At 59.8% G+C, this 461373-nt stretch carries 380 protein-coding genes, 4 pseudogenes and 2 riboswitches (2 of these 386 only partly in view); of the genes and pseudogenes, 182 read left to right on the top strand and 202 right to left on the bottom strand.

Features of this window, described 5'->3' with window-relative positions:
• On the bottom strand, positions 1-485 hold the 5' portion of the coding sequence (locus J0G10_RS19305) for a heavy metal response regulator transcription factor (RefSeq protein ID WP_095048087.1). It extends 190 nt beyond the left edge of the window; 485 of the gene's 675 nt are visible here — the first part of the coding sequence; the start codon lies at positions 483-485; the stop codon falls past the left edge of the window.
• A gap of 534 nt (positions 486-1019) precedes the next feature.
• Between J0G10_RS19305 and J0G10_RS19300 the strand changes: the two genes are divergently transcribed.
• The 7 genes from J0G10_RS19300 to J0G10_RS19270 all read left to right on the top strand — a co-directional run bounded on the left by J0G10_RS19300 (position 1020) and on the right by J0G10_RS19270 (position 9674).
• Positions 1020-2267 carry a TolC family protein gene (locus J0G10_RS19300; protein WP_220556488.1) on the top strand — a complete coding sequence of 416 codons (1248 nt, stop codon included), beginning with the start codon at positions 1020-1022 and terminating at the stop codon, positions 2265-2267.
• A gap of 49 nt (positions 2268-2316) precedes the next feature.
• Positions 2317-3504 carry an efflux RND transporter periplasmic adaptor subunit gene (locus J0G10_RS19295; RefSeq protein WP_220556487.1) on the top strand — a complete coding sequence of 396 codons (1188 nt, stop codon included), beginning with the start codon at positions 2317-2319 and terminating at the stop codon, positions 3502-3504.
• Between the two features lie 14 nt (positions 3505-3518).
• Positions 3519-6668: a CusA/CzcA family heavy metal efflux RND transporter gene (locus tag J0G10_RS19290; RefSeq protein WP_220556486.1), complete on the top strand. Its 3150-nt coding sequence runs from the start codon at positions 3519-3521 to the stop codon at positions 6666-6668.
• 223 nt (positions 6669-6891) lie between these two features.
• Positions 6892-7095: a co-regulatory protein PtrA N-terminal domain-containing protein gene (locus J0G10_RS19285; protein ID WP_220556485.1), complete on the top strand. Its 204-nt coding sequence runs from the start codon at positions 6892-6894 to the stop codon at positions 7093-7095.
• Between the two features lie 80 nt (positions 7096-7175).
• Positions 7176-7508, top strand: coding sequence for a DUF2790 domain-containing protein (locus J0G10_RS19280; protein WP_220556484.1), 333 nt, complete (start codon positions 7176-7178; stop codon positions 7506-7508).
• 481 nt (positions 7509-7989) lie between these two features.
• Positions 7990-8370 (top strand): DUF6124 family protein, encoded by a 381-nt coding sequence (locus J0G10_RS19275; protein ID WP_220556483.1) that lies wholly within the window; start codon positions 7990-7992, stop codon positions 8368-8370.
• A 150-nt stretch (positions 8371-8520) separates the two neighbouring features.
• Positions 8521-9674, top strand: a protein-coding gene (locus J0G10_RS19270; protein WP_320413737.1) for an IS3 family transposase whose coding sequence is annotated in 2 segments (ribosomal slippage) — positions 8521-8794 and positions 8794-9674 — 1155 coding nt in all. Because the reading frame shifts where the segments join, the coding sequence is not laid out codon by codon here.
• 520 nt (positions 9675-10194) lie between these two features.
• Here J0G10_RS19270 and J0G10_RS19265 read toward each other — a convergent pair.
• The 24 genes and pseudogenes from J0G10_RS19265 to J0G10_RS19150 form a co-directional block, all read right to left on the bottom strand.
• Positions 10195-11520, bottom strand: coding sequence for an OprD family porin (locus J0G10_RS19265; protein ID WP_220556482.1), 1326 nt, complete (start codon positions 11518-11520; stop codon positions 10195-10197).
• A 575-nt stretch (positions 11521-12095) separates the two neighbouring features.
• Positions 12096-12188 (bottom strand): annotated as a pseudogene (locus J0G10_RS30040) (transcriptional regulator); the annotation flags it as partial.
• A gap of 620 nt (positions 12189-12808) precedes the next feature.
• Positions 12809-14272, bottom strand: coding sequence for an NADH-quinone oxidoreductase subunit NuoN (nuoN, locus tag J0G10_RS19255; RefSeq protein ID WP_007920173.1), 1464 nt, complete (start codon positions 14270-14272; stop codon positions 12809-12811).
• Positions 14273-14279: 7 nt separating this feature from the next.
• Positions 14280-15812, bottom strand: coding sequence for an NADH-quinone oxidoreductase subunit M (gene nuoM / locus J0G10_RS19250; protein ID WP_150731179.1), 1533 nt, complete (start codon positions 15810-15812; stop codon positions 14280-14282).
• A gap of 39 nt (positions 15813-15851) precedes the next feature.
• The gene (nuoL, locus tag J0G10_RS19245; RefSeq protein WP_007920175.1) at positions 15852-17705 is read right to left on the bottom strand and encodes an NADH-quinone oxidoreductase subunit L; all 1854 of its coding nucleotides are present in this window, start codon (positions 17703-17705) and stop codon (positions 15852-15854) included.
• Positions 17702-18010, bottom strand: a complete 309-nt coding sequence (nuoK, locus tag J0G10_RS19240; RefSeq protein WP_003223790.1) for an NADH-quinone oxidoreductase subunit NuoK — start codon at positions 18008-18010, stop codon at positions 17702-17704. The genes nuoL and nuoK overlap by 4 nt, the downstream gene beginning before the upstream one ends.
• 3 nt (positions 18011-18013) lie before the next feature.
• Positions 18014-18514 (bottom strand): NADH-quinone oxidoreductase subunit J, encoded by a 501-nt coding sequence (gene nuoJ / locus J0G10_RS19235; protein ID WP_007920176.1) that lies wholly within the window; start codon positions 18512-18514, stop codon positions 18014-18016.
• 9 nt (positions 18515-18523) lie between these two features.
• Positions 18524-19072 carry an NADH-quinone oxidoreductase subunit NuoI gene (gene nuoI, locus J0G10_RS19230; protein ID WP_007920177.1) on the bottom strand — a complete coding sequence of 183 codons (549 nt, stop codon included), beginning with the start codon at positions 19070-19072 and terminating at the stop codon, positions 18524-18526.
• An 11-nt stretch (positions 19073-19083) separates the two neighbouring features.
• Positions 19084-20091: an NADH-quinone oxidoreductase subunit NuoH gene (nuoH, locus tag J0G10_RS19225; RefSeq protein ID WP_007920179.1), complete on the bottom strand. Its 1008-nt coding sequence runs from the start codon at positions 20089-20091 to the stop codon at positions 19084-19086.
• Entirely contained in the window at positions 20088-22802 is a 2715-nt protein-coding gene (nuoG, locus tag J0G10_RS19220; protein WP_095124495.1) for an NADH-quinone oxidoreductase subunit NuoG, read from the bottom strand. Before nuoG ends, nuoH begins: the two co-directional genes overlap by 4 nt.
• A gap of 136 nt (positions 22803-22938) precedes the next feature.
• Positions 22939-24294, bottom strand: a complete 1356-nt coding sequence (gene nuoF / locus J0G10_RS19215) for an NADH-quinone oxidoreductase subunit NuoF (RefSeq protein WP_007920184.1) — start codon at positions 24292-24294, stop codon at positions 22939-22941.
• On the bottom strand, positions 24291-24788 hold the full coding sequence (nuoE, locus tag J0G10_RS19210; RefSeq protein WP_007920186.1) for an NADH-quinone oxidoreductase subunit NuoE: 498 nt from the start codon (positions 24786-24788) through the stop codon (positions 24291-24293). Before nuoE ends, nuoF begins: the two co-directional genes overlap by 4 nt.
• Before the next feature lie 2 nt (positions 24789-24790).
• On the bottom strand, positions 24791-26575 hold the full coding sequence (gene nuoC, locus J0G10_RS19205) for an NADH-quinone oxidoreductase subunit C/D (RefSeq protein WP_093434270.1): 1785 nt from the start codon (positions 26573-26575) through the stop codon (positions 24791-24793).
• A gap of 73 nt (positions 26576-26648) precedes the next feature.
• Entirely contained in the window at positions 26649-27323 is a 675-nt protein-coding gene (locus J0G10_RS19200; RefSeq protein ID WP_220556481.1) for a NuoB/complex I 20 kDa subunit family protein, read from the bottom strand.
• Between the two features lie 10 nt (positions 27324-27333).
• Positions 27334-27747, bottom strand: coding sequence for an NADH-quinone oxidoreductase subunit A (locus tag J0G10_RS19195; RefSeq protein WP_003223812.1), 414 nt, complete (start codon positions 27745-27747; stop codon positions 27334-27336).
• A 638-nt stretch (positions 27748-28385) separates the two neighbouring features.
• The gene (aceA, locus tag J0G10_RS19190; RefSeq protein WP_007920195.1) at positions 28386-29711 is read right to left on the bottom strand and encodes an isocitrate lyase; all 1326 of its coding nucleotides are present in this window, start codon (positions 29709-29711) and stop codon (positions 28386-28388) included.
• Positions 29712-30184: 473 nt separating this feature from the next.
• Entirely contained in the window at positions 30185-30946 is a 762-nt protein-coding gene (locus tag J0G10_RS19185) for a secretin N-terminal domain-containing protein (RefSeq protein ID WP_095048076.1), read from the bottom strand.
• A gap of 233 nt (positions 30947-31179) precedes the next feature.
• The gene (locus tag J0G10_RS19180) at positions 31180-31605 is read right to left on the bottom strand and encodes a GNAT family N-acetyltransferase (protein ID WP_034155132.1); all 426 of its coding nucleotides are present in this window, start codon (positions 31603-31605) and stop codon (positions 31180-31182) included.
• Positions 31598-32767 (bottom strand): ribosomal protein uL16 3-hydroxylase, encoded by a 1170-nt coding sequence (locus J0G10_RS19175; protein ID WP_095124496.1) that lies wholly within the window; start codon positions 32765-32767, stop codon positions 31598-31600. Before J0G10_RS19175 ends, J0G10_RS19180 begins: the two co-directional genes overlap by 8 nt.
• Before the next feature lie 86 nt (positions 32768-32853).
• Positions 32854-34224 carry an adenylosuccinate lyase gene (purB, locus tag J0G10_RS19170; protein WP_016987412.1) on the bottom strand — a complete coding sequence of 457 codons (1371 nt, stop codon included), beginning with the start codon at positions 34222-34224 and terminating at the stop codon, positions 32854-32856.
• Positions 34225-34351: 127 nt separating this feature from the next.
• Positions 34352-34975, bottom strand: coding sequence for a high frequency lysogenization protein HflD (gene hflD / locus J0G10_RS19165; protein WP_095048074.1), 624 nt, complete (start codon positions 34973-34975; stop codon positions 34352-34354).
• Positions 34972-36096, bottom strand: coding sequence for a tRNA 2-thiouridine(34) synthase MnmA (mnmA, locus tag J0G10_RS19160; protein WP_095048073.1), 1125 nt, complete (start codon positions 36094-36096; stop codon positions 34972-34974). The genes hflD and mnmA overlap by 4 nt, the downstream gene beginning before the upstream one ends.
• Before the next feature lie 59 nt (positions 36097-36155).
• Entirely contained in the window at positions 36156-36602 is a 447-nt protein-coding gene (locus J0G10_RS19155) for an NUDIX hydrolase (protein WP_095048072.1), read from the bottom strand.
• 203 nt (positions 36603-36805) lie between these two features.
• Positions 36806-39031 carry an NADP-dependent isocitrate dehydrogenase gene (locus J0G10_RS19150; protein WP_220556480.1) on the bottom strand — a complete coding sequence of 742 codons (2226 nt, stop codon included), beginning with the start codon at positions 39029-39031 and terminating at the stop codon, positions 36806-36808.
• Positions 39032-39512: 481 nt separating this feature from the next.
• On the opposite strand from J0G10_RS19150, the gene icd reads away from it, so the two are divergent.
• The gene (gene icd / locus J0G10_RS19145; protein WP_220556479.1) at positions 39513-40769 is read left to right on the top strand and encodes an NADP-dependent isocitrate dehydrogenase; all 1257 of its coding nucleotides are present in this window, start codon (positions 39513-39515) and stop codon (positions 40767-40769) included.
• A gap of 86 nt (positions 40770-40855) precedes the next feature.
• Here the strand turns inward: icd and J0G10_RS30150 are convergent, their stop codons facing one another.
• Positions 40856-41161, bottom strand: coding sequence for a cold shock domain-containing protein (locus J0G10_RS30150; RefSeq protein WP_095124702.1), 306 nt, complete (start codon positions 41159-41161; stop codon positions 40856-40858).
• A gap of 224 nt (positions 41162-41385) precedes the next feature.
• Between J0G10_RS30150 and clpS the strand changes: the two genes are divergently transcribed.
• Both clpS and clpA read left to right on the top strand, forming a co-directional pair.
• On the top strand, positions 41386-41769 hold the full coding sequence (gene clpS / locus J0G10_RS19135) for an ATP-dependent Clp protease adapter ClpS (protein ID WP_011334948.1): 384 nt from the start codon (positions 41386-41388) through the stop codon (positions 41767-41769).
• 30 nt (positions 41770-41799) lie between these two features.
• Positions 41800-44070: an ATP-dependent Clp protease ATP-binding subunit ClpA gene (clpA, locus tag J0G10_RS19130; RefSeq protein WP_016987404.1), complete on the top strand. Its 2271-nt coding sequence runs from the start codon at positions 41800-41802 to the stop codon at positions 44068-44070.
• 968 nt (positions 44071-45038) lie between these two features.
• On the opposite strand, the gene infA is transcribed toward clpA, so the two are convergent.
• The 4 genes from infA to trxB all read right to left on the bottom strand — a co-directional run bounded on the left by infA (position 45039) and on the right by trxB (position 47836).
• Entirely contained in the window at positions 45039-45257 is a 219-nt protein-coding gene (gene infA / locus J0G10_RS19125; protein ID WP_002553999.1) for a translation initiation factor IF-1, read from the bottom strand.
• Between the two features lie 112 nt (positions 45258-45369).
• Positions 45370-46077 carry an arginyltransferase gene (locus J0G10_RS19120; RefSeq protein ID WP_093434294.1) on the bottom strand — a complete coding sequence of 236 codons (708 nt, stop codon included), beginning with the start codon at positions 46075-46077 and terminating at the stop codon, positions 45370-45372.
• Positions 46078-46134: 57 nt separating this feature from the next.
• Positions 46135-46815 (bottom strand): leucyl/phenylalanyl-tRNA--protein transferase, encoded by a 681-nt coding sequence (aat, locus tag J0G10_RS19115; RefSeq protein ID WP_093434297.1) that lies wholly within the window; start codon positions 46813-46815, stop codon positions 46135-46137.
• A gap of 61 nt (positions 46816-46876) precedes the next feature.
• On the bottom strand, positions 46877-47836 hold the full coding sequence (trxB, locus tag J0G10_RS19110) for a thioredoxin-disulfide reductase (RefSeq protein WP_095048069.1): 960 nt from the start codon (positions 47834-47836) through the stop codon (positions 46877-46879).
• 297 nt (positions 47837-48133) lie between these two features.
• Between trxB and J0G10_RS19105 the strand changes: the two genes are divergently transcribed.
• The 6 genes from J0G10_RS19105 (at position 48134) to cysG (ending at position 55765) form a co-directional block, all read left to right on the top strand.
• Positions 48134-50542 carry a DNA translocase FtsK gene (locus J0G10_RS19105; protein WP_034155142.1) on the top strand — a complete coding sequence of 803 codons (2409 nt, stop codon included), beginning with the start codon at positions 48134-48136 and terminating at the stop codon, positions 50540-50542.
• A gap of 67 nt (positions 50543-50609) precedes the next feature.
• Complete coding sequence (gene lolA, locus J0G10_RS19100) at positions 50610-51230, top strand: outer membrane lipoprotein chaperone LolA (RefSeq protein WP_220556478.1); 621 nt, start codon at positions 50610-50612, stop codon at positions 51228-51230.
• A 147-nt stretch (positions 51231-51377) separates the two neighbouring features.
• Positions 51378-52700: a replication-associated recombination protein A gene (locus J0G10_RS19095; protein WP_034155144.1), complete on the top strand. Its 1323-nt coding sequence runs from the start codon at positions 51378-51380 to the stop codon at positions 52698-52700.
• The gene (crcB, locus tag J0G10_RS19090; RefSeq protein ID WP_095048067.1) at positions 52700-53074 is read left to right on the top strand and encodes a fluoride efflux transporter CrcB; all 375 of its coding nucleotides are present in this window, start codon (positions 52700-52702) and stop codon (positions 53072-53074) included. Before J0G10_RS19095 ends, crcB begins: the two co-directional genes overlap by 1 nt.
• A 15-nt stretch (positions 53075-53089) precedes the next feature.
• Positions 53090-54370, top strand: coding sequence for a serine--tRNA ligase (gene serS / locus J0G10_RS19085; RefSeq protein WP_007908080.1), 1281 nt, complete (start codon positions 53090-53092; stop codon positions 54368-54370).
• Positions 54371-55765: a siroheme synthase CysG gene (gene cysG, locus J0G10_RS19080; protein WP_095124500.1), complete on the top strand. Its 1395-nt coding sequence runs from the start codon at positions 54371-54373 to the stop codon at positions 55763-55765.
• A 132-nt stretch (positions 55766-55897) separates the two neighbouring features.
• Here cysG and J0G10_RS19075 read toward each other — a convergent pair whose 3' ends face one another.
• From J0G10_RS19075 to J0G10_RS19040, 8 genes are all read right to left on the bottom strand, one after another.
• Positions 55898-56899, bottom strand: coding sequence for a glutathione S-transferase family protein (locus J0G10_RS19075; RefSeq protein WP_220556477.1), 1002 nt, complete (start codon positions 56897-56899; stop codon positions 55898-55900).
• Between the two features lie 91 nt (positions 56900-56990).
• Entirely contained in the window at positions 56991-57992 is a 1002-nt protein-coding gene (locus J0G10_RS19070) for a glycosyl transferase family protein (RefSeq protein ID WP_220556476.1), read from the bottom strand.
• A complete protein-coding gene (locus J0G10_RS19065) occupies positions 57989-58324 on the bottom strand; it encodes a TusE/DsrC/DsvC family sulfur relay protein (RefSeq protein ID WP_095124503.1) in 336 nt (111 codons plus the stop codon). The genes J0G10_RS19070 and J0G10_RS19065 overlap by 4 nt, the downstream gene beginning before the upstream one ends.
• A complete protein-coding gene (gene tusB, locus J0G10_RS19060; RefSeq protein ID WP_099756634.1) occupies positions 58321-58614 on the bottom strand; it encodes a sulfurtransferase complex subunit TusB in 294 nt (97 codons plus the stop codon). Before tusB ends, J0G10_RS19065 begins: the two co-directional genes overlap by 4 nt.
• On the bottom strand, positions 58614-58970 hold the full coding sequence (tusC, locus tag J0G10_RS19055) for a sulfurtransferase complex subunit TusC (protein WP_095048061.1): 357 nt from the start codon (positions 58968-58970) through the stop codon (positions 58614-58616). The genes tusB and tusC overlap by 1 nt, the downstream gene beginning before the upstream one ends.
• 1 nt (position 58971) lies before the next feature.
• Positions 58972-59364, bottom strand: a complete 393-nt coding sequence (tusD, locus tag J0G10_RS19050) for a sulfurtransferase complex subunit TusD (protein WP_220556475.1) — start codon at positions 59362-59364, stop codon at positions 58972-58974.
• A gap of 200 nt (positions 59365-59564) precedes the next feature.
• Positions 59565-60269: a YoaK family protein gene (locus tag J0G10_RS19045; RefSeq protein WP_095048060.1), complete on the bottom strand. Its 705-nt coding sequence runs from the start codon at positions 60267-60269 to the stop codon at positions 59565-59567.
• Between the two features lie 25 nt (positions 60270-60294).
• Positions 60295-60624 (bottom strand): DUF6388 family protein, encoded by a 330-nt coding sequence (locus tag J0G10_RS19040; protein ID WP_095124704.1) that lies wholly within the window; start codon positions 60622-60624, stop codon positions 60295-60297.
• Between the two features lie 134 nt (positions 60625-60758).
• Between J0G10_RS19040 and J0G10_RS19035 the strand changes: the two genes are divergently transcribed.
• A complete protein-coding gene (locus J0G10_RS19035) occupies positions 60759-61109 on the top strand; it encodes a hypothetical protein (RefSeq protein WP_093434342.1) in 351 nt (116 codons plus the stop codon).
• Between the two features lie 116 nt (positions 61110-61225).
• Here J0G10_RS19035 and J0G10_RS19030 read toward each other — a convergent pair whose 3' ends face one another.
• On the bottom strand, positions 61226-61651 hold the full coding sequence (locus J0G10_RS19030) for a GNAT family N-acetyltransferase (protein WP_095048058.1): 426 nt from the start codon (positions 61649-61651) through the stop codon (positions 61226-61228).
• Between the two features lie 147 nt (positions 61652-61798).
• On the opposite strand from J0G10_RS19030, the gene J0G10_RS19025 reads away from it, so the two are divergent.
• From J0G10_RS19025 to J0G10_RS19010, 4 genes and pseudogenes are all read left to right on the top strand, one after another.
• Entirely contained in the window at positions 61799-62236 is a 438-nt protein-coding gene (locus tag J0G10_RS19025; RefSeq protein WP_093434348.1) for a hemerythrin domain-containing protein, read from the top strand.
• A 221-nt stretch (positions 62237-62457) separates the two neighbouring features.
• On the top strand, positions 62458-63093 hold the full coding sequence (locus J0G10_RS19020; protein WP_099756632.1) for a lytic polysaccharide monooxygenase auxiliary activity family 9 protein: 636 nt from the start codon (positions 62458-62460) through the stop codon (positions 63091-63093).
• 43 nt (positions 63094-63136) lie between these two features.
• Positions 63137-64138 (top strand): annotated as a pseudogene (locus tag J0G10_RS19015) (chitinase); the annotation flags it as partial.
• 152 nt (positions 64139-64290) lie between these two features.
• Positions 64291-64878, top strand: coding sequence for an NUDIX domain-containing protein (locus tag J0G10_RS19010; RefSeq protein WP_095124508.1), 588 nt, complete (start codon positions 64291-64293; stop codon positions 64876-64878).
• Between the two features lie 98 nt (positions 64879-64976).
• On the opposite strand, the gene J0G10_RS19005 is transcribed toward J0G10_RS19010, so the two are convergent.
• Positions 64977-65492 (bottom strand): methylated-DNA--[protein]-cysteine S-methyltransferase, encoded by a 516-nt coding sequence (locus J0G10_RS19005; protein ID WP_095048054.1) that lies wholly within the window; start codon positions 65490-65492, stop codon positions 64977-64979.
• Between the two features lie 154 nt (positions 65493-65646).
• On the opposite strand from J0G10_RS19005, the gene ggt reads away from it, so the two are divergent.
• From ggt to J0G10_RS18990, 3 genes are all read left to right on the top strand, one after another.
• Positions 65647-67374 carry a gamma-glutamyltransferase gene (ggt, locus tag J0G10_RS19000; protein ID WP_093441230.1) on the top strand — a complete coding sequence of 576 codons (1728 nt, stop codon included), beginning with the start codon at positions 65647-65649 and terminating at the stop codon, positions 67372-67374.
• A gap of 66 nt (positions 67375-67440) precedes the next feature.
• Entirely contained in the window at positions 67441-67974 is a 534-nt protein-coding gene (locus J0G10_RS18995) for a cysteine hydrolase family protein (protein ID WP_095048053.1), read from the top strand.
• Between the two features lie 196 nt (positions 67975-68170).
• The gene (locus J0G10_RS18990; protein WP_220556473.1) at positions 68171-69184 is read left to right on the top strand and encodes a lysozyme inhibitor LprI family protein; all 1014 of its coding nucleotides are present in this window, start codon (positions 68171-68173) and stop codon (positions 69182-69184) included.
• Between the two features lie 19 nt (positions 69185-69203).
• Here J0G10_RS18990 and J0G10_RS18985 read toward each other — a convergent pair whose 3' ends face one another.
• Entirely contained in the window at positions 69204-69848 is a 645-nt protein-coding gene (locus tag J0G10_RS18985; protein WP_093441219.1) for a TetR/AcrR family transcriptional regulator, read from the bottom strand.
• Between the two features lie 143 nt (positions 69849-69991).
• Here J0G10_RS18985 and J0G10_RS18980 point away from each other — a divergent pair, with 143 nt between their 5' ends.
• Positions 69992-70450 (top strand): GNAT family N-acetyltransferase, encoded by a 459-nt coding sequence (locus J0G10_RS18980; protein ID WP_095048050.1) that lies wholly within the window; start codon positions 69992-69994, stop codon positions 70448-70450.
• 128 nt (positions 70451-70578) lie between these two features.
• The gene (locus J0G10_RS18975) at positions 70579-71214 is read left to right on the top strand and encodes a hypothetical protein (RefSeq protein ID WP_220556472.1); all 636 of its coding nucleotides are present in this window, start codon (positions 70579-70581) and stop codon (positions 71212-71214) included.
• 41 nt (positions 71215-71255) lie between these two features.
• Here J0G10_RS18975 and J0G10_RS18970 read toward each other — a convergent pair whose 3' ends face one another.
• Both J0G10_RS18970 and J0G10_RS18965 read right to left on the bottom strand, forming a co-directional pair.
• On the bottom strand, positions 71256-71801 hold the full coding sequence (locus J0G10_RS18970; RefSeq protein WP_095048048.1) for a hypothetical protein: 546 nt from the start codon (positions 71799-71801) through the stop codon (positions 71256-71258).
• A 53-nt stretch (positions 71802-71854) separates the two neighbouring features.
• On the bottom strand, positions 71855-72172 hold the full coding sequence (locus J0G10_RS18965) for a DUF7693 family protein (RefSeq protein ID WP_220556471.1): 318 nt from the start codon (positions 72170-72172) through the stop codon (positions 71855-71857).
• A gap of 156 nt (positions 72173-72328) precedes the next feature.
• Here J0G10_RS18965 and J0G10_RS18960 point away from each other — a divergent pair, with 156 nt between their 5' ends.
• Positions 72329-73774, top strand: coding sequence for a SulP family inorganic anion transporter (locus J0G10_RS18960; protein WP_095048046.1), 1446 nt, complete (start codon positions 72329-72331; stop codon positions 73772-73774).
• A 588-nt stretch (positions 73775-74362) separates the two neighbouring features.
• On the opposite strand, the gene J0G10_RS18955 is transcribed toward J0G10_RS18960, so the two are convergent.
• The gene (locus J0G10_RS18955) at positions 74363-74875 is read right to left on the bottom strand and encodes a carboxymuconolactone decarboxylase family protein (RefSeq protein ID WP_093441201.1); all 513 of its coding nucleotides are present in this window, start codon (positions 74873-74875) and stop codon (positions 74363-74365) included.
• Positions 74876-75006: 131 nt separating this feature from the next.
• Between J0G10_RS18955 and J0G10_RS18950 the strand changes: the two genes are divergently transcribed.
• The gene (locus J0G10_RS18950) at positions 75007-75822 is read left to right on the top strand and encodes an AraC family transcriptional regulator (RefSeq protein WP_095048045.1); all 816 of its coding nucleotides are present in this window, start codon (positions 75007-75009) and stop codon (positions 75820-75822) included.
• A 3-nt stretch (positions 75823-75825) separates the two neighbouring features.
• Here the strand turns inward: J0G10_RS18950 and J0G10_RS18945 are convergent, their stop codons facing one another.
• Positions 75826-76719, bottom strand: a complete 894-nt coding sequence (locus J0G10_RS18945) for a DMT family transporter (protein WP_095048044.1) — start codon at positions 76717-76719, stop codon at positions 75826-75828.
• A gap of 89 nt (positions 76720-76808) precedes the next feature.
• Between J0G10_RS18945 and J0G10_RS18940 the strand changes: the two genes are divergently transcribed.
• The 4 genes from J0G10_RS18940 to J0G10_RS18925 all read left to right on the top strand — a co-directional run bounded on the left by J0G10_RS18940 (position 76809) and on the right by J0G10_RS18925 (position 79877).
• Positions 76809-78140: an aminotransferase-like domain-containing protein gene (locus tag J0G10_RS18940; RefSeq protein ID WP_220558877.1), complete on the top strand. Its 1332-nt coding sequence runs from the start codon at positions 76809-76811 to the stop codon at positions 78138-78140.
• Positions 78141-78192: 52 nt separating this feature from the next.
• On the top strand, positions 78193-78579 hold the full coding sequence (locus tag J0G10_RS18935; RefSeq protein WP_095048105.1) for a c-type cytochrome: 387 nt from the start codon (positions 78193-78195) through the stop codon (positions 78577-78579).
• 196 nt (positions 78580-78775) lie between these two features.
• On the top strand, positions 78776-79471 hold the full coding sequence (locus J0G10_RS18930) for a hypothetical protein (RefSeq protein WP_093441166.1): 696 nt from the start codon (positions 78776-78778) through the stop codon (positions 79469-79471).
• A gap of 112 nt (positions 79472-79583) precedes the next feature.
• Positions 79584-79877, top strand: a complete 294-nt coding sequence (locus J0G10_RS18925) for a hypothetical protein (RefSeq protein WP_095048041.1) — start codon at positions 79584-79586, stop codon at positions 79875-79877.
• On the opposite strand, the gene J0G10_RS18920 is transcribed toward J0G10_RS18925, so the two are convergent.
• The 3 genes from J0G10_RS18920 to J0G10_RS18910 all read right to left on the bottom strand — a co-directional run bounded on the left by J0G10_RS18920 (position 79878) and on the right by J0G10_RS18910 (position 82836).
• The gene (locus tag J0G10_RS18920; RefSeq protein WP_095048040.1) at positions 79878-81518 is read right to left on the bottom strand and encodes a sensor domain-containing diguanylate cyclase; all 1641 of its coding nucleotides are present in this window, start codon (positions 81516-81518) and stop codon (positions 79878-79880) included.
• Positions 81519-81665: 147 nt separating this feature from the next.
• On the bottom strand, positions 81666-82106 hold the full coding sequence (locus tag J0G10_RS18915; protein ID WP_095124516.1) for a phage infection protein: 441 nt from the start codon (positions 82104-82106) through the stop codon (positions 81666-81668).
• Positions 82107-82272: 166 nt separating this feature from the next.
• A complete protein-coding gene (locus J0G10_RS18910) occupies positions 82273-82836 on the bottom strand; it encodes a chorismate mutase (RefSeq protein ID WP_220556470.1) in 564 nt (187 codons plus the stop codon).
• 199 nt (positions 82837-83035) lie between these two features.
• Here J0G10_RS18910 and J0G10_RS18905 point away from each other — a divergent pair, with 199 nt between their 5' ends.
• Together J0G10_RS18905 and J0G10_RS18900 are read left to right on the top strand one after the other, a co-directional pair.
• Complete coding sequence (locus J0G10_RS18905) at positions 83036-84391, top strand: MATE family efflux transporter (protein ID WP_220556469.1); 1356 nt, start codon at positions 83036-83038, stop codon at positions 84389-84391.
• A gap of 74 nt (positions 84392-84465) precedes the next feature.
• A complete protein-coding gene (locus J0G10_RS18900; RefSeq protein WP_095048036.1) occupies positions 84466-85029 on the top strand; it encodes a YceI family protein in 564 nt (187 codons plus the stop codon).
• Between the two features lie 15 nt (positions 85030-85044).
• Here J0G10_RS18900 and J0G10_RS18895 read toward each other — a convergent pair whose 3' ends face one another.
• The 3 genes from J0G10_RS18895 to J0G10_RS18885 all read right to left on the bottom strand — a co-directional run bounded on the left by J0G10_RS18895 (position 85045) and on the right by J0G10_RS18885 (position 86290).
• Positions 85045-85257 carry a YXWGXW repeat-containing protein gene (locus J0G10_RS18895; RefSeq protein WP_007908149.1) on the bottom strand — a complete coding sequence of 71 codons (213 nt, stop codon included), beginning with the start codon at positions 85255-85257 and terminating at the stop codon, positions 85045-85047.
• 42 nt (positions 85258-85299) lie between these two features.
• Positions 85300-85623 carry a YXWGXW repeat-containing protein gene (locus tag J0G10_RS18890; RefSeq protein ID WP_095048035.1) on the bottom strand — a complete coding sequence of 108 codons (324 nt, stop codon included), beginning with the start codon at positions 85621-85623 and terminating at the stop codon, positions 85300-85302.
• 181 nt (positions 85624-85804) lie between these two features.
• The gene (locus J0G10_RS18885; protein ID WP_093441138.1) at positions 85805-86290 is read right to left on the bottom strand and encodes a DUF3592 domain-containing protein; all 486 of its coding nucleotides are present in this window, start codon (positions 86288-86290) and stop codon (positions 85805-85807) included.
• Between the two features lie 151 nt (positions 86291-86441).
• Here J0G10_RS18885 and J0G10_RS18880 point away from each other — a divergent pair, with 151 nt between their 5' ends.
• A complete protein-coding gene (locus tag J0G10_RS18880; protein WP_220556468.1) occupies positions 86442-87128 on the top strand; it encodes a GNAT family N-acetyltransferase in 687 nt (228 codons plus the stop codon).
• A 385-nt stretch (positions 87129-87513) separates the two neighbouring features.
• Here the strand turns inward: J0G10_RS18880 and J0G10_RS18875 are convergent, their stop codons facing one another.
• Positions 87514-88149 (bottom strand): TetR/AcrR family transcriptional regulator, encoded by a 636-nt coding sequence (locus J0G10_RS18875; RefSeq protein WP_095048033.1) that lies wholly within the window; start codon positions 88147-88149, stop codon positions 87514-87516.
• An 86-nt stretch (positions 88150-88235) separates the two neighbouring features.
• On the opposite strand from J0G10_RS18875, the gene J0G10_RS18870 reads away from it, so the two are divergent.
• Positions 88236-88823: an NAD(P)H-dependent oxidoreductase gene (locus J0G10_RS18870; RefSeq protein ID WP_220556467.1), complete on the top strand. Its 588-nt coding sequence runs from the start codon at positions 88236-88238 to the stop codon at positions 88821-88823.
• Positions 88824-88919: 96 nt separating this feature from the next.
• Here the strand turns inward: J0G10_RS18870 and J0G10_RS18865 are convergent, their stop codons facing one another.
• Positions 88920-90038 (bottom strand): DmpA family aminopeptidase, encoded by a 1119-nt coding sequence (locus tag J0G10_RS18865; RefSeq protein ID WP_095124519.1) that lies wholly within the window; start codon positions 90036-90038, stop codon positions 88920-88922.
• A gap of 158 nt (positions 90039-90196) precedes the next feature.
• Positions 90197-91312, bottom strand: a complete 1116-nt coding sequence (locus J0G10_RS18860; RefSeq protein WP_220556466.1) for a polyamine ABC transporter substrate-binding protein — start codon at positions 91310-91312, stop codon at positions 90197-90199.
• Positions 91313-91422: 110 nt separating this feature from the next.
• Between J0G10_RS18860 and J0G10_RS18855 the strand changes: the two genes are divergently transcribed.
• Entirely contained in the window at positions 91423-92202 is a 780-nt protein-coding gene (locus tag J0G10_RS18855; RefSeq protein WP_220556465.1) for a helix-turn-helix transcriptional regulator, read from the top strand.
• A 121-nt stretch (positions 92203-92323) separates the two neighbouring features.
• Here J0G10_RS18855 and J0G10_RS18850 read toward each other — a convergent pair whose 3' ends face one another.
• The gene (locus J0G10_RS18850; RefSeq protein WP_220556464.1) at positions 92324-93265 is read right to left on the bottom strand and encodes a class I SAM-dependent methyltransferase; all 942 of its coding nucleotides are present in this window, start codon (positions 93263-93265) and stop codon (positions 92324-92326) included.
• A gap of 199 nt (positions 93266-93464) precedes the next feature.
• Here J0G10_RS18850 and J0G10_RS18845 point away from each other — a divergent pair, with 199 nt between their 5' ends.
• Together J0G10_RS18845 and J0G10_RS18840 are read left to right on the top strand one after the other, a co-directional pair.
• On the top strand, positions 93465-93878 hold the full coding sequence (locus tag J0G10_RS18845) for a response regulator (RefSeq protein ID WP_095048027.1): 414 nt from the start codon (positions 93465-93467) through the stop codon (positions 93876-93878).
• A gap of 78 nt (positions 93879-93956) precedes the next feature.
• Positions 93957-94625: an HAD family hydrolase gene (locus J0G10_RS18840; RefSeq protein WP_220556463.1), complete on the top strand. Its 669-nt coding sequence runs from the start codon at positions 93957-93959 to the stop codon at positions 94623-94625.
• 124 nt (positions 94626-94749) lie between these two features.
• On the opposite strand, the gene J0G10_RS18835 is transcribed toward J0G10_RS18840, so the two are convergent.
• Complete coding sequence (locus tag J0G10_RS18835; RefSeq protein ID WP_095124524.1) at positions 94750-95409, bottom strand: methyltransferase family protein; 660 nt, start codon at positions 95407-95409, stop codon at positions 94750-94752.
• Positions 95410-95627: 218 nt separating this feature from the next.
• Positions 95628-96524 carry a LysR substrate-binding domain-containing protein gene (locus J0G10_RS18830; protein ID WP_220556462.1) on the bottom strand — a complete coding sequence of 299 codons (897 nt, stop codon included), beginning with the start codon at positions 96522-96524 and terminating at the stop codon, positions 95628-95630.
• 112 nt (positions 96525-96636) lie between these two features.
• Between J0G10_RS18830 and J0G10_RS18825 the strand changes: the two genes are divergently transcribed.
• From J0G10_RS18825 to J0G10_RS18815, 3 genes are read left to right on the top strand one after another with little or no spacing between them, the layout of a single operon-like run.
• Positions 96637-97659, top strand: coding sequence for an aldo/keto reductase (locus J0G10_RS18825; protein WP_095124525.1), 1023 nt, complete (start codon positions 96637-96639; stop codon positions 97657-97659).
• Positions 97656-98453, top strand: coding sequence for an SDR family NAD(P)-dependent oxidoreductase (locus J0G10_RS18820; RefSeq protein ID WP_095048022.1), 798 nt, complete (start codon positions 97656-97658; stop codon positions 98451-98453). Before J0G10_RS18825 ends, J0G10_RS18820 begins: the two co-directional genes overlap by 4 nt.
• A 21-nt stretch (positions 98454-98474) precedes the next feature.
• On the top strand, positions 98475-98885 hold the full coding sequence (locus J0G10_RS18815) for an SRPBCC family protein (protein WP_095048021.1): 411 nt from the start codon (positions 98475-98477) through the stop codon (positions 98883-98885).
• A gap of 129 nt (positions 98886-99014) precedes the next feature.
• Here J0G10_RS18815 and J0G10_RS18810 read toward each other — a convergent pair whose 3' ends face one another.
• Together J0G10_RS18810 and J0G10_RS18805 are read right to left on the bottom strand one after the other, a co-directional pair.
• Positions 99015-100409, bottom strand: coding sequence for a sensor histidine kinase (locus J0G10_RS18810; protein WP_220556461.1), 1395 nt, complete (start codon positions 100407-100409; stop codon positions 99015-99017).
• Complete coding sequence (locus J0G10_RS18805) at positions 100387-101070, bottom strand: response regulator transcription factor (RefSeq protein ID WP_007914996.1); 684 nt, start codon at positions 101068-101070, stop codon at positions 100387-100389. Before J0G10_RS18805 ends, J0G10_RS18810 begins: the two co-directional genes overlap by 23 nt.
• A 307-nt stretch (positions 101071-101377) precedes the next feature.
• Between J0G10_RS18805 and J0G10_RS18800 the strand changes: the two genes are divergently transcribed.
• Positions 101378-102307, top strand: coding sequence for a hypothetical protein (locus tag J0G10_RS18800; protein ID WP_095048019.1), 930 nt, complete (start codon positions 101378-101380; stop codon positions 102305-102307).
• 24 nt (positions 102308-102331) lie between these two features.
• Here the strand turns inward: J0G10_RS18800 and J0G10_RS18795 are convergent, their stop codons facing one another.
• A complete protein-coding gene (locus tag J0G10_RS18795; protein ID WP_141231768.1) occupies positions 102332-102541 on the bottom strand; it encodes a hypothetical protein in 210 nt (69 codons plus the stop codon).
• On the opposite strand from J0G10_RS18795, the gene J0G10_RS18790 reads away from it, so the two are divergent.
• From J0G10_RS18790 to hcnC, 4 genes are all read left to right on the top strand, one after another.
• On the top strand, positions 102534-103073 hold the full coding sequence (locus J0G10_RS18790) for a hypothetical protein (protein WP_007915001.1): 540 nt from the start codon (positions 102534-102536) through the stop codon (positions 103071-103073). The genes J0G10_RS18795 and J0G10_RS18790 overlap by 8 nt on opposite strands.
• A 240-nt stretch (positions 103074-103313) precedes the next feature.
• Positions 103314-103631: a cyanide-forming glycine dehydrogenase subunit HcnA gene (hcnA, locus tag J0G10_RS18785; RefSeq protein ID WP_220556460.1), complete on the top strand. Its 318-nt coding sequence runs from the start codon at positions 103314-103316 to the stop codon at positions 103629-103631.
• Complete coding sequence (gene hcnB / locus J0G10_RS18780; RefSeq protein WP_220556459.1) at positions 103628-105037, top strand: cyanide-forming glycine dehydrogenase subunit HcnB; 1410 nt, start codon at positions 103628-103630, stop codon at positions 105035-105037. Before hcnA ends, hcnB begins: the two co-directional genes overlap by 4 nt.
• On the top strand, positions 105030-106289 hold the full coding sequence (gene hcnC / locus J0G10_RS18775) for a cyanide-forming glycine dehydrogenase subunit HcnC (RefSeq protein WP_095048017.1): 1260 nt from the start codon (positions 105030-105032) through the stop codon (positions 106287-106289). The genes hcnB and hcnC overlap by 8 nt, the downstream gene beginning before the upstream one ends.
• 52 nt (positions 106290-106341) lie before the next feature.
• Here hcnC and J0G10_RS18770 read toward each other — a convergent pair whose 3' ends face one another.
• The gene (locus tag J0G10_RS18770) at positions 106342-108150 is read right to left on the bottom strand and encodes a monovalent cation:proton antiporter-2 (CPA2) family protein (protein ID WP_220556458.1); all 1809 of its coding nucleotides are present in this window, start codon (positions 108148-108150) and stop codon (positions 106342-106344) included.
• 262 nt (positions 108151-108412) lie between these two features.
• Here J0G10_RS18770 and J0G10_RS18765 point away from each other — a divergent pair, with 262 nt between their 5' ends.
• Positions 108413-109327 (top strand): LysR family transcriptional regulator, encoded by a 915-nt coding sequence (locus J0G10_RS18765; RefSeq protein WP_220556457.1) that lies wholly within the window; start codon positions 108413-108415, stop codon positions 109325-109327.
• Here J0G10_RS18765 and J0G10_RS18760 read toward each other — a convergent pair.
• Both J0G10_RS18760 and tcuC read right to left on the bottom strand, forming a co-directional pair.
• Entirely contained in the window at positions 109317-110087 is a 771-nt protein-coding gene (locus J0G10_RS18760) for a substrate-binding domain-containing protein (protein ID WP_095048014.1), read from the bottom strand. The genes J0G10_RS18765 and J0G10_RS18760 overlap by 11 nt on opposite strands.
• 12 nt (positions 110088-110099) lie before the next feature.
• Entirely contained in the window at positions 110100-111392 is a 1293-nt protein-coding gene (tcuC, locus tag J0G10_RS18755; RefSeq protein WP_095048013.1) for an MFS transporter, read from the bottom strand.
• 433 nt (positions 111393-111825) lie between these two features.
• Between tcuC and J0G10_RS18750 the strand changes: the two genes are divergently transcribed.
• Both J0G10_RS18750 and J0G10_RS18745 read left to right on the top strand, forming a co-directional pair.
• A complete protein-coding gene (locus J0G10_RS18750; protein ID WP_220556456.1) occupies positions 111826-112134 on the top strand; it encodes an RcnB family protein in 309 nt (102 codons plus the stop codon).
• Between the two features lie 233 nt (positions 112135-112367).
• The gene (locus J0G10_RS18745; protein ID WP_220556455.1) at positions 112368-114065 is read left to right on the top strand and encodes an ATP-dependent nuclease; all 1698 of its coding nucleotides are present in this window, start codon (positions 112368-112370) and stop codon (positions 114063-114065) included.
• A gap of 117 nt (positions 114066-114182) precedes the next feature.
• On the opposite strand, the gene J0G10_RS18740 is transcribed toward J0G10_RS18745, so the two are convergent.
• A complete protein-coding gene (locus J0G10_RS18740; RefSeq protein WP_220556454.1) occupies positions 114183-115250 on the bottom strand; it encodes a sensor domain-containing diguanylate cyclase in 1068 nt (355 codons plus the stop codon).
• A 163-nt stretch (positions 115251-115413) separates the two neighbouring features.
• Here J0G10_RS18740 and J0G10_RS18735 point away from each other — a divergent pair, with 163 nt between their 5' ends.
• A complete protein-coding gene (locus tag J0G10_RS18735) occupies positions 115414-115752 on the top strand; it encodes an FKBP-type peptidyl-prolyl cis-trans isomerase (RefSeq protein WP_095048010.1) in 339 nt (112 codons plus the stop codon).
• Positions 115753-115811: 59 nt separating this feature from the next.
• On the opposite strand, the gene J0G10_RS18730 is transcribed toward J0G10_RS18735, so the two are convergent.
• From J0G10_RS18730 to ftrA, 5 genes are all read right to left on the bottom strand, one after another.
• Positions 115812-116147 (bottom strand): hypothetical protein, encoded by a 336-nt coding sequence (locus tag J0G10_RS18730; RefSeq protein ID WP_220556453.1) that lies wholly within the window; start codon positions 116145-116147, stop codon positions 115812-115814.
• Positions 116144-117382 carry an S-type pyocin domain-containing protein gene (locus J0G10_RS18725; RefSeq protein ID WP_220556452.1) on the bottom strand — a complete coding sequence of 413 codons (1239 nt, stop codon included), beginning with the start codon at positions 117380-117382 and terminating at the stop codon, positions 116144-116146. Before J0G10_RS18725 ends, J0G10_RS18730 begins: the two co-directional genes overlap by 4 nt.
• A gap of 306 nt (positions 117383-117688) precedes the next feature.
• On the bottom strand, positions 117689-117958 hold the full coding sequence (locus tag J0G10_RS18720; RefSeq protein ID WP_095048008.1) for a hypothetical protein: 270 nt from the start codon (positions 117956-117958) through the stop codon (positions 117689-117691).
• A gap of 2 nt (positions 117959-117960) precedes the next feature.
• Entirely contained in the window at positions 117961-118341 is a 381-nt protein-coding gene (locus tag J0G10_RS18715; protein ID WP_095124534.1) for a DUF6124 family protein, read from the bottom strand.
• A 435-nt stretch (positions 118342-118776) separates the two neighbouring features.
• The gene (gene ftrA, locus J0G10_RS18710; RefSeq protein WP_220556451.1) at positions 118777-119751 is read right to left on the bottom strand and encodes a transcriptional regulator FtrA; all 975 of its coding nucleotides are present in this window, start codon (positions 119749-119751) and stop codon (positions 118777-118779) included.
• Positions 119752-119852: 101 nt separating this feature from the next.
• Here ftrA and J0G10_RS18705 point away from each other — a divergent pair, with 101 nt between their 5' ends.
• The 4 genes from J0G10_RS18705 (at position 119853) to J0G10_RS18690 (ending at position 123917) form a co-directional block, all read left to right on the top strand.
• A complete protein-coding gene (locus J0G10_RS18705; RefSeq protein ID WP_220556450.1) occupies positions 119853-120281 on the top strand; it encodes a rhodanese-like domain-containing protein in 429 nt (142 codons plus the stop codon).
• 365 nt (positions 120282-120646) lie between these two features.
• Entirely contained in the window at positions 120647-121426 is a 780-nt protein-coding gene (locus J0G10_RS18700) for an ABC transporter substrate-binding protein (RefSeq protein WP_220556449.1), read from the top strand.
• A 198-nt stretch (positions 121427-121624) separates the two neighbouring features.
• Positions 121625-122737: a M14 family metallopeptidase gene (locus tag J0G10_RS18695; protein WP_220556448.1), complete on the top strand. Its 1113-nt coding sequence runs from the start codon at positions 121625-121627 to the stop codon at positions 122735-122737.
• Positions 122738-123200: 463 nt separating this feature from the next.
• On the top strand, positions 123201-123917 hold the full coding sequence (locus J0G10_RS18690) for an alpha/beta hydrolase (protein WP_095048003.1): 717 nt from the start codon (positions 123201-123203) through the stop codon (positions 123915-123917).
• Here the strand turns inward: J0G10_RS18690 and J0G10_RS18685 are convergent.
• Positions 123907-124464 (bottom strand): DcrB/PsbP domain-containing protein, encoded by a 558-nt coding sequence (locus tag J0G10_RS18685; RefSeq protein WP_220556447.1) that lies wholly within the window; start codon positions 124462-124464, stop codon positions 123907-123909. The two genes, J0G10_RS18690 and J0G10_RS18685, sit on opposite strands and share 11 nt — an antisense overlap.
• Before the next feature lie 84 nt (positions 124465-124548).
• Entirely contained in the window at positions 124549-125322 is a 774-nt protein-coding gene (locus J0G10_RS18680) for a hypothetical protein (protein WP_220556446.1), read from the bottom strand.
• Between the two features lie 147 nt (positions 125323-125469).
• Between J0G10_RS18680 and J0G10_RS18675 the strand changes: the two genes are divergently transcribed.
• Both J0G10_RS18675 and J0G10_RS18670 read left to right on the top strand, forming a co-directional pair.
• Positions 125470-126006, top strand: a complete 537-nt coding sequence (locus J0G10_RS18675; protein WP_095048000.1) for a chalcone isomerase family protein — start codon at positions 125470-125472, stop codon at positions 126004-126006.
• A gap of 71 nt (positions 126007-126077) precedes the next feature.
• Positions 126078-127397, top strand: coding sequence for an Nramp family divalent metal transporter (locus J0G10_RS18670; RefSeq protein ID WP_220556445.1), 1320 nt, complete (start codon positions 126078-126080; stop codon positions 127395-127397).
• Between the two features lie 128 nt (positions 127398-127525).
• Here the strand turns inward: J0G10_RS18670 and J0G10_RS18665 are convergent, their stop codons facing one another.
• A complete protein-coding gene (locus J0G10_RS18665; protein ID WP_220556444.1) occupies positions 127526-128629 on the bottom strand; it encodes a cytochrome P450 in 1104 nt (367 codons plus the stop codon).
• Positions 128630-128708: 79 nt separating this feature from the next.
• Here J0G10_RS18665 and J0G10_RS18660 point away from each other — a divergent pair, with 79 nt between their 5' ends.
• The 3 genes from J0G10_RS18660 (at position 128709) to J0G10_RS18650 (ending at position 131645) form a co-directional block, all read left to right on the top strand.
• Positions 128709-129482, top strand: coding sequence for an ArsR/SmtB family transcription factor (locus J0G10_RS18660; protein ID WP_220556443.1), 774 nt, complete (start codon positions 128709-128711; stop codon positions 129480-129482).
• Positions 129483-129603: 121 nt separating this feature from the next.
• Positions 129604-130824: a putative DNA modification/repair radical SAM protein gene (locus J0G10_RS18655; RefSeq protein ID WP_160040869.1), complete on the top strand. Its 1221-nt coding sequence runs from the start codon at positions 129604-129606 to the stop codon at positions 130822-130824.
• Positions 130821-131645, top strand: coding sequence for a TIGR03915 family putative DNA repair protein (locus J0G10_RS18650; protein ID WP_220556442.1), 825 nt, complete (start codon positions 130821-130823; stop codon positions 131643-131645). Before J0G10_RS18655 ends, J0G10_RS18650 begins: the two co-directional genes overlap by 4 nt.
• 284 nt (positions 131646-131929) lie before the next feature.
• On the opposite strand, the gene J0G10_RS18645 is transcribed toward J0G10_RS18650, so the two are convergent.
• From J0G10_RS18645 to J0G10_RS18625, 5 genes are all read right to left on the bottom strand, one after another.
• Positions 131930-132949, bottom strand: coding sequence for a branched-chain amino acid aminotransferase (locus J0G10_RS18645; protein WP_007915073.1), 1020 nt, complete (start codon positions 132947-132949; stop codon positions 131930-131932).
• A 245-nt stretch (positions 132950-133194) separates the two neighbouring features.
• Complete coding sequence (gene lpdA, locus J0G10_RS18640) at positions 133195-134568, bottom strand: dihydrolipoyl dehydrogenase (protein ID WP_095047995.1); 1374 nt, start codon at positions 134566-134568, stop codon at positions 133195-133197.
• Between the two features lie 7 nt (positions 134569-134575).
• Complete coding sequence (locus J0G10_RS18635; RefSeq protein ID WP_095047994.1) at positions 134576-135844, bottom strand: dihydrolipoamide acetyltransferase family protein; 1269 nt, start codon at positions 135842-135844, stop codon at positions 134576-134578.
• Positions 135845-136903, bottom strand: a complete 1059-nt coding sequence (locus tag J0G10_RS18630) for an alpha-ketoacid dehydrogenase subunit beta (protein WP_003224000.1) — start codon at positions 136901-136903, stop codon at positions 135845-135847. It lies immediately after the preceding gene.
• 1 nt (position 136904) lies between these two features.
• Positions 136905-138140, bottom strand: coding sequence for a 3-methyl-2-oxobutanoate dehydrogenase (2-methylpropanoyl-transferring) subunit alpha (locus J0G10_RS18625; protein WP_016985244.1), 1236 nt, complete (start codon positions 138138-138140; stop codon positions 136905-136907).
• Between the two features lie 185 nt (positions 138141-138325).
• Here J0G10_RS18625 and bkdR point away from each other — a divergent pair, with 185 nt between their 5' ends.
• From bkdR to J0G10_RS18610, 3 genes are all read left to right on the top strand, one after another.
• On the top strand, positions 138326-138814 hold the full coding sequence (gene bkdR / locus J0G10_RS18620) for a Bkd operon transcriptional regulator BkdR (protein ID WP_016985245.1): 489 nt from the start codon (positions 138326-138328) through the stop codon (positions 138812-138814).
• Between the two features lie 120 nt (positions 138815-138934).
• On the top strand, positions 138935-141760 hold the full coding sequence (dctP, locus tag J0G10_RS18615) for a TRAP transporter substrate-binding protein DctP (protein ID WP_220556441.1): 2826 nt from the start codon (positions 138935-138937) through the stop codon (positions 141758-141760).
• Positions 141757-143283, top strand: coding sequence for a metallophosphoesterase family protein (locus J0G10_RS18610; protein ID WP_220556440.1), 1527 nt, complete (start codon positions 141757-141759; stop codon positions 143281-143283). The genes dctP and J0G10_RS18610 overlap by 4 nt, the downstream gene beginning before the upstream one ends.
• Before the next feature lie 10 nt (positions 143284-143293).
• Here the strand turns inward: J0G10_RS18610 and J0G10_RS18605 are convergent, their stop codons facing one another.
• Positions 143294-144157, bottom strand: a complete 864-nt coding sequence (locus J0G10_RS18605) for an MBL fold metallo-hydrolase (protein ID WP_095047993.1) — start codon at positions 144155-144157, stop codon at positions 143294-143296.
• Positions 144158-144248: 91 nt separating this feature from the next.
• Here J0G10_RS18605 and J0G10_RS18600 point away from each other — a divergent pair, with 91 nt between their 5' ends.
• The 3 genes from J0G10_RS18600 (at position 144249) to J0G10_RS18590 (ending at position 146812) form a co-directional block, all read left to right on the top strand.
• Positions 144249-144590 carry an ArsR/SmtB family transcription factor gene (locus tag J0G10_RS18600; protein ID WP_007915092.1) on the top strand — a complete coding sequence of 114 codons (342 nt, stop codon included), beginning with the start codon at positions 144249-144251 and terminating at the stop codon, positions 144588-144590.
• A gap of 167 nt (positions 144591-144757) precedes the next feature.
• A complete protein-coding gene (locus J0G10_RS18595; protein WP_220556439.1) occupies positions 144758-146002 on the top strand; it encodes an NAD(P)/FAD-dependent oxidoreductase in 1245 nt (414 codons plus the stop codon).
• Between the two features lie 9 nt (positions 146003-146011).
• Positions 146012-146812, top strand: coding sequence for a sulfite exporter TauE/SafE family protein (locus tag J0G10_RS18590; protein ID WP_095047991.1), 801 nt, complete (start codon positions 146012-146014; stop codon positions 146810-146812).
• Positions 146813-146854: 42 nt separating this feature from the next.
• On the opposite strand, the gene J0G10_RS18585 is transcribed toward J0G10_RS18590, so the two are convergent.
• The 6 genes from J0G10_RS18585 to J0G10_RS18560 form a co-directional block, all read right to left on the bottom strand.
• Entirely contained in the window at positions 146855-148135 is a 1281-nt protein-coding gene (locus tag J0G10_RS18585) for a TRAP transporter large permease (RefSeq protein ID WP_099756578.1), read from the bottom strand.
• A complete protein-coding gene (locus J0G10_RS18580) occupies positions 148135-148662 on the bottom strand; it encodes a TRAP transporter small permease (RefSeq protein WP_038365548.1) in 528 nt (175 codons plus the stop codon). Before J0G10_RS18580 ends, J0G10_RS18585 begins: the two co-directional genes overlap by 1 nt.
• Before the next feature lie 76 nt (positions 148663-148738).
• The gene (locus J0G10_RS18575) at positions 148739-149710 is read right to left on the bottom strand and encodes a TRAP transporter substrate-binding protein (protein WP_220556438.1); all 972 of its coding nucleotides are present in this window, start codon (positions 149708-149710) and stop codon (positions 148739-148741) included.
• Between the two features lie 64 nt (positions 149711-149774).
• The gene (locus J0G10_RS18570) at positions 149775-150668 is read right to left on the bottom strand and encodes an SMP-30/gluconolactonase/LRE family protein (protein WP_220556437.1); all 894 of its coding nucleotides are present in this window, start codon (positions 150666-150668) and stop codon (positions 149775-149777) included.
• Positions 150669-150698: 30 nt separating this feature from the next.
• Entirely contained in the window at positions 150699-151523 is an 825-nt protein-coding gene (locus J0G10_RS18565) for an NAD-dependent epimerase/dehydratase family protein (RefSeq protein WP_220556436.1), read from the bottom strand.
• A gap of 414 nt (positions 151524-151937) precedes the next feature.
• The gene (locus tag J0G10_RS18560) at positions 151938-153233 is read right to left on the bottom strand and encodes an OprD family porin (protein ID WP_220556435.1); all 1296 of its coding nucleotides are present in this window, start codon (positions 153231-153233) and stop codon (positions 151938-151940) included.
• Positions 153234-153547: 314 nt separating this feature from the next.
• Here J0G10_RS18560 and J0G10_RS18555 point away from each other — a divergent pair, with 314 nt between their 5' ends.
• Both J0G10_RS18555 and J0G10_RS18550 read left to right on the top strand, forming a co-directional pair.
• A complete protein-coding gene (locus tag J0G10_RS18555; RefSeq protein WP_095047985.1) occupies positions 153548-155203 on the top strand; it encodes an MFS transporter in 1656 nt (551 codons plus the stop codon).
• Positions 155200-156342 carry an HlyD family secretion protein gene (locus tag J0G10_RS18550; RefSeq protein WP_095124546.1) on the top strand — a complete coding sequence of 381 codons (1143 nt, stop codon included), beginning with the start codon at positions 155200-155202 and terminating at the stop codon, positions 156340-156342. The genes J0G10_RS18555 and J0G10_RS18550 overlap by 4 nt, the downstream gene beginning before the upstream one ends.
• A 116-nt stretch (positions 156343-156458) precedes the next feature.
• Here the strand turns inward: J0G10_RS18550 and copD are convergent, their stop codons facing one another.
• Together copD and copC are read right to left on the bottom strand one after the other, a co-directional pair.
• Positions 156459-157316 carry a copper homeostasis membrane protein CopD gene (gene copD, locus J0G10_RS18545; RefSeq protein ID WP_220556434.1) on the bottom strand — a complete coding sequence of 286 codons (858 nt, stop codon included), beginning with the start codon at positions 157314-157316 and terminating at the stop codon, positions 156459-156461.
• A gap of 3 nt (positions 157317-157319) precedes the next feature.
• On the bottom strand, positions 157320-157682 hold the full coding sequence (gene copC, locus J0G10_RS18540) for a copper homeostasis periplasmic binding protein CopC (RefSeq protein ID WP_220556433.1): 363 nt from the start codon (positions 157680-157682) through the stop codon (positions 157320-157322).
• A gap of 139 nt (positions 157683-157821) precedes the next feature.
• Between copC and J0G10_RS18535 the strand changes: the two genes are divergently transcribed.
• The gene (locus tag J0G10_RS18535) at positions 157822-158442 is read left to right on the top strand and encodes a TetR/AcrR family transcriptional regulator (RefSeq protein WP_007919317.1); all 621 of its coding nucleotides are present in this window, start codon (positions 157822-157824) and stop codon (positions 158440-158442) included.
• 258 nt (positions 158443-158700) lie between these two features.
• Here J0G10_RS18535 and J0G10_RS18530 read toward each other — a convergent pair whose 3' ends face one another.
• From J0G10_RS18530 to hydA, 4 genes are all read right to left on the bottom strand, one after another.
• Positions 158701-159843, bottom strand: a complete 1143-nt coding sequence (locus J0G10_RS18530; protein ID WP_220556126.1) for an IS481 family transposase — start codon at positions 159841-159843, stop codon at positions 158701-158703.
• Between the two features lie 112 nt (positions 159844-159955).
• A complete protein-coding gene (gene preA / locus J0G10_RS18525; protein ID WP_220556432.1) occupies positions 159956-161230 on the bottom strand; it encodes an NAD-dependent dihydropyrimidine dehydrogenase subunit PreA in 1275 nt (424 codons plus the stop codon).
• Positions 161231-162598, bottom strand: a complete 1368-nt coding sequence (locus J0G10_RS18520) for an NAD(P)-dependent oxidoreductase (RefSeq protein WP_095124548.1) — start codon at positions 162596-162598, stop codon at positions 161231-161233.
• A gap of 165 nt (positions 162599-162763) precedes the next feature.
• Complete coding sequence (hydA, locus tag J0G10_RS18515; RefSeq protein WP_095047980.1) at positions 162764-164203, bottom strand: dihydropyrimidinase; 1440 nt, start codon at positions 164201-164203, stop codon at positions 162764-162766.
• Positions 164204-164829: 626 nt separating this feature from the next.
• On the opposite strand from hydA, the gene J0G10_RS18510 reads away from it, so the two are divergent.
• From J0G10_RS18510 to J0G10_RS18500, 3 genes are all read left to right on the top strand, one after another.
• Positions 164830-166314, top strand: coding sequence for an NCS1 family nucleobase:cation symporter-1 (locus tag J0G10_RS18510; protein ID WP_095047979.1), 1485 nt, complete (start codon positions 164830-164832; stop codon positions 166312-166314).
• Positions 166315-166472: 158 nt separating this feature from the next.
• Entirely contained in the window at positions 166473-167756 is a 1284-nt protein-coding gene (locus tag J0G10_RS18505) for a Zn-dependent hydrolase (RefSeq protein WP_220556431.1), read from the top strand.
• Positions 167757-167883: 127 nt separating this feature from the next.
• Entirely contained in the window at positions 167884-168825 is a 942-nt protein-coding gene (locus tag J0G10_RS18500; RefSeq protein WP_095124551.1) for a DHH family phosphoesterase, read from the top strand.
• Here J0G10_RS18500 and J0G10_RS18495 read toward each other — a convergent pair.
• Entirely contained in the window at positions 168795-169661 is an 867-nt protein-coding gene (locus J0G10_RS18495) for a CAP domain-containing protein (protein WP_220556430.1), read from the bottom strand. The genes J0G10_RS18500 and J0G10_RS18495 overlap by 31 nt on opposite strands.
• A gap of 302 nt (positions 169662-169963) precedes the next feature.
• Complete coding sequence (locus J0G10_RS18490; RefSeq protein WP_220556429.1) at positions 169964-170734, bottom strand: alpha/beta hydrolase; 771 nt, start codon at positions 170732-170734, stop codon at positions 169964-169966.
• Positions 170735-170846: 112 nt separating this feature from the next.
• Between J0G10_RS18490 and J0G10_RS18485 the strand changes: the two genes are divergently transcribed.
• Positions 170847-171791: an aldo/keto reductase gene (locus tag J0G10_RS18485; RefSeq protein WP_176471237.1), complete on the top strand. Its 945-nt coding sequence runs from the start codon at positions 170847-170849 to the stop codon at positions 171789-171791.
• Between the two features lie 19 nt (positions 171792-171810).
• Here J0G10_RS18485 and J0G10_RS18480 read toward each other — a convergent pair whose 3' ends face one another.
• Positions 171811-172704, bottom strand: coding sequence for a LysR family transcriptional regulator (locus tag J0G10_RS18480; protein WP_095047974.1), 894 nt, complete (start codon positions 172702-172704; stop codon positions 171811-171813).
• Positions 172705-172801: 97 nt separating this feature from the next.
• On the opposite strand from J0G10_RS18480, the gene J0G10_RS18475 reads away from it, so the two are divergent.
• Positions 172802-173278 carry a (R)-mandelonitrile lyase gene (locus J0G10_RS18475; RefSeq protein ID WP_095124554.1) on the top strand — a complete coding sequence of 159 codons (477 nt, stop codon included), beginning with the start codon at positions 172802-172804 and terminating at the stop codon, positions 173276-173278.
• Between the two features lie 445 nt (positions 173279-173723).
• Here the strand turns inward: J0G10_RS18475 and paoC are convergent, their stop codons facing one another.
• The 4 genes from paoC to J0G10_RS18455 all read right to left on the bottom strand — a co-directional run bounded on the left by paoC (position 173724) and on the right by J0G10_RS18455 (position 179540).
• A complete protein-coding gene (gene paoC, locus J0G10_RS18470; protein WP_220556428.1) occupies positions 173724-175922 on the bottom strand; it encodes an aldehyde oxidoreductase molybdenum-binding subunit PaoC in 2199 nt (732 codons plus the stop codon).
• The gene (locus J0G10_RS18465; RefSeq protein ID WP_095047971.1) at positions 175919-176875 is read right to left on the bottom strand and encodes an FAD binding domain-containing protein; all 957 of its coding nucleotides are present in this window, start codon (positions 176873-176875) and stop codon (positions 175919-175921) included. Before J0G10_RS18465 ends, paoC begins: the two co-directional genes overlap by 4 nt.
• On the bottom strand, positions 176872-177495 hold the full coding sequence (gene paoA, locus J0G10_RS18460; RefSeq protein ID WP_093440843.1) for an aldehyde dehydrogenase iron-sulfur subunit PaoA: 624 nt from the start codon (positions 177493-177495) through the stop codon (positions 176872-176874). The genes J0G10_RS18465 and paoA overlap by 4 nt, the downstream gene beginning before the upstream one ends.
• A 290-nt stretch (positions 177496-177785) precedes the next feature.
• Entirely contained in the window at positions 177786-179540 is a 1755-nt protein-coding gene (locus tag J0G10_RS18455; protein WP_220556427.1) for an L-lactate permease, read from the bottom strand.
• Positions 179541-179783: 243 nt separating this feature from the next.
• Between J0G10_RS18455 and J0G10_RS18450 the strand changes: the two genes are divergently transcribed.
• Entirely contained in the window at positions 179784-179987 is a 204-nt protein-coding gene (locus tag J0G10_RS18450) for a hypothetical protein (RefSeq protein ID WP_007918829.1), read from the top strand.
• Between the two features lie 115 nt (positions 179988-180102).
• Positions 180103-181167: a hypothetical protein gene (locus tag J0G10_RS18445; RefSeq protein ID WP_220556426.1), complete on the top strand. Its 1065-nt coding sequence runs from the start codon at positions 180103-180105 to the stop codon at positions 181165-181167.
• A 71-nt stretch (positions 181168-181238) separates the two neighbouring features.
• Here J0G10_RS18445 and J0G10_RS18440 read toward each other — a convergent pair whose 3' ends face one another.
• On the bottom strand, positions 181239-181514 hold the full coding sequence (locus tag J0G10_RS18440; RefSeq protein ID WP_095047967.1) for a hypothetical protein: 276 nt from the start codon (positions 181512-181514) through the stop codon (positions 181239-181241).
• Positions 181515-181820: 306 nt separating this feature from the next.
• Between J0G10_RS18440 and J0G10_RS18435 the strand changes: the two genes are divergently transcribed.
• Both J0G10_RS18435 and J0G10_RS18430 read left to right on the top strand, forming a co-directional pair.
• Positions 181821-182903, top strand: a complete 1083-nt coding sequence (locus J0G10_RS18435) for a hypothetical protein (RefSeq protein ID WP_220556425.1) — start codon at positions 181821-181823, stop codon at positions 182901-182903.
• 2 nt (positions 182904-182905) lie between these two features.
• Positions 182906-183259 (top strand): DUF1428 domain-containing protein, encoded by a 354-nt coding sequence (locus J0G10_RS18430; protein WP_220556424.1) that lies wholly within the window; start codon positions 182906-182908, stop codon positions 183257-183259.
• Between the two features lie 116 nt (positions 183260-183375).
• Here J0G10_RS18430 and J0G10_RS18425 read toward each other — a convergent pair whose 3' ends face one another.
• On the bottom strand, positions 183376-183567 hold the full coding sequence (locus J0G10_RS18425) for a hypothetical protein (RefSeq protein ID WP_095047965.1): 192 nt from the start codon (positions 183565-183567) through the stop codon (positions 183376-183378).
• 107 nt (positions 183568-183674) lie between these two features.
• Here J0G10_RS18425 and thpR point away from each other — a divergent pair, with 107 nt between their 5' ends.
• Entirely contained in the window at positions 183675-184196 is a 522-nt protein-coding gene (thpR, locus tag J0G10_RS18420; RefSeq protein WP_220556423.1) for an RNA 2',3'-cyclic phosphodiesterase, read from the top strand.
• A gap of 235 nt (positions 184197-184431) precedes the next feature.
• On the opposite strand, the gene J0G10_RS18415 is transcribed toward thpR, so the two are convergent.
• From J0G10_RS18415 to J0G10_RS18395, 5 genes are all read right to left on the bottom strand, one after another.
• Entirely contained in the window at positions 184432-185529 is a 1098-nt protein-coding gene (locus tag J0G10_RS18415; protein ID WP_220556422.1) for a polyamine ABC transporter substrate-binding protein, read from the bottom strand.
• A 189-nt stretch (positions 185530-185718) separates the two neighbouring features.
• Entirely contained in the window at positions 185719-186594 is an 876-nt protein-coding gene (locus tag J0G10_RS18410) for an ABC transporter permease subunit (protein ID WP_220556421.1), read from the bottom strand.
• Positions 186591-187472 carry an ABC transporter permease subunit gene (locus tag J0G10_RS18405; RefSeq protein WP_371857722.1) on the bottom strand — a complete coding sequence of 294 codons (882 nt, stop codon included), beginning with the start codon at positions 187470-187472 and terminating at the stop codon, positions 186591-186593. The genes J0G10_RS18410 and J0G10_RS18405 overlap by 4 nt, the downstream gene beginning before the upstream one ends.
• A 29-nt stretch (positions 187473-187501) precedes the next feature.
• Positions 187502-188644: an ABC transporter ATP-binding protein gene (locus J0G10_RS18400; protein WP_007919249.1), complete on the bottom strand. Its 1143-nt coding sequence runs from the start codon at positions 188642-188644 to the stop codon at positions 187502-187504.
• A gap of 345 nt (positions 188645-188989) precedes the next feature.
• Complete coding sequence (locus J0G10_RS18395; RefSeq protein WP_095047961.1) at positions 188990-189751, bottom strand: gamma-glutamyl-gamma-aminobutyrate hydrolase family protein; 762 nt, start codon at positions 189749-189751, stop codon at positions 188990-188992.
• A 282-nt stretch (positions 189752-190033) separates the two neighbouring features.
• Between J0G10_RS18395 and J0G10_RS18390 the strand changes: the two genes are divergently transcribed.
• The 4 genes from J0G10_RS18390 (at position 190034) to J0G10_RS18375 (ending at position 195720) form a co-directional block, all read left to right on the top strand.
• Positions 190034-191410 carry a glutamine synthetase family protein gene (locus J0G10_RS18390; RefSeq protein WP_007918694.1) on the top strand — a complete coding sequence of 459 codons (1377 nt, stop codon included), beginning with the start codon at positions 190034-190036 and terminating at the stop codon, positions 191408-191410.
• A 284-nt stretch (positions 191411-191694) separates the two neighbouring features.
• Positions 191695-193185, top strand: a complete 1491-nt coding sequence (locus tag J0G10_RS18385) for an aldehyde dehydrogenase (protein WP_220556420.1) — start codon at positions 191695-191697, stop codon at positions 193183-193185.
• 49 nt (positions 193186-193234) lie between these two features.
• Entirely contained in the window at positions 193235-194518 is a 1284-nt protein-coding gene (locus J0G10_RS18380) for an NAD(P)/FAD-dependent oxidoreductase (RefSeq protein WP_095124565.1), read from the top strand.
• 653 nt (positions 194519-195171) lie between these two features.
• On the top strand, positions 195172-195720 hold the full coding sequence (locus tag J0G10_RS18375) for a cupin domain-containing protein (RefSeq protein ID WP_007950154.1): 549 nt from the start codon (positions 195172-195174) through the stop codon (positions 195718-195720).
• 101 nt (positions 195721-195821) lie between these two features.
• Here J0G10_RS18375 and J0G10_RS18370 read toward each other — a convergent pair whose 3' ends face one another.
• From J0G10_RS18370 to J0G10_RS18360, 3 genes and pseudogenes are all read right to left on the bottom strand, one after another.
• Positions 195822-196385: a hypothetical protein gene (locus J0G10_RS18370; protein WP_220556419.1), complete on the bottom strand. Its 564-nt coding sequence runs from the start codon at positions 196383-196385 to the stop codon at positions 195822-195824.
• A gap of 57 nt (positions 196386-196442) precedes the next feature.
• A complete protein-coding gene (locus tag J0G10_RS18365) occupies positions 196443-197168 on the bottom strand; it encodes a hypothetical protein (protein ID WP_220556418.1) in 726 nt (241 codons plus the stop codon).
• A gap of 121 nt (positions 197169-197289) precedes the next feature.
• Positions 197290-197551, bottom strand: a pseudogene (locus J0G10_RS18360) (fructose-bisphosphate aldolase).
• Positions 197552-198580: 1029 nt separating this feature from the next.
• Here J0G10_RS18360 and J0G10_RS18355 point away from each other — a divergent pair.
• Positions 198581-198865 carry a hypothetical protein gene (locus J0G10_RS18355; RefSeq protein WP_095124568.1) on the top strand — a complete coding sequence of 95 codons (285 nt, stop codon included), beginning with the start codon at positions 198581-198583 and terminating at the stop codon, positions 198863-198865.
• A 77-nt stretch (positions 198866-198942) separates the two neighbouring features.
• Here the strand turns inward: J0G10_RS18355 and J0G10_RS18350 are convergent, their stop codons facing one another.
• On the bottom strand, positions 198943-199374 hold the full coding sequence (locus tag J0G10_RS18350) for a hypothetical protein (protein WP_095047954.1): 432 nt from the start codon (positions 199372-199374) through the stop codon (positions 198943-198945).
• A gap of 164 nt (positions 199375-199538) precedes the next feature.
• Here J0G10_RS18350 and J0G10_RS18345 point away from each other — a divergent pair, with 164 nt between their 5' ends.
• The 3 genes from J0G10_RS18345 (at position 199539) to J0G10_RS18335 (ending at position 201530) form a co-directional block, all read left to right on the top strand.
• Entirely contained in the window at positions 199539-199928 is a 390-nt protein-coding gene (locus tag J0G10_RS18345; protein ID WP_095047953.1) for a hypothetical protein, read from the top strand.
• A 15-nt stretch (positions 199929-199943) separates the two neighbouring features.
• A complete protein-coding gene (locus J0G10_RS18340; RefSeq protein WP_095124569.1) occupies positions 199944-200366 on the top strand; it encodes an HD domain-containing protein in 423 nt (140 codons plus the stop codon).
• A 141-nt stretch (positions 200367-200507) separates the two neighbouring features.
• Positions 200508-201530, top strand: coding sequence for an AbrB family transcriptional regulator (locus J0G10_RS18335; protein ID WP_220556416.1), 1023 nt, complete (start codon positions 200508-200510; stop codon positions 201528-201530).
• Between the two features lie 234 nt (positions 201531-201764).
• Here the strand turns inward: J0G10_RS18335 and J0G10_RS18330 are convergent, their stop codons facing one another.
• Entirely contained in the window at positions 201765-202541 is a 777-nt protein-coding gene (locus J0G10_RS18330) for an NAD(P)H-dependent oxidoreductase (protein ID WP_220556415.1), read from the bottom strand.
• A gap of 85 nt (positions 202542-202626) precedes the next feature.
• Between J0G10_RS18330 and J0G10_RS18325 the strand changes: the two genes are divergently transcribed.
• Complete coding sequence (locus tag J0G10_RS18325) at positions 202627-203520, top strand: LysR family transcriptional regulator (protein ID WP_220556414.1); 894 nt, start codon at positions 202627-202629, stop codon at positions 203518-203520.
• Between the two features lie 254 nt (positions 203521-203774).
• The gene (locus J0G10_RS18320) at positions 203775-204560 is read left to right on the top strand and encodes a DeoR/GlpR family DNA-binding transcription regulator (RefSeq protein ID WP_095047948.1); all 786 of its coding nucleotides are present in this window, start codon (positions 203775-203777) and stop codon (positions 204558-204560) included.
• Between the two features lie 140 nt (positions 204561-204700).
• On the opposite strand, the gene J0G10_RS18315 is transcribed toward J0G10_RS18320, so the two are convergent.
• From J0G10_RS18315 to J0G10_RS18300, 4 genes are all read right to left on the bottom strand, one after another.
• Complete coding sequence (locus J0G10_RS18315; protein ID WP_220556413.1) at positions 204701-205984, bottom strand: NAD(P)/FAD-dependent oxidoreductase; 1284 nt, start codon at positions 205982-205984, stop codon at positions 204701-204703.
• Positions 205985-206131: 147 nt separating this feature from the next.
• Positions 206132-207496, bottom strand: coding sequence for a glutamine synthetase family protein (locus J0G10_RS18310; protein WP_095047946.1), 1365 nt, complete (start codon positions 207494-207496; stop codon positions 206132-206134).
• 408 nt (positions 207497-207904) lie between these two features.
• On the bottom strand, positions 207905-209248 hold the full coding sequence (gene chrA / locus J0G10_RS18305; RefSeq protein ID WP_220556412.1) for a chromate efflux transporter: 1344 nt from the start codon (positions 209246-209248) through the stop codon (positions 207905-207907).
• A gap of 493 nt (positions 209249-209741) precedes the next feature.
• On the bottom strand, positions 209742-210641 hold the full coding sequence (locus tag J0G10_RS18300) for a LysR family transcriptional regulator (protein ID WP_220556411.1): 900 nt from the start codon (positions 210639-210641) through the stop codon (positions 209742-209744).
• Between the two features lie 289 nt (positions 210642-210930).
• On the opposite strand from J0G10_RS18300, the gene moaB reads away from it, so the two are divergent.
• A complete protein-coding gene (moaB, locus tag J0G10_RS18295; RefSeq protein ID WP_095047943.1) occupies positions 210931-211470 on the top strand; it encodes a molybdenum cofactor biosynthesis protein B in 540 nt (179 codons plus the stop codon).
• On the top strand, positions 211467-212672 hold the full coding sequence (locus J0G10_RS18290; RefSeq protein ID WP_220556410.1) for a molybdopterin molybdotransferase MoeA: 1206 nt from the start codon (positions 211467-211469) through the stop codon (positions 212670-212672). Before moaB ends, J0G10_RS18290 begins: the two co-directional genes overlap by 4 nt.
• Before the next feature lie 271 nt (positions 212673-212943).
• Here the strand turns inward: J0G10_RS18290 and J0G10_RS18285 are convergent, their stop codons facing one another.
• The 3 genes from J0G10_RS18285 to J0G10_RS18275 all read right to left on the bottom strand — a co-directional run bounded on the left by J0G10_RS18285 (position 212944) and on the right by J0G10_RS18275 (position 216050).
• A complete protein-coding gene (locus J0G10_RS18285; RefSeq protein ID WP_095047941.1) occupies positions 212944-213840 on the bottom strand; it encodes a bestrophin family protein in 897 nt (298 codons plus the stop codon).
• Positions 213841-213876: 36 nt separating this feature from the next.
• On the bottom strand, positions 213877-214875 hold the full coding sequence (gene moaA, locus J0G10_RS18280; protein WP_220556409.1) for a GTP 3',8-cyclase MoaA: 999 nt from the start codon (positions 214873-214875) through the stop codon (positions 213877-213879).
• A gap of 323 nt (positions 214876-215198) precedes the next feature.
• The gene (locus J0G10_RS18275) at positions 215199-216050 is read right to left on the bottom strand and encodes a CAP domain-containing protein (RefSeq protein WP_220556408.1); all 852 of its coding nucleotides are present in this window, start codon (positions 216048-216050) and stop codon (positions 215199-215201) included.
• 199 nt (positions 216051-216249) lie between these two features.
• Between J0G10_RS18275 and J0G10_RS18270 the strand changes: the two genes are divergently transcribed.
• The gene (locus J0G10_RS18270; RefSeq protein WP_220556407.1) at positions 216250-216870 is read left to right on the top strand and encodes a cell wall hydrolase; all 621 of its coding nucleotides are present in this window, start codon (positions 216250-216252) and stop codon (positions 216868-216870) included.
• Here J0G10_RS18270 and J0G10_RS18265 read toward each other — a convergent pair.
• Positions 216867-217754, bottom strand: a complete 888-nt coding sequence (locus J0G10_RS18265) for a LysR family transcriptional regulator (protein WP_095124588.1) — start codon at positions 217752-217754, stop codon at positions 216867-216869. The genes J0G10_RS18270 and J0G10_RS18265 overlap by 4 nt on opposite strands.
• Positions 217755-217857: 103 nt before the next feature.
• Here J0G10_RS18265 and J0G10_RS18260 point away from each other — a divergent pair, with 103 nt between their 5' ends.
• Entirely contained in the window at positions 217858-219270 is a 1413-nt protein-coding gene (locus tag J0G10_RS18260) for an MFS transporter (RefSeq protein WP_220556406.1), read from the top strand.
• A 28-nt stretch (positions 219271-219298) separates the two neighbouring features.
• Here the strand turns inward: J0G10_RS18260 and J0G10_RS18255 are convergent, their stop codons facing one another.
• From J0G10_RS18255 to J0G10_RS18240, 4 genes are all read right to left on the bottom strand, one after another.
• Positions 219299-220714 (bottom strand): heavy metal sensor histidine kinase, encoded by a 1416-nt coding sequence (locus tag J0G10_RS18255; protein ID WP_220556405.1) that lies wholly within the window; start codon positions 220712-220714, stop codon positions 219299-219301.
• Positions 220711-221382, bottom strand: coding sequence for a heavy metal response regulator transcription factor (locus tag J0G10_RS18250; RefSeq protein ID WP_220556404.1), 672 nt, complete (start codon positions 221380-221382; stop codon positions 220711-220713). The genes J0G10_RS18255 and J0G10_RS18250 overlap by 4 nt, the downstream gene beginning before the upstream one ends.
• A gap of 9 nt (positions 221383-221391) precedes the next feature.
• Complete coding sequence (locus J0G10_RS18245; protein WP_064389346.1) at positions 221392-221649, bottom strand: DUF2790 domain-containing protein; 258 nt, start codon at positions 221647-221649, stop codon at positions 221392-221394.
• 254 nt (positions 221650-221903) lie between these two features.
• Positions 221904-222614, bottom strand: a complete 711-nt coding sequence (locus J0G10_RS18240) for a murein L,D-transpeptidase catalytic domain family protein (RefSeq protein ID WP_095047934.1) — start codon at positions 222612-222614, stop codon at positions 221904-221906.
• Positions 222615-222765: 151 nt separating this feature from the next.
• Between J0G10_RS18240 and J0G10_RS18235 the strand changes: the two genes are divergently transcribed.
• On the top strand, positions 222766-224382 hold the full coding sequence (locus tag J0G10_RS18235) for a L,D-transpeptidase family protein (protein WP_220556403.1): 1617 nt from the start codon (positions 222766-222768) through the stop codon (positions 224380-224382).
• Positions 224383-224385: 3 nt separating this feature from the next.
• On the opposite strand, the gene J0G10_RS18230 is transcribed toward J0G10_RS18235, so the two are convergent.
• From J0G10_RS18230 to J0G10_RS18215, 4 genes are all read right to left on the bottom strand, one after another.
• Positions 224386-224901: an HvfX family Cu-binding RiPP maturation protein gene (locus J0G10_RS18230; RefSeq protein WP_095047932.1), complete on the bottom strand. Its 516-nt coding sequence runs from the start codon at positions 224899-224901 to the stop codon at positions 224386-224388.
• A 449-nt stretch (positions 224902-225350) separates the two neighbouring features.
• The gene (locus J0G10_RS18225) at positions 225351-225980 is read right to left on the bottom strand and encodes a DNA-3-methyladenine glycosylase family protein (protein WP_220556402.1); all 630 of its coding nucleotides are present in this window, start codon (positions 225978-225980) and stop codon (positions 225351-225353) included.
• Positions 225981-226778, bottom strand: a complete 798-nt coding sequence (locus J0G10_RS18220; RefSeq protein ID WP_220556401.1) for an isocitrate lyase/PEP mutase family protein — start codon at positions 226776-226778, stop codon at positions 225981-225983.
• A 32-nt stretch (positions 226779-226810) separates the two neighbouring features.
• Positions 226811-227893 carry a bifunctional transcriptional activator/DNA repair enzyme AdaA gene (locus tag J0G10_RS18215; RefSeq protein WP_220556400.1) on the bottom strand — a complete coding sequence of 361 codons (1083 nt, stop codon included), beginning with the start codon at positions 227891-227893 and terminating at the stop codon, positions 226811-226813.
• Positions 227894-228103: 210 nt separating this feature from the next.
• Between J0G10_RS18215 and J0G10_RS18210 the strand changes: the two genes are divergently transcribed.
• A complete protein-coding gene (locus J0G10_RS18210; RefSeq protein WP_095047928.1) occupies positions 228104-228517 on the top strand; it encodes a VOC family protein in 414 nt (137 codons plus the stop codon).
• On the opposite strand, the gene J0G10_RS18205 is transcribed toward J0G10_RS18210, so the two are convergent.
• Positions 228514-229134, bottom strand: a complete 621-nt coding sequence (locus J0G10_RS18205) for a LysE family translocator (RefSeq protein ID WP_095124596.1) — start codon at positions 229132-229134, stop codon at positions 228514-228516. The genes J0G10_RS18210 and J0G10_RS18205 overlap by 4 nt on opposite strands.
• A gap of 275 nt (positions 229135-229409) precedes the next feature.
• Here J0G10_RS18205 and J0G10_RS18200 point away from each other — a divergent pair, with 275 nt between their 5' ends.
• The 3 genes from J0G10_RS18200 (at position 229410) to J0G10_RS18190 (ending at position 233176) form a co-directional block, all read left to right on the top strand.
• Positions 229410-230024: a biliverdin-producing heme oxygenase gene (locus tag J0G10_RS18200; RefSeq protein ID WP_220556399.1), complete on the top strand. Its 615-nt coding sequence runs from the start codon at positions 229410-229412 to the stop codon at positions 230022-230024.
• On the top strand, positions 230021-232258 hold the full coding sequence (locus J0G10_RS18195; protein ID WP_220556398.1) for an ATP-binding protein: 2238 nt from the start codon (positions 230021-230023) through the stop codon (positions 232256-232258). Before J0G10_RS18200 ends, J0G10_RS18195 begins: the two co-directional genes overlap by 4 nt.
• 330 nt (positions 232259-232588) lie before the next feature.
• Positions 232589-233176: a LysE family translocator gene (locus J0G10_RS18190; protein WP_095047924.1), complete on the top strand. Its 588-nt coding sequence runs from the start codon at positions 232589-232591 to the stop codon at positions 233174-233176.
• A gap of 121 nt (positions 233177-233297) precedes the next feature.
• Here the strand turns inward: J0G10_RS18190 and J0G10_RS18185 are convergent, their stop codons facing one another.
• From J0G10_RS18185 to J0G10_RS18165, 5 genes are all read right to left on the bottom strand, one after another.
• The gene (locus J0G10_RS18185; protein ID WP_095047923.1) at positions 233298-233606 is read right to left on the bottom strand and encodes an antibiotic biosynthesis monooxygenase family protein; all 309 of its coding nucleotides are present in this window, start codon (positions 233604-233606) and stop codon (positions 233298-233300) included.
• Between the two features lie 21 nt (positions 233607-233627).
• Positions 233628-234611 carry a zinc-dependent alcohol dehydrogenase family protein gene (locus J0G10_RS18180; RefSeq protein ID WP_220556397.1) on the bottom strand — a complete coding sequence of 328 codons (984 nt, stop codon included), beginning with the start codon at positions 234609-234611 and terminating at the stop codon, positions 233628-233630.
• A 61-nt stretch (positions 234612-234672) separates the two neighbouring features.
• Positions 234673-234975: an ArsR/SmtB family transcription factor gene (locus J0G10_RS18175; protein WP_077572353.1), complete on the bottom strand. Its 303-nt coding sequence runs from the start codon at positions 234973-234975 to the stop codon at positions 234673-234675.
• A 218-nt stretch (positions 234976-235193) separates the two neighbouring features.
• Positions 235194-236027, bottom strand: coding sequence for an AraC family transcriptional regulator (locus J0G10_RS18170; protein WP_220556396.1), 834 nt, complete (start codon positions 236025-236027; stop codon positions 235194-235196).
• Between the two features lie 35 nt (positions 236028-236062).
• Positions 236063-236566, bottom strand: a complete 504-nt coding sequence (locus J0G10_RS18165) for a VOC family protein (RefSeq protein WP_095124601.1) — start codon at positions 236564-236566, stop codon at positions 236063-236065.
• A 312-nt stretch (positions 236567-236878) separates the two neighbouring features.
• Between J0G10_RS18165 and J0G10_RS18160 the strand changes: the two genes are divergently transcribed.
• Positions 236879-237148 carry a transmembrane sensor/regulator PpyR gene (locus J0G10_RS18160; protein ID WP_220556395.1) on the top strand — a complete coding sequence of 90 codons (270 nt, stop codon included), beginning with the start codon at positions 236879-236881 and terminating at the stop codon, positions 237146-237148.
• Positions 237149-237360: 212 nt separating this feature from the next.
• Here the strand turns inward: J0G10_RS18160 and J0G10_RS18155 are convergent, their stop codons facing one another.
• The 3 genes from J0G10_RS18155 to J0G10_RS18140 all read right to left on the bottom strand — a co-directional run bounded on the left by J0G10_RS18155 (position 237361) and on the right by J0G10_RS18140 (position 239580).
• Positions 237361-238029, bottom strand: a complete 669-nt coding sequence (locus tag J0G10_RS18155) for a class I SAM-dependent methyltransferase (RefSeq protein WP_095124603.1) — start codon at positions 238027-238029, stop codon at positions 237361-237363.
• Between the two features lie 129 nt (positions 238030-238158).
• A complete protein-coding gene (locus J0G10_RS18150) occupies positions 238159-238932 on the bottom strand; it encodes a carboxymuconolactone decarboxylase family protein (protein ID WP_095124707.1) in 774 nt (257 codons plus the stop codon).
• A gap of 282 nt (positions 238933-239214) precedes the next feature.
• Positions 239215-239580 carry a DUF6124 family protein gene (locus tag J0G10_RS18140; protein WP_220556394.1) on the bottom strand — a complete coding sequence of 122 codons (366 nt, stop codon included), beginning with the start codon at positions 239578-239580 and terminating at the stop codon, positions 239215-239217.
• A 624-nt stretch (positions 239581-240204) separates the two neighbouring features.
• Between J0G10_RS18140 and J0G10_RS18135 the strand changes: the two genes are divergently transcribed.
• The gene (locus J0G10_RS18135; protein WP_220556393.1) at positions 240205-240597 is read left to right on the top strand and encodes a GFA family protein; all 393 of its coding nucleotides are present in this window, start codon (positions 240205-240207) and stop codon (positions 240595-240597) included.
• A 144-nt stretch (positions 240598-240741) separates the two neighbouring features.
• Here J0G10_RS18135 and J0G10_RS18130 read toward each other — a convergent pair whose 3' ends face one another.
• The gene (locus tag J0G10_RS18130; RefSeq protein ID WP_095118413.1) at positions 240742-241572 is read right to left on the bottom strand and encodes an alpha/beta fold hydrolase; all 831 of its coding nucleotides are present in this window, start codon (positions 241570-241572) and stop codon (positions 240742-240744) included.
• Positions 241573-241838: 266 nt separating this feature from the next.
• Here J0G10_RS18130 and J0G10_RS18125 point away from each other — a divergent pair, with 266 nt between their 5' ends.
• From J0G10_RS18125 to J0G10_RS18110, 4 genes are read left to right on the top strand one after another with little or no spacing between them, the layout of a single operon-like run.
• Complete coding sequence (locus tag J0G10_RS18125; RefSeq protein ID WP_003224136.1) at positions 241839-242294, top strand: (2Fe-2S)-binding protein; 456 nt, start codon at positions 241839-241841, stop codon at positions 242292-242294.
• Between the two features lie 22 nt (positions 242295-242316).
• Positions 242317-244479 (top strand): xanthine dehydrogenase family protein molybdopterin-binding subunit, encoded by a 2163-nt coding sequence (locus J0G10_RS18120; protein WP_220556392.1) that lies wholly within the window; start codon positions 242317-242319, stop codon positions 244477-244479.
• Between the two features lies 1 nt (position 244480).
• Positions 244481-245059, top strand: coding sequence for a hypothetical protein (locus tag J0G10_RS18115; protein WP_095047912.1), 579 nt, complete (start codon positions 244481-244483; stop codon positions 245057-245059).
• A gap of 55 nt (positions 245060-245114) precedes the next feature.
• Positions 245115-246080 carry a GGDEF domain-containing protein gene (locus J0G10_RS18110; protein ID WP_099756513.1) on the top strand — a complete coding sequence of 322 codons (966 nt, stop codon included), beginning with the start codon at positions 245115-245117 and terminating at the stop codon, positions 246078-246080.
• Between the two features lie 176 nt (positions 246081-246256).
• Here the strand turns inward: J0G10_RS18110 and fabI are convergent, their stop codons facing one another.
• The 8 genes from fabI to gloB all read right to left on the bottom strand — a co-directional run bounded on the left by fabI (position 246257) and on the right by gloB (position 257083).
• Positions 246257-247051 carry an enoyl-ACP reductase FabI gene (gene fabI, locus J0G10_RS18105; RefSeq protein WP_007910591.1) on the bottom strand — a complete coding sequence of 265 codons (795 nt, stop codon included), beginning with the start codon at positions 247049-247051 and terminating at the stop codon, positions 246257-246259.
• A 19-nt stretch (positions 247052-247070) separates the two neighbouring features.
• Positions 247071-248681, bottom strand: a complete 1611-nt coding sequence (locus J0G10_RS18100; RefSeq protein ID WP_095047910.1) for an ABC transporter ATP-binding protein — start codon at positions 248679-248681, stop codon at positions 247071-247073.
• A 1-nt stretch (position 248682) separates the two neighbouring features.
• Entirely contained in the window at positions 248683-249702 is a 1020-nt protein-coding gene (locus J0G10_RS18095) for an ABC transporter permease (RefSeq protein ID WP_095047909.1), read from the bottom strand.
• A 1-nt stretch (position 249703) separates the two neighbouring features.
• Entirely contained in the window at positions 249704-250777 is a 1074-nt protein-coding gene (locus tag J0G10_RS18090) for a microcin C ABC transporter permease YejB (RefSeq protein ID WP_007910584.1), read from the bottom strand.
• A gap of 4 nt (positions 250778-250781) precedes the next feature.
• Positions 250782-252623 (bottom strand): extracellular solute-binding protein, encoded by a 1842-nt coding sequence (locus tag J0G10_RS18085; RefSeq protein ID WP_220556391.1) that lies wholly within the window; start codon positions 252621-252623, stop codon positions 250782-250784.
• Positions 252620-254452, bottom strand: coding sequence for an extracellular solute-binding protein (locus J0G10_RS18080; protein WP_220556390.1), 1833 nt, complete (start codon positions 254450-254452; stop codon positions 252620-252622). The genes J0G10_RS18085 and J0G10_RS18080 overlap by 4 nt, the downstream gene beginning before the upstream one ends.
• A 300-nt stretch (positions 254453-254752) precedes the next feature.
• The gene (locus J0G10_RS18075; protein ID WP_093430717.1) at positions 254753-256216 is read right to left on the bottom strand and encodes a transglycosylase SLT domain-containing protein; all 1464 of its coding nucleotides are present in this window, start codon (positions 256214-256216) and stop codon (positions 254753-254755) included.
• Positions 256217-256315: 99 nt separating this feature from the next.
• Positions 256316-257083, bottom strand: a complete 768-nt coding sequence (gene gloB / locus J0G10_RS18070) for a hydroxyacylglutathione hydrolase (RefSeq protein WP_093431663.1) — start codon at positions 257081-257083, stop codon at positions 256316-256318.
• A 66-nt stretch (positions 257084-257149) separates the two neighbouring features.
• Between gloB and J0G10_RS18065 the strand changes: the two genes are divergently transcribed.
• From J0G10_RS18065 to J0G10_RS18045, 5 genes are all read left to right on the top strand, one after another.
• Positions 257150-257908: a class I SAM-dependent methyltransferase gene (locus J0G10_RS18065; protein ID WP_093430718.1), complete on the top strand. Its 759-nt coding sequence runs from the start codon at positions 257150-257152 to the stop codon at positions 257906-257908.
• A gap of 90 nt (positions 257909-257998) precedes the next feature.
• Entirely contained in the window at positions 257999-258469 is a 471-nt protein-coding gene (rnhA, locus tag J0G10_RS18060) for a ribonuclease HI (RefSeq protein WP_093430719.1), read from the top strand.
• Between the two features lie 190 nt (positions 258470-258659).
• Positions 258660-259418, top strand: a complete 759-nt coding sequence (dnaQ, locus tag J0G10_RS18055; RefSeq protein ID WP_093430720.1) for a DNA polymerase III subunit epsilon — start codon at positions 258660-258662, stop codon at positions 259416-259418.
• A gap of 133 nt (positions 259419-259551) precedes the next feature.
• Positions 259552-261807: an Orn/Lys/Arg family decarboxylase gene (locus J0G10_RS18050; protein WP_220556389.1), complete on the top strand. Its 2256-nt coding sequence runs from the start codon at positions 259552-259554 to the stop codon at positions 261805-261807.
• Positions 261808-261821: 14 nt separating this feature from the next.
• A complete protein-coding gene (locus J0G10_RS18045) occupies positions 261822-262436 on the top strand; it encodes a GNAT family N-acetyltransferase (RefSeq protein WP_220556388.1) in 615 nt (204 codons plus the stop codon).
• Here the strand turns inward: J0G10_RS18045 and J0G10_RS18040 are convergent.
• Positions 262402-263295 carry a LysR family transcriptional regulator gene (locus tag J0G10_RS18040; protein WP_220556387.1) on the bottom strand — a complete coding sequence of 298 codons (894 nt, stop codon included), beginning with the start codon at positions 263293-263295 and terminating at the stop codon, positions 262402-262404. The two genes, J0G10_RS18045 and J0G10_RS18040, sit on opposite strands and share 35 nt — an antisense overlap.
• Before the next feature lie 85 nt (positions 263296-263380).
• Positions 263381-263611 (bottom strand): hypothetical protein, encoded by a 231-nt coding sequence (locus tag J0G10_RS18035; RefSeq protein ID WP_093430724.1) that lies wholly within the window; start codon positions 263609-263611, stop codon positions 263381-263383.
• Between the two features lie 185 nt (positions 263612-263796).
• On the opposite strand from J0G10_RS18035, the gene J0G10_RS18030 reads away from it, so the two are divergent.
• Together J0G10_RS18030 and J0G10_RS18025 are read left to right on the top strand one after the other, a co-directional pair.
• Positions 263797-264354, top strand: a complete 558-nt coding sequence (locus J0G10_RS18030; RefSeq protein WP_038366013.1) for an NADPH-dependent FMN reductase — start codon at positions 263797-263799, stop codon at positions 264352-264354.
• Between the two features lie 153 nt (positions 264355-264507).
• Positions 264508-265791 (top strand): arsenic transporter, encoded by a 1284-nt coding sequence (locus J0G10_RS18025; protein WP_220556386.1) that lies wholly within the window; start codon positions 264508-264510, stop codon positions 265789-265791.
• A 185-nt stretch (positions 265792-265976) separates the two neighbouring features.
• On the opposite strand, the gene J0G10_RS18020 is transcribed toward J0G10_RS18025, so the two are convergent.
• Positions 265977-266927 carry a DUF1853 family protein gene (locus tag J0G10_RS18020; protein ID WP_220556385.1) on the bottom strand — a complete coding sequence of 317 codons (951 nt, stop codon included), beginning with the start codon at positions 266925-266927 and terminating at the stop codon, positions 265977-265979.
• A 115-nt stretch (positions 266928-267042) separates the two neighbouring features.
• On the opposite strand from J0G10_RS18020, the gene J0G10_RS18015 reads away from it, so the two are divergent.
• Genes J0G10_RS18015 through pepN form a run of 6 tightly spaced genes read left to right on the top strand, consistent with a single transcriptional unit; the run spans position 267043 to position 273558 of the window.
• Positions 267043-267933, top strand: coding sequence for an NAD(+) kinase (locus tag J0G10_RS18015; RefSeq protein ID WP_003224174.1), 891 nt, complete (start codon positions 267043-267045; stop codon positions 267931-267933).
• Positions 267933-268904 (top strand): metallophosphoesterase, encoded by a 972-nt coding sequence (locus J0G10_RS18010; protein ID WP_093430727.1) that lies wholly within the window; start codon positions 267933-267935, stop codon positions 268902-268904. Before J0G10_RS18015 ends, J0G10_RS18010 begins: the two co-directional genes overlap by 1 nt.
• Complete coding sequence (locus J0G10_RS18005; protein ID WP_095047900.1) at positions 268901-269770, top strand: rhomboid family intramembrane serine protease; 870 nt, start codon at positions 268901-268903, stop codon at positions 269768-269770. Before J0G10_RS18010 ends, J0G10_RS18005 begins: the two co-directional genes overlap by 4 nt.
• 32 nt (positions 269771-269802) lie before the next feature.
• Positions 269803-270063, top strand: a complete 261-nt coding sequence (locus J0G10_RS18000) for a YeaC family protein (RefSeq protein WP_007919229.1) — start codon at positions 269803-269805, stop codon at positions 270061-270063.
• Positions 270060-270890: a DUF2797 domain-containing protein gene (locus J0G10_RS17995; protein ID WP_093430729.1), complete on the top strand. Its 831-nt coding sequence runs from the start codon at positions 270060-270062 to the stop codon at positions 270888-270890. The genes J0G10_RS18000 and J0G10_RS17995 overlap by 4 nt, the downstream gene beginning before the upstream one ends.
• A 10-nt stretch (positions 270891-270900) precedes the next feature.
• Positions 270901-273558: an aminopeptidase N gene (gene pepN, locus J0G10_RS17990; RefSeq protein ID WP_220556384.1), complete on the top strand. Its 2658-nt coding sequence runs from the start codon at positions 270901-270903 to the stop codon at positions 273556-273558.
• 396 nt (positions 273559-273954) lie between these two features.
• On the opposite strand, the gene katG is transcribed toward pepN, so the two are convergent.
• Positions 273955-276225: a catalase/peroxidase HPI gene (gene katG, locus J0G10_RS17985; protein WP_095124685.1), complete on the bottom strand. Its 2271-nt coding sequence runs from the start codon at positions 276223-276225 to the stop codon at positions 273955-273957.
• 335 nt (positions 276226-276560) lie between these two features.
• Here katG and J0G10_RS17980 point away from each other — a divergent pair, with 335 nt between their 5' ends.
• Positions 276561-278597: a TonB-dependent receptor gene (locus J0G10_RS17980; protein WP_220556383.1), complete on the top strand. Its 2037-nt coding sequence runs from the start codon at positions 276561-276563 to the stop codon at positions 278595-278597.
• Between the two features lie 115 nt (positions 278598-278712).
• Here the strand turns inward: J0G10_RS17980 and J0G10_RS17975 are convergent, their stop codons facing one another.
• Positions 278713-280923, bottom strand: a complete 2211-nt coding sequence (locus J0G10_RS17975) for an LTA synthase family protein (RefSeq protein WP_220556382.1) — start codon at positions 280921-280923, stop codon at positions 278713-278715.
• A gap of 419 nt (positions 280924-281342) precedes the next feature.
• Between J0G10_RS17975 and J0G10_RS17970 the strand changes: the two genes are divergently transcribed.
• On the top strand, positions 281343-282359 hold the full coding sequence (locus J0G10_RS17970; RefSeq protein ID WP_220556381.1) for an ABC transporter substrate-binding protein: 1017 nt from the start codon (positions 281343-281345) through the stop codon (positions 282357-282359).
• Between the two features lie 104 nt (positions 282360-282463).
• Here the strand turns inward: J0G10_RS17970 and J0G10_RS17965 are convergent, their stop codons facing one another.
• The 3 genes from J0G10_RS17965 to J0G10_RS17955 form a co-directional block, all read right to left on the bottom strand.
• Positions 282464-282784 carry a hypothetical protein gene (locus J0G10_RS17965; protein ID WP_099756498.1) on the bottom strand — a complete coding sequence of 107 codons (321 nt, stop codon included), beginning with the start codon at positions 282782-282784 and terminating at the stop codon, positions 282464-282466.
• 181 nt (positions 282785-282965) lie between these two features.
• Positions 282966-283163 (bottom strand): helix-turn-helix transcriptional regulator, encoded by a 198-nt coding sequence (locus tag J0G10_RS17960; RefSeq protein WP_099756497.1) that lies wholly within the window; start codon positions 283161-283163, stop codon positions 282966-282968.
• A complete protein-coding gene (locus J0G10_RS17955; RefSeq protein WP_095047892.1) occupies positions 283160-283534 on the bottom strand; it encodes a hypothetical protein in 375 nt (124 codons plus the stop codon). The genes J0G10_RS17960 and J0G10_RS17955 overlap by 4 nt, the downstream gene beginning before the upstream one ends.
• A 232-nt stretch (positions 283535-283766) precedes the next feature.
• Here J0G10_RS17955 and J0G10_RS17950 point away from each other — a divergent pair, with 232 nt between their 5' ends.
• Positions 283767-284264: a hypothetical protein gene (locus J0G10_RS17950; protein WP_095047891.1), complete on the top strand. Its 498-nt coding sequence runs from the start codon at positions 283767-283769 to the stop codon at positions 284262-284264.
• A gap of 79 nt (positions 284265-284343) precedes the next feature.
• On the opposite strand, the gene J0G10_RS17945 is transcribed toward J0G10_RS17950, so the two are convergent.
• The 4 genes from J0G10_RS17945 to J0G10_RS17930 all read right to left on the bottom strand — a co-directional run bounded on the left by J0G10_RS17945 (position 284344) and on the right by J0G10_RS17930 (position 287807).
• On the bottom strand, positions 284344-284823 hold the full coding sequence (locus tag J0G10_RS17945) for a copper chaperone PCu(A)C (RefSeq protein WP_220556380.1): 480 nt from the start codon (positions 284821-284823) through the stop codon (positions 284344-284346).
• Positions 284823-285428 (bottom strand): SCO family protein, encoded by a 606-nt coding sequence (locus tag J0G10_RS17940; RefSeq protein ID WP_007915980.1) that lies wholly within the window; start codon positions 285426-285428, stop codon positions 284823-284825. Before J0G10_RS17940 ends, J0G10_RS17945 begins: the two co-directional genes overlap by 1 nt.
• Before the next feature lie 156 nt (positions 285429-285584).
• Positions 285585-286979, bottom strand: a complete 1395-nt coding sequence (locus tag J0G10_RS17935) for an efflux transporter outer membrane subunit (protein WP_220556379.1) — start codon at positions 286977-286979, stop codon at positions 285585-285587.
• Positions 286980-287012: 33 nt separating this feature from the next.
• Complete coding sequence (locus J0G10_RS17930) at positions 287013-287807, bottom strand: helix-turn-helix transcriptional regulator (RefSeq protein WP_095047888.1); 795 nt, start codon at positions 287805-287807, stop codon at positions 287013-287015.
• Positions 287808-288293: 486 nt separating this feature from the next.
• Here J0G10_RS17930 and J0G10_RS17925 point away from each other — a divergent pair, with 486 nt between their 5' ends.
• The 6 genes and pseudogenes from J0G10_RS17925 to J0G10_RS30320 all read left to right on the top strand — a co-directional run.
• Positions 288294-294704: a non-ribosomal peptide synthetase gene (locus tag J0G10_RS17925; protein WP_220556378.1), complete on the top strand. Its 6411-nt coding sequence runs from the start codon at positions 288294-288296 to the stop codon at positions 294702-294704.
• A 257-nt stretch (positions 294705-294961) separates the two neighbouring features.
• Positions 294962-307978 (top strand): non-ribosomal peptide synthetase, encoded by a 13017-nt coding sequence (locus tag J0G10_RS17920; protein WP_220556377.1) that lies wholly within the window; start codon positions 294962-294964, stop codon positions 307976-307978.
• Positions 307975-325818 carry a non-ribosomal peptide synthase/polyketide synthase gene (locus tag J0G10_RS17915; RefSeq protein WP_220556376.1) on the top strand — a complete coding sequence of 5948 codons (17844 nt, stop codon included), beginning with the start codon at positions 307975-307977 and terminating at the stop codon, positions 325816-325818. The genes J0G10_RS17920 and J0G10_RS17915 overlap by 4 nt, the downstream gene beginning before the upstream one ends.
• A gap of 65 nt (positions 325819-325883) precedes the next feature.
• Entirely contained in the window at positions 325884-327032 is a 1149-nt protein-coding gene (gene macA, locus J0G10_RS17910) for a macrolide transporter subunit MacA (RefSeq protein WP_220556375.1), read from the top strand.
• Between the two features lie 2 nt (positions 327033-327034).
• On the top strand, positions 327035-328993 hold the full coding sequence (locus J0G10_RS17905) for a MacB family efflux pump subunit (protein WP_095047883.1): 1959 nt from the start codon (positions 327035-327037) through the stop codon (positions 328991-328993).
• Positions 328994-329012: 19 nt separating this feature from the next.
• Positions 329013-329099: pseudogene (locus J0G10_RS30320) on the top strand (DUF6124 family protein); the annotation flags it as partial.
• A 184-nt stretch (positions 329100-329283) separates the two neighbouring features.
• On the opposite strand, the gene J0G10_RS17900 reads toward J0G10_RS30320, so the two are convergent.
• On the bottom strand, positions 329284-330426 hold the full coding sequence (locus tag J0G10_RS17900) for an IS481 family transposase (protein WP_220556126.1): 1143 nt from the start codon (positions 330424-330426) through the stop codon (positions 329284-329286).
• A 533-nt stretch (positions 330427-330959) separates the two neighbouring features.
• On the opposite strand from J0G10_RS17900, the gene J0G10_RS17895 reads away from it, so the two are divergent.
• On the top strand, positions 330960-331325 hold the full coding sequence (locus tag J0G10_RS17895) for a DUF6124 family protein (protein WP_095047882.1): 366 nt from the start codon (positions 330960-330962) through the stop codon (positions 331323-331325).
• 59 nt (positions 331326-331384) lie between these two features.
• Entirely contained in the window at positions 331385-331666 is a 282-nt protein-coding gene (locus J0G10_RS17890; protein ID WP_320413091.1) for a DUF6124 family protein, read from the top strand.
• 185 nt (positions 331667-331851) lie between these two features.
• Here the strand turns inward: J0G10_RS17890 and J0G10_RS17885 are convergent.
• Positions 331852-333005, bottom strand: a protein-coding gene (locus tag J0G10_RS17885; RefSeq protein WP_407082800.1) for an IS3 family transposase whose coding sequence is annotated in 2 segments (ribosomal slippage) — positions 331852-332732 and positions 332732-333005 — 1155 coding nt in all. Because the reading frame shifts where the segments join, the coding sequence is not laid out codon by codon here.
• A gap of 152 nt (positions 333006-333157) precedes the next feature.
• Complete coding sequence (locus J0G10_RS17880) at positions 333158-333904, bottom strand: response regulator transcription factor (protein ID WP_220556373.1); 747 nt, start codon at positions 333902-333904, stop codon at positions 333158-333160.
• 320 nt (positions 333905-334224) lie between these two features.
• Between J0G10_RS17880 and ycaC (J0G10_RS17875) the strand changes: the two genes are divergently transcribed.
• Complete coding sequence (gene ycaC / locus J0G10_RS17875) at positions 334225-334857, top strand: isochorismate family cysteine hydrolase YcaC (protein WP_007915995.1); 633 nt, start codon at positions 334225-334227, stop codon at positions 334855-334857.
• 87 nt (positions 334858-334944) lie between these two features.
• Here ycaC (J0G10_RS17875) and J0G10_RS17870 read toward each other — a convergent pair whose 3' ends face one another.
• Together J0G10_RS17870 and J0G10_RS17865 are read right to left on the bottom strand one after the other, a co-directional pair.
• Positions 334945-335916 (bottom strand): alpha/beta hydrolase, encoded by a 972-nt coding sequence (locus J0G10_RS17870; RefSeq protein WP_220558876.1) that lies wholly within the window; start codon positions 335914-335916, stop codon positions 334945-334947.
• Positions 335917-336148: 232 nt separating this feature from the next.
• Positions 336149-337405: an MFS transporter gene (locus J0G10_RS17865; protein ID WP_095047879.1), complete on the bottom strand. Its 1257-nt coding sequence runs from the start codon at positions 337403-337405 to the stop codon at positions 336149-336151.
• 265 nt (positions 337406-337670) lie between these two features.
• Here J0G10_RS17865 and J0G10_RS17860 point away from each other — a divergent pair, with 265 nt between their 5' ends.
• The gene (locus tag J0G10_RS17860) at positions 337671-339218 is read left to right on the top strand and encodes a sensor domain-containing diguanylate cyclase (protein WP_095047878.1); all 1548 of its coding nucleotides are present in this window, start codon (positions 337671-337673) and stop codon (positions 339216-339218) included.
• On the opposite strand, the gene J0G10_RS17855 is transcribed toward J0G10_RS17860, so the two are convergent.
• The 4 genes from J0G10_RS17855 to J0G10_RS17840 form a co-directional block, all read right to left on the bottom strand.
• Positions 339180-341642, bottom strand: coding sequence for a hybrid sensor histidine kinase/response regulator (locus tag J0G10_RS17855; RefSeq protein WP_220556372.1), 2463 nt, complete (start codon positions 341640-341642; stop codon positions 339180-339182). The genes J0G10_RS17860 and J0G10_RS17855 overlap by 39 nt on opposite strands.
• A 136-nt stretch (positions 341643-341778) precedes the next feature.
• Positions 341779-343317, bottom strand: coding sequence for a cryptochrome/photolyase family protein (locus J0G10_RS17850; protein ID WP_220556371.1), 1539 nt, complete (start codon positions 343315-343317; stop codon positions 341779-341781).
• Positions 343318-343597: 280 nt separating this feature from the next.
• Positions 343598-344722: an alkene reductase gene (locus J0G10_RS17845; RefSeq protein ID WP_220556370.1), complete on the bottom strand. Its 1125-nt coding sequence runs from the start codon at positions 344720-344722 to the stop codon at positions 343598-343600.
• A 103-nt stretch (positions 344723-344825) separates the two neighbouring features.
• Entirely contained in the window at positions 344826-345503 is a 678-nt protein-coding gene (locus J0G10_RS17840; RefSeq protein ID WP_220556369.1) for a type 1 glutamine amidotransferase domain-containing protein, read from the bottom strand.
• A gap of 212 nt (positions 345504-345715) precedes the next feature.
• Between J0G10_RS17840 and J0G10_RS17835 the strand changes: the two genes are divergently transcribed.
• The 3 genes from J0G10_RS17835 to ycaC (J0G10_RS17825) all read left to right on the top strand — a co-directional run bounded on the left by J0G10_RS17835 (position 345716) and on the right by ycaC (J0G10_RS17825) (position 350014).
• Positions 345716-346300, top strand: coding sequence for a TetR/AcrR family transcriptional regulator (locus J0G10_RS17835; RefSeq protein WP_220556368.1), 585 nt, complete (start codon positions 345716-345718; stop codon positions 346298-346300).
• 164 nt (positions 346301-346464) lie between these two features.
• Positions 346465-348591, top strand: coding sequence for a TonB-dependent siderophore receptor (locus J0G10_RS17830; RefSeq protein ID WP_220556367.1), 2127 nt, complete (start codon positions 346465-346467; stop codon positions 348589-348591).
• Between the two features lie 790 nt (positions 348592-349381).
• Positions 349382-350014: an isochorismate family cysteine hydrolase YcaC gene (gene ycaC, locus J0G10_RS17825; protein WP_007916011.1), complete on the top strand. Its 633-nt coding sequence runs from the start codon at positions 349382-349384 to the stop codon at positions 350012-350014.
• A gap of 99 nt (positions 350015-350113) precedes the next feature.
• Here the strand turns inward: ycaC (J0G10_RS17825) and J0G10_RS17820 are convergent, their stop codons facing one another.
• The 6 genes from J0G10_RS17820 to J0G10_RS17795 form a co-directional block, all read right to left on the bottom strand.
• Positions 350114-350851 carry a Fic family protein gene (locus J0G10_RS17820; protein ID WP_095126628.1) on the bottom strand — a complete coding sequence of 246 codons (738 nt, stop codon included), beginning with the start codon at positions 350849-350851 and terminating at the stop codon, positions 350114-350116.
• On the bottom strand, positions 350848-351111 hold the full coding sequence (locus tag J0G10_RS17815) for a hypothetical protein (protein WP_095126629.1): 264 nt from the start codon (positions 351109-351111) through the stop codon (positions 350848-350850). The genes J0G10_RS17820 and J0G10_RS17815 overlap by 4 nt, the downstream gene beginning before the upstream one ends.
• 141 nt (positions 351112-351252) lie before the next feature.
• Positions 351253-352176, bottom strand: a complete 924-nt coding sequence (locus J0G10_RS17810; protein WP_220556366.1) for a LysR family transcriptional regulator — start codon at positions 352174-352176, stop codon at positions 351253-351255.
• Between the two features lie 93 nt (positions 352177-352269).
• The gene (locus J0G10_RS17805) at positions 352270-352980 is read right to left on the bottom strand and encodes an SDR family NAD(P)-dependent oxidoreductase (RefSeq protein WP_095047870.1); all 711 of its coding nucleotides are present in this window, start codon (positions 352978-352980) and stop codon (positions 352270-352272) included.
• A gap of 49 nt (positions 352981-353029) precedes the next feature.
• Positions 353030-353686 carry a DsbA family oxidoreductase gene (locus J0G10_RS17800; protein ID WP_095047869.1) on the bottom strand — a complete coding sequence of 219 codons (657 nt, stop codon included), beginning with the start codon at positions 353684-353686 and terminating at the stop codon, positions 353030-353032.
• The gene (locus J0G10_RS17795; protein WP_095126632.1) at positions 353683-353898 is read right to left on the bottom strand and encodes a tautomerase family protein; all 216 of its coding nucleotides are present in this window, start codon (positions 353896-353898) and stop codon (positions 353683-353685) included. The genes J0G10_RS17800 and J0G10_RS17795 overlap by 4 nt, the downstream gene beginning before the upstream one ends.
• A 434-nt stretch (positions 353899-354332) precedes the next feature.
• Here J0G10_RS17795 and J0G10_RS17790 point away from each other — a divergent pair, with 434 nt between their 5' ends.
• The 4 genes from J0G10_RS17790 (at position 354333) to J0G10_RS17775 (ending at position 356690) form a co-directional block, all read left to right on the top strand.
• Complete coding sequence (locus J0G10_RS17790) at positions 354333-354848, top strand: Hcp family type VI secretion system effector (protein WP_008084998.1); 516 nt, start codon at positions 354333-354335, stop codon at positions 354846-354848.
• A 126-nt stretch (positions 354849-354974) separates the two neighbouring features.
• Complete coding sequence (gene tssI, locus J0G10_RS17785; RefSeq protein WP_281062436.1) at positions 354975-355811, top strand: type VI secretion system tip protein TssI/VgrG; 837 nt, start codon at positions 354975-354977, stop codon at positions 355809-355811.
• A 181-nt stretch (positions 355812-355992) separates the two neighbouring features.
• Complete coding sequence (locus J0G10_RS17780) at positions 355993-356334, top strand: immunity protein Imm33 domain-containing protein (protein ID WP_095047867.1); 342 nt, start codon at positions 355993-355995, stop codon at positions 356332-356334.
• A 92-nt stretch (positions 356335-356426) separates the two neighbouring features.
• On the top strand, positions 356427-356690 hold the full coding sequence (locus tag J0G10_RS17775) for a PAAR domain-containing protein (RefSeq protein ID WP_011333757.1): 264 nt from the start codon (positions 356427-356429) through the stop codon (positions 356688-356690).
• Positions 356691-357041: 351 nt separating this feature from the next.
• Here the strand turns inward: J0G10_RS17775 and J0G10_RS17770 are convergent, their stop codons facing one another.
• Positions 357042-357737 carry a tRNA (adenine(22)-N(1))-methyltransferase gene (locus J0G10_RS17770; protein WP_281062960.1) on the bottom strand — a complete coding sequence of 232 codons (696 nt, stop codon included), beginning with the start codon at positions 357735-357737 and terminating at the stop codon, positions 357042-357044.
• Between the two features lie 123 nt (positions 357738-357860).
• Positions 357861-358910: an NAD(P)-dependent alcohol dehydrogenase gene (locus J0G10_RS17765; protein ID WP_093431666.1), complete on the bottom strand. Its 1050-nt coding sequence runs from the start codon at positions 358908-358910 to the stop codon at positions 357861-357863.
• Positions 358911-359098: 188 nt separating this feature from the next.
• Here J0G10_RS17765 and J0G10_RS17760 point away from each other — a divergent pair, with 188 nt between their 5' ends.
• Positions 359099-360025: a Gfo/Idh/MocA family protein gene (locus tag J0G10_RS17760; protein ID WP_095047864.1), complete on the top strand. Its 927-nt coding sequence runs from the start codon at positions 359099-359101 to the stop codon at positions 360023-360025.
• 79 nt (positions 360026-360104) lie between these two features.
• On the opposite strand, the gene J0G10_RS17755 is transcribed toward J0G10_RS17760, so the two are convergent.
• The 7 genes from J0G10_RS17755 to J0G10_RS17725 form a co-directional block, all read right to left on the bottom strand.
• Positions 360105-361043: an AraC family transcriptional regulator gene (locus J0G10_RS17755; RefSeq protein WP_095126633.1), complete on the bottom strand. Its 939-nt coding sequence runs from the start codon at positions 361041-361043 to the stop codon at positions 360105-360107.
• Between the two features lie 11 nt (positions 361044-361054).
• Positions 361055-361888 carry an oxidoreductase gene (locus J0G10_RS17750; RefSeq protein ID WP_095126639.1) on the bottom strand — a complete coding sequence of 278 codons (834 nt, stop codon included), beginning with the start codon at positions 361886-361888 and terminating at the stop codon, positions 361055-361057.
• A 173-nt stretch (positions 361889-362061) separates the two neighbouring features.
• Complete coding sequence (locus tag J0G10_RS17745; RefSeq protein ID WP_095047861.1) at positions 362062-363324, bottom strand: NAD(P)/FAD-dependent oxidoreductase; 1263 nt, start codon at positions 363322-363324, stop codon at positions 362062-362064.
• Positions 363314-364906: an aldehyde dehydrogenase (NADP(+)) gene (locus J0G10_RS17740; protein WP_220556365.1), complete on the bottom strand. Its 1593-nt coding sequence runs from the start codon at positions 364904-364906 to the stop codon at positions 363314-363316. Before J0G10_RS17740 ends, J0G10_RS17745 begins: the two co-directional genes overlap by 11 nt.
• A gap of 72 nt (positions 364907-364978) precedes the next feature.
• Positions 364979-365926 carry a dihydrodipicolinate synthase family protein gene (locus tag J0G10_RS17735; RefSeq protein WP_007916052.1) on the bottom strand — a complete coding sequence of 316 codons (948 nt, stop codon included), beginning with the start codon at positions 365924-365926 and terminating at the stop codon, positions 364979-364981.
• 55 nt (positions 365927-365981) lie between these two features.
• Positions 365982-366908: a 4-hydroxyproline epimerase gene (locus J0G10_RS17730; protein ID WP_095048099.1), complete on the bottom strand. Its 927-nt coding sequence runs from the start codon at positions 366906-366908 to the stop codon at positions 365982-365984.
• A 22-nt stretch (positions 366909-366930) separates the two neighbouring features.
• Entirely contained in the window at positions 366931-368556 is a 1626-nt protein-coding gene (locus tag J0G10_RS17725) for an APC family permease (protein WP_116254868.1), read from the bottom strand.
• A 231-nt stretch (positions 368557-368787) separates the two neighbouring features.
• On the opposite strand from J0G10_RS17725, the gene J0G10_RS17720 reads away from it, so the two are divergent.
• The 12 genes from J0G10_RS17720 (at position 368788) to J0G10_RS17665 (ending at position 383621) form a co-directional block, all read left to right on the top strand.
• A complete protein-coding gene (locus J0G10_RS17720; RefSeq protein WP_220556364.1) occupies positions 368788-369558 on the top strand; it encodes an AraC family transcriptional regulator in 771 nt (256 codons plus the stop codon).
• 108 nt (positions 369559-369666) lie between these two features.
• Positions 369667-370284, top strand: coding sequence for a transcriptional repressor LexA (lexA, locus tag J0G10_RS17715; RefSeq protein ID WP_093430810.1), 618 nt, complete (start codon positions 369667-369669; stop codon positions 370282-370284).
• Complete coding sequence (imuA, locus tag J0G10_RS17710; RefSeq protein WP_093430813.1) at positions 370284-370901, top strand: translesion DNA synthesis-associated protein ImuA; 618 nt, start codon at positions 370284-370286, stop codon at positions 370899-370901. The genes lexA and imuA overlap by 1 nt, the downstream gene beginning before the upstream one ends.
• A 7-nt stretch (positions 370902-370908) precedes the next feature.
• The gene (locus J0G10_RS17705; protein WP_220556363.1) at positions 370909-372324 is read left to right on the top strand and encodes a Y-family DNA polymerase; all 1416 of its coding nucleotides are present in this window, start codon (positions 370909-370911) and stop codon (positions 372322-372324) included.
• Positions 372300-375398, top strand: a complete 3099-nt coding sequence (locus J0G10_RS17700; RefSeq protein ID WP_220556362.1) for an error-prone DNA polymerase — start codon at positions 372300-372302, stop codon at positions 375396-375398. The genes J0G10_RS17705 and J0G10_RS17700 overlap by 25 nt, the downstream gene beginning before the upstream one ends.
• 259 nt (positions 375399-375657) lie before the next feature.
• On the top strand, positions 375658-376344 hold the full coding sequence (locus J0G10_RS17695; protein ID WP_162483052.1) for a CsgG/HfaB family protein: 687 nt from the start codon (positions 375658-375660) through the stop codon (positions 376342-376344).
• A gap of 29 nt (positions 376345-376373) precedes the next feature.
• Positions 376374-376745: a DUF4810 domain-containing protein gene (locus tag J0G10_RS17690; RefSeq protein WP_220556361.1), complete on the top strand. Its 372-nt coding sequence runs from the start codon at positions 376374-376376 to the stop codon at positions 376743-376745.
• Complete coding sequence (locus J0G10_RS17685; protein ID WP_095047855.1) at positions 376742-377401, top strand: DUF799 domain-containing protein; 660 nt, start codon at positions 376742-376744, stop codon at positions 377399-377401. Before J0G10_RS17690 ends, J0G10_RS17685 begins: the two co-directional genes overlap by 4 nt.
• Positions 377402-377630: 229 nt before the next feature.
• A complete protein-coding gene (locus tag J0G10_RS17680; RefSeq protein WP_095047854.1) occupies positions 377631-378320 on the top strand; it encodes a GntR family transcriptional regulator in 690 nt (229 codons plus the stop codon).
• 134 nt (positions 378321-378454) lie between these two features.
• Complete coding sequence (locus tag J0G10_RS17675) at positions 378455-380566, top strand: hybrid sensor histidine kinase/response regulator (RefSeq protein WP_220556360.1); 2112 nt, start codon at positions 378455-378457, stop codon at positions 380564-380566.
• 31 nt (positions 380567-380597) lie between these two features.
• Positions 380598-383231, top strand: a complete 2634-nt coding sequence (locus tag J0G10_RS17670; RefSeq protein WP_095126638.1) for an excinuclease ABC subunit UvrA — start codon at positions 380598-380600, stop codon at positions 383229-383231.
• A 123-nt stretch (positions 383232-383354) separates the two neighbouring features.
• A complete protein-coding gene (locus J0G10_RS17665) occupies positions 383355-383621 on the top strand; it encodes a hypothetical protein (RefSeq protein ID WP_095047851.1) in 267 nt (88 codons plus the stop codon).
• A 383-nt stretch (positions 383622-384004) separates the two neighbouring features.
• On the opposite strand, the gene J0G10_RS17660 is transcribed toward J0G10_RS17665, so the two are convergent.
• Positions 384005-384526, bottom strand: coding sequence for a DUF4142 domain-containing protein (locus J0G10_RS17660; RefSeq protein WP_095047850.1), 522 nt, complete (start codon positions 384524-384526; stop codon positions 384005-384007).
• Between the two features lie 205 nt (positions 384527-384731).
• On the opposite strand from J0G10_RS17660, the gene J0G10_RS17655 reads away from it, so the two are divergent.
• The 3 genes from J0G10_RS17655 (at position 384732) to J0G10_RS17645 (ending at position 386437) form a co-directional block, all read left to right on the top strand.
• Positions 384732-384974, top strand: a complete 243-nt coding sequence (locus tag J0G10_RS17655) for a YdcH family protein (RefSeq protein ID WP_095047849.1) — start codon at positions 384732-384734, stop codon at positions 384972-384974.
• Positions 384975-385081: 107 nt separating this feature from the next.
• Positions 385082-385246, top strand: a complete 165-nt coding sequence (locus tag J0G10_RS17650; protein WP_007912545.1) for a hypothetical protein — start codon at positions 385082-385084, stop codon at positions 385244-385246.
• 249 nt (positions 385247-385495) lie between these two features.
• Positions 385496-386437 carry an IS110 family transposase gene (locus J0G10_RS17645; RefSeq protein WP_220558825.1) on the top strand — a complete coding sequence of 314 codons (942 nt, stop codon included), beginning with the start codon at positions 385496-385498 and terminating at the stop codon, positions 386435-386437.
• A gap of 145 nt (positions 386438-386582) precedes the next feature.
• Here J0G10_RS17645 and J0G10_RS17640 read toward each other — a convergent pair whose 3' ends face one another.
• The 4 genes from J0G10_RS17640 to J0G10_RS17625 form a co-directional block, all read right to left on the bottom strand.
• Entirely contained in the window at positions 386583-387659 is a 1077-nt protein-coding gene (locus J0G10_RS17640; protein WP_095047848.1) for an SMP-30/gluconolactonase/LRE family protein, read from the bottom strand.
• Positions 387656-388801, bottom strand: coding sequence for a sterol desaturase/SRPBCC family protein (locus J0G10_RS17635; protein WP_095047847.1), 1146 nt, complete (start codon positions 388799-388801; stop codon positions 387656-387658). Before J0G10_RS17635 ends, J0G10_RS17640 begins: the two co-directional genes overlap by 4 nt.
• A 110-nt stretch (positions 388802-388911) precedes the next feature.
• Positions 388912-389775, bottom strand: coding sequence for a LysR family transcriptional regulator (locus tag J0G10_RS17630; protein WP_007912548.1), 864 nt, complete (start codon positions 389773-389775; stop codon positions 388912-388914).
• Between the two features lie 384 nt (positions 389776-390159).
• Positions 390160-391878 carry a hydrogenase maturation protein gene (locus J0G10_RS17625; protein ID WP_220556359.1) on the bottom strand — a complete coding sequence of 573 codons (1719 nt, stop codon included), beginning with the start codon at positions 391876-391878 and terminating at the stop codon, positions 390160-390162.
• Between the two features lie 297 nt (positions 391879-392175).
• Here J0G10_RS17625 and J0G10_RS17620 point away from each other — a divergent pair, with 297 nt between their 5' ends.
• From J0G10_RS17620 to J0G10_RS17575, 10 genes are all read left to right on the top strand, one after another.
• Positions 392176-392682: a sigma-70 family RNA polymerase sigma factor gene (locus J0G10_RS17620; RefSeq protein WP_064120628.1), complete on the top strand. Its 507-nt coding sequence runs from the start codon at positions 392176-392178 to the stop codon at positions 392680-392682.
• The gene (locus tag J0G10_RS17615; protein ID WP_116254857.1) at positions 392679-393626 is read left to right on the top strand and encodes a FecR domain-containing protein; all 948 of its coding nucleotides are present in this window, start codon (positions 392679-392681) and stop codon (positions 393624-393626) included. Before J0G10_RS17620 ends, J0G10_RS17615 begins: the two co-directional genes overlap by 4 nt.
• A 91-nt stretch (positions 393627-393717) precedes the next feature.
• Positions 393718-396627, top strand: coding sequence for a TonB-dependent receptor (locus J0G10_RS17610; protein WP_220556358.1), 2910 nt, complete (start codon positions 393718-393720; stop codon positions 396625-396627).
• A 271-nt stretch (positions 396628-396898) separates the two neighbouring features.
• Complete coding sequence (locus J0G10_RS17605) at positions 396899-397375, top strand: antitoxin Xre/MbcA/ParS toxin-binding domain-containing protein (RefSeq protein WP_175555704.1); 477 nt, start codon at positions 396899-396901, stop codon at positions 397373-397375.
• Positions 397372-397875 (top strand): RES family NAD+ phosphorylase, encoded by a 504-nt coding sequence (locus J0G10_RS17600; protein ID WP_095047842.1) that lies wholly within the window; start codon positions 397372-397374, stop codon positions 397873-397875. Before J0G10_RS17605 ends, J0G10_RS17600 begins: the two co-directional genes overlap by 4 nt.
• 119 nt (positions 397876-397994) lie before the next feature.
• Entirely contained in the window at positions 397995-400649 is a 2655-nt protein-coding gene (locus J0G10_RS17595; protein WP_095047841.1) for a TonB-dependent receptor, read from the top strand.
• 314 nt (positions 400650-400963) lie between these two features.
• Positions 400964-402805 carry an extracellular solute-binding protein gene (locus tag J0G10_RS17590; protein ID WP_220556357.1) on the top strand — a complete coding sequence of 614 codons (1842 nt, stop codon included), beginning with the start codon at positions 400964-400966 and terminating at the stop codon, positions 402803-402805.
• Positions 402792-403856, top strand: a complete 1065-nt coding sequence (locus J0G10_RS17585; RefSeq protein ID WP_220556356.1) for a microcin C ABC transporter permease YejB — start codon at positions 402792-402794, stop codon at positions 403854-403856. Before J0G10_RS17590 ends, J0G10_RS17585 begins: the two co-directional genes overlap by 14 nt.
• A complete protein-coding gene (locus tag J0G10_RS17580; protein WP_095047838.1) occupies positions 403856-404878 on the top strand; it encodes an ABC transporter permease in 1023 nt (340 codons plus the stop codon). The genes J0G10_RS17585 and J0G10_RS17580 overlap by 1 nt, the downstream gene beginning before the upstream one ends.
• Position 404879: 1 nt before the next feature.
• Complete coding sequence (locus J0G10_RS17575; protein ID WP_095047837.1) at positions 404880-406454, top strand: ABC transporter ATP-binding protein; 1575 nt, start codon at positions 404880-404882, stop codon at positions 406452-406454.
• A gap of 157 nt (positions 406455-406611) precedes the next feature.
• On the opposite strand, the gene J0G10_RS17570 is transcribed toward J0G10_RS17575, so the two are convergent.
• Complete coding sequence (locus J0G10_RS17570) at positions 406612-406929, bottom strand: SCP2 sterol-binding domain-containing protein (protein ID WP_007912567.1); 318 nt, start codon at positions 406927-406929, stop codon at positions 406612-406614.
• Between the two features lie 49 nt (positions 406930-406978).
• Positions 406979-407689: a histidine phosphatase family protein gene (locus tag J0G10_RS17565; protein ID WP_095047836.1), complete on the bottom strand. Its 711-nt coding sequence runs from the start codon at positions 407687-407689 to the stop codon at positions 406979-406981.
• A gap of 204 nt (positions 407690-407893) precedes the next feature.
• Here J0G10_RS17565 and sohB point away from each other — a divergent pair, with 204 nt between their 5' ends.
• Positions 407894-408925 carry a protease SohB gene (gene sohB, locus J0G10_RS17560; RefSeq protein ID WP_095047835.1) on the top strand — a complete coding sequence of 344 codons (1032 nt, stop codon included), beginning with the start codon at positions 407894-407896 and terminating at the stop codon, positions 408923-408925.
• 62 nt (positions 408926-408987) lie between these two features.
• Here sohB and J0G10_RS17555 read toward each other — a convergent pair whose 3' ends face one another.
• Entirely contained in the window at positions 408988-409482 is a 495-nt protein-coding gene (locus J0G10_RS17555) for a DUF934 domain-containing protein (protein ID WP_093430863.1), read from the bottom strand.
• Entirely contained in the window at positions 409466-411124 is a 1659-nt protein-coding gene (locus tag J0G10_RS17550; RefSeq protein ID WP_095126375.1) for a nitrite/sulfite reductase, read from the bottom strand. Before J0G10_RS17550 ends, J0G10_RS17555 begins: the two co-directional genes overlap by 17 nt.
• A gap of 525 nt (positions 411125-411649) precedes the next feature.
• Between J0G10_RS17550 and J0G10_RS17545 the strand changes: the two genes are divergently transcribed.
• Positions 411650-412723: an ABC transporter substrate-binding protein gene (locus tag J0G10_RS17545; RefSeq protein WP_220556355.1), complete on the top strand. Its 1074-nt coding sequence runs from the start codon at positions 411650-411652 to the stop codon at positions 412721-412723.
• A gap of 5 nt (positions 412724-412728) precedes the next feature.
• On the opposite strand, the gene J0G10_RS17540 is transcribed toward J0G10_RS17545, so the two are convergent.
• The gene (locus tag J0G10_RS17540) at positions 412729-412947 is read right to left on the bottom strand and encodes a DUF2970 domain-containing protein (RefSeq protein WP_016983294.1); all 219 of its coding nucleotides are present in this window, start codon (positions 412945-412947) and stop codon (positions 412729-412731) included.
• A 148-nt stretch (positions 412948-413095) separates the two neighbouring features.
• On the opposite strand from J0G10_RS17540, the gene J0G10_RS17535 reads away from it, so the two are divergent.
• Positions 413096-420307: an NEL-type E3 ubiquitin ligase domain-containing protein gene (locus J0G10_RS17535; protein WP_220556354.1), complete on the top strand. Its 7212-nt coding sequence runs from the start codon at positions 413096-413098 to the stop codon at positions 420305-420307.
• Between the two features lie 138 nt (positions 420308-420445).
• Positions 420446-427792, top strand: coding sequence for an NEL-type E3 ubiquitin ligase domain-containing protein (locus J0G10_RS17530; protein WP_220556353.1), 7347 nt, complete (start codon positions 420446-420448; stop codon positions 427790-427792).
• 45 nt (positions 427793-427837) lie between these two features.
• Here J0G10_RS17530 and metH read toward each other — a convergent pair whose 3' ends face one another.
• Positions 427838-431548, bottom strand: coding sequence for a methionine synthase (metH, locus tag J0G10_RS17525; RefSeq protein ID WP_095047830.1), 3711 nt, complete (start codon positions 431546-431548; stop codon positions 427838-427840).
• A 155-nt stretch (positions 431549-431703) separates the two neighbouring features.
• Between metH and J0G10_RS17520 the strand changes: the two genes are divergently transcribed.
• From J0G10_RS17520 to nfuA, 3 genes are all read left to right on the top strand, one after another.
• The gene (locus J0G10_RS17520) at positions 431704-433986 is read left to right on the top strand and encodes a fatty acid cis/trans isomerase (RefSeq protein ID WP_220556352.1); all 2283 of its coding nucleotides are present in this window, start codon (positions 431704-431706) and stop codon (positions 433984-433986) included.
• A gap of 169 nt (positions 433987-434155) precedes the next feature.
• The gene (locus J0G10_RS17515) at positions 434156-435178 is read left to right on the top strand and encodes an acyltransferase family protein (protein WP_095047828.1); all 1023 of its coding nucleotides are present in this window, start codon (positions 434156-434158) and stop codon (positions 435176-435178) included.
• A gap of 57 nt (positions 435179-435235) precedes the next feature.
• The gene (gene nfuA / locus J0G10_RS17510; protein ID WP_007912592.1) at positions 435236-435820 is read left to right on the top strand and encodes a Fe-S biogenesis protein NfuA; all 585 of its coding nucleotides are present in this window, start codon (positions 435236-435238) and stop codon (positions 435818-435820) included.
• A gap of 200 nt (positions 435821-436020) precedes the next feature.
• Here the strand turns inward: nfuA and cobM are convergent, their stop codons facing one another.
• From cobM to J0G10_RS17460, 10 genes are all read right to left on the bottom strand, one after another.
• Positions 436021-436767, bottom strand: coding sequence for a precorrin-4 C(11)-methyltransferase (cobM, locus tag J0G10_RS17505; protein ID WP_095047827.1), 747 nt, complete (start codon positions 436765-436767; stop codon positions 436021-436023).
• An 81-nt stretch (positions 436768-436848) separates the two neighbouring features.
• Positions 436849-437262: a cobalamin biosynthesis protein gene (locus J0G10_RS17500; RefSeq protein WP_003225490.1), complete on the bottom strand. Its 414-nt coding sequence runs from the start codon at positions 437260-437262 to the stop codon at positions 436849-436851.
• Positions 437259-437957 carry a CbtA family protein gene (locus J0G10_RS17495; protein ID WP_095047826.1) on the bottom strand — a complete coding sequence of 233 codons (699 nt, stop codon included), beginning with the start codon at positions 437955-437957 and terminating at the stop codon, positions 437259-437261. Before J0G10_RS17495 ends, J0G10_RS17500 begins: the two co-directional genes overlap by 4 nt.
• An 11-nt stretch (positions 437958-437968) precedes the next feature.
• Entirely contained in the window at positions 437969-438166 is a 198-nt protein-coding gene (locus J0G10_RS17490; RefSeq protein WP_093430890.1) for a CbtB domain-containing protein, read from the bottom strand.
• Positions 438167-438289: 123 nt separating this feature from the next.
• Positions 438290-438511, bottom strand: a riboswitch (cobalamin riboswitch).
• Positions 438512-438545: 34 nt separating this feature from the next.
• Positions 438546-438872, bottom strand: a complete 327-nt coding sequence (locus J0G10_RS17485; protein WP_093430893.1) for a hypothetical protein — start codon at positions 438870-438872, stop codon at positions 438546-438548.
• Positions 438865-439557, bottom strand: a complete 693-nt coding sequence (locus tag J0G10_RS17480) for an AzlC family ABC transporter permease (RefSeq protein WP_093430896.1) — start codon at positions 439555-439557, stop codon at positions 438865-438867. Before J0G10_RS17480 ends, J0G10_RS17485 begins: the two co-directional genes overlap by 8 nt.
• Entirely contained in the window at positions 439547-440464 is a 918-nt protein-coding gene (locus tag J0G10_RS17475) for a sugar phosphate isomerase/epimerase family protein (RefSeq protein WP_095047825.1), read from the bottom strand. The genes J0G10_RS17480 and J0G10_RS17475 overlap by 11 nt, the downstream gene beginning before the upstream one ends.
• Positions 440461-442881 carry an ATP-grasp domain-containing protein gene (locus J0G10_RS17470; RefSeq protein WP_220556351.1) on the bottom strand — a complete coding sequence of 807 codons (2421 nt, stop codon included), beginning with the start codon at positions 442879-442881 and terminating at the stop codon, positions 440461-440463. Before J0G10_RS17470 ends, J0G10_RS17475 begins: the two co-directional genes overlap by 4 nt.
• Entirely contained in the window at positions 442881-444158 is a 1278-nt protein-coding gene (locus J0G10_RS17465) for a hypothetical protein (protein WP_095047823.1), read from the bottom strand. Before J0G10_RS17465 ends, J0G10_RS17470 begins: the two co-directional genes overlap by 1 nt.
• Complete coding sequence (locus J0G10_RS17460) at positions 444158-444910, bottom strand: 2OG-Fe dioxygenase family protein (protein WP_176471339.1); 753 nt, start codon at positions 444908-444910, stop codon at positions 444158-444160. Before J0G10_RS17460 ends, J0G10_RS17465 begins: the two co-directional genes overlap by 1 nt.
• Positions 444911-445260: 350 nt before the next feature.
• Positions 445261-445472, top strand: a riboswitch (cobalamin riboswitch).
• A 99-nt stretch (positions 445473-445571) separates the two neighbouring features.
• Here J0G10_RS17460 and cobW point away from each other — a divergent pair.
• The 6 genes from cobW (at position 445572) to J0G10_RS17430 (ending at position 456274) form a co-directional block, all read left to right on the top strand.
• Positions 445572-446645 carry a cobalamin biosynthesis protein CobW gene (gene cobW / locus J0G10_RS17455; RefSeq protein WP_095126368.1) on the top strand — a complete coding sequence of 358 codons (1074 nt, stop codon included), beginning with the start codon at positions 445572-445574 and terminating at the stop codon, positions 446643-446645.
• 3 nt (positions 446646-446648) lie between these two features.
• The gene (cobN, locus tag J0G10_RS17450) at positions 446649-450497 is read left to right on the top strand and encodes a cobaltochelatase subunit CobN (protein WP_220556350.1); all 3849 of its coding nucleotides are present in this window, start codon (positions 446649-446651) and stop codon (positions 450495-450497) included.
• Between the two features lie 337 nt (positions 450498-450834).
• Complete coding sequence (locus tag J0G10_RS17445) at positions 450835-451836, top strand: ATP-binding protein (protein ID WP_095047819.1); 1002 nt, start codon at positions 450835-450837, stop codon at positions 451834-451836.
• Complete coding sequence (locus J0G10_RS17440) at positions 451818-452501, top strand: vWA domain-containing protein (protein WP_220558875.1); 684 nt, start codon at positions 451818-451820, stop codon at positions 452499-452501. The genes J0G10_RS17445 and J0G10_RS17440 overlap by 19 nt, the downstream gene beginning before the upstream one ends.
• 175 nt (positions 452502-452676) lie before the next feature.
• On the top strand, positions 452677-454323 hold the full coding sequence (locus J0G10_RS17435) for a phospholipase D-like domain-containing protein (RefSeq protein ID WP_220556349.1): 1647 nt from the start codon (positions 452677-452679) through the stop codon (positions 454321-454323).
• Positions 454324-454714: 391 nt separating this feature from the next.
• Positions 454715-456274, top strand: coding sequence for a TerC family protein (locus tag J0G10_RS17430; protein ID WP_095047817.1), 1560 nt, complete (start codon positions 454715-454717; stop codon positions 456272-456274).
• A gap of 95 nt (positions 456275-456369) precedes the next feature.
• Here the strand turns inward: J0G10_RS17430 and J0G10_RS17425 are convergent, their stop codons facing one another.
• Both J0G10_RS17425 and J0G10_RS17420 read right to left on the bottom strand, forming a co-directional pair.
• Positions 456370-456798, bottom strand: coding sequence for a thioredoxin family protein (locus J0G10_RS17425; protein ID WP_220556348.1), 429 nt, complete (start codon positions 456796-456798; stop codon positions 456370-456372).
• A gap of 97 nt (positions 456799-456895) precedes the next feature.
• Positions 456896-457300 carry a hypothetical protein gene (locus J0G10_RS17420; protein WP_095047815.1) on the bottom strand — a complete coding sequence of 135 codons (405 nt, stop codon included), beginning with the start codon at positions 457298-457300 and terminating at the stop codon, positions 456896-456898.
• 417 nt (positions 457301-457717) lie between these two features.
• On the opposite strand from J0G10_RS17420, the gene J0G10_RS17415 reads away from it, so the two are divergent.
• From J0G10_RS17415 to J0G10_RS17390, 6 genes are all read left to right on the top strand, one after another.
• Positions 457718-458566: a transporter substrate-binding domain-containing protein gene (locus J0G10_RS17415; RefSeq protein WP_220556347.1), complete on the top strand. Its 849-nt coding sequence runs from the start codon at positions 457718-457720 to the stop codon at positions 458564-458566.
• Positions 458567-458617: 51 nt separating this feature from the next.
• Positions 458618-459280: an amino acid ABC transporter permease gene (locus tag J0G10_RS17410; RefSeq protein WP_003225455.1), complete on the top strand. Its 663-nt coding sequence runs from the start codon at positions 458618-458620 to the stop codon at positions 459278-459280.
• 9 nt (positions 459281-459289) lie between these two features.
• On the top strand, positions 459290-459952 hold the full coding sequence (locus tag J0G10_RS17405; protein ID WP_095047813.1) for an amino acid ABC transporter permease: 663 nt from the start codon (positions 459290-459292) through the stop codon (positions 459950-459952).
• A complete protein-coding gene (locus tag J0G10_RS17400) occupies positions 459949-460740 on the top strand; it encodes an amino acid ABC transporter ATP-binding protein (protein WP_095047812.1) in 792 nt (263 codons plus the stop codon). Before J0G10_RS17405 ends, J0G10_RS17400 begins: the two co-directional genes overlap by 4 nt.
• 30 nt (positions 460741-460770) lie before the next feature.
• Positions 460771-461160, top strand: coding sequence for a RidA family protein (locus J0G10_RS17395; RefSeq protein WP_007912330.1), 390 nt, complete (start codon positions 460771-460773; stop codon positions 461158-461160).
• A gap of 129 nt (positions 461161-461289) precedes the next feature.
• On the top strand, positions 461290-461373 hold the 5' end (the start) of the coding sequence (locus J0G10_RS17390; protein WP_095047811.1) for an IclR family transcriptional regulator. The gene runs 681 nt beyond the window's last position; only the first 84 of its 765 coding nucleotides appear in the window; its start codon is at positions 461290-461292; the stop codon falls past the right edge of the window.

Genomic DNA, 461373 nt, shown 5'->3' with positions numbered 1-461373 from the left:
ATCAGCAGATGCAGCAGGGCGAACTCCTTGGTGGTCAGGTCAATACGCTGTTGTCCGCGAAACGCGCGATGGCGGCCCGGATCGAGCTCCAAATCAGCGACTTTCAGCACCTGCGGCACCGGGATATTTTCGCTACGACGCATCAAGGTGCGCACCCGCGCCAGCAGTTCGGGAAACTCGAACGGCTTGACCAGATAATCGTCGGCACCCAGATCGAGGCCGCGAATCTTGTCGGCCAGACGCCCGCGCGCCGTCAGCATCATCACCCGCGTCGAATGGGTGCGACGCAACTGTTCCAGCACACCCCAGCCGTCGAGTTCCGGCAGGTTCACATCGAGAATAATCAGGTCATAGGCTTGTTGTTGCGCCAGGTGCAGGCCATCGGCACCGGTGGCGGCGTGGTCAACGACATAACCACTTTCGGTCAAACCCTGATGCAAGTATTCGGCAGCTTTAAGCTCGTCCTCGACGACAAGGATTCGCATGATCTTTCACCACTTATATTTAATGGGTATTTAATTTAAAAGGCTCTCACCCTAACCCTCTCCCGGAGGGAGAGGGGACTGAGCGTGGGATATTTCAGAACTACGCCGACGTGAAAGAACGTTACTGAATCCATAATCAACTTGATGTAACAGGTCGATAAATAACGCCAGACACTTCGGTCGGCTCCCTCTCCCCCCGGGAGAGGGCTGGGGTGAGGGGAGTGCGGACAATAAAGGTTGTAGCGGCTACAGGGTCAACGCCCAAGCGCTTTAGATCAGTGTTCTGCGACAGTAGGTCGCAGTGCTGACCACCAAATTCTCTTGAGTTCACTTACGGCAAGTGCTGTTCAGCAGATAACTACCGTGTTTTTGTTTCCATGTATTTCGATAACGCCATTTGCACTTCGCATCCTAGAACAAAACAACTTCGGTAAACCGTGGATAACGGATTTGTAATGTTCCAGTCACCTTGTCGATAAGTTCAAAACCCTACCGTGGCGGCATCCGAGATTCTTGAATAAAGGAAGACTTCCATTGCCCGGTTTAATAGAACTGACGGCGCAATCACGCCTGAAAAAAACAGTCAGCGGCCTGGTGTTGTTGGCCAGCGCCGGCCTGGCGAGTGCCTCGACCCTGACCCTGGATCAAGCCCTGCAAAGCGCCTTTGCCGGCAACCCGGAACTGGCCGCCGCGCAATGGGAAATCGGCATCGCCCAAGGCGATCGGCAACAGGCCGGGCTGATCCCTAACCCTGAAGTGTCGTGGGAGGCCGAAGACACTCGCCGCGAGTCGCGCACGACCACGGTGATGCTCAGTCAGCCGATCGAACTGGGCGGCAAACGCGGTGCACGCATCGATGTCGCCAGTCGTGCGCAAGACGCGGCCGGCATCGAACTGGAGCGCAAGCGCAATGCCTTGCGTGCCGATGTGATTCAGGCGTTCAACAGTGCGCAAACCGCGCAGCAACGCTTGCAGCTGTCGCGTCAATCCCTGCAATTGGCCGAGCACGGTTTGCGGGTGGCGCAAGGACGGATCGAGGCGGGTAAATCGTCGCCGGTCGAAGGCACGCGGGCGCAAGTGCAGCTTTCGGAAGTGCGCCTTGAACTGAGCCGGGCAGAGCGCGATCAGGCCACCGCGTACCAACAATTGGCGCAAGTCATGGGCGCGGCATTGCCGACGTCGACCAAGGTGCAGGCGCTCACGCAAAGCATGCCGGCCGTACCCCCACCGACAAGATTGCTCGAGAGTTTGAACGAGACTGCCGAACTGCGTCTGGCCAAGTTGCAGATCGATCAGCGCGAAGCATCGCTGGGCCTGGAAAAGTCCCAGCGCATTCCCGATCTCACCGTGAGCATCGGCAGCCAGTACAGCGAAACCGAGCGCGAACGGGTCAATGTGGTCGGGCTGTCGATGCCGATTCCGCTGTTCAACCGCAATCAGGGCAACGTGCTCGCGGCCGCGCGCCGAACCGATCAGGCGCGGGATCTGCGCAACGCCACCGAGCTGCGATTGCGCACGGAAGTCCAGACCAGCCTTGAGCAATGGCAGACCGCCAACGGCGAAGTCACTGCGTTCAACCAGACCATCCTGCCCGCCGCGCAAAGTGCGGTCGACAGCGCCACGCGCGGTTTCGAAATGGGCAAGTTCGGCTTTCTCGATGTGCTCGACGCGCAACGCACCTTGATCAGCGCTCGCAGCCAATACATCCAGGCCGTCAGCGAAGCCACCGACGCCCGCGTACGCATCGAACGGATCTTCGGCGACCTCAGCGTCAGCCGTTGAATTTCACTTTTCAGACAACTGCGCGATGGCTCGGCGCAGAGGAGTTTCCATGGATAAAAAATTGATGATTGTCGCGGTGGCGACGTTGGCGCTGGGCATTGGTATCGGCTCGCAGTGGTCAGGTAACGCAAGCATCGACGCGCATGCCGACGAGACTTCTGAGCATGCCGATCACGCCGAAGAGGGTGCAGCGGCTGACCATGCCGAAGAGGGGCACATCGAATTGAGTGCGGAGCAGATCAGTGCTGCCGGCATTCAACTGGCCGAGGCAAAACCGCAAAACATCAGCCGCGGCCTGCCGTTCCCCGGCGAAGTGCGCTTCGACGAAGACCGCACCGCCCACGTTGTACCGCGCGTTCCGGGCGTGGTCGAGACGGTGGCGGTCAACCTCGGGCAGACGGTGAAGAAGGGTCAGTTGCTGGCGGTGATCGCCAGTCAGCAGATATCTGATCAACGCAGTGAGCAAGCTGCCGCGCAACGTCGTTTGGCCTTGGCGCGCACCACCTATGAGCGCGAGAAAAAGCTCTGGCAGGACAAGATCTCCGCCGAGCAGGATTTCCTCCAGGCGCGCCAGGCACTGCAAGAAGCCGAAATCGCCGTGAGCAATGCGCGGCAAAAGATCAGCGTGCTCAGCGGCAGCGTGGTCGCCACTGGCGGCAACCGCTACGAATTGCGCGCACCGTTCGACGGCGTGGTGGTGGAGAAACACCTGACGCCGGGCGAGGTCGTTGATGAAAGTACCGCGGCGTTCACCCTCTCGGATCTGTCGCGAGTGTGGGTGACGTTCGGCGTGTCACCGAAGGATCTGAACAAGGTTCAAGTAGGCAAAGCGGTCACCGTCAGCGCCCCGGAACTCAACGCAGAAGTGGTCGGCAGCGTGGCTTACGTCGGCAGCTTGCTCGGCGAACAAACCCGCACCGCGACCGTCCGCGTCACCCTGGAAAACCCACAAGGCTCGTGGCGTCCCGGCCTGTTCGTCACCGCGCTGGTCGCCACTGACAGCCGCGAAGCGAAAGTCGCCGTACCGGAATCTGCGATCCAGACCGTCGAGGACAAATCCACGGTGTTCGTGCGTACCGACGACGGTTTCGAAGCGCGCGCGGTTGAGCTGGGCAGCCGCGCAGCCGGCCATGTGGAAATCACACAAGGGCTGGAACCGGGCGCGCAAGTCGCCAGCGCCGGCAGCTTCGTCCTCAAGTCGGAGCTGGGCAAAGCCTCAGCCGAGCACAGCCACTGATCCGGAAGAATCCCATGTTCGAACGCCTGATCCAGTTTGCCATCGAGCAGCGCATCATCGTGCTGCTCGCCGTTCTGCTCATGGCCGGCCTCGGCATCGCCAGTTATCAAAAACTGCCGATCGACGCCGTGCCCGACATCACCAACGTCCAGGTGCAAATCAACACCGGCGCCGCCGGGTTCTCGCCGCTGGAAACCGAGCAGCGCATCACCTTTCCGATTGAAACCGCGATGGCCGGTTTGCCGGCACTTGAACAGACCCGTTCGCTGTCGCGCTCGGGCCTGTCGCAAGTCACGGTGATCTTCAAGGACGGCACCGACCTGTTCTTCGCCCGGCAATTGGTCAACGAGCGTCTGCAGATCGCCAAGGAGCAATTGCCCGAAGGCGCCGAAGCGGTGATGGGGCCGATTTCCACCGGCCTCGGCGAGATCTTTTTATGGACAGTGGAAGCCAAGGAGGGCGCACTCAAGGACGACGGCACAGCCTACACGCCGACCGACCTGCGGGTGATTCAGGACTGGATCATCAAGCCGCAATTGCGCAACGTGCCGGGCGTCGCCGAGATCAACACCATCGGCGGTTTCGCCAAGGAATATCAGATCGCTCCGGACCCGAAACGCCTGGCCGCGTACAAGCTGACCCTCACCGATCTGGTCACCGCGCTGGAGCGCAACAACGCCAACGTCGGCGCCGGTTACATCGAGCGCAGCGGCGAGCAATTGCTGATTCGCGCGCCTGGGCAAGTGGCGAGCACCGAGGACATCGCCAACATTGTCATGGCCAACGTTGACGGCACGCCGATCCGGGTGAAGAACGTCGCGACAGTGGAAATCGGCCGCGAATTGCGCAGCGGCGCGGCCACGGAAAACGGGGCTGAAGTGGTGCTCGGCACGGTGTTCATGTTGATCGGCGAGAACAGCCGCACAGTCTCGCAAGCGGTCGCCAGCAAACTCGAACAAATCAACAAATCCTTGCCGCAAGGCGTGATCGCCGTGCCGGTGTACGACCGCACGCACCTGGTCGATAAAGCCATCGCCACGGTGAAAAAGAACCTCATCGAAGGCGCGATTCTGGTGATCGCGATTCTGTTTCTGTTCCTCGGCAATATCCGCGCGGCGCTGATTACCGCGATGGTGATTCCGCTGTCGATGCTGTTCACCTTTACCGGCATGTTCAGCAACAAGGTCAGCGCCAACCTGATGAGCCTGGGTGCGCTCGACTTCGGCATCATCGTCGACGGCGCGGTGGTGATCGTTGAAAACACCCTGCGTCGACTGGCCCATGCGCAGCAGCATCACGGACGTTTGCTGACCCGTGCCGAGCGTTTCAAGGAAGTCTTTGCCGCAGCGAAAGAGGCGCGGCGACCGCTGATTTTCGGCCAGTTGATCATCATGGTGGTGTACCTGCCGATCTTCGCGTTGAGTGGTGTCGAAGGGAAAATGTTTCACCCGATGGCGTTTACCGTGGTCATCGCTTTGCTTGGCGCGATGCTGTTGTCGGTGACCTTTGTGCCGGCGGCGATTGCGCTGTTCGTCACGGGCAAGGTCAAGGAAGAAGAGGGCGCGGTGATGCGTGGCGCACGTCGCGTTTATGCGCCGGCGCTGGCCTGGGTCATGTCCCATCGCGCAATCGCAGTGGGCGCGGCGTTGGGTGTGATTGTGCTCAGCGGTATGCTCACCAGTCGCATGGGCAGCGAGTTTGTGCCGAGCCTCAGCGAAGGGGATTTTGCCCTGCAAGCGCTGCGCGTGCCGGGCACTAGCCTGACGCAATCGGTGGATATGCAGCAGCGCCTGGAGACGTTGATTCTGGCGAAAGTGCCGGAAGTCGAGCGCGTGTTTGCCCGCACAGGCACGGCCGAAATCGCCTCGGATCCGATGCCGCCGAACATCTCTGACAGCTACGTGATGCTCAAACCCAAGGACCAGTGGCCGGACCCAGGCAAGTCCCGCGAAACCCTGATGGCCGAACTGCAAGCCGCCGCCGCGACGCTGCCGGGCAGCAACTATGAACTGTCGCAGCCGATCCAGTTGCGTTTCAACGAGCTGATCTCCGGCGTGCGCAGCGACGTCGCGGTCAAGGTGTTTGGTGATGACATGGACGTGCTCAACGCCACCGCTGCGAAAATCGCTGCTGCCATGCAGAAGGTCAACGGCGCATCCGAAGTGAAGGTCGAGCAGACTACCGGGTTGCCGGTGCTGACCATCAACATCGATCGCGATAAAGCCGCGCGTTACGGACTCAACGTCGGTGATGTGCAGGACACCATTGCCGTTGCGGTCGGCGGGCGTCAGGCCGGGACGTTGTATGAGGGCGATCGGCGTTTCGACATGGTCGTGCGCTTGTCAGATGCCATGCGCAAGGACATCGACGGCTTGTCGGCACTGCTGATCCCAGTGCCGGCACTGAGTGGCGCTGCGAATCAGATCGGCTTCATCGCGCTGCAAGACGTCGCCAGCCTCGACCTGGTGCTCGGGCCGAATCAGGTCAGCCGCGAGAACGGCAAGCGACTGGTGATCGTCAGTGCCAACGTGCGCGGGCGTGATATCGGCTCATTTGTCAGCGAGGCCGGCGAAGTGATCGAACGTGACGTGCAGGTCCCTGCCGGTTACTGGACCAGTTGGGGCGGGCAGTTCGAGCAACTGCAATCGGCGGCCAAGCGCTTGCAGATTGTGGTGCCGGTAGCGTTGCTGTTGGTGTTCGGGTTGTTGTTCATGATGTTCAACAACCTGAAGGATGGCTTGCTGGTGTTTACCGGGATTCCGTTTGCCTTGACCGGCGGGGTGATGGCGCTGTGGTTGCGGGATATTCCGCTGTCGATTTCGGCGGGGGTCGGGTTTATCGCGTTGTCCGGGGTGGCGGTGTTGAACGGCTTGGTGATGATTGCGTTTATTCGTAATTTGCGCGAGGAGGGGCGGTCGCTTTCGGACGCCATTCACGAAGGTGCTCTCACTCGTTTGCGGCCAGTGTTAATGACAGCACTGGTGGCGTCGCTGGGCTTCATCCCGATGGCGCTTGCGACCGGCACCGGCGCGGAGGTGCAGCGTCCGCTGGCGACCGTGGTGATCGGCGGGATTCTGTCTTCCACGATCCTCACGCTGCTGATCTTGCCGGCGCTCTACCAACTCGCCCATCGCCGGGATGAGGACGCCGTTCCAACTAAATAGGTAATCCCCTCTGTAGGAGTGAGCCTGCTCGCGATAGCGGTCTATCAGTCAGATCTACATTGACTGACCCACCGCTATCGCGAGCAGGCTCACTCCTACAGGTTTTGTGTTCGGCTTCAGGAGAGTGCCGGGCACATAACGGATATGTAATTTCCCCGCCACCGTCACGATAGGTTCGGATTGTTACCTTGATCCCGTCAGTTACTTAAACGAGGAATCAACGATGAAACTTACCCAACTCACTGCCTTCGCAGCCGCTCTGGCGATCTCTTCCGTAGCGTTGGCAGAAGGCGGCGGCGACCGCACATTCGAGCGGATGATGACCAGCAACGACCGCTCCATGGAACTGTTCGTCGCCAAGGAAAAAGCCGCCGGCAACCCGGTTGTCGTCACTGACAAGAAAGACGACAAAACCCGCGACCTGTAAGCCTGCTGCACCTGAACAAGCCCTTCATCGCGCATCGATGCCGGGCTTTTTTTTCAAGCCGGGACGGGAAGGAAATGGATATGAACATGCTCAAGTGGATCGCGTTCGTCGGCGTAATGGCGATGTCTGCGAACGTGCTGGCCGAAGGCGGTGGTGACCGCACCTTTGAACGCGCGCTCAGCGCCAACAGCAAAGCCATGGAACAGTACGCCGCCAACCAGGGCAAAGCGCCGCCGGTGGTGAAGGATTACGAATACGGAATGAAGCTGGACGTGGTCAAAGTGGTGAGCGTGGTGAAGCCGCAGGCGGCGTGCAATGTCGTGCCGACCGCCATGACATATGAGGACTCCAAAGGTCAGCTCAACACCATCAAGTACAGCGTGATGGGCGTGTGTCGAAACGGCGGGAGCTGAATCCTTCACGGCGAAACGCGGTCCCGTGTAGGAGCTGCCGAAGGCTGCGATCTTTTGACTTTGATTTTCAAGATCAAGATCAAGATCAAAAGATCGCAGCCTTCGGCAGCTCCTACAGGGGCCGAATTGCAATATCACGCTGCGTATTTCAATTCGTGATGTTTAAAGGTTGTGTGAGAAGTCCGGAACCTTCCCACAATGTTTTCAGGTTGTCCGTCGGACGTCCGCTCTCTAGCCTGTGTGGGTCGCTGCCAATTCAGCGATCGGGATTGGAACCCTGCGGATCAACTGAAGCAAGACGCACTGTTCATGACGTATGCTTGCGCACTTTCATGTGTGCACTCCGTTATGGCGGCTGTGCGCGGGAGACTTCGAGTCTGTCGGGTTTGCTCAGTTGCCCGGGTTCCAACCTGCGTACAGCTGCCACCCTTTCGCGTGGAACCGAAAGGGCCAGCTCCACCTTCAAGCTGAGTAAAACATTATGAAAAAGCCAACCCCAAATCCCCCCGAAGCAGACGCAATCCCCGACGCGAACTCAACATCCCCTTACGCCTCCGTCGACACCCGAAAACTCCACGAAGCCGCCGACCGCGCCCTCGATTTCCACCTCAAACCCTCAGCCGCCATCATGTCCGCGCCATACATCCCCAGCCAGATGTTCCTCGTCAATCCCAAAGCCGATACCGAATCATTACTGGCCAACGCCAGCGAATCCCTGGCCTCTGCCACGGTGATGCTCGGTGACTTCGTCGCGCTTCTGGGCGGCACCCATCGCAAGACCCTGCTCGGCATCGCGCAGGTGGTCATGCTTGGCGAACTGGCGGTGAACAAGGCACTGGATAACGTAGATCCAAACGCGTAGTTATCAATGGCCAGTTTTTAACAGTTGTTTTTGCGTTGACCTCAAAATCCTGCCCCCTCACCCCAGCCCTCTCCCCCGAGGGGGCGAGGGGGAAGTGATCTGGCTTAATGATTCTGGACACCCCTAAAGGGCGTTAATCTACGCCCAACGATGAGGTGTGATTTGACCAGACGATATTTTTCAACAGATTTCAAACGGGATGCGGCTTGCCTGGTTTTGGATAAAGACTATTCGGTGAGTGAAGCCTGTGAAGCAATGGGCGTGGGCCCTACAGCTCTGCGCCGCTGGGTTGAACAACTGCGTGCGGAGCGCAGCGGCAAGACGCCTGAGAAGTCCAAGGCCATGACCGTTGACCAACAACGCATCCAAGAACTGGAAGCAACAATTCGACGGATTGAGCGCGAGAAGGAAATTTTAAAAAAGGCTACAGCTCTCTTGATGTCGGATTCCCTCGATCGGTAAGGCTGGTCGAGGAGTTAAGCGAGCAATATCCAAGATCCGAGTTGTGTGGCGTGTTTGGCATCAACCGCAGCAGTTATTACGAGCGTCTGAAACAGCGGGCGAAAGTGCATGTCGGGCGCGATCGCCTAAAGATCAAGGCTGCCGAATTACATGAGCAAAGTCGCGGCTCAATGGGCGCGCGCAGCCTGTCAAAAGCGCTGTGTAACGAAAAAGAGTCGGTAGGTCGTTACATGGCTCGTAGCCTGATGCGCGAGCTCGGTTTGAAGAGCCAGCAACGGCGCAGGCATCGGTACAAACCCAGCGGTGCGGAGGCGCAATACGCCCCCAATCATTTGGAGCGTAAATTCAATGTCGAGGCCCCCAATCGAGTGTGGTGTGGCGACGTGACTTACATTTGGGCCGGTACTTACTGGGTTTATCTGGCTGCTGTACTTGATCTGCATGCCCGCCGCATCGTCGGCTGGGCGATGTCCAGAAGTCCGGATTCAGCTCTGACCTGTCGAGCGTTAAAGATGGCTTTCGAGTCGCGAGGACGCCCTGAAAACCTAATGTTCCATTCGGATCAGGGCTGTCATTACAGCAGTAAAGTGTTTCGTGAAACGCTGGCGGACATGCGCATAAAACAAAGCATGAGTCGACGGGGAAACTGCTGGGATAACGCTCCGATGGAACGTTTCTTTGGCAGTTTGAAATCTGAATGGATACCCAAGGCTGGTTACCGAAACGAAGACGAAGCCAGCACCGATGTGTTGCGCTACCTGACCCACTATTACAATCGGATCAGGCTGCACAGTTACAACGGATATCGGACTCCGGTAGCAATGGAAGCCTTGGCAGCATGAGAAATGACCTAAACCCTATAACCGTGTCCAGTATCGTTTGACCAGATCAAAGGGAGCGGATCTTCAAGCCATTCAAAATCAGAGTACGCCTCGGTTTTTCAGGTCGATGTATCTTCAACAACCAGCTCGGTCAGTCCCCTCTCACCCATGGGGCGAGGGGGAAGGGAGCAGGCTTTCAAGCCATTCAAAACCAGAGTACGCCTCGGTTTTTCAGGTCGATGTATCTTCGACAACCAACTAGGTCTGTCCCCTCTCCTCCAGGGTGAAAGGGAACAGGCTTTCGAGCCATTCAAAACCAGAGTACGCCCCGGTTTTTCAGGTCGATGTATTTCCACTAAGCAGCGCGGTCAGTCCCCTCTACCTCTGGGAGAGGGTTAGGGTGAGGGCCGGGCCTGAACCTGGAATACATAACCACGGCAAAACGCAGAGCAAAAAAAAGCGCCCCGAAGGACGCCAAAAGATTCACCTCTTACCAAAGGAGCAAGGAGCTTCTAAAGGTGAATTTGCATCAACCGCGCAATCAAAGAATCGCCAGCGGATACTCGACAATCACCCGCACTTCATCCAGATCCGACTCGAACGCCGTGGCGCGGGTTGTGGCTTGGCGCAAGCGCAGTGACAGGTCTTTCATCGAACCGCTTTGCACCACGTATTTGACTTCGATATCGCGCTCCCAACGTTTCTGATCGGTCAGCGGATTGCCCTCGGCATCGCGGCGCATATACACGGCGTTAGCGTTGGAATAATCAGCGTCGGTGCCGCGTGCGTAACGGGTCATGAACGACAGACCGGGTACGCCATAAGTGCTCATGTCGAGGTCATAGCGCACCATCCACGAACGCTCTTTCGGCGAGTTGAAGTCGCTGTACTGGATCGAGTTGTCGAGGAAGATCGAATCGGACTGGCGCAGGTAATCGAAGTCGTCATTGCCGTTGTTGCGCTGGTGGGAGAGGGCGACGGAGTGGGCACCAAGCTTGACGCCAACGCGGCCGCTCCAGATGTTGTTGTCGAACTCGCCGAGCAGTTGTTTGCCCTCGTCGATGGCCTTGTAATAGTTCAGGCCACCGAACAGCGATAGGTCATCCGAGAGCGGATAGGTCCAGGCGGTGCCGGCGTAATACTGGTTCCACGCATCCTTCAGGCGACTGGAGTACAGGCTGAAACTGAGATTCTTGTTCAGCGCATAATCACCGCCGCCATACGCGATCCACGGCGAATTGACCGGGCCTGCGTAGAAGGTCGCGAAGTTCTCGCGCATGTCGCTGGACACCGGTTGGCTCATCGCGTGCAACCGACCGCCCTGCACCGACAGACCTTCAATGCTGGTGTTGCTCGCTGTCACCCCGCGAAAACTTTCCGGCAACAAGCGCGAGTCACCCGCCGCAACCACCGGGTTAGCCGGGAACACATCACCGACCTTGATCACCGTATCGAACGCCCGCACTTTCGCGGCGCCGCCGACCTTGGTGTATTCGTCCCGCGCTTCGCCGTCGCTGTTGACCGGCAACACATCAAACGAACTGCGCCCGCCATTACGGCCGTCACCGGTGTCGAGTTTCAGCCCAATCATCGCAAACGCATCGACCCCAACTCCGACGGTGCCTTGGGTGAAACCGGATTCGAACTTGCTGATCACGGCATGCGCCCAAGCCTCGGAATAACCGTTGCCGGTGGGGCTGGACTGACCATTGCGATGATCACGATTGAAGTAGAAATTGCGGTTGAGCAGCGTAAGGCTGCTGCCTTCGACAAAGCCTTCGGGTTTGTCTTCTGCAAACACCATGGACGGCCCGGCGCCGACCACCACCGCTAAAGCGGCCATCGATATTTTTGTAGGGTTAACCATCAAACACTCCTTGGGTTCGGCAGAACGGGAACGTGCTTCGGCGTGGGTTTTATTGTTCGGCGGGGCAGGGCCCGCCGGCATGGTCGCCGGGTGACATCGTTGCAAACTGCGGATAACGTCGAGGTGATGGGGGAATTACAATTTCGTCATGTGGTTATATGGATTGAGTGAACGCCACACAAACCTGTGGGAGCGAGCTTGCTCTGGGCGGCGTTCCGACGAAAGCGGAGTGTCAGCCAATCAAGATGTTGAAAGTGTCTACGCCTTCGCGAGCAGGCTCGCTCCCACAAGTGGTCTGAGGTGTACCTGAGTGTTGGGAACGACACACAATCTGTAGGAGTGAGCCTGCTCGCGAAAGCGGAGTGCCAGGCTCTGAAGAGGGTTGATGTGCCGACGCCTTCGTCGGAACGCCGCCCGGAGCAGGCTCGCTCCCACAGTAATCCGGATGATTCTGATAGATCACATGTGAGCGGATGTGGCTTTTATCTTTCGAAGGTATCCAGCAAGCCATGTGATACAGATGCATCAATTTCGGCGGGAAGTATGAGTTTGCCTTTCATGGCGCCGATCCGTGTTACCCGGGTCTTCTTCAAGGTGATTTTGCCTTGGCGTTCTTCGGCTAACGCATCAAGGCCATTCATCAATTCTGAATAAATATCCCGCTTCATGGTTCGTGGATCTCCACTTGATATGTGATCCCCGAATTTAACGAAAAATGTCTTCTACGGAATGTCAGCCATTGCTCAGGGGTTTGCAGGCAAATTCCTAAAAAGGGGAGGGCGTTGAGATCAAAAGACCTCAGTCTTCGGCATCTCCTAAAGGCTGTGATCTTTTGACGGTAACTCTACAAAACGAAACTGGCACTCGAAGGTGCCGTTTTGCGTAGCTAGTAGACTTTTGTGCTTCTACGTTACTTGCGATCCAGCGCTATTTCTTTACGGTTAATGACTTTCTCGTTCACGACGCGACGTACAACCGGAACAGAAGGTTTATGGGGAGGTGTCGGTCTGGTCGCGTCCTCAGGTTTTGATTGGCCATTTGTGTTGTTCATTTCTGATTTCCGCTGGAGTTTTATTTTCTCGTTCCTGAAGACGGACTCGATTTGGATCGATGTCTTTTACGTCGAACAAGATAAGCAAAAAGCCAAATTCTGGCTGTAGGAGGAACCCAACAGTAGGGCGCGAGATTTCGGGGATTTCAGTAGGAAGGGCATAGCATTGGTAAAAGATCCCACAAAAACAAAAACGGCACCCGAAGGTGCCGTTTTCATTTCTAGCCAGCCAGGCAATCAGCCCGCCAGACCCGCCTGCTGAACCAGAGTCAGCAATGGCTGCGGGTACACACCCAGGAAGAACGCGACCAGGGCGATGGCCAGCAGCATCACGCCGCCTGCCTTCTGTTCCCAGTGCAGCTGGGCGTCGTGGCGACGCAGGTTTGGTTCGATCAGGTACAGGGTGACCATCACGCGCAGGTAGTAGAAGACGCCGATGGCGCTGCCCAGTACCAAGGAGCCGACCAGCCACCATTGGTGCGATTCGACACCGGTAGCGATGATGTAGAACTTGCCGATGAAGCCCGCGGTCAGCGGGATACCCGCCAGCGACAGCATCATCACGGTCAGCACGGCGGTCAGGTACGGACGGCGCCAGAACAGGCCGCGGTATTCGTACAAGGCATCCGCGTCACGGCCGTTGTACGGCGAGGACATCAGGGTGATCACGCCGAAGGCGCCGAGGCTGGTGATCACATAAGTCACCAGGTACACGCCGATGGCTTCCACCGCCAGACCCTTGCTAGCCACCAGCGCGATCAGCAGGTAGCCGAAGTGCGCGATGGACGAGTAACCGAGCAGACGCTTGAGGTTGCTCTGGGTCAGGGCCAACAGGTTACCGAACAGGATCGAGGCGATGGCGATAACGGTCAGCACGTCGCTCAGGACGCCGCTGCTGGCAGCAGGGGAGATCTGGAACAGACGCACCATCACCGCAAACACCGCAACCTTCGACGCAGTCGCGAGGAACGCAGCCACCGGTGCCGGAGCACCTTCGTAAACGTCCGGCGTCCACAGGTGGAACGGTACCAGCGACAGCTTGAACGCCAGACCGATCAGCATCATGCCCAGGCCCAGTTGTGCCAGCGAGCTAGGCAGGCCAGTCGCAGCCAGAGCCTGACCGATGCCAACGAAGCTCAGCGAACCCGAGTCTGCGTACAGCAGCGCCATACCGAACAAAAGGAATGCAGAACCGGCGGCCGACAGCACCATGTATTTGATGCCGGCTTCCAGCGAACGCTTGTTGAAGAAGGCATAAGCCACCAGACCGTAGACCGGCACCGAGAGCAGTTCCAGACCGATGAACAAACCGGCCAGGTGCTGCGCGCTGACCAGAACCAGACCACCGGCGGCGGCCATCAGGATCAGCAGGTACAGTTCTTCACGGTTGCCCGGGTAACCCGAACCGCCATCACCCAAGTAGGCGTGGGCGAGGGTGACGCAGGCGAGGGTGGCGACCAGGATCAGCGCCATGTACAGGCAAGCGAAGGTGTCGATTTGCAGCAGTGGAGTCACGGCCAGAGGCGCGACTTTCAGGGCTGGCAGGATCGACAGCAAGGCCAGGTTCAGACCGGCGACCGAGATCAGGAAGGTCTGCGAGTGGTTGCGGCGCCAGGCGATTGCCAGCATCACCACGATAATGGTGAGGCTGGTGATCAACAGTGGCGCAAGCGCAATAAAGTGTTGAATCGTGAATTCCATAGCGCTCTTACCGGGCCGAAGCGAGTTGAGTGAAGGCGGTGCCGAGCCACTGCTGAACGCCATGCATCGTGGCGGCAGAAGTGTCGAGGAACGGTTGCGGGTACACGCCGATGTAGATCAGCAACACCGCAAGGCCCAGCACCATGATCAGTTCGCGAGCGTCCATACCGTGCAGGATCGAATCCGATTTCGACGGACCGAAGTAGGCACGGTGGATCATGATCAGCGAGTAGACCGAACCGAACACCAGACCGGAGGTGGCAATTGCAGTGATCCACGGCCAGCTGGCGAAGGAGCCGATCAGGATCAGGAACTCACCGACAAAGTTACCGGTACCCGGCAAGCCCAGGGATGCGGCTGCGAAGAACAGGCTGATCGCCGGCAGGTAAGCGATACGCGACCACAGACCGCCCATCTCACGCATGTCACGAGTGTGCAGACGCTCGTACAACTGACCGCTGAGGATAAACAGTGCCGCCGCCGACACACCGTGCGCGAGCATCTGGATCACTGCACCTTGCAGGGCCAGTTGGCTGCCGGAGTAGATGCCGATCAACACGAAGCCCATGTGGGAAACGGAAGAGAAGGCGATCAGACGCTTGATGTCGGTTTGTGCGAAAGCGAGGAACGCACCGTAGAAGATCCCGATCAGACCGAGGGTCATGGCAATCGGCGCAAACTCGGCCGAAGCATTCGGGAACAGCGGCAGGGCGAAACGCAGCAGACCGTAGGCAGCGGTTTTCAGCAAGATACCGGCGAGGTCGACGGAACCGGCAGTCGGCGCCTGGGCGTGGGCATCAGGCAACCACGAGTGGAACGGTACGACGGGCAGCTTGACCGCGAAGGCGATGAAGAAGCCGAGCATCAGGATGTACTCGGTGGTCATCGACATCTTGGTTTTCAACAGGTCGGCGTAGTTGAAAGTAATCACGCCGGTGTTGTTGAAGTTGACCAGCACCAGACCGAGGATCGCCACCAACATGATCAGGCCGGAAGCCTGAGTGAAGATGAAGAACTTGGTCGCTGCGTAGATCCGGGTTTTCTTGCCGTCCGAAGAACTGTGACCCCAGAGCGCGATGAGGAAGTACATCGGCACCAGCATCATTTCCCAGAAGAAGAAGAACATGAACAGGTCGAGGGCGAGGAACACGCCGACAACGCCGCCCAGGATCCACATCAGGTTCAGGTGGAAGAAGCCAACGTGACGTTGAATCTCTTTCCACGAGCACAGTACCGAGAGGATACCCAGCAGACCGGTCAGCAGGATCATCAACAGCGACAGGCCGTCGAGGGCCAGGTGCACGTTGATGCCGAAGCGCTGGATCCAGACATGCTTGAACTCAAGCGCCCAGGTCGGATCGGCGCCAGGCGCCGGTGCAAATGAATAGTCACCGTGGGCCCACAGCCAGAGGCCGAGGGCGAGTTCCAGGGTCATGGTCAACAGCGCAATCCAGCGCGGGAGGGTAGCGCCGAAGCGCTCACCCATCCAGCACAGCAGGCCGCCGATGAAGGGGATCAGGATTAGCCAAGGCAGAATCATGACGGGCTCGTTTCCTTTCGCAAATTCGCAAGGTTCATATCAGACCGCTACCAGCACGATGGCGCCAATCACCAGCACGGCACCAGCAGCCATCGAAGCAGCGTACCAACGCAGTTGACCGGTCTCGGTGCGGCTCAGGGCAGTGTGACCGCCCTTGGCCATACGCGGGATCAGACCGATGGTCTGGTCGAGCGGGTCTTTGCGCAGTACGTGGCTGATCGCCAGGTAAGGCTTGACGAACAGTTTGTCGTAGATCCAGTCGAAGCCCCAGGCAGCGAACCACCAGGCCGAAAGGAAACGGCCGATGCCGCTGTTGGCGATTGCCGTGACGAAGCGACGCTTGCCGAGGAACAGCAGCGCTGCCAGCAGGATACCGGCCAGGGCGATGGCGCCCGAAGCGATTTCCAGACTGTGCTTGGCTTCGCCACCGGCATGACCAACGCTTTCTGGCAGCACGCCGTGCAGCGGTGGCACGATCATGGCGCCGACGAAAGTCGACAGCACGATCAGCACCGACAGTGGCAGCCAGTGCGAGATGCCGTGACCGGCGTGGGCTTCAGTCTTGGCTTCACCGTGGAACGTGATGAAGATCAGGCGGAAGGTGTACAGCGAAGTCATGAACGCGCCGACCAGACCTGCGTAAAGCAGACCGTGGTTGCCGCTGGCGAACGCTTCCCAAAGGATTTCGTCCTTGGAGTAGAAGCCTGCGGTAACCAGTGGCAGAGCAGCCAGAGCAGCACCACCGACGATGAAACTGGCATAGGCCAGTGGCAGTTTCTTCCACAGACCGCCCATTTTGAAGATGTTCTGCTCGTGGTGGCAGGCAACGATCACCGCACCGGAAGCAAGGAACAGCAGGGCCTTGAAGAAGGCGTGGGTCATCAGGTGGAAAATCGCGCCATCCCATGCACCAACGCCCAGCGCCAGGAACATGTAGCCGATCTGGCTCATGGTCGAGTAGGCGAGGATACGTTTGATGTCGGTCTGTACCAGTGCGGCGAAACCGGCCAGAACCAGGGTCACGCCACCAACGATGCCGACCAGGTGGAGGATTTCCGGCGCCAGGGTGAACAGACCGTGGGTACGGGCGATCAGGTAGACACCGGCGGTCACCATGGTCGCGGCGTGGATCAGTGCCGAAACCGGAGTAGGACCGGCCATTGCGTCCGCGAGCCAGGTTTGCAGCGGCAGTTGTGCCGATTTACCTACAGCGCCACCCAGCAGCATCAGGGTCGCCAGGGTGATCCAGAAGTCACCGACCTGGAATTTCTGCGGTGCCAGCACCAGCAGTTCCTGGATGTTCAGCGTGCCCACTTGCTGGAACAGGATGAACAGGCCGATGGCCATGAACACGTCGCCGATCCGGGTCACGATGAAGGCCTTGAGTGCGGCGTTACCGTTGTTGCGGTTGCTGTAGTAGAAACCGATCAACAGGTACGAGCACAGGCCCACGCCTTCCCAGCCGAAGTACAGGAACAACAGGTTATCGCCGAGTACCAGGAACAGCATGCTGGCGATAAACAGGTTGGTGTACGAGAAGAAGCGCGAGTAGCCCGCTTCGCCGCGCATGTACCAGGATGCGAACAGGTGGATCAGGAAACCGACGCCAACGACCACGCCGAGCATGGTGATCGACAGGCCGTCGACGTAGAGGGCGAAGTCAGGCTTGAAGCCTTCGACCGCCATCCACTTCCACAGCACCAGGGTGTAGTGACCGCCTTCGGGAGGTGCGACGTTGAATTGCCAGATGACGTAGGCGGCGACGATCGCCGACAAGCCAATGGAACCCACGCCGATCAGTGCCGAGAGGTTTTCCGACCAGCGTCCACGGGAGAACGACAGCAGCAGGAAACCGATCAGAGGGAATACGAAAGTCAGAAAGATAAGATTCATCCGCGCATCTCACTGGCAGCGTCGATATCGAGCGTGTGGAAGCGGCGATACAGTTGCAGCAGGATCGCCAGACCAATACTGGCCTCGGCGGCTGCAAGGCTGATCACCAGGATGAACATGATCTGTCCATCCGGCTGGCCCCAACGGGCGCCAGCAACAATGAACGCCAGTGCAGAGGCGTTCATCATCACTTCCAGACTCATCAACACGAACAAAATGTTGCGGCGGACCATCAGGCCGACCAGACCAAGGCAGAACAGGATGCCGGCGACGGCTAAACCATGTTCGAGAGGGATAGCAGGCATGTCTTACTCCTTCGCCTCGTTACGGCCCAAATGGAACGCCGTGACGGCTGCGGCAAGCAGCAGCATCGAGGCGAGTTCGACCACCAGCAGGTACGGACCGAACAGGCTGATGCCCACGGCTTTCGCGTCTACGGTGGTGTGGCCGATGGCCTGGCCGCTCTGGTGAGCGAACAGCACATACAGCAGTTCGGCCAGCAGCAAGGCGGCGAGAATCACCGGACCGGCCCAGATGCCGGGCTTGAGCCAGACGCGTTCTTGCTGAACCGAGGCCGGGCCGAGGTTCAGCATCATCACCACGAACACGAACAGCACCATGATGGCGCCGGCGTAGGCGATCACTTCCAGCACGCCGGCGAACGGCGCGCCGAGTGCGAAGAAAGTCATGGCCACGGCGATCAACGAGATGATCAGGTAGAGCAGGGCGTGCACAGGGTTGGTGTTGGTGACTACGCGAAGCGTGGACACAACAGCGATACCCGATGCGAAATAGAAAGCGAATTCCATCGTTCTTCCTTAAGGCAGCAAGCTCTTCACGTTGATCGGTTCGGCTTCGTTCTGCGCGGAGCCTTTCGGCTTGCCAGCGATTGCCATACCTGCAACACGATAGAAGTTGTAATCAGGGTTTTTGCCGGGGCCGGAGATCAACAGATCTTCTTTCTCGTACACCAGGTCCTGACGTTTGAACTCGGCCATCTCGAAATCCGGAGTCAGCTGGATCGCGGTGGTCGGACAGGCTTCCTCGCAGAGACCGCAGAAAATGCAGCGCGAGAAGTTGATACGGAAGAAGTCCGGGTACCAGCGACCGTCTTCGGTTTCCGCTTTCTGCAGCGAGATGCAACCCACCGGGCAAGCCACGGCGCACAGGTTGCAGGCAACGCAACGCTCTTCGCCATCGGGGTCGCGGGTCAGGACGATGCGACCACGGTAGCGTGGTGGCAGGTAGACCGCTTCTTCCGGGTATTGCAGGGTGTCGCGCTTGCGGAAGCCATGGCCGAAGACCATGACCAGGCTGCGCAACTGGGTACCAGTACCCTTAACGATGTCGCCAATATATTTGAACATGGGTCAAATCCTCACTGAACCGCGACTGCAGGCGTGTTCCACAACACGACCGCAGCGGTCACCAGCAAATTGATCAGGGTCAGTGGCAGGCAGAATTTCCAGCTGAAATCCATCACCTGGTCATAACGCGGACGCGGAATGGAAGCGCGCAGCAGGATGAACAGCATGATGAAGAACGCGGTCTTCAGTGCGAACCAGACGAACGCCAGTTGCGGCAAGATGCCGAACGGACCGTGCCAGCCACCGAAGAACAGGGTGACCAGCAGCGCCGAGATCAGGATGATGCCGATGTATTCACCGACGAAGAACATGCCCCATTTCATACCGGCGTATTCAATGTGGTAACCGTCGGCCAGTTCCTGTTCCGCTTCCGGCTGGTCGAACGGGTGACGGTGAGTCACGGCGACGCCAGCGATGAAGAAAGTACAGAAGCCGAAGAACTGCGGAATGATGAACCACAGGTTCTGCGCCTGGTACTCGACGATGTCGCGCATGTTGAACGAGCCGACCTGCACCACGATGCCCATCAGGGCCAGGCCCATGAACACTTCGTAGGACACGGTCTGCGCCGACGCACGCAAGCTGCCGAGCAGGGCGAACTTGTTGTTACTCGACCAGCCGGCGAACAGCACCGCGTAGACCGACAGACCGGCCATGGCGAAGAAGAACAGCAGGCCGATGTTCAGATCCGCGACGCCCCAGGTCGGGGTGATCGGGATGATCGCAAAGGCGATCAGCAGGGCGGACATGGCCACCACCGGTGCCAGGGTGAAGATCACCTTGTCGGCAAACGGCGGGGTCCAGTCTTCCTTGAAGAACATCTTCAGCATGTCGGCGGCGATCTGGAACATACCGAACGGGCCAACACGGTTCGGACCGTAACGGTCCTGCCACCAGCCCAGCAGGCGACGTTCGACAAAGCTGAGCAACGCGCCTGCAACCACAACGGCCAGCAGAATCACGATGGCTTTGACGACCGAGAGGATCACATCGATCACTTCAGGGGTGAACCAGGTCATTGCGCTGCCTCCTGCAGACCGTCGACGGATACGCCGGCGAATGCCGGTGGAATGCCGGCGATGCCCGCAGGCAATGCCACCAGACCGGCGCCCAGTTCTTCATTGATGCGCAGCGGCAGACGCAGGGTCTGACCGGCCACGTTCAGGCTCAGCAGGGCACCGTCGTTGACGCCCAGACGATCCGCTTCCGACTTGGCCAGAGCCACGTATGGAGCCGGAATGCGCTCTTGAACCGGGGCGGCTTTCGAAGAGTTTTCTTCGCTGCCGAACAGGTGGAAGAACGGCACGGCTTGCCAGGTGCCCGGCGCCGGGTTGAACGCGCGTGGCGCTGCAGCGAACCAGTTCAGCGAATCACCGGTGCTTTCGATCAGGCGGGTGCCCGGGTCGCCAGCGCGAATGTGACCACCGACTTCGTCCTGGAACTTGTTCCACGCTTGTGGCGAGTTCCAGCCCGGCGACCATGCAAATGGCACTTGCTGACGCGGTTCGGCAGAGCCCGAGTAACCTTCCATGGAGAAGGCAAACGCGGTGTCTTTGTCTTGCGGGGTGCGCGGTTCATGAACGCTGATGTCGGCGCGCATCGCGGTGCGACCGGAGTAACGCAGCGGCTCACGCGCCAGTTTCAGACCCTTGATGCGGAACGCGGCGGACGGTGCTGCGTCGACGATACGCGCCAGTTGCTCGGTGCTCGAAGCAACGGCAGCAGTCACGTGGTCGAGTTGCGTCCAGTCGATCGGCTGGTTCAACAGGGTCGCGCGCAGGGCGTGCAGCCAGCGCCAGCCTTCGTGAACCAGGATGCTCGCGTCCATGTATTGCGGGTCGAAAACCTGGAAGAAGCGCTGGGCGCGACCTTCCTGGCTGACCAAAGTACCGTCGCCTTCAGCGAAGCTTGCTGCTGGCAGAACCAGGTGCGCGCGGTCGCTGGTAGCCGTCTTCTGATGGTCAGCAACGATCACCACTTGCGCAGCATTCAGTGCGGCATCGACTTTGTCTTTGGCGGTGCGGGTGTACAGATCGTTTTCCAGCACAACGATCGCGTCAGCCTTACCGTCGATGACGGCTTGCAGCGCCGCGTCGACCGATTCGCCACCGAGCATGGCCAGACCAAGGCTGTTGGCTTCCGGCACGATCAGGCTGATCGAACCGTTCTTCTCGCGCAGCTTCAGCGCCTTAGCGATGTTGGCGGCGGCTTCGATCAAGGCTTTGGAGCCCAGCGAAGTACCAGCGATGATCAGCGGACGTTTTGCCGCGAGCAGGGCGTCGGCGATGCGCTTGGCCAGTTCCAGTGCTTCAGCGTCCAGACCTTCAACGGCAGGGGCGCTGGCGTCCAGAGCGTGAGCCACGGCGAAACCGATGCGCGCCAGATCGTCTGGAGCGGCGTGTACGCATTCTTCAGCGATGTCGTCGAGCTTGGTTTCCGCCAGGCTGGCGATGAACAGCGGGTTCAGCGCGTGCTGACCGATGTTCTTCACCGCCGCGTCGAGCCAAGGCTGAACGCGCATGGCTTCGGCCATGTCTTCAGCTTTGCCTTTGACCGATTGACGCAGCGACAGCGCCATACGGGCGGCGGTCTGGGTCAGGTCTTCACCGAGGACGAAAATCGCATCGTGATCTTCGATGTCACGCATGTTCGGCACTGGCAGCGGGCTGTCTTTCAGCACTTGCAGGACCAGACGGATGCGTTCCAGCTCGGAGGCTTCGATACCCGAGTAGAAGTGCTCGGCGCCGACCAGTTCGCGCAACGCGTAGTTGCTTTCGAGGCTGGCGCGCGGCGAACCGATACCGACGATATTGCGCCCGCGCAGCAGATCAGCGGCTTTATCCAGCGCAGCGTCCAGACCGAGTTTGGTGCCGTCGGCCAGCAGCGGCTGACGTGGACGGTCGGTGCGGTTGACGTAGCCATAACCGAAACGGCCACGGTCGCACAGGAAGTACTGGTTCACCGAACCGTTGAAACGGTTTTCGATGCGACGCAGTTCGCCGTAACGCTCGCCCGGGGAGATGTTGCAACCGCTGGAGCAGCCATGGCAGATGCTCGGCGCGAACTGCATGTCCCACTTACGGTTGTAGCGCTCGGAGTGAGTCTTGTCGGTGAACACACCGGTCGGGCAGACCTCGGTGAGGTTGCCGGAGAACTCGCTTTCGAGGGTGCCGTCTTCAACGCGACCGAAGTACACGTTGTCGTGGGCGCCGAACACACCGAGGTCGGTGCCGCCGGCGTAATCCTTGTAGAAACGCACGCAGCGGTAGCAAGCGATGCAGCGGTTCATTTCGTGAGAAATGAACGGGCCCAGTTGCTGGTTCTGGTGGGTGCGTTTGGTGAAGCGATACCGGCGCTCGTTGTGGCCGGTCATCACGGTCATGTCTTGCAGGTGGCAGTGACCGCCTTCTTCGCACACAGGGCAGTCGTGCGGGTGGTTGGTCATCAGCCATTCAACAACACTGGCGCGGAACGCCTTGGATTCTTCATCGTCGATGGAGATCCAGGTGTTGTCGGTGGCCGGGGTCATGCAGGACATGACGATGCGACCACGGGTGTCGTTCTCGTCGGTGTACTGCTTGACCGCGCACTGGCGACAGGCCCCGACGCTACCAAGCGCGGGGTGCCAGCAGAAATAAGGGATGTCGAGGCCCAGCGACAGACATGCCTGTAACAGGTTGTCTGCCCCGTCGACTTCGAGCGCTTTGCCGTCTACGTGGATAGTGGCCATGGTTCAAAGGTCTTCGTTGGCCCGGTGTCAGCGGGCGTGGCTAATGGAATCTTGTTATCCGTCCGAATCCAGTCAGCCCCGAAAGGCGTCATCGGACGAAAGGCGAAGGGCACGGACCCTTCGCCTTTTTAAGCGTTTACGCGCCGATTACGATCGGCCTTGCCAGAGGCGGGACGGCGGCGCTGACTGGCGCGATACCGGCTTCGAACTCTGGACGGAAGTATTTGATGGCACTGCCCAACGGTTCCACGGCACCCGGTGCGTGAGCACAGAAGGTCTTGCCAGGGCCGAGGAAGTTGACCAGACCCAGCAGGGTCTCGATATCGCCTGGCTGACCGCGGCCTTGTTCGATGGCCATCAAGAGCTTGACGCTCCATGGCAAACCATCGCGGCACGGGGTGCAGAAACCGCACGACTCGCGAGCGAAGAACTGCTCCATGTTGCGCAGCAAGGAGACCATGTTGACGCTGTCGTCCACCGCCATGGCCAGGCCGGTACCCATACGGGTGCCCACTTTGGCGATGCCGCCGGCGTACATTTGTGCGTCGAGGTGTTCTGGCAGGAGGAAACCGGTACCGGCTCCGCCTGGCTGCCAGGCCTTGAGTTTGAAGCCGTCGCGCATGCCGCCGGCGTAGTCTTCGAACAACTCGCGACCGGTGACCCCGAATGGCAATTCCCACAGGCCAGGGTTTTTGACTTTGCCGGAGAAGCCCATGAGCTTGGTGCCCATGTCTTCGGAACCTTCTCGGGCCAACGATTTGTACCAGTCAACGCCGTCGGCAATGATCGCCGGCACGTTGCACAGGGTTTCCACGTTGTTCACGCAGGTCGGCTTGCCCCACACGCCGACGGCGGCAGGGAAGGGCGGCTTGGAGCGCGGGTTGGCGCGGCGGCCTTCGAGGGAGTTGATCAGTGCGGTTTCTTCACCGCAGATGTAACGCCCGGCGCCGGTGTGGACGAACAGCTCGAAATCAAAACCGCTGCCGAGAATGTTTTTACCCAGCAGGCCCGCTGCCTTGGCTTCTTCTACGGCACGGTTGAGGTGCTTGGCGGCGGTGGTGTATTCGCCACGCAGGAAGATGTAGCCACGGTAGGTTTTCAGCGCGCGAGCACTGATCAGCATGCCTTCGATCAGCAGATGGGGCAGTTGCTCCATCAGCATGCGGTCTTTCCAGGTGTTCGGCTCCATTTCATCCGCGTTGCACAGCAGGTAGCGGATGTTGATGGATTCGTCTTTGGGCATCAGGCCCCACTTCACGCCCGTGGGGAAGCCTGCACCGCCGCGACCTTTGAGGCCGGCGTCTTTCACGGTCTGGACGATGGCGTCCTGATCCATGTCGGCGAAGGCTTTGCGCGCAGCGGCGTAACCGTTCTTGGCCTGGTATTCGTCGAGCCACACGGCTTCGCCGTCATCGCGCAGGCGCCAGGTCAGCGGGTGAGTCTCAGCCGAACGCTGAATGCGGTTGGCAGGACCGAAAGATGTCAGGGTCATACGTAGCCCTCGAGCAGTTTGGCGACGCCAGCAGGCTGCACATCACCAAAGGTGTCGTCGTCGATCATCAGCGCCGGTGCCTTGTCGCAGTTGCCGAGGCAGCAGACAGGCAGCAGGGTGAAACGACCGTCGGTGGTGGTCTGACCCAAACCGATGCCCAGATTGTTCTGGATTTCGCTGACCACCGACTCGTGGCCACCGATGTAGCAGACCATGCTGTCGCAGACGCGAATGATGTGACGGCCAACCGGCTGACGGAAAATCTGGCTATAGAACGTCGCCACACCTTCAACGTCGCTGGCCGGGATGCCGAGGATCTCGCCGATCGCGTACAGGGCGCCATCCGGCACCCAGCCGCGTTCTTTCTGAACGATCTTCAGGGCTTCGATCGACGCCGCGCGCGGGTCTTCGTAGTGATGCAGCTCGTGCTCGATGGCCGAGCGCTCGGTTTCACTGAGGGTGAAACGGTCTGTCTGGATAAGCGTGCTGTTCATGCTTAGCGGTCCACGTCGGCCATAACGAAATCGATACTACCCAGGTACGCAATCATGTCCGCGACCATGCTGCCTTTGATCACCGAAGGGATCTGTTGCAGATGCGGGAAGCTTGGAGTGCGGATCCGGGTACGGTAGCTCATGGTGCCGCCGTCGCTCGTCAGGTAATAGCTGTTGATGCCCTTGGTCGCTTCGATCATCTGGAAGGATTCGTTGGCCGGCATCACCGGGCCCCACGAAACTTGCAGGAAGTGCGTGATCAGGGTTTCGATGTGCTGCAGCGTGCGCTCTTTCGGCGGCGGCGTGGTCAGCGGGTGATCCGCCTTGTACGGGCCTTCCGGCATGTTGCGCATGCACTGGTCGATGATCTTGATGCTCTGGCGCATCTCTTCGACGCGAACCATGCAGCGGTCGTAGGCATCGCCGTTGGCAGCCAGCGGTACTTCGAACTCGAAGTTCTCGTAGCCGGAGTACGGACGCGCTTTACGCAGGTCGAAGTCGCACCCGGTCGAACGCAGGCCAGCACCGGTGACGCCCCATTCCAGGGCTTCTTTGGTGTTGTACTGGGCTACGCCGATGGTACGGCCCTTGAGGATGCTGTTCTGCAGGGCAGCCTTGGTGTATTCGTCGAGGCGTTTTGGCAGCCATTCAACGAAGTCCTTCACCAGTTTTTCCCAGCCGCGTGGCAGGTCGTGCGCGACGCCACCGATGCGGTACCAGGCCGGGTGCAGACGGAAACCGGTAATGGCTTCGATCACCGTGTACGCCTTCTGGCGGTCGGTGAAGGTGAAGAACACCGGAGTCATGGCGCCGACGTCCTGGATGTAAGTCCCGAGGAACAGCAGGTGGCTGGTGATCCGGAAGAACTCGGCCATCATGATGCGGATGACGTCGACCTTCTCAGGCACCTTGATGCCGGCCAGCTTCTCGACCGAGAGCACGTACGGCAGGTTGTTCATCACGCCGCCGAGGTAGTCAATACGGTCGGTGTACGGGATGAAACTGTGCCACGACTGACGCTCGGCCATCTTCTCGGCGCCACGGTGGTGGTAGCCAATGTCCGGCACGCAGTCGACGATCTCTTCACCGTCCAGTTGCAGAATGATGCGGAACGCACCGTGCGCAGAAGGGTGGTTCGGGCCGAGGTTGAGGAACATGTAGTCCTCGTTCGGACCGGAACGCTTCATGCCCCAGTCTTCCGGACGGAAACGCGCGGCTTCTTCCTCAAGCTGTTGCTTGGCGAGGTTGAGGCTGTACGGATCGAATTCGGTGGCGCGCGCCGGGAAGTCCTTGCGCAGCGGGTGACCTTCCCAGGTCGGCGGCATCATGATGCGCGACAGGTGCGGGTGACCTTTGAAGTCGATACCGAACATGTCCCAGACTTCACGCTCGTACCAGTTGGCGTTCGGCCAGATGCTGGTGACGGTCGGCAAGCTGAGGTCGCTCTCGGACAAGGCGACCTTGATCATCACGTCACTATTACGCTCCAGCGACATGAGGTGATAGAACACGGTGAACTCGGCGTCGCTCGGCAGCCCTTGACGCTTGGTGCGCAGACGCTCGTCCACGCCGTGCAGGTCATAGAGCATGACGTACGGCTTGGGCAGGTTGCGCAGGAAAGTCAGGACTTCGACGAGTCTGGCACGCGCCACCCACAGCACCGGCATGCCGGTGCGGGTTGGCTGGGCGGTGAACGCCTCCGGGCCAAAACGGTTGTTCAATTCAACGACCACATCCTGGTCGTCTGCCTTATAAGGCGGGATGTACAGAGCGCTGCCTGTAGTCATGGTTATTTTTTCGCTTTCGGTCAACGTAAAGAATGAAGCCAGCTTCTCGTTTCTATTTCAGAACAGATCTGGATCAGACTTCGTCAGGGCTGCGCAGGTTGGTGACTGCGATTCGCTGTTCGCGGCGCTGTTCCTTCTGCGAAGGCATGTCGGCGCGATACACGCCTTGATCACCAACGACCCAGGAAAGCGGACGACGCTCCTGTCCAATCGATTCCTGCAGCAGCATCAAGCCTTGCAGAAATGCTTCCGGACGGGGCGGGCAGCCAGGTACGTAGACGTCCACGGGCAAGAACTTGTCCACCCCTTGAACCACAGAGTAGATGTCGTACATGCCACCGGAGTTAGCGCACGAACCCATGGAGATAACCCACTTCGGCTCGAGCATTTGCTCGTAGAGACGCTGGATGATCGGCGCCATCTTGATGAAGCAGGTGCCGGCGATAACCATGAAGTCGGCCTGACGCGGCGATGCCCGGATAACTTCGGCGCCAAAGCGCGCGATGTCGTGGGGCGCCGTGAAGGCGGTGGTCATTTCCACGTAGCAGCACGACAGGCCGAAGTTGTACGGCCACAGGGAGTTTTTACGTCCCCAGTTGACCGCGCCACTCAGCACGTCTTCCAGCTTGCCCATGAAAATGTTTTTGTGGACTTGATCTTCTAACGGATCGGAAACGGTTTCCCGTTCGCCAATCGGATATTGCTCGTTAGGAGCATTGGGGTCGATCCTGGTGAGATTGTATTGCATTGCCAAAGCCTCATTGTTTCAGCTTCGCCTGCCGCTTGCGACGAGCTTCCGGAGCCCAGTCAAGGGCGCCCACTCGGAACAGGTAGACAAGACCTGCCAACAGAATTGCTATGAAAACGAGAGCTTCGACGAATCCGGTCCAGCCGCTTTCGCGGACGGACACAGACCATGCAAAGAGAAAGAGGGCTTCGATATCGAAGATCACGAAGAGCATCGCGACCAGATAGAATTTGGCTGAGAGCCGCAAGCGGGCGCCACCGGTAGGTAGCATGCCCGACTCGAACGGTTCGTTTTTGCTGCGACCCCAGGCTTTTGACCCGAGGAGGCTGGAGACGCCAAGCATGAAGGCACACAGGCCGACGACACCCAGAAGGAAAATGGCAAAGCCCCAATTGTGGGCCATGAGTCCTGTCGCTTCGGGCATGCTGGTAATCCTTAACAGAGAGCAAAGGTCTCTGAGCTTGATAAAGAAATAGGCAGTGACGATATGTCGCAGCAATCAATCGCGCTGATTTTATGGCTAAACACCCTGCAAGTAAAATTCCTATAGCGAAATTATTTATTGGAATAAGGACATAGCGCATCTCCAATGCCCTGCAGCCCATGCGTTGCGGGCATTAGGCGGGTTTATGCAAATAATGTTTTGTAGGGAATGTAACGAACATAGTTGTGGCTAAATGATAATTAATATCGTTTGAGGGTGTTTTGTAACTGTTTAACGGGATGTCAGTCGGGAAGTTGTCTTACTTGCACGTTACTGCAATTAGCGACGGCGCCCGTTTTAGCGGATTTTTCTGACGGTTGTACCGCTCTGGATCAATGTTTTCTCCGAACGACACCGATCCCTGTAGGAGTGAGCCTGCTCGCGATGGCGGTGGGTCAGTCACCGTATGCGCAAGCTGACACACCGCTATCGCGAGCAGGCTCACTCCTACAGGGATTTGTGGTGTTCATTAAATCGGGGCAAAAAAAACGCCCCGAACCAGTCGGGGCGTCAGTTTTGCGGCTCTGCGGTTAGCTTTCTATACGATCCGCAAAGGCCGTTTGCTCAGCGAAGCAGAATCAGTGGAACTGTTCTTCTTCAGTCGAACCGGTCAGTGCGGTTACCGAGGACGAGCCACCTTGAATCACAGTGGTCATGTCGTCGAAGTAGCCGGTGCCCACTTCCTGCTGGTGAGCCACGAAGGTGTAACCCTTGGCGGCGTCAGCGAATTCCTGCTCCTGCAGCTTCACGTAGGCAGTCATGTCGTTGCGGGCGTAGTCGTGCGCCAGGTTGAACATGCTGTGCCACATGTTGTGAATGCCGGCCAGGGTGATGAACTGGTGCTTGTAACCCATGGCGGACAGTTCGCGCTGGAATTTGGCGATGGTCGCGTCGTCCAGGTTTTTCTTCCAGTTGAAGGACGGCGAGCAGTTGTACGACAGCAGTTGGTCCGGGTATTCCTTTTTGATCGCTTCAGCGAAACGACGAGCCTCGTCCAGATCCGGCTTGGCAGTTTCGCACCAGATCAGGTCGGCGTACGGCGCATAAGCCAGGCCACGGGCGATGGCTTGATCGAGGCCGGCGCGAACCTTGTAGAAGCCTTCCTGAGTGCGCTCGCCAGTTACGAACGGCTGGTCGTACGGGTCGCAGTCGGAAGTCAGCAGGTCAGCAGCGTTAGCGTCGGTACGGGCCAGGATGATGGTCGGAGTACCGGCAACGTCGGCAGCCAGACGTGCAGCGGTCAGCTTCTGTACGGCTTCCTGAGTCGGAACCAGTACTTTGCCGCCCATGTGACCGCACTTCTTCACGGAAGCCAGTTGGTCTTCGAAGTGAACGCCAGCGGCGCCTGCTTCGATCATGCTCTTCATCAGCTCATAGGCGTTCAGTACGCCGCCGAAACCGGCTTCAGCGTCAGCCACGATCGGCGCGAAGTAGTCGATGTAGCCGTCGTCGCCCGGGTTCTTGCCGGCTTTCCACTGGATCTGGTCAGCACGACGGAACGAGTTGTTGATGCGCTTGACCACGGTTGGAACCGAATCCACCGGGTACAGCGACTGGTCCGGGTACATGGATTCTGCGGAGTTGTTGTCCGCAGCCACTTGCCAGCCCGACAGGTAGATCGCCTGGATACCGGCTTTGACCTGTTGAACAGCCTGGCCGCCAGTCAAAGCGCCCATGCAGTTGACGAAATCTTTCTCAGGACGGAAGGAAGGCTTGGCACCCTGGGTGACCAGGTTCCACAGCTTGTCGGCGCCCATTTTTGCAAAGGTGTGCTCAGGTTGAACCGAGCCACGCAGACGGACGACGTCAGCAGCGGAGTAAGTGCGAGTCACGCCTTTCCAGCGCGGGTTTTCAGCCCAGTCTTTTTCGAGGGCTGCAATTTGCTGTTCGCGTGTCAGTGCCATGGAGATAAACCTCGTCGCGTCTTTATGAAAAGTTGTTCTGCGGTGGAAAATTCCTGCGCTCGCTGACCAGAAGCTTAGGTGGTCAAGTCGGATTCGGCGGGGTAGGCGACGGGATGAACGATAGGCTCGAGGGGAAGTGAGCAGGTAGTGGCGGACTGCGGGCGCATTCGGGCGTCGTGGGCCTTTATACGGTCTACAGTGTGAAGCCGGGTTACCTAATTACGCTTCCGTCCCTCGGGACAACTTCGTTCCAGTCGGCAACCTCGTCAAACACACCTTGTGGGCGGTACAGACACGAAGCGGTTCGCGGGGTAGGTGCGAACATCGCTTCGAAGGCCCTTGCCAGGGCCTCTGATTAGCGGGAGCGAGGCCATCATGCCTTCGCTTTTTTACCCCGTCAAACGTTTTGTAGTGCTTTTTTTCAAGCACTACATCTTTCGTCTAATACGACTAATCAGTCAGTTTTCGGTGCTTTAGTCCAGGGCGTCGACTTTCACCCGCAAGGTCATGTCATCCCGGCCTTGAGTCGAGTAGCTGCGGGTCAGGCCCTGTTTGTCGGCCTGGGTCTGGCGATTGACGCCGGCGAGGGTGATCCACTCGCCGAGGCGCCCGCTGACAGTTGTGTCGGTGCTTTGCACGTTCACTACATCGGGACGTTCCTGGCTCATGCGGTCACGGTTGGTACTGATCGCCAAGTGAACGATGTCGCCGGTGACGCTGGCGGTGACATAGAAACCCTGGGTGACGTTGCGGTATTGCGTCTGGCTGTTGTAACCGCCGTAGGAATCGCTCTGAACATTGGTGATCGGAACGCTCTGGCCAACCTGAATCAGCGCCGGCATGCCATCGGTGGCCTGAACTTGCTGGACGCCGCCCTCACGGCTGGCGGTGCTGCGGCTGATGATGCGGGTCTGGTTTGGTTGAGAGCCGTTGACTGAATAGCCTTCGTCCCCACGGCCATTGTTTTCGTTGGTGTCGACGGTGATCAGTAGACGCTTGGGCGCAGTGTCGAGTTGGGTGATCAGCGCCTTGAGTTCCTGAATCTTGTCCGGCTCGGCCTTGATGATCAGTTGGTTGCCATAGGCGCTGACCTGACCGTCCTTGCCGAGGAAGTCTTGCGCCATCGGCAGCATGTCAGTGCTGGTGCGGTAATTGAGAGGCACGATTTCTGTGGCTGCCATCACCGAAAAACTGCAACCGAGCAGCAGGGTGGTGAGCAGGGTGCGTAGGGACATGTCCGTTATCTCCGCTTTCGAAAGGCTTGATATTGCCAGTTTGTCGGCCTTGGGTGGGGCAAGTTGAATCGTAGACAGCAAAACGCCCCGGCATCGGTTGATGTCGGGGCGTAATCGTTCCCACGCTCTGCGTGGGAATGCAGCCAGTGACGCTCTGCGTCACATGCCGCAAGGGACGCGGAGCGTCCCGAGAGGCATTCCCACGCAGAGCGTGGGAATGATCAGGGCAGAGCTCAGGCCGAATGCCGAACCATGTCGACATGCGGAATCCCGGCTTCGAGGAATTCCTCGCTGACCAAGCTGAAGCCTAAGCGCTCATAGAACGCGGTGGCCTGAACCTGCGCGCTGAGCATTTGCTGCTTCAATCCACGTTCTTCAGCTTCAGCAATCACCGCTTGCATCAGCGCATCACCGACTTTCATGCCGCGCCAGTCTTTCAGCACTGAAACCCGGCCAATGTGCCCATCAGGCAACAGGCGCGCAGTACCAATCGGAAAGTCGCCTTCAAACGCCAGAAAATGCACGGCGGTCGCGTCATCCGCGTCCCATTCCAGCTCAGGTGGCACCGATTGTTCGGCGATGAACACCGTTTCACGAATGCGCCGGATCTCGGCGATGTCCTTCTGCCAGTCTGCGACACGAACGCGAATTTTATTCATCAGCGAACCCCAGGCTCCCTTGCTTGACCAACTGGCACAGCAGGCCGCAAGCGTCTTCGTCGTTCAGCCACTCACCGAGGTTGTCAGTGTGCAGGGCGTCAGCGGCGCAGATCAGCTTCAACAGTTCGCGTAGCTTGCCCGGCAGGTAACGGCTCTGGCCGCTGGCGAACAGCAGCAGGTCGTCATCGACTTCCGACCAGGCCAGGCGCGCACTCGGGTTGCGGATCAGAATGGCGCCATCCTGTAGGGCGGCGAGGAAGTCTTCTTCTTCGATTTCTTCCGGGCCGGCCACCAGTTCCGGATAGCGTGGCTCGGTCATGTACTGGCCGAACCAGGTCAGCAGCAGGCGTTCGTCGCTCATGTGCTCGGCGAGCAGGGCTTTCAGGCGATCCAGTGCATCGTGTTGAATCTGGTGTGGATCGCTGGCCGGCTGCGCATCGGCATCGGTGTAGCGCTCTTCGTCAGTCAGGAACTGGCTGAGGAAGTCGGTGAAGTGAGTCAGCACTTCGGAAGCGCTTGGTGCGCGGAAACCGACCGAGTAGGTCATGCAGTTATCGACCGCGACGCCACAGTGAGCCAGGCGCGGTGGCAGGTAGAGCATGTCGCCCGGTTCCAGTACCCATTCTTCGGTCTCGTGGAATTCAGCGAGGATGCGCAGGTCCGCGTGTTGCAGCAGCGGGCTCTCGGAATCGCACATCTGGCCGATTTTCCAGTTGCGCTTGCCGTGGCCTTGCAGCAGGAATACGTCGTAGTTGTCGAAGTGCGGACCAACGCTGCCACCCGGGGCGGCGAAGCTGATCATCACGTCATCGACCCGCCAGCTCGGCAGGAAACGGAAGTTTTCCAGCAGTTCGCTGACTTCCGGGACGAATTGGTCGACCGCTTGAACCAGCAGGGTCCACTCTTTTTCCGGCAGCTTGCTGAATTCGTCTTCAGCGAACGGGCCGCGACGCAGTTCCCATGGGCGCTCGCCATGCTCGATCACCAGGCGCGATTCGACTTCTTCTTCCAGGGCCAGGCCGGCCAGTTCGTCGGCGTCGATCGGGCTTTCGAAGTCAGGAATCGCCTGACGGATCAACAGTGGCTTTTTCTGCCAGTAGTCGCGCAGGAATTCGCGTGCTGTGAGGCCGCCCAGAAGTTGAAGAGGAATATCGGAATTCATATGTAACCTATTGAAAAAAAGCACTTTTCAGACGGGAATAAAAACGCCCGGCGCGGCCGGGCGTCTCAAACGGATCAAGCGGTCGATCAGATGCGTTTGGCTTGCGCTACAGCGTTGCCGATGTAGTTGGCCGGAGTCAGTTGCTTGAGCTCGGCTTTCGCTTGCGCTGGCATGTCCAGGCCGTCGATGAAAGTCTGCAACGCTTCAGGGCTGATGCCCTTGCCGCGGGTCAGTTCTTTCAGCTTCTCGTACGGGTTTTCGATGTTGTAGCGGCGCATCACGGTCTGGATCGGCTCAGCCAATACTTCCCAGCAAGCGTCGAGGTCAGCGGCAATCTTCTGCTCGTTGAGCTCCAGTTTGCTGATGCCTTTGAGGCTGGCTTCGTAGGCGATCACGCTGTGGGCGAAGCCGACACCGAGATTACGCAGTACGGTGGAGTCGGTCAGGTCGCGCTGCCAGCGGGAAATCGGCAGTTTGCTCGCCAGGTGCTGGAACAGTGCGTTGGCGATGCCCAGGTTGCCTTCGGAGTTTTCGAAGTCGATCGGGTTGACCTTGTGCGGCATGGTCGACGAACCGATTTCGCCAGCGATGGTGCGCTGCTTGAAATAACCCAGGGAGATGTAGCCCCAGATGTCACGGTCAAAGTCGATCAGGATGGTATTGAAGCGCGCAATTGCGTCGAACAGCTCGGCGATGTAGTCGTGCGGTTCGATCTGCGTGGTGTACGGGTTGAAACCCAGGCCCAGCTCGTCTTCGATGAAGGCGCGGGCGTTGGCTTCCCAGTCGATCTGCGGGTAGGCCGACAGGTGGGCGTTGTAGTTACCGACAGCGCCGTTGATCTTGCCCAGCAGCGGCACGGCAGCGACTTGAGCGATCTGACGCTCGAGACGGTAAACCACGTTCGCCAGCTCTTTACCCAGAGTGGTTGGCGAGGCTGGTTGACCGTGGGTGCGCGACAGCATCGGCACGTCAGCGAAACGGATGGCCAGTTCGCGGATGGCGTTGGCGGTCTGGCGCATCAGCGGCAGCATCACGTCGTCACGGCCTTCGCGCAGCATCAGGGCGTGGGACAGGTTGTTGATGTCTTCGCTGGTGCAGGCAAAGTGGATGAACTCGCTGACCTTGGCCAGCTCCGGCAGCTTGGCCGCCTGCTCTTTGAGCAGGTATTCGATCGCTTTGACGTCGTGGTTGGTGGTGCGCTCGATCTCTTTGACGCGCTCGGCGTGCTCCAGCGAGAAGTTTTCAGCCAGTTCATTGAGAACGGCGTTGGCCTCGGCGGAGAAGGCTGGTACTTCAGGAATGCCAGCGTGGGCGGCCAGGCGCTGGAGCCAGCGTACTTCAACCAGAACTCGGGCACGGATCAGGCCGTACTCGCTGAAAATCGGGCGCAGGGCCTGGGTTTTGCCGGCGTAGCGGCCGTCAACAGGGGAAACCGCAGTGAGCGAAGAAAGCTGCATGGGGTGTTCTCGGACAGTCGGGCAACGAAATGGGGCGCGTATCATACATGAAAAAATCCGCCGGTCCGTTGCCAACTGACCGGCGTATTACGCGTTACAGACTACAAAGCTTTTATTGCAGGGCGATTTACTCGCTGCGCATCAACGGATACAGCTCTTTGAGCAGCTTGCGCCGGCTGATCACCAACTGCCAGCGATGGCCGCCGAGCTGCCGCCACAGGCGCGCCGAACGAATGCCGGCAAGCAACAGAGCGCGAATTTTCGAAGCATTGCTCGGCTGCTGCAGATTGCGCATGTCGCCATGCACCTGAATGCGTTGGCGCAAGGTGCTCAGGGTGTCCTGGTACAGCGCGCCGCAAGCCGCGACCACGTTTTCGTGGGCCGGGCCGAAATGCTCGACCTGCGACTGGATCTGCGGCAAGCGCTTGCCGATGATGTCGAGCATGTCGTTGCGCTTGGCCAGTTGACGTTCCAGGCCGAGCATCGACAGGGCATAACGCAGTGGCTCGCGCTGCAATGTGCTTGGGTCGCGCTCGAGGGCGCCGATCAGTGCACGGTAACCTTCGCGCAAATTGATGTCGTCGCCGCCGTACACGTCCAGCGTGTCCTTCGGGTCGCGCACGAGCAGGCTGCCGAGCATGCAGCTCAGGCCGGCTTCGTTGGTCTGGCCGGTCTTGGCGATCCGGTCGACCAGCACGGCGGCGAGAAACACGCCGCCGAGCGCCGTCAGTTGCTCCTGAGTCGGGCTCATGCCTGGCCGCTCCACGGCTCGGCCACTTCGATCACGCCGCCGCCGAGGCAGATTTCACCGTCGTAGAACACCACCGATTGACCCGGCGTCACCGCGCGTTGCGGCTCGTCGAACACGGCGCGGTAGCCACTGGCGGTTTTTTCCAGGGTGCAGGTCTGGTCGCTCTGGCGATAACGCACTTTCGCGGTCAGGCGCAGCGGCTGGCTCAGGTCGATCGGGTTGACCCAATAGATTTCCGAAGCGAGCAGGGCGCTGGAAAACAGCCACGGATGGTTGTTGCCCTGGCCGACGATCAGTTCGTTGGTGTCGAGATCCTTGCGCAGCACGTACCACGGCTCATCGCCGGCGTCTTTCAAACCACCAATGCCAAGGCCTTGGCGCTGACCGATGGTGTGGTACATCAAGCCGTGATGACGGCCGATGACTTCGCCTTCGGTGGTCTTAATCTCGCCCGGTTGCGCTGGCAGGTATTGCTTGAGGAAATCGCTGAAGCGACGCTCGCCGATGAAGCAGATCCCGGTGGAATCCTTCTTCTTGGCGGTGGCCAGCTCGTATTTCTCGGCAATGGCGCGCACTTCCGGCTTTTCCAGTTCGCCGACCGGGAACAGGGTCTTGGCAATCTGTTCGCCGCCAACGGCGTGCAGGAAATAGCTCTGATCCTTGTTCGGATCGAGGCCTTTGAGCAGTTCGGTACGACCATCAATGTCGCGGCGGCGCACGTAGTGGCCGGTGGCAATCAGGTCGGCGCCGAGCATCATGGCGTAGTCGAGGAACGCCTTGAACTTGATCTCGCGGTTACACAGGATGTCCGGGTTCGGCGTACGGCCGGCCTTGTATTCGGCCAGGAAGTGCTCGAACACGTTGTCCCAGTATTCAGCAGCGAAGTTGGCGGTGTGCAGCTTGATGCCGATCTTGTCGCAGACAGCCTGAGCATCCGCCAGGTCGTCCATGGCGGTGCAGTATTCCGTTCCGTCGTCTTCTTCCCAGTTCTTCATGAACAGGCCTTCCACCTCGTAACCCTGCTCGATCAGCAGGAGAGCGGAAACGGAAGAGTCCACGCCGCCGGACATGCCGACAATGACGCGCTTCTTGGATGTGTCAGAAGGGGCTGGATCACGCATAGGGATTCAATGAGTGTCTTGAAAAAGGACGCGATTCTAGCAGGCTCGCGGCCTCAAGGCTAAAGAGAAGGGCGGATCAGTTCGAGGCTGAAGTGATGGCCGGCCAGATAATCGTCGATGCAACGGATGATCAGCTCGCTGCGCCAGTTATCGCGCTGGGCGATTAATTCGTCGCGGGTCAGCCACTTGGCGCCGACGATGCCGTCGTCGAGTTGGTAATCGGGGTGGTGTTGCACGGCTTTGGCGCTGAAGCACACGCGCTGGTAGGTCACACCATTGCTCGGTGCGGTGTACAGGTAAATGCCGATCACGCCGGTAGGTTCGACGTCCCAGCCGGTTTCTTCGAGGGTTTCGCGCACGGCGGCGTCGATCAGGGTTTCGTCCGGGTCGAGATGGCCGGCGGGCTGGTTGAGCACGTTACGCCCGGCCTTGTGTTCCTCGACCATCAGGAAGCGGCCGTTGTCCTCGACGATGGTGGCGACGGTGATGTGGGGGAGCCATTCCATACGGTGTCCTCGTTTCTGAATATTGGAACCCGATCCCTGTGGGAGCTGGCTTGCCAGCGATGGCGGCCTATCATTCAGCATTGAAGGTGACTGATCCACCGCTATCGCTGGCAAGCCAGCTCCCACAGGGTTTTGTGGTGGTCATAAAGCCCGGAAACACAAACCCCGGCACAGGGCCGGGGTTCGTTTACAGCGCTACAACCTTAAACCAGCGCAGCAATCGCCGCGTTGAGGGTTGCGCTTGGGCGCATGGCCTTGCTGATCAGCTCGGCATTGGCGTGGTAGTAACCGCCGATGTCGACTGGCTTGCCCTGAACGGCGTTGAGCTCGGCAACGATGGTTGCTTCGTTCTCGGTCAGAGTCTTGGCCAGAGTCGCGAACTGCGCTTGCAGTGCAGCGTCTTCAGTCTGGGCAGCCAGGGCCTGAGCCCAGTACATCGCCAGATAGAAGTGGCTGCCGCGGTTGTCGATGTTGCCGACTTTGCGCGATGGCGACTTGTTGTTGTCGAGGAACTGGCCGGTGGCCTGATCCAGGGTTTTCGACAGCACCAGGGCTTTCGGGTTGTTGTAGTTCACACCCAAATGCTCAAGGGACGCTGCCAGTGCAAGGAATTCACCCAGCGAATCCCAGCGCAGGAAGTTCTCTTCAACCAGTTGCTGCACGTGCTTCGGTGCCGAACCGCCGGCGCCGGTTTCGAACAGGCCACCGCCGTTCATCAGCGGCACGATCGACAGCATCTTGGCGCTGGTGCCCAGTTCCATGATCGGGAACAGGTCGGTCAGGTAGTCGCGCAGTACGTTGCCGGTCACCGAAATGGTGTCCTTGCCTTCGCGGGTGCGCTGCAGGGTGTACTTCATGGCGTCGACCGGCGCCATGATCTGGATGTCCAGGCCGGTAGTGTCGTGATCCTTCAGGTAAGCCTGAACTTTCTCGATCACTACGCCATCGTGAGCGCGCATCGGGTCCAGCCAGAAGATCGCTGGAGTGCTGCTCGCGCGAGCGCGGTTGACGGCCAGTTTGACCCAGTCCTGGATCGGCGCGTCTTTGGTCTGGCACATGCGGAAGATGTCGCCGGCTTCAACAGCCTGTTCCATCAGCAGGTTGCCCTTGCTGTCGGTGACGCGAACCACGCCGTCAGCCTTGATCTGGAAAGTCTTGTCGTGCGAGCCGTACTCTTCGGCTTTCTTCGCCATCAGGCCAACGTTTGGCACGCTGCCCATGGTGGTCGGGTCGAAAGCGCCATTGGCTTTGCAATCTTCGATCACAGCCTGGTAGATGGTCGCGTAGCAACGATCCGGGATCACAGCCTTGGTGTCGTGCAGCTGACCGTCAGTGCCCCACATTTTGCCGGAGTCACGGATCATCGCTGGCATCGAGGCGTCAACGATAACGTCGCTCGGCACGTGCAGGTTGGTGATGCCTTTGTCGGAGTTGACCATCGCCAGCGATGGGCGAGCAGCGTAGACCGCGGCCATGTCAGCTTCGATCTGAGCTTGCTGCTCGGCCGGCAGGGCCTTGATGCGCGCGTACAGATCGCCGATGCCGTTGTTCAGGTTGAAGCCGATCTCGGCCAGCACGTCAGTGTGCTTGGTCAGGGCGTCTTTATAGAACTCGGCAACGATCTGGCCGAACATGATCGGGTCGGAGACCTTCATCATGGTTGCTTTCAAGTGAACCGAAAGCAGCACGCCTTGGGCCTTGGCGCTTTCGATTTCAGCAGCGATGAACGCGCGCAGGGCGTTTTTGCTCATTACGGCGCAGTCGAGGATCTCGCCGGCCTGAACGGTGGTTTTTTCTTTCAGAACGGTAGCGGTACCGTCTTTGGCGATCAGCTCGATCTTCACGGCGTCAGCGGCGTCGATCAGGGCAGCTTTTTCGCTGCCGTAGAAATCGCCGGTGCTCATGTGAGCGACGTGGGATTTGGAGTCTTTGGCCCAGGCGCCCATTTTGTGCGGGTGCTTGCGCGCGTAGTTCTTCACCGACAGCGGAGCGCGACGGTCAGAGTTACCTTCACGCAGAACCGGGTTCACGGCGCTGCCCTTGACCTTGTCGTAACGTGCCTTGGCATCTTTGTCGGCGTCGCTGGTCACGGTTTCCGGGTAGTCCGGGAGGTTGTAACCCTGAGCTTGCAGCTCTTTGATCGCGGCTTGCAACTGTGGCACCGAAGCGCTGATGTTCGGCAGCTTGATGATGTTGGCTTCAGGCGTAACGGCCAGGTCGCCCAGTTCGGCGAGGTGGTCGGCTACGGCTTTGTCGCCCAGTTGCTCGGGGAAGCTGGCCAGAATACGTGCTGCAAGAGAGATATCGCGGGTTTCCACGGCGATATCGGCCGAGGCGGTGTAAGCCTCGATGATCGGCAGCAGGGAATAGGTGGCGAGGGCTGGAGCTTCGTCGGTGAAGGTATAGATGATCTTCGAGCGGGTGGGCATATTCGGATTAACTCTCTCTTCTTTGCTAAAGCGTGCGCAGAAACTCGAGGGGCGCCGGGTAAGCGCGTTCGTTCAAAGTCATCCATGAACCGAATGTCGAGATTCTTCGCGGTGATGTTGGGTGCATCAGTAGAGCGTCAAGCAGTCGGACTGCGGTAACAACCCGACCAATCAGGCGGAAAGTCTCGTGCTAGAGAGGCCAGCCGTCGTGACCCTGTGGTCAGCGGGCGGCATTATACATAGGTAGCTGGCAATCTGCCGATGGTTCATATGCAACGATTCTCGTCCATTGGTCTAAAGGTCGCAGGGCGGGGTCGGGCGTAGAGTCGTCGCGAATGCTTGAGTTTGGCGCTTTTCCCTTTGCTTTCAGGCTTGTACGAAACGAGATGTAGGCGCGCCACGAACAGAGGGTTTGCGTGTTGATTTAACTGGGTTACGCTCGGACCAAGCCAGATGTTCAATCCAAACAATGGAGTTCAGCATGGGTTACAAGAAGATTCAGGTTCCAGCCGTCGGCGACAAAATCACCGTCAATGCAGACCATTCTCTCAATGTTCCTGATAACCCGATCATCCCCTTCATCGAAGGTGACGGCATTGGTGTCGACATCAGCCCGGTGATGATCAAGGTTGTCGATGCTGCAGTTCAAAAGGCATACGGCGGTAAACGCAAGATTTCCTGGATGGAAGTCTACGCCGGGGAAAAAGCCACTCAGGTTTACGATCAGGACACCTGGTTGCCTCAGGAAACTCTCGATGCCGTCAAGGATTACGTGGTTTCCATCAAAGGCCCGCTGACCACCCCGGTCGGTGGCGGCATCCGCTCGCTGAACGTGGCCCTGCGTCAGCAACTCGACCTGTACGTCTGCCTGCGCCCGGTGCGCTGGTTCGAAGGCGTACCAAGCCCGGTGAAAAAGCCCGCCGACGTCGACATGACCATTTTTCGCGAGAACTCCGAAGACATCTATGCGGGCATTGAGTGGAAGGCCGGTTCGCCGGAAGCCACCAAGGTCATCAAATTCCTTAAAGAAGAAATGGGCGTCACCAAGATCCGTTTCGACGAAAACTGCGGCATCGGCGTCAAGCCGGTTTCGCTGGAAGGCACCAAGCGTCTGGCGCGCAAGGCTCTGCAATATGTGGTCGACAATGACCGCGATTCGCTGACCATCGTGCACAAAGGCAACATCATGAAGTTCACCGAAGGTGCCTTCAAAGAGTGGGCCTACGAAGTGGCCGCCGAAGAATTCGGCGCGACCCTGCTCGACGGCGGCCCGTGGATGCAGTTCAAAAACCCGAAAACCGGCAAGAATGTTGTGGTCAAAGATGCCATCGCTGACGCCATGCTTCAGCAGATCCTCCTGCGCCCGGCCGAGTACGATGTGATCGCGACCCTGAACCTGAACGGCGACTACCTCTCCGACGCTTTGGCGGCGGAAGTGGGCGGTATCGGTATCGCGCCGGGTGCGAACCTGTCCGACACCGTGGCGATGTTCGAAGCGACCCACGGTACGGCGCCGAAGTATGCTGGCAAGGATCAGGTCAACCCTGGCTCGCTGATTCTCTCGGCAGAAATGATGCTGCGGCACATGGGCTGGACCGAAGCGGCGGATCTGATCATCAAGGGCACCAACGGTGCTATTTCGGCCAAGACTGTGACCTATGACTTTGAGCGTCTGATGGACGGAGCCAAATTGGTTTCGTCTTCGGGTTTCGGCGATGCGCTGATTTCGCATATGTAAAACGCGGGCACATAAAAACCGCCTGACTCTTCATTGAGTCAGGCGGTTTTTTATTGCTTGGGATATTCAGGTGAAGATCAGTCAGCTCACGCTTTGGCAGTTGCGGCGGCAGCAGCAGCGGCAGCGCCAAAAGCAGCACTCTCAGCGGGGCTGGATGGTTCAATGATGACGTTTGTGATTTTTAGGGCATGCAGCCCCTTGGGACCTTGAACAATCTCAAAACTCACCAGTTGTCCGGCCTTTAGCGTTTTATACCCCTCCATCTCAATGGCGGAGTAGTGCGCAAAGAAATCAATCTCTTTTCCGTCTTCATCGCGGCCTTCGCGGGCGTCGGTATTGATAAAGCCGAATCCCTTGGCATTGTTGAACCATTTCACCTTGCCGACAGCCATGCTCAAATCCCTCTGCAACAGACTCCATCGCTGGAGTATCATCCAATTCATCCGCAATCTAATCCGTTAAAAGGATTGACTCCGCGGATCTTTTTTACCCACTGTGGGCTCTATTGGTTGTAACACCGTTTTCCCGATAGTCAAGGTGACCGGGCAGTCGGAGTTGAAAACGTGGACAACCGCCCCCACCACTGTATTTGCACAACTGACGAACCTTTCTTTCCATGCATGCAATCAGCCAGATTCGACTAACATTCAATCAGGATCGCCCGCTTCTCCAAAAGGATCTTCCACAGGAGCACGACGACGATTCGGCAGGCGTTGCTGTTCAGGAAGCAAAGCCTGCGTTACAGGCGCCGCCGATGTACAAGGTGGTTTTGTTTAATGATGACTACACACCGATGGATTTCGTCGTCGAAGTGCTCGAGGTGTTTTTTAACCTGAATCGCGAGCTGGCGACCAAGGTCATGCTGGCCGTTCACACAGAAGGACGGGCAGTATGTGGAGTGTTTACCCGCGACATCGCCGAGACAAAGGCCATGCAGGTCAACCAGTACGCCAGGGAAAGCCAGCATCCGCTACTCTGTGAAATCGAGAAGGACGGTTAATCGCCGACCACTTGGGTATGAGGTGAAGCTATGTTAAACCGCGAGCTCGAAGTCACCCTCAATCTAGCCTTCAAGGAGGCTCGTTCGAAACGTCATGAATTCATGACCGTCGAACACCTTTTGCTGGCCCTATTGGACAATGAGGCTGCCGCCACCGTTTTGCGTGCCTGCGGCGCAAACCTCGACAAACTCAAGCATGATCTGCAGGAGTTCATCGACTCCACCACGCCATTGATCCCCGTTCATGACGAAGATCGTGAAACCCAGCCAACCCTGGGCTTCCAGCGTGTACTGCAACGTGCTGTTTTCCACGTACAGAGCTCGGGCAAACGCGAAGTAACCGGCGCCAACGTGCTGGTTGCCATCTTCAGTGAGCAAGAGAGTCAGGCAGTGTTCCTGCTGAAACAGCAGAGCGTTGCGCGCATCGATGTCGTCAATTACATCGCACACGGCATTTCCAAAGTGCCGGGGCATGGCGATCACTCTGAAGGTGAACAAGATATGCAGGACGACGAGGGCGGTGAGTCTTCTTCTTCAGGCAATCCTCTGGATGCTTATGCCAGCAACCTCAACGAGCTCGCGCGCCAGGGTCGCATCGACCCGTTGGTCGGCCGTGAATCGGAAGTCGAGCGTGTCGCGCAGATTCTCGCGCGTCGGCGCAAAAACAATCCGCTGCTGGTGGGCGAGGCGGGCGTGGGTAAAACCGCGATTGCCGAAGGTCTGGCCAAGCGTATTGTCGACAACCAGGTGCCGGATCTGTTGGCCAACAGCGTTGTTTACTCGCTCGACCTCGGTGCTCTGCTCGCGGGCACCAAGTATCGCGGTGATTTCGAGAAGCGCTTCAAGGCGCTGCTCAATGAACTGAAAAAACGTCCGCAGGCGATCCTGTTTATCGATGAGATCCACACCATCATCGGTGCCGGCGCTGCGTCTGGTGGCGTGATGGATGCCTCGAACCTGCTCAAACCGTTGCTGTCGTCTGGCGACATCCGTTGCATCGGTTCGACCACGTTCCAGGAATTCCGCGGCATCTTCGAGAAGGATCGTGCCTTGGCGCGTCGCTTCCAGAAGGTCGATGTCGTCGAGCCATCGGTGGAAGACACCATCGGTATCCTGCGCGGCCTGAAAGGGCGTTTCGAGCAGCACCACAACATCGAATACAGCGATGAGTCATTGCGTGCTGCGGCAGAACTCGCGTCGCGCTACATCAATGACCGGCATATGCCGGACAAGGCCATCGACGTGATCGACGAGGCGGGCGCCTATCAGCGCCTGCAACCGGTCGAAAAACGTGTGAAGCGCATCGAGGTGCCGCAGGTTGAAGACATCGTCGCGAAAATCGCGCGGATTCCGCCGAAGCACGTCACCAGTTCCGACAAGGAGCTGCTGCGTAACCTCGAGCGTGACCTGAAGCTGACGGTGTTTGGTCAGGACGCGGCGATCGATTCGCTGTCGACTGCGATCAAACTGTCGCGTGCCGGCCTGAAGTCGCCTGACAAGCCCGTCGGTTCGTTCCTGTTCGCAGGCCCGACCGGTGTTGGTAAAACCGAGGCTGCGCGGCAATTGGCCAAGGCGTTGGGGATCGAGCTGGTTCGCTTCGACATGTCCGAGTACATGGAGCGTCACACCGTATCGCGCCTGATCGGTGCGCCTCCGGGCTATGTCGGCTTTGATCAAGGCGGTCTGTTGACCGAAGCGATCACCAAGCAACCGCATTGCGTATTGCTCCTCGATGAGATCGAGAAGGCACATCCGGAAGTCTTCAACCTGCTGTTGCAGGTGATGGACCACGGTACGCTGACCGACAACAACGGGCGCAAGGCGGACTTCCGCAACGTGATTGTGATCATGACCACCAACGCCGGTGCCGAAACGGCGGCGCGTGCTTCGATCGGTTTCACCCATCAGGACCACTCGTCTGATGCGATGGAAGTGATCAAGAAGAGCTTTACGCCGGAGTTCCGTAACCGTCTGGACACCATTATCCAGTTTGGTCGCCTCAGCCATGAGGTCATCAAAAGTGTGGTGGACAAGTTCCTCACCGAGCTTCAGGCGCAGTTGGAAGACAAGCGTGTGTTGCTTGAGGTCACTGATGCTGCGCGTAGTTGGCTGGCGGCGGGTGGTTATGACTCGGCGATGGGTGCGCGTCCGATGGCACGTCTGATCCAGGACAAGATCAAGCGTCCGTTGGCGGAGGAGATTCTGTTTGGCGAGCTGGCCGAGCATGGCGGTGTGGTGCACATCGACATCAAGGATGGTGAGTTGACGTTTGACTTCGAGACCACTGCAGAAATGGCCTGACGGCCTTGGATCAAGAGGGCGCCTTCGGGCGCCTTTTTGTTGTCTGGGGTTTTTGGGTGAATATCCGTTGCTGCGGTGATGGCTGATTAGGGTTCCGCCCTTACGGCGGGTCACTTTTTCCAGACGCCGAAAAAGTAACCAAAAAGGCTTGCTCCTACGTGCGGCCCACTCGCTAAAGCTCGGGGTTCCTTCGCTCCGGGATCGATCCGGGGGCAGCGCCTACGGTTTGCTTCGCTGCACCTCCTCTCGCTGTGTTTGGCTTCGCCAAACGGTCGCTGCGCTCCCACACCCGGATCAATCCCTCCACTCAGCCTTCCGACGTCGCCTTACAGATCAAGAGCTGCAGCCGAGCTAACGCTCATCCTGTTGAGTGGTGAAGAGCACAGCGCGGTCGGCTGTGGTTTTGTGGTGGATTTGCCCCTCATCGGAACGCCGCCCGCCCAGCCCTCTCCCGAGGGAGAGGGGGCCGATTTTCGGGCGTTTCAAAACCTGAGTTCACCGCGGTACCACATGTCGGCATACCTCCCCCAAACACCACGGTCAGTCCCCTCTCCCTCCGGGAGAGGGTTAGGGTGAGGGGCTCTTGATCTGGCTCTTGATCTAGCTTTGGCTTTTGATCTTTTGCCCCATCGGCAGGCCGAGCGGAGGTGTTCATCCGGGGGTAGGCGCGTAGCGCCGTGCGGCGTAGCCGCATACATCGAGAGGAGGTGCAGCGAAGCAAACCGTAGGCGATGCCCCAGGATGGACACCGTAGCGAGGGAACGCTGAGCCTAGGCGAAGTGCCGTACGCCAGGGGCAAAGCCTTTTGGTTCCTTTTTGGCGTTTGAAAAAGGGACTCGCTGTAAGAGCGAAACCGCCAGCGGCCGCACCCGAAAAAACGGATATGCCCCCAAACCCCAAACCCCAAACCCCAAAACGCAGACAAACAAAAACGCCCGGCATAAACCGGGCGTTCTGTATTGACTTGATTAACGAGCGCGGTAAGTGATGCGCCCTTTGCTCAAGTCATAGGGCGTCAGCTCGACGCGCACTTTGTCACCGGTAAGAATACGAATGTAGTTCTTGCGCATCTTGCCGGAAATATGCGCGGTTACGACGTGCCCATTTTCCAACTCCACACGAAACATGGTGTTGGGCAGGGTGTCGACGACAGTGCCTTCCATTTCGAAGCTGTCTTCTTTCGACATGCAGTAAAGCCCTCGGTATCCAATGAATGGCCCGGTGCAACTGCGCCAGGCAAAAGCGGCGTGCATTGTGCCCGAAAAATGGGGTTTACGCCAAGGGGTTTACGGCTTGGGTTTAGTTGAGGATCACCCAGCGCTGATTAATCAGCAGTTCGATGGGGCGATATTGCGTCTTGTAGTTCATCTTTTTGCAGTTCTTGATCCAGTAACCGAGGTATACCGCCTCAAGCCCGAGGCGCTGGCTCTCGGCGATTTGCCAGAGGATGGCAAATCGGCCAAGGCTGCGGCGTTCTTCGGCGGGTTCGTAAAAGGTGTACACCGCTGACAAACCGTTCGGCAGTAAATCGGTGACCGCCACGGCGAGCAACCGTCCGTCGAGTCGGAACTCGTAAAAACGCGAGAACGGCAAGTCGCGGACCAGAAACGTTGCGAACTGATCACGGCTCGGCGGGTACATGTCGCCGTCTGCGTGACGCTGTTCGATGTAACGCTGATACAGATCGAAATATTCTTCGCTGAATTGCGGTTTGGCCGGGCGCACCTGCAAATCCGTATTGCGCTTGAGAATCCGCTTCTGCTGACGATTGGGCATGAACTGCGCCACGGGAATGCGCGCAGGTACGCACGCATTGCAGTTCTGGCAATGCGGCCGGTACAGATGATCGCCGCTGCGACGAAAGCCCATTTCCGACAGGTCTGCGTAGACATGCACATCCATGGGCTGACTCGGATCGAGAAACAGGGTCGTGGCCTGCTCCTCGGGCAGATAACTGCAAGAGTGAGGCTGAGTGGCATAGAACTTCAATCGCGCCAACTCGGTCATGATCAACCCTCGGGATAAGCTGGTGAATTAAGTGTAAGCCACGCGCGCAAAAGTCGCTCAGCAAACCCAGGTGGCACGATTGGGTTGGTCCAGATGGCGGGCCAGATAGTCGGCGAATTCCTGGCGGGGAATGGCTCTGGCGCCGAGGCTGTGCAGATGATCGGTCGGCATCTGGCAATCGATCAGCACGAATCCCGAGTCTTTCAGGTGCCGCACAAGGGTGGCAAAGCCGAATTTCGAGGCATTGTCGGCGCGGCTGAACATCGATTCACCAAAAAACAATTGGCCCATCGCCAGGCCGTACAGGCCACCGACCAGTTCGCCCTGATCCCAGACCTCCACCGAATGCGCGAAGCCGCGACGATGCAGTTCGACATAGGCGTCCTGCATCGCCTCGGTGATCCAGGTGCCATCGGCGTAATCCCGTGGTGCGGCACAGGCGCGGATCACGGCATCGAAATCCTGATCGAAGGTCACTTGATAGCGTTCCTGACGCAGCAGTTTGCCGAGGCTGCGCGAGACATGCAGTTCGTCGGGAAACAATACCGTGCGCGGATCCGGCGACCACCAGAGAATCGGCTGACCCTCGGAAAACCATGGAAAGCAGCCATGGCGATAAGCTTGAATCAGCCGGTCGGCCGACAAATCGCCACCCGCAGCCAGCAATCCGTTGGGGTCGCGCATGGCCTTTTCCAGTGGCGGAAAAGTCAGGGAATTACGTTGTAACCAAGTCAGCATGGCATCCAGGCTTACAGAAGGGGAGGGCGGTGGGGCGTCTGGCCCGCGATAAAGTGTGCCGTTAAATGACAGGAATGTCGTCCAGATACTTCTCGGCATCCAGTGCGGCCATACACCCGGCACCGGCTGATGTTACCGCCTGGCGGTAAACGTGGTCAGCCACGTCACCGGCGGCAAATACCCCGGGAATCTCGGTGGCGGTGGCGTCGCCGTCGCTGCCGCCCTTGACCCGCAAGTAGCCGTCGCGCATCGGCAACTGGCCTTGGAACAGGTCGGTGTTGGGCTTGTGACCAATGGCAATGAATACGCCGGCCAACGCCAGTTCGCGGGTTTCGCCGGTATGACTGTCCCGCAGTCGCGCGCCGGTGACGCCGCTGGCATCGCCGAGCACTTCGTCGAGATTCTGGTTCCAGTGCAGGCGCACGTTGCCGTTCGCAGCTTTCTCGAACAGTTTGTCCTGAAGGATTTTCTCCGAACGCAGCTTGTCGCGACGATGGATCAGGTGCACCTCCCTGGCGATGTTCGACAGATAAAGTGCCTCCTCAACCGCCGTATTGCCGCCGCCGACTACGGCGACCACCTGATTGCGATAGAAGAAGCCGTCACAGGTCGCACAGGCGGAAACGCCTTTGCCGGCGAAGGCTTCTTCCGAGGGCAAGCCGAGATACTGCGCCGAGGCGCCGGTGGCAATGATCAGTGCGTCGCAGGTGTAAGTGCCGCTGTCGCCGATAAGCTCGAACGGGCGCTGCTGCAACTTGGCGGTGTGGATGTGGTCGTAAACGATCTCTGTGGCAAAGCGTTCGGCGTGTTTTTGCATACGTTCCATCAGCGCCGGGCCGGTGAGGCCTTCGACGTCACCGGGCCAGTTGTCGACCTCGACGGTGGTGGTGAGCTGGCCACCGGCCTGCAGGCCGGTGATGACCACGGGTTTGAGGTTGGCGCGGGCGGCATACACGGCAGCGCTGTAACCGGCCGGGCCGGAGCCAAGGATGATCAGGCGTGAATGCTTCGCTACGTTCATCAAATAGACCTCATAAGCCTTTGTCACAAAAGGTAATGCATGCTCAAATTGAGTCGCGGCCTCTGTGTGCTTGACTATGCTCAATCCTGGGGCTTGAAGCATGGCATCGGACGCACAAACCCGTACAATGCCGGGCTGTTACAGAATGTTCGCCGTGTGCTGTATTTATAAAAGCGGCAGCACAGTGTTAAAAGTAGTCTCAGTTGCGCTCGTTCACTTTTTTACCTGCCTGGATTGGGCAGTTTTTTATCGTCATTCAATAGATGGACGCGCCTTGGGCGCAGGAAAAGAAGCGTTTTGAAGAAATCCACCGAAGCACCAAAAACAGTCGTCCCGCTCTGGCGCCAACAGTTGCACTACCGGCTCAAGGAAGGTGCATTGATCGCCATCGGCGCCTTGTGCCTGTTCCTGATGATGGCTTTGCTGACCTACGGCAAGGACGATCCAGGCTGGAGCCACAACAGCAAGATCGATGACGTACAGAATTTCGGCGGCCCGGCGGGCTCCTACAGCGCCGACATCCTGTTCATGGTGCTGGGTTACTTCGCCTATATCTTCCCGTTGCTGCTGGCGATCAAGGCGTACCAGATTTTCCGCCAGCGCCACGAGCCGTGGCAGTGGAGCGGCTGGCTGTTCTCCTGGCGTCTGATCGGTCTGGTGTTTCTGGTGCTGTCTGGCGCTGCGCTGGCGCATCTGCACTTTCACGCGGCCTCGGGCCTGCCGGCGGGAGCTGGTGGCGCGCTGGGCGAAAGCCTCGGCAATCTGGCGAAGAATGCACTGAATATTCAGGGCAGCACCCTGTTGTTTATTGCGTTGTTCCTGTTCGGTCTGACGGTGTTCACTGATCTGTCGTGGTTCAAGGTGATGGATATCACCGGCAAGATCACCCTTGATCTGTTCGAACTGTTTCAAGGCGCGCTCAATCGCTGGTGGTCGGCCCGTACCGAGCGCAAGCAGTTGGTTGCGCAATTGCGTGAAGTCGACGATCGCGTGCATGACGTGGTCGCGCCGACGGTCACTGACAAGCGCGAACAAGCCAAAGTCAAAGAACGCCTGATCGAACGTGAGCAAGCCCTGAGCAAGCACATGTCCGACCGCGAGAAACAAGTGCCGCCGGTTATCGCCCCGGCCCCGGCCAAGGCGCCCGAGCCAAGCAAGCGCGTGCAGAAAGAGAAACAGGTGCCGTTGTTCGTCGACAGCGCCGTGGAAGGCACTTTGCCGCCGATTTCGATTCTTGATCCGGCGGAAAAGAAACAACTCAATTACTCACCGGAATCCCTGGCGGCGGTTGGCCATTTGCTGGAGATCAAGCTCAAGGAGTTCGGTGTCGAGGTCACGGTGGATTCGATCCACCCGGGTCCGGTGATTACCCGTTACGAAATTCAGCCTGCCGCCGGCGTGAAAGTCAGCCGCATCGCCAACCTCGCCAAAGACCTCGCGCGTTCGCTGGCCGTGACCAGCGTACGTGTGGTCGAGGTGATTCCGGGCAAGACCACCGTCGGTATCGAGATTCCCAACGAAGACCGGCAGATCGTGCGCTTCTCCGAAGTGCTGTCGACGCCTGAGTACGACAATTTCAAATCGCCGGTCACCCTGGCGCTGGGTCACGACATCGGCGGTAAGCCGGTCATTACTGACCTGGCGAAGATGCCGCACTTGCTGGTGGCCGGTACGACCGGTTCCGGTAAGTCGGTGGGTGTGAACGCGATGATCCTGTCGATCCTGTTCAAGTCCGGCCCGGAAGACGCCAAGCTGATCATGATCGACCCGAAAATGTTGGAACTGTCGATCTACGAAGGCATTCCGCACTTGCTGTGCCCGGTCGTTACCGACATGAAGGACGCCGCCAACGCCTTGCGCTGGAGCGTTGCCGAGATGGAGCGCCGCTACAAGCTGATGGCGAAAATGGGCGTGCGCAACCTGTCCGGCTTCAACGCCAAGGTCAAGGAAGCGCAGGATGCCGGCGAACCGTTGAGCGATCCGCTGTACAAGCGTGAAAGCATTCACGACGAAGCGCCGCTGCTGCAGAAACTGCCGACCATCGTCGTGGTGGTCGACGAATTCGCCGACATGATGATGATCGTCGGCAAGAAGGTTGAAGAACTGATCGCCCGTATCGCCCAGAAGGCCCGTGCTGCCGGTATTCACTTGATCCTCGCCACCCAGCGGCCATCGGTGGACGTGATCACCGGTCTGATCAAGGCCAACATTCCGACGCGTATGGCGTTCCAGGTGTCGAGCAAGATCGACTCCCGCACCATCATCGATCAGGGTGGCGCCGAACAGCTGCTCGGTCACGGTGACATGCTCTACATGCCGCCGGGCACCAGCCTGCCGATCCGGGTTCACGGTGCGTTCGTATCCGACGATGAAGTACACCGTGTGGTCGAAGCGTGGAAACTGCGCGGCGCTCCGGAATACAACGATGACATCCTCAACGGTGTCGAAGAAGCCGGCAGCGGTTTTGAAGGCAGCAGCGGTGGCGGTGACGGCGATGATCCGGAAGCCGACGCGCTGTACGACGAAGCTGTACAGTTTGTGCTGGAAAGCCGTCGCGCCTCGATTTCCGCGGTACAGCGCAAGCTGAAGATCGGCTACAACCGCGCTGCACGGATGATCGAAGCCATGGAAATGGCCGGGGTCGTCACCTCGATGAACACCAACGGTTCCCGTGAAGTCCTGGCCCCAGGCCCGGTACGCGACTGATTGCAAACGCAAGAGGCGGGACAATGATGTGCCGCCGCTCTCCCAACGAGTATTCAAGAGGACTCCCATGCGTCTTATCCGCATGCTGCTGCCAGTACTGGCGCTGACCACTCTCACGGCCCACGCCGATCAAAAGGACGTGGCGCGTCTGACCCAATTGCTGGAAACATCCAAGACCCTGAGCGCGAACTTCTCGCAGCTGACCCTCGACGGCAGCGGCACGCAGTTGCAGGAAACCACCGGCAACATGACCCTGCAGCGTCCGGGCCTGTTCTACTGGCACACCAATGCGCCAAACGAGCAGACCATGGTTTCCGACGGCAAGAAAGTCACCCTGTGGGACCCGGATCTGGAACAGGCGACCATCAAGAAGCTCGACGAGCGTCTGACCCAGACCCCGGCGCTGCTGCTGTCCGGTGATGTGTCGAAGATCAGCCAGAGTTTTGATATCAGCGCGAAAGAGGCGGGCGGCGTGATCGACTTCACCCTCAAGCCGAAAACCAAAGACACTCTGTTCGATAACCTGCGTCTGTCGTTCCGCAACGGTCTGCTCAACGATATGCAACTGATCGACAGCGTCGGCCAGCGCACCAACATCCTGTTTACCGGCGTTAAGGCCAACGAGCCGGTATCGGCATCGAAGTTCAAGTTCGACATCCCCAAGGGTGCCGACGTGATCCAGGAATAAACACGTAAACCCTGTGGGAGCGAGCCTGCTCGCGAAAGCGATATTTCATCCAGCATTAATAGTGGCTGATACACCGCTTTCGCGAGCAGGCTCGCTCCCACAAGGGCAAAGATCGACCTGATCAAATAGAGGTTTCAACGCTACGTGATGGATCTGTTTCGCAGTGCACCGATTGCCCAGCCACTGGCCGCGCGTTTGCGTGCGACCAATCTGGATGAGTACGTCGGTCAGGAGCACGTGCTCGCTCGCGGCAAGCCTCTGCGTGAGGCGCTGGAGCAGGGTGCCCTGCATTCGATGATCTTCTGGGGGCCGCCCGGAGTGGGTAAAACCACTTTGGCGCGGTTGCTCGCGGAAGTCTCCGATGCGCACTTCGAAACGGTCTCGGCAGTGCTCGCCGGGGTCAAAGAGATCCGTCAGGCTGTTGAAATCGCCAAGCAGCAGGCCGGCCAGTACGGCAAGCGCACGATTCTGTTCGTCGATGAAGTGCACCGTTTCAACAAATCCCAGCAGGATGCGTTTCTGCCGTACGTTGAAGACGGCACGCTGATCTTCATCGGCGCCACCACCGAAAACCCTTCCTTCGAACTCAACAATGCTCTGCTGTCGCGTGCCCGCGTCTACGTGCTGAAAAGCCTCGACGAAGCGGCGCTGCGCAAACTGGTGCATCGCGCACTCACTGAAGAGCGTGGGCTGGGCAAGCGCAACCTGACGCTCAACGATGAAGGCTTCCAGATGCTGCTGTCCGCCGCCGATGGCGATGGCCGGCGTCTGCTCAATCTGCTGGAAAACGCCTCGGACCTGGCTGAAGACAACAGCGAAATCGGCACCGAGTTGCTGCAGAGCCTGCTCGGCGATACGCGTCGGCGTTTCGACAAGGGCGGCGAGGCGTTCTACGACCAGATATCGGCGCTGCACAAGTCCGTGCGCGGCTCCAACCCCGACGGTGCACTGTACTGGTTTGCGCGAATGATCGACGGCGGTTGCGATCCGCTGTACTTGGCCCGACGCGTGGTGCGTATGGCTAGCGAAGACATCGGCAACGCCGACCCGCGCGCCCTCAGCCTGTGCTTGGCGGCGTGGGAGGTGCAGGAGCGTCTCGGCAGTCCGGAAGGCGAGTTGGCCGTGGCCCAGGCCATCACCTATCTGGCCTGTGCGCCGAAAAGCAACGCGGTGTACATGGGCTTCAAAACCGCGCTGCGTGCCGCCGCTGAAAACGGTTCGCTGGAAGTGCCGTTGCACCTGCGCAACGCACCGACCAAACTGATGAAACAATTGGGCTACGGTGACGAATACCGCTATGCCCACGACGAGCCGGACGCTTATGCCGCTGGCGAAGACTATTTCCCGGAAGAGCTTGATCCCATCCCGTTCTACCAACCGGTGCCGCGTGGCCTGGAATTGAAGATCGGCGAGAAGCTCAACCACCTCGCCCAACTCGATCGTTTAAGCCCTCGGCAGCGGAGAAAATAGTGTTTCCATTGATCATTGCGGTCTCCGCCGGCGGGGTTGCCGGCACCTTGTTGCGCTTCGCCACCGGTAATTGGGTCAACGCCAATTGGCCGCGGCACTTCTATACCGCGACGCTGGCCGTTAATATCGTGGGCTGTCTGCTGATTGGCGTGTTGTACGGCCTGTTTTTGATACGCCCGGAAGTGCCGATCGAGGTACGCGCCGGGTTGATGGTCGGCTTCCTTGGGGGGCTGACGACATTTTCATCCTTTTCACTGGATACGGTGCGCCTGCTGGAAAGCGGGCAAGTGCCGCTGGCCCTGGGCTATGCGGCACTCAGCGTATTCGGCGGGCTGCTCGCGACGTGGGCTGGCCTGTCTTTGACCAAACTTTGATAACGAGAAACCGACATGCTCGATTCCAAACTGTTACGTAGCAACCTTCAGGACGTAGCGGACCGCCTGGCTTCCCGTGGCTTTGCCCTGGATACCGCGCGCATCGAAGCGCTGGAAGAACAGCGTAAGACCGTCCAGACCCGCACCGAAGCACTGCAGGCTGAGCGTAACGCGCGTTCCAAATCCATCGGTCAGGCCAAGCAGCGCGGCGAAGACATCGCGCCGTTGATGGCGGACGTTGAGCGCATGGCGGGCGAACTGAGTGCCGGTAAAGTCGAGCTGGACGCGATCCAGACCGAACTGGACTCGATCCTGCTCGGTATCCCCAACCTGCCGCACGAATCCGTGCCGGTCGGCAAAGACGAAGACGACAACGTTGAAGTGCGCCGCTGGGGCACGCCGACCGCGTTCGACTTCGAAGTGAAAGATCACGTTGCCCTGGGCGAGAAGTTCGGCTGGCTGGATTTCGAAACCGCCGCCAAGCTGTCCGGTGCGCGTTTCGCCCTGCTGCGTGGCCCGATCGCGCGTCTGCACCGCGCCCTGGCGCAGTTCATGATCAACCTGCACGTCAACGAGCACGGCTACGAAGAGGCTTACACGCCTTATCTGGTTCAGGCGCCGGCGCTGCAAGGCACCGGTCAACTGCCGAAGTTCGAAGAAGACCTGTTCAAGATCGCTCGCGAAGGCGAAGCCGATCTGTACCTGATCCCGACCGCTGAAGTGTCGCTGACCAACATCGTTGCGGGCGAAATCGTCGATTCGAAACTGCTGCCGATCAAGTTCGTCGCGCACACTCCGTGCTTCCGCAGTGAAGCCGGTGCATCGGGCCGTGACACCCGCGGCATGATCCGTCAGCACCAGTTCGACAAAGTCGAAATGGTCCAGATCGTTGAGCCATCGACTTCGATGGAAGCGCTGGAAGGCCTGACCGCCAACGCTGAAAAAGTCCTGCAATTGCTCGGTCTGCCTTACCGCACCTTGGCGCTGTGCACCGGCGACATGGGCTTCAGCGCGGTCAAGACTTATGACCTCGAAGTGTGGATCCCGAGCCAGGACAAGTACCGCGAAATCTCCTCGTGCTCGAACTGCGGCGACTTCCAGGCCCGTCGTATGCAAGCGCGTTTCCGCAACCCGGAAACCGGCAAGCCTGAGCTGGTGCACACCCTGAACGGTTCCGGTCTGGCGGTTGGTCGTACGCTGGTTGCCGTGCTGGAAAACTACCAGCAGGCCGACGGCTCGATCCGTGTGCCGGACGTACTCAAGCCGTACATGGGTGGCCTTGAGGTCATCGGCTAAATGAAATATCTGCCGCTGTTTCACAACCTGCGCGGCAGTCGTGTGTTGGTCGTCGGTGGGGGGGAAATTGCCTTGCGCAAATCCCGCCTGCTGGCCGATGCCGGTGCGCTGCTGCGGGTGGTCGCACCTGAAATCGAAACGCAACTGCGTGAACTGGTCGCCGCTTCTGGCGGTGAATGCCTGTTGCGCGGTTACGTCGAAGCGGATCTCGACGGTTGCGGGCTGATTATTGCCGCCACCGACGATGAGACGCTGAACGCCCAAGTCTCCACCGATGCGCACAAGCGCTGCGTGCCGGTCAACGTGGTCGACGCGCCTGCCTTGTGCAGTGTGATCTTCCCGGCGATCGTCGACCGTTCGCCGCTGATCATAGCCGTGTCCAGCGGCGGCGATGCGCCGGTGCTGGCGCGTTTGATCCGCGCCAAGATCGAAACCTGGATTCCATCGACCTACGGCCAATTGGCCGGGCTCGCCGCGCGTTTCCGCAATCAGGTGAAAAGCCTGTTTCCGGATGTGCAGCAGCGTCGTGGTTTCTGGGAAGACGTGTTTCAGGGGCCGATTGCCGACCGGCAACTGGCCGGGCAGGGCGCCGAAGCCGAGCGTCTGCTGCAAGCCAAGATCGATGGTGAAGCCATGGTCACGACCGGTGAGGTGTATCTGGTCGGGGCAGGCCCGGGCGATCCAGACCTGCTGACCTTCAAGGCGTTGCGTCTGATGCAGCAAGCCGACGTGGTGCTGTACGACCGCTTGGTGGCGCCAGCGATTCTTGAGCTGTGCCGTCGTGATGCCGAGCGGGTCTACGTCGGCAAACGTCGGTCTGATCACGCCGTGCCACAGGATCAGATCAACCAGCAACTGGTCGACCTGGCCAAGGCCGGCAAGCGTGTGGTGCGGTTGAAGGGCGGTGATCCGTTTATCTTCGGCCGTGGTGGCGAAGAGATCGAAGAACTGGCCGCTCACGGCATTCCGTTTCAGGTTGTGCCGGGTATCACGGCGGCCAGTGGTTGCGCGGCATATGCCGGGATTCCGCTGACGCATCGTGATCACGCGCAGTCGGTGCGCTTTGTTACCGGCCATCTGAAGGACGGCTCCACCGATCTGCCTTGGGCCGACCTTGTCGCGCCGGCGCAGACGCTGGTGTTCTACATGGGCCTGGTCGGGTTGCCGGTCATCTGCGAACAACTGATCAAACATGGTCGTTCAGCCGATACCCCGGCGGCATTGATTCAGCAGGGCACCACGGTCAATCAGCGCGTCTTCACCGGCACGCTGGCTGACCTGCCGCGACTGGTGGCGGAGCATGAAGTGCATGCGCCGACACTGGTCATCGTCGGTGAAGTGGTGCAACTGCGCGAGAAGCTGGCGTGGTTCGAAGGGGCTCAGGCGCAGGTCTGAAAACCGAGTTGACCCCATCGCTGGCAAGCCAGCTCCCACAGGTTTTGTGTTGAAGCTGCAATCTTCAGTATCACCAAAATCCCTGTGGGAGCTGGCTTGCCAGCGATGGGGCCCTCAAAAACAATACAAATCTCAGCCCCGGTACCAAACCCCTTTGCCGCTCAAACGCGCCCGATCATGGGCCACGGTGAAATCCTGCTCCGGCCCTTTCGGCACAACCCCTGTCGGATTGATCGTCTTGTGACTGCCGTAGTAGTGGTTCTTGATGTGCTGGAAATCCACCGTCTCGGCGATCCCCGGCCACTGATACAGCTCACGCAGCCAGTTCGACAGATTCGGGTAATCGGCAATCCGCCGCAGGTTGCACTTGAAGTGGCCGTGGTACACCGCGTCAAAACGAATCATCGTGGTGAACAAACGGATGTCCGCTTCCGTCAGGTACTCACCCGACAAGTAGCGATTGGCACCCAGCAGCCGGTCCAACTGATCCAGCTCGGCAAACACCTCATCGAACGCTTCTTCATAAGCCTGTTGCGACGTCGCAAAACCTGCGCGATACACGCCGTTGTTCACCGCCGGATAAATCCGCTCGTTCAGCGCATCGATCTCGTCGCGTAATGGCGCCGGGTAGAGATCCAGATCATTGCCGGTCAAACCATCAAACGCGCTGTTGAACATGCGGATGATCTCCGCTGATTCGTTGCTGACGATGCGCTTGAGCTTTTTGTCCCACAGCACCGGCACGGTGACGCGGCCGGTGTAATCGGCAGTGTCGGCGGTATAGCGCTGATGCATGAATTCAAAACCATCGAGCTTATCGCCGGTTGAGCCGAGCGCCGTGTCGAAGGTCCAGCCATTTTCCAGCATCAACCAACTGACCACCGAGACGTCGATGAGACTCTCCAGCCCTTTGAGTTTGCGCAGGATTAGCGTGCGATGCGCCCACGGACAGGCGAGCGAAACATAGAGGTGATAGCGCCCGGCCTCCGCGGCAAAACCGCCTTCACCGCTGGGGCCGGGTTCGCCGTTGGCGGTTACCCAGTTGCGGCGCTTGGCCTGTTCGCGCTGGAAGGCGCCGTCCTTGCTGCTTTCGTACCACTTGTCCTGCCAGTGGCCATCGACGAGTAAACCCATGATCAAGACTCCGTAAACCAATAATCGTTGGAGTCGAGTCTATTCCGATGAGTTCGAACAAAAAGCGCAAAGATCGGGCGCGAATGATCGGTTAAATCGATTTGTTCCGCGCGGCCCAGTAGTGCTCGGCGGTTGCGAAGGCTTGCTCACGGCTTTGACCGAGGCCGCGTAAGGCCAGCGCCATGGTCGCAATCAACGCCATTTGCGGGTAACTGTCGACCATCTCGCCACGCCATACGGCTTTCAGGTGTTCGACGTCCAGGGTCGCCGGTTTGACGTGGCGTTGCGCCGACAATTGCGGCCATTCCTCGTCCCAGCTCTCGCCGCCGGTGGTGCCGTAGAGGTGGCTGTCGGCATCCGGGTTGATCTCGATTTCGCCGCCATCGCCTTTGACCACAATCGCCGTGTCGCCAAGCAAACCACTGGCATCGCGATGCACGGCTTGATACCCAGGATGGAAAATGCTTTGCAGGCCGCAACGCGCGCCCAGTGGATTGAGAATCCGCGCCAGGGAATGAATCGGTGAGCGTAGGCCCAAGGTGTTGCGCAAATCGATCATGTTCTGCAATTGCGGCGCCCAGTCCACCAGCGGCATGAAGGCCAGGCCACCGTTATCCAGCGCCGTGCCGACCTGCTGCCAAGTGCGGCACAGCGGAATGTTCAATTCACCAAGCAATTGCTCGCTGTACAGACGCCCGGCGGTGTGTGCGCCGCCGCCGTGCATGAAAATGCGCACGCCGTTCTGTGCCAGGCACTTGGCTGCCAGCAGATACCACGGCAGATGACGCTTCTTGCCAGCGTAAGTCGGCCAGTCCAGATCGACGTTCAGCGCCGGCGCCTGCAAGCGCTCGCGCAGGGCTTCGGTGAAGCCGGCCATCTCCTCGGCGCTTTCTTCCTTGTGCCGCAGCAACATTAGGAACGCGCCGAGCTGGGTGTCTTCAACCTTGTCGTCGAGCACCATGCCCATGGCTTCGCGCGCCTCTTCGCGGGTCAGGTCGCGAGCGCCACGTTTGCCTTTGCCAAGAATGCGCACGAATTGGGCGAACGGGTGTTCGGCAGGGGTTTCGAGGGTCAGCGCTGGAAAGTCGGTCATAAGCAATTCGTCGGTTTGGGCAGGCCCGCCAGTTTCGCGGCGAGTTTGGCAGGGGTGCCTTTGAACAGTCGGTTGAGGTGCAGGCTGTTGCCTTTGTCCGGGCCGAGTTTCAGTGCGGTGTACTTGATCAATGGCCGGGTGGCCGGGGACAGCTGGAATTCGGCATAGAAGCTGCGCAGCAGTTCGAGGACTTCCCAGTGTTCGGGCGTCAACTCGATTTCTTCTGCGGCAGCGAGGGCGCTCGCGACGTCTGCCGACCAGTCGCTGAGGTCGACCAGGAATCCGTCCTTGTCCAGTTCGATGGCGCGGGCGCCGACGGTCATGGCATTCATAACCAGCTGTTGACCTTGTCGTGATGGATCGACAGCTCGACGAAGGCCGGGTAATCAATGGCCTCAGCCCAGTCCGGGACTTCGATGGCGCGAGCCTGTGCATCTTCGGCCAGAACCAACAATTTGATCTGGCGGCTTTGCAGTGCGGTGAACGGCGCGGTGCCCGGTTGCAGAGCATAGACCGCGTCGCCGGACAGCAACACAGCATCAGCGCTGCCGATCAGGCGCAGGCAACTGGTCAGGCGATCGTCGCCAAACGGGGAATGAGACAACACATGCAAAGTCGACATCAGAGGGTGATCACTTGGTCGTAACGGTCAATAAGGGCGGTGATTTGCTCGGCGGCCAGCGGCTGCGCTTCGTCCAGCGACAGAGTGCCGAGGCCACGAGTGCTGGCGCTCTCTGCGCAGTAGAACAACTCTTCGACACCAAACATCGGTAGCGCTTGCAGGTTAGCGCTCAAGTCTTTCTGTTGCAGGGCCTTGGCGCTCTGCCCGGCGGCGAGTTGTAAGACGCCATCATCGAGAAACAGCAAGCCAATGGGCAGATCGAAGGCGCCACCGGCCAGCACGATGTCCAGCGCTTCGCGGGCCGCGGGGCCAGACCATGGCGATTGACGGCTGATGATCAACAGGGATTTAGCCATCTCACGCACCTCCGAAGCAGATCAAGCGGTCAGCGTCTTGTACCGCGTCATGCAACTGACCGAGGCCGGACAATTCCCACGGCGCGCTGACGGAAACGGCGTCACGCTGATAGCGCTTGGCTTCTTCAGCGTTCAGCACGCCACGGCGCAGGGCGGCGGCGATGCACACCACACCGTCCAGCTTCTGTTCGCTGATGAACGTGCGCCATTGTTTGGGCAGGTCGAGTTCGTCCTGCGGCGTGACCACCGCGTCCGAAGCGTTGTAAACGCCGTCCTGATAGAAAAACAGCCGGACAATTTCATGCCCACCGGCCAGCGCGGCTTGTGCAAACAGCAGGGCGCGGCGCGAGGAGGGCGCATGGGCGGCGGAAAACAGCGCAATGGCGAACTTCATGACGGACTCGATCAGCAAAACTGCGGCCATGATAAAGCATTGCAGACCGCAAAGGATCGCAGCGCTTGCAGCGAAACACGATCTCTGTAGGAGCTGCGGTACGCTGCGATCTTTTGATCTTGATCTTTAAAAGCAAGATCAAAAGATCGCAGCCTCGTTTCACTCGACAGCTCCTACATGAGCGTTGGTTGAGGAGTCCGTTAACGGGGCATGTAGCCCAGTTGCCAGCGGCGCGGGATTTTCAGGGAGAACAGCCCGATGATTGCAGCCAGCAAACCGCTGACAAACATCGCCTGGAGTCCCAAGTGGTGTTCCAGCACCGCCCCCAGAATCGCGCCGATAAACATCCCGCTCCACGGCACCAGTTGCACCCGCCAGCCGCTGCGTCGTTCGCCGAGCATCCAGCGTCCCAAACCACGGCCGAACCGCGACAATGCGCCAGTCACGTAAGTCAGTCCGACCGGCAAGCCGTTCACCTCTTCAACCGACGCGTTGAGCATGCCCATCGCAATGATCGCCGCCATCAGCGCCGGCAGTTGGGTGTCGAATGGCCAGGCGGCCGCCGCACACAGCAGGGTGGCGATACACAGCAGCAGCGGCAGCGCCCGGCGGCCACCGAAACGGGCAACGATAACGCCCAAGGCGTTCCCGGCTATAAAAGTGGCGACGAGGATCAACAAACGCAGGGTCAGCCCGATATCACCATCGCTTATCGCCACGGCAAGTCGGGTGGTGTTGCCGCTCATGAACGAGACGAAGTCGCCGCTGGCCATAAAGCCGATGGCGTCGGTCATGCCGGCCAGTACCGAGAGGCTGGCCACCAGCGCCAGACCAATCCGCCCGCGCCACTTCTGAGTGTGCAGATGCCCGGGGCTGGCGCGGTGAGTCGAGGCGGATGGCAGCATCGGTAGAAGTGTCCTTGGGCGGCGGTTATGGTTCTATGCCATACAGATCGCAATACTCCGGCCAACCCATCCCGGCCATTTCCGCGACTTCACGGTGTACTTCCAACCGCTGCGCCTGATACTCCTCAGGCGAATCAGCCGTCAGTTGCAAGGTCAACTCCCAGGCAAAAAGTCCGAGACTTTCCGCTTCGGCCTCAAATGCTTCATGCAGTCGCTCCTCACGATACTGCGCCTGCGTTTCGCCTTTGGCCTGAGCCAGTAGCGGGTTGAGGTGGTCGAGGGATACGCGTAGTTCGGGACGCGCCTCGAGAAATACTTTCAGGGCGTGTTCATGTCGCTGGTCGGTAGGCGCCATGTGTTTTCCTTGTGAGGCTGATGACCTTAGGTTGCCGCAGCGGCCTGCGCCTGTCGCGCTATAAATGCAGTAAAGCAGAACGATTCCTGCTGCTGCGATGATACAGTCCGCTTTTTTCTGAATGAGCGAATGCAATGCGAATTCTGATGGTAGCGCTGGCCGCGACACTGCTGGCCGGTTGCGCAGGCTCGGTGATGGACGATGCTCGCACGAAAACCCCGTACAAAGTGTTGACGTCGGACAAAGCCGAAAAAGACGTGGCGCGTTGTGTGCAGTTCGGCTGGCAGGACGAAGCGGTGTTTGGCGTGGATGCGGCGGCGTATCTGGAACCGCGTAAATCGGGCGGTACGACGGTGTATACCCGTTCGGCAGAGTCTTTTGTCGATGTGCTCACCGAAGCATCGGGTACGACGCTGAATTACTACGCGCAGAAGGATGATTTTGTCGCCAAGCGCCGGTTGGCCGCGTTGGCGACTTGCCTCTGATCATGCGTTGACGTGGCTGTCGGCATCGTCGGAACGCCGCCCGGAGCAGGCTCAATCCTACCGTGGAATGCATTCCAAATGTGGGAGCGAGCCTGCTCGCGAAGGGGTCGGTACATTCAACCTACAAGTCGCTTCTGGAAAAAATGCCGCTTGTGCCCCGGCGGATAATCGACAATCTCACCAAACTGGCTGTACCCGAGTTTCTTGTAGAACTCCGGTGCCTGAAAGTCGAACGTGTCGAGCCATGCGCCGATGCAGCCTTTCTCCCGCGCCAGCTCTTCGGCCATGCGCATCAGTTTCGAGCCAATACCCTGGCCCCGGCCTGCTTCAGGCACTGACAGCAAATCGATGAACAACCACTGGCAGACCAGCCGGCCATAGAGTCCACCCAGAATCTGATCGTGATCGTCACGCACCAGCAGGGTGAGCGGTTCGGATACCGCGATCCCGGCCTTGGCCACGTTATAGGCATGCAGGGGGGCGAGAATCGCTTGGCGTTCTTCTTCTGTGGAATGTTGTGACAACTCGATGCGCAAGTTCATGCCTGACTTCCTTGTGGTTTGAACCCGCAGCCTATCCTGCCCGGCGGTGATCTTCCAAGCCCCTCTCAACCCGGTGGAACTGCCGCTCACGCGCCGGGGTCTAGCTTTTACAGCGTCATTCCAGCACGCGGTTGATGAGGATCCCCCATGAATATTTTCGAAGCCCTTCGCGAAAGCCATGAGCGCCAGCGTAGCTACGCCAAAACCCTGATCGAAACCAGCGGCGACACCCCGGAGCGGGTCGAGGCGTACAAACAACTCAAAGCCGAACTCCAAGCCCACGAAACCGCCGAAGAACGCCATTTCTACATTCCGTTGATGGAGCTAGACGAGGGTGTCGATCTGAGCCGCCATGCCATCGCTGAACACCATGAAATGGACGAGATGATGGAAGAACTCGACGAGACCGAGATGTCCAGTCCCGCGTGGTTGGCAACCGCGAAGAAGCTGTCGGACAAGGTTCATCATCATTTGAAGGAAGAAGAGCAGAAGTTCTTCCAGATGGCCGGCAAATTGCTCAACGAGAAACAGAAAGTACAACTCGCCGGGCAGTACGAAAAGGAGTTCAAGGCACAGTTGCCGTGAGTACTGAATGGCAGTTTTTGCAGCATCGGCGTGTAATCTTTTGGCGTCATCTCGGGTGGGTATTATCGTAAATGACTGGATATGCATCCAGTATTTGCAGTGTTTTGCTGGCCTTCATCCGCTGACTGCCACAAAACCGCCGATGGACAAAAAATTCGCCTCCGTTAGCTTGAAGGCCTCTCCTCGGAAAGGAGAGTTCTTAAATCAACGGAGTGAAAAACATGAATCAACCACAAGCACAAACCCAACTGCGACACGGTCGTGTCATTTCCCCTGCAAGCCGCGGTGCGGTCGCGATCGAGCAAGGATTGCTCGGCGCCTGGCAGGTTAACGAAATGGAAGGCGGCAAGAATTTCCCGGCGCTGGCAGCGGGGCCGTTTCCGGCGCCATACCAGAGCGACTCGGACAGTGTCACGCCACCGGCCGACGGCTATATCCTCAGCGGTGGCAAGAGTGATGCCCGCGACTGCGTTAACTTCACCCATGAAGAAATGAGCAAGAAACTCGGTCGTCCATTCACCTGGCCGCTGCTCAATGTCACCCCGGGACAAACCCTCGAAATCAAGTGGGAATACACCGCGCCGCACACCACTCGCGGCTATCGCTGGCTGATCACCAAGGACGGCTGGGACCCGAAACAGCGCATCACCCGTGCGCAACTGGAAAGCCAACCGTTCTTCGAGGACTTCTACACTCAGGTGCCGTATTACAGCTACCCGAATGAGCTGAAGGCCAAGGTCAATCACGCGGTGAAACTGCCGGCCAACAAAAAAGGCCATCACGTGATCGTGCTGATGTGGATCGTCGCCAACACCGGCAACGCTTTCTATCAGGCCTTCGACGTCGACTTCAAATAACGGCGCTGCGTCGCCAAACCCACACGTTCTGAAGGATTAGAACATGTCAAAAATCGATTTCTCTTTAGTGCAAAACGCCGCGAGCGATGCCGCCTCGCTGATGCCGAGCATTGCCGGCAAAAAGATCCTCATGGGCTTCTGGCACAACTGGCCCGCAGGCCCGAGCGATGGTTATCGTCAGGGCCGCTTCGCCAGCCTGTCGCTGGAGCAAGTGCCCAAGGAGTACAACGTGGTCGCGGTGGCCTTTATGAAGGGCAGCGGGATTCCGACCTTCAAGCCGTTCAACGTTTCCGATGCCGAGTTCCGCCGTCAGGTCGGCGTGCTCAACAGCCAAGGGCGGGCCGTGTTGATCTCCCTCGGTGGCGCCGATGCGCACATCGAGTTGCGCAGCGGTCAGGAACAACCGCTGGCCAATGAAATCATCCGTCTGGTGGAAACCTACGGCTTCGACGGCCTGGATATTGATCTTGAACAGAGCGCGATTGATTTCGCGGCCAACAAGACCGTCCTGCCGGCCGCACTGAAACTGGTCAAGGATCACTACGCAGGCCAAGGCAAGCACTTCATCATCAGCATGGCCCCGGAGTTTCCATACCTGACCAGCACCGGCAAATACCTTAGCTACCTGCAGGCCCTGGAAGGCTACTACGACTTCATCGCCCCGCAGTTCTACAACCAGGGTGGCGACGGGGTCTGGGTGCAGGAAGCCAACAACGGCGCGGGCGCGTGGATTGCGCAGAACAACGATGCGTTGAAAGAGGATTTCCTCTACTACCTGACCGAAAGTCTGGTAACCGGCACACGCGGCTTCACCCGCATCGCGGCGGACAAATTCGTCATAGGCCTGCCGGCCAACAACGATGCGGCGGCAACCGGTTATGTGATCGACAAAACCGTGGTCGGTAACGTCCTCAAACGTCTGGCGATCAAAGGGCTGCCGATCAAAGGCCTGATGACCTGGTCGGTAAACTGGGACAACGGCACCAGCAAGGACGGCGTGCCGTACAACTGGGAGTTCAGCCGGCGTTATGGGCCGTTGATTCACGGGGTTCGTTCAGTCGAGCAGGATATCGATGACTCGCGGTCGCACGTCGCTCGTTAGTTGCAAATAAAGAAGCCCGGTAGCGCTGCCGGGCTTTTTTTGTTGGCGCAATTATTCGACCATGGCGGCTTATTCAGGAAACAGGATCAAGCGTCATGTCCAACACAGCCGAGCGGGTCAGCATCGTCGACACTCAGGTGTTGTCCCACGACTGGTACCTGCTGAAGAAAATTACCTTCGACTATCACCGCAACAACGGTGAGTGGCAGCGTCAGACCCGTGAGGTCTACGACCGTGGTAACGGCGCAGCGATTCTGCTGTTCAACCGTGAAAAGCGCACGGTGGTACTGACCCGGCAGTTTCGTTTGCCGGTATTCGTCAATGGTCATGATGGTTTGTTGATCGAGGTGGCTGCAGGCTTGCTCGAGGGCGCTGCGCCGGAGCAGCGGATTCGCGATGAAGCCGAAGAGGAAACCGGTTATCGCGTGCACGATGTGAAGAAGGTATTCGAGGCCTACATGAGTCCGGGTTCAGTGACCGAGAAGCTGCACTTTTTCATTGCCGAATACGACGCGGCATCGAAGGTCAGCGAAGGTGGTGGTCTGGAAGAAGAGACTGAAGAACTTGAGGTGCTGGAGTGGAGCTTCGACGAAGCGCTGGCGGCGTTTCAGCGCGGCGAGATCTGCGACGCCAAGACCATCATGCTGTTGCAGTACGCGGCGATGAATAACGTGTTTACCTGATAAATCAAAAGATCGCAGCCTTCGGCAGCTTCTACAGGAAAACGCATTCCAGGGTAGGAGCTGCCGAAGGCTGCGATCTCTTGATCTGTGTTAACTGACTAAAACAAATCCCCGGTTTTGCCAACCGTCGACCAGTCGCCACCCTCCAGGGTCAGCAAGTGCTCTTTCGCCTCTAGCCCCCCGGCGAACCCGGTGAGCTTCCCCGAGGCGCCGATCACCCGATGACAAGGCGCCACAATGGAAATCGGGTTGCGTCCGTTGGCGGCGCCTACTGCCCGCACAGCAGCGGGATTGCCAATCTGTCTGGCAATCTGGCTGTAGGTGCGCGTCTGGCCGAAGGGAATGGTCAGCAGCGCCGCCCAGACCTTTTTCTGAAAATCGGTGCCAGCGAAATCCAGTTCCAGATCAAAACAGTCACGCGTCCCGGAAAAATATTCTTCAAGTTGTCGAGCCGTTCGAATCAGGATCGGATTGTCGTGTGCCTCGCTCATCGGCCCGAGGCGCACGCGGTCGGGTTTATCGTTTTCCCAGAGGATGGCCGCCAGTCGTGAGCCGTTCGCGACCAGCTTCAGCTCGCCGACGGGCGATGGCACGGTGATGAACGTATAAGACATGACGGCAGACTCCGGAGCAGGGCGGCAACAGCGCCCAGCATACTGCCTGATCGGGGAGGCGCAATACGCAAAGCCGACCATACTGCTTGGTGCTTTTGCAGCGTTCCCCCCCTCTGTTCTGCACAGACCCTGAAAACAAAAAAGAGATCGACTCATGAAGTACGAACCTTTGGCCAAATCGCTGATAGCGACCTCACTGGCACTCAGCTGTCTCATGGCTCACGCGGCGTCAGTGGCACCGGTTGCCGCAGAAAACGGCATGGTGGTCACCGCGCAACATCTGGCCACCCATGTCGGCGTCGACGTATTGAAAAGTGGCGGTAATGCCGTCGATGCGGCGGTCGCCGTGGGTTACGCGCTGGCGGTGGTCTATCCCGCAGCAGGCAACCTGGGCGGAGGCGGCTTCATGACCATTCAACTGGCAGACGGGCGCAAGACCTTCCTCGATTTTCGTGAGAAAGCACCACTGGCGGCCACTGCCAACATGTACCTCGACAAGGAAGGCAACGTCATTCCCGACTTGAGTACCCGTGGCCACCTGGCGGTGGGCGTGCCGGGCACCGTGTCCGGCATGGAGCTGGCGCTGAGCAAATACGGGACCAAACCGCGCAAGGAAATGATTGCGCCGGCGATCAAACTGGCGGAAGACGGTTTTGCGCTGGAGCAGGGTGACGTCGAGTTGCTGGAGTACGCCACCGACGTGTTCAAGAAGGACATGCGCGACTCCGGTTCGATCTTCCTGCATAACGGCGAGCCGATGCAGGTCGGGCAGAAACTGGTGCAGAAGGATCTCGGCAAAACCCTGCGGACCATTTCCGAAAAAGGCGCCGACGGCTTCTATAAAGGCTGGGTTGCCGACGCCATCGTCACCTCCAGCCAGGCCAACAAAGGCATCATCACCCAGGCTGACCTCGATAAATACAAGACCCGCGAACTGGCTCCGGTGGAATGCGACTACCGTGGTTATCACGTGGTCTCGGCGCCGCCGCCAAGCTCTGGCGGGGTAGTGATCTGCCAGATCATGAACATCCTCGAAGGCTATCCGATGAAGGATCTGGGCTTCCATTCGGCCCAGGGCATGCATTATCAGATCGAAGCCATGCGCCACGCCTATGTTGATCGCAACAGCTACCTGGGCGATCCGGATTTCGTCAAAAATCCGATTGAGCATCTGCTGGACAAGAACTACGCGACCAAACTGCGCGACGCCATCCAGCCGCAAAAGGCCGGCGTGTCGGCTGAACTCAAACCCGGCGTAGCCCCCCATGAAGGCAGCAACACCACTCACTACTCGATCGTCGACAAGTGGGGCAATGCGGTGTCGGTCACTTACACCCTCAATGACTGGTTCGGCGCGGGCGTGATGGCGAGCAAGACCGGGGTGATTCTCAACGATGAAATGGACGACTTCACCTCCAAGGTCGGTGTGCCGAACATGTACGGCCTGGTGCAGGGCGAAGCCAATGCGATTGCTCCGGGCAAGGCACCGCTGTCGTCGATGAGCCCGACCATTGTCACCAAGGATGGCAAAGTGGTGATGGTGGTCGGTACACCGGGCGGCAGCCGTATTATCACGGCGACTTTGCTGACCATGCTCAACGTCATCGACTACGGCATGGGCCTGCAGGAAGCGGTCGATGCGCCACGCTTCCACCAGCAGTGGATGCCGGAGGAAACCAACCTCGAAGACTTCGCCGCCAGCCCCGACACGAAGAAGCTCCTCGAGAGCTGGGGTCACAAGTTCGCCGGTCCGCAGGACGCCAACCACATCGCCGCGATTCTGGTGGGTGCACCTTCCCTGGGCGGTAAGCCGGTCGGCAAAAACCGTTTCTACGGCGCCAACGATCCACGCCGCAACACGGGCTTGTCACTGGGTTACTGAGGAGCGTAAAAAGGGGGCGGGCTTACGTCCGCCCCTGTCTCAAGGACTGATCAAGGAAGGCTCATCATGACCACCGCATTACTGATCATCGACGTCCAGCGCGCCCTCTGCTCGGGCGAATATCAGTGCTACGACATTCAGCGTGTGATCGACACCATCAACGGTCTCAGTGCTCGCGCACGCAAGGCTGGCGTGCGCGTGGTGCTGATCCAGCATGAAGAAGAGGACAGCCCGTTGGCCCATGGTGCCGAAGGCTGGCAACTGGCTGATGAACTGTTAACCGTCGCCAGTGACTTGCGCGTACGCAAGACCACCCGGGACTCGTTTTACCAGACTGACCTGGGTAAATTTTTGCCAAGCGAAGACTTCGAACGACTGGTTATTTGCGGTCTGCAAACCGATTACTGTGTCAATGCGACCGTACGCCGGGCCCATGAGCTGGGTTATGACGTAGTGCTTGCCGCCGACGCGCATTCCACCGTCGACAACGGCAATATGAGCGCCGAAGACATCATCGCCGAGCACAACAAGGATCTGGCGCATCTGACTGGCTCGGTGGCGCGTATCGACGTCAAACCCGCTGCCAGCATCACGTTCTGACCATCCACACAAAACCTGTAGGAGTGAGCCTGCTCGCGATAGCGGTGTGGCATTTGATGCAACATCGTCTGACCGAACGCTATCGCGAGCAGGCTCACTCCTACAGTGATTGCGAAATCCTGATTGCTATGTACATCAGGGATTTCCGCTGGCAGCACTGGCATACTGCGCGCCGTCCGAAGAATGGAATCTCTCGATGTTCGCTATCTCCCTGCGTCATGCCTTGGCGCTGATGTGCCTTGCGTTTGCCTCTATCACCCACGCCAGCAGTTTTGATTGCACCAGTGCCGCCAGCAAAACTGAAAAAGCCATTTGTGGCGACCCGCAGATCTCGCAACTCGATGAGAAGCTGGGCAAGCTCTGGCACTCGACATCGGCTGATGTCCCCGACGCCAAAGCCCTCAAGGCAGACCAGCGACAGTGGCTGAAAAACCGCAACGCCTGTGGCGATCAGACAGCCTGTTTGCGTCGGCAGTATTTAATGCGCCTGACCGAACTTGAACACGCCACCCAGCCCTTCAGTTGGGACGCGACCTGGCAGCTCATTCCGCCAGGGACCGCAACCTCGGCGACAGTCATAACCCAGCGCCGCGATCCCACGCACATCAGCATCGACATCACGGCGGCTGAGGGCGCCAACTCCGGTGATCTGGATGGCGTTGCCACACTCAAGGACGGTAAAGCCGTTTACTCGGAAGACCAGTGCACCCTGTTGTTCACCCCCATCAATGGTGTGCTGGATATTTCTATCGTCGGTGCAGGCGGATATTGCAGTGCCGGGTTGGGCGTCTACTACACCGGTCGTTTTGTCGCTTCGCAGCAACCGCTGACGCTGGATTACGACATGCTCAGCCTGGGCCTGGCGCAAACACCGGAAGAAAACCAGGCACTGCACACGTTGCTCAAGACTGATTATCAGACGCTGGTGGAAAAGTCCGGCTCGTTGATGACCGCTGAACCTTCCGCTGATGTGCCGGGTAGTCAGGTCTGGGAGATGTGGATGCGCGGCCTGGGTGGCACCGGCATCGTGATGCGGTCAGCCGATGGCCATTTCTGGGTCTTGTTGGTTACCTACGACAACACCGGACACTCGCGGCTGCGCTATTACACCGATGTTGCGAAATGGAAAAAACGTCTACCTGGCGCCTTGCACGACTGGAACGAGCGCATGAAAGATCATCTGGAACTCCCCGTAGACTTCATGCCCTGATCGGCGCAGCACTGCGCCATCACGTCGCAAACAACACCCCACGAATCTCGCCCACCCGCGGCGCTACGACCACGCCCTCCAGCACCATGCGCGTGATCGTCTGTGCCGCCGTTTGATAATCCTCGTCCTGCGGCACTTCGCGCCCCATGATCCGGCCCATCTGCCAACCGATATTGGTGTACGTGCGCGTCGCCGACCAGATGAACAGCATCAAATGCTCCGGATCCACCGGAGCGAGCAAACCGCGCTCGATCCAGCTGCGCAGACATTCAACGTTGCGCCGCGCTTCGGCCTGCAAAAGATCGCGGCACTCATCCGGCAACTGGCGACCGCCCAATAGCAACTCGCCACTGAATACCTTGGCAATCGCCGGATGTTCGCGGGCGATGCGAATGCGTGCGGCCACGTAGGCGCGCAGTCCCGTCAGCGGATCATCACTTTCACGCAGCACCGCCGAGGCTTCCAGCAGCGGCTCGACAAACCCCAGCAGCACTTTGCTGTAGAGGTTTTCCTTGCTCTGGAAGTAGTAATACAGATTGGCTTTGGGCACCCCGGCACGCGCCGCGATATCGCGGGTCTGGGTGGCGTTGAAGCCGTTGGCGGCGAATTCCTCGCTGGCAGCGGCGAGGATCAACTGCTCGTTGCGTACGCGGATGGCACTCATGGCAATACAGGTTGGCTGGACGGCATGGAAAGATTCTGGCGATTTCGGTTTCGCAATATACAAAACTATATAGCGATGAAGCCAGCACACTCGAAGGGCGGCGCTATGCTGGTTCGATCATTGACTGGAAACGGAGCGGGCACATGACCCTTCAGGCACTGCGGGCCGACGCGACACACCTGGATGCGGTGGCGCAGTTGTTCGACGCTTACCGAGGCTTTTACCAGCAGCCGTCGAACCTTGAGCAATCACGAACCTTCATCGCCGCGCGCATGGCCGACGATGAATCCGCGATTTTTCTGGTTCAGGATGAAAAGGGCGAGGCGCTGGGTTTCGTGCAGTTGTATCCGACGTTCTCGTCCATCGATGCCCACCGCACCTGGCTACTCAGCGACCTGTTCACCACGCCCGCCGCCCGTGGGCGTGGGGTTGGCCGATTGTTGATGAACACTGCACGCGACTTTGCCTTGGCGACCGGTGCCAAAGGGCTGGTGCTGGAAACCGCCACCGACAACTTCACGGCTCAAGGCTTGTACGAATCCCTCGGCTACGTGCGTGACAGCGGTTATTACACCTACAACCTCGACTTGCGGCAGGGCTGAGCAAAATTTTTTGCTGATTTCCTCAATTCAGGCTTTCGCCCGAAGGCCGCTCTCTCTAGAATCCGCCCGGCCTTCACAATGAAGGCGCAATGCCATCATTTGGTCTTGTACACATAGGGACGGACATCATGCAATTCGGGAAAATGCTGGCGCTGGGGCTGGTACTTGCGCTGGGCGGTTGTGCCAGTTTCACCAAAGACGAAGTGGCGCCGGTGACCATGCCGTCGATGGCCAGCTACACCAACAAGCCAAACGTCTACGTCGATTTCGACTTCTACCAGGGCGAACCGAAAAGCGGCTCCGCCGTGGAAGTGCCGCAAGCGCGCGATCAACTGAAACCACAGCTGCAAAAAATTCTCACTGACTCGGGTTTGTTCGGCCGTGTCACCCTGGACGAGTTCCAGAAGCAGCCGGGCGATTACAGCCTGCGTCTGAAAATGTACAACCATCCACCGAATGCCGGTTCCATGGTGCTGGCCTTCATCAGCGGCTTCAGCATGATGGTGATCCCGGCGTACGGCACCGATCAGTACACCTTGAGCCTGGAAGGCATGGACGGCCAAGGTCAGGCCCTGACCACCGCGAGCAACCACGATGCGATCGGTACCTGGATCGGCATCTGGTTCATCCCGCTGATGGCCAACACGCCTAAAGACGCGGTGAATGACACCTTCACCCGTCAGGTCAACGCGCTGCTCAAGCAGATGGTTGATAGCAAGAACCTGAAATACTCGGCACTCGAAACCCGCATTCCACGGGGCTGAAGCGAAAAAAAGAGCCGCAATTGCGGCTCTTTTTTTTGCCCTTACTTCAGGGCCTGAATGAACTGTGGATCGCTGTAGAGTTCCTTGAGCAAGTCACGCACCATCGGGTTGTAAGCGTTGACTGCGTTCGGGATCGCAATGAAGCCGAAGAAGCTGCTGCTCCATTGGCTGCTGACATTCTTGGTCGCGTCGTACACCACATTGTTGCCGTTGAGCAGGGTGAAACGTGCAGCAAGTTTGCCGTCGCCCGTGCCCATGCCGGCGGACAGTTCGTTCTTCACCACCAGCACTTTCAACTGACGCTGAGCCTGCGGATCGAGCAGACCGGCCTTGCGCAGTTCTTCGGTGATCGCATCCTGAATGTGTGCCGGGATGCTGCCGGACGGCGAGCGAACCGGGTTGGCACGGACCACCAGCGAACCTTCACCGGATTCGGCCGTGACCTGAGGATTGCTGATCGCGTGCAGCGGCGGGGTTTGTTTTAGCTTCTGCACGTTCTCGAAGCTTGGTTCGTAACGGGTCATGGTCATGCCACAGCCTTGCAGGAGCAGGGCCAGCATCGGGATCAACAACAGCGACTTCTTCACGGCAGTTCCTTGCGTGGGAATAGAGGAGGGCGCGAATTATGGGCAGAGTGCCATCATTGAGCAACCTCGTTCGTTTGCGCGTTGAGCATTTGCTCTATCTGCGCCAATTCCCAGGTACTGAGCAAACTCACCGGATCGGTGCCGTAACGCTGCCAGCTCTCCAGCGCACCTTCTTGCCCATCGTCGCTGCGGGCAAATTCACAGTGGTGTAACCGCCCACCTTCAACATCCAGCAGCAGGCGCCAGCCCTCGATATCGACCGCAACCAGTCCGGCTGCGGTGGGCACATCGCAGATGTTGAAAGCGAGCACACCCAGCGCCGCTTCACGCAAACGCTGAGACACCTCGCGGGCGCTCAGAAATGCAGACATGTCGAACTCAATGACCAGAGGAGCGCGCCAGCATAAAGCCCGAGCCGACAAGTGTCAGCGTTCACTGGCCCGATCCGCGACAATTCCGTAACATCCGCAACCCTCTTTTTCCCGAACACCTGCAGCCGCGCTCGGTGGCTGCTCGATAGGTAAGCCATGAAACCGATTCGTCTGCGCGCCGATGTCCTGGCCGGACTCACCACCTCGTTTGCCCTGTTGCCCGAATGCATTGCGTTCGCACTGGTGGCGCACCTCAATCCGCTGATGGGCCTGTATGGCGCGTTCATCATTTGCACGCTGACGGCGTTGTTCGGCGGGCGGCCGGGCATGGTCTCCGGCGCGGCCGGTTCGATGGCCGTGGTCATCGTTGCGCTGGTGGTGCAGCACGGTGTGCAGTATTTGCTGGCGACGGTGTTGCTTGGCGGTTTGATCATGATGGCGTTCGGCTTGCTGCGCTTGGGCAAACTGGTGCGCATGGTGCCGCACCCGGTGATGCTCGGCTTCGTCAACGGCCTGGCGATCATCATTGCGCTGGCGCAACTGGAACATTTCAAGAGCGGTGAGGACTGGCTCAGCGGCACGCCGTTGTACCTGATGGCCGGGCTGGTGGCGCTGACCATGGCCATCGTCTATATCCTGCCGCGCCTGACCCGTGCAGTGCCGCCAGCACTGGTGGCAATCCTCGGCGTCGGTCTGCTGGTCTATCTGTTCGGCCTGCCGACCCGCACCCTCGGCGACATGGCGCACATTGCCGGCGGCTTGCCGACGTTCGCTTTGCCGGACATCCCGTGGAATCTTGAAACCCTGCGCATCATCGCGCCTTACGCGATTCTGATGGCGCTGGTCGGTCTGCTGGAAACCCTGCTGACGTTGAACCTGACCGATGAAATCACCGAAACCCGTGGCTATCCGGATCGCGAGTGCGTGGCGCTCGGTGCGGCCAATATGGTCTCGGGCGCATTCGGTGGCATGGGCGGTTGCGCGATGATCGGCCAGACCGTGATCAACCTCAGTTCCGGTGGGCGCGGGCGCTTGTCTGGCGTTGTCGCTGGGGTGCTGATTCTGTTGTTCATTCTGTTTCTGTCGCCGCTGATCGAGCGTATTCCGCTGGCGGCGCTGGTGGGTGTGATGTTTGTGGTGTCGCAGCAGACTTTTGCCTGGGTGTCGTTGCGGGTGGTGAACAAAGTACCGCTCAATGATGTGCTGGTGATCATTGCTGTGACTACCATCACTGTGTTCACTGATCTGGCCACTGCGGTGTTGTGCGGCATCATTATCGCTGCGCTTAACTTTGCCTGGCAGCAGGCTCGTGAGCTGTATGCCGATGAGCATCTGGAGGCTGACGGCAGCAAGCTTTATCGTCTGCATGGCACGTTGTTTTTTGCTTCGACTACGCCGTTTCTCAATCAGTTTGATCCGGCTAATGATCCGGCTCGGGTGACTTTGGATTGTCGGCATTTGAGTTTTGTCGATTATTCGGCGATTGCGGCGTTGAAGACTCTGCGCGAGCGCTATGCCAAGGCGGGTAAGCATTTGCAGGTGTTTCATTTGTCTGAGCGGTGCAAGAAGTTGCTTAAGCGGGCGGGGGAGGAGCATCACTGATCAGTCGTGGGCGTTGGCTATGGTTGTCTGGATTACTGAGTACATATCCGTTGCTGCGGTAACGGCCACTTAGGGTTCCGCCCTTACGGCGGGTCACTTTTTACAAACGCCTAAAAAGTAACCAAAAACGCTTGCTCCTACGTCCGGCCCGCTCGCTGGGGCTCGGGGTCCCTTCGCTCCGGAATCGATCCGGGCGCAGCGTCTCCGGTTTGCTTCGCTGCACCTCCTCTCGCTGTGTTTGGCTGCGCCAAACGGTCGCTGCGCTCCAACGCCCGGATGAATCCCTCCACTCAGCCTTCCGACGTCGCCCGTGGATCAAGATCAAGATCAAGAGCTGCAGCCGAGCTAACGCTCATCCTGTTGAGTGGGGCGGCTTTGCCGCTGGGGTTGTACGCACGTTAAAACTGTGGGAGCGAGCCTGCTCGCGAAGGCGGCCTGACAGCCGACCTGTTTCTGGCGGGTTGTAGGCGATCCAATTGTAGGAGTGAGCCTGCTCGCGATGGCGTCGGGTCGGTCAAAGATGCTTTGAATGACACGCCGCTAGCGCTTGCAGATTCGCTCCCACTGGTGTTGTTGTGTGGCCAGACTTCAGATGGCCGGGAAGTCGATATCGGTCAGCGCCGCATTGTTCAGGTAGTTGGTCAGGCTCTGCACGGCCACCAGTGCAATCACTTCAATGATCTTCACGTCGTCGATGCCGGCAGCGCGGGCGGCGGCGATTTGTTCATCACTCAAGTGGCCACGGCTTTCAGTCAATTGGCGGGCGAGGGTTGCGTAGGCGTTGAGCTCGCCCTGGCGTGCGGCGACGATGTCCTGCGCCGAGAGCCCGGCTTTGCCGGCAAACAAGGTGTGTGCCGCCAGGCAGTAGTCGCAACCGTTGACCTGTGAGGTGGCGAGGTACACCGCTTCTTTTTCCTGGGCGTTCAGCGAGGTCTTGCCGAGGATCGCCGAGGCTTGTACGTAAGTTTCGAGGGCCACCGGTGCTTTGGCCAGGGTGGTGAAGACGTTGGGCAGGAAACCGATTTTCTTTTTCACGCCTTCCAGCACAGGGCGGCTGGCGTCGGCGGCGGTTTCGAGGCTGATAGCGTGGATGCGGCTCATGTTGATTCTCCGAAAGTCCGGTGCGAAGTGCGCCGGGGATGGAGGTCATGTTATGCAGTGAGGCTGGTGGATTGGCGGCAAATCGTCGAGGATATGCGGCAGATCGTCCAGATATGCCCTCGGAGTCGTCCATGGATCGCCTTTCAACATTGCTCAGCCATTTCGGCGTGAATGCCGGTACGTTCCACAGCGGCGCGTTTTGCGGCGTCAGCGTTCATGACAACGAGCCGGTGGGGCATGTGCATCTTTTGCAGGCCGGTGAATTGCTGCTCAAACCGGGCAACGAGCGTGAGATTCGCCTGAGCGAACCGTCGCTGATCTTCTTCCCCCGACCCTTTACCCATCGCATGTTTGCCGATGAAGCCATGGACACCCGATTGGTCTGCGCCACGCTGACGTTTGATGGCGGCTCCGGCAATGCCCTGGCGGCGGCGCTGCCGGATTATCTGGTGCTGAAACTGACGGACATCCCGGAGTTGGGCAACACCGTGGAATGGCTGTTCAAGGAAGCGTTCGAAGGTCATTGCGGGCGGGTGGCGGTGATGGATCGCCTGTTCGAACTGCTGGTGATTCTGTTGCTGCGGCATTTGATCAGCAGTCGCGAACAACAACCGGGGATGATCGCCGGGCTGGCCGATCCACGGCTGTCCCGTGCCTTGAACCTGATGCACGAGCAACCGCAAAAACCGTGGAGCGTGGCGGATCTGGCCGCTGTCGCCAACCTGTCCCGCGCCGGGTTCGCCGAGCAGTTTCGCCGGGTTGTCGGGCAAACGCCGGCCGATTATCTGCTGAGTTGGCGCGTCAGCCTGGCGCAGAAACGCCTGCGCGAAGGCAGACCGATTGCGCTGATTGCCGAAGAGGTCGGTTACGAAAGTCCTTCGGCGCTGGCCCGGGCGTTTCGGCGCAAGACCGGGCTCAGCCCACGCGAGTGGAAGGCGGGTGCCTGAAGATCATTTGGCGAATTTCTTCGCCCCGGCGACACACAGGATCACGCCAAACGTCACGGCGAGCATGCCGAGGCTGACCTGTTCATGTAGCAGGGTCGCCGCCAGCGCCAGACCGAAAAACGGCTGCAGTAATTGCAACTGACCGACCGCGGCAATCCCGCCCTGAGCCAGGCCGCGATACCAGAACACAAAACCGATCAGCATGCTGAACAGCGACACGTAACCCAGGCATAGCCACGCCGACAGACTGATTGTGTTGAACGAGGCGGGCGCCAGCCACACACTCAACACCGCCATGAGTGGCAGCGAAAGCACCAGCGCCCAGCAAATCACCTGCCAGCCGCCGAGAGTGCGCGACAACTTCGCGCCTTCGGCGTAACCGAGACCGCAGGCCAGAATCGCCGCGAGCATCAGCAGATCGCCAGTGGGCGAGGCAGTCAGACCTTGTGCCAGCGCGAAGCCGACCACCAGCGCGCTGCCGAGCATCGAGAAAATCCAGAACACCGGTCGCGGCCGCTCACCGCCGCGCAGCACAGCAAAAATCGCTGTGGCCAGTGGCAGCAAGCCGACAAACACAATCGAATGCGCCGACGTCACATGTTGCAGCGCCAGGGCGGTCAACAGCGGAAAACCAAGCACCACGCCCAGCGCGACAATCAACAGCGACAACCACTGATTGCGCGCCGGGCGCCGCTCGCGAAACAGCCACAACAGCACCACCGCCAACACCCCGGCGATGGCGGCGCGGACCACCGTGAGAAACACCGGATCGAACTCCAGCACCGCCATACGCGTGGCCGGCAGCGAACCGCTGAAGATCACCACGCCGATAAAACCGTTGATCCAGCCACTGGTTTTTTCCAGTGCCGGGGTCGTCAGATTCGAAGTCCTTTCCATCACCGTTCACGCTCGGAAGTGGGTTGCATTGCAGCCATGCTAGAGCCGAGAATCAGCACAATCAAAGAATTGTCATGGATACATCCGGCATGCCACGTTCGCGCTACAAGACACTGGTTGACGCCTACGCGGCGGACATCCGCTCGGGGATGTTGCCGCCGGGTACACGGTTGCCGACCCACCGGCAACTGGCCGCTCAAGAAGGGCTGGCGCTGGTCACGGCCTCGCGGGTATATGCAGAGCTGGAGGCCATGGGCCTGATCAGCGGCGAGACCGGGCGCGGCACGTTTGTCCGCGAAACCTCGCTGTCGCCGGGGCAGGGCATCGATCAGAAACAAGTGGCGGTCGGCATGATCGACCTCAATTTCAATTATCCGTCGTTGCCCGGTCAGGCGGATTTGTTGCGCACAGCGCTGCGCCAATTGGCGTTGTCCGGCGATCTGGAGGCGTTGCTGCGTTATCAACCGCACGCCGGGCGCGGCCACGAGCGCGCGTCGGTCGCGCGGCACCTGCTGACGCGCGGGGTGAGGGTCGAGGCCGAGCAAGTGCTGATCGTCAACGGCGCCCAGCAAGGCCTCGCAGTGACGCTGATGGCGCTGCTCAAACCCGGCGATGTGATTGCCGCCGACGCGCTGACCTATTCCGGGTTCAAGGTGCTGGCCGAAGCGCTGCATCTGGAAGTCGTAGCCATTCCGCTCGGTGATCAAGGGCCGGATCTCGTCGCGCTGGAGAAACTCTGTCGCAGCCGCTCGGTGCGCGCCGTGTACAGCATGCCGACGTTGCACAACCCGTTGGGTTCGGTGATGCCGCTGGCGCAGCGCGAGCAGTTGGTGGCTATTGCCCGGCGACATGATCTGACAATAATCGAAGACGCGGCCTACGCCTTTTTGGTTGAAAACCCACCGCGTACGCTGATCGATCTGGCGCCGGAGCGCACGGTGTACGTGTCGGGCCTGTCGAAAAACATCGCCACAGGCCTGCGTGTCGGTTTCATCGCCGCCCCGACCGACGTGGTGCCAGCACTGGAACGCATCATCCGCGCCACGACCTGGAACACCCCAGGCGTCATGACTGCCATCGCCTGTGGCTGGCTCGACGACGGCACGGTGACGGTGCTTGAGGAACAGAAGCGCAACGACGCCAAGGTGCGGCAGGCACTGGCCACCGAAGTGTTGAAAGGACTGCCGAGCATTGGCCATCCGGCGTCGTATTTCCTGTGGCTACCGCTGCCGGAAGACGTGCGCGCCGATCAGATTGTCGTCGAGCTGATGCACGAGCAGATTTCCGTCACCACGGCTGAACCGTTTTCGGTGGCGGGTCATGTGCCACATGCGATTCGCTTGGCGTTGGGCTCGGTAGAGATGGACGTGTTGCGTCAGGCGTTGAGCAAAGTCAGAAAGATCATTGGCGCTTACCTGTAAAAACATAATGCTACCCTTGCGTCGCCCGATGCAGACCGATCCGGAACTCTCGATGAAAAACACCGCTGCACTGTCACTCGCCCTGATGCTCGCCACTGGCCTGTCCAGTACGTTCACCCTCGCCGCAGGCGACCCCGAAGCCGGCGCGAAAATTTTTCCGCGTCTGTGCGGCGGCTGCCATCAGGTCGGCGAATCGGCCCGCCCCGGATTCGGTCCGCAACTCAATGGCATCATCGGTCGGCCCGCCGGTACGTCAGCGAATTACGTGTATTCAGATGCGATGAAGAACTCGGGAGTGACCTGGGATCGCGAAACGCTGATCGCCTATCTGAAGGATCCGAAAGGCGTGGTGCCCGGTACGCGGATGATTTTCTGGGGCTTGAGCGACGAAGAAAAACTCGACAATTTGCTGGCGTACCTCCAGACCTTCACGCAATAACGGCAGCTCCTACAGGGCGTGCGTGTTTTTGAGGTGCAGCGATGTCGGTTGATGCTCTCTGTGGCACCCCCTCCATCACGCTCGATTGATTCCGCCGCCAGGGTCATGACCGTCACCACTACGTCTTCTTCGCGACTCAAGTATTGCGGTGTTCGGGCGATATGCCGGACACCCAAGTCCCTGATTGAAAAATGACATGAAAAAGCTACTCGTCGCTGTTGCTGCCCTCGTTTTGCTGACGGGTTGCGTGACCAAAGATCTCAGCGTTGAAGACCGCCAGCAGATCAAAACCGTGAAAGTGCTGCCGGTGTTTGTTGCCGTCGATAACTTTCAATACACCAGCATGACGCAGGCCTGGGGCGCCGGCCTGGGTGCTGGAGCCGGCGCAGCGGCAGGTATGGCCTCAGGTGCTTCGACTTCTGGCGCCGGTGCGTTAACGGGGGCGGGCTCTGTGGCAGGGACGAAAGCGGCGGACGTGGCCACCGGCGATATCACTCTGGCGATTCGCAACAACATGAAGGCCAATGGCATCGACCTGAGCCAGTTGATCCGGCAAAGCTTCGAAAAACGCGTACAGCAGGAACATCTGTTTACCGTGGTGGGCGAGGGTGAGCGAGCCGATGCCGAGGTCGAAATTCTGGTCTCGCAATGGGGCCTCTGCCTGAAGAACTTCAGCACCGTGTTGTATCCCGTCATCGGTGCCACGGCGCAAATCAAGCGCAACGGCTCAGCGGTATGGCGTAATTTCGACACGATCTCTGTATCCAACGATGCCAACACCATCGCCTATACACCGGAGCAGTACGCCACGGATCCCGAGGCGTTGCGCAAAGCGTTCAGCCATGTGTCCGATCTGGTGGTCAACAAGCTGGTCGATCACTTGAAACAGTAATCGGCACAAGGCGATCGTGTTCGCGGAACGCTGCGGTCGGTCACGGGTCGATAGGGTACTTGTGCGGTATTTCCCTATCGTCCGGCACACCGTTGCACTCAAGGAGCTCACCATGAAATCTCTGCTACTGGCAGCCCCGCTGTTGCTTGTCAGCGCAATCGCCCATGCCGGCATCCCTATGCTCAACGCGACGTGCCCGGGCAAGATCGAAGTGCACGCCGATGAAGGCGGGCCGATCTACATCAATGGCAAGGAAGGCCAGTTGAAGAAGTTCAATGAGAACTACTTCGAAGCCAAAGGCGCGGGCGTGACCATTTCCCTGAGCATCAATCCCGACGGTTCGCCTGCGGTGTCGTACACCGGGAAGAACCGGGCCAACGGGATTTGCGAAGTGAAGAAGGGCTGATCACGCCACCTGATTACGACCTGCCGCCTTGGCCTGATACAACTGCTGATCGGCGCGTTTGATCAGTGCGTTGTGGTTGTTATCGGCCGGGTCCGCCAGGCCGATGCCGATGCTGACCGTCACTTGCCCGATCACCGGGAAGTGAGCTTCGGCGACCGCCACGCGGATCTTCTCGGCGACGACTTCCGGAGTGTCGGGTTTGGCGATTTCCGGCAACAGCACAGCGAACTCTTCGCCGCCGTAACGGGCGACGAAATCGGTGGTGCGCAAGCTGCTCTGAATCAACTGCGCCAATTGTTGCAGCACATCATCACCCACTGCGTGGCCGTGGGAATCATTGATGCGCTTGAAGTGATCGGCATCGATCAGCAGCAGGGAGAACGGACGTCCGGTGCGGCGGAACAGCAGTGTGTATTCGGTGAGTTTCTCGTCGAAACGGCGACGGTTGTAAACGCCGGTCAAACTGTCGTGGGTCGCCAAGCTGAGCAATTCGGCATTGGCCTGCGTCAGCGCAGCGGTGCGTTGCGCGACGGTTGCTTCCAGCGAGGCATTGGCCTCTTGCAGCTCGCGCTCTTTGCCGAGCAGCGATTGCGTCATGGCATCAATGGACTGGCCGAGCTGGGCAATTTCCAGCACCGGGTGTTGCAGCGGGAATTGCGCACCGGGTTGTTGGTTTTGCACCTGCCGCGCCGAGCGCGCGAGCTGTTCGATCGGTCGGCTCAGGTACAGCGCCAGGTAGTAAGCCACCAAGCCGAACAGCACCGCCGCGACCACACCCAGAATCAGCAATTTGTACATCAGCAGGCGCGCCGGTTGCAGTGCGGTTTCCAATGGCTGGCGCACGGCAATCGACCATGACAGCACCGTACTCGATGGCGTCGGTACGATGACCACGCTGGTGAGGAATCCGTTGCCCGCCGTCCAGCCTTGCCTTTTGGTGTCAATTGCCAGTTGCTGACCCATCAGCGCTTCCGGGTAGAGCACTTTGCCATCGTGATCGATGATCAACGCTTCGATATCCGGCGTTGAGTTTTTATGCGAAAGCGCCGCCGACTCAACAATGCGCGTCACCCAGCTCCAGTGTGCGTGGGCGCCAAGAACACCAATCACCTGGCCGTCTGCGTTGCGGATCGGTGCGGCGAAATCGATGAAGCGCAGCGGTTCACCGTTCGGCAGGGCCGGCAGCATTTTCGCCAGCAACACCGCCTCATGAGGATCGCCGGTGTACTCGCCGCGCAACCCGGCCTGGAACCAGGGCCGTTGCTGCACCGATTGGCCGACCAGCAAGTCGTTCACCGCCTGATGCACCTTGCCCTCGGCATCGGTGACGCCCATCCACGCATACTCGGTGCGGGCCTGGGTGCGCAGTTGCATCGATTTCAGAATCGCCGGGTTATCCAGATCACCACGCTCCAGATGCGGCGCACGGCTGAGCAGATACACCTCCAACTGGCGTTCGCGCAGTCGTTCACCCAACAACGATGCGGCCGAGCGCGCGGTGTTGAGCAACGCATTGCCGCTGGCTTGCTTCATTTGTTCCGTGGCGATATGGCCGACATAGAAGCCCACGCTCAGCAGCGTCAGCAGGGATAAACCGGCAAACCAAAGGGTGAGGTGGCTACGCAGACTGGCTTTGAGCATGGGCAGTCGAGGTCTGTTTTGGAGTTGTGGCCGCATGGTATGCGCAATGGGCGGTGGGTGGCCAGTCGGGAGATGGATGGCGCCGGACGTGAAAAAGCCCGGCTGATCAGGCCGGGCTTTCATTGTGATTGCGATGAAGCCGCAGAGTTATGCGACGCGGCGTTCGATCAGGCGATCAGCGCCACCTTCGGCAACACGGCGTTCGATCAGGCGATCAGCGCCACCTTCAGCAACACGACGTTCGATCAGGCGATCAGCGCCACCTTCGGCAACACGGCGTTCGATCAGGCGATCAGCGCCACCTTCAGCAACACGACGTTCGATCAGGCGATCAGCGCCACCTTCAGCAACACGACGTTCGATCAGGCGATCAGCGCCACCTTCAGCAACACGACGTTCGATCAGGCGATCAGCGCCACCTTCAGCAACACGGCGTTCGATCAGGCGATCAGAACCGCCCTCAGCAACACGACTTTCAATCAACTTGTCCGAGCCGCCTTCTGCGACTTGGGTGTGTGCCGGGGTGGCGGCAAAAGCGTTAATGGCGAAAACCGAGAAAGCGATGCTGAGAAGGGTCTGGCGTTTCATGATCGTGTGCTCCGGGGTGTTGTTGGTTGGTATGGAGCTGATGTTACGCCGTGGAATTTTTATGAGAACTTCATTGCCGTGATGGTGAACATCGACCGCAATGATGGTTCACCAATCCCCCTTGTAGGCGCTGCCGCAGGCTGCGATCTTTTGATCTGGCCGTTTCTCAGCGCGAGTTCGCCGCCCGCACACACAACTCACCGGTCGCCCGTGTCAGGGCCAGTTCATGCAGCGCGTCGTGGGTCAGGCCGCTGCGCGCCTTGGCCAGCCACGCCGGGCAATTCGCATCATGGCGATACGGCGCGAAATCGGCGTATTGCTGCAGCAGGCGGGTTTGCAGTTCATCCAGACGCGGGCGAATCTGTTTTCCCAGGTCGGGGCGCGGGGTGTCCGGCGCGGCGCCGGACGCTTGCCATTGTGCGAGCAAACCGTACTGCACCAGTTTATTCGCCTCCATTTGCGCGGCGATCAGTTGCGCCACGTCTTCCGCGTCGAGCTGGCGCTCGGTGGCCAGCGTTCGCGCGTTGGCGATGACCTGCGCCTCACGAGGGCTGTCCTGAATTGGCTTGCCGCTGTCCCATTTGGTCAGCGCGACGAGGTCGCCAATGTTCAGGCGTTCGTTGAGTGTTTCCAGCAACGGCTTCAACGTTTCGGCGGGCGCGGCGGCGTGAGCGCTGGTGGTGAGCACGGCGAGGACGGTGGCGGTCAGCAGATGGGCAAAGCGCGGCATGAACAGAGCCTCAATGAGAGAAGTGAAAGTGGGCAGTTGTTTACCACAGCTCTGAACTTGCACCTACAGAACCGTGTCCGTTACACAGGCGCGGTCACGGGTCATAAACACCCAATTGAAATGTTAATTGCGCCCCGCGTGCAACTCACCGAAGCTATCCTCCATCAGCCCTCCCGCCGTCGAGATGGACCTCTATTCAATGCAAGCCGTCGCCCAACGCCCACTCTGGCACACCTACCTGCTGTTCCTCGCGCCGATGGTGCTGTCCAACTTTCTGCAATCGATGTCGGGCACGGTCAACAGCATCTACATCGGCCAGATGCTCGGCACCCAGGCGTTGGCGGCGGTGTCGGGGATGTTTCCCATCGTGTTCTTCTTTATCGCACTGGTGATCGGCCTCGGCGCTGGCGCCGGAGTGTTGATCGGTCAGGCGTGGGGCGCGCGTGAGCCGCACATGGTCAAGGCGATTGCCGGGGCAACGCTGCTGCTCGGGGTGTTGATCGGTCTGGTGGCGGCGGTGTTGGGCAGCGTGTTCGCGCGGCAGGCGCTGGCGGGGCTGGGGACGCCGGCGGATGTGCTCGACGATGCGGTGGCGTATGCCCATGTGATGATGTGGATCTTGCCGTCGCTGCTGGTGTTTGTGTTGTTCACCCAGCTGTTGCGCGGGGTCAGCGATACGCTGTCGCCGTTGCTGGCGCTGATGGTCTCGACCTGCGTCGGGCTGGCCTTGACCCCGGCGCTGATTCGCGGCTGGTTCGGCTTGCCGCAATTGGGTATTCAGAGTGCGGCGTACGCCGGGCTGGCCGGTAACCTGGCGGCGATGGCGTGGCTGGCGTGGCGCCTGATTCGCAAGGGGCACCCGTTGGCGCCGGATCGGGAGTTCTTCACCGCGCTGCGCCTTGACGGGGCGATTCTCGGCAAGGTCTTGCGCATCGGCCTGCCGACCGGCGTGCAGATGATTGTGCTGTCGCTGTCGGAGCTGGTGATTCTGGCGCTGGTCAACCAGCACGGCTCGCAAGCGACGGCGGCGTATGGCGCAGTGACGCAGATCGTCAATTATGTGCAGTTCCCGGCGTTGTCGATTGCGATCACCGCGTCGATTCTCGGTGCACAGGCCATCGGCGCCGGGCGACTGGAGCGCATGGGGCCGATTCTGCGCACCGGGCTGTTGATCAACGTGTGCCTGACCGGCGGCTTGATCGTGCTCGGCTATCTGCTGTCGCACTGGTTGCTGGGGCTGTTCCTGACCGAGGATTCGACCCGGGCAATGGCTGAGCATCTGCTGCACATCATGCTGTGGAGCCTGTTGGTCTTTGGCTTCCAGGCCATCATCGGCGGGATCATGCGCGCCAGCGGCACAGTGTTGGTGCCGGTGATCATTGCGATCATTTGCGTTGTCGGTGTGCAACTGCCGGCGGCGTACTGGCTGGACGGCCAATATGGTTTGCAGGGCGTGTGGATGGCGTTTCCGGTGGCCTATCTGGGCATGCTGGTGTTGCAGACCCTTTATTACAAACTGGTCTGGCAGCATCAGAAGATCGAGCGGCTGGTGTAGGCGCTGGCGTAACAGTCGGATGTTTGCTTAATTCAATCGAGGCCCTCGACGGCAAGCCCCGCCTGGAGAATCCGATGTCGATCCGAATACTGCTGGCTGCCGCGAGTTCGCTGTGCGTCGTCTGTGCCGCGCAGGCTGACGAATACACGCGGGTCAACACCACCGCCAGCCAGATCAGCTTCACCTACAACCAGATGGGCTCGCGGGTTTACGGCACCTTCGGCAAGTTCGAGGCGACGCTGGACTTTGACACCGACAACCTCGCCGACGCCCACACCTCGTTGCATATCGACCTCACCAGCATTGATGCCGGCAGCGAAGACGCCAACACCGAGCTGGTGAAACCGGCATGGTTCGACACTGAAAAATTCCCCGTGGCGGTGTTCGAATCCAAGCGTTTTACCCAAGATCCAAAAATCAAAAATCTTTACTTGATCTACGGCCAGCTCACCCTCAAAGGCATCACCCGTGAGGTTCAGGTACCGGTGGAATTGAAACCGGACAACGCCATCGGCGTTTTCGACGGTGAGCTGGTGCTCAACCGTGACGAGTTCGGCCTCGGCGCGGGGGAGTGGGCGGACACCGTGGTGTCCAAGGACATCGCCATCAAATTCAAAGTGGTGGCGCCACAGCAGTGACGCCCGCCGTTGCAATCAATAGGCCCGCCAGTGCCCCGGCACCCAGCGCCATTGGTTGCCGCCCCAGCGATAGTGCCCGGCAACCCAGTGATAACCCGGCGCCGGCATCACCGGAACGACTTCGACCAGCGGCGGAGGCCGATGCGGACGGGCCGGCTCGACGACGCAACCGGACAACGTAACGGCCACCAGCGTGGCGGCCAGCAATGCTTTAACGGTCTTCGACATGGAGGTGTTCTCGCAAGAAGTGATGGTCAGGCTGTCGCGCATTCATCGCACCCAATGCCCCTCGACCCAGAACCAGTTTGGTCCGCGTGCCTGCCAGTGCCCGGGTTTCCAGCGCGCGCCGTACCTCACCGGTTGCCAGTGGCCGGGTATCCACACGTAACCGCGTCCTTGCCAGCGCCAATGACCTTGATCCCAGACATAACCGGGACGTGCGCCGGGCATCACTTCCATGCGCATCGGCGGTGGAGCTTGCTGGACGATCACCACCGGTTGCGCAAACACCGGGGCACTGCTCAGCGCCGCCAGCGTCAACGACACCAGCAGCAGGGTTTTTCGCCATTTGGACAGGGAACGCAAAACGCTCATGACAACTCCTCAAGGCCTGCGTTGAAAAGTGAACGCAGCTGCAGAATTGGATGCCTGATTTGCGAAAGATCCCGTCTGAGGTGGATGAAATTTTTTTCAGGGAGGGCGGTGCGAGAACGTCAGGATGGCGCCGCAGCAAGACGCCCGGCGCGCGTGATGGTTGTTGCCTGTGAGGCTGGACTCAATAAAACCGGTCTTGTTCTTTCATTGCCTGAATCTGCCAGAACGTCCTGCCCGAGATCAGCAGAAACAGCAGTGCGAGCAACACACCGCCGGTCATGATGTAGAAGCTCGTACGGTAACTCTGCAACTGGCTGGCGATACAGCTTTTATCCGGCATCCACGGCGACACCAGCAGGGTGATGGGGCCGTCGACTTCATATTGGGTATGCTCGACGTAGCGTTCGTCGGCGTGTTGCCCTTCATGGGTCTGGCCTTGGGCATCGGTGTATTGATAGTGAATGACCTTGCCATTGGCGTTCATTGGAATCTTTTCCAGTGCCGTGACGCTGCCGCGGGTTTCCACACCGTTGAAACTCAGCGCCCCATAAAGCATGCCCGACTTGTGCGCCATTGCAGCGAGCAGCAAAACCACGCAGCAAGCAACGGTCAGCATGACGATACGGTTGTAAAGGTGATCCTTGGCAGCTTCGCGCGGGTAGTACATGGCCGATCCCTGGTGGTGACATTTGTAGGAGACCGTTACATCGGCGCTCGGAACAGGAACTTTAGACGTCGAGCGCGTGCGTCACGGTATGATGTCGCGGCTCGTCGACCGCTGCGGCGGTCGGCAACGCTTTTTACCGTCGGAGTTCGTCATGCCACGCATCACCCACTACAAATCCCCATGCCCCGAGGCCGTCAACAGCCAGATCCTGCAGATGGTCGTCGACTACCTGACCGACATCAGCGCGGTCGGCCTCGGCCCGAGCAACCTGCTGTACAACGTCTATCAGTACGCAGTTGGCTATGAGGTGCATCTGTATCTCGAAGCGTTGAATGGCGAGAAGGGTATCGACGTGGAGTTGCTGGTGGCCACCGACGAGGATGATCCGGAGCAAGTGATCGGTTTTCTGTTGTACCTGCCGGTGCAGGGCGACTGGGAAGCCTGCAGCGTGGCCTACATGGCGGTGCGCGAAGGGCATCGGCGCCAGGGCGTGGCGCGGGCGATGATCGGTGAGATGGTCGGGCGTTATCCCCATGCGGAGCTGGCCTGCACGATCGGCAAAGTCCCGCACTTCGAAGCGTTGGACTTTGAGGTGATTGGCCAGCGTGAAACCCAGGTGTTGATGAGCACCCGGCATTACCGCAGCAATGGCTTGCGCGGATTTATCGACACCACGCCGATTTACCGCTCGCTGGAAGTGCAGCAGATCCACACCTACCTGCTGCAGAAAAATGGCAAACGGGCGATGCTCGATGCCGAGAAACAGCGCGACCGGCACCTCGATCAGACCACTCGCCATGTCGAGGATTTTGTCCGCCAGCGCCTGACCGTGCACTGACCTCGCTTCGGCGAAAAAGCCCTTGCTGTGAATCGCGCAGCAAGGGCTTTTTTGTGGGCGCCATTCAGCCGGGTTTGACGTTCAAGGTGATCCGCGCCTTGGGGTTGGCGGGGCCCGTGAAGGGCAGCCCGGAGGACTATCGCGAGTTGCTGGCGCAGGCAGCATAGCGTTCGATTCACGCCGATCAGGCGCCGGGCTACTGATTTGCGCAGACAAAAAAAGAGCCTCAAAGCTCTTTGATGGGGAGGAAGTAGAGCCCTCGAGGCTCAAGATGCGCATGAAGCAAGGCACGGGCTTGATTGGGGTTCAGAGCACCCGTGCCTACGCAGCGCCCGAAGAGCGGAGCCACTGCGTGATTCCATCGTAGGAGTGTGCAAGTGACGGCTCAAGTACCGCCAGTCGCCCGAACGGCGGCGCGTCCGACCATGGCAAGGATGGTTGCGAATAACTCGTCGCTGGCCTCTTTCGCGCTGACTTCACCGTTGGCCGCCGCGTGCGACAGCGCTTCGGCAGCGCCGAGCATTGCGCGCAATCCGGCTTGAGTAATTTCCCCGCCGTGGGCGTACGGTTGTAGATCGCGACGGCATTTTTCGAGGAAGATCGCCTCGTACTCACGCTTTATCTTCTCCAGATCCGGAGTGCTCGCCAGCGCTGCGATGATCCCGGGGATTTCTCTGCCTTGCAGCATCACGCAATCAACGTACGCCGTGGCAATCACCGAAGCGATGCCGGTCAGTGTCGGTTCGCTTCGGGCAATCGCGGCGTCCATCAACGCCGTTTGCCGAGCATCGAAATCCCGATAGAGCGCTGCAAGCAAACCGGCTCGGGTGACGAAATGATCGTACACCACCGGTTTGGTCACCCCGGCCATTTCGGCGAGATAGCCGAGGGTCAGGGCGTCAGAGCCTTCGGCGCGGATGATTTGCCAGGCGACATCGAGCAATTGGCGCAGGCGATCTTCACGGGACAGGCGACGCCGCGGAGCGGGGGAGTCGGGTTCGCTGATTTCAGTGGTTGACATCGTTTATATACCAAACGTAACTTACTGTTCGTAACTTACCAAGAGTATATAAGCCTTGGTGAACAATCACCAAACGGAGAATTGCCATGCACGCCTTGATCGTCGTCGCGCATCACGACCCACGCTCGCTGACCCACAGCGTCGCCGCGCAAATCGCTGCAAGCCTTGTTCAGGCCAACCCGGCCAACACTTTTGAAATCGCCGATCTCTATGCCGAGGGCTTCGAGCCATGTTTTGGCGCGGCGGATTTCGCCGTGCATCACCGCGAGTCCGCGCCGCCCGCTGATGTCCTGGCCGAGCAGGCACGCATCGACCGCGCCGATACCTTGGTGCTGGTGTATCCGGTGTACTGGTGGTCGATGCCGGCGCAGCTCAAAGGCTGGATCGATCGGGTGTTCAGCAATGGCTGGGCCTTCGATTTCAGTGGTGACCTCAAGCATGTGAAGCTGCTGCAGCGCCTGCGCGTGCATCTGGTCGGCCTCGCCGGCGCGGATGCACGCACTTACGAGCGCCACGGCTATGGCGCTGCGATGAAGGCGCAGATTGAGCACGGGATTTTCGACTACTGCGGAGCGACGGTGCTGAGTTCGACGTTGTTGCCGGAATCGGAGTTGCGCGATCCATCGGAGCAATTGGCGGTTGCAAGGGAACTCGGTAGCCAAATCTTCACATAACCCCTGTAGGAGTTGCCGAAGGCTGCGATCTTTTGATCTTGTTCTTAAAATCAAAAGATCGCAGCCTCCGGCAGCTCCTACAGTGTTTTTGCGCTGTCAACGGGTGCCAGGCCAGCCTGATTTTTCGAGGGCAGCGAGCAGGGTTTCGGCATCCAGTCCCGGCACCGAGTGACCGTTGCCTTCGGTGCTGTCACTGGCCAGCAAGGCGTTGATGATCGCTTCCTCAACCGCCTCGGTCGCGGCCAGGAACAGCTCGCTGATATGGTCATTGTTGACCATGCGCAAGCCGTCACAGGTCGGCGCGCCTTTGCCTTCGTACGCCGCCGGTGGCACATGAGCGTTGCCGGTGGCGAAGGCGATGAAGATGTCGCCGCTATGATCCTCGTTGCCGCCGCCGGTGCGCGCCAGACCGAGGCTCGCACGCTGCGCCAGACGCGTGCATTGATGAGGCAACAGCGGCGCATCGGTGGCCAGACAGACGACGATCGAACCCATGCCCGGATGTGGCAACGATGCCCGCAAGAACGGCGAATCTTTCTGTTCCATGTAGCGCCCGACCGGGTAGCCATCGACCCGCAGTTCGCTGCGAATGCCGTGGTTGGCCTGGACGATCGCGCCGACGGTCCAGCCGCCCTGCGCAGCGCTCAAGCGCCGCGACGAGGTGCCGATGCCACCCTTGAATTCATGGCAGATCATGCCGCTGCCACCGCCGACGGCGCCTTCCGTCACTGGGCCGTTGACCGCGTTTTTCAGGGCTTCAGCCACATGCGCGGGCTGCACGTGAAAACCGTTGATATCGTTGAGCAAGCCGTCAAAGGTTTCCAGCACCACTGGCATGTTCCAGTAGAGACGGCCGTCGTCGGGTTGCTGCTGACGATCCAGGACAACCAAGGCATCGCGCACCACACCGAGGCTGTGGGTGTTGGTGAAGGCAATCGGGCTGGTCAGCAGACCCGCCTCGCGAATCCATTCAAGCCCGGTGGCGTCACCATTGCCGTTGAGCACATGCACGCCAGCAAAACACGGTTGCTGATTGGTCGAACCCGGACGCGGTTCGATCAGCGTCACGCCGGTGCAGATATCCCGTCCGGCGCTGCTGCGTCCGCGAACATTGCCGTGGCCGACGCGTACGCCGGGTACATCAGTGATGGCGTTGAGCGGGCCAGGATGCAGTTGACCGATGCGGATGTTGAGGTCACGGGCACGAGGTTTCATTGATTTCTGTCTCTCTAAAAAATGCAGGGTTGTTCACCGCCCCTGTGGGAGCGAGCCTGCTCGCGAAGGCGTCGGCACTTTCAACACATCAGTGCCTGACCCACCGCTTTCGCGAGCAGGCTCGCTCCCACAGGGTTTGGTGAAATGTTCAAAAGGGGTTACTGGCCGTTCTTGACCTTGCTCCACACCCGCGTGCGCACCCGTTCGGTGGCTTTGGGCAGGGGTTCAAGGGTGTACAGCGTGGCCATCGCCGTGGCCGATGGATAAACCGCCGGGTTGTCCCGCGTGGCGGCGGCCACCAGCGCTGTCGCGGCGCGATTGCCATTGGGGTACGACAGATGATCACTGACCGGCGCGATCACTTCGGGGCGCAGCAGATAGTCGATAAACGCCAGCCCTTGGGGCCGATTCGGCGCGTCCTTGAGCAGCACCAACGTGTCGAACCACACCGGCGCGCCTTCCTTGGGCAGGCTGTAGGCGATCTTCACGCCGTTGTTGGCCTGCTCGGCATTGGTCTTGGCCTCGAGCATCGCCCCGGACCAACCGACCGCCACGCAAATGTTGCCGTTGGACAGGTCGCTGATGAATTTCGACGAGTTGAAATAGGCGATGTGCGGGCGCAGTTTCAGCAGTAGCGCTTCGGCTTTTTTATAGTCTTCGGGATCGGTGCTGTTGGGGGGCAAGCCGAGATAGTGCAGGGCGACCGGCAGCATCTCCGACGGCGAATCGAGCATCGCCACGCCGCACTGGCCGAGTTTGGCGAGGTTGGCTTCGTTGAACACCAGATCCCACGAATCCACCGGTGCCTTGTCGCCTAGCGCTGCGCGCACCTTGTCGACGTTGTAACCGATGCCGTTGGTGCCCCACAGATACGGCACGGCGTATTGATTGCCGGGATCGTTGTTGGCCAGTTTTGCCAACAAATCGGCATCAAGATTCTTCCAGCCCGGCAGTTGCTCGCGTGGCAGCGGGGCCAGCGCGCCGGCCTTGATCAGCGTCGGCAGGCTGAAGTTGCTTGCCACCACCACATCGTAGCCGCTGCGACTGGTCATCAATTTGCCTTCGAGGACTTCGGCACTGTCGAAGGTGTCGTAGACCGGCTGGATACCGCTGTCGCGCTGGAAGTCGTGGAGGGTGTTCGGGCCGATGTAGTCGTACCAGTTGTAGACGTGCACGCTCGGCGCGTCAGCGGCCATGGCGATCGAGCTGGCGCCAATACCGACCAGCAGGCCCAGTTGAATGCTGAGGTTGATACAGCCACGGTGACCACGCATGATGCGGCACTCCTGGCCTGTGCAGGCCGGTGATGAACAGGAGTGGTCAGCCTATCGGGCCGGTCACGCCTGACCCATTCCCATCATGGGTTACTCAAAAGGGGTAGTGCGTGGACGCGTTGCTGCAGGAACTGCCAGTGCATCAGAGCCTGGCGCGGGTATTTGCCGGTGTCGGTCAGGACGGTTTCTGGCGTGCGCTGGTAGACACGTTGCGGCTGCTGGTGCCGCTGGACAACGCGCTGGTGGCGTTGATGAAAGCCGGGCAGGCGCCGCAATTGCTGATCGACTTCGACAGCAAGGGCCACGCGGACGAGCAGGAGGAGCTGGCCGGTTACAGCGCCGGGATGTACCTGCTCGATCCGTTCTATCAAACCGCCTCGACCGGTATTGCCGACGGCTTGCACAGCCTCGCCTCGGTGGCGCCGGACCAGTTTCTGCACAGCGAGTATTACCTGAGCTACTTTCGTTCGGTGGTGGGCGAGGACGAGTTGCAGTTCATGATCAACGTCGAGGGCGGCGTGCTCGGCTTGTCATTGGGCCGTTCGACGCCGTTCGACATGGCCGAGCAGGGCCGGTTGCTGTGCGTGCGCGATTGGGTGCTGGCGGCGATGCGTCGGCATGTGCAGTTGTTGCCGCCGCAGGGCGCGGTGGCGGAAACGCCAGTCGGTGATCTGGCAACGTTGCTTGACCGCTTCGACGCGCGGCTGACGGTGCGTGAGGTCGATACGGCGCGGCTGATTTTGCAGGGCTTCTCCAGCAAGGCAATGGCCCAGCAGATGGGCATTTCGCCGGAGACGGTCAAGGTGCATCGGCGCAATCTTTATCACAAGCTCAATGTCACCGGGCATGGAGAGTTGTTTGCGCTGGTGCTGCGCCCACCAACTCCCTGACCCAACACAATCCCCCTGTAGGAGTGAGCCTGCTCGCGATAGCGGTGTGTCAGATATCACCTATTTGACTGATAGACCGCTATCGCGAGCAGGCTCACTCCTACAAGGGATCTTCGGGGTGTCAGATAGTGCGCTGGAAGATCAGGGCCTTGAGACCGCTTTCAGGATCAATGTCCGGAAACTCCGGCGGATTCTCCAGCCGCTCTACAAAGCGCAAACCCGGCGCTTCCTGCGTCACGCCATCGATCAGAAAGTCCGAACTGAACGCCGGATCGTTCATGCACGCCAGCACTGTGCCTTGCGCCGTGAGCAATTCCGGCAAGCGGCGCAGCACGCGCTGGTAATCCTTGGTCAGCAGGAAGCTGCCTTTCTGGAACGACGGCGGGTCGATGATCACCAGGTCATACGGGCCGCTGTTGATCACCTTGCCCCAGGACTTGAACAGGTCGTGGCCGAGGAAACTGACTTTGCTCAGATCATGGCCGTTCAAGCGATGATTGTCGCGGCCACGGCTCAGGGCCGCGCGGGACATGTCCAGGTTGACCACATGACTGGCGCCGCCCTCGATGGCCGCCACGGAAAAACCGCAGGTGTAGGCAAACAGATTGAGCACACGTTTGCCGTTGGCCTGCTCGCGCACCCAGTTGCGCCCGTAACGCATGTCGAGAAACAGCCCGGCGTTCTGTTTGCGCCCCAGGTCGACGCGGTACTGCAAGCCGCCCTCGACGATGCTCATTTCTTCGATTTCATCGCCCAGCAACCATTCGGCAGTGCTCTGTGGCAAGTAGCGATGCTGGATCAGCAACGTGTGCGCGCCAGACTGTTTCCATTCGGCGGAATCTGTGAGACCCAGCAGCAACGCCTTGAGATTGTCCAGTTGCTCAGGCGCCGGTTCCTTGAACAGCGACACCAGCACCACGCCTTGCAGCCAGTCCACGGTCAACTGCTCCAGCCCGGCCCAGCAGCGACCGCGCCCGTGGAACAGGCGACGGGTTTCGCTCGGTGCAGCCGCGAGGGCCAGCAGCAGATGGGCGTGGAGGGTGGCGAGGGCTTCAGGGTTCATCGGTCAGAATCGGCAAGCAAAAGGGCCGGCATTTTAACCACAAATACACCGTCGCGAACGATTGCCGCTGACGGGCAAAAACGCCGTTTCGCAAAAGACCTGTATCAAAAGTGAATTTCTGCAGAGCCCGCTGCTCATACCAGTTAAGCAGCGGATTCAAGCCGCTAAATCGTTAATGCAATTCAGGGAGTGCAGTTCCATGTGCCCAATACCTACGGCGAGCGCGCACCTTCCTGACGGATTGATTCTGGTGGTTGAGGATGATCCGTTGATTCTGGAGTTTCTCTGCGAAATTCTTCAGGAGGAAGGTTTCAAAGTCGAGCCACGTACCAGCGCGGATGACGCCAAGCTGTATCTGGAAGAGCACGCGCCGGAAGTGGCCTTGCTGCTGACCGACATCACCATGCCCGGCGAAATCAATGGCGCCGGGTTGGCCAATCTGGTCGGCGAACGCTGGCCGGACAAGCCGGTCATGGTCATGTCCGGCTATGAAACCCCGGAGACGTCGGGGGTCAAGCACCCGGTGGCGTTCATCAAGAAGCCGTGGGCCATCGGCCAGTTACTCGACTGCGTGGATAGCGCGTTCAAGTCCAAGGCTCCGCGCCTGCACTGAGATGCCGGGACGAATCGCCGGGCAAAAATGCTACATTGCCCGGCCAATCCGCCCAGTCTTGTCAAAGGATGCGATCTTTTGTCTGCTCACGATAACGTCTTCGATCGCGCGTTCGGCGCGTTTCTGTTCGACATGGACGGCACCGTCCTTAACTCCATCGCCGCCGCCGAGCGGATCTGGGCAGCCTGGGCCGTGCGCCATGGCGTCGATGTGGAAACGTTTTTGCCGACCATTCATGGTGTGCGCGCGATCGACACTATCACCCGGCTGAACCTGCCGGGGGTGGATGCCGAGGCGCAAGCGGCGTTCATCACCGAGGCGGAAATCGAAGACGTCGAAGGCATTGTCGAGATACCCGGAGCGGCGAGATTTCTCAATAGCCTGCCCAAAAATCGCTGGGCGATGGTGACGTCGGCGCCACGGGATCTGGCGTTGCGGCGCATGGCGGCGGCGGGGATTCCAACGCCTGCGGTGATGATCACCGCTGAAGATGTGAAGGCGGGTAAGCCCGACCCGGCCGGCTATTTACTGGCGGCCAAACGACTGGGCCTGGAGCCGCATGATTGCCTGATCTTTGAAGACGCCACCGTCGGTATTCAGGCTGCCGAAGCGGCCGGTGCACCGCTGATGATCATCACCACGACGCATCAGCATCCGCTGGAAACGGCCCATGCGACGCTGGCCAGTTATGCTGCGGTGCAGGTCAAGGTCGACAACGACGGCAAACTTCACCTGCAAAAAAACTGACACAACACAGTCCCTGTGGGAGCTGGCTTGCCAGCGATGAGGCCCTGTCAGTCACTATAAATTTGACTGAACTACCGCTATCGCTGGCAAGCCAGCTCCCACAGGGTTAAGTGTTGCCCCGTGGTCAGTAAACCCCCGGCACCAACCGCCAGCTCCGTGCGCAATAAGCGTCGTACTCCGTGCCAAACTGCGCCCGCAGCAGGGCTTCTTCCGAGTGAATCCGGGCAATCAACGGGATCAACGTCAGCGCCGCCAGCATCAACCCGACCACCGAACGAAACGCCAATGCCCAGCCCACGGCATTGATCAACAACCCCAGATAACTCGGATTGCGCAGCCGTTGATAAATGCCATCGGTGACTAACCGATGCCCCGGTTGAATCGCCACCAGTCCGCTGAAACGCCGTCCCAGCACAAACACCGGCCACAACCGCAGCACGCCGCCGACGATAAACAGCAATGCGCCGAGCCAGCGCACGCCTTCACCGCCCAGCGTCCAGAAATTCACCCGGTCGCAGTAAGCCGGCAGAAAACCACTGAGCAGCCCGATCACACCGAACGCCGGAATCACCCAGCGATTGGCGCGGTCTTCGCGCTCGCCAGTGCTCAGGTTGACCTCACTGAACAGCGAAGCAATCACCATCGCCACCGTCGCCAATGCGACGATCACCAGCGAACCGTGGGAAAAGAACATAGCCACACCACCAATGCCCCACACCGCCAGGCCGAGGTAGGCGAGGGTGGCGAGTACCGCGACGACGGTCATTTGTGCGGACATTCTCATGGTCAACTCACGGCTGGATGCTGATCTGATGAGTGTAGATCCACCGCAAAACCTGTGGGAGCGAGCCTGCTCGCGAAGGCTTTGGGTCAGTCACATTCGATGTTGGATGTGCCGGCCCCTTCGCGAGCAGGCTCGCTCCCACAGGGATCTGCGTCGTACAGAGAATGCGAGATCACTTCTGAACCTGTGGGAGCGAGCTTGCTCGCGAAGAAGCCCTTTCAGTCAGCGGCTATCTCACCGTCAGTCAGGACTTTGCGGAAGGTCTCGACCAATGGCCGCAAGTTGATCCGGTGCCACGCCGCCCACAACGGCGTGGTCAACGTCAGCCACGGCAGTTCGCGCAGCACCACACCCGGCGGTGCGTTATGGCTCAGGCCTTTTTGAATCATCGCAATCCCCAGCCCCGACGCCACCAGACCCAGCGCGGTAAACGGTTCGGTCGCCTGCATGCGCACATCCGGGGTGAAGCCGGCGCGAATGCAGGCGCTGGCAAACTCATCTTTGGCATCCTGACGCGGCTGCACGCCGATCCATTCCTGATTGGCCAGATCCTCGGGACTCAACGCCGCTTGCTGCGCCAAACGATGCTGCTCCGGCAACGCCAGCAGCATCGGGTCATCGAGCACCTGGAAACTCAGCAGATCCGGATCGTCATCGGTCGGCGGCTCGCTCACCAACGCGATATCGAGACTACGCTGTCGCAAGCCCTCCAATTGCTCGGCGGAGCTGAGGTTGTACAACGCGACGTGTACGTTGGGACGATCCGCGCGTAACACGCGCAAGGCATTGGGCAAGACGCCGGCGTGCATAGCATTTTCGATATAGCCGATGCACAAACCGCCTTCTTCGCCACGACCCAGGCGTTTGCCGAGGGATTCCAGGCGATTGGCGTGGGTGAGCAGGGCGCGGGTTTCGGCGAGGAAGGTCTGGCCGTCGCGGGTCAGGCGAATGCGTTGCTGACTGCGCTCGAACAACGTCAGGCCCAGGCGCTCTTCGAGCTGGGCGATCTGCCGGCTCAGCGGCGACTGGGAAATATGCAGCCGTTCGGCGGCGCGGCCGACGTGTTCTTCCTCGGCGACTACAACGAAGTAGCGCAATTGGCGGATGTCGATCATGTCAGACCTATAGGGACTCAAGTGCTGCAGATTATGTCTTGGACGGTCTCGGTGTCGCAATCTAGGATCTGCTCAACGGTCACGCCGACCAAGAACGTATGAGGACAATCCAATGAGCTTGAAAGACAAACTTCCCGGTCAACTGGGCTTCGGCACCGCGCCACTGGGCAACATGTTCCGCGCCATCCCCGAAGAAGAAGCGCAGGCCACCGTGCACGCCGCGTGGGATGCCGGCGTGCGCTACTTCGATACCGCGCCGTTCTACGGCTCCGGTCTTTCGGAGATCCGCCTCGGCGAAGCACTGAAGCAGTACAAACGCGACGACTACGTGCTGAGCAGCAAGGTCGGCCGGGTGATTCTCGATGAAATCGAAGACGCCGCCGCCCGCGATCTCGGCGAGAAGAGCGGGGTGTTCGAGCACGGTCGGCCGAACAAGATCGTCAACGACTACAGCGCCGACGCGACTATGCGTTCGATCGAAGACAGCCTCAAGCGTCTGCAAACCGATCGCCTCGACATCGTCTGGGTGCACGACATCGCTCAGGATTTTTACGGCGATCAATGGCTGGAGTACTTCAATCAGGCCCGCACTGGCGCATTCAAAGTGCTCACCCGCTTGCGCGAAGAAGGCGTAATCAAAGGCTGGGGCCTGGGCGTGAACAAAGTCGAGCCGTGCGAACTGACCCTTGATCTCAGCGAAGCGCAGCCGGACGGTTTCCTGTTGGCCGGTCGCTACACGCTGCTTGATCACGAACGCCCGCTGCAGCGCTTGATGGATGCGGCTCGGGCGCAGAACGTTGAAATCGTTGTCGGTGGCCCTTACAGCTCAGGCATTCTCGCCGGCGGCTCGCACTTCGAATACCAGCAGGCCAGCCCTGAAGTCATCGCCAAGGTCGAGCAGATCAAACGCATCGCCGCCGCTTACAACGTTGATATCAAAGCCGCCGCGCTACAGTTTTCGCTGGCCAATCCGACGGTCGCTGCAGTGATTCCCGGCGCGAGCAAACCCGGTCGTATCGCCGAAGATGTCGCGGCGTTGTCGGCGATCATTCCTGCCGGTTTCTGGCAGGCGATGCGCGACGCCAGACTGGTTTCTGAACGTGCACCATTGCCAATCGATGAGGTGAAAGCATGAAGATTGATCTGAGTGGAAAACTGGCCATCGTCAGCGGCAGCACCGCCGGCATTGGTCTGGGCATCAGCCAGTCGCTGGCCGAATCCGGCGCCACCGTGGTGGTGATCGGCCGCGACACGGCCAAGGTCGAGCAGGCGCTGGCGAGCATTCGGCAGAAAGTGCCGGGGGCGCAGTTGCGTGGTTTGACTGCGGATCTGGGCACGGCCGAGGGCGCGCAAAAACTCTTCGCCGCTGAGCCGCGCGCGGACATTCTGGTGAACAATCTCGGCATCTTTAATGACGTGGATTTCTTCGATACGCCGGACAGCGAGTGGACGCGCTTCTATGAGGTCAATGTGATTTCCGGCGTGCGCTTGGCGCGGCACTACGTGCCGGCGATGGTCGAGCAGGGCTGGGGCCGGGTGATCTTTCTTTCCTCGGAATCCGGCGTGGCCACGCCAGCCGACATGATCAACTACGGCGTCACCAAAAGCGCCAATCTGGCGGTGTCCCACGGTCTGGCCAAACGTCTGGCTGGCACCGGGGTGACGGTCAATGCGATCCTGCCGGGGCCGACCTTCACCGACGGCCTGGAAGACATGCTCAAGGAGGCTGCCGCCGAATCCGGGCGCAACCTGCGCGATGAAGCCGACGCCTTTGTGCGCAAGGCCCGCCCGACCTCGATCATCCAGCGCGTGGCGGATGTCGAAGAGGTCGCGCATCTGGTGACCTACATTGCTTCGCCGCTGTCCTCGGCCACCACCGGCGCCGCGTTGCGCGTCGATGGCGGCGTGGTCGACAGCCTGACTATCTGAATTCTGGAGAGACGTTTATTTATGCCAACAGCATCCGCAACCATCGACATTCCGGCCTCGGCCGATCAGGTCTGGCAATTGATCGGCGGCTTCAACACGCTGCCCGATTGGCTGCCCTTTATTCCCAACAGTGAGCTGAGCGACGGTGGCCGCGTGCGCACCCTGCAAACCGCTGACGGCGCTGTGGTAATCGAGCGACTGCAAGCGTTCGATAACGCCGCGAAGACTTACAGCTATTCGATCGAACAGGCACCGTTCCCGGCGACTGATTACCTGGCGACGATCAAGGTTGAGGCCCAAGGGCAGGGTGCACGGGTGACGTGGTCGGGTCGTTTCAACGCCAAAGGCGTGAGTGATGAGGAAGTGGTGGCGTTGTTTAACGGCATCTATCAGGGTGGCCTCGAGGCACTCCGAGCCAATTACCCAACCTGAGTTGATGATCGTTCCCACGCTCTGCGTGGGAATGCAGCCCGGGACGCTCCGCGTCCCTTTCGCAAGCTGGAACGCGGAGCGTCCCTTGAGGCATTCCCACGCAGAGCGTGGGAACGATCATGTCGGGAATCAGGAGTTTTCGATCAGGCTCTGCCGGCAATCGAGCAGCAGTTTCGCCCCGCCCAGATCACTGCTGCCGACTTCAAGACTGAAGCCATGCAAGCTGACAATCGCCGCCACAATCGACAATCCGAGGCCAAAGCCACCCTGCGGCTGCCCACCCTCGGCGCGATAGAAGCGCTGGAACACCGCCTCACGCTCAGCCTCGGGAATCCCCGGCCCTGAGTCGTGCACCTCAATCCGCGTTTGCCCACCGGCGTTCACCCCACGCAACATCACCGTGCCGCCCGGTGGCGTGAACTTGATCGAGTTGCTCAGCAGATTGGCCAAGGCCTCGAACAGCAACGCCCGATCACCATTGAGCGGCGGCAGGGTCTCCGGCATGTTCAGCTCGAAACGCAGCTCGCCTTCCTCGGCCAATGGCAAATAAAACTCGTGCAGTTCTTCCAGCAATTGCACTGGATCGAGCTCGACAAAACCTGAACGGCGCTGGCGATCCTCAAGCTCGGAAATCCGCAACAACCCGCGAAACCGCGCCATCAGCGTGTCCGCTTCGGCGAGCACCAGATCCAGTTGCGCCGCTTCCTGCGAACCTTCACCAGCCTGCTGCTGCATGCGATACAACTGCGCGCGCAGGCGCGTCAGTGGCGTGCGCAGATCATGGGCGATGTTGTCGCAGACGCCTTTGACTTCATTCATCAAGCGCTCGATGCGCTCCAGCATCGCATTGACGATGGCCGCGAGCATGTCCAGTTCATCGCGGCGATTGGACAGCGGCAGGCGCCGGGTCAGGTCGCCGGCAACAATCGCCTGAGCGCTGGCCTGAATCGCCCGGATGCGCCGCAACGGCCGACGCCGCAGTAAATGCCAACCGGCAATGCCCGGCAGAATCGTCAGCGACACGCCCCAGAACAACGCATGCAAAATGATCCGCGTGACGGCGAACAGCGAGCCGTTGTCGCGCAGCAACACCAGCCAGCGCCCATCGCGGGTTTGTGTGGCCACCGCATCGCAGCTGTCATTGGGCAGGGTCGGGTCATCGGAGTCGGCGCATTCGGCAAGCATGTGGATCTTGCCGTCCAGCGGCAGGCCTTCGGGGATCTGCTGGAGCGCTCCACCGAGGTAAACGCCGTTGGCGTCGAACAGGCCGTAGGCGTCGATGCCGCGAATGTCGAAGGTCATGCTGGCGGCGAGGGCGTCTTCCAGTTGTTCGCCGCGAAAGTGCGAAAACAGGTGCTGACGTTGCATCAACGAGTGTTTGGCGAGGTTGTCGAGGTAGCCGGAGACCTCGTAATACATGACCCCCATGAGGATCGCGCTCCAGGCCACGAACAGCGAACTGTACAGCGCCAGCAATCGGCTGCTGGAGGAGCGCCAGCCGTCAGACGGGTTCGGCAATGACATAACCCGAGCCCCGTACCGTGCGGATCAACGGCACATGGCCGGCGGCGTCGATCTTCTTGCGCAGACGGCCGATGTGCACGTCGATCAGGTTGGTCCCGGGGTCGAAGTGATAGCCCCAGACCTCTTCGAAAATCATCATCCGCGAAAGGATCTGGCCGCTGTTGCGCATAAGGAACTCGAGCAGCTTGTACTCAGTCGGCAACAGCGTCAGCACCTGTTCGGCGCGGCGCGCTTCATGGCTGATCAAGTCCAGTTCGAGGTCGGCCACTTGCAGCGTCGTTGCCTGAGTAGCGCCGCTGTTCTGCCGACGCAGCAACACTTCGACCCGTGCGGCCATCTCGTCGGTGGCAAACGGTTTGGTCAGGTAATCATCACCGCCGGCGCGCAAGCCGCGTACGCGCTCGTCGACATCGGAGAGGGCGCTGATCATCAGGATCGGCGTGGCCACGCCCATGGTACGCAGCGTGGTGACGATGGCCAGGCCATCGAGTTCGGGCAGCATGCGGTCGAGGGTGATCAGGTCGTAGTTGCCGCTCACGGCGCGGTCGAGCCCTTCGCGGCCATTGTCGACCCAGTCGACTTCCAGCCCGTGGCTGCTCAGTTCGGCGACGATTTCCCGAGCGGTCACGGCGTCGTCTTCGATGGTCAAGATACGAGTCATAGGCAGGCCTGCTGATCGGTTCAAACGGAATGGCAGCATTTTGCCAAGAAATTCCGCTGACGCTTTAAATTAACTTTCATGTTGACCTGTCACAAACGCAGATTTGGAGCGCTATTGATACTTGAGGCCAATGCATAAAACCCGCTGTTATCCGGCAATTATTGCAATTTGCAAGGTTTGCGTAAGTTCATTCTTTCTAACTTATTGAAATTAAAAATTTTATTTAATTTTCGCGAATGGCACGGTCACTGCAATTCCTCTGCTGACGAGTTGTAACACCATTTTTCATGCCTGGAGCAGAACAACAATGAATAGATCTTCTGATGGGTTTTATCCTGCCGTTGAAGAGTCGAGCAGCGTTTCGGGCGTGTCCTGGGGCGCGATTTTCGCAGGTGCCGCGGCTGCCGCTGCCCTGTCGATGATTTTGGTCCTGCTCGGGTTCGGTTTGGGTTTCTCTGCCGTTTCACCGTGGGCCGGAGAGGGCGTCAGCGCCAAGGGCCTGGGCATTTCAACGATTGTCTGGCTGGCGCTGACGCAAATCATCGCTTCTGGCATGGGCGGTTATATCGCCGGTCGCTTGCGGGTGAAGTGGGCGAACATGCACGGTGACGAGGTGTATTTCCGCGACACCGCGCACGGCTTCCTGGCCTGGTGTGTGGCTACATTGGTCACTGCAGTGCTGGTGGTCGGTTCGGTCAGCAGCGTGATCAGTGGTGGTGTGCAGGCCGGTGCCAGTGTGGCTGGCGGTGCTGCCAGCGCCATGACTCAAGCAGCCGGTTCTGCGGCGGCCAACACCGACAGCAACCAGTACGGCTACTACATCGACAGCCTGTTCCGCGATGACCGTCCGGCCTCTGTCAGCGATGACGCCGCTCATGGCGCTGTGGCCCGCATCTTTGCGCAAAGCCTGGCCAACGGTCAGCTGAGTGCTGAAGACCGTACTTACCTCGCACAACTGGTCGCGCAACGTACCAACCTGACTCAGGCCGATGCCGAACGTCGCGTTGACGAGATTTATGCGCGCACTCAGAAAGCCCTCGCCGACGCCAAAGTCAAAGCTCAACAAGCCGCCGACACCGCTGCGAAAGTCGCTGCCTTGACCTCGCTGTGGATGTTCATTTCGCTGTTGGCCGGTGCGTTCTTCGCCAGCCTCGCGGCTACTTACGGCGGTCGTCGTCGGGATGCCGTCGAGTACGTAGAAGTCGACACCTACACCACGACCACTCCAGTCCGTTAAACAAGGAGCATCACCATGCGCTCATTACTGCTGTTTTTCCTCGGCGTACCGATCCCGATCATCATCCTGATCGCCCTGTTCGTGCACTGATTGCTCCATTGAGGCCCATGCCTCGGCCGTTTCCACCTTCGGGTGGAAGCGGCTTTTTGCTTTCTGACGGGCAACAAGGGGAAAATCCGCGTCGGCAACGGGGCGGCCGTTGCGCGCACGTTTAAGGATGAATACGTTGAACAAGCAAGCAATCAAACGAAAAGTCGTCGAAATGCTCGATAGCGGGCATTCCAGGGCCGAAACCTTCAAGGCGTTTTCGGGTGGCAAGGTCAAGGATCGAGTGCTGGCGGGCTGGATCGGGGCGCATCCGGATCCCGCCCTGAGAAAACGACACGCCGTTAAAGTCAACATTCTGGTCGCACTGATGGGTATCTGGGGACTTCTCGGGGCGATAGCCGGGCTGCTTCAAATCAATGACGGTGGCATCGCTATGGCATTGACCATGGTCTTGATTATTGGCGTGATTCCGCTCTTGTTTGCGTGGGGCTTTTACAAGGGCATCGCGGTGATTTACACAATCTATGTCACCTTCACGATCAGCCAGATTCCTCGTGAATTCTACGGCTTCAGTGAAGAACCCGTGTCGACTCTGCTCGGCGTGGCGTTCATTCTGGCCATGGTGTTCTACGCCGCCTGGGTCAAATCGCTGCTGTTTCCGGACCTCGCTTTGGTCGGTACAAGGAAGATCAAAGGGCAGTACGTCTTCTCCAATTGATCGTTGGACAATCCAGCCGCTTTCACTGGCCTGGATCAATATTTCGCCGGGCGATATCGCCTAACGTAAATGATCCAGGCCTTTGCTGAGGCATGAACTACAGTGCTTCACGCGCACCTTGTTGCGCTGACGAAGTAGCTGCGTCGACGCCCCTCACAGCCACAATAAACGCGTCGACCCGGTGTAGTGCAGCAAGGAGCTGACACCACCTCAACCGAACTCTCACGGATGAACATAGCAATGCACTGCCAAGAAAGAACCTTCGATATCCAGCCGTTGGCGCAGGCGGACATGACCGTCCACATCAACGGTCAAGCGGTCACCGCCGCCATCGGCGAAACCGTCCTCAGCGTTATCCAGTCCCTCGGCGTTCGCCAGATTGCCCGCAACGATCACGACCAGATCACCGGCGCCTATTGCGGCATGGGCGTGTGCCAGTGCTGCCTGGTGAAAATCAATGGCCGGCACAAACGCCGTGCCTGTCAGACCGTCGTGCGCGACGGCATGCAGATCGAAACCCAGGTCAACCGCATCACCGCGCAGGAGGTGATCGCATGAGCCAGCAACCGGTCATCGTCGGCGGCGGCCCGGCGGGGATGGCGGCGGCCATCGAACTGGCGCGCCACGGGGTGCGCTGCACCTTGCTCGAAGAAGCTTCACGCCTTGGCGGTGTGGTCTATCGCGGGCCGCTGCGTGACGGCGTGCAGCTGGATTATCTCGGCCCGCGCTACTCCGAAGCGCTGGGCAAACTGCACGGTGATTTTCAGGAACAGGCCGGGCTGATCGATGTACGCCTCAACCATCGTGTGGTCGGCGCCGAAGGTACTCGTGCATTGGTAGTGCTGGATGGCGATGAGCAATTGCACGAGATCGAGTATCCGCAATTGCTCCTGGCTGCCGGTTGCCACGAACGCAGCGTGCCGTTTCCGGGCTGGACGTTGCCGGGGGTGATCATGCTCGGCGGTCTGCAACTGCAAATCAAAAGTGGCGTGGTCAAGCCGCAAGGGCCGGTGATCATCGCCGGCACCGGGCCGTTGCTGCCGCTGGTGGCGACGCAGTTGCATGCGTCGGGCGTCAGCGTCGCGGGCGTGTATGAGGCTTGCGCGTTCGGCAAGATTGCCCGCGAAAGTCTGGCGCTGCTGAACAAGCCGCAATTGTTTCTCGATGGTTTGAGCATGCTCGCCTACCTGAAACTGCACGGCATCCCGATGAACTACGGCTGGGGCGTGGTCGAGGCGCATGGCGAGGGCGAGCTGAAAAGCGTCAGCGTCGCGCCGTACTCGGCCACGTGGGAACCGGACATGAGCCGCGTCGAGCGTTTCGAAGCCAAGACCTTCGCGGTCGGTTATGGCTTTATTCCGCGCACCCAACTGAGCCAGCAGATGGGCCTGGATCACGGCTTCAGCGATGACGGTTATCTGCGCGCCAACGCGAACGTCTGGCAGCAAAGTAACGAACCCCACGTGCACCTGGCCGGTGACATGGGCGGGATTCGCGGTGGAGAAGCGGCGATGCTCGCCGGCAAGATCGCCGCAACCTCGATTCTCCTGCAACGCGGCGTGCTCGAAGAGGAATTGGCGCGTGTGCGCCGCGACCGCTACTTGAGCAAACTCAAAGCCATCGTGCGCTTTCGTGCTGCTGTGGATCGCTACACCGAACGCGGCGTCGGCCAGACCGCATTGCCTGCCGCTGACACGGTGATCTGCCGTTGCGAACACGCGACCCGCGCTGACATCGACCTGGCGCTGGAGCAAGGCGTGCAAGACATCGCCAGCCTGAAAATGCGCACCCGCGTAAGCATGGGCGATTGCCAGGGGCGCATGTGCGTCGGCTACTGCAGCGATCGCTTGCGTCAAGCGACCGGGCGCAAGGACGTCGGTTGGCTGCGCCCGCGATTCCCGATTGATCCGATTCCTTTTTCCGCGTTCCAGTCTGTCGGCACGGAGGCCGCTGCCCATGAGTAAGTTCTACGACGTGATCATTGCCGGCGGCGGCGTGATCGGGGCGTCCTGCGCCTATCAATTGTCCAAGCGCAAAAACCTCAAAGTGGCGCTGATCGATGCCAAGCGCCCGGGCAACGCCACCCGTGCGTCGGCCGGCGGTTTGTGGGCGATCGGTGAGTCGGTCGGCCTCGGCTGCGGGGTGATTTTCTTCCGCATGATGTCGGCCAACCGCAAGCGCGAAACCCAGGGCGCGGCGGTGGCAGTGGACGCAAGCACGCCGCACATTCTGCCGGAGTCATTCTTCGATTTCGCCCTGCAGTCCAACGCGCTGTACCCGGCGCTGCACCGTGAGCTGAAAGACAACCACGGCATGGATTTCAAGTTCGAAAAGACCGGGTTGAAATTCGTCATTTACGACGATGAAGACCGGCTCTACGCCGAGCACATCGTCGGCTGCATTCCGCACCTGGCCGATCAGGTGCGCTGGCTCGACCAAGCGGCGCTACGCGAGTCTGAACCGAGCGTCAGCCACGAAGCACGCGGGGCACTGGAGTTTCTCTGCGATCACCAGGTCAGCCCGTTCCGCCTCGCCGATGCCTACATGGAAGGTGCACGGCAGAACGGCGTCGACATCTTCGTCAACACCAACGTCACCGGTGTGTTGCATCACGGCAGTCGCGTCACCGGTGTGCAGACGGCCGAGGAGGGCGTGTTCCACTGCAAGACGCTGATCAACGCCGGTGGTGCCTGGGCGGCGGACTTGAGTGAATGGGCGACGGGTATTCGTATCCCGGTGAAACCGGTAAAGGGCCAGATTCTGCTGACCGAGCGCATGCCGAAGATTCTCAACGGCTGCCTGACCACCAGCGACTGCTACGTGGCGCAGAAGGACAACGGCGAGATCCTGATCGGCAGCACCACCGAAGACAAAGGCTTCGACGTCACCACCACCTACCCGGAAATCGCCGGGCTGGTGCAGGGCGCGGTGCGCTGCCTGCCGGAACTCAAGGACGTCAATCTGAAACGCACCTGGGCGGGTTTGCGTCCGGGCTCGCCGGATGAGTTGCCGATTCTCGGACCCATGCGTGGGGTGGAAGGGTATTTGAATGCCTGCGGACACTTCCGCACCGGCATTCTGACCTCGGCGATTACCGGTGTGCTGCTGGACAAACTGGTCAACGATGAGCCGTTGCCGCTGGATATCACGCCGTTTCTGGCGGACCGCTTTGAAGTCGCGCCGGTCAAGCAAGCGTTGGAACTGGAACTGGCCTGACCTTGGCAAGATGATCGTTCCCACGCTCCGCGTGGGAACAATCGGGTGTGGCTCAGGTGTTGCGGGATTTTTCTTCTAGCTGGTCCGATTCGAACAACCGCGCCAGTTCCGCCCGGGCTTCCTGGGCGGTTTGCAGGACTTTCGCCGCGTCGTCGTAGATCGCGTGCTGCGCCTCCAGCACCTGTTCGTCGTGGTGCTTGAAACGCTTGATCCGCGCATCGGCCTGAGCCTGGGTGAGACCGAGCCCGACCAACGTGCGCCGACTCATCTCCAGACTTGAGTAATACGTCTCACGAATCGCCTCCGCGCCAACATCGACCAAACGGTGCACGTGCTGACGGTTACGCGCCCGGGCGATGATCTTCATGTGCGGATACAGCTTGCGCACCACCTCGGCGGTCTTGATATTGGTCTCCGGATCATCCGTGGCAATCACGAAATATTCCGCCTCACCGACCTTGGCCGCATTGAGGATTTCCGGGCGCATCGGGTCGCCGTAGAACACCGGCACACCGCCAAAACTGCGCGACAGTTCAATGGTTTCCACCGAGGTGTCCAGCGCGACGAATTTGATGTTCTGCGCACGCAGAATCCGCGCGACGATCTGGCCCATCCGGCCCATGCCAGCGATCACTACACGCGGCGTGTCGGTGTCGATCTCACGGTATTTTTCCGGCACTTCCACCGGCTGCACTTTTGGGCTGACCAGCCGCGCGCAGATCAGCAGCAACAACGGCGTCACCGCCATCGACAGGGTGATGGTCAACACCAGCAAGTCATACAAACGCGGTTCGAACAGGCCCTGGTCGCGACCGATCTTGAACACCACAAAAGCGAATTCACCACCGGCCGCCAAGACGATACCGAGGCGAATCGCGCTGACCTTGTTCAAGCCACCAGCCAGACGCCCGACGACGAACAGCAGCGGCAATTTCAGCCCGATCAACAGCAGCGTCAGCCCCAGCACAGTGATCGGCGCACTCAGCAGCAAGCTGAGGTTGGCACCCATGCCGACGCTGATGAAAAACAGCCCGAGCAGCAAACCTTTGAACGGCTCGATCTGCGCTTCCAGTTCATGGCGATATTCCGAATCCGCCAACAGCAAACCGGCAAGAAACGCGCCCAGCGCCATCGACACACCGACCAGATCCATCAACCACGCCGTGCCGATCACCACCAGCAACGCCGTGGCCGTCGACACTTCCGGCAGACCGGTTTTCGCCACCACGCGAAATACCGGCCGCAACAGATAACGCCCACCAACCACGACCACGGCGATACCGCCGAGCACCTGCAACGCATGGTTCAGGCTTTCCGCGTTACTGGTGTCGTGAGCACCACCCGCCAGCATCGGCACCAGTGCGATCAACGGGATCGCGGCGATGTCCTGAAACAACAGAATCGCAAACGCCAACCGCCCATGGGGGCTGGTCAGTTCCTTGCGCTCGGCCAGACTTTGCAGACCGAATGCCGTCGAGGAAAGGGCCAGACCGAGGCCGAGCACGATCGCACTGTTCAGCGGTTGGCCAAACACCGACAGCGCCAGCACGCCGATCACCGAAGCCGTCAGCAACACCTGCGCCAGACCAACGCCGAACACCGATTTGCGCATCACCCACAAACGTCGCGGCGACAGCTCAAGGCCGATGATGAACAACAGCAACACCACGCCCAGTTCGGAAATATGCGCGACGCTTTGCGGGTTGCCGATCAGGCCCAGCACTGAAGGACCGATGATCACCCCGGCAAACAGATAACCGAGCACGGCGCCCAGTTGCAGACGTTTGGCCAAAGGCACGGTGAGCACGGCCGCGAACAGAAAGACGACAGCGGCTTGCAACAGATTGCCTTCATGGGGCATGGGGGGTTACTCCTGACAACGGTACGGCGGGGGTGACAAGGATAAGGGCTACAGCGACTTTTCATCCACCGAAGATCCCCTGTAGGAGCTGTCGAGTGCAACGAGGCTGCGATCTTTTGATCTTGCTTTTGCCTTCGAAGAATCAAGGTCAAAAGATCGCAGCCTGCGGCAGCTCCTACAGGGAATCTTCATGTGGCCTGTAATAAGTTGCATCAATTGGTTACATTTATAACCTAAGCGAATCAATCTCCCGAGTCCCGCCATGGCCATCAACTTCGACCTCAACGACCTGCAAGCTTTTCGCGCCGTGGTCGAGCAGGGCAGTTTCCGCAAGGCCGCCGACACCGTGCGCCTCTCGCAACCGGCGTTGAGCCGGCGCATCGAAAAGCTTGAAGACGCCCTCGGCGTAAAACTCTTCGAACGCACCACACGCAAGGTCAGCCTGACCCAGGCCGGGCGCGGATTCATGCCCAGTGTCGAGCGTTTGCTCGATGATCTCGACGTTGCGTTATTGGGCATCAGCGAAGTCGCATCGACCCGTTTGGGCCATGTCACCGTTGCTTGTGTGCCTTCGGCGGCGTACTACTTCATGCCCCGCGTGATCGCGCGCTATCACCAGCAATTTCCACGGATCAAAGTCAAAGTGCTCGACTCCAGTGCGCACGATGTCTTGAGTGCGGTGGTCAATGGCGAGGCGGATTTCGGCTTGAGTTTTCTCGGCACGCAGGATGCCAAAGTCGAGTTCGAACCGCTTGTGCAGGAGTGCTACGTCGTCGCTTGTCGCCGCGATCATCCGTTGGCCGGGCGCAGTAGCGTGACGTGGGATGAGTTCTATCAGCAGGATTACATCTCGCTCGACAAGACCTCCGGCAACCGCTTTCTGCTCGACCAGGCGTTGAGCACGGTGGTGCCGCAGCGTTCGAGCGTCTGCGAAACCCGGCATGTGACAACGATGATCGGTCTGGTGGAGGCGGGGTTGGGGGTGGCGGCGGTGCCGCTCATGGCGATGCCTGGGCCGGATCATCCGATCCTGACGCGGGTGCCGCTGACCGATCCGCAAGTGATGCGCAGTGTCGGCATCATCAAGCGCCGGGGGCGCACGTTGACCCCGGCGGCATTGGAACTGGAGCGGCTGGTGGTGGAAATGAAGGTCCAGCCGCCGATTGTCAGCGCTTGACCGAATCCAGTCCGGTGGCCTGCACGTCTGCTTGCGCGGCCGGCGCGGCGAGGTAAGCGAGCAGCGCTTTGGCTTCTTGCGGATGCTGTGCGCCGACCGGAATCCCAGCGGCAAAACGCGTCACCGACTGCACCGATTCCGGAATCTTCGCGACGAAACTCACGCCCGGCACCGGCAGCAATTCGCTGACCTGCTGGAAGCCCAATTGGTAGTCGCCAGTGGCAACCACCGAGCCGACCGGGATTTTCGCAATCATCTTGGCCTTCGGCTTCAGCTGATCTTCGATGCCCAGTTTCTTGAACAACTGCTGCTCGATGTAGACGCCGCTGGCGCTGTCTGAGTAGGCCACCGATTGTGCGTCGAGCAGGGTTTTCTTCAGGCCGTCGACACTGCTGATGTCCGGTTTCGGCGCGCCTTCGCGCACCACCAGGCCGATCCGCGAATCGGCCAGTTCCACGCGCGAAGCCGGGTCGACCTTGCCTTGTTTGATCAAGTCATCGAGGGCATAGCCGACCATGATCACCACGTCGGCGTGTTCACCGCGCGCGAGGCGATTGGGGATCGCCTCGGGTGCTTTGCCCATCGACGGACCGAGGCTGGTGGTCAGTGTGTTGCCGGAGGCGGCGGCGAATTTCGGGCCGAGGATTTTGTAGGCGGCGGTGAAGCCGCCGGAGGTCATCACGCTCAATTCTTCGGCCTGGGCCGCGAGGTTGAACGCGAGACCGGCGAGCAGGGCGGTGACAGTAAACAGTTTTTTCATGGCGTGTTTTCCTCAGGCCGCGACAGGTTGCAGACGACCACCGGCACGGCGGTACAGATAAAGAGTGGCGCACAAGGCACATAGCGCACCGATGCTCATCCAGTAACCCGGCGCGGCTTTGTCGCCGGTGTACTGAATCAGGAAGGTCGACATCGCCGGGGTGAAACCGCCGAAAATTGCCGTGGCCAGGCTATACGCGAGGGAGAAACCGGCAACCCGCACTTCCACCGGCATGATCTCGGTGAGCGCCGGAATCATTGCGCCGTTGTACAAGCCGTAGATAAACGACAGCCACAAGAGCGACAGCAGCATGTGGCTGAAGCTCGGCGCCTGCACCAGGTACGACAGCGCCGGATAAGTCGTGGCCAGGGCCAGCAGCGACATGGCAATCAGCACCGGGCGACGGCCGATACGGTCGGACAACAGGCCGCCAATCGGCAACCAGAAGAAGTTCGACACACCGACCAGCAGCGTCACCAACAGCGCGTCGGACGTGCTCAGGTGCAGCACGGTTTTACCGAAGGTCGGCGCGTACACGGTGATCAGGTAAAACGCGGTAGTGGTCAGCGCGACCATCAACATGCCGCCGAGTACCACGCCCCAGTTCTGGCCGAGGGTGCGGAACACTTCGCCCATGCTTGGGCGGTGTTTGCGTGCGGCGAACTCTTCGGTTTCCGCCAGGTTACGGCGCAGGAAAAAGATGAACGGGACGATCATGCAGCCGACGAAAAACGGAATCCGCCAGCCCCAATCGGCCACCACATCCGGCGCCATCCATGCGTTCAAGGCGTAGCCCAAAGCGGCGGCGACGATGATCGCCACTTGCTGACTGGCCGACTGCCAAGCGGTGAAGAAACCTTTGCGGCCCGGCGTGGCGATCTCGGCGAGATACACCGACACACCGCCCAATTCCGCCCCAGCCGAGAAACCCTGCAGCAAGCGCCCGATCAACACCAGTGCCGGCGCAAACAGGCCGATGCTTTCGTAACCGGGCACCAGCACTATCAGGATCGTGCCGCTGGCCATGATCGACAGCGTGACGATCAACCCTTTGCGCCGACCTACGTCATCGATGTACGCACCGAGCACGATGGCGCCGAGCGGACGCATCAAGAAGCCTGCGCCGAACACCGCAAAGGTCATCATCAGGGAGGCGAACTCACTGCTCGCCGGAAAGAACACCGCCGCGATCTGCGTGGCGTAGAAGCCGAAGAGGAAGAAGTCGAATTGTTCGAGGAAGTTGCCCGAGGTCACCCGGAAAATGGCACCGGCCCGCGAGCCGTTGTGAGGGATTGAGGCTGTCATAGAAAAGTACTCCACCGCTTTTATGACGTGCGCGACGGGAGGGCGGCGCACGGTTTTTATTGAGGTGGATGGTGGCGCAGGTGTAACCGGATGTTAATTGCATTATTGGCATGGATTGATGTGCAAAGTGGATCAATGGGGTTTTTTGGGTACAAATCCATTGCTGCTGTAACGGCTGTTTATGGTTTCGCCACCCCAGCCCTCTCCCGAGGGAGAGGGAGCCGATTTCGGTTGGTTTTGAAACTTGCATTCGACTCGGTATCGCACGTCGGCACACTTCTGCCAAACACCTCGGTCAGTCCCCTCTCCCTCCGGGAGAGGGCTAGGGTGAGGGGCTCTTGATTTCCTCTAGCGCCCACCCCCGGTAAAAAAGGAATGATTCCCGCCCCACGCAGTCGGAGTTGAGGTACTACACAATTCAGGAGGTTCACCGATGAACAGCAAAACCCTAATCGCCAGCCTGGCCCTCATCGCCGGCATTGCCGGGATCAGCCCACTTGTTCAAGCGGCGCAAACCTCAAATGAACAAGCCGTGCAATCCCCGGTCAGCGACCGGGAGTTGAAGGTCAACGACCGTGCGCCTGAAATGTATCAGCGTAAGGACAAGGCCCTGCAAAACTGGAAAGCCAAAGGTCTGAAAGCACCGATCGAGCAGGCCCAATGGGTGCAGATCAACGACAAGTACGTGATGGTGATGATCACCAACGGGACAATTGTCGAGATGCAACCGGTCGAGCGTTAAACCTCCGGCAATAATCAGCCATGGACGGTTGATTGCAATCGAGCGCCGTTCGGGTAAACCCCTTGGGGCATTTAGATGAAGGGAGGCCAGGACAGATTGAAAAAGTGACCACCGTATCGCGAAAGCGATCGTCTTCAACGCGAGGCTAATGTTCATCAATCTACTACATTGAATTGACATCGGTGTATGGGGTAGTGGCAAAATGACTATTTGTCGCGATTACATGGACTGTCATGACTATCAATTTCGGTTTTTCCGTCAAAAATTACAAGTGTTTCAAGTCTCGCGGAGTAAGCCTTCATCGTATCGAAAACATTAATTTGTTAATCGGTAGAAATAATGTTGGCAAGTCAAGTTTTATAGATATATTGGACACTTTGTGTGCTTTAGATACTTGGGGTGGAAGTGATTTTCCGGAGCTTGAGCTTTTCCAAACGCTGACTGACGATATAATTGCGAAAATTGATTTTGATGAGACCATCGACCTAGGTGAACCCGAGTCAGAGCTTGTGGGTCATGAACATCTCAAGGGAGCAGTTGTTACTTATAGTGAATCTGAAGATTCGATTGATTTTCTCGGCGTAAGTTGTGAGGTTTCGGAGTTTGAGGAGTATGCGCTGGTTGAGCGCTATTCATCTAGATTTTTTCGCGATGAGACTGGTAGTGCTAGGGTCGCGCCTCAGGGTATTCTCAATAAAAAACATGTGAGATTACATGCGGATCGCGATATTGCACCGGAAGTTGATAAGAAAAATATTGTTTTCACGGGCAATGGTGTAGGTGCGACGCAAATAGTTCATGCACTTTCCCATCATTCAGAACGGGATAGGGAACTAATTACAAAGATATTTTTAAGTGCGTTGAATGAGGTGTTCAGTCCAGACACTCGCTTTATTGAAATGACAACCAAATATCACAAGGCTAGAGACGTCTGGGAAATTTATCTTTCTGAGGAAGGGGCCAAGCTTTATCCGCTGTCTCAGTCTGGAAGCGGGCTGAAAACGATTATTTTGGTGTTGCTGAATCTGTTGGTTCGACCAGTGTTTGAAGATGCCCTGGTTTCCGAGTATATATTTTCTTTTGAAGAACTAGAGAATAATCTGCATCCTAGTCTGCAGCGCAGACTATTTAAGTACCTTGAAAGTTTTGCGGTAAGTAATGATTGCCATATATTTATAACGACTCACTCCAGTGTGGCCATTGATACGTACAGTGAATCGAATAACGCGCAAATAAATCATATTCAAAAAGTAAATGACGAAGTGGTTGGGTTCGTTGTTAGCGATAGTTCTCACGGATATCGTGTGTTGTCTGATCTCGGAAATAAAGCCAGCGATCTATTACAGGCGAATGGTTTGCTCTGGGTGGAAGGGCCATCGGATCGTATTTTTATTAATAAATTTATCGAAATATTTGGTAAGGGAGAGATTCAGGAAGGAGTGCATTTTCAGTTTGCTTACTTTGGCGGAAGTCTCTTGAAACATTTCGATATGTCTGTTCCCGAGCATGAGGGCAGCGAGGCTTTAAATGTCTTGAGGATTAACAAAAATGCGGTGCTCATTTGTGATGGCGATAGGCGCAGCAAAAATGATCCTCTTAAGGCTAGAGTAATAAAGGCTATGGGTGCTCTAGAAGAGTCAGGCGGGTATTCGTGGGTCACAGAGTGCAGAGAAATTGAAAATTGCATTCCTGCGGAGTCGTTTAAGTCAGTGAATGCGCTAGAGGGGGTTGGGGATATCGGAATGTATGAGTCAATACTGGAATTTTTGACACGGCATGAAGCCACGCAAGCTACTGAGTACACTAATAAGTTTGAAAAGGCAAAAGAGTATGTGAGGTCATTTAGTCGTAGTAATTTGAAGTTTCGTCCCGAGATTGAGAGCAATATGATTGAAATATGTTCCCGTATTCGAAGCTGGAATTTTATATAGGTGATCGCTACAGGTTTCAAAAAGTATAGATAACCTGCCTTCGGTAGACGGCGCGCGCAACGCTCGAGGCTTTTTCGCGAGTAACACAATGGTGTTTGGTGTGACTGGCATCTGAATTTATACGTGACTGAACACCTGCCCACCCCCCAACCGATACTGATTATTGCCACTGCGCTTGGCCTCATACATCGCCAGATCGGCAATGTGCAGCAAGCGGTCCATAGCCGTCGCATGGTCCGGAAACACCGCCACGCCAAGGCTGGTGCCGATGTGGCGCTGGTCGTTGCCGATGCTGATCGGGGGCGACAGTTCGATGAAGATTTTCTGGCAGATGCTGCGCGCTTCGTCCTGCAAACTCAGGCTCGGCGCCAGGCCTTGCAGGATCACCACGAACTCATCGCCGCCAATGCGCGCGACGGTGTCGGTGGCGCGCAGGATGCGTTTCAGCCGCGTGGCCATGGTGATCAGCACCCGGTCGCCGGCGGCATGGCCGTAGCGGTCGTTGATGGTTTTGAAACCGTTGAGGTCGACGAACACCAGTGCGACACGAGTCTCGGTCTGGCGAGCTTGATCCAGCGCTTCGGACAAGCGTTGTTCCAGCACCAGGCGATTGGGCAGGCCGGTCAGCGGATCGAAGTGAGCGAGGTGTTGCAGGTAGCTGGCCGAGGCTTTTTCTTCGGTGATGTCGCGCACCACACCCATCATTTTCACCACCGCGTCGTGGTCGTTGCGCACCACGTTGCCGGTTTCCCGCAGCCAGCGAATCGTGCCGTCGGGCCACACCACGCGGTACTCCTCATCGTGGTTCTCGCCGGTTTCCAGGCAACGCAGTTCACCTTCGCGCACCTTGGTGCGGTCGTCCGGATGGACGCAGGAGCAGAACAGCGCATAGGACGGGGTGATCTCGCCGATCTTGAAGCCGAACATGCCGTAAATCGCATCCGACCAGTACAGTCGATCCGTGTCGACTTCCCAGTCCCATGTGCCGATGCGCGCAAAGTACTGGCTGCGTTTGAAACGCTCGACGTCGCCGTCCTGCTGAATGTGTTGGCCATCGGCGGCCCGTCTCAGCAGATCCCGGTAGTGCGCGAGCTGCCTGCGCAAACCGCGTTCGCGCCAAAGCAACACGGCGATGACGGCGAGCAAAATCGCGGCCACGGCAAGGCTGATCCAGAACAGAGTCATTCGGGCGCTGCCAGCATGGCGAGTCGATCCGTGGGGTAGTGGCGGTTGGCTATGTTAATGCTTCATTACTCGGTTCGGATACCATGTTGATCTGCGCTGGCAGGTTGCCAATCCCCGGCATTTCTGGGAAAACGGCGGCCGGCTGAACAATAGAGTGAATGTTATGAATGATGAACTGCAGGTAATCGATCTTCAGGCCGGCGAAGGCAAAGCCGCCGTCAAAGGTGCGCTGATCACCACCCAATACACCGGATGGCTGGAAGACGGCAGCGAGTTCGATTCTTCCTACAGCCGTGGCAAACCTTTCCAGTGCGTGATTGGCACCGGGCGGGTGATCAAGGGTTGGGATCAGGGCTTGATGGGGATGCAGGTGGGGGGCAAGCGCAAATTGCTGGTGCCGGCGCATTTGGGGTACGGCGAACGGACGATGGGCAAGATACCGCCGAATTCGAATCTGGTGTTTGAGATTGAGTTGTTGGAAGTGTTGACGCGGGAGGATTGAGGTGGGGGGCGTTGATTTGGATGAAGTCCGTTACTTCATCCAAATGCCGTCAGGGTGGATCAGGTGAATACGTCTATATCGTCAAGCGTGTCTTCAATGATCCCTTGCAGTGAAGGATGTGTTTGCCTAGCGGACTCAAGTGCCGCAAAAACTGTTTCAGTATCCACCTCGCCATGTCGGCGAGCGATGTGCCCGAGCGCAGTAGCCGCAGCGGCCACAATTGCTTCGGCTGTGCTGGTGAGGTGTTTCAGGCAGATGTCCTGAGCCCATTTTCTATCGGTTTCATTCAGGCCAATGGATACGAGTGCGGCGATTACGTTTGCATCCTTGTCACTGGAAAGGAGTCTTATGGCCTCGTCATGGCTTATGGATGGATCTTGATAGATGAGGCTCACTTTGTATCTCCCAGGATTCTGCCTTTGTTGTCTACTTTTTTAGCCTTGATCAGCGCATTTTTCATATCTTGGTGAAGTTTATCCCATGGCCTTACGTGGCCGTGATAAACATCTCCACCTGTGCGATCGAAGACGACTAGCTCATTTGTTTCTGGATCAACTCCGATTCTACGTGGTGATGTAGGTTTGACCTGAACCGAGTTTTCTAGCGCTTCCTGACCATTGGTTGGTCCTTTACTTTTTATGGATGTATCTGTTTTGCCGTGGTAACTGGCTGCATCGAACTCAAGCGCCAAAACAATGTAAAGGGGTTTAATTCCCGAGTTTGGAGGAAAAACAAGGATGAAATCTCGGTACTCAGGCGGGTAAACCGGATTAACGATGATCTTGTCTGCTTGCTCAGTCGGCGGGTAAATCCAAATTTGGGGTATTCGTGGTGTGCTTTCCAACGGTGGAATTACCGTTGTCTTGGTGGGGTCTACGGCGGGTGTCCAGATCAATTTTGCGCCATTACCGAAATCTGCGACTTGATGGGTGCCTTGCTTCACGAACCGTACGACAGGAATCATCTCCCAATCGCTGCGCGTCTGGGTGTTGTACCCATATCCTTTCAAGGTGCCGTCGGCCTGTTGTTCTAAACGCAATCGGACACGAGTGCGACCTTTCTCAAGCGATTTAAGTTGTTCTTCTGTGTATAGCGAGCTGTCGCCCAAACTCGAAGGCCAAAGCAGAGCAACCATGCCGAGCAATGCACCAGCGACAACACCTCCCGTCACTGCGCTTGCACCACTCACCGCACTTGCGCCTGGGCTTGCAGTGGTAGTCGTAGCTAACAGAAGCGTTCCTGCCTCAGCGGGAAAATTACGGCCTCCTACTTTTTTCAGAGGGATGTTGCCAGCAGTGTCTCGTTCGCGGCCGCCCAACAAAGACAACTCTCCAAAATCAGCCAACTTCTCGACCGGAATAAATCCGGTACTACTGACATGGTTGATTACACCATCCGGAAGTTGGCAGCTTTTAGCGAACACGCAACCTTTTGCATCGGGCATAGGCTGTTGTGGCTGTTTGATTTGGCTATTTTCGTAAGCTTGCTGTCTGGCAAGCATGTTGTCATAGGCGGTTTGTCTAGCTTCCCGCTCTGCCAACTCGCTGTCGGTCATATAGCGGCTAGTGATGTGGTGTCCGTCACCGGCCGGTGGATTTTGAACCCGAGGTCTGTCTGTCTTTCGCGCCATGAGCGTCCTTGTTCTTTCGTCAGAAAACGATGCGGACGCTAAATGAATGGACGTTTGATGGATGTAGGACGGGTCTGAAATTGCGACAGTTGTTACAAGTGTAAAAAATCAGGATTGGTACATCGGCAGGTACGCCAACTCGCTCGGGCCTTCCTATGGTCTGGTTTTCAGATATTTGTTAGCAGAAAGAAAGCCATCGCGAGCAGGCTCACTCCTACAGTTAATCGCGGATGCTCATGGGATTTGAGTGCACCACCGATCTAGTGTGGGAACGAGCCTGCTCGCGAAGAACGATTACACGGTCAATCAGGCTGCGTGTGCCATTTCGGCCAGTGTGTCGGCCACGGTTTTTTGCAGTGAGGGGAACCGGCGGGTTACGCGGCGCAGTGCGGGCAGGACGGCGTCGATTTCCAGTTCATCGAGTTGGGGAAGGGCGGTGACGGCGGAGGCGACGATGGATTCGCGTTCGCTTTCGAAGAGCACCAGGCAGGCGTTTTGTGCCCAGCGTCCGTCCCGTTCGTTGAAGCCCATGGCCACCAGTGCTGCGACGACTTGTGCATCGGTTTTGTTGGACATGTTTATTGCCTCAGGGCGGGGTCGATTTTGTCGAGGGCGCGGTTGACCGCGAGTTCGCCGAGCATGACCACTTGCTGGATGCCGAGCACGGTGTTGCGGTAGGGCGAGTCGAGCAGGGCGGCGAAGTCGCTGAGCATGATGCTGGCCGAGGCCATGGATTCGCAGGCATGGGCCATGAGGTCTTCGGCGCCGGTGTTCGGGTCGACGAGGAACATGGTGCTGGGTTTGCGTGGTGGTGAAGGCGGTGTGGGTTTCAAGTAGTGGTCGAGGGCGCGTTCGGCGGCTTCGTGGAGTTTTCTGGAACCTGGTGTGGAGTAGGGGGACGTTGGATTTGGATCGATTTCCGCGTCTGTTTCGGGCGGATTTGGCGTGATTTTGAACATATGCTAGGAAACCTCAATGAGGCTGACACCGTTTGCGACTAAACATTGGGTGGCAGCTATACGCAGGTTAGTCGACCGGACTCCTAGCTAAACCGGCGCGCTCGAAAGCGCCCTACGCATAGCCGCCATTGAGTGCAGGCATGGAAATGCCAGACTGAATAACTGCTTGCAAGCTAGAGATGAAACCGAGCGACTAAACCCGATCACTGAACATTCAGTGACGCGAACCAAGTTACCGGCAGCCCCCAAGCCGCACAAGCCGGCGGATTCTGGCGTAGTTGTAGGCAAAGGCGCAAGGCGCTGTAGCCTTGTGGCTGATGTCTAAATGATGCTGCGTTTGACTGCGCGCCTTCGCGAGCAGGCTCGCTCCCACAGGGGGAACGCATTCCAAACTGTGGGAGCGAGCCTGCTCGTGAAGGCGCCTTCAAAATCACCTCAGGATTCAACCCTCACACCCCGCCCAAACCGCTCCCGATACACCGACGGCGGCACACCCACCACCCCGCGAAACGCCACCCGAAAACTCTCCACCGACCGATAACCACAACGCTCGGCAATCTGCTCTGTATTGTCCGGCGTGCTTTCCAGCAACTCCCGCGCCCGCGCCAACCGCTCGTGCTGCAACCACGCCTTCGGCGACTGCCCGCTGGCCTCGGTAAACCGCCGCAGAAACGTGCGCTCACTCATCGCCGCTTCACTGGCCAGATCACGCACTTCCAGCGGTTCATGCAAACGCTCGCGCGCCCACTGCATGACGCGCGACAGATCATTGCGCGGCGTCGGGCTGACCGGTGTCGGAATGAACTGCGCCTGACCGCCGGTGCGTTGCGGCGACATCACCAGGCGCCGCGCCACCGAGTTGGCGACTTGCGTGCCGAAGTCCCGCGCCACCAGATGCAGGCAGGCATCGATCCCGGCAGCGCTGCCGGCCGAGGTGATCAACTGACCGGAATCGACGTAAAGCACATCGGCATCGACAGCAATCGCCGGGAAGCGCTGCGCCAGTTCCGCCGTGTAACGCCAATGGGTGGTGGCGCCGTGGCCATCGAGCAGGCCGGTGGCCGCCAGCACAAATACACCGGAGCAGATCGACAGCAAGCGCGCGCCCCGGGCATGGGCCTGACGCAACGCGTCGATCAATGCTGGAGGCACCGCCACGTTGCGGTCGCGCCAGCCGGGAATGATGATGGTGCGCGCTTCGGCCAACAATTCCAGGCCGCCATCGGCCAGCACCTGAATGCCGCCCAAGGCGCGCATCGGGCCTTGATCGACCGCCGCAATGGCGTGGGTGTACCACGGGAAATCGAACTCCGGCCGGGTCAGGCCGAAGACCTCCACGGCGATGCCGAACTCGAATGTGCAGAGGCCGTCGTAGGCCAGAATTGCGACCAAACCTGGTGATGTCGGCATTTGGCGGAAAATTCCCGGTGAGTGTCTTGTGCGCCACTGTAGCCGCAAGCGGCCGCTCGATAAAGTCTGTTCACACCCGTTCAGATAAAGGAGCAACACCCATGGTCAGTCTGGTTCGCGACATCCCTGCGGCGCCGTCGGCGATCGCCCTGATGCACTTCAGTAATCGTCTGACTTTCGAAACCGATTGTTCCGACGTGTTCAGTAGCCAAGAGGCTGGCGAGATTGATTTTGTCCTGGTCGATGTCCGTGGGCCGCTGGCCTTTGAGCGCGGGCACGTGCCGGGTGCGATCAATATTCCGAACCGTTTGCTGACGGCCGCGGAACTGGCCAGCTACCCGAAAACCACGCTGTTCGTGGTCTATTGCGCCGGCCCGCACTGCAATGGCGCGAACAAGGCAGCGGTAAAACTGGCAGCGCTGGGGTATCCGGTCAAGGAGATGATCGGCGGGGTTACCGGATGGCTGGATGAAGGCTTTCAACTGAGCGTTGAGCCAGTTGTCAAAACCGCCATCGGCTGCGAATGCTGATCCCCTTGTAGGAGCTGCCGCAGGCTCGGGCCGCGTTCGGACGATCTTTTGATCTTGATGTTTAAAAAGCCAGATCAAAAGATCGTCCGAACGCGGCCCGAGCCTGCGGCAGCTCCTACAGGGAAGTCAGCGTTTTTCTGCGCTGGAAGTGCTCTTGTCCTACAGCCTTTGCACCACGACGGCGCACCCGTTGACCCCGGTCAATCGGTGCGCCGATCTTTCATAAGTATTTGTCGCTTAAACACAATTTACCCTGTGCGCGCCGCCATAGACTGCCGGCCACTTCGGTTTTTGTAGCCAATTGGCCATGACCGAACGCTGAATCGAAAGCTGCCAATAAAAGCCTCCGCACACAGGAGTTATAAATGAAGAAGCTAGTGATGTTCGGTGCCCTGGCACTGTCGATGTTGTCCCTGACCGCTGTGGCCGAAGACACCAAGCCGATCCGCATCGGTATCGAAGCCGGTTACCCACCATTCTCGATGAAAACCCCTGACGGCAAACTCGCCGGTTTCGACGTCGATATCGGCGATGCGCTGTGCGCGCAGATGAAAGTCAAATGCACCTGGGTCGAGCAGGAATTCGATGGCCTGATCCCGGCGCTGAAAGTGAAGAAGATCGACGCGATTCTGTCGTCGATGACCATCACCGACGACCGCAAGAAAAACGTCGATTTCACCATCAAGTACTACCACACCCCGGCGCGCTTCGTGATGAAGGCAGGCTCCGGTGTCAAAGACCCGCTGACCGAGCTCAAGGGCAAGAAAGTCGGCGTGCTACGTGCCAGCACCCACGACCGTTACGCCACCGAAGTGCTGGTGCCAGCCGGGATCGACCTGGTGCGTTACGGCTCGCAACAGGAAGCCAACCTCGACATGGTTTCCGGACGTATCGACGCGATGCTGGCTGACTCGGTCAACCTGAGCGACGGTTTCCTGAAAACCGACGCGGGTAAAGGTTTTGAATTCGTTGGCCCAACCTACGAAGACGCCAAGTACTTCGGTGGCGGCGCCGGCATTGCAGTGCGCAAGGGCGATACCGCGCTGGCCGAGCAATTCAACAAAGCCATCACCGAAATCCGCGCCAATGGCGAGTACAAGAAAGTCCAGGACAAGTACTTCGACTTTGATGTGTACGGCCATTAATACGCCGTAGAAAAAAGTGGCCCCGTTTGCGCGGTGGCCACTTTTTTTGCGCTCTAATTGTGATGAGACCCTTGTAGGAGTGAGCCTGCTCGCGATAGCGGTGTGTCATTCAATGAATGTGTTGGCTGACCCACCGCTATCGCGAGCAGGCTCACTCCTACAGGGGATCTTTGTGATCCAGATATTGAGGAGTTACCCATGCAACGCATCGACCATGTTCTGCCCTGGAGCCACTTGGGCAGCGAACGTTCGCTAAGTGTGTTCCGCTATGGCGCCGGCCCACGCAAGGTGTACATCCAGGCCAGCCTGCACGCCGATGAACTGCCGGGCATGCGCACTGCGTGGGAACTCAAGCAACGCCTCAACCAACTCGAGCAGCAAGGCCGTTTGCAGGGCGTGATCGAATTGGTGCCAGTGGCCAACCCGATCGGCCTCGATCAACATGTGCAAGGCGCGCACATGGGCCGCTTCGAACTGGGCAGCGGTAAGAATTTCAACCGCGCCTTCGTCGAACTCAGCGCACCGGTCGGGACGTTGATCGGTGAGCGTCTGGGCACTGATGCCGAGGCCAACGTTGCACTGATCCGCCAAACCATGGGCCAGGTATTCGATGAACTGCCGGTACCGGCCTCGCAACTGGAAGCCTTGCATCGCCTGTTGCTGCGCCATGCCTGCGATGCCGACATCACCCTCGATCTGCATTGCGATTTCGACGCGGCGATTCACTTGTACGCGCTGCCGCAGCACTGGCCACAGTGGCAATCGCTGGCGGCGCGCTTGAAGGCCGGCGTGGCGCTGCTGTGTGAAGATTCCGGTGGCAGCTCGTTCGATGAATCCTGCTCGACGCCGTGGCTGCGTCTGGCGCGGGCATTCCCGAATGCCGCGATTCCGGCGGCGAATCTGGCGACCACGCTGGAACTGGGCAGCATGGGCGATACCCGGGTCGATCAGGCTCAAGCCAATTGTGAGGCGATTCTCGGTTTCCTCGCCGAGCAGGGTTTTATCAGCGGCGAGTGGCCGGCGGCACCGAGCGAGTGCTGCGAAGGCCTGCCGTTCGAGGGCACCGAATACCTGTTCGCGCCGCACCATGGTGTGGTGAGTTTCCTGCGCAATGCTGGCGAGTGGGTGGAGCAGGGCGATGCGTTGTTCGAGGTGGTCGATCCGTTGCAGGATCGCGTCACCACTGTTCGTGCCGGCACCAGTGGCGTGTTGTTTGCGCTGGATCGCGGGCGCTATACCGAGCCGGGGATCTGGCAGGCGAAAGTGGCGGGGCGGGTGGCGTTTCGGACGGGGAAATTGACCAACGACTGACAGATCTTCGTCGGATTCGCGGGCCCTTTCGCGAGCAGGCTCGCTCCCACCCTGGACATGCATTCCCCTGTGGGAGCGAGCCTGCTCGCGAAGGGGCCATCAGCAAACCCAATATATAAACCTTCATTGGGGGTACTGGCCTCATCGCTGGCAAGCCAGCTCCCACAGTGATTGAAGGTGTTCACAAACATTGTGTTCACACAAATCCTGTGGGAGCTGGCTTGCCAGCGATGGCGGCATCAGCAGCACCACCGAATTTGGATCCACGCCGCAGGATGTTAGGCTCCCCCCGAACCCGACACTCCCCCAGTGATTGAAGGTGTTCACAAACATTGTGTTCACACAAATCCTGTGGGAGCTGGCTTGCCAGCGATGGCGGCATCGACAGCACCACCGAATTTGGATCCACGCCGCAGGATGTTAGGCTCCCCCCCGAACCCGACACTCCGTGAAGGAAGGCTCTATGTTGAAGGTCTTTGCTCTCTTGACCCTACTGGCGTCCAGCGCCGTGCAGGCGCAAACCACGCTGCAATCCGATCTGCCACTCAAGTACATCGAACAGGTGCACGCCGACGCCGAGGCGCGTCCGTTGGTGATTTTTCTTCACGGCTACGGTAGTAACGAAGCCGATCTGATCGGCATGAAATTCCAGCTCCCGGCGCAATACAACTACCTGTCGGTGCAGGCGCCGTTGTCGTTGGGCGAAGGACGTTTCCAGTGGTTTCGCAAGAAAGGCGAAGGTGCCTACAACGGCGAGACCGATGATCTGAAGGTCAGTGGCCAGAAACTGCGCGATTTTGTCGCGCAAGCGGCGCAGAAATATCACACCACCCCGAGCAAGGTGTACCTGATCGGTTTCAGCCAGGGCGCGATGATGACCTACGAAGTGGGGCTGCGGCCGCCAGTCGCTGTCGGCGGGATCGCTGCGTTGAGCGGGCGTTTATTGCCAGTGTTGAAAGCTGAACTCAAAGGCGAGCAGCAGCCGTTGCCGCTGAGTATCTTTATCGGCCACGGCACCGCCGATGATCCGGTGCCGTATAAAAACGGCACCGAGGCCAACACGCAACTACAGAAACTCGGTTACAAGCCGCAGTTCCATGCCTATCCCGGCGTCGGCCACAGTATCAGTGCGGCCGAGCTGCGCGACTTGAGTGGCTGGCTGCAGCAGCTCAATCCTTGAGGATGGTTTTCACCAAAGCATCGTGACCTTTCTTGTCGCTGGCGCGGGAGATCACCTGCACCAACGCCATCTTCGTGCCGGAGCCGGCCATCAGCGTGGTGTTGAGGGTCTGGCCACCGCCCTGGGTCGCGGTGCTGTCGACCTGACGCAGGCCAAGGCCGGTGCCTTTCTGGGTCAGGCTTTTTTCGCTGAGTTTGTTGAAGTCCGGCAGGGCCTTGCGTTGGTCGTCGATGAAGCTCGAGACGGTGCTGTCGAGGAACTGGCCGTCGTTGTCCTTGACGTGCTGGCCTTCGGGGATTTGGTTTTCAGCGGTAATGACCACGGTTTTTGTGGCCTCGTTGGTGTACATCGTGCCCTTGGTCCCGCTCGGGCTGGCCGGCAGCGGGTCGGCGATGAAACCTTTAGGCAGCACAAAAGTGAACTTGCCATCGAGCATCGTGACTTTCTCGGCGCTGGCTTTTTCCTTCGCTGCTTGCGCGTGGAGGGCGCCGAAACCGGCGAGGGCCGCCACCAGCAGGACGACGGCTTTTTTGCTCAACAATGACATGTGAATCTCCGGTGGATGGTCGCGCGAGGCGGGCGATCATCCCACGGAGGAGGGCGGGCGTTCCAGCGCGAATCGTCTGAGCGGTTACTGCGCCTGCGCTTTCGCCAACGGACGGGCCAACAGGCGTTTGGTTACGCCGAGCATGGCCACCGACACCGCGACACCGACGGCGAATCCACTCAGCCCCATGCTTGGCAAGGTCAGCGCCGAGACCAGACAAAACGCCGAAAACGAATACATGCCGGTCGCCGTCGCCCGTAACAATGCGGCGGTAAATGCCGGGCCGCGCGTTTGTTGCGAGAACACCGCCATCACACTGCCGAGTACCGGGAACACCGCGAGCAAACCGCTCCAGCGCTCGCCGACGGTGCTGGCGAGCATCGTCACCACCAGTGTCAACGCGGCGCCGGCGATCATTCGCCAGATCAGTTTGTCCGACTTCGGCGCCGGGCCGCTGAGCACCGGTTGCACCGTGGGAAACAGATACGGCGATGCCAGCAGCGCAATTGCCGCCACCGCCACGGAAAACGGCAGCGACGCCGGGATCAGTGACAACACCCCCGCGATGACGGCCCACACCGACAGCGAAGCCGTCAGCGCCAACGGCCAGTTCGCCCGTTGCGCGACCTGCGCATAGGTGATGCAGAACGCAATCATCGCGAACATCGCCGATAACGCCGCCACCGCTGATTGCGCGGCAAACGCCGGACCCTGCTCAATGGCGAGGAAAAACAGAATCGGCCCGACCACCACCGGCAATCCCGACAGCCACCCGGCTACGCTCGGCCCCCAGCGTTTGCCTGCCAGGGAAATCAGCAGCAGAAAACCGGGAATCAGCAGCAGTTTGAGGATCAGCACGCAGGTGTCTCCGTCCGTTGAGGGTAGGCCACGGTAGCATTGTCGATCGGCGATTGCTGCCTATGTGCGCAGTTTTTGTATACAAAGTATCGAGGGCGATACCCGGCTATGCTGTGTGTATCAGGGTTTACCGGAGTCGATGCCGCGATGAGAAGAACACCGAAGCTGGTGCGAGGATGCTGCGGCATCGGCTTGTGGGCGTTGTTGCTGACGCCGACCTGGGCCAATTGGCAGGACGCCGTGCCCGGCGCGCAGATCATCGGCACCGGTGATTTCAGCGTGTTCGGGTTCGATGTCTACAACGCACGCCTGTGGAGCGCCGCGCGGCCCTTGGACGACGACCAGCCGTTTGCGCTGGAGTTGATTTACCGTCGCAAGATTTCTCGCGACGACCTGGTCAAGGCCAGCGTCGATGAAATCAAACGACTGTCAGGGAGTAGCGTCAGCCCGACGCAATTGGCCGGTTGGCAGGTACAGATGCAGCAATCGTTCGTCGATGTGCAGGCTGGCACGCGGATTACTGGGGTCTATCTGCCAGGGCAGGGCGCGCGGTTTTTTGTCGGCCAGCAATTACAGCATGAGATCGATGACCCGCTGTTTGCCCGGGCGTTTTTTGATATCTGGCTCGATCCGCGTACGCGCAATCCCGAGTTGCGTGAGCAGTTGTTGGGTGTGAGTCGATAGATTTTTTGATCTTCTAGGCTTCGGCTGAAACGTCTAAGCTGCGTCTTTCCGATTTGTTTCTGGATGTGTGCGTGAAATTCAGCTTGCCCAAAATCGCCACCGCGCCGTTTTGCCCGCCGGAAGTGGCTGGCAGTGTCGCGGTAGATCCCAATGCCTCGTTCTTCAAACGCGTGCTGCGTTTCGCCGGCCCCGGGTTGCTGGTGTCTATCGGTTACATGGATCCGGGCAACTGGGCCACCGCCATCGAGGCCGGTTCACGCTTCGGTTACAGCCTGTTGTTTGTGGTGTTGCTGGCGAGTCTGGCGGGCATGGTCGTGCAATGCCTGTGTTCGCGGTTGGGCATCGCCACCGGGCGCGATCTGGCGCAACTGTCCCGCGAGCGCTACAGCACGCCGACTGCGCGCTTGCAGTGGGTGTTGGCGGAAATCTCGATTATCGCCACCGATTTGGCCGAAGTGCTTGGGTGTGCGCTGGCGTTCCATTTGCTGCTCGGCTGTTCGCTGACCTTCGGCATTGCCCTGACGGCGTTCGACACCTTGCTGGTGCTGGCCCTGCAAAATCGCGGCTTCCGCCGACTGGAAGCGATCATGTTGGTGCTGGTGGCGACTATCGGTGTGTGTTTCTTCGTTGAACTGCTGCTGATCAAACCCTACTGGCCGGACGTCGCCCAAGGCTTCAAACCGTCGCTGGCGGCGATTGGCGAAGCGGCGCCGTTGTACCTGGCCATCGGTATTCTCGGTGCGACAGTGATGCCGCATAACCTCTACCTGCACACCTCGATCGTGCAGACGCGGATGATCGGCAAGGACCTCGCCAGCAAGCAGGACGCGGTGAAACTGGCGCGCATCGACACCATCGGTTCGCTGGCGCTGGCGTTGCTGGTCAATGCGGCGATCCTGATTCTCGCTGCGGCGGCTTTTCACCAGTCCGGGCACACCGAGGTGGTGGATATTCAGGACGCCTACCACTTACTAGACCCGCTGGTGGGCGGCGCGCTGGCCAGCGTGTTGTTCGGCGTCGCGCTGCTGGCATCGGGGCAGAGTTCGACCTTCACCGGCACCATCGCCGGCCAGGTGATCATGGAGGGTTATCTGAACCTGCGGATCCCGTGCTGGCAGCGGCGCTTGATTACTCGCGGACTGGCGTTGATTCCGGCATTCGTCGGCGTGTGGCTGATGGGCGATAACGCGATCGGCAAGTTGCTGGTGTTGAGTCAGGTGGTGTTGAGTCTGCAATTGCCGTTTGCCTTGTATCCATTGATTCGCATGACCAATGATAAAAAGCTGATGGGGCCCTTTGTGAACCGCTGGCCAACCCGGGTGTTGGCGTGGGGGTTGTTTGTGGTGATCAGCGGCGCTAACAGCTGGTTGATTTTGCAGTGGGCGGTTTGAGCCATATTTTGCAGTGACTGGGCTAGCCTCTTCGCGAGCAGGCTCGCTCCCACAGTTTCCAAGGTGATTTCAACAGTGTGTACACCTCGTAACCTTGTGGGAGCGAGCCTCCTCGCGAATGCGGAGTTTCAGGCGCCAACGTCGCTGAATACTGGAATGCGCCCATTGAGCGAGGGCCGGTAGTGCCAGTTCAGGCAAATCAGATCGATGCCCTTTGCGAGTATTTCCCGCACCGTAGCTCCGGCAATACTCATCGCCAACGCTTGCCCCGGACACTGATGCCGGCCACTGCCAAAACTGAAACTGCGGCGGTTGGCGCGCTGTGGCAGAAACTGCTCCGGCTGTTCGTTGAGCGCCGGATCTCGATTGGCCGAGGCCAGCAGCACTAGAATCACATCGCCCGTTTCGACACGTACTCCAGCAATCTCACAGGACGCGGCGACAAAGCGCCGGGTGTTCTGCACGGGCGGGTCGAAGCGCTGGACTTCGCTGAGCAGTGCTTCGATGGATTCGCCGCGCAACGCTGGCTGCCGACGTAGCGCCAGCAGCGTATTGCCGATCAGGCCGGCACAGGCTTCGAACGTCTGTGAACAGAGGCCGATCAGGTTGGCGATCAAGGTTTCCTCATCGCCGGTGAAGCGCTGCTGGATCGCGCTGAGGAAGTCGCTGGCGGGTTCGGCGAGCAACTCGATGAAGTAGCCGCGCAGGTGTTCGGCCGCCGCGTCCGCTGCGGCCAATTGCAGATCATTGCTCAACGGCGACAGGCAGGCGACGAAGTCCGTCGTCAATTCACTGATCGCCCGCGCTTGCGCCGGTGTGAATCCCAAAAGTCCCGCGACCACGCACACAGGGCCACGGAACATGGCTTTGTACAGACCGTCGGTATCCGCTGTGATCAGTCGTGCGGCGACCAAAGCATTGATTGGTTCAAGGTCTAGCGCTGCCAGCTCAGGCTCGATGGCCGAACGCGGACAGCGCTGGCGTTCGCTGTCATTCATGCGCATCAGTTGGCCAAAGACTTTGCCGGCCATGCTTTCGGCAATTGCTTTGGGCACCGGCTCCTGCGCCGGACGCACCCGGCAATCGGCGTGGGCCAACACCGCACACACCGCCCGGGCGCTGCTGGCGACCCACAGTTTCAGCTTTGGATGAAACGTCAGTCCACCTGCTGCGCGCAGTTCGGCGTAGTAGGGATAAGGATCGGCGTGCGTTGCTGCGCTGATCGGGTTCATGGTTTGCATCCTTGTCGGCGGGGAAAGTGTTGCTACTATCTCCACTGCGCAACGACGATGATTCGTCCGGGAGCGAACTATGCACGCAGAGCATCAAGACATCGGCGTTTCCCAAGTGGCTGCCGCCATCGCCGAGCCGGCGCGAACGAAAATCCTCTGTTCGCTGATGGACGGCCACGCCCGCACCAGCACTGAATTGGCGACGATCGCCGAAGTCAGCGCCTCGACCGCCAGTGTGCACTTGGCGAAACTCAAGGACCTGGCACTGCTGCGCCTGCATGTTCAGGGCCGTCATCGCTATTACAGCCTCGCCGATCAGCGCGTGGCGCAGGCGCTGGAAGCGTTGATGGTGATTGGCCAGAACGCCGCGCCGACGTTCAAGGCGCACACACCGGATCGCCTGCAATTCGCCCGCACTTGCTACGACCACATGGCCGGGACGCTGGCGGTGTTGCTGCACGACCGTTTGCTCGAGGCTGGTTGGTTGGTGGCAAGCGACGAGCAGGCGTATCGTTTGAGTGACACCGGCGAGGCGTTGTTTCTTGGTTTGGGAATAGACGTGCAGGATTTGACCAGCCTGCGCCGCAAGTTTGCCTGCCCGTGCCTGGACTGGAGCATGCGCCGGCCGCATCTCGGTGGTTCGCTGGGCGCGGCGCTGTTGCAAACGGCGTTGAAGCGCAAGTGGGTGACACAGGATCTGGACAGTCGGGCGTTAGCGTTGACGGCGCTGGGGCGCAAGGATATTGGTGCGCGGTTTGGCGTTGAGTTACCGGTAGACGGGCAGATCAAAAGATCGCAGCCAGCCGTAAAGCGTGCCCACCCGATAAATTCCGACCGTACCGAATCCCTGTAGGAGCTGCCGAAGGCTGCGATCTTTTGATTTTCAGCTTCTGACCGACGAGGGGCGCATCTGCCACCTTGTATCACCGTTGTCGACCCTATACTGTATATGCAAACAGTATAGAGCCCGCGCCATGCAAATCATCGACAAGCTGAGCATCCTCGCCGACGCCGCCAAGTACGACGCCTCCTGCGCGAGCAGCGGCGCGCCCAAGCGCAGCTCCGAAGGCAAGAGCGGGCTGGGCTCGACAGATGGCATGGGCATCTGCCACAGCTACACGCCGGACGGGCGCTGCGTGTCGTTGTTGAAGATTCTGCTGACCAATTTCTGCCTTTACGATTGCCAATACTGCGTCAACCGCCGCTCCAGCGATGTTCCGCGCGCTCGTTTCACCCCCGAGGAAGTCGTGGCGCTGACCATGGATTTCTACCGGCGTAACTGCGTCAGCGGGCTGTTTCTCAGTTCCGGCATCATTCGTTCGGCGGACTACACCATGGAGCAACTGGTGCGGGTGGCGAAGCTGCTGCGTGAAGAGCATGAGTTTCGCGGGTACATCCATCTCAAGACCATTCCCGAAGCCGATCCGGCATTGATTGAAGAGGCTGGCCGCTACGCCGATCGCCTGAGCGTCAATATCGAACTGCCCACCGATGCCAGCCTGCAAGTGCTGGCGCCGGAGAAGGACATCACTTCGATCAAACAGGCGATGAACACCATCTACACTGGCGTGCAGACCGTGTTGAACGAACCGCGCTCGGCGAAGTTCGCCCCGGCCGGGCAGAGCACACAGTTGATTGTCGGCGCCGACGACACCGATGACAGCACCATCCTTCACAGCGCCCAGGCCTTGTACGGCAATTTCCGTCTGCGCCGGGTCTACTATTCGGCCTTCAGCCCGATTCCCGACAGCCCGAAAAGCGTGCCTCTCGCTGCGCCGCCGCTGATGCGTGAACACCGTTTGTATCAGGCTGATTTTCTCCTGCGCAGCTATGGCTACAGCGCCGATGAATTGCTCAAGGGGCCGGGCAATCTGGCGCTGGACATCGACCCGAAACTGGCCTGGGCGTTGCAGAATCGTGAAGTGTTCCCGCTGGATCTGAACCGCGCTGAAGCGTCGTTGATCGCGCGTATTCCCGGGATTGGTTTGCGCACCACCGAACGTCTGGTCGAGCTACGTCGCCAGCGGCGCATTCGTTACGAAGACGTCGCGCGCATGCGCTGCGTGCTGGCCAAGGCCAAGCCGTTCATCATCACCAGCGACTACCATCCGCAGCAGGCTGAAGTCACCAGCCACTTGCTCTATCAGCAATTGCGCGACCGGCCGATGCCACAGCAGATGGGGCTGTGGGGATGATCAATCTTGATTGCGACGATTTGTTCGACACGTGGCGCCAGCAGGCGCGCTGGCTGCTGAGCCATGAAGTCGACCCGAGTCTGGTGAGTTGGGCTTCGCAAGGCGTGGCTGATCTGTTTGCCAGTGATGAGCCGGTGCCTGAAGGGCAGGGGCCGTTTACTGCGAAGATCCCGCGCGTGTTGCTCGATACGCTGGAACAAGCCTCGCGCTATCGCGGAGATCAACGCTGGAGCCTGTTGTATGAAGTGTTGTGGCGCGTCAGCCATGGCGATCGCACGGCGATGATGGCCGGGGACAAACTCGGTAGCGAGTTGCAGCGACGGATCAAACAAGTCAATCGCGAAGCCCATCATCTGCATGCGTTTGTGCGCTTCATCGAACGCCCTTCATCCAGCGCGGGTCCGCAATATGTAGCTTGGCATGAGCCGGCCCACGACATTCTGCACAGCGCCAGTGAGCATTTCATCGGGCGAATGGGCCGTCATCGCTGGTTGATCGCCACCCCGCGTGACGGGGTCTATTACGATGGCGAGCAATTGATCCATCAGCGTCAATGCCCGCTGGAATGGCAGCAGTTGGCGCAGAATGTCGACGATCCTCATGGTGATCTTTGGCTGACCTATTACAGCCACATCTTTAATCCAGCGCGGTTGAACGAGAAGGTCATGCAGGGGCATTTGCCGGCGCGGTTCTGGAAGAATCTGCCGGAGGGGGAGTTGATTCCCGGGTTGATTACGCAGGCGCGGATGGGGAAGCAGCAGAATGGGCAGGCGAGTGGGATTGCCAACCGTGCAGGCAAACGGATTGCCTTGAAGAGCTAAAAGCATACCCTCGCCCCAGCCCTCCCGAAACGTCGGACCGCCCGTAGGGAGAGGGGGCCGACCGAGGTGTTTGGACTTGATCCATCGACCTGAAAGTCCGCGTCGAACTCAGATTTTGAATACCACATAGATCGGCTCCCTTTCCCCCTCGCCCCCCTGGGGGAGAGGGCTGGGGTGAGGGGGAAAAGATCTCAAGCCCTACACAACAATCCCCGCCAAACGCCATAAAAAAGCCCCCCACCAATCACTCGGTGGAGGGCTTTTCTACATCAATTGCCGTCAGATCAAACCTTGACGATCCAGCCCGCTGGCGCTTCGATGTCGCCGGTCTGCACGCCAGTCAGCTCTTTGTAGAGCTTCTGGGTCACAGGACCCACTTCGGTCTCGCTATGGAACACATGCAGATGATCGTTGTAGCTGATACCACCGATCGGGGTGATCACCGCAGCCGTACCGCAAGCACCGGCTTCCTTGAAGTCCGACAGCTTGTCGATCAGCACATCACCTTCAACCACTTCCAGGCCCAGACGGGTCTTGGCCAGTTCGATCAACGACAGGCGGGTGATGCCTGGCAGAACCGACGGCGAGTTCGGGGTGATGAACTTGTTGTCGTGGGTGATCCCGAAGAAGTTGGCCGAACCGACTTCTTCGATCTTGGTGTGGGTCATCGGATCCAGATAGATCGCGTCGGCGAAGTTGGCTTTCTTGGCTTTCGAGCCCGGCATCAGGCTGGCAGCGTAGTTGCCGCCGACCTTGGCTGCGCCGGTGCCTTGTGGGGCGGCGCGGTCGTAGCTGGAGATCTGGAAGTTGTGTGGGGTCAGGCCGCCCTTGAAGTAGGCGCCGACCGGGATGCAGAAGATCGAGAAGATGAACTCGGGCGCAGTGCGCACGCCGATGTTGTCACCGACGCCAATCACGAACGGACGCAGGTACAGCGCGCCGCCGGTGCCGTATGGCGGAATGAAGCGTTCGTTGGCGCGAACCACGGCTTTGCAGGCTTCGATGAACTGCTCGGTGTCGACCGTCGGCATCAGCAGACGCGCGCAGCTGCGTTGCATGCGCAGGGCGTTCTGGTCCGGGCGGAACAGATTGATCGAGCCGTCCTTGCAACGATAGGCCTTCATGCCTTCGAAGCATTGCTGGCCATAGTGAAGGGCCGTCGAGCCTTCGCTGATGTGCAGCACGTTATCTTCGGTCAGGGTGCCTTTGTCCCACTCGCCATCGCGAAAGTACGACAGATAGCGTTTGTCGGTCTTGATGTAGTCAAAACCCAGCTTGTCCCAATTGATGCTTTCGTTACCCATGACACCCTCTATCACTGAACAACCGCCGAAACGGTTCAAGGCTTCTGACGTTTTTTGGATGGGCACAACAATACTTCATTCTTGAGCGGTTTCGCAGCCGGAATTCGCTCCACTGATCGTTCCCACGCTTGATCGTTCCTACGCTCTGCGTGGGAATGCCTCATCGGACGCTCCGCGTTCGGCTTTTGGGACGCAGAGCGTCCCAGGCTGCATTCCCACGCAGAGCGTGGGAACGATCAACGCAGCTACAGGTGCAACGCATGCCCCAGGGCACGCAACGCCGCTTCCTGCACCGCTTCACCCAGGGTTGGATGCGCATGGATCGTGCCGCCGATGTCTTCCAGCCGCGCGCCCATTTCCAGGCTTTGCGCAAACGCTGTCGACAACTCCGACACGCCAACGCCCACCGCTTGCCAACCGACAATCACATGGTTGTCCCGACGAGCGACCACGCGCACGAAGCCGCTTTTTGACTCCAGCGTCATCGCCCGGCCATTGGCGGCGAACGGGAAACTCGAAACAATGCAGTCCAGCCCCGCAGCCTTGGCCTCGTCCGGCGTCTTGCCGACCACTACCAGTTCCGGGTCGGTGAAGCACACGGCAGCAATCGCAGTCGGGTTGAATTCACGGGTTTTGCCGCTGATCAACTCGGCAACCATCTCGCCCTGAGCCATGGCGCGGTGGGCCAGCATCGGCTCGCCGCTCAGATCGCCGATGGCGTAGACGTTGCGCATGCTGGTCTGGCAGCGACTGTCGATCTTGATCGCCGAACCGTTCATATCCAGGTTCAGCGCTTCGAGGTTCCAGCCCTGGGTATTCGGTTTGCGGCCGACGGCGACCAGCACCTGATCGGTTTCCAGGTTCAGGGTTTCGCCCTCCGGATCGCGCACCTGCAAGGTGCCATCGAAACCCAGCACGCTGTGTTTGAGGTACAGCTTCACGCCCAGTTGCTTCAGCGCGTCATGCACCGGTTGCGTCAGTTCAGCGTCATATGCCGGCAGGATTCGATCCTGCGCTTCAACCACGCTGACCTCGGCACCGAGCTTGCGATAAGCGATGCCCAGTTCCAGACCAATGTAACCACCGCCGACCACGACCAGACGTTTCGGCACGGATTTCGGCGCCAACGCTTCGGTGGAGGAGATGATCGGCCCGCCAATCGGCAGGATCGGCAGATTGACGCTGGTCGAACCAGTGGCCAGCACTAGATGCTCGCACTGGATGCGCGTGTCGCCGACATCCACGGTTTTACCGTCGATGACTTTGGCCCAGCCGTTGATGACCTGAACCTTGTTCTTCTTCAACAGTGCAGCGACGCCGGTGGTCAGGCGATCAACGATGCCGTCCTTCCACTCGACGCTTTTAGTGATGTCGAGCGTCGGCGCCGAAACGCTGATGCCCAGCGCCGAATGCTGGCTGTGATGCCGGGTCTGGTGAAACTGCTCAGCCACATGAATCAGCGCTTTCGACGGGATGCAGCCGATGTTCAGGCAGGTGCCGCCCAACGATTGGCCTTCAACCAAAATGGTCGGGATGCCCAGTTGTCCGGCGCGGATCGCCGTTACATAGCCGCCGGGGCCGCCGCCAATGATCAGCAGCGTAGTGTTCAGAGATTGCATGCGCGCCTTACTCCACAAACAAAGTGGCGGGTTGTTCGATCAAGCCACGAATGGCCTGGATGAAGAGCGCCGCGTCCATGCCGTCGACCACGCGGTGATCGAACGAGCTGGAGAGGTTCATCATCTTGCGGATCACCACCTGGCCTTTGACGACCATTGGCCGTTCGACGATTTTGTTCACGCCGACGATCGCTACTTCCGGCAGATTCAGCACCGGCGTGCTGACGATGCCGCCCAGCGCACCGAGGCTGGTCAGGGTGATGGTCGAGCCGGACAGTTCATCACGGCTGGCCTTGCCATTACGCGCGGCGTTGGCCAAACGCGAGATTTCTGTAGCACTGTCCCACAGGCTGCGCGCCTCGGCGTGACGCACCACCGGCACCATCAGGCCAACATCGCTTTGTGTGGCGACGCCGACATGCACCGCGCCGAGACGGGTGATGACCTGGGCTTCGTCATCGTAACGTGCGTTCATCTGCGGGAAGTCGCGCAGGGCAACGACCAGAGCGCGAACGAGGAACGGCAGCAAGGTCAACTTGCCACGGCTGGCGCCATGTTTTTCATTGAGATGTGCGCGCAGTTCTTCAATCGCGGTGACGTCGATTTCTTCGACGTAGCTGAAATGCGCGGCACGCTGAGTGGCGTCCTGCATGCGCTGGGCGATCTTGCGGCGCATGCCGATGACTTGAATCTGTTCTTCGTCGTTACGCTGGGCGTAAGCGGCGGCCACTGGTGCCGAAGCGTTGGACTGACCTTGCGCCAGATAGGCTTCAAGGTCTTCGTGCAGCACACGACCGGCCGGGCCGGAACCGCGCACCAGACGCAGTTGAATGCCCAGATCCAGCGCATGTTTGCGCACGGCCGGGGAGGCCAGTGGGCGCTCATCCGCTTCGCGGGCAACCATCGGGCCTTGGCAAACAGGAGCCGGACGTGGGGCGGCTGGAGCAGGTTTGCTCTCAACAACCGCTTCAACTTTCGGCGCAACAGGCTCTTTCGTAACAACAGGAGCGGCGGACTCTTTCAGGTTGCCAGCACCCTCAACTTCAATGCTGATCAGCACACTGCCAACCGCCATCACTTCACCCGGCTGACCACCGAGGGCAATTACCTTGCCGTGTACCGGCGATGGAATATCGACCATCGCCTTGTCGGTCATCACGTCCGCCAGCACCTGATCCTCAACGACCAGATCGCCAACCTTGACGTGCCACTGCGACAGTTCTACTTCTGCGATGCCTTCGCCGATGTCCGGCATCTTGATAACGTGCGTGCCCATTCAGACCTCCATAACCCGTTTCAGCGCTGCGCCCACTCGGGACGGCCCTGGGAAATACGCCCACTCTTGCGCGTGCGGGTAGGGGGTGTCCCAACCGGTGACGCGTTCGATCGGCGCTTCCAGGTGATGGAAGCAATGCTCTTGCACCAGCGACACCAGTTCGGCGCCGAAACCGCAGGTGCGGGTGGCTTCGTGAACCACCACGCAGCGGCCGGTTTTCTTCACCGACTTGACGATGGTTTCCAGGTCCAGCGGCCACAGGCTGCGCAGGTCGATGACTTCGGCATCAACGCCGGATTCTTCGGCCGCGACTTGCGAGACGTAGACGGTGGTGCCGTAGGTCAGCACGGTCACGTCCTTGCCCGGACGGGTGATCGCGGCGACGTCCAGCGGCACGGTGTAGTAGCCGTCCGGCACCTGGGCTTGCGGGTGTTTCGACCACGGCGTTACCGGGCGATCGTGGTGGCCGTCGAACGGGCCGTTGTACAGGCGTTTCGGCTCAAGGAAGATCACCGGGTCATCGTTTTCGATGGAGGCGATCAGCAAGCCTTTGGCGTCATACGGGTTGGATGGCATGACCGTGCGCAGACCGCAAACCTGAGTGAACATCGCCTCGATGCTCTGGCTGTGGGTCTGGCCGCCGTAGATGCCGCCGCCGCAAGGCATGCGCAGGGTCATCGGCGCGGTGAACTCGCCGGCCGAGCGATAACGCAGGCGCGCCGCTTCGGAAATGATCTGGTCGGAGGCGGGGTAGACGTAGTCGGCGAACTGAATCTCGGCGACCGGACGCAGACCGTAAGCGCCCATGCCCACGGCCACGCCGACGATGCCGCTTTCGGAGATCGGGGCGTCGAATACGCGCGAGGTGCCGTACTTGGTCTGCAGGCCTTCGGTGCAACGGAACACGCCGCCGAAGTAGCCGACGTCTTGACCGAACACCACCACATTGTCGTCACGCTCAAGCATCACATCCATGGCCGAGCGCAGGGCCTGGATCATGGTCATGGTGGTCGTGGTCATGGCGGTTTCCAACTGAATATTGTTGTTGTGATCGTTCATGTCAGATCCCCAACTGCTGACGCTGGCGCTTCAAGTGCTCCGGCATCTCTTTGTAAACGTCTTCGAACATGGTCGCGGCGCTTGGAATCTGGCCGCCGGCAAGGGTGCCGTACTGTTCGGCCTGTTTCTGCGCGGCAATCACTTCGGCTTCAAGCTCGGCGCTGACGGCGGCGTGCTCTTCGTCTGACCAGTGGCCGACCTTGATCAGGTGCTGTTTGAGACGGGCGATCGGGTCGCCGAGCGGGAAGTGGCTCCAGTCATCGGCCGGGCGGTATTTGGATGGATCGTCGGAAGTCGAGTGCGGGCCCGCGCGGTAGGTGACCCACTCGATCATGGTCGGGCCGAGGTTGCGGCGGGCGCGTTCGGCAGCCCAGGCAGAAGCGGCGTACACCGCGTAGAAGTCGTTGCCATCCACGCGCAGCGAGGCGATGCCGCAACCGACGCCGCGTCCGGCGAAGGTGGTGGCTTCACCACCGGCGATGGCCTGGAAGGTCGAGATCGCCCACTGGTTATTCACCACGTTGAGGATCACCGGCGCGCGATAAACGTGGGCGAAGGTGAGGGCGGTGTGGAAGTCCGATTCGGCGGTAGCGCCGTCACCGATCCACGCCGAAGCGATTTTCGTGTCGCCCTTGATCGCCGAAGCCATGCCCCAGCCGACGGCCTGAATGAACTGGGTGGCGAGGTTGCCGGAGATGGTGAAGAAACCGGCGTCCTTGACCGAGTACATGATCGGCAACTGACGGCCCTTGAGCGGATCGCGCTCGTTGGACAGCAGTTGGCAGATCAGGTCGACCAGCGGCACTTCGCGGGCCATCAGAATGCTTTGCTGGCGATAAGTCGGGAAGCACATGTCGTCGATGTTCAAGGCCAATGCCTGAGCACTGCCGATGGCTTCTTCGCCGAGGCTCTGCATGTAGAACGACATTTTTTTCTGACGCTGGGCGACCACCATGCGGTTGTCGTAAATCCGCGTCTTGAGCATGGCGCGCATGCCTTTACGCAGAATCTCTACCGGCACGTTTTCAGCCCAAGGGCCGAGGGCGTTGCCCTGATCGTCGAGCACGCGAATCAGCCCACGCGCCAGGTCGGCGGTGTCGGCAGGCTCGACGTCAATGGAAGGTTTGCGCACCGTACCGGCATCGGTCAGATGCAGGTAGGAAAAGTCGGTTTTGCAGCCTGGACGGCCCGAGGGTTCAGGGACGTGCAGACGCAGCGGTTCATACGCTTGGGTCATGGCTTCTACGCTCGATCTTGTGAATTTCTTGTAGTGAGCTGGCAGTCATTCTTCGGTAGAAGAAATCTTGTCCTACAACAATCATAGGCCCGGGCAAGAAGAATATTTATCTCTGTTTCGTTGCGCTGGAGATGATTTGCAGATAGAAATTCTGCATAAACATAAAAAACAGGTGGTTTTGTCTCATGCGCAAACTGGACCGTACCGACATCGGCATTCTCAACAGCCTTCAGGAGAATGCGCGCATCACCAACGCCGACCTCGCACGCTCGGTCAATCTGTCGCCGACACCGTGCTTCAACCGGGTCAAGGCGATGGAGGAATTAGGGCTGATTCGCGAGCAGGTAACGCTGCTGGATGCCGACCTGCTGGGGCTGCATGTGAACGTGTTCATCCATGTCAGCCTGGAGAAACAGGTGGAGGAGGCGTTGCAGCATTTCGAGGAAGCGATTTCCGATCGTCCGGAGGTGATGGAGTGCTACCTGATGGCCGGAGACCCGGATTACCTCATCCGGGTCCTGGTGCCGACCATTCAGTCACTTGAGCGTTTCATGATGGACTTCCTGACCAAAGTGCCGGGTGTGGCAAATATCCGGTCGAGTTTTGCGCTGAAGCAGGTGCGCTATAAAACGGCGCTGCCGTTGCCGGCGAATGGGTTGACGCTGGGTAGTTAGCCGTTCATCTGCCAGCACTTTGCCATTGGGTAGGCTGTGCTTTAGTCATACAGGCAAAAGAGAGTCTGTCGTCCTCCTCTGCAATTACCTTTGAGCGTTGCCTTTTACTGAGGTGGTCAAATGGATAGGGCAGAGAATGCGCACGGTGGGTACGCAATTTCGTTGAAACCGAGTTCTCTATTTCTGATCCCGATGTGCTGGGCGGTTTTTTCTTCATTTGTACTGGCTCATGACCGCCCTTTTATTATCGACGTTGCGATTCCTGACAACCCTACATTCAATTCTTCAATAAAGTCTCTCAAGGAATCATTGAGAGACGTGGCTGAAGTCAGGATTGGTAGGGCTGAGTCCGCTGGTGAAGCGGTAACTAAAGTCCTGAATGGTGAAGTGGGCGTTGCTATCGTTCCTATTTCCGCATTGACAAAATTGGCACCGGCTTTGCAGGCTTATGAACTGCCGTTCACATTCTCAAACTATCAAGCTTTTGGATTTTCCCAAGAGAGCTCATTGAGTGAAAAGGCCACTAAACAACTAAAGGAAATAAAGATTTCCAGCTTGGGGGGGATTTGGTATGGCGGAAGCAAAGTGTTCGTCAGTAAACTTCCTCGGCGCTCTCCCGGGGACTTCAAGGATGCTGTAGTTGCTGTAAGTGATGAAAGTGGGGATTTGAAAGGGTGGTCGGATGTTGGAGCGAAGACAATAGCGATGTCCGATGCTCAGATGGTATCTGCATTGAGCGAAGGGCGTATCGATGCTGCAGAGATGATGTACTCCCAATTGAGTGGATTAAAGTCTGGATATGTCGCTCAGACGGATCACAGCTTTCTTTCCTTAATCGCTATACGGAAGCTGGATTCACCATTTTTTTTAATGTCGTCTAAGGATAATGAACGCATCACTCAAGCGATTGAGAAAGCCAGGAAAGATATTTCAATAAATACCTCGGATGTTGAGTGGGATACAGTGGAAGCTGCTCCCAAAAACCCCCAAATTACGTGGATCGATTTTGATACGGATGAGCGCAAGGATTGGCATGCAGCCATCGCTAAAAGCGAAGCGTCTTTAATTAAACAGATAGGCGCGGGGGTAGTGGATGAAATTCGTAGGGGAAGTGTCCCTGTCTCGCTCAGTAAGACAAAAAGTACGTCGGCAAGTCCGATGCCGGCCCCCCACGACAGAGACTTTACAAGATCGGCTGTACATCCTCCCTTGTCCATAAACTGGAACGCATGGTTTCAGTCCTCACCTGAGCAGTTGAGGAGCTCATTGGTGGTCGGCAAACCCTATGAGTTTCTTTTGGATCTGGGGCGTGGCTTCTACCCCGGGGCATTAGGCGGTGCTATCAGCAGCAGATTGAGCCAGGAAATAGCATCTCAGTCTTCTGAGGTGGAGGTCCAATTGGTGATTCGGCCTATATTGTTGGGGTCGACGCTTAAGTTTGCTCCTGCGGAGACATTGCGCGCCCAGACATTCAAGGTACGGATGAATCAGCTTGGCTCTAAAGCGGGTGATGAGTCTCTCCGTGAAAAGGCTCGCCAGAAGACATTGTCGCTAAATGACTTGGCCGTCGCTTTAAGTGTAGACAAGCCACTGGCTTGGTCTTTGATCGCTCGTCGGCCTGGATGCGCTCAAATAGCACTCTCTATTTGGGATGCCTCAGGATTACGTCCCTTGGATTACATCGTGGTGAGTATCCCGGTGAACAAGCTTGGTCAAACTCAGGAAAGCTGTGAGACGGGGTTGAAGGGCGGGAGACTGGTTTCAGGGATAGATCATCTAATGGATCTCGGGCGATGGGGTGAACAGCAATTCAAGGCAGATGCTGCTTTGCACTTGTTCGATTCAATTCCCGTAGGAGAAGGCCCCCCCTCAACTGTCGCTGTTCTAGTTGATCGCGCCGCCTACTCTACCGATGGGACTATTTACGCTTGGGAATTAGGTTCTGACTGGAAGCAATTTCAAGAAAAAATGTTGCCCAACGCGCTGGTTAGTACCCATAAACGCTTGCGTTCGGCTCAGCCCTACAGTCAGGTAGTCCAACAATTCAGTAACGCTTTTTTTAGTGGCAAGGAACCTGAGGATCAAGTCGAGGCCGATGGTGCTCAAGTCATGCTCAGGAAGTTGGGGCTGCGTCAAGATAATCCTGTGCTTTTGGTGCGTTATTTCGACCCTTGGGGTGAGATGCAAAGCTTGCCATTGGGTTTGTTGGGTGCGAATGTGCCTAAACGACTGTTTTCCGAACGAGTCACTGTTGTTCAGCCGTTGCAGGGTGCTCGGCAAACTGATCAGGAAAGTTGTTTCAGTGCATGGGATTTCGCGATTCCAAAAAAACTTGATGATGTTGGTGCAGACTCCGCCGAACTACTAATGAAAGAAGACTGGCGAGTGCAAGGTACTGACATCAAGTGGTATCAGAGCAACAACGATTTATTCGACTTTGTCATGCAGCCTGGCTCAACGACGCTTCAAAGTAGTGCTCTGTTGTTACTTGCTCATTATGGCAACGGCGGAATCACCTTTTCCAAAAGCGGGTTGCCTGATCAAGTTTTGAGCACTGATATAAGGCGTCGCTTTGTGCCTGGAAGCATCGCGATTCTGGCCGCGTGCTCCACATTGGGAGCCGCGGCTGCCGACCGAACCTTTGTCGATATGTTAGTCGACCGAGGGGTAGGGGCGGTGATTGCCTCACCTTTTTTTGTCGATTCAGATTTTGGCACACGGTTGTCAGTCAGTTTTGTGTCGGTTGTTAAAGAGTTGCGGGCAAGCGCAAGTACGGCTTCGCTGATGGACATCTTCAATCAAGCCATGCAGAAAACCATCGACGCCTACGGGAAAAATTCAGGATACGCCGACATGGCCCTTGAATTTCAGATCATCGGCGACCCGCAACTAAAAATGTGCAAGGCACCATTAGCATCCAATGACAGTTCTGGAGAACAACCATGAGGCGTGAATGGCAAGGAATGCTGCTGACATTGATCAGCATTTTAGGTGTGTCGACAGTAACTGCTGAACCCGCAAGAATGAACGAAGAGCGCCTGAGCGTTTTTATTAGCGATCTACATTTCGGTCTAGGTCATAGCAGCAAAACACAGTGGCATCCCTACGAAGACTTTCGATGGAGCCAGGCGTTGAAAGGTTTCCTTGCATCCATATCGAGAAAAGGTAATGACAGAGTTGATCTCGTAATTCTTGGGGATTTTCTGGAAATGTGGCAACTCCCTGACGACATTAAATGTGAGGGAACAGGCGCTGGAGCAGGTTGTTCGATCAACGAACTTGTCGATCTGTCGACACGTATTACGCAAGCTCATACCGAAGACTTTGAGGCTTTGAAAAACTTTTCATTGCGAGGCTCCAATCGAATTCATGTGGTGCCTGGCAATCACGATGCTGCCCTGTTGATTCCTCAAGTTTGGGCTCCTGTCGCGAAAGAGTTGGGGGGAGATAGCGGACGCATAATATTTGTCCGTAAAGGGGTGTGGATGTCCGAGGATCATCAGGTCTTGGCCGAGCATGGTCAGCAGATTGGCAGTGACGTCAACGCGTTCAAGGATTGGCCTGTGGTGACTACTGAGTCCGGTGATGGTCAGCAATTAATGATCCGACCTTGGGGAGAGCGTTTTGTGCAACGGCTGTTTAACGCAGAGGAAGCTCATTATCCAGTTATTGATAATCTGAACCCGGAATCGGCTGGTGCACGTTACCGTATGGGTGAGCGGGGGGCTTTCGGAACCGCCGGAGATATCGCAAAGTTTATTGCGTTCAATATATTCGAGACGTCATGGGCGCAAAAGTCTGGCGCGCTTGGGCAACAGCCTGGTGAAGATCCGGACTTTGACCGGGAAGCAGCGCTGAGAAGAGGCTATTTGTTGTTCAGTGATTCGCTGCCTGACGGGGATGCAAGCAAGATGCTGCTCGATAAACCGGATGCTGCCGGTAGCGGATTGCGCAGCGAATTAACTCAATTGCTTACTACTATGAGTGAGGAGGATCTTCGATTGCTGTGCACGAGCGCAGCCCTGAATACCGGTGGTCACCCATGCAGTCCCTCACTCACATCAGCGATGGCCGCAGCGTTCGTGCCCCTTGCGGCGACGCTTAAAAAACATGTCAAAGCCAGACAGGCTGAATTCGGCCAGTTCGAGGTTTTTGTCTACGGCCACACTCATCTATGGGTAAAGCCATGGCCGCTAGAGATTGATAACGGTCGCTCGGCAACTGTGGCCAATACGGGCGCGTTCCAACGTCTGATTGAGGATGACGCATTCAAGCAACTCGCTGCAGACAGAAACATCACTCCGGTTGTCGCGCTACAGAAATTACAACCGGAAGATCTCAAACCCTGTTACTCGGCAGTATTCATTAAAGGCGGAAGGACTCCGCCAGAACCGGAACTTACACTTTGGGAAATGTCGGAGACGGGTGGCAGTCGATATAGGGAACCCGGAGTGACGGACTGTCGCTGAATGCTGTGAATCAAAGCTTGTTGATCGGGATCTTCAGATACACGACGCCATTGTCCTCAGCCGCCGGCAGATTCCCCGCCCGCACATTCACCTGAATCGCCGGCAGCAGCAAAGTCGGCATGCCCAACCCGGCATCACGTTTGGTGCGCATCTCGACGAACGCCGCTTCATTGATCCCGTCATGCACATGAATATTGCCTTTGCGCTGCTCACCGACAGTGGTCTGGCACTGCGACTCACGACCCTCGGGCGGATAGTCGTGGCAAACGTAGAGTTTCACGCTGGCCGGAAAGGCCAGCAGTTTGTGAATCGAGTTGAACAATTGGTGGGCATTGCCACCGGGAAAGTCGCAACGCGCGGTGCCGACATCAGGCATGAACAGGGTGTCGCCCACCAGAATCTGTTCGCCGTCGATCAAGTAGGCCATGTCCGCCGGGGTATGCCCAGGCACATGCAGGGCAGTGGCTTTGAGATTGCCGATCCTGAATGACTCGTTCGGCGCAAACAGGTGATCGAACTGTGAGCCATCGACGCAGAACTCCGGCTCCAGATTGAACAGTGCCTTGAACACGTTTTGCACTTTGCTGATCGATTCACCAATGGCGATTTTCCCGCCCAGCTCCCGGCGCAGATAAGGCGCGGCGGACAGGTGATCGGCGTGGGCATGGGTTTCCAGCAGCCACTGCACTTGCAGGTTGTGCGCGCGAACGAAGGCGATGATTTTGTCGGCCTGGGCGGTGCAGGTGCGCCCGGCGGCGCCGTCGTAATCGAGCACCGGATCGACGATTGCACATTGCCCGCCGTCGGCTTCATAGACCACATAGCTGTAAGTCGAGGAGGCGGGGTCGAGGAAAGCTTCAATCTGCGCGGGCATGGACACCAACCTGAACGAGGAAAATGGGTTGCAACACTTTATCTAAAAACATAATGTTCGCAGCTTAAGTGACCTTGAAGGCCTCGTGCAAATGCAATCCAGTCTGACCGAATGTGAAGTCGCCCAACTGCGCGCCTCGGCTTCCAAGGCTTGCGCCTTGCTCAAGGCCATGGCCAATGAGGATCGCCTGTTGATCCTCTGCCAACTGACCCAGGGCGAGCGCAACGTTGGCGAACTGGAAAAGATGACCGGCGTGCGCCAGCCGACGCTGTCCCAGCAACTGGGCATCCTGCGGGATGAAGGCCTGGTCGCGACCCGTCGTGAAGGCAAGTACATTTTCTATGGCCTCGCCAGTCCGGAAGTCATTCAGGTCATGAAGACCCTCTCCGGGTTGTATTGCGGCGCCGTGCTGAAAAGTCTCGGCCATCAATAAATGCCAGCCAATACATCACTTACCCTGTGGGAGCTGGCTTGCCAGCGATGAGGGCGTATCAGCCAACATTGATGGCGACTGAAACTCCGCCATCGCTGGCAAGCCAGCTCCCACAGGGTTTTGTATAGACGCTGAACAATCCTTGCGTGCAGCAAAAGGAACAAGCAATGAACGATCAACACTGGGGCCCATCCATCAGTGCAGACATCGTGGTCATCGGCGGCGGTACGGCCGGTATCGGTTTTGTCGCCAGCCTGCTCAAGCGTGATCCGGCGCTGAAAATCACCGTGATTGAACCGAGCGCCCAGCATTACTATCAACCGGCGTGGACGCTGGTCGGCGGTGGTGCCTACGACGTCAAAGACACCGCCCGGCCGATGAACAAGGTCATGCCCAAGCAAGCAAACTGGCTGCAAGCGGCGGTCACCGCAATCGACCCGGACAAGCGCCAACTCACCCTCAACGATCAACGCACAGTCAGCTATCAAAACCTGATTGTTTGCCCCGGCCTGCGTCTGGCCTGGGAGAAGATCGAAGGCTTGCAAGAGAGCCTCGGCCAGCACGGCGTCACCTCCAATTACAGCTATCAGCACGCGCAGTACACCTGGGATCAGGTGCAGAAACTGCGCGGCGGCAAAGCGCTGTTCACCCAGCCGGCGATGCCGATCAAATGCGCCGGTGCGCCGCAAAAAGCGCTTTATCTGTCTTGCGATCACTGGCTGAAAAACGGTGCGCTGAACAACGTCCAGGTCGAATTCAACCTGGCCGGCGCTGCGCTTTTCGGCGTGGCGACGTTCGTGCCGCCGCTGATGAAGTACATCGAAAAATACAACGCGCAGTTGGCGTTCAACTCGAATCTGGTCAAGGTCGACGGCCCGGCGAAAACCGCCTGGTTCGAGATCAAGGACGCCGACGGCAACGTCAGCCGCGTAGCGAAAACCTTCGATCTGTTGCACGTGGTGCCGCCGCAGGTGTCGCCGGACTTCATCGCGCAAAGTCCCTTGGCCGACGCGGCCGGCTGGTGTGAAGTCAATCCGCACAGCCTGCAGCATCCGCGTTATCCAGACGTGTTCGCGCTGGGTGATATCTGCGGCACCAGCAACGCGAAAACCGCCGCAGCAGTGCGTAAACAAGTGGTGGTGGTCGCGGAAAACCTGCTGGCTCTGCGCAAGCAACAATCGCTGCCGCTGAAGTACGACGGTTACGGTTCCTGCCCGCTGACGGTGGAGAAGGGCAAGGTGATCCTCGCCGAGTTCGGTTATGCCGGTAAGTTGCTGCCGACCTTCCCGTTGGACCCGACCGTGGCGCGGCGCTCGGCGTGGTTGCTCAAGGCGACGCTGCTGCCGTGGTTCTACTGGAACGGCATGCTCAAAGGGCGCGAGTGGCTGACCGGCCTGTCCAAAGTCGACTGAGAACATCCTATGTTGCTGGCAAGCCTGTTTGGTGTGGTGATGGGGTTGGTGCTCGGTTTGACCGGGGCCGGCGGTGGGATTCTCGCGGTGCCGGCGCTGGTCCTCGGCCTCGGCTGGACGATGACTCAGGCAGCGCCGGTGGCGTTGTTTGCGGTGGGCAGTGCGGCGGCGGTCGGTGCGATCGATGGCCTGCGTCATGGCCTGGTGCGCTATCGTGCGGCGTTGTTGATTGCCGCGCTCGGCGCGGTGTTTTCGCCGTTGGGCATTTACTTCGCGCACCAGTTGCCGGAGAAAATCCTGATGATCCTGTTCAGTCTGCTTATGGTCATGGTGGCCTGGCGCATGCTGCGCCGCGAGCGTCAGCAGGAAGGGCCGAGTGATCATGGCCATGCCAGTTGGGGTCAGAAGAATTGCATGCTCAATGAAGAAACCGGGCGCTTCGACTGGACCGCCAAATGCACCGCAACGCTGGCGGCGTTGGGCGCGATTACCGGGGTGGTGTCCGGTTTGCTTGGGGTCGGTGGCGGCTTCTTGATCGTGCCGGCGTTCAAGCAACTGACTGACGTGCAGATGCGCGGGATTGTCGCGACGTCGTTGATGGTGATCAGTCTGATTTCGGCGATCGGGGTGATCGGCTCGTTTCACGCCGGTGTGCGGATTGATGCGCAGGGCGCGGCGTTTATCGTCGCCAGCATTGTCGGCATGATCATCGGCCGTAAGCTCTGTGCGCGGGTGCCGGCGCGGGCGTTGCAGGTGGGATTTGCCAGTGTCTGTCTGGTGGTGGCGGGGTATATGTTGTTGCGGGCGTAAAGCAAAAATCGCAGCCCGTGAGGGCTGCGATCCATTAACCGCTTACAACACCAGATGTGGCAACCACAGCGAAATCGCCGGAATGTAGGTCACCAGCATCAACACCAGGAACAGCACCGCGTAAAACGGCAGCAGCGCTTTCACAGTGCTCTCGATGCTGACCTTGCCCACCGCCGAACCGACAAACAGCACCGCGCCTACCGGCGGTGTTATCAGCCCGATCCCGAGGTTGACCAGCATGATCATGCCGAACTGCACCGGATCCACACCGATACCGAGAATCACCGGCATCAGGATCGGCGTCAGGATCAGGATCAGCGGCGCCATGTCCATCACCGTGCCGAGCAACAGCAGCATGACGTTGATGCACATCAGGATCACGTAGCGGTTGTCCGACAGGGTCAGGAACAGCGTGGTGATCTTCGCCGGGATCTGCATCAGGGTCATGATGTAGCCGAAGCTCGCGGCGAAACCGATCAGGATCATCACGATCGAAATCGTCCGCACGGTGCGGTGCATCAGTTTCGGCAGTTCACTCCATTTGTAGTCGCGGTAAATGAACATGGTGACGAAGAATGACCACAGCACGGCAATCGCCGCCGATTCGGTCGCGGTGAAGATCCCCGAGAGGATGCCGCCGAGGATGATCACCATCGCCATCATGCCCCAGAGGGCCTCGCCGACGATTTTCAACGCCTGGCGCATCGGGATGACTTCACCTTTGGGGTAGTTGCGCTTTTTCGCGAAGATCAGGCACAGCACCATCAGGCAGGCGCTCATCATCAGGCCCGGCACTATGCCGGCCATGAATAGCGAGGCAATCGAAACCGTACCACCGGCGGCCAGGGAGTAGAGCACCGAGTTATGGCTTGGCGGAGTCAGCAGGGCTTGCACCGAGCCGCTGACGGTCACGGCGGTGGAGAAATCCCGTGGATAGCCCTTGCGTTCCATTTCCGGAATCAGCACCGAACCCACCGACGCGGTGTCGGCCACTGACGACCCGGAGATCGCGCCGAAAAAGGTCGAGGCGACAATGTTGACCAGTGACAGGCCACCGCGCACAAACCCCACCAGCACCCCGGCACACGCCACCAACCGGCGAGACATGCCGCCCTCGGCCATGATCGCACCAGCCAGCACGAAGAACGGAATGGCCAGCAGCGAGAATTTGTTCACCCCCGAGGCGACCTGAATCATCACCGCCTGGAACGGAATGTCGATCCACCATGCACCGATCAGCGCGGCGGCGCCCAGTGCGTAGGCGACGGGCATGCCGATCAGGATCAATACGATAAAACTGCCCAGCAGTATCAAAGCGTCCATTAAGCGGCACCTTCACTTTCTTCCACCAGGTCGAACTGCACGACCCGCCGTTTGCTCTGATCACCGAGCAAGAGTTTTTCCAGCACGAAAATCAGCGTCAGCAAACCGCCCACGGGAATGGGCAAGTAGGTCACGCCAACCCGCAGATCGGGCAGAGCAGCCATGAACTGATTCCAAGTGGACATGCACAGTTTGGCGCCCCAGATCGTCATGAAGATGCAGATCGCCGCCATGAGCAGTTGTGAAAATATCGCCGCTGCAGATCTCAGTTGTGGAGGCATGCGATCGGTGAGCATGGCCACGGCCATGTGCGCACCGGCGCGGTAACTGGCGGCGGCGCCGATGAAGGTAAACACCATCATCAGCAGGATCGCCGTGGGCTCGGGCCAGCTCGAGCCGGTGCCCAGCACGTAGCGGGCGAACACGCCCCAGGGAATCATCAGGGAGATCGCCAGAACGGAAAGGCCGGCGACCCAGATGCACGTCATGTAGATCTTGTCGTTGATACGCAGCAGTAGATTCTTCATCGGGTTCCACCGTAACCGGGCGCGCCGCAGTCATCGGGCGCACCGGGCCTTGTTCATGAGGACGGAGCGGGAGACGTTACTGAACGGCTTCGATTTTCTTGATCAGGTCGGCGTACTTCGCGCCGTACTTTTCCCGCACCGGAGCGGTGGCGTCGTAGAAGGGTTTCTTGTCGACCTCGATGAACTCGACGCCGGCGGCCTTGAGTTTTTCTTCACTGGCAGCGGACTTCTTGTCCCACAGCACGCGCTCTTCGGCTTGGGCAGCCTTGGCGGCGGTCTTGACCAGCGTCTGCTGATCCGGGGTCAGTTTTTCCCAAGTGATTTTCGACATCACGATCGGCTCTGGCAGGATCAGGTGACCGGTGAGGCTGTAGTACTTCGCGTTCTGGAAGTGGTTATGTTCGAGCAGGGTTGGCGGGTTGTTTTCCGCGCCGTCGATTACGCCGGTCTGCAAGGCGCTGAAGATCTCGCCAGTGTCCATGGCGATGCCGTTGCCGCCCATGGCGTTCATCATGTCGATGAACATCGGGTTGCCTTGCACGCGGATTTTCATGCCCTTGAGGTCTTCGAGCTTGCGCACCGGTTTCTTGGTGTAGACGTTGCGCGTGCCGCCGTCCATCCAGGCCAGGGCCACCAAGCCGAATTCGGAGTTGGTGATTTTGTCGAGGATTTCGTCGCCCACCGGGCCGTCGATGACGTTACGCATGTGTTGATGGTCGCGGAAGATGAACGGCATGTTGAACACGTTCACGTCCGGTACCACCGGGCCGACGATACCCAGGCTGACGCGAGACAGCTGTACTGCGCCGACCTGCATCTGCTCGATGACCTCCTTTTCGGAACCCAGCACACCGCCGGGGAAGTACTGAAAGGTCAGCTCGCCGTTGGTTTCCTTGGTCAGGGTCTTGCCCATGTTTTCTTCGGCCACCACGGTTGGATAACCGGCGGGATGAATGTCAGCGAATTTGAGTTGCAGGGCCTGAGCGGCGCCAGTGAAGGTAAACATCAGCGGGATTGCAGCGGCCAGCAAGGTGCGTTTGAAGTACATGGGGGTGAGTCTCCAGTCTTGTTATTGTTGTGTTCAAGGCGCAGCGGTGCAGCAGAGGCGGGTGTTACAGCAAATCGTTGAACAGCGGTTCCGGCAGGCCTTTGACGTTGGGGTTCAGGGCGAATACGCCACCGGCCAGAGAGTGCGGATCGTGGTCGTCGCCGGGACGAATCGAGGTGACGAACAAAGTGTCCATGCGGCTGCCGCCGAAGGCACACATGGTCGGTTTTTTCACCGGCACCTCCAGTGAGAAATCAAGACGACCGTCCGGCGCGAAGCGGTGAATCAGGCCGGCGTCGTTGGCGCAGATCCAGTAGAAACCTTCAGCATCCACGGCAGCGCCATCTGGCCGCCCGGGGAAGTGGTTCATGTCGACGAACACACGACGGTTCGACGGCGTGCCGGTATCGGTGTCGTAATCGAACGCCCAGATCAGTTGCACGTCGGGGTGCGAATCGGACAGGTACATCGTCTTGCCGTCAGGGCTGAAGCCGAGGCCGTTGGGCACGATGAAGCCGTCGAGCTGGGCTGCGATCACGCCAGACTGCCCGGCGCCGTAGCGATAGAGCCGACCTTCGGGCGCACTCAGCCCCATGTTCAACACCATGCTGCCGGCCCAGAAACGGCCCTGTCGGTCGCAGCGACCATCGTTGAGGCGCATGTCTGCGCGACTGTGCTCGACGCTGGCCAGCCGTTCGCTGTTGAGGCTGCCGTCGCTGTGCGGGTGCAGATGAAAAAAGCCGCTCTCCATGCCGGCGACCCAGCCGCCACCGCTATGGTGGGCGATGCAGGCGAGCATTTCCGGGGTTTTCCAGGCATGCACGTGGCCGGTGTCGGCGCTCCAGCGTTGCAGCCCGCCGTTGGCAATATCCACCCAATACAGCGCGTTTTCCTGCGGCACCCAGACCGGGCTTTCGCCCACGGCGTTGCGGGCATCGACGATCAATTCGGCTTGCATACTCATTCCTTCGCGTCGTTGTCAGGGTGATCAGTCGCCGAACGGACCTGCGGCGACAAACGCGCCGCCCTGATAGATCCGCGCCGGGTCATCGGCGGCCGGCATCGGTTGCGCCTCGACTTTTTCGCGGAACACTTCGGAGCTGTCCTTCGCCTCAAAGCCGAGGTGGCTGGCGAAGCGGTTGTCCCACCAGACGTCCTTGTTGGCGGACATGCCGTAGACCACGGTGTGGCCGACGTTCGGCGTGTACAGCGCGCGTTCGAGCAATTGCGTGAGGTCGTCGAAACTCAGCCAGGTGTGCATCATTCGGCGGTTTTGCGGCTCGGGAAACGAGGAGCCGATGCGGATACTGACAGTCTCGATGCCGTAGCGATCGAAGTAGAAACTGGCCATGTCTTCGCCGTAGGACTTGGACAAGCCGTAGTAGCCATCCGGGCGGCGCGCGGAGCTGGCGTCGAGCGGTTCGTCCTGTTTGTAGAAGCCGATGACGTGGTTGGAACTGGCGAAGATCACTCGCTTCACGCCATGCCGGCGCGCCGCTTCGTAGATGTGAAACACGCCGCAGATATTGGCGCCGAGGATTTCTTCGAAGGGCCGCTCGACGGAGACGCCGCCGAAATGCAGGATCGCATCGACACCTTCGACCAGTTGATGCACGGCGTGTTTGTCGGCCAGATCGCAGACCACGATTTCTTCACGATCATCGACGGCCGGGGCGAGGGCGGCAATGTCCGACAGGCGCAGGACATTGGCATAAGGGCGCATACGTTCGCGCAGAACTTTGCCCAGGCCCCCGGCAGCGCCGGTCAGCAGCAGACGGTTGAACGGGGCGCGGGGAGTTGAAGTAGACGTCATGGCAAGCCCTTACACGTTGTTATTAGGTTTGTTGTAGGTTGTCGTATGACTGCGCTGAAGTATCGGTAGGGTTTCCGGAACTTGTCAACGCGACTTTTGGTGTAAATGACGGAAGGCCCGGTTCTCTTTTCGATCACCACCGTTCCGTACTTGCAATGCAATCCCATGTGGGAGCGAGCCTGCTCGCGAAAGCGGTGTGTCAATTAACATTGATGGTGAATCTGCCGCTGCCATCGCTGGCAAGCCAGCTCCCACAGGTATCAGCGTTGTTTTCAATTACCGCATTCACCACAAAATCCTGTGGGAGCTGGCTTGCCAGCGATGAGGCCGGTCCAGGCAACTCTTGTATCGACTGACACGCCGCCTTCGCGAGCAGGCTCGCTCCCACAGGGAAACTCGGTGTGACGACTGGCTTTACAACAACGAAATCGGATAACTGATAAAGATCCGGTTCTCGTCAAACTCGTTGGTGCTGAAGTCCCGCCGTATCGTCGCGTTGCGCCATTTCACGTTGAGGCTCTTCAGCGGGCCGCTTTGCACGGTGTAGGCCAGTTCCGACTCGCGGCCCCATTCCTTGCCGTCATTGGTGGTGGCGGTGTGCACGTTGTCGCCGCTGATGTAGCGGTTCATCAGGGTCAGGCCCGGAACACCGAGGGCGACGAAGTTGTAGTCGTGGCGCAACTGCCAGGAGCGTTCCTTGGCGTTGTCATAACTGGCGTTGTAACTGTCGTTGGCGAGGGTGCCGCCGCTGGTGCCGTTGACCCGCATCCACGCGTCGTCGCCACTGAGCTTTTGCAGACCGACATAGAAGGTGTTGCCGCCGTAGCGGGCCGAAAGCAGGGCGAACGCGGTTTTGTTGTCGAGGTCGCCAGCTTGGGCGCTGCCGTCTTCCTTGCCGGTGAAGAAACCGAGGTTGGCGCCGAGGGTCCAGTCGCCCAACGGCTGGCTGTGGCTGAGGTTGAAATACTGCTGCTGGTAGATGTCGCTGAGTTCGGCGTACCACACGCCGACGAGGGTACGCTTGTCGTTGAAGGTGTATTCGCCGCCGCCGAAGTTGAAGCGGTCGGAAGTGAACGCGCCGCGGCCGTTCATTGACATGTCTTCCATGCTCGCGTCATTGCGCGGGCTGTTGCCACGGAACTGGCCACCGTAGACAGTCAAGCCATTGATCTCGGTGGAGGTGATCTGGCCGCCGCGAAAGGTCTGCGGCAGCGAGCGGCCATCGTCGGAACGCAGGATCGGCAGCACCGGCATCCATTCGCCGACCTTCAATTCAGTCTTGGAGACTTTGGCCTTCAACGCCACGCCGAGCCGTCCGAAATTGTCGGCCGGACGCCCGTCATCGTGGATCGGCAACAGTTGCGTACCGCCCGTACCTTTGCCGCCATCGAGCTTCTGCGAGTACATGCCAAGGATGTCGAGCCCGAAGCCGACCGTGCCTTGGGTGAAGCCGGATTTGGCATCGAGAATGAAGTTCTGCGTCCACTCTTCAGCCTTGCCCTGCGGGTTGGCCGGGTTGACGAAGTTGCGGTTGAAGTAGGCATTGCGCAGGTTCAGCGTGGCTTTGCTGTCTTCGAGAAAGCCTTCGGCATCGGCGCTCATCGGCAAGGCCAAGGCCAGGCTGCTGCAACCGATCAGGCCAAGGGTGGTGTGCGGGCGCAGCGTGGCAAAGCGGGAAGGGCGGACGGAACTGCAGACGAGTGTGCTCACTGTGACGCTCCCTGTTGCGTTTGTTGTTTTTATTATTTGTCATACGTCGTCGTACAACATGGTTGCGGATATTTCCTCGGTTTTCCGGGAATGTCAACAGCAAGTTATACGATGACTTGCCGTCGCGACGCAGATCACTTTGTAGGAGCTGCGGCACGCTGCGATCTTTTGATCTGGCTTTTTAAAAAACAGGATCAAAAGATCGCAGCCTCGTTTCACTCGACAGCTCCTACAAAGATTTGTGTTGTCCATGGGATGTGTGTTGCCGGTGAATTTGCGGCAAACTTCACCCACGTTCCGCACAAGGCCTTTCCATGGATCAATACGCCCCGCGCAACTGGCAGCCCCACGAAAAACCCAGTCTGCCCGGTTCCCCCTCGACGCCGTTGCACTCCAACCCCAAGCGCCTGGCCTATGCGCTGGTCGGTTTACTGGTGGCGGTGACCGGTGGCTTGGGCAACTCGCTGGTGGTGGCCAACCTGCCTTATCTGCAAGGCGCACTCGGCGCGACCACGGCGGAAATGGCCTGGCTGCCGGCGGCGTACGTAATGACCAACGTGTCGATGAACCTGTTGCTGGTGAAGTTTCGTCAGCAGTTCGGTTTGCGTGCATTCACCGAAGTGTTTCTGGTGCTGTATGCGCTGGTGACTTTCGGCCATCTGTTCGTCAACGACCTGAATTCCGCGGTGGCGGTGCGCGCGGCCCACGGCATGGTGGGCGCGGCGCTGAGTTCGCTGGGCCTGTATTACATGGTCCAGGCGTTCCCGGCGAAGTGGCGGCTGAAGGCGCTGGTACTCGGCCTCGGCACCTCGCAACTGGCCTTGCCATTGGCGCGATTATTTTCCGAAGACTTGCTGCAGATCGCCGAATGGCGCGGCTTGTATCTGTTCGAACTAGGCATGGCACTGCTGTCGCTGGGCTGCGTATTGATGCTCAAGTTGCCACCGGGCGACCGCTTCAAAACCTTCGAAAAACTCGACTTTCTTACCTTCGCCATTCTCGCCACTGGCGTGGCGCTGCTGTGTGCGGTGTTGTCGCTGGGGCGGATTGACTGGTGGCTGGAGGCCAACTGGATCGGCTACGCGCTGGCTGCCTCGATTGCTTTGATCCTCGCCGGTCTGGCCATCGAACATAACCGCAGCAACCCGCTGCTGATGACCCGCTGGCTTGGCAGCGGGACGATGATCCGCCTGGCGCTGGCGGTGACCCTGATTCGCATGGTCACCTCGGAGCAATCCACCGGTGCGGTCGGTTTCATGCAGAACCTGAACATGGGCTACGAGCAACTGCACAGCCTGTACGTGGTGATGCTGATCGGCAGTGTTGCGGGATTGTTGACCAGTGCGCTGACGATCGACCCCAAACACCTGCTGATGCCGCTGATTATCTCGCTGGCACTGATGGCCACCGGGTCGGTGATGGACAGCTTTTCCAACAACCTGACCCGCCCGGAAAACCTCTACTTCAGCCAGTTTCTGCTGGCGTTCGGCAGCACGTTTTTCCTCGGCCCGACCATGGTTTTCGGTACGCGCAACGTGCTGACCAATCCGCGCAATCTGGTGAGTTTTTCCGTGCTGTTCGGGATCTGCAACAACCTCGGTGGCCTGCTCGGTGCGGCGCTTCTGGGCACTTTTCAGATCGTCCGGGAAAAATTTCATTCCAGTCAAATCGTTGAGCACCTGACGCTGTCTGACCCTTTGGTGGCTGCGCGTGTGCAGAGCGGCGGTTCGGCGTATGGCTCGCTGTTGGCCGACCCGAGTTTGCGCAATCTGGCGGGTATTCGCAGCCTGTCCAATGCCGCCACCCGTGAGGCCAATGTACTGGCCTACAACGATGTGTTCATGTTGATCGCCGTGATTGCTGTGCTGACCATGATCTGGCTGTCCATTCGTGCGCTGTGGCTGATGAGCACCACCAAAGCCGTCGCCCCCGCGCCTTCCACACCTTCGAGCGGTGCCACTTCTTCATGACCGAACCGACCACCACAACCACCAATGCCATTGCCGCCACGCCCGAGGGTGTGGCACCGCCGTCATCGCCGAACACCGAGCCGCGCTCGCTGCGCGTGCGGATCATTTCTTCGCTGGGCTTTGCCGCGATTGCCATCGTCGGCGTGTTGATCGTTTTGTATGCCTGGCAATTGCCGCCGTTCAGCAGTGCGGTTGAGACTACCGAAAACGCCTTGGTGCGCGGGCAGGTGACGATCATCGGCCCGCAACTCGCCGGTTATGTTTACGAGGTGCCGGTGCAGGATTTCCAGTACGTGAAGGCCGGGGATTTGCTGGTGCGTCTGGACGACCGCATCTATCAGCAGCGACTCGACCAGTCACTGGCGCAACTGGCGGTGCAGAAAGCCGCGTTGGCCAATGTGGTGCAGCAACGCAACAGCGCCGAGGCGACGATCAAATTGCGTCAGGCGGCGCAGGCCGACAGCGAAGCGCAGTTGCGCAAGAGTGAAGCGGATCTGCGCCGGAATCAGGAATTGGTACGCGACGGTTCGGTGTCGAAGCGCGAGATGGACGTCGCGCTGGCGGCGAATGCGCAAAGCATTGCGGCGGTCGCGCAAGCCAAGGCCAATCTGGAAATCGCCCGTCAGGATCTGCAAACGGTGATCGTCAATCGTGGCTCGCTGGAGGCGGCCGTGGCCAGCGCCGAAGCGGCGGTGCAACTGGCACGGATTGATCTGTCGAATACGCGCATCGTCGCCCCGCGTGACGGCCAGCTCGGGCAGATCGGCGTGCGCCTCGGTGCCTACGTCAACTCCGGAGCGCAGTTGATGGCGTTGGTGCCAAACCAGAAATGGGTGATCGCCAACATGAAAGAAACCCAGATGGATAACGTGCGCGTCGGGCAACCGGTGCGCTTCACCGTCGATGCGCTGAATCACCGCCGATTCACCGGGCATGTGCAGCATATTTCGCCGGGGACGGGCTCGGAATTTGCCCTGTTGCAGGCGGACAACGCCACCGGCAATTTCGTCAAAATTGCCCAGCGGGTGCCGGTGCGGATCACCATCGATCCGGATCAGCAGGAAGAGGAGCGTTTGCGGCCGGGGATGTCGGTGGTGGTCAGCATCGACACCGCAGCGGGCGACACCCAACCCCACTGATCAACAGATAACCCTGTGGGAGCTGGCTTGCCAGCGATGACGTCGGCATATCCGAAATATTTGTTCCTGACACACCGCCATCGCTGGCAAGCCAGCTCCCACAGGGGGATCGTGTTTCAGGTTGTGATCATCGGGGGTAGGGTACCGAGCAGCGAGACAGCCGCAACCGCGCCAATGCCCAGCAGCCATTCGAGCATCACACTGCGCCTGAGCGCGCCCATCCGCTGCTCGCAATCATCAATCCGCAAACGATTGAACAGCGCCAAGCCAAGCATCCCCAGTACGATCAGCGCCTTGATCAGCAGAATCAACGCAAACCCGCTGAACAATGGCGTCGGCCACCACTGGCCGGTCAGCACGCGGACGTTAATCAAACCCGTAATCAGCAACCCCGCGACCAAGGCATAACCGATCCCGCTGAAGCGCCGCAAAATTTCACGCATCGGTTCCGTCGGCTGACGCAGAATCATCACCAGCAACAACAAACCACCCAGCCACGCCGCCACGCAGGTCAAATGAACGATCTGGTTGAGAATCAGCAATTGCCCGCTCAAACCATCGAGCATCGCACCATGCCCGACCGGTGCCAGGGTCGCGAGCAACAATGCGCTTAAGCCCAGTCGCATCGGCATGCTTGAGCGCCAAGGCGTGAACAACAGCGCCAACAGCGCGGCATTGATCAGCAAATGCCAACGCCACACCTGACCAAAAAACGTATGACCCAGCACCAGCGCAACCGTGTCTGGGTCAAACGCCGCCGCTGCCGAACCGGCCATGCTCGCGGTGATCAACAGCGCCCAGGCAATTCCGCTGAGCAGTGCCACAGTCGCCAGCCAACGCGCCAGTCGCGCCAGGTGCCGATCCACTTGCGGCGCTTCATCCTTGAGCAGCAACGGCCTGAACAACCAGGCCCCGAACAGCATCAACACCACGATGAAATGCACAAAGCGGCACAGCACCAGCGCTTCACTCATGAATTACTGACTCACCTTGAACTGGTAGGCGCCTTCGCTTTTGTGCGTGTCGACAGACACTGCGTGCCATTCGACTTTGTACTCGCCGGCGCTCAAAGGAGCTGCGGGGGTAACGATCAGGGTTTTCTTGTCGCCCTCGGTGGTCAGCGGTTTGACCGCGACCGGTGCGCCATCGCGAGTCAACGTGACTTTGGTGAAACTGGCCTCGACACCTTCGGAAAAGGTCAGGCGCAAATCGGCGGGAGCTGCGACTGTGCTATCGGCGGCCGGGATCTGGCTTTTCAGGTGGGCGTGGGCAAATACGGAAGATGCGGCGAACAGTGAAGCGAGCAGGGCAGTGGTGGTCAGGACGTTCTTGAACAGCATCGCGAATACCTCTGAGGCAGGAGTGAAGAAGCGTCAGTTTAGCCATCCGCTCACGCCAGTACGAAGTTTTGTTTGCAGCGGTCGCCCGCGGACCAGAGCGGATGCTAGTCTTGGGCAACGCTGTTGTCAGGGAGCCCTCATGGGCAATCACAAGATCGAGATTCGTCGCAACAACGTCGAGAAAATTCTCCTCGCGGCGGAAAAAGTCTTCGCCGAAAAAGGCTTCGGCGGCACGGCCATGGCCGACATCGCGGCTGAAGTGCAACTGCCGCGCTCCAACCTGCATTACTACTTCAGCACCAAGAGCGAGCTGTACAGCGCGGTGCTGTTCGATCTGCTGGAAGTATGGAAACAGGATGCGCTGTGCTTTGAGATGTTCGACGATCCGCGCGTGGTGCTGAGCAGCTACATCCGCGCCAAGATGAACCACTCGCGCAGCCGACCGTACGGCTCGAAAGTCTGGGCCAACGAGATCATCCACGGCGCGCCAACGTTGGGCGAGGCGCTGGATGTCAGCCTGTATGACTGGGCGAAAATGAAGGAAGCGAAGATTCGTCAGTGGGTCGAGGACAAGCGGATTCTGCCGGTGGAACCGTCGAGTTTGCTGTACATGATCTGGGCGTCGACGCAGCACTATGCCGACTTTGATCATCAGGTGAATATTCTGAATGAGCATCAGCCGTTGTCGGATATGCAGTTTGAGCGGGCGGTGCAGACGGTGACGAGTGTGATATTGCGTGGGATCGGGCTGGAGCCCTAGAAGCAGACCCTCACCCCAGCCCTCTCCCAGAGGGAGAGGGGGCCGACCGAGGTGTCTCTCGAAGTACATCGACCTGAAGAACCGCGTCGATTGTGGATTCAAAGCCGTCCGAGCGTGTGGCTGTTTCGACTATGGATTCAAAGCAAATCGTTCATGTCGGTGGATTTCTGAAGCATCCCCCAATCAGTCCCCTCTCCCTTTGGGAGTGTATGTACCGGAGACATGGTGGACACATGTTCGGAGACATGGTGGACGGTTTTAGATCTTCTTACCTGCCGTCACGATCTGCAAGTTCAAGTCGATTCGGGCGATACGATGTCTACTCCAGTAGACATCGTGGATGCCGTCCTCCGTCGTTTCCCTGATAGCCACTGACCTCCCGTAAAATGCCTTTCCAACTGTGTATTCACGATTGCCCCAGTAGATCTCGCCCTTCACCTGAACCTTCCTGACCACATCCCCATCATCGTACTCAGGCGCCGCCGGTTGCTCCTGATATTCCCGCGGGCTACTGCTGTAGCGAGTAGCAGGAACCTGCATGCCCAGTGCTTGATGCGGGCGCTTCTGGTTGTAAATCTCACGCCAGATATCAAACGCCCGTTGCGCATCGTCCAGATCGATGAAGAGCTGGCCTTGCAGGACTTCCCTTTTCAGGCTGCGGTGGAAGCGCTCCAGCTTTCCCTGGGTTTGCGGGTGATAAGGTCGGGAGTGGCCGACCTTGATGCCCTGGCTCATCAGCCAGACCTCCAGTGCGGTATAAACACCTGTCTGATCACCCCATGGCGAACCGTTGTCCATCGTCATGCGTAAAGGCAGGCCGAAACGCCGAAAGGTCCTGATTAGATGCTCCTGAACGGTTTGGCGCTGCTCATTAATGCATGCCGCGATGCACAGCGAAAACCGTGAATGATCGTCCAATATCGTCAACGGATGGCAACGCCCCTGAGCCAGGCTGATATGTCCCTTGAAGTCCATCTGCCAAAGATCGTTGGGCGCTTCATGCTCGAACCGGATAAACGGTTTGATCTCAGCGGCCTTTGGATCAACGCGCGAATGACGCTGTAAAACCGCATGCACGGTACTGACCGAAGGCATCACTTTGCCGTCGTCTTCCAGCACACGCTTGAGCTTGCGAGCGCCCCAAGCGGCGTACTCCTGACTCACGGTCAGAATCTGCTGCTCAACATCGTCAGCGCAACGTTTGGGTGATGTCTTTGGTTGTCGAGACTGATCGATCAATCCCTCTGCACCTGAGGTCTCAAACCTGTTGAGCCATTTGTAGGCAGTGCTTGGGCTGATATTGAATCGACGGCAAAGCTGCCGAACATTGGCCCCTTCTTGCCGAGCCAACAGCACGAATTCTGAACGAAGCTGCACGGTGGACACCTCTTCCCAAGACACAGGCCATCTCCTTCGCGATGAGCAATGTGTCTATTAAAATGTGTCCACCATGTCTCCGAACACCTGTCCACCATGTCTCCGGTACATACAGAGAGAGGGTTAGGGTGAGGGGCTAGACCGCAACGTGATACGGATTCCGCGGATCATGATTCCAGTCCAGAAACGGCTTCCCAGTCTCCATCGGCACCATCTCGATACAGTCCGCCACCGGACACGTGATCTGGCACAGATTGCAGCCCACACACTCCTCATCAATCACTTCATATTTATGCGTGCCGTCCGCCTGCTTCAGACTGCTGATCGCCTGGTGTGAAGTGTCCTCACAAGCAATGTGGCAACGCCCGCAACCAATGCACGCGTCCTGATCAATCTTGGCGATCACCTGATAGTTGATATCGAGGTACTTCCAGTCCGTGGTATTGCCCACCGCGCGCCCGGAAAACTCGGCGATGCTGGCGTAACCCTGACTGTCCATCCACCGCGACAACCCATCCTTCATCTCTTCGACAATGCGGAACCCATGCAGCATCGCCGCCGTGCACACCTGCACTGCGCCGCTGCCCAGCGCCATGAATTCCGCGGCATCGCGCCAACTGCCGATGCCGCCAATCCCGCAGATCGGCAAGCCCTGGGTCTGCGGATCGCGGGCGATTTCGGCGACCATGTTCAGCGCAATCGGCTTCACGGCCGAGCCGCAATAACCGCCGTGGGTGCTTTTGCTGCCGACGGTGGGCAGGGCGACCATGTGTTCCAGGTCGACGCTGGTGATCGAGTTGATCGTATTGATCAGCGACACTGCATCGGCACCGCCGCGATGGGCGGCGCGGGCGGCGACGCGGATGTCGGTGATGTTCGGCGTCAGTTTGACGATCACCGGCAGCGAGCAATAGGTCTTGCACCAGCGCGTGACCTGTTCGACGTACTCCGGCACCTGACCGACCGCCGCACCCATACCGCGTTCAGGCATGCCGTGCGGGCAGCCGAAATTCAGCTCGATACCGTCAGCGCCGGTGGCTTCCACCAGCGGCAGAATGTATTTCCACGATTCCTCCACGCACGGCACCATCAGCGAAACGATCAGCGCGCGATCCGGCCAGTCCTTCTTCACCTGAGTGATTTCGCGCAGGTTGATTTCCAGCGAACGGTCGGTGATCAGCTCGATGTTGTTGATGCCCAGCACTTCACGGTTATTGCCGTAGTGCGCCGAGTAACGCGACGACACGTTGACCGCCGCCGGATCCTCTCCGAGGGTTTTCCAGACCACGCCACCCCAGCCCGCTTCGAAGGCGCGGACCACGTTGTAAGCTTTGTCGGTCGGTGGCGCAGAGGCCAGCCAGAAAGGATTCGGCGCTTTGATGCCAGCGAAGACAATCGACAGATCGGCCATTTACGCAGCCTCCACGTTAAGCATCAGTTGAGCATTAATCGCCTCGGCGGCGCGTTTGCCGTGCTGCACGGCTTGCACGGTGAGGTCCTGATCGAGGCTGGTGCAGTCGCCGCCGGCATACACGCCGGGGATGCTGGTGCGCAGGTTTTCATCGACGTAGATGCGTTCGCCCTGACGCTTGAGTTCACGGGCCAACGGGTCGGCGAGGGCGCTGCCGTCGAAGGCCTGACCGATGGCTTTGAAGATCGCATCAGCGGCCAGCTCGAAAGTTTCGCCGGTGGTTTGCAGGCGACCGTCGACAAGATCGGTGCGGGCGAAACGCATGCCGCGCACCTGGCCCTGAGCGTCGAGCAGCACCTCTTCCGGTTGCGCCCAGGTCAGCAGACGTACTTGGTTGGCTTTGGCGATGTCCTGTTCATGACCGGTGGCGCCCATGTCGGCGGCGCCACGGCGATACACCAGATTGACGTCGCGGGCACCGAGGCGGGCCATTTGCACGGCCATGTCGATCGCGGTGTTGCCGGCGCCGAGGACGATGCAGCGTTCGGCCAGTGGCAGTTGCGTGAGGTCATCGGCCTGGCGCAATTCGCGAATGTAGTCGGTGGCAGCGAGCAGGCCGGGGGCATCTTCGTGGGCCAAACCGAGTTGCTTGCTTGCGTTGAGGCCGAGGCCGAGGAACACCGCGTCGAACTGCTGATGCAGTTCACTCAGCGTCAGATTCTCGCCGAGCTTGTGCCCGTGACGAATCTCGATGCCGCCGATCTGCAGAAGGAAATCCAGTTCCTTCTGCGCGTAGTCGTCGACCAGTTTGTACTTGGCGATTCCGTATTCATTGAGGCCGCCAGCCTTTTCCCGAGCTTCGAAAATCACCACGTCATGGCCGTGCATGGCGCTGCGATGCGCACAGGACAAACCGGCCGGCCCGGCACCGACCACGGCGATGCGTTTGCCGCTGGCAGCCGCGCGCTGGAACGGGTGCTCGCTGAAGTGCGCGTTGTCCACGGCGTAGCGTTGCAGCAGGCCGATCAGCACCGGCGCGCATTCCTGAGCGTTGTTGCGCACGCAGGCTTGCTGGCAAAGGATTTCTGTCGGACAGACTCGGGCGCAACTGCCGCCGAGGATGTTCGCCGAGAGGATTTTCTGCGCCGCGCCGGGGACGTTGTCCTGATGAATGTTGCGGATGAACGAGGGGATGTCGATCTCGCTGGGGCACGCGTTGACGCACGGCGCGTCGTAGCAATACAGGCAGCGCGAGGCTTCCAGATGCGCCTGCCGGGCATTGAGCGGCGGCGCCAGATCGGTGAAATGCCCGGCGAGGGCGGCCGCGCTTTCGTGCGGGTGGGGGAGATGGTTCAGGGTCTCGATCACGGTTTTTTGCCTCACGGTTATTTGAGGTTCTCTGCCTCTATCGGGCAGTGGTTTTTGTGGCGTTCGGGATGGCCTCATCGCTGGCAAGCCAGCTCCCACAAGGTTTTGTGAGCACCACAGATCCCTGTGGGAGCTGGCTTGCCAGCGATAGGCCGAAGGCCGCTTTCAGCGTTTCACAGCAACTGGCTTGTGCAACTCAGCCCGCTTGCTCAGCAAATCAAACACCGCCGGATACGCCGGCCGTTCGATGTACCGCCCGGCCCCGCGCTCGGCGCGCAGGTCGCCATCGGCCCAGACCACCCGGCCCTGGCTGACGGTATGGCTCGGCACACCGCGCACGGTCTTGCCTTCGAAGATGTTGAAGTCCACCTGCTGATGGTGGGTCTTGGCGGAAATGGTCCGGGTGCCTTGCGGATCCCACAGCACCAGATCGGCATCGGCACCCACACGAATCGCGCCTTTGCGTGGATACAGGTTGAAGATCTTCGCGGTGTTGGTGGAGGTGAGGGCGACGAAATCCTGCATCGACAAACGCCCGGAGTTAACCCCCTCATCCCAAAGCACTGCCATGCGATCTTCGATACCCGCCGTACCGTTGGGAATCTTGCTGAAGTCATCGCGCCCGGCGGCTTTTTGCTCGGCGCAGAAGCAGCAATGGTCAGTCGCGGTGGTGTGCAGATTGCCATTTTGCAGTCCGTGCCACAGCGCCTCTTGATGACCCCGCGGACGGAACGGCGGGCTCATCACGTAACCGGCAGCGGTCTGCCAGTCCGGGTGTTGATAGACGCTGTCGTCGAGCAGCAAATGCCCGGCGAGGACTTCGCCATAAACCGGTTGGCCCTTGCTGCGCGCATAAGTGATTTCGTCGAGGGCTTCCTTGGTCGAAACGTGCACCAGATACAACGGCGTGCCGATGGTTTCAGCAATACGAATCGCCCGGCTCGCCGCTTCACCTTCAACCTGCGAGGGCCGCGACAGCGGATGCGCCTCCGGCCCGGTGATGCCCTGGGCCATCAACTTGCGTTGCAAGTGATAAACCAGCTCGCCGTTTTCCGCGTGCACGGTCGGCACCGCGCCGAGTTCCAGGCAGCGCTCGAAACTCGCCACCAGCGTGTCGTCGGCGGCCATGATTGCGTTCTTGTAAGCCATGAAATGCTTGAAGCTGTTGATCCCGTGATGGCTGACCAGCTCGGCCATTTCCTCACGCACCTGCTCGCTCCACCAGGTGATTGCGACGTGGAAGCCATAGTCGGAAGCCGACTTTTCCGCCCAGCCGCGCCACTGATGAAAGGCTTCCATCAGCGACTGCTGCGGATTGGGAATCACAAAATCGATGATCGACGTGGTGCCGCCGGCCAGACCGGCCGCCGTGCCGCTATAGAAATCTTCGCTGGCCACGGTGCCCATGAACGGTAGTTGCATGTGCGTGTGCGGATCGATGCCGCCAGGCATCAGGTATTGCCCGCTGCCGTCGAGGACTTCGGCGCCGGCGGGAACATCAAGGTTTTCACCGATGGCTTTGATCACGCCGTCGGCACAATAGACGTCGGCGCGATAACTTTCATCATGGGTAACAACGGTGGCGCCACGGATCAACAGAGACATTCCGAGTTCCTCGCAGGCATTGACCGACTTGTGCCGGTTCTAGATGTTTTATTGATGTACAGCGTTGCAGGTCGTATTCCTGTCAGCGCTGTCAGGAATAGAAGCTAGTCGCAGATTTGCAATAGATCAAGATTATTTTTTATAAGCTTATGACTGTTTTAAGTGTATGAAAAATAAGAATAAAAACTATAAATCACCAAAATGGTGAGGCCGTTCACCATTTTGACGCACTTGACAGGATGGAAATATGAGCAAGATTTCCTATGTGAAATCAGCCGCTTGAAGTTGAGCTGCGGTTGCTCGCTCACGGTGAAAATAAATGCAGTGCACCAGATTGAGTCCTGTCTGTTCGGACAACTTGCCAAGTGTTTAGCCTGAGCACCCAGACAAGTTTCCGCGAACTCATCCGGTGAATAATTAAAACTGATGAATATCAGAAAGTTGCAAAGCGTTTGAAACACCGCCCGATGCGTAAGCGGGGCACCCGGCACGTTTATTGATGCCGCCGCTGACACCATGGCCGGTGCACGAAAGTTGTCAGTTCCTCCGGCCATCGTCCGGCTCGCGCACTCGTGTGCAAGCCGCCTGATGAGCAAAAAAATAATCAGAAGAACAGTGGAGCGGCCATGCAACAGATCAGATCGCAAGTGACCGAGCGCGACGGCTTGTTCGAGCTTGAAGCCGGCAGCGACGTCCTCGACAGTCCCCGTTACAACCACGACATGGCACCGACCAAGGTGCGCGAACGTACCTGGAACAAGTGGCACATCACCGCGCTATGGGTCGGCATGTCGATCTGTGTGCCGACTTATACCCTCGGTGGCGTGCTCACGGCGTACTTCGGCTTGAGCGTCGGTGAAGCGCTGCTGGCGATTCTGTTCGCCAACGTCATCGTGCTGATTCCGCTGACACTTAACGCTTTCCCCGGCACCAAGTACGGCATCCCGTTTCCGGTGTTGCTGCGCTCGTCGTTCGGCATTCTCGGCTCCAACGTGCCGTGCCTGATTCGCGCACTGGTGGCGTGTGGCTGGTTCGGCATTCAGACGATGTTTGGCGGGCTGGCGATTCACCTGTTTCTCGGCTCGGTGTTCGAGGGCTGGAAATCCCTCGGCGGCACGGGGGAGGTGATTGGCTTCATGGTGTTCTGGGCGTTGAATCTGTGGGTGGTGATTCGCGGTGCCGAGTCGATCAAGTGGCTGGAAACCTTGTCGGCGCCGCTGTTGGTGGCGGTCGGCATCGGGCTGCTGGTGTGGGCGATGCCCAATGTGTCGATGACCGAGCTGCTGGCGATTCCGGCTAAACGTCCGGAGGGCGCCAGTGTGGTCAGTTACTTCGCCGCCGGGCTGACCGCAATGGTCGGTTTCTGGGCCACGTTGTCGCTGAACATTCCTGACTTCAGCCGTTATGCCAAGAGCCAGAAGGATCAGATCCTCGGGCAGATTTTCGGCCTGCCGCTGACGATGTTTTTGTTTGCATCGCTGGGCGTGATCATGACCGCCGCTTCGGTGAAACTGGTCGGTGTCACCGTCTCCGATCCGGTCACTCTGATCGGTCATATCCAGAGCCCAGTGTGGGTCGCGGTGGCCATGGCGCTGATCATTATCGCCACGTTGTCGACCAACACTGCCGCGAACATCGTCTCACCGACCAACGACTTCCAGAACATCGCACCGAAGGTCATCAACCGCACCAAAGCGGTGTTGCTGACCGGGTTTGTCGGACTGTTGCTGATGGGTCATGAATTGCTGAAAAAACTCGGTTTGATCGTCTCCGATGTCAGCCTGGAAACCGTGTATTCCAACTGGCTGCTGGGTTATTCGAGCCTGCTCGGGCCGATCGCCGGGATCATGGTGGTGGACTATTTCCTGATCAAGAAACAGCAACTGGACCTGGCCGGTTTATACCGCGACGACGTCTATCCGGCGTGGAACTGGGCCGGGTTTCTCGCGTTCGGTGTGCCGGTGGTGCTGACCTTGCTGTCGCTGGGTAGCGATGCGTTCAGCTGGTTCTACAGCTATGGCTGGTTCACCGGCTCGGCGCTGGGCGGGATTATTTATTACGGGTTGTGCGTGATGCGTGCGCAGCCTTCGGTCGTTAAATCAGCGGTGTAAGTGAGGGCCCCATCGCTGGCAAGCCAGCTCCCACAAGGATTGAGTCGTACACAAATTGTGTGTTCAACCCAAAACCTGTGGGAGCTGGCTTGCCAGCGATGTCGGCCTGACAGACACCACAGCAGTATCCATAGGAAAAGCAGCCTGAGGAGATCCCCATGAACGCAGCCGTAGACGTTCTGCAATCAACCCATCAGCACATCAACCGCGACCGCTTATGGGCGTCGCTCATGGAGCTGGCCAAGCTCGGCGCCACGGTCAAGGGCGGTGTCTGTCGCCTGGCCCTGACCGATCTCGACCGCCAGGCCCGCGACCTGTTCGTGCAATGGTGCAAGGACGCCGGATGCAGCGTCACGGTCGATGCCGTCGGCAACATCTTTGCCCGCCGCCCGGGGCGCAATCCCAACCTGCCGCCGGTGATGACCGGCAGTCACATCGACACCCAACCCACCGGCGGCAAGTTCGACGGATGCTTCGGCGTGCTTGCCGGCGTCGAAGTCCTGCGCACGCTCAACGACCTCGGTGTGGAAACCGAAGCGCCGCTGGAAGTGGTGGTCTGGACCAACGAAGAAGGCTCACGCTTCGCCCCATGCATGATGGGCTCCGGTGTGTTCGCCGAGAAATTCACCCTCGAAGAAACCCTCGCCAAAGTCGATGCCGACGGCGTCACCGTTGGCGAAGCGCTCAACGCGATCGGCTACGCTGGCCCGCGCAAGGTCAGCGGGCATAAGGTCGGCGCCTATTTCGAGGCGCACATCGAGCAAGGCCCGATCCTCGAAGACGAACAGAAAACCATCGGCGTGGTGCTCGGTGCTCTGGGGCAGAAGTGGTTCGACCTCAAACTTCGCGGCGTCGAAGCGCATGCCGGCCCGACGCCGATGCACCTGCGCAAAGATGCACTGGTCGGCGCTTCGGTGATCGTCGGCGCCGTCAACCGCGCCGCCCTCGGCCACCAGCCGCATGCCTGCGGCACCGTCGGCTGCCTGCAAGCCTATCCCGGTTCGCGCAACGTCATTCCTGGCGAAGTGCGCATGACCCTCGACTTCCGTCATCTGGAACCGGCGCGTCTGGACTCGATGATCGCTGAAGTAAAGCAAGTCATCGACGCCACCTGCGAAGAACACGGCCTGACTTATGAACTGACCCCGACCGCGGACTTCCCGCCGCTGTACTTCGAAAAAGGCTGTGTGGAAGCGGTGCGCAGCGCAGCAAAAGGGCTTGGCTTGTCGAATATGGACATCTTCAGCGGCGCCGGCCATGACGCGATTTTTCTCGCCGAACTCGGACCGGCCGGGATGATCTTCGTGCCGTGCGAAGGCGGCATCAGCCACAACGAAATCGAGAACGCCGCGCCGGATGATCTGGCGGCCGGGTGTGCGGTGTTGTTGCGGGCGATGCTGGCGGCTTCGGCGATGGTCGCGGGAGGGCAGCGGGCGGCTTGAAGATGAAAAGATCGCAGCCTTCGGCAACTCCTACAGGGAAACCATAAATCCTGTGTAGGAGCTGCCGGAGGCTGCGATCTTTTCGCTGTCACCACAACGTCATGAAAATGTGCGATTTTGCCGGCCCATGAAAATCATAACCTCCGGCGCGTCCTATCTGGACATCGACGCCTACGCCTGCTGCATCGCTTATGCAGAACTGCTCAATCTGCGAGGCATTCCTGCCCGCGCCATGAGCAGCGCACAACCCAACGCCAGCGTTTCGCACACCGTGCTCGGCTGGGCTGCTGCTTTTGACGATTGCCAGCCGACGCTGGACGATGAGTTTGTCCTGGTCGATGTCTCGGACTATCACCATTTCGACCCGTTGGTGGTGCTCGAACGGGTGGTGGAAGTCATCGATCATCATCCGGGGTACGAGCATTACTGGGCGCAGAAGCTTGGGTCTGCTGCCGATATTCGCCCGATCGGCGCGGCGGCAACTCAGGTTTTTCAGCGCTGGCAGGCGGCCGGTGTGCTGCTGCAGATCAGCGTGCAAAGTGCCGCTTTGCTGGCCACCGCGATTCTCGACAACACGCAGAATTTCACCGGACAGATGACCACGCCAGCGGACATCGAGGCTTACGCCGACCTCGCTTCACGGGCAAAACTGCCGGCAGACTGGCCTCGGCAATATTTTCTCGAGTGCCAGGCCAACATCGAGTCGAACCTTGCCGCTGCATTGGCAGCCGACTCGAAACGGATGAAACCCGAGAGCAACCTGCCATGCTTTTTCGCGCAAATGACTGTTTGGGATGCCGACACCTTGCTGCAAAAGCACCGGCCGATGATCAATTGCTGGATGGCAGAGCAGGGCGATGACTGGCTGCTGAATGTGATCAGTATCCGCGACCGCGAAAGCTGCTTTCTGGCGCCAGCCGAGGTCAGCCAGCAAAAGCTCAATCGCTTGTTGCCACTCGACTGGCAGGGCGGATTGGCCGTGCGGGCACCCTCAATGCTGCGCAAGGAACTATTGAAATTGGCACTGGACGCTGCCAGTCACTGCGCGCCAAACACCATCGTCCAGTAAACCCCTTCGTCACTGCGCGTCTCACTGGCAAACCCGGCGCCGACCTGGGTAAACATCGGATTCATCAGGTTGGCGCAGTGCCCGGGGCTGGCCAGCCATCCAGCCATGGCCTTGCCCGGTGAACTCTGTCCGGCAGCAATGTTTTCGCCGATCTGCCGACCGCGATAGCCGGCCGCCCGGGCGCGATCGGCAGGCAGGTCGCCGTCCGGATCGCGGTGGGCGAAGTAGTTGCCGTAAGCCATGGCTTTGCTGTGCCCCTGCGCGGCTGCGCCCAGTGCTGCGTTCCAGCTCAACGGCCGGGCGGCGGCGAAGCGCTGGCGTCCGCACATCCGTGGCCGGGCGCGCGCGGCGTTTACCTCAGCGAGCAAGGCCTTGCCGACGCTGCGGTTATCGCCGACACGGCTGTCGAGCACCGGTTGCGCCAACACCACTTGCCATTCATTACGCGAACGACTGACACCGATGTCGGCGTAGCTCGCATCCAGCAGCGCGGCGCAGTGTTCGTCTTGCAGCAGGTCGAAGGCCTCTTCGGCGTCCTCGGCCCCAATCACGCGAATACTGCGCACCGCGATGGCGGAATACCCGGACGACTTCAGCGCTTCACGCATGCCACCGGCGTAGCGATAACCGATCGGCAAGGCCAGGTTCGACTTCAGCGCCAACGGTGCCAGACGTTGCGCCGGGCGTCGATCGCAGCGCTGCGGATGGGCACGATAGTCGTTGATGGCAGCCACCAGTTGTCGCTCCGCACCGGCATGGGCGGTTTCAGCGAACAGCGGTGAAAGGATCAGCAGGCACAGCGAAACGAAGCGAGACGAACGAACGGCGTGGCGCATGAGACGGGCAGCTCTGAAGGAGGACAGCGCAAAAGTTGAGTGAACCGCAGAAAGCGGCGCGAGTAGGACTGGTCTTTTTCGACTTGGTTCAAGGGGCGGGGAGGGGGTTTATTGTGGGGCGACGACTTGCTGCATGTTTCAGGACGATTAAGCGTGGTTGGACTGGCCTCATCGCTGGCAAGCCAGCTCCCACAGGGGACGGAGCCGTACACAAAAATTGTGTTCACCGCAAAAACTGTGGGAGCTGGCTTGCCAGCGATAGCGTTCGCCCAGCCAACACAAAAAGCACGGGTGAATCCTCATTAGCGATTCAACAGATCCCCCATCCACTGCAAATACTGCGCACGGTCGGAAATCGAGTTATGCCCTGACTCCGGTACCACTCTGAGCAGCGCCACGCCTTGCGGGAAACTTTCCAGCAAACGCTGGGTGCTGGCGCGAGGGATCACCTCGTCGTCACTGGCCGCCAGCAGCAACGTCGGCACGCGGATATGCGCGGCGTACTTGCCGGACTCAAATCGCTCCTTGAGCAACCACTTCACCGGCACCCACGGGTATTGCCGCGCCGCGATTTCTTCAAGGCTGTTGTAAGGCGTCACCAGAATCAAATGTTGCAGCGGCCGCTGACTGGCCAGACGCACCGCGACGCCCGATCCCAGGCTGCGGCCAATGAGCGAAACCTGCGGGTGGCTGGCGTACACCTGATCAAAAAGTGCCAAGGCATCCTCGGCAATCGCCGCTTCCGACGGTGAACCGCCGCTGCCACCGAAACCGCGGTAGTTGAGCAGATACACCGCGTAATCGGGAAACGCCTCGGCAAACTCCGGCAGATTGCGCGACACGTCCTCGGCATTGCCGCCGAAATAGATCAGCGCCCGTGGCCCGACACGCTCGCGGGTGATCACTGAAACCCGCGCGTCCGGCATCGACAGGATCAGTTGTGAGTCGCTGCCGCTGACGGCATTGGGCTGCGGAAAATAGATCAGCGAGCGCTGAAAAAAAAACAGCGCCGCGCACAGCACCAGGTACACGGCAACGATCAATGCGACGAGTGACATCAAGGTTCGGGACATTCGGCTACTTTTAACGGTGTGTGAAGGATCGCTGTCGCAGTGTAGTTCAGCCCTGCAACCGGGCCGCTCGCACACACAACATGCAACAGATCAGCGCAACAGGGGAACCAGCATGAGCCACACTGAGGGTTACTCCCGTCGCCGATTGCTCACGCTGGCTGCCGGGGTTTCGGCGGTCTTCACCTTTGATCGGGCGCTGGCCACAACCACCACGTCCGCGACCACCGGAGGCCAAACCATGCAGACCCGTGCCATCCCGTCCAGTGCCGAGTCGCTGCCAATCGTGGGCCTGGGCACCTATCGCGGCTTTGACGTCGCGCCCGGTGACCCGGCCTATCGGCAATTGCCGGCGGTGCTCGATGAGCTGTTCAAAAAGGGCGGCACGCTGATCGACAGTTCACCGATGTATGGCCGCGCCGAACAGACTGCCGGTGAACTGCTATCGATCCACGAACCGCGTTCGCCAGCATTTCTGGCGACCAAGGTGTGGACGCGCGGGCGCAAGGAAGGCATCGCGCAGATGGAGCAGTCGTTCAGCCTGCTGCGCACCGAACGCATCGACCTGATGCAGATCCACAACCTGCTCGACTGGCAAACCCACCTGCCGACCCTACGTGAATGGAAGGCCCAGGGGCGCATCCGTTACATCGGCATCACCCATTACACACCCTCGGCCTACGACGAAGTCGAAGCGGTGCTGAAGGCCGAGCCACTGGATTTTCTGCAAATCAACTACGCCCTCGATGACCGAGGCGTGGAGAAACGTATTTTGCCTTTGTGCCGCGAACGCGGCGTCGCGGTGATCTGTAATCGGCCGTTCGGTGGCGGGGGACTGCTGGCCCGGCTCAAAGGCAAATCGCTGCCGGGCTGGGTGTCGGATGTGCAGGTCAACAGTTGGCCACAATTGGCGTTGAAGTTTCTGCTCTCGCATTCGGCGGTGACTTGCGTGATCCCGGGCACGGGCAATCCGCGCTATATGGCCGATAACGCCAAGGCCGGGTTCGGGCCGATGCTCACCGATGCGCAGCGGCATCAGTTGATTGCGCTGCTGGGTTAATCGATCTCGTAGACGGCGCTCAGCCGCGATAGCGCAACGCCTCCAGCAACAACGCAAACGCCGGCGCAGCCTGACGACGGCTCGGGTAATACAGGTGATAACCGGCAAACGTCGGGCACCAGTCTTCCAGCACTTGCCGCAATCGGCCGTCGGCCAGATACGGTGCGACGATGTTTTCCGGGATGTAACTCAGGCCGAAACCGTCCAGCGCAGCGTCGAGCAACGGGTAGACACCGTTCAAGGTGATTTGCCCGGAGACCCGCACTTTCAGGCTTTCGCCATCCTTCTCGAACTCCCAGCTGTACAACCCGCCATTGGTCGGCAGGCGCAGGTTGTTGCAGGCGTGGTCGGTCAGGTCGCGGGGCGTTTGCGGCTTGGCGCGTTTGGCAAAATAGGCCGGTGAACCGACCACCGCCATGCGCATGTCGGGGCCGATGCGGGTGGCGATCATGCCTTGCGCGACGTCTTCGCCCAGGCGCACGCCGGCGTCGAAACCCTGGCCGGCGATGTCGACGAAACCATAGTCGCAGCTCACCTCGACGCTGATGTCCGGGTACTGCGGCAGAAAGGATTTGAGCACCGGGCGCAGCAGCCAGTCCAGCGAATGATCGGTGGCGTTGAGGCGGATCTTGCCCGCCGGGGTGTCACGTAGATTGCTCAGTGCCGCCAGTTCCACTTCGATCTCTTCGAAGCGCGGGCCGATGGTTTGCAACAGGTGCTCGCCAGCCTCGGTGGGCGAGACGCTGCGGGTGGTACGGGTCAGCAGACGCAGGCCCAAACGGGCTTCGAGTGCGCGGATGGTATGGCTCAACGCGGACTGCGAGACACCGAGCTTGGCCGCGGCCTTGGTGAAACTGCGCTCGCGGGCCACGGCGAGGAAGGCGAGCAGGTCGGTGGCGTTTTCTCGAAGCATTGATGAGTGTCCTGCATAAGTTTTTTCGAATTCTAGTCGATTATCTGAAGAGTTGACGCCGGTAGAGTGCTGACTTTGTTTATCCGGAGGAACCGCCATGAACCCGATTGCCGCTTCTGCATTGACCCTTTCCCTGTTAGCGGGTGAGGTGCAGGCCAATGAAACACCACGAGTGACCGTCACACCGAATGGTTCGCAACCTTCGGCCAAGGGCCCAACGGACTGGTTCACCGGCACTGTGCGGGTCGATGCGCCGTTCAAAGGCACCGAAGCAGCGCGGGTCAGTGGTGCGACGGTGACGTTTGAGCCGGGCGCGCGCACCGCGTGGCATACACATCCGTTGGGACAGACCTTGATCGTCACGGCCGGTTCCGGGTTTGTGCAGGAGTGGGGGCAGCCGGTTCGTGAGATTCGTCCAGGGGATACCGTGTGGATTGCGCCGGGGGCCAAGCATTGGCACGGTGCGGCGCCCGGCACGGCGATGACTCATATCGCGATTGCTGAAGTGCTCGATGGCAAAGTCGCGGATTGGATGGAGCAGGTGAGTGATGAGCAATATCCGCGAGCTGACTGAAAGCTGTTGGTAGCGCACTAGCACCCCATGCTGGTGCGCCACCTGATTTCCCTCACCCCAGCCCTCTCCCGGAGGGAGAGGGGGCCGACCGAGGTGTCTTGCGCCATACATCGACCTGAGAGACCGAGTCGATTATGGGTTCACAGCACTTCGACCTGAAAGTGCCGTGTCGATTACGGGTTCACAGCACTTCGACCTGAAAGTGCCGTGTCGATTACGGGTTCACAGCACTTCGACCTGAAAGTGCCGTGTCGATTACGGATTCACAGCACTCCGACCTGAAAGTGCCGTGTCGATTACGGATTCACAGCACTCCGACCTGAAAGTGCGGTGTCGATTATGGATTCACAGCAAGACGTTCACGTCGGTGCAGCCCTCAAATATCCCCGGATCGGTCCCCTCTCCCTCTGGGAGAGGGCTAGGGTGAGGGGCTCTTTTCAGGCGTTTAGATCATCTCCGGCAGTGAAGAGAGGATTTTATCGAGGGTGATTGGATACTCCCGCACCCTAGCCCCCGTAGCATTGTAAATAGCATTCGCCACCGCCGCACTGACCCCGCAAATCCCCAACTCACCGACACCCTTGGCCTTCATCGGCGAAGACAGCGGATCGGTCTCATCGAGGAAAATCACCTCCTGATGCGGAATGTCGGCATGCACCGGCACTTCATACCCGGCCAGGTCATGGTTGACAAAAAAACCAAGTTTCTTGTCCACCGCCAACTCTTCCATCAACGCTGCACCGACGCCCATGGTCATCGCACCAATCACCTGACTGCGCGCCGATGTCGGATTGAGAATCCGCCCTGCTGCACACACCGCCAACATGCGCCGCACGCGTACTTCACCGGTGGCCGCGTCGACGGCGACTTCGACGAAATGTGCGCCGAAGGTCGACTGCTGATACTTCTCGGCCAGATCACCGAACTCGATGCTGTCCTCGCCGACCAGCGCGCCGCCTTCAGCCGCGTTGCGCAATGGCACGCTCTTGCTGCCGACGCGCACCTGACCGTCGATGAATTTGGCCTGGTCCGCCGCCAGCCCCAGTTTGCTCGCCACTGCTTCGCGCAGTTTTACGCACGCGGCATAGACCCCGGAGGTCGAGCAGTTACCGCCGAACTGGCCGCCGGAGCCGGCCGACACGGGGAAGTTCGAGTCACCCAGCCGCACCACCACCGCGTCGAGGCCAACGCCCATCATCTCGGCGGCAGTCTGCGCGATGATCGTATAGCTGCCGGTGCCGATATCGGTCATGTCGGTTTCCACAACAATCTTGCCGTCACGCTCCAAATGAACGCGGGCGCCGGACTTGACCAGCAGGTTGTTGCGAAACGCCGCAGCCACGCCCATGCCGATCAGCCAGCGACCTTCACGACGGCTGCCCGGTTGAGCCTTGCGCTGATCCCAGCCAAATTTCTCGGCCCCGGTCTGCAGGCACTTGATCAATTGCCGCTGGGAAAACGGCCGTTCGGTCTTCACCGGATCGACCTGCGTATCGTTGAGAATGCGGAATTGCACCGGGTCCATCTTCAGTTGCTCGGCCATCTCGTCCATGGCGATTTCCAGCACCATCAACCCCGGTGCTTCACCCGGCGCACGCATGGCGTTGCCTTCGGGCAAATCGAGCGGCGCGAGGCGCATGCTCACGCGACGGTTTTCGGCGGCGTACAGCAACTGGCTCGGTTGTGCGGCGAGTTCGACCTTGCCGTCGGCGAGGTTGCCCGACCAGCCTTCGTGAGCGATGGCGGTGAGCTTGCCGTCCGCCGTGGCGCCCATGCGGATGCGCTGAATTGTCGCCGGACGGTGCGTGGTGTTGTTGGCCATCTGCGGGCGGGCGAGGGCCACTTTCACTGGTCGGCCAGCCATGCGCGCACCGAGGGCGGCGAGAATCGCGTCGGCGCGGATGAACAGCTTGCCGCCGAAACCGCCACCGATATACGGCGAGACCAAACGAACTTTTTCCTTCGGTAGGCCGAGGGTTTTCGCAATGTCGCCGACACTCCACGCGACCATCTGATTGGAGGTCCACAACGTCAGTTGATCGCCTTTCCACGCTGCCAATGTCGCGTGCGGTTCCATCATCGCGTGGGACTGGTCCGGGGTGGTGTAAGTCTGATCGAACTGCACCGGCGCGGCGGCAAAGGCCTTGTCGAAGTCACCATGATTGACGTCGGGCAACTCGTCTTTCGGCTCGACGCCCAAGTCTTTCACGCTGGCCAGATCGAATTTGCCTTCGGTGGTTTCATAATCGACCTTGACCCGTTGCGCGGCGGCGCGGGCCTGTTCGAAGGTCTCAGCGACGACCAGCGCGACGGCTTGCTGATAATGCTGCACTTCGGGACCGGCGAGCAGGTGGGCGGCGTTGTATTGACCCTTGTCGAGCTTGCCGGCATTCGCGGCGGTGACAATCGCCAGCACGCCCGGCGCGGCTTTCGCCGCGTCCAGATGAATGGCTTTGATCCGCCCTTTGGCGATGGCCGCATCGACCATGACACCGTAGGCCTGATTGGCGGCCGCTTCATGCTGCTCGTAGGCATACGTGGCCTGGCCGCAGGTTTTCAACGGCCCTTCGATGCGCTCGGTGGGTTGGCCGATGACCTTCAACTGGTCGATTGGGTTGGTGGTGGCGGGCGTGTCGAATTTCATGCTTCATCCCTCGCTTGCGCCAACACCGAGCCGAGCGTGCGCTCGACCAGGGTCAGTTTGAACTGGTTGTCGTGGGTCGGCGTGGCGCCGTCGAGCAGGCGTTCGCTGACGGCTTTGGCGCCTTTTGGCAGCAGCGCTTCGGCCGCTTCAACCCGCCACGGTTTCGGCGCGATACCGCCGACCGCAACGCGGCCGCTGCCGTCTTTTTGCAGGATCAGGCCGACCGAGACCAGCGCGAATGCGTAGGACGAACGATCACGCACCTTGTGATAAATGTGGGTGCCGCCGACGGGCGCGGGCAGTGTCACCGAGGTGATGAACTCGCCGGGCGTCAGGCTGGTTTCGATGTTCGGCGTGGTACCGGGCAACTGGTGAAAGTCGGCCATGGCGATGCTGCGGGTGCTGCCGTCGGGTTTCACCGTGTCAATCTGCGCATCGAGGGCACGCATGGCAATTGCCATGTCACTCGGGTGCGTGGCGATGCACGCGTCGCTGACGCCGATGATGCCGAGTTGCCGACTGACCCCGCCAATCGCCGCGCAACCGCTGCCGGGATTGCGTTTGTTGCAGGCTTGATGGGTGTCGTAGAAATACGGGCAGCGCGTTCGTTGCAGCAGGTTGCCGGCGGTGCTCGCCATGTTGCGCAACTGTCCGGAAGCCCCGGCGAGCAAGGCGCGCGAGAGCAGGGCGTAGTCTTTCCGCACGCGCATATCGGCCGCCAGATCGGTGTTGCGCACCAGCGCGCCGATGCGCAAGCCGCCCTCGGGCGTGGCTTCGATCTGATCCAGGCCGAGGTGGTTGACGTCGATCAGGTGCAGCGGGGTTTCGATGTCGAGTTTCATCAAGTCCAGCAGGTTGGTGCCGCCAGCGATGAAGCGTGCGCCTTCGACCTGTGCGGCTTGCGCAGCGGCAGCGGCGGGGGAGTCGGCGCGGCTGTAATTGAACGGTCTCATGCCGGTACCTCCGCGACTTCGGTAATGGCTTCTATGATGTTCGAGTAGGCACCGCAGCGGCAGATATTGCCGCTCATGCGCTCCTGAAACTCTCTGGCGATCAACTGCGGCGCCTCGGTGAGGCTCTCACTGACGTGGCTGGGGATACCGTCGCGGATTTCCTTGATCACTGACACCGCCGAGCAAATCTGCCCCGGTGTGCAATAGCCGCACTGATAGCCGTCGTGCTTGATGAATGCGGCCTGCATCGGGTGCAGATTGTCCGGCATGCCGAGGCCTTCGATGGTGGTGATCTCGCTGCCTTCGTGCATTACCGCCAGGGTCAGGCAAGAGTTGATGCGTCGACCATCGGCGATCACCGTGCAGGCGCCGCACTGGCCGTGGTCGCAGCCTTTTTTGGTGCCGCTCAGGTGCAGGTGCTCGCGCAAGGCATCGAGCAGGGTCGTGCGGGTGTCGACGTCAAGCGCACGCGGCTTGCCGTTGACGTTGATCGTCACTTTGCTCATGGCCGGTTGCTCCAGGTTGGCCGCATAGGCCTTGAGGCTGATAAACGGCGGCATCGCGAAGGCAGTGGCGGTCACGGCGCCGAGGATCAGAAATCCGCGTCGGGAAATCGTCATGGTTCGATTCCTTTTCTCTCTTCATCAGGGCAGCAGGGTCGTGAATGGCCCAAGCAGGCAGCCAGCGTCATCGCCGGTCTCGTTAAGGAGTGACTGCCGGAAAGAGGAAAAGGTTTTGTCGGATTTGCGCTATAGAGTTATGCGCACAGCTCATCAATCTTCTGCCTTACATACATCCCTGTGGGAGCGAGCCTGCTCGCGAAGAGGTCGGCCCAGCCAAAATCTTCATTGCCTGACCGGCCGCTTTCGCGAGCAGGCTCGCTCCCACATTTGAAATGTGTTCGGCCGGACTAATGCCCGCCCACCACCATCGAGGTAAATGGCGCCACATACGCCTGCAACGTCACCAGCCCGCCGACAAGAATTGCCAACACAATCGAGTGGAAGAACACATAGCGCAGAATCTCGCCTTCATGCCCGTACCAACGGGTCGCGGTGGAGGCGACCACGATCGATTGCGCATCGACCATTTTGCCCATCACCCCGCCGGAGCTGTTCGCCGCCGCCATCAGGATCGGACTGATCCCGAGCTGTTCCGACGTCACCCGCTGCAAACCACCAAACAACACGTTCGACGCGGTATCCGACCCGGTCAACGCCACTCCCAGCCAACCGAGCAACGTGCCGAACATCGGGTAGAAAATCCCCGTCGCGGCAAACGCCAGACCCATGGTCGCGTCGAGTCCCGAGTAGCGCGTGAGAAACCCCAGCGCTAGCATCGCTGCAATGGTGATCAACGAAAACCGCACCACCCACAACGTGCGCAGGTACTGCTTGATCAGTTGCGGGATGGAATAGCCCATCAGCAAACCGCCGACAATTGCTGCCAGCAGAATCCCGCTGCCGGTGGCGGTCAGCCAAGTGAATTTGTACACCGCTTCTTCCGCTTTCGGCGCGGCAACCACGGGCGGGACTTTTTCGATTTGCAGGTGCAGGCTGGTGAACGTCACCGCCGGGGCGAAAATCGGGTTGGCCTCGCGCAGCGGTTTGCCAGCGGGATCAAGCTTGGCCGACTGGGTGACCGGATCAATCGCGGGCCGGGTGTCGAACATATTCTTGAAGCCTTGAGTGCCCCAGGCAAAAACGAATACGGTGAGGATGATCCACGGCATCCACGCGCGCATCACCGCCGGGCGCGCCTGATCGCTGAACGCGGCGCTGGCAGTGACTTTTTCTTCCTCGACTTTGGAATTGTCGACGCGCCCCGAAAGCGCTGCCGAGGTGTGAATGGTCGCCGGTTTCCATACCTTCAAAAACAGCGTCAGACAGGCCATGGAAATCAGCGCGGCGATCACGTCCACCAACATTGGGCCGTGGTAGTTCGACACCAGAAATTGCGGGATCGCGAAGCTGACGCCGGCCACCAGAATCGCCGGCCAGATCTCCAGCATCTTGCGCCACCCGGCGAAGGCCCAGATCAGCCAGAACGGCACTAGCACCGAGAAAAACGGCAACTGCCGACCAACCATCATCGACAGTTCCATTTCATCCAGCCCGGTAACTTTGGCCAGCGTGATGATCGGCGTACCGAGTGCGCCGAATGCCACCGGCGCGGTGTTGGCGATCAGCGCCAGACCTGACGCGGCCAACGGCGAAAACCCCAGCCCGATCAGAATCGCCCCGGTCACCGCTACCGGCGTGCCGAACCCCGCCGCACCTTCGAAAAACGCACCGAAGCAGAATGCGATCAGCAACAACTGCAAACGGCGGTCATCGGTGATCCGCGCAAGGGAATCCTGCAGCACTTTGAACGAGCCGTTCTCGGTGGTCAGACGGTGCAGAAAAATGATGTTGAGGACGATCCAGCCGATTGGCAGCAAGCCATTCGCCGCACCGAACAACGCCGCAGAACCGGCCATGCTCGCCGGCATGCCGAAGGCAAAAATCGAAATCAGCAGGGCGGACGCCAGCGCCAGCAGCGCCGCGAGATGCGCCTTGACGTGGAAGAACGCCAGCGCCGCAAGCATCACCACCACCGGTACGGCGGCCATGAGCGTGGAGATCACCGGGTTGCCGAACGGGTCGTAAATTTGCTGCCAGACCATGGTCCACCTCTGCTTGTTGTTATTGAGGGCGCAGATCCATTGCGTGGTGCTTGGTTGCAAGGAGTATAGGTGGCGTTTCGCCGCCGCTCGGTCAGCGCGGGCTGGGCGACAAACGGTCGATAGTGGCCACTGAATCAAAGGCGTTTTGCCCGGTCGTATCTGCGGCTGCGCGCACCGCGTCCTGAAGGCGCGGGCAGCGTCGCCAACTCCGTCGTCAAGACCTTGGTTTTAGGGAAGTATTGAATGAAGCGCGCTACAACGATGCTGCTGACCGTGACCGCCGCCGTATTGCTCGGCGGCTGTGTGGCGGATTTTGATGATGACCACCGCCATGGCCGGCATTACGACCGCGATCATGGCCGCAATTACGACCACGACCGGCGCTGGGACGACCGCGATGATCGTCGCGACGGGCGTCGCTACTACCGCGATCGGGATGATGATTGACTGAGTTCTGCGCGCCCCATTAGTAGAACAGTCGCGCAGACGCGGGGGAGTGGACGCAATGATGGCAATTCAGTAGCATCGCCGTTTTTTTTCCCCTTCTCCCCCAAGGATGATCATGTCTGTGGCTTTGCTGTCGCGCCGTATACCCGTTGTTATCAGTGCAGTTCTGTCGGGCCTGCTGCTGTCGGGGTGCACCCAGTTGGGAACCTATCAGGATTCGGTCGCACCTGATGCCGCTAAGCTGCGCTTTGTCGCCAGCACCGATAACGCGTCGGTGGATTATTACGATGCAGAGCATTGCGATGGCCAGACCACCGGCTTGCTCAACAACCTGTTCATCTTCGACAGTGCGCGCCGGGTGGGCATGAGCGTGGCGCCCCCGGAAAAGGCCAAGAGCTACCTGGAAATCAAGCTGCCGCCCGACAAGGAAATGTACCTGAAGGTCAACACCCAGACCGGTTATGCCGTGTGCGGGTCGGGTTTCAGCTTCAAACCTCAGCGCGATACAGAATATGAGCTGACCTTCGACCTCAAGGGCCGCCAGTGTTCGACGCTGATGCAGCGCGTGCAGCGCATCGATGGCAAGGACGTACGCACGCCGCTCCCGATGAAACGCGAGGGGCTGGCGGCCTGTGCCGGGCGCAACCCGATCTTTCCCAAGCCGCCAGTGCTGCTGCCGGATACGCCGGAGCGGACGGTCATGATCGACCGCATCGTCAATGGCAGCCTCTTCGTGGTGTTGAAGTCCGACGCGAAGACGCGCGCCGCGACGACGTTTACGCCGGAAAAACTCGATTCGCTGGTCAGCGAGCGCAAGGCGAAAATGGGCTTTGAACTGCCAGACGATTACTGGGCGCTGTACCGTCAGAATCTAGACGCCTTCAACATTGAGGGTTCCGCGATTCCCAGCGAGGCGATCACCCGTTCCAGCGACGAGTATCGCAAACGTCTGCGCAGTATCGACGACAAGCGCTTGAAAGAATGGTCTGCCGTCGATGGTACTTCCGGCAAGCGTGGCAATGCGGTGCAGGCCGACATGGAAACCGGCATGATCACGTACTACTTCCAGTCGTCCAAGGAGGTCATGGGCGAAACCGTCATACGCCATCTCGACCGTATGGCCAAAATGGATGCGCAGTACAACGTCTGCTCGCGTTACGCCGAGTGCTGGAAGCGCTGAACGGCGCAATCCTGATGTGAAAAAGCCCGCTGCGCCGATACGGCCAGTGGGCTTTTTTGTGCCTGTTGCAATTAAAAATGAGCGCTCGCCCGGACGCTGGATCGCGCAGGCACAGAGGCCTCGATGTCCAGCAAATGGGTGGCGAGAATGTCGCTCAGAAAACGGAACTGATCGTTGATGCCGACCACTTCATTGTTGAAATGATTCGTGGCGGCGGGCATCAGCAGATCTTCGAAATCTTCGTTGAACACCAGCGCTTGAGCCTTATGCGACACGGCGTGCTGGTCGTAATAGTTGCTGCCGAACACCGGGAAACTCACGGAGAGTGTGACGTGGGTGTGAATCATGTTGTGAACTCCTCGTTGTGTTTCGGATGGGTCAATCGTGCCTTTGATGGGCGGTGGGCGGAAGGCAATCGTGGCGATGGTGAATATCGATGGCAGTGATGGTTAGAGTTTTTGGGGTGTTGCTGATGGCCTTATCGCTGGCAAGCCAGCTCCCACAGGTTCTGAGGCGATCACAAAATCTGCGGCTGCTGGAAATCCTTGTGGGAGCTGGCTTGCCAGCGATGAGGCCGGTACATCCAACATCAGGCTCAATTGACACACCTATACTCAAATCTGCATCCCACTCATCTCAAGGACACCGCCACCGTGAACTCGCGTGCGCTGCTCGTCGCCGCACTGTTGTTGCTGGCCGGCTGCGCCACCTCGGCGCGGGCGCCGGTGTCAGCGCCGCAGGCCGTGTTTGTCTCGCCGGCCACCTGGCAGCAGATCGACCGCGAAATCGTCAGTGCTTCGCAGCAGTCCACCGAGCAAGTCAAAGTCTTCGCCCGTGGTTCGATGGAACATTGGCGCACTCGGGTCTATCAGCAAACTGAAGAAAATTTCATTCCGTGGTTCAGCAGCTACTGGACCCAGGAATGGCTGTCGATGAAAGTCAGTTGGTACACGATCAATGCCGGCGGTGAGCAAGATGCGTCAGCCAAGCGGCTGGCGGCGTATCTGCTTGAGCAATATCAGGAAAGGGTGCTGGCGCCGGTTGCGGTGGAGATCGATCCGGATGCGATTCTGGGGCAGGCGACGGCGTTCTATGCGCAGTTGATGGCGCAACAGATGCCGCTCATCGCCCAGCGTCATGGTGTGCCTGTCGCTCAGCTCAACGGGCGTTTGCAGAAAATCCCTGCCATTGCACTGGGCCCGCCGCCAGCGCGCGATGCTTCGTTGTTTCAAGTGATCAGCACGGAACCGTTGAACACCTTGCCGGCCTATGCCGCGTTGATCGACAAGATCCACACTGACGGCGGCGCCAAGGGCATTGCCTCGACCGATGCTGGCATGGCCCCGGTGGCCAAGCGCGCCAGTCAGCGGATGGAAGCGGAAATGGCCCCGCGCGGGGCCGCCAGTGCTGTAGCGGCCGCGGCGGGGAAACTGGCTGGAGGGCTGATCTCGGTCGGTGTCGCCGGCATTCGCGCCATCCTCCAGGCCAATGACCGACCCGACAGCGAAGCGCTGATTCGCACCAGTCTGGGCAGCACCTTCGACAAAGCCTGGCTGAAACTGGTGCAGAGCCCGACGACTGGCGTTATGGCCGGCACGTTGCACCTGGCCGGGCAGGTCGAGCGCAATCTGGATAGGGTTGATGAACCGTCGGTCGGCTTGGGGGGGAATCGTGTCGAATGGCAGCCGCCGCAATCGACCAATCAGCAGATCGAACCCAACGTGCAAGGAAAGTGATCATGGCTTACATCGATATTTTCGTAGCGCCGGTGCCGACTGCCAATCGTGAGCAGTACAAAAAGCACTGCGCAATCGCGGCGAAACTGTTCAAGGAATACGGTGCACAGGATGTGATGCAGTGCTGGGGCGATGACGTGCCGGAGGGCAAGGTCACGTCATTTCCGATGGCGGTCAAACTCAAGGAGGGCGAGACGGTTTCATCCGGCTGGCTGATCTGGCCCGACAAGGCCACTCGGGACGCCGGCATGGGCAAAATGATGGAAGATCCGCGCATGCAACCGGACGTCAATCCAATGGAGTTTGATGGCCAGCGGATGATCTTTGGTGGCTTTAAAAATATCCTCGAACCCTGAAACCAGCGTAAATCTTTTGTACGAGTGAGCCTGCTCGCGATCGCGGTGGGTCTGTCAATGAAGCATTGAATGTGCGAACGCCATCGCGAGCAGGCTCACTCCTACAGGTATTGTGTTCACTCCGAGGGAGTGATTCTGCAGCTTTTACGGTTGCGGATCTGCTCGTCCGTCGGGCGTTCACGGACGAATTCGAAGCGCGGCTCGCCCTCGCTGTAATGCACCAGCCAGCCCCATTCCAGTTCGCTTTCATCCTGCCCAGGATTGGGCGGCCGGGCCCACCACGGTTCTTTGCTGAGGATCTCGCGCATGGTGGCCTCCGGTTGATGGCAATCCTTGAACTATAGCTTCCTGTCACGAGTCGTCAGATCAGGCTGTGTAGAATCCGGCGGATCACTTTGAACAGGGGAGCAGGGCCATGACCGAAGAAGCGAAGCGACTGTTTTTCGCCCTCGATTGCCCGGCGGTGCAACGCAAGGCAATTGCTCATTGGCGCGGGGAGTTGGGTTTGCGAACCGGTAAGCCGGTGCCGGCGGACAATTTCCACCTGACGCTGCTGTTTCTCGGCGCCGTGCCCTTGGCGCAGATCAACGAAGTCTGCGAGGCCGCCGGACAAGTGCGTACGCCGGGAGAGGCCTTGAGAATTCCGCTTGATCGACTGCAGGTCTGGCATCGCGCCGGGGTGTTGTCGCTCGCCCCCGAGCAGGCCCCGCAGGCGCTGCTGCGGCTGGTCTACGCATTGGAGCAGGCGATGTTGCCTTTTGGTTTTGAAGAGACGCCCCGCGAGTTTCGTCCGCATCTGACCCTCGCCCGAGACTACCGTGCGCCAGAGCCGGAATCCGCCACGCCGCCGGAGTTTTTCTTGCATGCCGAACGCTTTGCCTTGTTCGAATCGCACAAGGGTCGCTATCGCATCCTGCAGGATTGGCCGCTGATTTGAGCGCACAAAAAAAGGCGCCCGAGGGCGCCTGAAATTCACCTTGACCGAGGAAGCCAGGTGAGGCCGTTCATTGCAGGGTGCAGCGGTGGTAAGGCGCTGCGTGAACGGGAAATTTTTACACTGATCGTTCCCACGCTCTGCGTGGGAATGCCTCTTGTGACGCTCCGCGTCACGCTTTGGGACGCAGAGCGTCCCGGACTGCGTTCCCACGCGGAGCGTGGGAACGATCATCGGCTCACTTACCGAGTTTCACCCGGGTCCAGCCACGGGTCATGATCCGCTGGGTGGCAATCGGCTGATCCGGCACCGCATACAGCGTCGCCATCACCGCTTGCGACGGGTACGAACCCGGGTCGTTGCGGATCGCTTCATCCACCAATGGCGTCGCCGCCGCATTGGCGTTGCTGTAGCCGTTGCTGTTGGTGATCTCGGCGATGATCTCCGGGCGCATCAGGAAGTCCATGAACAGGTAGGCGTTCTCGACGTTCGCCGCATCGCGGGGGATCGCGACCATGTCGTAGAAGCTGCCGGCGCCTTCTTTGGGAATGCTGTAGTCGATCACCACGTTGTTGCCCGATTCCACCGCGCGAGCCTTGGCCTGCAGCACGTCGCCGGAGTAACCGACCGCCACGCAGATGTTGCCGTTGGCCAGATCCGAGATGTATTTCGAGGAGTGGAAGTACGCCACGTTCGGGCGGATCTTCATGAACAGCGCCTCGGCTTCCTTGATGTGCGCGGTGTCCTTGTCGTTCACCGGGTAGCCCAGGTAGTGCAGGGCGGCCGGGATCATTTCGGTCGGCGAATCGAGGAAACTGATGCCGCAGGCTTTGAGTTTTTCAGCGTTTTCCGGTTTGAACAACAAATCCCATGAATCGGTCGGGGCGTTGGCGCCGAGCACTTCCTTGACCTTGGCCGGATTGAAGCCGATGCCGATCGAGCCCCACATATAAGGGAACGCGTGGGCGTTGTCCGGATCACTGGCGGCGGCGTTTTTCAGCAGCACCGGGTTGAGATTCTTCCAGTTCGGCAGCTTCGATTTGTCCAGCGTCTGATAGACGCCGGCCTTGATCTGCTTGGCCAGGAAACTGTTCGACGGCACGACCAGGTCGTAGCCGGATTTGCCCGCCAGCAAACGCGCCTCGAGGGTTTCGTTGCTGTCGAAGACGTCGTAGGTCACGCGGATGCCGGTCTCGTCCTCGAACTTCTTGACGGTGTCCGGCGCGATGTAATCAGACCAGTTGTAAACACGCAGCACCTTGTCGTTGGCCTGGGCGCCCATGACCATTGCGCCCATTAAGGACAGTGTCAGCAGAGTCCTGCCAAACATTTTCATCGGTACAACTCCATTCTTTTTATTCACGTTACGCAAAGCCCCCTCACCCTAACCCTCTCCCAGGGGGAGAGGGGCTGACCGAGGGGCTGACTACATTTGTGTAGGAGCTGTCGAGTGAAACGAGGCTGCGATCTTTTGATCTTTCACATCAAGATCAGAAGATCGCAGCGTGCCGCAGCTCCTACAGGGTTATGCGGTGGCGGCTTGTTGCGGTTGCTGCCACGACTCATTCGCCGTCTGATCCATCGCTTCCTGAATTGCCCGCTTGCGGTTGGCTTCTGCCCTGCGGCCGAAGTACCAGACCAGGAAGGTCACCAGCGACACCGCCAGCAGAATCAGGCTGGCCACGGCGTTGATCTCAGGCTTCACGCCCAGACGCACCGCCGAGAACACTTCCATCGGCAACGTGGTCGAACCCGGGCCGGAAACGAAGCTCGCCAACACCAGGTCATCCAGCGACAAGGCGAACGACATCATGCCGCCCGCCGCCAGCGACGGCGCGATCATTGGAATGGTGATCAGGAAAAACACCTTGAACGGTTTCGCGCCGAGATCCATCGCCGCTTCTTCGATCGACAGATCCAGTTCCCGCAAGCGCGCGGAGACTACCACCGCGACATAAGCGGCACAAAACGTGGTGTGGGCGATCCAGATCGTGACGATGCCACGCTCCTGCGGCCAGCCGATCAACTGCGCCATGGCCACGAACAGCAGCAACAGCGACAGACCGGTGATCACTTCAGGCATCACCAACGGCGCGGTGACCAGACCACCGAACAGCGTGCGACCCTTGAAGCGCGTGACGCGGGTCAGCACGAAAGCGGCGAGGGTGCCCAGCGCCACGGCAGCAATCGCGGTGTAGCAGGCGATTTCCAGCGAGCGCACCACCGAGCCCATCAGTTGCGTGTTGTCGAGCAGGCCGACGTACCACTTCACCGACCAGCCGCCCCATACCGTCACCAGTTTCGAGGCGTTGAACGAGTAGATCACCAGAATCAGCATCGGCAGATAAATGAACATCAGGCCGAAGATCAGCATGAACTTGGAAAAACCGAAGCGTTTCATCCCCGTGCCTCCATCTCTTTGGCCTGGCTGCGGTTGAACAGCAGAATCGGCACAATCAGGATCAACAGCATCACCACCGCCAGCGCAGACGCCACCGGCCAGTCGCGGTTATTGAAGAACTCTTGCCACAGCACGCGACCGATCATCAGGGTCTCCGGGCCACCCAACAGTTCGGGAATCACGAACTCACCGACCACCGGAATGAACACCAGCATGCAGCCGGCAATAATCCCGTTCTTGGCCAGCGGCACGGTGATTTTCCAGAAGTTGTTGAAGTTGCTCGAACCCAGGTCCTGCGCGGCTTCCAGCAAGCTGCCGTCGTGCTTCACCAGGTTGGCGTACAGCGGCAACACCATGAACGGCAGGTAGGCGTAGACCACGCCGATATACACGGCCGTGTTGGTGTTGAGGATCTCGATCGGGTGGTCGGTGAGCCCCGTCCACATCAGAAACCCGTTGAGCAAACCGTTGTTGCTGAGGATGCCCATCCATGCGTAAACGCGGATCAGGATCGCGGTCCAAGTAGGCATCATGATCAACAGCAGCAGGACGTTTTGCGTTTCCTTGCCGGTCTTGGTGATCGCGTAGGCCATCGGGAAACCGATCAGCAGACACATCAGCGTGCTCAGCGCCGCGACCTTCAGCGAACCGAGGTAGGCCGACAGGTACAGCTCGTCTTCGCCGAGCATGGTGTAGTTGCCGATGTTGAGCATCAGCTGGAATTTCTGTTCGGCGTAGGTGTAGATCTCCGAGTACGGCGGGATCGACAGCGCGGCTTCCGAGAAACTGATCTTCATCACCAGGAAGAACGGCAACATGAAGAACAGGAACAGCCAGATGAACGGAATGCCGATCACCAGTTTTCGCCCGCTGGGCACCAGGCGCAGGAATTGCTGATTGAAGGTTTTCATGAGCGCAGTACCACGCCGCTGTCGTCTTCCCACCAGACGTAGACCTTGTCGTCCCAGGTCGGGCGCGCGCCACGGCGTTCGGCGTTGGCCATGAACGACTGGACGATTTTGCCGCCGGGCAATTCGACGTAGAACACCGAGTGACCGCCGAGGTAGGCGATGTCATGCACCTTGCCTTCGGACCAGTTGTAGCGGAACTCGGGTTGGGTGGTGCTGACGAGCATTTTTTCCGGACGGATCGCGTAGGTGACCGACTTGTCCTGCACTGAAGTGCTGACGCCGTGACCGACGTAGATCTTCTGCTGCAAGTCCGGGCTGTGGATGATCGCGTGACCTTCAAGGTCTTCCACCACGGTGCCATCGAAGGCGTTCACGTTGCCGATGAATTCGCAGACCATGCGGCTGACCGGGGCTTCGTAGATGTCGACGGGGCTGCCGATTTGCGCGATCCAGCCCAGGTGCATGATCGCGATGCGCTCAGCCATGGTCATGGCCTCTTCCTGGTCGTGGGTGACCATCACGCAGGTCACGCCGACGCGTTCGATGATCTGCACCAGTTCCAGTTGCATCTGCGAACGCAGCTTTTTGTCCAGCGCACCCATTGGCTCGTCGAGCAGCAACAGCTTCGGACGCTTGGCCAGCGAGCGGGCGAGGGCGACGCGCTGACGCTGACCGCCGGACAACTGGTGCGGGCGGCGTTTGGCGTATTGAGTCATATGCACCAGACGCAGCATTTCATCGACACGGGCATCGATTTCACTGGCCGGCAAACGGTCCTGCTTGAGGCCGAAGGCGATGTTCTGCGCGACGGTCATGTGTGGGAACAGCGCGTAGGACTGGAACATCATGTTGATCGGCCGCTCGTACGGCGGCATGTCAGTGATGTCCACGCCGTCGAGCAGAATCCGCCCTTCGGTCGGCCGCTCGAAACCGGCGAGCATGCGCAGCAGGGTCGATTTGCCCGAACCGGAGCCGCCGAGCAAGGCGAAGATTTCGCCCTGATGGATCTCCAGGGACACATCGTCCACTGCCACGGTTTCGTCGAACTTCTTGGTGACACGATCGACTTTCACCAGCACCTTTTTCGGTTGCTGATGACCTTCAAGTGCCTTCCTGTAAGTGCTGGAGGCGTTTGCCATGTGAAACTCCCAACAGGTTTCGTTCGCCGGGCCAATGTGGCCGGGCTTAAGTGGATTGCAAGCCAGGAACAACCATCCCCCTCACACATATCCCTGTAGGAGCTGCCGAAGGCTGCGATCTTTTGATCTTGTTTTTTACAATCAACATCAAAAGATCGCAGCCTTCGGCAGCTCCTACAGGGGCCACATTTTCAGTGGGTTGTCCTGGCTTGTTCGGCGCCGCCGTCCTGGCTGCCTGGGTCGTACTTGTTGTTATTACGGGTGTTGTTGTTCACGAATGACGGATGCGCAAAGGCACACCCGACGTCCGTGGGGGCAGTAAATCGTTGTGACCTTTGGGGTGTGTCAGCGCTGGTTGCGCCGCGCCGCCCGTTGCCGACAAGCCGCGCCGAATGCCTGGAAAATCTTCAAGTAGTTCGGGTTATCGAGCACTTGCCATTCCGGGTGCCATTGCACGCCGAGGGCGAAGGTCGGGCTGTGCTCGACCGAGATCGCCTCGATCAAGCCGTCCGGCGCCACCGCTTCGGCACGCAAGCCGGGAGCGAGGCGATCAATGCCCTGGCTGTGAATCGAGTTGACCTGGAACTCGCCGGGCAATCCCAGCGCCTCGAACACGCCGCCAGCAAGCACGGTCACCGCGTGAGCCGGCGCGTATTGCACGGCCACATCAGGGCTGTCGGCTTCACGGTGATCAAGCATGCCTGGCAGCTCATGCACCTTCTGATGCAGGCTGCCGCCGAACGCCACGTTCATTTCCTGGAAGCCCCGGCAAATGCCGAGCACCGGAACGCCCGCCGCGATGGCTGCACGTAATAAAGGAAGGGTGGTGGCATCCCGCGCCGGATCATGATCCGTGCCGGGTTCGCTGGCCGGGCCTTGATAGTGGAAGGGCTCCACGTTCGAGGGCGAGCCGGTCAGCAGCAGACCGTCGAGTTGACCGAGCAGGTCTTCGATTTCAGTCAGCTTGCCAAGGGAAGGAATGACCACTGGCAGCCCGTTAGCGCCAACGCTGACAGCACGTACGTACTTGTCGCCGCTGATGTGATAGGGGTGCAGGCCAATCTGTTTGACGCAGGCAGTAACGCCGATCAATGGCTTGAATGCCATTTTTATTCACCTCGAAGTTTGACACTTGAACGAGCTTTTCCGGAGCTTAGCCTCGTTGATTTTAATTAACAACTGCCATGTAAAAAATTCTAAACGCCGTTCATCAAATCTTCATGATTCTCGGGGCTGTGGCGCCTGTATTGGCACGCAAGTGTTAAAAAAAGCCCGAAAAATAAACCCTGAACGGCCATCTGTTCGCTATTGACTTCACTTTGCCGTTCGGGTTGACTGGCTCGGCGAAACAGCAGTGAACATAATAATTAACAGCTAAATAGGTGCATCATGTCGGTCCCTCTGCGTACCGTTCAACTCAACGAAGCAAACGCATTCCTTAAGAAATATCCTGAGGTTTTGTACGTCGACCTTCTGATTGCGGATATGAACGGTGTGGTGCGCGGCAAGCGTATCGAACGCACCAGTCTTCATAAGGTTTACGAGAAAGGCATCAACCTGCCGGCCTCGCTTTTCGCGCTCGACATCAACGGCTCCACGGTGGAAAGCACCGGTCTGGGTCTGGATATCGGCGACGCTGACCGCATCTGCTACCCGATCCCCGGCACCCTGAGCATCGAACCGTGGCAGAAGCGCCCAACCGCACAACTTCTAATGACCATGCACGAGATCGAAGGCCAGCCGTTCTTCGCCGACCCGCGTGAAGTGCTGGCCAACGTCGTGCGCAAATTCGACGACCTCGGCCTGACCATCTGCGCGGCATTCGAACTCGAGTTCTATCTGATCGACCAGGACAACGTGAACGGTCGTCCGCAATCGCCACGTTCGCCGGTGTCCGGCAAGCGTCCGGTGTCGACTCAGGTGTACCTGATCGACGACCTCGACGAATACGTCGATTGCCTGCAAGACATCCTCGAAGGCGCGAAAGAGCAGGGCATCCCGGCTGACGCGATCGTCAAGGAAAGCGCCCCGGCGCAGTTCGAAGTCAACCTGCATCACGTCTCCGACCCGATCAAGGCGTGCGACTACGCCGTCCTGCTCAAGCGTCTGGTGAAGAACATCGCCTACGACCATGAGATGGACACCACCTTCATGGCCAAGCCGTATCCGGGCCAGGCGGGCAATGGTCTGCACGTGCACATTTCGATCCTGGACAAAGAGGGCAACAACATCTTTGCCAGCGAGGATCCCGAGCAGAACGCCGCGCTGCGCCACGCGATCGGCGGTGTGCTGGAGACCCTGCCTGCGCAAATGGCGTTCCTCTGCCCGAACGTCAACTCGTACCGCCGCTTCGGCGCGCAGTTCTACGTACCGAACTCGCCGAGTTGGGGTATCGATAACCGCACCGTTGCGGTTCGTGTGCCAACCGGGTCGGCCGATGCTGTGCGTATCGAGCATCGCGTCGCCGGTGCTGACGCCAACCCGTACTTGCTGATGGCTTCGGTGCTGGCCGGTATTCACCACGGTCTGACCAATCAGATCGAGCCGGGCGCCCCGGTGGAAGGCAACAGCTACGAGCAGAACGAACAGAGCCTGCCGAACAACCTGCGCGACGCACTGCGCGAACTGGACGACAGCGAAGTCATGGCCCGCTACATCGACCCGATGTACATCGACGTGTTTGTTGCGTGCAAGGAAAGTGAGCTGGCCGAGTTTGAGAACTCGATTTCTGACCTTGAGTACAACTGGTATCTGCATACGGTGTGATTGGCTGAGGCCCTCAAAAGCTGAAGAGCCCCTCACCCTAACCCTCCCGAAACGTCGGACCGCCCGGAGGGAGAGGGGACTGATTCGGGGATGCTCGGGGAATCCGCCGACCTGAACGATTTTTGCCGAATCTATATTCGACTCGGTCGTTCAGGTCGGTGTATCTCCCAAGACAACTCGGTCGGTCCCCTCTACCCCCGGGAGAGGGCTAGGGTGAGGGCAGCCATCTCAAACCAGACACAACACCCCGACACCCCCAATCCCCCCCTTGTCGAGCCACAACAATGACAACGACCCGCAACGACTGGGAACAACGCTTCCAGTCCCTGACCATCGAAGCCCGCGCGTTCATCAACGGTGAATACCGCCCGGCCATCAGTGGCGACACGTTTGAATGCCTGAGCCCCGTCGACGGGCGTTACCTCGCCTCCGTGGCCAGCACCGATGAAGCCGACGCCAACCTCGCCGTTGAAGTCGCGCGTCAGTCTTTTGAATCCGGCGTGTGGGCAAAAAAAGCCCCGGCCGAGCGCAAGCGCATCCTGATTCGCTTCGCCGATCTGATCCTGCAGAACCAGGAAGAGCTGGCGCTGCTGGAAACCCTCGACATGGGTAAACCGATCAGCGATTCGATGAGCATCGACATCCCGGCGACCGCCAACGCGATCCGCTGGAGCGCCGAAGCCATCGACAAGATCTACGACGAAGTCGCCGCCACACCGCACGACCAACTCGGCCTCGTCACTCGCGAGCCGTCGGGCGTGGTTGCGGCCATCGTGCCGTGGAACTTCCCGTTGATCATGGCCAGCTGGAAATTCGCTCCGGCGCTGGCAGCGGGCAACTCGTTCATTCTCAAACCTTCGGAAAAATCGCCACTGACCGCAATCCGCATCGCGCAGTTGGCGCTGGATGCGGGCATTCCGAAAGGCGTGTTCAACGTCCTGCCGGGCTTCGGCCACACCGTCGGCAAGGCGTTGGCGTTGCACATGGACGTCGACGTGCTGGCCTTCACCGGCTCCACGGCAATCGCCAAACAACTGATGATTTATGCCGGCCAAAGCAACATGAAACGCGTCTGGCTCGAAGCAGGGGGCAAGAGCCCGAACGTGGTGTTTGCCGACGCACCGGACTTGCGTGCGGCAGCACAAGCAGCGGCCGGCGCCATTGCCTTCAACCAGGGCGAAGTCTGCACCGCAGGTTCGCGTCTGCTGGTCGAGCGCTCGATTCGCGAGCAATTCATTCCGCTGTTGGTGGAAGCGTTGCAAGCGTGGAAACCGGGTCATTCACTCGATCCGGCGACCACCGTCGGTGCCGTGGTCGATCAGCGTCAACTCGACAATGTGCTGCGCTACATCAGCATCGGTCGCGAGCAGGGCGCCGAACTGATCGCCGGCGGCCAACGCACCCTCGAAGAAACCGGCGGCCTCTATGTGCAACCGGCGTTGTTCGACGGCGTGACCAACGCGATGACCATCGCCCAGGAAGAAATCTTTGGCCCAGTGCTGTCGCTGATCACCTTCGACACCGCCGAAGAAGCGCTGCAGATCGCCAACGACAGCATCTTCGGCCTCGCCGCCGGCGTCTGGACCAGCAACCTGAGCAAGGCGCACAACTTCGCCCGTGGCCTGCGTGCCGGCAGCGTCTGGGTCAACCAGTACGACGGTGGCGACATGACCGCACCGTTCGGTGGTTTCAAGCAGTCGGGCAACGGTCGCGATAAATCGCTGCACGCGTTCGACAAGTACACCGAGCTGAAAGCGACCTGGATCAAGCTCTGACTCTATTACAGCGGTGGTCGCCTTTGATTGGCGGCCCTCGGAGAAACGTATGAAACAGCAACACGTAAACAGCTACTACGCCGCCACTCGCAATGAAGTCATCGACTTTCCGGTTCTGGAAGAGTCGGTCGAGTGCGACGTCTGCATCATCGGCGCCGGCTACACCGGCCTGTCCTCGGCGCTGTTCCTCACCGAAGCGGGCTACAAAGTGACGGTGCTGGAAGCGGCCAAAGTCGGCTACGGCGCCAGCGGTCGCAATGGCGGTCAACTGGTCAACTCCTACAGCCGCGACGTCGACGTGATCGAAGAGCGCTACGGCGACAAGACTGCGGAAATTCTCGGCAGCATGATCTTCGAAGGCGCCGACATCATTCGTTCGCGCATCAAGGAATACGACATCCAATGCGACTACCGCCCGGGCGGCATCTTCGCAGCGATGAACAAGAAACAACTCAACGGTCTGGCCGAGCAGAAGCGCGGTTGGGAGCGTTATGGCAACCGCAATCTGAAGATGCTCGACGCAGCGGATATCCGTCGTGAAGTTGGCTCCGATGCTTACGTTGGTGGTCTGCTCGACATGCAGGGCGGTCACGTGCATCCGCTTAACCTGGCGCTCGGTGAGGCGGCTGCGATCACGCGTTTGGGCGGCAAGATCTACGAGCAATCGGCGGCCGTGGAAATCAAATATGGCGAGCCCAACGTCGTGCGCACCGCCAAAGGTCAGGTCCGCGCCAAGTACTTGCTGATCGCCGGCAACGCTTATCTGCCGCAAGGTCTGGATAACCGCGTGACCGCGAAAAGCATGCCGTGCGGTTCGCAGATCGTCGTCACCGAGCCGTTGACCGAAAAGCAGGCGCGCAGCCTGATCACCAACAACTACTGCGTCGAAGACTGTAACTATCTGCTGGATTACTACCGCCTCACCGCCGACAACCGTCTGCTTTACGGCGGCGGTGTGGTTTACGGCGCGCGGGAACCGGACGACATCGAACAACTGATCCGCCCGAAGATCCTCAAGACCTTCCCGCAGCTCAAAGACGTCAAGATCGACTACCGCTGGACCGGCAACTTCCTGCTGACCATGTCACGCATGCCGCAATTCGGCCGCATCGAGAAAAACGCCTACTACATGCAAGGCTACAGCGGCCACGGCGTCACCTGCTCGCACCTGGCCGGCAAACTGATCTCGGAAATGATCCGTGGCGACGCCGAACGTTTCGACGCTTTCGCGTCCTTGCCGCACATGCCAATGCTCGGCGGCCGCACCTTCTCCGCGCCACTGACCGCCCTCGGTGCTGTCTACTACTCACTGCGCGACCGTTTCGGCATCTAAGTTACCTCCCCGGCGGCGGCCCCCAAGACCCCGCCGGTTTTTTAATGCTGCAGCAACACCACCGATGTCACTGACACCCAGATGTCCAACTGTGGGAGCGAGCCTGCTCGCGAAGAGGCCAGCAAAGGCAAAATCAATCCTGCTGAAATGCCAAAGATCAAATTGTAGGAGTGAGCCTGCTCGCGATGAGGCCAGTCCAGCCACCATCCCTCCCACAGAAACACCAAAAAACCTGTGGGAGCGAGCTTGCTCGCGAAGGCGGCCATCCAGTCAAAAATAATGTTGAATGTGCCACCGAATCGCGAGCAGGCTCACTCCTACAGGACTGTATTACCAAGGCAAGAAGGACTTTTACCCCTCCGTCCATCGAACCTGCTGAGCAACACCGGCAAACGTGATTTAATAGCCGCCTTTCACGGTTCCGGGACACGGGAGCAACGTGATCCGCGCCCCTCGCGCGGCACCCGCCACCCACCCCCATTACCCGTGGGTCTGCGCGAGAACCGCCGAGCGGCGATCAGGCAAGGCAAAAACAGGCGAGGAAGCGGATTGTAGGGCCCTACATGAGCATTCCGAGCCTGTTTTTAACGCAGCATGATCGTCGCGCAGGCAGTTTTCGCGCAGAGCCTAAGTACTTCTCACATAAGGCTGTCATGGATACGGGTTCTCGACTCAAACTAGTACGCGAAAGCTACAAACTCTCCCAGCGCGAGCTGGCCCGGCGTAGCGGCGTGACCAATGCCACCATCTCCCTGATCGAACAGAATCGCGTCAGCCCCTCCGTCAGCTCACTGAAAAAGCTGCTCGAAGGCATACCGATGTCCCTGGCCGACTTCTTCACCTTCGACCAACCCCCGCGCGAACACCAATACGTCTTCCGCGCCAACGAACAACCCGACCTCGGCCGCCATGGCTTGCGACTGCTGCTGATCGGCGCCTCGGTGCCCAGCCGGCAGATGCGCTTGCTGCGCGAGCAATACGCACCAGGCGCGAGTTCGGGGGAAGAGCCGATTGTGCATGCTGAGGGCGAGGAGTGTGGGTTGGTGACGCGGGGCACGGTTGAGTTGACCGTGGATGGGTCGGTGAGTGTGTTGAATGCCGGGGATGGGTATTACTTTCCGACGACGCTGCCGCATAAGTTCCGGAATATCGGGGCGGATGAGGCTGAGATTATTAGTGCGAATACGCCGGCGAATTTTTAATTTGAGTTTAGTATATTGCTTAATTGAAAATACTTGTTTCTAACTAAGCCGCCATCACGTTGGCTGGCGGTTTAGTTGGTATCCTGCTTTTTAAGTTCAGGTCAGTCTTGTTTGCGATGATGGTGAATAATTTTTCTCGTGGTTTCTTGTTGGAATATAATAAATTCCTTTGGGTCAAGAATTGACTCTGTAATCAGATGTTGTCGTACTTTTGCTAGCACTTCTCTGATGTTTGGAGCCGTAGGGGAGTGTGAAAGCACCTGTGATAACATTTGTAGTATATCATCAGGTAGCCAAAGGAAAGCCTCTATAGTTAATGTGTTAAGTGTCTTTTGTTCTTCAGGGTAAGTTAACCATTCCGCAATTAATTCGGCAATCTTTGCAGATCTATCTTTTATCTGTATTTCGCGTTTTAGATATTCGATGCGCTCAGTGTTCTCGTTGGCTAAAAGCGATTTTAGTTCTTCAATGGTTTTTTGGTTTTCCAGCTTTATTTTTTCGAGGGCTGTTTGGTTTTGCTGTTTTAAGCTCTCGAGTTCTCGGTCGAATCCGTGTTGTATTGCAGATTTTACAGTATTTTTTATGGTGGTTTTAATTATAAATGCAAGAGTGGATACGCCGGCTACTGCTAGTAGCATTGCTGTCGAAGTGGTTAGCGGGTCCATGGGTTGTGCACTCTATTTTTTGTCATTTTCTTCGTGTTTCTGGTTGTGGGGGGGTGTTTAGTTAACTGCTAGTGATAGTGATGCCCGGAATATAGATCTTTTTTTGCGTTGAAGTTGAAGTGTTGAAATGGGTTCTAAGCAGTAAGTGGAAAAATTATGTTTGTCCAAAGTGGCTTCCTGCCAAATACAGTTCGGACTCATTTGACTTAAGTTTATGCACGCATTCGTGAATAATTTTGGTGCAATGGATTGCGACAGGATATCCAAAGTTAAGCCAGAACAGACGTTGTGCGAGCCTTCTCTATTAAGACGGGTGATGATTTTTCTGGAGAATTTATTTGTGAAAGGCTTGAAAATCATGCTTCCATTGACAAAGCATCTTCTATCCCAAGCCGCCAAACCTACGAACGGTAATCTAGAATAGTCATAATGAATGCCAACGCTTGAAAGTGCTAAAGCGTTTAGTTTATTTATATTGATAGAGGTGTTTGTCCTGACGACAAATACGCCATCAAAAGTTGTTGGGAGGGATAGGTTTTCGTGATCTATCTTAGCCCCTGCTGGCCCCGTGTGTAATATGCGAGATAGATTTGTTGTTGGGCACTTTCCTAAGTAAAGGGCTGCATGATGAAAAAAACCATTTGTGGCGTCGGCTATATTGTTTGGTAAGCCATCGCTTACTTTTGAATATAATAATATGTCCCCGGGTGTAAGGGCGTGTTCAGTGATGGACTTCTTGTTGTATGGCGAGATGGTTTGATTGAGCGTGAGGGTGGTTTTCACTTTAAATTCCTTTTGAGTTTGGATTTTTTTGAGTGGCAGAGGTTTTTTGGTGTCAGAGTGCCATCAAGCTCCCTTTCTTGGAAGAGGCACGAGTGATGGGTATGATCAAGCCCCCGGTTACTCAATCACCCTGAAACACATCACTCACATTTTTGCACCATGATTCTGGCGATGTTGGTGGTAGTGTTGATGTCGTGATCGTAGTAGTCGGGCAGGCTGGTGCAGGCGATTAAGTCTAGATAGTTGAGGACGGCGTTGAGGCGTTCGCCGAGGCAGTCATGGAGGTCACGCAGTGGGGGCGTCGGCTTCGATAGGCGAACCGGGCGCTCCGTGGCGGGGGGGGGCATTTTTGCGTAGTGGTGGAGCGGTTTATCCGTCTGCATAGGTAAAGCTTCCTCGTATCTGGGAGAAAGCTAATGCCATTCGCTGTGAGTCGAAGGGTGATAGCTGTGTGCAGGTCTCAAACCGAGGATGCGAGGAACCTGGCAGACCCGAAGGCCTCCCGCACACAGCCACCATTGAACGGATTTTGAGCGTGGTTGCGATTGGGGTGTTGGGTACTACACTTATTGTCAGGGCTGCGACACCCCTTTGCTTAATACCGTCAGCGACATCCCTACTCTAGGCAGCAATTCTGGCAGTCACAATCAACCTGTAGGACACTAATACAACCCTGTGGTTAGGGGGCTTGCCCCCGCTCGGCGACGCAGTCGTCGCATTCCGGGACGTGAGGTATGGATGGAGAAGCGGACTAAGCAGTTCGGCACTGTTTCGTAGCCCATCGGGTATGAATCCCCTCAACAAAGGAGGTGTTTTCCCACCGTTTTTTCAGCACTCGAATCGGCGTTCAGCTCATTTCTCGATTTGGAGCTTTTCTCAAAAATGATGTCGATTTGACGGCGTTTCGCGACGCTCATTGAACGGATCAACCAGTACCAGGCTGTTTCCCGGCAAGCCCAAGGAAGTGTGAGATGAAATTGATTCTTGCCATGTTGTTGCTATTCAGCGCTTACGCGTCTGCCAGTTGCAATTCCATCAATGATCAAGAGCAACGCAAATATTGTGAGGCCAGGAAAGGCAGTAGTTGCGCGAGCATCAATGATTCGGATGTACGCACTATGTGTGAGGGTGAGAAGGGCGGTAGTTGCGCGTCTATCAATGACCTTGATTAACGTGCGTTTTGTAAAGCCAGGAAAGTTAGTACCTGTGCAAGCATCAGCAATTGGGATCTGCGCAGCCAATGCAAAACCATGAAGCGCTGATCGTCCGAATCCGGTAACGAATGCTCAAAAACCGATGCCTGGACAGGCGTTTTTTTTCGCTTCAATTCTTAACCATTCGTCCGACACACCGCACGTTCGCCACACACCTTCTTCCAATGCTGTAACTCCCCACGCAAAGGAAAAGCCACCATGCTGAACCATAAAATCGCGGTGTTAACCCTCGCGGCGTTGCTGTCCGGCAGTTCGCTGTACGCGATCGCGGCTGGCGAAACGCCGACTCCGACAGCCAACGACGGCAACAGCCAGACTCGTGAACCGGCGTCTCCAGCCACCAATGCCGACCCGGATGCCGATTCGCTGCCCAAGGGTGGTGATGGTGGCAAGACCGACAATGGGCCGGTGCCTTCTGCCTCCAAACCCAGCCCTGCGGGTCAACCGTCCGGTAGCAGCAGTGGTGGTAATGGCGGTGGTTAACGGAAATCGCGCACTAAAAAGCCCGGTTTTTTAAGCCGGGCTTTTCTTTGTCTGTCGCAAGCGTGGATATCAGTCGTTTACTTCGTTTTCCAATGCCCGCCGCCATTCTCACAATCAATCCGCGCCTGCGCCAAATGTTCCACGTCGTAGTAATACGTGGTCACTTGTGCGTTGTCGGGGATGTTTAGGGCTTTGGCGTTTTTGTCTTTGCTGGTTGAGTGCGGGTTGGCCAGGGATTCCTGGGTGATCGTGGCGATACACGTGGCCTGGTAGTGATCGGCGCAATGTTCAACCTTGGTTTTTGTGCTGTTGAGCATGTCTTTGCTTTCGTTGCTGCACGACCAGTCGATGGAGTTGACGGGCATGCCTTCGTATTCATAACAACTGTGGGTTTCCACCGCTGGTACCGAGGCGCTGGAGGATTGGGTCTGGACGTCGCAGCCTTCGGCCATGACGCAGGTGGGGATGATGGCGAAGGTGGCGATCAGAAGCAGGAAGCGAATGTTCATCGGGGTTTCCTCTTCAATGGCGCCGTGTCTGATCGGTGATTTGGCGCTAATACAGATTCGAGATTCTGTGGAGGAGGGAGGTTCCATCGGGTTTTTGATTTGCTCCCGTCGCGTACACTGCGAAACAATCAGAAACATTAGCGCCCAAGGAATGGAGCATCACCATGATGGTCATCGGTAGCCGCAACAACGCTCCCACGACGCAACACAAAACCCACGACGTCTACATTTTCAGCATCGACCTGTCCCGGCCGGCCACGCCTTTGTGTTTCGAGCAGTCAATAGGTGGCGGGCATGCCGAGCAGGGCGGTGCGCGATGGTTGGCGCTGGATGAGCTGGACGCCTGGCCCGGCGATTGGCGTGAGCATCTGAACAAGGCTGATTGTGCCTGGGTTGCCGAATTGATCGATGCTCATCCGAAAGCCGATCAGGCTACCTTGGTGTCGTTGATTCTTCAGCGTCATTCCGGGCCTGCGGAGCCAGTCGGACGATTGAAAGCAATCGGCAACTGGCTCAAACGCAACATCCATGTCGGCGGCCGCTACGGCGTCTAACCCTCGGAGACTCCCATGACCCAGACCCTCGAACGCGCTATCGCCATTGCCGCCACGGCTCATGCCGGGCAGGTCGACAAGGGCGGTGCACCGTACATTCTGCATCCGTTGAAAGTCATGTTGCGCATGAGCACGCAGGAAGAACGCATCGTCGCCGTGCTGCACGATGTGGTTGAGGATTGCGGTATCAGTCTCGATGACTTGCGCAAGGAAGGTTTCAGCGAGGAAGTTTTGAGCGCTATCGAATCCGTGACCAAAGTGCCGGGCGAGTCCTATGAAGACTTCGTCGACCGCGCCGCGCAGAACCCGATCGGTCGGGTGGTGAAATTGGCGGATCTGGAAGAGAACAGCGACCTGTCGCGGATTGCCTCGCCGAGTTGGGAGGACCTCGAACGAATCGAAAAATACCGCCGGGCGATTGGCCGGTTGCGCGGCTGAAAACGAATACATCCCCTGTAGGAGCTGCCGAAGGCTGCGATCTTTTGATCTTGCTTTTAAAAACAAAAGTCAAAAGATCGCAGCCTTCGGCAGCTCCTACACGGGTTGTGGTGTGTCAGGTAAAAAGCCAGGAAGGCGACTATGAAATCCATTCTCTGTTTGTTGATTGCTGCCGGTTTCGGCGCGCTGTTGCAGTTCGAAGGCGTACCCCATGGCCTGCTGTTGGGTTCGATTGTCGTTACCGCATTGTTTGCCAGCAAAACTGGTATCGCGCCGGCAACTCCTTATGGACTGGGCTACATCCAGGTCACGCTGGGCATCGCCACCGGGCTGATGTTCGAAGCGTGGGACAGCGAGACGGCCTCGACGATGTTGCCGAGCCTCGGCGTGTTGCTGATTTGCCTGGCAGTGCAGATCGCATTGGCCGGATGGTGGCTGACGCGCGGTGCAGGCTGGAACCGCACTGATGCGCTGTTGGCGGTTTATCCCGGTGCGCTGGCCGCAGTGTTCGATCTACTCGAGTCGGAAAAGGCGTCGAGCAAGGTCATCATCGTGCATCTGATGCGCTTGCTGCTCATCACGGTGTTGGTGAGTTTCTTGATTCCCGGTCAAGCCGCTGCCGTGGCGGTTGCCGATGGTGATCCTTTAACGACAGGCATGGCACTAACCGCGTTTTCGGTGATCGCGTTGAGCGTGCTGCTCGGGCGCTTACTGCTGGTGATCGGTGTACCGGCGCCGTTCATGCTCACGGCGATCATCATTACGGCGGTGTTTGTGAAATCGGGATGGTTGCACGGGTTTCACATGCCAGACTGGAGTTTGAATCTTGCGGCGCTGATTCTCGGCGTGCGGATCGGCTCACGGTTTCAAGGTCTCGGCTTCGCGGAGCTGACGCGTCACGGCCGCACGGCGTTGGTCTCGGTTGGTTTGATGATCGTGGTCGCGGCGGTGTTTGCTGAAGTCGCGGCACGCTGGTTGGGCAGCGATCCGCTGTCGCTATGGCTGGCGTATATGCCGGGGGCGATTGAGACGATTGCGATTGTCGCGTTTGGTGGCGGGCTGAATGTGGTGTTTATTCTGACTCACCATCTGAGCCGGATGGTGTTGCTGCATTTCGCGCCGGCGTTGTTGGTGCAGGTGCGTCGGGCGCGCGAAGAAGCCTGACCGGAGCCACTGATGCCTGCATGTTGCGGTGTGTCAGTTAGATCCGTCCCCCTCACCCCAGCCCTCTCCCCCAAGGGGGCGAGGGGGAAGGGAGCCGATTGTGGGCTGTTCAAAACTTAAGTTCGGCTCGATATACCAGGTCGGCGTAGCTCGAAAAAACAACTCGGTCAGTCCCCTCTCCCTCTGGGAGAGGGTTAGGGTGAGGGGCTTTTGCTCTACGTGGTCGATGCGGCGCTAGCGGATGTGTGATTGGAAGCCTTCGCTATCCGGTGCGATATCGCTCTTCAACGTCAAAGCAGGAATTTCGTATTCGCCGCCATTCTGCTGCCGAAACCCAATCGGCCGTGCACTCCACAACTCATCCAGCCGCCGCCCCAGCTCATCACAAGTCTCGGCATACCGCGCCGCATCCATCCGACTAGTCCGATACACCACAAACGGTGGCACTACTTCAAAACCGGGGTAGTACAAAATCCCGTGTTGAATCGGAAACAACAAATCATCAATCGGCCCGTTAATCCCACGCGGTGCGTAGTGCGATTCCCAGCCACCGGTGGTGACCATCAACATCGCCCGTTTGCCTTGCATTTTCCCTTCGCCATAACGCTCGCCCCAGCGACTGTCGGAGTGTTCGCCGACGCCATAGGCAAAACCGTAGGCGTACACCCGATCGACCCAACCTTTGAGAATCGCCGGCATGGTGAACCACCACAGCGGAAACTGCAGAATCAGCGCGTCGGCCCACAACAGTTTTTCCTGCTCGCGAGCTATGTCGGTAGCCTGAGTGCCTTCGGCGTAGGCGACTTTCGAGTCGAGGGAGGCGTGGAACGGTTTCGTCGCGTCGCGCTGCGGGGCGTCGTCGGCGTCGAGGGTGGCTTTCCAGTTCATCGCGTAGAGGTCGGAGACCTGCACGGTGTGGCCGGCGGCTTGCAGGCGCTGGACGCTGAAGTCGCGCAGCGAGCCGTTGAGGGACGTCGGTTCTGGGTGCGCGTAAACGAGTAAGACATTCATGTTGAAGCTCCGTTAGCTGAGTAACAGCAGGATCGGCGTTCAACAGGTATATTGGAAATGAATGTCTGATATGTCTGGTATAGCCATGAATAATTTGAGACGACTGGATATCAATCTACTGCTGACCCTCGATGTGTTGCTGTCGGAGCACAACGTCACCCGCGCGGCACAACGGCTGAACCTGTCGCAGCCGTCTGTGAGCGTGCATCTGGCCAAGTTGCGCGACATCTTTGGTGATCCGCTGCTGTTGCCCGGGCCGCGTGGTATGCGCCCGACGGCGCGCGCCGATGAACTGCGTGAACCGTTGCGCGAAGCGTTGGAGGCGTTGGCGAGGGCGGTGGCGCCGGCCAGTGCGTTCGACCCGGCGCAGGCGACGCACACCTGGAAAATCGCCGCGACCGATTACGGCGAGACGACGGTGGTGCTGCCGGCGCTGAACGGCTTGCGCGTACAGGCGCCGGGCACGCGGCTGGCGGTGGTCGATCTGACCCCGGCGCATTTGGTCAAACAGGCCGAGCAGGGTGTATTTGATCTGGCGCTGCACATCAGCGAAGACGCGCCGCCGGAGTTGCATCGGCGGCCGCTGTTCACCGAGCGTTATGTGCTGGCTGGTCGAGTTGGCCATCCGGGATTGAAGTCTGCACCCACACGCAAGCAATTCTGCGCGCTGGAACACGTCATGGTGTCGCGCGAGGGCGGGGGCTTTTTCGGGGTGACCGATCGGGCGTTGGCCGATGTCGGGCTGATGCGCAAAGTGGTGTTGTCGGTGCCGCACTTTCTGATGGCGATGTCGGTGTTGGCCAGCACCGATCTGGTGGCGATGCTGCCGTCACGCCTGGTGCATGGCAACCAGGCGTTGCAAGTGGTCGACGCGCCGCTGGAAGTACCCGGCTACGAGATGGCGATGTTCTGGGGTGAACGTTCGCACCGCGATCCGGCGCACAAATGGTTGCGCGAGCAATTGCTGGCGTCGGTCTGAGGCGCTGTCAGGCGTGGCCGAGGGCAATCGCAAACGACACGACGATCATGCACGCAAACGCAAAATTGAGATTCATGAGGTGTTCATCCTGAGCCTTTTAGAGTGGGGCCATTCTGAACAGGTTGAAAGCAAAGAAAAAATTCGCCTTGTTGATTCCAATGATCGAAACAATTGATACCCCGTCGGTTTGTGTTCGTGCAAGGCTTTCGCTAATCTCGCGAAACCTGCAATTACAAGCACAAACAGGCACAACCATGCACGATCATTCCGCGGCTGAACTACCATCCCTGCGCCGGCAGAAAATCCTCTTGCTCCTCGAACGTGACGGCAAAGTTATGGCGTCCGAGTTGAGTCAGCACTTCGCAGTCTCCGAAGACACCATCCGCCGCGACCTCGCCGAACTGGATAACGCCGGGCTGGTGCAACGCGTGCACGGCGGGGCGCTGCCGCGTCCGAAAGACTCCGGCAAGGACTATTTCACCCGGCTGGACGAGACGGATGAGGTGAAAATCCGCCTGGCGCAACGGGCGGCGCAGGAGATTGAAGACGGGCAGATTGTGCTGTTCGATTCCGGCTCGACCACGTTGCAGGTGGCGCGCTCGTTGCGTGCAGATATCAGTATCACGGCAGTGACGGCTTCACCGATGACGGCGATTGCGCTCTCGGAATTCAAGGGGGTGAAGGTGATTCTCGCCGGCGGCCAGTTGAACCCGCGGACGATGGCGGCGGGAGGGCATGAGGCGCTGCGGCTGCTGGCGGGGATCAAGGCAGATCTGGCGATTACCGGGGTGTGCGCGATTCATCCGGAGATGGGGATTACCTCGCTGCATTTCGATGAAGTGCCGGTGAAGCAGGCGATGCTGGAGGGCGCGACGCGGGTGATTGCGGTGACTTCGGCGGACAAGTTGGGAGCGGTGGAGCCGTTTGTGGTGGCGCCGTGTACGCGCCTGCATACGTTGATTACCGAGCGGCATGTGGCGTCGGGGAGTGTCGAGGATTACCGGCGGTTGGGGATTGTGGTCGAGCAGTTGGCGGATTGAAGTTTTGTAGTGGGGCTGATGGCCTCATCGCTGGCAAGCCAGCTCCCACAGGTTTTTGCGGTGTACATGAAATTTGGGTACGCCACGGACACTGTGGGAGCTGGCTTGCCAGCGATGGGGTCAGCAGGATCAACACAGGCTTAGCGAAGTCGCTCAAGCATCTGGTAATACCACATCCCCGCCGCCAGCAACGGGTTACCCAACAAATCCCCCATCGGCACGCGAATGTGCTGGCACTGGGCAAACGTGTCGAACTGCTCCATCTGCCCAGTGATCGCCCGGCTCATGATTTCGCCCATGATGTGCGTCGTCGCGATGCCGTGCCCCGAGTAGCCCTGGCAGTACCAGACGTTGTCCGAGAGCTTGCCCAGTTGTGGGATGCGGTTGATCACGATGCCCATCGCGCAGCTCCACTGGTAATCGATCTGCACGCCTTTGAGCGCCGGGAAGGTTTGCTCGATGCACGGGCGCAGTTCGGCGGCAATGTCCCGTGAGTCCTTGCCGCTGTAGTTGGCACCGCCACCGAACAACAGGCGGCCGTCGGCGGTGAGGCGGTAGTAGTCGAGCACGAAACGGCAGTCGTACACCGCAAGGTCTTCGGGGTTGATCTGTTTTGCCAGATCGCCCAGTGGCGCGGTGGTGACGATGCCGCCCATGGCCGGGAAAATCTTGCCCTTGAGCTGTCCCGGTTCGAGCTTGTGATAGACGTCGCCGGCGAGCATCACCTGCTTGGCGTCGATCTGGCCGTGGGCGGTTCTTACGCTAGGCGAAGCGCCGTGAATGATCTCCAGCACTTCGCTGTTTTCGAAGATCAGTGCCCCGAGACTTTCCGCCGCCCGCGCTTCACCGATGCACAGGTTGAGCGGGTGCAGATGCATGTTGCGGGTGTTCTTGATTGCGCCGTGGTACAGGTCGCTTTGCAGCAGATCACGTACCTGACTGCGGTCGAGCAGGCTGACCTCATCGCCCAATCCGCGACGCACGGCTTCTTCATAATCCTTACGCAAATCAGTCATGTGGCTGGGTTTGTACGCAGCGTGTAAGTGGCCGTGTTTGAGATCGCATTGAATGCCGTACTTGTCGACGCGTTGCTGGATGATTTCATGTCCGCGCCAGCGCAGGTGCCAGATGAAATCATCGACCTCGTCGCCGAGTTTCGCGCGCATCTGTTTGCGCATCGCACCATCGCCGGAAAGGCTGCCGGTGACTTGTCCGCCGTTGCGCCCGGTGGCGCCCCAGCCGATCTTGTGGCTTTCGACGATGGCGACTTTCAGGCCTTTTTCGGCGAGTTCGACAGCGGTGGCGACGCCGGTGAAGCCGCCGCCGATGATCACCACGTCGACCTTGTGCCGGCCTTGCAGGGTCGGGTAGTTGGTGTCTTGGTTAAGGGTGGCGGTGTAGTAGGAATTGCAGCGTTCGGTCATGTCAGTGTCCACACGAATTCTTAGGTTGTACGCGCTCCCCTGTAGGAGTGAGCCTGCTCGCGATGAGGCCATGTCAGACACATTATTGCTGAATGACACACTGCTATCGCGAGCAGGCTCACTCCTACAGGGGGTAGGGGTGAGTCTTCAGGCCTCGGTGAGATACCAGCGCCAATCCTGCTCACCCACCTCGGCCATGAACTGCCGGTATTCGGCACGTTTCACCGCCAGATACACCCCGAGAAATTCCTGCCCCAAGGCATCCCGTGCCCACACCGAATTCTCCAGCGCCTGCAGCGACGTCAGCCAATCCGTCGGCAGCAATTCCTTCGCCTGCGCATAGCCATTGCCTTCAACCGGTGCACCCGGATCAAGGTCTTCACGAATGCCGCGATGAATCCCGGCAAGGATCGCCGCTGCCGCCAGATACGGGTTGGCATCGGCGCCGCAGATGCGGTGTTCGATGTGCCGGGTATTGGCCGGGCCGCCGGGAACACGCAGGCTGACGGTGCGGTTGTCGACGCCCCAGGTTGGCGCCAACGGTGCATAGCTATTGGCCTGGAAGCGCCGGTACGAGTTGGCGTTCGGGCAGAACAGCAGCAACGAATCGAGTAGCGAGGCGAGCATGCCGCCAATCGCCGTACGCAGCAGCGGGGTGCCGGCCGGGTCTTCCGAGGCAAAGAGGTTACGTCCCTCGCCATCGGCCAGACTCACATGCATGTGCATGCCGGTGCCGGCCAGATCATCGAACGGCTTGGCCATGAACGTTGCCTGCATGCCGTGCTTATGGGCGATGGCTTTGACCAGACGTTTGTAGCGCACGGCTTGGTCCATCGCCTCCAGCGCATCGCCATGTTCAAGGGTGATTTCCACCTGACCCGGCGCGTATTCGGAGATCGCCGTGCGCGCCGGAATGCCGTGCAGTTTGCAGGCGCTGTAGAGGTCGGCGAGGAACGGTTCGATCTGCTCCAGTTCACGCAAACCGTAGACTTGGGTGTGTCGCGGTCGACCGCCGTCCGCGTCCAGTGCCGGTTGCGGGCGGCCGTTGTGATCGCGTTTGGCATCGAGCAAGTAGAACTCCAGTTCGCAGGCCATCACCGGGTGATAACCCTCGGCCTTGAGCCCGTCGATAACCTTGATCAGCAAGTGTCGCGGGTCGGCGATGCTCGCGGGCATGCCCTCGGTCGGATGCATGCTGACCTGCACGGCGGCGGTCGGAATCTTGCGCCATGGCAGGCGTACCAGACTGCCTTCCAGCGGATAGGCACGGCAGTCGATGTCGCCGACATCCCAGACCAGACCGGAGTTTTCGACGTCTTCACCCTGTACGGTCAGGCCGAGGATGGTGCTGGGTAGCGGCCGACCGCTTTGGTACACGGCAAGCAGTTCTTCGCGGTGCAACAGCTTGCCGCGCGGCACGCCGTTGGCGTCGAGGATAAACAGCTCGATCATGTCGATATCGGGGTTCTGTTCAAGGAACAGGCGTGCGTCTTCAATAGCTGCGAATTTCATAACGATCACTCACGATGGCGCCGCACAGGCGCGCAGATTCGGGCCGGACACGACGCGACAAAAAGGCGTAGGTGTCCTGGCAGGGATATCAAGAAGTAGGGGACTGTCGCGGTTCTTTAACGGGCGCGATCAGACAGACCGGGCGATATCCGGCGGGCGTGCGGAGTGACGCAGCTTGGAACGGCGCAGGGCCATGGGGAGATTGACGATACGATTCATACGCCGCCCCTGTGAGAGAGGGCGCGCAGGGTAGAGACGTTCAACGATTCTGGTTGTTTTAGTGACGTACTCATAACGCGTGTTTCCGTTGGCGGAAAACGTCGGTGGCGGGCTGAGCCGCCGACCGGTGTGCCCGGATAGTAAGGGGGAATTCGCGGGCGTGTAAACGGGAGATTCGCGGGCCAAAGTTCAGCGCATCAGGTGAAAGCCCAGCCCGGCGAGGGCGCAAACGATCAACACACTGATCACGCCGCGTTTGAAAACGAACAAAGCCAATGCTGCCGCCACCGCCAGCATCAGCGAAAACACATCCAGCGCCCCAGCAAAACCATTCGGCCAGAACACGTGGTAGGCGAAAAAACACGCCAGGTTCAGAATCACCCCGACCACGGCAGCGGTGATCGCCGTCAGCGGTGCGGTGAACTTCAGTTCGTTGTGCGTCGATTCCACCAACGGCCCGCCGGCGAGGATGAACAGAAACGAGGGCAGGAAGGTGAACCAGGTCACCAACGTTGCCGCCAGCGCCCCGGCGGCAAAGGCATGTTCGGGGCCGAACGCCGGTTGCACGTAGGCACCGACGAAACCGACAAACGCCACCACCATGATCAGCGGGCCCGGCGTGGTTTCGCCGAGGGCGAGGCCGTCGATCATCTGCGTTGCCGTCAACCAGCCGTAATGCCCGACGGCGCCCTGATAGACGTAAGGCAGCACCGCGTAAGCGCCGCCAAAGGTAAGCAGCGCAGCTTTGGTGAAGAACCAGGCCATTTGCGTGAACGTGCCGTCCCAGTCAAATAGTGCAGTCAGTATCGCCATGGGCAAACACCACAGCGCGGCGCCGACCGACAGCAGCCGCAGCAACCTCGCAAGGCTGAAACGGGCATGTTCGGGGGCCGGTGTATCGTCGTCGATCAACGCCGGGCCGAAGGATTTCTCGCTGTTGCGCGCGCCGCCGTTGCTGAATCGTTGCGGCGCGAATCGTCCGCCCAGATAGCCGATCAGCGCGGCCCCGAGGACGATCAAAGGGAAGGGCACATTGAAGGCGAAAATCGCCACAAACGACGCCCCGGCAATCGCCCATAGCCAGGCATTCTTCAGGGCGCGCGAGCCGATGCGATGCGCAGCGTGCAACACAATCGCGGTGATTGCCGGTTTGATCCCGTAAAACACTCCGGCCACCGCCGGCACGTCACCGAACGCGACGTACAGCCACGACAAGCCAATCAGAATGAACAACGACGGCAGCACAAACAACGCACCGGCGATGATACCGCCCCAGGTGCGATGCAGCAGCCAGCCGATGTACGTCGCCAATTGCTGAGCCTCGGGGCCAGGCAGCAACATGCAGTAGTTGAGCGCGTGCAGAAAACGCTTTTCAGAGATCCAGCGTCGGCGCTCGACCAACTCCTGATGCATGATCGCGATCTGCCCGGCCGGGCCGCCGAAACCGATGCAGCCGAGTTTCAGCCAGAAGCGCCAGGCCTGGCGCAGGGTGACGGGATCGGGGCGGGGCAGGTTGTTCGGCGCTGTGCTCAAGCGAGACTCCGGGTTGAATCCTGGCGGAGCGGCTATCTAATCAGACTTTCAACCCTCACCCCAGCCCTCTCCCGAAGGGAGAGGGAGCCGACCGAGGTGTCTGGTGTTATCCATCGACCTGGAAGATCGAGTCGATTATGGATTGGGTCTTCAGCCAGACGCCTGAGGACGAGCGGCCGGCCAGCTACTCAGAGAGAGATAGCGTACCGAGGTAATTTGCGTTTCACATCGACCTTGAAAGGTTTGGTCGGTCATGGATTCACCACAATTCTTTCACGTCGGCGTACTTCTGCAATATCCCCCAATCAGTCCCCTCTCCCTTGGGGAGAGGGCTAGGGTGAGGGGCTTTTGCTTTTCAGGCGTGCGCCAGACTCCTGCGCAACGCCGCACCTCGATCACTCGCGCGCGCCTCGACCCGATGCACAATCTGCAGTCCTAACAGCGGCCGTCTTCGCGAGCCTGCTCGCGAAGACGGCCTGACATTCAACACCATTTATTCGGTAGAAACCTCTACCCCAAACAACTTCCGCGCCTCGGCAAAACACTTCTCGGCAATCGCCGAGCGCGGTTCGGTCTTGCGCATCACCAGGCCCAGCGGCGCGAGCACGCTGGCATCCGGCAACTGCATGAACGACAGGTGCTCGATCGGCTCTTCCAGGCCACTGTCCAGCGGCATGATCGCGCAGCAGAAGCCTTGGTGAATCGCCTGCAATAGCTGATAGGTTGAGTCGCTTTCCATGATCGGCTGCGGACTGAGTCCACGGCTGCGGAAGCTCAAGTCGATGGATTTACGGTAATGCATGCCGGCGGTGATCATCCCCAGCGGCAGTTCGGCGGCGTCTTCCCAGCTCATTTGCGAGCCTTCGAACTGGAAGTGGCGGTTGTCGTAGAGCAGACCGACACGGGTTTCGCCGATCTCGAAAAACTCGAAATAGTTCGGGTTGACGTGATCCAAATAGCACACGCCCAGATCGAGCTGATTGTTGCCCAGCCGGGCGATGATCTCGTCAGAACTGAGCGACGATAGACTGAACTTCAACTCCGGATACGTCCCCGACAAACCCTGAATGTAATTGACCGGGTTGAAGCTGCTCAGCGGCACCAAGCCCAGACGCAAGCTACCCACCAGTTGCCCGCGACACGCCGCCGCTTCGGCGAACAAACCGTCATGGGCCGCGAGCAAGGTGCGTGCCCACGCCAATACGCGCTCGCCGGCCTGGGTGAAACCTTCAAAACGCTGGCCACGGTTGACCAGCACCAGATCCAGCTCGTCTTCCAGATTGCGCAGGCGCATCGACAACGTCGGTTGGGTGATGTGGCAGCGTGCGGCGGCCTGGCCGAAGTGTCGGGTTTCGTCCAGCGCGATCAGGAACTTGAGTTGTTTGATGTCCACGATGGCACCTGCTTGATGGGGATTTTTTGATTGAGTAGTAACGCAGATGCGCGTGGCGCACGAAAAGCGCAGGTTGCGACGATCTCATCTGAACAGTTGTTCGTCCAATCAGAAGTGCTTGAAGGACTATCGATCAGCTCTATAAGGCCCGGTTTTACTGGCATGCAACAACGTGAAAGGCACCGATAGAGGCGGTCGATAATGTGGTTGGCCGGAGTGATTAGACACTGCTCATAAGTGGCACTTAGGCTGCTCAGCAATGTTGATTAAATGCTGCCGGAGAACTGCCATGAGCGCAAAAGCCGATGCCCTGTTTGTCCCCCTGAATATTGCCGTGCTGACGGTCAGCGATACTCGCGATTACGCCAGCGATACCTCCGGCCAGTTGCTCGTCAGTCGTTTGCTGGAAGCCGGGCACACCTTGAGCGAGCGCAACTTGCTCAAGGATGATCTGTACAAGATCCGCGCGCAGGTCGCCCAGTGGATCGCCGACGAAGGTATTCAGGTCGTGCTGATCACTGGTGGCACCGGATTTACCGGTCGCGACAGCACGCCGGAAGCGGTGGCCTGTCTGTTCGATAAACACATTGACGGCTTCGGCGAACTGTTCCGGGCGATTTCGATTCTGGATATCGGTACGTCCACAGTGCAAAGCCGTGCGCTGGCCGGGCTGTCGAACGGCACGTTGGTGTGCTGCCTGCCCGGTTCGACCGGCGCCTGTCGCACCGCGTGGGAAGGCATTCTTGCCGAACAACTGGATAACCGTCATCGCCCGTGCAACTTCGTCCCGCACCTGAAAGCCGTGCAAGCCTGTGGGCCACGCGGATGAGCAAGGCACCGCTGATGCCGGTCGAGGACGCTCTCGACCAATTGCTCGGCATGGCCAATGAGCAACGTCTGGCCGACAGCGAACTGCTGGCGCTCGACGATGCGCGTGGGCGGGTGCTGGCCAGTGATCTGCTGGCGACACTCGACTTGCCGCCGTGGCCGAACAGCGCCATGGATGGTTACGCGCTCAATCTCGCCGATCTGCACCGACAGCCGCTGAAGGTCTCGCAAAAGGTTTACGCCGGGCAGGCGCCGGACACGTTGCTGCCCGGCACCTGCGCACGGATTTTTACCGGCGCACCGCTGCCGCCCGGCGCTACCTGCGTCGAGATGCAGGAGAACGTCGAAGTGCTGGAGGACAGCCGCGTGTGCTTCTTGCAGCCACTGAAAGCGGGGCAGAACATCCGCGCGCAAGGTCAGGAAAATCGCGTCGGCGACATCCTGCTGCGCGCCGGCAAACGCCTTGGACCGTTCGAACTGGCGGTCGCCGCCGGGCAAGGGCTGGCGCAACTGCACGTGGTGCGTCGCCCGCGTGTGGCGCTGCTGTCGACCGGTGATGAACTGGTCGAGCCGGGTCAGCCGTTGCGCCCCGGCAGTATCTACAACAGCAACCGCGTATTGCTCGGCCACTGGTTGCGGGAGCTGGGCTGCGAAGTGATCGACGCCGGCATCCTCCCGGATCGACCGGCGCAGACGCGGCTCAAACTTGAGCAACTGCAAGTGAGCGCTGATCTGATTCTGACTACGGGTGGCGTGTCTGCCGGTGATGCCGATTGCCTCGGACAGGTACTACGCGACAACGGCAAACCGCTGTTGTGGAAACTGGCGATCAAGCCTGGCAAACCGCTGACGGTCGGGCATTTCGGCACGGTGCCGGTAATAGGTTTGCCGGGCAACCCGACCTCGGCGCTGGTGACGTTCGGGTTGTTGGCACGGCCGTATCTGCTGCGCATACAAGGCGTGGAAGATCTCATGCCGCTGAGCTTCACAGTCAACGCGGGTTTCGATTGGCACAAGGCTGGCGGCCGTCGTGAATACCTGCGGGTGAAGCTGGAAGCGGGGCGAGCGGTGCTCTATCCGAATCAAAGCTCCGGCGTCCTGCTCGGCGCGACCTGGGCCGATGGCCTGGTGGAAATCCCCGAGAACAGCACGCACAACCTCGGGGACCCGCTGCGCTTTATTCCCTTCAACGAACTGTTCTGACCTCAACACCAATCAAAACTGTGGGAGCTGGCTTGCCAGCGATGGTGGCAGGTCAGTTGGCGTTGATGTTGGCTGATACGGCCTCATCGCTGGCAAGCCAGCTCCCACAATGATTTGAGGTGATGCTTGATGTTGAGGATGTACACAGAACCTGTGGGAGCTGGCTTGCCAGCGATGGCGGCAGGTCAGTTGGCGTTGATGTTGGCTGATACGGCCTCATCGCTGGCAAGCCAGCTCCCACAGGGTTTTGAGGTGTCTGGAGAGCTAAGGATCAGCTCAGCACATAGTCCACAGGCTTCAGCGCCGGGGGGACTTCTGCGCCAAGCTCAGCGAGGATATCGCGTTCGATGGTGCGCACCAGCGCATCGGTTGGCAGGTCGTTTTCATCGCGGCCGAAGGGGTCTTCCAGTTCATCGGCAATCGCATCCAGGCCAAAGAACGTGTAGCTGACAATCGCCGTGAACAACGGTGTCAGCCAGCCCAGCGGTTCGGCCATGGCGAACGGCAGCAGGATGCAGAACAAGTAAATCGTCCGGTGTAGCAACAGCGTGTAAGGAAACGGCAGCGGCGTGGTCTTGATCCTTTCGCACACCGCTTGCGCCTGGGTCAGGCTGGTCAGGTGATTGGCCAGCAGCATGTAGCGCCACTCAGTCAGTTCACCGTTCTGATGCAGATCGGAACACTGCTGGCCGACCGTTTGCAAAATGCGCCCGCTGTAATCCGGCGTCTGCGGATCAGGTTTGGGAATGATCCATTGGCTACTGGCGTCCGCTTCACTTTCCTTGCGCAACCGCGCGTTCAGCGCATGAGCAAAGCCACACAGATTAAGCAGCAACGGCTTGCGTTCAGCCGATTCACGAATCACATGGGTTTCGCGAATCACCGAGCGAATGTGCACGATCACCTCGCCCCAGGCTTTACGAGCTTCATACCAACGGTCATAGCAGGCGTTGTTGCGAAAACTCATGAAGATCGACAGCGACAAACCGAGCAAGGTAAACGGCGTGGCATTGACCTTGGTGAAGTTGCTCGGATGGAGGATTTCCACCAGGACGATGGCCGAGGCGAGCAGGGTGACCATCAACGTGCGCATGGCGATGCGCTTGGCAATCGAACCCTTGAGGGTGAAGAGAATGGCGAACTGGTTGACCTTGGGTCTGATGATCATGCTGTGCGGTTCCGATAACCGATGAAACTGGCGGGATCAGCCGCCGGTCATGTTCATGAAGCGCACGACCTGAACGTCGTCGTTCACTTCGAAATTGTGCCGATACGGCTTGAGCTTCATCGCCTCGATGATGGCTTTCTCCAGCCGCTGCGGTTGCCCCGGATGCGCACGCAGCACCGCTTTCAGATCCACCGAATGCTCGTTACCCAGACACAGTAGCAGGCGCCCTTCGACGGTGAGGCGCACACGGTTGCAGGTGCCACAAAAGTTGTGGCTGTGCGGTGAGATAAAACCCAGGCGAATCTCCGGTGCCTCGGCCAGCCGCCAGTAGCGCGACGGGCCTTGAGTCGATTCTGCCGAGTCGATCAGGGTGTAGCGCTCGGCGATTTTTTCGCGCACCTGCGCGCTGGAGAAAAACGACTCTGCGCGACTGTGTTCACTGATGATCCCCAGCGGCATCTCTTCGATGAAAGAGACGTCGAGCTGACGATCAATGGCGAAGCTGACCAGATCGTTGATCTCCTCATCGTTACGGCCCTGCATCACCACGACGTTGAGTTTAGTGCGGGTAAAACCGGCCTTGCGCGCGGCATCGATGCCGTTGATCACCTGCGTCAGATCGCCCGTGCGGGTCATCTGTTTAAAGCGCTGCGGATCGAGGCTGTCGAGGCTGATGTTCAGGCGCTTGACCCCAGCGTCGAACAGCGGCGCGGCGAGTTTGCCCAGTTGTGAACCGTTGGTGGTCATGCACAACTCGCGCAGGCCGGGCAGGGCGGCGATCTGCTCGCACAGCTTGACCACGCCCGGACGGATCAGCGGCTCACCACCAGTGAGACGAATCTTGCGTGTGCCGAGGACAACGAAGCTCTGCGCCAGTTGATAGATCTCTTCCAGCGTCAGCACTTGCTGGCGTGGCAGAAACTGCATGTCTTCGGCCATGCAATAGACGCAGCGGAAATCGCAGCGGTCGGTCACCGACATGCGCAGATAGTCGACGCGGCGGTTGTAACCATCGATCAAGACACGCTCTGACAAGGAAGCCTCGCAGGAATGAAAACCGCTGTGGAAAGAGTGGGGGCAACGTAGGTTATGGGCAGCGTTCCATGGCGTCCAATCACTGTTAGTGACTGATCGATTGACGCCATCGATGACCCGAGTTTTGAGTATCACAGATCATGGATACACCGCTTAGCACTGAGGGAGCTGTGTTGGCCGAGAATGACGGGGATTGCACCGATCACTGTGGGAGCGAGCTTGCTCGCGAAGGCGTCAGGTTAGACAATGTTGATGTTGAATGTACTGGCCTCTTCGCGAGCAAGCTCGCTCCCACAGGGGAAGGTGGTGAACTTGAGAGCGGCTTATTGAGCGCCAAACATCGCGGTCCAGTAGATGCCGGCGCTGCTTTTCGGGTCGGTCGCGTAGGCGGCGCCGAGTTCCTGGTATTGCGGGTTCATCAGGTTGGCGCAGTGGCCGGGACTGGCGAGCCAGCCTTCGACGACTTTGTGCACGGTGTCTTGTCCGGCGGCGATGTTTTCGCCGACCAGTTGGCCACTGTAGCCGGCGAGTTCCGCGCGATCGCCCGGGGTACGGCCGTCGCGGTCCTTGTGGTCGAGGTAATTGTTGTTGGCCATGTCGCGGCTGTGATCCTGAGAGATCGTGCCCAGCGTCGCGTTCCAGGCCAGCGGTGCGGCAGCGGCGAACGCCTGACCGCCACACTGACGCGCCTGGCTGCGCGCGGCATTGAGCTCACTGAGCAACTTCTGCCCCTCACTTTGCGCATCCCCCAGCTTGGCCGACAGCAGCGGCCGCGCTAACACGATGCGCCAGTCACGATCATCGCGGCTGACACCGACATCGACGAACTGCGGATCAAGCACCACCTGACAGAAACTTTCCTGAATCGCCTTCATCGCCGACGCCGCATCGCGCGGGCCGTTGAGCGTGATCGCCTGCACATTGACCATCGGGTAGCTGGCGCTGGCCATGGCTTGTTGCAGATCGACAGCACCGCTGGCGCGTAATCTCAGCCGGGGATCAGCCGACAGCGGTGGCAGTTCATTCGATGCCTGCGACCCGCAACGCTGTGGCTGGCTGCGGTAGCTGTTGATCGACTCGATCAATTGCGACTCATCGCCAGCCAGCGCCGGAATGGCAAACATAACGCCCACGGACAAAGCGGCAAGACGCAGAACGAATGGCATGAAGCGCATGGAAATCTCCCTTGAGCTGAATGCGCCCATGATGCGCGAAAGGCCCCCGGTGAGTGCAATGTCTTTTTTCTTCATTCAGCGGTTTTTCTGCGCAACTTTGTCTCTGGGTTTGCCGTCTACACTCACCGAAGACCCCGGGATACGGGTGTCTCCCCGACGTAACACCTTGCCCGACTCGGGCGCTGCCGGAAGAACAGACATGGGATTGAAAGGCTGGGCGGGTTGTCTCGTATTCACCCTGTTGGCAGGCTCTGCATGGGCCACCGATCAGGCCCCGATCAAAGCGAAGGCTGAAGAAAAAGCCCAAGTGCTGGAAGAGAAAGCGGCGGACAAGGTTAGCGCCGCACCGGCACCGAAAGCCGAAGCCATCACCCCGACCGAAGTGCAAGCGGTCGACCCGGCCGGCGCGGCGCCGCTGGACGATCCGATCACTTGCCTGGCGCGCAGTATCTATTGGGAAGCCAAAGGCAAAGACACGCTGGAAATGGAAGCGGTGGCCAGTGTGGTGATGAATCGCCTCGGCCACGAAGGTTTCCCCGACACGGTGTGCGCTGTCGTCAAACAAGGTTCGGAAACCAAGAGCTGCCAGTTTTCCTGGTGGTGTGACGGGCGTTCGGATCAGGTCAAGGAAGATGCCGAATACACGCTGGCCAAGGATATCGCCCGCAAAGCGCTGAACCGCCAGCTCAAGGATCGCACCAACGGCGCGCTGTATTTCCACGACCGCAATGTGCATCCGAGCTGGGCCAAGGAATATCGCAAGACCGCTGAAACGAAAAAATTTCTCTTCTACAAACCTGCCGGTGGCGACGCGCGCTAAGCGCAGACCTGCCGCACACAATCACGCAACCAGCGATGCGCCGGGTCAGCGTCCATGCGCGGGTGCCAGAGCATCGACACGCTGATGTCCGGCATCGCGAAGGGCAGGGCGAAACTGTGCAGGCCCGTGCGCAGTTTGCTGGTATGACGCTGCGGGACCGTGGCGATCAGGTCTGACTCACGCACCAGCGTCAGCGCCGCCGAGAATCCACCGAACGAGGTGACGATGTCCCGCGTCAGACCGAGCGCGAGTAACGCTTCGTCTACTGGTCCGCTGCTGCGCCCGCGTCGTGAAATGAGAATGTGCTCGCCGCCGGCAAAGCGCCTGCTGGTGATTTTTCCCGAACGCAAGGCATGCCCCTCTCGAACCACACCGATCCATTGATCCTGAAACAGGATGCGGCTGTGCAGCGTCGGATCGGTGCTGTCATCGACCACGCCGGTTTCCAAATCGACGCGGCCTTCGCGCAGCGGCGTGCTGTCCTTGTCGGCTTTTTGCACAAAGCGCAGGCGTACATCGGGCGCTTCTGCAGCGATACGCGCGAGCAGGGCAGCGGCGAAGGTTTCAACAAAGCCGTCGGTGTTGCGCAGGGTGAAGGTGCGTTGCAAGCGGCGCGGGTCGAGCACCTCGGCAGGGCGTAAAACCGCCTCGGCTTCCTGCACCAGATGACTGACCCGCTCGCGCAATTCGAGTGCGCGCGGCGTTGGCACCAGGCCACGACCTGCTCGCACCAGCAAGGGATCCCCGGTGGTTTCGCGCAAACGGGCGAGGGCGCGACTCATGGCCGACGGGCTCAATCGCAGGCATTTGGCGGCGCGGGCGACGCTGCCTTCGCGGAGCAAGACGTCGAGGGTGATCAGCAGGTTCAGATCCGGGGTGGTCATAACATGGCGTTCCATGCAGGTATTGAGTGCAAAGCATGCGTCTTGCGCCGTGTGTTGTCGAGGCTCAGGCTTTGACGCATCACCTTTGCACTGTGAGCCTGCCATGCCCCAAGAACCTCTGAGCACTCCCGCCCGCTGGGCGCTGACCAGTCTGGCCTTGTCGATGTTGATGCCTTCCCTGGACACCAGCATCGCCAACGCCGGCTTGCCGATCCTCGCGACGGCGTTCGAGGCGACGTTTCAACAGGTGCAATGGATCGTGCTCGCTTACCTGTTGGCGATCACCACGTTGATCGTCAGCGTCGGGCGTCTGGGCGATGGTTTTGGTCGACGTCGACTGCTGTTGATCGGGATCGGCATTTTCACCAGCGCTTCGTTGGCCTGTGCGCTGGCTCCCGGACTGGGTTGGCTGATCGGCGCACGGGCGGTGCAAGGCGTCGGCGCGGCGATCATGTTCGCTTTGACAGTGGCGTTGGTGGCCGATGCGGTGCCGAAGACGCGGGCAGGCAGTGCGATGGGCTTGCTGGCGACGATGTCGGCGACGGGCACCAGTCTTGGGCCGTCGCTGGGTGGGTTGTTGATGACGCATGTCGGCTGGCAGGCGATTTTCCTGCTCAACGTGCCGCTGGGCTTGCTCAATGTCTGGCTGGTGTATCGCTTTCTGCCGGTGGATCGCGCAGCAGGGCCGCGAGTGACGTTCGATTATTCTGGCAGCGCGGTGCTGGTCTTCACGCTGGCGGCCTATGCGCTGGCAATGACGCAGGAAGGTTTCATGTTGCCGTTGCTGCTGGCCAGCTTGGGCGGCGCGGGCTTGTTCTTCATGATCGAGAAGAAGGCCAAGGCGCCGCTGATACGCTTGTCACTGTTCGCTGACCGGCGATTGAGCAGCAGCCTGGCGCTGACCTTGCTGGTGACGACCGTGATGATGACCACGCTGGTGGTGGGACCGTTTTACCTGAGTCGCGGATTGGGCCTCAGCAGTGCAGTGGTCGGCTTAGCGTTATCGCTCGGGCCGTTGTTGTCTGCGTTTGGCGGTGTGCCGGCCGGGCGTCTGGTGGACCGCTTCGGCGCGCGGCGCATCGTGCCGGGCGCGTTACTCGCCATGGCCTGCGGTTGTGGCTTGTTGGCGCTGTTGCCGATGAGTCTGGGGTTGCCCGCCTATTTGCTGTCGATTGCAGTGGTCGCCGTCGGCTATGCGCTGTTTCAGGCGGCGAACAACACCGGGTTGATGGCCGGAGTTCGTCAGGAGCAACGCGGTGTGGTTTCGGCGATGCTTGGATTGGCACGTAATCTGGGGTTGATCACCGGGGCGGCTGTGATGGGTGCAGTGTTTGCGCTGGCGGCGGGCGATCCGACTCAGGCCCCTGCAACCGCCATTGCCAGCGGCTTGCACATCACTTTTGGCGTCGCGGTGGCATTGATGGCTATGGCTTTGATCATAAGCCGAGCGCAGTTCAACTGTAGGAGTGAGCCTGCTCGCGATAGCGGTGTGTCAGTTAATGAGGATGTTGGCTGAACCACCGCTATCGCGAGCAGGCTCACTCCTACAGGGGATTTGTACTGTCTTGCCGGGCGGGGAAGAACAGTTCGAAGCAGGTGATGCCATCGGCACTGCTGACGCTATAGCGGCCCTGATGCAACTGCATGATGGTCGCGACGATTGACAAGCCCAAACCATTGGATTGCGCTGAGCGCTCGCGTGACTGATCGACGCGGTAAAAACGCTCGAACAGCCGCGCCAAATGTTCAGGGGCAATGGTTGTGCCCTGATTGCGTACCCGCAGATAACTGCCATCCAACTCGGCAATCGCTTCCACCTGCACCGTCGAATCCGCCGCACCGTACTTGATCGCATTGGCGCACAGGTTGGCCAGCGCACGGCGCAGCAGCATCGGTTCGGCCCAGATCACACCGCTACCACGAGCCTCAATGTACATCCCGACATCAGCCGCCAATCCTTCAAAATAATCGGCAATGCGCTGCATCTCATCCGCCGCGTCCAGCTCCTGGCGCTGGCTCAGCGCACTGGCCGGATCGGTGCGGGCGAGGAACAGCATGTTGTCGAGCATCCGCGTCAGCCGCTCAAGCTCTTCGACGTTAGAGGCGAGCAACTGCTGATAGGCCTCAATGCTACGGTTCTGCTGCAGCGCGACCTGGGTTTCGCCGAGCAGGTTGTTGATCGGCGTGCGCAACTCATGGGCCATGTCGGTGGACACCTGACTCAACTGCGTAAAGCCCTTGGCGAGGCGGTCGAGCATGGCATTGAAGGCTTCGATCATCGGCTGCAATTCTCGTGGTGCACCGCTGCTGGCAAGGCGTTCGCCAAGGTTGCCGACACCAATGCCATGCGCGTGTTTCGCCAGTCGCCGCAACGGCAATAAACCGCGATACACCAGCAGGCAGCCCACCACTGCCAGCAACAGTGCCGCCAGCGAGGCGAGGCCATAAACACTCAAGCGGTAGTTGGCGAGCATCGCCGTGCGCTCGCTCATCAAACGCCCGGTGGTGACTTGCAAGTTGCCCAGTTCACCGGAATCGATACTCGCCGCCACCGCCGAAAACGGCACGCCGTCGACGCTCGGCAAGTGCTGCACGTCCTTGAGCGTCATCGGCTGGTCGCTGGGCACCGGCGGCAACGTAGGCGTGCTCAGATTGCCCGGATTGACCACCAGCAGCGGCGGTTGCCCCGGCGAGCCAATGGTCAGCAACGCTTCGCGATTACCAAGCATGTTCTGGAACAACGCCGGTTTGTTCTTGATCAATTCGAGGGTGTTGCTGTCATTGAGAAAGGTGCGCAACTGATCGACGCGGCTGACCAGTGAGATGTCGTCGCGGCGAATCAGTTGCGCTTCGAGTTCGCCGTACAGCGCGGCGCCGAGGCCGGCCAGCGAGGCGAACGCGAGCAGGGCAAACACCAGCGCCAGGCGCAGTGTCAGGGAATACGGGCGATGGGCGCTCATGGTTGCGTATCGAAGCGATAGCCGATGCCACGCACGCTATGGATCAGCTTGAGCTGGAACGGGTCATCGATCTTCGCCCGCAAGCGGCGCACCGCGACATCAACCACGTTGGTGTCGCTGTCGAAATTCATGTCCCACACCCGTGAAGCAATCAGCGAACGGGCGAGAACCTGGCCGGTATGAGTGGCGAACAACTGCAGCAACGCGAACTCTTTGTTGGTCAGGGTGATGCGCACCCCGGCGCGGCTTACGCGGCGTTTGAGCACGTCGATCTGCAGGTCGGCGATTTGCAATTGTTCGTCTTCATGGATCGGCCCGCGCCGCGTCAGGGTGCGCAGGCGCGCCACCAGTTCGGCGAAGGAAAACGGCTTGATCAGGTAATCATCGGCACCTAGTTCGAGGCCTTTGACGCGGTCAGCGATATCGTCGCGGGCGGTGAGGAACAGCACCGGCGTATCAGCTTCCTTGCGCAGCCGGCGCAGGACTTCCCAGCCATCCATTTTCGGCATCATCACATCGAGCACGATCACATCGAAACTGTGTTCCAGCGCCAGGTGCAGGCCGTCGGCGCCGTCACGGGCGAGGCTGACGCTGTAACCCAGTTCCTGCAAACCGTTGAGCAGGTAATTGCCGGCCTTGGGTTCGTCTTCGACAACCAGAATATTCATCGATCAGTCTCAATGGTCATTGATGCAACCGCTGCCTTGTACCTGATAGTCCAGCACATGTTCGCGGCCCTGATGGTCGAGGTAATTCAATTGCGCCGGGACCACGCCACACGCTTGTGAAATATCGGTGCTGGACAGGACTTTGTCGACATCCAGATTGACGTAGAAACCGGATTTGTCATGAATCACGGCGGTGTCGGGCATGTTCGCGGCGAACGCGCTGCCGGTGGCGAGGAGGGCGGTGAAGGCGAGCAGAAGGGTTTTCATGGTCAGTCACTCAGTGGTCGGAGTTGATCGGCATTGGCGCCGGGACAACTTCAGGCTACCGAGCGATCCGCACGGCAAACCGACAGCTGAATGACAAAGTTGTAATGAAACGGTGTACGAAGATTTTCCAGACTCAACTCAAATCCTCGTGGGAGCTGGCTTGCCAGCGATGAGGCCTGCACAGTCAAAATTTCATTGACTGATCCACCGCTATCGCTGGCAAGCCAGCTCCCACAGGGTTACAGGTTGTGCCGTCAGCTCGCGTGGGTGTTGAGGATGCTCGCCACCTGCTGCGGCTGGCAGTTCAGGTACGGCGACGACTTCAGCCAGCGCTGATCCGGGTACCACGAAAACATGAACTGGCCATTCTTCAACCGGTCGATCACCTGCTTGGCGATCTGTGGCCGAACCGCTGGGCAGCCCTGGCTGCGGCCGATGCGCCCCTGTTTCTTGCTCCACAACGGATTCACATAACTGGCGGCGTGAATGACGATCGCGCGATCGCGGGCCATGTCATTGAAACCCGGCTCCAGACCGTCCATGCGCAGCGAATAACCGTGGGTGCCGCTGTAGCTTTCCTGCGTGCGGAACAGGCCAAGGCTCGACTGGTAACTGCCTTCGACATTGGAAAACTGCGTAGCGAAGTTTTCCCCGGAGTTGGAGCCGTGGGCAACCAGATCGCGCAGCACCAGTTTCTTTTTGTTGAGGTCGAAGATCCACAGACGGCGTTCGGTGGATGGCTGCGAATAGTCGATGATCGCCAGATGGCGGGACGGTTTCGCACCGTTGTTGACCGCGCACTGCATGGCGTTCAACGCACCTTTCAGCGCTTGGGGATTGAGTTCTGGCGCGGCGTGCGCGAGGCTGGTGTAGAGAACCGGCGATGGTTTGCCGGCGGCAAAAACTGGACTGGTCACGACGAGAGCGGTGGCAGTCAACAGAAGTCGGCGCAAAAACGTCAACATTTTATAAAGTGTCCTCACTTGCTACTTATTTGGCACTTTGGCTCCTGACTCCCAGTCAATACCCGCAAGCCCGTCGATCGAGCCTGACTCTCAAGCGCACCTGATGTAAGGTTGGCCATCATCTGGACGGCCATGGATTGGAGTAAAGCAGTTGTTCAAAAAGTACGCATGCTACTTGAGCATTTGTTTGCTCGCTGCGCCGTTTGTCGCTTGTGCCGATGAGCCGCTGCCGCCGCTGGAAACACTGCCGACGCCACCGGCAGAAATGCCGGTCGAGCCGCAAAGTCCGTTGCAGGCTGTAATGATCAATCTGCCGCAGTCGTGCCCGGCGATTGCCGCGCATCTCAACGGCCCGGCGCTGACGCAATTGCAGGCCTTCTATCAGCAGCAGGACTGGATGCCGGTGTGGGCGAGTGAATCTGCGCGATTGCCGATGTTGCAGGCGCAATTACAGTTGTTGGCCGATGATGGCCTCAATCCAAAACGCTATCCGATCGCGACCACAGCGCCGCAGGATGGCGAGTTGTGTGCCGACATCGACATCAGCCGCAACTACCTCCAGGCCCTGCAGGATCTGCATTACGGAAGCTTGCTGCAATCACACTTCGAACCGCTGTGGCATGCCGACGCCACCCCACGCGACCGTCAGGCGGAATTGTTGGCCATCGCGGTACCGGGCATGCACGACATTCCCGCCGCGTTCGAACTGGCCCGACCGCGCCTGGCGCAATATCAGGACCTGCGTCAGCTCTACGCTGCGCAACGGCTCAAAGCCTTGCCGCAATGGCAGGCGGTGGGCAGCGGGCCGCTGTTGCGCCCGGCCATGGAAGACAAACGCGTGCCGGAACTGGCCCAGCGTCTTTACAACGAAGGTTATCTGACTCAGGTCGTTGGTACGCCCGGCAATGCTTATGACGGCGTGCTGGTCGACGCCGTGAAGAGTTTTCAGGCCAACCATTCGCTGCAGGCTGACGGTGTAGTCGGGCCGGGCACGATTGCCGAACTCAACATCAGTCCGCTGACCCGTCGCGAGCAGTTGCGGGTCAACCTCGAACGTTTCCGCTGGATGGCTCAGGACATGGAGCCCGATGGCTTGCTGGTCAACGTCGCCGCCGCGGAACTGACGCTGTATCAGGGCGGCGTACCGGTGTGGCAGACGCGCACTCAGGTGGGCCGAGCCGAACGCCAGACGCCGCTGCTGAAATCGCGGGTGACACGCCTGACCCTGAACCCGACCTGGACCGTGCCGCCGACCATCTGGAAAGAAGACAAGCTGCCGGAAATCCGCAAGGACCAGACCTTCCTCAGCCGGCAGAACCTGCAAGTGCTCGACGCCAACGGGCAGCCGCTGGCGGCGGCGGACATCGATTGGGACAACCCCGGCAACATCATGCTGCGTCAGGACGCCGGGCCGCGTAATCCGTTGGGGCAAATGGTCATCCGCTTCCCCAACCCGTTCTCGGTGTACCTGCACGACACGCCAAGCAAGGCGCTGTTCGAAAAAGGACCACGCGCTTTCAGCTCCGGTTGCGTGCGGGTCGAACACCCAATGCAACTGCGTGATCTGCTGCTCACCCCGGCGGAAAAGGCCCGCACCGAAACCTTGCTGGCCACCGGCACCACTCACGAATTTCGCTTGTCGGCACCGGTGCCGATCCTGATGACCTACTGGACGGCCCAGGTCGACAGCAGCGGCCGCGTGCGCTACTCACCGGACATCTACAGTCGCGATAGCGCGTTGCTGGTGGGGCTTGATCGAGCGCACTGAGCCTCAGCGGGTGCTTCGGTTCCAGAACACCCGCGCCAGCCACGCATCGACACTCAACTTGCCCGCCCCGGCGAACACCAGCGGCAGTAGCGCGGCCAGGTAAATCGCCGGCAGCTTGAAGTTGCCGAAGCCTTTGTTGGTGATCGCATACCCCTGCGCCAGTTCGCTCAGTGACGACCAGTCTGCGGGCCAGTGCACGGCGGCGGTCGCCACGACGGTGACCACGATCAGCGAAACCGCCGAAATGCGCGTGCCGAAGCCAAGCAGAATCGCCAGTGCGCAGATCAGTTCGGCCCACATCGACAGTTCCCAGTTCAGCGTTGCCGGCAGTTGATCGAATGGGAAGGGGAATCTGTCCTGGATGTCTTCGAACCAGTTCTGCCCGTTGAGTTTCTCCAGCCCGGATTCGAAGAATTCCCAGGCGATGAACAGGCGCAGGGTCAGAGGGGCGAGCCAGGTGCCGGCGCGGTCGAGGTTCAGGTGCAGGGTTTTGATGGCGGTTGAAAGGGTGGCGGTCATGATGCAGCTCCGGTGAGTTGAGTGAAATCGACCGGGGCATTTCAGCGTTGGGGTGTATCGGGTGTGTGTCGACGGTGTGGGGATTGTGCTTTTGGTGTGTCTGCGGCTTCGGGATATACAGTGCGATACAGTCAAAGGCCCCTCACCCCAGCCCTCTCCCGGAGGGAGAGGGGGCTGACCGAGTTGTCTTGCGTCATCCATCGACCTGAGAAATCCGGTCGATTATGGATCTAAGTTTTGGCGATCATGGATTCACAGACGCTATTTCAGGTCGGCGTAAAATCTCCCATCTCCCCCAATCAGTCCTCTTTGCCTCTGGGAGAGAGCTAGTGAGGGCAGTCGATTATAGGTTTGAGAAGTCTTGTCGATCGTGGATTCACAGATGCTATTTCAGGTCGGTGTAAATCTCCAATATCCCCCAATCAGTCCCCTCTACCTCTGGGAGAGGGCTAGGGTGAGGGCAACGGTTTAGGCACCCGCCACAAATACCACGCCGCCACCGTCCGATACGGCCGCCACGCCAAACCAATCTCGACCATCTGTCTGCGCGTCGGCTGCACCTCGAGCCCCTTCAATCGCCGATAACCCTCGCGCACACCAAAGTCATCCGCCGGCAAAATATCCATGCGCTCCAGGCTGTAGATCAGCAACATCTCCACCGTCCAGCGACCCACCCCGCGCAAACTGACCAAACGCTCGATCAACGCCTCGTCATCCATCGCCAGCGCCGTAGCGTAATCCGGCACCACACCCGCCAGCGTCGCCTGAGCAATCCTCTGAATCGTCGCAATCTTGCTCGCCGAAAACCCGCAACCGCGCATGCGTTCGAAATCAGTCGCAAGAATCTGCTCGGGACGCGGAAATGACTGCCCCGGAAACAGTCCCACCAAGCGCCCGACAATCGCATCGCCGGCCTTGGCATGCAGCTGCTGATAAGCAATCGCCCGCACCAATGACTCATAAGGATCGCGCGCCGGATGCGGTTGATGCAGGCACCGGCCGATCGCTTCGATATGGCGCCGCCAGTGCGGATCAAGCGCGGCCAGAAACGCGCTGGCCGCTTGATAGTCGTCAGCCATTTATTTCAGCAAGCCGTTGACTTCGCCGTAGGTGAACGCCTTGAGTTCATGGCTGTCGAGTTTGCCGCTGGCCAGAAAGCTTTTCACCAGCCCGCCCATCGCGCCATAGAGGAATTCGGCAATGCCGGAGCCGGCGCTCAAGCGGCGTACGCCCAGCGCCAGCAGCTCTTCAGGCGACGGCAAACACGCGAAGCCAAGCACGTTGACCGGCAGCGCCGTGCCCTTGCAGATTGCCTCGATTTCATAGGCACTCGTGACGCCCGCCGCGAACAGGCCATCGGCACCGGCCGCTTGATATAACGCAGCGCGACGCAGGGTTTCGGCGACGCGATCTTCGGCCGGAACCAGGCTTTTCAGATAGACGTCGGTGCGCGCATTGATGAACAGCTGCACCTCGCGCTTGTTGGCCACCTGACGTGCCACTTCGATCTTGCGCGCGAGCAACTCCGGATCCGCAGAACCGTCCTCGATATTGATGCCAACAGCACCCGCCGCAATCACCGCATCCAACACTTCCGCCACGCGCCCGAGGTCGTCGGAATAACCGGCCTCGACGTCCACGGTCAACGGCACGCTGATCACCCGGGCGATGGCTTCTACCGTCGACACCAGCCGTTCGAGGGGCAGAGCGTTGCCGTCCGGGTAGCCGTGGGCCCAGGCCACTGCGGCGCTGCTGGTGGCCACGGCTTTACCGCCCAGGTGCTCGACCAGTCGCGCGCCGGTGGCGTCGCCGACGTTGGTCAGCATCAACAGGCCTTGCTGGTGCAACTGGTGAAACTGCGTAGCGAGCGCGTTCATCAAAAATCCTTCTTGTCAGTTGATTCGATTCGTCAGAATGCCAGGGGTTGCGTGAGCTGCACGGCGGCGTTTTCCAGTCGCAGCAGAAACGCTTTGCGCGGCTGCCCACCACCATAGCCGGTCAGCGAGCCATCCGCGCCGATCACGCGATGACAAGGCACCACAATCGACAGCCGATTGTGCCCGTTGGCCAGGCCGACCGCGCGACTGGCGCCGGGTTTGCCCAAACCGGCGGCGATGGCGCCGTAGGTGCTGGTGTGGCCGTAAGGGATTTGCAGCAGCGCCGACCAGACCTGCCGGGCGAACTCGCTGCCGGGCAGGTGCAATGGCACGGTAAAGGTATTCAGCTGGCCGGCGAAATACTGCGCCAGTTGCGCCTCGATCTGCTGCAAATGCGCGTTGTGCCCCGGCGCCACCGCGTAACCGTAGCGGTTCTGCAATTCCTCGACTTCGCGGGTCAGTGCCGGGCGATCAAGAAACTCCAGCAACACCAGGCCACGGCGTTCGGCCATGGCAATCATCGGCCCCAGCGGCGTGGTCAACCGGGTGAACAGCAGCGGCTCGCTGTGTCCGGCGCGGCCCGGGGTGATGTGGAAGGACTTCTGAAAGGCATCGCGAAAACCGCTGAGCGATTCATAACCCGAATCAAACGCGGCGTGATCAATCGAGATGCCTTGCTTGATCCCGCCCAGCGCCATGCCCAAGCGGCGCGTGCGCAGCCACGCATGGAAGGTCATGCCGAAATGCTGCTTGAACCAGCGCCGCAGCTTCAGCGGCTCGATGCCTTTAGCGAGCAATTGTGCGTCGCTCCAGCGCACCTCCGGATCGGCGTCCACGGCGTTGAGCAGCCGTTGCACCCAGTCCGGGGCGATGGCTGCGGCATCCAGTGGTTTGCAGCGCAGGCAGGCGCGATAGCCCGCCGACAGGCAGTCGTCGGCGTGGGCGAAGAACTCGACGTTCTCCGGTTTCGGTTTGCGCGCCGTGCAACTGGGGCGGCAGAAGATCCCGGTGGTTTTCACGGCCGTGAAGAACACGCCCTCGTAGGCAGTGTCGCGTTCGAGCATGGCGCGAACCATCTCGGCGTGGGGCGGCAGGACAGCGGTTTGTATGTTCATGGGCTGAGAGTAAAACCAGTTTGTCGATGGCTCCACCGAAAAATCGACAGTGAATTTTCAACCCCTCTGAACTACCGTGTAGGAGCTGCCACAGGCTGCGATCTTGATCGTTCCCACGCTCTGCGTGGGAATGCAGCCCGGGACGCTCCGCGTCCCAAAATCCCAGATCGCCGCTATCGGCAGCTCCTACCGTTTGTTGAGGTGTGTCCGATGCATCCGTTTTCCATCCAGCATATCGATCACATCGTCCTGCGCGTCGCGGACCTGCCGCGCAGCATCGACTTCTACAGCCAGGTGTTCGGTGCCGAAGTGGTCAAGCGCAACGAACCGTTGGGCCTGATACACCTGCGCGCCGGCACGTCGATGATCGACCTCGTCGACCTGCAAGGCGAACTCGGCCGCAAGGGCGGCGGGGCGGCCGGCAGCGAACGGCGTAACGTCGATCACTTCTGCCTGCGCATCGAGCCGTTCGACGAAGAAGCACTGCGCGCGCACTTGCAATCCTTCGGCTTGAGCGTGGCCAAAGCCGAGTCACGCTTCGGCGCCGAGGGCAAAGGGCTGTCGCTGTACTGCTTCGACCCGGACGGCAATCAGGTCGAACTCAAAGGCCCGTCCGAGGCTTAAGCGCGTTTGGCCATCAACAGCACCGAAGCCGCCGCCGACAGCAGGCCTGCGCAGCAACGATTGAAGATCCGTTTGCCGCGCGGCTCGGCGAACCAGCGGCGCATGTGCAGGCCCATCCAGGCGTAGGCGCTGATGGCGATCCACTCCAATAAAAGGAACAGCACGCCGAGTACGGCGAATTGCGCCGCCACCGGGCGCGCCGGGTCGACGAATTGCGGCAGAAACGCGGTGAACAGCAAAATCGCCTTCGGATTGCCCGCCGCCACCAGAAACTCCTGTCGTGCTAAAGCAAAGAAGCCAACGGTCCCGCCTGTTACTTGCTGCTCGGCCTCGGGATTGGCCCGCCACAACTGCCAGGCCAGGTACAACAGATACGCCGCGCCGACGATCTTGATCGCATGGAACAACCATTCCGAAGTCTGCAACACCACTGAGAGACCGGCACCGGCCAGTGCGATCATCCCGGCGAACGCCAGAATCCGTCCGATGCCCGCCGTGCAGGCGCGGCGAAAGCCATAACGCGTGGCGTTGCTGACCGACAGCAGATTGTTCGGCCCGGGGGCCATGTTCAGGGCGAAGCAGGCCGGAAGAAACAGGATGAGCGTGGCGAGATCCATGACGGCACTCCAGAAACGAGAGCGATATTTTTAGCACAGCCTCCGGGCGCTCAGACCCATACAGTCACGCGGCGCTGTCGCGGTACAGCGCCCGGTGCCGTTGGGCAACGCGGTCGAACTTTTTGCAGATGCCTTCACTCTGAATGACTGAGAGGGTGATGGTTTCGGCAGAAATATCTATCCGGCCGGTCAGAAACCGCGATAGCCGTGTAAAATTTCACCGACGTTGCATTCACCCCGTTTGGCCCCCGGCGGCCCCACCAAGAGCGATCTACATGCAAGCAAAGGCCCGTGAAGTTTATGTGCCACCGGTGCTGCAAGATCTGCGAGCCGGCACTGCCGAACTGCACATCGCACTGGAAAAACGCCTTCCTTTTTTCTCCGATACCCTCGATACCCAGGCTTTTGTGCGGTTGATGCAGGCTTATTACTGCTTCTATCTGCCGCTGGAAAACGCCTTGCTCCGCAGTGATGCAATTCCTGCCGATTTTGATCTGACGCCTCGACTCAAAGCGCTAACCTTGCGCACTGATCTGCACGCGCTGGGCGTATCTGCCGAAGCGCTGCAAAACCTGCCGCAGTGCGAGCAGTTGCCGGTCATCGACTCAAGCGCTGCCTGCCTTGGCGTGCTCTACGTCCTCGAGGGGGCGACGCTGGGCGGGCAGATTCTGCGCCGGGAAATCTCGACGCGGTTAGGCCTGGAAGCCGATAACGGCGCGGCTTTTCTCGATATCTACGGCGCCGCCACGGGCCGGCGCTGGCGTGACTTTATCGAATACCTCGGCAGTCGGCCAATGAGCGCCGCCGAGCGCGGCGCTGTCGTCACCGCCGCACAAACCACATTCAGCTGTTTCGAGCGCTGGCTCGAAAGCCGGGAGGTACTGGCATGAACCCGCAAGACAAAGAAGCCTTTGAAGAACTGCTGGCCAACTGTGCCGACGAGCCGATTCGTTTCCCCGGTGCGATCCAGCCCCACGGCTTGCTGTTGACCCTGAGCGAACCTGCATTGGCGATCATTCAGGTCAGCGCCAACGTCGAAAGCCTGCTGGCCCGGGTGCCGCAAAGCCTGATCGGCCAGCCACTGGAAAGCCTGATCGGCGACGCCGAAGCGGCGCAAGTGCGCGAAGCTTTACTGCAACCGTCGCTGTCCGATGTGCAGCCGCTGCGCTTCAGGCTCAACGGCACGGCATTCGAGGGTTTGCTGCACCGCCATCAAGGTGTGCTGATTCTGGAGCTGGAAATCCACGTGGAAAATTTCCAGCCGCGCAATGTCGCCGGCAATCAAACGCATCTGGGGCGCATGCTCCAGCGTCTGCAAGGGGCCACCACGTTGCAGGCGCTGTATGACATCAGCGTCAAGGAAATTCAGGCCATGACCGGTTACGACCGGGTGTTGATCTATCGTTTCGAGGAGGAGGGCCACGGTCAGGTCATCGCCGAAGCCTCCGACCCGTCGATGGAAGTGTTCAATGGCCTGTTTTTCCCGGCGTCGGACATTCCCGAACAGGCGCGTGAGCTGTATCGCACCAATTGGCTGCGGATCATCCCCAATGCCGACTACCAACCGGTAGCGCTGGTGCCTAAGCTGCGCCCGGACACGAACACGCCGCTGGACCTGAGTTTCGCCACCCTGCGCAGTGTGTCGCCGATCCACTGCCAGTACATGAAAAACATGGGCGTGTTGTCGTCGATGAGCATTTCCCTGCTCAAGGGTGACAAGCTTTGGGGCCTGATCAGTTGCGGCAATCGTCAGCCACTGCACGTGCCGCATGAGTTGCGTGCGGCGTGCCAGACCATCGGCCAGGTACTGTCGTTGCAGATTAGCGCCATGGAAGCGCTGGAGATCAGCCGTCAGCGTGAAGAAAAAGTCGAAGCCTTGGCGCTGCTCAATCAGGCGATGATCGACTCGCCGCAGAATGTCTTCGACGGTCTGGCCAATCAACCGCAGACGTTGATGGCGCTGACCAATGCCGGCGGCATCGCGATCATCGAAGACAAACAACTGCACCGTTACGGCAACTGCCCGGAACCGGAAGACATTCGCGCCTTGCACAAGTGGCTGCAGGACAGCGGCGAGCCAGTGTTTGCCAGTCATCACCTGGCCAGCGTCTACCCGCCGGCCGCGCAGTATCAGCAGGTGGCCAGCGGCGTGCTCGCCATGAGCTTGCCGAAACCGGTGGACAACGGTGTGTTCTGGTTCCGTCCCGAGGTCAAGGAGAACATCAATTGGAGCGGCGATCCGCGCAAGCCGCTGGACCTGGAAAACTCCGGCGCCGGCCTGCGTTTGCGCCCGCGTACCTCGTTCGAAATCTGGAAAGTAGAGATGGCCGGGATCTCCACCAAGTGGAGCCACGGTGATTTGTTCGCCGCCAATGATCTGCGCCGTTCGGCACTGGAAAACGATCTGGCCCGGCAGGTCCGCCGTGAGCAGGAAGCGGTGCGCGCCCGCGATGAATTGGTGGCGGTGGTGTCGCACGATCTGCGTAACCCGATGACCGTGATCTCGATGCTCTGCGGCATGATGCAGAAGGCTTTCAGCTCCGACGGCCCGCACACTTCGCGCAGGATCTCCACGGCCATCGACACCATGCAGCAGGCCGCCGGGCGCATGAATACGCTGTTGGAGGACCTGCTCGATACCTCGAAAATCGACGCCGGGCGCTACTCCATCACCCCGCAGAAACTCGATGTCGGGCAGATGTTCGAGGAGGCGCAGGCGTTGCTCGCGCCGCTGGCGTTGGACAAGGACATCAGCATTTCCTTCGCCGCCGACCCCGATCTGCGTATCCATGCCGACCCCGAGCGGCTGTTTCAGGTGCTGTCTAATCTGGTCGGCAACGCGATCAAGTTCACCCCGCGCCTGGGCACGGTGGGCGTGCATGCCACGTCGGTCGGCGATGATATCGTTTTCACTGTGCGCGACAGCGGCGAGGGCATTCCCAAGGAACATCTGCCGCACGTCTTTGACCGTTACTGGACGGTGAAAGAGGGCAATCCGACCGGCACCGGTCTGGGGTTATACATCACCCAAGGTATCGTCGAAGCCCATGGCGGGCGGATCTTCGCCGAGAGTGAACCGGGGCAGGGCAGCGAGTTCCGCTTCACCGTGCCGCGTTTGGACTGAACACAGCTTCTATGTGGGAGCGAGCCTGCTCGCGAATGGGGTCGTCCTGGCAATGCAGTGCTGAATGACCCACCGCTTTCGTCGGAACGCCGCCCGGAGCAGGCTCGCTCCCACAGGGGATTTGTGTCGTTTGATCGTTCCCACGCTCTGCGTGGGAATGCCTCAACGGACGCTCTGCGTTCGGCTCTGGAAGGGACGCGGAGCGTCCCGGGCTACATTCCCACGCAGAGCGTGGGAACGATCAGGATCACAGGGGCATTTTCTTCAATACCGAGGACCGGGTGCTCGCTACCGTGAGCACCTTGTTCCTCGATTTGAAGCAGGTGTGCGATGAGTCTGATTGTTTCCATGGCGGCTTTTGCGTTGGCTGCGTCGATCACGCCGGGGCCGGTGAATATCGTGGCGTTGAGTTCCGGGGCGCAGTTCGGTTTTCGCGCCAGTCAGCGGCATGTTGCCGGAGCGACGCTGGGGTTTGTGCTGTTGCTGGTGTTGATGGGATTGGGCCTGCATGAGGTGTTGAAGCTCTGGCCGTTCATGACCCGTGTGGTGCAACTGGCCGGCGTGGCGTTTCTGCTGTTCATGGCGTGGAAACTGGCCATGGATGACGGACAGTTGAATGCCGGTGAGTCAGGGCGGGCGCCATCGATGCTGTATGGCGCGGTGATGCAATGGCTCAACCCGAAAGCCTGGCTGGCATGCGTCGCGGGTATGGGCGCGTTTGTCGCTGATGGCGAGGCGCGGCTGGTGTGGCAGTTTGCGGCGGTGTATCTGGTGATTTGTTATCTGTCGGTCGGCTGCTGGGCGTATGCTGGGACGTTTTTGCGTGGGTATTTGAGCAATGCGGCGGGAATGCGTTGGTTCAATCGGGTGATGGCGGGGTTGTTGGCCGTCAGCGCGATATACCTGCTGCTACCGTAAACCCTGTAGGAGTGAGCCTGCTCGCGATAGCGGTGTATCAGTCAATATAAATGTCGATTGATAGACCGCTATCGCGAGCAGGCTCACTCCTACAATGGATCACGGGTAGCCGAGAGATTGATTAGTTGAATGGCTGCTGAAACGCGCCACCTTCGATGTGCCAGACCTTCGGCTCGTCCGAAAAATACTCCTCCAGGCCCAGCATGAACAGCCGATGGTCTTCACTCGCTTCAAACCCCGGCGTGTGATCCTCAAGGGATTGCCAGCGCACAATCAAATTGAACACCTCAGGCGTTTCGATTCCTGGCGCGAGCAGGTGGCCGCCGTAACCCTTTGCCCGTTTGAGCAAAGGCTCGACCTCGGCGAACGCACGCCGAAACGCTTCAGTTTGTTCTTGGTGAACGGGTAGTAGAGCGATCTCGTAAACCATGATGTTCTCCTCGAAGTGAGTTCAGCGATTGTCGACTTGAGACGACGGCACGACAGCAATCGCGATCTTCCCTTGGAGGCCGTTGTTGGGCGTCTCCAGCCGGGCATGGGCGAGGCCGATGTCGGCCAGCGCATAGACCGCGCCAACGTGCGGGCGCAACTGACCGTTCGCGATCAATGCGCTCAGTTCATCGAGCTTGCCGCGGTTTTGCCGGGTGAAAACGAAGTGATAACTGGCGTTCTTGCCCCAGGCCTGAATCAGGTTTTGTGGCTGGGCAAGGTCGACGATCGACACCACGCGGCCAAGCTGTGCAAGCGCGTCAGGACTGCGCGCCAAGGTGTTGCCGCCGATGGTATCGAACACCACATCGACGCCGTGGCCAGCGGTTTCGCGCAGGATCGCCTCGACGTAATCTTCCTTTTCGTAGTCGATCAGCACATCGGCGCCCATACGCTGGGCGAACTCGAAATTGCCTTCACGCACGGTAGTAAAAACCTTCGCGCCGATGGCTTTGGCCAACTGGATTGCGACATGACCGACGCCACCCGCGCCGCCATGGATCAGAATGCTCTCGCCGACTCTGAGCGCCGCCCGCACGACCAGCGCTTCCCACGCCGTGCCGCCAACCAGACTCAGGCTTGCCGCTTCAAGGTGGCTCAGTGCGGGCGGCTTCTTGCCGATAATGCTTTCGGCCGCCACGTGGTATTCGGCATAACTGCCTGGGCCGTCGAAAATCTGCGGGGTGTACCAGACTTCGTCACCCGGCCCGAACGCCGTCACCCCCGGCCCGACCGCTTCGACAACGCCGGAGACGTCGTGCCCGGTAATGGCGGGGAGGGGCACCAGATCGGCATAGTCGCCACGGCGAACCTGATAATCCAGCGGGTTGATGGAGGTAGCGTGCACCCGTACCAGGACTTCGCCCGCTTGTGGCACTGGCTTGGGTACCTCGCAAAGTTCGAACGATTGCGCGCCGCCAAATGAAGTAAGGATCATCGCTTTCATTGCATTTCCTCGTTTCGGTAAAAAGGGATATCGGGAATTCTCGATATCGTGGGGCAAAAAATTACAGCTCGCTGCCGATGATCTCGGCCAGCGCGCTGATCGCTGCTTCGTTGCGTTTGTAATAGGTCCACTGCCCAATACGCCTGACTTCGACCAGGCCGGCGCGTTGCAGCGTCGCCAGGTAATCGGACACCGTCGACTGCGACAGCCCGACGCCTTCCTGAATACTGCTGACGCAAACACCCACCGTATGCACGTCACCTTCGTCCTGGGGAGGAAAGTGTTTCTCGGGATCCTTCAAGCCTTTGAGGATTTCCAGGCGTGTGCGGTTCGAGAGGGCTTTGAAGATTTCGAGTAGTTCCATGCCGCGACGATATCGGAATTTACCGATATGTCAATATCTGAATGTGTTGGCCAGCGATTGATCGTTCCCATGCTCCGCGTGGGAATGCCTCAACGGACGCTCTGCGTTCGGCTCTGGAAGGGACGCGGAGCGTCCCGGGCTGCGTTCCCACGCAGAGCGTGGGAACGATCAAACAAGCTCGCTCCCACGGGGGGAAGTGTTGATTTTCAGATGAGGTGTCAGCCGCGATATTGGCCGGGCGTTGCCGCCAGATGCTGCTTGAACGCTCGTTGAAAATGCGCCTGGTCGGCAAACCCGGCTTCCAGCGCCACATCAGCGATCAACTCCCCGCTGCGCAAACGCTCGCGGGCGAACTGGATGCGCTGGTTGACCAAAAATGCGTGGGGCGTCATGCCGTAATGCTGTTTGAAGGCGCGGATCAGGTACGACGGTGAAAGCTGTGCAGCGGCGCAGATGTCGTCGAGGTTGAGCACTTCGGTGCAGTGCTCGCGGATGAAATCGGCAGCGCGTTCCAGTTTGAAATTTGGCTCGCGCAGAGAGGGGCCGGCGGGGTTCAAACGCAGTTGCAGGTCGCTGAAAAACTCCACCGCCGCGCTTTGCTTGCGCAGCACATCCTGTTGCGGGTCGACTAACGTTTGATACAGCCCGTTCAGTTCGTTGAACAGCGCAGTGTCATCAAGGTGAGTGGTGGAAAAACGCCGAAACTGCAGATCACCGGCAAAGCCCAACTGATGCTGCAAATCCGTCAGCCAGGGCGTTTCCACGTACAGCATCACATACGACCACGGCTGATCATCGATCGGATTGCACGCATGCACATCGCCGGGGTTCATCAGCACCACAGTGCCCGCCGCGACCTCGAACTGCGCCTGCTCATGCACATAGGTGCTGCGACCGGCGGTGATCGCGCCAATGGAAAAGTGCGCATGGGAATGCCGCGCGTAGCAGACCTCGCGGCCATCGGCGATGGCCCGCGCTTCAATGAACGGCAGCGCCGCGTCGCGCCAGAAGCGCGGGGCTTTTTCAGGGTGTTTGGCGGCAGCGTGTTTCATCGTTGTTATTCCCGGCAGGCCAGGGCGCCATTGTATTAGCTCTGGCCGGCAAAGGCCCGTTCGAGTTCGGCAATGTCGAGTTTTTTCATCGTGAACATGGCCTGCATCGCTCGCTGCGATTTGCTGGTGTCGGCATCCAGCATCATGTGCATGAACGCCACCGGCACGATCTGCCACGACACGCCGAACTTGTCTTTCAGCCAGCCGCATTGCTGGGCTTCGACGGGGCCACCCTCGGACAGATTGCCCCAGAAATGGTCGACCTCTTCCTGATTCTGGCAATTGACTTGGAACGAGATCGCCTCGCTGAATTTGAACATCGGCCCACCGTTAAGGCCGGTGAAGGTCTGGCCGTCGAGTTCGAAACTGACGGTCATCACCGCACCTTCCGGTTTGCCATGAAATTCCTGACCGACCTTGCTGTAGTGGGTCAGGCCGGTGATTTTCGCGTGATCGAAGATTGAGCAGTAAAACTTCGCAGCGGCTTCGGCCTGATCGTCGAACCAAAGGCAAGGGGTGAGTTTTTGAAAGCGTTGCATGGCAGTCATCCTCGGCAGGTTAGACAGCTGGATTTACAGCGTAGTCAGTCCTTGGTCGATTGCCGGTGCCGTAGATCGACAATTGCCGAGCATTGGAAATCCTGACGACGGAGACACCGAGCCGCAGACCGGATTTTCTTACCGTGTCTTTATGTAGTCGTAATGACAAGGTTTCAGGTCGAATTGACTGCGTCCGGCTTGTGTCAAATTGACTCGTTATCGTGCAACAAACTGATTTTATTGAATTGAAAATCGGGCACGAGACTTGATGTACTCAACTTACCTAAACGAACCGCTCAGGAGTACGCCACCATGCTCACTTTCTTTGAAAGCCCGCTGAACGTTCTGCACCTGTCGAGCAAAATCCTCGTCGCTGGTCTGCTCATGCTGCTCGCTGGCATATACGGCGCGTATCTCTACAACGGCCACATGCCGATTGCGCTGCTGGTGGCGATGCATTCGCTGACCATCCTCGGCCCGACCCTGATCAAGATTGGCTACGTCATGCGCCTGCTGGCGCAGTACCGCATCCGTGGTCCCGAAACCACTGTGGGAGCTTGCCTGCAAGCGATTGCGGTCTGATATTCAACATTGATGTCGCCTGAAATACCGTCATCGCGAGCAGGCTCACTCCCACAGGTTTGTATGGTGGTCACAAATTCCTGGCACACCCAAACCACTGTGGGAGCTGGCTTGCCAGCGATGAGGCCAGCACCTTCAACATCAATGTTGACTGACCCGACGCCATCGCTGGCAAGCCAGCTCCCACAATGATTGATGGTGTTTCTGAAATCTCAGCGGCGCTCGGCAACCATCAGCAAGGACTGCGGCACTGGACTTTGCGGATGCTGTGGCTCCTGCAAACCGGCCAATTGGAACCCGGCCATGTCCAGCGCATTCAACCAGCTCGACAACGTGCGGAAATACCACGGCATCGGCTGCCACTGACCTTTGAATCCCGCGAACGATTCTTCGCGCCAGCCATCCTGATAATCGCCTGCCGCGACAGACCATGGATGCAGTGTCTGAATGACCACAACACCTGTGGGAACAAGCAAGGCATTCATCGCGGCAAGCAGCGGAATTATGTCTTGATGCAGTAGCGAGAAATTCGCGCACACCAGGTTGTAGTCACGACCGATATCGACCTTGCCATCGACCAGCGCTTCGTAACTCGCAACATGCACCCGCGCCGCCCCCGCCAGACGCGCCGCTTCGACCAGCCGCGCATCGCCATCCACCCCGACGGCATCAATCCCCCGATCCGCCAGCGCCCGCAACAGCCAGCCTTCACCGCAGCCGAGGTCGAGCACACGCTGCGGCTGCCGGCCCATGATCGCCAACAAAATCGCTTGATCGGTAACCTGCTGACGGCTTTCGATGGCGCCGCTGCGTATCACCTCGATCCAGACATCAGCGTTGTCGTGCCAGCTCTGCAAAAGGCTGGATTCGGGGGAGGGCATGGCGGAGTCCCGACTTCTGAAAAACCACAGTATGGACGCTGATCGCAAGCCAGGGTTTGTAGATCAGCGCACCCACACAACTCCGAACGCCGATATTTTTGAGAAATCGATATCAGGTCCATTTTTCGGTCATTTTTTCGAAGCCGCCAAAGCCTCTTTGAGCGCTGCATTTGCACGTTCGGCGGTTTGCGCATCACCGTGCTTTTTCAGCAGCTCAGTGACCTCGGCCAACTGTGCCGCGCTGAGCCCGACGCGCAGGCTCGCCGCCATATGCGCGCGCAGTTGCGATTCTACGCCCGGCGTTGCAGCCAGCGCCCCGACGGTCGCCAGTTCACGGCTTTGCCAGTCAAGGTTGTCGCGCTCGAAGATGTCGCCGAACAGGTGGGTTTGCAGGAACTGGTTGATAACCGGGGCGAACTCGAACACCGGGCCTTTGACCGGGGCGCCCGAAATTTTCGTTTGATTCGCGGTGCCGCTGGCCAGCAGTTCATCCCCAACTGGAATCGCCCGGCCCGGCTCACGCCCCGGCGCATCTTCGATGCCGCGTTGTTTGCGTACCTGCACCACCGTCATCAGCTCGTTCAAGGCATTGAGGCTGCGCGGAAAACCCACATAGGCGTAGAGCTGCACGAGAATTTCCCGGGTTTCGCTGATGGTCAGGCCGGCGTCGAGTGCCTGGTTGAGCGCCGAGTTGAGGTTGCGCATGTCGCTGGTCGCCATGAACGCGGCAATCAGTGGAATCGTCTGTTGTTTACCCGACAGGGCCTGTGCGGTGGTTTGCGGAGTGGTCATGGATTGCGGTGTCTCGGCTGCTTGAGTGGTAGCGCTGAACATCGACCCAACGATCAGGCAGAACGCCATAAGTGCGGGAAGGGCAGCGCTGCTGCGTGTGTCAGTGGCCATCGTGAAAGGCTCCATCCTTTGCGGTTCTGCGATGTCCTGAGTAGCGGTGGTCGAGCCATAGCCATAGCTCAGGTCCATGCAGCCAACGCCGAGGGCGGATACTTCGAGTGAACGGTTGCCGCGTGTGCGCTTGTGCATGTCGATCTCCCGTTGGGCGTGGGGAGCACAGTAAGCGAGGTGACGGGGGGGCACTAGACGGCTAAATCAGGATGGCTTGATGAATTCTGCTCATCAATCCATGGAATGAGTGGAGGGGTAACCCTGCACTCATCCTTTGGGTGACTACTGTGGCACGCGCAGCTTGTCCAGCAGGCGATTGACCAGCAGCTCGTTCAGCATGATCACCTGTTGCAGCGCCAGCAGCGGTTTGCGCTCCGGGCCGCCTATCGAGTTGGCGATGTTACCGGCCATGGAGTGGGCGTAGGAAAGCGACTCACAGGCTTCGACCAGTAGGGTTTCGTCATCCAGCGTGGGGTCGACCAAATAGACCGGGCGAAACTTGGGTGAGCTTGGCGGCGCCCCTAGTGCTTCGGGCCGGAGGTAGTAGTCGAGGGCGCGGTCGGTGGCCTCTTTGACCTTTTGCGGGTCAAGTGACGGATCGTGGGGAATTGGATCGGTTTGTGGTGGGTTGGGCGTAATTTTGAACATAGATGAAGTCTCGTATCGATATAAATAGGAGCCATCACTCTCGCTACCAAACGAAGGGTGGCGGCCATGCGCGGGTTGGTAGACCGGTCGATACGGAAACCCGGCGCTCACGAATGAGCCCCACGCATGTCCACCATATAAAACACAGCCGCGAATAAAGAGACTGAATAAGGTGGCGCCATACGGCGGTACCGACGCGGGCTACCAAACCCGATCACTGTTTTGCAGTGACAGGCAAACGATATAGCCCCGCACATAGCCGTGTAAGCCGGCGGATTCTGGCGTACGCGTAGGTAACGACGCAAGGTGTTGTAGGGAGGATGGCGTAACGGTTTGTGTGCTTTAAACGTGATAACCGGATGACGTTTACACATGGGCAATGTCGGTTGGTGGCGGCTTTCTGTTTTGCGTGAGTCTGTGAGATTTTTCCCCCTCACCCCAGCCCTCTCCCCAGGGGGGCGAGGGGGAAAGGGAGCTGATCTTTGTGCTCTTCAAACCTGAGTCCGACTCGGTATTTCAAGTCGGTGCAACTTGCACATTCAGCGCGGTCAGTTCCCTCTACCTCTGGGAGAGGGTTAGGGTGAGGGCTGTCGCTAATTTCAAATTCTGAAGAGGAGGTGCGACATGAATCTATTGACCGGCAGTTGCCTGTGCGGCGATGTCCGTTTCGAAGTGACAGGTCAGCCCTACCGAGTCGGCATCTGCCACTGCCTCGACTGCCGCAAACGCCACGGCACGCTCTTTCACACCTCGGCCATATTTCCCGAGGATGCGTTGAAGGTCACCGGCGAAACCCGCGACTACAACGGGCGCTTTTTCTGCCCGCGTTGCGGCTCACCGGTGTTCACACGTTCGGCAGATGAAGTAGAGGTCAACATCGGATCGCTCGATGAGCCTAATCAGTTCAAACCTACCTACGAACTCTGGACGATTCGCCGCGAGTCGTGGTTACCGGCGCTGCCACTGGCTCACCACTACGAGCGTGATCGTGAAAGCACGGGGCGCATGGAGGAATAATGGACGTGAGCCCAATCACATCCCCCTTGTGGGAGCGAGCCTGCTCGCGAATGCGGTGGGTCATACAGCTCAAGTTCAACTGACAGATCGCATTCGCGAGCAGGCTCGCTCCCACAGGGGGGAAGTGTATGGCTGCCAATGATCTCAGCCGCGAATAAACGCCAGCAGATCCGCGTTGATCGTCTCTGCCTCCGTCGTCGGCATCCCGTGGGGGAACCCCGGATACGACTTCAGCGTGCCATTGGGCAGCAACTTCGCCGACAACGGCCCTGAATCCGCATACGGTACAATCTGATCATCCTCGCCATGCATCACCAGCACCGGCACCGTGACCTTCTTCAAGTCTTCGGTGAAATCGGTCTGCGAAAACGCCACGATCCCATCGTAGTGCGCCTTCGCTCCGCCGATCATGCCCTGACGCCACCAGTTGGCAATAATCCCTTCCGATGGCGTGGCCCCGGGCCGGTTGTAGCCATAAAACGGCCCGGTCGGAATGTCGCGATAAAACTGCGCGCGATTCGCCGCGAGTTGCGCCTGAAAGTCATCGAATACCGATTTCGGCAGCCCACCCGGATTGCTCTCGGTCTGCACCATCAACGGTGGTACCGCGCTGATCAGCACACCTTTGGCAACGTTGTCCTGACCATGCCGGGCAATGTAATGAATCACCTCACCGCCACCGGTCGAATGGCCGACATGCACGACGTTCTTCAGGCCCAGATGATTAACCACAGCCAGCGTATCGTCGGCGTAATGATCCATGTCGTGCCCGTCCCAGACCTGACTCGAACGTCCATGCCCACGGCGATCATGGGCAACCACCCGGAAGCCTTTGCCGAGGAAGAACAGCATCTGTGCGTCCCAATCGTCCGAGCTGAGCGGCCAGCCGTGGTGGAAGTGGATCACCGGCGCGTCTTTCGGGCCCCAGTCTTTGTAGAAAATCTCGACGCCGTCTTTGCTGGTGACAAATCCCATGTTCGCAACTCCAGACCAATCTGATGGGTAACCCGCGCGGTCAGCGCGGACCGGTTTCGCTCATGACGAGTTTTCCACTGCGATGGCTCAGTGCGAGCCGTTATCAACTGTAGGATTAAAGTCGACATCTGCATGACCGGTGGTCGCAACGTCTGGCTTCGTGCGCAAATTAGGCTTTGCTGAAAGGGATAAGCCGAGGCGCGCGTAGGCTTTGATGGCCACAGCGGCGCCCCTTCAGAACACCGTGAGTCTGAGGAAATTCCCCGATGCTGACCTTGAATATCAATGGCAAGGATCAGGAGCTCGATGTCCCCGCGGACATGCCGTTGCTCTGGGTCCTGCGCGATGTCGCGCACTTGACCGGTACCAAATTTGGTTGCGGCATGGCCCAGTGCGGGGCCTGCACCGTGCACGTTGACGGGGCGCCGTTGCGCGCCTGCATTACGCCCGCGACCGCCGTGGCCCATGGCCAGAAAATTCTAACCATCGAAGGGCTGTCCACCGACGGTTCGCACCCGGTGCAGCAAGCCTGGGCCGAACTTGACGTGGTGCAGTGCGGTTACTGCCAGTCGGGGCAGATCATGTCTGCTGCCGCGCTGCTGGCGAAAATCCCCAAACCCACCGACAGCGATATCGATCAGGCGCTCTCCGGCAATATCTGCCGTTGCGGAACCTATCCCCGCATTCGCGCAGCGGTTAAGCGTGCATCGGAAATCGGCTGATTCAATCTGTGGGAGATAGACGATGAACAGTCCTGTATCGCGTCGGAGTTTTCTCAAAGGCAGCGCCCTGTTGGGCGGCGGTCTGGTGGTGGCGTTTGTCGTCCCTGGCGGCCACAAGTTTGCCTATGCGGCCGAGAATGAAGGCAAGGTGTTTGCGCCGAATGCATTTTTGCGCATCGCGGCGGACAACAGCGTCACCGTGTTGCTCGGGCATTCGGAGATGGGCCAGGGCATCTGGACCGGCCTGACCATGTTGATTGCCGAGGAGCTGGACGCGGACTGGTCGAAGATCCGCGTCGAGCACTCGCCCGCGTCGGCGGCGGATTACGGCATGCCCGGTTTTGGCGGCATGCAGATTACCGGCGGCTCGACGTCGACGTGGATGGAGTTTGACCGCTATCGACTGGCAGGCGCGACCGCGCGGCAGATGCTGGTGGAGGCGGCGGCGAAACGCTTCGAGGTGGCACCGTCGGCCATTCGCACTGAATCGGGCGTGGTGATTGCCGGTGACAAGCGTGCAACTTATGGCGAGCTGGCAGATGCCGCCGGGCAATTGCCGGTGCCGGATCCGAAGTCGATTACCTTCAAGGAAGCCAAGGACTGGAAGGTCATTGGCAAACCGACCAAACGCCTCGACACACCGGAGAAAATCACCGGCCGCGCCAAGTTCGGCATGGACGTGCAGTTTGAAGGCTTGATGACCGCAATGGTCGCGCGCCCACCGGTATTCGGTGCCACTGTTAAATCTTTCGAAGGCGCTGAAGCGCTGGCGGTGCCGGGCGTACACAAAGTGGTGCAGGTACCGACGGGCGTGGCGGTGATTGCCGAGCATTACTGGGCGGCGAAACTGGGGCGTGATGCGCTGAAGGTCGATTGGGACCTGGGTCCGCATGCGGACCTGAGCAGCGAAAAACTGCTGGCGAGTTTCCGCAAACTGGCCGCGACGCAAGGCACGTCGGCGAGTCAGGCCGGTGATGCCAAGGGCAGTTTTGGCAAAGCGGCGAAGAAGATCGATGTCGAATACAGCGTGCCTTATCTGGCTCATGCGCCGATGGAGCCGCTCAATTGCACGGTGAAAATCAGCGCCGAGAAATGCGAAATCTGGACCGGTACGCAGTTTCAGACGCTGGATCAAATGGTCGCCGGCAAGATCACCGGGCTGAAGCCTGATCAGGTCGAGATCCACACTGAGTTTTTGGGTGGCGGTTTCGGGCGTCGGGCCAATCCAACGTCTGACTTTGTCGCCGAAGCCGTGCACGTGGCGAAAGCCGCCGCGATGCCGGTGAAAACCGTGTGGTCGCGGGAAGACGATATTCGTGGCGGTTACTACCGCTCGATGTTCTTGCATCAGGCGAAGATCGGCTTGGGCGCTGATGGTTTGCCGTCGAGCTGGCAGCACGTGCTGGTCGGGCAGTCGATCATGACCGGCACGCTGATGGAGGCGACGATGGTCAAAAACGGCATCGACCCGACCTCGGTCGAAGGCGTTTCCGACAGTCCTTACGTTAAAGGCCTGGCCAATCATCAGGTCGATCTGCATTCGCCGCAAACGGGCATCAATGTGTTGTGGCTGCGCTCGGTTGGCCATAGCCATACCGGTTTTGTCATGGAATCGCTGATCGATGAAATGGCCACGGCGGCGGGCAAGGATCCGGTCGAGTACCGACGAACCTTGCTCAAGGATCATCCTCGGCATTTGGGCGTGCTCAATCTGGCGGTGGAAAAGGCTAACTGGAAAGCACCATTGCCGGATGGCCATGCGTTGGGCGTGGCAGTGCACGAGTCGTTCGGTAGCTACGTGGCGCAGGTGGCGGAGGTGTCGCAGGACAATTTGGCGATTCGCGTGCATCGCGTGGTCTGTGCGGTGGACTGCGGGATTGCGGTGAATCCGCAGAGTATCGCGGCGCAGATGGAATCGTGCATCACCTTCGGTCTGGGCATGGCGCTGCACAGCAAACTGACGCTCAAGGACGGCGCGGTCGTGCAATCCAACTATCACGATTATCAGGTGCTGCGGGTCAACGAGATGCCGGTGGTGGAAGTGCACATCGTGCCCAGCAGCGACAAACCCGGTGGCATCGGCGAGGCCGGTGTGCCGCCGACCGCGCCAGCCGTGGCCAACGCGGTGTTCGCCCTGACCGGGCAACGCCTGCGCGAGTTGCCGCTGCAACTGTCGGGGGTGTGAGATGAAACGACATCTAGTGTTGGGCACGGTGGTTCTACTGGGGCTGGGCGGTTATGCCTCGGACCTGTTTGCCGATGATCAGGAAGCCTTGAAAGCCTTCACCACGGTACAGAAAGTCTTCCAGAGTCCGCGCTGCCAGAACTGTCACATTCCCGGTGATTCGCCGTTGCAGTTCGACGCCGGCATTCCCCATGCGATGAACGTGGTGCGCGGCATGGACGGCAAGGGCGCCGCCGGTTTGCCTTGCGCGACCTGCCACGCGGAAAACAATCCGCCGGCCAGTTACGGCCCGCATGCGCCACCGGGCGCGCCGCACTGGAGCCTGCCGCCGGCGGCGCACAAAATGGCCTGGATCGGCCTGCCACCGGACAAGCTCTGCGCGATGATCAAGGACCGTTCGAGCAATGGCGATCGCGACTTTGCTGCACTGATCAAGCATGTCAGCGAAGACAAATTGGTGCTGTGGGGCTGGAATCCCGGGGCAGGGCGCGCGCCGGTGCCAGTGCCGCACGATATTTTTGTCACGCAATTCAAGCTCTGGGCCGATGCGGGCGGGCCATGCCCGGTGGCGCAAATGTGAGCCATTGCCAAATTAGCGCTACGCTTGGAAGCATTGTTGCCAATGGAGTGTGCTGATGCTGGTTCCAGGAAAACCTGCGAATGAAACGGCGCGCGTTCAAGCGTTGCACGGTCTTGAGCTGCTCGATTCCGCCCCTGAAGAACGTTTCGACCGACTGACACGGTTGGCGAAACGCCTGTTCAATGTGCCGATTGCACTGGTGACGTTGGTCGACACCAATCGGCAGTGGTTCAAGTCGTGCGTGGGCCTGGATGTCAGCGAGACACCGAGGGATGTCTCGTTCTGCGGCCATGCGATTCTTAACGACGGCCTGCTGTTGGTGCCGGACGCCCGCGAGGATGTGCGCTTCCATGACAACCCGTTGGTGACAGGCGCGCCGAACATTCGCTTCTACGCCGGTTACCCGCTGACCGTGCCCAATGGCAATAAAATGGGCACGCTGTGCCTGATCGACACCAAGCCCCGCGACCTTGACGAGGAAGAGCGCGCGTTGTTGCGTGATCTGGCGGAAATGGCCGAGCAAGAGTTGGCCGCTGTGCAGATCGCGAGCATGGATGAGTTGACGTTGCTGTCCAATCGCCGTGGTTTCAAACAACTGGCGCAGCATGCACTGGACGCCTGCGCACGGCTGGAACGGCCGGCAACCTTGCTGTTTTTCGACCTCAATGACTTCAAGCAGATCAACGATCTGTATGGGCATGCCGAGGGTGACAGTGCGCTGAAAACCTTTGCCGACGTGCTGCGCATCGCCTTTCGCGAGAGTGATGTGGTCGGGCGTTTGGGCGGGGATGAGTTTGTCGCGCTGCTGACCGGCTCCAGCCATATTGAAACGACGGCGATCATGGCGCGGCTCAAGGATATTCTCGAAGAGCGCAATGCCACGTTGCATCGGGGCTATGCGATTCGCTTTAGCGTGGGCCAGATCGAATATGACGCCAAGCGCCATGAGACCGTGGATCGGCTGCTGGCGGATGCCGATAGCGCGATGTATGTGCACAAGCAGGCCTTGAAGCGTTGTTAGCGAATGCACCGCAGATCGCTTGTAGGAGTGAGCCTGCTCGCGATAGCGTCCGGCCATCAACCTCTTCATTGCCTGACATACCGCTATCGCGAGCAGGCTCGCTCCCACAGGGGACAGTGTTGCAGGCATAAAAAAACCCGCCAGATCGGCGGGTTTTTTTATTGGCTAACCGAAGATCACTCTTCGATGTTGCCCATGGCGGTGGTGTTGAAGCCGCCGTCGACGTACATGATTTCGCCGCTGATGCCCGACGCCAGGTCGGAGCACAGGAAGGCGCCGGCGTTGCCGACTTCGTCGATGGTGACGTTGCGACGCAGCGGGGTTTGCGCTTCGTTGGCGGCCAGCATCTTGCGGAAGTTCTTGATGCCCGAGGCTGCCAGGGTACGGATCGGGCCAGCCGATACGCAGTTGACGCGGGTGCCATCCGGGCCCAGGGAGCCGGCCAGGTAACGTACGCCAGCTTCCAGCGAAGCCTTGGCCATGCCCATCACGTTGTAGTTCGGCATGGTGCGCTCAGCGCCCAGGTACGACAGGGTCAGCAGGCTGCCGTTGCGGCCTTTCATCATTTCGCGGCCGGCTTTGGCCAGGGCCACGAAGCTGTAGGCGCTGATGTCGTGAGCGATGCGGAAACCGTCACGGGTGGTGGCTTCGGTGAAGTCGCCGTCCAGTTGGTCGCCCGGGGCGAAGCCAACGGAGTGGACGATGCAGTCCAGGCCGTCCCACTTCTTGCTCAGTGCTTCGAAGACCTTGGCGATTTCTTCATCGCTGGCCACGTCGCACGGGAAGCACAGCTCAGGGCTCGAACCCCAGCCTTGGGCGAATTCTTCAACACGACCTTTCAGTTTGTCGTTCTGATAAGTGAAGGCAAGCTCAGCGCCCTCGCGATGCATGGCGGCAGCGATGCCGGATGCGATGGACAGCTTGCTGGCGACACCGACGATCAGTACGCGCTTACCGGCGAGAAAACCCATGTGTTGCTCCTCTTTCAGGTTATTGCGCAGTGGCTGGTGCCAAAAAAGCGGCTTCCAGCAACTGCTGTGTATACGGATGTTGGGGGGCGGCAAAAATACTTTGCGCGTCTCCCTGTTCGACCACTTGGCCATGCTTGACCACCATCAACTGGTGGCTCAGCGCTTTGACGACAGCCAGATCATGGCTGATAAACAAATACGTCAGGTTGTACTTGGCTTGCAGTGAACGCAACAGCTCCACCACTTGCCGCTGCACCGTGCGGTCGAGCGCCGACGTCGGCTCGTCCAGCAGGATCAGCGCCGGTTTCAGCACCAAAGCCCGGGCAATGGCGATTCGTTGCCGTTGCCCACCGGAAAATTCGTGGGGGTAGCGGTGCCGGGTTTCCGGATCCAGACCTACCTCCTTCAATGCCGCAATAATCGCCGCCTCTTGTTCCTCAGCGGTGCCCATCTTGTGAATCCGCAGGCCTTCGCCAACGATATCGCTGACACACATGCGCGGGCTCAGGCTGCCAAACGGGTCCTGAAACACCACCTGCATCTCCCGACGCAACGGGCGAACCTCGTTCTGCGTCAGGCAGTCTAGCTGCTTGCCTTCAAAGCGGATCGCGCCTTTGCTGCCAATCAGCCGCAAAATCGCCAGACCCAGCGTGGATTTGCCGGAACCGCTTTCTCCCACGATCCCCAGGGTCTGACCCTGCGGTAGGCTGAAATTGATGCCGTCCACTGCCTTGACGTGATCCACCGTGCGCTTGAGCAGGCCTTTCTTGATCGGGAACCAGACTTTCAGGTCCTCGACCTCAAGCAGCGGCGCGCCGATTTTATTGCTCGCCGGGCCTCCGCTGGGCTCCGCGCCGAGCAATTCCCGAGTGTACGGATGCTGCGGCGAACGGAACAGCTCTGCGCACGATGCCTGTTCGACGATGCAACCGCGCTGCATGACACATACGCGATGCGCAATTCTTCGCACCAGGTTCAAATCGTGACTGATCAGTAACAACGACATGCCCAATCGAGCCTGCAATTCCTTGAGCAAATCGAGGATTTTCAGCTGAACGGTCACGTCCAGCGCCGTGGTCGGTTCGTCGGCAATCAGCAATTCCGGTTCGTTGGCCAGGGCCATGGCGATCATTACACGCTGGCGCTGGCCACCGGACAACTCGTGGGGCAAGGCCTTGAGACGCTTGTGCGGCTCGGGGATGCCGACCATGTCCAGCAGCTCCAGCGTACGCTTGGTCGCGACTTTTCCGGTCAGACCCTTGTGGATGCCGAGGACTTCGTTGATCTGCTTCTCGATCGAGTGCAGCGGATTCAGCGAAGTCATCGGCTCCTGAAAGATCATCGCGATGCGGTTGCCACGGATGTGGCGGATGGTTTTCTCACTGAGCCCCAGCAGGTTTTGCCCGGCATAGTTGATGCTGCCGGCTGGATGGCGGGCCATCGGGTAGGGCAGCAGGCGCAGGATCGAGTGCGCGGTGACCGATTTGCCCGAGCCGGATTCGCCGACCAGCGCCAGGGTTTCGCCGCGTTTGATGTCGAAACTCACGCCTTCGACGACCCGGTGCACGCGCTCGCCGAAACCGAATTCGACGGCGAGGTCACGCACTTCGATCAGATTGTCCTGATTCATTTCACTTCCTCGGGTCGAAGGCGTCGCGAGCGGACTCGCCGATAAACACCAGCAAACTCAGCATCAACGCCAGCACGGCGAAGGCACTCATGCCCAGCCACGGCGCTTGCAGGTTGGATTTGCCCTGGGCGACCAGTTCACCCAGCGACGGACTGCCGGCCGGCAAGCCGAAACCGAGGAAGTCCAAAGCGGTGAGGGTGCCGATGGCGCCGGTGAGGATGAACGGCATAAACGTCATGGTCGAGACCATCGCGTTGGGCAGGATGTGGCGGAACATGATCGCGCCGTTCTGCATGCCCAGCGCCCGCGCCGCGCGCACGTATTCAAGGTTGCGGCCACGGAGGAACTCAGCGCGCACCACGTCGACCAGGCTCATCCACGAGAACAGCAGCATGATCCCCAGCAGCCACCAGAAATTCGGCTGGACGAAACTGGCGAGGATGATCAGCAGATACAGCACCGGCAGCCCCGACCAGATCTCCAGAAAACGCTGCCCGGCCAGATCGACCCAGCCGCCATAAAAGCCCTGCAACGCACCGGCAATCACCCCGATGATCGAACTCAGCACGGTCAACGTCAGCGCGAACAGCACCGAAATGCGGAAACCGTAGATCACCCGCGCCAGCACATCGCGGCCCTGATCGTCAGTGCCGAGCAGGTTGTCCGCCGACGGCGGCGCCGGGGCCGGGACTTTCAGGTCGTAGTTGATGCTCTGGTAGCTGTAGGGAATCGGCGCCCACAACACCCACGCATCCTTGGCCTTGAGCAGTTCGCGGATGTACGGGCTCTTGTAGTTGGCTTCCAGCGGGAATTCGCCGCCGAACGCAGTTTCCGGGTAGCGCTTGATCGCCGGGAAGTACCAATTGTTGTCGTAATGCACCACCAACGGCTTGTCGTTGGCGATCAGCTCGGCGCCCAGGCTCAGGCCGAACAGCACCAGAAACAGCCACAGCGACCACCAGCCGCGCTTGTTGGCCTTGAACAGTTCGAAGCGGCGGCGGTTGAGAGGGGACAGGTTCATCTCAATGCTCCCGGCTTTCGAAGTCGATGCGCGGATCGACCAAGGTGTAGGTGAGGTCGCCGATCAGTTTCACCACCAGCCCCAGCAGGGTGAAGATGAACAGGGTACCGAACACCACCGGGTAATCGCGGTTGATCGCCGCTTCAAAGCTCATCAGGCCGAGACCGTCGAGGGAGAAAATCACTTCCACCAGCAAGGATCCTGTGAAGAAGATGCCGATGAACGCCGACGGGAATCCGGCAATCACCAGCAGCATGGCGTTGCGGAACACATGGCCGTACAACACGCGATGGCGGGTCAGGCCTTTGGCCTTGGCGGTGACCACGTATTGCTTGTTGATTTCGTCGAGAAAGCTGTTTTTGGTCAGCAGGGTCATGGTTGCGAAGTTACCGATCACCAGTGCGGTCACCGGCAGCGCCAGGTGCCAGAAGTAATCGAGGATCTTGCCGCCGAAGCTCAGTTCATCGAAGTTGTTTGAGGTCAGGCCCCTTAGCGGGAACCAGTCGAGATAACTGCCGCCGGCAAACACCACGATCAGCAGGATCGCAAAGAGAAACGCCGGGATCGCATAGCCGACGATGATCGCCGAACTGGTCCAGACGTCGAAATGGCTGCCGTGCCGGGTGGCCTTGGCGATCCCCAGCGGGATCGACACCAGGTACATGATCAGCGTGCTCCACAGCCCCAGCGAGATCGACACCGGCATCTTTTCCTTGATCAGGTCGATGACCTTGGCGTCGCGGAAGAAACTGTCGCCGAAATCCAGCTGCGCGTAGTTCTTGACCATGATCCACAGACGTTCCGGGGCCGATTTGTCGAACCCGTACATGTGCTCGATTTCCTTGATCAGCGCCGGGTCCAGACCCTGCGCGCCGCGATAGGAGGAACCGGCCACCGACACCTCGGCACCGCCGCCGGCAATGCGGCTGGTGGCGCCTTCGAAGCCTTCGAGCTTGGCGATCATCTGTTCCACCGGGCCACCGGGCGCGGCCTGGATGATCACGAAGTTGATCAGCAGAATGCCGAACAGGGTCGGGATGATCAGCAGCAGTCGCCGAAAAATATACGCCAGCATCTGATTACTCCGTGCCCACAGGGTCGGCTTGCAGTTTGGTTTCGACTTCTACTGCCGGTTTGGCGTCGGGCTTGACCCACCAGGTATTAATCCCGATGTCGTACTTGGGCGAGACTTTCGGGTGACCGATGTGGTTCCAGTACGCCACGCGCCAGGTCTTGATGTGCCAGTTGGGCACCACGTAGTAACCCCATTGCAGCACGCGATCCAGTGCGCGGGCGTGGGCCACCAGGCTTTTGCGTGAGTCGGCGTTGATCAGGTTTTCGACCAGTTGATCGACAATCGGATCCTTCAGGCCAATGGTGTTGCGGCTGCTCGGTTTGTCGGCAGCGGCGCTCATCCAGAATTCGCGCTGTTCGTTACCCGGTGAGTTGGACTGCGGGAAGCTGCCGACCATCATGTCGAAGTCCCGCGAACGCACGCGGTTGATGTACTGCGAAACGTCGACGCGGCGGATTACCAGATCGATGCCAAGGTCGCTGAGGTTGCGCTTGAATGGCAGCAGTACGCGTTCGAATTCGGTCTGCGCGAGCAGGAACTCGATCACCACCGGTTTGCCCGTGGCGTCGACCATTTTGTCGTCGACGATCTTCCAGCCAGCTTCTTGCAGCAGTTGGTAGGCCTCGCGCTGCTGCGCGCGGATCATGCCGCTGGCATCGGTCTTCGGATTCTCGAACGCTTCGCTGAACACCTGCGCCGGCAGTTTGCTGCGGAACGGCTCGAGGATCGCCACTTGATCGGCATCGGGCAGGCCGGTGGCGGCCATTTCCGAGTTTTCGAAATAGCTGCGGGTGCGGAAGTAGGCGCTGTTGAACAGTTGTTTGTTGGTCCACTCGAAATCGAACAGCAGACCGAGTGCCTGACGCACCCGCACATCCTGAAACACCGGGCGACGCAGGTTGAAGACGAAGCCCTGCATGCCGGTCGGGTTGCTGTTGGCGATCTGTTCCTTGATCAAACGGCCTTCGGTAACCGCCGGGATGTTGTAGGCGTTAGCCCAGTTCTTTGCGGTCATTTCCAGCCAGTAATCGAATTGTCCGGCCTTCAGCGCTTCGAGCGCGACGGTGTTGTCGCGGTAGTAATCGGTGGTCATCGTGTCGAAGTTGTAGAAGCCACGGTTGACTGGCAGATCCTTGCCCCAGTAATCCTTGACCCGCTCGTAACGCACTGAACGTCCGGCCTTCACTTCGGCGACCTTGTAAGGGCCGCTGCCCAGCGGAATCTCCAGGTTGCCCTTGGTGAAGTCGCGATCGGCCCACCAGTGCTTGGGCAGCACCGGTAACTGGCCGAGGATCAGCGGTAGTTCACGGTTATTGGTGTGCTTGAACTTGAAGAGCACTTTCAGCGGATCTTCGGCGATCACTTCGGAAACGTCGCTGTAGTAGCCGCGAAACAACGGTGAGCCTTCCTTGGTCAGCGTGTTGAAGCTGAACACCACGTCCTCGGCGCGTACCGGGTGGCCGTCGTGGAAGCGCGCTTCGGGGCGCAGGTAGAAACGCACCCAGCTGTTGTCCGGGGCTCTTTCGATCTGCCGGGCGACCAGGCCGTATTCGGTGAACGGTTCGTCGAGGCTGTGTTTGGTCAAGGTGTCGTAGATCTGCCCGACATCGTCGGCCGGCACGCCTTTGCTGATAAACGGGTTGAGGCTGTCGAAGCCGCCGAAACCGGCCTGACGGAAGATGCCGCCCTTGGGCGCGTCGGGGTTCACATAATCGAAATGCTTGAAATCGGCTGGGTATTTCGGCGGCTCGTTGTACAGGGTCACGGCGTGTTGCGGAGCGGCAAAGGCCAGCCCGGCGAACAGCAAACCGCTGGCCTGGACGAGCAGGGCGCGGATCGGTTTCATTGATCTTTCTCCGAAGACTTCAGCCACCACGCGCTCAGGCCCAGAGTGTAGGGCGGCGTGGTGACGTGGGCCAACCGGTTGCGGTAGGCCAGACGGTGATAATTGAGGTACCAGTTGGGAATGCTGTAGTGCTGCCAGAGCAGCACGCGGTCGAGCGCCTTGCCAGCGGCGACCTGCTCGTCGCGGGTGCGCGCGGCGAGCAATTGTTCGAGCAGGTGATCCACTACCGGGTTGGCAATGCCTGCGTAATTCTTGCTGCCCTTGACCCCGACCTGACTGGAGTGGAAGTACTGCCACTGCTCCAGGCCCGGGCTGAGGGTCTGGTTGAGCGTCATCGAGATCATGTCAAAATCAAATTGATCGAGGCGCTGTTTGTACTGCGCCCGATCCACGGTGCGCAGGCGCGCGTCGATGCCGATGCTGTTGAGGTTCTCGATATAGGGCTGGTAGAGGCGCTCCAGGTTCGGATTGACCAGCAGCAGCTCGAACCGCAGCGGTTGGCCGTCAGCGTTTTGCAGGCGCTGACCGTTGAGCTTCCAGCCGGCTTCGGCGAGCAATGCCAATGCCTTGCGCATGGTTTCCCGGGGAATGCCGCGTCCATCGGTTTTTGGCAGGGTGAACGGCTCGGTGAACAGCTTGGCCGGCAGTTGTTCCTTGTACGGCTTGAGCATCAGCCATTCATGCCCGACCGGCAGGCCGGAGGTGGTGAACTCGCTGTTGGGGTAATAACTGGTGGTGCGTTTGTAGGCATCGCTGAACAGTGCGCGGTTGGTCCACTCGAAGTCGAACATCAGGCCCAGCGCTTCACGGGTCTTAACGTCCGAGAACGTCGCACGGCGGGTGTTCATGAACAGGCCCTGACTCTGGGTCGGGATCTGATGCGGGATCTGTGCCTTGATCACATCGCCACGGCGTATGGCCGGGAAGTTGTAGCCGTTGGCCCAGTTCTTCGCCTGATGCTCGATGTAAATGTCGAATTCGCCAGCCTTGAATGCTTCGAAGGCGACATCGCTGTCGCGGTAGAACTCGACTTCCATGCGATCGAAGTTGTACTTGCCGCGATTGACCGGCAAGTCCTTGCCCCAGTAATCCTTGACCCGCTCGAAGATCAACTGCCGGCCCGGCGTCACCGAAGTGATGCGATAGGGGCCGCTGCCCAGTGGCGGTTCGAAGGTAGTGGCCTTGAAGTCGCGGTCTTTCCAGTAGTGCTGCGGCAGCACCGGCAATTCGCCAAGGCGCAGGATCAGTAGCGGATTGCCCGAGCGCTTGAGCACGAAGCGAATGCGCTGCTTGTTGAGAATGTCGACCCGCAGCACTTCCTGCAACGCGGTACGGTACAGCGGATGGCCGTCCTTGAGCAGCGTTCGATAGGAGAAGGCGACGTCATAAGCGGTGATCGGCGTGCCGTCGTGGAAACGCGCTTCCGGGCGCAGGTTGAAGACTACCCAACTGCGATCTTCGCTGTACTCCACCGATTGCGCGATCAAACCATAGCTCGACGCCGGCTCGTCACCGGACGGCGAATACTGGCCGGTGCCAACCATCAGCGGCTCGTTCAGTTCATTGATGCCGTACTGAAGGAAATTCGCGGTGGTGACCGGGCTGGTGCCTTTGAACGTGTACGGATTGACCGTATCGAAGGTGCCGAACGCCATTACCCGCAACGTACCGCCCTTGGGCGCTTGCGGGTTGACCCAGTCGAAGTGGGTATATCTGGCCGGGTACTTGAGCGTGCCGAACTGCGCATAACCGTGACTTTCGGTAATCGTCGCGCTTGCGGTTGAGCTCAAGGCCAGGCTGATCAGGAGCAGGAGGAGGGGACGCTTCAAGTCAGATCCGATCCAGGCGGCTTGGGCTTAGTGGGCCGTACAGTAACAGCTTGTCTGGACAGGAAAAAGATGTGGGTTAAAGAGCCCCTCACCCTAACCCTCTCCCGGAGGGAGAGGGGACTGATCGTGGTGTTTGGAAGAATTACACCGACGTGCTGCACCGAGTCGAACTCAAGTTCTCAAAAGCCCCTCACCCTAACCCTCTCCCGGGGGGAGAGGGCTGGGGTGAGGGGGATGGATCTAATGCACACCTCAAAAACGTGATCAAAAAAAGCCCCTGAAAACTCAGGGGCTCTTCTGTCAGTGCGGCTGATAAACCGTGAGCATCTGCCCCGGCTTCAGTGCTTTACCCGCACCCGGATTCCAGCGCTTGAGATGCTGCATCTCAACGTTGAAGCGCTTGGCCACGACGTACAGCGTGTCGCCGCGTTTGACCTTGTACTGGGTTTGCTGCGCGCTGTCGTCCTTGCCTTTGCTCTTGCTGTTGGCCGCAATCACCGTGTTGACCCGGCCGGATTTGCGTGCCGGCGCGCGCTTGGTGGTGTCTTGCATCACCAGGGTCTGACCAACCTTGAGGTTCTTGCCGGTCAGCTTGTTCCAGCGCTGCAGGTCTTTGACTTCGACCTTGTTGGCCTTGGCGATGGAACCGAGGTTGTCGCCACGCTTCACACGATAGGCACGCTTGAGCTGCGCCACTTCCGACGGATCGGCGCCTTCGAAGACTGGTTTCAGCGAACGCGGGCTGATCAGCTCTTCCGGACGCATGGTCTGCAAACTGGCCGTCAGCAATTGCGCCTTCGACGTCGGCACCAGCAAATGCTGAGGGCCGTCGATGGTGGTGCGTTGCTTGAAGGCCGGGTTGAGCTGGAACAGTTCGTCTTCGTCGATGTTGGCCACCGCAGCGACCTTGGACAGGTCCATGCGCTGGTTGATTTCGACGACCTGGAAGTACGGTTCGTTGGCGATCGGGTTGAGGTTCACGCCGTAGGCTTCCGGCGCCAGCACCACTTGCGACAGCGCCAGCAGCTTCGGCACGTAGGCCTGGGTTTCCGCCGGCAACGGCAGGTTCCAGTAGTCGGTGGGCAGGCCGAGCTTTTCGTTACGTTCGATGGCGCGGCTGACCGTGCCTTCACCGGCGTTGTACGCCGCCAAGGCCAGCAACCAGTCGCCGTTGAACATGTCGTGCAGGCGGGTCAGGTAATCCATCGCTGCCGTGGTCGAGGCGGTGATGTCGCGACGGCCATCGTAGAAGCGCGTCTGACGCAGATTGAAATAACGCCCTGTGGACGGAATGAATTGCCACAACCCGACTGCATCGGCCCGGGAATAGGCCATCGGGTTGTAGGCGCTTTCAATCACTGGCAGCAGGGCCAGTTCCAGCGGCATGTTGCGTTCTTCGAGGCGTTCGACGATGTAGTGAATATAGAGACTGCCGCGTTCGCCGGCGTTCTCGAGGAAAGAGGGATTGCTGGCGAACCACAGGCGCTGTTGCTCGATGCGCGGGTTGACGCCGAGACCTTCCTGCAGCTGAAAGCCCTGGCGCATGCGTTCCCAGATGTCCTGGGGAACCTGTGGGCTGGGCTTTTCGGACAGCCAGATAGGCTTCTGCTTGGCTCGCGCAGCAATGTTCGGCGTATGGGTCGCTTCAGTCTGCGGAGCATGGCTGGAACAGCCCGCCAGCGTGGCGGACACAGCCACCGCGATGGCTTGCGCCAGGCGGGTCAATGCGTCTGAATTGACGGACTTACGTATGGATGACGACATTGGCTGGAAGTAAGTTCCGGGCAAAAATGTCGGGCGATTCTAGAAAGCGCACCCCCTGCGGTCAACCATTCAGAATTTTTGTACCAAGTGGTGGGGGGCTTAGAACTTATCTTTCCAAGCCCGCAGAGCCGCAAATACCTCACTCGGCGCCCGGTTTTGAGCGCCTGCCCGTTCGTCCACTTTTTGTGTAACTAATGTTTCAGAGGTACGCAAGAACGGATTTGTGAGCTTTTCCAGTGCCAGGGTCGAAGGCAGGGTCATGACGCCGTTTTGCCGCTGCTGAGTGACTTTTTCCAGACGGGCGGCGATGTCCGGATTGCCCGGCTCGACGGCGGCGGCAAACTTCAGATTGCTCAGGGTGTATTCATGGGTGCAGTAGACCAGGGTATCTTCCGGTAGAGCAGCGAGGCGGCTGAGCGAGTGGTGCATTTGCTCCGGCGTGCCCTCGAACAGGCGACCGCAACCGGCGGCGAATAGGGTGTCGCCGCAAAACAGCAGGCCGTGGTGGTAATAGGCAATGTGCCCCAAGGTGTGACCGGGCACCGCATAGACGTCGAAGTCCCAGCCGAGCACGCTGACCGTGTCGTTGTCCTCGAGCGCCACGTCGCGCCCCGGGATGCTTTCGCTGGCCGGGCCGTAGACTTTTGCGCCGCTCAGCGCTTTCAGGCGTTCGACGCCGCCGACGTGATCATGATGGTGGTGGGTGATCAGGATATCGCTCAACACCCAGCCCGGATGCGCTGCAAGCCACGCCTGAACCGGCGCGGCATCGCCCGGGTCGACCACGGCGCAGCGCTGGGTGCGGTGATCCTGTAACAACCAGATGTAGTTGTCGGTGAACGCGGGCAGGGCACTGATCTGTATCATCGTCGGAATTCGCCAAGCGGAAAACATTGGCGCATCTTAGTAGTTCCTGGCGCTTTGGAGAATGCGATGAGTGATAAAGCGTTCGCACAGGCTGATCCTGACTGGCTGGCCCTGATCGGTGCAGCCCGTGAATGGCTGTCCGGCCCGCTCGGGCAATTTCTGCTCGATGAAGAGCGGCGCATGCTCGAAGACGAGTTGGGCCGTTTCTTTGGCGGTTATCTGGTGCACTACGGGCCATCGGCCGAAACCCCGCCGTCGGCACCGCAAGTGCAGCGCAATGTGCGCCTCGGTGCACCGTTGCCCGGGGTCGAGATCGTCTGCGAGGAGCAGGCCTGGCCGCTGAGCGAGCATGCCGCCGATGTGGTGGTGATGCAGCACGGTCTGGATTTCTGCCTGTCGCCCCACGGTTTGCTGCGTGAAGCAGCGAGCAGCGTGCGTCCCGGTGGGCATTTGCTGATCATCGGCATCAACCCCTGGAGCACCTGGGGGCTGCGCCATGTGTTCGCCCACGACGCCTTGCGCCAGGCGCGCTGCATCTCGCCGTCGCGGGTCGCCGACTGGCTCAATCTGCTGGGCTTCGCGCTGGAGAAACGCCGCTTCGGGTGCTATCGTCCGCCGCTCGCGTCACCCAAGTGGCAGGCCCGTCTGGCCGGCTGGGAACGCAAGGCCGGTGACTGGCAATTGTCGGGTGGCGGCTTCTATTTACTGGTCGCGCGCAAGATTGTGGTCGGACTGCGACCGTTGCGTCAGGAACGGCGCGAGCCGATGGGCAAGCTGATTCCGCTGCCGATGGCCAAGGTCAACCGCCGTCGTATCGAACCGTAAACCTTCTTTTATTTGTGGCCGGGTGTGTCCCGGCCTCGGTCATTGTCGATCCGTGATCGGCAGGACAGGCATTTTTCTGGATAGATTGGCATGAGCGAAAGCGTTGAAAGCGTCGACACCGTAGAGCTGTTCACTGACGGCGCCTGCAAAGGCAACCCCGGCCCCGGCGGCTGGGGCGCCTTGCTGGTGTGCAAGGGCGTCGAAAAGGAACTGTGGGGTGGCGAAACCAACACCACCAATAACCGCATGGAACTGCTCGGCGCGATCCGTGGCCTCGAAGCCTTGAAGCGGCCGTGTGAAGTATTGTTGGTGACCGACTCGCAGTACGTGATGAAGGGCATCAACGAGTGGATGGCCAACTGGAAGAAGCGCGGCTGGAAAACCGCAGCGAAGGAGCCGGTGAAAAACGCTGATCTGTGGAAAGAGCTGGACGAGCAGGTCAACCGCCACAAGGTTACCTGGAAGTGGGTGCGTGGGCACATTGGCCATCACGGTAACGAGCGGGCTGACCAGCTGGCTAACCGTGGGGTGGATGAGGTTCGCGGTTACAAGCAGAGCTGATTTCGCTTCTGAACCGTGGTGTGGCCATTCGCGAGCAGGCTCGCTCCCACACTGGATCGTGCTCACAACACATTCAATGTGGGAGCGAGCCTGCTCGCGAAGGGCGCGCCACGGTCTGACTGAAACACCCCGCCGAGCGTGTTAACATCCGCGTTTTTTGCAAGATCGACCCGTTGAGAGCTGAACACTGATGGCCACCAGATCCGTTGTACTCGATACCGAAACCACCGGCATGCCGGTGACCGATGGTCACCGGATCATTGAAATCGGTTGTGTCGAACTGATCGGTCGGCGCCTGACGGGCCGGCATTTTCACGTTTACCTGCAGCCGGATCGCGAGAGTGATGAAGGCGCCATCGGCGTCCACGGCATCACCAACGAATTCCTCGTCGGCAAGCCGCGCTTTGCCGAAGTGGCCGATGAGTTCTTCGAGTTCATCAAAGGCGCGCAGCTGATCATCCACAACGCGGCGTTCGACGTTGGCTTCATCAACAACGAATTCGCCCTGATGGGGCAGCACGATCGCGCTGACATCACCCAGCACTGCTCAATCCTCGACACCCTGATGATGGCTCGGGAACGTCACCCGGGGCAGCGCAACAGCCTCGATGCGTTGTGCAAACGTTATGGCGTCGACAACTCCGGCCGTGAACTGCACGGCGCCTTGCTCGACTCGGAGATTCTCGCCGACGTCTACCTGACCATGACCGGTGGCCAGACCAGCCTGTCGCTGGCCGGCAACGCTTCAGACGGCAATGGCACGGGCGAGGGCGCGGACAACTCGGCGACCGAGATTCGCCGCTTGCCGGCTGATCGTCAGCCTGCGCGGATCATTCGTGCGACGGAAGAAGAACTGGCGGCGCATCTGGTGCGGCTGGAAATTATTGCCAAGTCTGCGGGTGGCCCGGCGATGTGGACGCAGATCGCGGAAGCTGACGCCCAGGCTTGAAGATCAACGGATCGGACGATCTTTGCTTTTGGCGGCATGAAGCCAACTGGCCACCCTCGCCACATTCGCTGCAACCCTCTACCCTTGAGTGCATTGGCCGATTCAATTCGGCCGCCTCAGGACACTGAGCCTCATGTACAAAGATTTGAAGTTTCCGGTGTTGATCGTTCATCGCGACATCAAGGCCGACACGGTCGCCGGTGACCGTATCCGTGGCATCGCCCAAGAGTTGGAGCAGGAAGGTTTCAGTATCGTGTCGGCCACCGACTACGCCGAAGGGCGGTTGGTCGCGTCGACCCATCATGGTCTGGCGTGCATGCTGATTGCCGCCGAGGACGCCAGTACGAACTCGCATCTTTTACAGAACATGGCCGAATTGATCGGGCTGGCGCGGGTGCGTGCACCGGATCTGCCGATCTTTGCCCTGGGCGAGCAAGTCACCCTGGAAAATGCGCCGGCCGATGCCATGGCCGAGCTCAATCAACTGCGCGGCATTCTCTATCTGTTCGAAGACACCGTACCGTTCCTCGCCCGGCAAGTGGCCCGCGCGGCGCGCAAGTACCTCGATGGCTTGTTGCCACCGTTTTTCAAGGCGCTGGTGCAGCACACCGCCGACTCCAATTATTCCTGGCACACCCCTGGCCATGGCGGCGGTGTGGCGTATCACAAGAGTCCGGTCGGGCAGGCGTTTCACCAGTTCTTCGGTGAAAATACCCTGCGTTCGGATTTGTCGGTGTCGGTGCCGGAGCTCGGTTCGCTGCTCGATCACACCGGGCCGCTCGCCGAAGCCGAAGCGCGCGCCGCGCGCAATTTCGGCGCCGATCACACCTTTTTCGTGATCAATGGCACCTCGACCGCCAACAAGATTGTCTGGCATTCGATGGTCGCGCGCGACGATCTGGTGCTGGTCGATCGCAACTGCCACAAGTCTGTTTTGCACGCGATCATTATGACCGGGGCGATCCCGCTGTACCTGTGCCCTGAGCGTAATGAGCTGGGGATCATCGGCCCGATCCCGCTGAGCGAATTCAGCCGCGAGTCGATTCAGGCCAAGATCGACGCCAGCCCGCTGACCAAGGGCCGCGCGCCGAAAGTCAAACTCGCCGTGGTCACCAATTCGACTTACGACGGCCTCTGTTACAACGCCGAGCTGATCAAGCAAAGTCTCGGCAACAGCGTCGAGGTGCTGCATTTCGACGAGGCCTGGTACGCCTATGCGGCGTTTCACGAATTCTTCGCCGGGCGCTACGGCATGGCCACCTCGCGCAGCGAAGACAGCCCGCTGGTATTCACCACGCATTCCACGCACAAGCTGCTCGCTGCCTTCAGTCAGGCCTCGATGATTCATGTGCAGGACGGCGGTGCGCGGCAACTGGACCGTGACCGTTTCAATGAAGCGTTCATGATGCACATCTCGACTTCGCCGCAGTACAGCATCATCGCCTCGCTCGACGTTGCCTCGGCAATGATGGAAGGCCCGGCCGGGCGTTCGCTGTTGCAGGAGACCTTTGACGAAGCGCTGAGCTTCCGTCGCGCGCTGGCCAATCTGCGGCAGCACATCGCCGCCGATGACTGGTGGTTTTCGATCTGGCAGCCGCCGGGTGTCGAGGGCATCGACCGCGTGCAGACTGAAGACTGGTTATTGCAGCCGGATGCCGAGTGGCATGGTTTTGGGGAGGTCAGCGACGATTACGTGTTGCTCGACCCGATCAAAGTCACGCTGGTCATGCCGGGGTTGAACGCCGGCGGCGCGCTGAGCGAGAAGGGCATCCCGGCGGCGGTGGTCAGTAAATTCCTCTGGGAGCGGGGGCTGGTGGTGGAGAAGACGGGTCTGTATTCATTTCTGGTGCTGTTCTCCATGGGCATTACCAAAGGCAAATGGAGCACGCTGCTCACCGAGTTGCTGGAATTCAAACGCAGCTACGACGCCAATGTGCGCCTCGACACCTGCCTGCCGTGTGTTGCCCAGCAAGACACCGTGCGTTATCGCGGCATGGGCCTGCGGGATTTGTGTGATCAACTGCACGCCTGTTATCGCAGCAATGCCACGGCCAAACACCTCAAACGCATGTACACCGTGTTGCCGGAAATTGCCATGAAACCGGCGCACGCTTACGATCATCTGGTGCGCGGCGAAGTCGAGGCGGTGCCGATCGATGATCTGGAAGGACGCATCGCCGCGGTGATGCTGGTGCCGTATCCGCCGGGGATTCCGCTGATCATGCCCGGCGAACGCTTTACCGAGTCGACACGCTCGATCATCGATTACTTGAAATTTGCTCGCACGTTCGATAGCAGCTTCCCCGGTTTTGTCGCGGATGTGCATGGATTGCAGCACGAAGATGAAGGCAATGGGCGGCAATACACCGTCGATTGCGTCAAGGAATGAGGACTTTTCCCAGTATGCAACCGGTCATGAATCCGAAATACCCAGGGCTGTCGGTGCGCGTCGCCGATGAAGGCTTTGCGCCGTATATCTGGGGCAGCGATTTCAGTTTCGAAGTCGCCGCTTATGGCGCTGCCGTGATCGGCCAGCCTGTCGAGCAATGGCGGGTGACGCCGATCGTGCCGTACCGCAAGTGCTACGGCATCGATCCGGAAGAGTTCAGCGCCTTTCATAACGCGCCGGACAGCGCGATTTTCATGGCGTATCTGGATGATCAGCCGGTCGGCCATTTGGTGATCAGTACCAACTGGAACGGCTTTGCCCATATCGATGAGCTGGCGGTGCATGCGCCGGCGCGGCGCCATGGCGTGGCCAAGGCGTTGCTCGATGTCGCGCAGTTCTGGAGTCGCAAGAAAAAACTGCCGGGGATCATGCTCGAAACCCAGAACAACAACCTCGGCGCTTGTCGGCTGTATGAGCGTTGCGGCTATGTAATGGGTGGCATCGACCAGTTGCGCTATCGCGGCATCGATCCGAACACCGCCGAAGTGGCGCTGTTCTGGTATCGATTGTTCGATAACCCGTTGGAAAACCCGCTCAGCTCGACAGCATCGCCTCGGCTTGTTCCGTGATGATCGCCAGTAGCGTCTGAATCGCCGATGCCGGCGCGATGTGCTTGAACGTTAGGGCATAGAGGCTGATCGGCACGGCCGGCGACAGCGGGCACACGTCGAGTCCGGCGGCGCGCGCACCCAGTGCGGTGAACGGATCGACGATGGCCAGGCCTTCGCCGGCCTCGACCATGCTGCGCATCATCTGATGGGTTTGTACGCGGGTCTGGATGCTCGGTGCCGGGCGCAACGCCTGGAGTTTGTTTTCCAGCGCCGGGCTCAGCGGGTCCTGGCCTTCGAGGCCGACCATGGCCTGGCCAGCGAGATCTTGCAGGGAAATGTATTTCTGTTTTGGTTGCAGCCAGCCATGGGGGGCGAGCAGTTGCAGCTTGCCCTGGGCCAATGGCCGGCAATCAATGTCGGGGTGTTCGGGATCGTGCAGGCTCAAGCCGAGATCGCTTTCGCGCAGCAAAAGGCTGCGGACGATATCGCGGGTTGGCGCGCTGAGCAGGCTGCACGGTGCATCGGGCAGGCGTCGGCGCAGGGCGGCAAGGCTTTGTGGCAGTAATTGTTGCGCCAGCGGCGGGGTGCCGATGATGCGCAAGGGTGGGGCGAGGTATTGTTTGAGGCTGCTGGCCAGACGCTGCACTGGCTCCAGCGCTTCATAAACGTGGGCGATTTCGACCTGCAATGCCCGCGCTTCGGGCGTCGATTGCAGGCGCCCGCGTACGCTGGCGAACAGCATGAACCCCAACTGACTCTCGGCTTCGCGCAAACGCTCTTCGACCTCGGCCACCGGCAACTGCAACCATTCGGCGGCGGTGCCCAGGTGACCGGTCTGCAAGAGCGCCTGAATCACTTCGATATGACGTAAACGCATGCGTGAAGTCCATGTTCAGCAGGTGGGGTCAGTGGCTGAATCCTACCCCAACTCTGCGCATATGACTTCTGCTCATAACGGCCAGTTATGAAGCGACGGTGGTCTCAGGCTCACGGGTCAGGGTGATGCCTGACTGAACCAGGAGAAACTCGTTGTCGTTGACCTTGTTGACGCGATCGCCAATGGCCAGTTTGTAAATCGGCTCCGAGCCAGTGGAACCGTCTGCCGACGGGTTGGATTCCTGGAACTCATGCACGGAATAAACGCGGCCTTCCGCATCTCTTGCATGGAACTGACCGACCAGTACTGCTGCCATCTGCTTAGAACCTCTGGAGATAAAACGCTTGATTTGCGGCTTGGTAGACCGCTATCAAGGCCTGTAAGTTTTCCTACAGGAAAAAAATAATCAGCGCGCGGGAATTTCCCATTGTGTGCTGGTGGAGTCGTCACCGGATCATCTATAACTACGGGCTCCTCCCACGGACCATCGAGAGTTCTTCCATGAGCAATGTCTACAACGTCGCTGTAGTGGTCGGTAGCCTGCGCAAAGCTTCGATCAATCGCAAAGTCGCCCTGGCACTGGCGGAGCTGGCCCCGGCTAACCTCAAGCTTGAGATTGTCGAAATTGGCGATCTGCCACTGTATAACGAAGACATCGACGGCGACTCACCGCCGGCAGCCTACAGCACTTTCAGGCAAAAAGTGGGTTCTTCCGACGCGGTGCTGTTTGTCACGCCCGAGTACAACCGTTCGGTGCCGGCGCCATTGAAGAATGCCATCGACGTCGGCTCGCGGCCTTATGGCAAGGCTGTCTGGAGTGGCAAACCGGGGGCGGTGATCAGCGTATCGCCGGGTGCGATCGGTGGTTTCGGCGCGAATCAGCATCTGCGCCAGTCGTTCGTGTTTCTCAACGTGCCGTGCATGCAGCAACCGGAAGCGTATCTGGGCGGCGCGGGTTCGGCGTTTGACGAGGCGGGCAAGTTGAGCGAGTCGGTGAAACCTTTTCTGCAAAGCTTTATCAATGCCTACGGACAATTCGTAGAGCAACACAAAAAGTAACCTGTACACGGAACAATGTAGGAGTGAGCCTGCTCGCGATAGCGGTGTGTCAGTCGACCAATTGGTAACTGACAGTCCGCTATCGCGAGCAGGCTCACTCCTACAGGTTTTGTGTTGGCTTCATAACCCCATTTCAATTTAAGGCTGTTGCGGATGCTCGCTGCGTCACTGATTTTCCTGCTGACCATTACCCTTGTCATCTGGCAACCCAAAGGCCTTGGCGTCGGCTGGAGTGCGACGCTTGGCGCGGTGTTGGCGCTGATCTTCGGCGTTGTGCACCTGAGCGATATCCCGCTGGTGTGGCAGATCATCTGGAACGCCACCGGCACCTTTGTCGCGCTGATAATCATCAGCCTGCTGCTCGACGAAGCCGGGTTCTTCAACTGGGCTGCATTGCACGTGGCGCGTTGGGGGCGGGGCAGTGGGCGCAAGCTGTTTGCTTTTATGGTGCTGCTCGGCGCATTGGTGTCGGCGTTGTTTGCCAATGACGGTGCAGCGCTGATCCTCACGCCGATCGTGATTTCGATGTTGCTGGCCCTACGGTTTTCCCCGGCGGCGACGTTGGCGTTCGTCATGGGCGCGGGTTTTATTGCCGACACGGCGAGCCTGCCGCTGGTGGTATCGAACCTGGTCAACATTGTTTCGGCAGACTTCTTCCACATCGGCTTCAACCGCTACGCAGCGGTGATGGTGCCGGTCAACTTCGTCAGCGTGGCGGCGACGCTGGGCATGCTGTTGTGGTTTTTCCGTCGCGACATTCCATCGACGTATGACCCTGAGCAACTCGAGCATCCGGAAACCGCGATCCACGATAAAGCCACGTTTTACGCCGGTTGGGCGGTGTTGGTGATTCTGCTGATCGGCTGCTTTGCGCTGGAGCCGCTGGGCATTCCGATCAGTGCGATATCTGCCGTGTGTGCCGCGCTGTTGCTGGGCATCGCCGCCCGTGGCCACAAGATTTCCACGCGCAAGGTGATGAAAGAGGCACCGTGGCAGATCGTGATTTTCTCGTTGGGCATGTATCTGGCGGTGTATGGCCTGCGCAATGCCGGGCTGACCGTGTATCTGGCCGGTTGGCTGGATGTCTTTGCCGGTCATGGCGTTTGGGGCGCGGCAATGGGCACGGGTGTGCTGACCGCGTTGCTGTCATCGATCATGAACAATTTGCCGACGGTGTTGATTGGTTTGTTGTCGATTGATGCCAGTCAGGCCAGCGGAGTGGTCAAGGAAGCGATGATCTATGCCAACGTGATTGGCAGTGACCTAGGGCCGAAGATCACGCCGATTGGCAGCCTGGCCACGTTGTTGTGGCTGCATGTGCTGGAGCGCAAGGGCATTCACATTGGCTGGGGCTATTACTTCCGGGTCGGGATTGTGTTGACGGTGCCGGTGTTGTTGGTGACGTTGGCGGCTTTGGCTGTGCGGCTGTCCATTTAGACCGAGTCGGCCGCAATCGCTGGCAAGCCAGCTCCCACAGGGATCTTCTGTGTGCTCACTACCTGAGTCACACCACAAAGCCAGTTCCTATTAACTTTGTGGTGTGCTCACTACCTGGACCACACCACAAAACCTGTGGGAGCTGGCTTGCCAGCGATGGGGCCGGTACGGGCGACACAAAAAAATCAGGCCTGGCCGGGGACATTCGGCCAAAGGTCGGAGACCAGAAACAACCGCTCCGCCTCTTCCCATTCCCCCCGCGCATTCTCGATCAGGCGCACCATCAACTGCGCCGGCGCCAGCGGTTCCAGATCCTCCAGCCACATCCGTAGGTGTTCCAAAGCCCATGTCTGATCCGCCGGATAATGCGCCGGCGCCAGCCAGGCATGGCGGGGCAGCGGTTGCCAGCGCCCGGCCGGGCGTTGTGCGACAAACGCCGGCCAATCCTTTTGATGCAGCCAACTGCCGCGCAAATGCTGCGGATGTGCACCATTCGGTGATTCGGCCTGCCCCGGCCACGGGTACAACAGATAACCACCGAGCCACAACTGAGCACTGAACACCTCGATATCCAGCGCCGCCAGCACTTCGCGGCTTTCCGGGCGCGCCGAGATCGGAAGTTGATGCTCGGCCAGATGCGCCAGTTTGCGATCCAGCCGATCATGACACCCCGGCCCCAGCCACTGCGCCGGATCACGACCGTCGCCATTCTGCGGGCCGAGATAAAGCTTGATCGCCAGTTCCAGGTGATGCACGCCATCGCGGTCACGCAGCAGCATATCCAGTTCGCCGAGGGTGTGGCCCTCACGGCGGATCGGCAGGTTGGCGGCAATCAGTTCGATCCCCGGCGCATGCTGAACTGCAAATTGCCACAAGCGCTCGTAATACAAGCCCAGACGCCGCGTGCGCGCCTGCGACAGCCAATGCAGCAAGCCATAACTGTCGCGGTCGAGCTGGCGCAACCAGTGTTCCAGTCGCTCTGGGTCGTTCACCCAATCGCTGCTCGCCAGCGGATGGCGCTGCGGCCACGGCGTGGTGGCGAGCATCGGCGGGGCGAGGATCACCCACGCGAGATCACGCACTTCCGGGTGGCGTAATTGGTGGGGCAACTGCAGCAAGTCGGGAAATAGGATCATCTTGCGAGCATAGCCGTAAACACGAGCACACCCTTGAGGCTGAAAGGATTTTGTCTAAGCGGCGCTTTCGCCCATAATCGGGTTTTTCGCGTTTTCGATTGTCCGCAGAGGTCCCATGGAGCAATTTCGTAATATCGGCATCATCGGTCGCCTGGGCAGTTCCCAGGTGCTGGATACCGTCCGCCGACTGAAACGGTTTCTGCTCGATCGTCACCTGCATGTGATCCTCGAAGACACCATCGCCGAAGTCCTGCCGGGCCACGGCCTGCAGACCTCGTCGCGCAAGATGCTCGGCGAAGTCTGCGACATGGTCATCGTCGTCGGCGGTGACGGCAGCCTGCTCGGCGCCGCTCGTGCGCTGGCCAAACACAATATTCCGGTGCTGGGGATCAACCGTGGCAGCCTCGGTTTCCTCACCGATATTCGCCCGGACGAGCTGGAAGTCGAAGTCGCCAAGGTGCTCGACGGCCATTATCTGGTGGAAAACCGCTTCCTGCTGCAAGCCGAAGTGCGCCGCCACGCCGAGGCCATTGGTCAGGGCGATGCGCTCAACGACGTGGTGCTGCACCCGGGCAAATCGACGCGGATGATCGAGTTCGAGCTGTACATCGACGGCCAGTTTGTCTGCAGCCAGAAGGCCGACGGCCTGATCGTCGCCACGCCGACCGGTTCCACCGCGTACGCACTGTCTGCCGGCGGGCCGATCATGCATCCCAAGCTCGATGCCATTGTGATCGTGCCGATGTACCCCCATATGTTGTCGAGCCGGCCAATTGTGGTCGATGGCAACAGTGAGCTGAAAATCGTCGTGTCGAAAAACATGCAGATTTACCCGCAAGTCTCCTGTGACGGGCAGAACCATTTCACCTGCGCGCCGGGCGACACCATCACCGTCAGCAAGAAAGCGCAGAAGCTGCGCCTGATTCACCCGCTCGACCACAACTATTACGAAGTCTGCCGCACCAAGCTCGGCTGGGGCAGCAAGTTGGGTGGTGGAGGCGACTGATGCTCGATCCCGCGCGCAGTTATGACCTGATTGGTGACGTGCACGGATGCGCCCTGACCCTTGAACACTTGCTGGACCGTCTCGGTTATCACAAGCAGGGCGGGGTCTGGCGGCATCCATCGCGCATGGCCGTGTTCGTCGGCGACATCATCGACCGTGGCCCGCGCATCCGCGAGGCGCTGCACATCGTCCACGACATGGTCGAGGCCGGTCAGGCCTTGTGCATCATGGGCAACCACGAATTCAACGCATTGGGCTGGAGCACGCCGGCGCCGCCAGGCAGCGGCAAGCAGTTCGTTCGCGAACACACGCCGCGCCACGCGCGTCTGCTGCACGAAACCCTGACCCAGTTCGAAGACCATCCCGGTGACTGGCACGATTTCCAACGCTGGTTCTATGAGTTGCCGCTGTTTGTCGACGCCGGCCGCTTCCGCGTCGTGCATGCCTGTTGGGATGCCGGCCTGATCGAGCCGTTGCGCGCGCTGTTCCCCAATGGCTGCATCGATGAACACTTCCTCCAGGCCTCGGCCGTGCCGGACAGCTTCGCCTGCACCGTGTTCGACCGTCTGTTGCGCGGCACCGACATGCGCCTGCCGGATGGTCTGACCATGACCAGCGGCGATGGTCTGGTGCGGTCTTTCTTCCGCACCAAGTTCTGGGAAGACGATCCGAAGACTTACGGCGATATCGTTTTCCAGCCTGATGCACTGCCAGATCCGGTGGCGCAGAAGCCGCTGACGTCCAGCGAAAAAAACAACCTGCTGCGCTACGGCGTCGACGAGCCACTGCTGTTCGTCGGCCATTACTGGCGCAGTGGCAAACCAGCACCGATCCGCCCGAACCTCGCGTGCCTGGATTACAGCGCGGTGCTTTACGGCAAACTGGTCGCCTATCGTCTGGATCAGGAAACACGTCTGGATCCGCATAAATTTGTCTGGGTCGATGTCGAGCGGCCGGAGGTGCTGCAATGAGTGCGGTAGCGGTATTGCGTCTGCCGTTGGCGGTGGACTTGAGTGGTTTCGTCAAACTGCTGCAACGCATGCAGGTCCCGCATCGGGTCAGCGAAGAGGCCGGCGAACAAGTGCTGTGGGCACCGGCGGAAATCAGCGAAGACGTGCGCTCCTTGTACGAGCGCTTTCCGGCGGGTGATCCCGACCAGCAAATGGACATTCCCGTCGCGCCAACCTTCAAGCGGCCGAGCTTCGCCGAGCAACTGAAATACGCCAAGGCCACCGGGTTCATCCTGTTGTTGTGCCTGATCGTTGGCGGGCTGACGTACCTCGGCGAAAACCTGCAAACGCTGCGCTGGTTGACCTTTCTCGATTTTCAAGTTGTGGGCGAGTACATCCATTTCACGCCATTGGCCGACAGCCTGGCGGCAGGGCAGTGGTGGCGTCTGGTCACGCCGATGCTGATCCACTTCGGCATCCTCCATCTGGCCATGAACGGCATGTGGTACTGGGAGCTGGGGCGGCGTATCGAGTCGCGCCAGGGCAGTATTAACCTGATCGGCCTGACGCTGCTGTTCAGCCTGGTTTCCAACTACGCGCAGTTTGTCTGGAGCGGCGCGACGTTGTTCGGCGGTCTGTCCGGCGTGCTTTACGGCTTGCTTGGGCATTGCTGGATCTTCCAACTGCTGGCGCCGAACCCAGCCTATCGCCTGCCGCGTGGCGTGCTGGTGATGATGCTGGTGTGGTTGCTGGTGTGCATGTCCGGGCTGATCTCGATGATCGGTTTCGGCGAAATCGCCAACGCCGCCCACGTCGGCGGGTTACTCATCGGATGCTTCACCGGTTTGTTGGGCGGTTTGTATAACCGCCGTAAACTGGCCGCCTAAAATTTCAGTAGATAAAGAGCACGGAGACCCTGATGTCCTCTTTTAACGACATGATCAACAACATCACCCCGGACATCTACGAGAGCCTGAAACTGGCCGTGGAAATCGGCAAGTGGTCCGACGGTGGCAAACTCACCGCCGAACAGCGCGAGTTGTCGCTGCAAGCGATGATCGCCTGGGAAATCCAGAACCTGCCTGAAGACCAGCGCACCGGTTACATGGGCCCGCAGGAATGTGCATCGAAGTCGATCGAAGTGCCGAACATTCTGTTCAAATCGGATGCCATCCATTGATCGAGATTGGCCGCGGTGCAATCAGCAAAATGTCGGCGCGCCTGGACGGGCCGAACGTGCAATACGCGTTTCGTCTGGATGACGTCGAGGTCCCGGTCAATCCGTTGATTGGCAGTACGGTGCGTCTGGAATACCTGGGGGCGATCCACTGCACCCATTGCGGGCGCAAGACCAAAACCAGTTTCAGTCAGGGTTACTGCTACCCGTGCATGACCAAACTGGCGCAGTGCGACCTGTGCATCATGAGCCCGGAGCGCTGCCACTATGACGCCGGCACCTGCCGCGAGCCGGAGTGGGGCGAGAAATTCTGCATGACCGACCACGTGGTTTACCTGTCCAATTCGTCGGGGATCAAGGTTGGCATCACTCGTGCTACGCAACTGCCGACTCGCTGGATCGATCAGGGCGCATGTCAGGCATTGCCGATCATGCGCGTCTCGACACGGCAGCAATCGGGCTTCGTTGAAGACCTGTTCCGCAGTCAGGTCGCGGATAAAACCAACTGGCGCGCGCTGCTCAAGGGCGATGCGGCGGCGGTCGATCTGGCGCAGGTACGTGACCAGTTATTCGAAAGCTGCGCCGAAGGCCTGCAAGGTTTGCAGGAGCGATTCGGCCTACAGGCTATTCAGACGATTGCCGATGTAGAACCGCTGGAAATCCGCTATCCGGTCGAGCAATACCCGGCCAAAATCGTCAGCTTCAACCTGGACAAGAACCCGATTGCCGAAGGCACGCTGCTGGGGATCAAGGGCCAGTACCTGATCTTCGACACCGGCGTGATCAACATTCGCAAGTACACGGCTTATCAGCTCGCCGTGCATCAATAAGGACGCCAGCATGCGCACCGAACAACCGAAGATGATTTACCTGAAGGACTATCAGGCGCCCGAGTACCTGATCGACGAAACACACCTGACCTTCGAGTTGTTCGAGGATCACAGCCTGGTGCACGCGCAGTTGGTCATGCGCCGCAACCCGGCGCGTGGCCCGGGCCTGCCGCCGCTGGTGCTCGATGGCCAGCAGTTGGAGCTGCTCTCGGTAACGCTGGCGGATCAGGAACTGTCTGACGGCCAATACCAGCTCACGGAAAACCACCTGACCCTGCAACCGGCCAGCGAAACTTTCACGGTCGACACCAGCGTGAAGATCCATCCGGAAACCAACACCGCGCTGGAAGGCCTGTACAAGTCCGGCACGATGTTCTGCACTCAGTGCGAGGCCGAAGGTTTCCGCAAGATCACTTATTACCTCGACCGCCCGGACGTGATGAGCAAGTTCACCACCACCGTGGTCGCGGAACAGCACAGCTATCCGGTGCTGCTCTCCAACGGCAACCCGATTGCCTCGGGCCCGGGCGAAGACGGCCGGCACTGGGCAACCTGGGAAGACCCGTTCATGAAACCGGCGTACCTGTTTGCGCTGGTGGCCGGTGATTTGTGGTGCGTTGAAGACAGCTTCACCACCATGACCAACCGCGATGTTGCACTGCGCATTTACGTCGAGCCGGAAAACATCGACAAGTGCCAGCACGCGATGAATAGCCTGAAGAAGTCGATGCGCTGGGACGAAGAGGTTTACGGTCGCGAGTACGATCTGGACATCTTCATGATCGTCGCCGTCAACGACTTCAACATGGGCGCAATGGAGAACAAAGGCCTCAACATCTTCAACTCCAGCGCCGTACTGGCCCGCGCCGAAACCGCGACCGACGCCGCACACCAGCGCGTTGAAGCAATCGTCGCCCACGAGTATTTCCACAACTGGTCGGGCAACCGCGTGACCTGCCGCGACTGGTTCCAGCTGTCGCTGAAAGAAGGCTTCACCGTATTCCGTGATTCCGGCTTCTCTGCCGACATGAACTCGGCCACGGTCAAGCGAATTCAGGACGTGGCTTATCTGCGCACCCACCAGTTCGCCGAAGATGCCGGCCCGATGGCTCACGCTGTGCGCCCGGACAGCTTTATCGAAATCTCCAACTTCTACACCCTGACCGTATACGAGAAGGGTTCGGAAGTGGTTGGCATGATCCACACCTTGCTCGGCGCCGAAGGCTTCCGTAAGGGCAGCGATCTGTACTTCGAACGCCATGACGGCCAAGCGGTAACCTGCGACGACTTCATCAAAGCGATGGAAGACGCCAACGGTGTCGACCTGAGCCAGTTCAAACGCTGGTACAGCCAGGCCGGCACGCCGCGTCTGGCGGTGAGCGAGTCGTACGACGCCGCCGCGAAAAGCTACAGCCTGACCTTCCGCCAGAGCTGCCCGGAAACCCCGGACAAAGTTGAAAAACTGCCGTTCGTGATTCCGGTCGAACTCGGCCTGCTCGACAGCCAAGGTAACGAGATTGCTTTGCGTCTGAGCGGCGAGGCATCGGCGCAAGGCACCACCCGCGTGATCTCGGTCACCGAAGCCGAGCAGACTTTCACCTTCGTTGATATCGCTGAACAGCCGCTGCCATCGCTGCTGCGCGGCTTCTCCGCGCCGGTGAAACTGAGCTTCCCGTACAACCGCGATCAACTGATGTTCCTGATGCAGCACGACAGCGACGGCTTCAACCGCTGGGATGCCGGTCAGCAACTGTCGGTGCAAGTCCTGCAGGAATTGATTGGCCAGCAACAGAAAGGCGAAAGCCTGAAACTCGATCCGCGTCTGGTGTCGGCGCTGCGTACGGTGCTGTCGGATGAGTCGCTCGATCAGGCCATGGTCGCCGAAATGCTCTCGTTGCCGGGTGAGGCGTACCTCACTGAAATCAGCGAAGTGGCGGATGTCGATGCCATTCATATCGCCCGTGAGTTCGCGCGTCAGCAACTGGCGGAAGGTTTGTTCGAAGCTCTGTGGCTGCGTTATCAAGCCAATCGTGATCTGTCGAAAAAGACCCCGTATGTGGCCGAGGCCGAGCACTTTGCTCGTCGCGCGCTGCAGAACATTGCATTGTCGTACTTGATGCTCAGCGGTAAGCCGGAAGTATTGGCGGCGTCGCTGGAGCAATTCGAAGCGGCCGACAACATGACCGAACGCCTGACTGCGCTGGCCGTGTTGGTCAACTCGCCATTTGAAGAGCAGAAAGCCTTGGCGCTGGCGAGTTTCGCCGAGCACTTCAAGGACAATCCTCTGGTCATGGATCAGTGGTTCAGCGTGCAGGCCGGCAGCACCTTGCCGGGCGGTCTGGAACGGGTTAAAGCGTTGATGCAACACCCGGCGTTTAACATCAAGAACCCGAACAAGGTGCGTGCACTGGTCGGTGCGTTTGCCGGGCAGAACCTGATCAACTTCCACGCGGCCGATGGCTCAGGTTATCGCTTTCTCGCGGATCTGGTGATCGAGCTGAACGGCTTCAACCCGCAGATCGCTTCGCGCCAACTGGCGCCGCTGACGCGCTGGCGCAAATATGACGATGCGCGTCAGGCCTTGATGAAGGGCGAGCTGGAGCGGATTCGGGCGTCGGGTCAGTTGTCGAGTGATGTGTATGAGGTGGTGAGCAAGAGCCTGGCTTGATGGTGTGTTGGCGTCGGTGTTCCAGCGTTGGACCGGCCCTCACCCTAACCCTCTCCCAGAGGGAGAGGGGACTGACCGGGTTGGATGGTCGAGTGACACCGACCTGAAGGTCCGGAGTCGAACTCAGACTTTGAACGGCCCCCGATCTGCTCCCTTTCCCTCTTTCATAGTGGGAGAGGGGACTGACCGAGGTGGATGTACGAGTTTCACATCTGAAAGTCCGGAGCCGAACTCAGGACTTGAAAAGCACGAAGATCTGCTCCCTTTCCCCCTCGCCCCCCTGGGGGGAGAGGGCTGGGGTGAGGGGGCAGGATTCACGCATCACCACAAAACCCAAGCCGTACACACAAAAAAACGCCGCATTGAAACAATGCGGCGTTTTTATTTTCCGAAAAATTACTTCAAATCAAACCGATCCAGATTCGTCACCTTCGTCCAGGCCGCAACGAAGTCTTTGACGAACTGCTCCTTGGCATCCGAACTGGCATACACCTCAGCCAATGCCCGCAGTTGCGCATTCGAGCCGAATACCAGATCAACCCGCGTCGCCGTCCACTTCACGCTGCCGGTTTTACGGTCACGCCCCTCGAACTCATCCGCATCCCTCGAAGTCGGCTTCCACTCCACCCCCATGTCCAGCAGGTTGGTGAAGAAGTCATTGGTCAGTGCTTCCGTCTGCGAAGTGAACACACCATGCCGGGTTTGCCCGACGTTGGTGTTCAATACCCGCAGACCACCCAGCAGCACAGTCATCTCCGGTGCGGTCAGTGTCAGCAATTGCGCCTTGTCGATCAGCAACGCCTCGGCCGAAACGGTGTATTTGCCTTTGCTGTAGTTGCGGAAGCCATCGGCAATCGGTTCAAGGAAACCGAAGGAATCAACGTCGGTTTGCTCTTGCGAGGCGTCCGTACGTCCCGGTGTGAACGGCACCGTGACCGAGTGGCCAGCGTTTTTCGCTGCTTGCTCGACCCCGGCATTCCCGGCCAATACGATCAGGTCTGCCAGCGAGACTTTCTTGCCAGCAGCGCCGCTGTTGAAGTCGTTCTGAATGCCCTCAAGGGTTTGCAGCACTTTGGCCAGTTGCTCAGGCTGATTGGCCTGCCAGAATTTTTGCGGTGCCAGACGCAGGCGACCACCGTTGGCGCCGCCGCGCTTGTCGGAGCCACGGAACGTCGAGGCAGCGGCCCATGCGGTCGAGACCAGTTGCGACACCGAAAGGCCTGACGCGAGGATTTTGCCTTTCAGCGCAGCCGCGTCGCTTTCGTCGATCAGCGGATGAGTGACAGCGGGGATCGGATCCTGCCACAACAGTTCTTCATTCGGCAGTTCCGGGCCGAGGTAGCGAGACAGCGGGCCCATGTCGCGGTGGATCAGTTTGTACCAAGCGCGGGCGAAGGCATCGGCCAACTGATCCGGGTTGGCGAGGAAGCGCCGCGAGATCTGCTCGTAAGCCGGGTCGAAACGCAGCGCCAGGTCGGAGGTGAGCATGGTCGGCGAAAGCTTTTTGCTCGGATCATGGGCGTGGGGAACGGTACCGGCACCGGCGCCGTTCTTCGGAATCCACTGATGCGCACCGGCCGGGCTTTTGCTCAGCTCCCACTCGAAGCCGAACAGGTTTTCCAGGTAGTTGTTGCTCCACTTCGTCGGTGTGGTGGTCCAGGTCACTTCCAGACCGCTGGTAATGGTGTCGCCACCCTTGCCGGTACCGAACGCGTTGCGCCAACCGAGGCCTTGTTCTTCGAGGCCGGCCGCTTCCGGCTCTGGCCCGACGTTATCGGCTGGGCCGGCGCCGTGGGTTTTACCAAAGGCGTGACCGCCAGCGATCAACGCGACGGTTTCTTCATCGTTCATGGCCATGCGGCCGAAGGTTTCGCGAATGTCGTGGGCTGAAGCGACCGGGTCAGGATTACCTTCCGGGCCTTCAGGGTTGACGTAGATCAGGCCCATTTGCACCGCTGCGAGCGGGTTTTCCAGATTGCGTTCGCCCTGATCGGTGCGGCTCTCTTCTTTGCCATGCAAATCCGGCTCGGCAACCAACGTACCGTCACCGGGTTCCTGCATGGCGGACTTGTCCTTGCCGTAACGGCTGTCGCCGCCCAGCCATTCGTGCTCCGAACCCCAGTAGACGTCTTCGTCCGGCTCCCACACATCGGGGCGGCCACCGGAGAAACCAAAGGTTTTGAAACCCATGGATTCCAGCGCGACGTTCCCAGTGAGAACGATCAGGTCGGCCCAGGAAATATTGCGGCCATATTTCTGCTTGATCGGCCACAGAAGGCGGCGGGCCTTGTCGAGGCTGACATTGTCTGGCCAGCTGTTCAGTGGTGCAAAGCGTTGTTGCCCGGAGCCGGCGCCACCACGGCCATCGGCGGTGCGATAAGTGCCGGCGCTGTGCCACGCCATGCGGATGAAGAGGGGGCCGTAGTGGCCAAAGTCGGCTGGCCACCAGTCCTGAGAGTCGGTCATCAGCGCATTGAGATCTTGTTTCAGGGCTTGAAAGTCGAGGCTTTTGAAAGCTTTGGCGTAGTCGAAATCCTTGCCCAACGGATCGGACTTTGGCGAATGCTGACTGAGGATTTTCAGGTTGAGTTGATTCGGCCACCAGTCACGGTTCGTCGTACCACCACCGGCGGCGTGGTTGAACGGGCATTTCGATTCGTTTGCCATGTTCGGGTCCTTATCAGGTCTGCTACGGCCGGCTCGTGCCGACTTCGGACTAGTAAGGCTAGACCCGACTGGGGAAGTCAGCTAATAGGCCGACTATTGGGTGCTGATAGGCAAAGTCTTTCAGCGTTTTTCGGAGCGCTTCACGGATCAGCCGATAGCGGCTACCTGCTGGAAACATGCGTTGTTGAGCCTCTGCAAAAAAACAAAAAGTGAAAATCGGGATGACAAGAAGAAATGTTATTGTATAACATAAAATTCGTTTCATTCTGTTTCTACCAGCGTTAAAGAAAAACGCTGGCAGCGATCCTCACTTTTCAGCGCATGGAAATTCTGCAATGCCTGCCCGTTCTAAACCCCTGCAACGACGCCTCAATCCGTTGGCCGCCGCGCTGCTTTTTGCATCCCCGGTGTTCGCCGCTGACACCCTCGAACTGCAACCGCAAGTCATCACCGGCAATCCGCTCGGCAGCCAGACACTCGCTTCGCCATCGACCGTGCTCAGCGGCGACGACCTCACGTTTCAACAGAAGGGTAGCCTCGGTGAAACCCTGAACAAGCAGCCCGGGGTGTCTTCGTCGTACTTCGGCCCGGGCGCGAGCCGGCCGATCATTCGCGGCCAGGACGGTGACCGCATCCGTATTCTGCGCAACGGTGTCGGCGCGCTGGATGCCTCGTCGCTGTCTTACGATCACGCGGTGCCGCTGGACCCGGTCAACGTCGAACGCGTTGAAATCGTCCGTGGTCCGGCAGCGCTGCTGTACGGCGGCAGTGCCATTGGCGGGGTGGTCAACACTTTTGATAACCGCATTCCGACCGAGGCTATCGACGGAATCCATGGCGCCGGTGAGTTGCGCTACGGCGGTGCCGACACCACGCGTAGCAGCGCCGGCAAACTCGAGGCCGGTAACGGTCAATTCGCCCTGCATCTGGACGCCAGTGCCCGCGAGTTTAATGATCTGAAAATCCCCGGTTACGCGAAAACCAGCCGCGAGCGCGCGAACGACGACGGTGATTCGAAAAAGCATCGTTTGGGCAACAGTGATGGTCGCCAGGACGGCGGCGCGGTCGGCGGGTCGTATACCTGGGATGACGGATACGCTGGCCTGTCCTACAGCAACTACGACTCCAACTACGGTTCGCCCGCTGAACAAGACGTGCGCATCCGCATGCAACAGGAGCACTACGCGTTCGCCTCGGAGATCCGCAATCTCGATGGGCCGTTCAGTTCGATCAAGCTGGATGCGGGTTACACCGATTACGAGCATCGCGAAATCGAAGGTGGCGAGGTCGGCACGACGTTCAAGAACAAAGGTTACGAGGCGCGGGTCGAGGCGCGGCACCAGCCGTTGGGGCCGTTCAACGGCGTAATCGGTGCGCAGGTCAGCCGCAACGAGTTCTCGGCACTCGGCGAAGAAGCGTTTGTACCGCAGACCGATACCGATGCCGCTGCGCTGTTCATTCTGGAAGAGTTGCAAGCCACCGACCGGCTGCTGTTCACCCTCGGCGGACGCCTTGAGCACACCACGGTCGACCCGGACGCCAAGGGTAACGAGCGCTTTGCCAACGCCGATCGATCCAGCAGTTTCACCGCTGGCAGTCTGTCGTCCGGTGCGGTGTACACGCTGACGCCGATCTGGTCGGTGGCCGCGACGCTGGGCTACACCGAGCGCGCTCCGACGTTCTATGAGCTTTACGCCAACGGTGCCCACGTCGCGACCGGCACTTATGAAGTCGGCGATGCCGGGCTGTCGAAAGAAAAAGCCGTGTCCAGTGACCTTGCGCTGCGCTTCGACAATGGTACGCACAAGGGCAGTGTCGGTGTGTTTTACAGCCACTTCTCCAACTACATCGGCTTGCTCGGTACGGGCCGAAGGTTGAATGACGAGGGCGAAGAGGACGCCGACGGTATTCCCGAATACACCTATTCCGGTGTGCGCGCGCGCTTCAGCGGCTTTGAAGCGCAGGATCACTGGAAGCTCGGCGAGAGCGCATACGGCAAGTTTGCGCTGGAGTTGTCCGGCGATTACACCCGCGCGAAGAACCTCGATACCGGCGAAGACTTGCCACGCATCGCGCCGCTGCGGTTGAGCACCGGGCTGCTGTGGGAACTGGACAAGTGGCAGGCGCGCATTGATGTTGAACACGCCAGTTCACAGCATCGCGTGCCGGACAATGAAAGCAGCACTGACGGCTACACCACGCTGGGCGCCAATGTCGGGTATCACTTCGATGTCGGTCAGAGCCAATGGCTGGCCTTCGTCAATGCCGAGAACCTGACCAATCAAACCGTGCGTTACGCCAGTTCGATTCTGCGCGACATTGCGCCGGCAGAAGGGCGCAGCATTCAGGTCGGGTTGCGCACAACGTTCTGATAATCACTGATTCCCACTGGAGCTGCCGCAGGCTGCGATCTTTTGATCTCTATTTTAAAAGCAAAAGATCGTCCGATCGCGGCCCGAGCCTGCGGCAGCTCCTACACGGGCGTGATCAGGTGGATTGAGCCGTGTCGTCCTCCGGCACGTCGTCAAGGATGTCCTCTTGCCCCGGCAACTCGGTAATCACACTGAAATCCGTCACCTCAACCGCGCCCAAGCCATACCCCAGCAAATGGAAAGAAAACGCTTTGCGCTCTTGCGGGTTGTCGAAGCTGAAGTTCATTTCCAGTGGCTGCTCGGCGGTTGCCACCATCTCCTGCGGCAGACCGATCTGCACGTCCTGTTCAAACTCTTTGGCCTTGAGCTGAATGTACGCCGCTTGTTGCGGATCGACTGAGCGCACGGTCAGGCGCACGCGGGTGTGCGAGCCTTTGGGCATTTCCAGGTACTGCGCGCCGATCAGGTTGTCGGCCCAGTCATCCTTGATTTGCGCTTGCAGCGGGATGACGTTGGTGCTGCCGAACTGATAGCGATGATTGAGCGGCGTGCGCAGCAGCGACAGGTCGAGAGCATTGGCGCGAGCGGCGATCTGCCGGGCCGGATGACCGCTGTAGTTGCCTTTGTACGTGGCGCTCTCGGCGATGAAACCGGCGCTTTCGTAGTAGCGGCAGCGGCGCGGCATGTCGCACTCGGAAAAAATCCCCTGACCGTTGTGATAGCGCAGCTTGCCGTTGGTGAACGACATGATTTCGCGGCCGCTGTCGTAGTCGCGAAACAGCGAGCGGCCACTCAGCGCGGAAGGCACCGGCAAGTCGAAGTAGTCGAGTATGGAAGTGCTCAGATCGACGTGGCCATACACGCCTTTGTTGAGCCTTGGCAGTTGTTCATGCTCCGGCGCCAGAGTCAGGTTGAAGCCCCATGAAGAGGCCAGGCGCACGCCGTCAATGCCATGGGATTCGTCCGAGGTGATCACCACCAGCGTATCTTTCAGGACGCCCTGGCGCTCGAGGCCGCTGAGGAATTGCTCCAGCGCATCGTCGAGATAACCGACGGCGGCCTGTTTCGGCGTTTCGTAGCGCTCCAGGTATTCCTCGGGCGCGGAGTAGGGCTGATGGGTGCCGACGGTCAGCAGCGTCAGCATCCACGGCTGTTTCTGCTTTTTCAGTTGGCCGACATAATCCAGCGCGCCTTCAAAAAACGCCTTGTCATCCTTGCCCCACGGGAATTCCAGATAATTGCTGTTGCTGAACCATTCCAGACCGTGCGTCGCATCGAAACCAATGTGCGGCATGATCTTGTCTTTGGCCATGAAGCGCAGCCCGGCGCCCTGTAGATAGTGCGTGCTGAAGCCGTGTTCGCGCAGCTGCGCCGGCAGGCAGGCCTGATTGCGCTCGTTGAGGGTGAGCATTTCCACGCCTTTGGGCGTGCCGTTGTTGAGTTTGTCGTAATCGCCGCAGAGCATCGCGTACAGACCGCGAATGGTCTGGTGCGTATGCAGCACGTAGTCCGGGGTGTTCATGCCGCGCTCGGCCCAGCGGCTGAGGTTGGGCATCAGGTCTTCCTGATAATGGCTGCCGATCGCCTCGCGGTTGGCGCGGATGTAAGCCCCGGGAATGCCTTCCAGCGCGATGATCAGCACGTTGCGTGCTTGTCCCGGCGCGGCCAGCAGTTTCTGCCCGTTGAGGTCGACGTCGGTGAGACCGGCCATCGCCGGCGCGGGTTCTTCGACATCACCGTCCAGCCATTCCTCGGCCTGGATCTGCAGATCGGCGACCTCGCTGGCCAGCAATTGGTGCGGCAGGTTGTACTGACGCCACGGATCCGCTTCGTTTGGCCACAGGTTCTGCGCGCCCCAGTGGGCGGCGAACAACACCAACGGTGCGCTCCAGGCAGCGCGGGGCAGGGGCGGACGTGGCAGGTCGCGGTTGGCAAACCGGGTCAGCAGCCAGAACAGCAGGGCCAATAGCAAAGTGATGCCCAGCGCCGGGTGCGCCAGCCCGCCACCCGTGGAGTTTTCCACGAACTGCGGATCGATCAGGTAATGAATGTCCGAAGGCGTCGGCAGCCGACCAACCGCGCTGACCAGTTCAGCGGTCGCCACCGCCAGCAATCCCCAGAACAGCAACACCGGCAAGGCCAGCCACCACGCCCGGCGATGCAGCAACACCACCAACAGGCTACCGATGGCCAGATCCGACAAATAGCCCAGCGGTGCCGACCAACCCAGCGCCGCACGCAGGCACAGCGGCACCACGAGCACCAGGACAATCAGGGAAAAGAGGCGGGCATGCGGCTGCCGCAACCGGTTAAAAAGAGCGCTCACAAAAAAGACCTTCCAGCCATTAAATCGTCATAAAAGTGTGCGCGATGATACCAAGGGTGGACTGTCTGATCGCCCTTTTAAACCCTCAACTGATGTGCTGGTGCGGTGGCCCCTGAAGGTGATGGAGTGTCTGCAGGCCTGACCGGCCTTCGCGTGGCACAGCAATCGACGATATTGAGGCTGGTGGATTTATTGTTTCAGACTGTTTAACCCGTCGAGCCGCCACCGGATTCCAATGTAGGCGCTGCGGCACGCTGCGATCTTTTGATCTTGTTATCGAAACCCGGCATCACAAGATTGCAGCCTCCGTTCGCTCGACAACCCGTGCTATCGATATGCGATAAAGATATTTAATTTCTATTTTTTATAGCGATAAAGTCAGGCCTTTCAGCACACCACCCCCATGCTGCGAGGTTGTCATGGCCACACCGTTCAAACGTTCTGCACTGACTCTGTTGGCCGCCTCCCTGGCCGCGAGTGCGTTGTTCAGCACCGGCGCCCAGGCCGAAGGCAAGATCAGCATCGCCCAGCAATTCGGCATCGGTTACCTGATTCTCGATGTAGTGCGCGACCAGAATCTCATCGAAAAACACGGCAAGGAGCAGGGCCTCGACATCAAGGTCGACTGGAACAGCATCTCCGGGGCCACCGCGATGAACGAAGCATTACTTACCGGATCCCTCGACGTGGTGTCCGCCGGTGTGCCGCCGATGCTCACCGTGTGGGATCGCACCAAAGGCAAACAGAACGTCAAAGCCATCGCCGCGCTGGGTTCGATGCCCAACTATTTGCTGACCAACAACCCGAACATCAAAACGCTCAAGGACTTCACCGACAAGGACCGGATTGCCGTGCCGGCTGCCGGCGTGGGCTTCCAGTCACGCACCTTGCAGATCGAAACCGCCAAGGAATTCGGTGACGGGCAGTACAAGAAATTCGACGATATTTCAGTCAGCCTGCCGCACCCCGATGCGACCGCCGCGCTGATCGCCGGCGGCTCCGAGATCAACTCGCATTTCTCCAGCCCGCCGTTCCAGTACCAGGCTTTGCAGAATCCCAACGTGCACAAAGTGCTGAGCTCCTATGACGTGCTCGGCGGTCAGGCAACGTTCAACGTGCTCTACACCACAGAAAAATTCCACGACGAAAACCCGAAAACCTACAAGGCGTTCTACGACGCTTTGGCCGAAGCCGAGAAAATCATCAAGGCTGACAAGCCGGCGGCGGCTCAGGCGTACATTCGTGTCGAACAGTCGAAGTTGCCGCTGGCCCTGGTTGAGCAAATCGTCAAAGACCCGGAAATCGACTTCACGGTGGTGCCGCAGCGCACCTTTATCTATGCCGAGAAGTTGCAGGAACTGGGTGTGCTGAAGAACAAGGCCGACAGCTGGAAGGATTACTTCTTTGAAGAGGCGCATGGTGCTGCGGGGAGTTGAAAGTCAGTAGCGTGCGCGAGCTTTATTCACGATCGCGTTTGCTTCGCGCTTCGTACTGCTGAACCAGAGTGGCCTGGTCATCACAGGCCATTCCGGTTCAGCGGTCAATCAACTACATTGAATTTTTCACTGAACTGGTTATCGCCTGGCCACCAGCGGAAAAGACAGTTAACTGTTTTGCCTTTGCTGAGTTCCAGTCCCCAACGGGGGGCGATTGCATACGATTTGCCAGTTTCTAGGCTTGAGATATTGGTATCCAGCGAACTGCCATTCGCAAATGAGAGGGCTAGATTAAAGCGCGTCATGTCTTGCTCCGGCGTGACTTTGGCGCCTATATCTCCGATTTTCGACAATGAGATCGTGTTGCTTTGAAGATCCAGTCCCTGGAATTCAAAAGGAAAATTTTCGTTTCTGTTTGCATTCATCGTTCATTGCTCCAGTTCGTTGCGATAGGCTGCAGTCATTGCAGGCAAGGCATAGCGTAAAGAGCAAAGAAAATTTGAGTAACTGTAAAAAATGACAGTTTTTTATAGCTAAAGGAAATTGACCTGCGCGTTTGAAGTAATATTGGTAATCGTGGCAAAGCAACGCTTCCGTCGGTTCAAATCAACGCTCGCCATCATCAAAAATGCTTTCGATTGATAACTCGAACGCCCGAGCAATCTGAAAGGCCAGTGGCAGACTCGGGTCGTAGCGTTCGTTTTCTATAGCGTTAATCGTCTGACGCGACACGCTCAGGCGTTCAGCCAGATCGACCTGCGACCATTTGCGCTCGGCGCGCAATTCCTTGAGACGGTTTTTCATTGGTAGCGGCGTCGCGCAATTTGCAGGCCGACAATCCACATCAGCCCCATCACCGGCCATACACACGTCCACGGAATATGCGGGGCGCCGACGTTTTCCAGGAAACCGTAGCTGAAGGTCAACAGTGCCGAGGCGGCGAAGGCAAACCCCAACGCTTCAAACTGGATGCGCAGATGCATTTCGTCCATGCGCCGCATATTGCGCACGATGGCCCAGCACATCAGTCCCGCCGGAATGACTGGCGTCACTGCGACGGCCGAGCGCATCACGATGGGGGCGTCCATCAGGTATTGCGAGGCAATCAATGATGCTGTCAGCACCAGAATGTAGATGATTAATGCTGCGCCCAATTCGAGGTAGTACCGGTTCATTCTTCACTTCCTATGTAAAAGACCCTTTACATGGTCGCCGAAGATTTATTCGATGTAAAGCACGCTTTCCATCCGGCCGTTAACCTCGAACAGACTCATGCCGGAGGATTTCGCGTAGGTCTGCAGCTTAGGGGCACGTTTTCTGGACAGCGTAATAGCCACTCAGTAGCATTCGACTCCAACGGATTATCCCATCGCACGTCGTCCGACGTGGAACGCTCAAGGAATCGGCATGCGCGACACCCCCACTGACCAAAAACGAACGGTCGTGACCCAGGTCAACGGCGAGATTCACTATGAAACCCAGATCAGTTTCAGCTCCATGTCGCTCGTCGATGGCGACATTCGGGTGCATCGTGCTGAAGGTAATCAGCTAAACATTCCGGTGGCCGGGGCGGACTTCGCTTGGCGCATTGATCTGGATGGGGTGCACAGAGTACCGGTGACGCAGGCAGTGGTTGAACCGGCTGAACCGGTGCCTGCCGATGACAGCTTGAAGTTATTCACCTCGAAAACCGTGTGGATCACCCTCGGGCTGTGGTTCTTCGTCAGTTCGGTGTTCGGTTGGCTGGGGATTGTGGCGGCAGGCGGATATCTCGGTTATCAGTGGCGTGAGGTGGAAAAGCGCAAGGAACAGTTGGCCAAGGCGCCCGTAGATAAGGCCGTGCCCCGTTCCGGCTCGGGGATGTCACGGGAAAGCGTGCGCAAGGCGTTGGCCCGCAAGCGTTAATACTGCGCAGATCAAATACAAAAAAGGGGCGGCCTGATCATCGATCAGGCCGCCCCTTTTTTATTGCCGCTCAGTCAGATCAGTGCATTTTGCTGTGATCGTGACCTTCCATGTTGGTCAGCGCACGAACCGGTGCCTTCACTTCGATTGTTTCTTTTTCGCCCTTGGAGTTTTCCACGATCAGGGTCAGCGGCACGCTCTCGCCTTCTTTCAACTGAGCGGTCAGGCCCATCAGCATCACGTGGTAGCCGTTCGGATCAAGCTTGACCGCTTTGCCGGCCGGCAGCTCGACGAACTTCACCGGGCCCATGCTCATGACGTCATTCTTCATGGTCATTTCATGGATCTGCACGTCTTTGGCCGCTGGCGTGGCGACGCTGAGTAACTTGCTGTCGCTGTCGGCGGTGAGGGTCATGAACGCGCCGCTGGCGGACTGGGTCGGCACGGTGGCACGGACCCAGGCGTCGTCGACTTTGGTCTGCGCGGACACCTGGAACGCCAGGCCCAGCAGAGACAGACCGATGACAGCGCGTTTGATGTGGTTCAGAACAGGTTGCATCAGCAAACCTCCATAACAGTAAGCAAATCTTCCGTGCATTGTTCTGCCGAAAGCGAGGTGGACAGACCCAGGCGCAAGCCGCCGTTGGAGTCGTAAACGTAACTGGTGGCAGTGTGCGAGATGGTATAGGTGTCGCCGGCCGGGACTTTCTCGTAGAACACGTCGAATTCCTTGGCGGTGGCCGCGGTTTCCTCGAGTGTGCCGTACAGCGCAACGAACGTCGGGTCGAAGGCTTTCATGTAGGCGTCGAGGATTTCCGGGGTATCGCGCTCGGGATCGAGGGTGATGAAGATCACCTGCAAACGATCGCCATCGGCGCCCATCAGTTTCTTGATTTTCGCCGCGCGGGCGAGGGTGGTCGGGCAGACTGCCGGGCACTGGGTGAAGCCGAAGAACACCATCGGCATCATGCCGCGAAAGCTAGACAGCGTCATGGTTTCGCCATCGGTGTTCTTCAGTTTGAAGGTGCGCCCCATGATCTTGTTACTCAGATCCTTGCCGTACTTGTACGACAGTTGGCCGCGGGTGTCGCAGCCGGCGAGCAGGCCGAGCCCGAGTACGCCCATTCCCGCAAGCACCTTGCGGCGAGTCAACAAAGCCGTCATCTAATACCGCCTTTTGCAGCCCGTCAGTCAGCAGGACTGGCGGGGGGTTAACCGTAAAAGCGGCGCATGATACCAAACTGCAGGCAGACGCCGGCCACGGATCGCCGCACGGCGCAGGATCGCGCGACAAAAGGTGTAAGGAAAAGTGACTGCGGCTTACTGCGCGCGTGACTCATCGGCGCTCCAGCCCCCGCCCAGCGCGGTGTACAGATTGACCTCGGCGACCAGTTGCGCGAGGCGATCGGTGATCAGGCCTTGCTGCGAACTGAACAGCGAGCGCTGCGCATCGAGGAATGTCAGGCTGCTGTCGACGCCGTTTTGATAACGGTTTTGCGCCAGGTTGTAGTAAGTCTGTGTGGCCGCGACCAGATCGCGCTGCGCCTGCAATTGCTGCTGATAAGTGCTGCGCGCAGCGAGGCCGTCGGCGACTTCCTGAAATGCGGTTTGAATCGATTTTTCGTATTCGGCCACCGCCACATCTTTCTGTAGCTTCGAATAATCCAGGCTGGCGCGCAGGCTGCCGGCGTTAAAAATCGGCAGGCTGATCTGCGGCTGAAAGGTCCAGGCGCCAGAGCCACCGCCGAACAGCCCGGACAGATCGCGGCTCGACGTCCCGGCATTCGCCGTCAGGCTGACACTGGGGAAAAACGCCGCCCGTGCCGCACCGATATTGGCGTTGGCTGCTTTCAGTTTGTACTCCGCCTGAAGGATGTCCGGACGCCGTTGCAGCAGATCCGAGGGCAGGCCGGCGGGCAGTTGCCGCACCAGCTCGCTGGCCAGTGGACGCGCGGGCAGAGAATTCGGCACCGGCGCGCCGACCAGCAAGGTCAGGCTGTTCAAGTCCTGGGCGACCTGACGCTGATAGCGCGCCAGATTGGCCCGTGAACTGTCGACGCTGGTTCTGGCCTGCGCCTGCTCCAGCGCTGACGATTTGCCGGCCTCACGGTTGCGGGTGGTCAGGTGCAGGCTCTGTTCATCGGCAGCAAGGGTGTCGCGGGTCAGTTCCAGCAACTCCTGATCGGCGCGCCAGGTCAGGTAGGCGTTGGCGACGTTGGCCACCAGACTCAACTGTGCGCTGCGCCGCGCTTCTTCAGTCGCAAGCCAGGTTTGCAGCGCTTGCTCGCTGAGGCTGCGCACGCGGCCGAAGAAGTCCAGCTCATAAGCGCTTATCCCGAGGTTGACCGAGTACGTCGAATTGATCAGCGCTTTGCCTTGGGTCACGCTCGGCGGCATGCGCTGGCGCAATTCATTGGCATTGGCCGACACCGCCGGCAGCAGGTCGGCGCGCTGAATGCGGTATTGCGCCTGAAAGGCTTCGACGTTGAGTGCCGCCACGCGCAGGTCGCGGTTGTTGACCAGCGCGCTTTCGATCAGTTGTTGCAGCACCGGATCCGTGAACAGCGTGCGCCAGTCCTCAGCCCTCGTGGCTGGCTGCGTTGCTGTCGGATACTGCGCGGCAGTGGGGGAAGCGGGGCGCTGATACTCGGGAATCAATGAACAACCGCCCATCAGCACCGCGATGGACAGCAGGGAAAGTCGCAACGTCAACATCGAACTGCCTCATGCATTAAAAGAGCGTTGTGCTCAGGCCCCGGCCATCCATTTCGCCAGGCCATGGCGGCCACTGACGCCGAGTTTGGCGGTGGCGCGTTTCAGGTACGTCTCGATCGAGCTGTTTTTGACCCGCAGCTTTTCCGCCATTTGCGGCACGGTGCCGCCGGTCAACAGGCCGAGACAGACTTCTTTCTCGCGCACCGACAGGGCGATGTCGCTTAATGCCAGGCGCTCATCGAACACCTGCGCCAGCGGCGCCTGATCCAGCTCGGCCAACGGTTGGCGCGGTTGCCGGGCGAGGATTTGCCGACTGATCTGCGCGTGACGTTCGATCAGCGGCAGCAGGGTGTCTGACAGGCTCTTGAGAAACGACAGCTCCGGCAGGGAAAACACCCGTTGGGTATGCGGTCGGTAAAACGAAATCACGCAACGGCGGTTGGACGTACGCGAAACCAGATTGCATTGATGGGCACTGTGTTGCGGATGGCGAGGCTGGAGCGAGGCTTTCAGTTGAATCAGCAGCGAGTCGTTCATCTCGATCATCTTCTGCAGCAGCGGATGATCGTCGGGGCTTTCCAGCGGATCGGGCGCGGCACAGGTCTGCGTCAAACCGGCGCTGCCCAACGGCTTGATGTCGACCACGCTGGCCTGACGCTCATCCAGCGTCCACTCACTGAGATCCACGCGGTTGACCGGCACCAAGGTGTCGACCAACTGGAACATGTTCGTGGCGAAGTGATCATCGCCGGTGCTTGCTATCAACTCACCCAGTTGCCAGTAGAAGTGTGGGTTTTCCATATTACGAATGCTGCCGGTCAGATTCATATCCTTCATCCTTGGTTCAGAGCCATCACTGAATCGTCTGCCGTCTCTGTAAAAGCCGCCCACGCAGTCATTTCTCCTTGAACATGATCTGGAGCGGGATTTAAGCCTATGGATTTGTCCTACGTCTGTAGGGGAAAACAGGGACACAAAGTGCCACTATTTCTGAATATTGGCGCCGGGGTTCTGACGCTGTTAAACGCCGGCGTAACGGCGAGTGTGACTGTTCAGTCACGCTCAAGCCCCGGAAAACCTGGCGAAGGGGAATTCTGATCGGCAGCGTTCGGGTAAATGGCGGCGCTGCTATGTGGTTTTTTTCCTACAAGCTTTTCAGTGTTTCCTCTCCGAACTTTTCGACAGTGCCTACGGTAAACACGCCCGCAAGGTCAGACAGGCGCTTACGAGCCTGGTGGTTGTCCGGGTTTCAGGTGTCATGTCGGCGCCGGGGCCGATGCTTGAATACCGGCAAAATTTCATGAGAAGGATCTTATGCAGCCTACTTCTGCCAACGTGGCGGACGATCTGTCCGTGCCTGTCGAGACATTCGCGCTGACTGCCGCCCAACGGGATATCTGGCTGGACCAATTGAGCCGCGGAGATTCGCCGCTGTACAACATTGGCGGTTACGTGGAGCTGACCGGGCCACTGGATCCGGCATTGCTGCAATCGGCGCTTGAGTGTCTGGTGGAAGCGAATGATGCCTTGCGCATTGTTCTGCGATCGGACGTGGGTCGCGACGGGCTGCCGTTGCAAGGGTTTGCGCAGGCGCTGCCGGTGGCCATGCCGCTGTTTGATCTCAGCGGGCAAGCCGATCCACAGGCGGCGGCCCGGGCGCTGGTTGAAGCACAGATGGCGCAGGCCTTTGTGTTGAGCGGGCACGCGTTGTTCCGCTTCAGTCTGATTCGCCTCGATCGCCATCGTCACTGGCTGGCAGCCCAGGCCCATCACTTGATCATCGATGGCTGGGCGTTCGCGCTGCTGTTCAAGTCGGTGGGCGAGATCTACAGCACGTTTTGCCGTGGCGAGCGCCCGCGCATGGCGACACCGTCCTATGTCGACTTTATCGAAGATGACGCGCGCTACCATCAATCACCTCGCTATGAGCGCGACCAACGCTACTGGCTGGACAAGTACCGCAGTATTCCCGAACCCTTGTTGACCCCTCGTCATCGCGACCCCCTCGACGCTGAAGCGGCGCCCGCTCGGATCCACGTCAAGGCATTTCCAGCGCTGTTGCACGAACGCATGAAAGACACCGCGCGGCCACTGGGCGGCTCGGCGTTTCATGTCTTGCTGGCGGCGCTGCATGTGTATTTCAGTCGTACCGCCCAACGTGATGAATGGGTGATCGGTTTGCCGATTCTCAATCGCTCCGGTGCCCGCTTCAAAAGCACCTTGGGCTTGTTCACCCAGGTCAGTGCAATGCGCATGGGCTTTGGGCGAGCGCTGTCATTCGCTGAATTGATCAAGGCGATCGGCGCTGACCTGAAGCAGGATTTCCGCCATCAACGCTACCCGCTGAGCGAGATGAACCGCGCGCTGGGCCTGTTGCGCGAAGACCGTACGCAACTGTTCGAGCTGTCGCTGTCCTACGAACAGGACGACCATGACTACCGTTACGGTGAGGCTTCGGGACACTCGGTCAAGGTCTCCAACCAGCACGAGGCGACTCCGCTGGCCATTCACCTGCGCAGCAACCGTTACACCGACAAGGCTTGGTTGCATCTGGTGTATTCACCGGCCTATTTCACGGCTGACGAGATCGCGGCGTTGACTGAACGCTTGCTGCTAATTCTGCAGCAAGGCCTGGAATGCCCGGCGCTGGCGATCGCCGATTTCAACCTCAATAGCCCGGCAGAACTGGCCCTGTTCAATGAGTGGAACGACACCCGGGTCAGTTATCCGCAAGGCCGACTGATTCATCAGCGCTTCGAATCGCGAGTGGCCGAAGAGCCGGACGCTGTGGTCGCGACGTATCAGGGACGAACCCTTACTTATGCCGAGCTGAATCGGCAAGCCAATGCGTTGGCCCACCATCTGATCGGCCTCGGCGTGGTTCCTGACGATCGTGTGGCAATCGTTGCACGCCGTGGCCTGGACACGCTGGTCGGGCTGTTGGCGATTCTCAAGGCTGGTGCTGCTTATGTGCCGATTGATCCGGCGCATCCGCCCGAGCGTCTGAGTTACTTGCTCAGCGACAGTGCTCCGGTGGCGCTGCTGACGCAAAGCGATCTGCGTGATCGTCTGCCCACCACAACGCTGCCGGTGATCGACCTGGATCGGCGCGAGTGGCCGCTCGACAACTTGACCGATCCCGACGTGACGGGGTTGAACACCCACCACCTCGCCTATGTGATTTACACCTCTGGCTCCACCGGGTTGCCCAAAGGCGTGATGGTCGAGCACCGCACGCTGGGCAATCTGGTCGACTGGCACTGTGCGGCGTTTGGACTTGGCCCCGGGCAGCATACCTCAAGCCTGGCTGGCTTCGGTTTTGACGCAATGGCGTGGGAGGTGTGGCCGGCGCTGTGTGCCGGGGCAACGCTGAATTTTGCACCCGCGAGCGAAAGCAGCGAAGACATCGATGCGCTGCTTGCCTGGTGGCGTGCGCAGCCGCTGGATGTCAGCTTTCTGCCGACGCCGATTGCCGAATACGCCTTCAGCCAAAAACTCGATCATCCGACCTTGCGCACCTTGCTGATTGGCGGCGATCGTCTGCGCCAGTTCAGCCGAGCGCAAGGTTTTGCGGTGGTCAACAACTACGGCCCGACCGAAGCCACGGTGGTCGCCACCTCGGGGCTGATCAGCCCGGGGCAGGCGTTGCACATCGGCAAACCCGTGAGCAATGCCACGGCTTATCTGCTCGATGATCAGCAGCGTCCGGTGCCGATCGGCATCATTGGCGAGCTGTATGTTGGCGGCGCCGGGGTTGCCCGGGGTTATCTGAACCGTCCGGACCTGACGGCCGAACGCTTTCTCGACGACCCGTTCAGTGCGCAGCCTGATGCGCGCATGTACCGCACCGGCGACCTCGCGCGGTGGCGCGCCGACGGCAATCTTGAGTACATCGGTCGCAACGATGACCAGGTGAAAGTTCGTGGGGTGCGTGTCGAGCTCGGCGAGATCGAAGCCGCACTGGCCAGCCATGACGCGGTGCAGGAAGCCGTGGTGCTGGTGCGCGACGGTCAACTGTTGGCATGGTTCACCGAGCGTGAAGCGCTGGACATCCTGCAACTGCACGCGCACCTGACATCGCGCTTGCCGGCCACGATGCTGCCGGCCGCTTACATGCGCCTGGCGAGTTTGCCGCTGACCGCCAACGGCAAACTCGATCGCCAGGCGTTGCCGGCACCGGGGCCGGACGCGCTGATCCGCCGTCAATACGAGGCGCCACAAGGTGACGTCGAAATCGCTCTCGCCCAGATCTGGGCCGAGGTCCTGCAGGTCGACCGGGTAGGGCGTCACGACCATTTCTTCGAGCTGGGCGGCCACTCCTTGTTGGCCGTGGGCCTGATCGAACGCATGCGCCAGATTGGCATGAGCAGCGATGTTCGCGTGCTGTTCAACCAACCGACACTGGCGGCGTTAGCGGCGGCAGAGGGCAGCGGCCGCGAAGTCGAGGTGCCGGCTAACCGCATTGCGCCCGATTGCACGTACATCACGCCGGACATGTTGCCATTGGTTGAACTGGATCAGGCGATGATCGAGCGTATCGTCGCGACCGTGCCGGGCGGTGCCGCCAATGTGCAGGATATCTACCCGTTGGCCCCGTTGCAGGAAGGCATTCTCTATCACCACATCACCGCTGCGCAGGGCGATCCGTATTTGCTGCAATCGCTGCTGGCGTTCGACAGCCTCGAGCGGGTCGAGGCCTTTGCCGCTGCGCTGCGTCAGGTCATGGCGCGGCACGACATTCTGCGTACGGCGGTGGTTTGGGAAGGGCTGACGTCGCCGGTTCAGGTCGTTTGGCGCGAGGCGATTTTGCCGGTGCAGGAGGTTGAATTTGATCCTGCCCGTGGCGCGATCATCGATCAATTGCACGAGCGTTTCGACGCGCGGCGTTATCGCCTCGATGTCAGTCAGGCGCCGCTGCTGCGCCTGATGTATGCCCGTGATCCCGCGCACAATCGGGTGGTCGGCATCTTGTTGTTCCATCACCTGGCGATGGATCACATTGCGCTGGAGGCGATGCGCGAAGAAATCCACGCCAGCCTGTCCGGGCACGGCGAACCGCTGGCAGCACCGGTGCCGTACCGCAACTATGTGGCGCAGACGCGCCTGGGTGTCAGCGAGCAGGAGCATGAAGCGTTCTTTCGGCAGATGCTCGGCGACATCGACGAGCCGACCTTGCCGTTCGCTTTGCTGAACGTGCAGGGCGACGGCAGCAACATCGAAGAAGCCGAGCAGGCGCTGGCCAGCGCTCTCTATCAGCGCCTGCAGCAGCAGGCGCGCCTGGCGGGCGTGAGCATCGCCAGCCTGATCCACCTCGCCTGGGCGCAAGTATTGGCGGCGACCTCCGCGCAGCAAAGTGTCGTATTTGGCACGGTGTTGATGGGCCGCATGCAGGGTGGCGCGGGTGCCGATCGGGCGCTCGGGGTGTTCATCAACACCTTGCCGCTGCGGGTCGATGTCGGCGAGGGTGCGGGCGCAGCGCTGAGGTCCACCCATGCGCGCCTGAGCGCGTTGCTTGCCCATGAACACGCTTCGTTGGCGCTGGCCCAGCGTTGCAGCGGCGTTGCTGCGCCGGCACCGCTGTTCAGCGCCTTGCTCAACTATCGGCACAGCGATGATGTCGAGCAAAAAACCTCGCGGCAAACCTGGCAGGGCATCGAGACCCTGGCTAATGAGGAGCGGACCAATTATCCGTTTACCCTGAGTGTCGATGACCTCGGCACAGGCTTGCGCTTGACCACCCGCACCCTGTCGAGCATCGGTGCGCAGCGGATTTGCAGTTATGTGCAGTCAGCGCTGAGCGTGTTGGTCGAAGCGCTGGAGAACACGCCGCAGCGGCCGCTGAATAGCCTGCCGTTGTTACCGCAGGAAGAACTGCAACGGCTGCTGATCGAGTTCAACGATACGGCAGTCGACTGCCCGCTGGATCAGCCACTTCAGGCACTGTTCGAACAACAGGTGCAGCGCAAGCCGGATGCCATCGCCGTGCAGTTCGCCGAGCAACGCCTGAGCTATCGCGAGTTGAACGAGCAGGCCAACCGCCTGGCCCATTATCTGCGCGGGCTCGGCGTGCAACCGGATTCGCGGGTCGCGATCTGCGTCGAGCGCGGGCCTGAACTGGTGATCGGTCTGTTGGGCATTCTCAAGGCCGGCGGTGCTTATGTGCCGCTCGATCCGGATTATCCGCAGCAACGGCTCAACTACATGTTGCAGGACAGCGCTCCGGTCGCGCTGCTGGTGCATGCCGCAACGCGTGATTTGCTCGGCGAACCCGGCGTGCCACTGATCGATCTCGATCTCGGTGTATGGCGGGACCAACCGCACGAGAATCCGCAGGTACCCGGTCTCGTCGCGGCGAATCTGGCCTACATGATCTACACCTCCGGCTCCACCGGCACGCCGAAAGGCGTGATGATCGAGCACCGCAGCGCCTGCAACATGGTGCATTGGGGTTCGCAGTTGTCGCCGCCGACTGAACACGGGGCGTTGCTGCAAAAGGCCCCGTACAGTTTCGACAGTTCGGTGTGGGAGATCTTCTGGCCACTGTGCTCGGGCATGCGCCTGGTCCTGGCGCGAGCCGATGGCAATCGCGATTCGGCTTATGTCACGCAAGTGATTCGTGAGCAAAACATAACCGTGGTCAAGTTCGTGCCGGCCTTGTTGCAGCAGTTCCTCGAACAGGACGATGTCAGCCAGTGCACCAGCCTGACCGATGTGCTCAACGGTGGCGGCGAGTTGACCGTCGCGCTGGCCCGGCAAGTGCGCGAGCGCCTGCCGTGGGTGCGCCTGCACAACGTCTACGGGCCGACCGAAACCACGGTCGACAGCAGTGGCTGGACGCTGCAACCCGGCGAGCCGGTGCCGCAGACACTGGTACCGATCGGCAAGGCCCTGAGCAACACGCGGCTGTACGTCCTTGATGCCTTTGATCAGCCAGTGCCGTCAGGCGTCAGTGGGCATTTGCACATTGGCGGGGTGGGCGTGGCGCGGGGCTATCTGGGACTGCCGCAATTGCAGGCCGAACGCTTTATCGACAGTCCGTTCGTGCCTGGTGATCGCTTGTATCGCACCGGTGATCTGGTGCGTTATGGCGCCGATGGCAACCTCGAATTCCTCGGTCGTAACGACTTTCAGGTCAAGCTGCGCGGGGTGCGTCTTGAGCTGGGCGAGATTGAAGCGCGCCTGCTGGAACACCCGGCCATTCGCGAGGCGGTGGTGCTGGTAAGCGATGAGCGGCTGGTGGCTTATTACACCCTGCGCGCCGAACTGGCTGCACCGACGCTGGAAGCATTGCGAGCGCATGTGTTGGCGCAGTTGCCGGAGTTCATGGTGCCTGGCGCCTACGTGAGGTTGGCGGCGTTGCCCTTGACGCCAAACGACAAAATCGACCGCAAGGCGTTGCCGGAGCCGGGGGCGGAGGCGCTGCTCAGTCGTCCTTACGAGGCCCCCGCAGGCGACGTGGAAACCGCCTTGGCGCAGATATGGGCGCAGGTGCTCAAGGTCGAGCAGGTGGGCCGGCACGACAACTTCTTCGAGCTGGGCGGGCATTCGTTGCTGGCGGTCAGTCTGGTCGCGCGCATGCGTCTGGCTGGCCTGCATGTCGACGCGCGCACGCTGTTCAGCCAGCCGACGCTGGCCGCGCTGGCGGCACAGACCTCGCGGCAGGCGAAGCAGGTCGAAATCGCCCAGACCACCATCCCGAGCCTCAACCGCAAACGCCGGCTCTGATCGTCGGACACGAAACCTGTGGGAGCGAGCCTGCTCGCGAAAGCGCTGTGTCAGTCGCCATCAACATTGACTGAACCAACGCATTCGCGAGCAGGCTCGCTCCCACGGGGACTTGCGGTGCTCACGCTGGCAGCTTGTCCCCGCTTCCCATGTCAGACACCCACGCCCCGATGTTTTAGTTTTTCCAGGCTGCGCGCCGCCTGCATGGACTCGCTGCTGCGCGCTCATTTTTTTTCGAATTTACAGCAGGTTACCTCATGCATTTCAGCGAACTGATGGCTGCCATTTCCACCCATGCGATCCGCCTTCAACAGGAAGATGAAGACCTGGTCATTCTGGGCAGCGACGACGCGCTGGATGACGCGTTGTGGGACAGCCTCGCGGCGCACAAGGCGCAACTGCTGGAGCTGGTCGCCCAACACGGCGGCGACTGGCTGAGCCCGGCCTTTCGCATCACCCCGGACATGCTGCCGCTGGTGCAACTGAATCAGGAAACCCTCGACCGCATCGTCGCCACGGTGCCGGGCGGCGCCGCCAACGTGCAGGACATCTATCCGTTGTCCGCGTTGCAGGAAGGCATGCTCTATCACCACCTCTCGGCCCCTGCCGGTGACCCTTACATCTCGCAGGCGCGCTTCGTATTCGACAGCCAGGAACGGCTGGACGCCTTCGCCGACGCGCTGCGCTGGGTGGTAAAACGTCACGACATCCTGCGCACCTCGTTCGTCTGGGAATATCTCGACGAAGCGCTGCAAGTGGTCTGGCGCGAGGCGCCGCTGGTGTGTGAGGAAGTCCCCGTCGACAGTGCCGCCGACGTGCTCACGCAACTGCTCGCACGCCACGACCCGCAACACTTCCGTCTCGACATGCAGCAAGCGCCTTTACTGCGCCTGGTGTATGCGCAGGATGCCGCGCAGGGCCGCGTGGTCGCGCTGTTGCTGTTTCATCACATGATCATGGATCACGTGGCGCTGGATGTGCTGCGCCGGGAAATTCAGGCCTGTCTGCTCGGGCAGACCGCGCAAGTGCCTGCCGCTGTGCCGTATCGCGATCACTTGGCCAGGGCACGCAAAGCCGGTAACGAGCAGGCGCAGGAAGCATTTTTCCGCGACATGCTCGCGGATATCGACGAGCCGACGCTGCCCTGTGGTTTGCAGGATGTGCAGGGCGATGGCCACGCCATCGAGGAAGCCTCGCTGATGCTCGACAGCCGCTTGAGCCGGCAGTTGCGCGAGCAGTCACGGCAGCTCGGCGTCAGCGTCGCGAGCCTGACGCATCTGGCCCTGGCGCGGGTGCTCGGGCAATTGTCCGGGCGCACGGCGGTGGTGTTCGGCACCGTGCTGCTGGGGCGGATGGACGCGGGCGAGGGCGGCGAGCAAGCGTTGGGCATGTTCATCAACACTTTGCCGCTGCGCGTTGATGTTGGCGAGCAAAGCGTGCGCGCCGGCGTGCTGGCGACCCATCGGCGCCTGACCGCGCTGCTGGCGCACGAGCAGGCTTCGCTAGCCCTGGCGCAACGCTGCAGCGCCGTTGCGGTGCCGACGCCGCTGTTCAGCGCGATCCTCAACTACCGACACAGCAGCGTTGAGGAAGTGGCGGAGGTGATCGACATCGCCCCCGGTGTGCAGGTGTTGGGTGCCCGCGAGCGCACCAACTATCCGCTGACCATCAACATCGATGACCTCGGCGCCGACTTGCGCATCACCGCGCTGGCGGATGCAGCGCTGGGGGCCGAGCGCATGGCCGCGTACCTGAACACGGCGCTGGAGAGTCTGCTCGCCGCCTTGCAAACCAGCGCCGATGTGCCGCTGCAAACGCTGCGCATCCTCCCGGCGAGCGAACGCGAACACTTGCTGTACGGCGTCAATTCGCCGCTGGCACAGTTCCCGGAAACCCTGTTGATTCACCAGCAATTCGAAACCCATGCCCAGGCCCAGCCTGAGGCCACGGCGCTGATATTCGACGGACAAACCCTCAGTTACGGCGAACTCAACCGGCGCGCCAACCAGGTGGCGCATCATCTGCTGGCCCTGAACATTCGTCCCGACGACCGCGTGGCGATCTGCGTTGAGCGTGGCGCGCCAATGATCATCGGCCTGCTTGGGGTGCTCAAGGCCGGCGCCGGTTACGTGCCGATCGATCCGGCCTATCCGCTCGACAGAATCAGCTTCACCTTGCAGGACAGCGCCCCGGCAGCAGTGCTGATGCAGACGGCGACGCGCGAGCGCGTGGCCGCTCTCGAAGTGCCGCAGATCGACCTCGACAGCGCTCACCTCAAGGCCGAACTCGACAGCAATCCGCAGATCCCTGAGCTGACCCCGGCGCATCTGGCTTACGTGATCTACACCTCCGGTTCCACCGGTTTACCCAAAGGCGTGATGGTCGAGCACCGCAACGTGGCGCGGTTGTTTTCCGCCACCCACGATTGGTTCCAGTTCAACCCGCAAGACATCGGGGTGTTGTTCCATTCCTTCGCGTTCGACTTCTCGGTCTGGGAAATCTGGGCCGCGCTGGCGTTCGGCGGGCAATTGCTGCTGATCCCGCAAGCCGTCAGCCGTTCGCCGGACGACTGCTATGCATTGCTCTGCCAGACCGGCGTGACCGTACTTAACCAGACGCCGAGCGCCTTCCGCCAACTGATCGCCGCGCAGGGCCGCAGTCAGCTGCAACACTCGTTACGGGAGGTGGTGTTCGGCGGCGAAGCGCTGGAGCCGGGCTTGCTCAAGCCGTGGTATGCGCGGGTCGGCAATGCCGGCACGCGGCTGGTGAACATGTACGGCATCACCGAAACCACCGTGCACGTGACCTATCGACCGCTGCAAGCCGCCGACGCGCAGTTGCTCGGCGTCAGCCCGATTGGCGTGCGTATTCCCGATCTGCAACTGTATATCCTCGATGCTCAGCGCGAACCGGTACCGGTCGGCGTGATTGGCGAGTTGTACGTCGGCGGGGCCGGGGTGGCGCGCGGTTATCTGAATCGTGAAGCATTGACTGCCGAGCGTTTTATCAATGATCCGTTCACTGAAAATGTCGATGCGCGGCTGTATAAAACCGGCGACCTCGCGCGCTGGGCCGCCGACGGCAGCCTCGAATACCTCGGTCGCAATGACGATCAAGTGAAAATTCGCGGCTTCCGCATTGAGTTGGGCGAGATCGAGGCGCGGCTGTCTACTTGCGAAGGCGTGCGCGAAGCCGTGGTAATCGCTCGTGAGGACAGCCCCGGCGATCAGCGTCTGGTCGCCTACTGGCTGGCCGACGCAGGCGCTGCGCCGGATGTGGCGCAATTGCGTGATCATCTGTTGGCGGGGTTGGCTGACTACATGGTGCCAAGCGCCTTCGTGCGCCTGGAAGCCTTCCCGCTGACCACCAACGGCAAGCTCGACCGCAAAGCCTTGCCGGCACCGGACAGCGATGCATTCGCGCGGCGCGGTTTCGAAGCGCCGGTCGGAGCGGTAGAGAATCTGATTGCTGGTCTCTGGCAGACATTGCTTGGTGTCGAGCAGGTCGGCCGCCATGACAATTTCTTCGAGCTCGGCGGTCATTCGCTGCTGGCAGTGAAGCTGATCGAACGCATGCGCCAACAGGATCTGCACTGTGACGTGCGCGTGCTGTTCGGTCAGCCGAGTGTGGCCGCGCTGGCGGCGACCTTGAGCAGCGAACGCGGCATCGTCGTTCCCGACAACCTGATCAAGCCAGGTTGTACGCGCATCACCCCGGCCATGTTGCCGCTGACCAATCTCGATCAAGCCGCGATCGACCGTGTCGTTGCAACCGTGCCGGGCGACATCGCCAATGTGCAGGATATCTATGGCCTGGCGCCTTTGCAGGCGGGAATTCTCTATCACCATCTGGCCACCGCTGCCGGTGATCCGTATGTGTTGCAGGCGCAATTTGCCTTCGACGGTCTGGCGCAGATCAAAACCTTCGTTCGCGCCTTGAACGGCGTGATCGCGCGCCATGACATTCTGCGCACCGGCATCGTCTGGGAAGGGCTTGAAGAGGCGGTGCAAGTGGTCTGGCGCGAGGCGCCACTGGCGCTGGAACGCGTCGATGCTGACGAACTCGACGGCGACGTGCTCGAGCAGATGCAGGCGCGTTTCGATCCACGCCACTATCGTCTGGACCTCAATCGCGCGCCGCTGATGCGTTTTGTCTACACCGAAGATCAGCCGCACAAGCGCTGGATCGGCATTCTCCTGATGCACCATATCGTCCTCGACCACACCGCCCTCGACGTGCTGGTCGCGGAAATGAATGACGTCATGCTTGGTCGCAGCGAGCATCTGCCGCCGCCGGTGCAATACCGCCACTTTGTCGCCCAGGCGCGGCTCGGCGTTGATGATCAGGCCCATGAGGCGTTCTTCCGCGAGATGCTTGGCGATATCGACGAGCCGACCGTGGCCTTCGGTCTGCAGGACGTGCACGGCGACGGCAGCGACATTCTCGACAGTCATTCCGAGCTCGATGCCGACCTCGGTAAACGTCTGCGTGAGCAGGCGCGGCGGCTCGGTGTCAGTGTGGCCAGTCTGGTGCATCAGGCCTGGGCTCAGGTGTTGGCGCAGGTGTCCGGCCAGCAGGACGTGGTGTTCGGCACGGTATTGCTCGGGCGCATGCAGGGCGGCGAAGGCGCAGATCGGGCGTTGGGCATGTTCATCAACACCTTGCCGCTGCGCGTCAGCGTCGGGGCTGATTCGGTAGAGAGCGGCGTGCGGGGTACCCATGCACGTCTGGCGCAGTTGCTCGGCCATGAGCAGGCTTCGTTGGCGCTGGCCCAGCGTTGCAGTGGTGTCGCCGGGTCGCAGGCGCTGTTCAGCACCTTGCTCAACTACCGCCACAGTGCGCCGGAGTCGGCCGCTGTAACGTGGGACGGCGTGCAGATTCTCAGCTCCCGCGAGCGCAGTAACTATCCGTTGGTGGTCAGTGTCGACGACCTCGGCGACGGGTTCCGCCTGAACGTGCAAGCCGTGCCGCAAGTGGATGGCGCGCGGGTCTGCGATTTCTTGCAAACCGCGTTGCACAGCCTGGTCACGGCACTTGAGTACACGCCAACGGCGCCGTTGCAGCAACTGTCGATCGTGTCGCCGAGTGAGCGGCAGCGAGTGCTGGTCGGCTTCAACATCAGCGGTCGTGAATTCCCGCCGGCGCAGACCGTGCCGCGCCTGTTTGAAGCGCAAGTGGCGGCACATCCCGAAGCGCTGGCGGTGGTGCAGGGCGAGCAACGGCTCAGCTACCGTGAACTGAATCAGCGCGCCAATCGTCTCGCCCATCACTTGATCGGTCTCGGCGTGCAAGTCGATGACCGTGTTGCGCTGTGCCTGCGTCGCGGGCCGGACATGCTCGTCGCGCTGCTGGCGATTCTCAAGGCCGGCGCCGGTTACGTGCCGATCGATGCGGATTACCCGGCAGAGCGCATCGCCTACCTGTTGCAGGACAGCGACCCGATCGCGGTGCTGGCGCAGGCGTCGACGCGCGAGCTGCTTGGCGTTGTTCCCGTCATCGATCTGGATGCCGGCGACTGGCAGCACTTACCTGACACCAACCCAGTGCTGTCGAGGTTGACCCCGGCGAATCTGGCCTACGTGATCTACACCTCCGGTTCCACCGGACAGCCGAAAGGCGTGATGGTCGAGCACCGCACCCTGGAAAACCTCGTGCACTGGCACGCCGAAGCCTTCGATCTGCATGCCGGCAGCCACACCGCCAGCGTCGCCGGTTGCGGTTTCGATGCCATGGCCTGGGAAGTCTGGCCGGCGTTGTGCGTTGGCGCGACCGTGCATCTGCCACTGTCTTCGATCAAAAACGAACATCTTGATGAACTGCTCGAATGGTGGCGCGCGCAGCCGTTGCAGGTGAGCTTTCTGCCAACCCCGGTGGCCGAATATGCCTTCAGTCGTGAATTGGGCCATCCGACCCTGCGCACATTGCTGATCGGTGGCGATAAATTGCGCCAGTTCCCGCGAGATCAGACGTTCGATGTGATCAACAACTATGGCCCGACCGAAGCCACGGTGGTGGCGACGTCCGGGCGCATCGAGCCCGGGCGGGTTTTGCACATTGGCCGGCCGATTGCCAATGCCAAAGTCTATTTGCTGGACCGTCAGCAACAACCAGTGCCGACCGGTGTACAAGGCGAGTTGTATGTAGGCGGCGCCGGGGTTGCGCGCGGCTATCTGAATCGTCCGGAACTGACCTCAGCACAATTCCTTGACGACCCGTTCAGCGATGAACCGCATGCGCGGATGTACCGCACCGGCGACCTCGCTCGCTGGCTGGCGGACGGCAATATCGAATACCTGGGGCGCAATGATGATCAGGTAAAACTGCGCGGCGTGCGTATAGAACTCGGGGAAATCGAAGCGGCGCTGAGCGCTCACGCCGCGGTGCGCGAATGCGTGGTGCTGGTGCGCGACGGCCGTCTGGTCGCCTGGTTTACCGCAATCGAGTCTGTCGAGATCGGCGATTTGCACCAGTATCTGCACGCGCGGCTGCCGGACACTTTGGTCCCGGCCGCTTACGTGCGACTGGACAGCCTGCCGCTCACGGCTCACGGCAAACTCGACCGCAAGGCCTTGCCCGAACCGGATCAGGACGCCTGGCTCAGCCGTGAATATGAAGCGCCACAAGGCCCGGTCGAAATGGCGCTGGCGCAGATATGGGCCGACGTACTCAACATCGAACAGATCGGCCGTCACGACAATTTCTTCGAACTCGGCGGCCATTCGCTGTTGGCGGTGAGCCTGATCGAACGCATGCGTCAGGCCGGTTTAAGCGCCGATGTGCGCGTGCTGTTCAACCAACCGAGCCTGGCCGCGCTGGCGCGGGCCTTGGGCAGTGGCCGGGAAATCGATGTGCCGGCAAATCTGATTGCGGCCGATTGCACACACATCACGCCCGACATGCTGACCCTGACCACACTCGATCAGGCCAGCATCGATCGTATCGTCGCGACGGTGCCGGGCGGTGCTGCGAATGTGCAGGATATCTATCCGCTGGCACCGTTGCAGGAAGGCATTCTTTATCACCACCTCAGTGCCGAACAGGGCGATCCGTACCTGCTGCAATCGCGTCTGGCCTTCGACAGTCTTGAACGTTTGCACAGCTTCGCCGAGCACTTGCAGCAGGTCATCGCCCGTCACGACATTCTGCGCACCAGCGTGGTCTGGCAAGGCTTGCCGAGCCCGCAGCAAGTAGTCTGGCGGCAGGCGCAGATGGTCGTCCAGCAGGTGCTGCTGGATGCGCAGGACGGCGACATTCTCGAACAGCTGCACGCGCGTTTCGATGCCCGGCATTTCCGCCTCGACCTTAATCAAGCTCCGTTGATCCGCATGGTCTACGCCGAGGATCCGGCGCAACAGCAAGTCGTCGCCATCGTGCTGTTCCATCACTCGATTCTCGACCACACCGCCATGGACGTGATCGGCCGGGAAATGCACGCGTTGATGTTCGATCAGCTCGACACACTGACGCCGCCGATGCCGTACCGCAATTACGTGGCGCAGGCACGCCTCGGCGCCGATGAGCAGGAACATGAAGCGTTCTTCCGCGAGATGCTCGGCGACATCGACGAGCCGACTTTGCCCTTCGGTCTGCAGGATGTTCAGGGCGACGGGCGTGGTATCGAAGAAGCGCTGCAAGCGGTCGATGCCGCGCTCAATCGGCGTCTGCGCGAACAGGCCCGGCAGTTGGGCGTCAGCCCGGCGAGCCTGATGCACATGGCCTGGGCGCAAGTGTTGGGCGTCGTTTCCGGCCGTCGCGACGTGGTCTTCGGCACCGTGTTGATGGGGCGTATGCAGGGCGGTGAGGGCGCCGACCGCACGTTGGGGGTTTTTATCAATACCCTTCCGCTGCGGGTGGGTCTCGCTGAGAGCGTGCGCGCCGGGGTGAAAACCACCCACGCGCGGCTGACGGCGCTGCTCGCTCATGAACACGCGTCACTGGCGCTGGCTCAACGCTGCAGCGGCACGCCGGGTTCTGCGCCGCTGTTCAGCGCCTTGCTCAATTACCGGCACAGCGCCGCCGCACAACAGCCGCGCGACGGCCAGGGGATCTGGCAAGGCGTGCGCATGCTCGGTGGCGAGGAGCGCAGCAACTATCCGCTGACCCTGTCGGTGGATGATCTGGGCGACGGTTTTGCCTTGGACGTGCTGGCGCTCGCCGAGATCGGTGCGCAGCGGATCTGCAGTTACATGCACACCGCACTGGAGCAACTGGTGCAAGCGCTGGAGCAGCAGCCCCAGACGCCACTCGATCAGCTACCGATTCTGTCGCTGCCGGAGCAGGCGCGACTGCTGGTCGATTTCAATCGGAGTGCCGTCGCGTTTCGCCGTGGCGCAACCCTTCATGCGCTGGTCGAGACTCAGGCGGCACAACGGGCGGAGGCGCTGGCGGTGGTGCAGGGCGGGCAAGCGTTGACCTATGGCCAGCTCAATCAACGCGCCAACCGCCTGGCCCACCATCTGCTCAGCCTTGGCGTGCAGCCTGACGACCGCATCGCCGTGTGCGTGCGGCGCAGCCCGCAGATGCTGGTGGCGCTGCTGGCGATCCTCAAGTCCGGCGCCGGTTATGTGCCGGTCGACCCCACCTACCCGGCGGAACGCATTGCCTACCTGCTGGAGGACAGCGCTCCATTGGCGGTTCTGGCCGAGGCCTCGACGCGTGATTTGCTCGGTGCTGCGCGCGTGATCGATCTCGATCGCCTTGACTGGGCGCATCTGCCGGACCGCAATCCGCAGGTGCCGATGCTGACCCCGGCGCATCTGGCCTACGTGATCTACACCTCGGGCTCCACCGGCCAGCCGAAAGGCGTGATGGTCGAACACGCAACGCTGGAAAACCTCGTGCACTGGCACAACGGCGCCTTTGACCTGCACGCGGGCAGCCACACGTCGAGTGTCGCCGGGTTTGGTTTCGATGCCATGGCGTGGGAGGTCTGGCCAGCGCTGTGCATCGGCGCGACCGTGCATCTGCCACCGCAATCGGTGAGCAACGAGCACCTCGACGAATTGCTGGCGTGGTGGCGCGCGCAGCCGTTGCAGGTGAGTTTCCTGCCCACGCCCGTCGCCGAATACGCCTTCAGTCGTGACCTCGGCCACCCGACCTTGCGCACGTTGCTGATCGGTGGCGACAAATTGCGCCAGTTCCCGCGTCAGCAGACGTTCGCGGTGATCAACAACTACGGCCCGACCGAAGCCACGGTGGTTGCCACCTGCGGCGCGGTCGAGGCCGGGCAGGTGCTGCATATCGGTCGGCCGATGGCCAACGCGAAGATTTACCTGCTCGATGACCAGCAGCGCCCCGTACCGGTTGGCGTTGCTGGCGAGTTGTATGTCGGCGGTGCCGGCGTGGCGCGCGGTTATCTGCATCGCCCCGAGCTGACTGCCGAACGCTTTCTCGACGACCCGTTCAGCGATGAACCGCAGGCGCGCATGTACCGCACCGGCGACCTCGCGCGCTGGCTGGCTGATGGCAACGTCGAATACCTGGGGCGCAACGATGATCAGGTCAAACTGCGCGGCGTGCGCATCGAATTGGGCGAAATCGAAGCGGCGTTGAGCGCTCACGAAGCCGTGCAGGATTGCGTGGTGCTGGTACGCGACGGCCAGTTGCTGGCTTGGTTTACCGAACGCCTGAACGTCGAGATCGAGGATTTGCGCAGTCATTTGCAAGCACAGTTGCCGCATGCCCTGGTGCCTGCCGCTTACGTGCGCCTGCAAGCACTGCCGCTGACCGCCAACGGCAAACTCGACCGCAAGGCGTTGCCAGAACCGGATCAAACGGCGTGGCTGAGCCGCGAATATGCCGCGCCACAAGGTTCGGTGGAAATCGCCTTGGCGCAGATCTGGTCGGACGTCCTCAAGGTCGAACAGATCGGCCGTCACGACAACTTCTTCGAATTGGGCGGGCATTCATTACTGGCGGTGACGCTGATCGAGCGCATGCGTCAGGTCGATCTGAGCACCGACGTGCGTGTGCTGTTCAGCCAACCGACCCTGGCCGCGCTGGCGGCGGCGGTGGGCAGTGGCCGCGAGGTCGCCGTGCCGGACAATCTGATTCCTGCCGATTGCACGCACATCACTGCGGACATGCTGACGCTGGTGCAACTGGATCAGGCCAGTATCGAGCGCATCGTCGCCACGGTGCCGGGCGGCGCGGCCAATGTGCAGGATATTTATCCGCTGGCACCGTTGCAGGAAGGGATTCTGTATCACCACCTCAGCGCCGCGCAGGGCGATCCGTACCTGCTGCAATCGTGTCTGGCGTTCGACAGTATTGAACGGTTTCAACGGTTCGCGGCGGCGTTGCGTCAGGTCATGACGCGCCACGACATCCTGCGCACTTCGGTGGTCTGGCAAGGCTTGGCGGCGCCGGTGCAAGTGGTCTGGCGCCGTGCGGAGTTGCCGGTTCAAGCTGTGGCGCTGGAGCCCGCGCAGGGCGAAGCCATCGATCAACTACGTGCGCGCTTCGATGCGCGGCACTGGCGTCTGGACCTCGACCAAGCACCGCTGTTGCGTCTGGTGTACGCCCTCGACGCGGACAATCAACGCGTGGTTGCCATGCTGTTGTTCCACCACATCGCCATGGACCACACCGCGTTGGCGGTGGTCAGCGCAGAAATGCAGGCGATTTTGCACGGTGATGAGCGACTACCTGTGCCCGCCGTGCCATACCGCAACTATGTGGCGCAGACCCGCCTCGGCGTTAGCGAACAAGAGCACGAAGTGTTCTTCCGCGAGATGCTCGGTGACATCGACGAACCGACGCTGCCATTCGGTTTGCAGGACGTGCACGGCGACGGGAATGACATCGAGGAAGTCTGCCAAGCGCTGCCTGCCACGGTGGCGCAGCGGTTGCGCAGCCAGGCGCGCTTGCTCGGCGTCAGTGTCGCCAGTCTGTTCCATCTCGCCTGGGCGCGGGTACTGGCGGCAACGTCCGCTCAGGAGCGCGTTGTCTTCGGCACGGTGCTGCTGGGCCGCATGCAGGGTGGGGCGGGCGCAGATCGCGGGCTGGGCATGTTCATCAACACCTTGCCATTGCGCGTGGATGTCGACGAAACCGATGTGCGCGCCGGGGTCAAGGCGACCCATGCGCGGCTCAGTGCGCTGTTGGCTCACGAACATGCTTCGCTGGCATTGGCCCAGCGTTGCAGCGGTGTCGCGGCACCGTCACCACTGTTTAGCGCGATGCTCAATTACCGCCATAGCGACAGCGAAGCTCAGCAAACTACCAAGCGCGAGGCCTGGCAGGGCATCGAATCCCTGGCCGGCGAGGAGCGCACCAATTACCCGTTGACCCTCAACGTCGATGATCTCGGCAGTGGTTTCGCACTGACGGTGATGACCCCTTCGCGCATCGGTGCAGCACGCCTCGGCCAGTACATGCACAACGCGCTGATCGCGCTGGTTGAAGCGTTGGAGCACACACCGCAACAACCGTTGAACTGCCTGACGGTGTTGCCGGACGAGGAGCGGCAGGCGTTGCTGTTCGGCCTCAATGCCACCGACGTCGATTACGACTTGCAGCAGACGCTGCACGGCTTGTTTGAAGCGCAGGTGCAGCGTACGCCACAGGCTGTGGCCGTTGTCGCCGGCGACCAGGCATTGAGCTACACGCAGTTGAACGAACGCGCCAACCGCTTGGCCCGGCACCTGCTCAGCCTTGGCGTACAGGTTGATTCACGGGTGGCAATCTGCGTCGAGCGCAGCCTGGAAATGGTCATCGGCCTGCTGGCGATCAATAAGGCCGGCGCCGCTTATGTGCCGCTGGACCCAGCCTATCCGGCGGAGCGTCTGGCCTACATGCTCGAGGACAGCGCGCCGGCCGTGGTGCTGGTGCACGGGGCGACCCGCACGCTATTGGGAGAGTTCTCGGCACCGGTAATCGACCTCGACCAGAACACCTGGCAATCCCTGTCTGCCGACAATCCGCAAATCCCGGCGCTGACACCCCAACACAGCGCGTACGTGATCTACACCTCCGGCTCCACCGGCCAACCGAAAGGCGTGGTCAACGAACATGCCGGGGTGGTCAACCGCTTGTTGTGGATGCAGGACGCCTATCGCCTGACCGCTGCCGATTCGGTATTGCAGAAAACCCCATTCAGTTTTGACGTCTCGGTGTGGGAGTTCTTCTGGCCGCTGATGACCGGCGCGCGCCTGGTCATGGCGCGGCCCGACGGACACAAGGATCCGCAATACCTCACTGAAGTGATCGAAACCGAAAACATCACCACGCTGCACTTTGTGCCGTCGATGCTCGATGTGTTCCTCGCCAATAGCGACACCACACGCTGCGACAGCGTGCGGCAGGTAATGTGCAGCGGCGAGGCGTTGCCGGGCCGTGTGGTGCGGCGTTTCAAACTGCAATTGCCGGGCAGCGCGTTGCATAACCTGTACGGCCCGACCGAAGCCGCCGTCGATGTCACCGCGTGGGACTGCGCGGGAACGATCGAGCAGACCCCGGACAACACGCCAATTGGCAAACCGATCGCCAACACCCGCATGTACATCCTTGATGCGCAACAGCAACCCGTGCCGCAAGGCGTGATCGGCGAGCTGTACATCGCTGGCGTGCAGGTGGCGCGCGGTTATCTGAACCGACCTGAGCTGAGTGCCGAGCGCTTCCTCAACGATCCGTTCCAGGCCAACGGGCGGATGTATCGCACCGGTGACGTCGCCCGCTATCTGGCGGACGGCAACATCCAATACCTGGGGCGTAACGATGATCAGGTGAAGATCCGCGGTCTGCGTATTGAGCTGGGCGAAATCCAGGCGCGCCTGGCCCAGATCAAAGGTGTGCAGGAAGCCGTGGTGGTGGCTCGCGAAGACGTGCCCGGCGACAAACGTCTGGTCGCGTATTACACCGGCGAACGGCTGGAAATCGACCTGCTGCGCAGTCAACTGCTCGAGCATTTGCCGGATTACATGGTGCCTACGGTGTTTGTGCATCTCGATAGTTTGCCGCTGAGCCCCAACGGCAAGCTCGACCGCAAGGCGCTGCCGGCGCCGGATCAGCAATCGCTGAAAACCCGCGAATACGAAGCCCCGGTTGGCGACGTCGAAATCACCCTGGCACGGCTCTGGGCCGAGCTGCTTAACGTCGAGCGGGTAGGGCGTCACGACCATTTCTTTGAACTGGGTGGTCACTCATTACTGGCGGTCAGTCTGATCGGCCGGTTACGTCAGGAAGGCATGGAAGCCGATGTCAGGGGGTTGTTCGAACAACCGACCCTGGCCGGCTACGCCGCAATTACGGAAAGAATGGAGATCGTCCTGTGAATGTGCTCGAACTGTTGGCAACCCTGAAGACAAAAGACATTCAGTTGGCGGTGACCGATGAGCAATTGCGCGTCAACGGCAACAAACAGGCGTTGAGCGATCCGGCGCTGCTGGCCGCGCTGCGCGAGCACAAACCGGCGCTGATCGAACTGATCAAGGCCGGCCAATACTCGGCCACCCGCGTCGGCCAGATTGACGTTCCGGCCAACGGCATTCTCCCCGGCACCACGCGCATCACCCCAGCGATGGTGACCCTGGCTGACGTGGATCAGGCGACCCTCGACCGCTTGCTCGCCGAGGTACCAGGCGGCGCCGCCAATGTGCAGGACATCTACCCATTGGCGCCGTTGCAGGAAGGCATTCTCTATCACCACGCGAGCAACGAGCAGGGCGATCCGTACGTCATGCAATCGTACTTTGCGTTCAGCAGCCGCGAGCGGCTGCAGGACTTCGCTCAAGCCTTGCAAAAGGTCATCGATCGCCACGACATCTTGCGCACGGCGGTGCATTGGGAAGGGCTGGACGTGCCGCTGCAAGTGGTCTGGCGTCAGGCACCGTTGCCGATGGAAGAGATCGTGCTGGCAGACGGCGCAAGTGATGCGCTGCAGCAACTGCACGAGCGTTTCGATGCGCGGCATTTCCGTCTGGACGTCCGGTGCGCGCCGATGATGCGTCTGGCCTACGCGTGGGATGAGGGCGGTCAGCGCGTGGTCGCGACGTTGTTGTTCCATCACATGGCGCTGGACCACTCGGCGCTCGACGTGGTGCGTCACGAACTGCTCGCCTGCCTCACTGGCCAGGCTCAATCGCTCGGCCGGCCGGTGCCGTTTCGCAATTACGTGGCGCAGGCGCGGCTGGGCATCAGCGAAGCTGAGCACGAGGTTTTTTTCCGCGACATGCTCGCTGACATAGCCGAGCCGACGCTGCCCTACGGTTTGCAGGATGTGCAGGGCGACGGCCTCGGTATCGCTGAGCTGAGCCTGCCGGTCAATCCGTTGCTCGGCCAGCGTCTGCGCGCACAGGCGCGGCAGCTCGGCGTGAGTGTCGCGAGCCTGTTTCATCTGGGCTGGGCGCAGGTACTGGCGGTGCTCACCGGCAAACAAAACGTAGTGTTCGGTACGGTGCTGATGGGCCGTATGCAAGGCGCCGAAGCCACCGAGCGGGCGCTGGGGATTTTCATCAACACCTTGCCGTTGCGGGTCGATGTCGATGCACAAGGCGTGCGTGCGGCGGTGGAGGCGACGCACAAACGCCTGACCACGCTGATGCGCCACGAACACGCACCACTGGCACTCGCCCAGCGTTGCAGCGGCGTGGTCGCGCCGACGCCGTTGTTCAGTGCCTTGCTCAATTACCGCCACAGCCACAACGCGGCGACGGCGAGTGCCGAGACCCTGGCGGCCTGGGAAGGCATCAGCACGATCAGCTCCGAAGAACGCACCAACTATCCGCTGACCCTGAGCGTCGACGATTTCGGCGATACCTTCAGCCTGACCTTGCTGGCCACCACCGAGGTCGATCCACAGCGCATCTGCGATTACTTGCACTGCGCCCTGGAAAGTCTGGTGCTGGCGCTGGAGCAGGCGCCGGACACCGCGCTCAACCAGTTGCCGATTCTGCCAGCGGCCGAGCGCGAACAGGTTTTGCTGGCGTTCAATGCCAGTCACGCCGATTTCCCCGCGACGTTGACCATTGCCCAGCGTTTCGAGGCCCAAGTGGCGCAGCGGCCAGAAGCTGTGGCAGCACAGTTCTTGGGTGAGCAACTGAGCTATGCCGAACTCAACCGGCATGCCAACGCCTTGGCTCATCATCTGATCGCACTGGGTGTGAAACCCGATGATCGCGTCGCCATCGTCGCCCGCCGTGGCCTCGATACGCTGGTCGGGCTAGTGGCGATTCTCAAGGCCGGTGCCGGTTATGTGCCGGTCGACCCGGCGCACCCGGCCGAGCGTCTGCACTACTTGCTCAGCGACAGCGCCCCCGTTGCAGTGCTGACCCAAAATAATCTGCGGGAGCGCTTGCCGACGCTGGCGGTGCCGGTGATCGATCTTGACCCGCGCACTTGGCCGCTGAGCGAGACCCTTGATCCGCAGGTGCCGGGCCTGACCGCCGCGCATCTGGCCTACGTGATCTACACCTCCGGCTCCACCGGCCTGCCCAAAGGCGTGATGGTCGAACACCGCACCTTGTCGAATCTGGTCGACTGGCATTGCTCAACGTTTGATCTGTGCGCCGGTCGCCACACTTCAAGCCTTGCCGGGTTCGGTTTCGACGCCATGGCCTGGGAAGTCTGGCCGGCGCTGTGTGCCGGCGCGACCCTGCATCTGGCACCGACTCACGAGGGCACCGAGGACATCGATGCGTTGCTCGAGTGGTGGCGCGCGCAGCCACTGGACGTGAGTTTTCTGCCGACACCCGTCGCCGAATACGCCTTCAGCCAGAACCTTGAACACCCGACGTTGCGTACATTGCTGATCGGTGGCGACCGCTTGCGCCAGTTCAGCCGCAATCAGCAGTTCGACGTGATCAACAACTACGGCCCGACCGAAGCCACCGTGGTTGCGACCTCTGGACGCATCGAGGCAGGCGATGCCTTGCACATCGGCAAACCGGTGACTAATGCCACGGTGTATCTGCTCGATGAACAGCAGCGTCCGGTGCCGATTGGCGTCATGGGCGAGTTGTATGTTGGCGGTGCCGGGGTCGCTCGCGGCTATTTGAACCGTGCCGACCTGAGCGCCGAGCGCTTCCTCCACGACCCGTTCCACCCCTTGTCGAATGCGCGCATGTATCGCACCGGCGATCTCGCACGCTGGCGCGCGGACGGCACGATCGAGTACCTGGGGCGTAACGACGATCAGGTGAAAATCCGTGGCGTGCGTATCGAACTCGGGGAGATCGAAACCCGCCTCAATCAGTTGCCCGGTATTCAGGAAGCCGTACTGCTGGCGCGTGAAGATGAGCCGGGCCAACCGCGACTGGTGGCGTATTTCACCGAGCAGAGCCAGGTCGAACCGTTGGCCGTGGCCGAGTTGCGCGCGCACCTGTTGACCCAGTTACCGGAGTACATGGTGCCGGTGGCCTTCGTCAGACTCGACGCGCTGCCGTTGACCGCCAATGGCAAGGTCGACCGCAAGGCCCTGCCGAAACCCGAGCGAGCGGCGCTGTTCACCCGCGAATACGAGGCGCCGCACAACGAACTGGAAAGCGCCTTGGCGCAGATCTGGGCGCAGGTGCTGCAAGTCGAGCGAGTCGGGCGTCAGGATCATTTTTTTGAACTCGGTGGTCACTCGCTGTTGGCCATGCGCATGGTGTCCCAGGTTCGCCAGCGTCTTGGTGTCGAGCTGGCGCTGGGCGATCTGTTTGCCAACGCCGAACTGGCAGCGGTTGCCGAGGCGGTGGCGCAAGCCGGGCGCAGCACGCAACCGGAGATTGTCGCGGTGGCTCGTGACGGCGCGTTGCCGCTGTCGTTCGCCCAGCAACGCTTGTGGTTTCTCGCACAAATGGAAGGCGCCAACACCGCGTACAACATTCCCATCGGCCTGCGCCTGCGTGGGCAACTGAATGAGCATGCGCTGCAACAAGCCTTGGCGCGTATCGTTGCGCGTCACGAAACCCTGCGCAGCCGTTTCGCCCAGTTCAATGACCATGCGCAAGTGCTGATCGCCCCGGTCGACAGCGGTCTGCTGCTGCGCGTTGAAGACCTGCGCCAGCATCCGCAAGCCGACCAGACCTTGGCGGCGCTGATTCAGGGCGAGGCCTCGGGGCCGTTTGACTTACAAGACGATGCGCTGATTCGCGGACGCCTGGTGCGGCTGGCCGACGATCATCATGTGCTGCTGCTGACCCTGCACCACATCATCTCCGATGGCTGGTCGATGGGGGTTCTGACCCGTGAACTGATGGCGCTTTATCAGGCGTTCAGCCACGGTCAACCAGATCCACTGCCGCCGCTGGCGCTGCAATACACCGACTACGCAGTGTGGCAGCGGCGCTGGCTCAGTGGTGAGGTGTTGCAGCGCCAGAGTGAGTACTGGCAACAGACCCTGGCGGGCGCTCCGGCACTGTTGACGCTGCCGACTGATCGTGTGCGCCCGGCGCAGCAGGATTACGCCGGCAACACCGTCGAGGTGGTGCTCGACGAACGCCTGAGTGCCGGACTCAAGGCTTTGGCCCAGCGTCACGGCGTGACGATGTACATGCTCATGCTCGGCGCATGGGCGAGCCTGTTGAGTCGTTTGTCCGGGCAAGCCGAAGTAGTCATCGGTTCGCCGGTGGCCAACCGAACCCGCGCCGAGATCGAAGGCCTGATCGGCATGTTCGTCAACACCCTGGCGCTGCGTATCGATACTTCGGGCGAGTTGAGCACCGAGGCGCTGTTGGCGCGGGTCAAGGCGCGAACGCTGGAGGCGCAGGCGCATCAGGATCTACCCTTCGAGCAAGTGGTGGAAATCACCAAGCCTGCGCGCAGCATGGCGCACAGCCCGTTGTTTCAAGCGATGTTCAGTTGGGACAGTGGCCACGGTGCCAGCCTGAGTCTCGGCGAGCTGACGCTGGAAAGCGTTGCCGAACCGAGCCACTTTGCCAAATTTGATCTGTCACTGACGCTGGCAGATGCGCCGGACGGCATTCGCGGTGTGCTGGAGTACGCCGTTGCCTTGTTCGATGAGTCGACTATTCAACGTTACGTCGGCTACTTCCAGCGCCTGTTGCAGGCGATGGTCAGCAACGATCAAGCGGTGTTGGAGCAGGTAACGTTGTTGGCGGACGATGAGCGTCAGCATCTGCTGGTCGATCTGAACGCAACCACTGTCACCCACGATCTTGAGCAGACTGTTCATGCTCGCTTCGAGACGCAGGTGTTGCGCACGCCAGACGCGGATGCCGTGGTGGCCGGTGAATTGCGTTTGAGTTACGCCGAGTTGAACCGTCGCGCCAACCAGCTCGCCCATCACCTGCGCCAGTGCGGCGTGGGCCGCGATTCGCGGGTGGCGATCTGCGTCGAGCGCGGGCCGCAATTGCTGGTTGGTCTGTTGGCGATTCTCAAGGCCGGCGGCGCTTATGTGCCGCTGGACCCGGGGTATCCTGCTGAGCGTCTGGCCTACATGCTTGAGGACAGCGCACCAGTGGCGGTGCTGGTGCATGCGCCGACGCGTGCGCTGATCGGCGAGTGGGCCGGTGTGTTGGTCGATTTCGACCATTGCACCTGGCAAGACCTTGCGCAAAGTAATCCGCAGGTGCCAGGCCTGAGCGCCGCGAACCTGGCCTACGTGATTTACACCTCCGGCTCCACCGGCACGCCGAAGGGCGTGATGGTCGAGCACCGCAACCTGGGCAATCTGCTGCACTGGAGCGCCAGCCTGTGTCCGCTTTCTACCGGCGCCGCGCTGTTGCAGAAAACCCCGCTGAGTTTCGACGCCTCGGTGTGGGAGCTGTTCTGGCCGTTGAGCTGCGGTATGCGTCTGATCCTCGCGGGCCCGGACGACCACCGCGATCCAGCCGCGCTGGTGCAACTGATTCGTGAGCAACAGGTCAACGTCGTTCAGTTTGTGCCGGCGCTGTTGCAGCAATTCCTTGAAGTGGCAGAGGTGGGCGAGTGCAGCAGCCTTACCGATGTGTTCTGTGGTGGCGGTGCGCTGACGGCCGCGTTGGTACGCAGCGTGCGTGAACGTCTGCCGCAGGTACGCCTGCACAACGTTTATGGCCCGACCGAAGCCACCGTCGACAGCACCGTATGGACGCTGGAGGCGAATTCGCCGGTACCGCAAGGCGCGCCACCGATTGGCAAACCGCTGTGCAATACCCGCGTGTACATCCTTGATACTCACCAACAACCGACGCCATGGGGTGTGGTCGGCGAGATGTATCTGGGCGGCGTGCAGGTGGCGCGGGGTTATCTGAATCGGCCTGAGCTGACCGCCGAACGTTTCCTCGACGATCCGTTCAGTGATCATCCCGGCGCACGTTTGTACCGCACGGGTGACGTCGCACGGTATCTGGCCGATGGCAATATCGAGTACCTGGGGCGTAATGACGATCAGGTCAAAATCCGTGGTTTACGCATCGAACTGGGCGAGATTCAGGCGCATCTGGCGCAGGTCGACGGTGTCCGCGAAGCGGCGGTGCTGGCCCGTGAAGACGTGCCGGGCGATCAGCGTCTGGTCGCGTACTACAGCGGCGAACTCGTCGAAACAGATCAGCTACGCAGCCAATTGCTCAAGCATCTGCCGGCCTACATGGTGCCTGCCGTGTTTGTGTATTTGCCGGCCTTGCCACTGAGCCCCAACGGCAAACTGGATCGCCAGGCCTTGCCGGCTCCCGACCAGACTGCGCTGCTGAGCCGGGAATACGAAGCCCCGATCGGTGAAGTCGAAACCGTGATTGCCGGGATTTGGGCCGAGTTGCTGAAGGTCGAGCGGGTAGGGCGCTTCGATCATTTCTTCGAACTGGGCGGTCACTCGTTGCTGGCGGTCAATCTGGTTGCGCGCATGCGTCGGGCCGGCCTGTCGGCGGATATTCGTGTGCTCTTTGGCCAGCCGACATTGGCCGCGCTCGCTGCGGCTGTGGGCGGAGAACCTGATGCGGCGGTGCCGGCAAACCTCATTGCGGCCGATTGCCCGCGCATCACACCCGAATTGTTGCCGCTGGTAGCGCTGGACCAAGCGACGATCGACCGTATCGTTGCAAGCGTCCCCGGCGGTGTGCGCAATGTTCAGGACATCTACCCGCTGGCACCTTTGCAAACCGGCATCCTGTTCCATCATCTGTCGGCCGCGCACGGCGATCCATATGTGCTGCAGGCGCAGTTTGCCTTCGCTGATGAACAGCGTTTGCAAGTGTTCACTGATGCCCTGCAACGGGTAATCGAACGCCATGACATTCTGCGCACGTCGCTGTTTTGGGAGGGGCTGGAAGAGCCGGTGCAAGTGGTCTGGCGTCAGGCTTCGCTGGGCTGCGAGGCCTTGCCGCTAGACGCCGAAGCGGGCGATGCGCTGAGCCAGTTGCGCAGACGCTTCACCATCGATAACTACCGCATGCCCGTCACCGAGGCGCCGCTGATGCGCGTGGTGCACGGCCGCGATGAGGCCAATCAACGCGTGGTGGCGTTGCTGCTGTTCCATCACCTGGTGATGGATCACGTGGCGCTGGAGGTGTTGCAGCACGAGATGCAGGCGTTTCTGCTGGGCAACGACGGGCTGCTGAGCGAACCGATGCCGTACCGCAATTACGTGGCGCACACCCGTTCCGGCCTGACCGCGCAAGCGCACGCCAGTTTCTTCGGCGAGATGCTCGGCGCTGTTGATGAGCCGACCTTGCCTTACGGGCAGAATCTGGCCAGCGACGGCCCTGCACAAGAGGCGCAACTGGACCTGGAAAACGCGCTGAGCCACAGCATCCGTCAGCAGGCCCGGCGTTTGGGGGTCAGCGCCGCCAGCCTGATGCACCTCGCCTGGGCACAGGTGCTGGGGCAATTGTCCGGACGCGACGCCGTGGTGTTTGGCACGGTGTTGCTCGGGCGATTGCAGGGCGGTGAAGGATCGGAGCGGGCACTCGGTGTGTTCATCAATACCTTGCCGCTGTGCATCGAGCTGAACGCCCATAGCGTCAAAGGCGCCGCACTGGCGACCCACGAACGCCTGAGTCAGTTGCTGGCCCATGAACATGCGCAACTGGCGCAGGTGCAGCAATGCAGCGCCATGCCGGCGGGCACGCCGCTGTTCAGCACGCTGCTCAACTATCGTCACAGCGCCCCGGTCGGGCCGATATCCGCTGAGGTGCAAGCGGCGTGGCACGGCATGCAATTGCTCGCTGCCGAGGAACACACCAACTATCGCCTGACTCTCAGCGTTGATGATCTCGGTGAAGACTTCCGCCTGAAGGTATTGGCCGGGGCCGGCATTGATGCGCAGCGTATCTGCGGGTACATGCAGGGAGCGTTGATGACGTTGCTGGAGGCACTGGAGCACACGCCGCACGTGGGCTTTGACCGGTTGTCGATCCTGCCGGCAGATGAGCGCGAACAGTTGCTGGTGGATTTCAATGCGACCGAGGCTGACTACCCGCGTGAGCTGACGATTGCCCAGCGCTACGAATCGCAGGTCACCGAGCGTCCGCAGGCTATTGCAGCGGTGTTTGCCGGACAGCCACTGACTTACTTGCAGCTCAATCGCCAGGCCAATGCCTTGGCGCATCACTTGATCGCCATCGGGGTGAAAGCCGATGACCGCGTGGCCATCGTCGCCCGCCGGGGCCTGGATACATTGGTCGGGCTGGTCGCCATCCTCAAGGCCGGCGCCGGCTATGTGCCGATCGATCCGGCGCATCCTGCCGAGCGGATCAGTTATTTGCTGAGCGACAGCGCACCGGTCGCGGTGCTCACGCAAAGCGATCTGCACCAGAGACTGCCGCTGTTGAGCGTGCCAGTGATTGATGTCGATCTGTGCGCATGGCCGGCGCAGGCGCAGCACAACCCTGCAGTGCCGGGCCTGAGCGCTACGCATCTGGCGTACGTGATCTACACCTCGGGTTCGACCGGTCTGCCCAAAGGGGTCATGGTCGAACATCAAACGTTGTCCAATCTGGTCGACTGGCACTGTGAAGCGTTCGATTTACGCGCCGGCAGCCACACCTCAAGCCTTGCCGGATTCGGTTTCGATGCGATGGCGTGGGAAGTCTGGCCGGCCCTGTGCGCGGGCGCGACCCTGCACCTGGCCCCATCCCATGACGGCGCTGAAGACATCGATGGGTTGCTCGACTGGTGGCGTGCGCAGCCGCTGGACGTGAGCTTTTTGCCAACACCGGTCGCCGAATATGCGTTCAGTCAGAACCTCGATCATCCGACCTTGCGCACCTTGCTGATCGGTGGCGATCGCTTGCGCCAGTTCAGCCGTCAGCAGCGCTTCGCCGTGATTAACAACTACGGCCCGACCGAGGCCACCGTGGTCGCGACTTCCGGGCGTATCGACGTTGGCGCGGCGTTGCACATCGGTAAACCGGTGGCGAACGCGGCGGTTTATTTGCTCGACGAGCAGCAACGGCCAGTGCCAATGGGCGTCATGGGCGAGTTGTACGTCGGTGGCGCGGGCGTGGCCCGGGGTTATCTGAATCGCGCCGACCTGACTGCCGAGCGCTTCTTGCGCGACCCGTTCAGCCCCTTGCCGAATGCGCGCATGTACCGCACCGGTGACCTTGCCCGTTGGCGCGAAGACGGCTCGCTCGACTACTTGGGGCGTAACGACGACCAGGTGAAAATCCGTGGCATGCGCATTGAATTGGGCGAAATCGAGACTCGCTTCAATCAGCTCCCTGGTATCAACGAAGCGGTGTTGCTGGCCCGCGAGGACCAACCCGGCCAGCCGCGACTGGTGGCCTATTTCACCGAACAGGCGGGGGCCGAGCCACTGGCAGTGGGCGAGTTGCGCGAGCATCTGCTGACGCAGTTGCCGGACTACATGGTGCCGGCAGCGTTTGTCCGGCTCGAGGCTTTGCCGCTGACCGCCAATGGCAAGGTCGACCGCAAGGCATTGCCGAAACCGGATCTGGCCGCGCTGCCGACCCGCGAATACGTGGCACCGCAAGGTGAACTGGAAACCGCGCTGGCGCAGATCTGGTCCGAAGTGCTGCAAGTCGGGCAGGTCGGCCGTCACGATCACTTCTTCGAACTGGGCGGTCATTCGCTGTTGGCGATGCGCATGGTCTCGCTGATCCGTCAGCGCCTCGGCGTCGAACTGGCGCTGAGTGATCTGTTTGCCGATGCGCAATTGAGCGCAATCGCTGCAGTATTGAACCGCGCCGGGCGCAGCGCGTTACCGGAGATCTTGCCGGCACCGCGTGATCAGGCGCTGCCGATGTCCTTCGCCCAACAACGCCTGTGGTTTCTTGCGCAAATGGCGGGTGGCAACTCGGCGTACAACATTCCTCTCGGCTTGCGCCTGCGCGGTCACCTCGACGTCGATGCCCTGCAATCGGCGCTGGCGCGGATCGTCGCCCGCCACGAAACCCTGCGCAGCCGTTTCATCCGCCTCGACGACAGCGCGCAGGTGTCGATTGCCCCGGTCGATAACGGTTTGCTGCTGCGCGTAGAAGATCTGCGCCAACAGCCGCAGGCCGAGCACACCTTGCAAATATTGCTGGCGCAGGAAGCCTCGACAACGTTTGATTTGCAGAACGATTCGTTGATTCGTGGACGGTTGGTGCGTTTGGCTGACGATCATCATGTGCTGCTGTTGACCGTGCATCACATCGTTGCCGACGGCTGGTCGATGGGCGTGCTGACCGGCGAGTTGATGGCGTTGTATCAGGCGTTCAGCCAAGGCCAACCGGATCCGCTGCCAGCACTGACGCTGCAATACGGCGACTACGCCCTATGGCAACGGCGCTGGCTCAGCGGTGAAGTGCTGCAGCAGCAAAGCCAATATTGGCAGCAGATCCTCGACGGTGCGCCGGCCTTGTTGACGCTGCCCACCGATCGCCCGCGACCGGCGCAGCAGGATTACACCGGCGGCAACGTCGAAGTGTTGCTGGACGAGCGCCTGAGTACTGGCCTCAAAGCGTTGAGCCAGCGTCATGGCGCGACCCTGTTCATGACCCTGATGAGTGCCTGGGCGTTGCTGATGAGTCGGCTGTCCGGGCAATCCGATGTGGTGATCGGCGCGCCGGTGGCCAACCGCAGCCGCGCTGAAACCGAAGGCCTGATCGGTATGTTCGTCAATACGCTCGCCGTGCGCATCGACACCTCGGGCGCGCCCAGCGTCGAAGCGCTGCTGGCACAGGTCAAGGCGCGGACACTGGAAGCGCAGGCGCATCAGGATCTGCCGTTCGAGCAAGTGGTGGAAATCGCCCGCCCGGTGCGCAGCCTGGCGCACAGCCCGTTGTTCCAGAGCACGTTAAGCTGGGACGGCAGCGTTGGCCCGCAATTGGCCTTGGGCGAGCTGTCGCTGGAGGGTGTTGCCGGGACCGGCGATGTCGCCAAGTTTGACCTGACGCTGACACTGGGCGAGGTCAACGGAGTGCTTCGCGGCACGCTGAACTACGCCACGGCGCTGTTCGATGCGCTGACGATCAAGCGGTACATCGGCTACTTCGAACGTCTGCTCGAAGCGATGATTGCCGATGATCAAACGGTGCTGGAACGTGTGCCATTGCTGGCAAATGATGAGCGCCAGCGCTTGCTGTACGACTTCAACGCCACGGCGCGAGGCTACCCGCAAACACTGACCGTACACGGGGTTTTCCAACAGCAGGCAGCCGCGCATCCCAAAGCTGTGGCGGCCGTGCATGGTGCGCATTCGCTGAGCTACTTTGAACTCAACGCGCAAGCCAACCGCCTGGCCCATCACCTGATCGCGCACGGCGTGCAGCCGGGCGATCACGTGGCGATCCTGCTGCCGCGTTCGCTGGAGTTGCTGGTCGCGCAACTGGCCATTGCCAAATGCGCGGCCGCTTATGTGCCGCTGGACATCAATGCACCGAGCGAGCGCCAGGCGTTCATGGTCGAGGATTGCCGCGCGGTGGCGTTGTTGACCTTGAGCGACGAAGTCATCGACTACGCCGCGCCGCGTATCGACCTCGACAAGCTGACCCTCAACGGCCAGCCGACGCACAACCCGAACCTGCTGCAGTCGTCCGAGTCGCTGGCGTACATCATGTACACCTCCGGTTCGACCGGCACGCCGAAAGGAGTGATGGTGCCGCACCGGGGCATCGGCCGCTTGGTGCTCAACAACGGTTACGCCGATTTCAATGCGCAGGATCGTGTGGTCTTCGCCTCGAACCCGGCGTTCGATGCGAGCACCATGGACATCTGGGGGCCGCTGCTCAATGGCGGTCGCGTGGTGATCATCGACCATCAAACCTTGCTCGATCCGCATGCCTTCGGCCGTGAACTGAGCAGCAGTGGCGCAACGATCCTGTTCGTCACCACCGCGCTGTTCAATCAATACGTGCAACTGATTCCGCAGGCGCTCAAGGGCCTGCGGATTCTGCTGTGCGGCGGTGAGCGGGGCGATCCGGCGGCGTTTCGTCGCCTGTTGGCCGAGGCGCCAACACTGCGCATCGTGCATTGCTACGGCCCGACTGAAACCACCACCTACGCCACAACCTTTGAAGTGCGCGAAGTGGCAGAAAACGCCGAGAGCGTGCCGATTGGCGGGCCGATTGCTAACACGCAGGTTTACGTGCTCGATGCGTATCAGCAGCCGGTGCCGATGGGCGTCACCGGCGAGCTGTACATCGGCGGGCAGGGCGTGGCGCTGGGGTATCTGAACCGGGCGGATCTGACTGCCGAGAAATTCCTCTGCGATCCGTTCAGCGAAATGCCGGGCGCGTTGCTCTATCGCACCGGCGACCTCGCGCGCTGGCTGGCGCCGGGCCAACTCGATTGCATCGGGCGCAACGACGATCAGGTGAAGATTCGCGGTTTCCGCATCGAACTGGGAGAAATCGAAAACCGCCTGCTGAATTGCCCGGGGATCAAGGAAGCGGTGGTGCTGGCGCGCCGCGACGGACAGGACTCCCCGCGTCTGGTGGCGTACTACACGGCGCACGATGAGCATTTGGACAGCGCTGAACTGCACGCGCAAATGCACGCGCGACTGCCGGAATACATGGTGCCCACCGCGTGGGTGCAACTCGATGTATTGCCGTTGAACAACAACGGCAAGGTCGATCGCAAGGCGCTGCCGGCACCGACGCAGGAGGCACTGCTCAGACGGGCCTACGAGGCACCGGCCAATCCACTGGAAGCAAGCCTGGCGCAGGTCTGGGCCGAGGTGTTGCAGGTCGGGCAGGTCGGTCGCTATGACAACTTCTTCGAGCTCGGCGGCCATTCATTGCTGGCCATGCGCATGCTCTCCCAGGTGCGCCAGCAATTGGGCGTGGAGCTGGCGCTGGCCGATCTGTTTGCCAACCCGGAACTGGCGGCGGTCGCCGAAGTGTTGAGTCAGGCCGAACGCAGCAGCTTGCCGCCGATTCTGCCGGCACCGCGCGATCAGGCACTGCCGTTGTCGTTCGCCCAGCAACGCTTGTGGTTCCTCGCGCAAATGGATGGCGGCAACACCGCCTACAACATTCCTCTGGGCTTGCACCTGCGTGGCCGACTCGACGCCGTGGCACTGCAACGGGCATTGGCGCGAATCGTCGCTCGTCACGAAACCCTGCGCAGTCGGTTCACCCAACTGAACGACGAAGCACAGGTGCTGATTGCCCCGGTCGACAGTGGTCTGCCGCTGATTGTGGAAGACTGGCGACAACAGCCGCAGACCGAGGAGGCCTTGCGCACATTGCTCGATACGGAAGCGCGCGGACCATTCAATTTGCAGGACGATCCATTGATCCGTGGACGGCTGGTGCAGTTGGCCGATGAGCACCATGTGCTGTTGCTGACGATGCACCACATCATCTCCGACGGTTGGTCGATGGGCGTGCTGACCCATGAGTTGATGGCGCTGTATCAGGCGTTCAGCCACGGCGAGGCCGATCCGCTGCCACCGCTGGCCTTGCAATACACCGACTACGCGGTATGGCAACGGCGCTGGCTGAGCGGCGAGGTGTTGCAGCGCCAGAGTAATTACTGGCAGCAGACCCTGGCCGGCGCTCCGGCGTTGCTGAGCCTGCCGACTGATCGTCCACGACCGGCGCAACAGGATCACCGCGGCGGCAGTGTCGAGATCGTACTGGACGCGCAGACCAGCGCCGGTCTCAAGGCGTTTTGTCAGCGCCACAGCGTGACGCCGTACATGGTGATCATGAGCGCCTGGGCGATGCTGCTTACGCGTCTGTCCGGGCAGTCCGATGTGGTCATCGGCTCGCCTGTCGCCAACCGTACCCGCGCCGAAATCGAAGGGTTGATCGGCATGTTCGTCAACACCCTGGCGCTGCGCATCGATACCTCGGGCGATCTGACGGGGGCAGCGTTGTTGGCGCGGGTCAAAGCGCAGACGCTGGCCGCGCAGGCGCATCAGGATCTGCCGTTTGAACACGTGGTGGAAATCACCCGGCCGCTGCGCAGCCTTTCCCACACACCGTTGTTCCAGACTTTGCTGAGCTGGGACAGCAGCGTGGCGCCAGCCCTGGCACTCGGCGAGCTGACGCTGGAAGGTCTGGCCGGGGAAAATCACTTTGTGAAGTTCGACCTGTCGCTGAGTCTGGGCGAAAGCCAGCACGGGGTGCGTGGCTCGCTGCGCTACGCCATCGCGCTGTTCGATGAGTCGACCGTGCAGCGTTTTGTCGGTTACCTCCAGCGCTTGCTGGCGGCGCTGGTCAGTGATGATCAGGCGGTTTTGGCGCAAGTCGAGTTGCTTGCCGAGGATGAGCAGCGACGCCTGCTCGGCGACTTCAACGCGACGGCGCTTGATTGCCCGGTCGAGCAACCGGTGCAGAGCCTGTTCGAAGCACAGGTGCGGCGTCAGCCGGACGCCATCGCCGTGCAGTCGGGCGAACACAGCCTGACCTATCGCGCGCTGAATGCGCGTGCCAACCGCCTCGCGCATCACCTGCGTGAGCAAGGCGTTGGGCCGGATGCGCGGGTGGCGCTGTGCGTCGAGCGGGGGCTCGATCTGGTGGTGGGGTTGCTCGGCATTCTCAAGGCCGGTGGCGCGTACGTGCCGCTGGATCCGGCTTATCCGGCGGAGCGCCTGGACTTTATGCTCAGGGACTGCGCGCCGGTGGCGGTGCTGGTGCAGACGGCCACGCGATCGCTGTTTGCCGAGGCTGAGGCAATGCTGATCGACCTTGACCAATGCACCTGGCACGACCAGTCGGAAAGCAATCCGCAAGTGCCATGCCTGAGTCCTTCGAACCTGGCGTACATGATCTACACCTCAGGTTCGACCGGCACACCAAAAGGCGTGATGCTCGAACATCGTGGCTTGTGCAATCTGGTGCATTGGGGCTCGCAGATTTGCCCGCCAGCTCCAGAGGGCGCGTTGTTGCAGAAAGCCCCATTCAGTTTCGATGGTTCGGTGTGGGAATTCTTCTGGCCACTGACGGCCGGTGTGCGTCTGGTGCTGGCACGGCCGGGCGGCCATCGGGAACCGGCGTATCTGGCGCAAGTGATTCGTCAACAGCGGGTCACGGTGGTCAAGTTCGTGCCGGCGCTGTTGCAGCAATTTCTCGAGCTGCAAGACGTCAGTGAATGCACCAGCCTCACCGATGTGTTCTGCGGTGGCGGCGAACTCACGGCGGCCCTGGCCCGCGAAGTGCGCCAGCAACTGCCGTGGGTGCGCCTGCATAACGTGTATGGCCCGACCGAAGCCACGGTCGACAGCACAGCGTGGACACTGGAACCGCACATGCCCGTGCCATCCACCGAATTGCCGATTGGCAAGGCCATCTGTAACACCCGTTTGTACGTGCTCGATGCGCATGACCAAGTGGTACCGCTCGGTGTTATTGGCCAGTTGCACATCGGCGGTATCGGCGTGGCGCGAGGGTATATGGGACTGCCACAGATGCAGGCCGAGCGCTTTATCGACAGTCCGTTTGTGCCCGGTGACCGCTTGTACCGCACCGGCGATCTGGTGCGTTACCGCGCGGACGGTAACCTCGAATTCCTCGGGCGCAATGATTTCCAGGTCAAGCTGCATGGTTTGCGCCTGGAACTCGGTGAAATCGAAGCGCGGTTGATCCAGCACCCGGGTGTGCGCGAGGTGGTCGTGCTGATGCGCGACGAACGACTGGTCGCGTATTTCACTTTGCGCGAGGGCAGTGCTGCACCGGCTATCGACACGCTGCGCGCGTTCATTCTTGAGCAGTTACCCGAGTACATGGTGCCGGGTGCGTTTGTTGCGCTCGACGTTTTGCCGCTGAGTCCCAACGGCAAGATCGACCGTCAGGCGCTGCCGGCGCCGGGCCTCGACGCGGTACTCAGCCGACATTACGAAGCACCTGAAGGCGAGGTCGAAACCGTGTTGGCGCGGGTCTGGGCTGAGGTGCTGAATGTCGAGCAGGTCGGACGCCACGACAACTTCTTCGAATTAGGCGGGCATTCGCTGCTGGCGATTCGTCTGGTCAACCTGCTGCAGCGTGCGGGGCAACAGGTGACGCTGGCGGAGCTGTTCCAGCGTCCGAGTGTCGAGTCGCTGGCCGCGCTGCTCTGTCAGCGCAACACGGTGCCCGAACAGCCGGATGGCCTGGTCGTGGTACGGCCGGGCGAGGGCGGCGATGCGCTGTTCCTGATCCATGAGTTCAGCGGCAGGGAGGTGTATTTCCCGGCATTGGCGATGCACATCGAGGGGCAGTTTCCGATTTACGGTTTGCCCGGTGTGCCGTTGGGGCAGCCGCAGCTGCGCACGCTTGAGTGCATGGCCACGCGGATGGTCGGGATTATCCGGGCGGTACAACCGCATGGACCGTATCGTCTGGCCGGGTGGTCGTTTGGTGGCTTGCTGGCGTATGAAATCGCTCAGCAGTTGCTCGGCCTCGATGAGGCGGTGGCGTTTGTCGGTCTGCTCGATACCTACGCGCCGCATCCGGCCAGTCAGGATAAAACCCGCTGGAGCGGCGCGCATCGCGACAAGCATCAGTTGCTGGAGCACTGCCGCGCGCGCTCGCAGATGCGCGGTGCAGAAGGGCTGCCAGCGTTGGCTGAGGTCGAGCGGCTGGAGGCTGAAGTCGAACGCATTGCGTTCGATGAGCTGTTCCAGCGCTGCTGCGAACAGCAATTGCCTGACCCGGAACTGGCCGCACTGAGTGCAGCGGATGCCTGGAGTTACTTCGATCGTGAGGCCGCTCATGGCCTGGCGCTGGCGCATTACCGGGTCAGCCCGGCCAGTCAGCCGGTGCACTTGTTCCGCGCTCAGGCACTGATGCCGGGGCAGGCGCAGCCGAGTCCGACCCGCGGTTGGGAAAACAAGATCAGTACAAGTTTGCTGCGCTGCATCGATGTCCCGGGTGATCACCGCAGCATGATGAAAGCTCCGGATATTCAGGCGCTCGGCCAGGCCTTGAGTCAGGCTATGGCCGCTGCGCAGGCTCCGGAGCCAGAGGCCTATCAGCCGCTGTTGACCATTCAGAGCGGGCACGCCGGGCATGCGCCGATCTTCTGCGTGCCGGGGGCGGGCGACAGTGTCACCGGGTTCATTCACCTGACCGAGGCCTTGGGCCCGGAGTGGCCGATCATCGGCCTGCAACCGCGTGGGCTCGATGGCAGCGGCGTGCCGCACAGCCAGGTTGAAGCGGCAGCGAAGTGCTATCTGCAAGCTGTCGAGCAGTTGTATCCGCAAGGTGCGGTGCACCTGATCGGCCATTCCTTCGGCGGGTGGGTCGCGCATGCCATGGCCGCGCAGTTACAGGCGGCGGGGCGTGAGGTGGCGTCATTGACCCTGATCGACAGCGAATCGCCCGGCGGCAACGGTACGGCGGGCAAACCGTACACCACGACTGCCGCACTGGAACGCTTGATCGAGACGCTGCAACTGTCCAGCGGCAAGTCGTTGGGCATCGACCCGCTGGCGTTCGCCGAGGCTGACGACACCACGCAAATGCGCCTGTTGCACGAGGGCATGGTGCGCGCCGGTGTGTTGTCTGCGCGTTCGTCAGCGCAGGCCATGCACGGCCCGGTCCGCACCTTCGCCACAGCCTTGCGCACGGTCTATCAACCGCAGTTGGCCTACACCGGGCCGGTGCGGCTGGCGCTGGTCGATGACCCGACGCTGGATGCGTGGGGCAATCAGCGCGAGCAAGCGGCGATGGTTGAAGGCTGGCAACGCCAGGTGACGGATCTGGCGGTGTGGTACGGGCCGGGCAACCACTTCACGATTCTCAAGGCGCCCAACGTTTTCAGTCTCGCGGCGTGGTGGCATGACGGCCTGAAAGTGCCGGCCGGCCAAGTGGTTTCCTGATTGTTGTTTATCTACCAGAGCCCGGCCGCTGGCCGGGTTCACCCCTGAACGGACTTGTGGTCATTATGGAAAAGTCGAAGTTGCGCAAAGTCGGTATGGGTTTGGCGTTAGTGGCAGTAGCGGGATTGGCGTTCTACACGGTGCAGGCACCGGCCGAGGCGCCGCAATACCTGACCGCGCCGGTGGAACGCAGTGACATTGAAAACGCGGTGCTCGCCACCGGGTTGCTCGAAGGCATCAAGCAAGTGGACGTCGGCGCGCAAGTGTCGGGGCAATTGAAGTCGCTCAAGGTCAAGGTTGGCGACAAGGTGAAGAAAGGGCAGTGGCTGGCGGAAATCGATCCGCTGGTGTTGCAGAACACTTTGCGCCAGGCCCAGGTTGATGAGGAAAACCTGCAAGCGCAAAAACGTGCGACCCAGGCTCAGCTCAGGCAGACCAAAGCGATTTACGAGCGCTACAAGAACTTGCAGGACGACGCGTCGATCTCGCGCCAGGACTTTGAAAACGCCGAGTCGGATTATCAGGTGCAACAGGCCAATCTGATGTCGCTGGATGCGCAGATCAAAAGCGCGCACATCCAGATCGACACGGCCAAGGTCAATCTGGCCTACACACGGATTGTTGCGCCGATTGATGGCGATGTGGTCGGCGTGGTCACTCAGGAAGGCCAGACCGTGATCGCCAGCCAATTGGCACCGGTCCTGCTGAAACTGGCGGATCTGGACACCATGACGGTCAAGGCACAGGTGTCCGAAGCCGACGTGATTCACATCGCCCCGGGGCAAGAGGTGTATTTCACCATTCTCGGCGAGGACAAACGCTACTACGCGAAACTGCGCGGCACGGACCCGGCGCCGCAGAACTTTCTTGAAACACCGCCCGCCGGCACGCCTAAGCAAAGCAGCGCGGTGTTCTACAACGCGTTGTTCGAGGTACCCAATCCCGATCATCGCCTGCGCATCTCGATGACCGCGCAGGTGCGCATTATCCTCGACACCGCCAAGTCGGTGCTGACCGTGCCGGTGGCGGCGCTCGGCCCGCGCAATGCCGATGGCAGTTTTCCGGTACGGGTGCTCGACGCCAAGGGCCACGCGCAGTCGCGCAATGTGCAGACCGGGATCAACAACAACGTCAAAGTGCAGATCAACGCCGGTCTGGCAGAAGGCGACCGCGTGGTGATCGGTGATCCGGTGAACAATGTGGCGGGGGCCTGAGCATGACTGAGCCACTGCTACAGCTGACCGGCATCACCCGCAGTTTCACCGCTGGCGACCGCGAGTTTCTCGCGCTGAACAACATCAATCTGACGATCAATGCCGGGGAAATGGTGGCGATCATTGGTGCCTCCGGTTCCGGCAAATCGACGCTGATGAACATCCTCGGTTGCCTCGATTACGCCACCGCCGGCAGCTACAGGATCAACGGCCAGGAAACCCGCGATCTGGACAATCAGGCCCTGGCCGAGCTGCGCCGCGATTACTTTGGTTTCATCTTCCAGCGTTACCACTTGCTGCCGCATTTGAGCGCGATGCACAACGTCGAGATGCCGGCGATATACGCCGGTACGCCACAGCTTCAACGCCATGCCCGTGCCCGTGAGTTGTTGGCGCGACTGGGTCTGGAAGGCCATTTGACGCATCGGCCGAGCCAGCTCTCCGGCGGTCAGCAACAGCGCGTGAGTATCGCCCGCGCCTTGATGAACGGCGGCGAAGTGATCCTCGCCGACGAACCGACCGGCGCCCTCGACACGGCCAGCGGCAAGGAGGTCATGCGCATCCTGCTGGAGCTGCACGCGGCGGGGCACACGGTGATTCTGGTCACTCACGACCCGAAAGTGGCGGCCAATGCCGAGCGCATCATCGAAGTCAGCGACGGCGAAATCCTCAGCGACCGCAGCAACGAACGCGATACCACGCACCTGCTCAGCGAAGAACCGGTGGCACCGAAAGCCACCGCTTCGCGTCGCCTGGTCGCCAGTCTCGGGCTATTCAAAGAAGCGTTCGCCATGGCCTGGGTGGCTTTGATTTCCCATCGCATGCGCACCTTACTGACCATGCTCGGCATCGTCATTGGCATCACTTCCGTAGTGTCGATTTCGGCGGTCGGGGAGGGCGCGAAGAACTACGTGCTCAAGGACATTGCGGCGATTGGCAGCAATACCATCGATGTCTATCCCGGCAGCAGTTATGGCGACAAACGTGCCGCCGCCATTGAAACCCTGACGCCGGCCGACGTCACCGCGCTGAATCAGTTGTACTACGTCGACAGCGCCACGCCGATGATTGGCCGCAGTCTGTTGTTGCGTTATCGCAATATCGATCTGGATGCGCAGGTCAACGGCGTCAGCGATCAGTACTTCAAAGTGCGCGGGATCAAAATGGCCGCCGGCATCCCGTTCAGCGAAAGCGATGCGCGGCGGCAGGCGCAGGTGGTGGTTATCGATCACAACACCCGGCAGCGTCTGTTCGGGCAGGATGTTGACCCGTTAGGCCAGGTGATTTTGATCGGCAACCTGCCGTGCACAGTGATCGGCGTGGCCGCGCAGGATAAAAGCCTGTTTGCCTCGGGCAAGACCCTCAACGTCTGGGTGCCCTACGAAACCGCCGCCGGGCGGGTGTTGGGCCAGCGTTATCTGGACAGCATCAGCGTGCGCATGAAGGACGGCCAGCCGAGCAAAGTGGTGGAAGAACACGTCACCCAACTGCTGCTGCAACGCCACGGCACCAAGGATTTCTTCACCAACAACCTCGACAGCGTCTTGCAGACCGTGCAGAAAACCAGCCGCTCACTGGCGTTGCTGCTGTCGCTGATTGCGGTGATTTCCCTGGTGGTCGGCGGTATCGGGGTGATGAACATCATGCTGGTGTCGGTGACCGAACGGACCCGCGAGATCGGTATTCGGATGGCGGTGGGGGCGCGGCAGTCGGACATTCGTCAGCAGTTTCTGGTGGAGGCGGTGATGGTCTGTTTGTTGGGCGGGGCGATTGGCATTTCCTTGTCGTATGCCATCGGGCATTTGTTTTCGGTGTTTATCAAGGAGTGGGAGATGGTGTTCTCGCTGGGGTCGGTGTTGACGGCGGTGGTGTGTTCGACGTTGATCGGGATTGTTTTTGGCTTTGTGCCGGCGCGGAATGCTTCGCGGCTTGATCCGATTGAGGCGTTGGCGCGGGATTAAGGGCTGACCCTCATCAAATCTGCTGGGCATTGCACAGGTCGTGATGTTGGGGGAATTACCGGTGAATCAGGCATTGGAGCACGTCGCGGGATTGCCCTCACCCTAACCCTCTCCCAGAGGGAGAGGGGACTGATCTCGGTGTTCTTTCGAGGTACACCGACGTGGGATACCGAGCCAAACTCAGGTTTTGAACAGCACAAAGATCGGCTCCCTTTCCCCCTCGCCCCCCCTGGGGGAGTGTATGTACCGGAGACATGGTGGACACATGTTCGGAGACATGGTGGACGGTTTTAGATCTTCTTACCTGCCGTCACGATCTGCAAGTTCAAGTCGATTCGGGCGATACGATGTCTACTCCAGTAGACATCGTGGATGCCGTCCTCCGTCGTTTCCCTGATAGCCACTGACCTCCCGTAAAATGCCTTTCCAACTGTGTATTCACGATTGCCCCAGTAGATCTCGCCCTTCACCTGAACCTTCCTGACCACATCCCCATCATCGTACTCAGGCGCCGCCGGTTGCTCCTGATATTCCCGCGGGCTACTGCTGTAGCGAGTAGCAGGAACCTGCATGCCCAGTGCTTGATGCGGGCGCTTCTGGTTGTAAATCTCACGCCAGATATCAAACGCCCGTTGCGCATCGTCCAGATCGATGAAGAGCTGGCCTTGCAGGACTTCCCTTTTCAGGCTGCGGTGGAAGCGCTCCAGCTTTCCCTGGGTTTGCGGGTGATAAGGTCGGGAGTGGCCGACCTTGATGCCCTGGCTCATCAGCCAGACCTCCAGTGCGGTATAAACACCTGTCTGATCACCCCATGGCGAACCGTTGTCCATCGTCATGCGTAAAGGCAGGCCGAAACGCCGAAAGGTCCTGATTAGATGCTCCTGAACGGTTTGGCGCTGCTCATTAATGCATGCCGCGATGCACAGCGAAAACCGTGAATGATCGTCCAATATCGTCAACGGATGGCAACGCCCCTGAGCCAGGCTGATATGTCCCTTGAAGTCCATCTGCCAAAGATCGTTGGGCGCTTCATGCTCGAACCGGATAAACGGTTTGATCTCAGCGGCCTTTGGATCAACGCGCGAATGACGCTGTAAAACCGCATGCACGGTACTGACCGAAGGCATCACTTTGCCGTCGTCTTCCAGCACACGCTTGAGCTTGCGAGCGCCCCAAGCGGCGTACTCCTGACTCACGGTCAGAATCTGCTGCTCAACATCGTCAGCGCAACGTTTGGGTGATGTCTTTGGTTGTCGAGACTGATCGATCAATCCCTCTGCACCTGAGGTCTCAAACCTGTTGAGCCATTTGTAGGCAGTGCTTGGGCTGATATTGAATCGACGGCAAAGCTGCCGAACATTGGCCCCTTCTTGCCGAGCCAACAGCACGAATTCTGAACGAAGCTGCACGGTGGACACCTCTTCCCAAGACACAGGCCATCTCCTTCGCGATGAGCAATGTGTCTATTAAAATGTGTCCACCATGTCTCCGAACACCTGTCCACCATGTCTCCGGTACATACAGGGAGAGGGCTGGGGTGAGGGGGTAAATCCCACTGACACACCGCAAAACCTCGAACCACCGCCATCCAGAATTTCCATCAATAAACACAACGCCGATTGCCCGTTTAAATTACACGAACCGTTACGTCATACCGCCTACAACACCTTGCGTCGTTACCTACGCGTACGCCAGAATCCGCCGGCTTGTGCGCTTATCCCATGGGCTCTATCGTTTCCCTGCCACTGCCTATCAGTGGTCGGGTTTAGTAGCCCGATTGGTATTAGTAAGTGCATGAGTTCCATTTAGTCAGGTGCGTCTCTGCCTGCACTCAATGGTGGTTGTGCGCAGGGCGCCCTCGGGCGCGCCGGTCTTGCTAATTCCACCGGTCTACTAACCTGTGCACAGCCGCCACCCTTCTTTTAGTAGAGAACGGTCGCGGCCCTATTTCAGGAATTAGATGAATATGTTCAAAGTTACGCCGAACCCTCCGGACACCGACCCGATCCCCTACGACGCCGCACTGGAACCTCAAAACATCAAAGAGGCCACAGAACGGGCGATCAATTTCTACCTCAATCCTTCCGCGCTCAAAACCTCAAAACCCACCCGCAAAACCGGCAAGATCTACCTGATTGACCCCACCGTCGACGACGAAACCCTGCTCGTCGAAGCCTACGAATCGCTGTCCTCGGCCAGTGACATGGCCCGCGACCTTGCCGACTCGATCGACAGCCCTCACCGCAAGAAAATGCTGATCCTGCAGCAGGTGATCATGTTGAGTGAATTGGTGGTGAGTCGCGTCCTCGACAATCAGCGCTTGCCCAACTAATTGCGAAACTGCCGCGCGAGGGAGCCTGCTCCCTCGCTGCGCAGAAGGAGTTTGAGCTTATGTCCAAGACATCCGATCCGCCGGTTACTGCAGCCAACATCATGGCCACGCCCTATACGCCCAACGCTATGTTCCGGGTCAACCCGCAAACCGATACCGAATCCCTGCTGGCAAACGCCTGTGAATCGCTGGCCTCGGCCTCGGTCATGTTGTGTGATTTTGCCGGGATGCTGGAGGGGCCGCATCGCCAGACCTTGTTGGGTATTGCGCAAGTGGTGATGTTGGGGGAGTTGGCGGTGAATCAGGCATTGGAGCACGTCGCGGGAGTGCCCTCACCCTAACCCTCTCCCAGAGGGAGAGGGGACTGACCGAGATGTTCTTTCGAGCTACGCCGACCTGAAATATCGCGTCGAACTCAGGTTTTGAAACGGCTCCCAAGTCGAACTCAGTTTCGAACTCAACCGAGATCGGCTCCCTTTGATCTGGTCAAACGATACTGGACACGGTTATAGGGTTTTACCCTTTTTCATGCCGCCAGGGCCTCCATGTCCACCGGAGTTCGGTAGCCATTGTGACTGTGCAGCCTGATCCGATTGTAATAATGGGTCAGGTAGCGCAATACATCGGTACTGGCCTCATCTTCGTTTCGGTAGCCAGCCTTGGGTATCCATTCAGATTTCAAACTGCCAAAGAAACGTTCCATCGGAGCGTTATCCCAGCAGTTTCCCCGTCGACTCATGCTTTGTTTTATGCGCATGTCCGCCAGCGTTTCACGAAACACTTTACTGCTGTAATGACAGCCCTGATCCGAATGGAACATTAGGTTTTCAGGGCGTCCTCGCGACTCGAAAGCCATCTTTAACGCTCGACAGGTCAGAGCTGAATCCGGACTTCTGGACATCGCCCAGCCGACGATGCGGCGGGCATGCAGATCAAGTACAGCAGCCAGATAAACCCAGTAAGTACCGGCCCAAATGTAAGTCACGTCGCCACACCACACTCGATTGGGGGCCTCGACATTGAATTTACGCTCCAAATGATTGGGGGCGTATTGCGCCTCCGCACCGCTGGGTTTGTACCGATGCCTGCGCCGTTGCTGGCTCTTCAAACCGAGCTCGCGCATCAGGCTACGAGCCATGTAACGACCTACCGACTCTTTTTCGTTACACAGCGCTTTTGACAGGCTGCGCGCGCCCATTGAGCCGCGACTTTGCTCATGTAATTCGGCAGCCTTGATCTTTAGGCGATCGCGCCCGACATGCACTTTCGCCCGCTGTTTCAGACGCTCGTAATAACTGCTGCGGTTGATGCCAAACACGCCACACAACTCGGATCTTGGATATTGCTCGCTTAACTCCTCGACCAGCCTTACCGATCGAGGGAATCCGACATCAAGAGAGCTGTAGCCTTTTTTAAAATTTCCTTCTCGCGCTCAATCCGTCGAATTGTTGCTTCCAGTTCTTGGATGCGTTGTTGGTCAACGGTCATGGCCTTGGACTTCTCAGGCGTCTTGCCGCTGCGCTCCGCACGCAGTTGTTCAACCCAGCGGCGCAGAGCTGTAGGGCCCACGCCCATTGCTTCACAGGCTTCACTCACCGAATAGTCTTTATCCAAAACCAGGCAAGCCGCATCCCGTTTGAAATCTGTTGAAAAATATCGTCTGGTCAAATCACACCTCATCGTTGGGCGTAGATTAACGCCCTTTAGGGGTGTCCAGAATCATTAAGCCAGATCACTTTCCCCCTCGCCCCCCTTGGGGGGAGAGGGCTGGGGTGAGGGGGGAATCTCACTGACACCACCCAAAAAGCCAAGCCTTCGCTAATCCCGGTGTATCAAGCCGCACTCGACGCCAACGTCTCCAACGGAGAATACATCCAGCGCATCAACGAATGCCGCCCGCTGATGCCCAACTTGATCGCCGCGCGTTTCAGATAACTCTCCACGGTGTTGACCTTCAACGCCAATTGCTCCGCCAGTTCCGGCGCCGTGCGACCGGCGAGCAGGCCGACGCAGACTTCAGTTTCGCGGTTGGACAGGCTCAGCCCCAGTTGCTCCAAGCGCTCGTCAAAGCGCAGGCGCAAGGTTTCCAGGCCGCTGCCTTCGGCTGCTTCGGACGGAATTTGTGGATCAGGGGTGGCCGGTTGCAGGGCGTTGATGTGTTTTTCCACCATCGGCAGCAGCACCGGGGAGATGTCCTGCAACAGGCTGCGCTCCTGCGCGGAAAAGCGTTGCGACTCGCCGTTGCGGTACACCGAAATCACGTAGCGATAGCCGTCCTTGCGCCGGGTCAGGTGCAGTTGCGAGGCGTCCGCACTGGTCGCGGCCGGCGGATTCTGTAAATGGTGAGCTGCCGCACTGTGTTCGGAAAACACCGTTTCGGCGAGCAGGGCCGGCTCTTTCAGCGGCTCCGGCTCACTGCGGCTCGACGCGCGGCCCACTGGTTCGACACGCATCTGCCGGATGTGCGTGGCGTCGACCGCCAGTTGCGTCAGGATCAGGTCATGCAGCATGCGCGGAAAGTGCCGGCTGCCGGTGCTGGCGATGACCTTGCCGATGTGGGGGAACAAGTGTGAATTCATATGCGTGTCATCCCTGAGAGGCGTTAATTCAAAAACGTCTGCAGCCCTGTCGACGATCTCCTTGGTCGACGAAAAACCGCAGACTTGGATCCTATCCTAGTACAACGTTTGAGCGACGGTTTAATGAAGGTGTTATTAGCTAATAACCCTGAATTTGCTGGCTTCAACGTGGGAACGAAGAGAACACCGTCGTTGAATTGTCCTGTTCAGGTTGACGGTGAAACACATTTCAACCGATTTATCCCTTTTCGATGCGTCAGTAACCTGTACACAACTTGAACGCAACAACAACTTTCCAACATTGAAAAGGGACGCACACCATGACCACTCCAACCTACAACCGCCTGAACAAAGACGACGCTATCGTGCTGCTGGTCGACCACCAGACCGGCCTGATTTCGCTGGTGCAGGACTTCTCGCCGAACGAGTTCAAGAACAATGTGCTGGCCCTGGCGGATCTGGCCAAGTTCTTTGAGCTGCCGACCATCCTCACCACCAGTTTTGAACAAGGCCCGAACGGCCCGCTGGTGCCAGAGCTGAAAGAGATGTTCCCGGACGCGCCGTACATCGCTCGTCCAGGCCAGATCAACGCCTGGGACAACGAAGACTTCGTCAAGGCGATCAAAGCCACTGGCCGCAAGCAGATCATCATTGCCGGTGTGGTGACGGATGTGTGCGTAGCGTTCCCGACCTTGTCGGCGCTGGCAGAAGGGTTTGAGGTGTTTGTGGTGACCGACGCTTCCGGCACTTTCAACACCACAGTGCAACAGGCTGCATGGAGTCGCATGACTCAGGCCGGCGCACAGATGATGAACTGGTTTTCGGTGGCGTGTGAGCTGCACCGCGACTGGCGCAACGACATTGAAGGGTTGGGCAATCTGCTGTCGCAGCGCATCCCCAACTACCGCAACCTGATGAACAGCTATTCGGCGTTGACGGCTCAGCAGAAGTAAGCTGACGTGCTGCAAACGAAAAGCCTGCCCTGAAAAGCAGGCTTTGTCGTGTCTGCGCTTTAAAGCGCTGGCAGCGCTACGATGGCGTTACTTCAGGTTTTGGCTGAAAAACGTGGTCAATTTGGCGAAGGGAATCAGGTTGACCCGGTCGTACAAGTCGACATGGCCGGCCCCTGGAATGATCAGCAGCTCTTTGGGTTCGGCCGCGCGCTGGTACGCGTCTTCACTGAACTCGCGGGAGTGCGCCTGAGCACCGGCGATGAACAGCAGCGGGCGCGGGGAGATGCTCTCGATGTCATTGAACGGGTAGAAGTTCATGAACTTCACATTGCTGATCAGCGTCGGCATGGTGGTGGTCTGCGGCGAAGCACCGGCCGGAGTGACCTGGCCACGCGGGGTGCGGTAGAAATCGTAGAACTCGTCCCCCACCGCGTTGCCGGTGAGTTTGAGCGGTGTGCCGCCGGTGTAGCGGACCGGGCCGCCCCAGAACTGCGCGTTACGCTGCTGCGCCGCCTGTTCAATGATCGATTGGCGTTGCGCTGGCGTGAGCGAATGCTTGAGGCCGTTACGGTTGGCGGCGCCCATGTCGTACATGCTGACGGTGGCAATCGCCTTCAAACGTGGGTCGATCTTGGCGGCGCTGATGGCGAAGCTGCCGCTGCCGCAAATACCGATAACACCGATACGTTCGCGATCGACCAGTGGGCGAGTGCCGAGAAAGTCCACCGCCGCGCTGAAGTCTTCGGCATAAATGTCCGGCGCAACCGACTGGCGTGGCAGTCCTTCGCTTTCGCCCCAGAAGGACAAGTCGAACGACAGCGTGACGAAACCCTGTTCCGCCATTTTGGTCGCGTAGAGATTGGCGCTTTGCTCTTTCACTGCGCCCATCGGGTGGCCGACGATGATCGCGGCATTTTTTGACTGTGGGTCAAGGTTCTTCAGGCTGAACAGATTGCCTGCGACCTTCATTCCGTACTGGTTCTTGAAGGTGACCTTTTCCACGGTCACTTTATCGCTGGTGTAGAAGTTGTCTGCGCCGTTCGACATATCGGCTCCCATGGCTGAAAAAGTACTGAAGAGCAGCCCGAAGGCCAAGCAAAAACCTTTCACTGGAATGTCCTTGCGATTGAGGGTTTATTCGTCTGAGCCTGTGCACGAACATTCTCTCGATCAGCGCCTCGGCGCCGAAGTGCATTCCTCTGGATTGCTTGCCTGATCCACTGAGTCCTGGATTTTTAATGCCGCGCAAACACGATTTGGCGGCGATGAGAGGGCAGGGACGGGATATGGATTACGCTGAAGATTCAGTGCTGGCCTCGACCAATCCGGTTTCAGCTTGCCGGCCACTGCGCTGAGTTTCCGGAACACCGATCGCGAGCAACACTACCGCCACCGCCGCAATAGCGGCCAGGGTCAGAAACGCCGCGCTGTAACCGGCCTCTTGCACCACGAGTCCGGCGAGGCCGTTGCTCAGCGCCGCGCCCAGCCCGAACACCGTGGTCAGTGCGCCGAGGCTGACGTTGAAGTGGCCGGTGCCCTGGGTGAGGTCTTTGACCATGATCGGAAACAAGGCGCCGAACAGACCGGCGCCGACGCCGTCGAGCAGTTGCACCGCGACCAGCCAATAGGCGTCGTCCGACAGCGTATAAAGCACGCCGCGCAAGGGCAGGATCAGGAATCCGGCCAGCAGCAGCGGCTTGCGTCCCCATAGATCGGCTTTCGCCCCGACCAGTAATGCCGCCGGCACCATCACCAGTTGCGCGGCCACGATGCAGGCCGAAGTCAACGGGGTGGCCATCTGCAAATTGGCTTGCGCGAGTTTTTGACTCACCAACGGCAACATCGCCGCATTGGCGAGGTGGAACAGTGCGCAGCAAATGGCGAACAGCAACAGCGGCCGGTTGCTCAGCAGCACCGACAAACCGGAAGGCTGGCGGTGGCAGGCGTCGGCTGGATCCAGTCCGCGCGCCAGATCATGGTCGATGGCTGCTGGCGAAACGCAGGTGATGGCAATGACACTGGCCAAAGCCATGGCCGCCATCAGATAGAACACTGCGACCGGGCCGAACAGGTAGGCAAATATACCGGCCAGCAGTGCGGCGCAGGCATTGCCGGCATGATTGAAGGTTTCGTTGCGCCCGGTTCGCCGAGTGAACGCCCGTGGCCCGGTCATGCCCAGGGTAATCGCACAAATGGCCGGGGCGAATATCGAGGCGGCCATTGCGCTCAAGGTTTGCGTCAGCGCCACCCAAGTGAACGACGTCACGAACGGCAGCACCAGGCAGCTTCCGGTCACCACCAGCGCGGCGATCGCAATCAACGCACGTTTGCGCCGGCTGTTGTCGACCCAGGCACCGGCGGGTGTCTGGGTGATCAGCGCTGCGACCCCGGCGATGGTCATCACCAGACCAATGCTGGCCGGCTCCCAGTGATGCACCGCCAACAGATAGATGGCCAGATAGGGGCCGAGGCCGTCGCGCACGTCGGCGAGGAAAAAGTTCAGGCTGTCCAGTGACAGGTTGTTGCGGCGATCGAGGTCAGCGGCCACGGCGGTGTCTTCAATGTTCGAGGTTTGCGGATGGATTCAACCTCAGCAAGCCTAATGACCTGCGCCCGTGAATATAAGTTGCAGGCCACGGCTGTGTCGTTGCGAAACAACGTCAAGGGGCTGAAAACGACGTTCCGTCATACGGTTGCTGCACGTTCGACGCGCTACTTGTATCCTTGCGCCGGTCGAGGACATACGACCGCTGTTATTGCCTTGAATCAGTAACGGCCGGAACCGGAAACCGGACTTTCCATTAGGTACTTTCGTGAAGCGTGATACCCACCTCGTCATCCTCTTGCTGCTGGTCATCGGCTGCTCCCTGGCGTCGCTGACCATCTGGAAAGTGCTGTCTTCGCGCGATCGCGCGCTGGAGGAAGTCAACGTGCACGGGTTGAACCTGACCCAGGCACTCGAGACCTATTCCGAAGGCATTGTCCGGCAAAGTTCGCTGCTGTTGCTCGGGCTGGTCGAACGCCTGGAAACCGAAGGCAGTGGCCCCACGCAGATCCAGCGCCTGAGTGCGCTGATCAACCGCCAGCAACCGTTGATGCCACAAATGAGCGGTATCACCATCTATGACCGAGATGGTCATTGGCTGATGTCGTCGAACCGGCCGATTCCGGTCGGTGCCAGCAGTATTGATCGAGCCTATTTCATTCATCATCGCGCCGATCCGAGCCGCGAACCCTTTATCGGGCCACCGATCCGCAGCCGTTCCAATCAGGAGTGGGTGATCACCGTCAGCCGCCGTTTCAATGATGATCGCGGCGAGTTCGCCGGGGTTGTGGCCGTGACGCTGGGCGTGGAAAACTTTCTGCGCCTGTTCGGCAAACTCGACATCGGCCAGGACGGTGCCATCGGTTTGTCCTATACCGACGGCACGTTGCTGGTGCGCTATCCCTTCCGCGAGCAGGACATGGGCCGCAACTTTTCCAAGTCGCCGATCTACGCCAAGTACCTGGTCGATCAATCGGTCGGCACCGCGTCTTATACCTCCAGCCTGGATGGCGTCGAACGCCTCTACGCCTTCCGCAAAAGTGAGAAGTTGCCACTGATCACCACGGTCGCCATCGGCAAGCGTGAAGCGCTCAAGGCGTGGCGAACCGAGGCACTGCTGTCGGCGGTGGTGGTGGCGGGGCTGTTGGGGCTCACCGGTCTGATCGGTTGGTTCTTGATCCTCGATATTCGGCGCCGGACCCAGGTTGAAGGCGAACTGCGCATCGCTCAGCAGCAGTTGCTCGGCTCCAATCGGCAACTCGAGTTGTTGGCCATGAAGGATGCGCTGACCGGGCTGGCGAATCGGCGCTGCTTCGACCAGACCCTGGCCACAGAGGCGCGTCGGGCAAAGCGCGACGGTTCGTCACTGGCCTTGCTGATGATCGATATCGACTATTTCAAGCGCTTCAATGATGCCTTCGGGCATGTTGCCGGCGACGCTTGTCTGCAAACCGTCGGTAGCGTGCTGGATGAGTGTGTGCGGCGACCGTCGGACCTGGTGGCGCGCTACGGCGGCGAAGAGTTCGCCGTGATCATGCCCGACACCGATATGGGCGGCGCTGCGGTGGTGGCGCAGCTGATTATCGAGCGCCTGCAGCAAGCCAACATTGCCCACCCCACCAGTCCGGTGGCTCGTGTGAGCCTGAGCATCGGCATCGCCGTTGCGCACGGTCCGCACCTGGAGCCGGTGAGCGCTCTGATCGAGTGCGCCGACCAAGCGCTGTATCAAGCGAAAACGGCAGGGCGCAACAGGTTCATGACATCCGCTGCGCAACCCTCACTCAACGTCGATGGACAGCAGGCCACCGACTCGTGACACCAGCGTGTCGACGGCAAACGGTTTGGTCAGTACCTGCATGCCCGGGCCGAGCTGACCGTTGCCGATCACTGAATTTTCCGCGTACCCAGTGATGAACAAAGTCTTCAGCCTCGGCCTGATTTCCCGGCCCGCATCGGCCATCTGCCGGCCGTTCATGCCGCCTGGCAAGCCGACATCGGTGATGAGCAAATCGATGTGCGCGCTGGAACGCAATACTTCCAGTCCCTCAACGCTGTCGGCCGCTTCGAGCAGGTTGTAGCCGAGGTCGTTCAGCACGTCTTTGAGCAGCGTTCGAACGGTGGGTTCGTCGTCGACAATCAGGATGGTCTCACCGGCCTTTGCCGGCAGGGTTGCCGAGTTTTGCGTGTCATCGTGGTTGCGCTGCGTTTCGCCGCGGTAGCGCGGCAGGTAAATGCAGATGATGGTGCCTTGCCCCACGGTCGACTGCACCCGCACCTGCCCGCCGGATTGCTTGGTGAAACCGTAGATCATCGACAGCCCCAGCCCGGTGCCCTGGCCCAGTGGTTTGGTGGTGAAAAACGGGTCGAAGGCCTTGGCCATGACCTCCGCACTCATACCGGTACCGGTGTCTGCAACCGACAGGCACAGGTATTGCCCTTCGGGCATCTCCCGTATGCGCGCTGATTCAGCATCCAAGGTTCGATTGGCGGTTTCGACGGTGATGCTGCCGCCATCGGGCATCGCATCACGGGCGTTGATGCACAGGTTGAGCAAAGCGTTTTCCAGTTGGCTGGCATCGACCAGCGCCGGCCACAGATCGGCGGCAACGACCGTTTTCAGGCGAATGCTCGGGCCGACGGTGCGCTGGATCAGTTCGGTCATGCCGGCAATCAGCGCGTTGACTTCAGTCGGCCGAGGATCGAGGGTCTGCCGGCGGGAGAACGCCAGCAGGCGATGGGTCAGGGCGGTCGCGCGTTTGGCGGCGTCCTGGGCGATCAGCATGTATTTGTCGATGTCCTTCAGACGACCTTGGGCGATGCGTTTTTCCATCAGCTCCAGAGAGGCACAGATCCCCGCCAGCAGGTTGTTGAAGTCATGGGCCAGACCGCCGGTGAGTTGCCCGACGGCTTCCATTTTCTGCGATTGGCGCAACTTCTCTTCGGCTTGCATCAGTTCTGCGGTGCGCGCCGAGACCCGTTGTTCCAGTGTGTCGTTGAGCGCTTTTAAAGCGGCGGTGACCCGGTCGCGTTCGTCTTCGACATTGCGCCGGTCTTCGACATCGATCAGCACGCCGGGAAAGCGTAAAGGCGTGCCGTCCTCGGCGCATTCGACGCGTCCGTTGGCTTCGATCCAAGTGTATTTGCCATCCCCGCCGCGCACTCGGTACTGGTGCGAATAGGCGCCACCGCGGGCAAGGGCGTCATTGATTGCCACTGTCAGCCCCTCGCGGTCATCGGGGTGCACGGTGACTACCACTTGCTCCAGGCTCAGACCGTCACGGCCCAGTGCCGGGTCAAGGTTGAAGACCCGGGCGAAAGCTTCGTCGACGTAGAAACGATCGGTGGGCAAGTGCCAGTGCCAAGTGCCGATAATGGCGCCGGCGGCCAAGGCGAGTTGGACCCGTTCGACGTTTTCCCGAGCAATCGCCTCGCTGACGCGCAAGCGTTCCTGCGCGTCGCGGCGCTCGGTGACGTCGCTGAAGAAGATCGCAATCTGCCGATCGGCCGGGTCACCGACACGGACGGCGCGTACGTCGAACCAGCGTTCGAAGGTGTTGGCGTAGTTCTCGAAGTTGGCCGGCTCGCCGGTCTTGGCGACGTGGCCGTAGGTCTCGAACCAGAATTTCTCCAGGTTGGGCGCAAACTCGGTGACCCACTTGCCCCGCAGGTTGACCCCGGCCTGACGCTCGAACGCCGGGTTGGCTTCAACGAAGCAGTAATCGATGGGGTAGTCGTCGGCGTCGAATTTGACTTTGACGATGGCGAAGGCGGCTTCGATGGTTTCCAGAATGGTGCTGAAGCGCTCTTCACTTTTGCGCAGTGCGGTTTCGGCACTGCGCGAACGGGTCAGGTCGAGCATGGCCCCGACCATGCGTTCGGCTTTGCCGTCGGCATTGCGGATCAGATGCCCGCGGTCGAGCACCTCGGCGTAGGATCCGTCCTGACAGCGGAAGCGGTACTCGGCACTCCAGGTGGTGCCTGTGCCCGCCATCGCCGCCCGAATCGAAGTCTCTACCCGCGCGCGATCCTGCTGGTGGATCTGCGCAAAGCGCCAGTCACACGTCGGTTCGATGGCGCTGGGGGCATAGCCGTACGCCTGTTCCAACGCGTCGTTCCAGACAATCTGATGGGTTGTCAGATCCCAGTCCCAGACGGCGTCGCAGGTCGCTTTGACGGCCAGGCGCAGGCGCGTGACCTCGGACTCAAGCTCCTCGCGAGTAAGCTGTTTCAGGATATCCACCCCTCATGCCTTGATTATTGGTCTGCGTTCAATAGGCGTGTTTCAAGCGAACACCCAGGTTGCTTCGTAAGCTTTGTGAGCCATTGACCCGGGGCGCCCTGTTTAAGTTGCACGCGGGGCACGGGCGCGTGCGTTTTCATAACAAGTCGCCGTTATCCAGCGTGTCGAGCAACTGTTGGCCGCGTTGCCACAGTGCCTGTTGTTTGGCTGGCGGCATGCGGTCGAGGTTTTTGTACATCATCGCCATGCGCTGATTGCCCCGTAGAAGGTCGGCGTGGCGCATCAGGAAATGCCAGTACAGGGCGTTGAACGGGCAGGCGTTGTCGGCCGTGGTTTCGCGCACCGAGTAAGCACAGTCGCGACAGTAGTCGGACATCCGGTTGATGTACTGGCCGCTGGCGCAATAAGGCTTGGAACCGAGGTAACCGCCATCGGCGTGCATGACCATGCCGAGGGTGTTAGGCAGTTCGACCCAATCGAACGCGTCCATGTAAATCGCCAGATACCATTCACAGATCTGCTTCGGCGCGATGCCGGCGAGCAGGGCGAAATTGCCAGTGACCATCAGGCGCTGGATGTGATGGGCGTAGGCGTGTTTGAGGCTTTGGCCGATGGCCTGGCGCATGCAATTCATTTTGGTTGCAGCGGTCCAGTAGAACTCCGGCAATGGCCGCTGGTTGGCAAATGCATTGCCTTCGGCGTACTCGGGCATGTGCAGCCAGTAAACGCCTCGGACATATTCGCGCCAGCCGATCAGTTGGCGGATGAAACCTTCGGCAGCATTCAGCGCGATGCTGCCGGACCAATAGGCCGACTCCACATCAGCGCAGAGCTGGCGCAGGTCGAGCAGGCCAATGTTCAGCGCCGCGCTGATGCGCGCATGGAACAGAAACGGCTCGTCGCTGGCCATGGCGTCCTGATAGTCGCCGAAGCCGGCCAGGGCGTAGTCGAGAAAGTACGCCCAGAGCGCCTGGGCATCGGCGTGCGTCACCGGATAGTTGAAGTCCTCCAGACTGCCGTAATGACTGGCGAAACGGTGTTTTACCAAGGCGAGGACTTCGACGGTGATTGCATCGTTGGCAAAACCGGCCGGGTAGGGTGCCTTGACGGTTTTCGGCAAAGCTTTGCGATTCTCGGCGTCAAAGTTCCACGCGCCGCCGACCGGCGTGCCGTCACCGTTGAGCAACAGGCGACTTTTGCGGCGCATCTCGCGGTAGAAGAACTCCATGCGCAACTGTTTTTTGCCTGCGGCCCAAGCGCGAAACTCATCGCGGCTGCACAGGAAGCGGCCATCCGCGTGCCAGTGGATCGGCACACCACATGCTTTGAGCGATTGCTCCAGACGCCAGTCTCCGCACTCCGTCACGTGCAACTCGCTGGCCTGCAACAAAGTCTGCCAGCGCTTCAGCTCGCCGGGCACCGAACCGCTGTTCTGCGGGTCGTCGAGGGCCACGTAATGCACCTGGATGCCCTGTTTCTCCAGCGCCTGAGCAAAGTGACGCATGGCACTGAAAATCAGCGCGATCTTCTGCGGGTGATGGGCGACATGGGTGGCTTCTTCCATAACCTCGACCATCAGCACACGGTCGTGTTCGCTATCCAGACCGGCCAATGACGCCAGATCAAACGATAACTGGTCACCCAATACCAGGCACAGCCGACGGGTTTTGTTCATTTCACGAATTCAGCGTAAGGGCAGCAGGCTGCCGCGTGGACGTTTAAGTGCTAAGTCCAGATAGTTGTACAGATTGTAGTCTGTGTATAGGTTTTTGTGCGGTGAATATTCACATCCCCCCTGTGGGAGCGAGCCTGCTCGCGAAGGCGTCGTCACATTCAACATTGTGAGTGACTGACACGCCGCTTTCGCGAGCAGGCTCGCTCCCACAAGGGCTTTCACTGCGACTCGGATGAACGCTCCCGCTGTTGCGGGAGCGCTTGACGCCGCGTGGAAAGGGTTAGCCGGGATAAACGGGGTAATCCACATAGCCCTCGGCGGTGCCGCCATACACCGTCGCCGGGTTCAGCGCGTTCAACGGCCAGTCATTGGCAATCCGCGCCGGCAGATCGGGGTTGGCCATGAACGGGCGGCCGAAAGCGACGAAGTCTGCCAGTCCGGAATCGAGCAGTTGCGCCCCGGATTCGGCGGTATAGCGCCCGGCGTAAATGATCGCGCCGCTGAAGGTTGCGCGCACGGCCTGACGAAACGTCAACGGCATCGCCGGGGCGTTGTCCCAATCGGCTTCGGCGATCGACAGATAGGCGATGCCCACGTCCTGCAGCACTTTGATCGCTTCGATGTAAGTCGTGTGCGGGTCTTCCTCGACCATGCCCAAATAGGTCCGCGCTTCATCAGTGGTGGTGAACAGCGGGGCGAAGCGCACGCCGACTTTTTCCTTGCCGATGCATTCGGCAACACCGGCCACCACTTCGCGCAGAAAACGCAGGCGATTGTCCAGCGAGCCGCCGTACTGATCGGTGCGCAGATTGCTGTGGGCCGAGATGAACTGGTTGACCAGATAACCGTTGGCGCAGTGCAATTCGATGCCATCGAAACCCGCGTCCATGGCGTTGCGCGCAGCCTGGATATACAGCTGCACCAGTTCTTGAACTTCATCAGTGCTCAGTGCGCGAGGTGCCGACGGGGTGACCAGTTCACCGGCACCGGGCGTGGTTTCGATAAACACGCTGACGCGGTCGGTGGCCACGGCGGAGGCTGAAACCGGAGCTGCGCCGTCGGGCTGCAACGCGGTGTGCGAGACACGGCCAACGTGCCACAACTGGGCGAAAATCACCCCGTCCACGGCATGCACGGCGTCGGTGACTTTGCGCCAACCGGCGATTTGCTCAGGCGTATGAATGCCCGGCGTCCACGCATAACCCTGGCCACGAGGTTCGATTTGTGTGCCTTCGGTGACCAGCAAACCGGCGCCGGCGCGCTGTCGGTAATACTCGGCCATCAGCTCGTTGGCGATATTGCCCGGTTGCGTGCTGCGCTGACGGGTGAGGGGCGGCAGGACGATACGGTTTTTCAGGATGTGATGACCCAGTTTGGCGGGGGTGAAGAAACTGCTGTGGTTCATGAATGACCTTGCTCGTGGTTTATTAGACCAGTCGTCTATAGGCTGGGCGAAAAAATAACGCCGGGCAACACGCACCCGGCGTTTGGAAGGGTTGTTCGAGGTTTTAGCCGAGCATCTTCAGCAGTTTCTCGGCGACGGCGGCGGAACTGGCCGGATTCTGGCCAGTGACCAGTTGCCCGTCGGCGACCACATGAACCTGCCAGTCAGCGACTTTCGAGTAATAACCGCCGAGACGCTGGAACTCGTCTTCGATCAGGAACGGCACCACGTCCGTCAGGCCGACTGCCTCTTCTTCGGCGTTGGTGAAACCGGTGACCTGGCGATGCTGCACCAGCGGTTTGCCGTCAGCGGTAAGGACATGACGCAATACACCCGGTGCATGGCAGACAAAACCGTGGGGTTTGTTGGCGCGGTCAAACGCTTCGATCAACGCGATCGACTGCTTGTCTTCGGCCAGATCCCACAGCGGGCCATGGCCACCCGGGTAAAACACGGCATCAAAGTCATCAGCGTTGACGTCGGCCAAGCGGCCGGTGTTGGCCAGTGCCTGTTGTGCGGCCGGGTCCTGGCGGAAGCGATCGGTCTCGGCGGTTTGAGCATCAGGCTCATCGCTTTTCGGGTCGAGCGGCGGCTGGCCACCGGCTGGCGAAACCAGGGTGACGTCGGCGCCGGCGTCCTTGAAGGCGTAGTAGGGCGCGGCGAATTCTTCCAGCCAGAAGCCGGTTTTCTTGCCGGTGTCGCCGAGTTGATCGTGGGAAGTCAAAACCATCAAGATTTTCATAGAGCACCTTGCGTAGGTTGGGCGTCTTCGATTGGGCGAAACATTCGCGCATCGGCCACACCGGTCAGAAAACGTTTGTCGGGGCGCAGCATAGATTCCAATTAGACCAGTCGTCTAGTAATTTTTTATCCTGCGGTTTTTCATCGACAGGTATGGCAAACTTCCGTTCCTCCAAATATACGACTGGTCTATTGCCTGGTAATTCGCGCCCAATGAAACCGACCTACGACGACACCCGCCAACACTTGCTCGACACCGGCCACCGGATGATGGCCGAAAAGGGCTTCACCAGTGTCGGCCTCAACGAAATCCTGCAAACCGCCGGTGTGCCCAAGGGCTCGTTCTATCACTACTTCAAATCCAAAGAGTTGTACGGTCAGGCGTTGCTGGCGGATTACTTCGTCGGCTATCTCGCCGACATGGAACGGCGCCTGACGCTGCCGGGGCTGAGCGCCTATGAGCGGCTGATGGATTACTGGCAGGGCTGGCAGAACCGCTGCACCCTCGAAGGCCACGGAGATGAGTGTCTGGTGGTGAAACTCAGTGCCGAAGTCGCCGACCTGTCGGAGTCGATGCGCCTGACCTTGCGCGATGGCGCCGAGCAAGTGGTGGCGCGCATCACTCTGTGCATCGAGCAGGGCCAGGCCGAAAACAGCCTGCCCGCAGGCGACGCCCGGCATCTGGCGGAAACCCTTTATCAGCTGTGGTTGGGCGCCAGTTTGCTGAACAAATTGCAGCGTACCGGGCAGTCGCTGCAGACCTCGATGGCGATGACGAAACAACTATTGCACGTTTGACCAAGGTTTTTGTGCGACGCAATGGGTGACCTACCTGTCGGCACTCGATCGGTTAGATATACGAATGGGAATAAGTTTCAATAACGGAACGCTTGGTATACCATCGCCGCGTTTTGCTGGCGGTTTTACCCTTCGTTCTGGCCTATTCGTAAGGTTTTCATTTCATGCGTCGTACTCTGCTTTCAATTTGCGTGCTGCAGGCGTTGTCCCCTTCCTCATGGGCCGAACAGGCCGATTCAACACCCGCAGCGCTAGAGCTGGAGGCGACCGACGTGGTCGGTACAGCGGATTACGAACGGGCTGACGGCCCGGTGCAGGGTTACCGCGCCACACGTTCTGCCAGTGCCACCCGTACCGACACCTCGATCCATGAAACCCCGCAATCGATCAGCGTGGTCACCAAGGATGCTGTCGAAGACCTCGGCGCCACGCGTCTGCAAGATGCGCTGGACTATGCCGGCGGCGTCGGCCGGGCGAACAATTTTGGCGGGCAGGGCCTGACGACGTTCACCGTGCGCGGTTTCACCACCGGCGAGTTCTACCGCAACGGCTTCCCGATCAATCGCGGCTACCCGAACATGCCCGATGCCAACACCATCGAGCGTCTGGAAGTTCTGCGCGGGCCGGCGACGATGCTCTACGGCCGTGGCGATCCCGGCGGCACCTTCAACGTTGTGTCCAAGCAGCCGTTGGCCGAGCGCACGGTCACGTTGGGCAGTCAGTTGAATGATCAAGGCATGAAGCGCGGCACCCTGGACGCCTCCGGCCCGCTGGATGAAGAGGGGCGCCTGGCCTATCGACTCAACGTGGTGGGTGAGGGCGGCGATACCTTCCGCGATCACGTCGAGACCGAGCGCTACGGCATCACGCCAGTGCTGACCTGGCAGGCCAGCGATGCCACCCGGGTGATCTTCGAGGGTGATTTCATGCGCAACAATCATCCGCTGGATCGCGGCGTGACGCGTTACGCCAAGCAGATCGGCACCGCCTCGCGTGACACGTTTTTCGGCGAAAAAGACGCCGGCAAATTGCACAACGACAACAACATGGCGCAACTGCGTTTCGATCATCTGCTCAATGATGACTGGACGCTGGGCGGTGGTTTCCAGTGGCTCGACGGTTCGCTTGAGGGCAATGCGATCGAGGCCAACGGCATTGCCGATGACGGTCGAACCCTGGGGCGCAACTTCAACTACCGCAAACTGGAATGGACCGACAAGGACACCCAGCTCAATCTGACCGGGCATTTCAGCACTGGTGGTTTGCAGCACACCTTGTTGACCGGCATTGAGTATGAAGATTATGACTACAAGTCGATCATTCAGCGCTCCAGCGGCGCGGTCGGCGCCTACCCGATCGACATCTTCGATCCGGTCTACGGCCAGCCGCGTCCGGCACTGACGCGCACGCCAACCCACGACAAGGAAAACCTCAAGACTTACGCCGCGTTTGTACAGGATCAGGTCGCGTTGACCGAGCGTCTGAAGGTCTTGGCCGGCGCACGTTTTGAGCGTTTCGAGCACGACTATGAAACCTATGTGCCGGGCGGCAAAAACTGGCAGGCCAGTGACAATGCGGTGACTCCACGCCTCGGCGTGACCTACGACCTGACCGAGACCCTGGCGATCTATGCCGACACGGCGCGCTCGTTCAAGCCCAATACCGGCGCGAGTCGTACGGGCGGAGGCTTCGCACCGGAGAAGGGCAAGTCCTACGAAATGGGCATCAAGTGGGAAGCGCTGGACCATCAGTTGAGCGTGGATGCGGCGATCTACCAGATCGAAAAACGCAATGTGCTGACCACTGACCCGGTTGACTCGACCTTCAACGTCGCCGCCGGAGAAGTGCGCAGCCGTGGTTTCGACCTGAACGTCGCCGGCAACCTGACACCCGAATGGCGGGTGATCGGCGGCTACGCCTACGTCGATGCCGAGGTGACCAAAGACAACGTGATCCGATCTGGCACGCGCCTGATGAACATTCCGCAGAACAGCTTCAGCCTGCTCAACGTCTACGAGTTTCAGGACGGTGCGCTAAAAGGCCTGGGCCTGGGCACCGGACTCAAGTACGTCGACCAGCGTGCCGGGCAAACCGCCAATACCGCGTTCTCGATGGACAGTTACACCGTTGTCGACCTGCTCGGCTTCTACAAGGTCAACGAGAAAGTGCGGCTCAACCTTGACCTGAAAAACCTGTTTGACCGCGATTATGAAGAGGGCGCGTTCGGTAACGTCTACGCCTATCCAGGTTCACCAAGAACCGTGCAGGTGGGGATTTCCTACACCTTGTAAGCCGAGCTCGACGCTGCAACGGCAGCCCCTCACCCCAGCCCTCTCCCGGAGGGAGAGGGAGCCGACCGAGGCGTCTTGCGTTACGCATCGACCTGAAAGATCGCGTCGATTACGCGGGCATCGGCAATGCTTGGCGGTATTGGATTCACCGGCGCTATTGCACATGGCGTTCATCGGCAATATCCCCCAATCGGTCCCCTCTCCTCGGGGAGAGGGAGCCGACCGAGGTGTCTTGCGTTATGCATCGACCTGAAAGATCGCGTCGATTACGCGGGCATCGGCAATGCTTGGCGGTATTGGATTCACCGGCGCTATTGCACATCGGCGTTCATCGCCCATATCCCCCAATCGGTCACCTCTCCTCGGGGAGAGGGAGCTGACCGAGGCGTCTTGCGTTACGCATCGAACTGACAGGTCGCGTCGATTACGCGGGCATCGGCGATGCTTGGCGGTATTGAATTCACCGGCGCTATTGCACGTCGGCGTTCATCGCCAATATCCCCCAATCGGTCCCCTCTCCTGAGGGAGAGGGCTAGGGTGAGGGCGGCTGCTTCGGCACATGCCCGTTAGTGAGCGGGTGCTCGAACGCAGGATGCACGCGGCGCGCAATTTCCTGCTCAACAGCACGCGCTCGGTGGGCGAGGTGGCGCGATTGTGGTCGCTAGAGATTGTCCTTTTTGAGTTGACGGATAAACGCTTTTCAGCCGATTTATCCCGTTCCTGTGCGTCAGTAATCTGTACCCAACTTGAACGCAACAACAACTTCAAAAACTCAAAAGGGAAGCAAATCATGACCACTCCAACCTACAACCGCCTCAACAAAGACGACGCCATCGTGCTGCTGGTTGACCACCAGACCGGCCTGATTTCCCTGGTGCAGGACTTCTCGCCAAACGAGTTCAAGAACAACGTGCTGGCCCTGGCGGATCTGGCCAAGTTCTTCGAACTGCCAACCATCCTCACCACCAGTTTCGAACAAGGCCCGAACGGCCCGCTGGTACCGGAGTTGAAAGAGATGTTCCCGGACGCGCCGTACATCGCTCGTCCAGGTCAGATCAACGCCTGGGACAACGAAGACTTCGTCAAGGCGATCAAAGCCACTGGCCGCAAGCAGATCATCATTGCCGGTGTGGTAACGGATGTGTGTGTAGCGTTCCCGACCTTGTCGGCGCTGGCGGAAGGGTTCGACGTGTTTGTGGTAACTGATGCTTCCGGCACCTTCAACACCACTGTGCAACAAGCCGCGTGGAGCCGCATGACCCAGGCCGGTGCGCAGATGATGAACTGGTTCTCGGTGGCCTGTGAGCTGCACCGCGACTGGCGCAACGATATTGAAGGCTTGGGTAATCTGCTGTCGCAGCGGATTCCCAACTACCGCAACCTGATGAACAGCTACTCGGCGCTCACCGCTCAGCAGAAGTAAGCCTGCGCGATCCAAACGAAAGCCTGCCCTGAAAAGCAGGCTTTTGTCATTGTTAAGTCAAACCCCGGAATTCAACCGCGACACCACGGAGAGCGCGGATTATTCAAGAGAAGTTGCTCGATACGTTTTATAAAGTCGCTGGACCTCCGGATCATCCAGGCTTTCATACGTAATCCCTTCCTTGTCGAGTCCGTCCAGACCCTTTATCCCGCCAATCATTGCTGGCCATTCATCGCGGCTGGAGATATCGACGACGAAGGGGGTCAGATAACCATCCAAATGGCCTTTGAAAGGGTCTCGAATCTCGTCGGCGAGTGCTCGCAAGTAGTCGTCTTTATTGGTTCTCGACCAGTCGATAGCGAACCGGGTCCGATAGCACAACTCCATGTAGATGAGCAGGATTGTGCGGCCATTGCCATCCAAAAACGGGTGGGCGGACGCCAACTGGCCCATTACTTCGCCGGGGCGCTGACGAAAACGTTTTTTGTTTGCTGCGAGTTCAAAGGCGTATTCCACGGATCTTTTGATCAGGTCAGGACGTTCGAATATCGTGTGATGCGGATCATCTTTCGACCCTTTGAATACTGCGAGGTGGGGGACCAGTTCATTTCTGTCTTTTCCTGCCCACGGATAAAAACCGGAGAACAGGATTTCGTGGGTCTTGAGGACCGCTTTGTAGTCGATGGGTTTTTGCTTGGCGAGATAGGCAAGGGCATCTTCGATACTGGCTTCGAAGGAGAGATGCTCGGACTCTTTGACTTCAAGAGGGTCTTTCAGTTTGAGCGAGTTTTGAAGATAACCTTCAGTCTCGAAATCGCCGAAGGGGTCAAAAGTCATGCGCTAAGCTGCCTCTTGCAACGCCTTTTCTCTTGGAGGTAGCGTCCTTGAAGGGCCATGATTTCTGCTTTGTTGAGAACACCTTTACGTTTGAGATTGACGAGCAATTGCTCAATCCCATCCAGCTCGACAGCATCGCCTGCCAGACGAGTAATGGTCGCGGCCATGCAGCTCATGCTGTCACGCTCAGCGGTAACCTTATGCTTTTGGGCGAGTTTGCGGACTTCGCTCGCAACGCCGCCAGTGGCTGAACCCGTCATATGAACCCCTCGTTTTCTCTTCCGAAGCATAGCATGGCGCCGGCCCTGTAAATTTTCCAGCAGCGCCCGGCTGTCAGCGCGAACAAGTCCTTTTCCGGTTGATGGCGAACGCCTTTCAACCGATTTAACCCTTGTACCGCGTTACGCCTGCGCCCACTCATCACGAAACTGCAGCAGAAAATCGACAAAAGCCCTGACCCGTTGCGGCACATAGCGGCCATGCGGGTAGAGCAAGGTGTAAGGTCGCGAGCGGCCGGCGTACGGCTCGAGCACCTCGACGAGGCTGCCGTCGGCCAGTTCTTTTTCGACAATGAATTTGTAGGTCTGAAAGACCCCGGCGCCATGCTTGGCCAGGGTCACGCCACCGAGCACATCATCAGAACAGGAGTAGCCGCCGTCGGAATACACTTCACGGTCGTGGCCGTTTTCCTCGAACAGCCAGGAGATCCGCCGTCCGCTGCTCGGCAGTTCGAACTGAATGCATTCGTGTTGCACCAGGTCTTCCAGCGTCTGCGGTGTGCCAGCCTTTTTCAGATAGTCGGGAGACGCGACCACCACCAGTTTTGCATCCTCCAACAGGCGCGCGACCATGGTCGAGTCCGGTTGGGCGCGGACGCGGATCGCCAGATCGTAGCCTTCGCCGACAAAGTCGATATTGCGGTTGCCCAAGTGGATGTCGACGGTGACGTCAGGGTAGAGCGCACGGAATTTCGGCAGCAGCGGCAGGATGCGGTGATGGCCGTAAGTGGTGGGAAGGCTGATGCGCAACAGCCCTGAGGGTGACGACTGTGCGCCCATGACTTCTTGTTGCGCCTCGACCAATTGCGTTAGCGCCTGGCTGCACTGGAGAAAAAAGTTTCTACCGGCCTCGGTCAAGCGAATGCTGCGCGTGGTGCGGGCAAACAAGCGTGAACCCAATCTTTTTTCGAGGCGAAGAATTGACCGGCTCACGGCGGCCGGAGTTACACCGGCGAGCTGCGCGGCGGCGGTGAAACTGCCGGCTTCAGCGGCGAGGCAAAACAGTTCGATACTGCCCAATTGCAAGTCATCAAAATGGCGCTTCATGTGAGTACACCGAGGATCAACTGACGGTTCATTCTCAGGCTTATCTCATGAAGCGGCACCGCCGGTACACACCGACGGCGCTGCGGGGAGGTATCAATGGCCAGCGCTTTGACCACCATCGACATGGAGGATTTCGCCAGTGACGAAGTTCGCGCCGTCCAGGTACAGGATCGCCTGCACGATGTCATCGATCTCGCCCATATGCCCAACCGGGTGCAGGCTGCCGAGGGCGGCGTGGGTTTCTTCGCCGTGCATCGGCGTTTTGATGATGCCCGGTGATACCGCGTTGACCCGAATACCACGCTTGGCGTACTCGATGGCCAGAGACTTGGTCGCCGCGTTGATGCCACCCTTGGTCAGCGAAGCGAGCACCGACGGTACGCCGTCAATCGCGTGGTCGACCAGGCTGGTGGTGACGCTGACGATATGGCCGCTGGCGTTTTTCTCCATTTCGGCAATTGCCAGTTGCGAGATATGGAAGAAGCCGCTCATGTTGGTCGCCACGACCTGTGCGTAGTCTTCTTTGCTGTATTCGGTGAAGGGTTTGGCGACGAAGATCCCGGCGTTGTTGACCAGCGTATCGATACGGCCGAAATGTGCGACGGCTTCACGGATCACGCGCTCGGCGGTCTGCGGGTCGGCGATGTCACCGGCGACGGCGAGAATGTCCGGGTCAGTGGACGGTTTGATCGAGCGGGATGTCGCGACAACCTGATAGCCGCGCTCACGGAATCCCTTGACCAGGCCTGCGCCAATGCCTTGCGAGGCGCCGGTAATCACTACAACTTTCTTGGACGTGCTCATGATGTTTCCTCATGCAATCTGGATGGTTTGAATAAACGGATTTCGAAGGTCAGGCGTGAGCCGCAACCTGTGCTGCCTGACGTAACGCTTGCTCGTAATAAGCGACGGACTGGGAACCGGGGATGACCTGTTTGTCATCAAGAACCATGGCCGGAACCGAATCGATGCCGCGTTGCTGATAAAACCGTTCGAGTTCGCGCACTGCTTGGCTGAACTCAGCGGTGGCCAGAAGCTCTTGCGCACGCTGGCCATCGAGTCCGACTGCGCCTGCCAGTGTCACCAGCGTGGCGTGGTCATTCGGGTTCTTGCCGTCAGTGAAGTAGGCCTTGAGCAGCGCCTGCTTCAACTCACGCTGACGTCCTTGTGTGGCGGCCCAGAACAGCAGTCGATGGGCGTCGAAGGTGTTGTGGAAATGGCTGCGTTTTTCCAGGTCGAAGTGAAAACCGATCTGCTCGCCGCGTTCGATGATCATCGCGTTACGGTCCGCCACTTGCTCAGCGCTGCGCCCGTATTTGCGCATCATGTGCTCGATGGCGTGTTCACCTTCGGCGGGCATGTCGGGGTTCAGTTCGAACGGTTTGTAGGTCAGCTCCACGTCGACTTCGCCTGCCAGGTTGCGGATCGCTTGCTCCAGAGCGGTGGCGCCCAACGCGCACCAAGGGCAAACGACATCCGAGACGAAATCGATTTTCACGGCCCGGCTCATGACTGCGAGTCCGACAGCTGCTGGCGATACTCGGTGGTGGTGATGCCGGCATAACCCCAGTTATCGGTGTCGACTTCTTCGATCACGATGTGGGTGAGTTTCGGATCCTTGTGCAGCACCCGCTGCATCGTTTCGGTGATTTCCTTGATGACCTGGGCTTTCTGCTCCCGGGTCACGCCGTCACGGGTGATACGTACGCTGATGAAAGGCATTTGGGGTATCTCCAGTCGCTGGCCCGTCGGAGTGATGGGCGGCTGTTGGAGAGGACTTTAAGAGGCAGGCGGGAATTGATAAATGGGGCTTGAGGTACATCATTTGTGATGTGGTGTATCAAATGGCTGCGTGCGGTGAAGTGCGCAAGAAGTTGCGCAGTACCTGGCCTGTTTTCATCCGGGAAAGTCTGTGCAGGCCTTATGAACCGGGGCTTTCAGCCAAGTGCGCAACTTCTTGCACACCACTGCGCAAAAAGTTGCGCACTTTTATTTGTTTAATCTCGTTTATTCAAAGGTCGGCGTACGGGTCGTTTGTTTAAGGCGCTGAAGAATAATGGTTTTGTGATAGCTGGCATGGAGTTTGACAGCTCAAGCCTGCCCGGACAGGCAATGGTGCCTGTCCGGTTGTGTGTTTTAAGCAAGGAGAGCATCCCATGGCAACACCAGCGTACATGTCGGTTACCGGCGAAAAACAAGGTCTGATCACTGCCGGCGCGTTCACCGCCGATTCCGTTGGCAACACCTTTCAGGAAGGTCATGAAGACCAGGTCATGGTGCAGGCTTTCACCCACGACGTGATCATCCCGCGTGACCCACAGTCCGGTCAGCCAACCGGTCAGCGCGTGCACAAGCCAGTGGTCATCACCAAGGTCTACGACAAGGCTTCGCCTCTGCTGCAAGCTGCGCTGACTTCCGGCGAGCGCATGAGCGAAATCGTTATCCAGTGGTACCGCACTTCGGCGCAAGGCACCCAAGAGCACTACTACACCACCAAACTGGAAGACGCGATCATCGTCGCCATCAACAACAAAATGCACAACTGCCAGGATCCAGGCAACGCGCATTTCACCCACCTGGAAGAAGTGCAGTTCACCTACCGCAAAATCACCTGGACCCACGAAGTTTCCGGTACTTCGGGTTCCGATGACTGGCGTGCTCCAGTCGTTTAATCGCGGCTGATGGTTGTACCGCCCCGGCTGGCATCGCTGGTCGGGGCGCACTCACTTTTAAAGAATTTATCGCGTCAGATTCTTGCAATCTGAGGCGCGTCGCAGCACTGCGCGAGGGACAAGGGAATGTTCTCACCGGCCAACCAGCCTCATTTCAATCTGACCGTCGATGGCGTCGACAGCGATTTCCAAGTGCTGTCGTTTACCGGTCGTGAGGCACTCAACACGCCATTCGAATTCGAGCTGGAACTGGTCAGCGAAAAGGCCTCGATCAACCTCGAAAGCGTGCTGCACAAACTGGCGTTTCTTCAGCTGTCGCCAACTGGCACTGGCATTCACGGGCTGGTCTACAGCATTGCCCAGGGCGAGGCGGGCAAGCGCCTGACCCGCTACAAGATTTCCCTGCGCCCGCAACTGGCGTACCTCACGCACCGGGTCAATCAGCGCATCTTCCAGCAGATGACCGTGCAGCAGATCATCAGCCAGGTGCTGGAAGAACACGGCATCCTCGCCAGCGATTACCACTTCCAGCTCAGCGCGATTTACCCCGAGCGTATTTACTGCGTGCAGTACGACGAGTCGGACCTGGATTTCATCCAGCGCCTGTGTGAAGAGGAGGGCATTCACTACCACTTCCAGCACACGTCCAGCGGCCACAAACTGACCTTCGGCGATGACCAGACAGTGTTCCCGAAACTCGCGCCAGTGGCCTATCAGCAGGACTCCGGACTGGTCGCCGACAAACCGGTGGTCAAACGTTTCGGCCTGCGTCTGGCCACCCGCACCAGCCGCACCACGCGTCGCGATTACGACTTCGTCAAACCGAAGATCGAGCTGGAAAGCGATGCCAAAACCTGGCATTACAAAGCCTTACGCTCGAAGTTCGGCGTGTGGGCCTACTACGGCGCAAACCGCCTCGGTACAGGGCCTACCTTGTGTGGTGTGTGGAACCGTGGCGCCTAAAATGGTTGCTGATCACAAAGATGCCTTGGTGGTGGAGTATTATCGAACGGGCACTAACGATGTGACGCATCAGTCCTCGTTGTTGGCTGTGCAGTCACACTGCCCCGTCTGCTCAAAAAAACAGGGTGGGCATGCATCATCGTATTCAAAATGTATGAAAACCAAGCTGGGGATCTGATTTATGCAAAAGGCTGACGCTGTTTATCCGGACCAGGCGCAAACAGAAATCTGTAGCAAGTATGGAATGCCTGTGCAACCGCCCGAAGAGATGGTCGCGATCGCTATTGACTCGCTTGGCAAGTCGCCGATTTATGGCACAAGAGTTCAATTGCCGGAAGACGGCAATATCAGCTGGTTTATTCACTGTGGTGAGTTCTCTGACGCGGATGACTTCTACAAGCCTGTCCATGTTCACCACCTGAGTGAAATGTTGCCTCAGGTTGTGAATTATCTTTGTCTGCCCACTGGCGCAAAATTCATCATCGATACAGCCGACTATGAAGATGTCTGGATGGCTGAGTAAGGAGTATTGAAGCCGGTTCACCACCGGTTTCGCGTTTGATTGATCCCGTGGATCAATTGGAATATCAGCGGCTTGGTCAAAGGAGTGACAACATGAAAGACGCCATTCGCTTGGGCGACTCCACCACTCACGGTGGCAAGGTCCTCGAAGCCTTCTCCCGGACTGACCTCAATGGCAAGCCGATTGCCGGTGTCGGTCACAAGGTCAGTTGCCCGTTGTGCAAAGGGATATTCCCGATTGCCGAGGGCAGCAGCACCTACACCGTCGATGGCACGCCCATCGCGCTCGATGGCATGAAAACCGCCTGTGGCGCTGCGCTGATTGCCAGTGGCCCGAAGGGTGCGGTCGTCAGCTGAGTGCTGTAATGCCGCTGACGGAGAGCCAGCGGCGTGGCGTTTGACCTTAGTGAAGAAATGTAATTTGAATGCAGTGGGCGGTAGCGGCTGCGGAGGAAGGCAATGACGTCAGGGTTTTCAAGCGAACTCAGAACTCTCTCCGCCAGAGATTTACAACGTTATCCCTCAACTGTAATTCAAGGGAGGGCAGCATCACGTCACCGTCACACTTGGACTCCCGTTCAAGTGTGACGGTGACAAAAGCAAAGCCCAGGGACGAAAGGGCGAAGTGTTGACGTGAGGTCAATACCAGAATCTGGAAGCGAGCCTGCCCGCGGAATTGGCGCATGCGCACCTGCCGGCCACGGCTTCTCAAGCCAGCAACTGCGCGATCCATTCAGCCTGTCGCGTGATCTCTCGTACCTTCGCCTCGGGCAAAGCCTGCTGCGCCCGGGCGAACTGACCGAGGGTCTTTTGCTTTTCGTTCAGTATGCGTTGCCACTTGGCCAGAAACTCCGGACTGCGTGCCTGCATCTGTAGCGGGCCGAAGTACAGTTCTTGACCGGTGTAGGTCACTGGTTCAGCGCGTTCGGCCACGATGATTTCGTAGTCGAAGCGGTTCTCCCGCAGCAGCTCTTCGCTGAGGATGCGGTAGCCGTTTTCCATCAGCCATTGGCGCAACGGTTGCTCGCCGCCGTTGGGTTGCAGGATCAGACGTTCCTCGCCGCTGAGGTGGGCCTTGCCGTTGTCGAGGATGTCACGGATGGTTTCACCGCCCATGCCGCAGATGCTGACGGCGGTGATGCCGTCGTCGGGTTTGATCGCCGCCAGACCATCCGCCCGGCGCACGCTGATGCGCTGCTGCAGATCATTCTCGCGCACGGTGCGTTCAGCCGCGTGGAACGGCGTCGCCGCAACCTCGCCAGCCACCGCCGCAGTGATCAAACCACGACGCATCAGCGCCACCGGCAGATAGCCGTGATCCGAGCCGATATCCGCCAGTCGCGCACCGGCAGGTACGTGGGCAGCCACCCGCTCGAGGCGCATGGACAATGTCTGTTCGTTCAACGGCAACCCCTTGATGGCAGGCAAAGGGGTGCGACTCTGGCGAGCAACGCCGGGCCTGTCAAATCCCGGCGACGGAATTCAATGGCCCATTGGCCGCGCTTAATGGCCAATGGGCGCTGAGGTTTAGCCGGCCAACGTTGCGTTATCGATCACGAAACGATACTTCACGTCACCCTTGAGCATGCGCTCGTAGGCGTCGTTGATCTGGTCGGCGCGGATCAGTTCGATGTCGGAAACGATGCCGTGCTCGGCGCAGAAATCCAGCATCTCCTGGGTTTCCGGGATGCCGCCGATCATCGAACCGGCAATCGTGCGGCGCTTCATGATCAGATTGAACACGTTCGGCGAAGGGTGCGAGGTGGCCGGCGCACCCACCAGCGTCAACGCACCATCTCGCTTGAGCAGCACGAGGAATGCATCGAGATCGTGCGGCGCGGCGACTGTGTTGAGGATCAAGTCGAAACTCTTGGCGTGGGCGGCCATTTCTTCGGCATTGCGCGACACCACCACTTCATCGGCACCCAGCGCTTTGGCCGCTTCGCGTTTGGATTCGGAGGTGGTGAACGCCACAACGTGGGCGCCCAGGGCGTGGGCCAGTTTGATGCCCATGTGGCCGAGGCCGCCGATGCCGACCACACCGACTTTTTTGCCCGGGCCAGCGTTCCAGTGGCGCAACGGCGAGTAGGTGGTGATGCCGGCACACAGCAGCGGTGCGACGGCGGCCAGTTGCGCTTCGGGATGACGGATGCGCAGCACGTAGCGTTCATGCACGACGATGTTTTGCGAGTAGCCGCCCAGCGTCCAGCCCGGTGCATCCGGGGTCGGGAAGTTGTAGGTGCCGATCATGCCGTCGCAGTAGTTTTCCAGCCCGCTTTCGCAGTCATCGCAATGTTTGCAGCTGTCGACGATGCAACCGACGCCGACCAGATCACCGACCTTGAAATCCGCGACGTGCGCGCCGACAGCCGAAACACGACCGACAATTTCGTGCCCCGGTACGCACGGGAACTGCGTACCGGCCCATTCCGCCCGTACCTGGTGCAGGTCGGAATGGCAGATGCCACAGAACGCGATGTCGATCTGCACATCATGGGCGGCCGGCGCGCGGCGGTTGATCTGCATCGGCTCAAGGGGTTTGTCGCCAGCGTGGGCACCATAGGCTTGAACAAGCATGGGAACATCCTCAATCGGTTTGTCGTAAGGCATTGTTGCTTGTTCAGCGCTGCGGGCAGTAGTGCATTCCTGTGCAATCCTTGCCTGATCCTGTGCGTCGTTGTGACATTGCGCGGACAGACGCTTGTGGCGTTTGCAGGTAATCTCCCGGTTCACTGACGACAACAAAATCAAAACAGGAGTCATTGATGCAACCAATCCGTCTCGGTCTGGTGGGCTACGGCAAGATCGCCCAGGATCAACACGTCCCGGCGATCAACGCCAATCCCGCTTTCCACTTGGTCTCCGTCGCCACTCAAGGCAAACCCTGCGCGGGCGTGGAGAACTTCCAGTCCTTGAGCGAGTTGCTGGAAAACGGTCCGCCGGTGGATGCGATTGCCTTCTGCACGCCGCCGCAAGGTCGTTTTGCGCTGGTGCAGCAAGCACTGGCCGCCGGCAAACACGTGCTGGTGGAAAAACCGCCGTGCGCCACCTTGGGCGAGGCGCTGGCGCTGGTCGATCAGGCTGCCGGGCAGGGCGTCAGCGCCTTGTTTGCCTGGCACTCACGCTACGCGCCCGGCATCGAAGCTGCCCGCGACTGGCTCGCCTCGCGTACCCTGCAAAGCGTGCAGATCGACTGGAAAGAAGACGTGCGCAAATGGCACCCTGGTCAGGCCTGGATCTGGCAACCCGGCGGCCTCGGCGTATTCGATCCGGGCATCAATGCCTTGTCGATCGTCACTCATTTGCTGGCGCTGCCGTTGTTTGTCGAATCGGCTGAACTGCGCGTACCGAGCAACTGCCAGTCGCCAATTGCCGCGTCGATCAAAATGTCCGACCCGCGCCGCCTCGATGTGCGCGCGGAATTTGATTTTGACCATGGGCACGATGAGCTGTGGAGCATCGAGGTGCGTTGCGCTGAAGGCGTGTTGCGCCTGGATAACGGCGGCGCGCTGTTGAGCATCGACGGTGTGCGCCAAGCAGTGTCGGAGGAGGGTGAGTACGCAGCGGTGTATCGGCATTTTCAGCAGTTGATTGGCGACAAGGCCAGTGACCTGGATGTGCAGCCGTTGCGCTTGGTGGCGGACAGTTTTTTTGTCGGCAGTCGGGTGTTGGTTGAGGCGTTTTACGACTAGTGCACGTTCAGCGCTCACCGCTACACACAACGAAAAAAGCCTGCCCTGAAAAGCAGGCTTTTCGTTTGTGGCGTGACCGTCAATGCGACGAAACATACTCCGACGCTGTGGTCGGCAATGGCAGTGCATACGTTGCCTTCATCCATTCAATCTCTGCCTGTGGCGTCCTGCCGAAGAAGCGTTTGAACTCACGACTGAATTGCGAAGCACTTTCATAGCCAACGTTGAAGGCGGCTGCCGAGGCACTCATGGCCTGGCGCAACATCAACAGGCGCGCCTGATGCAAACGCGTCGACTTCAAATACTGCATGGGTGAGGTGTCGGTCACGCTGCGAAAGTGCAGGTGGAAGTTCGGCACGCTCATGCTCGCTTCATGGGCCAGTTGCTCGACGTCGAGTCGCTGCTGATAACAACTATGGATCTTGCGGATCGCACGGGTCACTTTGCCGAAATGTCCCTGTCGGTTGAGCGCGGCGCGCATGGAGCCACCTTGCTCACCGGTCAGGATGCGGTAATAGATTTCCCGCAACAGGGACGGCCCGAGGATTTGCGCTTCGCCGGCAACGCTCATCGCTTCCAGAAAACGCAGGGTGGTTGCCCGCAGTGAAGCGTCCATCGGCGAGGCATACATACCTTTGGGCGGGGCATCGCTTGGGCCATGCACGTCATCCACTTGCAGCATCAACTCGCTGGCCAACTGGAAATCGAGGTGCATGTAGATCGCGAGCATCGGCTCGGCCTCAGTGGCATCGGCCTCCATGGTGAAGGGGATCGGCACCGAGACCACCAGATAGTGCTGGGCGTCATAGACGTAGGTATCCTCTCCCAGATAGCCGCGTTTGCGGCCCTGGCAGAGAATCACGATGCCGGGGTCATACAGCACCGGGGTGCGCGTCAGGGGGCGATTCGAACGCAGGAAGCGCACGCCTTCGAGGGCGCTGAGATTGTAGCCTTCGATCGGTGCGAGGGCTTTCATGAGCTGCACCATGCGCGCGGTGCCTGCATCGACCTGCGTCATCACATCCTCTCTCAATGATCGGTGGACCGGCTCAGCGCTTCCCATTGGTCAATCTCGCTGGCTGCATTTTTCAGTTTGTCACGGACCAGACGCAAGGCGTCACTGCCCAATAGCAAGTGGGCCGGTGGTGTCGGGCTGGCGATGATCTGCAGCATCGCTTGGGCAGCCTTTTGCGGGTCGCCGAGTTGCTTGCCGCTTTTCTCTTCGCGGGCTTTGCGGATCGGATCGAAACTGGCGTCATAGTCGGCAATGCTGCGCGCGGTGCGTTGCATCGAACGGCCCGCCCAATCCGTGCGGAACGAACCCGGTGCGACGGCAGTGACGAAGATGTTGAACGGCTGCAGCTCCTTGCTCAGGGTATCGGAGATCCCTTCGAGCGCAAATTTGCTACCGCAGTAGTAAGCGATGCCCGGCATGGTAATGGTGCCACCCATGGAGGTGATATTGAGGATGTGCCCCGCACGACGCTGGCGAAAGAAGGGCAGAAACGCTTTGATCACCGCCACCGCGCCGAACACGTTGACGTCGAATTGACGATGCATGTCTTGCAGCGGTGATTCTTCGCAAATGCCTTCGTGGCCATATCCGGCGTTGTTGACCAAAACGTCGACGGGACCGTGAGTGGCTTCGACTTGCGCAACGACGCTGTCGATACGCTCGAAATCAGTGACGTCCAGCACCACCCCGTAAGCGTTGTCCGGGGACAGTGCCTGGAAGTTTTTCAGGTCGGTTTCATTGCGCACAGTGCCGATGACACGGTGGCCGTTGGCAATAGCTTCTTTGGCCAGCGCATGGCCGAAACCGCTGCTGACGCCGGTGATGAACAGGGTTTTAGCGTGAGTCATGTCGAGCTCCCATTGGGTCAGGTCTGAGTCCATGGTAGCGATCAGCAAACGGGGGTACCTATGCCGGTTTATCTTCGAGCATTGCCTATTCCTATCGGGCGCTCTTGATGTTGAAAAAAAACGGCGGCAACGCAGCTACGCTCGCTCACCGTCGAACTTGCAGATCAGTGCCGTCAGAAACGCGCCAACCTATAGGGCTCGCCACTCGGCAATGCCGTTGCCGGAAAGGCGGACAGGCCCGCCATTCGCACCACCATCTCCGCCGTCACCGCCGCCTGCGTCAGCCCCAGATGCTGATGCCCAAAAGCAAGCAACACCTTGCCCCCACACACCTGATCGATCACCGGTAATGAATCGGGCAATGACGGTCGAAAACCCATCCACGGCGTCGCTGCTTCAGCATTCAGATCCTGACGAAACAAACCCTGACTCAACCGGTGCAATTGCCACGCACGCTCCATGCTGGGTGGTTTCTCCAGTCCGGCGAATTCAACCGTGCCGGCCAGGCGCAACCCTTCGGACATCGGCGTCATGATGAATTTGCGCTCCAGCGAGGTCACGGGGAAGGGCAGTCGGTCATGTTCCTGCGGCAGCATCAGGTGATAGCCGCGCTCGGTGTCCAGTGGGACTTTTTTGCCGGTGAGGGCGGCGGTGAGTTTTGCTGAATGTGCGCCGCAGGCGATCAGGACGCGGCTTGCAGTCAGGCCGCCATTGCCAGTGGTCAGCGTAACCCCGTGCTCCTGCACGTAGCCGCCCTGAACCTGTTGCTGGACAAAACTCACGCCGCTGGCCTTGGCCGCTTCGACCAGTTCGCACACCACGCGGAAGGGATCGATAAAGTGCCCGGTGCGTGGAAAGAACAAACCGCCCTGGATCTGTTCACTGAGTTGCGGCGCGGTTTCGCGGATGGCGCCGGCCTGCCAGTAATCGACCGGTACCTGCTGCTGATGCAGGCGAGCCTGTAATGCCTGGATGGCCTGACGCGATTCGGGGCATTCGAACACCAGCAGCGAACCATCGATCTTCAGCAAGTCCGGCCTCTGGATGTCGGCGAGCAAGCGCTGCCAGGCGTCCAGGCTGTTTTCATTGAGCGCGCGCAAACCCGCCACGGTGTTCTGAAAAGGCGTCGGGCGCAGATTCAGCAGCAGGCGGGTGAACCATGGCAGGGCGCGCGGCAGGTATTTCCAGTCCAGACGCAACGGCCCCATCGGGTCCATCAGCATGGCCGGCAGGCGTTTGAGGATGGACACGTCGGCAATTGGAAACACCTGCTCGGTCGCCAGATGCCCGGCGTTGCCGAACGAGGCGCCGTGGCCGGGTTGCTGCTGATCGATCACGACCACGCGCAACCCTTGGCGAGCCAGACGCAGTGCGCAGGCGACGCCGATGATGCCGGCGCCGACCACGGCGATGTCGTGGGAGCCGTTATTCGCCATGGTGCTGGGCTTCCCTTTGGCAATCGAGCAGACGGCGCAATTGCAGCGGATTGGCCTGTTTCAGTGCAGTAGGCAGCAAGCTGTCCGGGAAGTCCTGATAGCAGACCGGGCGCAGGAAACGCAGGATCGCCGCGGTACCGACCGAAGTCGTGCGGGCGTTGGAGGTGGCCGGGAAAGGCCCGCCATGCACCATCGCGTCACACACCTCGACGCCGGTTGGCCAGCCGTTGACCAGCAACCGGCCGGCCTTGCGCTCCAACGTCGGCAGTAATGCACGCGCCTGTTGCAGGTCTTGGTCATCCAGATGCAGTGTCGCGGTCAATTGGCCCTCCAGATGTTCGGTCACCTGGCGAATTTCCGCTTCACTGCCGCATTGCACGATCAGCGCCGCCGCACCGAACGCTTCGGCTTGCAGGCGCTGATCGGCGAGAAAGTCTGCGGCTTCGGTCACGAATACATGGGCCTGGCATTGATTAGGGCCGTTGCCGCTCAAACCAACACCTGTGATGTTCGCACTGGCATTTTCGGCCAGCGCATTCACGGCAGACTCGTAAGCACTGAAGATGCCGGGTGTCAGCATCGTCTGCGCGGGGCTGCGTTGAATCAGCTCGGCGGTGGCGGCGATGAACTTGTCCAACGCGGGTCCTTTCAAGGCAATCACCAAGCCCGGATTGGTGCAAAACTGGCCCGCGCCCAATGTTAGCGAAGCCACAAACCCTTCAGCCAACGCCTGCGTGCGATTGCCCAGCGCCGCCGGAAACAGCAGCACCGGATTGATCGAACTCATTTCCGCGTACACCGGAATCGGCTCGGGCCGCGCTTGCGCCGCTTGCATCAGCGCCAGACCACCGCTACGCGAGCCGGTGAAACCCACTGCTTTAATCCGTGGATCCGTGACCAGCGCAATGCCCACTTCGCGGCCGGAACCGTACAGCAACGAGAACACGCCTTCCGGCAAACCACAGGTTTTTACCGCTCGAGCGACTGCGCGGCCGACCAGTTCGCTGGTGCCGGGATGCGCACTGTGGGCCTTGACGATCACTGGGCAACCGGCGGCCAGCGCCGATGCGGTGTCACCGCCGGCCACGGAGAACGCCAGGGGGAAATTGCTCGCGCCAAACACCGCGACCGGCCCCAGCGCGATCTGCCGTTGACGCAGATCGGCGCGCGGCAACGGCTGGCGTTGCGGCTGCGCGCTATCGACACGCACATCCAGCCATTCACCGGCGCGGACCGTGCGAGCGAACATTCTCAGTTGTTGGCAAGTACGCCCGCGTTCACCTAGCAGACGCGCGTGCGGCAGGCCGGTTTCGGCGTGGGCACGGTCGATCAGTTCATCTCCGAGGCCTTCGATTTCTTCGGCAATGCATTGCAGGAATTCAGCGCGGACATTCAGGGTTGTCTCGCGATAAACATCGAACGCTGCCCAGGCCAGCGCGCAGGCCTGTTCGACATGCTCGGCCGCTCCACCGGCGTACGCCGGTTCCAGCGTTTCATTCGTAGCCGGATTGATCCCGCGAATGGCGCTGCGATTGCCGGCAATCATGTGTTGCCCGATCAGCATGTGGCCCGTCAAAGTCATGGTGTCTTCCTGATAAAAAGAGGGAGGCCTGCCGCGAATCACAAGGCTTCGCGGCAGGTGAGGGGGACGTGATCAGGCGAAGTTCTGTTCCGCCGACCAGTTCTCGTACCAGTGACGGAACAGCGAATACTGCTTCTCGGCATACCGCCGCTGCGAGTCGCTCAACGCATCGGTTTCGTTGAAGTGCAGGGTGTATTCCTTGTCGCCGTTGAGCACCATCAGGTGTTTGTAATACAGCACCAGGTCGCAGCCTTCATCGAACGACGACAGCACCGCCAGCGCCGATTCCAGTTCCCGCGCCTGACGCCGGGCCTTGGCGTCACCTTTGGCCGCTTGCTTGCTCAGGGCGACCAGTTGCAGCACCTCGCGGGGCAGGGCGTTGCCGATGCCGGTGATGGCGCCGGTGGCGTTGCAGTTGACGAAACCGTGCACCACTTGCGTGTCGACACCGACCATCAGGGTCACGTCATCGTCCTTGGAGGTGATGTTTTCGGCGGCGTAACGCAGGTCGGCGCCACCGCCGAATTCCTTGAAGCCGATCAGGTTCGGGTACTCGCGGCGCAGTTCGAAGAACAGATCCGCGCGGGTGGCAAAGCCGTAGTAAGGGCTGTTGTAGATCACCGCCGGCAAATTTGGCGCCGCTTGCAGAATCGCGGCGAAATGGGCCTTTTGCGCGGTGACCGAAGCGCCGCGAGACAGCACGCGGGGAATCACCATCAAACCCTGCGCGCCGACTTTCGCCGCATGGGCCGCGTGGGAAACCGCTTCGCGTGAGTTCACCGCGCCAGTGCCCACGATCGTCGGAATACCCGCCGCGACCAGACGCGCCACGCCTTCCTGACGCTCGGCCTCGGTCAGCAGCGGCCAGTCGCCCATCGAACCGCAATAAACCACGGCGCTCATGCCGATGTCGATCAGCTCGCGACCCTTGGCCACCAGCGCGTCGAAGTCCGGTTTGCGCTGGGCGGTGCACGGTGTCATCAGGGCCGGCATGCAACCGGTGAAGATGTTGTCGCTCATTGTTTTAACTCCTTGGCACATCATTCAAATTGAGGTGAAAAGTCAGCGTGGCGGTTCAGATGCCCCACGCGAACGGGTCTGCTTCGTCGATCAGCAAGGTGCTGTCGGCGGTCATGTAGGCGCGGCCGGTGATGTACGGGCGGATACGTTCGCCTTGCCATTCGAAGCGACCTTCGAACTGGCTGCCGGTGATGCTTGCCTGCACCCAGGTTGCGCCGGGTTGCAGCTTGTCGTCGGCGGCCAGACAGGCGAGTTTGGCGCTGGTGCCGGTGCCGCACGGGGAGCGGTCGTAGGCTTTGCCGGGGCACATGACGAAGTTGCGGCTGTCGGCCTGATCGTCATCGGCGAACAGTTCGATGTGATCGATCACCGCGCCGTCCTCGCCGTAAATGCCTTGGTCTTCGAGGGCCTTGAGCATCGCCCAGGTGTACGCCGTGAGGTGTTCGACGTTGTCCATGGTCAGCGTCTGGCCGTGCTCGGAAACGAGGAAGAACCAGTTGCCGCCATAGGCGATGTCGCCCAATACGCGGCCGAACCCCGGCACATCCACCGACACTTGTTTGCGATGGCGATAAGCGGGGACGTTGCCCAGGGTGACGGTTCCGTCGTCATGCAACGTGGCGCTGACCGGGCCGACCGGGGTGTCGATTTTGTGCTCGCCCGGTTCGATTTGCCCCAGGTACTGCAGCGAGTTGATCAGGCCGATGGTGCCGTGGCCGCACATGCCGAGGTAGCCGGCGTTGTTGAAGAAGATCACCCCGCAAGTGGCGTCCGCCGAGACCGGTTCGCAATACAACGCGCCGACCAGCACATCATTGCCGCGCGGTTCCAGCAGGCAGGCGCGGCGCCATTGATCATGTTGAGTGCGCAGCGCATCGCGCTTCTCGACCATGCTGTTGCCGGGCAGCTCGGGGAAGCCTTTCATCACCAGGCGCGTCGGTTCACCGCCGGTGTGGGAATCAATCACGTGTACTCGTTTCATGAACATGTCCCGTTGGATGATTTCAGTAGGCGCCGGCAGGGCGCGCAGAGACGGTCGAGGCGGGGGAAGCGATTTCGCTGTCCTCGTCGTCCTCTTCCAGGCGCAGCAGATGCGCCGGTACACCGGTCGCCGCGCCCCAGTAGTAAATGCCGGTGGCACACGCCGCGACGACAAGGGTGTCGAATGGATGGGCAAGGATGCCGAGGCCACCGAAGGTGCCGAGTTTCGACAGCACGATGGTCACCGCGTAGAAGGCGATCAGCCACGCCGAGGAACGCACTTGGCTGGCCAGATTCAGGTGAGCGGTTGGCACAAATCGACCGCAGAGCAGGTAGACCACGAACATCAGGATCTGCAGGCCGAGCAGCCACGACACGGTGCTCCAGCCCGACCAGTAGACGATCAGCGCGGCGATGATGAACGACACCGGCCCGAGCACGCCCATGCACTTGACCCGGAACGGCCGTGGCATGTCCGGCGCATTGCGGCGCAGCGCAGCCACCGACACCGGCGCCACGGCGTAGCTCAACACCAGCGCAGCGGAGACCACGTTGATCAGCGCCTCCCACGACGGGAACGGCAACGTCCAGAACACCGACAGGGCGAAGGTCAGCCACAGCGCCGGGCGCGGGATGCCGGACTTTTCATCGATGTGGGTGAAGACCTTGAAGAAGGTCCCGGTCTGCGCCCAGCCATAGATCACTCGCGGGGTCGCGTTCATGTAGATGTTGCCGCAGCCGCTCGGCGAGATCACCGCATCGGCGACCACCAGATACGCCAGCCAGCCCACGCCCAGCGCCAGCGCGATGTCGCGATACGGCAGGGCAAATTCCTTGCTGATTCCGGCCCAGCCGTTGGCGAGCATTTCCGTCGGGATGCTGCCGAGAAAGGCCATTTGCAGCAGCACGTAAATCAGTGTCGACAGCAGCACCGAGAGGATCAACGCAATGGGAATGGTGCGCTGCGGATTCTTCACTTCACTGGCCACCGAGATGATCGGCGTCAGGCCCAGATACGCGAAAATGATGCCACCCGCCGACACGGCCATCTCGACGCCGGACAGGCCAAACGGGGCAAAGCCTTGCACCTCGAAGTTGGCCGGTTTGAAGAAGGTGAACAGCACCCCGATCACCAGCAGCGGCACGATGAACTTGAACACGCTGACCAGATTATTGGCCTTGGCGAAGGTCTTCACGCTGCGGTAGTTGAGCAGGAAGAACACGCACAACAGCCCGAACTGCACCAGCCAGCCGAGAATCGTCGGATCGCCGGTGCCAGCTTTGGACAGGCCGGGAAACCACGCCGCTGCGTATTGGCGCGAAGCGACCACTTCGATGGCGACCAGACTGGAAAACGCAATCAGGGTGATGAAACCCATTAAGTAGCCGAGCAGCGGCCCATGGGAGTAAACCGGATAACGCACCACGCCGCCGGCGCGCGGTAATGCGGCGCCCAGTTCGCAGTAAACGATGCCCAGCAACAACACGGCGAAGCCGCCCAGCAGCCAGGAAAAAATCCCCGCCGGGCCGGCAATGGCGGACACATGACTGGCCGCGAACAACCAGCCGGAACCGAAGATCGCCCCCAGCCCGATAAATGTGAGGTCGATCAGTGAAAGCTGTTTTTTGAACTTGCCTTGGCCTGACATGGCATCGCCTTCTTGTGAGTTATTGGATAGGCAGTTGTGTCACTGGGACGGCCAGACTTTGAACTCATCGACCTCGCGGCGATTGATGTTTTTTGCTGGCTTCGATGACGAAATCAGCACAATGACGCCGATAAAACATGGCCCTCGACACGCCGCGAACGATGCTGCAATCTGCGGGCGAACGGCGCATGGCGGGCATTTGGTCTGTCCACGTTACGAGGGGAATCTTTGATGCAGCAGGCGTTTTCGATCCTGGCTCAAGGCATGAATGGCCAGCGTCCGCAGACACTGGAGGAACTCTTGGCCGGCGCGGCGCTGTTGTTGCCGATGCTTGATGTGATCCCCAATGCGGCGATTTTCATCAAGGATGTGCAGGCCCGTTACGTGCTTGCCAACCGCACGCTGGCGCAGCGCTGTGGCTTGAAGGATTTGCGTCCGTTACTGGGCAAGACCAGCGCGCAGGTGTTTCCGGCGCAACTCGGGCCGGGCTACACCGAGCAGGATCGCAAGGTGCTGGAGGAGGGTTTTGTGCTGGAGGATCAGCTCGAACTGCATCTGTACGGCAGCCGCGAACCGGGGTGGTGCCTGACGCACAAGCAGCCGCTGTATAACCGTGACGGGGTGATTATCGGTCTGGCGGGGATTTCGGTGGACCTGCAATCGGCCAGTGAAACCCACCCGGCATTCGAGCGGCTGGCGGCTGTCGATGAGCATATTCGCGGGAATTTCAATCGCCGTGTGACCCTCGGTGAACTGACCCGCATCGCCGGCATTTCCGTGGCGCAACTGGAGCGTTACTGCAAACGGGTATTCCACCTGACGCCACGGCAGATGATCCAGAAAGTACGCCTGGAACACGCGCATCGATTGCTGCACACCGACCTGCCGATAACGGACGTGGCGCTGCAATGCGGCTACACCGATCACAGCGCGTTCACGCGCCAGTTCAAGGCGTCGACCGGGTTTACGCCACGCGAGTATCGGCAGGCCACTTCACCCTGATCAAGTGGCCATTGAAGATCAATGCAGGCGCTGCCGAACCTTCGGCAACTCCTGCGTCGGCCTGGGCCGACCTGCGGCGCTTGTCAGGAAAATCCTACAGGAGTACAAATGTACTCCATGACGAACCTGACTCCCCGCCGTACTGCCATTCTGACTTTTATCCGCGATCGAATCGCCGAACACGGTCAGCCCCCAAGCCTCGCTGAAATCAGCGAGGCTTTTGGTTTTGCCTCGCGCAGCGTGGCGCGCAAGCATGTGCTTGCGCTCACCGAAGCCGGGTTTATCGAGGTCAATCCGCATCAGGCCCGGGGCATTCGCCTGCTCGGGCAGCCGGCACGCCCGGAATTGCTCGACATCCCCGTGCTCGGCCGCGTCGCTGCCGGTGCGCCGATTGGCGCCGATGCCGACATCCATAGCCGCTTGCTGCTCGACCCGGCGCTGTTCTCCCGCACGCCCGATTACATGCTGCGGGTGCAGGGCGATTCGATGATCGAGGACGGCATTCTCGACGGCGATCTGGTCGGCGTGAAGCGCAATCCCGAGGCGCTCAACGGCCAGATCGTCGTAGCGCGCCTCGACGGTGAAGTCACCATCAAACGCTTCGAACGGCTGGGCGATGCCGTGCGCCTGTTGCCGCGCAACCCGGCGTATCAGCCGATTGTCGTGCGTGACGATCAGGATCTGGCCATCGAAGGGGTGTTTTGCGGTCTGGTGAGGCAAGGCTGATGGGCGCCGTCGTTGCGTTGGATACGCTGTTCAATGGCGGCCAGGTCTGGAAAGGCCGCCCTGCGCCACCGGCCGCCAGCCCGCAGCCGACCGGCCACGCCGCGCTGGACGCGGCACTGCCCAGCGGTGGCTGGCCGGAAGCGGCGTTGAGCGAAATCCTCCTGGCCGGTCCCGGTGTCGGCGAACTGCAGCTAGTCTGGCCGACGCTGGCGCGGTTGTCGGCGGCGGGCGAGCGCATCGTGCTGGTGGCGCCGCCGTTCGTGCCGTACCCGCAGGCGTGGGCAAGCGCCGGGGTCGATCTGCGCCAGTTGTCGGTGATCCAGGCCACCGAGCGCGATGCCTTGTGGGCGGCGGAACAATGTTTACGTTCGGGCAGTTGCGGCGCGGTGCTGTGCTGGCCGCACAAGGCTGATGATCGCGCGTTGCGCCGTTTGCAGGTGGCGGCGGAAACCGGTCAGACCTTGGCGTTTGCCTGGCGGCCGTTGAGCGAAGCGATCAACCCGTCACCGGCGGCGTTACGCATTGCCATCGACGCCAGACCTGCACAGTTGCGCGTACTCAAGTGCCGTGGCGGGCTGGCGCGTACGGCACCGATTGCCTTTGCTGTGGGGCACTGAGGTCACCATGCGCTGGGTGTGTATCCTGTTTCCGCAATTGGCTCTGGACGCCGTGCTGCGTCAGCGGCCCGATCCCGATGAACCGTTGGTGCTGCTTAACGGCCCGGCCCAGCGCCGGGTGTTGCAAGCGGTCAATCCGGCGGCGCGCAAGCTTGGTTTGCGCGCAGGCCAGTCGATGACCGCCGCCCAGGCCATGAGCAAAGGCTTTGCCACGGCTGATTACGAGGCCGCCGAGGTCGAACACTGGCAGCAGTTTCTCGCCGCGTGGGCCTACCGTTTCAGCTCGCAGGTCAGCGTGCATTACCCGCGCACCGTGGTGTTCGAGATCGAATCGAGCCTGGGTCTGTTCGGTTCGTGGGCGCAGTTCGAAGCACGACTGCGCCGGGAACTGACTGATCTGGGTTTCCGCCATCGCATCGTCGCGGCACCGAATCCCGTGGCGGCGCGGGTGCTGGCCAACGCCTATGACGGCTTGGTGGTGCCGGACGGCGAGGCCTTGCAGCATCATCTCGGTCAGTTGCCCGTCGACCGCGTCGGTCTGGAACCCGCAGTGGCCACGGCGTTATCACGTATGGGCCTGCGCAATCTCAGTCAGGTGCAGAGCCTGCCGCGTCAGGCGCTGGCCCGGCGCTTCGAAGCGCAGATGCTCAAGCATCTCGACACGCTGTTCGGCGCGCGGCCATTGGCGCTGGCGTTTTACCTGCCGCCGGATCGTTTCGACGTACGCATCGAACTGAATTTCGACGTGCAGTCCCATCAGGCACTGTTGTTCCCGTTACGCCGTTTGACCGGCGATCTGTCGGCGTTCCTCTGCGGGCGTGACAGCGGCGTGCAGCGCTTCGATCTGCACCTGGAACACGCCGGGCTGCCGGACAGCATCATCAAGGTCGGCCTGCTCAGCGCCGAACGTGATCCGGCGATGCTCTTCGAACTGGCCCGTGGCCGGCTGGAACAAGTGCAAGTCGAGGCGCCCGTGCGCGGCTTTCGTCTGCGCGCCGAGGACCTGCCGAGTTTCGTGCCGCAGTTTCAGCAACTGTTCGACGACCGTCCGCAGCAGACCTTGCCGTGGGAGCAGTTGCGCGAACGCCTGCGTGCGCGCTTGGGCGATGACGCGGTGCAGGGGTTGCGTTTTCAGGCCGATCATCGTCCCGAGTGCGCGTGGCAGCACGGCGTTGATAAACAACGCTGCGCAGGCTTGCCGAACGTGCATCGTCCGGGCTGGTTGCTCGGCGAGCCACAAAGCGTGGCGGAAGGTTCGGCGCGGATTCTCATGGGCCCGGAGCGCATCGAATCCGGCTGGTGGGACGGTGACGACGTGCGCCGTGATTATTACCTGATCCAGAATCGCGCCGGACAGCAGGGCTGGGCTTATCGGGCGGTGGGTGAGGGCGGTCCGCTGTGGCTGCAAGGCTGGTTTGCATGAACGACGGTTATGCCGAACTGCACTGCCTGTCGAACTTCAGTTTTCAGCGCGGTGCGTCCAGTGCGCTGGAACTGTTCCAGCGCGCAAAAAAGCACGGCTATCAGGCACTGGCGATCACCGATGAGTGCACGCTGGCCGGAATCGTTCGGGCCTGGCAAGCGGCGAAATCGGTGGAGCTACCGCTGGTCATCGGCAGCGAAGTGCGTATCGAAAACGGCCCGAAACTGGTGCTGCTGGTGGAGAATCTGGCGGGCTATCAAGCGCTTTGCGGCCTGATCACCCGCGCCCGACGGCGCACGCAGAAAGGCCAGTATCAGGTGCTGCGCGAAGACTTCGCCGAGCCGTTGCCGGGGTTGCTGGTGTTGTGGGTGCCGGACTCGCTTGATGACGTGGAGGAGGGTCGATGGCTGCAGCAGACCTTTGGCGAACGGTTGTGGCTGGCGGTGCAATTGCATCGTGGCCAGGACGATCAGCAGCGGTTGGCGGCGATGTTGGGGCTGGCCGCCGAGTTGCAGATTCCTGCCGTGGCCAGCGGCGATGTGCACATGCATGCCCGTGGCCGGCGTGCCTTGCAGGACACCATGACTGCGATCCGTCATCACGTGCCGGTGGCCGAGGCGGGGTTACGCCTGCATCCCAATGGCGAACGGCATTTACGCAGTGTCGAAGTGTTGCGCGAGTTGTATCCGCAGGCTCTGCTGGATGAGTCGATGAGCCTGGCCCGGCGCTGCACCTTCGACCTGGGCGAGTTGCGTTATCAGTATCCGAAAGAACTGGTGCCGGAGGGGCACAGCCCCAGTTCCTGGCTACGGCATCTGACCGAAGAGGGCATCGCTTGGCGCTGGCCACAGGGGCCGCAAGGCAAAGTGCTCAAGCAGATCGACGATGAACTGAAGCTGATCGCCGAACTCGGTTACGAAAGCTACTTTCTCACCGTGCACGATGTGGTGCACTTCGCCCGCGAGCAGAAAATTCTGTGTCAGGGGCGTGGCTCTGCGGCTAACTCGGCGGTGTGTTTTGCCTTGGGTATCACCGAAATCGACCCGGATCGCACCACGCTGCTGTTCGAGCGCTTCATGTCCAAGGAGCGCAACGAGCCGCCGGACATCGACGTCGATTTCGAGCACGAGCGCCGCGAAGAAGTCCTGCAATACGTGTTTCGCCGTTACGGCCGTGGTCGTGCGGCGCTGACGGCGGTGGTCAGCACCTACCACGCTGCCGGCGCAGTACGCGACGTGGCCAAGGCCTTGGGCCTGCCGCCGGATCAGATCAACGCACTGGCTGATTGCTGCGGCCACTGGAGCGATGAAACACCGCCGGTCGCGCGTTTGCTCGAAGGCGGTTTCGACCCGGACAGCCCGGTGCTGCGCCGGGTGCTGAGCCTGACCGGGCAGTTGATCGGCTTCCCCCGGCACCTGTCGCAGCATCCCGGCGGCTTTGTGATTTCCGAGCAGCCGCTGGACACGCTGGTGCCGGTGGAAAACGCCGCCATGGCCGAGCGCACGATCATTCAGTGGGACAAGGATGACCTCGATGCAGTCGGCCTGCTCAAGGTGGATATTCTCGCCCTCGGCATGCTCAGCGCGATTCGCCGCTGCTTCGACCTGCTGCGCCACCATCGCAATCTGGATCTGAGCCTGGCGACGATTCCAGCCGAAGACAAACCGACCTACGACATGATCAGCCGCGCCGACACCATCGGCGTGTTCCAGATCGAGTCGCGGGCGCAGATGTCGATGCTGCCGCGCCTGAGACCGGCGAAGTTCTACGATCTGGTGATTGAGGTGGCCATCGTCCGCCCGGGACCGATTCAGGGCGGGATGGTGCATCCGTATCTGCGTCGCCGGAACAAGGAAGAAGAGGAAACCTACCCGTCACCAGAGCTCAAGGTTGTTCTGGAAAGAACCCTCGGCGTGCCGCTGTTTCAGGAACAGGTGATGCAGATCGCCATCGTCGCCGCCGATTACAGCCCCGGCGAGGCTGATCAGTTGCGTCGCTCGATGGCTGCGTGGAAACGCCACGGCGGACTGGAACCGCACAAGGAACGCCTCGCCGCCGGCATGAAGAAGAACGGCTACACGCCGGAGTTCGCCGCGCAGATTTTCGAACAGATCAAAGGCTTCGGCAGCTACGGTTTTCCCGAGTCCCACGCCGCCAGTTTTGCCTTGCTGACTTACGCCAGTTGCTGGCTCAAGTGCCACGAACCGGCGGCGTTCGCCTGCGCGTTGATCAATAGCTGGCCAATGGGCTTCTACAGCCCGGACCAGATCCTCCAGGATGCGCGCCGGCATCAGTTGCAGATCCGCCCGGTCGACGTGCGCGCCAGTGACTGGGATTGCAGCCTGGAAACCACCACGACGGTGCAACCGGCGATTCGCATGGGTCTGCGGATGATCAAGGGCTTTCGCGAGGACGATGCCCGGCGCATCGAAGCGGCGCGCGCGCGCGGGGCATTTGCCGATGTCGCCGACCTGGGCGAGCGGGCGGCGCTCGACAGTCGGGCGCAGGCGTTGCTCGCCGATTCCGGGGCGTTGCGTGGCCTGGCCGGACATCGGCATCGGGCGCGCTGGGAAGTCGCCGGGGTGCAGAAACAGCTGGGCCTGTTTGCCGGGTTGCCGAGTCAGGAGGAGCCGGAGGTGGTACTACCCAAACCCAGCGTTGGCGAGGATCTGCACGCCGATTACAGCACCGTCGGCACCACGTTGGGGCCGCATCCGCTGGCACTGTTGCGCGGCGAACTCAAAGCCCGGCGCTGCCGCAGTTCGCAGGAGTTGCTTGAAGTCGAACATGGCCGACCGGTGAGCATCGCCGGGCTGGTGACGGGACGGCAACGACCGGGCACCGCCAGTGGTGTGACCTTCGTCACCCTGGAAGACGAGTTCGGCAACGTCAACGTGGTGGTCTGGCGAGATCTGGCCGAGCGTCAACGGCAAGTGCTGGTGGGCTCGCAACTGCTGAAAGTCGACGGCCGCTGGGAGCGCGAAGGCGAAGTGCGCCACCTGATCGCCGGCCGCCTGAGCGACCTCAGCCCGCTGCTCAACGGCATCCGCGTGCAGAGCCGCGATTTCCATTAGCGCGCCCTGATCTGATCGTTCCCACGCTCTGCGTGGTAACGCCTCCCGTGACGCTCCGCGTCAGAGCGGACGCGGAGCGTCCGTGGCTGCATTCCCACGCAGAGCGTGGGAACGATCGAGTCCGGAACAGCCAATTCACTGGCGTCAAAAAAACCTGTCACGAATGATGGCACTTTGTCATAATGCCGCCCCTTTTCAGCTCCCGCTGCGCATTGTCGTGCCGGGACATCCCCGTTTTTCAAAGGAATACTCAGTGAGAATGATCTCCCGGATGCTGGTCTCAGGCGTCGCGATTGCTGTGCTTGGCACGATGGCTGGCACACTCTCAGGTTGCGCGACCGAAAGCTCGCGCGCCTTGCCGGTGGCCAAGGTTGAAAGCGCCTCCCAGGTCTGGACCGGCGTTCGCGTGCCAATGGCCGTGGGCAAGTTCGACAACCGTTCCAGCTATATGCGCGGGATTTTCTCCGACGGCGTCGACCGTCTCGGCGGTCAGGCCAAGACCATCCTGATCACCCATTTGCAGCAGACCAACCGCTTCAGCGTGCTGGATCGCGACAACATGGGTGAAATCCAGCAGGAAGCGGCGATCAAGGGCCAGGCTCAGCGTCTGAAAGGTGCTGATTACGTGGTGACCGGCGACGTCACCGAGTTCGGCCGCAAAGAGACCGGCGATCACCAGCTGTTCGGCATCCTCGGCCGTGGCAAGACTCAGGTGGCCTACGCCAAGGTCAACCTGAATATCGTCAATATCAGTACCTCCGAAGTGGTCTATTCGACCCAGGGCGCCGGCGAATACGCCTTGTCCAACCGCGAAATCATCGGTTTCGGCGGCACCGCTGCCTACGACTCCACCCTCAACGGCAAAGTACTGGATCTGGCCATGCGCGAGGCGATCAATCGTCTGGTCGATGGCATGAACGCCGGTGCCTGGAAACCGGGCAACTGATCGACGCCCATTGCAAGGAGCAACACCCCATGACTCTGAATTTGTCGCGCTCGTTAATGGCGCTGACGCTGGCCGCCAGTGCCTTGCTGGCCGGCTGTGCCTCCGGCCCGCAAACCCTATACCAGTGGGAAGGTTACGAGCCCCAGGTCTACGAATACTTCAAAGGCGAAGAGCCGAAAGAAGCCCAGGCCGAAGCGCTGGAACGTGACCTGCAGAAAATCCGCTCCACCGGCAAGGCCGTACCGCCGGGTTACCACGCGCACCTTGGCCTGCTCTATCTGAGCATGGGCAAGGACGACCAGATGGTGCAGCAGTTCAAAACCGAGAAAACCCTGTTCCCCGAGTCCGGAACGTACATGGATTTCCTGCTCAAAAACGCCAAGACCGGAGACGCGAAATGATCGCGCGCACCTTGAAACTGCTGGCCGCCGGTCTGGCCCTGACCGTGCTGGGTGGCTGCGTTGCGCCCAAGACCGTGGATTACTCGGCCTACAAACAGGCGCGGCCGAAAACCATTCTGGTGCTGCCTCCGCTGAACACTTCGCCGGATGTGAAGGCGTCCTACAGCCTGTTGTCGCAGGTGACCTTCCCACTGGCCGAAGCCGGTTACTACGTGCTGCCGATTGCGCTGGTTGATGAGACGTTCCGCCAGAATGGTCTGAGCACCCCGGACGACATCCATCAGGCACCGCCAGGCAAACTGAAGGAAATCTTCGGTGCGGACGCTGCGCTGTACATCACCGTGACCGAATACGGTACGCGCTACATGGTGATCAGCAGCGAAACGGCAGTGACCGCGACGGCGAAACTGGTCGACCTGAAAAGTGGCACGACGCTGTGGACCGGTTCGGCCCGGGCGTCGAGCGAAGAGGGCGGCAATAGCAATGCCGGCGGTATCGTCGGCATGCTGATCTCGGCGGCAGTGAAGCAGATCATCAACAGCTCCACCGATGCCGGCTACCCGATTGCCGGTGTGGCGAGCAATCGTCTGCTCTCGGCCGGACACCGGGCAGGCCTGCTATACGGCCCGCGCTCGCCGAAGTACGGCACTGACTGAACCCGGTAAGATCTTTCCCACGCACTGCGTGGGAAAGATCAAATGTACGCGTGAGCCTGCTCACCGCCCCCTCCCGGCACATGTGTCCTGCTTGCAACGAGCAGGCAGGTAGCGCGACGCCGCCTCGATGGGTGATCCGCACTCAACGTGCAATCAAGACCCTGCATCTCGAAGCCGAAGGCTATATCCTGCGTGGCACTCAGTTGCTCGACGTTAAAGGAGTGCCCAAATGACCGAAAAGAAACCGGAAACCACGGTCGACCGCGTCTACCAAGGGGTTTACGAGGCGATCAGCAAGCGTTCGTTGCGCCCGGGGATGAAACTGGGTGAGGCCTCGCTAGCCGAATTATTCAATGTCAGCCGCACGTCGGTGCGCGCGGCATTGAAGCAATTGGAGGCCGATGGACTGGTCACCACCGAGCCGAATAAAGGGGCATCGGTGTCGCTGCCGAGCAATGAAGAGCTCCGCTCGCTGTTTGAAACCCGCCGGCTGATCGAGATCGGCATCGTTACCGAACTGTGCCGGCGCAAGGACAGCGCGGCGATGCAGGATTTGCGCGAACACCTGCTGCTGGAAGATGAAGCCCACGCGGCGGGAGATCACGAACGGCTGATCCATCTGCTCGGTGAGTTCCACATCAAACTGGCGTGCAGCCTGAATAACCCGGTGCTGCTCGACTGGTTCCAGAAACTGATCTCCCGCGCTTCGCTATACGCTGCAGCGCTGGACGACGACAGCCATGAAGTCTGCCGCGACAACGAACACCTGCGCCTGATCGAATACATCGAGGCCGGCAATCAGAGCGCCGCCATCGAGCTGACCTGCACGCATCTGAACGGCATCGAGAAGGCCATTCTCGACGCCGCCGCCAAAATGAAAACCGGCTACCATCCGCTCAAGCACCTGATCGGGGTTTAGGTTCCGGGAGGGGATGAAATCGGCTATATATCATATGAAACCAATGCGACTGGAGGCGCTCGAAACAGACGGGCGTCGCGTCGTTATGGCGTCGCGATTTATCGGGCAATCACCACAGGACACTGAGTCAGTCGATGCAGTTTTTATCCGATAGCCATGGTTGTGACGGCTGGAAAGGCGAAATGGCCGGGCGCATCAGTGCGTTCGACTGGAGCCATACTGAACTCGGTCCGCTGAACAGCTGGCCGGCCAGCCTGTGCAGCGCGGTGCAACTGATGCTGGCGTCGCCGCTGCCGATGGTCATGCTCTGGGGCTATGCCGGGTACATGATCTACAACGACGCCTATTCGAAATTTGCCGGTGGTCGGCACCCGTATCTACTCGGTGCGCCGGTGGAGCTGGGCTGGCCGGAAGTCGCCGATTTCAACCGGAATGTGGTCGATACCTGCCTGGCCGGCGGCACCTTGTCGTTTCGCAATAAAGAGTTGGTGCTGTTGCGCGATGGCGTCCCCGAAGACGTCTGGATGGACCTGTATTACAGCCCGGTGGCCAATGATGACGGCAAGCCGGCCGGAGTGATGGCGATGGTGGTGGAAACCACCGAGTTCATGCACTCCGAACGCCGGCGGCAGGAAGCCGAAAGTGCTTACCGCGCCGACAACGAGCGGGTGCGTCTGGCGTTGAATGCCGGGGCCTTGCTCGGCTCGTTTGTCTGGGACGTGAAAAACAACACGTTGTCGGCAGACGAGCGATTCGCCCGCACGTTCTCCTATCCGCCGGATCAGGATCTTAGCGACCTCCCGCAGGACATCGCCGAGTCGCGCATTCATCCCGATGACGCCGCCTGGGTGCAGGAGCGGGTCGTCCATTCCGTGCAGACCGGTGAACCGTATAACGCCGAATATCGCGTGCGGCGCAGTGACGGCAGTTATTCCTGGGTGTTGGCCAGTGGCGCCTGTGAGTTCGACGAACACGGTGCGCCGTTGCGCTTCCCCGGCGTCCTGATCGACATTCATGAACGCAAGATTGCCGAAGAATCCCTGCTCAAATTTACCCGCAACCTCGAACAGCGCGTAGGCGAAGAAGTCGAGGCGCGGCTGGCGGCTGAAGAGCAGTTGCGCCAGTCACAGAAGCTCGAAGCGATTGGTGGTCTGACCGGCGGCGTCGCCCACGATTTCAATAATCTGTTGCAAGTGATCGCCGGCAATCTGCATCTGCTCGCGCGCCATGAACCGAACAATGCCAACGTGCAGCGCCGCGTCAGCGCCTCGCTGGCAGCGGTCGAACGCGGTGCCAAGCTGTCCTCGCAATTGCTTGCGTTCGCCCGGCGCCAGCCTTTGTCGCCGGCGGTGTGCAACCCGCAGCAGATTTTCGAAGGTGTCGGCGAATTGCTGCAGCGAGCGCTGGGTGAAACCATTCAGATCGACGTGCAACTGCCGCAAAAGCCGTGGCACATCAACGTCGACCGCAACCAGTTGGAAAACGCCATTCTCAACCTGGCGATCAATGCTCGCGATGCGATGAAGGGCGAGGGCACCATTGCGCTCAGCGCTGCTAACGTGCGGCTCGAACGCGAGTTCTGTGCCGGTAAAGGCATCGTTCCCGGTGAGTTTGTCCGCGTCGCGGTCAGTGACTCCGGCGCCGGCATCCCGCCAGAGATTCTCGAGCAAGTGTTTGAGCCGTTCTTCACCACCAAGGCTGACGGTCAGGGCACCGGGCTGGGCTTGAGCATGGTGTTTGGCTTCGTCAAACAGAGCGGCGGGCATGTCGAGATCACCAGCACCCTCGGCGAGGGCACGCGGGTGCAGTTGTACTTCCCGCGCAGTCTGCGGCCGATCCTTGATGAGGCGCCCAGCCTGCAAAGGCAGCAGAGCGGCGGCCACGAAACGATTCTGGTGGTCGAGGACAATGACGCCGTGCGCGCTTCGGCGGTCGAATTGTTGCGCGAGGAGGGTTATCGCGTGCTGACCGCCGGTCATGGCGATGCGGCCATGCAAATGCTCCTCGAAGGTGTCGAGGTGGACCTGATCTTCACTGACGTGGTCATGCCGGGGCTGATCAAAAGCTCCGACCTGTTCGCTTGGGCCAAGGTGCAGACACCGCCGGTGGCCGTGCTGTTCACCTCTGGGCACACCCGCGACATCATTTCACGCAATCACCAGTTAAGCCCTGACACGCACTTGCTTGGCAAACCGTACAGCCCGGAAGCCATGTTGCAGATGATTCGGGTGGTGCTCGGTAGCTGAACGTAGAACATTCCTTCACCAAGGCAGGTCGATGACTTCCAAACGCACCTCCAAAGCGCCCACCGGCATGGTCCGGGTACGTGGCGCCCGTGAACACAACCTGAAGAACGTTGATGTCGACATTCCCCGCGATGCGCTGGTGGTGTTCACCGGGGTGTCCGGGTCTGGCAAGTCGTCACTGGCGTTCTCGACCTTGTATGCCGAGGCCCAGCGCCGATACTTTGAGTCGGTGGCGCCGTACGCGCGACGGCTGATCGATCAGGTCGGCGTGCCGGATGTCGACTCCATTGAAGGCCTGCCGCCGGCCGTGGCCCTGCAACAGCAACGCGGCACGCCGAGTACGCGCTCGTCAGTGGGCAGCGTGACCACGCTGTCGAGCCTGATCCGCATGCTCTATTCGCGCGCCGGCAGTTATCCGCCGGGGCAACCGATGTTGTATGCCGAGGACTTCTCGCCGAACACCCCGCAAGGCGCGTGCCCCGAATGCCATGGCCTCGGCCGGGTGTACGAGGTCACCGAAGCGCTGATGGTGCCGGACCCGAACCTGACCATCCGCCAGCGCGCGGTGGCGTCCTGGCCGCTGGCGTGGCAGGGACAGAACCTGCGCGACATCCTTGTGACCATGGGCATCGATGTCGACATTCCATGGAAGAAGCTGCCGAAAAAACAGCGCGACTGGATTCTCTTCACCGAAGAAACCCCGACCGTGCCGGTGTACGCCGGGCTGACCCCGGAAGAAACCCGCGTGGCCCTCAAACGCAAGATGGAGCCGAGTTACCAGGGCACCTTCACCGGCGCCCGGCGCTACATTCTGCACACGTTTACTCACTCGCAAAGTGCGCTGATGAAGAAGCGCGTTTCGCAGTTCATGCTCGGCAGCCCTTGCCCGTTATGCGATGGCAAACGCCTGAAACGTGAGGCGTTGTCGGTGACGTTTGCCGGGTATGACATCGGCGAGCTGTCGCAGATGCCGTTGCTGCAAGTGGCCGAGGTGCTGCGGCCGGTGGCGGCGGCCAGCTACCTCGAACACGCTGAAGAAACCGGCGAGACCTTAAGTCACGCGCAAACCCGCGAGGCGCGCCAGCAGCGCGTGGCCCACGGTGCCAGCGGCCACGGCAGCGCGCCAGACGTGCGCCACACGCCAAACCTGTCGCTGGAGAAGCGCCTGGCGGCGCAGCGCATTGCCGAGGATCTGCTGGAGCGGGTCAGCACCCTGACCGATCTGGGCCTCGGTTATCTGGCGCTGGAGCGCAGCACCCCGACGCTGTCGTCCGGTGAGTTGCAGCGCTTGCGCTTGGCGACGCAACTGGGTTCGCAATTGTTCGGGGTGATCTACGTGCTCGACGAACCCTCCGCCGGTTTGCACCCGGCCGATGGCGAGGCGTTGTTCGAGGCGTTGCAGCGCTTGAAGGCGGACGGCAACACGCTGTTTGTGGTCGAGCACGACGTGGAAACCATGCGCCGCGCCGACTGGCTGATCGACGTCGGCCCGGCGGCGGGCGAGCAGGGTGGGCAGGTGCTGTACAGCGGCCCGCCGGCAGGTCTGGCCGAGATCGAGCAATCGCAGACTCGCGCCTACCTGTTTGCCGAAGCGCAGCGCCAGGCACGCACCGCGCGCAAACCGACGGCGTGGCTGAAGCTCGACGGGATCACCCGCAATAACCTGAATAATCTCAGTGCTGAATTTCCGCTGGGCTGCTTTACCTCGGTGACCGGCGTGTCTGGCTCGGGCAAATCGAGTCTGGTCAGTCAGGCCTTGCTGGAACTGGTCGGCGCGCAGTTAGGGCGGCCGACGGTAGACAGTGAGCCGGAAGAACTCAGCCTCGAGGACGCCGCGCCGCAGGTCAGCAGCGGCCAGGTGACGTCGGGGCTGGAGTCGATCAAGCGACTGGTGCAGGTCGACCAGAAACCCATCGGCCGCACGCCACGCTCCAATCTGGCCACTTACACAGGGCTGTTCGACAACGTGCGCAAGCTCTACGCCGCGACCGACGCGGCACGGGCTGCCGGCTACGACGCCGGACAGTTTTCCTTCAACGTCGCCAAGGGCCGTTGCGCCACCTGCGAGGGTGAAGGCTTTGTCAGTGTCGAGTTGTTATTCATGCCCAGTGTTTATGCGCCGTGCCCGACCTGCCATGGCGCGCGCTACAACCCGCAGACCCTGGCGATTCTCTGGGAGGGTTTGAGCATTGCGCAGGTGCTGCAATTGACCGTCGAGGAAGCGGTGACGGTGTTTGCCGAGCAAGCGGGGATTCGCCGGTCACTCGAAGTGCTGCGCGATATTGGCCTGGGTTATCTGCGCCTGGGGCAACCGGCCACGGAGTTGTCCGGTGGCGAAGCGCAGCGGATCAAACTGGCCACCGAATTGCAACGCAACCAGCGCGGCGCGACCTTGTACGTGCTGGACGAACCGACCACCGGGCTGCATCCGCGTGATGTCGATCGGTTGCTGGAGCAGTTGGATACGCTGGTGACGGCTGGGCACACGGTGATTGTCGTTGAGCACGAAATGCGCGTGGTCGCGCAGAGTGACTGGGTGATCGACATCGGGCCGGGCGCGGGGGATCAGGGCGGTCGAATCGTGGTGGCGGGTACACCGCAGAAGGTTGCGGCGAGCAAGAAGAGCAAAACCGCGCCGTTTCTGGCTCGGGCCTTGAGCCGGTAATTGCGGCGTTCCGATTGGCACCATCAAGCGGGCGGCGAAGTTTTGAACGTTGGCGCGGGCCAGGCTTCGAATCTTTAACACCCGGCGGATGTGTGTCGGGCGTGTTTGACCAACGAGGTGGCCATGAACGAGCAAACGAAGCAGCAGAGCCAATCTGGCGAGCCGATTAACCGCAATGATCCAGCGATTGACCCGCAGGTGCCGGGGCAACCGTCGCCGACACAGCAGCAGGGCGAGGATGGTCAGGCGCAGAGCGCAGACCCGGCAGTGGATCAGAAGAACAAGCACACGGACAACGACAACGAGTTCAGCCCGGGTTTCAAACCGCAGCCGGATCGGGCGAAGCCGGGGGAGGAGACGGATGCTGATATTGATACGGATGGCGGTTGATGTTCGGTGGATATGACAAGGCCGCATCTTAGGATGCGGCCTTTTTTCGCTTGGATGTGGTGGTGTTGCTGACATCGATCCCCCTCACCCCAGCCCTCTCCCCCAGGGGGGAGAGGGGGAAGGGAGCCGATCTCGGTGCCTTTCAAAAGCCAGGTTCAACTCTAGATTTCAGATCGGTGTGACTCGAACATTCAACACGATCGGCTCCGTCTCGCTCTCCGGAAAGGCGAGGGGAAAGGGAGCCGATCGGGGGCAGTTCAAAATCGGAGTTGCACTCCAGTACCTGAGTTCGAAGCCGAAGTTTCAGGTCGGCGTAACTCGAACATTCACCTCGGCCGGCTCCCTCTCCCTCCGGGAGAGGGCTGGGGTGAGGGTAAAGCTTTTTACTTGCTCGGATGCTTGGCCTGCAATTCTTTGGCGGCGGCGAGGTGTTTCTCCAGCGCCGGCAACATTTTCTGCGCAAACGCCTTCAGTTCCGTCGCACCTTTGACCTTGTCATCGGTCACGGTATTGGCTTGTTTCTTGAACAGCTCGATGGTCTCTTCGTGCGCCTTCACCTGATTGTTGGCGTACGCCGCGTCGAAAGACTCATCACGCACTTCGAGGATTTTTTCCTTGGCCTGTTTGACCAATGTCGTGGTGTCCGGGACTTCGATGTCGTTAGCTTTGGCAATGGTCGCCAGCTCATCGTTGGCCTTGCCATGGTCGGTGATCATCATATTGGCGAAGGCCTTGATGTCAGCCGATTGGCTTTTTTCCAAGGCGAGGCGGCTGGTTTCGATTTCGGCAATACCACCGGCAGCGGCGTTATCGACGAAGTCATTGTCAGTCGCAGCGAAAGCGCTGCCCATGCCGCTGCTCAACGCGACAGCCAGGACCAGATGACGCAGGTTGAATCCGTCCATTGGTGTATCTCCACGCAGTTTTTGTTGGTGTTAACCAATGGAGGGAACACGGCGAGCAAAGGTTTGATCGCATTTGCGACAGGGCGACGAACGGGCACCGCTGGTCTGACAGGTGGTCGACAGAACCGTGCAACCGAGGCCATTCTGATAACTGGCCAGCGCAATCGGTCGCGTTGGCCAGCCGATCAACTGACGGAGGTGTTCCATGCCGGTTCCCCATGACCTGTTTCAGGACTTGAGTTACACGAAGGAAGAGATCCAGCAAAAACGCACCCAGGATCCACGATTGGATTCACTGATCAACAAGTATTCCCAAGCCGACGCCGATGTGGTCAAAGCCGAAACGGCCACCTCAGATGCTCCCACCGACGACGCATTGAAAAAGCTCAAAGAGAGGCGCCTGAAGGTCAAAGACGAAATCGTCAGCCATTTGCAGGCGCCGTCCTGATTCGCCATTGATCCGCCGACCTGCGGTTGCGGATTGACGGGAACGACTGCCACGACCGGCACCTCGAATGTACAGAGTATTCCATCCGACTCATTGCGAGGTGCCTTATGAACGATCCCAAATTCCCCAGTGAAGAGCAGGGCGCATTCGACCCGGTTCCCACGCATCCCGAACCGAACAGCCCGGCACATACCACGGCCAATCCCGAAGAGCCGGATGAGGATCTGCCCGAAGACGAAGATCCGGACAAGTTCGACAAGTCCAGCAACTGACAGACCGCCTTCGTCGGAACGCCGCCCGGAGCAGGCTCGCTTGTATGGTAGGACTTGAAGGGAGGAGGAGGGACAAGGCTCGATTCTGACTGTTGACGCAGCACAGACCGTGGGAGATTTCGCCCCTCCTCCTTTCACCCAAGCGCCGATAAAGAATGCATCTGGCTAGACCGACGATAGGAACAAGCCTGCGCCTCTGGGTGAGCCCTTCAAGTGCTCAAACCTTATCCCGGAGGAAATCCTGTGGTAATGCCAGTCGCTCTATCAAATCCGATCGTTGGCGTGGATGTCGCCAAAAATGAACTGGTGATTTATCAGGCCGATAGCGATCTGCTTGAAGCGATTCCCAACACCAAAACATCCATTAAGCAGTGGCTGAAGGCCTTGCTCGGCCCCGTGTCTATTGCCATTGAGGCTACAAACATCTACCACTTGGAATTCGCTGATTTGGCCTATGCGGCCGGTTGCACGATTTACATGGTGGGCGGCTATGAACTCAAACATTACCGCGAAGGCGTGAAGATCCGCGCCAAAACCGACGCCTTGGACGCCAAGTTGCTGGCCCGTTACCTGAAGAACGAAGCCGAGGAGTTGCGCCCCTGGACCCCGCCATCACCGCTGTACCGCCAGCTCCTGAGCCTTTTCCGCCGCCGCGCGGCTTTGGTCCAGGCAAGGGTCGGCCTGGTGCAGAGCTGGTCGAATGAGCCGCTATTGAAGGCAGCTTTTGCTGAACAAATAAAATCCATGCAGCGGCTTGAAACGATGATCGAAAAGACGATCAACGATCAGCTCAAACAAGCCGGTTTGCTCGGCCAATTGAAGCGTTGCCTGAAAGTTGAGGGCATTGGATTTCTGACCGGAGCGCGCCTGCTCACGGCGTTTCAGCGGGGGGAATTTAGCAACGCGGATGCGTTTATCGCCTTCCTGGGCATGGATTTAAGGGTATCGAAATCAGGGCAAAAGGACGGTCGCCGCAGCTTGACCAAGCGCGGAGACCCCGAGGCCCGCCGACTTTTGCACAACGCTGCGATGTCGGCTAGCCGTACGAAAGCCTGGAAAGGGTTTTACGAGGCCCAAAGAGCACGGGGTTTCAGCACCACGCAGGCGTTGGTGATGCTGGCTCGCAAACTTGCTCGGGTGGTATTCGCCTTGCTGAAAGGGCAAAGCGAATACCAGACAAAAGTCAGTTGAGGGCTTCCCCTCAACCATAGAATCTCCCACAGTGGATTGTGTTGAGCCCAAATGCTGTGGTCAGCAAATAACCCTGTGGGAGCGAGCCTGCTCCGGGCGGCGTTCCGACGAAGGCGTCAGCGCAATCACCACAAAGTTGCCAGATTCACTTCAGGGCCACATCCAACGGCATCCGCGCCATATGCGTCGCCTTCAACGAGCCAAAATATAACCACGGCCCATACTCACGCACCGTGGTAATCGGCGAGTAATTGCCACTGCTGGCATCCTGCAAATTGGCAATCACCTTGCCCTCCAGATCCAGCCCCAGGACAAACCCGCGCTTCTCCACCGGCTTAGGCAAAACCGCCAACGCCCGCACGATCATCTTGCGCACGAGCGGATGCCCGGCGGTATCGTCGAGCAGAGCATTGCGCGGCGCATACAACGCCACCCAGAACCGATTACTGCCATTGAACGCCAGGTTGTCCGGCAGCCCCGGCAAGTTATCGATAAACAGGTCGTGAGTGCCGGCTTTCGGCCCGGTCAGCCAATAGCGGCTGATGCGATAGGCGCCGGTTTCGTTGACCAGCACATAGGCGTCATCCGGGCCGAGGGTCACGCCGTTGGCGAACTCCAGCTTGTCTAGCAGGACACTGGTTTTGCCGCTCTGGAAGTCATAGCGCAGCAGGCGTCCATCGCCGCCGTGCTCGATGATTGCTTCGCCGTCATGGCCGTAGCCCCAGCGGCTGGAGGCATCGCTGAAATAGGCGTAGTGCCCGGACTTGTCGATGGCGACGTCATCGGTGAACCCGAACGCCAGACCATTGGCCGCCGTGGTCAAAGGCACCAACTGACCCTGCGCATCAAGAGACAGCAAACCCTTGACCGCGTCGGCAATCACCAGCATGCCGTTCGGATGCCGGGCCAGGCCCAGCGGGCGGCCACCGGTGTCGGCGAGTACTTTGCGTTGCTGGCCGTCGAGGCTGGTGCGGATCAGTCGGCCGTCGTGCAGCCCGGTGATCAGGAAGTCACTTTCCAGCAGCAAGGCTTCCGGCCCTTCGATGTCGCTCGGCCCGACCTGCGCTGCGCCTTTGAGTTTCTGGTTCTCGGCGTAGAGACCTTCTGTCAGCGATGGTGCTGGCGGCGGCGTCCAGGCCACGGGTTCGACCTTGGTGGGCATCAACAATAAAAAGCCGATGACGATGAGGACCAGCAACAACAGCAGATGTCTCAGCTTCACGCGCTGGCCCTCGCCGAGGCCAGGTAGCGGGCGGCCATGTCGCGCAGCGCCAGCATCGATGCGGCGGATTCGCGCTCGATGCGCCGTTTGAGCAGCAAGCGATTGGCGATGCGCATGCCCAGTCCGTCGAAGCGATAATCCAGCGTGCGCACAAAACGCGTGCCGCTGCCCTCGGGGCTGCATTCATAGGTCAGCAGCAGCGACAAACCATGATCGCCCTGCGCCCGCGCGCACCAGCGCCGGCCGGGCAGGTATTCGGTGACTTCCCAGCGCAAATGGCCCGCGCGCCCGCCGGCATGAATGTCCTCTTCGAAGCGCGCGCCGGCATGCAACGGGCCTTGCGCACCGTCGATTTTCAGCGACGAGGGGTGCCACTCCGGCCAGCGACTGACACTGGCGGCATAGGCCAGCACGGCGATGGGTTCACCAGCGATATCGATCGGGTGTTGCAGGTGGGTCATGGGCATTTTCGAATCGCTCAAAGGGGTGATTTCCGGCTCCCGGTAAAGGGTGCCGAACAGGTAGTCCATCAACGGCAAAACGATGTTGAAATTGCGCTCCTGCATGCGCTCGCGGCGGTGATGCAGCTCGTGCAAGTGGCGCATCTGGCGGATCCACGGCAGGCGGGTCAGCGGGTTGTGTGGCGGCAGGTGTTCGCAGGCGTGGAATATCTCGTAAGTCAGATAACCGAGGACCATGCAGCCGCCAAACAACCCGGCCACGTTGGCGTTTACCTGTGCGATCAGCCACCACAACGGCAGGGTGATCAGCAGTGTGTGCAGCACGATCAGCCACGCGGGGAACAGAATCACTCGCCAGTCGCGGGCGCTGTCGTAGGTCATGTGGCCGGGGGTGAAGAAACTGTGATGATCGCCGGCATGCCGGGCGTAGAACATTTTCGCGAAGGTCTTTTTGTGGTGGCCGAGATGACGATGGACCATGTACACGGCGAAATTGAAAAACAGCAGGGTTAACGGCACCGTCAGCCATTCCAGCAGGCTGACCTGCTGCACGCTGCTCCAGAAACCACCAACGGCCAACACACCGAACAGCAGCACGAAGGCGCCGTGCAGCCACGGGTTGTACAGCGGATGAATGGCCGCACGATAGCGGCTGCGAAATGCCTCGGTGGTCTGCCTCACTGCATCACCTGCGGGATTGTTGTTATACCCGGCAGATTAGCCGATCCGGCCGTATGTGCAGGCCGGACCTCAATGGCACATGCGCCATGATCGGCTGTGAAGCCGCCGCTTCAGCTCAGCGGGTTCCAGCGTTGCGACCAGTCATCATCGGTGCGGATCACTTCGCGCAGCAGATGGAAGGCTTGCTGCAGCGTCGCCGAATCGCGATCACGTGAGTAGACGAGGTAAGTCGGATAGCCGAACTCCGGGGCTTTGGTCACCGCTTCCAGGGCGCCGCTTTCCAGATACGTGCGGACCACGCGGGTGCGGAAGTAGCCGCTGCCGCCATGTTCGAGAATGTATTGCAGGGCCAACGGGCCGAGGTTGAAACTCAGCGCCGCTTTGGCTTTTTCCGGCAGGGCGGCGTCATGCTGGCGGCGGAAGTCCGGGCCCCAATCGATGTAGACGTAGGGATCGGGACGATCGGGGGCGCGCACCAGAATCAGTTTTTCTTCCAGCACTTGCTCGACCTGCAAACCCGGCCAGTATTCCGGCTGATAGACCAGCGCGGCGTCGAGCACACCGAGTTCGAGCTGGCGCAGCAGGTTTTCGCCGTCGCGAATTTCCATGCGCAGGGCATGCCCCGGAATCTTCTCGCGCAGTTCCGCCGCCCAACTGAGCATCAATGGGTTGCACAGGCTGACTTCGCCGCCGATGTGCAGCACGTTGTGATAGCCCTCGGGCAGCGGCAGGTCGCGGCGCGCGGCTTCCCAGGTTTGCACCAGTTGATTGGCGTAGACCACAAAAGCCTCGCCATTGGGCGTCAGTTTCGCCCCGGCGCGGTTGCGCACGAACAGCGTGCTGCCCAGCTGGCTTTCGAGTTTCTGCACGCGAGCGGTGATCGCCGTTTGCGTGACGAACAGCTTCTGCGCGGCAGCGGCGAGACTGCCGTGACGGACGATTTCCAGAAAGGTGCGAGCGAGATCGATGTCCATGGGCGGGCCGGTGTTTGAGGTGACGGGCATTGTAAAGGCAAAAGCCCCTCATCGGATCGCCGCCCGCCTAACCCTCTCCCGGAGGGAGAGGGGACTGACCGAGGTGTCTTGCGTCATGCATCGACCTGAAAGATCGAGGCGATTATGGATTCAGAGCAAGACCCTCAGGTCGGTGTAAATCTTCAATATCCCCGGCTCGGTTCCCTCTTCTTTGGGAGAGGGGACTGACCGAGGTGTCTGGTGTCATATATCGACCTGAAAGATCGCGTCGATTATGGATTCAGTAGAGATCGTTCATGTCGGCGAACCTCTACAGCATCCCCCAATCAGTTCCCTCTCCCTTGGGAGAGGGCTAGGGTGAGGGGAAAGCAGTCACCGCCAAAATCAACTGGCCAACTCGGTCAACCGCACCCGCGCCCAATCTTCAATCAACCGCGCCGGCGTGCCACACACCTTGCGCTTGAAGACAAAGTTTCGGCACTTCTCGGCAAACTGATTACGGTTGTACAGCATGTCTTCCTGCATCTCCTGCAACTCGGTTTCACGGCACTGCTGGATCAACACCTGATCAACCCGCACCTTGCGCTCGCGTACCGCCGCGTAAGTCGGATCGCTCACCACGCTGTTGGCCCGTTGCAGCAACCACAGGTCAAACTCGTCCGGGCAGCGCGGGCCGATTTCCTGAACCATGCCCAGTTGCCACGCCTGCACCGCGCTTACCGGCAGGCAAGCCTGGGTCAATTGCTCGGCCATTGCCGGGCCGACGGCGCGGGGCAGGCTGTAGGTCCAGTATTCGGAGCCGTACAAGCCCATGCTCTTGTAATGCGGATTGAGCACGATATCGGCGCGGGCAAAGACGATGTCGGCCGCCAGTGCGAGCATCACGCCACCGGCGCCGGCGTTGCCAGTAACGCCACTGACCACCAGTTGCCGGGCCGTCAGCAGTTCTGCGCAGACATCGTCGATTGCCTGAATATTCGCCCAGGCTTCGGCGCCAGGATCCTGCGCGGCCTGAATCACGTTCAAATGCACGCCGTTGGAAAAACTGCCGCGCCCCCCCTTGATCAACAACACCTGGGTATCACGGGATTTGGCCCAGCGCAGCGCGGCGACCATGCGCTGGCACTGCTCGGTGCTCATGGCGCCGTTGTAGAACTCGAAGGTCAGCTCACCGACGATGCCGGATTCCCGGTAGCGGATCGGTTGATAGGCTTCGTTACTGAACGGATGCGTGGCGATCGACCAGTCCAGCACAGGCACCTCGGCCAGTTGCCCGGCCAGCACGTGCCGCGCCGGTTGCTTGAAGGTCTCTTCGCCAGGTTGCGGTTTGCGCCGTAGCGCGCCGATCCACAGGCTTTGATCACCGGCGGCGACCAGCACCGCATCGTCATGCACCGCGAGAATCTCGCCGGGCACGCCGCTGCGCGAATCCAGGTGCGCGTCGTAGACGTAATACTGACCGCCAGCGAGGCTCGCCAACACGCCGGGCTGGCCGTCGGCAGCATCGATGCAGCGTTTGATGAAGCGTGCGCAATCGTGCCAGCTGAAGCTGCGGTCGACCTGCTTCATGTTCGGCTGCAAGCGTCCGCGTACTTTCGTATCGGCATAGTCGAGGACAACCGGTTCAAACCCTTCGATGAATTTCTCCACCACTTCGCGAATACAACGAATCGCCGCATCACTGACCTGGCCGTTGTACAGCTCGGATTTGCGCAGGCCCGCCGGCAGGTTGAATTCGCAGGTGGCCCACACCGGGCCGGCGTCCATTTCTTCGACCGCTTGTAGCGCAGTGACGCCCCAGCTCGGCAACTCGTTGGTAATCGCCCAATCGAGGGCACTCGCGCCGCGATCGCCGACGATGCCCGGATGAATGATCACCACCGGCCGTTCGGTGTTGCTCCACAGCGCCTGCGGCACGCGGTCCTTGAGGAACGGGCAGATCACTAGATCGGCGCCGCTGTGTTCGATCTGTTCGCATACGGCTTGTTCATCGGTAAACAGCACGACGCTGGGCGAGTGCCCGGCCTCGCGCAGTTCCAGCCAGGCGCGTTGGGTCAGGCCGTTGAAGGCCGACGACAGCAGAATGATGTTGAGTGATCGCATGATTGCTCTTCCTTGAGTGGATTCGGCCGTGGGCTCTCGCTGAGCCGTCCCTGGCCTTCGATTGAGCCGCGAGATTAATCAGTGACCACCCACGCGCCAGTGATCGAGGTCAACGTTCTGTCAGCCAATGTTTCTGCGGCGACCAAGCGCCTTATGCTCAATGGTTTGCTTGTGCTGATTTTTTATTACTTCAAATGTCTTCGAGGCTATTGCACAGTCGCGCCTGATCAGAGCCGGACGATCCCGGCAGAACGATGGTTTTTCGCAGCGGGTGGGACCCGTTTTAGGGAGCAAGGCATGGGTGGGCACAACCCGCATTACCAGATCATCGGGCAGATGTTCCAAAAGGACTATCGCTGGCTGTGCGCTGCCGTTGGCCGCACGCTCGGTTGTCCGCACAGTGCGCAAGACATTGCATCGGAAACCTTTCTGCGGGTGTTGGCGCTGCCGGATCCCACAGCCATTCGCGAGCCACGCGCGCTATTGACCACCATCGCCCGGCGGCTGGTTTACGAAGGCTGGCGGCGCCAGGACCTTGAGCGCGCCTATCTGGAAAGCCTGGCGCTGGCGCCCGAGCCGGTGCACCCGTCTCCGGAAGAACGGGCGCTGGTGATCGAAGCGCTGCTGGCGGTCGATCGCTTGCTCAATGGGCTGTCGGCCAAGGCCAAAGCAGCGTTTCTCTACCACCAGCTCGACGGTTTGACTTACAGCGAGATCGGCGAGCGCCTCGGGGTGTCCACCAGTCGCGTGCAGCAATACATGGTCGAAGCGTTCAAGCGCTGCTATCAGGCGATGCAAGCATGAGGCCGGACGAGGCAGTGATCGACGAGGCGGCACAATGGCTGGCGTTGTTGCAGTCGGGCGAGGCGGGCACGGCTGAGCGCGCCGCGTTCGAGGCCTGGCGGGGCGCCGATCCACGCCATCAGCAAGTCATCGAGCAAATGGGCGGCGGCCTGAATTTGCTGCGCAACCCGAGCCTGCGCAGCGTGCCGCGCGGCAGTTTGTTGCACAGCCTCAATGCACCGTCGAGTCGTCGACGCTTTATCAGCGGCAGTTTGAGTGTGCTGGGTATTGCGCTGTTGGCCGGGTTGCTAGGGCGGCGTTACGGCTGGCTGCCGGAGGCGGGGGAGTTGTCGACCGGGACCGGCGAGCGACGTGACTTCACCCTCGCGGACGGCAGTGCGCTGACGCTCAATGCGCGCAGTCGTGTGGTGCCTTTGTTTGACAGTCAACAACGGTTGCTCGCATTGCGCAGCGGTGAGTTGCTGGTCGATGTAGCGAAAGAGCCGACGCGACCCTTTGTGGTCGAGACCGAGCACGGTCGCATGCGGGCGCTGGGGACGAAGTTTCTCGTTCAGTACAGCGAGGAGGCGACGCGATTGGTGATGCTTCATTCACAGGTCGAGGTGGTCACTACCGGTGGCGCGCGGCAAGTGGTGCAGGCAGGCGAAAGTCTGTTGTTCAACGGCGCCGGACTGTTGTCGCTGGAACGCAGCAACGGTCAGGAAAGTGCCTGGGTGCAGGGTCGCCTGGAAGTTCGCGACCGGCCATTGCACGAGGTTATCGACAGCCTGCGTCGCTACCGTCGCGGCATTTTGCACCTTAGCCCTGAAGTCGCCGATCTGCGCCTTAGCGGTCTCTATCCGCTCGACGACAGTGACCGCACCCTGCAACTGCTGGAACGCTCGCTGCCGATCCGCGTGACCTGGCACAACCCGTACTGGGTCAGCATTGACGCGCGGTTATAAACCCATAACTTCTTGGCCTAATCGCCGCCCTATAAAAAGCGCTGGCCCGCTGCTCATTCCCTGCAGATGCCTTCAACAGGGAAACCCTTCGATGTTCTCAATCAAACAACAATTACCTCGATTGACCCTCGCCGCTGCCTTGGCGATGGGCATCAGTCCATGGGCGGCGGTTGCTCAGGAACCTGCCGCAGCGGTGTTTACTTTCGACATCGCCACTGGGCCACTGGACGAAGTGCTGCTGGACATCTCGCGGCAGAGCGGCGTACCGATTTCCTTCAGTCAGCAACTGGTGCAAGGCAAACGCAGTGCGGCGGTGCGCGGGGCTTTGGGCGGTCGTCAGGCAGTGGAAAAGGCCTTGCTCGGCAGCGGTCTGCAAGTCGAGCAAAGCGCTCAGGGTTTAACGGTTCGCGAAGCCGAAGCGCCGGCGAAAGTCACCGCCGTGGCGCCGGTCACCAGCGCCGATTACCGCATGGAAAAAGTCACCGTCACTGGCTCACGCATCGCCCGCGCGCAGAGCGATGGCGCCACACCGGTCAACGTCATCACCCACGAAGAAATGGAAGCGCGCGGCTACAAAAACGTCTACGACGCCTTGGCGACACAAACGCAAAACACCGGCATGACCCAAGGCGAAGATTACGGCAACACCTGGCAACCGGCGGCCAGCGCACTCAACCTGCGCGGCCTCGGCCCGAACCATACGCTGGTGCTGATCAACGGCCGCCGGGTCGCCGACTACCCGACGCCGTACGACGGCAAGGTCAACTTCACCAACCTGGCGAATATTCCGTCGGCAGTCATCGAACGTATCGAAATTCTCAGCAGCGGCGCCTCGGCGATTTACGGTTCGGACGCGATTGCCGGGGTGGTCAATATCATCCTCAAGGACAAGATCAACGGCGTCGACGTCAACCTCAAGGGCGGCACCAGTGAGCGCGGCGGCGGTGACAACCAGCGCTTGCAGATCAGCGGCGGCGGCAGTTGGGGGGATTTTGACGGCTTGTTCGGTCTGGAGCTGACTAACCGCGATCCGATCTGGGCCGATGACCGTGGCTTTATGCAAAACGGCCCGCTGGCGGACGTCGGTTACCGCCGCGACCTGAGCAACAGTCGTTATCTGGGACCGGGTTGCGGTGCTTATCAGGGCACCTTCGACAACAAACTGGTCAACAGCGGCGGGCGCTGCCGCACCGACCAGATGTACAACGATTACTGGACCGTGCAGACCCAGAAGGAAAACTACGACGGCTACACCCGTGGCACCTGGCATTTCAGCGACAGCGGCCAGGTCTTCGCCGACTTGATGTACGGCCTCGACCACATCCAGAACAACACGCGCGGGCCGACCTTCACCTCACCGGACTTCATCAACCAGAACAGCGGCAATCTGGAGCGCTGGTATCGCCGTTTCGGTGAGGAAGAAATTGGCGGGCGCACCAGCAACAACAGCAAGTGGCGCGATACCTCGTGGACCGGCACCCTCGGCGTCTCGGACAAGATCGCCGAAACCGGTTGGAGCTACGATCTGGCGGCCAATCGTTCGGAATATCGCAGCGTCAGGACCACGCGTTATACGCCACTGTCGTCGATTCAGGATTTCTACCTTGGCCCTCAACTCGGTGTCAGCGGCGGTTACCCGGTGTTTGCTCCGGATGCCTCGCGTCTCGACCGGCCGCTGACACCGCAGGAATGGCAACAGTTTCGCGGCAACCTGACCCAGAGCAGCAAATCGGTGTCGACCAGTTACAACGCCTCGGTCAACGGTGATCTGTTCGATCTGCCGGCCGGGCCCGTGGGATTCGCCGGGGTGCTGGAGGCGGGCAAGCAGGAGTATCGCGTTGACCCGGACGATGGTCTTAACGACGGCACTTTTTACGGCGTGAGCCCACAGCAAAGTTCCGGCGGCTCGCGCAAACGCTATGCGGCGGGCGGCGAGTTCAGCATTCCGGTCACCGACACGATTCTGGCTACCGCCGCCGGGCGCTGGGACCAATACAAATTCAGCGGCCGCACCGAACAACAGAAGACCTACAACCTCGGGCTGGAATGGCGCCCGGTGACCAGCCTGTTGCTGCGCGGCAGTTATGGCACCAGTTTCCGTGCGCCGGACCTGAACTACATCTATCAATCCGACAGCAACGGCTACTATCCGGCGCAGATCGATTACTACGGTTGCAGCCAGGGCGTGGAGGGCGCGTGTGATCGTGGACGGGTCGATTACACCCAGAGCGGCACCGCTAATCTGGAGTCCGAACGTGGCAAATCGTGGACCTACGGGTTCGTCTGGTCACCGTCGCGCAATTTCGATTTCTCCACCGATTTCTGGCGCGTCGAGATCGATGATCTGCTGACCACCGTCGATGAAAACCGCTTGCTGCAACAAGAGAACGAATGCCGCAATGGCACGCAGGACATCAACTCGGCCAATTGCCAATCGACCCTGGCGCGCATCGATCGCAACGCTGGCAATGCCGCGGTCGATCCCAACCAGTTGCAGCGCGTTCGGGTCAATGCGATCAACGCCGCCAGCGAGCGGGTCAGTGGTCTGGACTTCAAGAGCAATATCCGCTGGGGTGCCGGGCAGTACGGCGCGTTCAGTTCGGCGCTGGGCTATACCCTGTTGCTGTCGCACTACTACAAGGAATCGGAAGAGGCGCCAACGCAAGACTGGCGCACTTCACGCACCAACTACGACTGGCGCAGCAAGGTCAACGCCAGCCTGACCTGGGATTACCAGAAAGCCACGGCGACACTGATGGGCATTCGTTACGGCTCGGTCACTAACGGCGCGGGTGACGGACGTCTGTCGCCGTGGACGGTGTTCAACGCCAGTGCGCGTTACAAACTCAATGACCGGGCGAGTGTCGGGCTGACCGTGAACAACGTGCTCAATCAGATCAAACACGATGACTCGGCGGGTTGGCCGTATTACCCGACCGGCAACTATGACCCGTACGGACGGCAGTGGTGGCTGGATGTGAGTTATCACTTCGGCGGATGATGGCAGGCATTTCGCGTTTTACGTCCTACGGAAAACGGCGGGTTTTGCGGCAAACAGGGGATATTTCCGACGACCTTTTCAGGTTGGTCGTCGGAAGCGCGATCTATAGCATCGGACCTGACATTGAAGTCGCTGAGCGGCTTGAACGCTCAGGCTCCCAGATCAAGGATCTATTATGCGTACCCCACACATCGAACATGAAACCCCTGTTTATTCCCTGCGCAACTTCTGGATCGACGATCGCGCCAGATGCCCCATGGAGGATGTCGCGATGCCCACATCAAAAGCACCCCGGCTGACGGTGCTGAAGAAGGCCGAGGGAAAACCTGTCGATTTGCTCGTGCACGGCCAGGACCTCGGTGATGATGCCATGCTGATTGTCCGCCTTACCGACGAGGGCTTTGAGCTGAGCGACGTCGTCAACATGCTTTCAACTTCCGAAATGTACCTGCGCGAAGACATGGTCAAACGCATCACCGGCAAATCTGTCAGAACCGTGCAGCGGCTGTTGAAGGAAGGCAAACCGGTACGGCTTGACTCGCAACAGAGTGTCGTCGCCTACCAATATGCGCTGGTGCTGGAGATGGCCACTCGGGCGTTCGGGGGGCTGCCACAGGCGGAAATATGGATGCAGAAGTCGACCCCTTACCTTAACGGCTACGTGCCGTTGGAATTGACCCGTCATCCACTGGGCTTCCAGATGGTCGAGCAATACTTGTGTCGGGTCCTGTACGGGGGTTACCCATGAATCCCTTGCCCTGGGAAGGACATTGGTATGGCTGGCGCCTGGATCAGGAGGCCTACGGAGACACGTGGGACAGCGGGATGGGTCCAAAACTGAAGGGCGGTCGATGGAATGCGCCTGGCCGGCGAGTCGTCTATGCATCTGTCGACCCGTCCTCGGCCATTCTGGAGGTGGCAGCCAATAACAGTTTTGATGCACTGGACAGAGAGCCTTATGTGCTGACGTGCTTTGAGGTCATCGGCGATGCACGGGTCAAAGTCGTTCAGCCCGAAGAGGTGCCGAATCCGTACTGGTTGAGTCCCGCGTGGCCGTCGCCCAATCAACAGCGGTTTGCCGACGCATTACTGGATGAACATCCGTTTGTCCTGATTCCCTCGGCGGCAACTCGCCACTCGTGGAATCTGCTGGTGAGCTGCGACCTCGCAGAGGGGCAGTTCAAAATGGTCTCTCAAGAACGTTTTGGTCTGGATACACGGTTGCTGAGGGACATGGCATCGGCTTGATATCGAGGCATGGCTTTTTTTTGCATAACCTCAGCACCCAACAGTCTAAATCGCCCTCTATAAATCCTTATTCGTCATCGCACATCCCTGCATAAACCAAAACGCAGGGATGGCTGTTCATGATTCAGTTTTCACCCGTCAAATCACCTTTGAGCCTGGCCTTGCTGCTGGCAATCAATACGCTGCCGGCCATCGCCGCCGATAGCACGGCAACCGAACCGACCACTCAACTGCAGCGTGTCGAAGTCACGGGTACGGCAATCCGCCGGGTCGATGCAGAAACGGCGGTGCCGGTGACCATCCTGCGCGTCGAAGAGCTGCGCGAGCAGGGCGTCACCACCACCGAGGAGCTGGTCAGTCGCATTTCTGCCAACCAGTCTTCGGTTGGCTCGGGGCGTTCGGTGGGGTCGAGCAGTGGCGGGGCGTCCTATGCCGATCTGCGTGGCATCGGCGCGAACAAGACCTTGGTGCTGCTCAACGGCCGGCGTCTGAGCAACAACGCCACCAATGCGATCAACGGCTCCGGTGTCGACCTCAACACCATTCCGTTCGCCGCCATTGACCGCGTGGAAGTGCTGCGTGATGGTGCCTCGGCGCTGTACGGCACCGATGCGATTGGCGGGGTGATCAACTTCATCACCAAGACCAGCCTGACCGAAGGGCAGATCAGCACCAACTACGACACGCCAACCCATTCGGGTGGCGGTGAAAGTCGTAACTTCAGCGGCAGTTGGGGCTTCGGTGATTTGCAGGATGATCGTTTCAACGTGTTCGGCGTGGTCAGTTATGACAAACAGCAACGCCTGGCCGCTGAAGACCGGGGTTACACCTACAACTATCAGCCGAACCGCGGACTCGATTACACCTCCGGCACCGCCTCGCCGGCCAACTGGAGTCAGGGCAGTAACGCTACCAATCCTTTGGCAGGCTCCGGCTGCAACGCACCGGGATTGCTGACGCGCAACGGCATCTGCCGGCAGAGCCTGTGGAATTACCTCGATCTGGTGCCGGAAACGGAGAAGACTTCGGCCTTCGCCAAAGCCACCGGCAAGCTGTCCGACGATCACAATGTCAGTCTCGAATACTTTTGGGCGCGTAACGAAAACCGCACGCAAATCGGCCCCGGCACGTTGATGGGCAATCAGGTCAACCCCGGCACGGCGTTCTATCCAGGTAACGGCATCACCCCCGGGCCGAACGGTTTCGCCCTCGATCCGACGCAACCGGTCGACGTGAACTGGCGCGAAACCGCCGTCGGCGCGCGTCAGCACGAAGACGACAACACCAGTCAGCGCTTGCTGCTGAATTTTGACGGCACGCTGGTCGGCTGGGATTACAACCTCGGCGCCTCATACAATCAGAACAAAGTGATCAACAGCATTCAGGACGGCTACGTCAATGACCGTGCCGTCAGCACCGGTATTGCCAATGGCGTAATCAACCCGTTCGGCCCGCAGACGGCTGCCGGTTCGGCGCTGTTGGCGGCCAACGCGGTGGACGGCGATTACGCCACGGCGGTAGGGCGGGTGAAGGCCATCGACGGGCGCATCAGTCGTGAAATCGGCGACTGGTTCGGTGCCGGCCCTTCGGCGTTGGCGCTGGGCGGCGAGTATCGCAAGGAAGACTTCCATCAGGATTTCGCAGCATTTGCCGGCGATGTGCAAAGCCTCGGCGTTGATCCGAATGGCAGCGTCGCCGGGGATCGCAGCGTCTCGGCCGAGTACGCCGAGGTCAACGTGCCGGTGCTCGACAGCCTCGAATTGTCTGCGGCCGTACGCCATGACAAGTACAGCGACTTCGGCAGCACCACCAACCCGAAATACTCGTTCCGCTTCCAGCCATTCAAGGAATTGGTAGTGCGCGGTGCCTACAGCGAAGGGTTCCGCGCACCGTCGTTGTATGAGTTGTACAACCCGACCTTTACCAGTTTTACCAACGCCAACTACAACGATCCGCGTTTGTGCGCGGGCGGTAATCCGAGCAATGGCGGCATTGCCAACCGCGACTGCGCACAGCAGTTCAATCGCACCAGCGGCGGCAATACCGACCTGAGCCCGGAAACCGCGCGCAACGTCACCCTTGGGTTTGTTTACCAGCCGTTCGAACGCCTGACTGCCGGGCTGGATTTCTGGTGGATCGACATCGCCAACCAGATTGCCGAGTTCCCGGAATCGGCGGTGTTCGAGAATCCTGAGCTGTACCCCGATCGCCTGGTGCGCAAGCCGGATGGCTCCATCGATCATATCGTCACCGGCCTGGCCAACCTCGGCAAGATCAAGACCAATGGCGTCGATGTCAGCTTCGACTATCGCTTGCCGAGCACGCCGTACGGTAATTTCGGCATTGGCCTGCAAGGCACTTACGTCACCCGCTATGACTACCAGCAACAACTGAAGGGCGATTACATCGACAAGCTGGGTGATTTCCGTGGCGGCGACTTTGCTTCGGCGGGCGCCGTGGCGCGCTGGCGGCACAGCCTCACCGGCAGCTGGAATTACGGCCCATTCGGCGCGGCCCTGACCAACCGCTACACCAGCGGTTACCACGACTCCGATCGCGACACCCACGATTACGTCGGCTCGTACAACGTCTGGGATCTGGCTGGCACCTACACCTGGCGCAAGACCTTAAGCGTGACCCTCGGCGCGAAAAACCTGTTTGACCGCGAACCACCGTTCAGCAATCAGACCTACACGTTCCAGAGCGGCTACGACCCCAAATATGGCGATCCGTTTGGGCGGACGCTGTACACGCGGGTCAGTTACAAGTTCTGAATCGAGCCCTGTAGGAGCTGCCGAAGGCTGCGATCTGATGATCTTCCAACGGCAAAAAATCGCAGCCTTCGGGAGCTCCTACAGACCAGGTTTTCGCAGTTGGTGCGGATTTTAGTCAGTTATTGATCTAAAGCCTGCTCTATAAAAATCGCCGGCCTGTTGCACATCACAGGTAGGCAGGATGTGTGTTGACTGTTCTGGTGCTATCGCGAGCAGGCTCACTCCTACATTGGATTTGTGTTCACCGCAGACCCTGTAGGAGTGAGCCTGCTCGCGAAGAGGCCAGTAGCAGCACCGTGTAAAAGGATCTGCCCATGTTCTCAAGGCTTATTTTGTTCAGCGCATGTGCGCTTTTAACGCCGTTCAGTTTGGCCGCCCCGCAAGTGGCGTTGACCGTCTACGGCGAAGCCGCCAAATACGCCCCCGACTTCCAGCACCTGGCCTACGCCAACCCCGACGCACCGAAGGGCGGCAGCCTGCGCCGGTCTTCCCTGGAAAGCGGCCCGTTCGATCACCTGATTCCTTACACCGACAAAGGCACTGGTGTGGCCGACATCGATGGCTGGCTCTACGCGCCACTGGCCTATCGCAGCAAGGACGAACCCTACAGCGTCTATGGTCTGGTGGCGCAGCAGATGGAGCTCGATCCGGATCGCCGCTGGCTGCGTTTTTACCTGAACCCAAAGGCACGTTTCGACGACGGTACACCGATCACCGCCGAAGACGTGCGCTACACCTTCAACCTGTTCATCACCCAGGGCAGCCTCAAATACCGCCAGCAGTTTCGCGATGTCGCCGAGGTCATCGTCGAGTCGCCGACGCAAGTGCGCTTCCTCTTCAAGAACAACGACAGCCGCACCTTGCCGCTGGACCTGGCGACACTGCCGGTGCTGCCCGAACATTGGTGGCGGACACGTGATTTCGCCGAGGGCGGCGGTTTCGAGATTCCGCCGGGCAGTGGCCCGTATCGCATCAGCGCGGTAGATGCCGGGCGCAGCGTGAAATTTCAACGGGTACAGGATTGGTGGGCCAAGGATCTGCCGATCACTCGCGGCCTCTACAACTTCGATCAACTGAGTGTGGAGTTCTTCGCCGACACCGACGTGTCACGGCAGGTGCTCAAGGCCGGCGGCTTCGATTACAACCGCGAGTTTTCCGCCACCAGTTTCACCATCGGCTACGCGGGCGCTGCACTCGAGCAAGGCAAATTGCTTCGTGAACACCTCGCACCCGGTGCTGCGCAAGGCGCGCAGGGCTTTGTGTTCAACCTGCAGAAACAGCCGTTTCAGGATCGTCGCGTGCGCCAGGCAATCGCCATGCTCTGGGATTTCGAATGGAGCAACCGGCAGATGATGCGCAACATGTACCTGCGTCAGCGCAGCTACTTCTCCCACAGCGCGCTGGCGGCCACTGCATTGCCGGATGCCGAAGAGCTGAAGATTCTGGAACCGTTGCGCGGACAGATTCCCGATGAAGTGTTCACCACGGTGTTTGAAGCACCGAAAACCGACGGCAGCGGCAACGTCCGCAGCGAACAGTTGCAGGCACTGAAGCTACTCGAAGCCGCTGGCTGGAAACCTCAGGGCGATCAGTTGGTGAACGTCAATGGCGAACCTCTGCACTTTACCTTTCTCAATGGCCAGAAAGGTTTCGAACGGCTGTTATTGCCGTTCAAACGCAACCTGGCGCAGATCGGCATCGGCTTTGATATCCGCCAGGTCGACACCGCGCAATACACCAACCGCGTGCGCAATCGCGACTACGACATGATCGTCGCCGGTTACCCGGTGAGTCAGGCGCCAGGGCGCGAGATGTTCAATTACTTCGGCTCCGATGGCGCCGCTGACCCCGGCTCGAACAATTACATGGTGCTGTGCGATCCGGCAGTCGATGCACTGCTCGAAGGGCTGGTGCAGGCCGACAATCGCCAGAGTCTGCTGCGCCACGCTCATGCACTGGATCGGGTGTTGCAGTGGGGCTATTACTGGGTACCCAACTATTACCCGCCGGGAATTTCCACAGTGTGGTGGAACCGCTTCGGCCGACCGGCGATTGCCCCGCTCTACGACGCCGGTCTCGACACCTGGTGGGAAATCAGCCCGACTGCACTGACATCAGCGCAGATGCCCAAGGAGTACAGCCATGTGGGGCTATAGCCTGCGGCGTCTGCTGCTGATCGTGCCGACCTTGCTCGCGATCCTGTTGGTCAATTTCGTTATCGTGCAAGCCGCGCCCGGTGGCCCGGTCGAGCAGGCCATCGCGCGCTTGCAGGGCATTGGCGTCGGCGCGGCGGTGGGTTCCAGCCATGTCGAAACTGTTGGTGGCGAGTCTCGTGCCACCCGGGGGCTGGACCCGAAACTGGTGGCCGATATCGAGCGTCAGTACGGCTTCGACAAACCCGCCAGCGAGCGCTTGTGGCTGATGCTCAAAAGCTATGCGCGACTGGATTTCGGGCAGAGTTTCTTTCGCGGTGCCAGCGTCACGGAACTGATCTGGCAGAAGCTGCCGGTGACTTTGTCGCTGGGCCTGTGGGCGACGTTGATCACCTATCTGGTGTCAATTCCGCTGGGCATTCGCAAGGCTGTGCATAACGGCTCGGCGTTCGATGTCTGGAGCAGCGTGGCGATCATCATCGGCTATGCGTTGCCGGGATTCCTTTTCGCGCTGCTGCTGATCGTGGTGTTTGCCGGTGGCACGGCGCTGGACTGGTTTCCGGTGCGCGGGCTGGTCTCGGACAACTTCGCCGAGCTGTCGCCGTGGGCCAAAGTGGCCGACTATTTCTGGCATTTGGTGCTGCCGGTGATTGCCTTGGTCATTGGGGGGTTCGTCACGTTGACGATCCTGACCAAGAACAGCTTTCTCAACGAGATCTCGCGACTGTACGTGGTGACCGCGCGCGCCAAAGGGCTGAGCCAAAGGCAGGTGTTGTACGGCCATGTGTTTCGCAACGCGATGCTTCTGGTCGTCGCCGGTTTGCCGCAAGCGTTGGTGACGGTGTTCTTCGGCGGCTCGTTGCTGATCGAAGTGATCTTTTCCCTCGATGGTCTCGGCCGCCTCAGTTACGAAGCGGCAGTCGCGCGCGATTATCCGGTGGTGTTCGGCTCGCTGTTTATCTTCACCCTGTTTGGCCTGCTGATAAAACTGCTCGGCGACCTTTGCTACACGCTGGTCGACCCGCGCATCGACTTCACCGCGAGGGCTGCCTGATGCTGACATTATCTCCCATCGGCCAGCGCCGCTGGGCGCGCTTCAAGGCGCATCGCCGTGGTTGGTGGTCGTTGTGGCTGTTTCTCGCGCTGTTCGGCCTGAGCCTCGGCGGTGAGTTGGTGGCCAATGACAAACCGCTGCTGGTGACGTATCAGGGCGAATGGTATTTCCCGGCGTTCAAGCGTTACACCGAGCAGGATTTCGGCGGCGAGTTGCCGTTTCAACCGGACTATCGTAGCGCGCAGGTGCGGCAATTGATCGAGGGGCAGGGCGGGCGGTTGTGGTTTGCGCCGATCCCGTTCGCGTTCGACACGGTCAATTACGACCTCACGGAGCCGGCACCGAGTCCGCCCAGTGGCGACAACTGGCTGGGCACTGATGATCAGGCGCGCGACGTGCTGGCGCGGGTGATTTTCGGCACACGTGTATCGCTGCTGTTTGCCTTGGCGCTGACCGCGGCGAGTGCGCTGATCGGCATCGCCGCCGGGGCATTGCAGGGCTACTACGGTGGGTGGGTCGACCTGATCGGTCAGCGCTTGCTGGAGGTCTGGTCGGGGCTGCCGGTGTTGTACCTGCTGATCATTCTGTCCGGGTTCGTCGAGCCGAATTTCTGGTGGTTGCTGGGGATCATGGCGCTGTTTTCCTGGTTGAGCCTGGTCGATGTGGTGCGGGCCGAGTTTCTGCGCAGCCGTGGCCTGGAATATGTGAAAGCGGCACGCGCGCTGGGGGTGGGCGATGCGCAGGTGATCGTTCGGCACATCCTGCCCAATGCCATGAGCGCGACGCTGACCTACCTGCCGTTCATTCTTACCGGGGCGATCGCGACGTTATCGGCGTTGGATTTTCTCGGTTTCGGCATGCCGGCCGGCAGCGCTTCGCTGGGCGAGTTGATCGGTCAGGGCAAAAGCAATCTGCAAGCACCGTGGCTTGGCCTGACCGCGTTCTTTGCCTTGGCGCTGATCCTTTCACTGCTGGTATTCATCGGCGAAGCCTGCCGCGATGCGTTTGATCCGAGGACTTGATATGCCCGAACATCTGATCGAAATACGCGACCTGCGCGTCGCCTTCAATGGCCAGTCTGTGGTGCACGGCATCGACCTTGATATCCGCCCCGGCGAATGTCTTGCGCTGGTCGGGGAATCCGGCTCCGGTAAATCGGTGACGGCGCACAGCATTCTGCAATTGCTTGACCCGGCCATCACGCAGATTGATGGCAGCATCCGCTATGTTGGCGAGGAGTTGCTTGGCGTACATGAGCGCTACTTGCGCCAATTGCGTGGCAACCGCATCGCGATGATTTTTCAGGAGCCGATGAGCTCACTGAACCCTTTGCACACGATTGAGCGGCAACTGGGCGAAAGCCTCGCGCTGCACAAGGGGCTGGCCGGGGCGGCGGCGCGTCAGCGAATTGTGCAATTGCTCGAACTGGTGGGCATTCAACGTCCGCGCGAACGGCTCAAGGCTTATCCGCATCAATTGTCGGGCGGTCAGCGACAACGGGTGATGATCGCCATGGCGCTGGCCTGCGAGCCACAGTTGTTGATTGCCGACGAGCCGACCACTGCGCTGGACGTGACCGTGCAACGCAAGATTTTGTTGCTGCTCAAAGAACTGCAGGAGCGCCTGGGAATGGCGCTGTTGATCATCAGTCATGATCTGAATCTGGTGCGCAATATCGCTCAGCGGGTGGCAGTCATGCGTGGAGGATTGATCGTCGAGCAGGCGCCTTGTGAACAGTTGTTCAGCACGCCGCAGCATCCTTACAGCATTGAGTTGCTCAACGCCGAGCCGGGTGGCGAGGCGTTGTGTCGGGAACCCGCTGAGGATTTGCTGGAGGTGCGCGATCTCAATGTGCGCTTCCGTTTGGGCGGTGGCTGGCTGCGCGCGAAGTCTTGGTTGCACGCGGTCAACGGCATTGATTTGAATCTTCAGCGCGGCAAAACCCTGGGCATTGTTGGCGAGTCCGGTTCCGGCAAGTCGACGCTGGGCCAAGCGATTCTGCGTTTGCTGGATGCCCAGGGCAGCATCCGCTTTCAGGGCGAGGCGCTGGAGCACTTGAGCGGCAAGCAACTCAGGCCGCTGCGCAAACGTCTGCAAGTGGTGTTTCAGGATCCGTTCGGCAGCCTCAGTCCACGTTTGTGCGTGGAGCAGATCATCGCCGAAGGTTTACAGGTGCACAGTGATTTGAACGCCGATGAGCGTGAGAGGGCGGTGATCGATGTGCTGCGTGAAGTCGGTCTTGATCCGGCCACCCGCCATCGCTATCCCCACGAGTTTTCCGGTGGTCAGCGGCAACGCATCGCCATTGCCCGGGCGCTGGTGCTCAAGCCTGACTTGATCCTGCTGGATGAGCCGACCTCGGCACTGGATCGCACGGTGCAAAAACAGATTGTCGCGTTATTGCGGCGTTTGCAGGCGGAACACGGCTTGACCTATCTGTTCATCAGCCACGACCTGGCGGTGGTGCGCGCGTTGGCCCATGACTTGATTGTGATGAAGGACGGTGAGGTGGTGGAGCGTGGCGAGACGAATGCGCTGTTTCATGCCGCGCAGCATCCGTATACCCGAGAGTTGCTGGCCGCTTCGTTCACCGGGTAACCCTGTAGGAGCTGTCGAGTGAAACGAGGCTGCGATCTTTTGACTTTGCGTTCTAAAAAGCCAGATCAAAAGATCGCAGCGTGCCGCAGTTCCTACAGGGCCGAAACGCAAAAATCCCGCCACTGGGGGCGGGATTCTTGTGTCACTGAACGCGCTATTACGACGGGAACAGCTCGGACAGTTTCATCGACAGCATCATGTCGCCTTCAACGCGCAGTTTGCCGCCCATGAAAGCCTGCATGCCGTCGGTTTCGCCGCTGACGATACCTTTCAGGGTTTCGCTATCCAGTACCAGCGTGCAGTTGGCGTCCGGGTTCTCGCCTTCCTGGATATCGCAGGTGCCGTCTTTGACGATCAGCGAGTACTGCTTGTCTTCGTCAGTGATGTTGAAACCGAAGACCAGATCCAGACCGGCAGCAGCGGCTGGGTTGAACTTGGCTTGCATTGCTTTTACGGCATCGGCTACGGAGGTCATGGTTCGATCCTTATGGGTTGATTACAGCAAGGTTCACAGTTAACCGGACTCAGCGGAAAGTGATGAGTTCCGGTGCCTTCAACAGCTGCAGGTGTGCATGACTGTTGAAGGAGGCCAAAGCCACCTCGCGACCGCGGAACTTCAGCTGGTTGAGCGAGGTGTTGACGATTTGCCAGTTCAATTCAAAGGCCTGTCTGGCAGGCATTTGCGTAATGAGGTGGAGCAGGGCGGTGATGGTGCCGCCGGAGGTGAACACGGCGATTTTCTGTTTGTCGCCGGCCTGTTCAAGGATTCGGTGTAACCCGGCCTGAACCCGTTCGACGAAACCCAGCCAGCTTTCCAGCCCCGGGGTGTCAAAAGTGCCGGCCAGCCAGCGCTCGATGATCAAGGCGAAAATCCGTTGGAATTCGCCACGGTTCTGTGCGGCGTTGCGCAGGATGTCGAGGGCTTCCGGCTCGTCCGCCAGCATGTCCGGGAGCAGCGCACGAATGACCGCGTCGGCATCGAATTCGTTGAACGCAGAATCGGTTTCCAGGGTCGGCACCGGCAGGCCTTTGGCGGCGTATTGCGCCAGCGCGCTGGTGGCCGTGTGCTGTTGGCGACGCAGGTCACCGGCGAGGCAGCGATCGAAGCTGATGCCCAGTTCAGCGAGGTGCTGACCGAGGATTTCTGCCTGACGCACACCGGTCGGCGACAGGACGTCATAGTCGTCTGCACCAAAGGAGGCCTGGCCATGTCGTATCAAGTAGATGCTGCCCACGTCCGCGTCATCCCGGTACGTTGAAGGTTGTGGCGAGGTTATGAGGATGACGGGTAGCTGTCAATGAAAAAACATACGCTTGTTTGAAATGCCCGTTACAGGGGTGTTGCCAGAGGTTTCACGGCTGGCCGACAAGCCGGCGCATGGGTATGCTGGAGCCATCCCGCGTGTGTCTCACATCCGCGCATCGTTTAAGGAGTCTTTGTGGAGTTTTTCACCGAATACGCCAGCTTCCTGGCCAAGACCGTCACCCTGGTAGTCGCCATTCTGGTGGTGCTTGCCAGTTTTGCCGCATTGCGCAGCAAGGGCCGGCGCAAATCGGCCGGTCAGTTGCAGGTCAGCAAACTCAATGATTTCTACAAGGGCCTGCGTGAGCGCCTGGAGCAGACGTTGCTCGACAAGGATCAGCTCAAGGCTTTGCGCAAAGGCGAGGCCAAATCCGAGAAAAACGCGAAGAAGCAGAAGAAACAACCCGACACCAAATCGCGTGTGTTCGTGCTGGATTTCGACGGCGACATCAAGGCCTCGGCCACCGAAAGCCTGCGCCATGAAATCACCGCACTGCTGACGCTCGCCACGCCAAAAGACGAAGTGGTCCTGCGTCTGGAAAGCGGTGGCGGCATGGTTCACAGCTACGGTCTGGCATCCTCGCAATTGGCGCGGATCCGTGAAGCCGGCGTGCCGTTGACCGTGTGCATCGACAAGGTCGCGGCCAGCGGCGGCTACATGATGGCGTGCATCGGCGAGAAGATCATCAGCGCGCCGTTTGCGATTCTTGGTTCGATCGGCGTGGTTGCACAGTTGCCCAACGTCAACCGCTTGCTGAAGAAGCACGACATCGACTTTGAAGTACTGACCGCCGGCGAGTACAAACGCACCCTGACCGTGTTTGGCGAAAACACCGAGAAGGGCCGGGAGAAGTTCCAGGAAGATCTGGACATCACCCATCAACTGTTCAAGAACTTTGTTGCGCGTTATCGCCCGCAACTGGCCATCGATGATGTGGCCACCGGTGAAGTCTGGCTCGGCGTCGCGGCGCTGGATAAACAACTGGTCGATGAACTAAAGACCAGTGATGAGTACCTGGCCGACCGGGCGAAAAAGGCTGAGGTCTACCACCTGCACTACGCCGAGCGCAAAAGCTTGCAGGAACGTATTGGCATGGCCGCCAGCGGCTCGGTCGACCGCGTACTGCTGAGCTGGTGGAGTCGGCTGACCCAGCAGCGCTTCTGGTAATTCGAGCAGGCATAAAAAAACGCCGGTCACATGACCGGCGTTTTTTTGTCCGCAGCAAACCTTCAGCGGCGACGGAACAGCGGCAGCGGTTCGTCGGTGGCGGCCTGATAGGTCACCGAAAAGTCCTTGAGACCTTCCAAAGCTTCGTACGGGTCTTTGTCCGCACGCACGGCAAAGGCGTCGAAACCACAGCGGTGCATGTAGAACAGTTGATCGCGCAGCACGTCACCAATCGCCCGCAGTTCACCTTTGAAACCGTAACGGTCGCGCAGCAGGCGGGCGTTGGAGTAGTTGCGGCCGTCGGTGAACGCCGGGAAGTTCAAGGCAATCACCTGAAACTCGGCGACGTCTTCACCGATTTCCTCGGCTTCTTCGTCGGCGTCCAGCCACACACCCAGACCACCGTCGCGAGCCTTGAGCATGCGACTGTGTTCACGCCACAGTTGCAGCGGCACGATCAGGTCGTCGCAGTTGCTGATCTCGTCGATGTTGAAATCCTTGGGCAGCAAGTGCCAGGTTTCGTCGACGACCGCGTTATTCTTAATGATTCGCTGCATAGACGCGTTCCTTGAAGAGGTCGATGCCAATACGCTGGTAGGTGTCGATGAAGCGCTCGTCTTCGGTACGTTGTTCAACGTACACGTCGATCAGCTTCGAGATCACGTCCGGCATGGCTTCCTGGGCGAAGGACGGGCCGAGGATCTTGCCCAGGCTCGCATCACGGCTGGCACTGCCGCCGAGGGAGACCTGATAGAACTCTTCGCCTTTCTTGTCCACCCCGAGGATGCCGATGTGGCCGACGTGGTGGTGACCACAAGCGTTCATGCAACCGGAGATGTTCAGGTCCAGTTCACCGATGTCGAACAGGTAGTCGAGGTCGTCGAAGCGACGCTGGATCGACTCGGCAATCGGGATCGACTTGGCGTTGGCCAGCGAGCAGAAATCACCGCCAGGGCAGCAGATGATGTCGGTCAGCAAGCCGATGTTAGGCGTGGCGAAACCGCCTTCACGCAGCTCACCCCACAGGGCAAACAACTGGCTTTGCTCGACGTCGGCAAGAATGATGTTCTGCTCGTGCGAGGTGCGCAGTTGACCAAAGCTGTAGCGGTCGGCCAGATCGGCGACGGCGTCGAGCTGTTTGTCAGTGATATCGCCCGGGGCAACGCCGGTTGGTTTCAGCGACAGGGTCACGGCCACGTAACCCGGCTTTTTGTGCGCCAGGGTGTTGCGGGTGCGCCAGCGAGCGAAGCCTGGATGTTCTTTGTCCAGCTCGGCCAGTTGCGCGGTCTGGTTGTCCAGCGCCTTGTAGTCCGGGTCGACGAAGTGCTTGGCGACGCGATGCAGTTCAGCCTCGGTCAAAGTGGTCTGGCCACCGCGCAGGTGTTCCATTTCCGCATCGACTTTCTGTGCGAACACTTCCGGCGTGAGCGCTTTGACGAGAATCTTGATCCGCGCCTTGTATTTGTTGTCGCGACGGCCGTAGCGGTTGTACACGCGCAGGATCGCGTCGAGGTAGCTCAACAGGTCCTGCCACGGCAGGAATTCGTTGATGAACGCGCCGACCACCGGAGTACGACCGAGGCCGCCACCGACCAGCACACGGAAACCCAGCTCACCAGCGGCGTTGTGCACCGGCTCAAGGCCGATGTCGTGAACTTCAATGGCCGCACGGTCAGCGGTCGAACCGTTGACGGCGATCTTGAACTTACGCGGCAGGTAGGCGAATTCCGGGTGGAACGTGGTCCACTGACGAACGATCTCGCACCATGGGCGCGGGTCGATCACTTCGTCGGCAGCGACACCGGCGAACTGGTCGGTGGTGACGTTGCGCAGGCAGTTGCCGCTGGTCTGGATCGCGTGCATCTGCACGGTGGCCAGTTCAGCCAGAATGTCCGGGATGTCTTCCACCGCCGGCCAGTTGAACTGCACGTTCTGCCGCGTACTGATGTGGGCGTAGCCCTTGTCGTAGTCGCGGGCAATCTTGGCCATCATGCGCGTCTGACGCGAAGTCAGCTGGCCGTAAGGCACCGCCACACGCAACATCGGCGCGAAGCGCTGGATGTACAGGCCATTTTGCAGGCGCAGGGGGCGGAATTCTTCTTCGCTCAGCTCACCTGCCAGATAGCGTCGGGTCTGATCACGGAACTGCTTGACGCGGTCCTCGATGATCCGCTGATCGTACTCGTCGTATACGTACATATAAGTCCTGTTCTCAGGCTTGGGCCATTCGGAGTAGCACTGCGTTTTCGCTTGCTGGAGTCCGATTGTGCCTCTGCAATTCTGCGCGCACGGCCGCGCACTCCCTAACGGAGCCGGGGCAATATACCCGTTTGCAGTTATGCGCAAAAGTGATGTTTGAGTATATGTAAAGAACCAAATCGCCTAACGAGAATGGCTGTCAACTAACCCACATTTGTCGTGCGGACAATCATCGTCTTAACTGTGGTCGAGTCTTTCTGCAATCACCGACAAAACCGACAAGAGGCGATGCAATGAGCAATCCGACCAAGGCAAGAAAAAGCGACAGCAGTGTCGATGCGTGGGCCATTTTGTTCCTGATCATTCTCGTAGTAGGGACAGCGGTATTCTGGGTCAGTCATCAGTAAACGACCCATCCGGGCCCGCTTCCGACAGATTGTCGGACAAAAAACGGGATCAGGCATCAATAGCCGGTGGAACGAGGGCTATAATGCGCGGCCATTTTTCCTTGGGCCTGGATGCTTCATGTTCAAGTTTGTCCACATCAGTCTTCTGTTGTTCGGCGCGCTGTTTCAGACCGGCGCGCGGGCAGAGTCTGTGCTGTTTTTGAATCCGGGCTCGACGCAGGAAGCGTTCTGGGTCAGCTATTCGCAATTCATGCAGGCGGCCGCTCATGATCTGGGCATCGATCTGCAAATTCTCTATTCCCAACGCCAACCCGAACTGACCCTGGCTCAGGCGCGCATTGCGTTGCAGGGGCCGAATCGTCCCGAGTACCTGGTGTTCGTCAACGAACAATACGTCGCCCCGCAAATTCTGCGCCTGGCCGAGAACAGCGGCGTGAAGCTGTTTATGGTCAACGCGGCGCTGACACCTGACCAGCAAGCGCTGGTCGGTGAGCGGAACGACCGCATCGGCAGCCTGGTGCCGAACGACGAGGAGGGTGGTTACCTGATGATGAAGGAACTGATCCGCCTGCACCCGCCGACGCCTGCTGCTGAGCCGATTGAAGTGTTGGCGTTCTCCGGGTTGAAGGTCACCCCCTCGGCACAATTGCGCGAGCGCGGCATGCAGCGGGCGTTGGCCGAACACCCACAGATGCGTCTGCGGCAATTGGTCTACAGCGGCTGGACCCAAGAGCGCGCCTATGAGCAGGCCAAACAGCTGTTTGCCCGTTACCCGAAGGTGTCGCTGGTGTGGTCGGCCAATGATGAGATGGCCTTCGGCGCGATGCGCGCTTACGCAGAGACCGGCAAAGTCCCCGGCAAAGATGCCTTGTTCAGTGCAATCAATACCTCACCGGCGGCCTTGCAGGCGTTGGTTGACGGGCGTTTGAGCGCGCTGGTCGGCGGGCATTTCACCCTGGGCGGCTGGGCGTTGGTCGAGTTGCATGATGTTGAGCAAGGCGTCGATTTGAATCACTACGGCGGCCGTGACCGGCAGATTCCCTTATTGCAATTGATCGACAAAGCGCACGCCCGGCAAATGCTGGCCATGGGCACGTCGCCTGACTACGGCGTGAATTTCCGCAAGCTCTCGGCCAAGGGGCAACCGGCGTCGTATCGCTACCCGTTCACCTTGCAGACCCTGATGCGCTGACCGCGTCAGACCCCGGCGAAATGCAGCACCAGTTTGACGATGGCAAACAGCGTCAGCGCAAACACCGCCGTGAACAGAATGCCCAGCATCACGAAATGGCTGGGTTTGCCATGGGTGAAGTCCCTTGCGCGGTTCTTGCCGCTCTGCACCCCGAACGCCGCCGCCATCACGCTGTGCAGCATCTGCCAGAAGGTCGGCGGTTTGTTGTCGACTGGATCGTCCATAAATCCCTCCGCTGAAAGTTGTGCCTCTCAAGCATAGTCAAATAGCGCTCGGCTGTTCGCAGACACGTCGTTACAACTGCTATAACCCTGTACCGCTCAACCCACCGATACAAGTGATGTGCTGTCGCTCCATTTATAGGAGCAATGTATGTCCCCCGATTTCCTTATTCCTCAAGCCACGGACAAGCCTGCACCACCGCCTGCTACCGAGAGCCTGCACGGGCCTTTTCTGGAGGCTGCGGTGCCGCCATGGCTGATCGGTGCTTCTGCCCTCAGAAAGGCCGAGTTCAAACAGGCGAGGACCGTCCTGCCGCACTGGTATAGCGCGATGGCACCGGCACAACGTCGTATTTTGCATGAAACCTACAGACACAGTTTCAGCACGCAAACGCGATTGGACCAGACCATGGCGGCGTTCAAGGACATTGATGCGTTCGCCCGACCCATGCTGATGCAGGCGCTGAAAAGCCGTTTTCAGGTCGAGGTTGATGTCGACAAAACCCTGTTATGCCTCCGGCGACCCATACGCGCCGGTATCCTCGGCGAGGAAATCGGAACTTACGAATCCTTGACGCTCCCTTTGCTGCAGGCTGCGCTGCACAACTTTGAAAGTGACGAATGTCGGTACGGGGCGTTTCACCACAGCTCCGGGTTTGCAATCCAGAACCCTGCCACGGAGGTCCACACGGCTGTGCCGGTAAACGTGTCGGTCAGAAACTTTCTTGGCCTGTGCCGTGAACTGGATATCGGTGCGAAGTATCAGGCCTATCTCGATTCGTTTTTCCATCCCAAAAAACCCAAGGCCGAGGCGAGGTTGCGCCGGCGGTTCATTGCCAGCCAAAAATCAGCCATGCGCGCGGCGGCTGATCGAGCTTTGTTGACCAAGGACATTCTGCCGGAAGACCACGCGATGATCATTTCTGTCATCAGAGGTGAGCGACATCCCAGAATCGGTCGCAATCAGGTCTGGTTTCAGGACCTGAGCCTGATGAGGCACAGGTTGGTGGGGTGTGTTGCGTTCAAGATCGCCGAAAGGAATCGCCCCACCGAGGCAGTGATTCTTTACGTGCCGAATGATCCCGTACATCCGCTGAAGCGCTATACCGGCACACAAATGCAGAGCACCTTCAAGCGGCTGCTTACCGCTCGCGTTCAAGGGCAGTCGCCAGACATCGGTCCGACGCCTTACCAGCGGTTTTTGAGCCAGTTCTTGCCCTACGAAAAACGTCCTTACTATTTCAGCCAGTTCGTGAAGGTTGCCGACTCTGCGGCCGATTGGCTGACGTCGCCCTGGCGCAAAATACTGGAAGTCACACTGACCGCTGTCGAGATCTGGAAAACCTCACCCAAATACGAGAAGAGGGTGCCGGAGCCCGATCCTTATATTGCCGCCACGTTGAGGCCTCACGTGCAGGCTTTTCCCTGGGCTGCCAATTCCGACCTTTGGACCTATCTCTACGAAAAGCACCGCGAGAAGGTCTTCGCGGATGCCCGCTGCCACGCGGTTCCAACCGCCGACGCGGACGCCAGTGCGCGAAACGCCAAACTGTCAGGCCTGCTGCAATTCGGACTCTTGGCGCTGAATGTGGCGTCGATGTTTGTGCCGGTGTTGGGCGAGATCATGCTCGTGGTGATGGCTGGCCAGTTGTTGTTCGAAACCATCGAGGGCGTGGTCGAATGGAGCGAGGGTGACAGGCACGCCGCCAAGGCGCACTTGGTGGATGTGGCGGAAAACCTCGCGCAGATCGGTGTAATGGCGGCTGCCGGCGCGGGTTTCAGATGGCTGACGGCGGTAAAAGCGGAGCCGCTGATGGAGCAACTGCACCCCGTGACTTTGCCCAGCGGCGAAACCCGATTGTGGAAGCCCGACTTCACTGGCTTTGAACAGCACCTTACGTTGAGTGGATCAGTGCGGCCGAATGCACAGGGGCAGTACCGGATCGACGGCAAAATCTGTTTTCGCCACGGCGGAAGGTTCTACGAGCAGATACTCGACGAGTCAACCGCTCAATGGCGGCTCAAACATCCCACAGATGCCGACGCTTACCAGCCCGTCCTGAGTCATAACGGTCAGGGCGCCTGGCGGCTGGCGCTGGAACAGCCGATGAACTGGGAGCGACTGACACTGCTGCGGCGCATGGGGCACATCACCGATGACTTCAGCGATGAATCCCTGCTGATGCTGGCCGATATCAGCGCCGTCAGTGACAACGCCTTGCGCAAAATGCACATGGATCATCTGCCGCCACCTCCCGAATTGCACGACGCGATGCGTCTGTTTCGCGCCGATAGGGGAGCCAGGCAAATGATCGAGCAACTGCGCGGAGCGAGGCCCATTGATGAGGGGTATCTGTACGCACTGCCGTTGGTCACCGAAATGCCACACTGGCCGGCCGATCGGATACTGGAGTTTTTCGTCGGTGCCGAGGGCGAAGGATCGTCGACTCGGTACGGTGCGCAGACAACCCTGCCCGGGTTTGATCCCAAACCGGTCATCCGTATCAGCCGTGCGCAGGTATTGAACGGAGAAATGCCTGCGCGAATTCTGGCAGCGCTGCAGGAAAACGAAGTAGGCCAGCTACTGGGCCCGGCCGACGCGCAGTTTCGTCCAGCGAGGCCAGACGCATTCAGTCGCAGGCTCGCCGATTATGCCCATACACGTCAGTCGGCCATTTTCGACAGTCTTTACAGAGGCAGCGAACCGCTCGGCATACGTGGGCGCATGCTGCAGCGTGAATGTCCCGGACTCAGCGATGCGGCCGCACAGGATGTGCTCGATCATGCAACGGCGGCGGAACTGGCCCGAATGGACGCTACCGGGCGATCCCCCTTGAAAATGCTCGAAGAGGCCCGCTGGCATGCTCGCCAAGGCCGCCAGGTTCGTGCGTTCGCCGGTTTGCACAGCGAGACCCTGGCTTCAGCAGACAGCCGAAGGCTGGCACTGTTTGCTCTGGAACAGTTGCCAGGATGGCCGCAGACATTGCGCCTGGAAATTCGCGAGGGCAGCACAACCGGCGCAGTGCTCGACAGCGTCGGTGAGCCAGCAGCACCGGTCAAACGCTATCTGGTCAAGAATGGGCCTGCTTATCAGGCCTTTGGTGATCGCGCAGAAGCGCTCAGCAGGATGTCGGGTGCAGAGGACAGTTTCTATCATTCGCTCCTGCAGGCGCTGCCCGATGACATACGCCTGGCCATTGACTTGCCGGAAGGAAGCCCTGGCAGCGAACTGCAACATAAAATTATCGTCTCGGCCCATGCTCATCGGCGTCAAGCTGCGCACGTTCTCGCGCCGCAAGCCAAAGCGTTCAAACCACCGGTGCGGGTGAGCGCAAGGCTCAAGGGCTATTATGCCAGTGGCCGTGGCCCAAGCCTTGCGCCATCGCTGGAGTCACGGGTGGCGCATCTCTATCCGGAGGCGCGGCAGGCCGAGGCGTTCCTCACCCAGCAACGCGGCAGAAGTAATGCGCAGATCTTCCGCGAACTGGAATTCCGTCGGTTGGATTGGGAAAGACTTGATACCACCCTTGAGCAATGGCAGGCCGGCCCGACCGGGAGTCGGGCTGCGCTGCACAGGGCGCAAGTTGCTCAGGCACTCAGAAATGCCTGGCGCAATGGCCCGCTGGCCGGGCAAGTGGTGGAAGCCGGGCGTCTCTCGCTGGTATGCGATACGCCGTTGCTCGCGCTCTCCACACGTTTTGCCCATATCAATGAACTGTCCGTGGCGGGGCTGGGCATAACGGATACCCATGCGGACGGTTTTCTGGTGGCCTTCCCGAATGTCACGGATTTGTCGATCGGCGAGCTGGGGCAACAGACTGATCGCCCCACGTCTGTGGCCGGCGCGCTGACGACCCTGCCGGAGGCGGTCGGCCGGATGCCCGGACTGACCCGGCTGCGTTTTTCCACCGATGCGGCGTTACTGGCGCCAGGCTTTTCTCAACGGCTCAGCTCGCTTGTCAGGCTGGAAGCGCTGCGCATCGATTATTCAGGAGTCGACTCAGCCACCCTGCATGAACTTGACCTGACGCCCTTGACCCGCCTGCGCAGCCTGCGCATTGACGCGCCTCGTGCCTTGTGGCGATGGCCCGCGTACGTCGAGCGCCTTGAGCATCTTGAGCGTCTGGATTTGACGCATACGTTGATAGAGACGCTGTCCGAATCGCTGTATCACGATCACGAGCAACTTTGGGCCGGGCTGGCGCTCGACTGGTCGAGGGTGACCCCGGCGACCTTCCGGCGCGCTTACGAATACGTCAGCCAATATTCCGGCCCACTGGGCCACCTGCTTGATCTGCATCAGATGGTCGGCGAGTTCTGCCGCGCCGAGCTCGATACGATGGCGCCAATGCCGAGTTTCACTGACCCGTTATCCGAAGCGTTCAACGCGACCTGGGTGACACCGCAGGCAAGAGTTACCGCCATCGAACAGCTTCGGGCGGAGCATGAAGCCATTTTCGCTGCGTTCTACACACCTGCCTTGCGGCATGGAACACGCTATGCTGCCCTTCGGCGGCAATGGTCCATGGGGCCCAACGCCGACGTTGTGAACGCGCTCAAGACCAACTGGTATGGCACGGTTCGCCAACGGTACGGCCTGACCGCCAACGTGGCGACATTTGAACTGCCGGTTACCCGATCAGGCCAAGCCGTATTGACGGCTGCAGACTTGATCACCGAGTTGCCGCCACTGCCGGCAGGCAGTTTCTCCCACGTGCGTACACTGCGCCTGGGGAGGCTGGACGTCCCCATTGAACAGGCTCGGCACTTTCTCCGCGCATTCAGTCATGTCGAATCACTTGAATTCAGCGGTAATACCTTCACCGAGCTGCCCTTTGCGGCGGATGAGCTGTCAGCGCTGACGCATCTGGATGCATCGGGCAACAGGATTGAGGTAACGCCTGTTGTGCAGCGGCAGATCAACGGGTTGCAGCGTCTCAGTAGGTTGAATCTGAGTAACAACCCGCTGGGCAACATCGATGTCAGCCTGTTGAGCCGATTGCGTGCCCTGGGCCTGAGATCGACGCAGTTGCGTGCCTGGCCCGCCGGTGCCGAAAACCTGCCTCGGTTGGCGTGGCTCGACCTGCGAGACAACCGGATCTCGTCACTGCCACCGTCGGTGTTGACCCATCCCGACGCGCTGATGAGAGCCAACCTGGCCGGTAACGTATTCAGTCCTGAGGGTGAAGCAAGCCTGCACGGGGCGCTGCAGCGAATCGAGCAGCAAAGGGGCCTGGGGCCGGGCACGCTGGCACGATTCGCTGCAGAACCGGTGCCGGAGCTTTTCCCTCCTGCGGAAACAGGCTGGTCGTTTATCGACCTGATGTTATCGCTTCCAGAAGCCGCGACGGTGCTTCAAGGGCAAACGGGGTCCTCGGCGCAGTTGCAACGTTTGACTCGCATCATGCCGGTCGAGCAAGCGCGACTTCACTTGCAGAATCTGCGGGCGTCGGGGGCGAGCGATGCGCAGATCGAAGCACGGATCACCGAATGGCAGCACCTTTGCGAGGCATTGGTCCGTCGAGCGAATGACTGGCTGTATACCCGCGAAGTGCGCACGGACACGTACAGGATCAATGCGCGAGACCGATCGGTCGCGGCGAGGCGCCTCTTCGAAGCCTGGCTGGACGGACTCACAGAGCATGTCGACAGAGCCCGGCTGGACCTGGATTTCCAAGGCCTGCAAACCGGTGATTTGCCGGAGCTGGCAGTTCCGATCCCTGCAGTCAGAACGCTGGATCTGAGCGGTGTGGGCATGACCACACGGGGTTCGGACGGGTTTCTCAGGGCTTTTCCCCACGTCGAAATCTTGTATATCAGTGGCAATCCCCTGGTGTCGGTGCCTGGGCCGGTACTGCGGATGCAGCATCTTGAACGCCTGGAGATGCAGTATTGCGATCTCGCGGACGCGACGGACCTTTACCCGTTGATGGCCCGTGCGCGCCTTCGCAGGCTGGATGTCGGCTACAACGAACTTCGGGTATTCAACCCGCCCGACTTTGGCGCCGTCCAGACTCTGGACTTGCGCTATAACCACCTGACCGCATGGCCTGGCCGTGTATTCGAGGCGCCGCAGTTGCACAGCTTGGACCTGAGCGGCAACGAACTCACCCACATTCCCGGGGAATTGTTCAACGGCGAACACGAGCGTCCGATCCAGGGGACCAATCTCTCCGAGAATCGACGCTTGTCCCTTTCTGCTTTGCAGGACATGCGCCGCTATGCGCGTGAGCAGTCGGCGTTGCACGTGCTGGGAATGTCACGCCGAAACATTGAGACGATGATCGACACACACCTTTTCGGCGATCTGTTCGGTGGCGCAGAACCGGTCGGCATTCCCGAAGACGCCGCCGGCAATGTGGACTTGGACGATCCTGACGCCGCTGTGCTGCCTGTCGAAGAGGTCCTGGATCCGGTCAACGATGTGGCACCGAGATCAAGAGATCCGTGGCTCCAGCACAGCGATGTGACGCTCGCGGCTCGCAGAGCGGACATTTGGGGGCAACTGGCGCGAGAACCCGATCACCAGCGTTTTTTTCAGCTGCTGCGTTTGTTGCGCGACACGGACGACTTCCGGCTGGTACCGGCCGACCTGACGCGCAGAATGTGGGATGTCATGCAAGCAGCCACGGAGAACAGCGAATTGCGCCAGTTGCTGTTTCTCGGCGCTGAAAGCCATGGCACGTGCCCGGACGGGCGGATTCTGACATTCAGCGATCTGGAAGTGCGGGTGTCGGTGTATCGGGCACTGCACGACATCCCGGTGCATCGGATGGCGCTAAGGGGCCGGGCGTTATTGCGTCTGTCCCGGCAATTGTTTCGTCTGGACAGGATCGAGACGCTGGCTGACGCCGCAGGGCGGGGCAGGGATCGTGCCGAGGTGCGCCTGAAATATCGCATCGGTCTGACCGGTGGTTGGGGCGATGGGGTGGATCTGCCCGGGCAGCCGACATACATGCTCTATGACGTACCCCTCAGCGGTGAACTGCTGAATCAGACCCGGGCCTCGATCCTCGAGGCGGAACGAACTGACGCACTGCCACTGAGCATGATCGCCCGCGATTACTGGATCACCTATCTGGAGGAACGCCTTCCGCTGGAGATGCAGGCGATAGACTCCGCGGTTGATCAGCAACGCCAAGAGCGCTGGAGTGTGTTGGATGATCGACTTTCTCGGGGTGAAATCGATGCGCGACAGTACGATCGGGAACTGGAAAATTTGGGCAAGGCGATGGAACGGCTGCTCACCCAGAAACGGCTCGAGCTGACACGTCGGGAGATCATCGATCTGCAGAGTTTTGCCGATGAGGCCGAAGAAGGTGATCGAGTCACGCCGAAACCGGGACCATCGAGCCGCCCTTGACGGGGGCAGACTGGCGTTGAAGATTGCGCCGTGAGTGATACATATCAGGTTACTCACGGCCGGACCGGCAATAACCGGATACCGCAAATCCGCTGACGGGATATGGTCTGCTGATCGCTCCATCAACTAGGAGTGATCATGATCGCTATCCCTTCCAACCCAGAGACGACGCAAGCTGCGCCGCTCGCTCGAGCTGCCGCTGACAACCAGCCGACAACGCTCAATACAACGCAAAGCCTGCACCGCGATTTTCTCGAAAAGTCGATCCCGCCGTGGCTGTCCAGCGCTTCGCCGCAACGGCGCGAAGCGCTCAAAACCGTTCCGACTGCGCTGCCAGCGTGGTACCTCGACGCGACGCCGGCACAACGCAAGACGCTGGCCGACAGCATGAAGGCCAGCGTTGTCGCCCAAAACGATCTTGATAGAACCATGGCGACCCTTCAGGACGTCGAGACATTTGCCAGGCCATTGCTGCTCAAAGCGCTCAAGGACCAACATCAATTACAAATCGATGTCGACAAGACGCTCCTGTGCCTGCGGCGTCCCGTCGAACTGGGCGTTGAAAAGATCGAGCTGGCGTCCTTCGAGGTCCTCAAACTTTCGATGCTGGACGCAGCGCTGCACAACTTCGAAGCTGACGAATGCAAGCAGGGCGCTTATCACTCGACGTCAGGTTTCGTTGTAGCAACCTCCACCCCTGGTACATTCGAGTACGTGAGCATCGGCCTGACGGTGATGCAGTTCCTGACGCTTTGCCGAGAACTGGATGTCGGCAAGCAGTATCAGACCTATTTGACGACATTCTTCCACCCGGCCGATGCTGTGGCAGAGGCGGTGCTCAGCGAGCGCTTCATTGCCAGCCAGAAAGCGACGATGCGCGCCGCAGCCGATCAGGCGCTGTTGCAAAAAGACATTGAGCCGGCGGATCACGCAATGATTGTGTCGGTGATCCACGGCAACATGCACCCGTGGATGGGCGAGAAACAGGTCTGGTTCAGTGACCTGGGCGTGATGAAAAAAAGGCTGACCGGCTGCGTGGTGTTTGTCATTTGCCAGAAGTACCGCTACAGCGACGAGCTGATCCTGTACATCCCTCACGATCCGGAGCACCCGCTCAAGCGCTATACCGTCCAACAGGTGCGCGATGAGTTCAAGCGCTTGCTCACCGCCCGCGATCCCGCACAAGCGCCAGGCGCGGAACCGACCGCGTACCAGCGTTTTTTGAGCCAGTTTCTGCCGTATGACCAGCGTGCGTATTATTTCAGCCAGTTCAGACAAAAAGCGGCCGATTCACCGGGCGATGCATGGGCAATATGGCGCTCGCCATGGCTGGCTGTGGCGCAGGTGTTGGCGGGCGGTTCGGTGTTTACCCGGATCCGTGAACTGCCACCCGAGCGTGAGATCAGGTGGGATCCTGTGCCTGATCCTTACATTGCGCCATCGACGTTCGGTCGCAGCGGACGGGGGATTTGGGCGCCCAATGAGGATCTCTGGCAATACCTTTACACCCAGAGCCGTGCCAAGGTATTGGCCGACGCACGAAGCCATGCCGTGCCAGCGGCAGATGTCGATGCGAAGGCCCGTGACGCCAAGCTCGCTCATCTGCTGCAGATCGGCATGCTTGGCCTGAACCTTGTCTCGATGTTCGTGCCGGTGCTGGGCGAGGTCATGATGGTGGTGATGGCCGGGCAGTTGCTGACTGAAACCCTGGAAGGCGCGATTGAATGGAGTGAGGGTGATCGTCGGGCGGCGAAGGATCACCTGATCGATGTCGCGGAGAATCTGGCGCAGATTGCGTTGATGGCGGGAGTGGGGGCCGGGGTGCAGAAAATCTCCGGCGCCAGAGCCGTGCCGATCATCGAGCGGCTGCAGTCGGTGAAATTGCCCAACGGCGAAACTCGCCTGTGGAGAGCCGACCTTAGAGCTTACGAGTCCGCTGTCACGCTGCCAGACAGCCCCGGCCCGAACTCTGCCGGCCAGCATGTGCTGGAAGGTCAAACCTTCATACGCCAGGACGGCAAGGTCTACGAGCAGTTTTACGATGAGTCGATCAGCAAATGGCGCATCAAGCACCCTACCGATGCCAGCGCCTGGCAGCCGGTGCTGGAGAGCAACGGACGCGGTGCCTGGCGGCACACGCTGGAGCGGCCGCGGGATTGGGATCGTCTGACCCTGCTGCGGCGCATCGGCCACGCAACCGAAGCCTTCACCGACGCGCAGTTGATCAAGGCTGCCGATATCAGCGGTGTCACTGACGCCACTCTGCGCAAGATGCACGTCGATTCTGCGCTACCACCACCGGAACTGACGCAGGCCATGCGCGTGATGCAGGCGGATAGCAACGCGGCACTGGTGGTTGAACAGTTGCGCGGGACAAAACCGATCGACGAACTGTATCTCTTTGCGTTGCCGCTGATCACCGAAATGCCGCGCTGGCCGGCGAACCGGGTGCTGGAAGTATTCGACGGCGAGCAACTGTCCGGCAAGTCGGTCAGGTATGGTTCCGTGCGGCGGTTTCGCGACGTCGGCGTCAAGGCACCGATTCAGATATCGCGGGCCGATATCCTCAGCGGTGGCCTGCCAGCACACATCCTCGCGGCGCTGGACGAGTCAGAACTCACCCGGCTCCTGGGCGAGCAAGGTGCACGCGTGCGCGATGCCCGGCCGGCAGAGTTCGGCAAGCAGATCGCCGACTACGCCGACACTCGTCAGCCGGCGATCTACGACAGCCTCTACAAGGGAACCGACCCCATCGATTCCCGGGTTGCGCGTTTGCAGAAGGCCTGCCCTGGACTCAGCGAACCCGCGGCACAAACGGTGCTGGCCCATGGACGCTCCGATGATCTGGAGCGACTTGACTCAGGCCATCGAGTGCCGCTACGCCTGCTGGAGGAGGCACGCTGGTACGCGCGTCAAAGCCGACAAGTCGCGGCCTATGTCGGTCTGCGCAGTGAAAATGTCGCTTCGGCGGACAGCCGGCGCTTGGCGTTGCACACGCTGGAGCAGTTGCCGGGTTGGGCCGACAGCGTTCGCATTGAAGTTCGCGAGGGCAATGACGCCGGCATGCTGCTTGACAGCATCGGCAGTGAAACAGCCAGCGAGAAGAAATACCTGATCAAGAAAGGCGCTCAGTTTCAGGCGTTCGACGAACGTGGTCTTGCACTCAACAGCCTGCCTCGCAACGGCGACAACTTTTACTCATCGATCATGTATGCCTTGCCTGATGACGCGCGCCGCAGCCTCGGTGTGCCCGAGGTGGGGCAGTCCGCCCGGTTACAGAAAAAGATCATCGATCATGCCGATCGGCATCAGGCAGATACGCCTGCGCTGCTCGCGCCACAGGTCAAATGGATCAAGCCGCCCGTGCGTGTGAACGCTACGTTGATCGGTTACCCCGCGAGCGGACGCGGCGCCGGGTTGCAAATGAACCTGACCGCTCATGTGTGCGATGTCTATCCGCAGCTTACCTACGAACAGGCTAATGGTTTCATTCTCGAGCAGTACCGGACGGGTAAAGACGACAACGCGATTTTCCAGCTGTTGCAATCACGCCGCCATGAATGGCAGCAGTTGAATACGACGCTGGATGAATGGGCAGGCACATCCACGGCGGCGCCTTGGGAGCGTTCCGCAACGGATCACAAGTTTCGCGCCGCGCAAGCGCTGAAAACCTGCTGGCGCAACGCCTTGTCCACTGGAGTTTCAGGTGCCGATGAACTCTCGATATTCACGTATGACCCCCTGCCAGAGCTGAATGCAGACTTTGCCCATGTGCGTAAACTTTCAATTGGCGGCAATGGCATCACCGACGCCAATGCGGACGCCTTTCTGGCGCGATTTGCCAACGTGCAAAAGCTGTCGCTGGGGGAGCGTGGCAGTCTGTTTGGCGCCTACATGGCGCAAGAGCAGGCACTGACGACCTTGCCTTTGACTGTGACCCGGATGTCTGCACTGAAGAAGCTCAAGTTCAGGACGTCAGTCAGGGTGATGGCTTCCGATCTATCTACAAAATTGAGGACGTTGACCGCCCTTGAGGAACTTCATCTTGATTTTTTCGACGGTCGGAGCCATGCCGCTGGCCTGGATCTGACGCCCCTCAAACGCCTGAAGAAACTCAGGATCGAAGCGTCGGGCCTGACGCAATGGCCGGCCTATGTGCAGCAACTGCCTGAACTGGAACGACTGGACCTGACGCAGACCGCCATCACATCCATTCCACAATCGCTCTATGTCGGACACGAAAAACTCTGGGCAGGCTTGTCGCTGGACTGGTCCAGGTTCTCTCATGAAGCGTTCAAACCCGCTTACGACTATGTGAAAAACTACATGGGGCAGTGGCGACATCTGGTTGATCTGGACTTGATGGTTCGCCGCTACTGTGCCGGAGAACTGCAGTTCCTGACGGGCGAGGCCGGCCGCCTCAATCCGTTGCCCGAGCGCATCATGACACTCTGGAATACCCCGGAAACCCGACTCAAGGCAGTGGAGATTCTGCGTGTGGAGCACACCGCAATTTTCCGCCAGTTCTACGAGCCCACCGCATCTGATGGATTGCGTAATGCAATTCCCGCCGCCCGCTGGCAAGCGCAGCCCAATGCACAGGTGGTACGTGCTCTGGAAAAGAACTGGCGTGCAGCCATACGCAGGCGCTATCGCTTGAATGACGACGTTCGTCCTTTCAATGGGACGAACTGGGCATCAAGCACCGAACTCGACGATGCCGGCGTGTTTGAACTGGTGGACACCGCATGGGTACAGGGCGAAGAGTCGGTCAGTGAACTGCCGCAATTGCCAACCGGTGCGTTTGCTCACGTACAGAGTGTGCGGCTGGATCGGTTGAATGTGCCGATCGACCAGATTCGCGATTTTCTCCGGGCATTCAGTGGCACCACGAGTCTGCAAGTCACCGCCTGCGGATTGACGGAACTGCCGATCCGGCCAGCCGATGCAACCCACCTGACGCAACTGGATTTGTCTCTCAACCTTATAGCCGTTACCCCTGAGGTTCAGAGCCAGTTCAATGCCCTGAACAAACTGGAACATCTCAATGCCCGGCTCAATCGCCTGGACACACTGGACGTTTCTCGCCTGAGCGGGCTCAAGACGCTGAACCTCAGCGTCAATGGATTCAATCAATGGCCGACTGGGGCGGAAAGCCTGCCGCATTTGCGAACGCTGGATTTACGTCATAACACCATCGGGTCGCTCCCCGAACAGGTGCTTGTCAACGACGCTGTGCTGCTGAAGACCCGCCTGCAGAACAACCGCTTCAGTACTACAGGCGAGGCGGACATGCGGGCGGCGCAGCGCCGGATTGAAATGTCCATTGGATTGCCGGAAGGCGCCTTGCAACGGTTCGACGCGCAATCGGCGTCATTGCCGGCCAATTCAAGCGGGACCCCGCCGGAAAGTGCACTGGAGCGCGCCGGTCAGTTGTTAGCACTCCCGCCTGTCTCTGCACCCGGCGACGGTTTCGACATGAATGCCCGTGTACTTGAGATATTTCCCTCGCTGACGCTTGAACAAGCGCAAGCCAGCGTTGCCCGATTGCGCGATGAAGGCCTGTCCCCGGAGCAAATGGCGGACAGGCTGACCCAGTGGCGAGCAAGTGACGAGACGCTGACGCGTGAGTTGAACGGCTGGATTTTCGGTGCGACGCAAGGGCCTGGTGAAAGCGTGTCATCGTCCACAAGGTTCTTCGACGCGACGAGGATCCGCACTTGCTGGCGGGACGGGCTCACTGCGCTTTCCGAGTCCGCCGGACAGACGCTGAGCCTTTCAGCGGGGGCCATGAGCGATCTGCCCGCGCTGTCAAACGTGTTTGCCCATGTGCGGACACTGGATCTGACAGGGATCAAGTTTTCAGTTGATTGCTTCAACCTCTTTTGCCCGGCGTTCCCTGAGTTGACCACCCTGAGACTCAACGGCAATGCCCTGGAACGGCTGCCGGAAGCTGTCGGTCGTTTGAACCGTCTGGAACGTCTGGAGTTGAGCGGTAATCGGCTGGCCGTGGCACAAACCGTGTATCAGCACGTGGGCGGGACGCAACTGCGCTGGCTCGACCTCAGCCACAATCAGTTGGAGGAGTTCAGCGCCATCGCCTTCGTCCGTCTGGAGACGCTCAATCTCAGCCAGAACGGTCTGGAATTCTGGCCTGACGGCGTGCTCGATCTGGCGCATTTGCAACGACTGGACCTGTCGGGCAACAACATCATGGTCTTTCCTGACCGACTGTTGGACGGCAACCATCAAGCGCTGGTGGACGGCACCGACCTGTCCGAAAACTCCCTGTCGCTCAATTGCCTGCAGCAACTGCGGGAATACAGTGCGGCCAACGCAGACCGTGATGTCATGGGTTATTCCCAGGCTTTTCTGCAGCGTGAAATTGCCGAACGCGAATTGGAGACCGACAGCGATTCGGATGCTGGCTCCGGTCAGGGATCGGATTCGGATTCGGGTTCCGACAGCGATGGCCCCAGTGGGGGTGGCGGTTCCCGGCGGGTTGATACGCATGCCATTGTGGAGGCAGCGGAAGTGATTGCCGATCCGGTGCAGGATGCGGCAGTGCCAGCGATGGCAATCTGGATGACGTACACACATGCAGATGCGCGTGCCGCGCGGCAGGCGCTATGGCTGCAATTGGCTGATCAGGACAATCATGAGTCGTTCTTTCATTTGCTCTCGACCTTGCCCGATACCCTTGAATTCCGGTTGTCCGGCGCTGATTTGACCCATCGGGTCTGGCAAGTCATCGAGGCCGCCACGGAAAACGCCGAGCTGCGAGAGCTGTTATTTCTCAACGCCGAGACCCACGGCACCTGCGGCGATGGCCGGATCCTGTCATTCAGCGAACTGGAAACCCGCGTCTATGAATACAACGCCCTGCGCGATATTCCACGACACCGCCCGGAGCAACGCGGCAGGGCCTTGCTTGAGCTGACGCGACGTCTGTTCCGCCTGGAAAGGGTCGACCGGCTGGCAGAAGCCGCGGCGAAGAACAAGGATCGGGCGGAAATCCGTCTGCAATACCGGATCGGCATGACCCGAGGCTGGCCGGACGGGCTGGATTTGCCGGCGCAACCGGAACACATGCTGTACGCCGCACCGATTCGCGGGCAGCAGTTGATCGACGCGCGCACGTCGGTGCTCAGGGATGAAGCATCCGAAATGTTTCTGGAAAATCTGATTTCACGCGATTACTGGATCCGCTACCTGCGCGATCGCCACAGCGAGGTGTTCGAAACGCTCGAACTCAACGCCAGGAGGCGGCAGGAGGAGGTGGAGGATACATTTGCCGACATACACAGCAGCGCTTATCTGGAAGCAGTGGATTCACTTCAGATCGAACTGGCAGAAGCTCGCATCGATGCACTGAAGGCAATGACGCGTACGGAGCTGGCTGCGCTGACGACAGTTCGCGAGGCGGAGCCGCAACCCGGCCCATCCTCACCACAACCCGGCCCTTCCTGGCGCCGTGACAGGTAATTGAGTGGACCTGAGAGCAGGGCGCTCTCAGGTCCATTGCGCAACTTAACTGTCGTAACCCAGATTCGGCGCCAGCCAGCGCTCGGTCACGCTCAGCTCCTGGCCTTTGCGCGAGGTGTAGCTTTGCACCTGATCCTTGTCGACCTTGCCCACGGCGAAGTACTGCGCTTGCGGGTGGGCGAAGTACCAGCCGCTGACCGCAGCCGCCGGGAACATCGCGTAGTGTTCGGTGAGGAACACACCACTGCGACCGGCGCGCATTTCTTCGGCTTGCGGATCGAGCAAGGCGAACAGCGCCGCTTTCTCGGTGTGATCCGGGCACGCCGGGTAACCCGGAGCAGGGCGGATGCCGCTGTATTGCTCTTTGATCAGCGCGTCGTTGTCGAGCACTTCGTCCTTGGCATAACCCCAGTGCTCTTTACGCACTTGCTGGTGCAGCCACTCGGCGCAGGCCTCGGCCAAACGGTCGGCCAGGGCTTTGACCATGATCGAGTTGTAGTCATCGCCAGCGTCTTGATAAGCCTTGGCCACTTCTTCGGCGCCGATGCCGGCGGTGGTGATGAAACCACCGACGTAGTCGGTCACTTCACTGTCCTTCGGCGCTACGAAGTCGGCCAGGGAGAAGTTTGGTTTGCCGTCGGTCTTGATGATCTGCTGGCGCAGGTGATGCAGCTTGGCCAATGGCTTGCCGTCATCGCCGTACAGTTCGATATCGTCGTCATGTACTTGATTGGCCGGCCAGAAGCCGAACACCGCACGGGCGCTGATCAGCTTCTCGTCGATCAGCTTGGCGAGCATCTCCTGCGCGTCCTTGTACAACGCGGTGGCGGCCTCACCGACCACTTCGTCTTCAAGGATGCGCGGGAACTTGCCAGCCAGGTCCCACGAAATGAAGAACGGCGTCCAGTCGATGTATTCGGCCAAGACCTTGAGGTCGATGTTGTCCAGTACCTTGCTGCCGGTGAAGGTCGGTTTGACCGGCTGATAATTGGCCCAGTCGAACTGTGGCTTCTTGGCGATGGCGGCGGCGTAGCTCAGGCGCTCGGTGCGGGCGCTGCGGTTCGAGGTACGTTCGCGCACATCGATGTATTCCAGACGCGTCTTTTCGACGAAACCAGCCTTCAATTCTTTCGACAGCAACTGCGTCGCCACGCCAACTGCACGGGAGGCGTCGGTCACGTAGACCACGGCATCGTTGCTGTACTTCGGCTCGATCTTCACCGCCGTGTGCGCTTTGGAAGTGGTCGCGCCACCGATCATCAGCGGCAGGTGGAAGTCCTGGCGCTGCATTTCACGGGCAACGTGAACCATTTCGTCCAGCGACGGCGTGATCAGGCCGGAGAGGCCGATGATGTCGCACTTCTGTTCTTTGGCGACCTGCAGAATCTTCTCCGCCGGCACCATTACGCCGAGGTCGACGATGTCATAGCCGTTGCAACCGAGTACCACACCGACAATGTTCTTGCCGATGTCATGCACGTCGCCTTTCACGGTTGCCATGAGGATCTTGCCTTTGGCTTCCGGCTTGTCGCCTTTTTCCAGTTCGATGAACGGGATCAAGTGCGCCACCGCCTGCTTCATCACTCGCGCGGATTTCACCACTTGCGGGAGGAACATTTTGCCGGCGCCGAACAGGTCGCCGACGATGTTCATGCCAGACATCAGCGGGCCTTCGATCACTTCGATCGGGCGCGCGAACGACTGACGCGATTCTTCGGTGTCTTCTACGATGTGCGTGGTGATGCCTTTGACCAGCGCATGTTCCAGACGCTTGTTGACCTCCCAGCTGCGCCACTCTTCGGTCTCGGCTTCCTTGACGCTGCCGTCGCCCTTGTACTTGTCGGCGATGGCGAGGAGGGCGTCGGTGCCTTCCGGCGTGCGGTTGAGAATCACGTCTTCAACGGCGTCGCGCAGTTCCTGCGGGATCTGATCGTAGATCTCCAACTGCCCGGCGTTGACGATGCCCATGGTCAGGCCCGCGCGGATCGCGTACAGCAAGAACACCGAGTGGATCGCCTCACGCACCGGGTTGTTGCCACGGAACGAGAACGACACGTTGGACACGCCGCCCGAGGTCAGCGCATACGGCAGTTCGTCGCGGATGTAGGCGCAGGCGTTGATGAAGTCCACCGCGTAGTTGTTGTGTTCTTCAATACCGGTGGCGACGGCGAAGATGTTCGGGTCGAAGATGATGTCTTCTGGCGGGAAGCCGACTTCGTTGACCAGAATGTCGTAGGAGCGTTTGCAGATTTCTTTCTTGCGCGCTTCGGTGTCGGCCTGGCCGGCTTCGTCGAACGCCATCACCACAACGGCGGCGCCATAGCGCTTGCACAGTTTGGCGTGGTGGATGAACTGCTCGACGCCTTCTTTCATGCTGATCGAGTTGACGATGCCCTTGCCCTGAATGCACTTCAGGCCCGCTTCGATCACTTCCCATTTCGACGAGTCGATCATGATCGGCACGCGGGAGATGTCCGGTTCACCGGCGATCAGATTGAGGAAGGTCACCATGGCCTTCTTCGAATCGAGCATCCCTTCGTCCATGTTGATGTCGATCACCTGCGCGCCGGCCTCGACCTGTTGCAGGGCGACTTCGAGGGCTTCGGTGTAGTTGTCTTCACGGATCAGGCGGGCGAACTTGGCCGAGCCGGTGATGTTGGTACGCTCGCCAACGTTAACGAACAGCGAGTTGCGATCGATAGTGAACGGTTCCAGACCCGAGAGGCGGCAAGCCTTCGGAATGTCCGGAATCTGACGCGGCGCGTAACCGGCGACGGCTTTGGCGATGGCTTCGATGTGCCCCGGGGTGGTGCCGCAGCAACCGCCGACGATGTTGAGGAAGCCGCTTTGGGCGAATTCTTCGATGACTTTGGCGGTTTCCGACGGCAGTTCGTCGTACTCGCCAAACTCGTTCGGCAGGCCGGCGTTCGGGTGCGCGGATACGTGGGTGCTGGCCTTGTTCGACAGCTCTTCCAGGTACGGACGCAGCTCACTGGCACCGAGCGCACAGTTGAGACCAACGGAGATTGGCTTGGCGTGCGCCACGGAGTTCCAGAACGCTTCTGTGGTTTGCCCCGACAGGGTCCGGCCAGAGGCGTCAGTGATCGTGCCGGAAATCATGATCGGCAGTTCGATGTGCAGCTCTTCGAACACGCCTTGCACGGCGAAGATCGCCGCTTTGGCGTTGAGGGTGTCGAAAATGGTTTCGATCAGGATCAGATCAGCGCCGCCCTCGATCAGGCCTTTGGTGGCTTCGGTGTAGTTTTCCACCAGTTCATCAAAGGTGACGTTGCGGTAGCCGGGGTTGTTGACGTCGGGCGACAGCGAGCAGGTGCGGCTGGTCGGGCCGAGCACGCCGGCGACGAAGCGCGGCTTGGCCGGGTTCTCGGCGGTCTTGGCGTCAGCGACCTTGCGCGCCAGACGTGCGCCTTCTACGTTTAGCTCGTACGCCAGTTCTTCCATGCCGTAGTCGGCCATGGAAATGCGCGTGGCGTTGAAGGTGTTGGTTTCGAGGATGTCGGCGCCGGCATCCAGATAGGCTTTCTCGATGCCGCCGATCACGTCCGGACGGGTGATCACCAGCAGGTCGTTGTTGCCCTTGACGTCACTCGGCCAGTCCGCGAAGCGTTTGCCGCGATAGTCCTGTTCTTCGAGCTTGTAGCTCTGGATCATCGTGCCCATGCCGCCGTCGAGTATCAGGATGCGCTCTTTGAGAGCTTGCTTGAGAGCTTGAAGGCGGACGCTGCGATCGGACATTTGGACTACTCGGAAAGACCATTACGAAGGAGCGGGATCATAGCAAACCTGTGCGCTTTTAGAGCATGTGAGGCTTTTGCATGAATATCGCTCATATTGGTACGAGCGTCATACTGTAGAATCGCGGCGTTTTTTTCAGGATCGGGATCAAGGGCATGTCGTACCGCGTCATCAGCATTTTATTGCTGCTTTTAAGCTGGGGCGCCGTTGCGCAGGAACCCACGATCTTATATAGCCGTGATATCCAACCGATCTTCACCGAGAAGTGCGTGGCCTGCCACGCCTGCTACGACTCGGCCTGCCAGTTGAATCTGGGCAGCGGTGAGGGCGCGGCCCGTGGTGCGAGCAAAATGCCGGTCTACGATGGCGAGCGCACACAAGCGGCACCCACCACTCGACTGTTTTACGATGCCTTCGGTAAACGTGCCTGGCAGCAAAAAGACTTCTATTCGGTGCTCGATGCCCAAGGCAGCCAGGCTGCGCTGATGGCGCGCATGCTCGAACTTGGGCACAAGACGCCACTGACGCCGAATGCCAAGCTCCCGGAAGACATCGTCCTGGGTCTGAACCGCGAAAACCTGTGCGCGATGCCCGCCGAGTTCGAAGGCTACGCCGGCGCGCATCCGAAAGAAGGCATGCCGCTGGCGGTGACCGGGCTGACCGATCAGCAATATCAGACGCTGCAGCGCTGGCTGGCCTCGGGTGCGCCGATTGACGAACAAAGCCTGGCGCCAAGCACCAAAGAGGCGCTGCAGATCGTCCAGTGGGAAAACCTGCTCAACACTCCCGGCGCGCGGCAAAGCCTGGTCGGTCGCTGGTTGTACGAGCATTGGTACCTTGCGCATATCTATTTCAAGGACGGCGAGCCGGGCCATTATTTCCAGTGGGTACGTTCGCGCACGCCGACTGGGCAGCCAATCGACCTGATCGCCACCCGTCGCCCCAACGATGATCCGGGCACTCAGGTGTATTACCGCTTGTGGCCGGTGCAAGGGGTGATCGTGCACAAGACCCACATCACCTATCCGTTGAGCGCGGCGAAAATGGCGCGGGTCAAAAGTCTGTTCTATAGCGGTAACTGGCAGGTTAATGCCTTGCCGGGCTACGGCCCGCAGAGCCGCGCCAACCCGTTCGCCACATTTGAAGCGATCCCGGCGCAGGCGCGTTATCAGTTCATGCTCGATAACGCCGAATACTTCGTCCGCACGTTTATTCGCGGCCCGGTGTGCCGTGGTCAGATCGCCACCGACGTGATCCGTGACAACTTCTGGGCGCTGTTCCAAGCGCCGGAACATGACCTCTATATCACTGACCCGAACTATCGCGGCCAGGCCACGCCGTTGCTGGCCATGCCCGGGCAGAACGATGACGTCGGCAGCGTACTGAGCCTGTGGCGCAACTACCGTGACAAACGAAACGAATACGAAGCCTTGCGCCGTGACAGCTACGCTGATTTGCCGGCGCCCAGTTGGTCGACCCTGTGGGCCGGCAACGACAACGCGCTGTTGAGCATTTTCCGCCACTTCGACAGCGCCTCGGTGACCAAAGGCCTGATCGGCGAGGTGCCGCAGACGATGTGGCTGTTCGACTATCCGCTGCTGGAGCGCACCTATTACCAGTTGGCAGTCAACTTCGATGTGTTCGGCAACGTCTCCCATCAGGCGCAAACCCGTCTGTATTTCGATTTGATCCGCAATGGCGCCGAGCAAAACTTCCTGCGCCTGATGCCGGCCGACTCCCGAGAGGATTACCTCAACGATTGGTATCAGAACAGCGGCCAGTTCAAGATGTGGCTCGATTACGAAGCGATCGACGACGACAAGCCGACGGCACTGAAACTTGATGAGAAAGACCCTAAATACGACTTCGCCATGCAATTACTGGCGCGTTACGGTGATCTCAATGCGCACCCGGATCCAATCAACCGCTGCGATGGGGCTTACTGCTCGCGGCCGAATATTGACCCGGCCCTGCAAAATGCCGAGCAGGCGCTGAGCCGCCTGACCTCGCGTCCGGCGGCCGGCTTGAAGGTCATCGACCAACTGCCGGAAGCCACCATGCTGCGCATTGAAACCGCCAACGGCAAACGCGAGGTCTACAGCCTGTTGCGCAACCGTGCGCACAGCAACGTGGCGTTCCTGCTCGGAGAGTCGCTGCGCTATCAGCCCGGGCTGGACACGATCACCATTTTTCCGGGCGTGCTCAGCAGTTATCCGAACTTCATGTTCAACATTCCGGCCGATCAAGTGCCCGAGTTTGTTGATGCAATGGAAAATGCCAAGGACGCCAACCGTTTCGAGAAAATCGTCGAACGCTGGGGAATTCGGCGCAGTCACCCGCAATTCTGGTTCTATTTCCACGATCTGAGCCAATACCTGCACGAAACCGATCCGGTGGAAGAGGGCGTGCTGGACATGAACCGCTACGAGAATCTTTGATCGTTTGAAACAGGCCGACTGTCACAGCTTCAGGTAACACACAAATCCCCTGTAGGAGCGAGCCTGCTCGCGAAGGCGGAGTGTCAGGCACCGAATACATTGAATGTGCCGTCGCTTTCGCTCCCACAGGGTGAAATGGTGTTTCAGGAATTGTGATCGGGAGCAGGTGATGTTGATTTCAGTGCAAGCCCTGCGTGCGCTTGCCGCGTGGACAGTGGTGTGCCACCACTTCATGCAGATTTTTTTTGACTTCAAGGCACGCGGGCCGGTCGGCCAGTTCTTTATCGACAAAGGCGCGGTGGGCGTCGACATTTTCTTTGTCATCAGCGGGTTGGTGATTTTCCTCTCGACCGAAAACAAACCGCTGCCGCCCGCGCGTTTCCTGCTGTACCGGCTGTTTCGCATCGTCCCGGCGTACTGGCTGTACACGCTGCTGATGGCGCTGCTGGTGGTGTTCGCCCAACCTTTGCTGCCGGATCAGACAGTGGACTGGGGCCATCTGCTTCTGTCGTTGCTGTTCATTCCTACCGAGAATCCTGGCGGCTACGGTATCTATCCGACGTTGAATGTCGGCTGGACACTGAATTACGAAATGCTTTTCTACGTGCTGTTTGCCTGGGCGCTGCTGTTTCGTTTGCAGGTGCGCCTGCTGGTGGTCGCGGCGCTGTTGTTTGCAGTGTGTCAGGCCTGGACCGGGTTTGGCTGGGTCAGCGCGTTCTATCGCTCGGACATCGTTTATGAGTTTCTGCTGGGGATCGGCATTGGCATGCTCTATCGGCGGGGCTGGATCGGTGCGGGACTGTGGCTGCCGCTGGTGGCCATCGTCGCGGCGTTGCTGACGATCTATCACTTGGCACCGGCGCCGAGGATGCTCAACTGGGGCGTGCCGAGCTCATTGCTGGTCATGGCGTGTATCTCACTTGAGCGTTATGTCGAGCGCAGTCGCGTGCTCAAACTGCTCGGTGATTGCTCATATTCGGTATATCTCATGCACGTGCTGGTGCTGTCGGCGGGGGGATTTATCGCGCAACGCTACGCGATCAACCCGTATTTGATGTTTGCCCTGTGCGCGCTGGCGATTGGCGTTGGCTCGTGGTTGAGCTACGAATGGGTGGAAAAGCGCAGCTACCATTGGCTCAAGGCGCGGGTTGACATGGAGCCGGACGAGAATCTTTCCCGACAAAAATACTAGGACTTTGTCCGGCGCAATGATTGGCGTAAACTGCGCCCAAGCCTGCGAGGAGTTTCCATGACCGCTATTACCATTACCGACGCCGCCCACGATTACCTGGCTGATCTGCTCTCCAAGCAGAACACCCCGGGCATCGGCATCCGCGTCTTCATCACCCAGCCTGGCACCCAGTACGCTGAAACCTGCATTGCCTACTGCAAGCCGGGCGAAGAAAAACCTGAAGACACCGCGCTGGGGCTGAAAAGCTTCACTGCTTATATCGATCACTTCAGCGAAGCGTTTCTCGATGACGCCGTTGTCGATTACGCCACCGACCGCATGGGCGGCCAGCTGACCATCAAGGCGCCGAACGCCAAAGTACCGATGGTCAACGCCGACAGCCCGGTCAACGAGCGCATCAACTACTACTTGCAAACCGAAATCAACCCGGGGCTGGCCAGCCACGGCGGTCAGGTCAGCCTGATCGATGTGGTTGAAGACGGCATCGCCGTTTTGCAGTTCGGTGGCGGTTGCCAGGGCTGCGGCCAGGCGGACGTAACCTTGAAGGAAGGCATCGAGCGCACCTTGCTCGAGCGTATCCCGGAGCTGAAAGGCGTTCGCGACGTGACCGACCACACGCAGAAAGAAAACGCCTACTACTAAGGTGTTCGCTGCGGACATGAAAAACGGCGCCCCGTGAGCGCCGTTTTTTTATGGGTGACATTCAGGAATGCATTCGCGAGCAGGCTCGCTCCCACATTTGAAATGCGATCAAATGTGGGAGCGAGCCTGCTCGCGAAAGGGCCTTTGATCGTTCCCATGCTCTGCGTGGGAATGCAGCCCGGGACGCTCCGCGTTCCAATTCATGGTCTGTAGAGGTGAGCATGCCCAGCGCGATACAACGATGACTCGCTGAACACCTCACTGCCCAGCACCCGGCCCACCAGAATCAACGCCGTACGCCGAAACCCTTTGGCCTCAACCTTTTCGGCAATATCCGCTAGCGTCCCCAGCACCCAATCCTGATCAGGCCACGTCGCCCGGTGAATCACCGCAATCGGGCAATCCGCGCCGTAATGCGGCAGCAGTTCCACCAGAATCTTCGGCAAATGGTTAACGCCCAGATGAATCGCCATGGTCGCGCCATGCTGCGCCAGACTGCCAAGCTCTTCGCCTGCCGGCATCGCGGTTTTGTCGGCATAGCGAGTCAGAATCACGCTTTGCGACACGTCCGGCAGCGTCAATTCCGCGCCAAGCAGCGCCGCACAGGCTGCGGTGGCCGTCACGCCGGGAATGATCTCGAACGGAATATCCAGCTCACGCAGATAACGGATCTGCTCGCCAATCGCGCCATACAGACTCGGATCGCCGGAATGCACCCGCGCCACATCCTGACCCTTGGCATGCGCGGTCTTGATCAATTCGATGATCTGTTCCAGATGTAATTCGGCGCTGTTCACCACCGTTTCGGCTTGATGGCCGTCGAGTACCGCCGCCGGCACTAGCGAACCTGCGTAGATAATCACCGGGCAACTGCGAATCAGCCGCTGGCCTTTGACAGTGATCAATTCCGGGTCGCCGGGGCCGGCGCCGATGAAGTAGACGGTCATCGTTGAATCCTGAGTAAAAGAGGGCACGACTGCGTTGCAGATGAACAACGCTCATGATCAATGGCGGGGATTATCGGGATTTTACGCCGCGCCGGCCAATGCCAGCGTTGCCTGAGCATATTTTTGCCGGGAGATCAGCAGTTTTGCCGGCGCTTGAATCAGCTGTTCAGCGAGCGCAAGCGCGGCACTTTCGGCGACGCCGTAGCAACCGGTGCGTTCGTAAGCAATCTGTGAATGGTGACTGAGCCGCTGTTGGTAGCTGGCCAGTTCGTCACTGCTGAAGTACAGCAGGGGCAGAGCCAGTTGTGCAGCAAGTTCTTGCAGGCCGGGCTCGTCGCGCTTCAAGTCGATACTGGCCAGCGCTTTCACCGCCTCAAGCTCAATGCGATGCGCCTGTAACGCTTGATCGAGTAACGCGCGCAGCGTACTGGCCGGGCAGCCGCGCTGGCAGCCCAGGCCGACCACGAAGGTCGGCGCTGCGCGGTCATCGGTCATGCGTGGTATTGACCAGCGCTGTTGCGGCGGAACAACCAGGCGCTGATCAGGCCCAGGGCCAGCCAGAACGCCACGTTGGTCAACTGCGAAGCGATTTTGAACTGAGCTTCGAGTGCTTCGGGGGCGAGCATCGAATGCACTTCCGGTTGCGGTGCGCCGATCACGTGGGGCACAGCGAGGATGGCCACACCGAGGACCTTCATCAGCCAGTGACGGCTGAACGCGATCAGCGACAGACCTACAGCCGTCGAAGCGGCCGTGCCGATCCACCACGTCTGCCGCGAAGCCAGATCGGCCGCAGCGGTGCCCGGCAGTTCTGGTGGCAGGCCCAAGGTCGGAGCAAGCACGAACGTCGCGTAACCGGCCAGGCCCCAGAGCAGGCCCTGCGAAGTTTTGGTCGGCGCGCGCAGGGTGTAGAGGCCGGCGAGCATCAGGGCGAAACCGACGGCTACGACCAGATTACCGCCAGTGGTCGAGACTACGCGCTGCCAGCCGTCTTCCGGCTCCCAGGCCTCGGCATCATGGGTGTGCGCAGCCACGCCAGCGGCGTGTTCGTGAACCGCCACCGGCTCGGACTTCTCGAAGGTTTCCGCCTGCAGAATCAGCGGCGAAACCCAGAAGCTTTGCAGCAGAGTGAGGAGCAGGGCGGCCAGCAGACCAGAGAAACCTGCAGTTTGCGCGATACGCTTGATCATGTCGGCAGGTCTCAATGGCACGGGAACGCGGCGCTGTGGCGGGTATCGTGGGCGGCGTTGTGCACCGCTTCGATGTGCGAGAAGCCGGCAAAGTAAACCAGACTGGCGCCGAGGATCGATGCAAAGATCGCGGCGGTCAGGCGTTGGCTCAGGGTGGTGGTGCTGGCGATTTTGTCCGTGTTGCTGCCGGTGCTGCTGATGATCGACATGGCGCTTCCCTCTGGAGTGTCAGCGGGTGAATAGAGCGCATGAAAACCCCTGCGGGTCGGGCTCGCAGAGGTTCGAACAGCGCCCGCCCACCGCGGGTTTGTTATGTGCAGCGCCGCACAAATGCGGGCTGTGTGTTGCGGGCCGGTCTCCGGGCTCACGAGGGGTTGGCGTCAGGCCGACCTGCAAGCGTCACCTTCCCATACCGTATCGGCACAGTGGTTTTGACGCTTCGCTCGCTTACCGTTGCGGGGGCAGCACCGGACTGACATGGGCTTGAGTAAAGCACATGATTCACCGGTTTCCCGTTTCACCCTGTGAAGGGCACCCGTAACAAGTTGTGTAGGAGAGCATGGGCGGGGGATTTGAGTCAATCGGCGCCTAGCGCATGATCAGCAGGACGTACACCCCCAGCGCCATCAGGAACGCATAATAGGATTTGATTCGCGTCAGGCTCAGCAGCCACGCCAACGCCACCGGCAGGATCCATGGCATGGCCGCCAGGTGCTGGCTGGCCAAAGGATAGAGTGAGACCGCCAGCAGGCTGACGAGCATCGCCACCGATGTGTATTTTCCCAGACGATCGATGAAAGCGCGGGCAGTTGCCGAAAGCCGTTCGACATCGACGGCCAGCGGCAGCAAGCGGCAGACGATCGAAACCAGCGCGCAAATCAGTACGTACAGCCAGAAAGTACCAGGTTCAATCATAGACATAGCTCGTCAGAACGGTGATGGCTAGCACCAGCAGCAAGCTGACCTCGCCCAGCCACAGCAAGCTCGCGGCGGTGGCCAGGCCGGCAATCCATTGCGCATGGAAGCTGTGACGGTCGCGGGCCATCTTGCCAAGCGAAGCGCTGATGAAAATCGCGATCACCACACTGACGTGATCCATCACTGCGTTGTCGGCCACGCTGGCGAAGCAATACCCGACCACGGTGCCAAGCAGGGCGGCGGCGTACAGCAGAAAGCACACGGTGTTGGCATACGGGCGGCTGATCGGTTGCTGATCCTTGCGGATCGACATCAACGTGAAAGCCGCATTTGCCATCACCGCCAGGGCGGGGACGAACGCTTTGACCGGGCCCTGGAGGCTGGATTTCAGGCTCAGTGTGAAGACCAGAAAACGCAAGTTGATACTCAGCGCCGAGACCAGCACGCCAAAGGCGTTAAGCAGGTGCGCGGGGGTTTCCAGCAGCGTCAGTTGCAACGGCGAGGCCATTACCGTACCGCTGAAAACCACCATGGCCGGAAGATCCAGACCATGGCGGCGCCCGAGCATGCCGATCAGGGTGAAGGTCAGCAGCAGAGAGAAGACGAACGGTAGCGCATCGCGGATACCGGTCGCGATCTCGCTGCGCGACGCCGGTTTTGCCAGGTTCGACTCAACCAGCATGAGTGCTGTGCCGCGAGCCGGCCAGCAATTGCTCTACGCCGTTCTTATAGGCCAGGGCTTTTTCCAGGTAGTACTCGGTGGAGAAGCGCGGAATGAACTCTTCCACCACGGCCACACCCCGATAGCCGTTGACCGCGAAGCGATTGAGCACATCGCTCAGGCGCAAGTTGCCTTCGCCAATCGGCAGATGTTGATGGTGGGTGTTGTTGAGGTCGGCAATGTGCAGATGCCGGGTAACCGGCGCCAGATCGGCAATGGCTTTGAACAGGCTTTCACCATACGGCAGCAGTGAGCACAGATGCGTCACGTCGATGGTCACGAAGCACCCGGTCTCCTTGTGAAAGCGCAGGTGTTCCTCGACGGTGAAGACCGGGAATTTCGGCCGCTGACCGCCCATGTTCTCCAGGCACAGGGCGATGCCATCGGTGTTGCAGCGCTTGGTCACCTCGTTGATCGCTACTATCAGGTTGTCCAGCAGTTCGCCGTTTTCCAGTTGATCTTTGTAGCCGGGATGAAAAGTGACGCTGGTGGCGCCGGCCTCGTGGGAAAACTCCACGGCGGCACTCAGGCAGTCCACCGCTTGGGCACGTTCAGTCAAATCCGGGGAACACAGGTTGTACTGGCGACCCCACCATCCGGCGTGGACGGTCAGCGTGATGCCATTGTGTTCGGCGAAGCTGCGGATTTTCCCGGCAAGCTCAGACCGGTCTTCGGCGGTCAACGACCAGAAGGTTTTTTCGGCGTCTTCGCCGATCTCGAACTCGACCGCTTGGAAATGTCTGGCCAGATCGGTGATCGAACCCAGGATGTCTGCAGGGTTGTCGTAGACATTGGTGGAAAAGGAGATCATCGGGAAGTGAGCGCTGATCGGGCCTTCGATGTGATATAGCGGGTCTTTACGGGTCATTGCGCTGGTCCTTGCGTAGTGAACTCTGGGTGGGTGATCGCGGCGTTGAAGTCCGCCGGGTCGTCGGCGTCGCTGCAGCCCAGCAGCGTGTAGCCGTGGCGGTCTGCGGAACGGCTGATGCTCTGGCCGAACTTGTCGGGGTTGAGGTTCACGCGTAATGCAAACGGGTGTTGCAGCAGGCGTGCCTGGAGCTGTTGCGGATCGGCGGTCGGGGCCGCCTCGATGTAGCGGATCGCCATTTTGGCGTAGGTTTTCTCGGGCGTCGGCAGTGACGTGCCGGCCATCGCGGCGATGGTGCTGGCTGCCAAATGCACCCCCGTGGTTTTCCAGACCATTTCCCAGATCTGGTCACCGCCGAAGCGGGTCTGGGTTTCGATGAATTGCAGGCGTGAACCGTCCAGCTTGATTTCCGTGTGGGCCGGGCCCCAGCGGTTGCCCATTCGCCCGAGCAGCCACAGCACCGCTTCTTCGATCTGCGCGGCGGTTTTCTCGTCGAGCCCGGCAGGAAAGTCATGCCCGGTTTCGACATAACCGGGGGCACCGCTGGTGTATTTGCGCGTGATGCCGAGAATCCGGTGCTGGCCATCCAGGCTGAGGGATTCAACGCTGTATTCGTCGCCGCTGGCGAAGGCCTCGATCAGATTGTTTCCCTCCAGCGAGAGGTGTTCGACATCCTCGGGCCTGTCTATGGCATAGACGCCCTGACTGCCCGAACCGTTGACGGGTTTGACGATGGCCGGGCCATGGCGCAGCACGAAAGCGCGAGCCTCGGCACCATGGTTGATAGCGGCAGTGGGCAACTCGTAGCGACTGCCTTTGAGCAATTGGCGAAACAGCAGTTTGTCGCGACTGACTTCCACACTGCGCAGGTTGTTGTGGACGATGCCCAGACGTTCGCCCAAGCGTGACGCGGGCAGCAGGCCCAGTTCCGAAAACGAAACTACGGCATCGAATGGTGATTGCCGGTGCAGCCGTTCTACCATCGTGCTATAGGCCGGCAGATCGGCGATGTCAGGTGTCAGCAATAGCGTTGCGCGCTCGCGCTGATAGTCAGATAACTCGCCGGGTTGCTGGACGAGAGTAAATCGAAACTGCCGCGCAGTATCCCAATCCAGTCCCGAATCACGCCCGCCGATGAGCAGAATGTGTTTGGTGTTCGCCGCCGTGGGCTGCTCGCCATAGACATCAATGTCGCTGACGGCGAGCAAGGATTGTCGCAGGCGGGCGGTGTCGGGTTGCCTGAACTCGATGTACAGGTAGTTCTGAAAACCGTTGCTGACCGGCCCGATGGCTTCGCCCGGAGTGACGTAGGCGTACCAACGCTGGAAACCTGGCAAGCGGCAGATCCGGTCGGCGCCGTGCAGTCCGTCATAGAGCCGGTCTGTGCGGGCGAAGGGGGTGGCGATGCCGAACGCATCCGGCGCTTCGCTGGCGCTGGGCAGAGGCTCGGCGGACAGCGCGCGGTGGTAGCAGACATCCAGCGCCAGCCCCCAGGCTTGACGAATCACATGAATCCGGCTGCCGCCGGGGCGTGCGCCGACTTCGAGAACTCTTGGCCCGCGGGGGGTGAGAATGAACTCGACATGGGCAAACGTGCCTTTGAGCGCTAGCGCTTTCACGGCGTCATGGGCCAGACGATGGCAACGCTCCTTCAGCGCTGCGTCGGGCTCCAGCAGCGACGGCGTGTAGCGGGCGAAATGGTGAAAGTCGCCGCGATCGATATCGACGCCGGCAATCACATCGACGATCGGAAAACTGCTGATCGTGCCGTCGGCGGCAATCGTGCAATCGATGGAATGGTTGGAACCCTGGAGAAATTCCTCCAGCAGCAGTTGATCGGTTTCGCGGCTTTTGCCCGCCACATAGCGCTGCAGCGCCGGCCATTCATGACGGGCGTAGTCGAGCAGATCCTGTTGATCGTCGATGCAGCGTACGAACAGGCTGCTGTAAAGGTTCGCTGGTTTCAGGATGAACGGGTAGGGCAGCTCGCCCGGGCGCGCCAGCAGGTCGTCGATACGAACCTGGCGAGAGACCACGTGCAGATCCAGGTTACGCGACTGTTCGAAGCATTGGCGTTGCAGCACCTTGTCCAGCGTGTTTTCCACGTTACGGTGCAGGTGGGCCAGCGCCGGCAGCGCCGCACACAGCCGCCCCGTGATCGCGACATAGCCTTCACGGAAATTCAGGACACTGGTGAAGCCGTGCTCGTCCAGCAACTGTTGCGTCAGCTGGATCAGATCCGGGGTCAGCCCTCTGGAAAAGTCGTACAGCGCCACCGGCGAGATCTGTTTCGCATCGGCGATCTTGCTGGTTTTGCGACTATCGGCAATCAGCAAAGGGGTGATGCCCTCGGCAATCAGGCCCTCGTATTCTCCGTCACGAATATTGCCGATGATCAGGCAGGCCGCTGCACTCATTAGTCAACCTCCTGATCGAAGCTGTAGTGGACCCGGTTCAGGCGCTGGCAAATGTGAGCCAGACGAATCCGGTCCACGCCGTTGGCGCCACCGCTCAAGACATTGCGAATGATGTGCGCCAAGGCATCCAGGTCTTCGCTGCTGATGCCCAGACGAGTAATTTCCTGCAGACCGAAGCGCAGGCAGTCGCGGCCATTGATCTGTTTATTGTTGATCCGGATCCCCAGTTCATTGAGCTGCTGCGCCGCTTGCCGGGCCAGTTCGCCTTCGAGCAACAGCAGGTGCGTGTCGGAGGGGTGCAGCGTCCAGCCCGGCAGGTCGGCGAGTGCGTCGTGCAACTGGCGAGTATTGGCGCACATGCGTTGAGCGTAGGCCTGGCCGTAGCGCTGGGTTTCCAGCAGGCTGACGAACAGTTGCAGCAGACCGGGCAGATTGGGCGAGGACACCAGCGCACCGCTGAGCGTTTGCTCGATCCGCTGGGCCAGATCGGCACGCCGGCAGACGATCAGTGCCCGGTGCGGACCTGCCAGGGATTTGTGGGTGTTGCCTTGAAGAATATCCGCCCCCTCGTCAAGCGGGTTGGGAAAGGCCTTCCCGGCGATGAGGCCCAGAGTGTGCGACGCATCGTAGATGATCAGTGTCCGCTCAAAGCCCCGGCGGTTCAGCAGCGCGCGCAGTGGTTTAAGGGCGATTGCCCGTGTGGTCAGACCATGGTCGAGCAGTACGGCTGCCGGTTGTACACCGCACGCCTGGAGTTGCCGATCAACATCCCCGAGATCAATTTGTCCGTCAGCCGTCAGTTTCAAAAAGACGCTGTGCCGGCCCATCTTCTGCACCAGAGGCCCGGTTGCGAAATGCCCGCCGCTTTCGGGCGCCAGTGATAATACGCAGTCGCCCGGCTCGGTCAGGGCGGCCAGCACGCTCAGCGTGCAGTGCACGCCGGAGAGCACGCGGTATTCGACGAACGGCGCGTTAAACATTGCCTGCACGGCTTGGGTCGCCAAAGCCTTTAATGTTTCGACTTCGGGGAAGTGTTCGACCTGCATACCATTGAATTCGGCGGCATAGCATTGACCGTCAATGGCCTGTGCATTGAACAAGTAACGCTCGTAATGGCGATTCTGTCCTAGCGTGCGTGCAGTCTCGGACAATATGTTTTCATTGGCGGTCAGCGATAGTGTGGAAGTTCTTCGTGCGCACGCCTGTTGAAACTGTTCAATGATGAAGTTATGCGCGAGGGGGGTACTGACTGAAAGTGCATGAGTCGAATGATTCATTAGTAGTCCGCCAGGTCGAAGTCGATAATCAACATATCGCGACTGCCGCGATCCGAATTAATGCTCGATGTTTGCAGTGGGGAAACTTCATGCAGAAGTATTCGGTCATTCAAGACGACGGTTTCCAGATAGTCAGTCAAAGTTGCACTGAATACTTGGCCACCTTCTTCATCAAATATCCGGCTTTCGCCACCGATGACATGCTGACGTTGAATCAGGTGTTGAAAGACAAAATCGTGCCCGTCGCGATGTCGGCCCTCAGGGGTGGCCTGGCCAGCATTGCCTTGATCGCAGAGGATACGGAACTGATGGCAGGTCACGAGCCAGTCGCGCGGGCCCAGCGCCATGTCCAGCAGTGCCAGGTCGGCGGCCAGCAGTGTCTGCAGAATCGGGGAGTCAATGAACGTCGCCTCGCAGCGGGTGTAGGTGCGCTGCACTCCGCCCAACAGCGGGTTGTCGGTCTCGGCTTGAAAAAAGTGGCAGTCTTGCAGCGCCGTCCATTGGCGTTCCTGTTGGCGATACTGGAACTTGCAGATGCGTCGTTCGCGAAGACCGTTCTCTGCGCTGAGATACGCATCGGTATGCAAATGATCCCAGGTCGCATTGAATGCCCGGCATGCTTCGCGTCCCAGCAGCGCAACATCCAATGCTGGATAGTGAACACTGTGCGCATAGTGGCAATTGCGCAGTAGTTCGGAAAGTTCCTTTAGTCCGGCATCACTTGAAAGCCGTAACGCGTTACCGGCACTCATGTTGTGGATACCCATGGGTGCAGGAAAGAAACAGGCAGGATCAAATACTGATAATAATCAGCCATGCAAGAAATCCTTTCTTGAGAGACTCATAGTCCTTGTGCGAACTCATCGTTCATATCTTGTATTGATTTATCAATTTGGTTTTTGTAAAGATATGTAATCGAATGCGCGCAGCCGCTCTATTTCAGGGTTTAACGCGGTGGTAGTTTTTTTATGTAACGGATAGGACATGTAAGACATAACTTACAACTACTTTTTAAGTGAGAAGTGTTCGCGATCATTAGATGAAAAAGTTGCTGCCCTTATAACCACAATGATCCAGGCGTTGACCCGCCTGCCGTGCATGCGTAGCCTTGCGCATTCGAGGTTCTCCGGCGTATGTCGGAGCTAAGAAGGGAACGCGGTCAATGCCGCGGCTGCCCCCGCAACTGTGAACGGTGATGTTCGCTGCCATGCCACTGCCAGCTCAACTTATGAGCCCGCGGGAAGGCGCAGCCAACGCCAGGCCGAGCGCCTGAACGCCGTCAGCCAGGAGACCTGCCTCGTCACAGATTCTCACTACAACCGGGCGGGGTGATCCGGTGGCGAACTCTCCAGGCACGCACGCGCGTTGCCGGTTCTCGTCCCGTATGCCCGCCGCTTGCCAAAGGGCATACCGATGAAAACACTGGCCAAACTCCCCGTCACCATCGTCACCGGCTTCCTCGGCTCGGGCAAGACCACGCTGCTGCGCCACATGCTCGACAACGCTCAGGGCCGTCGTATCGCGGTGATCGTCAACGAGTTTGGCGAGTTGGGCATTGACGGTGAAATCCTCAAGCAATGCACCATCGGTTGCACCGAAGAAGAAGCCACCGGCCGCGTTTACGAGCTGGCCAACGGCTGCCTGTGCTGCACCGTTCAGGAAGAGTTCTTCCCGGTGATGCGCGAACTGGTTGCCCGTCGCGGCGATCTCGACCATATCCTTATCGAAACCTCGGGCCTGGCCCTGCCAAAACCGCTGGTACAAGCCTTCCAGTGGCCGGAAATCCGCAGCGCCTGCACCGTTGATGCGGTGATCACCGTGGTCGACAGCCCGGCCGTCGCCGCCGGCACTTTCGCCGCGTTCCCGGATCAGGTTGATGCCCAGCGCAAACTCGACCCGAACCTCGACCATGAATCGCCACTGCACGAACTGTTCGCCGATCAACTGGCCAGCGCCGACCTGGTGATCCTCAACAAGGCCGACCAGACCAGCCCGGAAGATCTCGCTCGTGTCCGCGCTGAAGTCGCCGAAGAACTGCCGCCAGCGGTGAAAATCATCGAAGCCAGCAACGGCCGTCTGCCGCTGGACGTGCTGATCGGCCTCGGCGCCGGTTCCGAGGAGCACATCGACAGCCGCCACAGCCATCATGATCACCACCACGGTGAAGGCGATGACGACCACGATGACCACGATCACGACGCCTTCGATTCGATCTCCATCGAACTGCCACAAGCCGACGAAAGCCTGCTGCTCGACGCCCTGACGCAACTGGTGGTCAAGCACGGCATCCTGCGCGTCAAAGGTTTCGCCGCCATTCCGAACAAGCCAATGCGTCTGCTGATCCAAGGCGTGGGTACGCGTTTTGACAAGCATTTCGACCGTCAGTGGGGCGCTGATGAAGCGCGCGTCACGCGACTGGTGTTGATTGGTCAGGCGCTCGACGCCGCGCAACTCGAAGCGCAACTGCGCGCTGCGCTCAGCGTTTAAGCCATGCACCTGCTCAGGACTCAGCCCGGCGGTTTCGTCTCGGATGACAACATTGCCGACCTTGGCCAAACCCCCGCCGAGCTGGTGATCCTGTGCAGCGGCGACTCCAGTCTCGCGCTGCTCGCCGAAGCCGCGCAGCAGTTGCCGGAAGATTACCCGAGCCTGCGTCTGGCCAACCCGATGCAGGTGCAGAACCATGCTTCGGTCGATCTGTACGTCGACGAAGTGCTGCGCCACGCCAAGGTGATCCTGATCTCGCTGCACGGCGGCATCGCCTATTGGCGCTACGGCGTCGAGCGTCTGATCGAACTGTCCGAGCGCGGTGTGCAGGTGATTCTGGTGCCGGGCGATGACCGTCCTGATCCGGAACTCAGCGACCTGAGCACCGTCAACGCTGTGGATCGTGATCGCCTCTGGCAATTCCTGCGCCAGGGCGGCCTGGGCAATGCGCTGGACTTTTTCCGCTGCCTCGCCAACCGTTGGCTGGCTCGTGATTACGTCTGGGAAGAACCGCAGGCGCTGCCGCGCACGGCGATTTACCACCCGAATAAAACCAGCGCCGCACTGAGTGACTGGCAAGCCGATTGGCTGCCTGCACGCCCGGTCGCGGCGGTGTTGTTTTACCGCTCGCATTTACAAGCGGCGAACACCGCATTCATCGATGTGTTCTGCCAGCGCCTGCAAGCGGCGGGGCTGAATCCGCTGCCGATCGCGGTGGCCAGTCTGAAAGAACCCGGCTGCCTGACGGTGGTCGAGGACTGGCTGGACGAGGTTGAGGCCGGGGTGATTCTCAACACCACCGGGTTCGCTCAATCCAGCCCTGAGGCCCCGCACTTGCGGCCGTTTCGCCGCAACATTCCGGTGATCCAGGCGATCTGCGCGCAGGACAACGAGCCCGGCTGGCGTGACAGCGAGCAGGGCCTCGGCCCGCGCGATCTGGCGATGCATATTGCCTTGCCGGAACTCGACGGACGCATCATCAGCCGACCGATCAGCTTCAAGGATCTGGCCTGGCGCAGTGAGCGCAGTCAGTCCGATGTCGTCTGCTATCGCGCGCAGCCCGAGCGCATGGATTTTGTCGCTGAACTGGCGCGGCGCTGGATTGATCTGGCGCGGGTGCCGAATGGCGAAAAACGCATCGCATTGATCCTCGCCAACTATCCGACCCGTGATGGGCGCATCGGCAACGGTGTCGGTCTCGACACGCCGGCGGCGGCGCTGAACATCCTGCGTGCATTGCAGGCTGAGGGATATCCGCTCACCGCTGAACTGCCGAATAGCGGCACCGAGTTGATCGAGCAATTGCTCGGTGGCGTCAGCAACGATCTCGACACCATTGATCTGCGTCCGTGCCAGCAAAGCCTCGCCATGGACGCTTATCTGACGATGTTCAACGCGCTGCCCGAGGCTAATCGCAGCGCTGTGATCGAACGCTGGGGCACGCCGCAAAACGACCCGATGTGCCGCGACGGGAGGATGATGATCGCCGGTCTGCGCTTCGGCCTGACCTTCGTCGGTATTCAGCCGGCGCGCGGTTATCAGGTCGATCCGAGCGCGGTCTATCACGACCCCGATCTGGTGCCGCCGCACGCTTATCTGGCGTTCTATTTCTGGTTGCGCAACACCTACGGCGCCCACGGCGTGATCCACGTTGGCAAACACGGCAACCTCGAATGGCTGCCGGGCAAAGGCGTCGGTCTTTCGGAGAACTGCTGGCCGGATGCGTTGCTCGGGCCGCTGCCAAATATCTATCCGTTTATCGTTAACGATCCGGGAGAGGGCGCGCAGGCCAAACGGCGCACGCAAGCGGTGATTATCGATCACCTGATGCCGCCGCTGACCCGCGCCGAAACCTACGGCCCGTTGCGCAATCTGGAGCTGCTGGCCGACGAGTATTACGAAGCGCAGCTGCTTGATCCGCGCCGCGCCCGTGAACTGCAGCGCGACATTCTGCTATTGGTCCGCGAGACGCAGATCGACCGCGAACTGCAACTCGATGCCGCGCTGGACAGCGATGCGGATGCGGCGATCTGGCTGCCACGTCTCGATACCTATTTGTGTGATCTGAAGGAATCGCAGATTCGCGATGGCTTGCACATTTTTGGTGAATCGCCGAGCGGGCGTTTGCGCATTGATACGTTGTTGGCTTTGCTGCGTATACCGCGTGGCGATGGCAAAGGCGCGCAGTCGAGTTTATTGCGGGCATTGGCCAAAGCGTTCGAACTGGGTTTCGACCCGCTCGATTGCGCGCTGGCCGACCCTTGGACTGGCCCGCGCCCCGATCAATTGCAATCGATCGGCGACGAAGTCTGGCGCACCGCCGGCGACACCCGCGAACGCCTCGAACTGTTTGCCACTGCGTTGATCTCCGAGTCCCTGCAAATCCCTTGTGGGAGCAAGCCTGCTCGCGATGGCGGTGTGTCAGCCAACATTGAGTCCACTGACACACCGCTATCGCGAGCAGGCTCACTCCTACAAGGACCGCGTTGGGTGGAGGTCAGTGCAATCCTTGACCATCTGCGCGAAGTCGTCGCCCCACGCCTCGATGCCTGCGGCCCCGCCGAAATGCGCGGCCTGCTCGACGCCCTCAGCGGTCGCTTCGTCCCCGCCGGCCCCAGCGGTGCACCCAGCCGTGGTCGCCTTGACGTGCTGCCCACCGGCCGCAACTTCTACTCGGTCGACGTGCGCAACCTGCCGACCACCACCGCGTGGCGCATCGGTTTCCAGTCGGCGACGTTGATTCTGGAACGGCACCTGCAAGACCACGGCGATCACCTGCGCCAGCTCGGATTGTCCGTGTGGGGCACCGCGACCATGCGCACTGGTGGCGACGACATCGCCCAGGCCATGGCACTGATGGGCGTGCGTCCGGTGTGGGCCACTGGCAGTCAGCGCGTTGATGATTTCGAGATTCTGCCGCTGAGCCTGCTTGATCGTCCGCGCGTCGATGTCACGCTGCGAGTTTCCGGGTTTTTTCGGGATGCCTTCGCCAATCTGATTCGCCTGTTCGACGCCGCCGTGCAAGCAGTGGCAGCGCTGGACGAGCCGGACGACCTCAACCCGCTGGCCGCGAAAGTGCGTGCCGAGCGCGAGGCGCTGCGGCAATCGGGCCTCGATGAGGACACCGCGCGGCGTCAGGCCGGATGGCGGATCTTCGGCGCCAAACCCGGCGCGTACGGCGCAGGCGTGCAGGGCGCCATCGACGGTCGCTTGTGGCAGAGCCGTGAAGATCTCGCTGAGGTTTATCTGAACTGGGGCGCGTACGCCTATGGTGGTGCTGATGAGGGCACCGCTGCACGCGAGCAGTTCGTTCAGCGCCTGAGTCAGGTACAAGCGGTGCTGCAGAATCAGGACAACCGCGAGCACGACCTGCTCGATTCCAATGATTACTACCAGTTCCAGGGCGGCATGCTCGCTGCCGTGGAAAGCTTGCGCGGCGAAGCGGCGGCGAGTTATCACGGCGATCACAGTCAACCGGATCTGCCGAAGATTCGCACCTTGAAAGAAGAGCTGAACCGGGTGATTCGCTCACGAGCGGTCAATCCGAAATGGATCGACGGGGTCAAGCGCCACGGCTATAAAGGCGCGTTCGAAATGGCCGCGACGGTTGATAACCTGTTCGCGTTCGATGCGACGACGCAGTTGATCGATGACCACCAGTACGCTTTGCTGGCCGATGCTTATCTGCTGGATCCGGCAACGCGGGAATTTGTTCGCGAGCACAATCCGCATGCGCTGCGGGACATGACCGAGCGCCTGCTTGAGGCACAGCAGCGGGGGATGTGGCAGGAGCCTGGGGCTTATAAGGAAGCGCTGGAGAATCTGCTGCTGGATATTGAGGAAGATATGTAACCGGCTAAAAGCTACCCTCACCCCAGCCCTCTCCCGGAGGGAGAGGGAGCCGATTTGCGTTGCTGTCGAAGTCTGAGTTCGGCCCGACGTATCAGGTCGACGGAATTCGAAAGAACACCTAGGTCAGTTCCCTCTCCCCAAGGGAGTAAGGGGGTAAGGGAGCCGATTTGTGTTGGCTTTGGAGGCTGAGTTCAACTCGATAATTCAGGTCGGCGCAACTTGCAAGAACACCGCAATCAGTTCCCTCTCCCCCTGGGAGAGGGCTAGGGTGAGGGCCACCCCGACTGACACACCACAACACTCAAGCACACCCAAGACCACGACAGAGAAAACCCAAATGACCGACACCCCGCATTTCCCGCTCTCCGCCGTGGTCGGCGCCGATGACCTCAAGCTCGCCCTGTGCCTCACCGCCATCGACCCGAAAATCGGCGGCGTGCTGATCGAAGGCCCGCGCGGCATGGCCAAATCCACCCTGGCCCGGGGCCTGGCCGATCTGCTCGCCAGCGGTCAATTCGTCACCTTGCCGCTGGGCGCCACCGAAGAACGTCTGGTCGGTACCCTCGACCTTGACGCTGCTCTCAGCGAGGGCCGCGCACAATTCTCACCAGGTGTGCTGGCCAAGGCTGACGGCGGCGTACTCTACGTCGATGAAGTCAATCTGCTGCCCGATCACCTCGTCGATCTGCTGCTCGACGTTGCCGCCAGCGGCACCAATTTGATCGAGCGCGACGGCATTTCCCATCGGCATTCGGCGAAGTTCGTGCTGATCGGCACGATGAACCCGGAAGAGGGCGAGTTGCGTCCGCAACTGCTCGACCGCTTTGGCCTGAACGTCGCCCTCAGTGGCCACACGGCACCGACTGAACGCGGACAGATCATCCGTCGGCGACTGGATTTCGACAGCGACCCGCAAGCGTTCTGCGCACAGTGGCAAGCCGAGCAGCAAGCCTTGCGTGCGCGTTGCGAAAACGCTCGTCGTGCCCTGGCCGATATTCCGCTGGATGATGCCGCACTGGCGCAGATCACCGAGCGTTGTTTCGCCGCCGGGGTTGATGGTCTGCGTGCCGACCTGGTCTGGTTGCGCGCCGCACGTGCCCACGCAGCGTGGCGCGGAGCTGAGGTGATTGACGCAGAGGATATCGACGCTGTCGCCGAGTTTGCCCTGCGCCATCGGCGCCGTGAGCAAGCGCCATCGAATCCGCCGCAACCGGCCCAGTCGCCGGCCACGACTCAGGCATCACCGAGTGAAGGGCAGGGCCAGTGGGGCGACATGCCGGCGCCTGCGCTCGCCACCGGTGCCCGCCGCGAAGTGCCGAGCTGGCCAAAAAAGCTTTAGGCATTCGCCCCCGATCCGACGCGGGGGCGAATGCCAGACCCCGCACCGGTCGGCTGGACAACGGACGCCAAGGCAAGCGCCATAAGGCGCGCAGCGGTACGGTGAATTGGCCGGGTTCGTTACTCAACGGGCGTCCTCGAACGCGCGAAGATCTGCTGTTCCAACTGCGCACGCGCTCACCGCATGAATTGTGGCTGGTGATCGTCGATGCCTCCGCCTCGACCCGCCGCCATCAGGCCTTGAGCGATGCCAAAGGTTTGCTCGCGCAGTTGTTCGATGATGCTTACCGGCAACGGGCGCGACTCGCATTGTTGACGGCCAGTGGCTCGGTGCCGAAATGGCAGGTGCAGGGATTGAAGGCGTCCAGCGGCTTGCGGGTGTGGCTGGAAGCTTTGGGTGCAGGCGGTGGCACGCCGTTGCTGGCGGCGCTGGAGCAGGCCGGGCAGTGGCTGACGGTGCGGCGCAAGCGCTTTCCTGTCGAGCAGCAACGCTTGCTGGTGGTGACCGATGGGCGTCTGAAACAGTGGGCGGGATTACCGGCGCTGGGGTGTCCGGGGTTGCTGATCGATATCGAGCGTGGGCCGATCCGGTTGGGCCGGGCCAAGGATTTGGCGACGGCGCTGGATGCGCAGTATCGACATATCGATGAATTGATTTCCCTCTGATACTTTCTGTGTCTGGTCGGGCCTCATCGCGAGCAGGCTCACTCCTACAGGGGAACGCATTCCAAATGTAGGAGTGAGCCTGCTCGCGATTGCATCGACCCGGTCTAGAGCCGAACACTCAAAACCCGCATCACTGCTCTATGCTGCACCCAGCCCCAATCACAAGGAGTGAGCGATGCGCGTTGTGGTCAAAAACCCTCAGAACGATTTCCGTGTAAAGGCCTACGCCGGCACCAACGGCGTGCTGCTGGCCATGGATCTGGCCGAATCCCGGCGCAAAGGCCTGTTGGGTTTCGCCATCGAAAAGCAGCAGGGCGCCAAACCCTGGTTGTTCCTGTTCAACAGCCTGACCTTCCCTGGCAAGGCGCATACCTTCCCCCAGTTCCACGCCACCCCAAGCGATAAAGCCCCGCTGCAGAAATTTCGCTGGGCCGATTACGCGGTCAATCCGGGCATGACCCTTCACTATCGCGTGCATCTGGCCTACGGCACCGCGGATGCCGTGCAGTTGGGAGAGTCGTTGGAACTGACGATCACCTCCGATGACGGTCATCCGAGCAATCAAAGCGTGATATTCAACCGTGCGGTCGCCGCCAGTCAGGCATTCCAGCGCAAGTTTCCCGATCTCGACGCGCAGATCAGCGCCAACAAAAACATGCCCATCGAAGCCTGGCCCGATGCGCCGCGGCAATGGTTGGAAAACGGCTTGCTCACACGATTGCTCGGGTTTATCGAGCGTGCGGTCGATGGTCAGTGGGCGCTGGATATCGCGATTTACGAGTATCAGTTGCAGGCAATCGTCGATGCGGTGAACGCGGCGTTCATGCGTGGCGTAAAGGTGCGGGTGCTGTATCACGCCCGGCCCGATGATGAAGACACCACGATCAACGAAGCGAGCCTGGCGGCACTGCCTCCCGCGAGCAAACGCGGGCGAGTGACCCACAATATCTTTCACAACAAATTCATGGTCCTCAGCCGCGTTGATGCCAGCGGCACTCATCAGCCTGAAGCGGTTTTATGTGGCAGCACCAACTTCACCGCCAACGGAGTTTATCGTCAGGCCAACGTGGTGCATGTGCTGGACGATGCATCGATTGCCGCCAGTTATCTGCAGACGTTCGAGCAGATCTGGGCGCAGCCGGATGATATCGGCGTTACCCGTGACTGGATTACCGAACACAACCCGATGAATCCGCAGCAACCTTTGTTCGCCGGGTTCTCGCCGCGCACCGGCGGGGCCGATCTGCAGGCGTTCGTGCAGATCATCAGCGCGGCGAAAAAGGACGTGCTGTTCGTCACCGCGTTCTCGCTGCCGGACGCGATTCTTAACGCGTTACTCGGCCAGCCCCACGACGACATTTTGCGTTATGGCCTGCAGAACACTGCCAGCCGAATCACCGGTTTTCACGCCGACCGCAGCGCCGAATTCGCCGCCACCGCATTGCTCAACACCGGGCTGGAAGGCTGGCTGCGCGAGAACATGAAAGGCCAGAAAGGCAATCTGCTGGTGCACACCAAAGCCGTGGTCACCGACTTCACCACGGACACACCAACGATCATCAGCGGCAGCCACAACCTCAGCGCTTCAGCGAGCAATGGCAACGACGAAAACTACCTGATCATTCGTGGCGACACCGATCTGGCGGATCGTTACGGGCTGGAGCTGCTGCGGTTTTATGAGCATTACCGCTTTCGCTATTTCGCGAAAAAACTGGCGTTGAAGCAAGTGAGTCCGTTGGCGGTGGATGACCGTTGGACGAATGACTATTACATCGAAGGGGATTTGCGGCAGTTGTCCCGGCTGCGTTTTGCCGGACGCTGACACCGTACTGTAGAAGCTGCCGAAGGCTGCGATCTTTTGACTTTCGAATTAGAAAACATGATCAAAGGATCGTCCGATCGCGGCCCGAACCTTCGGCAGCTCCTACAGTGGGTTTCGGTGTGGATTACAGATTTTGAAATGATTTGCCGCTGTAGGAAATGTTCCCAAAGCCTGTACGCTCCAAGGCCATTTTTCATTCAGGATTTGCATGAACACCCTCTCGGAGCCTCCCAGTCGCACCTTCCCCTCGCGCCATTGCGCGGTCTTGACGCACTCGCAGCATCCGGTTTTCCGACATCCGACTATCGTTGCTAACGCGGCCCTAAAGCCTTCGCGTTGCGCTTTGCCGTGTCCGGCAGCCTGAATTCATCGAGAGAGATAGAGACGTTTTATGGAATGGTTAGCGGATCCCACGGCCTGGTTAGGCTTGTTGACTTTGATCGTGCTGGAACTGGTGCTGGGTATCGACAACCTGGTGTTCATTGCAATTCTGGCAGACAAGCTGCCACCGCATCAGCGTGACCGCGCGCGGATTATTGGCCTGTCGCTGGCGCTGATCATGCGCCTTGGCCTGTTGGCGAGTATTTCCTGGCTGGTCACCCTCACGCAGCCATTGTTCGAGGTGTTCGACAAGAGTTTCTCTGGTCGCGACCTGATCATGTTGTTCGGTGGTGTGTTCCTGCTGTTCAAGGCCACCATGGAATTGCACGAACGCCTTGAAGGCCACATCGGTGAGCGCACGACCAACGCCGCTTACGCCTTGTTCTGGCCGATCGTCGCGCAGATTGTGGTGCTCGACGCGGTGTTCTCGCTGGATGCGGTGATCACGGCCGTGGGCATGGTCGATGAACTGGCGGTGATGATGATCGCGGTGATCATCTCGATTGGCTTGATGATTGTCGCCAGCAAACCGCTGACGCGCTTCGTCAACGCGCACCCGACGGTGATCATGCTGTGTCTGGGCTTCCTGATGATGATTGGTTTTGCCCTGACGGCCGAAGGTTTGGGCTTCCACATTCCGAAAGGTTATCTGTACGCCGCCATCGGTTTCTCGATTCTGATCGAGGTGTTCAACCAGATCGCCCGGGCTCGCCGCAAGCGTTCGATGCAGGGTTTGCGGCCGATCCGCGAGCGCACGGCTCATGCGGTCATGCGCTTGCTGGGCGGGCGCAAACTGGCGGCGGAAGAGGTTGGCGAGGAGATTTCCGATCTGCTCGACGACGGTGACGCGCCGAGTGCCGAACTGTTCGACCGCCGCGAACGGGTGATGATCAGCGGCGTGCTGCAACTGGCCGAGCGGCCGATCCGCCATTTGATGACCGTGCGCGCCGATGTCGACACCATCGACCTGGCGGATGACGCTGAGGCGATTCGCACGAAGTTGATGCACTCGTCCTACTCTCGCCTGCCGCTGATCCGCGACGGCGTAGTGGATGAACCGCTGGGCTTCGTGCACAAGAAGGAACTGCTCAAGGAATACCTGGCTGGCACTGAGCCGAACCTGGAGCATCTGGCGCGCAAGACTGTCAATCTTCTCGACAGCTATTCGATCCTCAACGCGCTGGAGCAGATGCGCGCAGCGTCGACCCACATTGCCTTTGTGGTCAACGAGTTCGGCGATTTTGTCGGCGTGTTGACCATGACCGACATTCTCGAATCGATTGCCGGCGAGTTGCCTGATGCCAGCGAAGTCGAAGGGCCGGATGTGGTGGAAGAGCAGGGCGGTTTCATGGTCAGTGGTGCGTTGAACCTGACGCGTGTCCGCCAACACACCGGTTTCGGCGCCGAGCCTACCGAGGATTATCAGACCATGGCCGGGTTGGTGATGAGCTTGCTGGATCGGCTGCCGATGATGGGTGATCGTCTGGAATATGAAGGCTGGCAGATGACCGTCAAGGCTGTTGAAGAACGGCGGGTGACGCGGGTGTTGTTGGTGCGTGAGGCCGCGTAAATCCAGGTCCGGCGCTGACAGTGGCGGCCCCTTCGCGGGCTTGCCCGCGAAAGCGATTTGTCAGACGCCGCAACGATTAGGGTAAATGCATTGCCTCAAATCATCCGCCGATGCGCACGCGTGATCGTGCAGAGCCTGCTCAACGTTCGGCGCAACCACGGCAGATCATGCCGTGGTTTCAAATGAGCACCGGGTGCCTTGGTCTTGCCAATATGCAAGGCGAAGTCAGCCGCCAACGTTTCTTCAGTGCCAATCCCCTTGAGCTTTTTCACCAGCCTGCCGTTCTTGTAGAACAGCACCGTCGGCGTGCCGGTCACTTGCGGATGACGTGGCGATTCGCTGGTTTTGAGCATGTAGATGTTGGCGCGATGCCGGTACGGCTCGGCAACCTGGCGAAACACCGGCCCGGCCCATTCGCAGGCGGGGCAGTGTTCGTTGGCGAAGTACAGAATTACCGGACGCCAGGTTTTCAGGGCTTTGCGGTAGGTAGTGGGTAGCGCTGAGTGAGGGGCTGGCGAACTCATTGAAAACTCCTTTTCACGATACTCGGCAATGCATTCACGAGGCGTAAAAGCGAGTCACCATTGAGTGGCGACTCGCTTGTCTGACTTCAGCGGTGTGTTAGAGCAACTTCGACAGCACCACATCGCCAAAATAAGATCCTGGGACACCAAACTCACCATCACTGGCTTCCAGCGTGACTTTGAACTTGAGGGTCGAGATCTGTACGTCAAATTTCTTCGACAGCACTATCCACTCTTGACCGCCATGAAGGTCAAGGTGAACTTTTTCGCCTGTTGGAAGAGGCTCAACAGTGATACGGGCAGCATGGCTAGGTAAAGTTTTCAGCCTTGCGGAGAGCATGAACTGCCCACCGCCGCCGCTGCCGGTGAGGACTTCCTGACTGATTGAGTCGGGGGCAGCGACGATGCAGTGACCGGTTACGTAGAGCACATTCTCCGGGTTGGTCGCCGTCCAATGCTCGCCTTGCTGAGAAAAGTCGTAGTTTTTAATGAGGTTGGCCATTACGAATATCCTTATCGAGAGTGCTTTCAAGCCCTGATTGGCCAAGTCAGTAGGCTTGTAAATCTGCCCCTCGACAACTGTCAACTCTGACAGGTGTAGCCGTAAATCCGATGAGTGGTCATGGCTTGTCAAACGTCTTTTTCATCCCCGCGTTGGACCTTGATCGTGGATTTGATCAGGCATCCGGATGCACACAAATGTGACGTTACTTCCCACAGGGTTGCATTTGGTAGCGCGCACCAGGCAGCAGTCTTGTTTTCTCTTGATTCCGGCTTTCAACTAACCCTCTGAATAGGTTCGATTTTCTACACACGCATGTTTTTCAGCCAATCCTGTGGCACACTTTCTGCTGTCTATTCCGTAGTAACAAACCGTGTTCCGGTATAGCGGAATAAACACCATCCTGGAGTGCTTGCCATGCATCGCCGTCCTTCGTTGTTCAAAGCGTGTGTTTTTGTTCTTGTGGCTTCGTCCGCTGTCATGGGTATGGCCCAGGCAGCCGACAGCAAGCTCGACAGTGTTCTGGCCCGTGGCAAGTTGATCGTGGGCACCGGCAGCACCAATGCGCCGTGGCACTTTCAGGGCGCGGACGGCAAGTTGCAGGGGTTTGATATCGACATCGCCAGGATGGTGGCCAAAGGTCTGTTCAACGACCCGAGCAAGGTCGAATTCGTCGTGCAGTCGTCCGATGCGCGAATTCCCAATCTGCTCACCGACAAAGTCGACATGAGCTGCCAGTTCATCACCGTCACCGCCAGCCGTGCGCAGCAAGTGGCGTTCACCCTGCCGTACTACCGCGAAGGCGTCGGCCTGCTGCTGCCGAACAACAGCAAGTACAAGGAAATCGAAGACCTGCAAGCCGCCGGCGACAGCGTCACCGTGGCGGTGCTGCAAAACGTCTACGCCGAAGAGCTGGTGCATCAAGCATTGCCAAAAGCCAAGGTCGATCAGTACGACAGCGTCGACCTGATGTACCAGGCCGTGAACTCCGGCCGCGCCGATGCCGCCGCCACTGACCAGTCCTCGGTCAAATACCTGATAGTGCAGAACCCTGGCCGCTACCGCAGCCCGACCTATGCGTGGAGCCCACAGACTTACGCGTGCGCAGTCAAACGAGGCGATCAGGATTGGCTGAACTTCGTTAACACCGCACTGCATGAAGCGATGACCGGCGTTGAATTCCCGACCTACGCCGCCTCGTTCAAACAATGGTTCGGTGTTGATCTGCCGTCGCCCGCCATCGGTTTCCCTGTCGAATTCAAATGATCCCGTGAGAGTGGGGCGATTAAAGTCGCCCCGCTCAAGGTACTGCTGACCATGAACTATCAGTTGAACTTTGCCGCCGTGTGGCGCGATTTCGACACCTTGCTGGCGGGGCTCGGTCTGGGCCTTGAACTGGCCTTGGTGTCGATCGCCATCGGCTGCGTGATCGGCCTGCTGATGGCGTTTGCCTTGCTCTCCAAGCATCGCGCCTTGCGGGTGCTGGCTTCGGTGTACGTCACGGTGGTGCGTAACACGCCGATTCTGGTGTTGATTCTGTTGATCTACTTTGCGTTGCCGAGTCTCGGGATTCGTCTGGACAAGATTCCGTCGTTCATCATCACGCTGTCGTTGTATGCCGGGGCGTACCTGACCGAAGTGTTCCGTGGTGGCTTGCTGAGTATCCCCAAAGGCCAGCGCGAGGCCGGGCTGGCCATCGGACTCGGTGAATGGCAGGTCAAGGCCTACGTCACCGTGCCGGTAATGCTGCGCAATGTGCTGCCGGCGCTGTCGAACAATTTCATTTCGCTGTTCAAGGACACCTCGCTGGCCGCCGCGATTGCGGTGCCGGAGCTGACCTATTACGCGCGCAAGATCAACGTCGAAAGCTACCGGGTAATCGAAACCTGGCTGGTGACCACGGCGTTGTATGTCGCGGCCTGTTACCTCATTGCCATGCTGCTGCGATACCTGGAGCAGCGTCTGGCGATCCGCCGATAGGAGGCTGCGATGTACGAATCTCCCAGTTGGTTACATGAATTGTGGGTCGCGCGTGAGCCGTTGTGGCAGGGCTTTCTGACCAGCGTGCAAGTGTCGGCACTGGCGATTCTGCTCGGCACGATGCTCGGCGTGGTCACCGGTCTGGTGCTGACCTACGGCAAATTCTGGATGCGCGCGCCGTTTCGTTTTTACGTCGACCTGATTCGTGGCACGCCGGTGTTTGTGTTGGTGCTGGCCTGTTTCTACATGGCGCCGGCACTCGGTTGGCAGATCAGCGCATTTCAGGCCGGGGCCTTGGGCCTGACGCTGTTTTGCGGTTCCCACGTCGCCGAGATTGTTCGCGGTGCATTGCAAGCTTTGCCGCGCGGGCAGATGGAAGCGAGCAAGGCCATCGGCCTGACGTTCTACCAATCGCTCGGCTACGTGCTATTGCCTCAGGCGCTGCGGCAGATCCTGCCGACCTGGGTCAACTCGTCCACGGAAATCGTCAAGGCGTCGACCTTGCTCTCGGTGATCGGCGTCGCCGAATTGCTCCTCAGCACCCAACAGATCATCGCCCGGAACTTCATGACCCTGGAGTTCTACCTGTTCGCCGGTTTTCTGTTCTTCGTCATCAACTACGGCATCGAATTACTCGGCCGGCACATTGAAAAGCGGGTGGCCTTGCCATGACTCAAGCTCAAGTTTCCCCTCAGACTCAGGCGTTGCTGGACATCCGCGGCCTGCACAAACAGTACGGCGCAGTCGAAGTGCTCAAAGGTGTCGATCTGAGCATGCAGCGCGGCAACGTGGTGACGCTGATCGGCTCCAGCGGCTCGGGTAAAACCACGCTGCTGCGTTGCGTGAACATGCTCGAAGAATTCCAGGGCGGGCAGATCCTGCTCGATGGCGAATCCATCGGCTATGACGAGGTCAACGGCAAGCGTGTGCGGCATGCGGAAAAACTCATCGCCCGCCATCGTGCGATGACCGGCATGGCGTTCCAGCAATTCAACCTGTTCCCGCATTTGACCGCATTGCAGAACGTCACCCTGGGCCTGCTCAAGGTGAAGAAAATGCATAAGGATGAAGCTGTGGCGCTCGCCGAGAAATGGCTGGAGCGCGTCGGCTTGCTGGAGCGGCGCAATCACTTTCCCGGTCAGTTGTCCGGCGGTCAGCAACAGCGCGTGGCGATTGCCCGGGCGATTGCGATGAACCCGAGCCTGATGCTCTTCGATGAGGTCACTTCGGCTCTCGACCCGGAGCTGGTTGGCGAAGTCCTCAACGTGATCAAGGGCCTGGCCGAAGACGGCATGACCATGCTGCTGGTGACGCACGAGATGCGTTTCGCCTTCGAGGTCTCGGACAAGATCGTTTTCATGAATCAGGGGCGGATCGAAGAGCAGGGGCCTCCCAAGGAACTGTTCGAACGCCCGCAATCGCCGCGTCTGGCTGAGTTTCTGAAAAATACGCGGTTTTAATCTTACGTTTTCACATCAGGAGAAACACCCATGAGCATTACGCGTTACGGCACCGGCAGCACCGCCGCTGGCGGCCAGCCACGTCCCTTCGCTCGCGCCGTTGAAGCGGATGGCTGGCTGCATGTGTCCGGCCAGGTACCGGCGGTGGATGGCGAGATTATTGTGGGCGGTATCGTCGAGCAGACCCATCAGACCATGAAAAACCTGATCGCGATTCTCGAAGAGGCCGGGTATGGCCTGGAAGACGTGGTGCGCGCTGGCGTGTGGCTGGATGATCCGCGGGATTTCAGCAGTTTCAACAAGGTCTTTGGCGAGTACTTCAAGCCTGAGCACGCACCGGCGCGCGCCTGTGTGCAGGCGAGCATGATGGTTGATTGCAAGGTCGAGATCGATTGCATCGCGTACAAGAAAAAGGCCTGATACACCGCGGCTCTTGTAGGAGCTGCCGAAGGCTGCGATCTTTTGGCATTTTTGGATGCGCCAGAAAGGCAAGATCAAAAGATCGCAGCCTGCGGCAGCTCCTACAGGGAATATTGAGTGAGTAATGACATGACCGAAGACACCATCAAACGCCGGGCCCGCGGTCTGGACCGGGCGTTCGATATTCTCGATTTCCTCAAGGAAATCGGCCAG

It is taken from the genome of Pseudomonas germanica (assembly GCF_019614655.1).
In the GTDB taxonomy this organism is placed as follows: Bacteria; Pseudomonadota; Gammaproteobacteria; order Pseudomonadales; family Pseudomonadaceae; genus Aquipseudomonas; species Aquipseudomonas neuropathica.
Note: the sequence above shows the minus strand (reverse complement) of the source record. Positions and strands in the feature narration are given on the sequence as shown.

Bases quoted from the DNA above. Each gene is read 5' to 3' on its own strand.
- clpS (WP_011334948.1), top strand. From the start codon at position 41,386: ATGCATGCAATCAGCCAGATTCGACTAACATTCAATCAGGATCGCCCG.
- nuoL (WP_007920175.1), bottom strand. From the start codon at position 17,705: ATGAATCTTATCTTTCTGACTTTCGTATTCCCTCTGATCGGTTTCCTG.
- J0G10_RS18330 (WP_220556415.1), bottom strand. From the start codon at position 202,541: ATGAATGTCTTACTCGTTTACGCGCACCCAGAACCGACGTCCCTCAAC.
- J0G10_RS17535 (WP_220556354.1), top strand. From the start codon at position 413,096: ATGTCCCCCGATTTCCTTATTCCTCAAGCCACGGACAAGCCTGCACCA.
- J0G10_RS18995 (WP_095048053.1), top strand. From the start codon at position 67,441: ATGACCACCGCATTACTGATCATCGACGTCCAGCGCGCCCTCTGCTCG.
- infA (WP_002553999.1), bottom strand. From the start codon at position 45,257: ATGTCGAAAGAAGACAGCTTCGAAATGGAAGGCACTGTCGTCGACACC.
- J0G10_RS17765 (WP_093431666.1), bottom strand. From the start codon at position 358,910: ATGCTTGTTCAAGCCTATGGTGCCCACGCTGGCGACAAACCCCTTGAG.
- J0G10_RS18700 (WP_220556449.1), top strand. From the start codon at position 120,647: ATGAAGAAGCTAGTGATGTTCGGTGCCCTGGCACTGTCGATGTTGTCC.
- J0G10_RS17810 (WP_220556366.1), bottom strand. From the start codon at position 352,176: ATGAAGCGCCATTTTGATGACTTGCAATTGGGCAGTATCGAACTGTTT.
- J0G10_RS18635 (WP_095047994.1), bottom strand. From the start codon at position 135,844: ATGGGCACGCACGTTATCAAGATGCCGGACATCGGCGAAGGCATCGCA.
- J0G10_RS17660 (WP_095047850.1), bottom strand. From the start codon at position 384,526: ATGGACGGATTCAACCTGCGTCATCTGGTCCTGGCTGTCGCGTTGAGC.
- J0G10_RS17490 (WP_093430890.1), bottom strand. From the start codon at position 438,166: ATGTCGATCATCAGCAGCACCGGCAGCAACACGGACAAAATCGCCAGC.
- J0G10_RS18310 (WP_095047946.1), bottom strand. From the start codon at position 207,496: ATGAAATTCGCAGCTATTGAAGACGCACGCCTGTTCCTTGAACAGAAC.
- J0G10_RS17850 (WP_220556371.1), bottom strand. From the start codon at position 343,317: ATGAACAAAACCCGTCGGCTGTGCCTGGTATTGGGTGACCAGTTATCG.
- J0G10_RS18960 (WP_095048046.1), top strand. From the start codon at position 72,329: ATGAAACCGATTCGTCTGCGCGCCGATGTCCTGGCCGGACTCACCACC.
- J0G10_RS18400 (WP_007919249.1), bottom strand. From the start codon at position 188,644: ATGGCAAACGCCTCCAGCACTTACAGGAAGGCACTTGAAGGTCATCAG.
- J0G10_RS18170 (WP_220556396.1), bottom strand. From the start codon at position 236,027: ATGAAACACGCTGCCGCCAAACACCCTGAAAAAGCCCCGCGCTTCTGG.
- J0G10_RS18275 (WP_220556408.1), bottom strand. From the start codon at position 216,050: ATGCGCTTCATGCCATTCGTTCTGCGTCTTGCCGCTTTGTCCGTGGGC.
- J0G10_RS18195 (WP_220556398.1), top strand. From the start codon at position 230,021: ATGAACCCGCAAGACAAAGAAGCCTTTGAAGAACTGCTGGCCAACTGT.
- J0G10_RS18150 (WP_095124707.1), bottom strand. From the start codon at position 238,932: ATGGCCACTGACACACGCAGCAGCGCTGCCCTTCCCGCACTTATGGCG.
- J0G10_RS19065 (WP_095124503.1), bottom strand. From the start codon at position 58,324: ATGAATGCCATGACCGTCGGCGCCCGCGCCATCGAACTGGACAAGGAC.
- J0G10_RS17470 (WP_220556351.1), bottom strand. From the start codon at position 442,881: ATGAGTGCAGCGGCCTGCCTGATCATCGGCAATATTCGTGACGGAGAA.
- J0G10_RS18180 (WP_220556397.1), bottom strand. From the start codon at position 234,611: ATGAAAGCGATGATCCTTACTTCATTTGGCGGCGCGCAATCGTTCGAA.
- J0G10_RS17585 (WP_220556356.1), top strand. From the start codon at position 402,792: ATGTGGGGCTATAGCCTGCGGCGTCTGCTGCTGATCGTGCCGACCTTG.
- J0G10_RS18100 (WP_095047910.1), bottom strand. From the start codon at position 248,681: ATGAATCAGGACAATCTGATCGAAGTGCGTGACCTCGCCGTCGAATTC.
- J0G10_RS18350 (WP_095047954.1), bottom strand. From the start codon at position 199,374: ATGAACATTCGCTTCCTGCTTCTGATCGCCACCTTCGCCATCATCCCC.
- J0G10_RS18425 (WP_095047965.1), bottom strand. From the start codon at position 183,567: ATGCGCGAGATCCTCAGCAAAGAACCGTGGTGGGCCCGGCCGCCCAAT.
- J0G10_RS17485 (WP_093430893.1), bottom strand. From the start codon at position 438,872: ATGATTGAACCTGGTACTTTCTGGCTGTACGTACTGATTTGCGCGCTG.
- J0G10_RS18120 (WP_220556392.1), top strand. From the start codon at position 242,317: ATGAACAGTCCTGTATCGCGTCGGAGTTTTCTCAAAGGCAGCGCCCTG.
- J0G10_RS18415 (WP_220556422.1), bottom strand. From the start codon at position 185,529: ATGAAAATGTTTGGCAGGACTCTGCTGACACTGTCCTTAATGGGCGCA.
- J0G10_RS18045 (WP_220556388.1), top strand. From the start codon at position 261,822: ATGCAACCGGTCATGAATCCGAAATACCCAGGGCTGTCGGTGCGCGTC.
- J0G10_RS18190 (WP_095047924.1), top strand. From the start codon at position 232,589: ATGAGTCTGATTGTTTCCATGGCGGCTTTTGCGTTGGCTGCGTCGATC.
- J0G10_RS18015 (WP_003224174.1), top strand. From the start codon at position 267,043: ATGGAGCAATTTCGTAATATCGGCATCATCGGTCGCCTGGGCAGTTCC.
- J0G10_RS18445 (WP_220556426.1), top strand. From the start codon at position 180,103: ATGTCTGTGGCTTTGCTGTCGCGCCGTATACCCGTTGTTATCAGTGCA.
- tssI (WP_281062436.1), top strand. From the start codon at position 354,975: ATGTTCTCACCGGCCAACCAGCCTCATTTCAATCTGACCGTCGATGGC.
- J0G10_RS17500 (WP_003225490.1), bottom strand. From the start codon at position 437,262: ATGACCGATGACCGCGCAGCGCCGACCTTCGTGGTCGGCCTGGGCTGC.
- J0G10_RS17575 (WP_095047837.1), top strand. From the start codon at position 404,880: ATGCCCGAACATCTGATCGAAATACGCGACCTGCGCGTCGCCTTCAAT.
- J0G10_RS18480 (WP_095047974.1), bottom strand. From the start codon at position 172,704: ATGCTTCGAGAAAACGCCACCGACCTGCTCGCCTTCCTCGCCGTGGCC.
- J0G10_RS18550 (WP_095124546.1), top strand. From the start codon at position 155,200: ATGACCGAACCGACCACCACAACCACCAATGCCATTGCCGCCACGCCC.
- J0G10_RS17830 (WP_220556367.1), top strand. From the start codon at position 346,465: ATGCGTCGTACTCTGCTTTCAATTTGCGTGCTGCAGGCGTTGTCCCCT.
- J0G10_RS18880 (WP_220556468.1), top strand. From the start codon at position 86,442: ATGCCACGCATCACCCACTACAAATCCCCATGCCCCGAGGCCGTCAAC.
- J0G10_RS18020 (WP_220556385.1), bottom strand. From the start codon at position 266,927: ATGATCCTATTTCCCGACTTGCTGCAGTTGCCCCACCAATTACGCCAC.
- J0G10_RS17650 (WP_007912545.1), top strand. From the start codon at position 385,082: ATGAACGATCCCAAATTCCCCAGTGAAGAGCAGGGCGCATTCGACCCG.
- J0G10_RS18340 (WP_095124569.1), top strand. From the start codon at position 199,944: ATGACCCAGACCCTCGAACGCGCTATCGCCATTGCCGCCACGGCTCAT.
- J0G10_RS18660 (WP_220556443.1), top strand. From the start codon at position 128,709: ATGCACGCAGAGCATCAAGACATCGGCGTTTCCCAAGTGGCTGCCGCC.
- J0G10_RS17615 (WP_116254857.1), top strand. From the start codon at position 392,679: ATGAGGCCGGACGAGGCAGTGATCGACGAGGCGGCACAATGGCTGGCG.
- J0G10_RS18325 (WP_220556414.1), top strand. From the start codon at position 202,627: ATGAATAATTTGAGACGACTGGATATCAATCTACTGCTGACCCTCGAT.
- J0G10_RS17495 (WP_095047826.1), bottom strand. From the start codon at position 437,957: ATGATCAAGCGTATCGCGCAAACTGCAGGTTTCTCTGGTCTGCTGGCC.
- J0G10_RS17895 (WP_095047882.1), top strand. From the start codon at position 330,960: ATGTTCAAAGTTACGCCGAACCCTCCGGACACCGACCCGATCCCCTAC.
- J0G10_RS17645 (WP_220558825.1), top strand. From the start codon at position 385,496: ATGCCAGTCGCTCTATCAAATCCGATCGTTGGCGTGGATGTCGCCAAA.
- J0G10_RS17540 (WP_016983294.1), bottom strand. From the start codon at position 412,947: ATGGACGATCCAGTCGACAACAAACCGCCGACCTTCTGGCAGATGCTG.
- J0G10_RS17920 (WP_220556377.1), top strand. From the start codon at position 294,962: ATGCATTTCAGCGAACTGATGGCTGCCATTTCCACCCATGCGATCCGC.
- trxB (WP_095048069.1), bottom strand. From the start codon at position 47,836: ATGAACGTAGCGAAGCATTCACGCCTGATCATCCTTGGCTCCGGCCCG.
- J0G10_RS19070 (WP_220556476.1), bottom strand. From the start codon at position 57,992: ATGACCGACTTTCCAGCGCTGACCCTCGAAACCCCTGCCGAACACCCG.
- J0G10_RS18380 (WP_095124565.1), top strand. From the start codon at position 193,235: ATGAAACAGCAACACGTAAACAGCTACTACGCCGCCACTCGCAATGAA.
- J0G10_RS18335 (WP_220556416.1), top strand. From the start codon at position 200,508: ATGAAATCCATTCTCTGTTTGTTGATTGCTGCCGGTTTCGGCGCGCTG.
- J0G10_RS18835 (WP_095124524.1), bottom strand. From the start codon at position 95,409: ATGAGAATGTCCGCACAAATGACCGTCGTCGCGGTACTCGCCACCCTC.
- J0G10_RS18210 (WP_095047928.1), top strand. From the start codon at position 228,104: ATGCATCCGTTTTCCATCCAGCATATCGATCACATCGTCCTGCGCGTC.
- J0G10_RS19095 (WP_034155144.1), top strand. From the start codon at position 51,378: ATGGATCTGTTTCGCAGTGCACCGATTGCCCAGCCACTGGCCGCGCGT.
- J0G10_RS18430 (WP_220556424.1), top strand. From the start codon at position 182,906: ATGGCTTACATCGATATTTTCGTAGCGCCGGTGCCGACTGCCAATCGT.
- tusC (WP_095048061.1), bottom strand. From the start codon at position 58,970: ATGGCTAAATCCCTGTTGATCATCAGCCGTCAATCGCCATGGTCTGGC.
- fabI (WP_007910591.1), bottom strand. From the start codon at position 247,051: ATGGGTTTTCTCGCCGGTAAGCGCGTACTGATCGTCGGTGTCGCCAGC.
- J0G10_RS17520 (WP_220556352.1), top strand. From the start codon at position 431,704: ATGTCGTACCGCGTCATCAGCATTTTATTGCTGCTTTTAAGCTGGGGC.
- J0G10_RS18765 (WP_220556457.1), top strand. From the start codon at position 108,413: ATGGCCATCAACTTCGACCTCAACGACCTGCAAGCTTTTCGCGCCGTG.
- J0G10_RS18665 (WP_220556444.1), bottom strand. From the start codon at position 128,629: ATGAACCCGATCAGCGCAGCAACGCACGCCGATCCTTATCCCTACTAC.
- J0G10_RS18450 (WP_007918829.1), top strand. From the start codon at position 179,784: ATGAAGCGCGCTACAACGATGCTGCTGACCGTGACCGCCGCCGTATTG.
- J0G10_RS18495 (WP_220556430.1), bottom strand. From the start codon at position 169,661: ATGCGCCACGCCGTTCGTTCGTCTCGCTTCGTTTCGCTGTGCCTGCTG.
- J0G10_RS17950 (WP_095047891.1), top strand. From the start codon at position 283,767: ATGCGCGACACCCCCACTGACCAAAAACGAACGGTCGTGACCCAGGTC.
- J0G10_RS17925 (WP_220556378.1), top strand. From the start codon at position 288,294: ATGCAGCCTACTTCTGCCAACGTGGCGGACGATCTGTCCGTGCCTGTC.
- nuoN (WP_007920173.1), bottom strand. From the start codon at position 14,272: ATGGAATTCACGATTCAACACTTTATTGCGCTTGCGCCACTGTTGATC.
- J0G10_RS18135 (WP_220556393.1), top strand. From the start codon at position 240,205: ATGAATCTATTGACCGGCAGTTGCCTGTGCGGCGATGTCCGTTTCGAA.
- J0G10_RS17675 (WP_220556360.1), top strand. From the start codon at position 378,455: ATGCAGTTTTTATCCGATAGCCATGGTTGTGACGGCTGGAAAGGCGAA.
- dctP (WP_220556441.1), top strand. From the start codon at position 138,935: ATGGATAGGGCAGAGAATGCGCACGGTGGGTACGCAATTTCGTTGAAA.
- J0G10_RS17705 (WP_220556363.1), top strand. From the start codon at position 370,909: ATGCGCTGGGTGTGTATCCTGTTTCCGCAATTGGCTCTGGACGCCGTG.
- J0G10_RS17460 (WP_176471339.1), bottom strand. From the start codon at position 444,910: ATGAGTGCCGGTAACGCGTTACGGCTTTCAAGTGATGCCGGACTAAAG.
- J0G10_RS18770 (WP_220556458.1), bottom strand. From the start codon at position 108,150: ATGCCCCATGAAGGCAATCTGTTGCAAGCCGCTGTCGTCTTTCTGTTC.
- nuoK (WP_003223790.1), bottom strand. From the start codon at position 18,010: ATGCCTGCTATCCCTCTCGAACATGGTTTAGCCGTCGCCGGCATCCTG.
- J0G10_RS19265 (WP_220556482.1), bottom strand. From the start codon at position 11,520: ATGGTTAACCCTACAAAAATATCGATGGCCGCTTTAGCGGTGGTGGTC.
- purB (WP_016987412.1), bottom strand. From the start codon at position 34,224: ATGCAGCTTTCTTCGCTCACTGCGGTTTCCCCTGTTGACGGCCGCTAC.
- J0G10_RS18740 (WP_220556454.1), bottom strand. From the start codon at position 115,250: ATGACTCTGTTCTGGATCAGCCTTGCCGTGGCCGCGATTTTGCTCGCC.
- J0G10_RS17415 (WP_220556347.1), top strand. From the start codon at position 457,718: ATGCATCGCCGTCCTTCGTTGTTCAAAGCGTGTGTTTTTGTTCTTGTG.
- J0G10_RS18600 (WP_007915092.1), top strand. From the start codon at position 144,249: ATGCAATCCAGTCTGACCGAATGTGAAGTCGCCCAACTGCGCGCCTCG.
- J0G10_RS19120 (WP_093434294.1), bottom strand. From the start codon at position 46,077: ATGACCGAGTTGGCGCGATTGAAGTTCTATGCCACTCAGCCTCACTCT.
- aat (WP_093434297.1), bottom strand. From the start codon at position 46,815: ATGCTGACTTGGTTACAACGTAATTCCCTGACTTTTCCGCCACTGGAA.
- J0G10_RS18875 (WP_095048033.1), bottom strand. From the start codon at position 88,149: ATGTCAACCACTGAAATCAGCGAACCCGACTCCCCCGCTCCGCGGCGT.
- J0G10_RS19150 (WP_220556480.1), bottom strand. From the start codon at position 39,031: ATGCCCACCCGCTCGAAGATCATCTATACCTTCACCGACGAAGCTCCA.
- J0G10_RS18925 (WP_095048041.1), top strand. From the start codon at position 79,584: ATGAAATCTCTGCTACTGGCAGCCCCGCTGTTGCTTGTCAGCGCAATC.
- J0G10_RS17735 (WP_007916052.1), bottom strand. From the start codon at position 365,926: ATGAGCGACAACATCTTCACCGGTTGCATGCCGGCCCTGATGACACCG.
- J0G10_RS18240 (WP_095047934.1), bottom strand. From the start codon at position 222,614: ATGTTGACGTTTTTGCGCCGACTTCTGTTGACTGCCACCGCTCTCGTC.
- J0G10_RS19030 (WP_095048058.1), bottom strand. From the start codon at position 61,651: ATGAACTTGCGCATCGAGTTGTCACAACATTCCACAGAAGAAGAACGC.
- J0G10_RS18140 (WP_220556394.1), bottom strand. From the start codon at position 239,580: ATGTTCAAAATTACGCCCAACCCACCACAAACCGATCCAATTCCCCAC.
- J0G10_RS18815 (WP_095048021.1), top strand. From the start codon at position 98,475: ATGCCAACAGCATCCGCAACCATCGACATTCCGGCCTCGGCCGATCAG.
- J0G10_RS19020 (WP_099756632.1), top strand. From the start codon at position 62,458: ATGAATCAACCACAAGCACAAACCCAACTGCGACACGGTCGTGTCATT.
- J0G10_RS18535 (WP_007919317.1), top strand. From the start codon at position 157,822: ATGGGCAATCACAAGATCGAGATTCGTCGCAACAACGTCGAGAAAATT.
- J0G10_RS17695 (WP_162483052.1), top strand. From the start codon at position 375,658: ATGATCTCCCGGATGCTGGTCTCAGGCGTCGCGATTGCTGTGCTTGGC.
- J0G10_RS17445 (WP_095047819.1), top strand. From the start codon at position 450,835: ATGACCGACACCCCGCATTTCCCGCTCTCCGCCGTGGTCGGCGCCGAT.
- J0G10_RS18205 (WP_095124596.1), bottom strand. From the start codon at position 229,134: ATGGATCTCGCCACGCTCATCCTGTTTCTTCCGGCCTGCTTCGCCCTG.
- J0G10_RS17570 (WP_007912567.1), bottom strand. From the start codon at position 406,929: ATGACCTCCGTAGCCGATGCCGTAAAAGCAATGCAAGCCAAGTTCAAC.
- cysG (WP_095124500.1), top strand. From the start codon at position 54,371: ATGAAATATCTGCCGCTGTTTCACAACCTGCGCGGCAGTCGTGTGTTG.
- paoC (WP_220556428.1), bottom strand. From the start codon at position 175,922: ATGAAATTCGACACGCCCGCCACCACCAACCCAATCGACCAGTTGAAG.
- J0G10_RS18605 (WP_095047993.1), bottom strand. From the start codon at position 144,157: ATGCCCGCGCAGATTGAAGCTTTCCTCGACCCCGCCTCCTCGACTTAC.
- J0G10_RS17800 (WP_095047869.1), bottom strand. From the start codon at position 353,686: ATGAGCCGGGCCGTGAAAATCGATTTCGTCTCGGATGTCGTTTGCCCT.
- J0G10_RS17835 (WP_220556368.1), top strand. From the start codon at position 345,716: ATGAAACCGACCTACGACGACACCCGCCAACACTTGCTCGACACCGGC.
- katG (WP_095124685.1), bottom strand. From the start codon at position 276,225: ATGGCAAACGAATCGAAATGCCCGTTCAACCACGCCGCCGGTGGTGGT.
- J0G10_RS18185 (WP_095047923.1), bottom strand. From the start codon at position 233,606: ATGGTTTACGAGATCGCTCTACTACCCGTTCACCAAGAACAAACTGAA.
- J0G10_RS18690 (WP_095048003.1), top strand. From the start codon at position 123,201: ATGTTGAAGGTCTTTGCTCTCTTGACCCTACTGGCGTCCAGCGCCGTG.
- tcuC (WP_095048013.1), bottom strand. From the start codon at position 111,392: ATGACAGCCTCAATCCCTCACAACGGCTCGCGGGCCGGTGCCATTTTC.
- J0G10_RS19010 (WP_095124508.1), top strand. From the start codon at position 64,291: ATGTCCAACACAGCCGAGCGGGTCAGCATCGTCGACACTCAGGTGTTG.
- J0G10_RS17775 (WP_011333757.1), top strand. From the start codon at position 356,427: ATGAAAGACGCCATTCGCTTGGGCGACTCCACCACTCACGGTGGCAAG.
- J0G10_RS18850 (WP_220556464.1), bottom strand. From the start codon at position 93,265: ATGAACCCTGAAGCCCTCGCCACCCTCCACGCCCATCTGCTGCTGGCC.
- J0G10_RS17405 (WP_095047813.1), top strand. From the start codon at position 459,290: ATGTACGAATCTCCCAGTTGGTTACATGAATTGTGGGTCGCGCGTGAG.
- J0G10_RS17845 (WP_220556370.1), bottom strand. From the start codon at position 344,722: ATGAACCACAGCAGTTTCTTCACCCCCGCCAAACTGGGTCATCACATC.
- serS (WP_007908080.1), top strand. From the start codon at position 53,090: ATGCTCGATTCCAAACTGTTACGTAGCAACCTTCAGGACGTAGCGGAC.
- J0G10_RS19045 (WP_095048060.1), bottom strand. From the start codon at position 60,269: ATGCTGCCATCCGCCTCGACTCACCGCGCCAGCCCCGGGCATCTGCAC.
- J0G10_RS17930 (WP_095047888.1), bottom strand. From the start codon at position 287,807: ATGAATCTGACCGGCAGCATTCGTAATATGGAAAACCCACACTTCTAC.
- J0G10_RS17960 (WP_099756497.1), bottom strand. From the start codon at position 283,163: ATGAAAAACCGTCTCAAGGAATTGCGCGCCGAGCGCAAATGGTCGCAG.
- J0G10_RS18625 (WP_016985244.1), bottom strand. From the start codon at position 138,140: ATGACCCAAGCGTATGAACCGCTGCGTCTGCACGTCCCTGAACCCTCG.
- J0G10_RS18115 (WP_095047912.1), top strand. From the start codon at position 244,481: ATGAAACGACATCTAGTGTTGGGCACGGTGGTTCTACTGGGGCTGGGC.
- J0G10_RS18255 (WP_220556405.1), bottom strand. From the start codon at position 220,714: ATGAGCGCCCATCGCCCGTATTCCCTGACACTGCGCCTGGCGCTGGTG.
- J0G10_RS18920 (WP_095048040.1), bottom strand. From the start codon at position 81,518: ATGCTCAAAGCCAGTCTGCGTAGCCACCTCACCCTTTGGTTTGCCGGT.
- cobW (WP_095126368.1), top strand. From the start codon at position 445,572: ATGAAAACACTGGCCAAACTCCCCGTCACCATCGTCACCGGCTTCCTC.
- J0G10_RS18930 (WP_093441166.1), top strand. From the start codon at position 78,776: ATGAAAAAGCTACTCGTCGCTGTTGCTGCCCTCGTTTTGCTGACGGGT.
- J0G10_RS18050 (WP_220556389.1), top strand. From the start codon at position 259,552: ATGTACAAAGATTTGAAGTTTCCGGTGTTGATCGTTCATCGCGACATC.
- pepN (WP_220556384.1), top strand. From the start codon at position 270,901: ATGCGCACCGAACAACCGAAGATGATTTACCTGAAGGACTATCAGGCG.
- J0G10_RS17620 (WP_064120628.1), top strand. From the start codon at position 392,176: ATGGGTGGGCACAACCCGCATTACCAGATCATCGGGCAGATGTTCCAA.
- J0G10_RS18895 (WP_007908149.1), bottom strand. From the start codon at position 85,257: ATGTCGAAGACCGTTAAAGCATTGCTGGCCGCCACGCTGGTGGCCGTT.
- J0G10_RS18090 (WP_007910584.1), bottom strand. From the start codon at position 250,777: ATGCTGGCGTATATTTTTCGGCGACTGCTGCTGATCATCCCGACCCTG.
- dnaQ (WP_093430720.1), top strand. From the start codon at position 258,660: ATGGCCACCAGATCCGTTGTACTCGATACCGAAACCACCGGCATGCCG.
- J0G10_RS17870 (WP_220558876.1), bottom strand. From the start codon at position 335,916: ATGGGAGCCGATATGTCGAACGGCGCAGACAACTTCTACACCAGCGAT.
- J0G10_RS18760 (WP_095048014.1), bottom strand. From the start codon at position 110,087: ATGAAAAAACTGTTTACTGTCACCGCCCTGCTCGCCGGTCTCGCGTTC.
- J0G10_RS17820 (WP_095126628.1), bottom strand. From the start codon at position 350,851: ATGACTTTTGACCCCTTCGGCGATTTCGAGACTGAAGGTTATCTTCAA.
- J0G10_RS17665 (WP_095047851.1), top strand. From the start codon at position 383,355: ATGAACGAGCAAACGAAGCAGCAGAGCCAATCTGGCGAGCCGATTAAC.
- J0G10_RS18510 (WP_095047979.1), top strand. From the start codon at position 164,830: ATGCAACAGATCAGATCGCAAGTGACCGAGCGCGACGGCTTGTTCGAG.
- J0G10_RS18165 (WP_095124601.1), bottom strand. From the start codon at position 236,566: ATGCAACGCTTTCAAAAACTCACCCCTTGCCTTTGGTTCGACGATCAG.
- nuoJ (WP_007920176.1), bottom strand. From the start codon at position 18,514: ATGGAATTCGCTTTCTATTTCGCATCGGGTATCGCTGTTGTGTCCACG.
- J0G10_RS18830 (WP_220556462.1), bottom strand. From the start codon at position 96,524: ATGATCGACATCCGCCAATTGCGCTACTTCGTTGTAGTCGCCGAGGAA.
- gloB (WP_093431663.1), bottom strand. From the start codon at position 257,083: ATGATACAGATCAGTGCCCTGCCCGCGTTCACCGACAACTACATCTGG.
- J0G10_RS18200 (WP_220556399.1), top strand. From the start codon at position 229,410: ATGCAAGCAAAGGCCCGTGAAGTTTATGTGCCACCGGTGCTGCAAGAT.
- J0G10_RS18900 (WP_095048036.1), top strand. From the start codon at position 84,466: ATGTCGATCCGAATACTGCTGGCTGCCGCGAGTTCGCTGTGCGTCGTC.
- nuoM (WP_150731179.1), bottom strand. From the start codon at position 15,812: ATGATTCTGCCTTGGCTAATCCTGATCCCCTTCATCGGCGGCCTGCTG.
- J0G10_RS18950 (WP_095048045.1), top strand. From the start codon at position 75,007: ATGGATCGCCTTTCAACATTGCTCAGCCATTTCGGCGTGAATGCCGGT.
- J0G10_RS17545 (WP_220556355.1), top strand. From the start codon at position 411,650: ATGTTCAAGTTTGTCCACATCAGTCTTCTGTTGTTCGGCGCGCTGTTT.
- ggt (WP_093441230.1), top strand. From the start codon at position 65,647: ATGAAGTACGAACCTTTGGCCAAATCGCTGATAGCGACCTCACTGGCA.
- aceA (WP_007920195.1), bottom strand. From the start codon at position 29,711: ATGGCACTGACACGCGAACAGCAAATTGCAGCCCTCGAAAAAGACTGG.
- J0G10_RS18245 (WP_064389346.1), bottom strand. From the start codon at position 221,649: ATGAAAACCCTTCTGCTCGCCTTCACCGCCCTCCTCGCCACCGGCAGC.
- J0G10_RS17680 (WP_095047854.1), top strand. From the start codon at position 377,631: ATGACCGAAAAGAAACCGGAAACCACGGTCGACCGCGTCTACCAAGGG.
- J0G10_RS19280 (WP_220556484.1), top strand. From the start codon at position 7,176: ATGAACATGCTCAAGTGGATCGCGTTCGTCGGCGTAATGGCGATGTCT.
- J0G10_RS18980 (WP_095048050.1), top strand. From the start codon at position 69,992: ATGACCCTTCAGGCACTGCGGGCCGACGCGACACACCTGGATGCGGTG.
- copD (WP_220556434.1), bottom strand. From the start codon at position 157,316: ATGAGTGAAGCGCTGGTGCTGTGCCGCTTTGTGCATTTCATCGTGGTG.
- J0G10_RS18905 (WP_220556469.1), top strand. From the start codon at position 83,036: ATGCAAGCCGTCGCCCAACGCCCACTCTGGCACACCTACCTGCTGTTC.
- J0G10_RS18130 (WP_095118413.1), bottom strand. From the start codon at position 241,572: ATGGGATTTGTCACCAGCAAAGACGGCGTCGAGATTTTCTACAAAGAC.
- J0G10_RS18465 (WP_095047971.1), bottom strand. From the start codon at position 176,875: ATGAGACCGTTCAATTACAGCCGCGCCGACTCCCCCGCCGCTGCCGCT.
- J0G10_RS18265 (WP_095124588.1), bottom strand. From the start codon at position 217,754: ATGACCACCCCGGATCTGAACCTGCTGATCACCCTCGACGTCTTGCTC.
- ycaC (WP_007916011.1), top strand. From the start codon at position 349,382: ATGACCACTCCAACCTACAACCGCCTCAACAAAGACGACGCCATCGTG.
- J0G10_RS18805 (WP_007914996.1), bottom strand. From the start codon at position 101,070: ATGACTCGTATCTTGACCATCGAAGACGACGCCGTGACCGCTCGGGAA.
- J0G10_RS17605 (WP_175555704.1), top strand. From the start codon at position 396,899: ATGCCCACATCAAAAGCACCCCGGCTGACGGTGCTGAAGAAGGCCGAG.
- J0G10_RS19040 (WP_095124704.1), bottom strand. From the start codon at position 60,624: ATGGCGCCTACCGACCAGCGACATGAACACGCCCTGAAAGTATTTCTC.
- J0G10_RS18720 (WP_095048008.1), bottom strand. From the start codon at position 117,958: ATGTCCAACAAAACCGATGCACAAGTCGTCGCAGCACTGGTGGCCATG.
- J0G10_RS18955 (WP_093441201.1), bottom strand. From the start codon at position 74,875: ATGAGCCGCATCCACGCTATCAGCCTCGAAACCGCCGCCGACGCCAGC.
- J0G10_RS18040 (WP_220556387.1), bottom strand. From the start codon at position 263,295: ATGCGTTTACGTCATATCGAAGTGATTCAGGCGCTCTTGCAGACCGGT.
- clpA (WP_016987404.1), top strand. From the start codon at position 41,800: ATGTTAAACCGCGAGCTCGAAGTCACCCTCAATCTAGCCTTCAAGGAG.
- J0G10_RS18390 (WP_007918694.1), top strand. From the start codon at position 190,034: ATGTCGGTCCCTCTGCGTACCGTTCAACTCAACGAAGCAAACGCATTC.
- J0G10_RS18860 (WP_220556466.1), bottom strand. From the start codon at position 91,312: ATGCGTGGTCACCGTGGCTGTATCAACCTCAGCATTCAACTGGGCCTG.
- J0G10_RS18490 (WP_220556429.1), bottom strand. From the start codon at position 170,734: ATGTCCCGAACCTTGATGTCACTCGTCGCATTGATCGTTGCCGTGTAC.
- J0G10_RS19175 (WP_095124496.1), bottom strand. From the start codon at position 32,767: ATGAATTCCGATATTCCTCTTCAACTTCTGGGCGGCCTCACAGCACGC.
- J0G10_RS18260 (WP_220556406.1), top strand. From the start codon at position 217,858: ATGCCCCAAGAACCTCTGAGCACTCCCGCCCGCTGGGCGCTGACCAGT.
- nuoH (WP_007920179.1), bottom strand. From the start codon at position 20,091: ATGACCTGGTTCACCCCTGAAGTGATCGATGTGATCCTCTCGGTCGTC.
- J0G10_RS19180 (WP_034155132.1), bottom strand. From the start codon at position 31,605: ATGAATAAAATTCGCGTTCGTGTCGCAGACTGGCAGAAGGACATCGCC.
- J0G10_RS17725 (WP_116254868.1), bottom strand. From the start codon at position 368,556: ATGTCAGGCCAAGGCAAGTTCAAAAAACAGCTTTCACTGATCGACCTC.
- J0G10_RS18010 (WP_093430727.1), top strand. From the start codon at position 267,933: ATGCTCGATCCCGCGCGCAGTTATGACCTGATTGGTGACGTGCACGGA.
- J0G10_RS18610 (WP_220556440.1), top strand. From the start codon at position 141,757: ATGAGGCGTGAATGGCAAGGAATGCTGCTGACATTGATCAGCATTTTA.
- J0G10_RS19155 (WP_095048072.1), bottom strand. From the start codon at position 36,602: ATGGAATGGCTCCCCCACATCACCGTCGCCACCATCGTCGAGGACAAC.
- bkdR (WP_016985245.1), top strand. From the start codon at position 138,326: ATGCGCAAACTGGACCGTACCGACATCGGCATTCTCAACAGCCTTCAG.
- J0G10_RS18375 (WP_007950154.1), top strand. From the start codon at position 195,172: ATGGATACGGGTTCTCGACTCAAACTAGTACGCGAAAGCTACAAACTC.
- J0G10_RS18250 (WP_220556404.1), bottom strand. From the start codon at position 221,382: ATGAATATTCTGGTTGTCGAAGACGAACCCAAGGCCGGCAATTACCTG.
- imuA (WP_093430813.1), top strand. From the start codon at position 370,284: ATGGGCGCCGTCGTTGCGTTGGATACGCTGTTCAATGGCGGCCAGGTC.
- J0G10_RS17840 (WP_220556369.1), bottom strand. From the start codon at position 345,503: ATGAAAATCTTGATGGTTTTGACTTCCCACGATCAACTCGGCGACACC.
- J0G10_RS19035 (WP_093434342.1), top strand. From the start codon at position 60,759: ATGCGAATTCTGATGGTAGCGCTGGCCGCGACACTGCTGGCCGGTTGC.
- J0G10_RS18215 (WP_220556400.1), bottom strand. From the start codon at position 227,893: ATGAACATACAAACCGCTGTCCTGCCGCCCCACGCCGAGATGGTTCGC.
- J0G10_RS17420 (WP_095047815.1), bottom strand. From the start codon at position 457,300: ATGGCCAACCTCATTAAAAACTACGACTTTTCTCAGCAAGGCGAGCAT.
- J0G10_RS18555 (WP_095047985.1), top strand. From the start codon at position 153,548: ATGGATCAATACGCCCCGCGCAACTGGCAGCCCCACGAAAAACCCAGT.
- J0G10_RS18915 (WP_095124516.1), bottom strand. From the start codon at position 82,106: ATGAAACGCCAGACCCTTCTCAGCATCGCTTTCTCGGTTTTCGCCATT.
- J0G10_RS18455 (WP_220556427.1), bottom strand. From the start codon at position 179,540: ATGGTCTGGCAGCAAATTTACGACCCGTTCGGCAACCCGGTGATCTCC.
- J0G10_RS18030 (WP_038366013.1), top strand. From the start codon at position 263,797: ATGAGCAATGTCTACAACGTCGCTGTAGTGGTCGGTAGCCTGCGCAAA.
- J0G10_RS18505 (WP_220556431.1), top strand. From the start codon at position 166,473: ATGAACGCAGCCGTAGACGTTCTGCAATCAACCCATCAGCACATCAAC.
- J0G10_RS18155 (WP_095124603.1), bottom strand. From the start codon at position 238,029: ATGCCCTCCCCCGAATCCAGCCTTTTGCAGAGCTGGCACGACAACGCT.
- thpR (WP_220556423.1), top strand. From the start codon at position 183,675: ATGACCGAAGAAGCGAAGCGACTGTTTTTCGCCCTCGATTGCCCGGCG.
- J0G10_RS18410 (WP_220556421.1), bottom strand. From the start codon at position 186,594: ATGAAACGCTTCGGTTTTTCCAAGTTCATGCTGATCTTCGGCCTGATG.
- J0G10_RS17905 (WP_095047883.1), top strand. From the start codon at position 327,035: ATGACTGAGCCACTGCTACAGCTGACCGGCATCACCCGCAGTTTCACC.
- J0G10_RS30150 (WP_095124702.1), bottom strand. From the start codon at position 41,161: ATGGCTGTCGGCAAGGTGAAATGGTTCAACAATGCCAAGGGATTCGGC.
- J0G10_RS17795 (WP_095126632.1), bottom strand. From the start codon at position 353,898: ATGCCTTTCATCAGCGTACGTATCACCCGTGACGGCGTGACCCGGGAG.
- lpdA (WP_095047995.1), bottom strand. From the start codon at position 134,568: ATGCAATCTCTGAACACTACGCTGCTGATCATTGGCGGCGGCCCCGGC.
- J0G10_RS17395 (WP_007912330.1), top strand. From the start codon at position 460,771: ATGAGCATTACGCGTTACGGCACCGGCAGCACCGCCGCTGGCGGCCAG.
- J0G10_RS17755 (WP_095126633.1), bottom strand. From the start codon at position 361,043: ATGACGCAGGTCGATGCAGGCACCGCGCGCATGGTGCAGCTCATGAAA.
- J0G10_RS17625 (WP_220556359.1), bottom strand. From the start codon at position 391,878: ATGCGATCACTCAACATCATTCTGCTGTCGTCGGCCTTCAACGGCCTG.
- J0G10_RS17475 (WP_095047825.1), bottom strand. From the start codon at position 440,464: ATGACCCGTAAAGACCCGCTATATCACATCGAAGGCCCGATCAGCGCT.
- J0G10_RS17970 (WP_220556381.1), top strand. From the start codon at position 281,343: ATGGCCACACCGTTCAAACGTTCTGCACTGACTCTGTTGGCCGCCTCC.
- preA (WP_220556432.1), bottom strand. From the start codon at position 161,230: ATGGCCGATCTGTCGATTGTCTTCGCTGGCATCAAAGCGCCGAATCCT.
- J0G10_RS17965 (WP_099756498.1), bottom strand. From the start codon at position 282,784: ATGAATGCAAACAGAAACGAAAATTTTCCTTTTGAATTCCAGGGACTG.
- cobN (WP_220556350.1), top strand. From the start codon at position 446,649: ATGCACCTGCTCAGGACTCAGCCCGGCGGTTTCGTCTCGGATGACAAC.
- J0G10_RS18845 (WP_095048027.1), top strand. From the start codon at position 93,465: ATGTGCCCAATACCTACGGCGAGCGCGCACCTTCCTGACGGATTGATT.
- J0G10_RS19195 (WP_003223812.1), bottom strand. From the start codon at position 27,747: ATGCCCGAAGCGACAGGACTCATGGCCCACAATTGGGGCTTTGCCATT.
- J0G10_RS18825 (WP_095124525.1), top strand. From the start codon at position 96,637: ATGAGCTTGAAAGACAAACTTCCCGGTCAACTGGGCTTCGGCACCGCG.
- J0G10_RS17550 (WP_095126375.1), bottom strand. From the start codon at position 411,124: ATGTACGTATACGACGAGTACGATCAGCGGATCATCGAGGACCGCGTC.
- metH (WP_095047830.1), bottom strand. From the start codon at position 431,548: ATGTCCGATCGCAGCGTCCGCCTTCAAGCTCTCAAGCAAGCTCTCAAA.
- J0G10_RS18270 (WP_220556407.1), top strand. From the start codon at position 216,250: ATGGGATTGAAAGGCTGGGCGGGTTGTCTCGTATTCACCCTGTTGGCA.
- J0G10_RS17530 (WP_220556353.1), top strand. From the start codon at position 420,446: ATGATCGCTATCCCTTCCAACCCAGAGACGACGCAAGCTGCGCCGCTC.
- mnmA (WP_095048073.1), bottom strand. From the start codon at position 36,096: ATGCGTGATCCAGCCCCTTCTGACACATCCAAGAAGCGCGTCATTGTC.
- J0G10_RS19295 (WP_220556487.1), top strand. From the start codon at position 2,317: ATGGATAAAAAATTGATGATTGTCGCGGTGGCGACGTTGGCGCTGGGC.
- J0G10_RS18075 (WP_093430717.1), bottom strand. From the start codon at position 256,216: ATGTCGTCATCCATACGTAAGTCCGTCAATTCAGACGCATTGACCCGC.
- J0G10_RS18575 (WP_220556438.1), bottom strand. From the start codon at position 149,710: ATGTACTTCAAACGCACCTTGCTGGCCGCTGCAATCCCGCTGATGTTT.
- J0G10_RS19290 (WP_220556486.1), top strand. From the start codon at position 3,519: ATGTTCGAACGCCTGATCCAGTTTGCCATCGAGCAGCGCATCATCGTG.
- J0G10_RS17690 (WP_220556361.1), top strand. From the start codon at position 376,374: ATGACTCTGAATTTGTCGCGCTCGTTAATGGCGCTGACGCTGGCCGCC.
- J0G10_RS18395 (WP_095047961.1), bottom strand. From the start codon at position 189,751: ATGGCATTCAAGCCATTGATCGGCGTTACTGCCTGCGTCAAACAGATT.
- J0G10_RS17730 (WP_095048099.1), bottom strand. From the start codon at position 366,908: ATGAAACGAGTACACGTGATTGATTCCCACACCGGCGGTGAACCGACG.
- J0G10_RS17555 (WP_093430863.1), bottom strand. From the start codon at position 409,482: ATGCAGCGAATCATTAAGAATAACGCGGTCGTCGACGAAACCTGGCAC.
- J0G10_RS18285 (WP_095047941.1), bottom strand. From the start codon at position 213,840: ATGATCATCAGACCCAAGGTCAACCAGTTCGCCATTCTCTTCACCCTC.
- ftrA (WP_220556451.1), bottom strand. From the start codon at position 119,751: ATGCCGACATCACCAGGTTTGGTCGCAATTCTGGCCTACGACGGCCTC.
- J0G10_RS18945 (WP_095048044.1), bottom strand. From the start codon at position 76,719: ATGGAAAGGACTTCGAATCTGACGACCCCGGCACTGGAAAAAACCAGT.
- J0G10_RS18005 (WP_095047900.1), top strand. From the start codon at position 268,901: ATGAGTGCGGTAGCGGTATTGCGTCTGCCGTTGGCGGTGGACTTGAGT.
- J0G10_RS18585 (WP_099756578.1), bottom strand. From the start codon at position 148,135: ATGGACGCTTTGATACTGCTGGGCAGTTTTATCGTATTGATCCTGATC.
- J0G10_RS18370 (WP_220556419.1), bottom strand. From the start codon at position 196,385: ATGGACCCGCTAACCACTTCGACAGCAATGCTACTAGCAGTAGCCGGC.
- hcnC (WP_095048017.1), top strand. From the start codon at position 105,030: ATGAGTAAGTTCTACGACGTGATCATTGCCGGCGGCGGCGTGATCGGG.
- J0G10_RS19275 (WP_220556483.1), top strand. From the start codon at position 7,990: ATGAAAAAGCCAACCCCAAATCCCCCCGAAGCAGACGCAATCCCCGAC.
- J0G10_RS17410 (WP_003225455.1), top strand. From the start codon at position 458,618: ATGAACTATCAGTTGAACTTTGCCGCCGTGTGGCGCGATTTCGACACC.
- tusB (WP_099756634.1), bottom strand. From the start codon at position 58,614: ATGTCGACTTTGCATGTGTTGTCTCATTCCCCGTTTGGCGACGATCGC.
- J0G10_RS19025 (WP_093434348.1), top strand. From the start codon at position 61,799: ATGAATATTTTCGAAGCCCTTCGCGAAAGCCATGAGCGCCAGCGTAGC.
- J0G10_RS18085 (WP_220556391.1), bottom strand. From the start codon at position 252,623: ATGAAACCGATCCGCGCCCTGCTCGTCCAGGCCAGCGGTTTGCTGTTC.
- J0G10_RS18345 (WP_095047953.1), top strand. From the start codon at position 199,539: ATGATGGTCATCGGTAGCCGCAACAACGCTCCCACGACGCAACACAAA.
- moaB (WP_095047943.1), top strand. From the start codon at position 210,931: ATGAGCGCAAAAGCCGATGCCCTGTTTGTCCCCCTGAATATTGCCGTG.
- J0G10_RS18810 (WP_220556461.1), bottom strand. From the start codon at position 100,409: ATGTCATTGCCGAACCCGTCTGACGGCTGGCGCTCCTCCAGCAGCCGA.
- rnhA (WP_093430719.1), top strand. From the start codon at position 257,999: ATGAGCGAAAGCGTTGAAAGCGTCGACACCGTAGAGCTGTTCACTGAC.
- J0G10_RS17955 (WP_095047892.1), bottom strand. From the start codon at position 283,534: ATGAACCGGTACTACCTCGAATTGGGCGCAGCATTAATCATCTACATT.
- J0G10_RS18675 (WP_095048000.1), top strand. From the start codon at position 125,470: ATGAGAAGAACACCGAAGCTGGTGCGAGGATGCTGCGGCATCGGCTTG.
- J0G10_RS18125 (WP_003224136.1), top strand. From the start codon at position 241,839: ATGCTGACCTTGAATATCAATGGCAAGGATCAGGAGCTCGATGTCCCC.
- paoA (WP_093440843.1), bottom strand. From the start codon at position 177,495: ATGACGATTTCCCGACGCGGATTTCTGATCCTCGGCGCCGTGACCGCC.
- J0G10_RS18065 (WP_093430718.1), top strand. From the start codon at position 257,150: ATGAGTGATAAAGCGTTCGCACAGGCTGATCCTGACTGGCTGGCCCTG.
- J0G10_RS18965 (WP_220556471.1), bottom strand. From the start codon at position 72,172: ATGTCTGCATTTCTGAGCGCCCGCGAGGTGTCTCAGCGTTTGCGTGAA.
- J0G10_RS19005 (WP_095048054.1), bottom strand. From the start codon at position 65,492: ATGTCTTATACGTTCATCACCGTGCCATCGCCCGTCGGCGAGCTGAAG.
- J0G10_RS18820 (WP_095048022.1), top strand. From the start codon at position 97,656: ATGAAGATTGATCTGAGTGGAAAACTGGCCATCGTCAGCGGCAGCACC.
- J0G10_RS19075 (WP_220556477.1), bottom strand. From the start codon at position 56,899: ATGGGTTTACTCGTCGATGGCCACTGGCAGGACAAGTGGTACGAAAGC.
- J0G10_RS18630 (WP_003224000.1), bottom strand. From the start codon at position 136,903: ATGAACGATCACAACAACAATATTCAGTTGGAAACCGCCATGACCACG.
- J0G10_RS18750 (WP_220556456.1), top strand. From the start codon at position 111,826: ATGAACAGCAAAACCCTAATCGCCAGCCTGGCCCTCATCGCCGGCATT.
- J0G10_RS18580 (WP_038365548.1), bottom strand. From the start codon at position 148,662: ATGAAGAATCTACTGCTGCGTATCAACGACAAGATCTACATGACGTGC.
- J0G10_RS18705 (WP_220556450.1), top strand. From the start codon at position 119,853: ATGGTCAGTCTGGTTCGCGACATCCCTGCGGCGCCGTCGGCGATCGCC.
- J0G10_RS18800 (WP_095048019.1), top strand. From the start codon at position 101,378: ATGAATAGATCTTCTGATGGGTTTTATCCTGCCGTTGAAGAGTCGAGC.
- J0G10_RS17480 (WP_093430896.1), bottom strand. From the start codon at position 439,557: ATGCTGGTTGAGTCGAACCTGGCAAAACCGGCGTCGCGCAGCGAGATC.
- J0G10_RS18890 (WP_095048035.1), bottom strand. From the start codon at position 85,623: ATGAGCGTTTTGCGTTCCCTGTCCAAATGGCGAAAAACCCTGCTGCTG.
- copC (WP_220556433.1), bottom strand. From the start codon at position 157,682: ATGCTGTTCAAGAACGTCCTGACCACCACTGCCCTGCTCGCTTCACTG.
- J0G10_RS17600 (WP_095047842.1), top strand. From the start codon at position 397,372: ATGAATCCCTTGCCCTGGGAAGGACATTGGTATGGCTGGCGCCTGGAT.
- nuoI (WP_007920177.1), bottom strand. From the start codon at position 19,072: ATGTTCAAATATATTGGCGACATCGTTAAGGGTACTGGTACCCAGTTG.
- J0G10_RS18870 (WP_220556467.1), top strand. From the start codon at position 88,236: ATGCACGCCTTGATCGTCGTCGCGCATCACGACCCACGCTCGCTGACC.
- J0G10_RS17465 (WP_095047823.1), bottom strand. From the start codon at position 444,158: ATGAATCATTCGACTCATGCACTTTCAGTCAGTACCCCCCTCGCGCAT.
- nuoC (WP_093434270.1), bottom strand. From the start codon at position 26,575: ATGACTACAGGCAGCGCTCTGTACATCCCGCCTTATAAGGCAGACGAC.
- J0G10_RS18475 (WP_095124554.1), top strand. From the start codon at position 172,802: ATGAACCCGATTGCCGCTTCTGCATTGACCCTTTCCCTGTTAGCGGGT.
- J0G10_RS18595 (WP_220556439.1), top strand. From the start codon at position 144,758: ATGAACGATCAACACTGGGGCCCATCCATCAGTGCAGACATCGTGGTC.
- J0G10_RS17515 (WP_095047828.1), top strand. From the start codon at position 434,156: ATGTTGATTTCAGTGCAAGCCCTGCGTGCGCTTGCCGCGTGGACAGTG.
- J0G10_RS17435 (WP_220556349.1), top strand. From the start codon at position 452,677: ATGCGCGTTGTGGTCAAAAACCCTCAGAACGATTTCCGTGTAAAGGCC.
- J0G10_RS17720 (WP_220556364.1), top strand. From the start codon at position 368,788: ATGCAGCAGGCGTTTTCGATCCTGGCTCAAGGCATGAATGGCCAGCGT.
- nuoE (WP_007920186.1), bottom strand. From the start codon at position 24,788: ATGAACAGCACGCTTATCCAGACAGACCGTTTCACCCTCAGTGAAACC.
- J0G10_RS19185 (WP_095048076.1), bottom strand. From the start codon at position 30,946: ATGTCCCTACGCACCCTGCTCACCACCCTGCTGCTCGGTTGCAGTTTT.
- J0G10_RS18715 (WP_095124534.1), bottom strand. From the start codon at position 118,341: ATGTTCAAAATCACGCCAAATCCGCCCGAAACAGACGCGGAAATCGAT.
- nuoG (WP_095124495.1), bottom strand. From the start codon at position 22,802: ATGGCCACTATCCACGTAGACGGCAAAGCGCTCGAAGTCGACGGGGCA.
- J0G10_RS18695 (WP_220556448.1), top strand. From the start codon at position 121,625: ATGCAACGCATCGACCATGTTCTGCCCTGGAGCCACTTGGGCAGCGAA.
- J0G10_RS18940 (WP_220558877.1), top strand. From the start codon at position 76,809: ATGCCACGTTCGCGCTACAAGACACTGGTTGACGCCTACGCGGCGGAC.
- J0G10_RS19285 (WP_220556485.1), top strand. From the start codon at position 6,892: ATGAAACTTACCCAACTCACTGCCTTCGCAGCCGCTCTGGCGATCTCT.
- J0G10_RS18385 (WP_220556420.1), top strand. From the start codon at position 191,695: ATGACAACGACCCGCAACGACTGGGAACAACGCTTCCAGTCCCTGACC.
- J0G10_RS18025 (WP_220556386.1), top strand. From the start codon at position 264,508: ATGCTCGCTGCGTCACTGATTTTCCTGCTGACCATTACCCTTGTCATC.
- J0G10_RS18685 (WP_220556447.1), bottom strand. From the start codon at position 124,464: ATGTCATTGTTGAGCAAAAAAGCCGTCGTCCTGCTGGTGGCGGCCCTC.
- J0G10_RS17935 (WP_220556379.1), bottom strand. From the start codon at position 286,979: ATGTTGACGTTGCGACTTTCCCTGCTGTCCATCGCGGTGCTGATGGGC.
- J0G10_RS18500 (WP_095124551.1), top strand. From the start codon at position 167,884: ATGAAAATCATAACCTCCGGCGCGTCCTATCTGGACATCGACGCCTAC.
- J0G10_RS18315 (WP_220556413.1), bottom strand. From the start codon at position 205,984: ATGACCGAACGCTGCAATTCCTACTACACCGCCACCCTTAACCAAGAC.
- J0G10_RS18110 (WP_099756513.1), top strand. From the start codon at position 245,115: ATGCTGGTTCCAGGAAAACCTGCGAATGAAACGGCGCGCGTTCAAGCG.
- J0G10_RS17425 (WP_220556348.1), bottom strand. From the start codon at position 456,798: ATGAGTTCGCCAGCCCCTCACTCAGCGCTACCCACTACCTACCGCAAA.
- J0G10_RS18725 (WP_220556452.1), bottom strand. From the start codon at position 117,382: ATGGCGCGAAAGACAGACAGACCTCGGGTTCAAAATCCACCGGCCGGT.
- J0G10_RS18885 (WP_093441138.1), bottom strand. From the start codon at position 86,290: ATGTACTACCCGCGCGAAGCTGCCAAGGATCACCTTTACAACCGTATC.
- J0G10_RS18355 (WP_095124568.1), top strand. From the start codon at position 198,581: ATGCTGAACCATAAAATCGCGGTGTTAACCCTCGCGGCGTTGCTGTCC.
- J0G10_RS17780 (WP_095047867.1), top strand. From the start codon at position 355,993: ATGCAAAAGGCTGACGCTGTTTATCCGGACCAGGCGCAAACAGAAATC.
- J0G10_RS19200 (WP_220556481.1), bottom strand. From the start codon at position 27,323: ATGCAATACAATCTCACCAGGATCGACCCCAATGCTCCTAACGAGCAA.
- J0G10_RS17945 (WP_220556380.1), bottom strand. From the start codon at position 284,823: ATGCAACCTGTTCTGAACCACATCAAACGCGCTGTCATCGGTCTGTCT.
- J0G10_RS17685 (WP_095047855.1), top strand. From the start codon at position 376,742: ATGATCGCGCGCACCTTGAAACTGCTGGCCGCCGGTCTGGCCCTGACC.
- J0G10_RS17400 (WP_095047812.1), top strand. From the start codon at position 459,949: ATGACTCAAGCTCAAGTTTCCCCTCAGACTCAGGCGTTGCTGGACATC.
- J0G10_RS17815 (WP_095126629.1), bottom strand. From the start codon at position 351,111: ATGACGGGTTCAGCCACTGGCGGCGTTGCGAGCGAAGTCCGCAAACTC.
- J0G10_RS18645 (WP_007915073.1), bottom strand. From the start codon at position 132,949: ATGGGTAACGAAAGCATCAATTGGGACAAGCTGGGTTTTGACTACATC.
- J0G10_RS18220 (WP_220556401.1), bottom strand. From the start codon at position 226,778: ATGAACGCGCTCGCTACGCAGTTTCACCAGTTGCACCAGCAAGGCCTG.
- J0G10_RS18985 (WP_093441219.1), bottom strand. From the start codon at position 69,848: ATGAGTGCCATCCGCGTACGCAACGAGCAGTTGATCCTCGCCGCTGCC.
- J0G10_RS18745 (WP_220556455.1), top strand. From the start codon at position 112,368: ATGACTATCAATTTCGGTTTTTCCGTCAAAAATTACAAGTGTTTCAAG.
- J0G10_RS18655 (WP_160040869.1), top strand. From the start codon at position 129,604: ATGCAAATCATCGACAAGCTGAGCATCCTCGCCGACGCCGCCAAGTAC.
- J0G10_RS17430 (WP_095047817.1), top strand. From the start codon at position 454,715: ATGGAATGGTTAGCGGATCCCACGGCCTGGTTAGGCTTGTTGACTTTG.
- J0G10_RS17580 (WP_095047838.1), top strand. From the start codon at position 403,856: ATGCTGACATTATCTCCCATCGGCCAGCGCCGCTGGGCGCGCTTCAAG.
- J0G10_RS18225 (WP_220556402.1), bottom strand. From the start codon at position 225,980: ATGGCTGACGACTATCAAGCGGCCAGCGCGTTTCTGGCCGCGCTTGAT.
- J0G10_RS18565 (WP_220556436.1), bottom strand. From the start codon at position 151,523: ATGACGTCTACTTCAACTCCCCGCGCCCCGTTCAACCGTCTGCTGCTG.
- icd (WP_220556479.1), top strand. From the start codon at position 39,513: ATGGGTTACAAGAAGATTCAGGTTCCAGCCGTCGGCGACAAAATCACC.
- J0G10_RS18910 (WP_220556470.1), bottom strand. From the start codon at position 82,836: ATGCCGCGCTTTGCCCATCTGCTGACCGCCACCGTCCTCGCCGTGCTC.
- ycaC (WP_007915995.1), top strand. From the start codon at position 334,225: ATGACCACTCCAACCTACAACCGCCTGAACAAAGACGACGCTATCGTG.
- J0G10_RS17880 (WP_220556373.1), bottom strand. From the start codon at position 333,904: ATGAATTCACACTTGTTCCCCCACATCGGCAAGGTCATCGCCAGCACC.
- J0G10_RS18590 (WP_095047991.1), top strand. From the start codon at position 146,012: ATGTTGCTGGCAAGCCTGTTTGGTGTGGTGATGGGGTTGGTGCTCGGT.
- lolA (WP_220556478.1), top strand. From the start codon at position 50,610: ATGCGTCTTATCCGCATGCTGCTGCCAGTACTGGCGCTGACCACTCTC.
- J0G10_RS17805 (WP_095047870.1), bottom strand. From the start codon at position 352,980: ATGAGCACGTCCAAGAAAGTTGTAGTGATTACCGGCGCCTCGCAAGGC.
- macA (WP_220556375.1), top strand. From the start codon at position 325,884: ATGGAAAAGTCGAAGTTGCGCAAAGTCGGTATGGGTTTGGCGTTAGTG.
- J0G10_RS18320 (WP_095047948.1), top strand. From the start codon at position 203,775: ATGCACGATCATTCCGCGGCTGAACTACCATCCCTGCGCCGGCAGAAA.
- J0G10_RS18865 (WP_095124519.1), bottom strand. From the start codon at position 90,038: ATGAAACCTCGTGCCCGTGACCTCAACATCCGCATCGGTCAACTGCAT.
- J0G10_RS18000 (WP_007919229.1), top strand. From the start codon at position 269,803: ATGTCCTCTTTTAACGACATGATCAACAACATCACCCCGGACATCTAC.
- nfuA (WP_007912592.1), top strand. From the start codon at position 435,236: ATGACCGCTATTACCATTACCGACGCCGCCCACGATTACCTGGCTGAT.
- J0G10_RS18735 (WP_095048010.1), top strand. From the start codon at position 115,414: ATGAATGATGAACTGCAGGTAATCGATCTTCAGGCCGGCGAAGGCAAA.
- J0G10_RS18035 (WP_093430724.1), bottom strand. From the start codon at position 263,611: ATGGCAGCAGTACTGGTCGGTCAGTTCCATGCAAGAGATGCGGAAGGC.
- J0G10_RS17595 (WP_095047841.1), top strand. From the start codon at position 397,995: ATGATTCAGTTTTCACCCGTCAAATCACCTTTGAGCCTGGCCTTGCTG.
- J0G10_RS17890 (WP_320413091.1), top strand. From the start codon at position 331,385: ATGTCCAAGACATCCGATCCGCCGGTTACTGCAGCCAACATCATGGCC.
- J0G10_RS17940 (WP_007915980.1), bottom strand. From the start codon at position 285,428: ATGACGGCTTTGTTGACTCGCCGCAAGGTGCTTGCGGGAATGGGCGTA.
- J0G10_RS17740 (WP_220556365.1), bottom strand. From the start codon at position 364,906: ATGACTTTGACGGGCCACATGCTGATCGGGCAACACATGATTGCCGGC.
- J0G10_RS17760 (WP_095047864.1), top strand. From the start codon at position 359,099: ATGCAACCAATCCGTCTCGGTCTGGTGGGCTACGGCAAGATCGCCCAG.
- hflD (WP_095048074.1), bottom strand. From the start codon at position 34,975: ATGAGCCCGACTCAGGAGCAACTGACGGCGCTCGGCGGCGTGTTTCTC.
- J0G10_RS18290 (WP_220556410.1), top strand. From the start codon at position 211,467: ATGAGCAAGGCACCGCTGATGCCGGTCGAGGACGCTCTCGACCAATTG.
- J0G10_RS18160 (WP_220556395.1), top strand. From the start codon at position 236,879: ATGCTCACTTTCTTTGAAAGCCCGCTGAACGTTCTGCACCTGTCGAGC.
- J0G10_RS17630 (WP_007912548.1), bottom strand. From the start codon at position 389,775: ATGGACATCGATCTCGCTCGCACCTTTCTGGAAATCGTCCGTCACGGC.
- hcnA (WP_220556460.1), top strand. From the start codon at position 103,314: ATGCACTGCCAAGAAAGAACCTTCGATATCCAGCCGTTGGCGCAGGCG.
- J0G10_RS17745 (WP_095047861.1), bottom strand. From the start codon at position 363,324: ATGGCGAATAACGGCTCCCACGACATCGCCGTGGTCGGCGCCGGCATC.
- J0G10_RS18175 (WP_077572353.1), bottom strand. From the start codon at position 234,975: ATGGAACTACTCGAAATCTTCAAAGCCCTCTCGAACCGCACACGCCTG.
- cobM (WP_095047827.1), bottom strand. From the start codon at position 436,767: ATGACCGTCTACTTCATCGGCGCCGGCCCCGGCGACCCGGAATTGATC.
- J0G10_RS18095 (WP_095047909.1), bottom strand. From the start codon at position 249,702: ATGAACCTGTCCCCTCTCAACCGCCGCCGCTTCGAACTGTTCAAGGCC.
- J0G10_RS18440 (WP_095047967.1), bottom strand. From the start codon at position 181,514: ATGATTCACACCCACGTCACACTCTCCGTGAGTTTCCCGGTGTTCGGC.
- lexA (WP_093430810.1), top strand. From the start codon at position 369,667: ATGTACTCCATGACGAACCTGACTCCCCGCCGTACTGCCATTCTGACT.
- J0G10_RS18570 (WP_220556437.1), bottom strand. From the start codon at position 150,668: ATGCAAGCCGAATTGATCGTCGATGCCCGCAACGCCGTGGGCGAAAGC.
- J0G10_RS17655 (WP_095047849.1), top strand. From the start codon at position 384,732: ATGCCGGTTCCCCATGACCTGTTTCAGGACTTGAGTTACACGAAGGAA.
- J0G10_RS18230 (WP_095047932.1), bottom strand. From the start codon at position 224,901: ATGACCGCCACCCTTTCAACCGCCATCAAAACCCTGCACCTGAACCTC.
- J0G10_RS17670 (WP_095126638.1), top strand. From the start codon at position 380,598: ATGACTTCCAAACGCACCTCCAAAGCGCCCACCGGCATGGTCCGGGTA.
- J0G10_RS17610 (WP_220556358.1), top strand. From the start codon at position 393,718: ATGTTCTCAATCAAACAACAATTACCTCGATTGACCCTCGCCGCTGCC.
- J0G10_RS17750 (WP_095126639.1), bottom strand. From the start codon at position 361,888: ATGACTCACGCTAAAACCCTGTTCATCACCGGCGTCAGCAGCGGTTTC.
- J0G10_RS18485 (WP_176471237.1), top strand. From the start codon at position 170,847: ATGAGCCACACTGAGGGTTACTCCCGTCGCCGATTGCTCACGCTGGCT.
- J0G10_RS18650 (WP_220556442.1), top strand. From the start codon at position 130,821: ATGATCAATCTTGATTGCGACGATTTGTTCGACACGTGGCGCCAGCAG.
- J0G10_RS17980 (WP_220556383.1), top strand. From the start codon at position 276,561: ATGCCTGCCCGTTCTAAACCCCTGCAACGACGCCTCAATCCGTTGGCC.
- J0G10_RS18935 (WP_095048105.1), top strand. From the start codon at position 78,193: ATGAAAAACACCGCTGCACTGTCACTCGCCCTGATGCTCGCCACTGGC.
- J0G10_RS18990 (WP_220556473.1), top strand. From the start codon at position 68,171: ATGTTCGCTATCTCCCTGCGTCATGCCTTGGCGCTGATGTGCCTTGCG.
- J0G10_RS17590 (WP_220556357.1), top strand. From the start codon at position 400,964: ATGTTCTCAAGGCTTATTTTGTTCAGCGCATGTGCGCTTTTAACGCCG.
- hydA (WP_095047980.1), bottom strand. From the start codon at position 164,203: ATGTCTCTGTTGATCCGTGGCGCCACCGTTGTTACCCATGATGAAAGT.
- tusD (WP_220556475.1), bottom strand. From the start codon at position 59,364: ATGAAGTTCGCCATTGCGCTGTTTTCCGCCGCCCATGCGCCCTCCTCG.
- nuoF (WP_007920184.1), bottom strand. From the start codon at position 24,294: ATGACCCTGACATCTTTCGGTCCTGCCAACCGCATTCAGCGTTCGGCT.
- hcnB (WP_220556459.1), top strand. From the start codon at position 103,628: ATGAGCCAGCAACCGGTCATCGTCGGCGGCGGCCCGGCGGGGATGGCG.
- J0G10_RS18975 (WP_220556472.1), top strand. From the start codon at position 70,579: ATGCAATTCGGGAAAATGCTGGCGCTGGGGCTGGTACTTGCGCTGGGC.
- J0G10_RS17790 (WP_008084998.1), top strand. From the start codon at position 354,333: ATGGCAACACCAGCGTACATGTCGGTTACCGGCGAAAAACAAGGTCTG.